Here is a 461373-nt window from a genome sequence, read left to right as displayed (position 1 = left end):
CCCGGGACGTCGACACCCGACTGGCGGCCGGCGAGGAGCTCGGCCCGCTGGCCGGCGTGCCCGTCGCCCTGAAGGACGTGTTCACCACCACGGACGCGCCCACCACGTGCGGCTCTCGGATGCTCGAGGGCTACCGCTCGCCGTACGACGCGACGGTCACCGCCAGGCTCCGCGAGGCGGGCATCCCGATCCTCGGCAAGACCAACATGGACGAGTTCGCGATGGGGTCCTCGACCGAGAACTCCGCCTACGGGCCCACCCGAAACCCGTGGGATCCGAGCCGGACCCCCGGCGGGTCCGGCGGCGGTTCGGCCGCCGCGCTGGCCTCCCACCAGGCGCCGATCGCCATCGGCACCGACACGGGCGGGTCGATCCGCCAGCCCGCCGCGCTCACCGCGACGGTCGGCGTCAAGCCCACCTACGGCACGGTCTCGCGTTACGGCCTCGTGGCCTGCGCGTCGTCTCTCGACCAGGGCGGCCCGTGCGGCCGCACGGTCGAGGACACCGCGCTGCTGCACCAGGTGATCGCCGGGCACGACCCGCGCGACTCCACCAGTCTCGACGTCGCGATCCCAGACGTCGTCGCCGCCGCCCGGGAGGGCGCCAGGGGCGATCTGACCGGCCTGCGGGTCGGCGTGGTCACGGAGTTCTCCGGTGAGGGCTACCAGCCCGGTGTCGAGGCGTCCTTCCGTGCGGCGGTGGACACGCTGCGCGAGCTGGGCGCGGAGATCGTGGAGGTCTCGTGCCCCAATTTCCGGTACGCACTGCCCGCCTACTACCTCATCCTGCCGTCCGAGGTCTCCAGCAACCTGGCACGCTTCGACGCCATGCGCTATGGCCTGCGGACCGGTGACGGTTCGGCGGACCAGGTCATGGCCGCCAGCCGCGAGGCCGGCTTCGGCCCCGAGGTCAAGCGCCGCATCATGCTCGGCACCTACGCCCTGTCGGCCGGGTACTACGACGCGTTCTACGGCCAGGCCCAGAAGGTACGCACGCTCATCGCACGCGACTTCGACGCCGCCTACGAGAAGGTCGACGTCCTGATCTCGCCGACCACGCCGACCACCGCGTTCCCGCTCGGGGACAAGGTGGAGGACCCGGTCGCCATGTACCAGTTCGACCTGTGCACCCTGCCGCTCAACCTGGCCGGGCACTGCGGCATGTCGGTTCCGTCCGGCCTGGTCGAGGGCCTGCCCGCCGGTCTGCAGATCATGGCGCCGGCGCTCGCCGACGACCGCCTGTACCGGGTCGGGGCCGCCTACGAGGCCGCGAGAGGCGCGATAGCGTGACGACCGTCCCCGAGAGGGACGCATGGAAGGCGCTCGCGGCACTGGTCATCGGGTTCTTCATGATCCTGGTGGATCAGACGATCGTCGCGGTGGCCACCGACGCGTTCGTCACCCAGCTCGGTGCCACCACCAACCAGGTCATCTGGGTGACCAGCGCGTATCTGCTGGCGTACGTGGTGCCGCTGCTGTTCACCGGCCGTCTCGGTGACCAGATCGGCCCCCGCACCGTGGCGATCGCGGGATTGGTGGTGTTCACCGGCGCCTCCCTGTGGTGCGGACTGGCACCCGACATCGAGACGCTCATCGTGGCGCGGGTATTCCAGGGCTTCGGCGCGGCACTGCTGACCCCGCAGTCGCTCAGTGTCATCACCCGTGTGTTCGCGCCGGCCCGGCGCGGCGCGGCCATGGGCGCATGGGGCGCCGTCGCGGGGATCGCCTCCGTCGTGGGCCCGGTGTTCGGCGGGGTACTGATCGACGCGTTCGACTGGCGGTGGGTCTTCTTCGTCAACATCCCGTTCGGCGTCCTCGCCGTGGTGCTGGTGTGGCTGTGGGTACCGGTTCTGGAGACCCGGTCGCGTTCGTACGACGTGCCGGGGATCGTCCTGTCCGCCGTCGGCATGTTCTTCCTGGTGTTCGGGATCCAGCAGGGGGAGGAGCACGGGTGGGGCGGCACCACCACGGGGCTCATCGTCGCCGGCGTGGTGGGACTCGTGGTGTTCGTGTGGTGGCAGTCCCGGGTCCGGACCGAGCCGCTCGTTCCTCTACGCCTGTTCCGCGATCGCAACTTCTCGATCGGGACGTTCGGGGTCTCCACGATCGGCTTCGTCACCGCCGGCACCATGGTCCCGATCATGTTCTATCTCCAGGGGGTCAAGGAGCTCAGTCCGACCCGCGCGGGCATGATGCTGCTGCCGATGGCGTTGATCGCGGGCGTCCTCGCACCGGTGGTCGGCCGGTGGGCGGACAGTATCGACCCGAGGATCTTCACGGGCATCGGCTACTTCTCGTACGCGGTGTCCCTGTTCTGGCTCGCCCTGGTAATGGACGCCCAGACCTCGATTCCCGTCCTGCTCGGTCCGATCGCACTGATGGGTGTGGCCAACGGGTGTGTGTGGGCCCCGACGTCGTCGACGGCGATGCGGCGCCTGGAGATGGCGTCGGCTGGCGCGGGGTCCGGTGTCTACAACACCACCCGCCAGGTCGGTGCGGTCCTCGGGTCCGCCGCGATCGGCGCCCTGGTGCAGGCCCGGTTCGTCGCGCACGGTGACATCGGTCAGGCCGTGGCGGACGCGATGTACCTGCCCGCCGCGGTCGTCCTGTTGGGCGGTCTGGCCACCATGGCGTTCCGAACCGGTGAACAGTCGGTGAGCCCGGCGCGGTGACCACCGTGGTGGGCCGCATGCGGACCTAGACTGCGGGGGAACCGAGAGGAGCTCGACGTGCGTATAGGTGTCCTGACCGCCGGCGGCGACTGTCCCGGACTCAACGCGGTCATCCGCGCGCTGGTCCGCACCGCCAACTCGGAGTACGACTCCCCGGTCCTGGGGTTCCAGGACGGGTGGTCCGGGTTGGTGAACGACCGTGCGGTACCGCTGTTCGACGACGAGGGCATCGATCGCATCCTGCTGCGCGGTGGCACGATCCTCGGAACCGGTCGACTGAACCCCGACATCCTCACGGCGAGTCTGCGGGAGATCCGCGAGACCCTCGAGCGGCATGCGATCGATGCCCTGGTGGCCATCGGTGGCGACGGAACGCTCAAGGCGGCCCGCTGGTTGACCGAGAACGGCATCCCCGTGGTGGGGGTGCCCAAGACCATCGACAACGACGTCGGCGGCACCGACTACACCTTCGGCTTCGACACCGCCGTCTCGATCGCCTCCGATGCGATCGATCGGCTGCACACGACGGCGGAGTCCCACGAGCGGGTCATGCTCGTCGAGGTGATGGGCCGGCACGCCGGCTGGATCGCGCTCCACGCGGGGTTGGCGTCCGGCGCGCACATGATCGTCATCCCCGAGGTGCCGTTCGACATCGATTACGTGTGCAAGGTGATGAAGCGCCGGTTCCAGATGGGGGAGGCCTACGGGATCTGCGTGGTGGCCGAAGGGGCGACGCCCGTCGAGGGATCCGGGATGACGCTCCGCGCGGGCGGCAACGACCAGTTCGGCCACGAGGTGTTCACCGGGGTGGCCGACCAGATGGCCGCCGCGATCGCCGAGCGCATGAACCGCGACGTCCGGACCACCGTGCTGGGTCACATCCAGCGAGGCGGGACCCCGACCGCGTACGACCGCGTCCTGGCGACCCGTTTCGGGGTGCACGCGGCTCACGCCGTGCACCGCGGTGACTTCGGCCAGATCGTCGCGCTACGCGGGGAGTCGATCGAGATGGTGCCGGTCGAGGACGCCGTCGCGGTGCTCAAGACCGTTCCGGAGGACCGCTACCGCGAGGCCGCCTGCCTCTTCGGCTAGATTGTTCCGCATGGAGTTCACCGAGGTCGTGTCACGTTTCGATCCCGTCATGGGCATGGAGGTGCACGTAGAGCTGCACACCGCCACCAAGATGTTCTGCGGATGTCCCACCGCGTTCGGGGCGGATCCCAACACCCAGGTGTGTCCGGTGTGTATCGGTCTGCCGGGCGCGTTGCCCGTGGCCAACCGTCAGGCCGTGGAGTGGGCCATCAAGATCGGTCTGGCGCTCAACTGCTCGATCGCGCCGCACAGCCGTTTCGCGCGCAAGAACTACTTCTACCCGGACCAGCCGAAAAACTATCAGATCTCGCAGTACGACGAGCCGATCGCCCACGACGGCTACCTCGACGTACAGCTCGAGGACGGCGAGACGTGGCGGGTCGAGATCGAGCGCGCGCACATGGAGGAGGACACCGGCAAGTCCACCCACGTCGGCTCCGCCAGCGGCCGCATCCACGGTGCGACCCACTCGCTGCTCGACTTCAACCGCGCCGGCGTCCCTCTCATCGAGATCGTCTCCAAGCCGATCGTCGGGGCGGGGGAGAGGGCGCCGGAGATCGCCCGCGCCTACGTCACCACGCTGCGAGATCTGCTCTCCAGTCTCGACGTGTCGGACGTCCGGATGGACCAGGGTTCGATGCGGTGTGACGCGAACGTGTCGCTGATGCCGAAGGGCGCCACCGAGTTCGGCACCCGCACGGAGACCAAGAACGTCAACTCCCTGCGCAGCGTCGAGATCGCGGTTCGGCACGAGATGTGCCGCCAGGCCGACGTCCTCACCGCAGGCGACGAGGTCGTGCTCGAGACCCGCCACTTCCACGAGTCGGACGGCACCACGACGTCCGGGCGGCCGAAGGAGTCTGCGGAGGACTACCGCTACTTCCCCGAGCCGGATCTCGCGCCCGTGGAGCCCACCGAAGAACTCATCGAGGAGATCCGCGCGACGCTACCGGAGCTGCCGTGGGTCCGCCGCGCACGGGTCCAGGCGGACTGGGGCGTCTCGGACGAGGAGATGCGGGACCTCGTCAACGCCGGAGCCCTCGATCTCATCCTCGCCACGGTCGACGCGGGCGCCCCGGCCGCCGAGGCCCGGTCGTGGTGGGTGTCGTACATGACCCAGCAGTCCAACAAGCGCGGTGTCGCCCTCACCGAACTCGCCATCGACCCAGCACAGCTGGCGCGGGTCATCGAACTGGTCGCCGAGGGCAAGCTCACGAACAAGCTCGGCCGCCAGGTAGTCGACGCGATCCTCGACGGCGAGGGCGAGCCCGACCAGATCGTCGCGGACAAGGGCCTCGAGGTGGTGCGGGACGACTCGGCCCTGCAGAAGGCCGTCGACGACGCCCTGGCAGCCCAGCCCGACATCGCCGACAAGATCCGCTCCGGCAAGGTGCAGGCTGCCGGCGCGATCGTCGGTGCCGTCATGAAGGCGACCCGCGGTCAGGCAGACCCGGCGCGCGTGAAAGAGCTGGTCATCGCGGCGTGCAACTGAGGTTCGCACGGTAGCCGAATCATCAGTAGCCGAGCAGCACGGTAGCTGAGCGGCACGGACATCCATACCGATCGGCGATGGCTAGGCGGACTGATCGCCCTCGGTAGCGTCGCGCGGTGGGCAGTCTCGGCCCCGCGTGCGGCGCCACACCGAGCCGTCGGACTGCCCGGCACCGACCGACGGCTCGACTCCGACCGACGGCTCGACTCCGACCGACGGCTCGGTCCCGACTGGAGGCTCGGCCCCGTCAGGCGGCTCGGTCCCGACAGGTGGCCGGGTGCTGCCGGTGGCGGCCCGCCGGTGTCGGGTGGTGCCTGGTGGGTTGGTGAGGTGGCCGTCGTCGGCGGTGAGGTGGTCCAGGTGTTTGCGCCATTGGCGTTCGAGGATGTGGTTGCGGGCCTGGGCCAGGGGGCCGGTGGGGCTGGTGTGGTGTTCGTGGCCGGTTTCGGTGATGATCGTCAGCTCGCCGAGGGGGCCGGGGCGGTAGGCGCAGTGGCCGAAGGTTTTTTCCCGGTGGTGTTTGCGGCAGAGGCACATCAGGTTCCACTCGGCGGTGGGGCCGCCGAGTTCGGGCCGCCTGTGGTCGAAGGCGATGGCGTGGTCGATCTCGCAGTCGTGGGCGTCGACGGTGCATCCGGGGTGGCGGCAGGTCCCGTCGCGTAGTCGGATGCGTTCTGCCAGCGCGGGGGTGATGAAGTATTTGAGGATCGCGTCGGGGACGTCGAGGTTGCCGGGGGCGGGGTCGATGAGTTCGAACCGGACTGTGGCGTCGCCGCCGGAGAGTAGTTCTTCGCAGAGCCAGTCGAAGCTGGCGTAGGCGCCGTTGACGAACTGGACCTGGTTGGGCAGTCCGTCGGCGAGGGTGTTGATGACCGAGATGCGGATGGGCTTGTCGGTGCCCCACGAGGCGCCGAGCGGGGGCCGGTGTCCGCGGTCGTCGGTACCGGTGCCGGCGGGGTTGCTGGTCGGGGTGTGCTCGGGGTGGTGTGCGGGGTGGTGTGCGGGGTCGGCGATGTCGGTGGTGTTGGGGTCGCCCAGGGCGATGAGGGCGTCGGCGCGCAGTTGGTTGCGGCTGCGGGGGTGGCACAGGTCCGTGGCGGCGCGGGCGGCGGCGTCGATGCGGCGGCGCAGTTTCTCGGCGTCGCCGGAGGGCAGGTGGGCCCACATGGAGGTCATGCCGTTGCGGCCGGGACGGAATCGCACGGTGCGCTGGTCGGCGGCGGCGTCGACGGCGTCCTGGGCGGCTTGTGGGGCGTGGCGTGCGACCGCGTTGTCGACGGAGGTGTCCAGTGCGGAGCGGCTGGGCCGATGGCCACCGGCAAGGGCCCGGGTGAGGTGGCCGATGACCTCGGACTCGACGGGGCCGATCGCCTCGTCCGGGACGTCGGCCAGGCGGCAGGCGGCGTCGATGGCCAACTGTTCGGGCAGCAGGCCGCGTTCGACGGCGCCCCGCAGTCGCGGTAGCCGGGTGTGGGCCTGGATGGCGGCGGTGACCAGGTGTCCGGCGTGCCAGCAGGTCAGTGACATGGCCGCGGCCAGGTGATCGCGGGCCCGGCCGGCCGGGTCCAGGCGGGCGTGGGCGGGGCGGGTGTCGCCTTCGGTGTCGCCGTGGGTGGCTTCATCCAGGCGGCGGAAGCTCTCCACGAGTAGGTACGCGGCGTGCAGTCGGGTCGCCGCGGCGAGGTTCTGTGCCAGCGTCGCTGACCGGGCCGCCTCGCTGAGCGCTGCCGAGTCCAACGACTCCAACGGCTCATCCACCGCGCGCAGCGCCGTGAATCCGGACGAGCTCGTCGTCGTCGTCACCAAGGCCCTCACCCCGCACGCCACGGTTGATCGAATGTGTGTACTACTCTACCCGCGGGCGGGAAATGGCACAAGCGTTCGAATCGACTAGGTCCGGGCGTCCCCGCCGCCGCCGGATTGGGGGAGGATCACCACGCGGTCGTCCGTGGGCACGGCGGATCCGCCCGACTTGTTCGCGGTACCGGCGAGGAGGAGGCCCTGCCCGGCAACGGTGAGCCCGGTCAGGCGCCCGTACCGACCCTCGGCCAGCGCCTCTGGTTGACCTCGTGCCGCGCCCCCGGCGGTCTCGAGGGTGTCGACCCGCTCGGCGTCCGGTAGCGCGATGGCGAGTGTGCCCTCGGACGCCGCGCACCCCCCTGCCGAGCGCTGGTCCGGCCACGTCCACACCGTGCGCTCAGGCGTCCGGATCGCGGCGCCCCGGTCGGTGACGGTGGAGAGGAACACCTCGTCTCCGAGAGGGCACAGCGCCTGGATGCGGCCCAACTCCCGGCCGACGGTCTGGGGATTCTCGGCTCGGCCGATACCGGTGAACGACGGGAACCGGACGATATCGGAGCCGACGCCCACGGTGAGGACGTCATTGACGAACGCGAGCCCCCCACTGTCCGCGGGGGGCAGCTCGGCGACCGTCCGGGGGGCGTCACCGCGCGCCAGGCGCTCCACCCGGGTGGGTCCGTCGCCGACGACGAGGAGATACACCAAGCGGTCCTGGGCGAAGTCCGGGGAGGGTGCGACGGCGGTTACCCGGCCGCCCCGGGGGTCGACCCGGCCGAACCGCTCGGGCGGCGCATCGGGCGAGACGATCTTCACCGCTCCCGTCGACTCCGCGACCACGGCTCGCTCACCCAGCCCTGCCACGGCGACGGCGGGGTCGAGGCAGGTCGCGATGACGGCGGGATCCGGGTCGACGCACGGCCCTGTCTCGGGCGGGGGTTCCGGTTCCCCCGATCGCGACGACGGCGGTGGGGACGGCGAGCCGGGGCTGGCGGGGGGCGGTCCGGCCGCCATCCCGGGCCCGGGGGCGGGGGTGAACGGGTCCTCGAGACGGTCGTCGAACCTCGCGCAACCGGACACGGCGACGGCCAGTGCCAGCAGCAGCGGGAGCGATCTCATGCCGACAAGACTACGGCGCGCCGTGTCCTCGATGCCGGGGCACCGGCATCGGCATACAGTCGGTACGTGACTTCCTCAAAACGCGGTGACGACGACGCCCGTACCGAGATCATCCACGACGTGGACTACCCGCTGGACGTACCCAACGCCCCGGGGAGAAGTGGCGGCACCGCCGGCACGGCCGGCGTGGCCGGTGCATCCGGTTCGGCCGGTGGATCCACGGATACCGCGACCACCGCCTTCCCCGCGGCCGGGCGCACGGACTACTCCCAGTTCGCCGAGTCCGGTGGCTACGACATGTCCTCCCCGCTGCCGTTCGGCGACCAGCCGACCACCATCGCCCCCGCGTCCCGCGATGAGATCGCACGACGGGGGACGACGGACTTCGGACTGTTCGTCCTGCGCCTGGCGGTGGGCGTACTCCTCGCGATGCGGGGGCTGCAGAAGCTGTTCGGGATGTTCGGCGGCCCCGGCATCGACGGGTTCACCCAGACCCTCACCGACTCCGGGTTCGACCAGGCCCGCATCATCGCGATCGCCGGTGGAGCCGTCGAGCTGGTCGCCGGGGTCATGCTCGTGGTGGGTCTGGCCACCCCGGTGGCCGCCGCCGGTCTGCTGGGTCTGGTGGGGCTGGGCATCGCGGTCCGACTGACCGGGGCCGACCCCATCCCCGTGCTGAGCGATACCACTCGCGGGCTCGAGGTCTCGATCCTCTACGCCGCCGCCCTCGTGGCGCTGCTCTTCGCCGGCCCGGGACGCTGGTCCGCCGACCGCAAGTGGGCGTGGTCCCACCGTCCCCGCTTCTCCGGGATCGTGTGGCTGGTGGTCGTCGCGGTCGTCGCCGGGCTCGTGTGGTACTTGCTCAACGGCACCAACCCGCTGACCTCTACGGCCGACAGCGCCCCGGTCACCGCGGGCTGAGAGCCCGGGCGCCGGGGCGTGGACCCCTGACGGGGAGGGCGTGGATCCCTACGGGGATACCGTTGATCCCTACGGGGAGACTCAGTCGGGCAGGATGCGGACCGCGCCCTTGTCAGCCGAGGACGCCATCGAGGCGTACGCCCGCAGCGCGGTGGAGACCTTCCGGTCCCGGTTCTCCGGGCGCCACGGGAGGGGGCCCTTCTCGTCCCGGCGGCGGGCCAACTCGTCGTCGTCGACATCCACCGAGATGGACCGCGTGGCGACGTCGATGGTCACGATGTCCCCGTCACGGACCAGGCCGATCGGGCCGCCCGCGGCGGCCTCCGGGGCGATGTGGCCGATGGACAGGCCGGACGAGCCGCCCGAGAAGCGGCCGTCGGTGATGAGCGCACACTTCGTGCCCAGGCCGGCGCCCTTGATGAACGCCGTCGGGTGCAACATCTCCTGCATCCCGGGACCGCCGGCCGGCCCCTCGTAGAGCACGACCAGGACCTCACCGGCCTTCAAGGTCTTGCCCAGGATCACCGAGACGGCCTCCTCCTGGGATTCGACGACGCGAGCCGGGCCCGAGAAGTGGAAGTTCTCCTCCGACACGCCCGCCGTCTTGAACACCGACCCGTCAGGTGCGATGTTGCCGCGAAGGACCGCGAGGCCACCCTCGGCGGTGGCCGGGTTCTCCACCGAGTGGATGCAGCCGTTCACCGCGTCAGTGTCCAGCGACTCCCAGCGGTTGTCCGTCGAGAACGGCTCGATCGTCCGCACCCCGCCCGGGGCCGCGTGGAACAACTCGATCGCCTTCTCGGTTGCGGTGCCGCTGCGGATGTCCCAGTCCGCGACGTACTGCTCGAGCGACGGGGAGTGGACCGAGTGGACATCCGTTTCCAGCAGGCCGCCCCGGTAGAGCTCGCCGAGGATCGCGGGGATGCCCCCGGCCCGGTGCACGTGCTCCATGTAGTAGTCCGAGTTCGGTGCGACCTTCGCCAGACAGGGGATACGGCGGGAGATCTGCTCGATGTCGCCCAGATCGAAGTCGACCTCGCCCTCCTGTGCGGCGGCGAGGATGTGGAGAACGGTGTTGGTGGAACCGCCCATCGCGACGTCCAGCGCCATCGCGTTGGTAAACGCCGACTTGGTGGCGACCGAACGGGGCAGCACCGAGGAGTCCTCGTCCCGGTAGTAGCGGGTGCACAGATCGACGATGACGCGGCCGGCCTCTTCGAACAGCGCCCGCCGGGCGCTGTGCGTGGCCAGGGTCGAGCCGTTCCCGGGCAGCGACAGCCCCAGGGCCTCCGTGAGGCAGTTCATGGAGTTGGCCGTGAACATGCCCGAGCAGGATCCGCACGTGGGGCAGGCAGACCGCTCGATGGCGTCCAGGCCCTCGTCGTCAACGGCGGAGTTGGCCGAGGCGGAGATCGCGGTGATGAGGTCCGAACCGGCCTTGACCACACCGTCCACGACCACCGAGAACCCCGACTCCATGGGGCCGCCGGAGACGAACACGGTGGGGATGTTCAGCCGCATCGCGGCGTTGAGCATGCCAGGGGTGATCTTGTCGCAGTTCGAGATGCACACCAGGGCGTCCGCGGTGTGCGCGTTGACCATGTACTCGACCGAGTCGGCGATGATCTCCCTGCTGGGAAGCGAGTACAGCATCCCCGCGTGGCCCATCGCGATGCCGTCGTCCACCGCGATGGTGTGGAACTCGCGCGCCACGCCACCCGCTGCCGCGATCTGCTCGGCGACGATCTCGCCGACGTTCTTCAGGTGCACGTGGCCCGGGACGAACTGGGTGTACGAGTTGGCGATCGCGATGATCGGCTTGCCGAAGTCCGAGTCCGTCATACCGGTCGCCCGCCAGAGGGCCCTGGCCCCCGCGGCGTTACGTCCGGCGGTACTGGTTCGTGACCTCAGGGGCGGCATGGGACCTCGCTCCGATTCGAAGGGGAGGGCGCATTCCGGAGGCCGTGCCGCACGGTGCCGCGCTGTCCGCGCGTCCGCGGCGGCACCCGAACGCGCCGTGACCACCACACAATACGCCCCGGCGTGGGTCTACCCTTTTCACGGTGGGCCACCCGGCCGACCGTGAACGAGGCACGAACGGGGATGGACATGACCGACTCTGGTCACACGGGCGGACTACGTGAGTTCCTGTCGCATTCCGCGGGGGCGGTGGTGCTGGTCTGCGGCCTGTTCTTCCTCCTGTCGTTCATGTACCTGGGTGGCACGGCGGATCCGCAGGCCCACGCCCGATACATCCCCGTGGCGGTGGTGGACGAGGACGACGCCGCGACGTTGGAGACGCCGATCGGGCCGCGGGGGGTCGACATCGGGTCGCAGATCACCGCAGGACTTCTCCAGAACAACGACTGGAAGCGTGTCCGCCTGCACGTGGTGGACCCGGAGGCCGCCGAGGAAGGACTCCGCGACGGGACGTTCTTCGGTGCGGTCAGGATCCCCGCCGATCTGAGCCGGCAGGTCGTCGGCCTCATCGAGGCCGCGGCGACGGAGGCGGGCGACGCGGCGGAGCCGCCCGAACGGGCGCGCATCACGCTCGAGTACTCGCCACGCGTGTCCATCGTGTCCGGACAGGTCATGAACACCATGGCCGAGGCGATGCAGGAGTCGTTCCACGAACGGATGGGAACCGAACTGCTGTCGCAGTCCCGTCTGCTGGCCGAGGCGGAGGGCAGGACCGTCGGAGCCGCGGCGGCGGTCGCCCTCGCGGATCCGGTGATGATCGACGTGGCCGCGTGGAATCCGCTGCCCGACGGGGTGTCGAACGCATCGCTCCCGATGTTCTACGCGCTGATCGTGATCCTGGCGGGTTTCACCGGGGCGATGATCATCTCCGCGCTCCTCGACGCGCGACTCGGCTTCATCCCGCTGGAGATCGGACCGTTGGCGCTCCACGTCCACGTCGCGCCGTTCGGGCGGCTCCAGACCCTGGTCCGAAAGTGGGTGGTCACCCTGATCACCGCCCCGCTCGTGTCGGGGCTCGTGCTCTGGGTGGCGCACATCATCGGTGTGACCGGATACGACCCGTGGCACATGTTCTGGTTCTCGAACCTGGTCATCATCGCGGTGGGGCTGTGCGCGCACACGATCATCGCGGCCGTCGGCAACGCCGGGCTGCTGGTGAACCTCGTGGTGTTCGTCGTGCTGGGGATCCCCACCTCCGGCGGCGCCACCCCGACGGAGATGCTCCCGCGGGTGTTCGTGGCCATCGGGACGCTGCAACCGATGCACCAGGCCTACCTCGGGCTGCGGTCGATCATGTTCTTCGACTCCGGTTGGGAGGCGGGTCTCGGGCACGCGGTCTGGGTGCTCGGCGGTTGGGCTGTCGCCGGACTCGCGGTGGGCGTGGTGGTCACCCTGGTCTACGAGCGGATGGGGATGCGTCGCCAGGCCGTGGCCGACCGGGTCCCCGCCGGGCGCGGGGTTCCGGTGGGACGCGGTGCGGCGGAGGGGCGAGGAACCGCGGAGGGTCGCGGTGCGGCGGGCGCGCGCGGCGAGGCCGACAGCCGGGCGGGATCAGGAGGCGTCGGCCCCGGGCGTGGCGTACGGGTCGCGGATACGGCCGCGGCTGGCGCCGGACAGCCGCGGGAGGTCGTGGAACGAGACCCCGCCCATCGGGAGTGACGCGTCAGCGGTGGTCACGAGCCGCGCGAACCCACGCTTCGGGAACATCACGCCCTTGACCTCATCCCACGGCACGGACTGACGGGCGCGCCAGGAGGACAGGTGGACGCCCCCCTCGTCCAGGCGGGTCCGGGTCCGGGCCACCCACCAGGCGAAGGCCATCGGGAGCAGCACCAGCCAGCCCAGGGCCACGGGGTAGGACGTGACGGGCCAGAGGATCGCGAGTACGAAGATGACGACGACGACGTACGACATCGGATTGACCCGGAAGAGGGCGTGATCGCGGGGGCTCGACTCCGGCACGGGGGATCTGAAAGGGGCACTCATGATGCCACCAGTCTGGCACGGTCCACATCGTGGGATCGATGTTCCACGAGTTGACGACGCGCTCGGCCGCGGCCTAGTCTGGGGCCCGTGAACACCTGGAACGGTCTCGTACTCGGCCGGCGCGTCGGCGCCTGAGCCCTACCTGGCTTTCCGTCGACGCGCACCCTCGCCGGCCTCCGTGGCCGACGGGGGTTTTTTGTTGCCGGGTCAGACCGCGGTCAGAAATCCCAGACAACACGGCCGACCACGAACCACGGCTCCACGACCAGCATGAAGGACAGTTGAAGTGAGCGCACCAACGGCACAGCCCGGACCTCGTCCGGGTGCAGACCAGAAGGCCCGGTCAGCGGCCCCAGAGCGGATGACGGGGGCGCAGGCCGTCGTCCGGTCCCTCGAGGAGATCGGGACCGAGGTCGTCTTCGGCATCCCCGGCGGGGCCATCCTGCCGGTCTACGACCCGCTCTACGACTCGGCCAAGGTCCGGCACGTCCTCGTCCGGCACGAGCAGGGCGCGGGGCACGCGGCGACCGGGTACGCGCAGGCGACCGGCAGGGTGGGCGTCTGCATGGCCACCTCGGGGCCCGGTGCCACCAACCTGGTGACCCCGCTCGCGGACGCCCAGATGGACTCGGTCCCGATCGTGGCGATCACGGGGCAGGTGGGGACCGCACTCATCGGCACCGACGGCTTCCAGGAAGCCGACATCTCGGGTATCACCATGCCGATCACCAAGCACAACTTCCTCGTGGCGCACGGCGACGACATCCCGCGGATGATCGCCGAGGCGTTCCACATCGCACAGACCGGTCGCCCCGGTGCCGTGCTGGTGGACATCCCCAAGGACGTGCTGCAGGCCGAGATGACCTTCTCGTGGCCGCCGGAGATGAAGCTCCCCGGCTACCGTCCGGTCACCAAGCCACACGGCAAGCAGATCCGTGAGGCCGCGCGGATGATGGCCAAGGCGACCCGCCCGGTGCTCTACGTCGGCGGCGGCGTCATCAAGGCCGACGCCTCCGAGGAGCTCATGGCACTGGCCGAGCTCACCGGCATCCCCGTCGTCACTACGCTGATGGCACGGGGGGCGTTCCCCGACTCCCACCGCCTGCACTACGGCATGCCGGGGATGCACGGAACGGTCGCCGCCGTCGCCGCGTTGCAGCGGTCCGACCTGTTGGTGACCCTCGGTGCGCGGTTCGACGACCGCGTCACCGGCCGCCTGGACACGTTCGCCCCCGACGCCAAGGTCATCCACGCTGACATCGACCCGGCCGAGATCGGCAAGAACCGGGCCGTCGACGTCCCGATCGTGGGCGACATCAAGGAGGTCCTCGTCGAGCTCGTCCAGACGCTGCGCGGCGAGAGCGAGTCCGGCACGCTGACCGAGCCGTCCGCGTGGGTCGGCGAGCTGGACGAGATCCGCAGCGAGTTCCCGCTGGGGTACGGCCCGCAGTCGGACGGTTCCCTCTCTCCGGAGTACGTCATCGAGCGGCTGAGCGCCGCCGCCGGACCGGACGCCGTGTACTGCGCCGGCGTCGGCCAGCACCAGATGTGGGCCGCCCAGTTCGTCAAGTACGAGAAGCCCCGCACGTGGTTGAACTCGGGCGGTCTGGGGACCATGGGGTACGCCGTGCCCGCCGCGATGGGTGCCAAGTTCGGCCGCCAGGACGCGGAGGTGTGGGCCATCGACGGTGACGGTTGCTTCCAGATGACCAACCAGGAGCTGGCCACCTGTGCCATCGAGGGCGCGCCGATCAAGGTCGCGTTGATCAACAACGGCAACCTGGGCATGGTCCGACAGTGGCAGACGCTGTTCTACGAGGAGCGGTACTCGCAGACCGACCTGTCGACGCACTCCATGCACATCCCCGACTTCGTCAAGCTCGGCGAGGCCCTGGGATGCGTGGCGCTGCGGTGTGAGCGCGCCGAGGACGTCGACGACGTGATCGCGCAGGCCCGCGCGATCAACGACCGCCCGGTCCTCATCGACTTCATCGTGGGCAAGGACGCCCAGGTGTGGCCGATGGTCGCGGCGGGTACGTCCAATGACGAGATCATGGCGGCCCGGGACATCCGGCCGCTGTTCGACGACACCGATTCCGTGGCGGATGAGGCCACGGACATCCACGAGGCGACCGAGCGGATCGACGCCGCGGTGATCGCCGCCGAGGAGGAGGACCAGTGAGCGCTCGCTCCCACACCCTGAGCGTGCTGGTGGAGGACAAGCCAGGCGTGCTCGCGCGCGTCTCGTCGCTGTTCTCCCGGCGCGGGTTCAACATCGAGTCGCTGGCCGTGGGCCCGACCGAGACCGAAGGCCTGTCGCGCATGACCATCGTCGTGAACGTCGAGGACTTCCCGCTCGAGCAGGTGACCAAGCAGCTCAACAAGCTCGTCAACGTCATCAAGATCGTCGAGCAGGATCCGGCCGGCTCGGTGGCCCGCGAGCTCACTCTCGTCAAGGTCCGCGCCGATGCCACCAACCGCGGTCAGATCGTGGAGATCGCGAGCCTGTTCCGCGCTCACATCGTGGACGTCTCGCCGGAGTCGCTCACGCTCGAGGCCACGGGTACCCCCGACAAGCTCGATGCGCTGCTGCGGATGCTCGACGGCTACGGCATCCGCGAGATCGTGCAGTCCGGCATGGTCGCGCTCGGACGCGGCCCCAAGTCCATCAACACCACTCGATAGTCTCGACTCCTACACAAGTCTCGGCTACACGAACCAACACGAAGGGAATCCACCATGGCAGTGGAGATGTTCTACGACGACTCGGCGGATCTGTCGCTGATCCAGGGCCGCAAGGTCGCCGTCATCGGATACGGCTCGCAGGGGCACGCGCACTCGCTGAGCCTGCGCGACTCCGGTGTCGAGGTCGCGATCGGCCTGCGTGAGGGCTCCAAGTCCCGCGCGAAGGCCGAGGAGGCCGGCCTCAAGGTCATGACCGCAGCCGAGGCCACCAAGTGGGCCGACGTCGTCATGCTGCTCGCCCCCGACACCTCGCAGGCGCAGATCTTCACCGAGGACATCGAGCCCAACCTGAACGACGGCGACGCGCTGTTCTTCGGCCACGGCCTCAACATCCATTTCGGCCTCATCAAGCCGGCGGACAACATCACCATCGCGATGGTCGCGCCCAAGGGCCCCGGCCACCTGGTGCGTCGTCAGTTCGTCGACGGCAAGGGCGTCCCGGCGCTCATCGCCGTCGAGCAGGACCCCAAGGGCGAGGGCGAGGCGCTCGCGCTGTCCTACGCCAAGGCGATCGGTGGCACCCGCGCGGGCGTCATCAAGACCACCTTCAAGGACGAGACCGAGACCGACCTGTTCGGTGAGCAGGCCGTGCTCTGCGGCGGCACCGAGGAGCTCGTCAAGACGGGCTTCGAGGTCATGGTCGAGGCCGGCTACGAGCCCGAGCTCGCCTACTTCGAGGTGCTCCACGAGCTCAAGCTCATCGTGGACCTCATGTACGAGGGCGGCATCGCCCGCATGAACTACTCGGTGTCCGACACCGCGGAGTTCGGCGGCTACCTCTCCGGCCCGCGCGTCATCGACGCCGGCACCAAGGAGCGCATGAAGGAGATCCTCGCCGACATCCAGAGCGGCGAGTTCACCAAGCGTCTCGTGGCCAACGTCGAGGGTGGCAACAAGGAGCTCGAGGGCCTCCGCAAGGAGAACGCCGAGCACCCGATCGAGGTCACCGGCCAGAAGCTACGCGACCTCATGAGCTGGGTCGACCGGCCGATCACGGAGACCGCCTGAGTGTTGCGGGCCCGGTCCCGGTGAGACCCCTGTAGGGTCCTGCGGGATCGATTCCCCACGTCCAGCAGGAGGACCGCCGTGCGCCACTTCAACCGAGGAGTGGGTGCGGCGGTCCTCGCCATTTCCCTGGTGGGAACGACGGTGGCGTGTACGGGGGACTCGGGTGGCGACGGCCCGGGGGCCGAGGTCACCCCGGTGGAGGGCACACGGGTCGCCGCGGACGCCGACGGATCCGGCGTGGAGACCACACGGTTGCTGGTGGAATCGGCGCCGGTGGTCGTGGTGGCGGCGCCGGACGACGCCGCCCAGGCGCGTGCCGCCTCCGTCGCGGTGGGCCTGCGCGCACCGATGCTCACGGCGGTGCCGGGTGGGGACGAGGCGCTGGCCGACGAGGTGCAGCGGCTGGGCGCCGAGCGGGTGCTGAGGGTCGGGCAGGTGGCCTTCACACCCGACGACGGCGAGGTCGTCGACACCCCGGGAGGCCGGCCGGAGCTCGAGGAGCTGACCGGGATCTCCTTCGACTCCGAGGTCGAGGTCCCGCAGGGCCGGATCGACGACGTCACCGTCCACCAGTCGCCGGGTACGCCGTCGCTGATGACGGCGGGGGAGTTCACCCCGGCCGACGGCGCGGGTGAGGCGGCCGAGCCGTTCAAGCGCGGCGAGCCCGCGTGGGACGGAGACGGCGCACCCAGCGTGCTCGTGCACGACGGGACCCCGGTCGCGTCGATCGCCACCGCCGTGGCCGTGGGCGCGGCGGTGTCGCATCTGCGCGCCCCGGACCCGCGGGTGGACGGCGGGTCCGTGGAGGCGGTGCGGGACGCCGAGGCGGTCTACGCGCTGGGGCCCGGATGGGGCACCGAGGACGAGCTCGAGGACCGGGTCGAGAAGGCTCGGACGGTTCCCGAACTGCCGGGCGGGGGACAGCTGCTGTTCCCCGGCCGCCGGTTCGTGGCGGCGTACGGCTCACCCATCACCCCCGTGTTGGGCATCCTCGGCGAGCAGGGGCCGGAGGAGAGCGTGGCGCGGGTGCAGCGCCTGGTCGAGGAGTACCAGCCGTACTCCCCGGAGCCGGTGGTCCCGGCGTTCGAGATCATCGGCACCGTCGCGGCCGGGGGCCCGGGCGCGGACGGCAACTTCACCAACGAATGGGACCCCGAGGTCTTCCTCCCCCTTGTCGACGCCATCACCGATGCCGGCGGGTACGCCGTGATCGACCTGCAGCCGGGGATGGCCGACATGCTCGACCAGGCCAAGATCTTCGAGGAGTTGCTCAAGCGCCCCGGGGTGGGCCTCGCGCTCGATCCCGAGTGGAAACTCGATCCCGGTCAACAGCCGGGTGCGCAGATCGGGTCGGTGGACGCCGAGGAGATCAACCGGGTCACCACCTGGCTGGCCGATCTCACCCGCGACAGCGGGGGACCGCAGAAGCTGCTCATCCTCCACCAGTTCAGCATGGCGATGATCGACGACCGGGAGCGGATCGACACCTCCCGGCCCGAGGTGGCGATCGCCCTGCACGCCGACGGCCACGGCACGCCGGACCTGAAGATGGAGACGTGGGACGTCCTGCGTCAGGGCCTGTCGCCCGACATCTGGATGGCGTGGAAGAACTTCTACGACGAGGACACCCCGACGTTCACGCCCGAGCAGACGATGGCGGTGCGCCCCCGGCCCTGGTTCGTGTCCTACCAGTGAGCCGGTAACCGGCCGAGGATCCTCCGGGCCACGTGCTGCCCGGCCATGCCGTGCACGCCCGGGCCGGGCGGGGTCGAGCCGGAGGCGTGCCAGACCCCGGGCACTCCGGTCGCGAACGGGTCGGCCCGTGGAACCGGGCGCGCGATGAGGCCCCGCAGGTCCACCCGTCCCGCCGCGATGTCCCCACCGGCGTTGTTGGCGTTGTGTTCGGCCATCCGGTCCGCGGGCGTGCAGTGGGCGGCGACGACCACGTCCCGCACCCCCGGCGCGACCTCCTCCAGCGCGGAGAGCACCTGCTCGGTCTGGTCACGGTCGGAGAACGCCGGCACGTGGGCGTAGGTCCACAGCGGGCGCCGACCGTCCGGGGCGACACGTCCAGGGTCGGTCACCCACGGCTGGGAGACGAGGATCATGGGTCGGTCGGCGTGCCTGCCGACGGCGACCTCGCGCTCGGCGGCCGCGATCGCGTGGGAGTCCCCTCCCAGGTGGACGGTCCCGGCGTCGGCGAGCCGGCCGTCACGCCACGGCACCGGGCCGGACAGCACGAGGTCCACCTTGGCCGCCGCACCGCCGACCGGGGCCTCCTGGAGCCGGCGCGCTCGGCGGGCCACGGACGGAGAGGGCGAGGACGCCATGAGGATCTCGCCGAGGATCCGCGAGGAGGTGTTGAACACGACGTCCCGGGCGTCGATCCCTGCCAACGAGTCCACACCGACCCCGGTCCGGAGCTCGCCACCGGCGTCCCGGATCGCCTCCGCCAGCGCGGCGGTGATCGCGCCGCTGCCACCCACCGGCAGGGTCCAGCCGAGAGGGGAGTGGAGCAACGAGCCAAGGACGAGGCCGACGCCCGTCGCGGCCGGGGAGGACAGCGGCGTGATCGCGTGGGACGAGATACCGGACAACAGTGTCCGCCCATCCGGTCCCAGGGCGTCGCCGAGTGCGCCACGGGGATGGGCCCGCAGGAACGCCGCGCCGAGCGCCGCGGTCGCGGCCACGGGCGGGACCGACCGCTGATCGGACAGAGCCGTGGCGACCACGTCCTCCGCCCGACGGCCCAGAGGGCCGATCAGGCTGAACCACCGGTCGGCCTCGGCGCGTGACCCCAACCCCTCGGAGAGGGTGTCGGGGGAGGGGGCCGCCGGCACGACGATCGCGTCCCTGCCCGGCAACGCGTGGGCCAACTGCACCGGGGGCGTGACCATCTCGACCCCGTGGGCGGACAGGTCGAATTCTCGGAAGAACGGCGAGGCCCCCGCCATGGGATGCACGGCCGAACACGGGTCGACCATCAATCCGTCCGCGAGGTCGCCGGGGATCCCGGACGCGACATCGCCCATCGGCAGGGTCCGGCACCCACCGCCGATCGTGTCCTGCGCCTCCAGGACGACCACCCTGCGCCCGGCCCTCGCACACAGCAACGCCGCGGCCAGCCCGTTGGGGCCGGAGCCCACCACGACGACGTCGGCACGAACGCGTCCCACAGCGCTCACTCGAACACCGCCAGACCGTAGGTACGGCGCAGCTGCTCCAGCAACTCCTCCTGCGCCCGCGCCTGTTCCGCCAGACCCAGCAGGAGCCGGCCGGTGCCCGGACCGCCGAGCTCGTCGTCGTCGTCGCGCTCTCCCACAGGCCCCCCGCCTGCCGAGGCCGGCCCGTCCGCGACCCAGGAGGCGGCGAGCAGCTCCCACATCGAGCGCTTGGCCACCACCAGCGTGCGCAGTGCCTCCAGGACGGCGAGTCGTGCGAGTGGGTCGAGCAGCAGCGGGCCCACCGGGAGCGCGGACAGGGTGATCGCGGACGACACACGCACCAGCCGACGGCCCGGGGTGCCGACCGGTGAGAGCACCCTGAGGAGCCGGGAGGCACTGGCGATCTCCTGCTCGAACTCCTCACGCAGCGGGACCAACCGCACGCGGTCCGCCGGGTCGACGGCACTGATGCAGCGGTCCAGGACGCTGCGTCCCACCGCGGCGCCGTACAGGTGGGCCCGCAGATACGTCGCCACCGCCGTCGGGCCGCGCGCCGGGGCGAGCACGGGCAACCAGGGGTCGGGGAAACGTGCCGGCGGCGGGGCCGACCGGGGGGTGCGGGGCATCGGTGCTCCGTTCATCGCGTGTCGGTGGTCACGTCCGGGCGGACTCCCGCCACGGTAGGCGTCCGGGGGCGTACCGGCCACTGGTCGCCGCCGCTTTCCGGTGCCCTAGACTGGTCGTGCCCGAATTGACACCGAGGAGATCCCACTGTGACAGCATCCGGACGGCCCGTCGTCCTCATCGCCGACAAGCTCGCCCAGTCGACCGTCGACGCGCTCGGCGACGCCGTGGAGGTCCGCTGGGTCGACGGCCCGGATCGTCCGAAGCTCCTCGAGGCGGTCGCCGACGCCGACGCGCTCCTCGTGCGCTCCGCCACCACCGTCGACGCCGAGGTGCTCGCCGCCGCGCCGAACCTCAAGATCATCGGTCGCGCCGGCGTCGGACTGGACAACGTCGAGATCCCCGCCGCCACCGAGCGGGGCGTCATGGTGGTCAACGCGCCCACCTCCAACATCCACTCGGCGGCCGAGCACGCCGTCGCACTGCTCATGGCCGCCTGCCGCCAGATCCCGGCCGCGGACGCGACCCTGCGCGAGCACACCTGGAAGCGCAGCTCCTTCAACGGCGTCGAGCTGCTCGGCAAGACCGTCGGCGTCGTGGGGCTGGGCCGCATCGGTCAGCTCGTGGCGCAGCGACTGGCCGCGTTCGAGACCAACCTCATCGCCTACGACCCCTACCTGCCCGCGGCTCGCGCGGCGCAGCTGGGCATCGAGCTCGTCGACATCGACGAGTTGGTCTCCCGCGCCGACATCATCACGATGCACCTGCCCAAGACCAAGGAGACCGCCGGTCTGTTCGACGCCGAGCGGCTGGCCCGGGCCAAGGACGGCGTCGTGATCGTCAACGCCGCCCGTGGCGGCCTGATCGTCGAGGACGCCCTCGTCGACGCGCTGAAGTCCGGCAAGGTCCGTTCCGCCGCGCTCGACGTGTTCGACACCGAGCCCTGCACCGACTCGCCGCTGTTCGAGCTCGAGAACACCGTCGTCACGCCGCACCTCGGCGCCTCCACCAGCGAGGCCCAGGACCGCGCCGGCACCGACGTCGCCCGTAGCGTCCTGCTGGCCCTGCGCGGCGAGTTCGTCCCGGACGCGGTCAACGTCTCCGGCGGCCCCGTCGGAGACGAGGTCGCGCCCTGGCTCGACCTGGTCCGCAAGGTCGGGCTCATCGCCGGTCACCTCTGCCCGGGCGTGCCCACGACGGTCAACGTCGAGGTCGCGGGAGAGCTCGCCGCCGAGCAGGTCGACGTCCTGGGCCTCGCCGCCCTGCGCGGCCTGTTCTCCGCCATCACCGACGAGCCGGCCACGTTCGTCAACGTCGGACAGATGGCCGAGCAGCGGGGCGTCACCCACTCGGTCGAGACCCGCAGTGAGTCCAAGTCCTACCGCAGCACCGTCACCGTCACGGCCGTGGCCGCCGACGGCGCCACCGGCAGGGTGACCGGAACGCTCTCCGGCCTCGAGAAGGTCCAGAAGATCGTGCGGATCAACGAGCGCGGTTTCGACCTGCGCGCCGAGGGTCAGAACCTGTTCGTCCACTACTCCGACCGGCCGGGCGTCCTCGGCAAGGTGGGTTCCATTCTCGGCGGCGAGAACATCGACATCCAGGCCGCCGCGCTGAGCCAGGACGCCTCCGGCGAGGGAGCGTCCCTGATCCTCCGGGTCGACCGCGCGGTCGCCGAGCCGACCGTCGATCGGATCGTCTCCGAGCTCGGGGCCACCGCCACCCAGATCAACCTGGACTGAGCAGAAGGAACCCACACAGCAATGAAGCTCGCAGTCATCCCCGGCGACGGCATCGGCGTCGAGGTCACGGCCGAGGCGCTCCGGGTGCTCGACGCCCTGGTGCCCGGCGTCTCCACGACCGAGTACGACCTCGGCGCGCGGCGCTACCTGCGCAACGGTGAGACCCTCACCGATGCCGACATCGACAGCCTCAGGACGCACGACGCGATCCTGCTGGGTGCCATCGGTGACCCCCGGTCGGTGCCGGCCGGTGTGCTCGAGCGAGGCATGCTGCTGCCGCTCCGGTTCGCACTAGACCACCACGTCAACCTGAGGCCCTCCCGGCTCTTCCCGGGGTCGGCCACGCCACTGAAGAACCCGGGCGAGATCGACTTCGTCGTGGTCCGCGAGGGCACCGAGGGCCTCTACACCGGTAACGGTGGCGCGATCCGCGTCGGCACCCCGCACGAGATCGGTACCGAGACCTCGGTCAACACCCGATACGGCGTCGAGCGGGTGGTCCGCGACGCGTTCGCCCGCGCGCAGTCGCGGCGCAACAAACTCACGCTGGTCCACAAGACCAACGTCCTCGTCAACGCCGGTGGGCTGTGGCAGCGCACCGTCGACGAGGTGGCTCCGGAGTTCCCCGGTGTCGAAGTCGACTACTGCCACATCGACGCCGCCACCATCTACATGGTCACGGACCCGTCCCGGTTCGACGTGATCGTCACCGACAACCTCTTCGGCGACATCATCACGGACCTGGCGGCCGCGGTCACCGGCGGCATCGGCACCGCGGCGTCGGGCAACATCGACGCCTCGGGGACCAACCCGTCCATGTTCGAACCCGTCCACGGTTCGGCCCCGGACATCGCCGGCCAGGGCAAGGCGGACCCGACCGCCGCCATCCTGTCGGTGGCACTGCTGTTGCGCCACCTGGGGCACACGGGCGAGGCCGACCGCGTCGAGGCGGCCGTCGAGGCCGACCTCGGGTCGCGCGGCGACGCGCCGATCGTCACCTCCGAGGTGGGCGACCGGATCGTCGCGGCCGTCAGCGGTCAGACCCCGCCCGGCTGACCCCACGTCCGGCCCCGCGGCCCGCGGGTGTGAATCACCTGAAGTGATCACGCCGCGGGCCGTCGGCGTCCACAGTGGTGGCATGGATGTCGAACTCGCCGAGGTGAGGGACTTCCTCGCGCGCTGTGCCCCGTTCGACGAACTGCCCGGGGACGTACTCGACCGCCTGCCGGCGAGGCTCGGTCAGCGCTATCACCGTCGGGGGACGGTCATCATCGACGCGGGGGCCGCCAATGACACGCTGCACATCATCCGCACGGGTGCCGTCGAGGTGTGCGATCCGGATGGTGCCCTGCTCGACGCCCGCGACGAGGGTGACTGCTTCGGTTACTCGACGCTGACCCGCCCCAGCACGTCGCGGTACCGCATGGAGGCGGTCGCGGACACCCTGTTGCTGGAGATGCCGCGGGCGGTCTTCGACGAGCTCGCGGCCGAGTATCCGAGCATCCGGGATTTCTTCGGCGAGCGCAGTGACCGGATCCGGCAGGATCTGGCCTCGGCGCGCGTCGCCGCGGCCGGCGGGGACCCCCTGAGCACCCCGGTGGGGGATCTCCTGATCCGCGACGCGGTCACCACCGCCCCGGGGACCACGATCCTGGAAGCGGCGCAGATCATGTCGCGGGAACGCGTCTCCGCGCTGCTCGTGGTGCGGGACGGGCGCGTGGTGGGCATCTTCACCGACCGTGACCTGCGTTCCAAGGTGGTCGCGGTCGGTGGTGACACCGGGCAACCCGTGTCGACGATCATGACCCCCGACCCGGTCTCGGTGGACGCGGGCACCCGCGCGTTCGACGCGACACTGCTCCAGATCGAGAAGGGCGTCCACCACCTGCCGGTGTGCGAGAACGGTGTTCCGGTGGGGATGGTCACGAGCGGGGACCTGCTGCGCCTCGCCCAGGCGGACCCCGTGTATCTGGCCGCGCGGATCTCCCGGGCCCAGGATGCCGACGGGGTGGCCGAGTTGTCCGCGCGGTTGCTGCCGCTGGTCGCCGAGTTCGTCCGCCGCGGGACCACGCCGCGGGACATCGGCCGTGTCGTCACCGCCACCGCCGACGCGGCCACCCGACGGTTGATCGCGCTCGCCGAGTCCGAGCTCGGCCCGCCACCGGTGCCGTACTGCTGGGTGGGACTCGGCTCCCAGGCCCGCGGTGAGCTCGGGGTGGCCAGTGACCAGGACAACGCGCTGATCCTCGACGACCGGGCCGCTGCGGGAGCCGGCGCGGACGCGTACTTCGCTGCACTCGCGGAGCGTGTCTGCACGGGGCTGGACCGGGCCGGCTTCCCGCTGTGTCCGGGTGAGGTCATGGCGACCAATCCCCGGTGGCGGCGGACCTGTTCGGACTGGGAGCAGACGGTCCGGGACTGGGTGGGAGCCCCGGAGGCCGAATCGGTGCTGCACAGCCAGGTCTTCTTCGACCTGCGCCCCGTGCACGGGGAGACCGCGCTCGCGGAGCGGGTCCGGCGGGAGACGGTGGTGCGTTCCCAGGGCAGTCCCCGTTTCCAGGCCCACCTGGCCCGGATAGCGTGCGACTGGCAACCTCCCCTCGGATTCCTGCGCGGTCTGGTCGTCGCGCGTCGTGGGGAGTACCGCAACACCCTGGACCTCAAGGCCGGGGGAGTGGCGCCCGTCGTCCAGATCGCCCGGTTGTACGCCCTGTCCGCGGGCCTCGACGAGGTGTCGACCATCGACCGGCTCGACGCTGCGGCGACGGCCGGGGTGATCGCCCGGTCGGATGCGGAGAACCTCATCGAGGCGTTCCGGTTCCTGCGTGGACTGGCCTCCCGGCACCACGGACGGCAGATCAGCGAGGGGTCGGCCCTCGACAACAACGTGGACCCCTCGACCTTCGGGACCAAAGACCGCCACCGGCTCAGGGCGGCGTTCCGCATCATCGCCGGGGCGCAGAGCGCGTTGGCGATCAGATACCGGGTGGGGCAGATGTGATGGTGCTGCAACGGCTGACCTCGGCGGGTCGTCGTCGCCGGGCCGCGCGGCGGGCCCCCGACGGACCGCTGCGACGATTTCTGGAGACACCCACGCCGGATCCGGACACGCCGCTCGAGGAGTTGTCGCTGCTCGCGGTGGACGTGGAGACCACGGGACTCGATTCGCGCCACGACCGGGTGCTGGCCGTGGGGTTCATCCCGATCGACGGGGACCGGATCGACCTGGGCGGCGCGGGGTCGATGGTGGTGCGCCCGGATCACCGCCCGGGCGACGACGACGACGGGGTGGGCCAGAGCGCCACGGTGCACGGGCTCACGGATGACAGGGTGGCGGCGGGGGCCGACGTCGTCGACGTGCTGGACCGGGTCTTCACTGCGCTCACCGGGAGGATCCTGGTCGCGCACTACAGTCCGATAGAAGTCGACTTCCTCGGCGCAGTGTGTCGGCGCACGTACGGGGTGCGCCCGCCGCTCGAGTCCGTCGACACCCTCGAACTGCACCGCCGCGTCCTGGGCGGAGGCGTCGACATGGGGTTCACCGCGGACCCGTCTCCCGAGCGACTGCGGCTCTGGGGTGCCCGCGAGCGGTACGGCCTACCCCGTTACCGGGCACACGACCCGTTGGTGGACGCCCTCGCCTGCGCGGAGCTGTATCTCGCACAGGTCTCCGAACTCCGGGACCGCGGGGCGCGCACGCTGCGCGACCTACGGACCGCCTAGGATCGCGGGTATGCGTCTCGCCCGTATCGCCCACCCGCAGGGTTTCGCCTTCGTCGAGGTCCGCGGAGACATCTCCGACCCGTCCTCACTGATCTGCGCCGAGATCTCCGAGCACCCCTTCGGTACCCCCGAGTTCACCGGACGGGACTGGCCGCTGGCCGACGTGCGTCTGCTCGCCCCGATCCTGGCGTCGAAGGTCGTGTGCGTGGGCAAGAACTATGCCGACCACGCCGAGGAGATGGGGTCGGCGGCCCCGGCGGAGCCGCTGATCTTCCTCAAGCCCAACACCTCGGTGATCGGCCCGGAGGCGGCCATCGCGTACCCGCCGAGCTCCGAGCGTGTCGACCACGAGGGCGAGCTGGCCGTGGTGATCGGGCAGCCGTGTCGGGATGTCGCCGCCGCCCGCGCCCATGAGGTCATCCTCGGATACACCTGCGCCAACGACGTCACCGCCAGGGACCAGCAACTGTCGGACGGACAGTGGACGCGTGGGAAGGGCTACGACACGTTCTGCCCACTCGGGCCGTGGATCGTCACCGACCTGGACCCCAACGGACTGGACGTCCGGGTCACCCTCACCCACTCCGACGGCACGTCCGAGGTGCGCCAGGACGGCAACACGTCCCAGTTCATGCACACCGTCGGCGAGATCGTCGAGTACGTGAGCCGAGTCATGACGCTCCTGCCCGGCGACGTGATCCTCACGGGCACCCCGGCCGGGGTGGGCCCCATGCTGCCCGGAGACCGCGTGACGGTCGAGATCGAGGGGATCGGCTCCCTGACGAACCCCGTCGTCGACAGGTAGATCCCGTCCCGGCCGGCTCCGGCCCACGGACCGGGAGCCCCGATTCGCTAGTCGGCTCCGAACGCCCGCAGGATGGTGCGGAGCTTGGCGCCGGTCTCCGCCACCTCGTCGTCCGGCTGGGAGTCCGCGACCAGGCCGCCGCCCGCCCAGGCGATCGCCCCCGAGCGGTCCGCGTCGATCTCGGCGCACCGGATGGTGACCATCCAGTCGCCGTCGCCGTCGGCGTCGGACCAGCCGACGGCCCCGGCGTAGAACCCCCGATCCCCTTCGATCGCCGCGATCACCCTGCGCGCCCCGTCCGTCGGGGTCCCGCACACAGCGGGGGTGGGGTGAACGGCGAGGGCGAGGTCCAGCGAGGTCGTGCGGGGGTCGGCGATACGTCCCCGGATACGCGTGCCGAGGTGCCACATCTCGCGGGTGGAGGTCAGGGTCGGCTGATCGGGGATCTCGAGATCAGTGCAGAGCGGGCCGAGCGCCCGTGCGAGCGAGTCCACGACGAACGCGTGCTCGGAGGCGTCCTTCCCGGAAGCGCGCAGGGCCCGTCCGGCGGCCTGGTCGGTGGCGGGGTCGGCGGACCGTGGTGCGGAGCCGGCCAGGGGGTGACACTCCACCAGGTCGCCACGACGGCGGACGAGCAACTCCGGGCTCGAGCCCACCAGGACCCGGCCGGCGTAGGCCCCACCGGCGGGGGAGAGGTCGACCAGGTAGCCGTCCGCAGCGGGGCTGGAGTCGATCAGAGCCGCGCACACCGCATGAGGGTCGATGGGCTCATCGGACGCCAGACGGACGGCCCTGGCCAGCACCACCTTGTCGATCTCGCCGGAGCGCACTCCGGCGATCGCGGTGGATACCCGGGATCGGTGCTCCAATGCCGTGGGGATCTCCCGGGCGACGTGGGCGCGGGTGCGCATCCGGCGGAAGTAGGCGGGGGGCTCCAGCGGCCCGTCTACGCGGACCACCACGTCGGGTTCGACCAGGGCCGCGGGCGCGTCGGGCTCGAACCCGATCGCGCCGACCACCAGTCCGCTGGCCCCGGAGCGCAGGGCCAGGGCCGCGTCCGCCGGATCCGTGAACGAGTTCAGGGCACCCTGGGTGCGCAGCGAACCGGTCGGACGGGACAGGAGGAAGTCCGGGGCGGTCACCGGGCGTGCGACGTCGGGATGGTGCCCAGACGCCACGGCACGCCTCCCTCGGTTCGGACTCCAGCGTGGATCCCGCCTACACGGTGGCGGCCACGGGTACCCGCCGATCCTAGGCCGGTCCTCGCCGGGGGTGCGACCCGGGACCGACACTAGGATGGTCCCCATGACCGCCTCGAACGTCCGCGTCCGCTTCTGTCCGTCTCCCACCGGAACACCCCACGTGGGTCTCGTCCGCACGGCACTGTTCAACTGGGCCCACGCCCGGCACACGGGCGGCACGTTCGTCTTCCGCATCGAGGACACCGACGCCGCCCGGGATTCGGAAGAGTCCTACCAGTCCATCCTCGAGGCGCTGCGGTGGCTCGGTCTGGACTGGGACGAGGGCCCCGAGGTGGGTGGCCCGTACGCGCCGTACCGCCAGTCCGAGCGTCGCGATCTGCACCTCGACGTCGTGCGCAGGCTCGTCGAGGCGGGGGAGGCGTACGAGTCGTTCTCCACCCCTGAGGAGGTCGAGGCCCGGCACAAGGCCGCCGGGCGCGACCCCAAGCTCGGATACGACGGGTTCGACCGAGACCTCACCGAGGAGCAGAAGCAGGCTTTCCGCGACGAGGGACGCGGCGCGGTGATCCGGCTGCGGATGCCGGACGAGGACCTGTCCTGGGACGACCTGGTCCGCGGGGAGACCGTGTTCAAGGCGGGCACGGTGCCGGACTTCGTGCTCACGCGCGCCAACGGGATCCCCCTGTACACGCTGGTGAACCCGGTCGACGACGCGCTGATGAAGATCACCCACGTCCTCCGCGGCGAGGACCTGCTCAGTTCCACCCCGAGGCAGATCGCCCTCTATCGCGCCCTGATGCGGATCGGGGTGGCCGAGGCGGTCCCCTCGTTCGGGCACCTGCCCTTCGTGATGGGGGACGGCAACAAGAAGCTGTCCAAGCGCGACCCCGAGTCGGACCTGTTCCTCCACCGCGACCGCGGGATGCTGCCGGAGGGGTTGCTCAACTACCTGGCACTCCTCGGATGGGGGCTCTCGGATGACCGCGACGTGTTCTCCCTCCGGGAAATGGTCGACGCGTTCGACGTGCGCCAGGTCAACGCCAACCCGGCCCGCTTCGACCAGAAGAAGGCCGACGCGATCAACGCCGAGCACATCAGGCAGCTTCCGGCGGACGAGTTCGCCCGCCGCCTGCGCGAGTACCTCGTCGCACATCCGGCCGAGGACGGGCTGACGCTACCCGAGGAACTCGACGGCCCGCGGTGGGCGATGGTCGCGGACCTGCTCCAGACCCGCATCGTGGTTTTGTCGGACGCGTGGGACCTCATCCGGTTCCTCATCGTGGACGAGTCCGCGTTCACGGTCGACGAGAAGTCGGCTGCCAAGAACCTCAAGGCGGAGGCCCGTGAGGTCGTGGACGCCGCGATCGCGGCGCTGGAGGCGGTCGAGGAGTGGACGACCCCGACCATCGAGGCCGCACTGTCGGGCGCTCTGGTGGAGAACCTGGGCATCAAGCCGCGCAAGGCCTACGGGCCCGTGCGGGTGGCTGTCACGGGATCGCATATCTCGCCGCCGTTGTTCGAGTCGCTGGAGCTGCTCGGTCGCGAGGTGACGCTGTCCCGCCTGCGGTCCGCGCCGGTCGCAGACTAGGCCCGACCCGGTAATCAGCCGGATTGACCAGGCGATTTGCTATTCACCCTCGGTAGTTTGATAGTCTCTTCGAGGCGCCCCGCGAGGGGCGGAGAAGTGAATGCAGTGGCCTATGGTGTAATTGGCAACACAGCGGTTTCTGGTACCGTCGTTCTAGGTTCGAGTCCTGGTAGGCCAGCTGAGCGCGTCACAGCGCTCGCTACAGCGGATCCCCTCGCGGATCCGTGTCCTAGCCCCCGTCGTCTAGCGGCCTAGGACGCCGCCCTCTCACGGCGGTAGCGTGGGTTCGAATCCCATCGGGGGTACAACAGGAAGGCGTCCGGAGCACATCGCTCCGGGCGCCTTTCTCGTCGGGGTTAGGGGGGCACGGCGTCCCGCGCCCCGTGGTCGCTCGTCGCTCCTCAGACCGGGGCCCGGACCGGCCCGCTGACACGACCCCGCCCGCGCAGGCGGATGAGGTGCCGGGCGTGGTCGTCCAGCGCGTGATCCTCGGCCGTGACCGGGGACCACCGGGGGACCGGGGTGGGACGTCCGTCCGTCCCCAGTGCGGCGCACACGGTCAGGCAGTGGGTGGTGAGCGTCCGCTCCGGTGAGGTGGTCTCCCCGGACCGGACGTGTACCGAGACGTGCATGGTCTCGTGGCCCGTGTGCAGCAGTCGCGCCTCCACCTCCACCACGTCACCGATCCGTACCGGGTGATAGAACCTCACGCCCCCGGCGTACACGGAGGTGCACCGGGTACCCGACCAGTGGGCGGCGCACAGGTTCGCGGCGTCGTCGATCCACGACATGATGCGCCCGCCGTGTACGTTGCCGCCCCAGTTGACGTCGCCTGGCGACGCGAGGAAGCGGAGGATCGAGCGGGGCGCGGTGCCCTGCGTGGAATACGTCTGCTCCGCCATCGCCAGTTCGATGTCCTTGCGCAGTCCGATGCGCATGACCGCTTCGTCGGACTCGTGGATCTCCAGTCGGGACGCGGGCGTCCAGGGGGGCACGGGGGTGGGCGCGCCGTCGCGGACGGCGATGAAGACCACCAGGCACTCGGCGCAGTGTCGGTAGTCGAGCGTGGTGGGGTTGCAGGCGCGGACGTCGCACTGGATGTGCATCGACGTGGAACCCGTGTGGACGAGGCGGGCCGAGACCTCGATGAGTTCGCCGGAGATGACCGGCCGGGCGAAGCGGATGTTCCCGACGTAGGCCGTGACGGAGTAGCCGCCGGACCATCCCGCCGCCAGGGCGTAGGCGGCCTTGTCGATCCATTCGAGGATGCGTCCGGTGTGCACCTGCGTGCCCGTGCCGACATCGGTGGGCGCGGCGAGGAACCGCAGGACGGTCTGACGAGGTGTGGTCACGCCCCGCACGCTAGTGAGGGCGCGTGACGGGGCGGTTGCGGCGCGTTCGGATTCGGTGTCGGACTCCTCACCCCTGCGCGGCACGGCGGTGAGCCGCGCCGTGCCGCGCAGGGGAGCGGGCTCAGTCCACGGTCTCCTTCAGGGTGTCCTCCCGCACGAACAGCAACAAGACGGTGGCGAGCAGGATGAGCGGTACGACGACGTGGTAGATGGGCACCAGCGCGTCGTTGTAGGAGCCCACGATCGCGTCGTGCAGGGGGCCCGGCAACCCGGCAAGGATCTCCGGTGTCATGGAGTTCGAGGCACCCGATCCGTTCGAGAAGCTCTCGGCCAGTGCCGCGCCCTCCGGGCCCAACTCGGCCGCGGCCGCGGGGATCCGCTCACTCATGAGATCGGCGAGCCGGCTGACGAACAGCGACCCCACGATCGCGGAACCCATGGTGCCGCCGATCTGGCGGAAGAAGTTGTTCGAGGCGGTGGCGGTGCCGACCATGGAGATCGGGAAGGTGTTCTGGACGATCAGCACCAGCAGCTGCATGCACAGTCCGAGTCCGAAGCCGAAGACGAACTGCACCACGGCCAGGTGGACGAGCGAATCGCCGGCCTCCAGAGAGCCGATGAGCCACAGGCCCACCGCCATGATGAGGGTGCCGGCCACCGGGTACCACTTGTAGCGGCCGGTACGGCTGACGATGTTGCCCACGATGATGGAGGTGCCCATCATCCCGGCCATCATCGGGGTCATCATGAGGCCGGCGGCGGTGGGGCCGAGACCGTGGACCATCTGGATGTAGGTGGGCAGGTACGCCATGCAGCCGAACATCGCGACGCCGACCAGCAACCCGGCGGAGGTCGCCAGCGAGAAGTTCCTCTCGGAGAACAGCGTCATGGGGATCAACGGATGCTCGGAGCGCAGTTCGACCACGACGAACGCGATCGCGCACACCAGGAACAGCGCCCCCATGCCGAGGATCATCGGGTCCGTCCAGCCGTAACGGTTGCCACCCCAGGAGGAGATGAGGATGAGGGCGGTGGTGCCGGTCGCCATGAGGATCGTGCCGGGCCAGTCCGTGCGGCGTCCGGCCCCGCGGTTGGGCAGGCGCAGCCAGACCACTGCCACGACGAGGGCGACCAGGCAGACCGGGAGGTTGAACCACAGTGCCCAGCGCCAGCCGGGCCCCTCGGTGAAGAACCCGCCGAGGAGCGGGCCGAGGACGGAGGACAGTCCGAAGACCGCGCCCATGATGCCCATGTACCGGCCGCGTTGCCGGGCGGGGACGACGTCGGCGACGATCGCCTGGGACAACACCATGAGTCCGCCGCCGCCGAGTCCCTGGACGGCGCGCGCCACGATGAGCAGGTCGATGTTCCAGGCCAGCGCGCCCAACAGTGAGCCCGCGGAGAACAGGAGGATCGCCGTGACGAAGAGCGGTTTGCGTCCGATCTGGTCGCCGAGTTTGCCGTAGACCGGCAGGCCGATCGTCATGGTGAGCAGGTAGACGGTGATGACCCAGCTCATCCGGTCCACGCCGCCGAGATCGGCGACGATCGTCGGCAGGGCGGTGGCGAAGATCATCTGCCCCAGGGAGACGATGAGCATCCCCAACAACAGTGAGGAGAACACCAGCGGCACGTTGTGGGTGACCTGGGCCGACGACGGAGCCGGACCCGGTGCCGGCGCGGGCGCGGGCCCGCGCGCCGCGGAGGTGGTGCGGACGTCGATTTCGCTCATGCGGGGCTCCCGGCGGGACGTGGGGTGGTGGGTGCGGGGGTGTGGGGTGCACTGACGAGCAGCGCGAGCTGCCGCAGCGCGGTCGCGCAGTCGTCGTCGAGGTCGTCGAAGGTGGCCGAGTCGCGGGTGAGCCAGGCGGACAGGCCCAGGTTCGCCGACGCTGCGACCAGGGCGACACACGCCCGGGCCTCGGCCTCGACGGTGGCACCGACCAGGCGACGGAGCGACGGGTGCCGGTCGAGATGGGTGGTGACCAGGTCGGCCAGCCGCAGCTGGAAGCGCGACGAGGCGGTCATCCGCGCGGCCGCCAGTTCGGGCTCGGCGCGGAAGATGGCGCGCCTGCGCTGTGCCAGTGTCGCGGTCTGGTCCTTGTCCGCGGTGCGGGTCGCCGCGAAGGCGGCGAGATACAGGCGCAGCAACGCGTCGAGGACGTCCCGGTCCGGCCGGTCGAGGAAGTCCGCCCGACTGGACTCCGGGACGTCCTCGGGGGTCGTGCCGATCACGGCAGCCTCCTTGGACGGGACGTAGTTGAAGAACGTCCGCTTGGAGACCTCGGCGGCCGCGCAGATCTGGTCGACCGTCACCGCGTCGTACCCGTTCTCCAGAACCAGCGCGGTGGCCGCGTTCTCGATCGCGACCATGGTCGCTCTGCGCTTGCGGTCGCGCAGTGAGTGGGGGTCGGGGGGAGAATCCATGGCACGAGCGTAGCGACTAAGTGCACCGAGTGCATGTTTGCACCCGGTGAATGGGGGTGGTGGGGCGATTTGGTTCGCCGTCCACGTTCCGGATATAGTGGTCGAGCGCCAAGCCCCCGTCGTCTAGCGGCCTAGGACGCCGCCCTCTCACGGCGGTAGCGTGGGTTCGAATCCCATCGGGGGTACACGAGAGATGTCCCGGTTCGTCAACGTCGACGAGCCGGGACATCTCGCATTTGTCGCCGTGGCAGGATCTCCGTCGTGACCTCTCGCCGCGACCTCCTCCGCCTGGCCGTCGGTGGCGGGTTGTCGCTCGCCGGGCTCACCGCGTGCGGGGCTGGAGTGGTGTCGACGACGACGAGCCCGGCCACCACGTCGGGCGACCCGCTGGCCCCTCCGAGTCCGATCCGTACACCCACGCCGGACGCCCCGCCGCGCCGTCTCATCGCACTCTCCTCGGCCGACCTCGACGTCCTGCAGGCTCTCGACCGCGAGCCCACGGCCGCGTGGGCGGTCGACGGGACGGGCCCGCGGCCGTGGCGGATGCGGCCGGCGCCGCCGTCTCCGGAGTGGGACGGCCCCGGGCTGCCGAGTCTGCGGTCGCTGCTGCCGTTCGGGGTCGACGCGTTCGTCCTGGCCACGGCGGACGTCACCGAGTCCGAGCTCCGGGGGTACGAGCGCCTGGCCACGGTGATCGTCGACCCGCAGGGGCGACCCGGGTGGCGGGATCACCTCGACCTGGTGGCCGGCGCCGTGGACCGCGATCCCGCGCCCGCTGCCGCCTCGACCGGGCGGGCGCTCGAGGAGTGGGCCGGGGGTCAGCGTCGTATCGGGGTGGACACCCTCGTCGTCGTCATCGGGACAGGCGCCCGGCCCGACACCCCCGTCGCCACCCTCGCGGCGGAGTCCCCACTCGGCACCGAGATCCGCGCGCTGGGCTTCGACGTGGACTCCCGCCCCGAGCCCGTTCCCTACCGGGACCTCCGGCGGACGGGCGTGCAGGTGGTGCGGGTGGATCCGCGCGACGGCGACCTGGTGGCGGCCGTGCGCCAACCCAGCGTGACCAGCCTGCCGTGGGCGCTCGAGCGACTCACCCGCGGGCGGCGACCCGCCTAGTCGCCGTCGCCTGACGCGCCGGGTTCGCGCGCCGACGTTTCGGACCGGTCAGAGCCGTTTGTGTATCGCGTCGGCGGCGGCGAGCAGGTCGGTGGCCCACTTCACGCCGGGGCGCCGACCGATACGGTCGATGGGGCCGGATACGGAGATCGCGGCGATCACGGACCCGGAGGAATCCCGGATGGGGGCGGAGATCGATGCCACGCCCGCCTCGCGCTCGGCCACGGACTGTGCCCAGCCACGCCGCCTGACCTCCGCGAGTTGGCGCTCCGTATAGGTGGCGTCCGCGAGCAGCGTGCGCTGGGTGGCGGGGTCGGCCCACGCGGCCAGTACCTTGGCGCCCGAGCCCCGCGTCATCGGCAGGATCGCGCCGACGGGGACCGTGTCGCGCAGGCCGGTCGGTGGTTCCGCGGAGGCCACACAGATCCGGTGGTCGCCGTCCCGGCGGTACACCTGCACGCTCTCCTCCGTGACCTCCCGCAGTCGGGGCAGGACGGTCGAGGCGGCCTCGGCCAGCGAGTCGGACACGTGCGCCGCGAGCTTGGCCAGACCGGGCCCCAGGCTCCACACACCGGCGTCGTCCCGGGAGAGGAGCTGGTGGATCTCCAGCCCCACGGCCAGTCGGTGGGCGGTCGCCCGTGGCAGGCCCGTCCGCTCACACAGATCGGACAGGACGCATGGTTGTTCGGCCACGGCGTGGAGCACCGTCATCGCTTTGTCGAGGACTCCGATCCCGCTATACTGTCTCACAGTTCGACTATATCGTCCTACATGGTGAGAATCCATCGGATCTGATCAGGACGTGGAGTGGAGGCGTGATGAGTGAGACCGTGCCCGCAGGCGCGCGACCGCGGACCCTGGCCGAGAAGGTCTGGGACGACCACGTTGTGGTCAAGGGGGAGGGCGAGGGCGAGTCCCGGGGACCCGACCTCCTGTTCATCGACCTCCACCTCGTGCACGAGGTCACCAGCCCGCAGGCCTTCGACGGTCTCCGACTGGCCGGTCGTCGGCTCCGCCGCCCGGACCTGACCCTGGCGACCGAGGACCACAACGTCCCGACCGACATCGTCGGCGGCGCGGTCAACCTCATCGCCGACCAGACCTCACGCATCCAGATCGAGACACTACGTCGCAACTGTGAGGAGTTCGGTGTCCGGCTGTATCCGATGGGTGACCTCGAGCAGGGGATCGTCCACGTGGTGGGCCCCCAGCTCGGACTGACCCAACCGGGTATGACCGTGGTGTGCGGCGACTCGCACACCTCGACCCACGGGGCGTTCGGTTCCATCGCGATGGGCATCGGCACCTCCGAGGTCGAGCACGTCATGGCCACCCAGACGCTGGCGTTGCGTCCGTTCAAGACCATGGCCGTCACCGTCACCGGCGAGCTGCAGCCCGGTGTCACCGCCAAGGACCTCATCCTGGCCGTCATCGCCCAGATCGGCACCGGCGGCGGGCAGGGCTACATCATCGAGTACCGCGGCGAGGCCATCGAGAAGCTCTCGATGGAGGCGCGGATGACCATCTGCAACATGAGCATCGAGGCCGGCGCCCGGGCCGGCATGATCGCCCCGGACCAGACCACCTACGACTACCTCCACGGGCGGCCGCACGCCCCCACGGGCGACGAGTGGGACGAGGCCGTGCGGTACTGGAACGGCCTCCGGACCGACGACGATGCGGTGTTCGACACAGAGGTCATGATCGACGGCGACGCCCTCACCCCGTTCGTCACCTGGGGCACCAACCCCGGCCAGGGCGTGCCGCTGGGTGCCGCCGTCCCGCACCCCGAGTCGTTCACCGACGAGAGCGCACGGATCGCCGCCGAGAGCGCCCTGGAGTACATGGACCTGGAGGCCGGCACCCCGATGCGGGAAGTGCCCGTGGACGTGGTCTTCGTCGGCTCGTGCACCAACGGTCGCATCGAGGACCTGCGCGCGGTCGCCGAGGTCGTCGACGGTCACACGGTGGCCGACGGGGTGCGGATGCTGATCGTGCCGGGGTCCATGCGTGTGCGCGAGCAGGCCGAGGCGGAGGGCCTGGACAAGATCTTCACCGCGTTCGGTGCCGAGTGGCGGCAGCCGGGTTGCTCGATGTGCCTGGGCATGAACCCGGACTCGTTGCTGCCCGGGCAGCGGTGTGCGTCCACCTCCAACCGCAATTTCGAGGGCCGTCAGGGCAAGGGTGCCCGTACGCACCTGGTCAGCCCGTCGGTCGCCGCGGCCACCGCGGTACTGGGGCATTTCGCCTCGCCCGTCGACCTCGAGCCCGCGAAGGGGGCCTGACATCTCATGGAGCCCATCACCACCCACACCGGCATCGGCGCCCCGCTGCGTCGTTCCAACGTGGACACCGACCAGATCATCCCGGCCGAGTACCTCAAGCGGGTCACGCGTACCGGCTTCGAGGACGGCCTCTTCTCCTCCTGGCGGGCGGGCGAACCGGACTTCGTCCTCAACCGGGCGCCGTACGACCGCGCCTCCGTCCTGGTCGCCGGTCCCGATTTCGGCACCGGCTCCTCGCGCGAGCACGCCGTATGGGCACTGATGGACTTCGGGTTCCGCGTGGTCATCTCCTCCCGTTTCGCCGATATCTTCCGCGGTAACTCCGGCAAATCCGGCCTCGTGGCCGCCCAGGTGGAGCAGGAGAACGTCGAGCTCCTGTGGAAGGTCATGGACGAGCGACCGGGAATCGAACTCACCGTGGATCTGGTGTCACGCACGGTGACCGCCGGCGACGTCACCGTGCCGTTCCACATCGACGACAACACCCGGTGGCGACTCATGGAGGGGCTCGACGACATCGGCCTCACGCTGCGGGAAGCCGACCGGATCGAGGAGTTCGAGAGCGGACGACCGGCGTTCAAGCCGGTCACGATCCCCCGCTGATCGGCAAGTAAGAAGTCGTTTCGGACTAACGTCCGAAATACCCCCGGCTGGCAGTAGCGTGTGAGTATGCTTATGTTTAGTCCGGCGCGGACCGGTACCGCGCCTGCATCACTCACCCGAAGGGGGATCCCCACGTGAACAAAGCCGACCTGATCGCCGAACTGGCGGACCGGATGGGCGGAGATCACCAGCTCGCCACCGAGGCGCTGGAGAACACTCTCGACATCATCGTCCGGACGGTCGCGTCCGGGGAGTCCATCACCATCATGGGTTTCGGGATCTTCGAGAAGAAGTCGCGTGCGGCCCGGGTCGCCCGTAACCCCCACACGGGCGAGTCCATCCCGGTCCCGCCCACCTACTCCCCGGTGTTCCGACCGGGGCAGTACTTCAAGTCCGTCATCCAGGGCACGGAGTCGTTGCCCGAGGACAGGCTCGCCGCGAAGCGCTCCAGCTCCCATCAGTCCTTCGGGGGGCTGCGCAAGAACGGCGTGACCCACCGCGAGAAGGTCAGCTGACCGCCCGGCCCGCTACCTCTGATCAGAACAGCGGTAGCGGGCTGGGGTAGTAGTCGGCGTGGACCAGCCGCGCGTCGTCGAACCCCAGTGCCCACGCCCCGGCCTTTTTGGTCGAAGCCTCCCCGACGTCGAGGCCGGCAGGGCCCGCGAGGTCCCGGATCATCCCCGGGATGGCGGTGCCCTGCGAGGACACCACGGCGACGCCGTCGCCGCTGGCGATCGCGGCCAGGCGCGCCACGGCGGCGGTCGGGTCGTCGAGGTAGGCCTCGTCGCTCAGCGACGACTCGACGGCGATCCCCACCCCGAGCTCGTCCGCCAGCGGCGCGAGTGTCTGTTCGCACCGGACCCTGGGCGCGCTGTACAACCGGGTCACGCCGAACGCCCGGAGCATCGGCGCGAGCATCTCGGCCTGCGCGCGTCCGGTCTTGTCGAGCGGACGGAGGTCGTCGTTCCCGCTCCACTGACTCCTGCTGCCGGCCTTGGCGTGCCGGACGACGAGCAGGGTCTTCGCGGCGGGGCGGGCCGCGCAGAAGCGCGTGAGGATCTTGCGGTCCAACGGGTAGGAGACCAGATCCTTGGCCTCCTCCACCGGGAGCCACCGGATCTCGTCGACCTCCGAGTTCGGTACGAAGGTCCCCTCGCAGGCCCTCGCCGACCAGTACGTGACCTCCTTGCGGGTGTTCTCCTTGAGGGGGTAGCCGGTGGTGCCGATCCGGGACTGTAGGACCGCGGTGAATCCCGTCTCCTCGGCGATCTCCCGGACCGCGGTGACCGGCAACGACTCCCCGGCGTCGACCTTGCCCTTGGGCAGGGACCAGTCGTCGTAACGCGGCCGGTGGACCACCGCACACAGGGGGGCGTCGTCGACCGTGCGGTACAGGACCGCCCCCGCCGCGGGGACCACCCGGACCTTGGTCTTCCTGCTCATCGGTCCCGGAACCCCGCGTGCAAGGCCGCCGTCCGTTCCTGGTGGTCCACCGACTCCGCCCAGTCCTCCGTCGCGGGCATGCGGGTCCACGTCGCGTCGGGTCGGAGGTGGAAGCTTCGGGTCGTCGGATCGAGGGCCGAGTCGAAGATGCGGTGGATCTGCGCCTTGAGCCGGGGATCGGTGACCGTGACCATCACCTCGACGCGGCGGTCCAGGTTGCGGTGCATCATGTCCGCGCTGCCGATCAGGGCCTCGTCCGCGCCCCGGAAGTGGAGGATCCGGGAGTGCTCGAGGAACCGACCGAGGATGGAGCGCACGTGGATGTTCTCGCTCAGTCCGGGAACACCCGCCCGCAGGGAACAGATACCTCGGACCACGATGTCGACCGGCACCCCGGCCTGGGAGGCGCGGTACAGGGCGTCGATGACCTGCTCGTCGACCAATGCGTTCGCCTTGAGCCGGATACCGGCCTGTCGGCCCTCGGCGGCCAACTCGATCTCGCGGTCGATCCGCTCGATGATCCCCGAGCGGATGCCCTCCGGCGCCACGAGCAGCCGCCGGTACTTGCTCACGTTGGAGAACCCCGTGAGGTGGTTGAACAGGTCCGTCAGGTCGGACACGACGTCCTCGTCGGCGGTGAACAGACCCACGTCCTCGTACAACCGGGCCGTCTTGGGGTTGTAGTTGCCGGTGCCGATGTGGGCGTAGCGCTGGAGTCGGTCGCCTTCCTTGCGCACCACGAGGCAGGTCTTGCAGTGCGTCTTCAGACCCAGCAGGCCGTACACGACATGGACTCCGGCCTGCTCGAGCTCGCGGGCCCACCGGATGTTGTTCTGTTCGTCGAACCGGGCCTTGATCTCCACCAACGCGACGACCTGCTTGCCGGCCGCGGCTGCGTCCACGAGCGCGTTGACGATGGGGGAGTCACCGGAGGTGCGGTAGAGCGTCTGCTTGATCGCCAGGACGTCGTCGTCGGCGGCGGCCTGCTCGATGAACCGCTGGACGGTGGTGGCGAACGACTCGTAGGGGTGCTCGACGAGCACGTCGGCCTCCTGGAGGGAGGCGAAGATGTTGCGGGCCGTCTCCCGCTCACCGAACGCCGGGGGAGTGGCCGGCACCATCGGCGTGTCCTTGAGGTCGGGCAGGTCGAGACCGTGGATCTGCCACAACCCGGTGAGGTCCAGCAGGCCCGAGAACCGGATGACATCGGCCGAATCGACGTCGAGCTCACGCTGCAGGATTCGGAGCATCCGCGGGGTGGTGTCCTCCGCGATCTCCAGACGCACCGCCGATCCGAAGCGGCGGCGGGCGAGTTCACGCTCGAGAGCCTGCAGCAGGTCCTCGTCGCGGTCCTCCTCGACCTCCATGTCCGCGTTGCGGGTCACCCGGAAGACGTGGTGCTCGACGACCTCCATGCCCTGGAACAGATCCTGCAGGTGCGCGGCGATGATGTCCTCGGCCGCGACGAACACGTAGTCGTCCTGTCCGCCCCGGTCGACCCGGACGAACCGCGGGACGTTGTGGGGGATCTTCACCCGGGCGAAGTGTTCCTGACCCGAGTCGAGATCGCGGATGATGACCGCGAGGTTCAGGCTCAGGCCGGAGATGTACGGGAACGGGTGCGCCGGGTCGACCGCCAGCGGGGTGAGGACGGGGAAGATCGAGTTGCGGAACAATTCCGCCAATGAGAAGCGTTCGTCCGCGGTGAGCTCGCTCCACGGCAGGATCCGGATCCCGCGCTCCTCCAACGCCGGCCGGATCTCGTCCTCGAACAACCGGGTCTGTTCGTCGCACAGTTCCCGGGTCCGTCGGCTGATACGGCCGAGTTGCTCGGCGGGGGTCTGGCCGTCCGCGGACCGTACCGACAATCCCGTCTTGTCGCGGCGCTGGAGGCCGGCCACGCGGACCATGTAGAACTCGTCGAGGTTCGACGCGAAGATCGCCAGGAACTTCGCCCTCTCCAGCAGTGGGAGGTCCTTCTCCCCGGCGAGTGCGAGGACCCGGGCGTTGAAGTCGAGCCAGCTCAGTTCACGGTTCAGGTAACGGTCGCGGGGTCGGGGCAATCCCTGGAGGGCGCTGGGTTCGGCGGTCACGGGACCATTGTGTCCGATACCCCGGTCGCGTGGGCGAGGAGACGGACGGCGGGGTCCCGTAGCATCCCGGCGGTGGCGGTCCCGACCGTTCTCCCCGGCAACGCCGCGAGGTCGCCGGGGAGGTCGACATCCCGCGCGGCGGCGCCGAGATCACCCTCCACCGGGATCGGAACCGCCCCGCCCCCGACGCGGAACCGAGCCGCGGAGTCGATGCCGAACCGGCACACGCGCGTGCCGGGGGCGGTGGTCCAGAAGGCCATCGTGGTCCCGGCCCCGCGGTGGTCCGCCACCGTCGAGTGCGGGTGTCTGCCGGCCACGTCCAGGATCCGCGCGAGGTGGTCCGGGCGCAGTTCCGGGAGATCCGCGGCGACCACCCCGACCGGACCGGGGACGTCGGCGAGTGCGAGGTCCAGGGCGAGGTTGAGGGGGTCGACGTGCGGGCGGCGCGTGTCGGCGGGCTCCCGGACGAACTCCGCCCCCGACCGCACGGCGAGATCCTCCACGCGGGGGTCGGCCGAGACGACCCGGACCCGTGCGACACCGGGGGTGTCCCGACACGCCCTCAGCACGTCGTCGGCCATCGCCACGACGAGTGACCGCCTGCCGTCGGCGCTCAGGGCGGGGACCAGTCGGCTCTTGGCGCGGTCGAGCGACTTGACGGGGACGACGATCGTCCACCCGTCAACCGTCATCGGGCCGCGCCGTGCTGTGCTCATCGACCGCCATCCTGCCAGCCGCGCCTCGCGCGCGTCCGACGCCGGGTAGCGTTTGACCACGATCCGCCTCTGGGGCGGTCGGGTGGATGACGACGGTCGGGAGGCGATGATGGCGCGGATCGCGGTGATGGGTGCGGGATCCTGGGGGACCGCGGTCGGCAAGGTGCTCGCCGACGCCGGATCCGAGGTCGTGATGTGGGCCCGACGCGACGAGGTGGCGGCCGGGATCAACGAGGAGCACTGCAACTCCAAGTACCTCCCCGACATCGTCCTCCCGGCGACTGTCACCGCGTCGACCGACCCGGCCCGCGTCCTGAGGGGTGCGGAGGAGGTCGTGCTGGCGGTCCCGTCACAGAGTCTGCGTGGCAACCTCGAGAACTGGGTCGACCTGCTCGAGCCCGATGCCGGGGTCATCTCGCTGGCCAAGGGGATCGAGACCGGGACGCTACTGCGTATCAGCGAGGTCGTCGCCGAGGTCACTGGTATCGATGAGAGCAGGATCGCCGCCCTGTCCGGTCCCAACCTCGCGAGGGAGATCGCCGAGGGGCAGCCGGCGGCCACCGTGATCGCCTGCACGGATGACGAGCGCGCGGCCCGACTCCAGGACGCCTTCTCCACCCCCTACTTCCGTCCGTACACCAACACCGACGTCGTGGGCTGCGAGATCGGCGGCGCCACGAAGAACGTCATCGCCCTCGTCTGCGGCATCGCCACCGGGATGGGGCTGGGCGACAACACCATGGCCACCCTCGTCACCCGGGGACTGGCCGAGACCACCCGGCTCGGTGTGGCCCTGGGCGCCAACCAGATGACGTTCGCCGGCCTCGCGGGACTGGGTGACCTCGTGGCCACCTGCACCTCCCCCCTGTCGCGTAACCGGACCTTCGGCGAGCGTCTGGGGAGGGGAGAGACCCTCGAGCAGGCCCAGGAGGCCACCAACGGCCAGGTGGCGGAGGGGGTCAAATCCTGCACGTCGATCCGCGAACTCTCCCGGCGGGTCGGGGTGGAGATGCCGCTGACCGAGGCGATCCACGAGATCTGTCACGAAGGGGGCGACGCCGTCGAGGTGGCGGTGCGCCTCATGAGGCGGAGCACGAAGCCCGAGTAGCCTCGGCCCGGTGAACCGCATCACCGTTGCCGTCCTCTACGGCGGTCGTAGCTCCGAGCACTCCGTGAGCTGCGTCTCCGCCGGCGCCGTCATGAGTCACCTCGACCGCTCCGCCTACGAGGTGATTCCCGTCGGGATCACCGAGACCGGGGCGTGGACGCTCGGCCCGGAAGACGTGTCCGACCTGCGCATCGTCGACCGGAGAATGCCGCAGGTCGACCCGCACCGCCCGCAGGTCGCCCTCGGGGTGTCGGTCGACGACCGCGGCGTACTGCGCTTCGTGGATGGTGACCGCGCCGGCGAGGAGATCGCCCGGGTGGACGTCGTGTTCCCCGTCATGCACGGCACCCACGCCGAGGACGGGACCATCCAGGGGTTGCTCGAGCTCTCGGGGATCCCGTACGTCGGTCCCGGCGTGTTCGCCAGCGCGGCCGGGATGGACAAGGAGTTCACCAAGGTCGTACTCGGCGCGGCGGGCCTGCCGATCGGCCGGCAGGTCGTCCTGCGGCCGGGCACGGAGACGCTCTCGGCCGCGGACCGCGACCACCTCGGTCTCCCGCTGTTCGTCAAGCCGGCCCGCGGTGGCTCGTCCATCGGCATCACCAAGGTCTCCCGTGCGGAGGAACTCGACGCGGCCATCGCGGCCGCGCGACGCTTCGACCCGAAGGTGATCGTCGAGGCCGCCATCGTCGGCCGTGAGGTCGAGTGCGGGGTCCTCGAGTACCCCGACGGCCGGGTCGAGGCGAGTCTGCCCGCCGAACTGCACATCCCCGGCGAACCGACCGGTGCCGCCGGGGAGTCGGACGGCGACGCCTTCTACGACTTCGACACCAAGTACCTCGACGACGTCACCACCTTCGACCTGCCCGCCGACCTGTCGGACGAGGAGACCGGACGACTGCGCGCGATGGCGGTGGAGGCGTTCCACGCCCTGGACGCCCGGGGGCTGAGCCGGGTCGACTTCTTCGTCACCGCCGACGGGCCGGTGATCAACGAGGTGAACACCATGCCCGGGTTCACCCAGATCTCCATGTACCCCCAGATGTGGGCGGCGACGGGGGTGGACTACCCGGGTCTGCTCGACACCCTGCTGCGGACCGCGCTCGGCCGGGGCTGACCGGGCCGGGATCGATGCGGCCGGGTGTCGGCCCCCGTCGACCGGGTCAGCCGACCGGTGCCGGGTCCGGCTCCACGGCCTCGAACGTCTCGACCAACGCGGCCGACAGGTCCTGGATCGGGCCGGTGCCACTGCCTTCCGGCAGCGTGACGGCGACGAACTGCGGGCGGTCGACGGCCACCCAGGTCGACGCGGTGACCGCGGGGTCCGGATCCGGCTCGTTGAACCACTGGACGCCGTTGACCTCCTGGAGACCCACGCCCACCGTGAACGTCGGTGGAGCCGGCAACCCGCAGCGGACGATCACCGGTTCGGCGTCGGGCATCCGGTACGCGGCGGTGCCCTCCGGCGCGGGTTCGACGAGTGCGACCCGGCCGGCGTCACCGAGGGCCTCCGGGAGTGCCTCGACCAGGGCGGCGCACTCCTCGGACCCGGCGCCGGGGGAGGGGATGGGTACCGCGGCCACCGGCTCGCTCGCCGCCGCCTCCGAGGCCTCGTCGCCCACCGAGCGGACCATGACCAACACCACCGCCAGCATGATCAACGGGATGACGACCGCCAGGACCACCACGATCCTCGAGACCGGAACCGTCCGCGCAGCAGGATCCCCGGTCTCCCGCGGGCCCGCGTCGTACCGGTTCCCGGGATCCGCATCCGTCGAAGCCACGTCGCGTCGTCCTTCCTCCCACAGGCGGCCGTCGTCGGAGGCGGCCGCTAGCCTGACGGCAACGCTACAGACCCACACCGGTACCCCCGGTGACGAGACAGCACGGGAGGACGAGGTGGCCGCCGTGATCGACCGTGCGCTGACCGTCGCCGAGGCGGGCGAGGCCGCGGTCCTCGCCGTCCTGAGCGACGCGGGCGGGGTCGCGGTGAGCCACCGGGGCACGGACCGGCCGGGGGTGGACCGGCCGGGGGTGGAGGACCCGGTCGGCAACGGCGACGACGCCGCGGTCCTGGGGCCCGCCGCCGCCACCGTGGTCACCACCGACATGCTCGTCGAGGGCACCCACTTCCGCCTCGACCTCACCGGCTGGGGCGACCTGGGCAGGAGAGCGGTGGCCCAGAACGTCTCCGACGTCCTGGCGATGGGCGCCGAGTGCTCACGTGTCCTGGTGGCCCTCGCCGTGCCGGCCGGGACGACCATGGGGCAGATCGAGGACCTCGCCGCCGGCGTCCACGGAGAAGCCGCGCGGTCCGGTGCCGTCGTGGTGGGCGGGGATCTCACCAGGGCGGACCTCGTCGTCGTCGGAGTCACGGCGATCGGCACCCTGCCGGACGGCGCCCGCCCCCTACGGATCGACGGCGCGCAGCCGGGTGACACGGTCGCCCTCACCGGCGCGCCCGGGCGCTCCGCCGCCGGACTCGCGCTCCTCCTCGCCGGCCAGCCCGACGGCCCGCTCCAACAGTCTCACCGGGTGCCCGTCACGCCGATCGGCTCCGGCACCGCCGCCCGGCTGGCCGGCGCGCGGTCCCTCACCGATGTCAGTGACGGCCTGCTCCGCGACCTGTCGGGGCTCGCCCGGGCCTCGGGGGTCGAGGCCGAGCTCGTCACCGACGATCTGCCCGTCGACCCGATCCTCGTCGAGGCGGCCGTCATGCTCGGTGCAGCGGACCCCCGGGGGCAGGTCCTGGACTGGATCCTCGACGGCGGGGAGGACCACGGGCTGCTGGCCACCTTCCCGCCCGGGGCGACGGTCCCCCCCGAGTTCACGGTGATCGGGACCATCCGTCACGGTGATCCCGGCCGGGTCACCCTCGACGGCGAGCCCCGCACCCCGGGAGGCTGGGACTCCGCCAGGGGCGCGAACTAGGCTGGCGGCATGGCCGTCTATGCGCTCGGAGACCTCGAACCAGACATCGCCCCCGATGCGTGGGTGCACCCCGATGCGGTGGTCATCGGCCGGGTGACGCTCGCCGCCGGCGTCTCGGTGTGGCCCACCGCGGTCCTGCGCGGTGACTACGGGCGCATCGAGATCGGCGCCATGACCAATATCCAGGACGGCACGATCGTCCACTGCACGGCCACCGAGCCGACGATCATCGGCGAGCACTGCGTGGTGGGGCACAACACGCACATCGAGGGGGCGACCATCGGCGACGGGGCCCTCATCTCGTCGGGCTCGATCGTGCTCAACGGATCGGTGATCGGGGCCGGGGCGGTCGTGGCCGCCGGATGCCTGGTGCCGCCGCGGTTCGAGCTCCCCGCCCGCCGGATGGCCATGGGGATGCCGGCGAGGATCCGCGAGGGCCACGAGGTGGACCCCGCGATGCTCGAGGGCAACACGCAGATGTACCACGAGAACGCCATGCGCTACCGCGCCGAACTACGCCGGCTCGACTGAGCAATGAACGACCGAGACATCGCGCCCACCCCGTTGGCCGATCTCCTCGACCCCGGCTGGGCCCGCGCGCTCGCCCCCGTCGAGGACCGGATCCACCGGATGGGCGATTTCCTCCGCGCCGAGAAGGCCGCCGGGCGGGGATACCTGCCCGCGGCGGAGCGGGTCCTGCGGGCGTTCACCCAGCCGTTCGACGACGTGCGCGTGCTCCTCGTGGGGCAGGACCCGTACCCGACGCCGGGCCATGCGGTCGGACTGAGCTTCGCCGTCGACGGCGACGTGCGTCCGCTCCCACGCAGCCTGGTCAACATCTACCGCGAGTACACCGACGACCTGGGCCTGGAGGCCCCCGGACACGGTGACCTGGGGGCCTGGGCCCGCGACGGGGTCCTGCTGCTCAACAGGGTGCTCACCGTCGCCCCCGGGGAGCCCGCCTCCCACCGTCGGAAGGGGTGGGAGGCGGTGACCGCCACGGCGATCGAGGCACTGGTCGGGCGGGACCGACCGATGGTGGCGATCCTGTGGGGCCGCGACGCCCAGTCCTTGACGCCCATGCTGGGGGACACCCCCGTGATCGCGTCAGCGCATCCGTCGCCACTGTCCGCGTCGCGGGGGTTCTTCGGGTCGCGACCGTTCAGCCGTGCGAACGAGGAGTTGCGACGGCTCGGCGCCGAACCGGTGGACTGGCGTCTCCCCTCCAGCCCTCTATAGATGTAGCGAGCAGTGCCGGGAGGTCAGCCCCGTCCGAACTCGGGGGAGCGCTTGGCGACGAAGGCGTCCACCCCCTCCACGCCGTCCCGGGAGACGGCCAGGCGGGCGATCGAATCGCGTTCGGCGTCGAGTTGGTCCGACAGCGTGGCGCTCTCCGAGGCACGCAGCAGCGCCTTCGTGGCGGCGTAGGACTCGCGCGGCCCGGCGGCGAGTCGCACCGCGAGGTCGCGGGCGGCGTCGCGGACATCGCCCTCGACGAACATCGTGAGCAGACCCAGCTGGTACGCGCGCTCGCCGTCCATCGGCTCGTTCCCGAGGATGAACGACCGCGCCACGGCCTGACCGGCCGCGCGCGGCAGACGCCACGACATGCCACCGTCCGGGGAGAGCCCGATTCCCGGATAAGCCGCCAACAGGCGGGTGGCCGGCCCGCAGACCGAGAAGTCCGCGGACATGGCCAGCGAGGCGCCCGCGCCGGCCGCCCACCCGGCGACCGCGGCGACCACCGGGACGGTGACCTCATCGAGCATGCGGACGACCGCGTGCAGCCTGTCCGCGAGCTCTCGCACATGCTCCGAACGATTCTCGGCGGCCGCGAAACCCGGGACGTTGCCGCCGTTGCAGAAGTTCTTCCCCAGGCCCACCAGCAGCACCGCTCCGGCGTCGATCTCGCCGGCCAGGAGCGCGCGGAGGGCGATGCCCGCCTGGTCGACCGCATCCGAGTCGAGCGAGTTCCCCTTGCCCTCCAACGAGACGGGGACCGTGAGGACCCCGTCGGCGAGGGTGACGAGCGGGGTGTCGGTGAGTGCTGTGGTCATGTGGTGCTCCCGTGTCGTGTCGGCCGTCTCGGCTAGTCGGACAGCTGTCGAGTGGTGAGGGTACTAGGCTTGGCCGCGCCGACCGGGAACATGACCGCAGGGGTGGGCGCGCGGTGAGGAGGGGTGATGACGCAGGAGTCGACACATGTCGAGGACCGACCCTCGACCCTCGACGCGCACGGTCTGCTCACCTGGGCGCGGCGGTGCGTCGAGCAGCTCGCCGCGCGCCGCGAGGAGATCAACGCCCTCAACGTCTTCCCGGTGCCCGACTCCGACACCGGGACGAACCTGCTGTACACCATGCGCGCGGCAGTGGATCGCGCCGAGGGCGAGGACGCGTGGATCGCCGAGGGCGGAGGCACCGCGGGCGCTCGTGAGATCGCCGTGGCCCTGGGTCACGGCGCCGTCCACGGGGCGCGTGGTAACTCCGGCGTGATCCTGTCCCAGGTGCTGCGGGCGGTCGGTGAAGCGGCCACCTTCACCGTTGTCGACGCGTCCACCTACCGGCGCGCGCTGCGGACCGCGGTGACCCTCGTGGACCATGCGCTGAGCGACCCGGTCGAGGGGACCATCGTCACCGTTCTCCGGGAGGCCGCCGCAGGCGCAGGCCGCTCGTCATCCTCCTCGTTGATCGAGGTCGCCCGGGCGGCCGCGGACGCCGGCGCGGACGCTCTCGACCGGACCACCTCCCAACTGCCGGCGCTGACCCGGGCCGGCGTCGTCGACGCCGGGGGTCGCGGCCTGCTGGTGCTGCTGGACGCGATGGTCGAGGTGCTCGTGGGGGAGACTCCCGATCGCCCGGACTACTACATCCCGCCGGACCCCGCCGCGTCGGCTGCACCGTCCGGGCCCGGTTCGACCGACCAGGATGAGGCCGACGGCACCCGCTACGAGGTGATGTACTCACTGACCCACTCCGATGACGCGCGCGCGGACGAACTGCGGACCGCGCTTCGCATGGTGGGGGACAGCGTGGGCGTGGTCGGCGACGGCGGGTCCGGCGCCAACGCGAGGTGGGCCGTGCACGTCCACTCGGACGACATCGGCGCCGCGATCGAGGCGGCGCTGCCGCTGGGGCGGGTCACGGAGATCCGGGTGACGGACATGCTCGACCCCGTGGGGACCCGGCCCGCCCGGGGCCCCGCCCACGACACCGCGGATCCGCGCCCCGGCGACCCCGGGCTGCGCAGGGTCGTCGCGATCGTGCCGGGGGGACCGCTGGCCGAGTTGTTCTCCGAGGCCGGGGCCGACACCGTCGACCCGGGTGACCGGGGAGAGGGGGTGATCGACGAGGTACTCGCCGTCGACGCCGACGAACTCCTCGTGCTGCCGAACGGCGAACTGTCCCGCGACCAGATCGGCGCCCTCGACGCCGCACTGCGCGACGTCGACGGGCACGCGCTGATCCTGCCGACCAATTCCGTCGTCCAGGGACTGGCGGCGCTGGCCGTGCACGACCCCACGACCACCCTGTCACTGGACGGGTTCTCCATGGCCGACGCCGCGTCCGGTACCCGTCACGCCCACCTGGTCCGGGCGCAGCAGGACGCGTTGACCCTGGTCGGGCGCTGCGCGGCCGGCGACCTACTCGGCGTGGTGGGGCACGACGTCGCACTGATCGAGCAGGACGCCGTCGACGCGGTGTGCGCACTCGTCGACCGGATGCTCTCCTCCGGGGGCGAGCTCGTGACCGTTCTGCTCGGGGACGACTACGACGCCGCGGCCACGGAATCGGCGCTGGCCCGGATCCGGTCCCGGCACCCCGATATCGAGGTGGTCGGGTACGAGGCCGGCCCCGGACGGGCCGTGGCCCACGTCGGGGTCGAATGACGTCCCTCGCCACCACGGACACCCCGCTCGCCGAGGTCCTCGACCCCGGGTTGGCGGAGCGGATCACCACGGCTCTGGGGCACCGCACGGTCGGGGATCTGCTGCACACCCTGCCGCGGCGCTACCGGCAGCACGGGCAGCGCTACGACAAGCGGGAACTGGTCGACGGCGAGCGGGTCACGGTGATCGGCAAGGTCACCACCGCGCAGACCCGGACGTACCAGACCAAGCAGCGGCAGACCCGCGAGATGCTCACCCTCACGGTGGAGGACGGCGACACCACGTTCCGGGTGGTGTTCTTCGCCGGGCGCAAGATCAAGTTCATGCTCCCCGTGGGGACACTGGCGATGTTCGACGGCACGGTGTCGCGCTTCCGGCGGTCGCTGGACCTCAAACATCCCGAGTTCCTCGTCCTGCGGGCGACGACCGGTCCGGGTGGCCAGCTCAAGGGATCCGGCGACCTCGCCGCGCTGGCGCGCCTGGCCGCGGAGATCGACGCGGAGGGAGGACCCAGTCTGTTCGACCGGCCGCTCCTGCCGGTGTACGCCGCCAGGGAGGGCGTCACCTCCTGGGACCTGCTCGGCGCGGTGGTCACCGCCCTGCGGGCGTTGGTGCCGGTGGTCGACCCACTCGACGACACGGTCCGGTCGGTGGCGGGCCTGATGGACCTCGACGACGCCCTGCGCAAGGCCCACCTGCCCGACACCGCGGAGGAGAAGGACCAGGCCGGGTACCGCCTCCGCTTCGACGAGGCCCTCGCCCTGCAGCTGCTGCTCGGTGCCCGGCGTCGGTTCGTGGCGCGGGACCCGGCCCCGGCCAGCCCGGTACGCGGGGACGGGCTCCGCGCGGCCATGGAGTCCCGGATGCCGTTCGAGCTCACCGACGGGCAGGCGTCGGTGCTGGACGAGATCTCGACGGACCTGGCGCGGGACGAGCCCATGAACCGGCTGCTGCAGGGCGAGGTCGGGTCCGGCAAGACGGTGGTCGCGCTGTTGGCGATGCTCCAGGTGGTCGACGCCGCGCGACAGTGCGTGATGCTGGCGCCCACCGAGGTGCTCGCGGTCCAACACCACCGCTCCCTGACCGCGATGCTCGGCGATCTCGGTGAGCACGGGCGATTGGGCGCAGCCGAGCAGGCGACCCGGGTGGTGCTGCTCACCGGGTCCATGTCCACGGCCCAGAGGCGCGCGGCCCTGCTGGACATCGTCACCGGGGAGGCCGGGATCGTCGTGGGGACGCACGCGCTGATCCAGGACTCGGTGGACTTCTTCGACCTCGGCCTGGTGGTGGTCGACGAGCAGCACCGCTTCGGCGTCCGACAACGCGACCGCCTCCGTGCCAAGGGGCGGGCGGGTCTGGTGCCGCACCTGTTGGTGATGACAGCGACGCCGATCCCGCGGACCATCGCCATGACAGTCTTCGGTGACCTCGAGGTGTCCGAACTGCAGGAGCTGCCCGGGGGGCGCCGTCCCATCTCCACCTCCGTCGTCCCGGCGAGGGAGAAGCCGCGGTGGCTCCAGCGGACCTGGGAGCGCGTCCGCGAGGAGGTGGAGGCCGGGCACCGTGCGTACGTGGTGTGCGCGCGGATCGACGGCGACGACGCGGAGAAGGACGGTGGCGGTGATACGAACGGCGGTGACAAGAGCGGCGACGACACCAACGGCGACCGACCCCCGCTGGCCGCCGCCGTGGACCTGCACGAGCACCTCTCCACCGGACCCCTGGCCGGGCTGAGGATCGGACTCATGCACGGCCGACTCCCACCCGAGGAGAAGGACGCCACCATGGCGGCGTTCGCGGCCGGCGCCCTCGACGTCCTCGTCTCCACGACGGTGATCGAGGTGGGCGTGGACGTGCCCCAGGCCACCGTCATGGTGGTCATGGACGCCGAACGGTTCGGGGTGAGCCAGCTGCACCAGCTCCGCGGTCGCGTCGGGCGGGGCGGGCTGCCCGGCCTGTGCCTGCTGGTGACGAACTCCCGCACCGGCGGCCGGTCGATGGAGCGGCTCAACGCTGTGGCGGCCACCTCTGACGGCTTCGTGCTGGCGCAGTTGGACCTGGTGCAGCGTCGCGAGGGCGACGTGCTCGGGGACGCCCAGTCCGGTGCACTGTCGGCACTGCGATTGTTGTCGGTGGTGGACGATGGTGAGGTGATCGAGATCGCCCGCCGCCACGCCGAGGAGATCCTGGGGACCGACCCGGGGTTGCACGACCATCCCGCGCTCGCCGAGCGGGTCCGCCGCCTGGCCGGCTCGGAGGAATCCGACTACCTGTTCAGATACTGACCCACGACCACAGGGGAGATATGACCCGCATCATCTCCGGCCGCCTGCGCGGGCTGTCGCTCACCGTGCCGCCGGCCGGGACCAGGCCCACCACGGACCGGGTCCGGGAGGCGCTGTTCAGCGCCATCGGCAGCCGGGTGGACCTGGACGGCGCCGCCGTTCTCGACCTGTTCGCAGGCTCCGGCGCACTGGGGCTCGAAGCGGTCTCCAGGGGTGCCGACGTGGCGTGGTTCGTCGAGGAGAACGCCCGGGCGGTGGCGTGCCTGAAGAAGAACACCGCGGGGGCCTCGTCGTCATCGCCCTCCCTCCGCGCGACGGTGCGACGGGCGGCGCTACCCGCCGCGGTCAGGGGGTCGTGCCCGGTCGACGGCGGATTCGACCTCGTCCTGGCCGATCCCCCGTACGAGCGGTCCGCGGAACTGGACGAACCGGTGCTGGCCGCCCTGTCGGCCGGTGGCTGGCTGGCGGACGACGCGCTCATCGTGTGGGAGCGGTCGAAACGGGACCCCGCCGTGCGGTGGCCGGGCGGGTACGAGGTGGTCTTCGAGCGCACCTACGGCGAGACCGCCGTGGAGATGGCCCGCCCGGTTGATACGGTCGCCCCATGACGACCGTCGTGTGCCCAGGCTCCTTCGACCCGGTGACCCTCGGGCACCTCGACATCATCCGGCGCGCCGCAGACCTGTTCGACGACGTGATCGTGTGCGTGGTCGCCAACCCCAACAAGCAGGGCACCTTCACGATCGACGAGCGCAAGGCGATGATCGACGAGGTCTGCGCCGACATGCCCGGGGTGCGGGTGGACAGCTTCTACGGACTGCTCGTGGACTACTGCCGCGATCAGGGCGCCACCGCCGTGATCAAGGGTCTGCGCGACTCCACCGACTACGACTACGAGTTGCCGATGGCCCACATGAACCGGTCGATCGCGGAGGTCGACACCGTCTTCCTCCCGACCCGAGCGGACCTGGCGTTCGTCTCGTCCTCCCTGTGTCGCGAGGTCACCCGGCTCGGCGGCGATGTCTCGCACCTGTTGCCGGCCCCGGTCGCGCGGGCACTGAGGAAGCGACTGGCCTGAGCGCGCGCCAGGGGGCACGCGGCCGTACGGCCCGGACCTTCCGGACACACCGCCCGCGTACCGGGCCGCCGCAGTGTGTTGCGGGCACACTGGTGGGGCAAGTGTGACGATCCGGTGAAGGGACGAGCGTGTACCGAGTGTTCCAGGCCCTCGATGAGCTGAACGCGATGATCGAGGACGCCCGCAGTCTGCCCATGACCGCGAACTGCGTGGTGCCCCGGCACGAGTCCCTGCTGTTGCTCGATGACATCCGCGACTCGTTCCCGGGCGAACTCGATGACGCGCAGGACGTGCTCGACCAGCGCGACCGGGTGCTCGCGGAGGCCGACGCCACGGCCCGCGAGACGGTCACCGCCGCCGACGCCGAGGCGGACCGGACCCTGCGAGAGGCCCGCGAGGACGCGGACGCCATGCTCGCCGACGCCAAGGCCCGCGCCGACCGCATGGTCGCCGAGGCCACCGCGCACGCCGACGAACTGGTGGGTGACGCCCGCGCCGAGTCCGCGGAGTTGCTCGACCGCTCCCGGCGCGACGCGGAGTCCACCACGAGTCGTGCCCGTGCCGAGGCCGACAGGCTGGTCGAGCAGGCCAACGTCCTCTACGACCGCACGATCACCGAGGCGCGGCAGGAGCAGCAGCGCATGCTGTCCGAGTCCGAGGTCGTCCGGATCGCCGACGAGGAGGCGGCGCGCGTGCGCGACGCCGCGCACGCCGAGAGCGAACGACGGCGCGAGGAGTGCGACGCCTACATCGACGAGAAGATGGCCCGGTTCGAGGAGTTCCTCGGCACCACGATCCGCACGGTCAGCCGGGGCCGCGAGGAACTGCACGGGGTCACCCCGACCGGACGGCGCGAGTCCGCCGGGCGGCGGGGGGTCCGCGAGGACGACCGCCCGGGTGACGGTTACGGGGACTACTGACGGCGGCGGGTAGTCTGCTGGGCGTGTCCTCCACCTCCCGTACCCCCCGCCACGGCCGCCCCGCCGCTGATTCGCTCGTCCTCGACACCCGCGTCCTCGGACGTGCGCCCGGCTCGACCGCGCCGGTGCAACGCGCCGCCGTCCTGCCCTCGGCCATCGGCGTGGAGCTCATCCGGATCCCCGAGGGCTCCGAGGTGGAGCTCGACCTCACCCTGACGTTCGTCGACGAGGGTGTGCTCGTGACCGGCTCGGTCTCCGGCCGCGCGGAGGTCGAGTGCGCGCGCTGCCTGGGCGAGTTCGTCGCCCCGGTCGGCGTCGATCTGACCGAGATGTACGCGGCCGAGGGCACTGCCGCGGCCGAGGCCGCCGAGCACGACGAGGTGCGCCTGCTGGACGGCGATCTGCTCGATCTCGAGCCCGCGCTCGTCGACGCGTTCGGACTCGAGTTCCCCATGTCGCCCACCTGCACCGATTACGGGCACCACGAGTGCATCAATCCCGACACCCCCGCCCCGGACGGGGTCTCCGGCGCAGACGAGGGACGGATCGATCCCCGCTGGGCCGGCCTGGCCGACAAGTTCGGGTCCGTGGGGGCCGGCGACGCCGGCGAGGACCGCGCGTGACGGAGCAACCGTCGCCGCTGGACTCCGTGCTGGGTGTCGACCTTCCCACCGACCTCGCCACCCAGGCGCTGACCCACCGCTCGTACGCCTACGAGCACGGCGGCCTGCCCCACAACGAGAGGTTGGAGTTCCTCGGTGACGCCGTGCTCGAGCTGGTGGTGACCGAGTACCTCTACAAGTCCTACCCGGACAGGCCGGAAGGGGATCTGGCCAAGATCCGCGCCAGCCTGGTCAACACCTATGTCCTCGCCGACATCGCCCGCGAGCTCGGCCCCGGTGGCCTCGGCGGCCACCTCCGTCTGGGCCGAGGGGAGGAGTTGACCGGAGGTCACGACAAGCACTCGATCCTCGCCGACACCCTCGAGGCGGTGTTCGGGGCCGTGTACCTGACGCACGGGCTCGAGGCGGCCCGCGGGCTGATCGAACGGATCATCGGGGAGCGGCTGCAGGTGGTCCCGCACCTCGGGGCGGCCCTGGACTGGAAGACCAGCCTGCAGGAGAAGTGCGCCTCACTGGGCAGGCCCAGGGTGCACTACGACATCACCTCCACCGGTCCCGACCACGCCAAGGTCTTCTCCGCCGTGGTGTCGATCGGCGACCGGGCCCTGGGCGAGGGGAGCGGACGCACCAAGAAGGAGGCCGAGCAGAAGGCCGCCGAGCAGGCGTGGGCCGCCCTGGACGGGACCGCCGACTGACGTGCCGGAGCTACCCGAGGTCGAGGTCGTGCGCCGGGGTCTCGCCGACCACGTCGTGGGCCGGGAGATCACCGCGGTCGAGGTCACGGGCGCCCGGACCGCGCGTCGGCAGCCCGGCGGGGCCGCGGAGATCGTCGCACGCCTGACCGGCCGCACCGTCAGCGGCGCCCGTCGGCGCGGCAAGTACCTGTGGCTCACCCTGGATTCCGACCACGCCGTCGGCGCGGACTGTCTGCTGGTCCACCTCGGGATGAGCGGGCAGATGCTGGTCACCGACCGTGGGGCGCCGCCGGTGCGCCACCTGCACGCCCGTGCCGAACTGGACGACGGCAGGGAGTTGCGGTTCGTCGACCAGAGGACGTTCGGGGGGTGGACCGTCGTGCCGCTGGCGGAGGCACTCGACGGCACCGGTGCGCTGCTGCCGGCGCCCGCGGCCCACATCGCGGCGGACCCCTTCGAGACCGGTTTCGATCCCCACGCGGCCGCGCGTGCGATCCGGCGCCGGGACACCGAGATCAAGCGACTCCTGCTGGACCAGACCGTGGTGTCGGGGATCGGCAACATCTACGCCGACGAGGCGCTGTGGCGTGCCGGACTCCACGGCCGCCGGCGCTCCGGCGGGGTGACGCTCCGCGTCGTCACCGGGGTGCTCGAGCACGCGCGTGAGGTGATGACGGAAGCGCTGGAGGCCGGCGGCACCTCGTTCGACGCGCTTTACGTCAACGTCAACGGCGCGTCGGGCTACTTCGATCGGTCCCTCGACGTCTACGGCCGCGCGGGTCTGCCCTGCGCGCGATGTGGGGCGGCCCTGGTGCGGGAGGACTTCATGAACCGCGGTTCGCACTTCTGCCCGGTCTGTCAGCCCGCGCCGCGCCGGAGTCGTGCACCGCGGCGGGGCGCTGCCGCGGGGCGGTCGGCCGGCGGTCCAGTCGTACGATGACCGCATGACCGAGTCGACCTCACACACCACCCCGCACACCACGCCGCAGACGCCCGCGCCGCAGGCCGCACACCCCGACCCCGACCTCCGCGTCGAGCGGATCGGGACCCGGCGCTACGTGGGAACGTCCGCCCGGGGGGCCAGGGTCGAGATCGGATCGGCCGACGTCGAGGGGGTGTTCACCCCGGGCGAGCTGCTCAAGATCGCCCTCGGCGCGTGCACGGCCATGGCCTCGGACTTCACGATCTCCCGGCGGCTGGGCGACGACTACGCCGCAACCGTCCGCGTCTCCGGCGACGCCGACCGCGAGAACGAGCGGTACCCGTTGCTGGAGGAGACCTACGAACTCGACCTGTCCGGGCTCGACCCGGCGATGGCCGAGCGACTGGTGGGCATGATCCGACGCTCGGTGGACAAGGCGTGCACCGTCGGCCGGACCCTGACCGCCGGCACCGAGATCGCGCTGGGGTTCGAGACCGGCGGCGGCGCGGCATGAGCGCACCGGGACCCGAGATGGTCCGGATGGTGGCCTGGGTCCACGGCCGCGTCCAGGGCGTGGGATTCCGCTGGTGGACCCGCAGTCGGGCCCTCGAACTGGGCCTGAGCGGGTACGCGGCCAACAAGCCGGACGGTCGCGTCCACGTGGTCGCGGAGGGACCGGAGTCAGCGTGCCATGCGCTGCTGGAACTCCTCCGCGGCGGCGGGACCCCCGGCCATGTGGACCTCGTCGTCGACACCTGGGAGCCGGCCCGGGGCGGACTCCCGGGATTCGTCGAACGCTGACCTAGGATCGACAACCGTGTATCTCAAGTCGCTGACGCTCAAGGGCTTCAAGTCCTTCGCGGCGCCCACGACCCTGAGATTCGAACCCGGCATCTGCTGCGTGGTGGGGCCCAACGGGTCCGGGAAGTCCAACGTCGTCGACGCGCTGACCTGGGTGATGGGCGAGCACAGCGCCAAGTCGCTGCGCGGCGGCAAGATGCAGGACGTCATCTTCGCGGGGACCGCGGGAAAGCAGCCGCTTGGCCGGGCCGAGGTCACCCTCACCCTGGACAACTCCGACGGCGCCCTGCCGATCGACTACGCCGAGGTGTCGATCACCCGCCGGATGTTCCGCGACGGCGCGGCGGAGTATGAGATCAACGGCGACCGCGCCCGGCTGATGGATGTGCAGGAACTGCTGTCGGACTCGGGCATCGGTCGTGAGATGCACGTGATCGTCGGGCAGGGCAAGCTCGCCGAGATCCTCGAGTCCAAGCCGGAGGAGCGGCGTGCGTTCATCGAGGAGGCCGCCGGCATCCTCAAGCACCGGCGCCGCAAGGAGAAGGCCCAGCGCAAGCTCGCCGGGATGCAGGGCAACCTGGACCGGCTGGGCGATCTCACCACCGAACTGCGGCGTCAGCTCAAGCCGCTGGGTCGGCAGGCCGAGGTCGCGCGCCGGGCACAGACCATCCAGGCCGACCTGCGGGACGCCACGTTCCGACTGGCCGCCGACGACCTGGTGACCCGCAGACGCGAACTCGCCGACGCCGAGAGCGTGCGTTCACGGCTGGCCGAGCGGGTGGCCGCGGCCGTCGATCGCAGAGACGAACTGACGCGCGCCGTCGCGGAGACACAGGCCGAGCTCGATCGGTTGACCCCGGATGCCGACGCCGCGCAGCAACGCTGGTTCGCCCTGTCGACCCTGGCCGAGCGGGCGCGCGCCACCGCCCGCATCGCCGCCGACCGCGCGCGCTCGCTCGCCGCCGAGGTCGCCGTGCACCACGGCACCGACCCCGACGAGCTCGACCGACAGGCCGAGCGGGCCGCCGCCCACGAGGAGGACCTCGCCGCGCAGGTCGACGCCGCCGCCGAGAAGGCCCGTCTCGCGACCGAGGCGTTGGGCCGGGCCGAGTCGACGCTCGCCGCGCTCGAGGCCGAGCACCTCAAGGCCGTCCGGGCGATCGCGGACCGCCGAGAGGGGGTGGCCAGGCTCGCGGGCAAGGTCGAGACTCTCGCCGCGAGAGTGGAGTCCACGCAGGCCGAGATCGCGCGCGTGGACGCGGAGGCAGAGGTGGCCCGCACCGCCGTGATCGACGCCGAGGCCGAGTTCGACGCCGTTCACGCCAGGGTGGGAGCACACGAGCAGAGCGAGCGGACCCTCGACGAGCACCTGGGGCGGGCCGAGCGCGCCCACCTGGCGGCCCGGGCCCGGCTGGCGGAGTTGCAGGCGATCGAGCGGGAGGCCGACCAGCGGATCGCGCGGTTGGCCGCCCGGATCGAGACGCTCGAGCAGAACAAGGGCGCCGGGGACGGCGCCGAATGGGTCCTGCGACACCTCGGATCCGACGCCGTCGCCGGCACGGTGGGGGAGATGCTCGGCGTCCGGGACGGCTGGGAACGCGCCGTGGGGGTCGCCCTCGGGCCGGCCGTCGACGCGGTGGTCGTGGACACCTCCGTGGACCGCCGGCAGGTCCTGGCGGCGCTGCGGGAGGCCGACGCGGGCCGGGCCGGTCTCGTGGGAGCCGGGGCGCCGGGTGGCGACTACCGACTGGAGGTGGACCTGGTCGGCGGAGCACGCTGGGCGCTGGACGTGGTGGACGTCCCGGAGGACCTCGTGGCGGCGGTGACCGCCCTGTTGGTCGACGTGGTCGTGGTCGACGACCTCGCCGCCGCGCACGCCCAGGTCGAGGCGGACCGCCGCGTGCGCGCGGTGACCCGCGACGGGGAGCTGGCCGGCGCGGGGTGGACCGTTGGCGGGTCTGCGTCGGGGCGGACCGGGTTGGAGATCCAGTCGGCGATCGACTCCGCTGTCGTCGAGCGTGACGCCGTGCGGGCCGAGATCGAGACCACCCGGGCCGAGTTGGCGGGTGCCGCGGCCGAGGACACCGAGCGGGCGGACCGGTTCTCCGAGACGCTCGCCGCCATCAGCGAGTCCGACGCCGCGATCGAGGAGATCTACGCGGAGCTCGCCCGTATCGGTAAGCGGCGCCGCCGTGCCGAGGCCGAGGTGCGGCGCCTGGAGCAGACCCGCCGGATCGCCGTGGACAAACTCGACGCCGCGCGCGCCGAACACGCCGAGCTGACCGACCGACTCGCCAGGGCCGGGGATGACGACGACGAGGTCCGGCCACCCGAGGACGACGGGCGCGGTGCCGCGCAGGCCGCCGTGGCCTCGGCCCGGGCCGCGGAACTCGAGGCCAGGCTCGCGCACCGGTCCGCGGAGGAGCGGGCCGCCGGAGTCCGTGGGAAGTCGGCCTCCCTGCGGCGGGCCGCGCAGGCGGAACGGGAGTCCCGGGCCCGGGCGGCCAGAGCGGCGGCGCAGCGGCGCCGGGGTGCGGAGGTCGCCGGCGTGGTCGACGAACTCAGCGGGCGGCTGCTCGCCCGGCTCGATGAACTCATCACCTCCGCCGGCGCCGAGCGGGATCGGCTCTCGACGGCGCGCGCCGAGGCCACAGCAACGGTCGCCGCGCTGCGCAGCGACCTCGCGGCGGCCGAGTCCGAGGTCTCGCGCCTGGGCGACGCCGCCCACCGCGACGAGATCGTCCGGGCTCAGCTCGAGGTCAAGGTCTCGGAACTCGAGGCGGCGGTGCTCGAACGCCACGGCATCGAGCCGGAGGCTCTCGTCGACGAGTACGGCCCCGACCAGGACCTGCCTCCGTCGGCACTGGAGATGCAGGAGTACGAGGCCGCCCGCGAGCGCGGTGAGGACGTGACCCCGCCGCCGCCGATGCCGTTCGTGCGCGCCGAGCAGGAACGTCGTCTCAAGTCGGCGCAGAAGGACCTGGCCACGCTCGGCAAGGTCAATCCCCTGGCCTTGGAGGAGTTCGCCGCCCTGGAGGAGCGCTACGCGTTCCTGTCCACCCAACTCGACGATGTGAAGAAGGCGCGTGCCGACCTCGAGGGCGTGATCGACGACGTCGACGAGCGCATCGAACAGATCTTCACCGAGGCGTGGGTGGACGTCGAACGCGAGTTCCGGGGTGTCTTCTCCACGCTCTTCCCCGGCGGGGAGGGCCGGCTGATCCTCACCGAGCCCGACGACATGCTCACCACCGGAATCGAGGTGGAGGCACGACCCCCGGGCAAGAAGGTCAAGCGGTTGTCGCTGCTGTCCGGCGGCGAGAAGTCGCTCACCGCGGTCGCGATGCTGGTGGCGATCTTCAAGGCCCGCCCCAGCCCGTTCTACGTGATGGACGAGGTCGAGGCTGCGCTCGACGACACCAACCTGCGGCGGCTCATCGGGCTGTTCGAACAGCTGCGGGAGACCAGCCAGCTCATCGTCATCACCCACCAGAAGCCCACCATGGACGTGGCCGACGTGCTTTACGGCGTGTCGATGCAGGGCGACGGTATCTCCAAGGTCATCTCCCAGAGGATGCGCTGACTCCTCGCGGGCGGCCCTGCGGTGTCAGATTTGGCACCATGGGGTCATGCCTCAGAGAGAACTGTTCATGGACCCGAGTCTGGCGCGCGCGGCGCGCGCGTTGTGCCTCGTCTCCACCAAGGTGGTGGCGCTGCGCTCCGGACTGGAGGAGCAACGGATCCGCGAGTACGAACGAGGAGTGGGCGCACTCGACGCGGCCGAGGTGCAGGCGTTGGCCGACGCCCTGGCCTACTTCGGTGCTCGGTTCATCCCGGAGAGCGACCGAGGGGGAGTGGGTGTGCGTCGCAAGTTCACGCGGACCAAGGTCGAGATGATCGACGCGTGGGAGGCAGAGGGAGGCCCGGTCGGGGAGGACGACGTCTAAGGTCACTGACGGCCCCGGTCGTCGTTCCGAGTGCGACGTGCCGACCTCCGTGCGCGTGCCCGAGGCGTCGCCGCTCGCTCACGAGCGCTTGAACACCGACCGGAGGCGCTCCCGGTTGACCACGCCGATCGCCCGCAGCGGGATCCCCGCAGGGCACACCCGCGAGCACTCCCCGTACAGCGAGCAGGGCCCGAATTCCTCGTCGGCCGCGCTGACCATCTCGCGGGCGCGGGCCGCGCGGTCGGCGCCCGCGACGGGCATGAGGGCGAGGTGCCCGAGTTTGGCGCCCACGAACAGGTTGGCCGAGCCGTTGGGGCAGGCCGCCACACACGCCCCGCACCCGATGCACGCCGCGAAGTCCAGCGCGGTCTCGGCGGCATCATGGCCCTGGAGGATCGAGTCCGCGTCCGGGGCGGAGCCGGCCGGTATCCCCACATGGGCAGCGGACTCGACGACCCCGTCCAGGGCTGAGCGGTCCACCACCAGATCGCGGATGACCGGGAACACGGCGGCGCGCAGTGGCTCGATGCGCAGGGTGTCCCCGTCGGAGTAGGGGGTCAGCCGCTGGTGACACGACGGGGTGTTCTCCGCGGGACCGTGGGGGCGTCCGTCGACGGTGACGCCGCAGGCCCCGCAGATCCCCTCGCGGCAGTCGGAGTCGAACGCCACCGGTTCGACGCCCGCGTCCACCAGATCGGCGTTGAGGACGTCTAGCAGGTCCAGGACACTCATCTCCGGCCGTGCGTCGCGCACCTCGAACTCCTCGTACCGTCCGGTCGCGTCGGGCCCGGACTGCCGCCAGATTCGCAGGGTGAGCCTCATCGGTAGTCCCTCGCCGTGGGTGCGACCACCGAGAACTCCAGCGGTTCGGCATGGCGGGTGAACGACCGTCGCCCGCCACGGTCATCGCCCTCGGAGGCCCAGACGGAGGCGAAGGCCCACGTCCCGTCATCCCGCAGGGCCTCGCCGTCGGGCGTCTGGTGCTCGTCGCGGAAGTGGGCGCCGCACGACTCGTCCCGGTCCAGCGCATCCACGCACATCAGCTCCGCCAGTTCGAGGAAGTCGGCGACCCGCCCGGCCAGTTCGAGCACCTGGTTGAGGTGACCGCCCGCGCCCGTGACCCGCAGGTCGGTCCAGAACCGGGTTCGCAGGTCACGGATGCGCTCGATCGCCCGGGTCAGGCCGTCGGCCGTCCGTGTGACGCCGCACCCCGCGTAGAGGATCTCGCCGAGCTCACGGTGGAAGTGCTCCGGCCCGGTCGAACCGCCCACCGCGAGCAGGTTCCGCACCCGCGTCCGGGCGCGGGCCACGGCGGAGACGACCACCTCGTCGTCGTCGCCCGGTAGATCGTCCCCGAGGCGGGTGGCCAGGTGCGCCGGCACCGAGTACGGGAGCGTGAACCACCCGTCGACGCTCGCGCTGAGCAGGGAGTTGGCGCCGAGCCGGTTCGCGCCGTGATACGCCCACCCGCATTCGCCACCGACGAACAGGCCGGGGATCGAGGTCTGCAGGTCGTAGTCGCTCCACAGCCCGCCCATCGTGAAGTGGCACGTCGGCGCGATGCGCATGGGTACGGCGAACGGGTCCTCGCCGGTGGCGTGGGCGTACATCTCGAACAGGTTGCCGTAGCGCTCGGTGATCGTCCGGCGCCCGTCGCGGGCCAGCGCGTCACGGAAGTCGAGGTACACGGAGTTACGGCGCGGCCCCACCCCGCGCCCCGCACGGATCTCGGCGGTGATCGCCCGGGACGCCACGTCGCGGGGCACGAGGTTGCCGAAGGCGGGATAGCGGCGCTCGAGGAAGAAGTCGCGGTCGGCGTCCGGGATCTCACCGGGCGGCCGGTCGTCGCCGTCGTGGAGCGGGACCCAGACGCGGCCGTCGTTGCGCAGCGACTCGCTCATGAGGATCGTCTTGGCCTGCCAGTCGTTGTCCTTGGGCAGCGCGGTGGGATGGAACTGCACGAACGACGGTGAGGCGAACAGGGCCCCCCGCTGGTGCGCGCGCCACACCGCCGAGGCGTTGGAGTGGATCGCGAGCGTGGAGTCGTGGAAGACGGTCCCGTAGCCGCCGGTCGCGAGGACGACCGCGTGCGCGGTCTCGGCCCGGATGTGGCCGGACACCAGGTCGCGCACGACCACACCGTGGCACCCCGAATCGTCGACGACGAGGTCGAGCATCTCGTGGCGGGTGTGCAGCGTCACGGCGCCGCCACGAATTTGCCGCTGCAGGGCCGAGACGCCCGCGAGCTGGAGCTGTTGGCCGGTCTGCCCCCGGGAGTAATAGGTGCGCGAGACCTGCACCCCGCCGAAGGACCGGGTGGACAGGACGCCGCCGTACTCGCGTGCGAAGGGGGTCCCGATGGCGGAGAAATGATCGATCACCCGCGCGGATTCCTCACCCAACCGGAACGCCTCGGCCTCCCGCCCACGGAAGTCCCCGCCCGAGACGGTGTCGGCGACGAACCGGGCCACCGAGTCGCCGTCCACCCGGCGGCCGCGGGCGGCGTTGATCCCGCCCTGGGCGGCCACGGAATGCGCGCGCCGGGCGGCGTCGTGGTAGGTGAACGCGGTGACCCGGTAGCCGAGTTCGCCGAGGGCGGCCGCCGCGCCGGCCCCGGCCAGGCCCGTGCCGATCACCACCACGTGGAGGTGGCGGCGGTTGGCCGGTGCGACCAGGCGGTAGGCGTCGCGACGCCTCGCCCAAGCGGAGGCCGGGTCGCCCCCGGGTGTGCCGGAGCTCAGCACGTGTCCCTGTCGTGCGTCGGGCACGAGGACTGGGGGCGGGGTGAAGGTCACGTCAGCCACCCGGCCTGGACCGCGATCGGGATAGCGGCGTTGCCCAGCAGCACGGCCACCGCGGCGATCCCGCCCACGGTCGTGATCACCGCCCGGCTCCGGACGCCGGTCACCCCGAGGTCGCCGGCCGCCGTGCGGACCCCGTGGGCGATGTGCAGGGCCAGCAGCACCATGGTGATGCCGTAGAAGGCCGCGACCCAGGGCCGCGAGAAGCTGGCGACCAGATTGGCGTACGCCGTACCGGGCTCGAACGCCTCCGACGCGGCGGGGGCGGTGCCCGTGGTCATGTCGAGGACGTGGAAGACGACGAAGAGCAGCAGCACCACTCCGGTGAGCAGCATCGAGCGGGCGCCGAACGAGCCCGCCGTCAGCCCCGTCCGCCGGCGGTGCGGGCCCGCGGACGCGTGGGAGCGCCGCACCAACACCACCGCGCACCAGACGTGCGCCACCAGACCCAGGACCAGCACAACGCGCAACGCCCACAGGACGCCCTCGTGGGGGACGAGGGGGTACAGCAACGTCCGCAGCCACGCGGCGTAGGCGTCGAAACCCGACGCCCCGCCGAACACCTTGAGATTGCCGACCATGTGCGCCACCACGAACGCGGTGAAGAGCAACCCCGTCACCGCCATGACGGCCTTGGCGAGCCAGGTGGGCGGGGCCGGGGCCCGGCGCAGTGGGCGCCGACGGGCGGGGGTACCCCCGTGCTGGGTGGCGACCTCGACCACGTGGGCTCCTCCCCGGACGGCGACAGACGCCAGTCTAGGTCCGTCACCGCCCCCCGGGACCGAGATGGAGACGGGTGCGGTCGGCCATACTGGGCACCGTGACTACCACCACCTGGATCATCATCGCCGTCGCCGCGGTGCTGCTGCTGGCCATCATCGCGCTCGTCGTGGGCCTACAGCTGCGCAAGAAGCGACAGATCTCCCTCACCAGGGCCGCCGAGCGCAAGGAGCTCACCCGCGAGGAACGCTCCGGAAACTATCAGGCCGGGACGGGATTCTCGTTCGCCCAGGCAGGAGGCGGCGCCACGGCGGCCCCGCCCAGGGAGCCGGTGCGTCGTGACCCGTCGCCGCGGGAGGACCTGCCGCCTGCGGCACCGGCCCCACAGCCCCCCGCGCCGTCGACCCCGGCCGCGGGCGCGGCCCCCGTGGCCGAACCCGCGACCGCCCCCGACGCCGCACCGGAGCCCGCCGTCCCCGCGCCCGAGCCGGACGTCGAACCAGGCCCGAGCGAGGCGACCGAAGTGGTGGAGGCGGCCCCGGTCGAACCCGTCGTCGTCCCGCCCGAGGTGCCCGACGAGGAGATCCCGGCGCCCCCGGAGACGGTCACCGGGACCCCGGAGCCGGTCGCCCCGGTCGAGCGCATCGACCCGGCAGCCGGCCGCCTCGACCGTCTCCGGGGCCGGCTCGCACGCTCACAGAACACCGTCGGCCAGGGCCTGCTGGGACTGCTCGGTGCGGGCGATCTCGACGAGGACGCCTGGGAGGAGATCGAGGACACGCTGATCATGGCCGACCTCGGCTCGGCCACCACCGAGCTCGTGGTCGACCGACTCCGGGCGGAGATCGCCACCCGACAGGTCCGCACCGAGGCCGAGGTGCGCGACCTGCTGCGGCAGACCCTCATCGACAACCTCCACCCCGAACTCGACCGATCGCTGCGCGCGCTACCGAACGACGGGACTCCGGCCGTCCTCCTCGTCGTCGGCGTCAACGGCACCGGCAAGACCACCACCACCGGCAAACTCGCCCGGGTCCTGGTCGCCGACGGTCGCGAGATCCTGCTCGGCGCCGCGGACACGTTCCGCGCCGCCGCGGCGGACCAGCTGCAGACCTGGGCCGAGCGGGTGGGTGCCGAGGTCGTGCGCGGCAAGGAGGGCGCCGATCCCGCCTCCGTCGCCTTCGACGCGGTGACCCGCGGGGTCGAGACCGGCGTCGACGCCGTGCTCGTCGACACCGCCGGCCGGCTGCACACCAAGACCGGACTCATGGACGAACTCGGCAAGGTCAAGCGCGTCGTCGAGAAGAAGACCCCCGTCGACGAGGTCCTCCTGGTGATCGACGCGACCACCGGCCAGAACGGCCTCATGCAGGCGCGCGTGTTCAAGGAGGTCGTCGACATCACCGGCGTCGTCCTCACCAAGCTCGACGGCACCGCCAAGGGTGGCATCGTCTTCCAGGTCCAGCACGAACTCGGCGTCCCGGTGAAGCTCGTCGGGTTGGGGGAGGGCGCGGACGACCTCGCCCCGTTCACCCCCGAGGCGTTCGTCGACGCGTTGCTCGGCACGTAGGCATCCGGGCCCCCGGACACATGACCGGAACCGGGGGCCCGGGCGCGTAACAATCCCGAAACACCCCCGCACATCTCGTGCAACACGACCAAGGAAATCTTCACGTCGACGGGGAGCGAAGAGTCGCTCACCACGTACGAGACGAGGAGGACCGCACCGTGATAGGTGACAGTGTCGCGTTGCTCGCCCATGAGGCGACGCCGGAGATCGATACGGGAGACACGGCCTGGATGCTCATGGCAGCATCCCTGGTCTTGCTCATGACCCCGGCCCTGGCGCTCTTCTACGGCGGGATGTCCCGGCAAAAGTCCGTGCTGAACATGATGATGATGTCGTTCGGCGCGATGGGCGTGGTCGGCGTGATCTACCTGCTGTGGGGATGGTCGATGTCCTACGGCAGTGAGTCGGTCCTGGGCATGTTCGCGAACCCCTTCGAGATGTTCGGACTGTCGGGCGTGATCGGGGACGCGGAAGAATGGGTCGTCTCCGGGTCCGGCGCCTACCCGCAGGTGGTCGACGTGGCCTTCCAGGTGACGTTCGCGATCATCACCGTCGCCCTCATCTCGGGTGCGATCGCCGAGCGCGCACGGTTCGGCACGTGGCTGGCCTTCGTCGGCGTCTGGGTCACCCTGGCCTACTTCCCGCTCGCCCACATGGTCTGGGGCGGGGGTCTGCTCTCGCACTCCGACAGCGGGCTCGCGGCGATGATCTTCGGCACCGTCGACGACGGCGAGGGCGGTCTGACCGCCGCCGTGGCGCCCGTCGACTTCGCCGGCGGAACGGTCGTACACATCAACGCCGGAATGGCCGCGCTCGTCCTGGTCCTGCTGATCGGCAAGCGACTGGAGTTCGGCCGCACCGCGTACCGCCCCCACAACCTGCCGCTGGTCATGCTCGGCGCCGCCCTGCTGTGGTTCGGCTGGTTCGGTTTCAACGCGGGCTCGGCGTTCGGTGCCAACGGCGCGGCTGGCCTGGCCTGGGTCAACACCACCGCCGCCACCGCCGCCGCGATGCTCGGCTGGCTGCTCGCGGAGCGTCTGCGTGACGGACACGCCACCAGCCTCGGCGCCGCCTCGGGTGTGGTCGCGGGACTCGTGGCCATCACCCCCGCCGCCGGTTCCGTCCACCCGCTCGGCGCGGTCGCCCTCGGTGCGATCGCCGGCGTGCTCTCCGCGCTCGCCGTGGGGCTCAAGCACCGCTTCGGCTACGACGACGCCCTCGACGTCGTGGGCGTGCACCTGGTGGCGGGTCTGTGGGGCACCGTGGCGATCGGCCTGTTCGCCACCGGCACCTTCGGTACGGACGCGGGTGTGTTCTACTCCGCCGACGGCTGGCGACTCCTGGTGGTCCAGATCGCGATCGCCGTGGCCGCCCTCGTGTTCACCGCCGTCATGACCGCGATCGCCTGGGCGATCTGCCGCCCGCTCGGCTGGAGGATCGACAAGTCCGACGAGCAGGCCGGGATCGACGGTGCCCAGCACGCCGAGAGCGCGTACGAGGCCTCCACCAACGCGCTCATCCGCTGAGCCGACCACTTCGAAAGGAACCCACGCCATGAAGCTCGTCACCGCGATCGTCAAACCGTTCACGATCGATGACGTCAAGGCCGCACTGGAGCAAGCCGGAATCCACGGCCTCACCATCAGCGAGGTCCAGGGCTACGGCCGACAGAAGGGCCACACCGAGGTCTACCGCGGCGCCGAGTACGCCGTGGACTTCGTCCCCAAGATCAGGGTGGAGGTGGTGGTCGACGACGAGACCGCGGACACCGCCGTCCAGCTGATCGTCGACGCGGCCCGGACCGGGAAGATCGGGGACGGGAAGGTCTGGGTGACCCCCGTCGAGAGCATCGTGCGCGTGCGCACGGGCGAGGAGGGAACGGACGCCATCTGACGCCCTTCGACCACCCGGCGCGCGGTCGCCCCGACCTGGGGCGGTCGCGCGCTGCCGTGTGCGCGCCACCGCTCCCGCCTCCGACGGCCACGTGCGCACCCGTTCACAGAAGTGAAACCTGCTCGCCCCGACGCGGTGACACGGAACCGACAGTCTGGAACGCGACGGATGAGGGAAGGGGAGTGCCATGGCGGTCACGGCGGACGGTGAGCGCGCCACGGCGCTGCGGGAGGGACGCGAACGGATCCTCTCCGCCCCGCGGGAGAGCCTGCCGGCCGCATCGCTGCGCGATGCCCTGTGTGAGCTCTACGAGATGGAGCTCGGGCGGCTCGCCGAGGAGGCCGGGATCGGACCCGGGTCGGGGTTCGCCCTGATCGCGTTCGGCGGACTGGGCCGGCGGGAGGTACTTCCCCATTCCGACCTCGATCTCGTCCTGGTCCATGAGCGACGCCCCGAGCGCGACGTGGGGGAGTTGGCCGACGCACTGTGGTACCCGCTGTGGGATTCCGGGGTCGGCCTCGACCACAGCGTCCGCACGGTCGACCAGTGCCTGGCCGTGGCCGCGGCCGACGTCTCGGTCGGGCTGAGCCTGCTGGACTCGCGGGTCATCGCGGGAGACGCGGACCTGGGGGCGTTGGTCGTGGACGGCGCCCGCCGACAGTGGCGGGACCAGATCGCCTCCCGGTTCGACGAGCTGGTCGAGGCGGCGGCCGCCCGACGACACCGGGCCGGGGTGATCGCGCACCGCAGCGAGCCGGACCTGAAGAACGGGGCGGGCGGTCTGCGTGACGCCCAGCTCGTCGCGGCACTCGGCCTGGCCCACCTCAGCGACGGCCGGCCCGTGGTCCCCGGGGGGATGGCACGCGCCCACCGGTTGGTGCTGGACGCCCGGACCGAACTCCACCGGGTGAGCGGACGCCCGCGGGAGGTGCTCCACGCCGAGTACGGGGACGACGTCGGCGAGGCGCTCGGCCTGGGGGACCGGTTCGACCTCGCCCGGGCACTGAGTGACGCCTCCCGCACGATCGCGTTCACCGCGGACCAGGCGATCCGTGGATCGTGCGCGGCGCTGTCCTCCCGGGGCCTGACCGGACTACTGCGGCGATCGCCGGTCCGGCGTCCCCTCGACGACGGGGTGGTGGAGCACGCGGGGGAGGTGGCGCTCGCCCGCGCCGCCCGTGTCGCCGACGACCCGTGGCTGGCGCTGCGGGTCGCGGCGGCCGCGGCCCGGTTCGAACTGCCGATCGCCAGCTCGACCCTCGGCGTGCTCGCCGAACGCAGCGTCGTGCCGACCGGCCGGTGGCCCGCGGAGGCTCTGTCCGACCTCCTGGTGCTCCTGGGCTCGGGTGAGGCCCAGATCCCCGTTCACGAGGCCCTGGACCGGTGCGGTCTGTGGGAACGGATCCTGCCCGAGTGGTCGGGGGTGCGGGATCTGCCCGCGCGGGACCGGGCACACGTCTACACCGTCGACCGGCACCTCGTCCAGACGGCCGTCGAGGCCTCCCGGCTCACCACCTCGGTGGCCCGCGCGGATCTCCTGCTGCTCTCGGCTCTCCTGCACGACATCGGTAAGAGCCGGGGCGGTGACCACAGCGAGAAGGGTGCGGAGATGGTCCGGCCGATCTGCGCGCGGATGGGCCTCGGGGACCGCGACACCGAGACGCTGACCCGCATCGTCAGACACCACCTGCTGCTCCCGGCGACCGCCGCGAGGCGCGACCCGGCCGACCCCGCGACCGCCCGGGGCGTCCTGGACGCGCTGGACGGCGACGACGTCGCCCTCGACGTCCTGGCCGCGCTCACCGAGGCGGACTCGCTCGCGACCGGACCGACGGTCTGGACGAACGGCCGCGCCGGGGCACACGCAGCGCTGGTGGCGGCGTGCCGACGGGCGCTCGGACCCCGCCCCGCGGCCGTCCAGGCCCCGACGGTCAACGCCTCGCGTCGTCACGGACCGCCGGATGTCGTCGTCGATCTCCGGGCGGCCGGGACGGGGACGACCCACGAGGTCACCCTCGTCGTCCCCGGCGGGGGGCGGTCGCTGGCCGTGACCGCGGACGTGCTCGCCGCGCATCGGCTGGAGATCGTGGACGCCGAGATCGACCTGCGTCCGCCGGGGGGTATCCGGGCGAGGATGACGGTCTCGACCCGCTTCGGTGACCCGGTGGACCCCCGCGTGCTGCGACAGGACCTACGCCGCTCGATCGACTCCGGTCTGCCCTCGCCGCTGCGCGCCGCACTGTCCCGGGGGGCGACTCTCCCGATCGGCCCCCCGCAGGCCAGATCGTCGGTCCTGATCTCCCACCGAACCGACGCCGACGGTGTTCTGATGGAGGTGCGCTCCGAGGATCGCCCGGGCCTGTTCGCCAGGGTCGTGACCGCGATCATCGACGCCGGGGCCCGGATCGACTGGGTGGTGGTGCGGACCAGGGGCGCCGCGGTGGAGGACGTCTTCGCCCTCTCCGGCCCCGGGGCCGTGCTGAGTACGGCCGGTGAGGTGGAGGCGCTGTTGCCGCGACGCGATCCCACGACGCCTACCGGAGCGCATGCCGATACCCTGTGATCAGTCGTCGCCGACGACGCCGGGAACCATGCGCGCTCCCGGGCCGCGAACCAGGGAGCTGTTGCCGTGTTCGAATCCTTGTCCGACCGCCTCACAGGTGCGCTCAAGGACCTGCGCGGAAAGGGTCGGCTCAGCGAGGCCGACATCGACGCGACGGCCCGCGAGATCCGCCTCGCGTTGCTCGAGGCCGACGTCGCCCTGCCGGTCGTGCGGGAGTTCATCTCGCGGGTCAAGGAGCGGGCCAAGGGCGCGGAGGTCTCCGAAGCGCTCAACCCGGCCCAGCAGGTCGTCAAGATCGTCGACGCCGAGCTCACCGCCATTCTCGGCGGCGAGGAGCGGCGGATCGAGTTCGCCAAGCAGCCCCCCACGGTGATCATGCTCGCCGGCCTCCAGGGTGCGGGTAAGACCACCCTGGCCGGAAAGCTCGCGCACTGGCTCAAGGGACAGGGGCACACCCCGCTCCTGGTCGCCTGCGACCTCCAGCGACCCGGGGCTGTCGACCAGCTTCGGATCGTCGGTGAGCGGGCCGGTGTGCCCACCTTCGCCCCGCACCCCGGGACCTCCGTCGGTGGTGATGGTGCGGTGATCGGGGTGCAGGAGCCGGTGTCCGTGGCGCAGCGCGGTCTGGCGCACGCCCGCGCGAAAATGCACGACGTCGTGATCGTCGACACCGCCGGCCGCCTCGGTATCGATGAGGAGATGATGGCCCAGGCCCGGGGCATTCGGGACGCCGTCCAGCCGCACGAGACGTTCTTCGTCCTGGACGCGATGATCGGTCAGGACGCGGTGGTCACGGCCGAGGCGTTCCGCGAGGGCGTCGGCTTCACCGGCGTCGTGCTCACCAAGCTCGACGGTGACGCCCGCGGTGGCGCCGCGCTCAGCGTCCGGGAGCTCACCGGGACGCCGATCATGTTCGCGTCGGACGGCGAGAAGCTCGAAGACTTCGATGTCTTCCACCCCGACCGGATGGCCAGCCGGATCCTCGGAATGGGCGATGTCCTCTCGCTCATCGAGCAGGCGGAGACGGTCTTCGACGCGCAGGAGGCGGAGAAGACCGCCGCGAAGATCGGCTCCGGCGAGCTCACGCTCGAGGACTTCCTCGACCAGATGCTGATGATCCGCAAGATGGGGCCCATCGGGAACCTTCTCGGCATGCTGCCCGGCGGCAAGGAGATGAAGGCCGCTGTCGGAGACATCGACGAGAAGTACCTCGACCGCATCCAGGCGATCATCCGCGGTATGACCCCCGAGGAGCGCGCCGACCCCAAGATCATCAACGGGTCGCGACGCCAGCGCATCGCGAACGGCTCGGGGGTCACGGTCACCGACGTCAATCAGTTGGTCGACCGGTTCTTCGAGGCCCGCAAGATGATGAGCCGCATGGCAGGCCAGATGGGTATGCCCGGGGCGGGACGCAAGAACCAGCGCAAGAACAAGAAGGGCAAGGGGAAGGGCAAGGGCCGCGGTCCCACCCAGCCCAAGCAGCGGGGGATGATGCCCGGCGGTATGCCGGGGATGCCCGGGATGCCGCCCGGCGGGATGCCGGACCTGTCCCAGTTGCCGCCCGGACTCGACCAGCTCCCACCGGGGCTGGAGGGGATCGACCTCAACGACCTCAAGTTCCCGAAGCGCTGAGCAGGCAGAGGGGGCGTGCCGATTGGTGCGCACCATCCCGGGCTGTCTAGACTGGTCCGCTGGACGCCGTCACCGGTGGACCCCTCGTGGGTCCGTGCCGAACGGCGGTCACCCGGAAGGCGAAACCGGGCCCCGCCACCAGGGCGGGCGCCGCCGAATCGCCACGTGACCCGCTACAGAAAGTGAGACGAGCTCATGGCCGTCAAGATCAAGCTCACCCGCCTCGGCAAGATCCGCAACCCGCAGTACCGCGTCGTCGTCGCCGACGCCCGCACGCGCCGCGACGGGCGCTCCATCGAGACCATCGGCCTCTACCGTCCCAAGGAGGAGCCGAGCTTCATCCAGATCGACTCGGAGCGCGCGCAGTACTGGCTCGGAGTCGGGGCCCAGCCCACCGAGGCCGTCGAGCAGCTGCTCAAGATCACCGGTGACTGGCAGAAGTTCAAGGGGATCGAGGGCGCCGAGGGCACCCTGAAGGTCGCCGAGCCCAAGCCCTCGAAGCTGGACCTGTTCAACAAGGCCCTCGAGGACGCCCAGGGCGAGCCCTCCGCCGAGGCCATCACCGCCAAGCGCAAGGCCGAGAAGGCGAAGAAGGAAGAGGCCAAGAAGGCCGAGCAGGAGGCCGCCAAGGCGGCCGAGTCCGGCGAGGGCGAGTCCGCCTCGGCCGACGCCGAGACCGCCGAGGCCTGAGTCAGATGAACGACATGGTCGTCGACGCCGTCGACCACCTCGTCCGCGGAATCGTGTCGGATCCCGACGCGGTGTCCGTGCGGTCGAGTGGTGGTCGGCGCGGCACCGTGATCCGCGTGGCCGTCGCGCCCGCGGATCTCGGCCGTGTCATCGGACGGGGCGGCCGTACCGCCTCCGCGATCCGGACGATCGTCTCCGCCGTCGGCGGGGAGGGCGTCCGGGTCGACGTGGTCGACACCGACCGCTGACCCCGCCCGCACACATCGGTAATCGGAGGACTGGAACCGCCATGGAACTCGTCGTGGGACGTGTCGTCAAGTCGCACGGCGTCCGCGGGGAGCTCGTGGTGGAGGTCCGCACCGACTCCCCGGACGAGCGGTTCGCGGTCGGGACCCGTCTCGTCGGGCGTGTGGGCCGTGGGGACCAGGCCACCGATCGCGACGTCACCATCGAAGCCGCCCGGCAGCATTCCGGGCGGCTTCTGGTGCGTCTGGTCGGCGTCGCGGACCGGGACACCGCGGACGGCCTCCGCGGAATGCTCCTGCTCGTGGACTCGGACGCCCTGCAGGACCCGGAGGACCCGGACGAGTTCCACGATCACCAACTGGTGGGACTCCGGGTGCTCGACACGGCGGGCGCCGTCCTCGGCGAGGTGACCGAGATCGTGCACACTCCGGCCGGCGAGCTCCTGAACATCCGGCTGGCCGTCGGAACCGACGCCCTGGTGCCCTTCGTCTCCGAGATGGTCCCCGAGGTGGACATCGCCGCGGGGACGTGCGTCATCGACCCGCCGGAGGGACTGCTCGACCTGGGAACGTCGTGACCGGACGCCCCGCCGCCGGGGACGGTCCACGCATGCGGCTTGACGTCGTCACCGTCTTCCCCGATTATCTCGCCCCGCTCCGGCTGGCGCTGATCGGCCGCGCCGCAGACCGGGGCATCGTCGAGGTCGGGATCCACGATCTGCGCGACTGGACGCACGACGTCCACAGGTCGGTCGACGACACGCCGTTCGGCGGCGGGCCCGGAATGGTCATGCGGCCGACGGTGTGGGGCGAGGCCCTGGACGATCTCGTGCCGACGTCGCCGCCCGCGGCCCCGGACACCGAGGACGCGGACGCGCGGCCGCTCCTGATCGTCCCGACCCCCGCGGGTCGACCGTTCACCCAGCCGGACGCGCACCGATACGCCCGACGCCGCCACCTGCTGTTCGCCTGTGGCCGCTACGAGGGGATCGACCAGCGTGTCGTCGACGAGGCGGCCACGCGAATGGACGTCGAAGAGGTGAGCATCGGCGACTATGTCCTCATAGGGGGAGAGGTGGCGGTCCTCGTCATCGCCGAAGCGGTCACCCGACTCCTGCCCGGGGTGCTGGGGAACCGACGCAGCCACGAAGAGGACTCCTTCTCCGATGGTCTGCTCGAGGGGCCCAGCTACACCCGGCCCGAGGTGTGGCGCGACCGTCCGGTGCCGGGGATCCTCAAGACCGGTGATCACGCGAAGATCGCGCGATGGCGCCGGGACGAGTCGCTGAGACGCACCGCCGAGCGGCGGCCTGACCTCCTCCGGTCCGTCGAGTTGAACCGTGCCGACCTGGCCACCCTCTCGGAGGTCGGCTGGGTCACCCCCACCGACTGATTTGGGTCGGCCGCGGGGAGGATGGCACACTAGCGAGGTTGACCTTGTGGGCGCCACGTGCGCGCGCTGACGGTCGCGCTGATCCGGGGCACGAACCGGTCGTCCCGCCTGCAGGCGGGCGCCAGGGTCCTCTGTCCTCATTCCTGACATGCAAGGAACCCAATGAACACTCTCGACTTCATCGACAACAAGTCACTCCGGTCCGACATCCCGGACTTCCGTCCCGGTGACACCCTCGACGTTCACGTCAAGGTCATCGAGGGCTCGAAGGAGCGCATCCAGGTCTTCAAGGGTGTCGTGATCCGTCGCCAGGGCGGCGGCGTCCGCGAGACGTTCACCGTCCGCAAGGTCTCGTTCGGCGTCGGCGTCGAGCGCACGTTCCCCGTGCACTCGCCCACCATCGACCGCATCGACGTCCTCGTCCGCGGTGACGTGCGCCGCGCCAAGCTGTACTACCTGCGTGAGCTCCGCGGCAAGGCCGCGAAGATCAAGGAGAAGCGCTGATCGTCTAGAGCGGGTCAGACTCGGCCGCCGTCGGCGGTGCGGGATCGACTACGCTCATCCGGGTGAGCAGCACCGATACGCCTGGACATGACACCGCCGAGCCGGGGTCCCGTGATGACGGGGCCCCGGCTCACGGCGTCGAGAAGAAGGGCCAGCCCTGGTACATCGAGATCCCGCTACTGGTGGTGATCGCACTGGTCCTGGTGTTCGTGTTCCAGACCTTCGTCGGTCGCGTCTATCAGATTCCGTCCGAATCCATGCAGCCCACGCTGCACGGGTGCGCGGGGTGTACCGGCGACCGCATCTTCGTGGACAAGATCACCTACCGGTTCGGTGACCCACGACCCGGGGACGTGGTGGTGTTCAAGGGGCCCGATTCGTGGAACGAGGGCTACCAGTCCATCCGCTCGGACAACCCGGCGATCAGAACCCTCCAGAACATCGGCGGCGTCATCGGCATCGTCCCGCCCGACCAGAACGACATGGTCAAGCGCGTCATCGCCGTGGGGGGTCAGACCGTCGGAGGGTGCTCCCCGGACGGCGGGCTGCTGGTCGACGGCCAGCCGTTGGACGAGCCGTACCTCAAGGAAGACCCCTCGCCGGTCAAGAACCCCCTCAACTGTGCCTTCGGGCCGGTGACCGTCCCGGAGGGCAACTACTGGGTGATGGGGGACAACCGCGGGAACTCCGCGGACTCCCGATTCCACATGGGGGACGAGTTCCAGGGAACGGTGCCCGGGGAGAACATCATCGGCAAGGTCCGGGCGATCATCCTCCCGTTCAACCGGATCGGGACGGTGTCCTCCCCGGATATCACCGCGGAGTGAGTCGGACGCGACCGCAGCGACCACGGGACGGTCTCCTTCCCGGGCGGGTGCGGGTGACCCGGCGCGACGGACGTCTGGCGCTCGAGGCCGCACTGTCGCGACGGGGCCTCGGGCCGGTCGCCGGCGTCGACGAGGCGGGGCGTGGATCCTGCGCCGGTCCGCTCGTGGTGGCGGCGTGCGTGCTGGGCGATCGACTCCACCCCGAGTTGGCTGATCTCGATGATTCCAAGAAACTCTCCGCCGCGACCAGGGACCGTCTGCACGACGTGGTGCTGCGGAGGGCCTCGGCGGTGAGCGTGGTGGTGATCGAATCGGACCGGATCGACGAGCGCGGGATCCACCGGTGCAACCTCGAGGGGATGCGTCGTGCGGTCGCCGCGCTGGACCCGGCGCCCGGTTTCGTCCTGACCGACGGGTTCGCCGTCGACGGGCTCGGGTGTCAGTCCACCTCAGTGATCGGGGGTGATGCGGTCGTCGCATCCATCGCCGCCGCGAGTGTCCTCGCGAAGGTGACGCGGGATCGGATTATGGTGGACCTCGACTCGCGGTATCCGGGATACGGCTTCGCCGCGCACAAGGGATACAGCACCACGAGTCACGCCAGGGCGATCGAGCAGCTCGGTCCCAGCGACGTCCATCGGATGTCGTACGCCAACGTCCGTCGCGCCGCGCAGGCGCATTCGAGGAGCAGCACGAGATGAGCGCCGAGGATCTGGAGAACTACGAGACCGAGATGGAGCTCTCGCTCTACCGCGAGTACCGCGACATCGTCGGCCAGTTCACCTACGTCGTCGAGACGGAGAGGCGCTTCTACCTCGCCAACGCCGTGGAGCTGATCCCGCGGTCCGCGGACGGGGAGGTCTACTTCGACGTGCGGATGTCCGACGCCTGGGTGTGGGACATGTACCGTCCTGCGCGTTTCGTGAAGTACGTCCGGGTGTTGACCTTCAAGGACGTCAACATCGAGGAGCTCGACAAGCCGGAACTGCGGCTCCCGGAGTAACCCTCCGCCCCGTCATCCACAGCCCACGTCCCCTCCACAGGGGGCCCACGGCCCGGTCCGCGACCCGCGGACCGGGCCGTTGTCGTCCGGCAGGGTGTGCCCCGGCGGGCCCGGACGGACCGGGCTGCCGGGGAGGGCTGGCGATGACGGGGGACCAGGGGCCTGGCGGGCGATCGGCGGGCGACGGTGCGGTGGGCAGCGGTGTGGCAGGGGGCGGTGTGGATCCCCGCCGACGGATTGGGCGGCTCGGCGAGGACCACGCGGCGGGGCTGATGGAGGCCCGGGGCGGCGTGGTGATCAGCCGGAACTGGCGGTGCCGGGCCGGCGAGCTCGATCTCGTCGTCCTGGACGCCGCGGGGCGGCTGCGGTTCGTGGAGGTCCGAGCCCGCACGAGTACGCGCTTCGGCACGCCCGCCGAGTCGGTCACCGCGGAGAAGCGACGGCGGCTACGCCGTCTGGCCGCCCACTGGCTGTCGGAGAACCCGGGCCGGTGGCGCCAGGTCTGCTTCGACGTGGTGGGCGTGGACCTGGCCGACCCCTCTCGTCCTCGGCTCGAGCTGTTCGAGGACGTGCTGTAGCCGTGGCGCTCGGTCGGACCTGGGCGGTCACGCTGCAGGGGGTCGGGGGACAGCTGGTGGAGGTCGAGGCCGACGTGGGCCGCGGGCTTCCCGGGGTCAGCATCGTGGGGTTGCCGGACTCGGCGGTGTTACAGGCGCGGGAGCGGATGCGGGCCGCCGTGATCAACAGCGGGTTGACCTGGCCGGCGGGCAAGGTCGTCCTGTCGTTGTCCCCGGCGGCGCTACCCAAGCGGGGATCTGGTTTCGACCTGCCGCTCGCGGTGGGCACCCTCATCGCGAGCGGGGAACTGCCCGGGGCGGGGGTCGACGGCACCCTGCTGGTCGGCGAGCTCGCACTGGACGGCCGGGTCCGGCCGGTACGCGGGGTCCTGCCCGCGGTGCTCGCGGCGCGGGAGGCCGGGCTGCGACGGGCGATAGTCCCTGCCGCGAATCTCGCGGAGGCCCGGCTGGTCGGGGGCATCGACACCGCCGGCGCGGACTCGCTCGCAACGCTCGCGGCGTGGTGCCGGGGTGCGGGCTCCCTGGTCACGGACGCCCCGGAGCCCCGCGCGGTGAACGGACGACCCCACACCGATCTCGCCGAGGTGCACGGGCAGGACGATTGCCGGCGCGCTGTGGAGGTCGCGGCGGCCGGCGGGCACGCCGTGTTGTTACGCGGTGCACCGGGTACGGGCAAGACCATGCTCGCGCGTCGCCTTCCGGGGTTGTTGCCCGACCTGGGGGAGCGGGACGCCCTCGAGGCGACGGCGATCCACTCGGTGATGGGACAGCTCGCTCCCCGCGACCCGCTGCTGCGACGCCCGCCGTTCGTGGCGCCACACCATTCGGCGTCGGTGGCCGCTCTCGTGGGCGGGGGCAACAACGTCGCCCGTCCCGGGGCGGTGACGCTCGCCCATCGGGGGGTGCTGTTCCTCGACGAATGCGCCGAGTTCCCCGGCCGGGTGCTGGACAGCCTGCGCACTCCACTCGAGGACGGGGAGGTCAGGATCGCCAGGCGTGACGGAATCTCGGTATTCCCGGCCCGCTTCCAACTGGTGATGGCGGCCAATGACTGCCCGTGTGGGAGTGCGCGGCCGGACGCCTGCACGTGTACCCCGGATGCCCGGCGACGCTACGGCCGGTCGCTGACCGGACCGCTGCGCGACCGCATCGACATCGCCGCGCGGACGCTCCCCATCGGTTCCGGACTGTTCGCCGTGGGAGAGGGCGAGGACACCGCCGCGGTCCGGCGGAGGGTGTCGACGGCGAGGGCGGCCGCCGCGGAGAGGTGGGCGGGGTGCCCGGATGCCGCAGGGGCGCGGGCCAACGCCGAGGTTCCCGGACGGGTCCTGCGATCGGTGTGGGGGCTCGACCGCCGGGCGCTGCACCCGCTGGACCGGGCCCTGGCGCACGGGGTGTTGTCCCCGCGCGGGGTCGACCGGTGCCTGCGCCTGGCGTGGACGGTCGCGGACCTGGAGGGCGCCACCGTGCCGGGTGAGGAACACGTGGCGGAGGCGCTCGTGCTGAGAGGGGAGGAGTGATGGCCGTGGGGTCTGAATCCGGGGTGGCGGTTCCGTCGGAGGTGCGCGAGGCCTATGCCTATCTGGGAGCGGTGGCCGAGCGTCCGACCGCCCAGTTGTGGGACCTGGTGGACGCGGTGGGGCCGGTGCGGGCTCGGGAGCTGATCCGCTCCGGAGAGGTGGGCGAGGCCCTGACCGGCCAGACCGCGGCGCGGCGGGACCTCGTCGACGGGGCACAGCTGTTGGAGGCGGCCGACGAGGTGGGCGCCCGGCTCGTGGTGCCCGGGGACCCGGGGTGGCCGGAGTACGCACTCGAGCCTCTGGACCGGCCGCGGGGACGGCGGCGTGACGGGACGGGAGGGGTGCCCACCGCGTTGCGCCCGCTCGGACTGTGGTGGCGTGGCCCCGCCGACCCGGCGCGGGTGCTGGGCAGAGCCGTCGCAGTCGTCGGGACCCGGGCGCCCACTCCGTACGGGAGAGCGGTGACCGCCGACCTGTGCGCCGGGGTGTCCGCCGAGGGGTTCACCGTGGTGTCGGGAGGCGCTTTCGGGATAGACGCCGCGGCCCACCGTGCTGTGCTCGGCGTCCGCGGCACCACGATCGCGGTGCTGGCGGGCGGGGTGGACAGGCTCTACCCGCGAGGCAACGACGCGATGTTGCGGGAGGTCGCGGCGACCGGCGCGGTGGTCTCGGCCCAACCGCCCGGGACCGGGGTGACCCGTTACCGCTTCCTCGACCGGAACCGGATCATCGCCGCCCTGACCGGCGCCACGGTGGTGGTGGAGGCGGCCGCCCGCAGCGGCGCCCTCAGCACGGCGGCGTGGGCGTCAGCGCTGGACCGTCCGGTCGGAGCGTTACCGGGGCCGGTGACCTCGGTCGCCTCGGTGGGGTGCCATCTGCTGCTCCGGGAGCGGGGTGCGGTGCTGGTCGGGCGTTCGTCCGACGTGGTCGAGCTCGCCGGCCGGATGGGGGAGACATCCCCGGTGCCCCGGGGCGAGGACGGGGCGTGGGACGGTCTGGACGACGCCACCAGACGGATCATGGAGGCGCTGCCCACCCGAGGGGGTGCTGCGCCTGCCGAGATCGCGGCGTCGGCGGGCATCGCACCCGTCACCACGAGGGCGGTGCTCGGTCGGCTCCTGTCCACTGGGGCCGCGGTGCGGGGCCCGGAAGGGTGGCGCAGGGCCGGCGGCGGGGTGCAGATGAGCTTCCCGGTGGGGTGACGGTTCCCCTCGGCACTGCTGAACCACCGCAGCACTGCACCACCGCCCCTTGCACCACCGTGACCAGATGCCCGGCCCGGCACGCTTGCGCGCCTCCGAGAAGCCGGTGACAATTGGTACTCATGGGGCAGGTGAGCACGACGGAGAGTGGTGGGGGCGGCCCGTCGGCGCTGTTCGGGGGCGTGGTCGACGACTTCGTCGAGTACCTCCGCGCCAGCCGAGGCCGGTCCGAGGCGACCGTCCGTTCCTATCAGTCCGATGTCCGTGGTCTCCTCACCCACCTCGCGGGCGACGCCGGCGGACGCACCACCGCCGCGGACCTGCGGGCGGCGCTCACCCTCCCGGCCCTGCGCGGGTGGCTCGCCGCGCAGGTCGGCGCCGGGGCGGCACGGTCGACGGTCGCCCGCCGGGTGGCCGCCGCCCGCTCCTTCAGTGGGTGGGCCGCCCGGACAGGTCTGGTGAACACCGACATCGGAGCCCGTCTCGAGGCGCCCCGCGCCCGGCGCCACCTGCCCGAGGTTCTCGATGTCACCCAGGCCGCCGAGACGATGCGCACGACCGAGCTCGGTGCGAGCGAGGGGGACCCGATCGCCCTCCGCGACCGGCTGGTGGTGGAGTTGTTGTACTCCTGCGGGATCCGGGTGGCCGAGCTGTGTGGGCTCGATGTGGACGACATCGACACCGAAAGGCGGCTGCTGCGGGTGGTGGGCAAGGGGGACCGCGAACGTGCCGTCCCGTACGGCGCCCCCGCGGAGCGTGCCGTGCGCGCCTGGCTCGAGGGCGGGCGACCGGCACTGGCCACCGCCCGGTCCGGCCCGTCCCTGCTCGTCGGGGCGCGGGGAGGGAGACTCGACCCCAGGACGGCACGGCGGATCGTCAACGAGGTCACCGACGCCACTCCCGGCGCGCCGAGGGTCTCACCGCACGCACTGAGGCACAGCTCGGCGACGCACCTGCTCGAGGGCGGGGCGGACCTACGGCATGTGCAGGAGCTGCTCGGGCACTCCACTCCGGCGACCACACAGATCTACACGCACGTCTCGGCGGACCGGCTCCGTTCCGCCTACCGGGGTGCCCATCCCCGCGCCTGACAGGAGCGACGGGTGCGGGCCGCGGGTCAGCCGGCCCCGTCTCCGGGCAGCGTGGGTTTGAGGCGGATCGGCCGTTCGGCGGCGGCGAGCAGTGTCAGCGGATCGATGTACTCGTCGTCGTCACCCCACGGGCCCCCCGTCGCGACCCTCGCGCCCCAGTGCAGACAACCCGCGACCGGGCACCCGGGGTGGCCGGCGAGTAATCGGCCGACCTCCTCGCCCGCGGCGACGGAATCACCGACCCGGACAGACGCGCGCACCGGCTCGTAGGTGCTGCGCAGGCCGTCCCCGTGGTCGATCGACAGGACAGGCCTCCCACCCACGGCGCCCGTGAAGAGGATCATCCCGTCGGCAGGCGCTCGCACCACGGCGAGGGGCGCTCCCGCCAGGTCGACCCCCCGGTGACCCGGCAGCCAACGCCGGGCCGGGGGATCGAAGGGGGTCGCCACCGACACCGGACCGGACAGGGGGTTGCGCATGTGCCCGGGCGGCGCCCCGGGTGCCGCACCCGCGACGGGGACGACGACGAGGACCGCGCAGGCCAGGCCGGCGGACACACGCCCCCGCACACCCCGTGGGCCGAACCGGATCAACTCCATACCGACAGTCCACCGTGGCGCAGCGGCCGGACGCCATGGGCAGTTCGGAGTCTGTGGAGGAAGTGGACGACCATCCCCAGGCGCAGCGGAGGACGGAGGGGCCAGCCCCGGCGGCGACCGGCGCGCGGGTGCTACGTGGGTGGCCCACCTTGGAGGCACGCGCCGGAGGGGATATGCTTCCGGTGCGGTCGACTCTGCGTCGATCGACTTCGCGTGCCCTGCGGCAACCCGGTGACGGGAGGCCGCATCCGGGCCCCGGGGCGACCAGCCCCGGCCACCCGGACCCCGGACCCGCAGGTGCCCCCGCCCAGGCGGGGGTCCGGCCCGGGGCGGACACCAGGGCCTTCAGGCCACCCGGCTTCGAGGGCATAACCCGATACACAGAAAGCGAGGACGAGGGCCTCGCGGTCCGGCTGCTTCCAAGCCGGACGAGCCCTCAATCCATCATGGCAGTCATCTCCATGAAGCAGCTGCTCGACGCAGGTGCCCACTTCGGCCACCAGACCCGCCGTTGGAACCCGAAGATGCGTCGGTTCATCTTCACCGACCGCAACGGCATCTACATCATCGACCTGCAGCAGACCCTGACGTACATCGACCAGGCGTACGAGTTCGTCAAGGAGTCCGTCGCCCACGGCGGCACCGTCCTGTTCGTCGGCACCAAGAAGCAGGCCCAGGAGGCCATCGCCGAGGAGGCCGCCAAGGTTGGCATGCCGTACGTCAACCAGCGTTGGCTGGGTGGCATGCTCACCAACTTCCAGACCGTGCACCAGCGGCTCGTCCGCCTCAAGGAGCTCGAGTCCATGGAGCAGTCGGGCGGATTCGAGGGTCGCACCAAGAAGGAAATCCTCATGCTCACGCGTGAGAAGAACAAGCTCGAGCGCACCCTCGGCGGTATGCGCGACATGAGCAAGGTCCCTTCCGTGGTGTGGGTCGTCGACACCAACAAGGAGCACATCGCCGTCGGCGAGGCCCGCAAGCTCAACATCCCGGTCGTCGCGCTGCTCGACACCAACTGTGACCCGGACGTCGTGGACTACCCGATCCCGGCGAACGACGACGCGATCCGCTCGGTCACCGTGCTGACCCGCGTCATCGCCTCCGCCGTCGCCGAGGGCCTCAAGGCCCGTTCGCAGGCCGGCAAGACCACCGGTGAAGAGGCCGAGCCGCTCGCCGAGTGGGAGGCCGAGCAGCTGGACCAGGTCACCGGGGCCGCCACGACCGAGGGTGCCGAGGCGCCTGCCGAGGTCACCGGCACCGAGTCCCCCGTCGCCGAGGCCCCCGCGGCCGACGCCCAGGAGACCGAGGCCGCCACCACCGAGGCGCCGGCCACCGAGGCCTGATCCTCGCCACCAGCTCGAGCACCGTCGGGCCCGGCCGCCCACGATCCCCACGGGGATCCTCCGGGGGCCGGGCCCGAGGTGTCGGAGGCGGTGGGCGGACGATCCACCGACGCCCCGGCGTCTAGGGTGGAGGCGATCACGCCCGCCGACCGACTCAGAACACTTTTCCCGACACATCACGAACCCCTTTAAGGAGGGTCGCCCCACCATGGCGAACTACACCGCTGCCGACGTCAAGCGTCTGCGTGAGCTCACCGGCTCCGGGATGATGGACTGCAAGAAGGCTCTCGAGGAGACCGACGGCGACTTCGACAAGGCCGTCGAGGTCCTGCGTATCAAGGGAGCCAAGGACGTGGGCAAGCGCGCCGAGCGCACCACGGCCGAGGGCCTGGTCGCCATCAAGGACGGCGTCATGATCGAGCTCAACTCCGAGACCGACTTCGTCGCCAAGAGTGCCGAGTTCATCGCGCTGGCCGACAAGATCGTCGACGTCGCCGCGGCCAACGGCATCTCCGACCTGGACGCGCTCAACGCCGCCGAGCTCGACGGTTCGACCGTCGCCGACTCGGTCGTGTCCTTCTCCGCCAAGTCCGGCGAGAAGCTCGTCCTGCGTCGCGTGGGCAAGCTCGACGGCCCCGTCGCGGTCTACCTGCACAAGCGCTCCTCCGACCTGCCGCCCGCCGTCGGCGTCATGGTCGCGTACACCGGAGAGGGCGAGGCCGCCGAGGCGGCCGCCCGTTCCGCCGCGATGCAGATCGCCGCGCTCAAGGCGCAGTACGTCTCCCGCGAAGAGGTGCCTGCCGACATCGTCGCCAAGGAGCGCGAGATCGCCGAGGCCACCGCGCGCGAGGAGGGCAAGCCCGAGCAGGCGCTGCAGAAGATCGTCGAAGGCCGACTCAACGGCTTCTACAAGGACGTCTGCCTGCTCGACCAGGCGTCCGTCACGGACAGCAAGAAGACCGTCGGCGCCCTTCTGGACGAAGCCGGTGCCAAGGTCTCGGCCTTCCTGCGCTTCGAGGTCGGCCAGGCCTGACAGTGGCCGAACCCGCCGGCGCGGGTTCACTGACGACGGCGGCACCCGGATTCCCGGGTGCCGCCGTCCGCGTCCGTGCGGGCGGGTGCGCCCGTACCCGGCGGGCTGGAGTGTGGTGCGCGTGTCGATAGGGCAGAATGAACGCGGTCCCACCACGGACCACTCGCCACCGTCGACCACTCGACGGCGGGGGCGTGAACGCGCGCGACACGGGCTGGATCCGCCCGGGACGAGGAGAGGGATGACCGACCCGCGGGACGGCTACAAACGTGTGATGCTCAAGCTCGGCGGCGAGATGTTCGGCGGCGGCAGCGTGGGGATCGATCCCGACGTGGTGCAGTCCGTCGCGCGGCAGATCGCCGAGGTGTCCCGGACCGGCGCGCAGATCGCGATCGTCATCGGTGGCGGGAACTTCTTCCGCGGGGCGCAGCTCCAGCAGCGCGGCCTGGACCGCGCCCGGAGCGATTACATGGGCATGCTCGGCACGGTGATGAACTGCCTGGCGCTCCAGGACTTTCTCGAGCAGGAGGGGGTCTCGACCCGCGTCCAGACCGCCATCCACATGGGGCAGGTCGCGGAGCCGTACATCCCGCTGCGGGCCGAGCGCCACCTGGAGAAGGGCCGCGTCGTGATCTTCGGCGCCGGGATGGGCATGCCCTACTTCTCCACCGACACCACCGCCGCGCAGCGCGCGCTGGAGATCAAGGCTGACGTCCTGCTCATGGCCAAGGCCGTGGACGGCGTCTACTCGGACGACCCACGGACCAATCCCGAGGCGGAGCTCTTCACCCGGATCGAACACCGCGAATGCCTCGAGCGGGGCCTGAAGGTGGCCGATGCCACGGCGTTCAGCCTGTGCATGGACAACGACATGCCCATCCTGGTCTTCAATCTCCTCACCGAGGGGAACATCGCGCGCGCCGTCGCCGGTGAGCAGATCGGGACCCTGGTGAGCAGTACTTCCTGACCCGCCCTTCACCGGACGACAGCCACCGACCCCAACGAAAAGAGACAGACATGATCGACGACACTCTGCTCGAGGCCGAGGAGAAGATGGAGAAGGCGATCGAGCACGTCCGCGAGGAGCTCACCGCCATCCGCACCGGTCGCGCCAATCCCGGCATGTTCAACCGCGTGCTGTGCGAGTACTACGGCTCGCTGACGCCCATCACCCAGATGGCCACCATCACGGCACCCGAGCCGCGCATGCTCATCATCAAGCCGTACGAGATGTCGCAGATCGGTCCGATCGAGAACGCGATCCGCAACTCGGATCTCGGGGTCAACCCGACCAACGACGGTCAGGTCCTCCGGGTCACCGTTCCGCAGCTCACCGAGGAGCGGCGCCGCGACCTGGTCAAGCAGGCCAAGGGCAAGGCCGAGGACGGCCGTATCGCGGTCCGGGGCGTCCGGCGCAAGGCGATGGACGAGCTCAAGCGCATCGACAAGGACGGCGAGGCCGGGGAGGACGAGGTCAATGCCGCCGAGAAGGAGCTGGACAAGCTCACCCAGCGCTTCGTCGGCGAGGTGGACGAGCTCGTCAAGGCGAAGGAAGGCGACCTGATGGAGGTCTGACCTTCTCCAGTAACCACCACCCGAGAACCGAGGAGTACGCCGTGGACACCGCTCCCCAGGGCCCGCCCGGGCCCACCGCCGCGGCCGCCGCGCCTCCGTCGCGCGCGGGCCGCGACCTGACCCGGGCCATCCCGGTCGGGGTCGGCCTGGGTGCGCTCGTGATCGCGAGCATCGCGTTCACCCCGCGAGCCTGGTACCTCGTCGCTGCGGGCGCGGTGGCCATCGGTACCTGGGAGGTGTTCAAGCGTCTGCGGCAGGCGCAGTTCAGTCTTCCCCTGATCCCGCTCCTTGCCGGTGGCCAGGCGATGGTCTGGGCGGGGTTCCTCACCGGGGCGGAGGGGGCGTTCGCGGCCTTTGCCGTCACCGCCGTGGTCGTCCTGGTCTGGCGACTGCTCATGGCCGGGTTGACCACCGCGCCGAAGAACTACATGCGGGACGTCTCGGTCGCGCTGTTCGTCCTGGCGTGGATCGCGGTGCCCGGATCCCTGGGCGCGATGCTCTCGGACGGGGACTTCGGCGCCCAGCGGGTGGTCGCACTCATCCTGTTGGTCGTGTGCTCCGATGTCGGGGGTTACGTGGCGGGGGTGCTGTTCGGCAAGCACCCCATGGCTCCCGCCATCAGCCCCAAGAAGTCCTGGGAGGGTTTCGCCGGATCGATCCTGTTCGCCACGGTCGGCGGCGCCCTGGTGGTGTCCCTGCTGTTCGACGACAGCATCTGGAAGGGCATCCTGCTCGGGGTACTGACGGTATTCACCGCGACGCTGGGTGATCTGGTGGAATCGCAGGTGAAGCGCGACCTGGGCATCAAGGACATGGGCACCCTACTTCCGGGGCACGGTGGCTTCATGGACCGTCTCGACTCGGTGCTGCCCACGGCTGTCGTGGTGTGGGTCATCTTCACCTACGTCGTCCCGACCTGACCGACACCCCACCCCGGCCGACCCGGGGTGGGATCCGGGCTGGGATCCGGCATCCACCGCCCCGGCCCGGGCGTCGTGCGTCAGTAGCGGGTGGTCAGCTTGCGCGCCTTACGTGCGCGCATCCGCAGCTGGAGGATCCGGAAACCGGCGAACAGGGCCATGATCAGGGCGCCGGCGATGGCGGCGAAGAGGATCAGCACCCCCAGGGGGAGGCTGAACTGCAGCCCCAGATAGCGGACATCGGTCGAGGCCGTGTTCTGGGCGATGAAGATCAGTAGCAGGATGGTGACGAGAGCACCCAGGACCAGACCCACCCACGCGGAGCCGAGGAGCCCTCCCGATGAATCGGGAAGAGCGTCCTGCTCGTGAGTGCGTGTTGTATCGACTGTCCCGTCCGTGGGCACCGGGGTGGAGCTCGCATGGGTGTCCTCGACGCGGATCTCGTCGTGCCCCCCGACGGGGGAGGCCTGAGGGCGGTCGGTCGGGTCGTGTGAACGCTGTGCCATACCTGGACTGTATGCCCTTCCCCGTCCCGACGGCACCGCTCGCGATGTGTTGCGGTCGTCCGTTTCTGACACAATGGCCGCATCATGGCTGAACCTCTCCCGCTCGTTTTCGACGCCCCCCGCCGAGGGCTGCCTCCTCGCCACTTCGCCGACTTGGACTCCGATGGACGCGCAGAGGCGATGGGCGAACTCGGCGTGCCCGCCTTCCGCGGCAAACAACTGGCCAACCAGTACTTCGGGCGTCTCGAGGCGGATCCACGTGAGATGACCGATCTCCCCGCGGATCTGCGCGAGAAGGTCGGTCAGGAGTTGTTCCCCTCGCTGACCTCGTCGCTGCGGCACGTCACCACTGATGAGGGCACCACCCGCAAGACCCTGTGGAAGCTGCACGACGGGTCCCTGGTGGAGAGCGTTCTCATGCGTTATCCCGACCGGGCCACCGTGTGCATCTCGAGTCAGGCCGGGTGCGGGATGGCGTGCCCGTTCTGTGCGACGGGACAGGGCGGTCTACAGCGGAACCTCTCGGCGGCCGAGATCCTCGAGCAGGTCAGGGTGGCCGCTCGGGCGATGCGCGACGGCGAGATCCCGGGCGGGCCCGGCCGGCTCTCGAACGTCGTGTTCATGGGCATGGGGGAGCCTCTCGCCAACTACACGCGCGTCATGACCGCCGTGCGGGGGATCATCGCACCGCCGCCGTCCGGATTCGGTTTGTCGCAGCGCTCGGTCACCGTCTCGACGGTCGGACTCGTGCCCGCCATCCACCGCCTCGCCGAGGAGGGGCTCCAGGTCACGCTGGCGGTGTCCCTGCACACGCCGGACGACGAACTCCGGGACACCCTGGTGCCGGTCAACAACCGCTGGCCGGTGTCCGAGGTCATGGACGCCGCACGTCACTACGCCGATGCCACAGGCCGACGGGTGTCCATCGAGTACGCGCTGATCCGCGACGTCAACGATCAGACCTGGCGGGGCGAGATGCTCGGCCGGCTCCTCGCCCAGCGGCTTGGACCGATGGCACACGTGAACCTCATCCCGCTCAACCCCACCCCGGGCAGCGAGTGGGACGCCAGTCCCCGCCATCAGCAGGACGCCTTCGTGACGGCAGTGCGTTCGGCCGGCGTCTCGTGCACCGTGCGCGACACCCGTGGACAGGAGATCGACGCGGCGTGCGGCCAGCTCGCGGCAGAGGGATGAACGGGGCCTAGAGAAGAACGCGGCCGTGGGATGATCGCGGGGGAGTGACCCCGGTGTGCCCCTCCGGCCCGGGTCGATGCACCCGCCGGACGGAGCCACGGACGACGAGAAGGGCCGCCACCACTCCACGGAGCGGTGGCGGCCCTTCTCGGGTCTACCGGGGTCAGTGCTTGGCCGGTGCCCGGCCCTGCGGGTTCCTCGCGGCCTCGGCACCAACATGGCCCGAGGCGGCAGCGCCGACCACGGCGTAGTGATCCGGCGAGACCTCGAAGACCCTGGTCCGCTTCGAGGTGTTGTCCTTCTTGGGGCGCAGCGACAGGAACATCCAGATCGCGAGGAAGGCGGCGACCGACACCAGCCAGATGTTCTCCACTCGTCCGATGTGGTTGCCGAACAGCATGGCCAGCATGAAGAGGACGAAGAAACCGCCAGCGACGAGGCCGACCATCCTGCTGTGCTTGTGCCAGCCCCACTCGACCGAGGGCTCGTCGAGGGTGCTGATCCCGTCGACGACGATCTCCTTGCTGGTGTGGTGCCCGTCCGCGCTCATGCTCCCCGGTTCTCCTCACGGCTCGCTGGCAGCCCTGCGGGCCGCCGACATCGTGCCCAGTTTGTCACACGACGTCCGGTGGTCGACGGGTAACCCGCCGGTCCCCGCCACACCGGGGGCCGGTGATGCGGCATCAGACGCCCCGGGCATGGACAATGGCGGGGTGACCACGCGTGTTCTCGTCCTCGGCAGTACCGGCTCGATCGGTACGCAGGCCCTCGAGGTGACCTCCGAGGCCGGACCCGGCCGCTTCGAGGTCGTCGGTCTGGCCGCGGGCGGGGGCCGGGTCGATCTGCTGGCGGAGCAGATCCGCCGTACCGGCGTCGGGTTCGTCGCCATCTCCGACCCGGCCGCGGCCGAGCGGATCCGCTCGTGGTTCCCGGAGGCCACGGTTCTCACCGGTCCCGAGGCCGCCACCGAGCTGGTGGGGGCGGTGCAGGCCGATGTGGTGCTCAACGGAATCGACGGATCGATCGGCCTCGGGCCCACCCTGGCGACGTTGCGCACGGGTGCGCGTCTGGCGCTCGCGAACAAGGAGTCCCTCGTCGCCGGAGGTGCCCTGGTGACCGGGGCCGCGGCGCCGGGGCAGCTCATCCCCGTCGACTCCGAGCACTCCGCGATGGCGCAGTGCCTCCGGGCGGGAACCGCCGACGAGGTGGCGTCGCTGGTGTTGACCGCGTCCGGTGGTCCCTTCCGGGGCCGTACCCGGGCTGAATTGGGGAACGTCACGGCCGACGAGGCGCTCCGGCACCCGACGTGGGCGATGGGCCGCATGATCACGCTGAACTCCGCGACGCTGGTGAACAAGTCCCTGGAGCTCATCGAGGCCCACCTGCTGTTCGGGGTCCCCTACGATCGGATCGACGTGACCGTGCACCCCCAATCGGTGGTGCACTCGGCGGTGACCTTCGTCGACGGCGCGACCGTGGCCAAGGCCTCGCCACCGTCGATGAAGCTGCCGATCGCGTTGGCCCTCGGCTGGCCGTCCCGGATACCCGGCGCGTCGACCCCGTTGGACTTCTCGCAGGCCCACACCTGGACCTTCGAACCCGTCGACGAGGAGACGTTCCCGGCGATCTCGGTGGCCCGCGCGGCGGGCGAGGCGGGCGGCCTGCGGACGGCGGTGTTCAACGCGGCGAACGAGGAGGCCGCCCCGGCCTTCCTGGACGGTCGGATCGGATTCCTCGACATCGTCGACGTCGTGGCGGAGACCGTGGGGGCGGCGGATCAGTGGTCCTCCGACCCGCGGGACCCGGATGACGTAGCGGCGGCGGAGTCCTGGGCGCGGCGGCACGCCGCGACCCTCGTCACGGGCCTGGAGGGCTGAGTCGTGCTGGTCTTCGGAGTCGTCCTGTTCGCGCTCGGGATCATGGTGTCGATCGTGTTGCACGAGTACGGCCACATGCGGGTCGCCCTGTGGTCGGGCATGAGGGTCCGTCGGTTCTTCGTCGGTTTCGGCCCCACCGTGTGGTCCGTCCGACGCGGCGGTATCGAGTACGGCCTCAAGGCGATCCCGCTCGGCGGGTTCTGCGACATCGCCGGGATGACCGCCTACGACCAGCTGTCGCCCGAGGACGAGCCGAAGGCCATGTGGCGCCAGGCCTGGTGGAAGCGCGTCGCGGTGCTCCTGGCCGGGCCTGTCATGAACATCGTCCTGGCGATCGCGCTGTTCTACACCGTCGCCCTGGGCTGGGGCCTGGTGAACCGGGACGTCCAGCCGATCCCCACGGACCGTGTCGCGGCCGTCGTGGGTGACACCTGCGCGGGCGCCAACCGGTGCGGGCCCGGGGTCGGCCCGGCCGGCGAGGCGGGGATCCTGCCGGGCGACCGGATCACGTCGGTCGACGGCGTCCCGGTGGCGAGTTGGGACGAGCTGTCCACCGTGGTCTCGGCACGGCCCGGTGAGACCGTGCCGGTGGCGGTGGAACGCGACGGGGCCACGATCACGACGACGACGACGTTGACCTCGTCGAGTGTCGACGGGCAGGAGCGGGGTGCGCTCGGGGTCCGGCTCTCGGAGGACGGTATCCCCCGGGAGATCCTCGACGATCCCGCCTACCAGACCGTCAACACCTACGACCCGCTGAGTGCGGTCCCCGCGACGTTCGTCTTCACCGGCGAGATGGTCGAGGCGACGATCGAGGGGCTCATCTCGTTCCCGGCCAAGATCCCCGCGGTGGCGGCGTCGATCTTCGGCGGCGAGCGGGCAGAGGATTCCCCGGTGTCCGTGGTGGGGGCCAGCTACATCGGCGGGCAGGCGGTCGAACAGGGCCTGTGGAGTCTGTTCCTGCTCTTCCTCGCCGGGCTCAACCTGTTCCTGGGCGCGTTCAACCTCGTGCCACTGACCCCGTTCGACGGCGGCCACATCGCCGTGGTCTTCTACGAGAAGATCCGTGACGTCCTCCGTCGACTGCGCGGCCTCGCGCCGGGCGGTCCCGCGGACTACGAGAAGCTGGCGCCCCTGACGATGGCGGTGTTCGTGCTCCTCATCGGAGTGTCCGCGATCGTCATCACCGCCGACTTCGTCAACCCGATCCTGCTGCCCGGCTGATCCGGGCGCACACCCACCTCGCACCCGCGCCCGGATACCCGGATAATGGGTCCCGGGACCTGCGAGCACCCGGCTGGCAACCCCTACGGAAGGCCTGAAGTGAACGACTCATCCTCGATCCCGGTCGGACTGGGCATGCCCGACGGTCCGCCGCCCGTCCTCGCGCCGCGGCGCAAGACCCGGCAGCTGTTCGTCGGCCAGGTGGGCGTGGGCAGCGATCATCCGGTCTCGGTCCAGTCCATGACCACCACCAAGACCCACGACATCAACTCGACGTTGCAGCAGATCGCCGAGCTCACGGCGTCGGGCTGCGACATCGTCCGCGTTGCCTGCCCCCGGCAGGAGGACGCCGACGCGCTGTCGACCATCGCGCGCAAGTCACCGATCCCGGTGATCGCCGACATCCACTTCCAGCCCAAGTACATCTTCGCGGCGATCGACGCCGGCTGTGCGGCGGTGCGGGTCAACCCGGGCAACATCAAGGAGTTCGACGGACGCGTCGCGGAGGTCGCCCGGGCCGCGGGAGACGCGGGCATCCCCATCCGTATCGGTGTGAACGCCGGCTCCCTGGACCCCCGCCTGCTCGCCAAGTACGGAAAGGCCACCCCCGAGGCTCTCGTTGAATCGGCCATGTGGGAGGCGTCGTTGTTCGAGGAGCACGGGTTCGGCGACATCAAGATCTCGGTCAAGCACAACGATCCGGTGATCATGGTCGAGGCCTATCGTCAGCTCGCGGCGAGGACGGACTACCCGCTCCACCTCGGTGTGACGGAGGCCGGGCCGGCGTTCCAGGGCACCATCAAGTCCGCCGTGGCGTTCGGGGCCCTCCTGTCCGAGGGCATCGGCGACACGATCCGGGTCTCGCTGTCGGCGCCCCCGGCGGAGGAGATCAAGGTGGGCACGCAGATCCTGCAGTCGCTGAATCTCCGTCCCCGCAAGCTCGAGATCGTGTCCTGCCCGTCCTGCGGTCGTGCCCAGGTGGACGTCTACAAGCTCGCGGACGAGGTCACGGCCGGCCTCGAGGGGATGAGCGTGCCTCTCCGGGTTGCGGTCATGGGGTGCGTCGTCAACGGGCCCGGTGAGGCGCGTGAGGCCGATCTGGGCGTCGCGTCGGGCAACGGCAAGGGGCAGATCTTCGTCAAGGGCGAGGTCATCAAGACCGTTCCGGAAGCGATGATCGTCGAGACCCTCATCGAGGAGGCCATGCGGATCGCGGAGGAGATGGGCGAACCCGTGGGGGAGGCCGCTGCCGGCCAGGGGCCGCAGGTCAAGGTCACGCGATAGTCCGATGACCGACACGGCTGCCCCGCGGACCGGGCTCGGCGCCTGCCGGGCTGTCGGCCCGGGTGAGTCGCGGGCGGTTCTCGAGGTATTGGGCTCTGATCCTTTGGTGTCCGCACCTGCGGCGGAGAAGTTCGCGTCGACGGGTGTGGCGCCCGGCGTCGACGGGCGGTTCCTCACGGTCGGCGGTCCCGACCGGTCCCTGGTCTTCATCGGCACCTCGGTGTTGCCGCTGCGTGGTGACGCCGCAGATCAACGGCTCCTCGGTGCGGCGGTCGCCGAGTTGGGGCTCGGGCCGATGTCCGTGCACGGCCGGCGGGACCGGGTCGCGGCCATGTGGACCGCACTGCGCGAGCGGTGGGGCGATGCCCGGGAGTATCGCGTGAACCAGTTCCTCATGGCACTCGACGGCCCGGTCGACCCGGTGCTCGTCATGGACGGGATCCGCCCGGCCACGTTGGAGGAGTTCGAGCCGGTGCTCGCCGCTGCCGCGGCCATGTACCGCGAGGAGCTGCGCGCGGACCCGTTCGCGGTCGGGTCCGGCATCCCGTTCCGACGCCGCGTGGCGCGATCGCTGGCCCGGGGGAGGACCTGGGTGGGGATCGACGCCGGCGAGGTGGTCTTCAAGGCGGATGTCGCCGCGATCTCCCCGGGCGTCGCACAGATCCAGGGCATCTGGGTCCACCGCGACCGGAGGGACGCGGGGCTCGGGTCCGGCGGGACGGCCGCCGTGTGCGCCGCCCTCCAGGCGCGAGGACTCAGGCCCTCCCTGGTGGTGAACGGGTCGAACGACGCCGCCCGTGCCGCCTATCGGCGGGTGGGCATGATCGACGCGGTCGACTACGCGACGGTCCTGCTGTGAACGCCCGCGCATGCGGGAGCACAGCGCGTCCGGCGACCCCGGGTGGGGTATCGCGTGCCCGGCGACTTCGGCATCGGTGTCGCCTGTGGGAAAGTGGAGTGCAGTCAGACCGTGGACCTCGGAAGGTGTAACCCGATGACAGTCACAGCGACAGGGCCCTCCGTGTGCGGAGCCGTGCGGGGAAGGACCGCGTGAGTACCCCGATGACCGCTCCTGTCACCGCGGCCCCGGTGCCGGTGTCCACGACGGGTCCGGCACGAGGCGCTGAGGCCCGACCGGCTTTCCGGTCGCAGCGGCGGGCGGACCGGGCGATGCGGCGCCTGCTGGGCGTGCGGCACATCGACAGCGGGGCCGGCTCCGGTGCCCACCGCGCGTTCCGGGTCTCCGTGGCGGTCTCGGCCGTGCGGTGCCTCATCACTTATCTCGCCATCCCGATCCTCGTCCCGCTGCTCAGCCTGTCCGGATGGGTTGCCGCACCCGTCGGTATCGCGTTGTGCGTCGTCGCCGTGGTGAACGGGGTGGTCAGTCTCCGCAGGTTCTGGGCGTCCGATCATGCGAAGCGCTGGACGTACACGGGGTTCATGGGGATCGTGTTCGTGATCCTCGCCGTGGCGATGGTCTCCGAGTTCCACCGGTGGGGGGTGATCTGATGGACCCGCGACAGGACCCCGAGTCCCGGGTGGACACCGACGCGAACGACGACGGCAGGCCGGACGCGGCGACAGACGGCGCTGGTCCGTCGAACCAGGAGCCCGGCCAGTCCTCGGCGGACGTGATCACGATGTCCCTGTTCGGGGCGATGGTCGTCATTGCCTCGATCTGCTTCGTCATCTGGTGATCGGACCGGGGCGACCGGCCCCGCCGCGCGGGCCTATCCTGGGGGCATGACCACCTCCACCCGCCAGCCGCTCGTCCCCGGTGAACCCACCCCGATCCGGACAGTTCCGGAGTCGATCCCCCGGCCGGAGTACGCGTGGCGTGACAGCGTCGACGAGGCCAACGGTGAGCCGTGGATCCAGCCCGCGGACGTCATCGACGCCATGCGGGTGGCCTCCCGGCTCGCCGCGGATGCACTCGTGCTCGCCGGGGAGGCGGTCGCCCCCGGTGTGACGACCGACGAGATCGACAGGGTCGTCCACGAGTTCCTGTGCGACAACGGGGCCTACCCGTCGACCCTGGGATACAAGGCGTTCCCCAAGTCCAGTTGCGTCTCGCTCAACGAGGTGATCTGTCACGGCATCCCCGATACCACGGTGATCCGGGACGGTGACATCGTCAACGTCGACGTCACCGCGTTCATCCACGGCGTCCACGGCGATACCAATGCCACGTTCCTGGCCGGGGACGTCAGCGAGGAGGCCCGTCTGTTGGTCGAGCGCACCAGGGAGGCGATGAACCGGGGGATCAAGGCCATCCGGCCCGGCCGGGAGGTCAACGTCATCGGGCGGGTCATCGAATCCTATGCCCGGCGCTTCGACTACACGGTCGTGCGGGAGTTCACCGGCCACGGTGTCGGTCCGACCTTCCACAACGGGCTCGTCGTCCTGCACTACGACGAGCCGTCCCGGACCGAGGTCCTCGAACCCGGTATGACGCTGACCGTAGAGCCGATGATCTCCCTCGGCGGACCGGGATTCGATGTCTGGGACGACGACTGGACCGTCACCACCGCGGACAAGGCGTGGACCGCCCAGTTCGAGCACACCGTCGTCGTCACCGAGGACGGGTACGAGATCCTCACCCTGCCGTCCGGGTCCTGACCGCCGGGCGGACACGACAGGGCGACCGCCCGGCCGACCGGACCGGGCGGGGACGCTGATGGACGATCGTCCCGATGTGGCCCTCGTACGTGGACAACACGGGGCATACTGTCCAGCATGATCGAGACCCCCCGTGGACCCGTGGACCAGATCGACCTGTTGGTGGTGGGCGCCGGCTTCGGCGGCATCGCCATGGCCGACCGCCTCCTCAGGGAGGGGCGTGGTCGCGACTTCCTCGTCGTGGAGGCCGCCGAATCGGTGGGGGGTACCTGGCGCGACAACACCTACCCGGGTTGTGCCTGCGACGTCCCCACCGCGCTGTATTCGCTGTCCCGGCACGCTCACCCGGGCTGGTCCCATTCGTTCGGCAGGCAACCGGAGATCCGGGCGTACCTCGAATCGGTGACGGACCGAATCGGCCTCCGCGACAGGCTCGTGACCTCGTGTGAGGTGACCGCGGCGACGTGGGACGCGGAGATGGCGCACTGGGTGGTCGACACCAGCCGCGGACGGATCAGGGCCGCACACCTCGTGCTGGCCTCGGGAGCGCTGTCCGCCCCCTCTATTCCGCACCTACCCGGACTGGAGTCCTTCGAGGGCGACGTGTTCCATTCGGCGCGGTGGCGCCACGACATCCCGCTCGAGGGCCGGAGGGTCGCGGTAGTCGGGACGGGGGCCTCCGCGGTCCAGTTCGTTCCGGAGATCGCCGGCGCCGCCGAACACGTCACCGTCTTCCAGCGGACCCCGGGATGGATCCTGCCACGTCTGGACCGGTCGATCTCGGACCGACGACAGAAGCTCTACCGTCGCTTCCCACTCCTGCAGCGGCTCATCCGCGGGCGGATCTACCTGGGACGGGAGCTCTACGTCGTGGTGTTCACCCGGGCCCAGTTCCTCCTGCGCTTCTTCGAGTGGTTCGCGCGGTTCTACCTGTTCCTCAAGGTGCGGGACCGCAGGATGCGGAGGGCACTCACCCCCGATTTCTCTATCGGATGCAAGCGCGTGCTGCTCACCAGTCACTGGCTGCCCGCGCTCACCCGGCCCGATGTCTCGCTGGTGTCCGGTGCGGCGTCGTCCCTCACCCCCCGTGGGCTCGTGGCGGACGACGGCACCGAGCACCCGGCGGACGTCATCATCTTCGGCACCGGATTCCAGCCGACCGAACCGCCGATCTCCCGCGTGGTCACCGGGGCGGACGGGCGGACCCTCGCGCAGCACTGGGACGGCAGTCCGCGGGCACACAACGGGATCACCGTCGCGGGGTTCCCCAACATGTTCCTGCTGTACGGGCCCAACACCAACCTGGGGCACTCATCGATCGTCTACATGCTCGAGTCCCAGGCCGATCACGTGCTGCGGCTCCTCGACCTCGCGGGGAGTGCGGGCCGACGAACCATCGAGGTCCGTCCGGAGGTCCAGGAGTCCTATGCCGCGCGGATGGACCGCCAACTCGCGCACACCGTGTGGAACCAGGGCGGCTGCTCGAGCTGGTACATCGACTCGAGTGGACGGAACTCCCTGCAGTGGCCGACGTTCACGTTCCGGTACCGGGAGCAGGTCCGCACCGTCGAGCCCGGGGACTTCGTCCTCACGTGAGGCCGGTCGGGGAGGGGGCGGGTGCGGGCCGCCCCCGGCACCGACCCACCGCCGCCGACCCACCGCCGCCGACCCCCGCTGTCAGAACCCCGCTGTCAGAACCCGCGATCTGGGAAGTCCAGACCCAGCAATGCGTTCTCGACCACCTCGGCCATCGCCGGGTGGATCCAGTACTGCTTGCGTGCGAGGTCGGGAACGGTGATCCCGAATTCCATCGCCTGGATGAGGATCTGCACGAGGGACGGGGCGTGGGCGCCCATGAGGTGGGCGCCCAGCAGCAGCCCGGTGGCGCGGTCCGCGATGAGCTTGCAGCACCCGACCGAGTCCTCCATCGCCCAGCCGTACGCCACGTCGCCGTAGTCCTGGGTCTTGACGGTCACGTCGTATCCGGCTGCGCGGGCCTCGGCCTCCGTCATGCCGACCGAGGCGATCTGTGGCCAGCTGAACACGGCGTACGGGACGTGACTGTGGTGGAACGGCTGCAGGTCCTCCGGGTGGCGAAGGTTGTGCCCCAGCACCCGCTGTTCGTGGTTGGCGACGTGCTTGAGCTGGTACGGCGAGCTCACGTCGCCCAGCGCCCAGACGCCCTCCGCCGTGGTACGGCCGAACTCGTCCACTCGTACCCTCTCGCCGTCCATCTCGACCCCGGCCGGACCCAACCCCAGCAGGTCGCCGTTGGGCGTCCGGCCGGTCGCCACGAGGAGCGCGTCGCCGGCGCACGTCGACCCGTCCTCGAAGGTGATCTCCACGCCCCGGCGATCCTCACCCGTCGCGGTCATCGTGGCGATCTGCTGCCCGAGGCGGACGTCCCACCGTCCCCGGGCGGCGTCGGTGAACCGCTCGGCCAGCTCGCGGTCGAGATGCTTGAGCAGCACGTCCGAGCGGCCGATGACGGTGACGTCGACGCCGAGGGAGGAGAACACGTGCGCGAACTCGCAGGCGATGAACCCGGAGCCCTGGATGACCATCGACTTCGGCAATTCGGGGATACGCATGACGTCGTCGCTGGTGTGGAAGGCGACGCCCGCCTCGGTGACGATGTCCGGAATCGACGGGCGTGCGCCTGCGGCGATCACGACCGAGTCCGCGGTGATGATCTCCCCGGTACCCGTGTCGATGGTGCGCGAACCGACGAACGTCGCGTGACCGTCGTACACCGTGACGTTGTCACAACGGTTGCGCCGGTAGTCCTCACCGCTCGACGCGATCGGGTCGATGCGTCGATCGAAGACCCGCGAGACGATGTCCGGCCAGCGGACCCCGTCCAGTGTCGAGTCGATGCCGTAGGTGGACGAGTGCCGGACGGAGGTGGCCGTGTCGGCGGCGTAGACGAACATCTTCGTGGGGATGCAACCGACGTTGAGACAGGTTCCGCCGAACGTCCCCTTCTCGCAGATCGCCACGGACTTGTCCGCGAACGACTCGTCGATCAACGAGTTGCCGCTGCCCGTGCCGATGACGACCAGGTCGAAGTGGCGGGAGGGGGTCTGGGTCATGGGGGTCAGGACTCCTTGATGTGTGAGGACAGGATCTGGTCCAGCCAGTGCCCGAGGTGGTCGAAAACCACCTCGAGGACGTCGGCGCGGGACAGGAAGACGTCGTGCCGGGCACCGGCGACGGGGACGTCGGTGACGTCGTCGGAGACCCGGTCGGCGAACCGCTGCATCGATCGGACGTCGAGGATCAGGTCGGTGTCCACATCGAGCGCGGAGCCGCGGGGCCGGGACCCGATCGACGACGCGGTGGAGCGGAGCAGGAGCACCGGCAGCGGCAGGTCGACGCCGGCCTGCAGACGCTTCTGTGCACGCCGGACCGCTGCGAGCCACCCCGCCCGGACGCCGACCCCGCCGGGGGGTTTGAGGGTGGTGTCGAAGTGGTATTCACCGTCGTGGTCCACGTGCGTGCTGATGACGTACCGGTCCGACGTGGGCAGCGGCAGGCGGTAGAAGGGCCGGACGGATCCGAGCGTGCGGATGACCGGGTCGAGCACGGGCCGGGCGCGCTCCGGGACGTCGAGCTGGAACCACGGCGAGTTCAGGATCACCCCCACGACGGGGGGCAGGGCGCCCCTGTCGCGCCGCCTGCCCAGCCACAGCGGCACCACCAACCCGCCGGTGGAGTGGGCGGCCACGAGCACCGGCGTTCGCGGGTGCTCGGAGACGATCACCTCGAGCGCCCGGTCCAACTCGTCGTCGTAACGCTCCAGGTCGGTCGTGAAGTGCGGTGTCACGCCGTCCCGCCGCGAACGGCCGCATTTGCGCAGGTCTATCCCAAACGTCGCGATGCCGCGCGACGCGAGGAACTCGGCGAGGTGGGTGTGGAAGAAGTAGTCGGACAGGCCGTGGACGACGAGCACCACTGCGGTGGGGTCCGACGGCGCGTCCTCGTGGCGGACCAGGGTCGCGACGATCTCGCCCTCACCGTCGGGATCGTCGCCGAGCGGCAGTTCGCGCTGCCGGTACGACGGCCCCAGCAGGTCCGGGGTCCACTGCGGGTCGGTTCCGGCGGAGGCGTCGGGATCGGGAGAGGACGTCGGCACGACGACCACCCTAGTCCGGTGTGTCCCACGCCCGGTGCCGTGAGTAGTGTTGGAAGCCGGTCGACGCAGGGCCGTCGGGACTGCCCGCGTCGATGAGAGATTCGGGTCCACGACCAACGAGCGAGGGTAGCCGGTGACTTCAGACCAGGTGGCAAAGCACGGAACGACGGATGTGGCGCTCATCGGCGCGGGCACCATGAGCGCGACTCTGGGTGCACTGCTCCGGCGGCTCCAGCCGGACTGGGACATCCAGGTCTTCGAACGGCTCGAGGGGCCTGCACTGGAGTCGTCCGACGCCTGGAACAACGCCGGCACGGGCCATTCCGCACTCTGCGAGCTGAACTACTCGCCCAAGACCGCGGACGGCGACGTGGACATCACGAAGGCCGTCAGCGTCAACGAGAAGTTCCAGGTCTCGCGCCAGTTCTGGTCCTACGCCGTCGAGAACACCATCCTCGGTGACCCCACAGAGTGGATCCGACCCGTCCCGCACATGAGCTTCGTGGCGGGCAAGGACGGTCAGGACTACCTCCGGAAGCGGTACGACAAGCTCGCCGGGCACCCCCTCTTCCCGGGGATGGGGCACACCACCGACTTCTCCGAGCTGGAACAACTGGTCCCCCTCATGGCCCGCGGGCGCTCTCCCGAGCAGCCGTTCGCCCTGAGCCACTTCTCCAACGGCACCGACGTCAACTTCGGCGCGCTCACCCGCCAGCTCATCAAGTACCTCACGCGCACCGGAGCCGAGGTGCACTACCAGAACCAGGTCAAGAACCTCGAGCGCAACAGCGACGGCAGCTGGCGACTGACCGTCACCAACCGCCACACCGGTGACGAGCGCACTGTCGACGCCAAGTTCGTGTTCGTCGGTGCGGGCGGCGGCGCCCTCCACCTGCTGCAGAAGTCCGGCATCCCCGAGATCAAGGGCATCGGCGGCTTCCCGGTGGGCGGCCAGTGGTTGCGCTGCACCAACCCGGAGCTCATCAAACAGCACCAGGCGAAGGTGTACAGCCAGGCCTCCGTGGGCGCGCCGCCGATGTCCGTGCCGCATCTGGACACCCGGGTCATCGACGGCAAGAAGGGGCTGTTGTTCGGCCCCTTCGCCGGCTGGACCCCCAAGTTCCTCAAGATGGGCAGCTTCCTCGACCTGCCGTCCAGCATCCGCGCCGGCAACCTGCTGCCCATGGCCAACATCGGGCTCACCGAGATGAGCCTGGTCAAGTACCTCATCACCGAGCTCGCCAAGAACCACGGCGCCCGGGTCGACGCACTGCGCGATTTCGTGCCGTCGGCACAGGACGGGGAGTGGGAGAAGGTCATCGCCGGCCAGCGTGTCCAGGTGATCAAGCCCAACGGCCGGGGCGGCACCCTGGAGTTCGGCACCGCCGTCGTGAACGCAGCTGACGGGTCCATCGCGGGTCTGCTCGGCGCCTCCCCGGGCGCCTCCACCGCGGTCGACGCCATGGTCGATGTGCTCAAGCGGTGCTTCCCGAGCCGGTTCGCCGACTGGACCCCCGCCCTCGAGGAGATGATCCCCTCGCTCGGCCGCGACCTGTCCGGGGAGCCGACCCTGTTCACCGAGCAGTTCGAGCGCTCGACCCGCACCCTCAAGCTCGACCAGAAGGCCTGAGCCGCCGGCGCCGGACCCCCGCTCCGCGACGTCCATCCCCCGGTCACCCGACGTGGTGACCGGGGGATGAGTCGTCTCGGGGACCCCCGGGCCGGGGCCGGGGGAGCAGTCGGGGGCGGATAGGATCGGAGCCATGATCCGGCCTGTGAACCCGTACCCCGTCGGCCTGGACCTCGAAGGTCGACGCGTCGTGGTCATCGGCGGAGGGTCTGTCGCGCAACGTCGCGTCCCCGTCTTGCTCGAGGCGGGCGCGGTGGTGCACCTGGTTAGCCCGGACGTCACACCGACGCTGCAGGGGCTGGTGGACGCCGGACGCATCTGGTGGGAGCCCCGCGAGTACGAATCCGGGGACCTCGAAGGTGCCTGGTATGTGGTCGCTGCGACCAAGGACTCGCTGGTCAATGCCCGTGTCGCGGCGGAGGCCGAGCAGAACCGCACCTTCTGCGTCCGGGCTGATGCCGTGACGTCGGGTTCCGCGGTGACCCCGGCGGTGGTCCGTCGGGGCGAGATGTTGGTCGCGGTGCTCACCGGCGACCGCGCGCGTACCGCCGAGGCCCGGGACGTGGTCGCGCGGGCCCTCAGCGACGCGGGGGCGGAGGCACCCGAGGTCGACGAGGCGCTCCGGGGCACGGTCGCGTTGGTCGGCGGCGGGCCGGGGGCCGACGATCTCATGACGGTGCGTGGTCGTCGACTGCTCGCCCGCGCCGACGTTGTCGTGGCCGACCGTCTCGCCCCCCAGCGCCCGCTGGCCGAGCTGCGGGCGGATGTCGAGATCGTCGACGCCGCCAAGATCCCCTACGGGCGGGCCATGGCACAGGACGCGATCAACGACGTGCTGGTGGACCGTGCGCGGGCGGGCAAGTTCGTGGTACGGCTCAAGGGCGGGGACCCGTTCCTCTACGGGCGCGGTTACGAGGAGGCGCAGGCATGCGCCGAGGCCGGTGTACCGTGCACCGTCGTTCCCGGCGTCTCCAGTGCGCTCGCCGTCCCGGCCCTCGCGGGAATTCCCGTGACCAACCGCGGGATGACGCACGAACTGACCGTGGTGTCCGGACACCTGCCGCCCGGACACCCGGGTTCCCTCATCGACTGGGACGCCCTCGCACGTATGCGCGGGACGCTCGTGGTGCTGATGGGGGTGAAGAACTCCCCGGCGATCGCCGAGTCACTCATGGCGGGGGGCCGCTCGCCCGGGACCCCGGCAGCGGTGGTGGTCGACGGGAGCCTCGACGGGCAGTCGACCCATCGATGCACCCTCGGAAGCCTGGCGGAGACCCTGGCGACCCACGACGTCAGACCCCCGGCCATCGTTGTGGTCGGCGCCGTCGCCGGGCTGCCGCAGTACATCACCGAAGGATGAGATCCCGCCCGGCGGCATCGCCGTCGGGCACGATGTGGACGTGACCACTCACAAGAAGATCGGTTTCCTCTCCTTCGGGCACTGGATGGACCACCCGGACTCCGCGGTGCGCTCCGCCTCCGACGCACTGATCCAGAGCGTCGAGCTCGCCGAGGCCGCCGAGGACCTCGGACTGGACGGCGCCTACTTCAGGGTTCACCACTTCGCGCGCCAGCTCGGTACGCCCGCGCCTCTCCTGGCGGCCGTCGGCGCCCGGACGAACCGGATCGACATCGGTACCGGGGTGGTGGACATGCGTTATACCAACCCCCTGGGCTTCGCCGAGGATGTCGCCGCCGCCGACCTCATCTCCGGTGGGCGGGTCCAACTGGGCGTGTCCCGGGGTTCTCCCGAGCAGGTGATCGACGGGTGGCGATACTTCGGATTCGAACCCGGAGACGGTGCCACCGACGCGGACATGGCGCGCCGGCATACCGAGGTATTCCTCCGGGCGGTGGAGGGGGTCGGGTTCGCTGAACCCAACCCACGGCCGATGTTCCCCAACCCTCCGGGTCTGCTGCGGCTCGAGCCGTACTCGGAGGGGCTGCGGGAGCGCATCTGGTGGGGCGCCGCGTCCGACGCGACCGCACGATGGGCGGCGGAGAAGGGCATGCACCTCATGTCGTCCACCTTGAAGGCCGACGAGTCCGGAGAACCACTGCACGTACAGCAGCGCCGTCAGATCGAGGCGTTCCGCGACGAGTGGTCCGCCCACGATCACGGCTTCGAACCGCGGGTGTCGGTATCCCGGTCGATCGTCGCCATCACCTCGGACACCGACCGGCGGTACTTCCTCGGGGGCGGTGACCGTGGTGACCAGTTCGGTCAGATCGAACCCGGTCTCCGGGCGGTCTTCGGACGGTCCTACGCCGCGGAGCCGGACCGGCTGGTGGAGCAACTCCGTGAGGACGAGGCGATCAGCGCTGCGGACACAGTGCTCATCACCGTGCCGACCCAGCTGGGGGTCGACTACAACGCGCACCTGTTGGAGTCGATCCTCACCCACGTGGCCCCGGAGCTCGGCTGGCGATGACGGCGGGGGCGGGACCCGGGAGCTGCCGTCAGGGCGTCGTGACCATGGTCAGGCCGTTCTGAGAGGTGTGCTCGACCGTATGACCGGCCCTGCGGGCCACCCGGAGCAGTGACGGCAGATCAGCCATCTCGGCGCGGGAGGTCGCGAGGGTCCGGGCGAGCAGACCCTTGTGGTGCTTGGAGAAGTGGGACACCACCTTGCGGCTGCCGTCCGGGTACTCGGTGACCACATCGACCGTCACCGCGCCCGGAACCGGGCCCAGGTGGTGGTACCCACCGGAACGCAGGTCCACCACCAGGTCCTCCTCCCAGCGGGCGGTGGCGGCGGTCAGGACGGGCCTCCACGCTGCCCGCAGCGTGCCCAGGCCCGGCAGTCGCGTCCCGGCCGACAGCCGGTAATGGGGGATCGGGTCATCGGCGGCGACGAGCCCGAACAGCGCGGACCCGATCCACAGTCGGGACTCCGCGCGCGCCCGGGTCGCGCCGGTCATCGACCCCTCGTCCAGAGCGTCGTAGAGCACGCCCGTGTACCGGGTGAGGGCCGGCGCGGTGGGGGAGGTCCACAACTGCGCGTCCAGCTGGACCTCCCCGGCGAGCTTCTCGCTCAGACCCAGTACCGCACGCGCGCCCCCGGGGTCGTCGGTACACATCGTCACCAGCGCATCCGCCACCGTCCGGCGGGTTTCGTTCAACGACGGCAGCGAGAGGGTGGCCAGTTCGAGGGGCTCACCCGCGCCGCCGATGGACTTGGTCTCGGAGGGCGAGAGGAGGATGCGCACCCGGCAGAGGCTACCGGCGGGCCGGGTGCCCACCCACGGGCGGCTACGCTTGACCACCGTGATCACGCGTCTGTCCCACCTTTTCCTCCGCACCCTCCGCGATGACCCGGCCGATGCCGAGGTCCTCAGCCACAAACTGCTGGTCCGCGCCGGATACGTCCGCCGCGTCGCTCCCGGCGTGTACTCCTGGCTCCCACTCGGTCTGCGCACCCTCCGCCGGGTCGAGCAGGTGGTCCGAGAGGAGATGGACGCCTTCGGCGCTCAGGAGATCAGCCTGCCTGCCCTGCTGCCGCGTGAACCGTACGAGACCACCGGCCGGTGGACCGAGTACGGTCCGGCACTGTTCCGGCTCAAGGACCGCAAGGGCAACGACATGATGCTGGGGCCCACCCACGAGGAGCTCTTCACGCTCACGGTCCAGGGTGAGTACTCGTCGTACAAGGATCTGCCCGTCACGCTGTACCAGATCCAGACCAAGTACCGGGACGAGGAACGGCCGCGTGCCGGGATCCTGCGCGGTCGCGAGTTCGTGATGAAGGACTCCTACTCCTTCGATGTCGACGACGCGGGGCTCGAGCGTTCGTACCAGGCGCACCGCGAGGCGTATCAGCGCATCTTCGACCGTCTCGGGATCGAGTACGTCATCTGCGCGGCCACCTCCGGAGCGATGGGCGGCTCCGCCTCCGAGGAGTTCCTCGCGGTCTCCGCGGCGGGCGAGGACACGTTCGTCCGGTCCACCGACGGAGATTACGCGGCCAATGTCGAGGCCGTCGTCACCCCCGCGCCCCCCGCACTCCCGGTGGAGGGGTCGCCCCGGGCGGTCGTGCACGAGACCCCGGATGCGCCGACGATCGAGACACTCGTCGCCTGGGCGAATTCCGCCGACCTCGGTCGGGACGTCACCGCCGCGGACACCCTCAAGAACGTCATGCTCAAGGTCCGTGAGCCCGGGCGGGACTGGGAACTGTTGGCGGTGGGGCTGCCGGGTGACCGTGAGGTCGACATGAAGCGAGTCGAGGCAGCGCTCGAGCCGGCGGAGGTCGAGATCCTCGAGGAGGCCGATTTCGCCGCCAACCCGTTCCTCGTCAAGGGGTACATCGGGCCGCGCGCGCTGCAGGAGAACGAGGTCCGCTACCTCGTCGACCCACGGGTCGTCACGGGTACCTCCTGGATCACGGGTGCCGACGAGGTCGGCAAGCATGTGGTGGACCTGGTGTGCGGACGTGACTTCACCCCGGACGGCACCATCGAGGTCGCCGAGGTGAGGGAGGGTGACCCTGCGCCGGACGGGCACGGGACCCTGACGCTGGCGCGCGGTATCGAGATCGGCCACATCTTCCAGCTCGGTCGGAAATACACCGACGCGTTCGGGTTCGACGTGCTGGGCGAGAACGGCAAGCCCGCCCGGGTGACCATGGGGTCCTACGGGATCGGGGTCTCGCGCCTCGTCGCTGTCCTCGCCGAGCAGTTCGCCGATGACAAGGGTCTGGTCTGGCCGGCCGAGGCCGCACCCGCGGACGTCCACGTGGTGATCGCGAACAAGGATGACGCCGCGATCGCCGGTGCCGGGACCCTCGTGGAGGCGTTCGACCGCGCCAGACTCGAGGTCCTCTTCGACGACCGCAAGGCCTCGCCGGGAGTGAAGTTCAAGGACGCCGAACTGATCGGCATCCCGTGGGTGGTCGTGGTGGGTCGCGGGTGGTCCGAGGGCACCGTCGAGTTGCGCGAGCGCGCCACCGGCGAGGTCACCCAGGTGCCGGTGGACGGCGCCGCCGAGGAGATCATCAGGCTGATCGGCGCGGGACGATAGAACACCTCACGCCGGCGGGGGGAACCCGGGCAGCGCCTCGAACGGCGCGCCCGGGACCAGCGTCCTCCACCGGGCCAGTTGGACCGCCGCCGCGGTGAGGGCGTCGCTGCAGAACCGTCGGGTCTCCGGTGCCTCGGCGCGGCCGAGTTCCACCCGCCAGGCCTCGCAACAATCCGATTCGATACGGATCGCCAGGAGGACCGCCGAGACGGGGGTGTCCGGTCCGGTGAGGTAACCGACCGGGGCGGGGGGCGACCCCGGCCACAACTTCTCCGCGGCGTCCCGACGGGCCCGGTGAGCGGCGAGCTCGCGACGGACCGCGGCCCGTATGGAGCCGTCCGCCCGGGCGAGCACCAGGCCGTATCCGTAGACCGCGGCGTCCTCGGCGGCCAGTCCGACGGGGGCGGTCACGCGAGCTCCACCTCGGCTGCGGCGGTGCATGCCGCGGCGATCGCCCCGGCGATCTCGGCCCGGGGACCCTCTTCCGCCGCGGCGGCGTCGGTGGCACCGGCGGCATCGACGCGGAGGCGGGCGCGCACCTCGTCGGCGGGCGGGCACACCGGGGCAGGGGTCGACGCGGGTGTCGGTCGCCCCTCGTCGGCCGGGAACTCCACGATCGTGGTCAGCCGTTCCGCGTGGAGCCTCCGCACGTCGGCGATCCGGCGCAGGGCACCGACCCGCTCTCCGTGGGAGGCGTCCGCGGCGGCGAGTTCGCGCGCATCGCGTTGCGCTGCGTCGAGCAGGCCGAGCAGCGGATCCGGGCGGTCGGAGACCGTGGGCAGGGCGCAGCCACCGGCGGCTGCGAGCCCGGCGACGCCGGCGGCTGCGACGACGAAGTGACGGCGCGTGAGGACGACGGGGGCGGAATGTGGCACTCCGACATCCTGCCAGGGGTCGGGGACGGCGGCGGCGAGGCGGTACAGTGATGCGGCCCGTCCGCGTCCCGGAACGGAATCCGCCAGCCCGCACTCCAGGAGCACAGTGATCGTCCCCGAGCCCGACAGGGCCCATATACGCAAGGCGGTCTCCGACCGCGGCCTCGACCTCGAGGACATCCGGGAGAACACCCGGTCGTCCACATGGCAAGTGACGGTGGTCGTGGACGGGGATTCCGGGGTGTCCCTCGACGATCTCGCCGAGCTGTCCGTCGATCTGGACCCGCTCGCCGAGCAGTGGGGTGGGTCAGTGCAGCCCGTCACGCTGGAGGTGACCAGCAGGGGAGTCGACGCGCCACTCGAGCAGCCGCGACACTGGCGCCGCGCCCGCGGACGCCAGGTGGACCTGGTCTACGTCGACGGTGCCGAGGGGCCGAGCAGGGGACGGGTGGGCGACCTCGACGAGGCGACGGGGGTGGTCCGCATCGTGTCGAGGGCGGGCCGGGGAACGACTGTGGAATCGGTAGCGTTGGAGCAGGTGGCCCGCGCCGTGATCCGGGTCGAGTTCCGGCCTGCACCGCAAGAGGAGCTGGACCTGTTGTCCGAGCCGGAGAACCCGGGGCGTGGCGTGCGAGAAGGAGAAAACCGTTGAACATCGATATGGCAGCGCTGAACATGCTGTCCCGGGAGCGCGAGATCCCGTTGGAAGACCTCGTGCACACCCTCGAGAACGCTCTGCTCACCGCGTACAAGCGGACCGAAGGTGCGCATCGGGTCGCCCGGATCGCGTTGGACCGTAAGGCCGGAACGGTCGCCGTCATGGCGGCCGAGGTGGATGAGGACGGCAACCGGATCGGGGAGTTCGACGCCACCCCCTCGGACTTCGGCCGGGTCGCGGCGGCGACCGCCCGGCAGATCATCCTCCAGCGTCTGAGGGAGGCGGAGACCGACCGCATCTACGGCGACCTCGTCACGAGGGAGGGCGAGGTGGTCAGTGGGGTCATCCAGTCGGACTCGCGGGCGAACGCCCGGGGGATCGTGGTGGTCCACATCGGACCCGAGAACGGGGGGACCGAGGGGACCATCGCCCCGGCGGAGCAGGTCCCGGGAGAGACCTACGAGCACGGCGACCGCATCAAGTGCCACGTGGTCGGCGTCCACAAGGGCCCCCACGGGGCCTCCGTCTCGCTGTCGCGCACCCACCCGGACCTGGTCCGGGGACTGTTCGCCCTGGAGGTCCCGGAGATCGGTGACGGCTCGGTGCGGATCGCGGCGATCGCGCGCGAGGCCGGGCACCGGACGAAGATCGCGGTGGAGTCCACCATCTCGGGACTCAACGCGAAAGGCGCGTGCATCGGTCCGAACGGCGCGCGTGTCCGCGCGGTCATGGCGGAGCTCAACGACGAGAAGATCGACATCGTCGACTACGACGAGGATCCCACCGTGTTCGTGGGCAACGCCCTGTCGCCGGCCAAGGTGATCTCGGTGTCGGTCGCCGACGCCGCGACGAGGGCGGCCAGGGTCGTCGTGCCCGATTACCAGCTGTCCCTGGCGATCGGTAAGGAGGGGCAGAACGCCCGGCTGGCGCACCGTCTCACCCAGTGGCGGATCGACATCCACAGCGATGCGGAGTGACGCCCGGGGCGACCTGTCGCCACGCGGTCGGGCGCGCCGTTAGTATCGACACCGCATCATCTGTAGACTGATCAGTTGTCACAGTGACTTCACGTCCACCCGTCCATTCGGGCCGGGCGGCGAGAGACCGAGGTGGCCGGATGCAGGGACGTGAGGACCAGCGGTCCGGTACCGCCGGGGGCGCGGGTCCGATCAGGACCTGCGTCGGCTGCCGGGGTCGGGATTCCGACTCCCGGCTCCTCCGGATCGTCCACGATCCGGAGACGGCCACACTCTCGCCCGATCCCCGTCGACGGGCGGTCGGACGAGGAGCCTGGGTGCACCGCGAACAGCGGTGCATCGCGACAGCACTCGACCGCAAGGCCTTCATCAGGTCACTGCGAGTCGCCGGGAACGTGTCCCAGGACGCGATCACGGAGGTGCTCGAGGCGTTACGCCCCGGGCACGACACCACCCGCCGGCCATTCGGTCCGGCAGGGGGAGCACAAGAAGAGGAACGGACCAGACACGATGAGCACACCGTGAAGCTCCAGCGATGAACGTCCATCGAATGTAGACCGAGGTCGCGCGGCCAGCCCTGCCGTGGAGACCTCGCAGTGAGGAGAGCAGTGGCAGGCAAGCCCCGGGTACACGAACTGGCAAAAGAGTTCGGTATCACCAGTAAAGAACTTCTGACGAAACTCCGCGATCAGGGAGAGTTCGTCAAGTCCGCGTCGTCGACGCTGGAGGCTCCGGTCGTCCGGCGCCTGCGCGAGGCACACGCACCGGCAGGCGGCGACTCCGCCGCCGCCCCGACCAAGTCCGGCAGCAGCGCCGCGCCCAAGCCGGGCGCGCCGTCCAAGCCGGCACCCGGTCCCCGCCCGGGTGCGGATCCGCGCTCGGCGGCCCCCAGGCCCGCGGCCGGCCCCACCCCGGGTGCCAAGCCCGCGGCCCCGGCTCCGGCTCCCAAGGCGCAGTCCGGACCGACCCCGGGTGCCAAGCCCGCGGCCCCCGCTCCGGCTCCGGCTCCCAAGGCGGAATCCGGATCGACCCCGGGTGCCAAGCCCGGCACCCAGCGGCCGACCCCGGGTGCGACGCCCGGTGCCGCCGCGGCCGCATCGCGTCCGGCTCCCGGACCGCGCCCGGCCGGGCCCAAGCCCGGCCCCAAGGCGCCGCGCGTCGGCAACAACCCGTACTCGAGCGGCACCACCCCCGCACCGCGTCCGCAGGGCGGTCCTCGCCCCGCGCCCGGTCAGGGTGGGCCCCGTCCCGGAGGTGCCCGTCCGGGCACGCCCGGCCAGGGTGGTCCCCGTCCCCCGCAGCGTCCCGGTGCGCCGGGACAGGGCGGTCCCCGTCCCACGCCCGGTAACATGCCGCCTCGTCCCAGCCCCGGTCAGATGCCGGGACAGGTCGCACGTCCCGCCCAGGGGCGCGGCCGACCGGGTGGCCCCGGTGGCCGACCGGGTGGCGGCGGTTTCCGCCCCGGTGGCGGCGGCGGTGCACCCGCGGCAGGCGGCGGTGGTTTCCGCGGTCGTCCCGGCGGCGGCAACCGTGGCCGTGGCGGCGCAGCGGGCGCGTTCGGTCGCCCCGGCGGCGCTCCGCGTCGTGGGCGCAAGTCGAAGCGGCAGAAGCGTCAGGAATACGATTCGATGCGGGCCCCGGAGGTCGGCGGCGTCCGGCTTCCCGACGGTCGTGGGCAGGTCCTGCGGCTGGCACAGGGTGCATCGCTGAGCGATTTCGCGGACAAGATCGACGTCAACCCCGCTCAGCTCGTCCAGGCTCTGTTCAACCTGGGTGAGATGGTCACGGCCACGCAGTCGGTGACTCCTGAGACGTTGCAGCTCCTCGGTGAGGAGATGGGCTTCAAGGTCCAGATCGTCAGCCCCGAGGACGAGGACCGCGAGCTGCTCGATTCGTTCGACCTCTCCTTCGGTGAGGACGAGGGAGACGAGAGTGATCTCGAGGTCCGTCCCGCGGTCGTCACGGTCATGGGTCACGTCGACCACGGCAAGACCCGACTGCTCGACAGCATCCGGTCGGCGAAGGTCGGCGAGGGCGAGGCCGGTGGCATCACCCAGCACATCGGCGCCTACCAGGTCACGGTGCCCGTCGAGGATGTGGATCGCACGATCACCTTCATCGATACGCCGGGTCACGAGGCGTTCACCGCCATGCGTGCCCGCGGCGCCAAGTCGACCGATATCGCGATCATCGTGGTCGCGGCCGACGACGGCGTGATGCCGCAGACGGTCGAGGCGATCAACCACGCACAGGCGGCCGACGTGCCGGTCGTGGTGGCGGTCAACAAGATCGACAAGGAAGGTGCGCAGCCGGACAAGATCCGTGGCCAGATGACCGAGTACGGTCTGGTCCCGGAGGAGTACGGCGGCGACACGATGTTCGTCGACATCTCCGCCAAGCAGGGTCTCAACATCGAGTCGCTGCTGGAGGCCGTCGTCCTCACCGCGGACGCGTCGCTCGATCTGCGCGCCAACCCGGAGATGTCCGCCCAGGGCGTGGCCATCGAGGCGCACCTGGACCGCGGTCGCGGTCCGGTCGCCACGGTGCTCGTCCAGCGCGGAACCCTGCGGGTCGGCGACTCGATCGTCGCCGGCGACGCCTACGGTCGCGTGCGTCGGATGGTCGACGAGCACGGCGAGGACGTCACCGAGGCGACCCCGTCGCGTCCGGTTCAGGTCATCGGCCTGACCAGCGTCTGTGGCGCCGGCGACACCCTGATGGTGGTCGACGAGGACCGGACCGCACGGCAGATCGCCGACCGTCGTAACGCGCGCAAGCGCAATGCGATGGCCGCCCGCAGCCGCCGTAGGGTCAGCCTCGAGGACCTGGATTCGCATCTCAAGGAGACGAGCCAGCTCAACCTCATCATCAAGGGCGACAACTCCGGTACGGTCGAGGCCCTCGAAGAGGCCCTCATGGGGATCGAGATCGACGACGAGGTGCAGTTGCGCGTCATCGACCGCGGTGTCGGTGCGGTGACCGAGACCAACGTCAACCTGGCTGATGCCTCCGACGCCGTGATCATCGGGTTCAACGTCCGCGCGGAGGGCAAGGCCACCGAGCTGGCCAATCGCGAGGGTGTCGACATCCGGTACTACTCGATCATCTACCAGGCGATCGACGAGATCGAGAGCGCGCTCAAGGGCATGCTCAAGCCGATCTACGAGGAGAAGAAGCTCGGCCAGGCGGAGATCCGCAACATGTTCCGCTCCTCCAAGGTGGGCAACATCGCGGGTTGCATGGTGCTCGACGGCATCATGCGCCGCAACGCCAAGGCCCGGCTCATCCGGGACGGCAACGTCGTGGCCGAGGAGATGACCATCTCCTCGCTGCGCCGAGAGAAGGACGACGCGACCGAGGTCCGCGAGGGCTTCGAGTGTGGTCTGACGGTGACGTACTCCGACATCAAGATCGGTGACATCATCGAGACCTACGAGCTCGTCGAGAAGCCGCGCGACTGACGTCGCAGGGCGCACCGCGGGGGCGGGTTCCGTTGAAGACGGACCTGCCCCCGCGGCATGCTTGTCAACCCGTGGTCGCCGTGCGACCGCATCACGTCAAGGAGGACCGCCATGACCGGTAAGGGACGCGCGGGACGGCTCGGTAAGCGGATCGGCGAGATCGTCGCGATGGCCATCGAACACGAGATCAAGGACCCACGGCTGGAGTTCATCACGATCACCGATTCGCGGATCACCGCGGATCTGCGCGTGGCGACCCTCTACTACACGGTCCGGGGCGTGACGCTCGACGACGAGCCGGATCTCGAGGCCGCCGAGGCGGCGTTGACCGCGGCTCGTGGTCGTCTGCGCACGATGGTCGGTAAGCAGACCGGCGTGAAGTTCACCCCGGAGTTGGCCTTCGTCCTGGACTCGGTCCCGGACGCGGCACGGCAGATGGAAGAGCTGCTCGCCAAGGCCAGGGAGCAGGACGAGCAGGTCAGGCGCGTCGCCGAGGGCGCGCGGCCGGCCGGTGACGAGGACCCCTACCGCAAGCCGGAGGAGGCGGGCCGACCGGAGGACGACCCGCGGTGACCACCCCGGTCGACGCCGCGGGCGCGGCGGAGGTGTTGGCCCGTCACCGTGAGGTGACCGTGTTGTGCCATCTCCGCCCGGACGCGGACGCGCTGGGCAGCTCCTCCGGTCTCGCCCGGGCGCTTCGCGCGCGGGGCGTGACCGTCCACCACTCCTTTGATCCCGGCGTCGTCCCGGAGGCACTCGGGGTCATCCCCGGGACCGACCGTGTCGTACCGCTGGAGCAGGTGCCCGCACACGATGGGCTCGTCGTGACCCTGGACTGTGCCAGCCCGGACAGGGTGGGTCGGTGGGATCGGCTCGCGGCGGCGGCAACCGAGGTCCTCGTCGTGGATCATCACGGATCCAATCCGGGATTCGGTTCACACATCCTGCTCGATCCGTCCGCGGCGTCGACAGCGACGCTCGTGTTGGACGTGCTCGACGCGGGCGGATTCCCCCTGGACGAGGAGACGGCGACGAGCCTGTACGCCGGTCTGGTCACCGACACCGGGTCCTTCCGTTGGGGCGGCGCGGCCTCCCACGAGACGGCCCGGCGGCTACTCGCCGCAGGTGCCGAGTCCTCCGAGCTCACCCACGCACTACTCGACGCGCACTCGTTCGCCTGGCTCCGGGTGCTGGGCGACCTGTTGACCACGGTGCGGTTGGAACCCGACGCGGTGGGAGGCGGTGGCTCGGTGTGGCTCGCGGTCCCGCACGAGGTGATCTCCGCCGCGGACGAGGACGACGTGGAGTCCCTGGTGTCGCACCTACGCGGTGTACGTGAGGCGCGGGTGGCGGTGCTGCTGAAGGAGTACCTCCCGGGCGAGTGGGCCGTCTCGCTGCGCTCACGTCCCGGTGGCGCGGGCCCGGGCCTCGTGGACGTCTCGGCCATCGCCGCCGCACTCGGCGGCGGGGGTCACCCGTCGGCGGCCGGCTGCACGATGCGCGGGGATCTCCGGACCGTGAGTACGAGGCTCCGTGACCTCCTCGGCTGACACGTCCCGCACCGGCTCCGATCCGGTCGTCGGTCTGGGCGCGATCGGGCGACGACTGTGGTCCATCGCGCTCCCGGTCCTGCCGGTGTTGTCCGCCGAACCCGTCTACCTGTTGGTGGACGGGATCATCGTGGGTCGGCAGGGACCGGAGGACCTGGCTGCGCTCGGTGTGGGCGCCCTGGTTCTCTTGGTGCTGGGCACCCAGATGAACTTCCTGTCCTACGGGACCACCGCGCGGTCGGCACGGCTTCACGGTGCGGGCCGACGTGGCGACGCCGTGGCCGAAGGGGTGCAGGCCACCTGGATCGCCCTCGCCGTGGGCGCGCTCGTGGTGACCGTCGTACTCGCCCTCACCGGTCCGATCACCCGGGTACTCGCCGCGGATGCGGCTGTGGCCGCCGGGGCGGCCGAGTGGCTCCGGGTGGCCGTGTGGGGCATCCCGTGCATCCTCGTCGCGTCGGCGGGTCACGGTTGGATGCGGGGCGTCCAACGGCTGCGGACCCCCCTCGTGCTCGTCGGTCTGGGCGTCGGGGTCTCGACCGTCGGCTGCGTGATGCTGGTGCCCGGTCTGGGTCCGGCGCCGGCTCTCGGGTTGGTCGGGAGTGCCTGGGCGAACCTCGCGGGGCAGCTGCTCATGGCCGGCGGTTTCCTCGCGGCGCTCGTGCTCGAACGTCCGGGATCACTGGCACCCCGCCGCGCGGTGATCGTCAGCCAGCTCCGCATGGGAGTGGATCTGGTGATCCGTACCGCCTCGTTCCAGGTCACCTTCGCCGTCGCCACCACCGCGGCAGCGGCCGCCGGGGTGAACTCGCTCGCGGCGCATCACCTGGCGCAACAACTGTGGGCGTTGTACTCACTCGTGTTGGACTCGGTCGCGATCGCCGCCCAGTCGCTCGTCGGTGCCGCGCTCGGCGCCGGGCTCGCCGCCCAGGGACGGGCGCTGGCCCGCGCGGTTGTCGTGTGGTCCCTGGGACTGGGTGCGGCTCTCGCCCTGCTCACGCTCGTGTTCAGGGTGCCCCTGGCAGCGCTGCTGTCCGGGGACCCCGGGGTGGCCGGTCGTCTGGTCGTCGCGCTCGTCGGGATGGCGGTGGTGGTGATCCCCGCCGCGGTCGTGTTCGGTCTCGACGGTGTCCTTCTCGGTGCGGGCGACGCGGCGTACCTGCGCACCAGCACGGTGGTGGCCGCACTGCTGGGCTTCCTGCCCGTTCTCCTCGCGACCCGGCACTTCGGCTGGGGCCTGGCGGGGATCTGGGTGGGCATGGGGGTGTTCGTCGGACTCCGGCTGGTCGCCGTGGCGGCCCGGGTACGCGGCGACCGGTGGATGGTACTGGGCGCACAGACCCCCGGCGCGCGGATGGCACAGGCCCGGACGTCCGGGGCCGGGACCCCGGGGAAGGTGGACGGATGACCGGCGGGGCGACGGGCGTACAACCGAGCCTGCGCGCGGTGTCCGACCTGCACGTGGGACACCGGGGCAACGCGGACGTCGTGGACGAGATCCACCCCGCGCACCCGGGCGACTGGCTCATCGTCGCCGGCGACGTCGCGGAGAGGGTCGACCGGGTGGTGGACGCGCTGGAGCGGCTCGCCGCGCGCTTCGAACGGGTGATCTGGGCACCGGGCAACCACGAGCTGTGGATCGGACGAGACGACGAGGGGATCACGTCGACCACCAAGTACGACAGGCTGGTGGAGGCGTGCCGCGCGATCGGGGTCGACACCCCGGAGGACGAGTTCCCCCTGTGGACCGGTCCGGGCGGCCCGGCGTGGGTCGTGCCGATGTTCCTGTTCTACGACTACAGCTGGACGCCGGTCGCGGGTCAGTCCCGCGCCGACGCCCTGGCCGGAGCGCGGGAGCGCCGGGTCGTGGCCTCGGACGAGTTCCTCATCGACCCCGCGCCCTACGGTGACGCGGTCGCCTGGTGCCGGGAGCGACTCGTGAGCACCACGACCCGGCTGGCGCGCCTGGATCCCGCGTACCCGACGGTGCTCGTGAATCACTGGCCGCTGCTCCGGGAACCCACCCGTGTCCTTCGCCACCCGGACTTCGCGCTGTGGTGCGGAACCGACCAGACGGCGGACTGGCACCGCCGGTACCGCGCCACCGCGTGCGTCTACGGGCACCTGCACATCCCGCGCGCGACGGTCCACGACGGCGTGCGTTTCGAGGAGGTGTCGCTGGGGTACCCGAGGGAGTGGAACGGGCGGGGTCGGCCCGATCCGCTCACCCGGCAGATCCTCCCGGCGCCAGCGGGCCCGCAGGTCCGGTGGATCCGAGGAGACGGCGGTGTGCCCAGGATCGCCCGGCCCGGTGACCCCGGCCCCTACCTGGAGGACGAGCAGTGATCGACGACCTCTTCCCGCCGGATGTGGCGGGGGTGACCGACGCCGAGCTCGGCCTGGACGACGCGGCCCTGTTGGCGTCGCTGTACCCGGTGGAGGTCGAGCAGATCGGGGCGGCGGTCGAGCGGCGCCGGATCGACTTCGCCGGTGCGCGTGCGTGTGCCCGGGTGGCGATGTCGAGACTCGGCGTCCCCGCCGGCCCGGTGCTGCGCGGGGGTCGGGGCATGCCGGTGTGGCCGCCGGGCCTGGTGGGCACGCTCACGCACACCGAGGGGCTGCGGGCCGCCGCGCTGGCGCCGACCGCCCGCGTCCGGTCGCTCGGGCTGGACGTGGAACGACACGCACCGCTGGCCGCGGGCGTCCTCGAGGCCGTCTCCCTGCCCGAGGAGGCGGCGTGGGTGCGTGCGGCACGCGCCGAGATGGGGACCGTCGCCTGGGACACGCTGCTGTTCACCGCGAAGGAGGCCACGTACAAGGCGTGGTTCCCGCTCACCCACCGGTGGCTGGGGTTCGGTGACGCACACATCACCCTGGTGCCGGACGGCGACGACGACGAGGTGGTCACCGGCACGCTGCGATCGCGGATCCTCATCGACGGCCAGGCCGTGGACGGGGGGCCCGATGTGCGGGAGTTCCGTGGCCGATGGGCCGTCCGGGACGGCTATGTGGCCTCGGCGATCGTGCTGCGACCCGCCGGGGTCGATAGCGTGGGCCCGTGACCCCGCGCAGACCCGACCCCCGCCCCGCACCCGAACCCGGCCTGGTGGTCGTCGACAAACCCGGTGGGATGAGCAGCCACGACGTCGTCGGGCGTCTCCGTCGGTATTTCGGCACCCGCAAGGTCGGCCACGCCGGGACACTGGACCCCATGGCGACCGGAGTGCTCGTCGTGGGCATCGAACGCGCCACCAAGATGCTCGGGCTCCTGGCCCTGGAGACCAAGTCCTACGAGGCGACCATCCGCCTGGGCCAGACCACCACCACGGACGACGCCGAGGGGGAGACCACCTCGACGGCGGACGCCTCGGATGTGACCGATGAGGCGATGGACGCGGCCATCACTGCCCTGACCGGGGAGATCGACCAGGTCCCGTCCGCCGTCAGTGCGATCAAGGTGGACGGGAGGCGGGCCTACGACCGTGTGCGGGCGGGGGAGGAGGTCGAACTCGAGCCGCGGCGCGTCACCGTCTCCCGGTTCGACGTGCTCGAGCGGGTCCGCACCGGGGACGTGATCGACCTCGTCGTCGTCGTCGACTGTTCGACCGGCACCTACATCCGCGCCCTCGCCCGTGACCTCGGAACCGCGCTCGGCGTCGGGGGGCATCTCACCGCGCTGCGCCGCACCCACGTCGGGCCGTTCGGCCTCGACGTGGCACGGACCCTCGAACAGCTGGAAGCCGATCCGACGCTGTCGCTGGACCTCGACGCCGCCGCGCTGACCGCGTTCCCCCGACGCGACATCGACGCCGACGAGGCGGAGGGCCTGCGGCACGGACGGTGGCTCGAGGCCCGCGGTGACACCGGGGTCGTCGCGGCCGTGGGGCCCGACGGCCGGGTCGCGGCGCTGGTCTCGGAATCGGGGCGGCGCGCCGCTCCGGTCGTGGTCATGCGCCCGGCGGGCCTGTGAACGCCGCGCGTAAGGTGGTCGCCGTGCAATTGTGGCGGACGTTCGACGAGATCGTGATCCCCGACGGCGGGACCTCCGTCGCCCTCGGCGTGTTCGACGGACTCCACCGGGGTCACCGGAGCCTGGTGGACCGCGCCGTTGGCCACGGCCGGGAACTGGGTGCCAGCCCCGTCCTGGTGACGTTCGACCCCCACCCCGTGGAGGTCGTCAGGCCGGGAACCCACCCGTCGGTCCTCACCCCCCTGGAGCGGCGTGCCGAGCTCGCGGCCGGGTTCGGGATCGACGCGGTGTTCGCGCTGCCCTTCGACCGCGAGATGGCCGCGTGGGAGCCCGAGGAGTTCGTCGACCGGGTCCTCGTGCGCGGTCTGCGGGCCCGTGCGGTCACCGTGGGGCGCAACTTCACGTTCGGCCGACGCGCGGCCGGTACGCCGGAGACCCTGCGAGACCTGTGCGCGGAACGGGGCATCGTCTGCGAGATCGTGGACCTTCTCGAGGCCGGGGGCGAGACCGTCTCTTCCAGCCGGGTCCGCCGACTGCTCGGCGAGGCCGACGTGGCCGGTGCCGCCGAGGTCCTCGGCCGACCCCACCGCGTCTCCGGGGTCGTGGTCCACGGTGCCGGTCGCGGGGGGCGGGACCTCGGGTATCCGACCGCCAACCTCGACCTCCCCGAACACACCGCCGTGCCGGTCGACGGCGTGTACGCCGGGTGGTTCACCGTCCTCGACGACGGCCCGGTGGACGGCACGATCGTCCCGGGCCGCCGCTACCCGTGCGCGATCTCCGTCGGGACCAACCCGACGTTCGGGGACTCCGCCCGCAGTGTGGAGGCGTTCGTGCTGGACGAGTCCGCCGACCTGTACGGACGACTGGCCGCCGTCGACTTCGTCGACCATGTCCGCGAGATGGTCAAGTTCGCCTCCGTCGACGAGTTGCTCGTGGCCATGGACCGCGACGTCACCACCACCAGGGGCGTGCTGGGGGGCTGAGCCGGGGATTGGGGCCCGGGGCGGTCCGGCTGGTAACCTCGTCAGTCGGCCCAGCTGCGGTCCGCGGCGGCGGGGTCATACATATTCGCGGACTGGAACAACCAGGAGACACCATGGCGCTCAGCACCGAAGAGAAGAAGGCCGTACTGGCCGAGTACGGGATCCATGAGACCGACACCGGCTCACCCGAGGCCCAGATCGCCATGCTCACCAAGCGCATCCAGCAGCTCACCGAGCACCTCAAGACCCACAAGCACGACCACCACTCGCGGCGCGGCCTGCTCCTGATGGTCGGACGTCGGCGTCGTCTGCTCAAGTACATCGCCAAGACCGACATCGCGCGCTACCGCTCGCTCATCGAGCGACTCGGCCTGCGTCGCTGACGCCGGACCACCACCGCGTCACCGACCCCCGCCCGGTTCTCCCGGTCGGGGGTCGTCGCATTTCGGTCACCCGACCCGAACCCCCGGTCGCCGCGCGCCGGGGGCGTCAGGCGCGCGTGCCCCGGTGACCCGGACGGTTTTCCCTGATAGCCTCGGGGGAGCCGGTGCACACGTGCCGGGGTGGTCGACAGGTCCGATTGACGGTCCTCGGTAGTGGCCGCCGGAGCCCGACGCCCCCAGCAGAACCAATTTGCTGTGGGGCGCACGTTCCGGCCGCTTCGATCGAAGACCGAGGTCGAACCGGGACCCCCTGACGTGACGCCCGGTGGCCCCGGCGGGACGATTCCGCCGTGCGGCCCATGCACCCGACACGACAGGAAACACATGCCACAGATCACGGCCGTCGAGGTCGAAGACGGGGTCTTCGAGACCGTCGCGACCATCGACAACGGCGACTTCGGTCGCCGCGAGCTCCGCTTCGAGACCGGCCGGCTGGCCAAGCAGGCCGCCGGCTCGGTCGTCGCCTACCTGGACGACGACACGATGCTGCTGTCCGCCACCACGGCGGGCAAGCACCCCAAGGAGCACTTCGACTTCTTCCCCCTGACGGTGGACGTCGAGGAGCGGATGTACGCCGCGGGACGGATCCCCGGTTCGTTCTTCCGCCGCGAGGGACGTCCCAGCACGGACGCCATCCTCACCTGCCGGCTCATCGACCGGCCCCTGCGCCCGACCTTCGCGGACGGGGTCCGCAACGAGGTCCAGGTCGTCGTGACCGTCATGAGCCTCGATCCCAAGGATCTCTACGACGTGGTGGCCATCAACGCCGCCTCCGCCTCCACCCAGCTCTCCGGACTGCCGTTCTCGGGCCCGGTCGGCGGCGTGCGCGTCGCCCTCATCCCGACGGCCGCCGACCCGGCCGGTCAGTGGGTGGCGTTCCCCACCGTCGAGCAGCTCTCCGACGCCGTCTTCGACATGGTCGTCGCCGGTCGTGTCGTCGGCTCCGGTGACACCGCCGACGTCGCGATCATGATGGTCGAGGCCGAGGCCACCGACGACGTGATCGAGAAGGTCGCCGGGGGCGCGCAGGCGCCCACCGAGGACGTCGTCGCCCAGGGCCTCGAGGCCGCCAAGCCGTTCATCGCCGAGCTGTGCGCCGCGCAGCAGGCGTTGGCCGACGCCGCGCCCGGCACCCCGCGTGAGTTCCCGTTGTTCCCGCCGTACGCGGACGACGTCTACGCCGCGGTCGCCGAGATCGCCGAGACCAAGCTCGGCCAGATCATGCAGATCGCCGACAAGCAGGATCGTGACGGCGCGACCGACGAGCTCAAGGCGACCGTCCTCGAGCAGCTCACCGAGCAGTTCTCCGACCGCCTCGGCCAGGTCGGGGCCGCGTTCAAGTCCCTGACCAAGAAGGTCGTGCGCCAGCGCATCCTCACCGACCACTTCCGCATCGACGGCCGCGGCACGCGGGACATCCGTGCACTGTCCGCCGAGGTCGAGGTCATCCCGCGCGCTCACGGTTCGGCGCTGTTCGAGCGAGGCGAGACCCAGATCCTGGGCGTGACCACGCTGGACATGGTCAAGATGGCCCAGCAGATCGACTCGCTCGGGCCCGAGACCAGCAAGCGCTACATGCACCACTACAACTTCCCGCCGTACTCCACCGGCGAGACCGGTCGCGTGGGATCGCCCAAGCGCCGCGAGATCGGACACGGGGCGCTCGCCGAGCGTGCGCTCATGCCGGTCCTGCCGAGCGTCGAGGAGTTCCCGTACGCGATCCGCCAGGTCTCCGAGGCGCTCAGCTCCAACGGCTCCACCTCCATGGGGTCCGTCTGCGCCTCCACCCTGTCGCTGCTCAACGCCGGTGTGCCCCTCAAGGCGCCCGTCGCCGGCATCGCGATGGGCCTGGTCTCCGACGAGGTCGACGGCGAGACCCGCTACGTCGCGCTCACCGACATCCTCGGTGCCGAGGACGCGTTCGGCGACATGGACTTCAAGGTCGCCGGCACGGGCATGTTCGTCACCGCGCTCCAGCTGGACACCAAACTCGACGGCATCCCGTCCGAGGTCCTGGCCGGCGCGCTCACCCAGGCCCGCGAGGCCCGGCTCACCATCCTCGACGTGATGGCCGAGGCGATCGACGAGCCCGACGAGCTCAGCCCGTTCGCGCCGCGCATCATCGCCATCAAGGTCCCCGTCGACAAGATCGGCGAGGTCATCGGGCCCAAGGGCAAGATGATCAACTCGATCACCGAGGAGACCGGCGCGTCCGTCTCGATCGAGGACGACGGCACCGTGTACATCGGTGCGACCGACGGCGAGTCCGCCCAGGCCGCGATCGACAAGATCAACGCCATCGCCAACCCGCAGCTGCCCAAGGTCGGAGAGCGGTTCCTCGGTACGGTCGTCAAGACCGCTCCGTTCGGAGCATTCCTCTCCCTGCTGCCCGGTCGCGACGGTCTGGTCCACATCTCCAAGCTGGGCCAGGGCAAGCGCGTCGGCAAGGTCGAGGACGTGGTCAACGTCGGCGACAAGATGCAGGTCGAGATCGCCGACATCGACAACCGCGGCAAGATCAGCCTCATCCCTGTGGGCGAGGACACGACCTCCGGTTCCGACGCGGACGCCGGTAGCGACAACTGATACCCCGCCGGCCCGCCGACAGCGGCGCCGGCACCCGACGAGGCACGCACCCCGCGCGCGGGGTGCGTGCCTCGTTCGTCGACAGAAGGGAAGGGCCGTGAACCCGACGATCCGCGTGGACCGCACGATCCCCGGCGTGCGCGTGGTGACGGAGGACCTGCCCTGGTGCCACACCGCGGCGGTCGGCATCTGGATAGGGTCCGGCTCGGCGGACGAGGGTCCCGGCGAGCACGGGGCCGCACACTTCCTCGAGCACGTCCTGTTCAAACGGACCACCGGTGCCACGGGTCGCGAACTCTCCGAACGGATCGATCTGCTGGGCGGGGACCTCAACGCCTACACAGGGCGCGAACACACCTGCTACCACGTCCACGTTCCCGCCGAGGGGCTGGACACCGCGGTGGACGTGCTCGTGGACGTCGTCGCCAACGGCTCCTGCGACCCGGACGACGTGGAGATCGAGCGGGACGTCGTACTCGACGAGCTGGCCGGGCGGGCGGATGACCCCGAGGACCTGGCCTGCGAACTGGTCGCCACCGCCGTCCTCGGGCGAGACCCACTCGCCCGGCCGATCATCGGCACCGAGGACTCGGTCGAGGCTCTGGACGCCGAGACACTCCGGGCGTTCCACCGCCGTATGCTCGGCGCCTCCGACGTCGTGGTCGCCGCGGCCGGGCGGATCGATCACGACGCCCTGGTCCGCCGGATCGCCGACGGTCCGCTGGCCGAGGTGGTCTCCCGGCACGGTGCCGGGCAGCGCGGTTCCGAGCGGACCGACCGCGGCGGCGTCGCCCCCGAGCGGGACGCGGGGTGGTCGGAGACGGCCGTCCTCGCCGGCGAGGACAGTGACTCCGAGCAGGCGTTGATCGCCCTCGCCCGCCGGACCCCCGCCCGGGATCACCGGGACCGGGCTGCCGCCCAGGTCGGCACCGCGGTCCTCGGGGGTGGACTGAGTTCGCGGCTGTTCCAACGCATCCGCGAGGAGCTGGGGCTGGCGTACACGGTCTACGCCGGCATGGACCAGTTCCGATCCACCGGTCTGATCACGGTGGTGGCCGGGTCCCCGGTGGACCGGGTCGGCGCGCTGTGCGACGAGGTCGGCGACGTGGTGTCCGGGATGCTGACCGCGCCACCCGCCGTCGATGAGGTCGACCGCGCGATCGGCCACCTCACGGGTTCCATCAGGCTCGGTCTGGACGACCCGATGTCCAGGATGACCCGGATCGGTCGGCACCTGTTGGACAGGGACACGGTGATCCCCGTCGAGGAGTCCGTCGCCAGGCTCCTGCGTGTCACCCCCGACGAGGTCGCCGCCTACTGGACCGCTGAGTCCGCGCCGTGGTGCCTGGCCGCGGTTGGTCCCGGGATGCCGGGCGGCGGCGCGGCTGGGCTCTTGGGGCGCGTGGGCGGATAGGCTGGCAGGGTTCGACGACGACCAATCGAGGAGACGATGACGGTGACGAAGGTCGGGGTGCTCGGTGCACGCGGCAAGGTGGGGACGGCGATCTGCGAGGCCGTCCGCCGGGCGGAAGACCTCGAGCTGGTCGCCGAGGTGGACCAGGAGGATCCACTGGGCTCGCTCGTCGATTCCGGCGCCGAGGTCGTGGTCGATTTCACCCACCCCGACGTGGTGATGGACAACCTCGAGTACTGCATCTCCCACGGGATCCACGCGGTCGTCGGGACCACCGGGTTCACCGAGGACCGTCTCGCCACGCTCAGGGGGTGGCTCGAGGCCAATCCCGGCACGGGCGTGCTCGTGGCACCGAACTTCGCGATCGGCGCGATTCTCATGATGCGGTTCGCCGTCCAGGCGGCCCGGTACTTCCCGTCCGCCGAGATCGTCGAACTCCACCACCCGAACAAGGCCGACGCGCCGTCGGGGACCGCTCACCGCACCGCCGCCATGATGGCGGAGGCCCGGTCCGCGGCCGGGATGGGACCGTCGCCCGACGCCACGTCGACCGGACTCGAGGGTGCCCGTGGCGCGGACGTCGACGGGGTTCGCGTCCACTCGGTGCGCCTGACCGGCCTCGTCGCCCATCAGGAGGTGCTGCTCGGCACCCAGGGTGAGACCCTCAGCATCCGGCACGACTCTCTCGACCGCTCGTCGTTCGCTCCCGGTGTCCTGCTGGGGATCCGCTCGATCACCGGGGCCCCGGGCCTGACCGTGGGGCTCGACGCCTTCATGGACCTCTAGGACGCCTGCGGTGGATCGAATCGTCAAGCCCCTGGTCATGGCCCTCACGGCGCTGGGTCTCGTCGTGGCCTTCGGCTACCTTCTGTACCTCGGCTGGTCCATGATCAGGGCCACCGATCACCTGGCCCTGCGCGGTCTCGGTGTGGGGATCATCCTGCTCACCGCTGTCGGCGCGTGGGCCACCTGGGCGATCGTCCGCAACGGCGTGGAACTCCAGAAGATCTCGGCCGCCGCCGCCGCGGAGGGCATCGAGGTGGATCTCACCGGGATGGAGCAGCGGCCCTCCGGCCGACTCCGACACGATGCGGCGGACGGTCTGTTCGACCGGATCAGCGCCGAGTACCGGGCGGCCCCCGACGACTGGCGGACCAACTACCGGTTGGCGCGGGCCTACGACCATGCCGGCGACCGCACCCGGGCACGGGAAACCATGAAGGTCGCCATCGGGCTACGGGGCGCCGAACTCGCCTCGGGGGAGAGTCGGCGATGAGCTCGGTACTGGTGGTGCACCACGCCCCGTCCCCGCGCCTGCGGAGAATCCTGGAGGCGCTCGTCACCGGTCTCGCGCATCCCGAGCTCGAGGAGATCGAGGTCGAGTCCGTCCCGGCGTTGGCCACCACCGACGACCACGTCCTGCGCGCGGACGGTTACGTCCTGCTCACCCCCGCAAACTTCGGTTACATGTCCGGTGCGCTGAAGCACTTCTTCGACCGCACCTACTACACCTGCGAGGGAGCGGTGTCGGGTCGGCCGTACGCCTTGTGCGTACACGGGGACAACGACACCGCCGGGGCGGTCAACTCGGTCGAGAGGATCGCGACCGGATGGGGACTTCAGGCCGTCGCCCCCGCGGTCCAGTTGACCGGCGAACCCGGTCGCGAGGACCTCGACACCGCCGCCGAGGCCGCGGCCACCGTCGCCGCACACCTGCTCGGCTGAACCGCCGGGCACGACACCCAAGAGGAGTTCCACGATGTCCGAGCTCGTCCGGCGGCAGGTCCGCCTGGTCGCGCACACCGAGTTCATCCCACCCGACGAGATCGAGTGGGAGACCGACGCCGAGGGCGGATCCGCCCTGGCCGAGTTCGCGGGGCGCGCCTGTTACCAGAGCTGGGACAAACCCAACCCTCGCACCGCCACCAACGCCGGGTACCTCAGGCACATCCTCGAGGTGGGGCACCTGTCGGTGTTCGAGCACGCGAGCGTGTCCTTCTACATCACCGGGATCTCGCGCTCGTGCACGCATGAACTGATCCGCCACCGACACTTCTCCTACAGTCAGCTGTCCCAGCGGTTCGTCCCCGAGCACGACTCGAAGGTCGTTCCCCCACCCGCGATCGCGGATGATCCCGAGCTCGTCGAGATCTTCCGCCGGGCGACCGACGCCTCCCGGGACGCCTACGCCGAGATGTTGACCAAGCTCGAGGACAGGTTCGCGGACGTGCCCAACCCCATGCTGCGGCACAAGCAGGCGAGGCAGGCCGCCCGATCCGTCCTGCCGAACGCCACCGAGACGCGGATCGTGGTGACGGGCAACTACCGCTCGTGGCGGCACTTCATCGGGATGCGCGCCACCGAACACGCCGACACCGAGATCAGGGGCCTGGCCATCGACGTCCTACGGCGTCTCCAGGAGGCCGCGCCGGCGGTGTTCTCCGACTTCGAGATCGCCACCCTGGAGGACGGTTCGGAGATCGCGGTCAGCCCGTACGTTCTCGAGGGATGACGACGCCCCCAGGGTGGGAATCGGGCTCCGTGGGGTCCTGCGGGTAGTCTGGGAGACCATGACACACGTGACCACCGGGGGCCCTGTCGGCTGGGAGACTCCGGCCGACACCGGCCGGACCCCCGCCGATACAGGGCGCCCTGCGCCGTTCGGCACGGTCGTCACGGCGATGGTCACCCCGTTCGGGGCCGACGGTTACGTCGATCTCAAGGCCGTCGCGCGTGTCTCGCGGCATCTCGTGGACTCGGGGTGCGACGGTCTCGTCGTCTCGGGAACCACGGGGGAATCGCCCACCACCACCGACGCGGAGAAGATCGCGGTTCTCGAGACCGTCCTCGCCGAGGTGGGGGACAGGGCGACGATCGTCGCGGGTGTCGGTACCTACGACACCGCGCACTCGGTGCACGCGGCGAAGCAGGCCGCAGCCTCCGGGGCGCACGGGATGCTCGTGGTGACGCCGTACTATTCCAAGCCCACCCAGGCGGGCCTGGACGTCCACTTCCGGACGATCGCGGACGCGACCGACCGGCCTGTGATGCTGTACGACATCCCCCCGCGATCGGTGGTCCCCATCCAGGCGGACACCCTGATCGGGCTCGCCGACCACCCGAACATCGTGGCGGTCAAGGACGCGAAGGGCGACTTCCACGACGCCGTGACCGTCATGACCCACTGCGACCTCGTCTACTACTCGGGTGACGACCAACTCAACCTCCCCTGGCTGGCCGTGGGAGCGACGGGATTCGTCAGCGTGATCGGACACGTCGCCGCGTCGCGGCTGGTCGAGCTCCGCCGCGCCTACCTGAGTGGCGACGTCGAGTCGGCACGACGAATCAACCTCGGACTCCTCCCGCTGTTCGACGCCCAGAGGGCGCTCGGAGGCGTGTCGATGTCCAAAGCAGCACTAGAGCTTCTCGGGGTCCCGGCCGGTGTGCCGCGACTCCCGCAGTTACCACCCACCGACGAGCAGCGGGACGCCCTCGCGGCGCTGCTGCACAGAGCAGGAGTCACCAGATGACGGAAAGTAATTCCACGGGCCGCGGACGCGGCCGCACCCGGCGCGCCGCCGGACGGCCCACGGGCGAGCCGGCACCCACGACAGCGGTGCAGTTCACCGAGCCGACCCCCGTGGCCGACGTGCCCGCCACCGACGCGGGGCAGAGCCGCTCCGGTCAGGGCAAGGGCAACGGAAACGGCAAGGGCAACGACAAACAGGATCAGGCCCAGCAGGACAACAGCCAGACGAGCCGGTCCCAGCAGGGCGACGCCGACAAGGACGGCGGCAACAAGGACGGCGGCAACAAGGACTCGTCCAGGGGCGGTTCGCGCGGCCGCGGCAAGGGTTCGTCCGCGGGCGCCAAGGGCGGATCGTCGGGCAACGACCAGAACGGTGGCCAGAACTCCGGCGGTCAGGGCTCCGGCGGTCAGGGCGGCGGACGTGGCCGCAGCGGCCGCGGCCGGGGTCGCGGCCGGGGGGAGACCTCGACCGCCGAGTTCGGCGGCGTCAAGACCATGCAGGGCGGGGACATGACCGTCCGACTGTCCAGCCCGCCCAAGGCCCGCAAGGGTGCCCTGCGGGTGGTGGCACTGGGTGGCATCTCCGAGATCGGCCGCAACATGACCGTCTTCGAGTACGACTCGAAGCTGCTCATCGTGGACTGCGGCGTACTGTTCCCGAGCTCCACCGAGCCGGGCGTCGACCTCATCCTCCCCGACTTCGGGCACATCGAGGACCGCCTGGACCAGGTCGAGGCGCTCGTGCTGACCCACGCCCACGAGGACCACATCGGGGCGATCCCGTTCCTGCTCAAGCTGCGCCCGGACATCCCCGTGGTGGGCTCCAAGTTCACCCTCGCGCTGGTGGCGGCGAAGTGCCAGGAGCACCGCATCAAGCCGGTGTTCCGCACGGTCGACGAGTCCAGCGTCAGCGACTTCGGCAAGTTCCAGGTCCGCTACTTCGACGTCAACCACTCGATCCCCGAGTGCCTGGGTGTGGTTATCAAGGCCGGCGACAACACGGTGATGATGTCGGGCGACATCAAGCTCGACCAGCTCCCGACCGACAAGCGCCCCACCGACCTGCCCAAGATGTCGAGGTTCGGCGACGAGGGTGTCGACCTGTTGCTCCTGGACTCCACCAACGCGACCACGCCGGGCATCAGCCCGTCGGAGTCCGGCGTCCGGCCCGCCCTGCAGCGGCTCATCGCCGACGCGCGGCAGCTCGTGGTGGTGGCCTGCTTCGCCTCCAACGTCTACCGGGTCCAGTCCGTCGTCGACGCCGCCGCCGCCACCGGTCGCAAGGTCGCCCTGACCGGTCGGTCGATGCTCCGCAACATGGAGATCGCCCTCGAGATGGGACTGCTCACGGATCCCGACCGGGTCCTGGTGGACATGGACACCGCGGCGAAGCTCCCCTCCGAGAAGGTCCTCGTGATGACCACCGGTACGCAGGGTGAGGCCATGGCCGGACTCTCCCGGATGGCCCGCCGCGAGCACCGGCAGATCAACCTCTCCGAGGGTGACACCGTCCTGTTCTCCTCGTCGATCGTCCCGGGCAACGAGGAATCCGTCTTCGGCGTCCAGAACGGCCTGTCGCAGATGGGCGTGAACGTCGTCACCAGTCGCGAGGCGGACATCCACGTGTCCGGCCACGGGTACTCCGGCGAACTGCTGTTCATCTACAACGCCGTGCGCCCGAAGAACGCCATGCCCGTGCACGGCGAGTGGCGGCATCTGCGGGCCAACAAGGCGCTCGCCGTGGCGACCGGGGTGCCCGAGGGGAACGTCGTGCTCGCCCAGAACGGCGTCGTCGTGGACCTCGTCGACGGCAAGGCCTCCGTGGTGGGCCAGGTGCCCGTCGGCAACCTGTACGTCGACGGCCTGTCCACCGGTGACGTGGGCGACACCGTCCTCGCCGACCGGACCGCCCTCAGCGAGGACGGGTTCATCGTCGCCACGGTGGTGGTTGATCCGCGTACGGGCCGCCCCGTGAGCCGGCCGCAGATCATCGCCAAGGGCTTCACCGACGAGCCGGGCGCGCTCGCGCCGGTCGTCGAGCTGGTGGAGAACGCCCTGTGGGACCTCGCGGGCGAGGGCGAGACGGATCCGTACCGCATCGCCCAGGCCGTGCGACGCACGGTGGGCCGCTGGGTGTCGGACAAGTGGCGCCGCAAGCCAATGATCGTCCCGACGGTCATCACCTCCGCCGTCGCGCAGGTCTGAGCTCGATGAGTCCCGGTCGTCCGACCCTCGCCCAGCGTGAGCGCCGCGCTCTCGTGGAGAGCATGCGCGCCTCGGGCCCTGACGCCCCGACGCTGTGCGAGGGCTGGACGACCAGGGACCTGGCGGCGCACCTCGTCGTCCGTGAGTTCCGACCGGACGCGGCGGCGGGGGTGGTGGTCCCCGCGCTCGCGGATCGGATGGAGCAGTTGAGACTGCGTGAGTCCGAGCGCTCGTGGGACGACCTGCTCGATGCGATCGCCGGCGGGGCGCCCTGGTATTCGCCGCTGCGGTACGCGGATCGGGTCGCGAACCTCGCCGAATACCTCGTCCACCACGAGGATGTGCGCCGGGGGAGCGGGGAGTGGACACGTCGCGAGTTCGACGTGGAGGACCTCGAGCGGATCTGGTCGCTGGCCACCACGGTGGCCAAGACCTTCCTCCGCAAGGTGAACGCCCGCGTCGATCTGCGCACTCCGCCCCAGCCCGGATCGACCCGCATGGCGTCGGTCTCCACGGGCGCGGCTCTCGCCCCGCTCGTCAGCATCACCGCGGATCCTGTCGAGTTCCTGCTGTGGACGTTCGGTCGTGACGAGGTCGAGATGGATATCTCGGGGGCGCAGCGGGGGATCGATGCCCTCGAGGCGGTCCCGCGCGGCATCTGAACCACCCCGACCCCGTGTGGCTGCTGTTACCAGTGGTGCGCGAGACGATAGAGTGACGACCATGGCATCCACCTCGAGCACGCGCTCCACCCGTGCCCCCGGCGGCCGACGTCCGGCTTCGACCTCGGGAGCGCAGCGATCGACCAAGTCCACCCCGGCCTCGGCGCGGGGTGGCGGTTCCCGTCGCGGTGCAGTCGTCTCGACCCCCAAGAAGGGGACCCGGGGCGGTTCCCGAGCCGCCTCCCCGGCGCCGGAACGCACCTCGGGCGCGTTCGGCGCTGTGGGCCGCGGTCTCCGCGGCAGCTGGTCGGCGGTCGCCAAGGGGGTGGGCCACGGTGTCCGTGGCCTCGGGGGCGGATCCGACGACGACGACAAGGTGGTCCCGCCGCATCGCCGGGACGGTCTCGGACTGATCCTCATCGGCGTGGCGATCGTGTTCGCCGGCGCGGTGTGGTTCGGTGCGGCCGGCCCGGTCGGCCAGTGGATCGACACCGGCATCCGGACGATCGTCGGGACCCCCGGCGCTCTGCTACCACTGCTGCTGGGCGGGTGGGGAGTGCTGGTCATGGCCCGCGAACCCCGTCCCGACGTGCACTCGCGTTGGCTGGTCGGCACCACCGTCACGGCGCTCGGTGTGCTCGGACTGTGGCACCTGGGATCCGGGTCGCCGACGGATCCCGAGGGCGTGCGTTCCGGCGCCGGTGTGCTCGGCCGGATCGTCGGGGGCACGCTCGAGGCCGGCCTGTCCGTCTTCGTCGCGGTACCGCTCCTCGTGCTCCTCATCGCGTTCGGGATCCTGGTGATGGTGGGGCGTCCCGCGCGCGAGATCCCCGGCATCGTCCGTGGATTCTTCGGGTGGGACGGCAACGGCGACATCGTCGACCACGACTACGTCGATTCCGATGAGGACTGGGACGACGAGGCGACCACGGCCTACCCCATCGCGGAGACCACCCGGACGACGGAACCCGAGCGATCCGCGGCGCGTCGCGGTTCGCGTCGCCGGGTCGCCGCGTGGTCCGACACCCCCACCGCCGGTGAGACGGTGGAGATGCCCCGCGCGGCCCGAACCCCCGCCGAGCCCGGGCCGGACCCCGAGGACACCGACACCGCGCAGCGCGCCACCGCGGCGGCCCCGGCACGCCCGAGGCGCGCCCCGCGCAGGACCGAGGTCCTCCCGGTGGACGACGAGGCGGGGACGGAGGACGCTGCCCCGGCCACCACCCCGTCCACACGGTCCACCCCGTCCCCGCGGGCCGCCGCGCCCGCGAGAGCGGCCGAGACCCCCGTCGTGGACACCTCCGCGGTCCCGCAGACCAACACTCCGTCGTCGCACACCGCGGCCGACAGCGGTGCCGAACGCCTCGACTCCCAGACCCAGCTCCTCAGCGGCGTGGACTACGCGCTGCCGCCCGTGAGCCTGTTGACCGCCGGCGATCCGCCCAAGGCCCGCAGCGAGTCCAACGACCAGATGATCGAGGCCATCCAGGGCGTCCTCGAGCAGTTCAAGATCGACGCGGCTGTCACCGGCTTCACCCGCGGCCCGACCGTCACCCGCTACGAGGTCGAACTGGGCCCCGGCGTCAAGGTCGAGAAGATCACGGCACTCCACCGCAATATCGCCTACGCGGTCGCCACGGACAACGTCCGTCTGCTCGCGCCGATCCCCGGAAAGTCCGCGGTGGGCATCGAGGTGCCCAACCTCGATCGCGAGCTGGTCCGCCTGGCGGACGTCTTGACCGATCCTAAGACCGCGGGCAAGCACAACCCGATGCTCATCGGCCTGGGCAAGGACATCGAGGGGGACTTCGTCACGGCCGACCTCGCCAAGATGCCGCACCTCCTGGTGGCGGGGTCGACCGGTTCCGGCAAGTCGAGCTTCGTCAACTCGATGCTGGTGTCGCTCCTGACACGCGCCACCCCGGACGAGGTCCGTCTCATCCTCATCGACCCGAAGATGGTCGAACTGACGCCGTACGAGGGCATCCCGCACCTCATCACGCCGATCATCACCCAGCCCAAGAAGGCGGCCGCGGCGCTGGCGTGGCTGGTGGAGGAGATGGAGCAGCGCTACCAGGACATGAAGTCCACCCGCGTGCGTCACATCACCGATTTCAACGAGCGTGTGAAGTCGGGCGCCATCACCACCCCGCCCGGTAGCGAACGCGTCTACCGGCCGTATCCGTACATCGTCGCGGTCGTCGACGAGCTGGCGGACCTCATGATGACCGCGCCCCGCGACATCGAGGACGCGATCGTCCGCATCACCCAGAAGGCGCGCGCGGCGGGAATCCACCTCGTCCTGGCCACGCAGCGTCCGTCCGTGGACGTGGTGACCGGTCTCATCAAGACCAACGTCCCGTCCCGGCTGGCGTTCGCCACGTCCTCACTCACCGACTCGCGGGTCATCCTCGACCAGGCCGGGGCCGAGAAGCTCATCGGTATGGGCGACGGGCTCTTCATCCCGATGGGCGCGTCGCGTCCCGTCCGTATGCAGGGCGCGTTCATCACCGACGAGGAGATCCACGAGGTCGTCGACTACGCCAAGAACCAGGCCGAGCCCGAGTACGACGAGTCCATCACCGCGGCGAAGGAGGACGGCAAGAAGGACATCGACGCCGACATCGGGGACGACCTCGACGATCTGCTCGCCGCCGTGGAGCTGGTGGTCTCCAGCCAGTTCGGCTCGACGTCCATGCTCCAACGCAAGCTACGGGTCGGATTCGCCAAGGCCGGCCGGCTCATGGACCTCATGGAGTCCCGCGACATCGTCGGACCCTCCGAGGGGTCCAAGGCCCGCGACGTCCTGGTGAAGCCGGAGGAGTTGGCCTCGGTGCTCTGGATGATCAAGGGCGGAGCCCCGCCGGAGGAGGAGCCGGGCGACGACCCGGCCGATCTGCAGGACCCCGCCGCGACCCCGGTGGGGTAGCGGGCGGTCAGGCGGCTCCGGCGGGCCTCCGGCCCGACGGGGCGCGGTCAGGTGAGGGCGCCGAAGACGGGCATCCACTCGCGGACCACGATCTCGGAGACCATTCCGCGGAGGCAGTGGGGGTCGTCGTTGACCAGTGATCGCGCCGCCTCGTCGTCGTCGGCCTCCACCAGCAGCAGCGCCCCGGCCCCGTCGACGAACGGTCCCACGGACCGGATCGAGCCGTCGTCGACGCGGGCGGACAGCCACTCACGATGGGCGGGCTTGTTGGCCTCGCGTTCCTCGCTCTGGGCGGCCTCGTAACGGTAGGTCACGGCGAAGATCGGCATCGGGGTCCTCCTGGGGATGATGGCGGGGGTGCCTCACGACCAAGGGTATTACCGCCCGGCTCGCTAAGGTGAGGGGGTGACTGCTTCCACGCGCGAGGACGGGCTACCCACCGCCGAGGTCCCCGTACTCAACATCGCGAACGTGCTCACGGTGCTGCGGATCGTCCTGGTCCCGGTCTTCGTGGTCCTGTTCTTCGTCGCCGACGCCCAGGAGCCGTGGTGGCGGGTTGGGGCGTTCGTCGTGTTCGCCGTCGCGATGTTCACCGACTACGTCGACGGTCACCTGGCCCGCAAACTGGGGTTGGTCACCGACTTCGGCAAGATCGCGGATCCGATCGCCGACAAGGCGCTCATCGCCGCCGCGCTCATCTCGCTCTCCCTGGTGGGCGAGCTGTTCTGGTGGGTGACCGTGGTGATCCTGGTCCGAGAAATCGGGATCACGCTGTGGCGGCTGTTCGGGGTGGATTACGTCGTGGCCGCCAGTAGGGGCGGCAAGCTCAAGACCGTCACCCAGACGGTGGGGATGGGGATGCTCATCCTCCCGCTGCCGCACTGGGTGTGGCCCGTGGAGTGGGTCGTGGTCGGGGCGGCCGTGGTGCTCACGGTCGTCACCGGCGTCGACTATCTGGTCAAGGCGCGTCAGGCCGCCCGTGCCGGTGACTGACGGACCCGTTACTCCGACAGTCGCACCGTCGCCCGCCGCCCGGGCCGCCGTGACGGCCCTGCGGGACCGGGGCTGGACCCTGGCGACGGCCGAGTCCCTCACCGCCGGGCTGCTGGCAGCGACCATCGCAGACGTCCCGGGCGCCAGCGCGGTGTTACGCGGTGGGCTCATCGTGTACGCCACCGAGCTCAAACACGACCTCGCCGGGGTTTCCCGCGAGATCCTCGACGAGTACGGGGCGGTCTCGGCGGAGACCGCTCGCGAGCTGGCCCGGGGCGCTGCCGCGCGCTGCGGTGCCGACGTCGGCGTGGGCCTGACCGGAGTGGCGGGACCGGACCCTCAGGAGGGCCGGCCGGTCGGCACCGTCTTCCTCGGCCTGGTCGTCCCCGGCCGGGGACCGTGGTCGGTGCCACTGAGGGTGGACGGTGACCGCAGCCGGATCCGCCGAGCAGCGTGCACGGCGGCATTGGAGCAGGTCGTCGCCGCAGCGACGGGGGAGATGGACCGGTGACGACGACGACGGGAACGAATCCGGCAGGTGGTGCGTTATACCCCGTGATGCCGAACATCCAGATGACCACCCTGCCCAGACCGGACCAGACCGGCGGTGCCCCTCTGCTACGCGAGACGCTAGGAACGGTCCTTCGTGGTCTGCGGGGGGAGTCCGGTCGGACATTGCGTGACGTGGCCGACGCCGCCCGTGTGAGTCCCGGTTACCTCTCGGAGATCGAGCGCGGCCGCAAGGAGGCTTCCAGCGAACTCCTCGCCTCCATCTCGGGCGCCCTCGACGTCTCGCTGGGGGAGATCCTCATCCGTGCGGCGCTCGAGGTGTCCCCTCCGGGCACTTTCACGGAGCCCGTGCTCGCGGCCTGACCCCGCACCCATCACGGTCGGTGGTCCCACACCGGCGTTGTTCGGTACCGTTGAACAGACCCGTCGTCCGAATCGGCAGAAGGACACTACGCAGCGATGGCCAATCCGTTTACCAAGGCATGGCGCTACCTCATGGCGTTGTTCGATTCGAAGATCGACGAGAATGCTGACCCCAAGGTCCAGATCCAGCAGGCGATCGCCGATGCGCAGCGCCAGCACCAGCAGCTCTCGCAGCAGGCCGCCGCGGTCATCGGGAACCAGCGGCAGCTGGAGATGAAGCTCAACCGGCAGCTCGCGGACATCGAGAAGCTGCAGGGCTCCACCCGCCAGGCCCTCCAGATGTCGGAGCAGGCACGCCAGAACGGCGACTCGGTGAAGGCGACGGAGTACGAGAACGCAGCGGAGGCCTTCGCCGCGCAGCTCGTCACCGCCGAGCAGAGCGTCGAGGACCTCAAGGGGCTGCACGACCAGTCCCTCCAGGCCGCGGCCCAGGCGAAGAAGGCCGTCGAGCAGAACGCGATGGTCCTGCAGCAGCGGGTGGCCGAGCGCACCAAGCTGCTCAGCCAGCTGGAGCAGGCCAAGATGCAGGAGCAGGTGAGCGCCTCCCTGCAGTCGATGTCGGAGCTCTCCTCGGGCGGCAACACCCCGAACCTCGACCAGGTCCGCGACAAGATCGAGCGGCGCTACGCCAACGCGTTGGGTTCCGCGGAACTCGCGCAGAACTCCGTGCAGGGTCGGATGCTCGAGGTCGAACAGGCCTCCACCCAGATGGCCGGCCACAGCCGTCTGGAGCAGATCCGCGCGTCGATGACCGAGGGCGGCCAGCTCGGCTCCGGCACCGGCGCCGCCGGCCAGCTCGGCCAGGGGCAGTCCCAGCCGGCCGCGTCGCCGCAGCAGCAGGCGCAGACCGAACAGCAGTGATCTCGCGGCAACGGGCCGTCGGCGACCACGCCGGCGGCCCGTCGTCGTCCGCAGGGGAGGGCGGAACGTGACTCTGACCGAGTTCCGGGCGCGCACGGCGGAGGCCTTCGGAGCACTCCGCGCCGACAGCCTCATCAGGTCGCACCATCTCGCGGAGTGCGGCGGGAGGACCGCGGACGAGGCGATCGACGCCGGACTGCCCGTCAAGCGCGTCTGGTTGGCGCTGTGCGCCGAGTTCGACGTGCCCGAACAGCTGCGCTAGCGGATGACGCACGGCGTGTCTGTCTACCTCGAACACCCGTTCGGCTACACTGGGGGACACGTGATGACGGGACGACCCGTCCACAGGGCGCCCTCCCTCCACAGGAGAGCGGTCGCCGGTTTCGCGCGAGACGTTCGTGTCGTACCCGGCCCGTAACGTCCGCAACTGAATCACCACCCAGACCGATCGGCCGGACGCCGGGGGTCGCGCAGGAACGGAGAGCACCATGGCACCCAAGACCACCGCGAAGTCGGGGACCAAGACGGGCGTGGCCCAGAATCGCGAGCAGGCCCTGGAACTGGCCCTCGCGCAGATCGACAAGGCGTACGGCAAGGGCTCCGTCATGCGACTGGGCGACGACACCCGGCCGCCGGTCCAGGTGATCCCGACCGGTGCACTGTCCCTGGACGTGGCGCTGGGCGTGGGCGGTTTCCCCCGCGGCCGCGTCGTCGAGATCTACGGACCCGAGTCCTCGGGTAAGACCACGGTCGCGCTGCACGCCGTGGCCAACGCCCAGGCCGCCGGGGGAATCGCGGCGTTCATCGACGCCGAACACGCGCTGGATCCGGAGTACGCCCGCAAACTGGGCGTGGACACGGACAACCTCATCGTCTCCCAGCCGGACACCGGCGAGCAGGCGCTGGAGATCGCCGACATGCTGGTGCGCTCCGGGTCGATCGACATCCTGGTCATCGACTCCGTGGCGGCGCTGGTGCCGCGGGCGGAGATCGAGGGCGAGATGGGTGACAGCCACGTCGGCCTGCAGGCGCGACTCATGAGTCAGGCCCTGCGGAAGATGACCGGTGCGCTGCACAACACCGGCACCACCGCCATCTTCATCAACCAGCTACGCGAGAAGATCGGCGTCATGTTCGGCTCGCCGGAGACCACCACCGGTGGTAAGGCGCTGAAGTTCTATGCGTCGGTGCGGCTGGACGTGCGTCGGATCGAGACGCTCAAGGACGGTGCCGACGCGGTCGGTAACCGCACCAAGTGCAAGGTCGTCAAGAACAAGGTCGCACCGCCGTTCAAGATCGCGGAGTTCGACATCCTCTACGGCGAGGGGATCAGCCGCGAGGGGTCGCTCATCGACATGGGCGTGGACAACGGCTTCATCAAGAAGTCGGGTTCCTGGTTCACCTACGGACAGGACCAGCTCGGCCAGGGCAAGGAGAACGCCCGTCGTTACCTGAAGGACAACCCGTCGGTGCGAGACGAGATCGAGCGCAAGATCCTCGACAAGCTCAAGATCGGCGCGGGCGCGGAGATCGCCGAGATCGAGGCGGAGTCCGACGAGGACGCGCCGATCGACGTGGTGCCCGTCGAATTCTGATGCCTGAACGGGACACCCGCGCCGGACGCCCCGGCGGAGCGCTGGGAGCGGAGGAGCTCCGCACGGCGATCGCCGCGGTGGAGGCCCGGCCTTCCAGTTCCTCGGACCTGCCCCCGCTGGCGCCCGAGGCACACGAGGCTGCCTCCTCCGCTCTGAGATTGCTCCGACACCGGCCACGCAGCGAGCACGAGCTCCGTGGGCGGTTGCTCGAGAAGGAGCACTCCGCGGATGCGGTCGACGAGGCACTCGACCGGGTCAGGGCGTGGGGTCTGCTCAACGACGCTGACTTCGCGGAGGAATGGGTCCGGGGTCGCAGGAAACGCCGCGGCCGCTCTCGGGGCGCACTCGAACGCGAGCTGCGGGACAAGGGCGTGGCGGAGTCGCACATCGCCCGGGCGGTCGGCGGAATCGACGAGTCCGATGACCGCCGGCAGGCTGCTGAACTGGTTCGCGGTCGGTTGGATCGCCGGCCCGCCGAGGCCTTATCCGGCCCCGATGTACAGGGGGAGCGACGGAGGCTCATCGCCTTCCTCGCCCGTCGGGGTTATCCGACGGGGTTGGCGATGAAAGTCGTGGACGCCGAATTGGCGGCCCACGCGTCGCCCTGAGTACCCTGGCCTGCGTGGATACTCTCGTGACCGACCTGCAGACGGCGGCGCAGGACGCACACGTCGAGGGCGTTGACCGCCGGACGTACCAGGTGCGTACCTTCGGCTGCCAGATGAACGTCCATGACTCCGAGCGGCTCTCCGGGGTGCTCGACGCCGCGGGGTACATCCCCTTCGTGGGCGAGGCCGACCCGGCCGAGGGCCACCTCCCCGACCTCGTGGTGTTCAACACCTGCGCGGTCCGCGAGAACGCCGACAACCGGCTCTACGGCACTCTCGGTCACCTTCGCCCGTGGAAGGACGCCAACCCCCGTCTGCAGATCGCGGTCGGCGGCTGCCTCGCCCAGAAGGACAAGGACGTCGTCGTCTCCCGCGCGCCGTGGGTCGACGTGGTGTTCGGTACGCACAACCTCGGCCACCTCCCGACCCTCCTCGACCGGTCGCGCCACAACGAGCGGGCCGAGGTGGAGATCGCCGACTCCCTGCAGCACTTCCCCTCGACCCTGCCCGCCACCCGCGAGTCCGCCTACGCGGGCTGGGTCTCGGTGTCCGTGGGATGCAACAACACCTGCACCTTCTGCATCGTTCCCTCCCTGCGCGGCAAGGAGGTCGACCGGCGGCCCGGAGAGGTCCTGGCCGAGATTCAGGCGCTCGCCGACGAGGGTGTTCTCGAGGTCACGCTGCTCGGCCAGAACGTCAACGCCTACGGCCGGTCGTTCCACGATCCCGACGAGCCCTCGGACAAGGGGGCGTTCGCCAAACTGCTCCGTGCGGCCGGTCGTGTCGAGGGGATCGAACGCATCCGCTTCACGTCGCCGCACCCGGCGGAGTTCACCGACGACGTGATCGAGGCCATGGCCGCCACGCCCACCGTGTGTCCCCAGCTGCACATGCCCCTGCAGTCCGGTTCCGACCGCGTGCTCCGGGCCATGCGCAGGTCCTACAGGTCCGAGCGCTTCCTCGGGATCATCGACCGCGTCCGCGCGGCCATGCCGCACGCCGCCATCACCACCGACATCATCGTCGGGTTCCCCGGTGAGACCGAAGAGGACTTCCAGGCCACCCTCGATGTGGTCGAGAAGGCCCGTTTCTCCAGCGCGTTCACCTTCCAGTACTCGCCCCGTCCGGGAACCCCCGCGGCCACCATGGCGGAGCAGATCCCCAAGGCGGTGGTCCAGGAACGCTACGAACGCCTGATCCTCCTCCAGGAGCGGATCACCCTGGAGGAGAACCAGAAGCAGGTCGGGCAGATCGTCGAGCTACTCGTCACCGCCGACGAAGGGCGTAAGGACGCGGCGACCGCCCGGATGACGGGCCGAGCCCGCGACGGGCGGCTGGTGCACTTCGCGCCGGTCGGCGAGCATGCCGAGCGGGTGCGGCCGGGGGACATCGTGACGACCCGGATCACCGCGGCGGCCCCGCACCACCTGCTCGCGGACGACGGGGTGCTCACCTACCGGGCCACCCGTGCCGGAGATCGTCACGAAGCCGGTCGAAAGCCCGAGACCCCGCCCATCGGGGTCGGGCTCGGACTGCCCACTCTGCGGCGCGACACCGTCGTCGCCTCCGTCACCACCGAGAAGGGATGCCCCACGTGAGCACCGACGACCGACCCGATCCGATCGCGGGGATCATGGAAGTCACCCGGAACGCGGAATCGGCGATGCGCGAGCGGGACAGGGTTCTCGGGCGCACCCTCGTGATCGGGCGTGCCTACCTGGCCTCCGCCGTCCTCATCGTCCTGCTGGCCGTCGCTCTCGCCCTCCCGCACAGCGCGGGAGTACGTGGGCTCGACGTCCTGTTCTTCACCGACGTCGCGAGCGAGCAGCACACGACGCTGCCGTCCCACCTGTTCGTGCTCCTGTACTCGGTCGGGACCATCGCGTTCGGCGCCGCGATGATCATGACCCAGAAGTGGTGGGCCGCCGGGATCGCCTGGGGCGCGACGTGTGTCGCCGCCGTCTACGGCGTACTGGCGATCTGGCTTCGCCAGTCCGGCCGGGGACCCAACCCCGACGTGCAGGACTTCGGAGCCCCCGGGATCGGCCTCTACATCAGCGAGCTCATCGTGTTCGCACTGGCGATCACCCTCGCGAGCGTGTTGTGGGCACGGACCCCCGAGCAGCTCGCGCTCGAGGACGACGCCCGGCACGGGGACCGGGGCTGACCGAACCCCGAACCCCATAGTCCGCCCGGACGAGGAAGAGCCCGACCCGTCGATCCGGGTCGGGCTCTTCTGATCCGGGGGCGCTCCCCGTCAACCAGGAGTCAGCGGGTGTCAACCGCCCTCTCGGCGGCCTCCGCCCACTCCCTCCACTGCGAGGCCTGGGCGCGGGCACCCTCGGCTTCGTTGCTCCTGCCCGCAGCCTCCGCCTTCGCGGCCTGCTCCTCGAAGTCGCGCACCCGGTCCCAGAACTGGCCGGCGCGTGCCTTCGCTTCCGGGTCGGTACGACGCCACTCGGTGTCCGCGGCGTCCGCGACCCGCTTCTCCAGAGCCCGGATACGACCCTCGAGCTGACCCATCCGCTCCCTGGGAACCTTGCCGATCTCCTCCCACCGGGACTGCAACGACCGCAGAGCGGACCGTGCGGCACCCAGGTCCGCCGCAGGGTCGATCCTGCCCTCGTACTCGGCGAGCAGCGCCTCCTTGGCCTGGGCGTTGGACTCGAACTCGGCGTCCCGTTCCGCTGACGCCGCGTGGCGGGCGTCGAAGAACGTGTCCTGGGCGGCCTTGAACCGCTTCCACAGCGCATCATCGGCGTCACGGGGAGCCCTGCCGGCCGCCTTCCACTCGTCCATGAGACGACGGAACGCCGTTGCCGTGTCGTTCCACTCGGTGGATGCCGAGAGCGCCTCGGCCCGCTCCACGAGCTCCTCCTTGACCCGCTTGACCGAGGCCCGGGTGCGGTCCAGTTCGGCGAAGTGCGAGCCACGGCGCCGGTTGAACGCCTCCCGAGCCTTGGAGAAGCGCTTCCACAGGGCGTCGTCGGTCTTGCGGTCGATACCCCGGATCGTCTTCCACTCCTCGAGGATCTCGCGGAGTCGATCGCCGGCGGACTTCCACTGCGTCGACGACGCGCCGATCTCCTCGGCCTCCGCCGCCAGGGCCTCCTTGCGCGCGATCGCCGCCGCCCGCTGCTCGTCCTTGCGCTGCCTGGCCGCGGCCTCGACCTCGCCGGAACGCTCGATCACCGCTGCCACCCGTGCCGCGAGTGAGTCCAGATCCCCCACTGCTGCGGCGGCGGGGATCTGCGCTGCGAGCGTCTCCGCCGAGGCGCGGGTCTTGCGGGCGTCCTGCGGGTGGGAATCGAGGCGGGTCTCCAGCAGGGCGACCTCGGCCGCGAGGTCGTCGAACCGGAGCCCGAAGTGCGCCAGCCCCTCTTCCGGGGCACCGGCCTGCCACGACCCGACCTGGCGCTCGCCGTCAGCCGTCCGGACGAACACCGCCCCCGACTCGTCGACGCGACCCCACTTGGACGGATCCGAACCGCGCTCGACCCGGGGCGCGACGGCGGGGGTCGGCCGCGGAGCCACCTTGCGGGCCAGTGCGGCGGGGGAGGGCGCTCCCGGCCTCGGACCGGGGTTCGGGGTCGCGCCGTCCGAACTCGATCCGCCCGGACCTGATCCGCTCTGGGCGGCGGGTGACTGCTCGGTCATGTCGTCCTCGTTTCCTTCTGCCGCGTGTCACGGCACCGTCACCGGGTTCGCACCGGTCATCGCCTCGCCGACCCGCGTCGCGGAGACGGCATCCTCCTAGTGTGTACCAACCGCCGCCCGGGTGTCCGCCGTATCCCCGCCGTGTCCCCGGACGGGTCTGTTCCCCGGCGTCGGAGGCGGTCAGTAGGGTTTCGGGATGTGAGCCCCTCAGTCGTCCTGGTCCCCGGAGCCCCGGTCCTCGTGCCGGAGCTGTCCGGATCGGCGGTCGCGGACACCGGCGGCGGGGTGGACACGATCTGTGAGGTGCTCCGGCGGGCCCGGATCGGCGCGGCACGGGTCGTCGTACTGGGGTCCGACCCCGGGGGCCGAGGCCTCGGCGACATGCGTTCCACTCTCGCGAGGTGGGGGGTCGACGTCCCGGTGGGTCGGCCCGATGCCCCGCCGGCACCGCACGGGGCGGTCCCCGACGCGGCACTGATCGGTTGGTGGCTGCTCGACCGTGCGGGAACCGACCTTCCGAGGTCCTTCAGGGGCATCCCCGTGAGTCCGCGGTCCGCCCCCACTCCGGAGCCGGACGACCTCGTCGTCGTCGTCGCGGACGGCCCCGCCTCCCTCACACCGCGCGCCCCCGTCCCCGAGGACCCGCGCGGTGTCTCACTGGACGGCCACCTCGGCCGGTGGCTGCGTATCGGGGGTGTGCTTCCCGACCCGGGCGCGCGCGTGGCGGACGAGGTCGGGTGGTGGAGTCGGCCCGCGTGGCTCGCACTGGCCTCTCTGGTCGCGGGCCGCCCTGCTCGGGAGTCGCTGTCCTGGGCGCCGTTCGGGGTGGGGTATCACTGCGCGTGGTGGCCCCCGGAATCCCCCACGGACCATGCAGTGGAGGGCGCCGTCCGCGACCCCCACGCCCGCGATGCGATCGTGCCCGGGGAGCCGTCATGACGGGGACCGCTCCCGTCGCCGTGGTGGGGCCGACCGGGACCGGGAAGTCGGACCTGGCCCTCGGACTGGCCGAACGACTCGGCGGGGAGGTGGTCAACTGCGATGCCATGCAGCAGTACCGCGGAATGGACATCGGTACCGCCAAGCTCACGCCGGAACAGCGGCGGGGGATCCCTCACCACCGACTCGACGTCCTGGACGTGACCCAGACCGCCAGCGTGGCCGACTTCCGCACAGCGGCCGAGCGGGAGATCGACGAGATCCGCGAGCGCGGCCATGTGCCCATCCTGTGCGGCGGATCGATGATGTACGTCCAGGCCCTCGTGGACGGATGGATGATCCCGGACACCGACCCTCAGGTGCGGGCCCACTACGAGCGTCGACTCGAGCAGATCGGGGTGGAGGCGCTGCACGCCGAGCTCGCGGCGGTGGACCCCGAGGCCGCCCGGACCATCCTGCCCAGCGATCCCAGGCGTACCGTTCGCGCCCTCGAGGTCGTCGAACTCACCGGGAAGCCCTTCTCGGCCTCCCGGCCGACGATCGGGGAGCCCCGGTGGGGCACCCGTCTGCTGGGGGTGCGATGCGACCTGGCCGAACTCGATGAACGGTTGGCCACACGAGCGGCGACGATGTTCGCGACCGGCCTCGTCGACGAGGTCCGTCGACTCGTGGGCGTCGGGTTGCTCGAGGGCGTCACGGCGCGGCGGGCGATCGGGTACGCACAAGTGCTCGATGAGATGGACGCGCACCAGCGGATCGACGACGAGGGCACGGGACGCGCCGAGGAGCGGACCGTGATCGGTACCCGTCGCTACGTCCGGCGGCAGCGGTCGTGGTTCGGCCGTGACCACCGGATCCGCTGGATCGACACCGACACCCGTGGCCGCGCCGACGACGCGCCCGACCCGCTCGAGGTCGCTCTCCGGATGCTGGGGGCGGACCGGCGGTGAGTTCTCCTCGTGGCGGGCGCTCGCGGGTCCAGTCGGTCGACCGTGCCTTCGACCTGCTCGACGCGCTGAGCAGCCGCGGCGGCCGGGCGAGTCTCGGTGACCTCGTCGCCGACACCGGGCTGGCGGCCGCCACTGTCCACCGGCTGTGCGGCACGCTCGCCGAGAGCGGACATCTCCGGCGTGACGCCGGCCGTGACTACCTGCTGGGTCCGCGACTGCAGCGGATCGGTGACGTCGCCGGGCGCGCGACCGCCTCCTGGGCCGTGCCGGTTCTCACCGCCGTGGTCGAGGGCACCGGCGAGACCGCCAATCTCGCCGTCCGGGAAGGAGACGGGGTGGTCTACCTGGCCCAGGTGCCCTCGCCGCACTCGATGCGGATGTTCACCGAGGTGGGTCGACGGGTGGACGTGCACTGCACCGCGGTGGGTAAGGCCCTGGTCGCGGGGGACGACGACGACGAGGTCCGCGGCATGCTCGACAGGGCCGGCATGCGCCGCTTCACCGACTCGACGATCGTCGATCCGGACAGTCTGATCGACGAACTGCGGTTGGTCCGCCGGGTCGGGTTCGCCACTGACGAGTCCGAGCAGGAGGAGGGTGTCCGGTGCGTGGCCATCGCGGTCGGCACCGGTGACGCCGCCTTCGCGGTGTCGGCATCCGGGCCCGAGGCCAGGTTCACCCGCGACCGTAGGGATGCCGCCGTGGCGATCCTCCGCGCGGCGGTGGCCGGACTCGTCCCCTGACCCCGCGGCGTCGGGAGCACGTCGATCCCGGCAGCGCGGACCCTGGCCGGAATGACGGAATCCGCTACCCTCCGTCCCGATCCGCTCCCCGGTGAGGGGCGGGTATCGGGCGGGGCAGCGGATTCCGGTGCGCGGGCGCCGGTCACCGGGCGCCGTGTCCTACCGTGCGCCGTGTCCTACCGGGCGTTGGCCGCCTTGAACTCGCGACGACGGCGGTGGAGGATCGGCTCGGTGTAGCCCGACGGCTGCGTGGTGCCCTCGAGGATCAGCTCCCGGGCCGCCTGCCACGCGATCGACGAATCGAAGTCCGGTGCCATGTTCCGGTAAGCCTCGTCACCGGCGTTCTGCTTGTCGACGATCTCTGCCATCCGGCGCAGCGAATCCTCGACGTCGTCGGCGGTGATGATGCCGTGGCGGATCCAGTTGGCCAGCATCTGCGACGAGATCCGCAGGGTGGCGCGATCCTCCATGAGGTTGACGTCGTGGATGTCCGGCACCTTCGACACACCGATGCCCTGCTCGACCCACCGGACGACGTAACCCAGGATGGTCTGGCAGGAGTTGTCGACCTCCTCCTTCTTCTCGGCATCCGACCACTCGGTGTTCGGGGCGAGCGGCACGGAGAGGATGTCGTCGACACTCGCGCGGGCGCCACCGGCGAGCAGCTCCTCCTGCCGGGTCATGACGTTGACCCGGTGGTAGTGCGTGGCGTGCAGGGTGGCTCCGGTCGGGGAGGGGACCCATGCGGTGTTCGCACCGGCCTCGGGCTGTCCGATCTTCTCCGCGAGCATCTCCGCCATGAGGTCGGTCTTGGCCCACATACCCTTGCCGATCTGGGCCCGGCCACGCAGACCGCACGCGAGTCCGGTGTCGACGTTGAAGTCCTCGTAGGCCGTCATCCACCGGGCGGACTTCATCTCGCCCTTGCGGATCATCGGCCCGGCCTCCATGGAGGTGTGGATCTCGTCGCCCGTCCGGTCGAGGAAACCGGTGTTGATGAACACCACCCGCTCGGTCGCCTCGGCGATGCAGGCCGCGAGGTTGACCGAGGTACGACGCTCCTCGTCCATGATGCCCACCTTGAGGGTGTTCTCGGGCAGGCCGAGGAGCTTCTCGACACGGCCGAACAGCTCGGTCGTGAAGGCGACCTCCTCCGGCCCGTGCTGCTTGGGCTTGACGATGTAGATCGAACCGTGACGGCTGTTCCCCCGCTCGTTGCCCTCGGCGATGCCGTGCATACCCGCGAGCGAGGTGATCAGCGCGTCCAGGATGCCCTCCGGCATCTCGTTGCCCTCGGCGTCGAGAACAGCCGGGTTGGTCATCAGGTGGCCGACGTTCCGCACGAAGAGCATCGAACGGCCGTGCAGACGGACCTCGCCCGAGCCGTCGGGCGCGGTGAAGACCCGGTCGTCGTTGAGGACGCGGGTGAAGGTCTTGTCGCCCTTGGTGATCTCCTCGGACAGGTCACCCTTCATGAGGCCCAGCCAGTTGCTGTAGCCCTGGGTCTTGTCCTCGGCGTCGACGGCGGCGACGGAGTCCTCGAAGTCCATGATGGTGGAGACGGCGGATTCGAGGACGACGTCCTTGACGCCGGCGGCGTCGGTCGAGCCGATCGGGGAGTCCGGGTCGATCTGGATCTCGATGTGCAGTCCGTTGTTGCGGAGCAGGACCGACGACGGGCTCGAGGCCTCGCCGAGGAAGCCCACGAACTTCTCCGGGTCCGCCAACCGGGTGGTCGAGCCGTCGGCGACGGTCACCTGCAGGCCGCCGTCGACGACGGCGTAACCGGTGCTCCCGACGTGACTGCCGGCCTCCAGCGGCGCGGCGTCGTCCAGGAACTCACGCGCCCAGGCGATGACCTTGTCCCCGCGGACCTTGTTGTAGGAGGAACCCTGCTCCGCGCCGTCCGACTCCGGGATCGCATCGGTCCCGTAGAGGGCGTCGTAGAGCGATCCCCACCGGGCGTTGCCGGCGTTGATCGCGAACCGGGCGTTCATGATCGGCACGACGAGCTGCGGACCGGCGACCGTCGCGATCTCCGCGTCGACGTTCTCCGTGGTGACGGAGACCGACTCCGGCTCCGGAACCAGGTACCCGATCTCCTGCAGGAAGGCCTTGTAGGCGCTCGGGTCGATCGGCGCCGGGTTCTCGTGGTGCCAGGCGTTGATCCTGGACTGCAACTCCTCGCGGGTGGCGAGCAGCTCGCGGTTGCGCGGGGCCAGCTCGGTGAAGATCTCTGAGGCACCCGCCCAGAACGCGTCGGGGTCGACCCCGGTCCCCGGAATGGCCTTGGTGTTGACGAAGTCGTAGAGGACCTCGTCGACCTGGATACCGCCGACGGTGATGCGTTCGGACATCGATGCTCTCCTAGAGGTAGGGGACCGTTCTCCTGTCCGACTCTAGTGGGCGCCCCGTCCGGGTTCATCCGGCCTTTCCGCACTGCGGAACGATTACCGGAGCCGAGTACGATTTCGCCATGACTTCGACTCGCCCGGCTTCGCAGCCCGACGGTATCGCCTTCCTCAAGGGCCACGGGACCCTCAACGATTTCGTCATCCTCCCGGACGACGACGCCGACCTCGAACTGGATGAGGCCCTCGTGCGTGCGCTGTGCGACCGGCGCGGTGGTATCGGCGCGGACGGCGTGCTCAGGATCGCCACCGCCGGCGCCCTCGTCGACCGGGGGGTGCTGGCTTCCCTGCCCGACGGTGTCGACCGGGCGGACTGGTTCATGGACTACCGCAACGCGGACGGCTCGATCGCGGAGATGTGCGGGAACGGGGTCCGGGTCTTCGCCCACGCGCTCGTCGGGACCGGACGGGCGGAGGCGGGTTCGATCCCCGTGGGCACGCGGGCCGGCGCCCGCCCAGCCGAGGTCATCTCCTACTCGGGCGATGATGCCGTGGTGCGGGTGGACATGGGGGAGCCGCGACTGCTCGGGCTGTCCTCGGCGGAGATCGCGGGCCGCACCTTCGCGGGACTGGCCGTCGACATGGGCAATCCGCATCTGGCCTGCGTGGTCCCGGGTCTGGGAGCGGCGGACCTCGCCGCGTTGCGGGTGGAGCAGAGCCCGGTGTTCGACAGGGACTTCTTCCCCGACGGGGTCAACGTGGAGATCGCCACCCCGATGGTGGACGGCCGGGTCTCGATGCGTGTCCATGAGCGCGGTGCCGGGGAGACCATGTCCTGCGGCACCGGGATCGTGGCGACCGCGGTGGCCGCACTGGCCGACGCGGGGGAGGCGTCGGGAGACGTCGTCGTCGCGGTCCCGGGCGGCGAACTCGCGGTCGCTCTACGAGAGGGTGGATCCTCCCTCATCGGACCGTCGGCCCTCGTCGCCCACGGCCGATATCGTCGTAGGCGTTAGCACACCGCTCCACACAGGACACCAGGGGCCCCGGTGTGAGAAGATGAACGCGAATGACTACTGATTACACGGCCGCTGATCGGCCGACACGCGACCTCGATCCATCCATCGGTGAGTTCCAGCTCGAGGAGAGATCCTCGATGCGCCGGGTGGCGGGGCTGTCCACCGAACTCCAGGACGTCAACGACGCCGAGTACCGCCAGCTCAGACTCGAACGGGTCGTGCTCGTGGGTGTCTGGACGGAGGGCTCCGCCGCCCAGGCCGACGCCGCGATGGCCGAACTCGCCCAGCTGGCCGAGACCGCGGGATCAGAGGTGTGCGATGCGCTCATCCAGCGACGCGACAAGCCCGACGCCGCGACGTACATCGGGTCGGGCAAGGTCAGTGTCCTCAAGGACGTGATCGCCGCGACCGGCGCCGACACCGTCATCTGCGACGGTGAACTCACCCCGGGACAGTTGCTCGCGCTGGAGAAGGCGGTCAACGTCAAGGTCATCGACCGCACCGCCCTGATCCTCGACATCTTCGCGCAGCACGCCACCAGCCGCGAGGGCAAGGCCCAGGTGACTCTCGCCCAGATGGAGTACATGCTTCCCCGCCTCCGCGGCTGGGGCGAGTCGTTGTCCCGTCAGGCCGGCGGGCGTGCCGGCAGCAACGGCGGCGTGGGTCTCCGAGGTCCGGGTGAGACCAAGATCGAGACCGACCGGCGTCGGATCCGCGAACGGATGGCACGTCTGCGGCGCGACATCAAGGGGATGAAACAGGCCCGCGACACCAAACGGCACCGTCGCCGTGCCACGCCCGTGCCCTCGATAGCGATCGCCGGATACACCAACGCCGGAAAGTCCAGTCTTCTCAATCGGATAACCGGTGCCGGGGTACTGGTCCAGAACGCCTTGTTCGCCACGCTCGACCCGACCACCCGGAAGGCCGAGCTGCCTGACGGCCGCGCGGTCGTCTTCACCGACACCGTGGGGTTCGTTCGTCATCTTCCGACCCAGTTGGTCGAGGCCTTCCGTTCCACACTGGAGGAGGTCGTCGACTCCGAACTTCTCCTCCATGTGGTGGACGGCTCGGATGCCTTTCCGCTCCGCCAGATCGAGGCGGTGCGCAAGGTGATCAACGAGGTGGTGGAGGAGCAGAACGCCGAGCGACCTCGTGAGCTGCTGGTGATCAACAAGGTGGACGCCGCGGATCCCGTCGTACTCACCGAGTTGCACCACGCGCTACCCGACGCCGTGTTCGTCTCGGCCGTCACCGGTCAGGGCGTCGACGAGCTGCTCGAGCGGATCACCCAGATCGTCGCTTCCGGGGACACCGAGGTCACCCTGGAGATCCCGTACTCCCGTGGGGACGTGGTGTCACGGGTCCACGCCGAGGGCGCGGTGGTCGAGGAGGAGCACACCGAAAACGGAACCCGGGTCATCGTCCGACTGCCCGCCTCAGTGGCGGGTGAACTCGACGAGTTCGCCGCCGACGGCTCACACGACGGCGCCGCCTGACCCCCACCGGGGACGGGCGGCGCGCCGTTCGAGTCCGGAGTTCAGAGCTTCCGGAACACCGTCACCACCTTGCCGAGGATCGTCGCGTGCTCTCCCGGGATGGGACTGAACGACGGATTGTGAGGTAGCAGCCAGACTCCGCTCGCGTCGTTGCGGAAGGTCTTGACCGTCGCCTCCCCGTCGATCATCGCCGCGACGATCTCACCGTTGTCCGCGACGTTCTGCCGCCGGACCACCACGAAGTCGCCGTCGCAGATCGCCGCGTCGATCATCGATTCCCCGACGACCTTGAGCATGAACAGGTCGCCGGATCCCACGAGGTCCGCGGGCAGCGGGAAGATCTCCTCGACGGCCTGTTCGGCGAGGATCGGACCGCCGGCGGCGATCCGGCCGAGCACGGGGACGTAGACGGGCTCGGAGGCGCCGCCGGGCCGCTGGGGCTCGGGCGTCGGCGAACGACGCCCGCGCGACTTCTGCCCGGGAACCCCGTGCACGTCCACCGCGCGCGGCTTGTGCGGGTCCCGGGTCAGGAAACCCTTCTTCTCGAGAGTCCGCAACTGATGAGCCACCGACGAGGTGGACTGCAACCCGACCGCGTCGCCGATCTCCCGGATGCTCGGCGGATAGCCGCGCTCCTTGACGGTGTCGTGGATGTGGAGGAGAACGCTCTTCTGTCGGTCCGTCAGCGACTCGAAGTCGGGCTTCGGCATCTCGTGTGGTCCCTTCGGCGAATGGATGTTCGACGTCTGTATCTGTGTACACCCTATCGCCCATGCGAACGTCGCGCCACACAGGTGTTCGAAATAATCGGGCCCGGAATGGTGACTGTGTCGGAGTCGCGTGATACAACTCTAGGAGAGTTCGGATTCGAACAGATGTACTGACACATACATACGGGTGTGCGAACACCACTCGCACACCGTATCGAGTAGGGAGTCACCATGACCGTTACGGAGTTGCAGTCACACGCACGTCCGACCGTGCGGTGGAGCGAGGTCTGCCCCGGCGACCATCGCGGGCGGTCCGCGGGCGTCGATCGTCCCGGCACCCCACAGAGTTCCCCGGGTAAGGGCAGCGCACAGCCCGGTCGCGTCCACCGTCGCCCCGCGGTTCGACCGGAGGGCAGCCGTCCCGCGGCGGCGTCGGCACGTGTCGACACCGTCGTCCGGCCGAGGGTGCCCGGCCGCCCCCTCGGCGTCACGTCTGTGGCACCGGGTCGCCGCGTGCTCGTCCGCCCGGCGTCGGCCGAGGGCGTGCGCGCCTGCCATATCGAGCCTCCTGTGGCCAGCGGCGTCGTCGACGACGTTCCTACGTGGGCGCTCCTGGCCTGCGGGATCGCGTTCGGAGTGATCCTGCTCTTCGCCGTGGCGTATCTCGGCGGGCCCGCCTACGCATGACCGGTCGTCGGGCCTCCTAGAATGAGTCGGGGACGGTGTACTGCCATCCCCGCATCCCGTCAGGCACGAGCCGGGACGCGTGAAGTCCGGTCGACGAAGGGCCCCACGGGAATGTACTGCCCGACATGCCACCACGAGGACTCCCGCGTGATCGATTCACGATCGGTCGACGAGGGGCAGGCGATCCGGCGTCGCCGGGAATGTCCGAGGTGCGGCCACCGGTTCACGACTCTCGAGACGCCGCTTCTGACTGTTCTCAAACGCAACGGGGTCACGGAGGCGTTCAGCCGGGACAAGGTGGTGCGCGGAGTCCGGCGTGCGTGCCAGGGACGAGCGGTCGACGAGGACGCCCTGCGCCGCCTCGCCCAACAGGTCGAGGACGCCGTCCGCGCCGGTGGCGTGTCCGAAGTCCCCGCCCATCAGATCGGTCTTGCCATCCTGGGCCCGCTACAGGACCTGGACGAGGTCGCCTACCTCCGCTTCGCCTCGGTGTACAAGCAGTTCAGTTCCGCCGATGACTTCGAACGCGAGATCATCGCCCTCCGGGAACGCCGGACGAGTCGCTAGACGCGCGCCATAGGCGGGTGATCGGCCGACGGCCGGCTCCAGGGGACGGCCTGCCTCAGCGGGACGACCGGGGGGCCAGCGCCGCTGCCACTGCCTTCTCGATGCGCTCCGCCGACACCGATCTGGCGGTCCCGAGCGTCTGCGCGAACAGCCCCACGCGGTATTCGGCCAGCATCCAGCGCAGGTCGCGAACGGCCCGGGCCCCACCCGGGCGCTTTCGCAACGCGGCGCACGCCTCGTCGACCCTCGCCTCGGACCGGGACAGCCTCACCGTGAGTTCCCGGTGGCGGGACGGAGACTTCTCCGCCAGCTCCAGGCGGAGCCCCACAGCCCTCACGTGTCGTTCCAGATGCGGGAGTGCGTCGGCCGGGTGTCGGGCGAGGAAACCCCGGCCGATGAGGAAGTCGAGAGACGGCCGGACGGCATCGGCGATGTCCGCCGGTGCCGCGGCCAGCGAGCCCCACACCGACTGGGCCGCCACGAGAGCGGGCACCGCCGTCGAGATCGCGGACGCCACGGCGCCGGGCACCTCCGCTCTCGCGGTGGCCTGCAGCTCGTCGAAATCAGCGACGGTGAGGACCGGAGCGCCCTTTCTCCGGGCGATGATCCGGCCGCACGCCGCGAGTGAGGCATCCGAGACGAGCCCCTCGATCCCGCCGTGAGGGTACTGCGAGAGAGCGAGCCGCTGCTGTACCGGGCGCCCACGCAGGATCGACGACGCCGACACGAGACCAGACGAGATCAGCGTCAGCACCGCGGCCGCCTGGGTCGATCGGCGCTCGTCCTCGGTGGCACACGCCACCACGTGGATGCCGTCCGCGCCGACACGCAGTGCTGGATAGACCGTGACCTCGACCCCGTCCACCGAGCCGGTCACCGCCGGCGGGAGATCGCCGATGGTGCCGGCGGTCCACTCCCGGTACGGACCCTTGTCCGGGACCAGGCGGGCGTTGAGAGTCGCACGAACCCTGTCCACCAAGCGGGTCCTCAACTGCGCTAGATCCGTCCCGGAGGCCACGACCTCGTCACCGTCGACCACCTCGAAGCGCATCCGGAGGTGGCCCGGTAGCTGGGTCGGGTCGAAGTCACGGGGATCGACTGTCGAACCTATCCGGGCCGAGAGCGCCCGCGCGAGCGCCACGGGAAGCGGGGCGGAGCGGGGCGAGACGTCGCCGGCGAGCAGCGACGCGAACTCCGCCGGCGGTGAGCACTGACGGCGAAGGTACTTGGGGAGTGTGCGGAGCATCTCGGTGTAGAGCTCCTCCCGCAGCCCCGGAACCAACCACTCGAAACCGGCGGCCGTGACCGAGGACAGCTGGGGCAGGGGGATACGGACCGTGATGCCGTCCGACGTCACGCCCGGGTCGAAGGCGTAGCGCAGTTCGAAACTCCGGTCGCCCTGGCGCCAGAGCGGCGGGAAATCCGCCGCGTCGGGCGCAGCCTCGGAGGTACGTATGTCCTCGGGCGTGAGGCGAAGGACGTCAGGGTCGCGGTGGCCTCGCTTCTTCCACCACGATTCGAGATGACGGCCGGACGTGACGTCTTCCGGCAGTCGCTCGAGGTAGAAGGCCACGAGGGCCTCGTCATCGATCACCAGGTCACGGCGACGGCTCCGTGTCTCCAGTTCACGGGCCTGTTCCACGGCGCGGGCGTTCTCCCGGATGACCGGGACGCGGGTGTCCAGGCGTCCCTCGACGATTCCGTGGCGGACGAGCATCTCCCGGGCGAGCGGCGCGTCGACGCGCGACAGCAGTATCCTCCGCGCCTCCACCACCGTCAGGCCCAACAGGAGGACCTTCTCGTAGGCCATCGCCGCACCCTGCGCGTCCGACCAGTGCGGTTCGGAGTACTGGGTACGGGTGAGGTGGCCCCCGAGCTGCTCGATCCAACCGGGATCGATCCGGGCGACGTCGCGGGCCCACAGCCGGGAGGTCTCGACCAGTTCCGAGGCCATCACCCAGCGGGGTGGCTTCCTGGACAGGTCCGACCCGGGGAACACCTGGAACCGGATACCACGTGTCCCGCGGAACTCCCGGGTCTCCTCGTCGCGCATACCGACATTGGTCAACAGACCGGTGAGGACCGCCTTGTGGAGATCGTCCTCCGCCGCATGCCCGGACGCGGGATGCCATCCGCGTTCGCGGCACATGCTCCGCAGCTGCGAGTTGAGGTCCTGCCATTCCCGGATGCGCAGCCAGTGCAGGTACTCGGCCTTGCACATCTTGCGGAAAGCGCTGCCGGAGAGCTCGCGACGCTGCTCGGTGATGTACCGCCACAGGTTGAGGTAGCCGAGAAAATCGGAGGTCTTGTCCGCGAACCGACGGTGCAGCAGGTCGGCTTTGTCGCGCTCCTCGGCGGGCCGCTCGCGGACGTCCTGAACGGTCAGAGCCGCGACGACCACCAACACGTCGGAGAGCGAACCGTTGCGATGGCCCTCGACCACCATCCGGGCGAGTCGGGGATCGAGGGGGAGTGCCGCCATGTCGCGGCCCACCTCGGTCAGATGCGGACGCTCGTCCTCGTCGACCGTCAACGCCCCGAGCTCGGAGAGCAGGGTCATCCCGTCGCGGACCGCCTTGCGGTCCGGCGGCTCCACGAACGGGAAGTCGTCCACAGGTCCCAGGTCCAGATCCGCCATGGACAGGATCACCGACGCGAGATTCGTCCGGAGGATCTCCGGATCGGTGAACTCGGGCCGGGAGTCGAAGTCCTCCTCTGAGTAGAGGCGGATGCAGATCCCGTCGGCGACGCGGCCGCAGCGACCGGCGCGCTGGGCTGCGGAGGCCTGCGACACCGGTTCGATGGGAAGGCGTTGGACCTTGGTCCGGGTCGAGTAGCGGGAGATCCTCGCCAGACCGGTGTCGACGACGTAGCGGATGCCGGGAACGGTCACGGACGTCTCGGCGATGTTGGTCGAGAGCACCACCCGTCGGGTCGAATGGGCACGGAACGCGCGCTGCTGCTCGGCGGCCGTGAGGCGGGCGAACAGCGGGAAGATCTCCGTATTGCGGAACTTCCGCCCCCGCAGCACCTCCTCGGCGTCGCGGATCTCGCGCTCCCCGGAGAGGAACACGAGCACGTCGCCGTCATCCTCGCGCAGGAGTTCGGCGACGGCGTCGGCGAGCGCATCGAGCGGATCCACGTCGACGAGACGGCCCGCGTGTTCGACCTCGAGGGGCCTGTACCGGATCTCCACCGGATAGGTGCGTCCCGAGACCTCGATGACGGGCGCGGGGCGTCCCTCGGCGTCCGCGAAGTGGCGGGCGAAACGCTCCGGGTCGATCGTGGCGGAGGTGATGACGAGTTTCAGATCCGGGCGACGGGGCAGGATCTGCCGGAGGTAACCCAACAGGAAGTCGATGTTGAGACTGCGCTCGTGGGCCTCGTCGATGATGATCGTGTCGTACGCACGCAGCAGCCGGTCGCGCCGGATCTCGGCGAGCAGGACACCGTCGGTCATGAGCTTGACCGCGGTCTCCGGGCTGGTGCGGTCGTCGAAGCGGACAGCGGAACCGACCGGCCCGCCGATCTCCACACCGAGCTCGTCCGCGATGCGCTCGGCCACCGAGCGGGCGGCCAACCGTCGCGGCTGGGTGTGCCCGATCATGCCCCTGACCCCGCGACCGAGCTCGAGGCAGATCTTGGGGATCTGGGTGGTCTTACCCGACCCGGTCTCGCCGGCGATCACCACCACCTGGTTGTCCCGGATCGCCTCGGCGATCTCGTCCTTGCGGGAGCTGACCGGCAGCTGCTCGGGATAGCGGGGCGTGGGGATGGACCCGGATCGACGCCGGACGAGCTCGGCGGCCACGTCGATCCGCCGGCCGAGCTCCTCGAGTTGGTCGACGCGGGCACGCCGGATCCGGGGCCGGAGCCGGTGCGCATCGAGGATGCCGACGTCGTCGAGTCGGGCCTGCAGCTCGTGGCGGGCCCGACGGAGGTCGGGGGAAGGCGGGGAGGACGACGGCATGGTGCCGCCAGGATATCCAGTCCCCCTCCGGTCTCCGACGCGCGCGGGGTCTACCCGTCCGCGCCGTGCCTGCGGGCCTGGATCCTGGCATAACGCTCGTGCAGGCGCTCCCGCACCTCATCGGGCTCGTACGACCGTCGACGCCGCTCCGACCGGGTCGCCAGGATCCCCGTGGCGGCCACCCCCGCCACTCCCGCCGCGCCGATCACCTTGAGCCACTGCCGTCCCCTGGGAGCCATGCCGCCGAGACTAGGCGGAACGGGCGGTCCGTCCTGGCAGGATCGCGGTATGACCGTCGACACCGTCCCTCTAGCCGCCGCCGCACACCGCACCCGCACCGGGGATCTGTGGGTGTTCCGGGGGCGTACCCCGGCGGACCGGTTGATCCAGACACTCACCAATGCGCCGGTCAATCACGTGGGCGTCGCGGTGGTGCTGGACGACATGCCGCCGTTGCTGTGGCACGCGGAGATGGGGCGGGCATTGCCGGACGTGTGGACCGGTCGGCGCCAACGCGGGGTGCAGCTCCACGACCTCGAGGCCGCCGTGCGGCAGTGGGCCGGCCCGTACGGGCAACGGGCGTGGTTCCGCCAGATCGCCCCGGAGATCGGCCGAGAAGGTGAGGACGCGCTCCTGGAGACCATCGCCCGGTTGAACGGCGTGTCGTTCCCGTCTGCGGGACGCCTCACCGCGAGGTGGGCTCGGGGGCGGTGGGCTGCTCGCGGTAAGCGGTCGGCCGGTAGCCCGCGCGGGACCGCTACCGGATCCGCGACCGGGACCGGGGCGGGGGCGGGGGCGGCACTGCGCATGGAGGCGGCGTACTGCGCGGAGGTCGTGGGTGTCACCCTCGAGGCGATGGGCGTGCTCCTCCCGGCGGGGGACCCGAGCTGGTATGACCCCGGTCGGTTCTGGAGCGGGGACGACCTCCCGCTGGCCCCCGGGTGGGATTACGGCCGGGAGATCGCCGTGACGGTCACCCGCCCCTGACCACCTCGCTGATCTCCGCCTCGACCTCCTCCGGAGCCACCACCAGCAGCTCGTCACCGGGCTCGAAGGGGACGTCTGGCTCGGGGACGATCACCCGCCCGCCCCGCAGGATGGCGACGAGGGCGGCATCGCGGGGAAGTCGCACGCGCGACACCGACCGCCCCGCCAGCGGGGTCTGATCCGGCAGCGTCACGCTCACCAGGTTCGCGCCACCGCGGCGCAGGGTCATCAGGCGCACCACGTCCCCGACGGAGACCGCCTCCTCGACGACCGAGACGATCAGGCGCGGCGTCGACACGGCCACATCGACCCCCCAACGCTCGTCGAAGAGCCATTCGTTGCGCGGATCGTTGACGCGGGCGACCACCCGGGACACGGCGAACTCCGTCTTGGCCAGCAGGCTCACGACCAGGTTGGCCTTGTCGTCGCCGGTCGCGGCCACGACGACGTCCGCGTCCTGCAGGTGCAACCGTTCGAGGACGCTGAGCTCGCAGGCGTCGCCGACCTGCTGGTCGGCCCCGTCGACGGGATCGGCCGAGAACACGATCGATCGCCTGTCGATCAGGGTGACCTCGTGACCACTCGTCACGAGCTCCCGCGCGATCGACCGCCCCACGACACCGGCTCCGGCGACCACCACCCTCATGGTCGCGGAGTACACGGTCCTGGCAGGTGCACCGGCGAGCAGTCCGGACCCGTCGGCGTAGTCGGGAACAACATCGTCAGCCATCAGAGGGTCCTTCCCGGAGCAGGTCGTCCAGGTCCGGGACCGCCTGCGAGGGCACAACGAGGTGAACCACGTCTTCGGCCTGGACGAGCGTGCGGGCGTCCGGGAGTCGGCAGTCGCCGAAGCGGGTGACCGCGGCGACCCGTCCCCCGACCGCCACGGCGAGCCGGTCGACCGGGATCCCTACCCACGCTGCGGGCGGGTCGAGCGCGACGAGTGACACCGAGTCCGTCTGGTCCCGCCACTCGACGGGACTCGATCCGGCGGTGATGTACCGCACGAGACGACCGGTGGCCCACGGCACGGTCGCGATGGTGGAGATCCCCAGTCGCTCGTAGACCTCGGCCCTGCCGGCGTCGTAGATCCGCGCGATCACCCGCTCGACGCCGAAGGTCTCCCGGGCGACCCGGGCGGCGATGATGTTCGAGTTGTCGCCCGAGGACACGGCGGCGAACGCGTCCGCACCCTCGATTCCGGCCTCGGTGAGCACCGTCCTGTCGAAACCCTGTCCCGTGACCGTGCGTCCCGAGAACCCCTCCGACAACCTGGAGAACGCGGCCGCCTCCCGATCGATCACCACGACATCGTGACCGGCTGCGTCGAGTTCGACGGACAACCCTGCCCCGACACGACCGCATCCCATGACGACGACTCTCATGATGAGTCCCACTCCTCACGGCCCACCCGCGTGCGCCAGTGATGATCACGCTACTCACACCCTCGGTTGCTGCCCGTCCGGGCGCGCGGGCCCTAGGATATGTCGGTGTCCACGATCTCGAAGGTCTCCGTGGGAGCCAAGCGCCTCCTCGTGGGTCGCCCCTTCCGTAGCGACACCGTCGGGGCCAGGAGTCTGCGCAAACGGGTCGCGCTCCCGGTGTTCGCCTCCGACGCGCTGTCCTCGGTGGCCTACGCCCCGCAGGAGATCTTCCTCGTCCTCTCGATCGCCGGGATGTCCGCCCTCACGTTCACACCGTGGGTGGGTCTGGCGGTGGCTGCGGTCCTCGTCGTCGTCATCGCCTGTTACCGGCTGAACGTCCGCGCCTACCCCTCGGGAGGGGGCGACTACGAGGTCGCGACGGTCAACCTGGGCCCCGGCGCCGGCCTCGCGGTCGGCGCGGCCCTGCTCGTCGACTACGTCCTCACGGTCGCCGTGTCGATATCGGCCGCCGCCGCCACCATCGGCTCCGCCATCCCGTTCGTCCAGTCCCGGGAGGTCGCGTTCGGCGTCCTGGCGATCGCCCTGCTGGCGGCACTCAACATGCGCGGCATCCGCGAGACCGGGGCTATGTTCGCCTTCCCCGTCTACGCGTTCCTCGCGTCCATGACGGGGCTCATCCTCTGGGGACTGTTCCAGGTCGAGATCCTGGGCCGCGACCTCCGGGCCGAATCATCCGGCTTCGAACTCGTCCCCGCCGAGGGGGCGGAACTGGCCGGACTCGCGCTCGCCTTCGTCGTCGCCAAATCGTTCGCCTCGGGCTGTGCGGCGCTGACCGGGATCGAGGCGATCCACAACGGCGTCCCCGCCTTCCGCAAACCCCGGGCCCGCAACGCCGCCGTGACACTCACTGTTCTCGGGACGCTGGCGGTCTCGTTCCTGCTCGGGCTCATCGCCCTGGCCGGTCGGCTCGGCGTCAGGATCGCCGAGCAACCGGCGACCCAGTTGATCGGGGCTCCCGAGGGGTATCGACAGAAGACGATGATCGCCCAGCTGGCCCAGCCGGTGTTCGCCGGGCTGCCGCCGGCCTTCTACGCCGTCATCGTCATCACCGCGCTCATCCTGGTGCTCGCCGCCAACACTGCGTTCAACGGATTCCCGGTGCTGGCCTCGGTGCTCGCGCGGGACAAGTACCTGCCCCGACAACTCGCCACCCGCGGCGACAGGCTGGCGTTCTCCAACGGGATCGTCCTCCTCGCGATCGCGGCGATAGCGTTGGTCGTCGCCTTCGACGCGCAGGTGTCGGTCCTCATCCAGCTCTACATCGTCGGCGTCTTCGTCGCCTTCACCCTCGGCCAGCTCGGCATGGTCCGGCACTGGAGCCGGCTGCTGGGGGAGGAGCGCGCCCCGGTCGTGCGTCGCCGGATCCGCCGGTCCCGGGTGGTCAACGCCGTCGGCTTCGTCCTCACCGCCGGCGTCCTGGTGATCGTCATGGCGACGAAGTTCCTCTCCGGCGCGTACGTCGCGGTCCTGGCGATGCTCGGGGCGTTCGGGGTGATGCGACTCATCCACCGCCACTACGTCTCCGTCGCCCGCGAACTCGACGAGTCCTCGTGGGAGGTCGTCCTGCCCAGCCGGACACACTGCGTGGTGCTCGTGTCCAAGCTGCACCTGCCCACCCTGCGGGCTCTCGCGTATGCACGGGCGGCCCGCCCGGACACGATCGAGGCCCTGACGGTGAACATCGACACCGCCGAGACCCGGGCCCTGGCACGGGAGTGGGAGCGCCGCGGGATCTCGGTCCCGCTCAAGGTCGTCGAGTCCCCGTACCGTGAGATCAACCGACCCGTGGTGGACTACGTGAAGCGGATCCGCGATCAGGCACCGCGCGACGTGGTGACCGTGTACATCCCCGAGTACGTGGTGGGCCACTGGTGGGAACAGCTGCTGCACAACCAGAGTGCGCTGCGGCTCAAGACCCGCCTGCTCTACGAGAGGGGTGTCATGGTGACCAGCGTCCCGTGGCAGCTGTCGTCCTCGCACGGCCGCGCGGAGCAGGCCCGCGACGAACCGATCGTCGGACGCTGGGGTGGACCGGAGGAACGATGACCCAGGACCGAGCAACCGACTGGACGGGCCGAGTGCTGCGCCTCCGTGTGGGGGGCCCCGCGCACGGCGGCGAGTTCGTGGCGCGTCACGAAGGCCGGGTGGTGTTCTGCCGCGGCGGGATCACCGGGGAGCTGGTGGACGTCCTCGTCGACGACGACCCGGGCCGCGCTTTCTGTCGGGGCACCGTGCAGAGCGTGCTCGAGCCGTCCCCGGACCGGGTCGCACCGGCCTGCCCGGCGGCGGCCGCCGGTGCGGGCTGTTGCGACTGGAGCCACATCGCCCCCGGTGCGGCCCGCGACCTCGCGGGGCGGATCCTGGCCGAGCAGGTGTCCCGGATAGGCCGCATCGACCTCCACGACGGACCGGTCCACGTGGAGGTCCCGGCCGCGGATCCGGTCACCTCGGGTTGGCGTACCGTCGCCCGCTGGGTCACCGGCGCCGACGGGGTGCCCGGCGTACGCAGGGCCCGTTCCCGGGAGCTGGTGACCGAGCCCTGCATCCAGCCCGATCCCCGTCTCCGGGACGCCGTGTCCTCCGCCTCGTTCGGCGCGGACCGCGAGGTCCTGGGTGTGCTCGGGGACGACGGAGTCGTCCACCTCGCCCACCGTCCGGTCGTCGACGACGCGCCGCGCGGACGGGGTGGCCGGTCCCGTCGGTCCGCCGCGACGCGCGCTCGTGCGCGTCACTCACGAGCCACTGACTGGGAGGTCGTCGCCGGGGGGCCCACCGTCGTGCGGTGCGTGGGCGACCGGCAGTGGCGCCTACCGTCAGAGGCCTTCTGGCAGGCGCACCGCTCCGCGGCGACCCACTACAGCGACGGGGTACGCACCGCGGTGACGAACACCCCGGGCCTGTCCGACGCGCCCGTGGTCTGGGACCTCTACGGCGGCGCCGGGTTGTTCGCCGCCGGGGTGCACGACGCGATCCCGGGGTCACGCGTGACGATCGTCGAATCCGCGACGGCGTCGGTGCACGCCGCGACGGACGCCTTCGGCGACGGATCTGGCGGGGGAGTGCGAACCGTGAGGGCCCGCGTCGAGACCTTTCTCGAGGGCCGTGACGACCGCCCGGGAGACCACCCCTATCCCGAGGTCGTCATCCTCGATCCGCCACGTGGTGGGGCCGGGATCCCGGTGATGCAACGCCTGGCCGCCACGGGGGCGTCCAGGATCATCCATGTGGGCTGTGATCCGGCGAGTCTGGCGCGCGACATCGGGGTACTCGTGGGCGCCGGGTGGACGCTCGCGGACCTCCGCGGAGTGGCCGCCTTCCCGGGCACCCACCACGTCGAGGGGATCGCTGTACTGGACTCGCCGCAGGGCTCCTGAGGCAGCGCCGCAGGTGGGGGCCCGAACGCCCGCCCGTGGGCGAGGTCGCGCGGCGTCAGCCCGTAGACTGACGATTCGACCCAGCGGGGTGTCGGTCACGGAAGGGGCAGTCGACAGCAATGAGCGTGCTCGAACAGGTGGACGGCCCCTCCGATCTCCGCAGGCTCGACTCCGACGAGTTGGGCCGACTGTGCGGGGAGATCCGGGAGTTCCTCATCCGTAAGGTCGCCGCCACGGGCGGGCACCTCGGCCCGAATCTCGGCGTCGTCGAACTGACCGTCGCGCTGCACCGGGTCTTCGACTCACCGCGCGATCCGATCATCTTCGACACCGGGCACCAGTCGTACGTGCACAAGATCCTCACCGGCCGTCGCGACCAGTTCGACGGTCTCCGCACCAGAGGGGGGCTTTCCGGCTACCCGTGCCGTGCGGAGAGTGAACACGACGTGATCGAGTCCTCCCACGCCACGGCGTCCCTGTCGTACGCGGACGGCCTCGCCAAGGCGTTCTCCCTGCGGGGGGAGTCCGATCGCACCGTCGTCACCGTGATCGGGGACGGTGCGATGACCGGCGGCATGGCATGGGAGGCGCTCAACAACATCGCCGCCGCCAAGGACCGCCCCATGGTGATCGTCGTCAACGACAACGGCCGGTCCTACTCGCCGACCATCGGGGGGATCGCAGAGCGTCTCGGCGCGCTCCGGCTCCAGCCGGCGTACGAGAAGGCGATGGACCGGACGAAGAACGCGCTCACGGCCCGCAAGGACGTCGTGGGCAAGGCCCTCTACTCCGTGCTCCACGGCATCAAGACCGGCGTCAAGGACGTCGTGTCCCCGCAGGAACTGTTCGCCGATCTCGGCCTCAAATACATGGGTCCGGTCGATGGCCACAACCTCGCGGCGACCGAGGCGGCGCTGCGCCTCGCGAAGGACTTCGGCGGTCCGGTGGTGGTCCACGTCGTGACCCGTAAGGGGATGGGCTACGTCCACGCCGAGAACAACGAGGCGGACCAGATGCACGCCACCGGGGTCATCGATCCCGAGACCGGCAAGCCGCTGGCGACCTCGTCATCCGTGGACTGGACCTCCGTGTTCTCCGAGGAACTGTGCGCGATCGGCACCGAACGCGACGATGTCGTCGCCATCACCGCGGCGATGGCCGGGCCGACCGGCCTGGCCGCGTTCGGGGAGCGGTTCCCGGAACGGATGTACGACGTGGGCATCGCCGAGCAGCACGCCGTGGCCTCGGCCGCCGGGCTCGCGCTCGGCGGGTTGCACCCCGTCGTGGCCGTCTACTCGACCTTCCTCAACCGCGCCTTCGATCAACTGCTGATGGATGTCGCACTCCTCCGGCAGCCGGTCACCCTGGTGTTGGACCGCTCCGGGGTCACCGGTCCGGACGGTGCCAGCCACAACGGGATGTGGGACCTGTCGTTGACCGGCATCATCCCCGGGGTGCGAGTGGCCGCCCCGCGGGACGCGGTGACCCTCCGGCAGGAACTCCGCGAGGCGGTGGCCGTCGACGACGGCCCGACCGTCGTCCGGTTCCCGAAGGGGTCCGTGGGGGACGCGGTACCGGCCCTCGCCACATCCGAGGACGGGGTGGACCGCGTGTACGGCCCCGGTGAGGCCGAGGTCCTGGTGGTGGCGGTCGGGTCGATGGTCGCCCCCGCCGTCGCCGCCGCCCGCGCACTCGAGGCAGAGGGACTCACCGTGGACGTCGTCGACCCGCGGTGGGTCTACCCCGTGCCGGCATCGATCGTGGAGAGCGCCCGCGGACGCGGACTCGTGGTGACGGTGGAGGACAACGGACTTCACGGAGGGGTCGGCTCGGCGGTGTCGGCGTGCCTGGATGCCGCATCGGTGCTGGTCGATCGCCTCTCGCTGGCGATCCCCCAGCAGTTCCTCGACCACGGCTCGCGCGGGGAGATCCTCGCGGACGCCGGCCTGACGCCCGAGGGGATCGCGGCCAGCATCCGTACCCGCCTGAACTGACGGACCGGATCCGCGGTCCCCGTCTCCGCGTCGGGCGCCCGACGCGGAGACGGTTCAGGAGTCCGCTCGGAAGCGCCGCACCGCCTCCAGCAGCGGGTCGGCGGTCAGTTCGATCTGCCAGGCGCGGGCATTCTCCGCGGTCAGCACGTCGTGGAGCAGCACACCGTCGTCGGTGGGCCGGGTGGTGGCCGCGCGCCACACCCACAGTCTCAGGGTCGAGGGTTTGAGCAGCAGCCCGGGCTCGAGTCCCAGTTCGTCGGCGAGCGCGCCGATCTCGTCGCGGGCGATCTCGAGCAGTTCCGCGGCCTCGGGCTCGTTGCGCTTCCACGACGCGTGCGGGGGATGCTCGGCGGGTGGCCCCTGGCGGGAGGGGAGGTCCCCGCGCCCGAGTCCTTCGGCCCACTCGAGTGCGGCCAGCCACTCCCCGGCCAGACGCCGGCGGTGCGGCCCGTCGAACCCGTCGATCGCCAGCAGGGCCGCCGCGTTCGACGGCCCCACCCTGGCGGCCTCGACGATCGCCGCGTCGCCGAGGAGCCGTTTGGGTGCTATGTCACGTTCGGCGGCGACCCGGTCGCGGGCCATCCACAGCTCCCGTGCCCGGGCGAGCTGACGCCCGTCACGCAGCGTCGACAACCGGGACAGTCGTCGCCAGGGGTCCGGCGGGGCGGGCGCCGGGCCCGACTCGACCAGATACCGGCACTCCGCCTCGAACCAGTCGCGGCGACCGAGGTCGTTGAGCAGCGGCAGGACCGCGTCCGCGAGCTCGTGGAGGAACAGGACGTCGTAGGCCGCGTAGTCCAACCACGACGCGGGCAGCGGTCGACGGGACCAGTCGGCGGCCGAGTGGGCCTTGGCGAGGGCTATCCCCAGGTGCTCGGAGATCATGGCCCCCAGGTTGACCCGCTCCGTGCCGAGGAAGCGCCCCGCGAGCTCGGTGTCGACGAGCGAGGTCGGCGACACTCCGAGCTCGCGCAGTGACGGCAGGTCCTGGCTCGCGGCGTGGAGGAGCAGGGGTCGACTCGACAGGACGTCGGCGAGGGAGCCGATGGTCCGGCCCGGGGTCTCCGGGTCGATGAGCAGGGCGGGTCCGGTGGCGGCGCGGAGTTGCAGGAGGAAGGCACGCTCGGAGTAGCGGATCCCCGAGGCGCGTTCGACGTCGACGGCGAGGGGACCGGGGGAGGACCCCAGGGCGCCGGCGACGGCCTCGATGGAGGCCGGGTCGTCGATGAACTCGTACTCGGCCGGGGGAGGCGGTGACCCGGGCGGGGTCTCGCCGCGGCGACGCCCGCTCACGACCGCCGGTGCAGGGAGGTCACGCCGACGGGCGGGAGGCCGGCGGCCAGTGCCAGGGTGGAGCAGAACGCGGACGCGTGCCCCGTCAGGTCGGACTCGAGGGCGGTCCAGGACGCGCGCAGTTCGAGTTGATGCGACTGGGGAGGACCGGCGATGTCGCCGTAACGGACGGACGCGGTGCTGGTCACGGTGCCACCCAGTGAGGTGTAGGGCCCGGCCTGCTCATCGAGGGCCTCGGTGAGCCAGCTCCACGCCACCTGGGGCAGGAGCGGGTCGGCCGCCAGGGACGCCTCCATGTCCGCCTGGATGTAGGCCACCAGGCGCAGGGTGCCGTTCCATGCATCGTCCCCCGAGGGGTCGTGCAGCAGGATGAGGCGACCGAAGGCGTCGCCGTCGGAGAATTCCGGGACGTCGTCCCCGGACGGCGGGATGATCTCGACGCCGAGGGCGTGACTGTAGGGTGCCAGTCGCTGCGGCGGGCGGATCGGGCCGACCGAGATCTCGGGGCGTACCTCGAGTCGCGACAGCGACTCGACCGCCTCCCGGAAGACCTCGGGTTCGCCGTCATTGACCGATGTGCTCACGGGTCGTCACGCTAGCGACCGCACGCTCCCGCCCCGAGGAGGCGCGCCGTCACCTGCCCGGGTGGGCTGACCGGCCCCGGTCGCCGCTTCATGGGACGATGGGGGGCGTGTTGAACTCTGATGCGTCCTCGACCTCCCGTTCCGTCGACCCCACCGCGGGTGCCGCGACCACCGGCCGCCGCGCCGGGACCGGCCCCTACCTCGACGAGGTGACCGGCGTCGGCGGTGCACACACCCCGGTGTGGTTCATGCGCCAGGCGGGACGCTCGCTTCCCGAGTACAAGGAGGTGCGTGCCGGCTCCACCATGCTGGAGGCCTGCTTCGATCCCGCGATGACGTGTGAGATCACCCTGCAGCCGGTCCGCCGCCACGGGGTGGACGCCGCGATCTTCTTCTCCGACATCGTGATCCCGCTGGCCGCCGCCGGTGTGGACATCGACATCGTCCCCGGGACCGGGCCCGTGGTGGCCGAGCCGATCCGCGACGAGGCGGGCGTCGCGGCACTGCCGGAGCTCACCCCGGACCGGCTCGACAAGATCGAGGAGGCCGTGCGCCTGGTCGTGGCCGAACTCGACCCGGAGGTGGCGCTCATCGGCTTCGCCGGCGCTCCCTTCACCATGGCCTCCTACCTCATCGAGGGCGGCCCGAGCCGCAACCACGAGCACACCAAGTCGCTGATGTACTCGCGGCCCGACGTGTGGAACGCGCTCATGGCCAAACTGGCCGACCTGACCACGGTGTTCCTGCGCGCGCAGATCGACGCCGGGGTGGACGCCGTCCAGCTCTTCGACTCGTGGGCCGGCGCGCTCAGCCTGCGGGACTACCGCGCGCTGGTACTGCCGCACTCCACCCGCATCTTCGCCGACGAGGTCATCTCGACGGTCCCTCGCACCCACTTCGGCGTGGGCACCGGTGAACTGCTCGGCGCGATGGGCGATGCCGGTCCGGAGGTCGTCGGTGTGGACTGGAGGATCCCGCTCGACGACGCCGCCGGGCGGGTACCGGGCAAGGTCCTGCAGGGCAACCTCGACCCCGCCATGCTCTTCGCCGATCGGTCCGCACTGGACGGCGAGGTCCGACGGATAGTCGAGGAGGGCAGGCGGGCCCGCGACCTCGGCGCACGCGGCCACGTGTTCAACCTCGGCCACGGTGTCCTGCCGAGCACCGACCCGGGCGCGGTGACCCACGTGGTGGAGCTCGTCCACGAGCTGACCGGGAAGTAGCGGTGGGCCCACGCGTCGCCGTCGTGGGGGGCGGCCTCAGTGGACTGACCGCCGCCTACCAGCTCTCCCGGGAGCTCCCGGACGCGCACATCACCGTCCTCGAGGCCTCGGACAGGCCGGGCGGGGCGCTGCACACCGCGGACTTCCCGTCCGGCCCGATGGAGCTCGGTGCCGAGGCCTTCATCGGCCGCCGGCCCGAGGCGAGCGACCTCGTCTCCGAGCTCGGCCTCACCGGCGCGCTCCGCCATCCCGGCCCCCTCGGGCCGGCCATCCTCACCGGGGGCCGGATGGTCCCCATGCCCTCCGGCACGCTGATGGGGCTCCCGTCCGACGTGGCGGCGCTGTCCGACGTGCTGGGACCACGCGAACTCGCCGTCGCCGCGCGCGAGGTCGACCTGCCGCTGGACTGGGAACCGGGAGGCGACGTCTCGCTCGGGTCGCTCGTCTCCGAGCGATTCGGTCACGCCGTCGTCACGCGGCTCGTCGACCCCATGCTCGGGGGCGTGTACGCCGCTCCCAGCACAGGACTGGGGCTGCGGCAGGTGACCCCGGGGCTGGCACAGGCCCTCGACCGGGGCGCGCCCAGCCTCACCGCCGCCGCCGGGGAACTCGTCGGCCACCGCGTGCCGGGCCCGGTGTTCGCCACCCTCGACGGCGGCTACCGGCTCCTCGTGGACGCACTCGTCCGGTCCTCGGGGGCCGTCATCCGCACACACGCCACCTGCACCGCCCTCCACCGGGACGGTCCCCGTTACTCGTTGGCGGTGGTCGGCGACCGCGGGTCGTGGGCGTGTGAGGCGGACCTCGTCGTCGTCGCCGTCCCCGTCCCCCACGCCGCCCCGCTCCTCGTGGCCGCCGGTGGGCTCGACTCCGACGACCGGGGCCTGTCCGGGATCCGGACGGCCTCCTCGGCCGTCGTCGCGTTGGAGGTCGACCGCTCCCTCGACCTGCCCGGGCGTTCCGGCGTCCTGGTGGCGACCGACGAACCGGTGCCGTTCAAGGCGATGACCTTCACCAGCCGCAAGTGGCCGCACCTCGACACCCGACCCGGTCACCTGGTGCGGGTGTCGTTCGGGAGACTGGACGACGACGAGGTCCTCGCCGCCGACGACGCCACCCTCTCCCGCATGGCCGAATCCGCACTGGGAGGACTGTGCGGCTCCGCTCCGACGGTCCTGCACTCGCGGGTGCGCCGCTGGTCCGACGCCCTCGCCGAGATCGGCCCCGGACACGACGCGCGGATCGCGGGCGTGCGCGACGAACTGGCCGAGCGCCTGCCCGGGGTGGAACTCGTCGGCGGGGCGACCGAGGGCGTGGGGGTGCCCGCCTGTATCGGCTCGGCACGGGCCGCGGCCCGGCGACTGGCGGCGAAGTGGCAGGATTGAGCCATGGCACGCCTTGATTACAAGAAGCTCAACTCGACCCTGCGGTACCTGATGTTCTCCGTCTTCACGGTGACCCCGGGTCAGCTCGGGGAGGACCGGGACACGGTCGCCGCGGACCTGGAGACGTTCCTCGCCCGCTACGACGGCACGGATGTGGTGGTGCGGGGCCTGTACGACATCTCGGGCCTGCGCGCCGAGGCCGACTTCATGATCTGGACCCACTGCGAGCACATCGAGGAGCTCCAGCGGTTCTACAACGAGTTCCGACGCACCACGATCCTGGGCCGGGCGAGCACCGCCTACTGGTCCAACACCGCACTGCACCGTCCCGCGGAGTTCAACAAGAGCCACATCCCGGCGTTCCTCGCCGAGGAGGAGCCGGGTGCCTACGTCTCCGTGTACCCGTTCGTGCGCTCCTACGAGTGGTACCTGCTCCCGGACGAGGAGCGGCGCCAGATCCTCGCCCAGCACGGCCGCGCCGCCCGCGAGTACCCGGACGTCCGCGCCAACACCGTGCCGTCCTTCACCCTCGGGGACTACGAGTGGATCCTGGCGTTCGAGGCCCCGCAGCTCGACCGCATCGTCGACCTCATGCGTGAGATGAGGGCGACCGAGGCCCGACGTCACGTGCGCGAGGAGATCCCGTTCTTCACCGGGCCGCGCGTCACGGCTAGGCAGTTGGCCACCTCGATGCCCTGACGCCGATCCGACTCGCGAGAGAGGGCCGACCGGGACACTCCCGGTCGGCCCTCTCTCGCGTCGGGACCGGACGGGTCCCGGGGTGTTCAGTCCTGCGCCGGCTCCAGGGTCATGCTCAGCGAGTTGATGCAGTACCGCAGATCGGTGGGGGTGCCGTACCCCTCGCCGGCGAACACGTGGCCCAGGTGGCCGTGGCAGCGGGCACAGATCACCTCGGTGCGGGTCATGCCGAGTGAGGTGTCCTCGCGCTCGATGACACTCCCACCGGCCAGGGGGGTGAAGAACGAGGGCCACCCGCAGTTGGACTCGAACTTGGCGTCACTGCGGAACAGTTCGGCACCGCAGCCACGGCAGCGGTAAACGCCCTCGGTCTTGGTGTCGTTGTACTCACCGGTGAAGGGCCGCTCGGTGCCGGCCTGCCGCAGCACCTGGTACTCCTCGGGGCTGAGACGGCGACGCCACTCGGTGTCGTCCAGCGTGAAATCCGGCTGGGGTGTGGGGGTATCGGTGGGCTTGCTCATGACCGCAGGCTACGCCGACACGGCGGCAGGTGCGATCCGCTCGTGCCGGTGGGGATCGGTGCGACGCCACAGCAGCACCACCAGGATGGTGGCCAGCAACAGCGACCACCCCAGGGTCGGGTGCGCGAACTCCAGCAGGCGCCCGTAGTACGGCCAGCGCGCCGACTCCCAGAAGTCGAGCGTGAAGAAGCCGTACGCGGCGAGCCAGGCCGGCCAGTTCCGGACCAGGGATTTGTCGAGCACCACCGTGAGCATGAGCGGGATGAGCATCATGGAGTAGTACATCTGCCCCAGGGTGGACACGAGGAAGACGCCGGTGAGCACGACCCCGGAGGTCGTCGCGAGCCACAGCACCTCGTGGTTGTGGCGGTAGTCCAAGAGGAGCCACACGGCGAGCAGAGTGGCCACCACGACCAGGATCCGGGCCACCAGGACGATCGGCTCGGGCACCCCGTAGTACAGGCCCATCCCGGCGATCGAACTGTTGTAGTAGTCCCGTACCTCGCCCATGTACGTCAGGGTGGTGTCGACGTAGCTGCGGGCATCGACGGTCAGGGCCCAGCCGGCGGCCATGGTGACCGCGGGAATCGCGGCCGCGGTGACGAAGGGCTGCCACTGCTTCCGGATCAGGGGCAGCACGAGCAGTGGCGCGAGCATCGGTTTGATGGCCAGGGACACGCCGATGGCCGCGCCCGCCCACCACAGGCGTCGTCGGTGGAGCAGGTAGAGGAACACCACCTGGCACAGGAATACCACGCCGTTGACGTTGGTGAAGACCAGGGTGTTGGTGACGGCCTCGGTGCAGAACGCCGCGAGCAGGATGGCGGGGGCGGCGAACGACCGGACGTCGAGGTCGAACAGCCGCATGAGTAGCCACAACGCGGCGATGATCGCGGCCGTGTTGACGCCGATGAACAGCCACCGCGCCAGCGTGTAGTTGTCGATCATCCCGAACGGGGCCAGGACGAAGGTGCCACTGGGGGCGTAGAGATAGTGCGGCTGCACCGTCAGCAGACTCTCGGCGTACACCGGCTCGCCGGCCAGGAAACGCCTGGTGGCGGCGTAGACGGTGCCGAAGTCGTTCGTGATGGATCCGTTGACGGCCTTGATCACGACGCGGTGGATCACGGTCATGATCGCCAGCGGCCACAACACATGGGTCAGGACACGGGGCACGGTCGTCGTGCTTCGGGAGGGCAGCGGCACGACTCGCAGGCTACCGCCTGACCTCCCCGCCCCCAGTGAGGCACCCCGGCCGGTCAGGACGGGCAGGCGGCGGATTCCCCTGCGGCGTCGGGGTCGTCGAGGAACCCGGTGACGGCGCTCCGGACGCATCCGGAGTGCAGGATCACCTGCGACCCCGGTGCGCCCCAGGTGACGATCCGCACGTCGGAGGCCCCGGCGGCGGTGAGCGCGCCGGCGGTCGGTTCGAGCGCGGCGGCCCCGGCCAGTGGATCGGCGATGCCGCCGACCAGCAGCACCGGGGTGTCCGCGGGCAGGGTCACGGGGGAGGGCCCGGGGACGGGCCAGGTGGAGCACGCGGACAGCTGTGCGGCGACGATCTCCCCGAACGGAGGGGTCTGCTCCCACTCTGCCCGTAGTTCCTCCACCCGGTTGACCGGGACGCGACGTGTCAGGTCGGAACATCCGGCCACGTACGGCAACGACGTGCCGGCCAGTGCGGCGGCACGGCCGCGGACACTGTCCGGGGTCTCGCCGGGGGCGGCGGCGACGAGGTCGCCCAGGAGGACGTCTCCCGGCGACGGGGCCGGGGCGGACGCGCCGGACAGGTCTGCGAGAGCCGACCGGATCACGTCGGACAGCAATGCCGCGGGGACCGCCGCACCGGGGTCGCGGGCGCGATCCAGGGCGCGGTCCAGGGCCGCGACCTTCTCGTCGGCGTCCCCGGGCCCGCACTCGACGCGGGTGCACGCCGCGGCCCACAGCCGCAGCGCCGCGTCTGAGCCGTCGATCCCGGCGCGGGCCGCGGCCTCCTGGTCACCGTCCGCCGGGGCGGGGGAGTCGAGCACCAGCAGGGACAGCCGGCCGGGGTGCGCGCCGGCGTAGGCCAGCGCGGTCCGGGCCCCGGTGCCGATCCCCATCACGGCGAGCCCGGGCACATCCCACTGCTGGCGTAGACGTTCGAGGTCCTCGGCGGCGCCGGCGGAGCCGAAGTCCAGTTCGCGGCCCTGGAGCTGGTCCGTGCAGGACTGGGAGGTGTCGGCGAGGTTCGCTCGCAGTTCCGGCGAGCCGGGATCGGTGCCCCGATCCGCCAGTGCGTCGAGCGTGCGGCGCGCCGGAAACGACAGGCAGGTGCCGGCCGGCCCGGTCCGCCCGCGGTGGTCCACGACGACCAGCGGTCTGGAGCGGCCAAGCTCGGGGCCGGCGGAGGCGAGCCTCGCGACGAGTGAATCGGCCGGTGTCTCGGGACCGGCGACGACGACGAGCGGAGCCGCGTCGTCCGGTGTGTCCGTCGCGGTGAGTCGCAACACCGGCGTGTCCCCGACCAGCGAACACTCAATGGTCGCGTCCTCGGGGATCCCGCCGACCCGGCTGTTGGGACACGGGACCCAGCTCAGGTCGGCCCGCGGCGCGAGCCAGTCGGGCGGGGCCTCGGGCTCCTCGGCGACGCCGCCCCCCGAGGTCCTCCCGGGTCCGTCCCCGGTCGCCAGCCGTGGACCCGTCGCGGGCAGTGGCGCGCACGCCGCGACCGACAATGCCAGCACCGTCACGCCCGCACCGATCGCCCGGATGCCCCGGTGTCGCGTCACCGCACGCCCTCCCGTCCGTCAGTTCCGGTGACGACCCAGCGTGTGTAGAGGCCGCCGCGGGGGCACGTGAAGGCCGCCGCGACGCGCAGGGGGACCCGGGTGGTGGCGGTGGCCTCCGCCAGTCGGGAGTCGTCACCGCCGAGGATGATCTCCGGGGACATCGACAGGATCAGTTCGTCGACCGCGCCCTCACGCAGGAAGGTCCCGAGCAGCCGCGGGCCGCCTTCGAAGGTCACCTCCGAGGCCCCGAAATGAGTGGCCAGCGATCGCACGGTGTTCCGCAGTGGGCCCGGGTCGAGGACGTGGACCGTGATCCCGCGCGCCCGGGCGGCGGTGAGTCGGTCACCGGGCACACCGTGGGTGGCGACCACCTGCAATCCGTCGCCGGCACTGGCGCAGTGGTCGATGAGGTCGTCGCCCAGGGTGCGGGTGAACACCAGGACCACGGGCGGGGGGCCGGGACGTCTGTCGGCCCACACGGCGGCGGTGCGGGCGGGGCCGTAACCCTCGGCGAGGACGGTGCCCGAGCCCACCAGGACCAGGTCGGACCGTGCCCTCATGGCGTCGTAGACCAGCCGGTCCGTCGGGGTGCCCAGCCCGCCGCTGCGCCCGTCCACGGTGGTCGTGCCGTCGACCGAGGAGATCATCACCGCGCGGATGCACGGCACGGGCAGGCCCGGTTCGGGGTCCAGTGCCGCCCACAGGGCCTCGAGGGCCGCGGGGTCGTCGTCGAGCACGGTGGGCCGTGTCGTGTGCACCGCGGACTCCTTCCGTTCTGACGCCGGGTGTCCCCACGATAGGCTCTGCCCATGGTCTCTCGCCTCGTTGACGTCACCCCGGTGGTCCCCGCCGACCAGCTCGTGGCACAGATGGTCCCCCCGTCGATGTTCGACGACGTCAGTTTCGACTCCTACATCCCCGACCCGGCGCAGCCCTCCCAGGCCGCTGCGGTCACGGCGTGTCGGTCGTTCGCCGAGTCGGTGGTGGCCCGTCGCGCGCCCAAGAAGGGGATCTTCGGCCGACGTCCGAAGGCGGTGCAGGGCACCGGCATCTACCTGGACGGCGGCTTCGGTGTGGGCAAGACCCACCTGCTGACATCGATTTACCACAACTGCCCCGAGCCCAAGGCGTTCGGGACGTTCGTCGAGTTGACCCACGTCGTCGGTGCCCTCGGGTTCAACCGGGCCGTCGACGAGCTCTCCGGGCACTCCGTCCTGTGCATCGACGAGTTCGAGCTCGACGACCCGGGGGACACCATGCTGGTGTCCCGCCTGCTCGCGGAGCTCACCACGGCCGGGGTGAGTGTCGCGGCCACGTCAAACACGCTGCCCGAGCAGCTGGGGGAGGGCCGGTTCGCGGCCAAGGACTTCATGCGCGAGATCCGGAAGATGTCCGGCATCTTCGAGTCGATCCGGGTCGATGGCCCGGACTATCGGCACCGTAACCTGCCCCCCGCTCCGGACCCGATGAACGACGCCGACCTCGAGGCCGACGCTGAGGCGGTCTCGGGTGCGACTCTCGACGACTTCGACGCACTGTGCGAGCACCTGTCGACCCTGCACCCCTCCAAGTACAACCGTCTCGTCGACGGCGTCACCCGAGTCTGCCTCAGCGGGGTCAAGCCGCTGCCGGACCAGTCGATCGCGCTGCGCCTGGTCGTGCTCGCCGATCGTCTCTACGACGCGGGCATCCCCGTGCGTAACTCCGGTGAGAAGCTGGACGCGATCTTCACCGAGGAGATGGTCGCCGGCGGCTACCGCAAGAAGTACCTCCGGGCGACCTCGCGTCTACTGGCGTTGTCCCGGTTCGAGACCGTCGGGGGCTGACCGGGGGCCGACCGTGGACCTACGGGGCCTCGCCCGGTCTCTATAGGGGCAGTTCGTAGACGACGTCGGTGTTGAGCACACCACCGACGTCGAAGGTCCGTTGTCCCCGCTCCAGGAATCCGTGCTTGCCGTAGAAGCGCCGTGCCCTCGTGTTGGCGAGGTTGGTGGCCAGCCACACACTCCGGGCGCCGCCCGCTCTGCTCCGCCGCGAGACGTCGTCGAGCATCACCGCGGCCAGGCCTGCTCCGTGGTGGGCGGGATCAACGTAGAACTTGCTGATTCCGATAGTCGGGTGGTGCACGATCTGGGCCGCACAGTCCGGGTCCATCTCCGTCCCCGCCACGAGTAGGACGTAACCGACGGCCTCGCCTCCGGTCCCACTCGCGACCAGCAGCTCGTGACCCGGAGTATCGAGGTGGGCCCGCAGGGCCTCCGGGGTCAGGTTCTCGGCGATGAACGCCTCGATCGCCGGAGCATCCAACTCGGGCGGGCACGCCAGGGGGAAGGTGCGTGCGGCGAGCGACGCCACGGCGTCGATGTCGGCCCCTGAAGCATGCTGCAATCGCGGTGTCACGCCCAGAGACTATCGGGGTCCGATTCAGGCCTCGTGCAGGTGCAGGCTCTCGCCCCCGCGGACACCGCGGATCGTGAGCTTCTCGATGTCGTCGCCTCCACCGAGGACGAGGGTGAGTTCGAACGAGTCGGTCCCGGTGCGTCGGAGGTCCGCCAGGATCCCGGTGCTGTGCCGGAAGTCGACGACGCGGCCACGCAGGGTCGCGACATCGGCCAGGTCGACGGTCGTCGAGTGGTGTAGGTACGGCATCACGGACATACCCCGATCATCCGCCTACGAGATCACGGGGCGACTACGCCGCGGTACCGGATCGGGAGCGACGACGACGAACGCCCCGGCCGACGGCCGGGGCGTTCGTGATGGTGCGCGATACTGGGATTGAACCAGTGACCTCTTCCGTGTCAGGGAAGCGCTCTCCCGCTGAGCTAATCGCGCGGGCTTCCCGTCCGGACAAGTCCGGACGTGGAGGTGGAGACGGGAATCGAACCCGTGTTGACGGCTTTGCAGGCCGCTGCCTCACCACTCGGCCACTCCACCGCAAAGGTATCGAGCCTGGTGAGGACGTCCTGGCTCCTCGATCCCTCCGAGCGGATGACGGGATTCGAACCCGCGACCCTCACCTTGGCAAGGTGATGCGCTACCAGCTGCGCCACATCCGCATCGCTTCGCGGCTCGCTCTCGCTCACCTCGTTGCGAGAAGGAACATTAGCCGACGGTCTTCGGGGAACACAAATCGGGGGGCGGAAACCAGGTCTGAGCTGTATGGACCGGGCGACGGCACGGTGCTCTACCGTGCAGCCCCGGCGAGCTCGCCTCGACGTCGAGCGCCCCGTACGGCCCACGGGTCGCCACGGCGAGGTGCAAATGGTCTGTGCGGATGGTCGGGGCGAATGGTCGAGGGCCCACGGCACAGTGGGCGACCCGGGCGAGGGCCACTACCCACCGAGACCCTCACGGCCTACGCCCCGGACGGCCCGTCAGCGATCCGCCCGCCCCTCGAGGGGGCCGAATTGGGGCCCGGCCCGGGTCTTGATACAGTGTTCCGGTGCCGAGGCGAGACCGCCCGGAACGCGAGGTCCTATAGCTCAGCGGAAGAGCGCTCCGTTCACACCGGAGAGGTCACTGGTTCGAACCCAGTTAGGACCACCCTTGAAGCGGGCCAGAGCCCACGACGACCCCCGGGCTCCACCACGGAGACCGGGGGTCGTCCGCATTTCAGTAATTCCGGTCCCGTACCCGCAGAGCAACGACGCCGCAGGTCACATCCGAGATGGCCTCTACATCTGTCACCCAGTCCAGGGTCTGAGTAGCCCGCGTGACCGAGATCTCAACGGTTGTGGAGGGCATGAAACAACTGAGGACCACTGCCGTCACACATCTGTAACACAACCTCCATAGCGTTCCGGACGTGCTGAAGCACACGCCCCGACCGGGGCATCGCCGCTGGAAGGAGCGCTAATGACGGGCATGTTCGTCACATCCGTCGTCGGGATCGGGCTCGTCGTCGCGGGGGTGAGCAAACTCCGAGATCTGGATGCTCACGGCCGCGTGGTGGTCGGTTACAAGATCCTCCCGGACCGCCTGGCATTCCGTGTCGGCCGAGTTCTCCCGTTCCTCGAGGTGGCCCTCGGCGCCGCGTTCATCGCCCGCGTGGCCCTGCAGCCGACCAGCTGGGCCATCGCCGCCCTCTTTCTCGCCTACGCGGCCGGCCTCTCCGTCAACCTGTTGCGGGGGAGGACCGAGCTCGACTGCGGTTGCTTCGCGTTCGGCAGCCACGAGGCCCCGCGGATCACCTGGTGGCACGCCGCCCGCGCACTCGCGTTCGCCGGCGCCGCCGCCTTGGCTCCCGTGTTGCCCGGCCCGGCCACGCTGACGGAGGCGATGACCGCTCTCGCCCTGGCGGGTCTCGCCGTCGTCCTGGCCTTCGGGGTCGGTTCGGTGTTCTCCACCCTCACGCTCGGACGCTCGCGGGTGGACACCTATCTGCAACCCGCCCGGGCCGAACTCCACCGCCGGCAGGCCGGCTCGGTCTGACCCGACCTCCCTGTCCGGTCCGGCCCCGGCCGAGCCGAACAGACCCTTCCCGACCATCGGTTCCGATCGGCCCCGCCGTCCGGGAGCCGCTCCCATCCCCACGTGCGCCGCACCTGGGGCCGGCACCCCCTGCCCGAATCACCCCAGAGGAGTCCCCATGTCCGTTCTCGTCTACACCGTCCTCGCGGTCCTCGTCGCCGTCGACGTCGTCCTCGTCCTGATGATCCTCGGCCTGGCCCGTGAGCTGGGTCGGGTCCAGGTCCGGCTCGGCCCCCTCGGCGCCCGCGTCCAGGACTCCGGGCCTGCGATAGGCGACACCGGCCCGGCCTTCGACGGCCTCACGGACCACCTCGGTCGCGACGCATCGGTGGCAGGGGAGCGGCCCCGGCCGCAGCTGCTGATGTTCACCGGCCCGAAGTGCTCGACCTGCAAGGCGCTCCTGCCCGGGATCAAGACCATGGCCAGGGCCGAGAAGGACCTCGACGTCGTGCTGATCTCGGACGGCACCGAGCAGGAACACCGTGAGTTCCTGTCCGGAGCGGGCATCGGCGGCGAACTGCAGTACCTCGACGCCCGCGAGGTCGGAATCGCCTACCAGGTCGGCACCACTCCCTACGGGATCCTGGTCGACTCCGACGGATCCATCGCCGCCAAGGGTCTGTGCAACAACATGCAGCACGTCGAGAGCCTGCTCAACGCACTCGAGACCGCAACCCCGACCATCCAGCACCTGTACGCCGGCCTGAAGGTCCCCAACGCGTCGTGAGCCCACCGGGACGCAGGTCGCGTCCGGGCCCACGAGATCACCCCCCACCCGAAACGAAAGGAATGAACCGTGGTCCACATCGAAGACTCCGACCAACAACGGTTGAGCGAACACGCCGAATGGCTGGCCGGCGGCGGCGGCTCCGCGATCAGCAAGGTCTCCCGGAGGCTGTCCGAGAGGACGTCCCGCCGGTCCGTGTTGTCCCGGATGGCCACGTGGACGATGGGCGTCTCCGGCGTCGCACTCGTCGGGGCCCTGCCCGTCACCCGCGACCCCAAGGCGATGGCACAGGAACCCCCCGCGGCGACGCCGTCGGCCGGTGCCACCAAGGTGACGCCGTTCGGTGCGGGCGATGACCTGCTGCCCACGTACGACGGCAAGGATCCCACCGAGTGCAACTACTGGCGCTGGTGCAACATGGACGGCCGCCCGTGTCCGTCCTGCGCCGGTGGCGGAGTGTCCACCTGCGCCCCCGGCTCCAAGCCGGGCGCCGAGTACTGGGTCGGATGCTGCACGCATCCCGAGAACGGCAAGACCTACCTCATCGCCTACTACGACTGCTGTGGAGCGCCTCGCTGCTCGACCACGTACTGCGGAGAGCCGGATGCCCAGGCGGTCATGTACAACCCCGTCTCCGGCAGCTTCGACCAGGAGATCATCTGGTGCGTCTCGGATGAGTCCCAGTCCTACACCTGCACCCTCGCGCCGATCATCGGCGAGGACTGCCAGACCAACAACGCGACCCGGCCCCGCGTCGGCGCCGGCGCCCGTTGACCGGCCGGAAAGGACACCCCATGAAGATGTTCACGACCACCCGGCTGGCGGGTATGTCGCTCGCCACCGCCACGGCGCTGATGCTCGTCGGATGTTCGTCCGGCAGCGATTCCACCGAGTCGGGCGAGGAGTTCGACGTAGCCAACGGCGTCGCCACCACGTATGAGTTCCCCAACGTGCCCGAGGTCACCCTGCCGCCGTCCAACGCGGCGCTCGGGGACGACGACCAGGAACTCGGCGAGGTCGGCGCCGACCCCAACAAGCCGTACACCGCGGAGGTCACCCCGATCGGGGAGGACTGGATGGTCGCGACCGAATCCCGCGACAACGAGACGGTGTACGCCGCGTTCGATCCGGCCGACGGCGTGGTCAAGACCCGGATCACCACCGGGCACGCCATCTGGGACGACGTGGTCCACGTCTTCACCTCCGACGACGCGTCCGAACCCCAGGCGGTGGCGTTCGAGGTGTGGGCGCCCCGTGGGTCGCGCGGACAGGCCGACTACACGGTCTCGACGTACTCCGGGAACCTCCTCGAGCCCGCCGAGGTACTGCTTCCCCGACACGTGCGTTTCCACTCCCGGGAGGGCTCACACACCGTCAGTGTCGGTGGCCGCTACATGACGTCGTGGGACGACCAGCTCTTCGGACCGCGTGTCGTCGATCTCGACCGGGGCGTGCTCTCCGGGGAACAGCAGATCCTCGGGTGCGGGCCGTTCACCTGGCCGGTGGGCGACAAGATCTACTCGGTCTGTGAGAACTCCCGCGAGCTCATCGAGCTGACGATCGACTCCGACGGGAAGATCAGCGAGACCGGGCGGTCGGAGGTACTCCCGGAGGACTTCACGTCCGCTCGCGAGGGGCACTTCGCCGAGGAGATCGCCTCCGGTTTCCTCATCAACGAAGCGGGCGACGTGTACCTGTTCGACTTCTCCGACGGTCTGCCCACCGAGGAGGTCACGCCCGTCGGCAATGTCGGTCGCGAGGACGGCCGTTTCCACAAGAACGGCGTCCGCCCGGACGGGCGACAGTTCTTCGTCGAGTACACCGACACGGAGATCCACCCGCACTCCGCCAACGGGGGAGACCTGGTGAGGATCCGGTTGTTCGACGTCGACGGGGCGCGGGAGACCCAGAACCTCGACCTCGAGAAGCTGGGGCTGGACTCCATCGATTCGGTGTCCTACAACCTCGACGGGTCGGTCCTCTACGTCCTGGGGACCGCCCCGGGTGAGGGTGACGACGAGGGCAAGGACCTGCCGACGGTCGTCGGCATCGACCCCGCGACCGGACAGGTCGTGTCGACCGTGACCGTCACGGGCCACGCCGGCGGCTCCGACGGCGTGAGCGGACTCCGGGCCCCGGAACGGCGGGCCGGCTGATGGGGCGCACCACGGGTGTCCTGCCCACCCTGGCCCCTGACGTCAACCGCCGGGCATTCCTCGCCGCCCTGGGTCTGGGCGGCGTGGGGTTGGCCATGGCCGCCTGTGGTGCGGAGGCGGCGGTCACGTCCGCGATCCGGGCATCGGACCGCATCGGCTACTCCGATCCGGAGGTCGGGGAGGCGGAAGCCGCCCGGTTCAGCTCCGGTCGGGTCGTGGACGTGGCCGTGCCGGCGGTCGCTGCCACCTTCGGCCTGGCAGGCCGACAGGTGACGGCGAAGGCCTACGGCGAGGGCCCCGTGGGTCCGGAGATCCGGGCGTCGCTCGGGGACCGACTCCGGGTCCGCCACACCAATCTCCTCGACGAGGAGACGATCATCCACTGGCACGGCATCCAGCTCCGAAACGACATGGACGGGGCGCCTCCGCTCACCGGTGAGACGGTGGCCCCGGGCGGGGAATTCGAGTACTCGTTCACCCTTCCGCACCCGGGAACGTACTGGTATCACTCCCACTCCGGTCTCCAGGCGGACGAGGCAATGCTCGGGGCCCTCGTCGTCGAGGACCCGCAGGACCAGTATGGCGCCGATGTCGACCACGTCCTGGTGATCGACGACTGGACCGTGGGTTTCGGCCCGTCACCCGACGAACTGCTCCGGGCGCTCAACCCCGCGCTCGGGGGTCACTCCGGTCACGGCGGACACTCCGGACACGGTTCGAGCACCACGGCCGCCGCCCGTGCGGTCGATCCGGATGCGCTCGCCCGAACCGCCGGACCCCATCCCGAGTCCGCGGCGCTCGGGGGGATGACCCAGCACATCGCCTACCCGTTGCACCTCCTCAACGGGCGTCCCTCGGAGAACGCCGACCCGCTGACGGTGCCGCCGCGCTCCACCGTCCGTCTGCGCATCATCAACGCGGCGGCGGAAACCCCCTACCGGGTGGCGGTCGGCGGTCGGACGATGCGTGTCGTCGAGACCGACGGGTTCCCGTGTCGACCGGTGGAGGCCCGGTCCGTTCTCGTGGGGATGGCGCAGCGGGTCGATGTCCTCGTGGACGTGGACTCCGGGACATGGCCGATCGTCGCCCGTGTGGAGGGGTCGGAGGACTTCGTGGCCACGACCCTTCGGACGAGGGACTCGGTCACGACGATCGATCCCTCGCGGTCGGGGGATATCGACGAACTCGGCACTACACCTGTGCAGGATGCCGACCTCGCCGCAACGGAGGCCTCGAAGCTCCCGGAGCGACCTGTGGACAGGACGTTCCGGTTGGAACTGATCCAGTCGCCGGCGGACTACGTCTGGGGGATCGCCGGGCCCGACGTGGGGAAGGTGTCCATGAAGACCGGTGAGCGGATCCGCGTGGAGATGACCAACAAGACGACCATGTGGCACCCCATGCACCTACACGGGCACACCTTCGGGGTGCCGGCGTACGGCGGGCTGCGGCGGGACACGGTCATCATCCACCCCGGCCAGGACCTCGCCTTCGAGTTCGACGCCGACAACCCGGGTGCGTGGATGTTCCACTGCCACAACGCCTACCACCTGGACGCCGGTATGACGACCAACTTCTACTACGAGAGGTGACAACTGATGTTGCATCGCGCCACCAAGATCGCCGCGCTGGCCTTGTCCGCGGTTCTGTTCGCCACCGGCTGCTCGTCGGACGGGGGATCCGGATCGACAGCGTCGGGTGAGACCGTCCGGGTCCACGTGAAGGACATGAGCTTCGAGCCCCCCGTGGTGACGATCCAACCCGGCGATTCGGTCGAGTGGGTCTGGGAGGCCTCCCTACCCCACGATGTGGCCTCCGACGACGACTCCGGGATCGAGTTCGTCTCGGAACTGCAGACGGAGGGCAGCTACACCCAGACCTTCGACACGCCGGGGGAGTACGGCTACCACTGCACCCCCCATCCGCAGATGACCGGGCAGGTCATCGTCGAGGGATGAGCCCCGCCGAACGGACGCGTCGTCCGGGCCGGTCGGCAGCGGTCGGGCTCCTCGTCCTGGCCGGGGTCCTGACGGCGGGCGCCGGCTGCTCCACGCAGACAGAGCCCACCAGGGTCACGGTCCGCAACGTCGCCTTCGAACCCCGGGAGATCCATCTCACCGCCGGAGACGAGGTCGCATGGTTCTACGACGACGGCGGGACCTTCCACGACGTGGTCGTGGAAGGCGTCGACGGCAACGCCGGCTTCCGCGCCGAGGGCGAGCACCGGATCACGTTCGCCGACCCGGGTGTCTACCGGGTCACCTGCTCGATCCACCCCCAGATGGTCGGGACCGTGGTCGTCGAACCGCGGGCCTGATCGGACGGGACCACCCCCGCCGGGCTCCTGCCCCTGAATCCACCAACCCCCGATACCGGGTCGATATCCACCATCACCGAGGAGGAACACCATGACAAGTATCCAGACCACGGCACCGCACCTCGCGGCGCCGTCATCCGTGGAGGGCGTCGCCACAGCCAGCGTGCCCGACATCTCCGATCTCGACCTGGGCGACCGCCCGGGCATCCGGCCACGTATGGGCCGGGCGATCAGCCTGGGCAAGCGCGTGGGCGTCGCCGCGGCCTCCCTGGCGGCCGGCGTGGGCGCCGCGGTCGCCGTCGGTGCCCTCGGTGGCCTCTCGGCGCCGGTCGCACTCACGGTCGGCGTCGTCGGCGCCGCCGCTCTCACCGCCGTCGCGGCGAACTGGTCCACCTGCGGCATGTCCGTGGCAGGGGTCGTCGCCGCCCCCAAGCAGGCGGACCGGCCCGGTGACGGCTCCGCCCTGAGCCGTCTCGGTGCCCACCTCGCGGGCTCGTTGCTCACCGCTCTGCCGGTCGGTGCGGGCCTGGGCCTCGTGGGAATGGCCGTCCAGTCCGTGGTCGGGCCGGCCCCGGTGGCCCCGCTGCTGGCGGGATGGTCCTCGCTGGCGTTCCTGTACGGCCTCCACGAGACCGGTCTGCTGCGGATGCCGACGCCGATGCGACGTCAGCAGCTGCCCCGCCATCTGCGCCGGGTCGGTCGTCCTATGCGGGTGTCGTTCTACTTCGGCACGCTCATCGGGCCCGGGTTCATGATCTTCATCCGCTCCAGCGCCTACTACCTGCTGTTCCTGGGCGCGATCGCCCTCGCCAACCCCGTTCTCGGCGCGGCTCTGTTCGCGGCGGTCTCGATCGGCAGGTGCGGGCCGTCCGCCCTCGCGATCGCGCACCAGCGGCAGGGCGGCACGATGGGCGACTTCCTGCTCAAGTGCATGGCCGCGGACCGCATGGTCCAGCTCGCCGCGGGCTCGGGCCTCGTGGCCCTCGCGGGTTTCGGCGCGGCGGCGTTGGCGATGTGACATAGCGGCCCCCCGCACGACCGGGCGCCCGATCCGCGGACAGCGGGACGGGCGCCCGGTGGTGGGTACGGGCCCGGTGATGGGTACGGGCTCGGCGAGGACTCAGACCTCCGCAGCCACCGCTTGCTCCAGTGCCCGGTCGAACACCTCGACCGGCTGGGCCCCGCTGACGGCGAGTCGGTCGTCGAACACGAAGAACGGCACCCCCCGGACCCCGAGACCGCGGGCCGTCTCGACGTCGCGGTGCACCCGGTCGGCGTACGCGTCCCCACGGAGCACCCGGTCGACCTCCTCTGCGGGTAACCCGGCCCCGACCCCGATCTCATACAGCACCGCCGGGTCCGAGATCGCCCGTCCCTCGGTGAAGTGGGCGCGTCGCAGGGCCTCGTCCACCGCGTCCGCCTGTCCGTGCTCGGCGGACAGGGCGGCCAGGCGGTGGGCGTCGAAGGTCGAACAGATTCGCGCGGACCGCCAGTCGAAGTCCAGACCGAGTTCGGTGAACCGGGCGGCCATCTGCTCCTGCCCGGCCTCCGCCTCGGCGAGAGACATCCCGTACTTGCGCGAGAGCATCTGTGCGCTCGTCTCTGTCGGCTCGTCCCCTTCGACGCGGGGAGCGGACGGGTCGAGTTCGTAGGCCCGCCACACCACCTCCACCCTGATCTCGGGGTGTCGCGCACGGAACTTCTCCAGTGCCGCCTCGAGGTGCCGCTTGCCGATCCAACAGAACGGACAGACGACGTCGGACCAGATGTCAATGCGCATGACGGGTGCAACGTCGCGCCGCGGTCCGGGATTCCGTGAGGGCCCCGGGTAGCATGGACCGGCCCGGTCCCTGTCGTGGACCGATGTCAGCCCGGGTGGCCCACCGGCACCCGACGTCCACTGCCCGAGGAGATCTCCCCCCGTGTCCGAGAACCGCATTCCGGAAACCGATGTCGACGCGACGGGTGCGGCCCCTGTGACGACCGTCGTCCCGGCCGGTGAGCCCGCGGGCAAGATCCTCGCCGAGCGGGAGCTGCAGTCGCGCAGCGGCCCGGAGACGATCGTCGTGGTGCGGGATCCGGAGGGGACCCTCCGGGACCTGTCCTGGGCGCCCGCCGAGGACACCGAGGTCGAACTGGTCCGCGCCGATTCGGAGGACGGCCGGTCGGTGATCCGGCATTCGTGCGCGCACGTGCTCGCCCAGGCGGTGCAGGACAAGTTTCCCGAGGCCAAGCTGGGGATCGGTCCGCCGATCGAGAACGGCTTCTACTACGACTTCGACGTGGCCGAGCCCTTCACGCCCGAGGACCTCAAGGACCTCGAGAAGCGGATGAAGAAGATCATCAAGGCCGGCCAGCGCTTCTCGCGGCGGGAGTACGCCTCGCTCGACGAGGCGCGCACCGAGCTGGCGGGCGAGCCGTACAAGCTCGAGCTGGTCGAGGACAAGGGCCGGGCGGACGCCGGTGACGCCGACGGTGCGGTGGCGCTCGAGGACTCCGAGATCATGGAGGTCGGCGCGGGTGCACTGACCGCCTACGACAACCTCAACCCCCGCACGGGCGAGGTCATCTGGTCGGATCTGTGCCGCGGCCCGCACACGCCCACCACCAAGTTCATCCCCGCGTTCACACTCACGCGCTCGTCCGCTGCCTACTGGCGGGGCGATCAGAACAACGCCGGTCTCCAGCGGATCTACGGCACGGCCTGGGAGAGCACCGAGGCCATGGACGCCTACCTCGACAGGCTCGCCGAGGCGGAGAAGCGCGACCACCGTCGGCTCGGGACCGAGCTGGACCTGTTCAGCTTCCCCGACGAGATCGGGTCCGGGTTCCCGGTGTTCCACCCCCGTGGCGGGATCATCCGCAATGAGATGGAGCAGCACTCCCTCCGGCGCCACCTGTCCGCGGGGTACTCACTCGTCAACACCCCGCACGTGACCAAGGGCGACCTGTTCCGCAAGTCGCAGCACCTCAGCTGGTACTCGGAGGGGATGTTCCCCCCCATGGTCCTGGACGCCGAATACGACGCGGACGGCAAGGAGACCAAGCCGGGGCAGGACTACTACGTCAAGCCCATGAACTGCCCCATGCACAACCTGGTCTTCGATTCCCGCGGCCGCTCGTACCGCGAACTGCCACTGCGGATGTTCGAGTTCGGCACGGTCTACCGGTACGAGAAGTCCGGGGTGATCCACGGCCTCACCCGCGCCCGCGGCTTCACCCAGGACGACGCGCACATCTACTGCACCGAGGAGCAGATGGAGGGCGAGATCGCCTCCGTGCTGTCCTTCATCATCTCGCTCCTGCGCGACTACGGCCTCGAGGACTTCTACCTCGAGCTGTCGACCAAGGACCCGGAGAAGTACGTCGGCGGCGACGAGATCTGGGAGCGCGCGACCGACACGCTGCGTCGGGTGGCGACGAACTCCGGCCTCGAGCTGGTCCCGGACCCGGGCGGGGCCGCCTTCTACGGCCCCAAGATCTCCGTCCAGGCGCGTGACGCGATCGGGCGGACGTGGCAGATGTCGACGGTCCAGTTGGACTTCAACCTGCCCGAGCTGTTCGACCTGACCTACAACGCCGCGGACGGCACCAAGAAGCGGCCGGTGATGATCCACCGCGCGCTCTTCGGCTCGATCGAGCGGTTCTTCGCGGTCCTGCTCGAGCACTACGCCGGGCTGTTCCCCGCGTGGCTCGCGCCCGTGCAGGTGGTGGGCATCCCCGTGGCGGAGGCGCACGAGAAGCACCTCGAGGACGTGATCGACGAGCTCCGCGGGCGCGGTATCCGGGCAGAGCTCGACGTCTCCGACGAGCGGATGCAGAAGAAGATCCGCAACCACACCACCGGCAAGGTCCCGTTCATGCTCCTGGCCGGTGACCGCGACGTCGAGGCGGGCGCGGTGAGCTTCCGGTTCCCCGACGGGACGCAGCTCAACGGGGTCTCGCGGAACGCCGCGATGGACAAGATCTCGTACTGGATCAACTCACGCCGCAACGACGTCCCGACCGCGGAGCGCGTGTGACGACCGGAGATCCGTCTTCCACGGACGTCTACCGCCAGTTCGGGGCGGGGGAGGACCACCTCCAGTTGCTGTGGGCACCCTACCGGATGTCGTACATCGCCGAGACGCGTCCCGAACCCGCGGAGGGGATGACGGGGGAGCCGTTCCTCGACATCCCGAGGATGAGCGACGAGGACGGGCTGGTGGTCGCCCGCGGCGAGCACGTCTACGTGGTGCTCAACCTGTTCCCCTACAATCCGGGTCACTCGATGGTGGTGCCGTACCGCAAGGTCGCGGACCTGGAGGACCTCGACGACGACGAGTCCCGCGAACTCATGTCGTACACGCAACACCTGATCCGGGTCATCAAGGCCGTCTCCAACCCGGACTCGTTCAACGTGGGGCTCAACCTGGGGGGCGCGGCCGGCGGGTCCCTGTCCGAGCATCTGCACCAACACGTCGTGCCGCGCTGGATCGGCGACGCCAACTTCATTACCGTGACCGGCGGAACCAAGGTGCTTCCGCAGCTCCTCCGCGAGACGCGGCGGCTGCTCTCCGAGGCGTGGTCCGCCACGGTGTCCCCGAACGGCGTGCCCGGACCAGACCGCACCTCGAAGTAGGCAGGGAGACGAATGCTCAGCGAGTACGGAAGGTCGGGGGTCGCCAGGGTGGCCCACCCCCTGGCGGCGTTCCTCGTCCGCACCGGTGTCACCGCCAACGGGATCACCCTCACCGGTCTCCTGCTGACCTGCGCCGCGGCGATCACGTTGTTCGGGCCCGGTCATCTCGTCGCCGGCGCGATCGTGATCGCCCTGTGCACCCTGTTCGACCTGGTCGACGGTGCCGTCGCCCGCGCGAGCGGGGGCGGGTCACCGTACGGGGCCCTGGTCGACGCGGTCTCCGACCGGGTCGCGGACGGGGTGATCCTGGCGTCGTTGCTGTGGTGGCTGGTCCACGCCGAGCCCGACAACAGCGTCGCGCTGATCATGGTGTTGGCGTGTCTGATCCTGTCCCAGGTGGTGTCCTACTCCAAGGCCCGCGCCGACGCCGGAGGGCTCCGCACGCCGGGCGGACTCATGGAGCGCGCAGATCGCCTGGTCCTCGTCCTGCTCGGTGCCGGTCTGGAAGGACTGGGGGTGCCGTGGGCGCTCGAGGTGGGCCTGACCGCGGTCGCCGTGGGCAGCTTCGTCACGGTGATCCAGCGCGTGTGGGGCGGGCGTACCGACTACCTCAGCCGGGTGGCACGAGCCGACGCCCCTGCGGTGGGGGACCGATGAGCGCACTGGCCGAGCGCCTGTCGGATCTGGGTTACGCCGCCGGGTGGGCCGTCGTGCGCGCGCTTCCCGAGCCGGCCGCCCGCGCGCTCTTCCGGGCGGGCGCCGATCTCGCCGCCCGCAGACAGGGCCCGGACTCGCAGCTGCGCCGGAACCTGGCCCGCGTCCTGGGAGTCGCCCCGGCAGAGGTCCCCGACCAGTTGATCCGGGATTCCTTCCGGTCCTACGCCCGTTACTGGCGGGAGGCCTTCCGCCTGCCGTCGATGGACCGCGAGGCGGTGGCGCGCGAGATGGATCGAACGATCGCCGGGGTCGAGCACCTGGACGCGGCGCTGGCACGGGGACGCGGGGTGGTGGTGGCGCTGCCGCACTCCGCCAACTGGGACCTCGGCGGCACCTGGCTGGCGCGACGCTACGGCGGGTTCGCGACCGTCGCGGAGAGGTTGAAGCCGGAATCGTTGTATCAGCGCTTCCTGGATTTCCGGGAGGGGCTCGGGTTCACCATCTACCCGCACACGGGCGGCCCCACCCCGCCGCTCGACGCGCTGCGCGAGTACCTCGCCGGGGGCGGGATCGTCTGCCTGCCGGGGGAGCGGGACCTCCGCCGGACCGGGGTGCCGGTGACGTTCTTCGGCGAGCAGACGCGCATGCCCGCAGGGGCCGCGAGGCTCGCGGTGGAGACCGGGGCACCGCTGCTGGTGGCCCAGTTCTGGTACTCCGACGAGGACACGATGCGCGTTCGGATCACCCCTCCCATCGACGTCTCCGGCGGGATCGAGTCGGCGGTCCAGGCGATGGCGGACCTCTTCGCGGAGGGGATCGCCCGACACCCCGCGGACTGGCACATGCTCCAGCCCCTCTGGCTGGACGACCTGCCGGCCGAGCGGCGCGCGCGGATCGAGGGCTGAGCCCGCCGTGCGCATCGGCATGATCTGCCCCTACTCCTTCGACGCCCCGGGAGGCGTCCAGGCCCACGTGGTGGACCTGACCGAGGAGCTGCGGCGCCGGGGGCACACGGTCCGGGTCCTCGCTCCGGGCAGTCCGGGCAGCGCGCCCGTCTCCGGGATGACACTGACCGGGCCGGGCGTCCCGATCCCGTACAACGGGTCGGTTGCCCGCCTCAGCTTCGGGCCGGCGACCTGGCGGGCCACCAGACAGTGGCTCCGCGAACAGCCACTGGACATCCTCCACATCCACGAACCCAACGCCCCGGGAGTGGGCATGTTCGCCCTGGCCATGTCCTCCGGCCCCATCACGGCCACGTTCCACACGTCGACGACCGGGTCGCTGATACTCGGCGCCGCCGACGGGGTCCTGGCCCCGTTGCTCGAGAAGATCCGCGGGAGGATCGCGGTCTCGACCCTGGCGCGCCGCTGGCAGATGGAGGCCCTCGGTTCCGACGCCGTGGAGATCCCCAACGGTGTGGACGTGTCCGCGTTCACGGATGTCGACACCTCGGCCGAGCCGACCGGTGCACCCACCGTGGCGTTCCTCGGCCGCTACGACGAACCGCGCAAGGGCATGGGGGTGCTCGCCGCGGCGCTCCCGGCAGTCCTGCGAGAGGTGCCGGGCCTGCGGCTGCGGATCATGGGTGACGGCGACGAGCGGGCCCTGCGCGCCCGACTGCCCCGGGGGATGGACGTGGAGTTCCTCGGCCGCGTCGACGACACCCGCAAGGCCGCCGTCCTCGCCGCCGCCGACGTGTACTGCGCCCCCAACACCGGCGGGGAGAGTTTCGGCATCGTGCTCGTGGAGGCCATGGCCGCCGGGACCGCGGTGGTGGCATCCGATCTCGACGCGTTCCGCCGGGTCCTGCGGGACGGCGAGTGCGGCGAACTCGCCGCGGTCGGCGACGCCGACTCCCTCGCCACCGCTCTCACGAGGGTGTTGACCGACCCCGGGCGCCGGGACGGCCTCCGCGCGCGGGGTCGGGAGGCGGTCCGCGACTACGACTGGTCGGTCGTCGCCGACAGGGTGGTCCGCGTGTACGAGACCATCCGCGGCCCGGGGGAGACGCTCCGTGTCCGGTGAACTGATCGTCGTCGTCGGCGTCTTCGTCGTCGCGCTCGCGTCACTGGTCCTGGCCTACCTCACGGCCCACCGCCTGGACAGGCTCCACATCCGCACCGACCTGGCCCGCGCCGCCCTGGCCGGGGCCCTGGAACGGCGCCACACGGTCGCCACCGCCGTGATCCGGGACCTCAGGGAACGAGACCCGGTGGGCGCCGACCGCCTGGCGCGGGCCCTCGCACGCGCCCGGGCCCACCCGCCGGGGGCGATCACCGGACCGGACCCCGCCCCCCACCCGGAGCACCGGCGGCACCGAGACGCCGACGACCACTCCGATGACTCCACCGGGCCCGACGCCGAGATCGCCGAGAACACCCTCGGCGTGGTGCTCTCCGGCGTCGACACGAGCGGGTTGCCCGCTGACCTCGCCGCAGAACTGGAGGACGCGACCGACCGCGTCTCCATGGCGCGTCGCTTCTACAACGATGCCGTGCGCGACACCCGTACCCTGCGCGAACAGACCCCCGTCCGGGTCCTGCGACTGGCCGGCCGGGCCCCCATGCCCGGGTATGTCGAGCTCGTGGACGCCCCGCCGCCACAGGCCTGACCAACCCCGGCGGGGCGGCGGTTGGGGCGGCGGGGTGAGGGCGACCTACACTGGACCCCTGTTACACGTCGTCTGAGCCAGGAAAGGCCTATTTCGTGAGCGAGCCGCAGTCCAGCGAGAACACCACCGGAACCGCACGCGTCAAGCGAGGTATGGCCGAGATGCTCAAGGGTGGCGTCATCATGGACGTCGTCACCGCCGAGCAGGCGAAGATCGCCGAGGACGCCGGCGCCGTGGCCGTCATGGCCCTCGAGCGTGTCCCCGCCGACATCCGCGCCCAGGGCGGCGTCGCCCGCATGAGCGACCCGGACCTCATCGACGGGATCATCGAGGCCGTCTCCATCCCCGTGATGGCCAAGGCCCGGATCGGTCACTTCGTCGAGGCCCAGATCCTCCAGGCGCTCGGTGTGGACTACGTGGACGAGTCCGAGGTCCTCACCCCGGCCGACTACGCCAACCACATCGACAAGTTCGCCTTCACCGTGCCGTTCGTCTGTGGCGCCACCAACCTCGGCGAGGCCCTGCGCCGGATCACCGAGGGCGCGGCCATGATCCGCTCCAAGGGCGAGGCCGGTACCGGAGACGTCTCCAACGCCACCACCCACATGCGCCAGATCCGCCAGCAGATCCGCAAGCTGCAGAGCCTCCCGTCCGACGAGCTGTACGTGGCCGCCAAGGAGCTCCAGGCGCCGTACGAGCTCGTCAAGGAGGTCGCCGAATCCGGCAAGCTCCCCGTGGTGCTGTTCACCGCCGGCGGCATCGCCACCCCGGCCGACGCCGCGATGATGATGCAGCTCGGCGCCGAGGGCGTGTTCGTGGGCTCCGGCATCTTCAAGTCCGGGAACCCCTCCGAGCGCGCCAAGGCGATCGTCAAGGCGACGACCTTCCACGACGATCCGGAGACGCTCGCCGACATCTCCCGTGGCCTCGGCGAGGCCATGGTCGGCATCAACGTCGACGACATCCCCGAGCCGCACCGGCTCGCCGAGCGGGGCTGGTGACCCGCCGGTGGCGAAGATCGAGGACATCCTCGAGATCGAGCGGATAGACCGCGACCTCTACCGGGGTCCGGCCATCCGCACGCACCTGCAACGGACGTTCGGCGGCCAGGTCGCGGGCCAGACCCTGGTCGCCGCCGTGCGGACCGTGGACTCCGACAAGCACGTCCACTCCCTGCACGGGTACTTCATCCGCCCGGGCATCCCCGACGTGCCGACCGTGTTCCAGGTCGACCGTCTCCGGGACGGTCGCAGCTTCGCCACCCGCCGTGTCACCGCCATCCAGGAGGGGGAGCCGATCTTCTCCATGTCGGCCTCCTTCCACCTCGTCGACCAGGAGGGCATCGAGCACCAGGACTCGATGCCCCGGGTCGTCGGACCCGAGGAGATCGACGTCCCGACGATCGACGACCTCGACGAGGACCACCGCGTCTTCGTCGAGGAATGGGCCCAGTGGGACATCCGGATCGTCCCCCGGGACCGCCTGGAGACCAGCTCGACGCTGGCCTCGCAGCAGCGAGTGTGGTTCCGCAGCGTCGACACGCTGCCGGACGACCCCAATTTCCACGTCTGCACCCTCGCGTACATGTCGGACATGACCCTGTTGGGTTCCGCGAAGGTGCCGCACCCGGACGAGCCCACCCAGGACGCGTCGCTCGACCACGCGATGTGGTTCATGCGCCCCTTCCGGGCCGACGACTGGTTGCTGTACGACCAGACCTCGCCGTCTGCCTCCGGGGGTCGGGCCCTGACCCAGGGGCGGATCTTCGACCGCTCCGGGCGACTCGTGGCCGCCGTCACCCAGGAGGGTCTGTCCCGGCGCCTGCGCCCGGGTGCGCAGCCGTTCCCGGTGAGCACCACCGACGACCCGTCGAAGAAGTGAGCGCGGTAGCCCCGACCGTCGGCGTCCTCGCCCTGCAGGGCGACGTCGCCGAACACCTGCGCCATCTCGAGTCCGTCGGCGCCCGCGCGGTGCCGGTCCGTCGGCGTTCGGAACTCGACACCGTGGACGGTCTCATCCTTCCCGGCGGGGAGTCGACCGCGATGAGCCGACTCCTCGATGTGTACGACATGTACGAGCCGGTGTCCGAGAGGATCTCCGGCGGCATGCCGGTCTACGGTTCCTGCGCCGGGATGATCCTGCTCGCCTCGGTCGTCCTGGACACCCGGGCCGACGCCACCTGGTTCTCCGCGATCGACATGACCGTCCGACGGAACGCCTTCGGACGGCAGGTCGACTCGTTCGAGGCCGACCTCGTCGTCGACGCCCTCGGCACCGACCCGGTCAGGACCGTGTTCATCCGCGCCCCCTGGGTCGAGTCGGTGGGCCCGGACGTGGAGGTGCTCGCCCGGGTCCGCGCCTCGGACGGCGACGATCACGTGGTCGCGGTGCGCCAGGGCAACGCCCTGGCGACCTCCTTCCACCCCGAGGTGACCGACGATGTGCGCGTCCACGGGTACTTCCTCGACATGGTGCGGCAGGCGACCTCGTAGACTGATCAGTCAGCGACACGTCGCACCGGACCCACCATACGGCGGGCCGGTCTGAGAACCCCCGGAGGGCGGAACATCACATGGCAGGCCATTCCAAGTGGGCCACCACCAAGCACAAGAAGGCCGCGATCGACGCCAAGCGCGGCAAGCTCTTCGCCAAGCTCGTCAAGAACATCGAGGTGGCGGCCCGTACGGGCGGCGGTGACCCAGCCGGCAACCCGACGCTCTACGACGCCATCCAGAAGGCCAAGAAGAACTCGGTCCCGGGCGACAACGTCGAGCGGGCGCGTAGACGTGGCGCCGGTGAGGAGGCGGGCGGCGCCGAGTGGGAGACCATCATGTACGAGGGCTACGGCCCGAACGGCGTGGCCCTGCTCATCGAGTGTCTGACCGACAACCGCAACCGTGCCGCCGGCGAGGTGCGCACCGCGATGACCCGCAACGGCGGCAACCTCGCCGACCCGGGCTCGGTGGCGTACCTGTTCACCCGCAAGGGCGAGATCGTCCTGGACAAGGGTGAGCTCGAGGAGGACGACATCCTCATGGCCGTTCTCGAGGCCGGCGCCGAGGAGGTCAACGACCTCGGTGAACAGTTCGAGGTGGTCTGCGAGCCGACCGACCTCGTCCGGGTGCGCACCGCGCTCCAGGAGGCCGGCATCGACTACGAGTCGGCCGAGTCCGGGTTCCGCGCCTCCGTCGAGGTGACGGTCGACGCGGACGGCGCCATGAAGGTCTTCAAGCTGATCGACGCGCTCGAGGACTCCGACGACGTGCAGAACGTCTACTCCAACCTGGACGTGCCGGACGACGTGCTGGCGGCGCTGAACGCCTGACGGGCGGGCCACTGGTAGGGTCTCGAACGTAGGTTCTACCAGTGGTCGGCGAAAGGTCGCTATGCGCGTGATGGGTGTGGACCCGGGGCTGACCCGGTGCGGGCTCGCGCTGATCGAAACCGAGCCGGGCCGCGCCGTCACGGCCCTGGACGTGGACGTCGTCCGCACCGCGGCCCAGGACCCCCTCGAGAAGCGCCTGCGGGCGGTCCACGCAGTGGCGGACGAGTGGATGGAGATCCACCGACCGGACGTCGTCGCGATCGAGCGGGTCTTCGCGCAGAACCAGGTCTCCACCGCCATGGGCACGGCCCAGGCCGCGGGCGTGGTGGCGCTGGCGGCCGCCTACCGCGACATCCCGGTGGCCTTCCACACCCCCTCGGAGGTCAAGGCCGCCATCACCGGCAGCGGGCGCGCGGACAAGAAACAGATGACTCTGATGATCACCCGCATCCTCGGTCTGCAGAAGCCGCCCAGCCCGGCGGACGCGGCCGACGCCCTCGCACTGGCCGTGTGCCACAGCTGGCGCGCGCCCATGCAGGGTCGGGTGGCAGCCCTCGACGGTCGGGTCGCCCGGACCCGCGCCGGGTTCGAGTCGAAGGTGGCGGCGGCACGCGAGGCCGCCGCGTCGAACGTCACCGGAGGCCGCAGCGCGGCCGCCGATCAGGAGCGCGCCCGGGCCGCCGCCCGGGGTATGGCGCGGACGAAGGGAGTGCGCTGGTGATCGCCTCGATACGGGGAACAGTGGCCGAGATCGGTCTCGACCGCTGCGTGGTGGAGACCGGAGGTGTCGGCGTACTCGTGCACGCGACACCGGCCGCGCTCGCGGGTCTGAGGCGCGGTGCCGAGGGGATGCTCCACACGGAGCTGGTGGTGCGCGAGGACTCGCTCACCCTGTACGGCTTCGACTCGGTGGACGCCCGACAGCTGTTCCGCACCGTGCAGACCGTCGCCGGGGTCGGTCCGCGTCTGGCCCTGGCGATCGTCGCCACGCTCGAACCGGAGGACCTCGTGCGCGCGCTGGGCGCCGGGGACGTCAAGGCGTTGACCCGGGTGCCCGGGGTGGGGAAGCGGACGGCCGAGCGCATGGTGCTCGAGCTCAAGGACAAGGTCGGGCCCGTATCGGCCGGCGGGCCGGCGGGAACCCCCGGCGGTGTCGGCGGTGCGCCGGCGGCGACCGAGGTGGCAGAGGCACTCGAGGGCCTTGGTTTCTCCGCGGCCGAGGCGGAGAAGGCCGCCACCGCTGTCCTCGCGGCCGAGCCGGACCTGGACCCGGCGCAGGCCCTGCGGCTGGCGCTCAAGTCCCTCGGTAAGCGCTGATGACGGGACCGTCCGACGCGCTCGGTGACGGGTTCACCCCCGGGGACGGGCTCAGCGCGGGGCAGGAGGACGAACTGTCCGCGTCCGTGACCCCGTTCGACTCGGACGTCGAGGGCGCCCTCCGACCGCGCAGTCTGGGCGAGTTCATCGGTCAGGAGACCGTCCGGGAACAACTCGACCTCGTCCTCACCGCCGCCACCCGCCGGGGCGTCGTCCCCGACCACCTGCTCTTCTCCGGTCCGCCCGGGCTGGGCAAGACCAGTCTCGCGATGATCGTCGCGGCCGAACTCGGTGGATCACTGAGGATCACCTCCGGGCCCGCCCTCGAACGGCCCGGCGACCTGGCCGCGATGCTGTCCAACCTCATCGAGGGCGACGTGCTGTTCATCGACGAGATCCACCGCATCGCCCGGCCGGCCGAGGAGATGCTCTACCTCGCCATGGAGGACTTCCGGATCGACATCATGGTGGGCAAGGGGCCCGGCGCCACCTCGATTCCTCTGGAGATCGCCCCGTTCACCCTCGTCGGCGCCACCACGCGATCCGGTGCGCTCACCGGCCCCCTGCGCGACCGGTTCGGATTCACCGCGCACATGGACTTCTACACCGACGCCGATCTCGCGAGGATCGTCACCCGCGCCGCGGACATCCTCGCCATCCCCGTGGAGGCCGACGCTGCGTTGGAGATCGCCGGCCGGTCCCGGGGCACACCGCGGATCGCCAACCGCCTCCTGCGGCGGGTACGTGATTTCGCCGAGGTCCGCGCTGACGGGCGCATCACGGTGCCCGTCGCGCGGGCCGCGCTCGAGGTGTACGAGGTGGACGAACTGGGACTCGACCGTCTCGACCGGGCGGTCTTGAGGGCGCTCCTCGTCCAGCACGAGGGTGGGCCGGTCGGACTGAGCACCCTGGCGGTGGCCGTGGGGGAGGAGTCCACCACCCTCGAGGAGGTCTGCGAGCCCTTCCTCGTCCGCGCGGGGCTGCTCGCGCGCACCCCACGCGGGCGGATCGCCACCGCCGCGGCGTGGGGCCACCTGGGCCTCACCCGATCCGACGGGGCGGCCGGCCAGCCGATGCTGCCCGTCGAGGTCGACCGGGGACCCGGCGCACGCGGTTGAGTCCCCGACTGGCATCCTCGGACGAGACCGTCCGTAGCCCGGACCCGCCCCACCGACCCGGAACCGGCGGGTCCACATCAGGAGGACCCGAATGGGACTGGAACTGCTGCTTCCGTTGATGATCGTCGTACTGATCGTGCTGATGGTCCTGCAGAGCACCAGGCAGCGCAGGGCGATGAAGGACATGCGTGAGATGCAGGCGTCCCTGTCCGCGGGAGATCGCGTGCTCACCACCTCCGGTCTGCACGCGACGATCGTCTCCGTCAACGAGGAGACGGTGGAACTGGAGATCGCCCCCGGCGTCCGGACCCGGTGGGACCGGCGGGTGATCCGCGAGAAGCTCGAGACCGGTACGACCCCCGGGCCCGACTCCGGTACCGGCGCCGCGAATTCCCGGTAGGCCGTAACCGGCGAGTAGTGTAATGGGGCCGTCCAGCCGGAGGCCACAGACGAATACCGAGAGAGATCACCTGTGTCACCAGTTCGTCCTCGAGGCACCGACGCCCGCCCCAGACCGTGGGCACTGCTGTCCGCCTTCTTCCTGGTGCTGTTCATCCTCCTCCTCGGCGCCTTCGCCGTGGCGGACCGCGGACTGACGCCGAAGCTGGGCATCGACCTGCAGGGCGGAACGCGCGTCACGCTGATCCCCAAGGGAGACCCCGACGAGGCGGACCTACGACTGGCGCAGGACATCATCCGGGACCGTGTCGACGGGCTCGGCGTCGCCGGGACCTCGGTCGTCATCGAGGGCAGCAACATCGTCCTCACCGTTCCCGGTGAGGACTCCAGCCAGGCCCGCGATCTCGGCACCACCTCGCAGCTGACGATCCGCCCCGTCCTGCAGGTCCAGCCCGTCGCCGAGGGCGACCTCGAGCCCGTGCCCGCCGCCAAGGGGGACCGGGAGGCCGTCGCCAGGGAGGTCGAGGAGGCCCGCGAGGTCCGCCAGGGCGATCCGCAGGAACTCACCGAGACGCTCGCGACATTCCGCTGCCCGGAGCGCGATGTGCTCGCCGGCTTCGACGACCCGTCCCAGGCCCTCATCGCCTGTGGTGACGGTGCGAAGTACGTCCTCGGTCCCGTCCCGTTGCTCATCGGCGAACCCGAGGACGGCCGACGTCTCGACGGCCAGCAGATCGTCAAGGACTCCGTCAGTTCGGGGTTCAACCAGCAGGCCGCCAAGAACGAGGTCTCCTTCCGGTTCAACGCCGGCCCCGGCGAGCAGGGCAGCGCCACCTGGTCACGCCTGACCCAGGAGAACCTCCAGCGGCAGATCGCCATCGTCCTCGACGGCGAGGTCATCAGTGCGCCGGTCGTCCAGGGCGCTACGCCCGTCGGTTCGGCGACCTCCATCACCGGTGACTTCACCACGGACGAGGCGGCGTCCCTCGCCGCGAACCTGCGCTACGGCGCCCTGCCCATCTCCTTCGAGGACCCCAACGTCGACAACGTGCCGGCATCCCTCGGTCTGGCGTCGCTCGAGGCCGGCCTGCTCGCCGGTGCGATCGGTTTCCTCCTGGTCCTGGCCTACTCGGCCTTCTTCTACCGCCTGCTGGGAGTCCTGGCGTTCATCTCGCTGGCCCTGTCGTTCCTGCTGACCTACGTCATGCTCGTGTTCCTGGGTTACACGGTGGACTACAGCCTCGACCTCGCCGGCATCGCGGGCCTGGTCATCGGCATCGGAATGACCGCCGACTCCTATGTCGTGTTCTTCGAGCGCATCAAGGACGAACTACGGGACGGCCACCGGTTCCGATCCGCCGTACCCAGGGCCTGGAAGAGCGCCGGCCGCACGATCGTGACCGGCAACATGGTCAGCCTCATCGGTGCCGTCGTCCTCTACCTGTTGGCCAGTGGCGAGGTGCGCGGCTTCGCGTTCACCCTCGGTCTGACGACCGTCATGGACGTGTTCGTCGCGTTCACCGTGACGTGGCCGCTCGTCTACCTGGCCTCCACCCGACCCACCTTCGCCAAGACCTGGGCGAACGGGATGGGACGCATGGAGAATCTCCAGGCGGCCGCAGCAGAACAGCGTCGACTCGACCGGAAGGCCGAGAAGGACGCGGACCGGGACGGTGGCCGCGGGGTCACCGCGACCATCCGGGGACCGGGCGGCGACACGATGACCGACACGCCGACCACGCGCCCCGCCACCGATGAGGAGGAGGGCCGATGAGCACTCCCGTCACCACCGCAACCGACAGCGGCGCCACGGCGCCCACCGGCCGGACCGACAGCCTGTTCACCCGGCTCTACACGGGAACCGGGGCGTTCGGCATCGTTCCGAACCGCCGGAAGTTCTACGTCCTCACCCTCGTGATCGTCGCGATCTGCCTGGCGAGCATCCTCTTCCGCGGTTTCAGCTTCGGGATCGACTTCACCGGCGGCACCAAACTCACGATGCCGGCCGGCGACATCGACAAGGACCGCGTGGCCGCGGTGGTCGAGGAATCCGTCGGCGAGGAACCGCAGATGGTGCAGATCGTCGGCGCCGGGAACGCCCGGATCGTGGAGGTCGAGACCCGGTTCCTCACCAGCGACGAGATCCTCGCCGCCAAGAACTCCCTGTACGAGGAGTTCCAGCCGGTGACCGCAGACGGGGTCTCGTCGGTGGAGGCCATCGGTGATTCCGCACGATCCGAGAGTTGGGGAGGGCAGGTCACCAAGAACGCCCTGATCGCACTCGGGGTGTTCCTCGTGATCGTCTTCGGCTACATCGCCTTCCGATTCGAGTGGCAGATGGCCACCGCCGCCATCGTGGCACTGTTGTTCGACGTCGTGACCACCGCCGGGATCTACTCGATCGTCGGCTTCGAGGTGTCCCCGGCCACGGTTATCGGTCTGTTGACCATCCTCGGCTTCTCGCTGTACGACACGGTGATCGTGTTCGACAAGGTCGAGGAGAACACCCGCGGCATCAGACACACGACGAGCCGCACCTACGCCGAAGAGGCGAACCTGGGTGTCAACCAGACCCTCATGCGATCCATCCACACCACGATCATCGGCGTGCTGCCACTGCTGGCGCTGGTGGTCATCGCGGTGTGGATCCTCGGAGTGGGCACCCTGATGGACCTCGCTCTGGTGCAGATGGTCGGCATCGTCACCGGTACGTTCTCCTCGGTGTTCCTCGCGACGCCACTGCTGGTTAGCCTGAAGAACCGCGACCCCCAGATCAGCCGCCAGACCGCCAAGGTGCTGGCCCGACGCGAGAAGGCCGAGGCCACCGCATGACCGAGCCCGCCCTGACCCACGTCTCACCGGCGATCAGCTCCGCCGTCGAGCGCCTGATGCGCCGCGTCGAGGACTTCCCGTCCGCCGGAGTCCAGTTCTGCGACCTGACCCCGGTTCTCGCCGACGCCGACGGCTTCGATGCCGTCGTCGCCGGGCTCATCGCCGGACACGAGATCGGCAGCGTGGACTACGTCGCCGGGCTCGACGCCCGCGGCTTCCTGCTGGCCGGGGCAGCTGCCGTACGCCTACACACCGGCATCCTCGCGATCCGCAAAGCCGGCAAGCTCCCGCCACCGGTGCACTCGCGCTCCTACGAGCTCGAGTACGGCGCTGCCACGTTGGAACTCCCCGCGGACGGGCTCGACCTCAGCGGGAAGCGCGTCCTCGTCGTCGACGACGTCCTCGCCACCGGGGGGACCCTCACCGCCGCGGTGGGACTGCTGGAGGACTGTGGCGCGATAGTCGCCGGGTTGTCCGTGGTGCTCGAGGTCCCCGGTCTCGGGGGTCGGGATAGACTGGCCGGCACACCGCTGACCTGCCTCACGGTCGCGTGACCGCCGGCCGTATCTGACGGCCCGGAACTGGAGGGAGGAGCCGGACATGACGCAACGGCAGGACCCCGCCGGGCAGCCGGACCGGGGCGCACCCCTCGGACAGAAGGCCCAACCCCAGCCCTCGACCCAACCGCTCCCGGTGATCCCGGGCAACCGCCCGTCCGCCGGACGGCGGGTGCGGGCCCGGTGGGCACGACGCCTCACCTCCGGGCTGACCGTGACCTCCACACCGGCCGTCCTCGAACCGCTGGTCCGGGTCCACCGCATCCACCACGCCAAAGCCGACGTCGGCCTGCTGGCGCGGGCCTACACCCTCGCCGAGAAGCAACACGAGGGCGTCTTCCGCAAGTCCGGTGACCCCTACATCACCCACCCGCTCGCCGTGGCCACCATCTGCGCCGAGATGGGCATGGACACCACCACCCTCGTGGCGGCACTGCTGCACGACACGGTGGAGGACACCGCGTACTCACTAGACCAGCTGGAAGCGGACTTCGGCGGTGAGGTCGCCCACCTCGTGGACGGCGTCACCAAGTTGGACAAGGTCGAGTTCGGCGAGGCCGCCGAGGCGGAGACCATCCGGAAGATGATCATCGCGATGGCTCACGACCCGCGCGTCCTGGTGATCAAGGTGGCCGACCGCCTGCACAACATGCGCACGATGCGCTTCCTGCCACCCGAGAAGCAGGTCAAGAAGGCGCGCGAGACCCTCGAGGTGATCGCCCCGCTCGCACACCGGCTGGGTATGGCGACCATCAAGTGGGAGCTCGAGGACCTCGCCTTCGCGATCCTCGAGCCGAAGAAGTACCAGGAGATCGTCCGGCTCGTGGCCGACCGGGCCCCCAGCCGCGACGTCTACCTGGGCACCGTGACCAACCGGGTGCGGACGGACCTCGAGAAGGCCCACATCCAGGCGCGGGTCGAGGGTCGTCCGAAGCACTACTGGTCGATCTATCAGAAGATGATCGTCCGGGGCCGGGAGTTCGACGAGATCCACGACCTCGTCGGTATCCGCGTCCTCTGCGAGGACGTGCGTGACTGCTATGCCGCGATCGGAGTGGTGCACTCGACCTGGAAGCCGATGCCCGGTCGGTTCAAGGACTACATCGCCCAGCCGCGCTTCGGCGTGTACCGGTCGCTGCACACCACCGTGATCGGCCCCGACGGCAAGCCGCTGGAGATCCAGATCCGTACCCACGAGATGCACCGCAACGCGGAATACGGCATCGCGGCGCACTGGCGCTACAAGGAGACCCGCGGCAAGCACAACGGCGACCCCGCCGAGGTCGACGAGATGGCATGGATGCGCCAGCTGCTCAGCTGGCAGCGTGAGGCCGCGGATCCCGGTGAGTTCCTGGACTCCCTGCGTTTCGAGATGACCAGCAAAGAGATCTTCGTCTTCACCCCCAAGGGAGACGTCATCAACCTGCCGGTCGGCGCCACACCCGTGGACTTCGCCTACGCGGTGCACACCGAGGTCGGCCACCGGTGCATCGGGGCGCGGGTCAACGGCAAACTCGTCGCCCTCGAGCGCCCGCTCGAGAACGGCGAGGTGGTGGAGGTCTTCACTTCCAAGGACCTCAACGCCGGCCCCAGCCTGGACTGGCAGAAGTTCGTGGTCTCGGGCCGTGCCAAGAGTTCGATCCGTCAGTGGTTCGCCAAGGAACGCCGTGAGGAGGCCCTGGAGCGGGGCAAGGACCTCATCACCCGGGAGGTCCGCCGCGGCGGTGTCCCGGTTCACCGCATCTTCTCCAACGAGTCGATCGCCGGGGTGTCCCGCGAGCTCGGGTTCGCGGACGTCACCGCGCTCTACACGGCGATCGGTGAGAACCATGTCTCGGCGAAGACCGTGGTGGGCCGTCTGGTCGCCGCCCACGGCGGAGTGGACGAGGTCACGGAGGAACTGGCCGACCGCTCCCGCGACAAGACCATCACCCCGCCGCGGACCACCACCTCGGGTGCAGGAGTCCTGGTCGGCGGCGTGGAGGACGTCCACGCCAAGCTCGCCCGTTGTTGTACCCCTGTCCCTGGTGACCAGGTCCTGGGCTTCATCACGCGCGGCGGCTCGGTCAGCGTGCACCGGACCGACTGCACCAATGCCTCCGACCTGCACAGGGAACCGGAGCGACTGGTCAAGGTCGAGTGGGCGCCCCAGCCCGGCGCGGTGTTCCTCGTGGCCATCCAGGTGGAAGCCCTCGACCGCCATCGCCTCCTGTCGGACATCACCAAGGTCCTGGCCGACGAGAAGGTCAACATCCTGTCCGCCTCGGTGCAGACCGCGGGCGACGACAGGGTGGCGATCTCCCGATTCACCTTCGAGATGGCCGACCCCAAGCATCTGGGCCACGTCCTCGGTGCGGTCCGGAAGGTCGAGGGCGTCTTCGACGTCTACCGCATGACCTCGAACTAGGGCAGCGGACCCGGACCAGGTGTCCTGGTCGCACCGAGGGCGAGGTCGACCGGGTGGCACCGGAGACGACACCGGCCCCGGCCTGGAGGCCGGGGCCGGTGATCCGGTGACGTGGGGTCACTCCTCGGGCAGGCCCTCCTGGGCGCCGACGGTGACCTTCTCGATGACGACGGGCCGACGCGGTGTCTCGTAGTCCGGCTTCGTCTGGTCGTCGCTCTTCGTACCCGCCTCGGCGATCTCGTCGAGGACCTCCAGACCCTCCTCACCGATCGTCCCCATGACGGTGTACTCGGGCGGCAGCATGGAGTCCTCGTACACGAGGAAGAACTGACTGCCGGCACTATTCGGTGCCTGCGACTTGGCCATGGCGACGGTTCCCCGGGGATAGATCGACATCCCCGAACCGCTCTCGTCCACGGCCAGGTCGGTGGGCGGCTCGTCCGTGATCATGTAGCCGGGACCGGAGAGCCCGGTCCCCGTCGGGTCACCACACTGCAGCACCGAGAGCTGCGAGCCCTCCCCGCCCACGGTCAGACGATGACATTCGGTGTCGTCGAAGTACTCCTGCTGCGCCAGGTGCACGAAGCTCGCGACGTTGCACGGAGCACCCTCACGGTCGAGGACGAGAGGGATCTCCCCCTTACCGGTGGTGATGGTGATCTCGGCAGTACCGCGCCGGGGCTGATCTCCGGTCGGGGGGTCGACCTCGCGCTTGGACTTCTCCACCTCGTCGATCTGCTCGTTGAAGCGTCGCGCCTCGGCGACGATCTCCGGCCCCTGATCCTCGAACTCCGCCGGGTCGACCTTCTCCCTGGGGGCGTTGTCCTCCGCGTACTCGCAGGTGACCCAGTTGGCGGCGTACTCCTCGGCCCGGGCCTGCTCCGCCTTGTTCCAGACCACCACGCCCACGATGCCGAGGAGGACCACCACCACGATCGCGGCCCCCGCGATCTTCAGCTGCTTCTCGCGGCGGGCCTGCGCCTCCATCTGCTCGCGCAGGCGTTGGCGCGCCTCGGCTCGGCGTTCCTGGTTGGTGGACACTGACCCTCCTGGGGACCTGGACTAGGCTGGAACGGTCGGGCGGACCCACGGTGGGCTCCTCGACGGAGTCACCAGGGCGGTCCAGCCCAGGGTCCTTGTCTACCAGGTCGGGCGATGACGGCTGAAAGCCACTCCGGTGTCGGGCCCCGTTGACCCGCCACGGGACGCCGGACGGCGTCGACCATCATCAGAAAGGGAGTTCGGGACGTGCAGATCGTCGGTTTCCCCGCCGGAATGTTCCAGACCAACTGCTACATCGTCGGTGACGACGCCGGTGACTGTGTGATCGTCGACCCGGGGCAGGACTCGGAGGCGCAGGTCCGTCGACAGATCTCCGAGTCCGGGTTCAGGCCTCGAGCGGTTCTCCTCACCCACGGGCACCTCGACCACATCTGGAACGCACAACAGGTGGCGGACCACTACGGGGTCCCCGCCTACATCCACCCCGAGGACCGGGCGATGCTCGCCGACCCGGGCAAGGGGCTGTCCCTCGACCTGTCGGCGATGCTCAAGGGCGTCACGTTCACCGAACCGGCCGAGGTCGTCGAGGTGTTCGACGGCGACACCCTGCGATTCGGATCGATGACCTTCGACGTGGACCACGTTCCGGGCCACAGTCCCGGTTCCGTGTCCTTCCGGATCACGGTCGAGACCGAGGAGGGACCCCGGATGGTCGTCCTCGGCGGGGACGTACTGTTCCAGGACGGCGTTGGTCGCACCGACCTCCCGGCGGGCGACACCGAGGTGTTGATGCAGTCCATCGCCAAGAAGTTCCTCGTCCTGGACGACGACGCCGTGGTCCTGCCGGGACACGGGCCCTCCACGACCATCGGTCGCGAGCGGCGCTCGAATCCGTTCCTGCGCGACCTCTAGACCGACCAGCTTCCCCACCCTCGAGACCCAAGGACCACTCACCAGTGACCGGCACCGAGAAGAAGACCGCGCTCAAGGCTCCCAAGGGCGTTCCCGACTACGTCCCCCCGGCGTCCGCCGGGTTCGTGGCGGTGCGGGAGGCCATCACCTCCTCCGCGCGGCGCGCCGGGTACGGGCACATCGAGTTGCCGGTCTTCGAGGACACGGCCTTGTTCGCACGGGGGGTCGGGGAGTCGACCGATGTGGTGTCCAAGGAGATGTACACGTTCTCCGACAGGGGCGGCAGGAGCGTCACCCTGCGCCCGGAGGGCACCGCCGGGGTCATGCGTGCCGTGATCGAGCACGGACTCGACCGCGGCCAGCTCCCGGTCAAGCTCTGCTACGCGGGCCCGTTCTTCCGGTACGAGCGCCCCCAGGCCGGCCGGTATCGCCAGCTCCAGCAGGTCGGCATCGAGGCGATCGGCGTCGACGACCCGGCGCTGGACGCCGAGGTCATCGCGGTGGCGGACGAGGCGTTCCGTTCGCTCGGCCTCACCGGATTCCGCCTCGAGCTCACGTCGCTGGGTGACGAGACCTGTCGCCCCGCCTACCGGGACCGCCTCCAGGACTTCCTCTCCGGTCTCGACCTCGACGAGGCCACCCGGGAGCGCGCGCGGATCAACCCGCTGCGTGTGCTCGACGACAAGCGCCCGGACGTCCGCGCCCAGCTCGAGGACGCGCCGCTGATGATCGATCACCTGTCGGACGCCAGCGCCGAGCACTTCGGGACCGTGCGGGCGCACCTGGACGCGCTGGGCGTCGCGTACGAGGTCAATCCCCGCATGGTCCGGGGTCTGGACTACTACACCAAGACGACTTTCGAGTTCGTCCACGACGGCCTGGGCGCGCAGTCCGGGATCGGCGGCGGCGGCCGGTACGACGGTCTGATGGAGCAGCTCGGCGGCCAGGCGTTGTCGGGGATCGGATTCGGCATCGGCGTGGACCGGACGGTGCTCGCGTTGCAGGCCGAGGGAATCGACCCCGCGGCGCAGGGGCGCGTGGACGTGTACGGCGTGGCGCTCGGCGCCCGGGCCAAGGCGGTGCTCGTACCCCTGCTCGCCGAACTCCGTCGCAGCGGACTCCGGGCGGACATGGCCTATGGGGACCGCGGTATGAAGGGGGCCTTCAAGGCGGCGGACCGTTCCGGGGCGGCGGTCACCGTCGTCGTCGGGGAGGACGAGCTCGCCACCTCCACGGCCGTCGTCAAGACGATGGCCACCGGCGACCAGGAGCCCGTGCCCCTGGAGGCCGTCGTCGACCACGTGACCAGGGCCGTCGCGCGCTGACCCCGAGCGGCCGGTGACCCCGACCGCAGCTCAGAGCTGCGCGCGGAACGTGTCGCAGGCCTGCATCGAGCCCTGCTCGTAGCCCGTCAGGAACCACTGCCGGCGCATCTCCGACGACCCGTGGGTCCACGAGCCCGGGTCGACGCGCGCTCCGCCGGAGCGCTGGATGTGATCGTCGCCGATCGCCTCGGCGGTCTGGATGATCGCGTCGACGTCGCTCCCGGTGAGGCTCTCGAGCAGCGGAGGGCCGCCGTCGGGCGCCGGGGTCGAGGTGGCGTAGTGGGCCCACAGCCCGGCGTAGCAGTCGGCCTGGAGCTCGACCCGGACCGCGCCCGAGGAAGGACCCTGCGGGTCCTGCTGTGAACGGCGGATGTCCCCGAGCATGGTCTGCAGGTGGTGGCCGAACTCGTGGGCGACGACGTACATCTGCGCCGCACCGGAGGGTGATCCACCGAGCTGGCCCACGAGAACCCGGTCGAAGAACGCGGGGTCTATGTACACGTTCTCGTCGGCCGGGCAGTAGAACGGCCCGATGTCGGAGGAGGCCGCGCCACATCCGGTGTCGATGGCGCCGGTGAAGATGTTGGTGTGGGGCTGGACCCAGCGCATCCCGATCTGGTCGGGCAACTGGGTATTCCACACGTCCTCGAGGCTCTCGGTGGTGGCGACGATGCGGCAGATGGTGTCGGTGTTGGCCTGCTGCAGGTCGCACTGGTCGATGTGGGCCTGGAACCGCTGCGCCGAGTCCGTGGACTGTCCCTGGCCGCCCCCGGTTCCGGAGTCCAGGCCGAGCTGGCCCGGGTCCACGCCCAGGAACAGCGCGATGACGACGACGACGAGGCCTCCGACACCGCCGCCGACCGCCATCCCCCGACGTCCCCCCCGGCCTCCGCGTCCCCCGCCGGAGACCCCGCTGGTGTCCAGCCGCCCACCCTGCCGGAACGTCATGTCGCCGCCTCTCGTCCGCGGGGCCGCCGGTCCACCCGGGCATGCCGCACCACCGCGATGCTCCGGGATCACTGTATGGGGCGCCGAGCCGCGGCCGCATCCGACACGGGGAACGGCCGAGGGGGGACGTAGACTGTGCCTCGTCCGAACCCGGGGCCGACCGCTCACGACGCGGTGGGTCCGCTCTGGCGTTCGCCGACCGCACACCTTTTCCCGACGAGAGGACAACCGCAGTGCTGCGCACCCATTCCGCCGGCCAGCTCCGAGCCGCCGATGCAGGGGAGACCATCACCCTGGCCGGCTGGGTCGCGCGCCGCCGGGATCACGGCGGGGTCATCTTCGTCGACCTCCGCGACGCGACCGGCGTATGCCAGGTGGTGTTCCGTTCCGAGGAGGTCGCCGAGCGCGCACACCGCCTCCGCAACGAGTACTGCGTCGCCGTCACCGGCGTGGTGGACCGCCGCCCGGAGGGGTCGGAGAACCCCAACCTCGCCTCGGGTGAGGTCGAGATCGACGTGACCTCGTTCGAGGTCCTCGGCGAGGCCGCGGCCCTGCCGTTCCAGTTGGACGACGAGGTCGGTGAGGAGGCGCGTCTGCGCCATCGCTACCTCGACCTGCGGCGCGAGGGCCCGGGCGCCGCACTGCGCCTGCGGTCGAAGGTCAACGCCGCCGCCCGCAACGTCATGGCGCGCCACGACTTCGTGGAGATCGAGACGCCCACGCTGACCCGCTCGACCCCCGAGGGGGCGCGTGACTTCCTCGTGCCCGCGCGCCTGCAGCCGGGCACGTTCTACGCCCTCCCGCAGTCACCGCAGCTGTTCAAGCAGTTGCTCATGGTGGCCGGGATGGAGAAGTACTACCAGCTCGCACGCTGCTACCGCGACGAGGACTTCCGGGCCGACCGCCAGCCCGAGTTCACCCAGCTCGACGTGGAGATGAGCTTCGTCGACCAGGACGATGTCATCTCACTCGCCGAGGAGATCCTCACCGACGTGTGGGCCACCGCCGGCTACCGGATCACCACGCCGATCCCGCGGATGACCTACGACGAGGCGATGCGCCGCTACGGCTCGGACAAGCCGGATCTCCGCTTCGACATCGAACTGGTCGAGTGCACCGAGTTCTTCGCCGACACCCCGTTCCGCGTGTTCAAGGCGCCCTACGTCGGGGCGGTCGTCATGAAGGGCGGGGCGTCTCAGCCGCGTCGCCAGCTCGACGCCTGGCAGGAGTGGGCCAAGCAGCGCGGCGCCAAGGGCCTGGCGTACATCCTCGTCGGTGAGGGCGGCGAGCTCGGCGGTCCCGTCGCCAAGAACCTCTCGGACACCGAGCGTGCCGGCATCGCCGCGCACGTCGGTGCCGAGCCGGGGGACTGCATCTTCTTCGGCGCCGGGGCCGTCAAGTCCACCCGCGCACTCCTCGGCGCGGCCCGCGGTGAGATCGCGTCCAAGCTCGGCCTGATCGACCCCGAGAAGTGGGCGTTCACCTGGGTCGTCGACGCCCCGATGTTCGAGCCGGCCGACGACGCCACCGCCGCCGGTGACGTCGCGGTGGGCTCGGGTGCGTGGACCGCCGTGCACCACGCGTTCACCTCGCCGAAGCCCGAGCACCTCGACACCTTCGACACCGATCCGGGCTCGGCCCTGGCCTACGCGTACGACATCGTGTGCAACGGCAACGAGATCGGTGGCGGGTCCATCCGTATCCACCGCAAGGACGTCCAGGAGCGCGTGTTCGGCGTGATGGGGATCTCGCAGGACGAGGCGCAGGAGAAGTTCGGGTTCCTCCTCGACGCCTTCTCCTACGGCGCCCCGCCGCACGGTGGGATCGCCTTCGGCTGGGACCGGATCTGCGCGTTGCTCGCCGGCACCGACTCGATCCGGGACGTCATCGCGTTCCCGAAGTCCGGCGGCGGGGTCGACCCGCTCACCGACGCCCCCGCGGCCATCACCCCCCAGCAGCGCAAGGAGTCCGGCATCGACGCCAAGCCGATCCAGCGCGGACAGGCCACCCAGGCCCAGCCGGCCGCGGCCGAGTAGGTCCCGGCGCAGGGCGGGGCCCGCACCGGGCCCGGACCGGGCCCGGACCGGGGCGGTCTGGTCAGAGGTGGAACGCCTCGAGCGCCGGGCGCCCGTCCATACCGGAGTGCTCGAGGCCGAACAGGCGCGCGACGGTCGGCGCCACGTCGAGGGTGCGCACCGGCCGGTCGACGACGCCACCGCGTCGGACGATCCGGTGCCCGCCGCCGATGAAGAATGGGATCGGAAGGGTCACCTCGTGGCCGTGGTTACCGGGGATCGGGTTGGAGAACGGGGTGGGGTCGGAGAACCGCCAACCCGGGTGACAGGTGGCCACGAGGTCGCCGCCCCGGTCGCCCAGGTCGAGCTCGGCCGGGTCGTAGAGGCGGTTGACCCCCGGGAGTGCTCCGACCACCTCCCGCAGCCGTGCCAGCGTCGCGTCCCGGTCCCCGGCGGGCCCGAGGTGGGCGAACGTGTCCGCACCCCCGTTCTGGGCGATCCCGACGCGGCCGCGCAGCGCCGGGTCGGCGTCGATCGCGCCGGCGGCGCTGATGAGGCGCAGTGGCTCGGACCAGTCCATACCGTGGTCGGCGAGCACGATGAGCACCGACCGTTCCCAGCGGCCGGTGGCCCGGAGGAACTGCTCGAGGTCCCACAGTTTGTGGTCGGAGTTGTACACCGCCTGGTTGCGGGCCAGGCGCAGTGAGGTCCCCGACAGGTCCATGTGCCCGAAGCGGTCCATGTCCCCGAGATTGACGAAGGTCATCCGCGGAGCGTGATCGGTGATGGTCTGCTTGAGCGCCTCGACGGTGAACCAGTCGAGCGAGTGGTCCGTGATCGGGACCAGCGGGAAGGGCGCCCACTGCACGCTCGCGCGGCCACCGAACAGACCGTGGAGGTAGTCCTTGCTGAGCACGCTCGCGGTGGTCAGGCCCGCCTCGGTACGGATGCGGTCCAGCACGGTGGGCGCCCGCAGGTCGTCGGGGCGGTCGAGGGTCCGTTCGTCGCCGAGTGCGTGGTCCCAGACGGTGTTGGCGGGCACCCCGTTGCGCGCGGGCAGGACCCCTGTGACCATGGCGGCGTGGTTGGGCAGGGTCTCGGCGATCATCACCGAGGAGGCGGCGGTGAACCGTGTCCCCTCGGTGGCCCACCGGTGCAGGGTGGGGGACTGGGCGGGGTTGAGTTCGTCGGGCCGCATCCCGTCGGTGACGATCACGTAGACGTCGAGGTCGTCGGCGACCGGGCGGGCCGGGGTGGCCCACACGGGAGCCGGGTCGGCGAGCAGGGTCACCCCGATCGCGCCGGCGGCGGCGACCATGCCGGCGCCGGCGAGCGCCTCGCGCCGCGTGAACGTGGAGCCGTGGATGGGGTGGTCGTCGCGGCACATGGGGTGGGGGTCCTCCGGGGATCGTGGTCGGCGGGGGTGGTGTTCCCGGCGGGGACCGTGACACACCTGGTGACAAGAGAACCCGACGACGACGAGGCCTGCCGGGACTTGGGGTGATTGGTCCCCGAATGTTCACCCGGGGTCCAGTCATGGCGCGCCGGTAGCCTGGTCGGCGTGACAGATGATGCTGGGTTGTTCGCCGCGGGGGACGCGAGCGGCGACGGGCCCGTCCCGCCCGCGTCGGGCACCGTGGACCCCTCGGCTCCGCTGGCCGTGCGGATGCGGCCACGCACGCTCGACGAGGTGATAGGCCAGGAGCACCTGCTCCGGCCCAACTCCCCGCTCCGGCGGTTGGTGGAGGGGCGGGGTGGCTCCTCGGTGATCCTCTACGGTCCGCCGGGAACCGGGAAGACCACGCTCGCGAACCTGGTCGCGAGCACCTCGGGACGACACTTCGTGGCCTTGTCGGCCCTGAGCGCCGGGGTCAAGGACGTCCGGGCGGTGATCGACGACGCCCGCACCCGCCAGGTCCACGGCCAGCGCACGGTCCTGTTCATCGATGAGGTGCACCGGTTCTCCAAGAGTCAGCAGGACGCGCTGCTCGCCGCGGTGGAGAACGGGATCGTCCTGCTGGTCGCCGCGACCACCGAGAACCCCCACTTCTCCGTGATCGCCCCGTTGCTGAGTCGATCTCTCATCGCCGAGCTCCAGGGCCTGGACGACCGGGGGGTCGCGGCCGTCCTGAACCGCGCGGTGGACGATGAACGGGGTCTGGCCGGCGGGGTCGAGCTGACCGACGCGGCGCTGGAGGACATCGTCAGGCTCTCGGGAGGCGACGCCAGGCGGAGTCTCACCATCCTCGAGGCGGCGGCGGGGGCGGCCGAGGACGGTGTGGTGACGCCGGAGGTCGTCGAGCTCAGCCTGGACGCGGCCCCGGTGCGCTACGACCGCGACGGTGACCAGCACTACGACGTCACCAGTGCGTTCATCAAATCCATCCGCGGTTCCGACGTGGACGCGGCGTTGCACTACCTGGCGCGGATGCTGGTGGCGGGGGAGGACCCGCGGTTCATCGCGCGCCGCCTCATGGTCCACGCCAGCGAGGACATCGGGATGGCCGATCCCACGGCGTTGCTGGCGGCGAGTGCGGCCGCAGAGATCGTGCAGAAGGTCGGAATGCCGGAGTGTCGGCTCGCGCTCGCCCAGGCCACCATCCACCTCGCGACCGCGCCCAAGTCCAAGGCTGTCATCGCGGCCGTCGACGCCGCCATGTCCGACGTACGCGCCGGCGGGGTGGGCGAGGTGCCCAAGCACCTCCGGGACGGGCACTACGCCGGGGCGAAGGGCCTGGGCAACGGAGTGGGCTACCGGTACGCCCACAACGCGCCCGCCGGTGTCGTGGCACAGCAGTACCCGCCCGACGAGCTGGTGGGCCGCGACTACTACGAACCGAGCTCCCACGGACACGAGAGGGAGCTCGCGTCGCGGGTGGACAAGCTACGCAAGATCATCCGAACGAAGACGTAGCCAGTCCTTGAGAAATATGTGAGTATCGTTAATAAGTGCTCGACCAGGCACTCTTACAACGCCGCTCACTCTGGAGGAAACATGGCCTATCTCTTGTCCACACTCGTCAGCGTCGCGACCTCGATCGGGGTCTGGGGCACGGGGGCGCACAGCATGGGGCTCCTGCCCCAGGAGGCGTTCATCACCGCCGCGAACTTCGGCATCATCCTGCCCCCGATGCCGCGCTGATCCCACGTCACGCACGGCACGTCCGGCACCGGGCGCCCATCCACCGGTTCGGCCGGATGGGCGCCCGCAGTCGTGTCCGGGCCGCCCACCCCGTCGTCGTCGTACCCGCGTGCCCCACCCACCTCGTTCCCGGTCCCGTCCGGACGCGGCGGTAGGCTGGGACCTCGCCCGAGACCACCAGTAGACGACCAGTGAGGCCCCCAGTGCAGACCCATGAGATCCGGCGCCGCTTCCTCGACCACTTCGTCAGGGCCGGTCACACCGAGGTCCCCAGTGCGTCGCTGGTGTTGGACGATCCCAACCTGCTGTTCGTCAACGCCGGGATGGTGCCGTTCAAGCCCTACTTCCTCGGCCAGGAGACCCCGCCGTACGCCACGGCGACCTCCATCCAGAAGTGCGTGCGCACCCTCGACATCGAGGAGGTGGGCATCACCACCCGCCACAACACCTTCTTCCAGATGGCCGGGAACTTCTCCTTCGGCGACTACTTCAAGGAAGGCGCCATCCGGCACGCGTGGTCGCTGCTGACCTCGTCGGTCGACGACGGCGGGTTCGGGATCGACCCGGCGCTGCTGTGGGTCACCGTCTATCTCGACGACGACGAGGCCCACGGCATCTGGCGGGACGTGATCGGGGTGCCCGAGGAGCGGATCCAGCGGCGCGGCATGGCGGACAACTACTGGTCCATGGGCGTGCCCGGACCGTGCGGACCGTGCTCGGAGATCTTCTACGACCGGGGCCCCGCCTACGGGGTCGAGGGCGGGCCCGAGGCGGACGAGGACCGGTACATCGAGATCTGGAACCTCGTGTTCATGCAGAACGAGCGGGGCGAGGGCAGCGGCAAGGACGCCTTCGAGATCCTCGGCCCACTGCCCAAGCAGAACATCGACACCGGCATGGGCGTCGAGCGTGTCGCGTTCCTGCTCCAGGGCGTGGAGAACGTCTACGAGACCGACCTGCTGCGTCCGGTCATCGACACCGCCGAGCGGCTGTCCGGCGCGAGGTACGGGGCGGACAGCGCCGCCGACGTGCGCTTCCGGGTCATCGCCGACCACGCTCGCACCGCCTACATTCTCATCTCCGACGGCGTGACACCCGGCAACGAGGGCCGCGGCTACATCCTGCGACGCCTGCTGCGTCGCATCGTCCGGTCCGTGAGACTCCTCGGCGCGACCGGCGAGACGATGGCCGAGTTCATGGCCACCGTCCGCGAGGCGATCGGCCCGTCCTTCCCCGAGACGGTCGCAGGGTACGACCGGATCGAGCGGATCGCGGTGGCCGAGGAGGTGGCGTTCCTCAAGACCCTCGAGTCCGGGACGCAGCTGTTCGAGCGCGCCGCCTCCGACGCCCGGGCCTCCGGCGCGGCGGTGCTCACCGGCCGCCAGGCGTTCGCCCTGCACGACACCCACGGCTTCCCGATCGACCTCACCCTCGAGATGGCGTCCGAGGCCGGACTGCAGGTCGACGAGGAGGGCTTCCGCTCCCTGATGTCGGAGCAGCGGGCCCGCGCCAAGGCCGATTCCCGGGCCAAGAAGCACGCCCATGCCGACCTGTCCGTCTACCGTGACTTCCTCGACGCCGGGGAGACCGTCTTCACCGGCTTCACCGACCTCACCGACGAGTCGCGGCTGCTGGGCATCGTCTCCGGCGGAGCGGCCGTCCACGTCGCCCGCGAGGGAGACGCGGTGGAGTTCGTGCTCGACCGCACCCCGTTCTACGCCGAGTCCGGTGGCCAGCTGGGCGACCGGGGCATGATCTCCACCGCCGGGTTCCAGATGCGGGTCGACGACGTCCAGAAGATCGGCAAGAAGCTCTGGGTGCACAAGGGCGTCCTCACCGGCGGCGAGGCCGAGGCGGGTCAGCTCGTCACCTCCGCCGTCGACCCCGAGTGGCGCAAGGGCGCCACCCAGGGCCACTCCGCCACCCACCTCGTCCACGCCGCACTGCGGCAGATCCTCGGCCCGGAGGCCGTCCAGGCAGGGTCGCTCAACAAGCCCGGATACATGCGGTTCGACTTCAACTGGTCGGGCTCGATCCCCTCCGACGTCCTCGCCCAGGTCGAGGAGATCACCAACGCGGCGGTCGACGCCGACTACGGGGTCAACACCGTCGAGACCACCCTCGAGGAGGCCAAGCGCATGGGCGCCATGGCCCTGTTCGGCGAGAACTACGGCTCGCGGGTCCGCGTGGTGGAGATCGGCGGACCCTTCTCGATGGAGCTGTGCGGCGGTACCCACGTCGCCAGCTCCGCGCAGATCGGACCCGTCAGCCTGCTGGGGGAGGCCTCCGTCGGCTCCGGCATCCGGCGCGTCGAGGCCTACGTCGGCATGGACGCCTACCGCCACCAGGCCCGCGAGCGCGCGCTCGTGTCCGGCCTGGCGGCCTCGCTCAAGGCGCCCACCGACGAGCTGCCCGACCGCGTCGCCGCCCTCACCGCCAAGCTGCGCGAAGCCGAGAAGGCACTCGAGTCCCTGCGGACCTCCCAGCTCGCGGCCCAGGCCGGCGACCTGCTGAACTCGGCGGAGGACCTCGGTGGCATCCGGTTCCTGGCGCACAGCACGCCCGGCGGCGCCGCGGGTGACCTGCGCACCCTCGCCTCCGATCTCAAGGGACGGCTCGGCTCGGACGCCGGGGTCGTGTTCCTCACCGCCCCCGGCCAGGACAAGGTGCCGTTCGTCATCGCCGTCAGCTCCGCCGCACAGGACCGTGGGCTCAAGGCCGGCGATCTCGTGAAGGCCATCGCGCCGGCACTGGGTGCCCGCGGCGGCGGCAAGCCGGACATGGCGCAGGGCGCGGGATCCGACCCGGCCGGCATCGACGCGGCCGTGACGGCACTGCGCGACGCCGTGCGGGACGCCGGATGACCGACGCCCCGGGCGCACCGGCCGATCCGGCCGGGCCCGCCACGCCCGGCGGCGGATGGACCCGCGGTCGGCGGCTCGGCCTGGACGTGGGCACGGCCCGCATCGGCGTGGCATCCTGCGACCCCGACGGGATCCTCGCCACGCCCGTCGAGACCATCCGGGTCACCGACGGCGACCCCGGCTGGGCCGCCGAACTCCGACGGCTCACCACACTCGTCGAGGAGTACGACGCCGTGGGCGTGGTGGTCGGGCTACCCACCTCGCTCAAGGGCCGGGAGACCGCGTCCACCGCGATGGCCCGCTCGTTCGCCGCCGCGTTGACGGCCGGGGCGCCGGACCTGACCGTGGATCTCGTCGACGAGCGCCTCACCACCGTGACCGCGAGCAACGCGCTCCACGGCGCCGGCCGCAACACCCGCAGACAACGCGACGTGATCGACCAGGCGGCCGCGGTGGTCCTGCTCCAGGCCTGGATCGACTCGCGGCACGCCCGGCGATGAACGACCCCCTGGGCGGCCAACCTGGATAAACTCGCCGACGAGCACGATGCTGTCCGCAGGACAGCTCCCCTGACACCATCACCGAGGAGCACGATGTCTGCGGCACGAGGACGCTCACGAACCGGAGCCACCACGAGGTTCATCCTCCTGGCGGCCGTGATCGGGGTGGTCCTCGCCTTTGGCGTGATGGTCTACCGCAATCTGAACACCGAGGTCGCGGCGGCGCCGGACTTCGAGGGGCAGGGCAGCGGGAACGCGCTCCTGCACGTCGAACCGGGGGACACCCTGGGTGTCGTCGGGGACCGCCTGTACGAGATCGGCACCGTCGCCAGCACGCGAGCCTTCACCGGCGCCGCGGCGGGCACACCCGTCGAGGGCATCCAGCCCGGCTACTACCAGGTCCGGCAGGAGATGAGCGCCGACGCGGCCGTGGAGGCGCTCTCGGACCCGCAGAACCGCGTCGGCTTCATCGAGGTCAAGCCGGGCGGCAGGCTGCTCGACACCGTCGTGGTGGGCGGCGGCAGGGAGAAGGGCATCTTCACCCTGATCGCCGACGCCACATGCCTGCGTGACCTGGACGATCCCGGGGCCCCGACGTCGTGTCGGCAGCCCCAGGAGATCGTGGACGCGGCCGTACAGGCCGATCCGGTGGAGCTCGGCGTCCCCGACTGGGCCATCAACGAGGTCCGGGGCGCCCCGGACCCGGTCCGTCGGCTCGAGGGCCTGATCGCCCCGGGCGTCCACAACATCAACCCGCAGTCCGAGCCCGTCGAGATCCTGCGCCAGCTCATCGACGCCTCGACCGCCGCCTACGACGAGACGGGGCTCGTCCCGGCCGCCGGTCGGATCGGCCTCACCCCCTACGAGGTGGTCACGGCGGCGTCCCTGGTGGAGAAGGAGGGCATGCTGCAGGACTTCGACAAGGTCGCCAGGGTCATCCTCAACCGCCTCGCCGAGCCCATGCAACTGCAGTTCGACTCCACGGTGAACTACGCCCTCGCCGACCAGGAGATCGCCACCACCGACGCCGACCGGGCCGCGGTCACCCCCTGGAACACCTACGCGATGGACGGCCTGCCCTACGGGCCCATCGGTTCGCCCGGCCTCGACGCACTGCGCGCGATGGAGAACCCGGCCGAGGGCCGGTGGAAGTACTTCGTGACCGTAGACATGCAGGGCACCACCCGCTTCGCCGACGACTACCCTGAGCACGAGCGGTACCAGAGCGAGGCCATCGCCAACGGGGTCCTGGCCAGTGGGCGCTGACCCCGCGGGTCCGCCACGGTCGGCCGCCGTCCTGGGCCACCCGGTGGACCACTCGCTGTCCCCGGTCCTGCACGGCGCCGCGTACAGGGCCCTCGGGCTCGACGGATGGACCTACGAGCGCATCGACTGTGACGCCGAGCGTCTGTCGTCGGTGGTCGCCTCGTCGCCCGCGGACCGCATCGGGTACTCGGTCACGATGCCCGGCAAGTTCGCCGCCCTCGCCTCGGCCGACGATGTGAGCGAGCGCGCCCGGATCGTCGGGAGCGCCAACACGCTCGTCCGGCGTGCCGGCGGCTGGTTCGCCGACTGCACCGACGTCGACGGGGTGACCGGGGCACTCGCCGCGTTCGGGGATCTGCCCCCGGCGCCCACCGCGGTCGTCCTCGGCGTGGGCGGGACCGCCCGCCCCGTCCTGGCGGGCCTCGCCGAGGCCGGCGCCACACGCGTGGTCCTGGCGTCCCGGCGCGACAACGCCGGCCCCGCGGCCGAGTGTGGCCGGGCCCTCGGGTTGGACGTCCACACCGTCCTGTTGACCGACCCCTCGCTGCCCGGGGAGATCTCTCGCGCCGACGTGCTGGTCAACACCGTGCCCGAGCCGGGGGTCCGCGACCTCACCGATCTGGTGGCACACGCCCGGCGACTGTTCGACGTGCTCTACGACCCCTGGCCCACCGTTGCCGGCGCGGTCGCCTCGCGGGCCGGGGTGCCGGTCGTGGGCGGGGACGTCATGCTGCTCAACCAGGCTTTCGGCCAGGTCGAACTCTTCACCGGGATGCCGGCGCCGCGCGAGGCCATGGCGGCCGCCCTGTCGGGAGTCCTCGGCCGGTGACGGGCCCGCGGCGGGCCTGATGTTCCCGCACCCGCGGGGGCGTGGGATGATCAGCGACGTGCTGAAGTGGACCACTGCCGGAGAATCGCATGGCCAGGCCCTCGTGACGATCGTCGAGGGCGTCATCGCGGGCGTCGAGGTGACGAGCGACGAGATCGCCTCGCAGCTCGCCCGCCGCCGCCTGGGCTACGGCCGCGGGGCGCGGATGAAGTTCGAGGCCGACGCCGTCCGGGTCCTGGGCGGGGTCCGCCACGGCCGGACCATGGGATCGCCCGTGGCAATCGAGGTCGGCAACACCGAGTGGCCCAAGTGGGAACAGATCATGTCGGCGGACCCCGTCGACCCCGAGGCGATCGACGACAAGGCCCGCGCGGCCCGTCTGACCCGCCCGCGGCCCGGTCACGCCGACTTCTCCGGGATGCTCAAGTACGACTTCGACGACGCCCGTATGGTGCTCGAGCGCGCCAGCGCCCGGGAGACGGCTGCCCGGGTGGCGGCCGGAACGGTGGCCCGCGCGGTCCTGCGGGACGTCCTCGGGGTCGAGGTGCTCTCCCACGTCATCTCCATCGGCGCCTCCGAGCCCTACGTCGGTCCCGAACCGACCCACGCCGACCTCGAGGCGATCGACGCCAGCCCGGTCCGGGCCTTCGACACCGCGGCCGGCGAGTCGATGATCTCGGAGATCGAGGCCGCGAAGAAGGCCGGCGACACCCTCGGCGGCGTCGTCGAGGTGGTCGTCCACGGACTCCCGATCGGCCTCGGCTCCCACGTCTCCGGCGACGATCGGCTGGACGCCCAGCTGGCCGGCGCCCTCATGGGGATCCAGGCGATCAAGGGTGTCGAGGTCGGAGACGGGTTCGAGACCGCGCGCCGCCGTGGCAGCGTGGCCCATGACGAGATGGTCCGCGGGGACGACGGAGTCGAGCGCCGCAGCAACCGTGCCGGGGGCCTCGAGGGCGGCATGACCAACGGTCAGCCCCTGCGTGTCCGGGCGGCGATGAAGCCGATCTCCACCGTCCCCCGCGCGCTGAGCACGGTGGACATGGAGGACGGTTCCGCCGCCACGGCCATCCACCAGCGCTCGGACGTGTGTGCGGTGCCGGCGGCCGGCGTCGTCGCGGAGTCGATGGTCGCCCTCGTGCTGGCCCGCGCCGTCCTGCAGAAGTTCGGTGGTGACTCGCTGGCGGAGACCCGTCGCAACGTCGGGGGCTACCTCGACGCGGTCGCCGAGCGGCTGGACTGGGCGACGGACGAGGCATGAGCGATCCGGCACGACCGGTCGCCGTCCTCGTGGGGCCGCCCGGTGCCGGCAAGACGACCATCGGCCGCAAGCTCGCCCGGCGACTGGACGTACCGTTCCGGGACGCCGACCACCTGATCGAGGAGGCCGAGGGCCGGTCGATCCCCGAGATCTTCGCCTCCGACGGCGAGCCGTACTTCCGTGGGATCGAGGAGCGGATCATCGGTGACGCCCTCGCCTCGTTCGACGGCGTCCTGTCCCTCGGGGGCGGGGCGGTCCTGTCGGCGGCGACCCGGGAACACCTACGGGGCCACCGCGTCGTCCACCTGACGATCGGGGTGGCTGAGGGGGTGCGCCGGTCGCGGGGGCCCGGTCGTCCCCTGCTCGCCGGAGGCGACGCCACGGCCCGGTACCAGGCACTGTTGACCGAACGGTCCCCGCTGTACCGGGAGGTCGCCTGGACCACGGTGAGCACCGAGCGACGCAGTTCGGGCAAGGTGGTGACGGACATCGTCGACAGGCTCGAATCCGGCGACCCGCACCTGCGGAGCGCCGGCCGGACGTGACCGATGACCAGACGCGTAGGAACACCAGCGATGAGCGGGAGCAGCAGATGAACCAGGACGAGAACACCACCGAGCCCGTCATCGTGGAGGTGCGCGCCGCGGACCCGTACCCCGTGGTCATCGGCCGGGGCCTGCTCCCGGAGATCCTCGAGGCGTGCTCGTCCTCGCGAACCGTGGCGATCTTCTACCAGCCCCCGCTGGCCCAGACCGCCGAGGCGCTGCGTGAGAAACTCGCCGACGCCGGCATCGACGCCCACAGGATCGAGATCCCGGACGCGGAGGCCGGCAAGGACCTCGCCGTGGCCGGCTACTGCTGGGACGTCCTGGGACAGATCGGACTGAACCGCAAGGACACCATCGTGAGCCTCGGCGGCGGTGCGGCCACCGACCTCGCGGGCTTCGTCGCCGCCACCTGGATGCGGGGAGTGCGGGTGGTGCACATCCCCACCACGTTGCTCGCGATGGTCGACGCCGCGGTGGGGGGCAAGACCGGGATCAACACCGACGCCGGGAAGAACCTCGTCGGCAGCTTCCACGAGCCGGCCGCCGTGTTCATCGACACCGCGACCCTCGAGACCGTCCCGCGCAACGAACTGGTCTCCGGGATGGCCGAGGTGGTCAAGTGCGGCTTCATCGCCGATCCACGGATCCTCGACCTCATCGAGGCGGATCCGGAGGCCGCCCTCGACCCGGGCGGCGACACGATCGTCGAACTCATCCGCCGCAGCGTGCAGGTCAAGGCCGACGTGGTCGGCCAGGACCTCAAGGAGTCCGGCCTGCGGGAGATCCTCAACTACGGCCACACCCTCGGCCACGCCGTGGAGCGGCGGGAGCAGTACCGCTGGCGGCACGGCGCGGCGATCAGCGTGGGCATGTGCTTCGTCGCCGAGCTCGCCAGGCTGGCCGGTCGTCTCGACGACGCGACGGCGGACCGGCACGCCGCCGTCCTGGCCTCGCTGGGCCTGCCCACCGGGTACGACGAGGACGCCTTCCCGCGGTTGCTCGAGCTGATGGCCGGCGACAAGAAGAACCACTCGGGTTTCCTGCGCCTGGTGGTCCTGGACGGACTGGCCCGCCCCTCGCGGATGGAGGCCCCGGACCCGTCGCTGATGACCGCGGCCTACGCGACCATCTCGGAGGGTCGCAAGCCCAGCGGGGGAGGGATCCTGCTGTGATCGAGCGTCTCGCCCCCCGGCGTCGCGCCGTCGCCGCCGCCCTCCCGGGTGTCGGTGCCGACGCACTGTTGGTGACCGATCCCCGCAACATCGCCTACCTGACGGGGTTCTCGGGGTCGGGTGGGGCCGTGCTCGTCGAGGGCGACGGCGAGGCGGTCCTCTGCACGGATTCCCGGTACGAACTCCAGGTCGTCGAGCAGGCCCCGGACGTGGGGCACGTGATCTCACGCGAGTACGTCGCCGGCGTCCTCGGCCGTAGCCGCGGACCCGCCGACGCCCCGCTCGCCGTCGAGGCGGATCAGCTGACCCTCTCCGCCGCGGCGGCGCTGCGCCGGGTGCTCGCGGCAACCGGGGGAGCAGGCGCGCGGATCGTGGAGACGAGCGGACTGGTCGAGCAGGTGCGCCGCGCCAAGGACCCTGACGAACTCGCGCTCATCGAACGAGCGTGCACCGTGGTCGACGAGGCGTGGACCCATGTGCTGGAGCAGCACCTGGTGATCGCCGGCCGGACCGAACGGGACATCGCGGCCGATCTCGAGCACGCGATGCGGCGGGCCGGATCGGACGGGGTCGCCTTCGAGACGATCGTGGCCTCCGGCCCCAACGGCGCGCACCCGCACCACGTTCCCGGCGACCGGGTCCTGGCCGACGGCGACCTCGTGGTGGTGGACTTCGGCGCCACTGTGTCGGGATACGCCTCCGACTGCACCCGCACCGTCGCTCTCGGAACCGCCCCGGACCGCCTGCTCGATGCCTATGAGATCGTCCGCCGTGCACAGGTGGCGGGCGTCGAGGCCGTCCGCCCGGGCGTCCCGTGCGCGGATCTCGACGCCGTGAGTCGGGACCTCATCGCCGACGCCGGGTTCGGCGACCTCTTCGGACATTCGCTCGGGCACGGGGTGGGGTTGGACGTACACGAAGCGCCCGCGGTGTCCACCCGGTCCACGAGTACACTGTCCGACGGCGATGTGATCACCATCGAGCCGGGGATCTACCTCCCGGGCCTCGGCGGGATCCGAATCGAGGACACCGTAGCCGTCACCGGCGGAGGCGGAAGGTCCCTGACCACCACGTCGAAGGCTCTCAGGGTGCTCTGAGGGACCGACCCACGACCATTCGCGCGGCGCCGGCACACGGCGTCGGCGCGGACGACTTCCCGAAGGAGTACCGACCATGGCGTCCACCGCCGACTTCAAGAACGGCCTCGTCCTCAAGGAGGAGGGTCAGCTCTGGCAGATCGTCGAGTTCCAGCACGTCAAGCCCGGAAAGGGTCCCGCCTTCGTGCGGACCAAGATGAAGAACGTCGTCACCGGGAAGAACATCGACAAGACGTTCAGCGCCGGTGTGAAGGTCGAGATCGCGACGGTCGACCGCCGCGACATGACCTTCCTGTACCGCGATGGCGAGGACTACGTCCTCATGGACGAGCAGGACTACGAGCAGATCAACGTCAGCCCCGCCGTGATGGGCGACGGCGCGCGGTTCCTGCTCGAGAACACCTCGGTCCAGGTCTCCATGCACGAGGGCGCGCCGCTGTTCGCCGAGATGCCGGTCGCCGTCGACCTGGTGGTGCAGCACACCGACCCGGGTCTGCAGGGCGACCGCTCCACCGGTGGAACGAAGCCGGCCACCCTGGAGACGGGTGCCGAGGTCCAGGTGCCGCTGTTCATCAGCACCGGCGACAAGCTGCGTATCGACACCCGCGACGGTCACTACCTCAGCCGGGTGAACGACTGATCATGGCGGACGAGGCCGATCACCGGAGTCGCGGATCGCGCTACCGGGCGCGTAGACGTGCCGTCTCCCTGCTCTTCGAGGCGGAGCTCCGCGATGCGGACGTGGTGGCGCTCGCCGAGGAACGCCGACAGATGGGCGAGGACTCCCAGGAGTTCCACGACGTCGCGCCGTACACCATGGAGATCGTCACCGGCGTCGCCGAGCGGCTCGACCGGCTGGACTCCACCATCTCCGAGCACCTCCGCGAGTGGACTCTGGAGCGCCTGCCCGCCGTCGACCGCGCGGTCCTGCGCGCCGGGGCCTGGGAACTGCTCTTCGGCACGGACGAGGTGGATGCGGCGGTCGTGATCGACCAGGCGGTCCTGCTGGTGTCCGACCTGTCCGCGGAGAAGTCGGTCCCGTACGTCAACGCGGTGCTCGACCGGGTGGCCGGACTGGCCCAGCACATCAGGGCCGCCGAGCGGGCCGTGTCGGGCCTGGGTGCCGAGCCCGCCGCGGACGAGTCCGGGTCCACGCCCGACGTCGCCGGGGACGTGTCCGAGACCACGTCCGCCGATCCCGGAACGCACCCCGGGGACTGATAGAGTCCAAGACCGAAAGCTATCCCTTTAACGAGCCGTCCAGCGAGGCGGACAAGGAGGTGGTGATCGGTGAGCGCTGACGGTTCGGAGACGAACTCGGTGTCACTCTTCACGTCCGACGACGTCGCCAGGACGGTGTCCCGCCTGGCACATCAGATCATCGAACGCACCGCAGCGGATGCACCCGACTCGGGCCCCGTGGTGTTGCTGGGGATCCCCACCCGGGGTGTACCGCTCGCGGCCCGCCTCGCGGAGAGGATCCGTGAGTTCAGCGGGGCCGACGTCCACGCGGGATCACTCGACGTCACGCTCTACCGAGACGATCTCGCCGGTGGCCCCCACCGGCCGATGGGTCCCACCCGGGTCCCGACCGCCGGGATCGACGGCGCGACGGTGATCCTCGTCGACGACGTCCTGTTCTCGGGCCGGACCATCCGGGCGGCGTTCGACGCGCTGCGCGATCTGGGCAGACCGGCCCGCGTCCAGCTGGCCGTGCTGGTCGACCGCGGCCATCGCGAACTGCCGATCCGCGCCGACTACGTGGGCAAGAACGTCCCCACCTCCCGCGACGAGGGTGTGTCGGTCCGGCTCACCGAGATCGACGGTGTCGACGCGGTGGTACTGCGGCGCCCGGACTCGGAGGAGACCCGATGAAGCACCTGCTCTCCGCGGCCGACCTCGACCGCGACGCGGCCCTGTCGATCCTCGACGAGGCGGAGCGACTCAAGGAGATGCTCCTCGGGCGTGAGGTCCGCAAGCTCCCGACGCTGCGGGGCAAGACCGTCCTGACCGTGTTCTACGAGAACTCCACCCGCACGCGTGTGTCCTTCGAGACCGCCGGCAAGTGGATGAGTGCGGACGTCATCAACGTCTCCGCCAGCGCCTCCTCGGTCCAGAAGGGCGAGTCGTTGCGCGACACGGCGCTGACCCTCACCGCGATCGGCGCGGACGCCCTCATCGTGAGGCACCCCGCCTCGGGGTCGGCGCAACAGATCGCCGGATGGGTCGCGCCGGGCGGGGCGGGCCCGTCGGTCATCAACGCCGGTGACGGGATGCACGAGCACCCCACCCAGGCCCTGCTCGACGCGATGACCCTGCGTGAGCGGCTGGGCGGGTTCGACGGACGCCGGGTGGTGATCGTCGGGGACATCCTGCACTCGCGCGTCGCCCGGTCCAACGCCCTGCTGCTGTCCACGCTGGGCGCCGAGGTCGTCCTCGTCGCCCCGCCCACGCTGCTCCCGGTGGGCGTGGACAGCTGGCCGGTCCGCGCCTCGACCGACCTCGACGCCGAACTCGACGGCGCGGACGCCGTCATGATGCTGCGTGTCCAGGCCGAACGGATGAACGGCGGGTTCTTCCCGTCGGCCCGTGAGTACGCGGTGCGCTACGGGCTCGGCCCGGCGCGCGCCGCGCGGCTCGGCGAGGACGTGGTGGTCCTCCACCCGGGGCCGATGGTGCGGGGGATGGAGATCGGCTTCGACGCCGCCGACGCGCCGTCCTCGGCGATCCTCCAGCAGGTCACCAACGGCGTGCACGTCCGCATGTCCGTCCTACTCCACACCCTCGTCGGCACGGAAGGAACACCCGAGTGAGCGCCCCCCACGCACCCACCCTGTTGATCCGGCGGGCGCGCCCGTACGGAGAGGGCGACCCGGTCGACGTCGTCGTGCGCGACGGCGTCATCGCCGCGATCGGCCCGGACGCCGCCGACTCCGTCGATCCGTCCTCCACGGACACCGAGACCCTCGACGCCGCCGGCGCCGTCCTGCTGCCGGGATTCGTCGACCTGCACACCCACCTGCGGGAGCCCGGGCGCGAGGACACCGAGACCATCCACTCGGGTTCCGCCGCGGCGGCCCGCGGCGGGTACACGGCCGTGTTCGCCATGGCCAACACCCAGCCGCCGCAGGACAACCAGACGGTCACCGACTCGGTCTGGCGCATCGGGCGCGAGGTCGGACTGTGCGACGTCCACCCCGTCGGCGCGGTCACCGTGGGTCTCAAGGGTGAGCAGCTCACCGAGATGGGTCAGATGGCCACGGGGGAGGCCCGCGTCCGGGTCTTCTCCGATGACGGGATGTGCGTCCACGACCCCCTCGTGATGCGTCGCGCCCTGGAGTACTCGGCCGGGCTCGGCGTGCTCATCGCCCAGCACGCCGAGGAGCCCCGGTTGACCGGCGGCGCGGTGGCCCACGAAGGGCCCAACGCCGCCCGCCTGGGCCTGACCGGGTGGCCGCGATCGGCGGAGGAGTCGATCGTGGCCCGCGACGCGATCCTGGCCCGTGACGCCGGTGCCCGCGTGCACATCTGCCACGCGTCCACGACCGGCACCGTCGAACTGCTCCGGTGGGCCAAGGCCCAGGGGATCTCGATCACCGCGGAGGTCACCCCGCATCATCTGCTGCTCGACGACTCCCGTCTCGAGACCTACGACGGCGTCTACCGCGTCAACCCGCCCCTCCGCGAGGCACACGACACCCTCGCCCTGCGGGAGGCGCTGAGGTCCGGCGTGATCGACTGCGTGGCCACCGACCACGCCCCTCACGCCGCACAGGAGAAGTGCTGCGAGTTCGCCGCCGCCCGGCCGGGGATGCTCGGGCTCGAGACCGCCCTGCCCATCGTGGCCGCCCTGCTCGTCGAGACCGGGGACATGACCTGGCGGGACCTCGCCCGCGTCATGAGCACCCGGCCCGCCGAGATCGCCGGCCTGTCGGACCAGGGTCGACCGATCGCCGTGGGGGAGCCCGCGAACCTCGCCGTCGTCGACCCCGACTCGCCGTGGACCGTCGTCGGCGACGCGCTCGCAAGTCTGTCCGCCAACACCCCCTACGAGGGAATGACATTCGCGGCGAGGATCATCGGCACCGTGTACCGGGGCCGCCTGACCACCCGCGACGGAGAGGTACTCGCATGACCCAGGACTACTGGACCGTCATCATCGTCGTCGCCGTCCTGCTGACGCTGATCGGGCTGATGACGCTGGGATGGCGGAACCGTAGCCGCTCCCAGGCCGGTCTCTTCGATGATCTCCCGGCCCGGCCCTCGGACCCGGGCGACATCGTCCTGGGGCCGCTGACCGGTGTCTACATCGGCAGTACCATCGCGGGGGACTGGCAGGCCCGGATCGCCCGCCCGCCGCTCGGCCACCGCTCGGCCGCCACCCTGACCGCCCACACCGGCGGCGTGCACCTCGAACTCGCCGACGCCGACGTGTGGATCCCCCGCGCGGACCTCGTCGACGTGCGCCGCGCCTCGGCGCTGGCCAACAAGACCGTGCCCGGCGGCGGCATCCTGGTCGCACGCTGGCAGGTGACGGGCACCGACGGCCGAACACTCATCGACTCCGGTTTCCGGGCCGACGACAAGGACACCTATCCCCGCTGGGAGGCCCTACGCGGAGACGCCGCCCCCTCCGACACGACCCCCAGCCCCAGCGCCACCACCGAGGAGAACCAGTGACACCGCACAGCACCACGCCCGCGCCGCAGGGGGCCCCGCAGCCCGCCGCGCTCGTCCTCGAGGACGGACGCATCCACCGCGGTACCTCCTTCGGCGCGACCGGCACCACCCTCGGGGAAGCCGTGTTCACCACCGCCATGTCGGGATACCAGGAGACGCTCACCGATCCCTCCTACTGCCGCCAGATCGTCGTCACCACCGCCCCCCAGATCGGCAATACCGGCTGGAACGACGAGGACGGGGAATCGCTCCTCGACGGACAGGTCGGCGGTGGCCGGATCTGGGTCTCCGGACTGGTCATCCGCGACCTCTCCCGGCGGGCGTCCAACTACCGGTCGCAGCGCAGCCTCTCCGACGAGATGATCGCGCAGGGCATCGTCGGGATCGCCGGGATCGACACCCGTGCCGTCGTCCGCCACATCCGCGAGCGCGGGGCGATGAAAGCCGGCATCTTCTCGGGCGCGGATCTCACCGACGACGAGTCGATGCTGGCCACCGTCCGGGCGCAGGAGTCAATGGCCGGTGCCTCCCTGTCCGAGGAGGTGACCACCGAGACCCCCTACGTGGTCGAGCCCGAGGGTGAGACCCGCTTCTCGGTGGCCGCCCTGGACCTGGGCATCAAGTCCAACACGCCCCGCATGCTCGCCGCGCGCGGCGTCCGGGTCCACGTGATCCCGGCGGGGTCGACCCTCCAGGACGTCCTCGACCTCGACGTCGACGGGGTGTTCCTGTCCAACGGGCCGGGTGACCCCGCCACCGCCGACGCCGCGGTCCACCTCACCAAGGAGGTGCTCGGTCAGGGCATCCCGTTCTTCGGCATCTGCTTCGGCAACCAGATCCTCGGCCGTGCGCTGGGGCTGGAGACCTACAAGATGCAGTTCGGTCACCGCGGCACCAACATCCCGGTGATCGAGAAGGCCACCGGCGCGGTAGCCATCACCTCACAGAACCACGGGTTCGCGCTCCGCGCTCCCGAGACCGAGACCTGGGAGACCCCGTGGGGTACCGCCACGGTCACCCACACCTGCGCCAACGACGGCACCGTCGAGGGCGTCGCCCTGACCGACGGGAGCGCGTTCTCCGTCCAGTACCACCCCGAGGCCGCAGCCGGCCCCCGCGACGCGGCCGACCTCTTCGACCGCTTCGTCAGCCTCCTCGACTCCTCCGACCTCGGCTCCGCAGACTCCAGAAAGGGCTCGAACTGATGCCCCGGCGCACTGACATCAACCACGTCCTCGTCATCGGCTCCGGGCCGATCGTCATCGGCCAGGCCTGCGAGTTCGACTACTCGGGGACCCAGGCGTGCCGCGTCCTGCGGTCGGAGGGTCTGCGCGTGACGCTGGTCAACTCCAACCCGGCCACGATCATGACCGACCCGGAGTTCGCCGACGCCACCTATGTCGAGCCGATCACGCCGGAGTACATCGACAAGATCTTCGCCAAGGAGGCCGCGGAGGGCCATCCCGTCGACGCGGTCCTGGCGACGCTCGGTGGGCAGACCGCCCTCAACGCCGCGATGCAGCTGGACGCCCAGGGCATCCTCACCAAGTACGACGTCGAGCTCATCGGCGCCGACATCCCCGCCATCAACCGTGGCGAGGACCGCCAGACCTTCAAGGACATCGTCGCCAGCGTGGGCGGCGACTCGGCCCGCAGCGCCGTGTGCCACACGATGGAGGAGGTCCACGCGACGGTCGCCGAGCTCGGGCTGCCCGTCGTGGTCCGGCCCTCGTTCACCATGGGCGGGCTCGGCTCCGGCCTGGCGTACACCACCGAGGACCTCGAGCGGATCGCCGGCGGCGGGCTGTCGGCCTCGCCCACCGCGAACGTCCTCATCGAGGAGTCCATCCTCGGGTGGAAGGAGTTCGAACTCGAGCTCATGCGCGACAACAAGGACAACGTCGTCGTCGTGTGTTCGATCGAGAACGTCGACGCGCTCGGCGTGCACACCGGCGACTCCGTCACCGTCGCGCCCTCGATGACCCTGACCGACCGCGAGTTCCAGAACATGCGCGACCTCGGCATCGCGATCATCCGCGAGGTCGGCGTGGACACCGGCGGGTGCAACATCCAGTTCGCCATCAACCCCGACGACGGGCGCCTCGTGGTGATCGAGATGAACCCCCGCGTGTCCCGGTCCTCGGCCCTGGCCTCCAAGGCGACCGGGTTCCCGATCGCCAAGATCGCCGCCCGCCTCGCCATCGGTTACTCGCTCGACGAGATCACCAACGACATCACCGGCGAGACCCCGGCCTGTTTCGAGCCGACGCTGGACTACGTCGTGGTCAAGGCCCCCCGGTTCGCGTTCGAGAAGTTCCCCGAGGCCGACGACACCCTCACCACCACGATGAAGTCGGTGGGCGAGGCGATGAGCCTGGGCCGCAACTACCGCGAGGCCCTGGGCAAGGTCATGCGGTCGCTGGAGACCAAGTCCGCCGGTTTCTGGACCCTGTCCGACGAGGTGATCGCGCCCGGCCGCTCGACCGACCTGTCCGCGGTCCTGGACGACCTGCGTCGCCCCACCGAGGGACGGATGTACGACGTCGAGCTCGCGCTGCGCCTGGGCGCGACGGTCGAGCAGGTGCACGAGGCCTCCGGGATCGACCCGTGGTTCGTCGAGGAGGTCGCCGCGCTCGTCGAGTTGCGCCAGCAGATCATCGACGCCCCCGTGGTCGACGAGGCGCTGTTGCGCCTCGCCAAGCACAACGGGCTCTCCGACGCCCAGATCGCGGCCCTGCGCCCGGAGTACGCCGGAGCCGAGGGCGTACAGCGCCTCCGCCACCGCCTCGGTGTGCGACCCGTGTACAAGACCGTCGACACCTGCGCCGCGGAGTTCGAGGCCAAGACGCCGTACCACTACTCGACCTACGAGCTCGACCCGTCCGCGGAGTCCGAGGTGACCCCGCAGACCGAGCGGGAGAAGGTCATCATCCTGGGCTCCGGGCCCAACCGGATCGGACAGGGCATCGAGTTCGACTACTCGTGCGTCCACGCCGCGCTGACCCTGTCGGAGGCCGGGTACGAGACCGTCATGGTCAACTGCAACCCGGAGACCGTGTCCACCGACTACGACACCGCGGACCGTCTGTACTTCGAACCGCTGACGTTCGAGGACGTCATGGAGGTCTACCACGCCGAGTCCGAGTCGGGCACCGTCGCCGGTGTCCTCGTGCAGCTGGGTGGACAGACGCCGCTCGGGTTGGCCGCCCAGCTCGAGGACGCCGGCGTGCCGATCGTGGGCACGAGCCCGTCCGCCATCGACCTCGCCGAGAACCGTCGCGAGTTCGGCGAGGTGCTGGCCAGGGCCGGCCTGCCCGCACCGGCCTTCGGCACGGCGATCAACGCCGAGGAGGCCACGACGATCGCGGCCGACATCGGGTACCCGGTCCTCGTGCGCCCGTCCTACGTCCTCGGCGGGCGGGGTATGGAGATCGTCTACGACGAGGCCTCCCTGCGTTCGTACATCGGCCGCGCGACCGAGATCAGCCCGGACCGCCCCGTGCTGGTCGACCGGTTCCTCGATGACGCCGTGGAGATCGACGTCGACGTCCTGTGCGACGGCACCGAGGTCTACCTGGGCGGCGTCATGGAACACATCGAGGAGGCCGGCGTCCACTCGGGCGACTCGGCGTGCGCGCTGCCGCCCATCACCCTCGGCCAGGACGACATCGACCGGGTGCGCCGCTCGAGCGAGGCCCTCGCGTTCGGTATCGGCGTCAAGGGCCTGATGAACGTCCAGTACGCCATCAAGGACGACATCCTCTACGTCCTCGAGGCCAACCCCCGTGCGAGCCGCACCGTGCCGTTCGTCTCGAAGGCCACCGGCGTCCAACTGGCCAAGGCCTGTGCGCGGATCATGATGGGCGAGTCGATCGCCGACCTGCGGGCCGACGGTCTGCTGCCGTCCGACCGCGACGGCGGCTCCCTGCCGGCGGACGCACCGGTCGCGGTCAAGGAGGCCGTGCTGCCGTTCAACCGCTTCCGCACCCCGGCCGGCGACACCGTCGACTCGCTGCTCAGCCCCGAGATGAAGTCCACCGGTGAGGTCATGGGCATCGGCCCGGACTTCGCCGTCGCCTTCGCCAAGGCGCAGCTCGCGGCCGAGGGAGTCCTGCCCACGTCCGGGACGGTGTTCGTGTCGGTCGCCAACCGCGACAAGCGCTCGATGGTGTTCCCCGCACAGCGTCTGGCCGCGCTCGGTTTCACCGTGTTGGCCACCGAGGGCACCGCGCTGATGCTCCGCCGGTACGGGATCGCCTGCGAGACGGTCGCCAAGCTCTCCGAGTCGGGCCCCCGCCCGGTGGACGCCGACGGCAACCCGGTCCAGACCATCGTCGACCGGATCAACGCCGACGAGGTGGATCTCATCCTCAACATCGCCTCGTCCACGGGGGGCACCCGGGCCGACGGGCACGAGATCCGGTCCTCCGCGATCTCGCGACGTGTCCCGTGCATCACCACTGTGCAGGGTGCCACGGCGGCGGTTCACGGCATCGAGGCGATGCGCCGCGGTGACGTCGGGGTGAGCCCGCTGCAGCAGCTGCACTCGGGGCTCGCCGCGCGATGACCGGAACCGCCTCCCGGGCCCCCTTCGGAACGCGCCTGCGTTCCGCCATCGACGACCGGGGCAATCTGTGCGTCGGGATCGATCCGCACCCCGCGCTGCTCCGGTCCTGGGGGCTCGGGACGGACCCGGCCGGGCTCGCCGAGTTCTCCCGCCGGTCGCTGGAGGCGTTCGCAGACCTGGTGCCCGCGGTCAAACCGCAGGTCGCGTTCTTCGAGGAGTACGGATCCGCGGGCCTCGCGGTCCTCGAAGAGGTCCTGGGCGGTATCGGTGAGGCCGGGGCACTGTCGGTGGCCGACGCCAAGCGGGGGGACATCGGGTCCACGATGGCGGGGTACGCGAGGGCGTGGCTCCGCGACGGCTCACCGCTGGCGTGTGACGCGCTCACGGTGTCGCCCTACCTCGGGGTGGGATCGCTCGAGCCCGCCTTCGACATGGCCGGCGAGACCGGTCGCGGTCTCTTCGTCCTCGCCCGGACCTCCAATCCCGAGGCCGGGGCGATCCAGGGCTCGACCGGCCCCGCCGGCACGGTCGCCCAGTCCGTGGTCGACGAGGTGGGCCTGAGGAACACCCGTGACGGGGACGGCACCCCGGGGTCGTTCGGAGTGGTCGTCGGTGCGACGGTCGCCGACCCCCCGCGGCTGGACGCGCTCTCCGGCCCGGTCCTCATGCCCGGGGTGGGGGAGCAGGGGGGCACCCTCGCGGACGTCCGGAGGATCGCCGGCCCCGCGCTCGGCGACACCCTGGTCAACGTCTCCCGGCACGTGCTCCGGGCGGGTCCGGACGTCGGAGCGATGCGTGCGACCGTGGTCGAACTGGCCTCGCAGTACAGGTTCTCCGGCGACTCCCCAGTCGCCTGATTCCCCTCGCGTGAACCGGCGTCCCACCCGACACGCCCCTGGCCGCCCGAACCGGGGGATCGCGCGGTTCACAACGCGCGCCCCGGCCGGCGGCGCTAGGGTGCCATACAACCTCGAACCGTCAAAGCGCAGATCAGACGGGGTGCCACTGTGGGACCCCGTCTGGTACACGGCCGGCCGGCCGCGTACTGTTGCTGAGGTCATCAGGCCCGGAGCCGCGGAAGTCCCCTCGGGGGCGGCGGAACCGCCCGGGTACGGTGAGCACGAGGGAGCGCCCGCTCCCGGAGGTGTTCCGCAGCCCGCGGACGCGCCGGGGACGGTCACCGCACACCAGGCGGGGGTGTCCTACGGTGGACATCCGCGTGAGTCATGAGACACACACGAACGAGACGGAGGAATTGTGGCCCTTCCCCAGTTGACCGATGAGCAGCGCGCTGCTGCTCTGGAGAAGGCGGCTGCCGCCCGTCGCGCCCGGGCTGAGCTCAAGGAGCGCCTGAAGCGTGGCGGCACCGACCTCAAGCAGGTGCTCAAGGATGCCGAGAGCGACGAGATCCTTGGCAAGATGAAGGTCTCCGCGCTGCTCGAGGCCCTGCCCAAGGTCGGCAAGGTCAAGGCTCAGGAGATCATGACCGAGCTTGAGATCGCGCCGACGCGCCGCCTGCGTGGTCTCGGTGACCGCCAGCGCCGCGCACTGCTCGAGCGGTTCGACTTCACGGTCGACTGATCGACGAATGAACACACCGTCATCCGGGGTCACCCCGGAGTCGACGGCGAAGAGGGGCCGGCTGATCGTCTTGGCCGGCCCCTCCGCCGTCGGGAAGTCAACCGTCGTCGCCCGCCTCCGCGAGCGCGTCCCGGACCTCTACTTCAGCGTGTCGATGACCACGCGGGCCCCGCGGCCCGGTGAGGTCGACGGCCGCGACTACTACTTCGTGTCCACCGAGGACTTCCGGGAAGCCGTCTCCGAGGGCCGGATGCTGGAGTGGGCGGAGATCCACCGGGGCCTACAGCTGTCGGGCACCCCCGCCGAGCCGGTGCGACAGGCTCTCGAGGAGGGGCACCCGGTCCTCATCGAGGTGGACCTCGCGGGTGTCCGTCAGATCCGCGAGTCGATCCCCGAGGGCAGGACCGTGTTCCTGGCCCCACCGTCGTGGGAGGAACTCGAGGTCCGACTGCGTGGTCGCGGCACCGAACCACACGACGTGGTGACCCGCCGGCTCGAGACCGCGAAGGTCGAGATGGAGGCCCGCGACGAGTTCGACGTCGTGGTCGTCAACGACGAACTCGAAAAGGCCGTCGACGAGTTGGTATCATTGCTGGTCGGCCGCGACTAGCGGCGGAACCGGCATCACCCGGCATCACCCCGGTGTCACCCGAGACACCATCCCAGGCTGTACCCAGAGGAGAACCCATAGTGGCCACCACCGAAGCCGCAGCGGCCACCCCGCTGTACGACACCCCGATCGGCATCACCAACCCCCCGATCGATGAGCTGCTCGAGCGGGCGTCCTCCAAGTACGCACTCGTGATCTTCGCGGCCAAGCGCGCACGTCAGATCAACTCGTACTACAACCAGATCGAGGAGGGCATCCTCGAGTACGTCGGCCCGCTGGTCGACCCGGGTCTTCACGAGAAGCCCCTGACCATCGCGCTGCGCGAGCTGCACTCCGACCTGCTCGATTGCGCCGAGGGCGAGTGAGCCCCTCCGGGGACGACAAGCGCGGCCCGCGCGTCGTCGTCGGAGTCGGCGGCGGGATCGCCGCCTACAAGGCCTGTGGCCTGATCCGGCTCCTCACCGAGTCCGGATGCCACGTCGACGTCGTCCCCACAGAGGCGGCCCTGCGATTCGTCGGGTCCGCCACGTTCGAGGCGCTGTCCGGTAACCCGGTGTCCACCGGGGTCTTCTCGGACGTGCCCTCGGTCCGCCACGTCGCCCTCGGGCAACGGGCCGACCTCGTCGTCGTCGCCCCCGCCACCGCGGACCTGCTCGCCCGCGCGGCGAGCGGTCGGGCCGACGACCTCCTCACCTCCACGCTCCTCACCGCCCGCTGCCCGGTGCTCCTCGCCCCGGCCATGCACACCGAGATGTGGGAGCACCCCGCGACCCGACGCAACGTCGACACCCTCCGGGGGGACGGCATCCACGTCATGCCGCCGGCGTGGGGTCGGCTCACGGGGGCGGACACCGGCGCCGGGCGGCTTCCGGAGCCCGCCGACATCGCCCGGCTGGCCCGACTCCTGCTCGATGGGGGATCACTGCCGTGGGACCTCGCCGGGAAGAGGGTCGTCGTCACCTCCGGCGGCACGCGCGAGGAGATCGACCCCGTTCGCTTCCTCGGCAACCGCAGTTCGGGCAAACAGGGCCACGCGATCGCCGCGGTGGCCGCCGCCCGGGGGGCCCACGTGACGCTGGTGACGTCCTCCGATCTGCCGACCCCACCCGCGGTCGAGGCCGTGCACATCGAGTCGGCGCTGGAACTGCGCGAGCAGACGCTGCGCGCAGCGGCCCACGCGGACGTCGTGGTCAAGGCCGCCGCCGTCGCCGATTTCCGGCCGGCCGACGTCTCCGACTCCAAACTCAAGAAGGGCAGCGAGTCCGAGCCGGCGGAGATCCGCCTCCGGCGGAATCCGGACATCCTGGCCGAGCTGGTCTCCGCGCGCTCGGCAGGGGACGTCCCGGCCCACTGCGTCCTGGTGGGTTTCGCCGCCGAGACCGGGGACGCATCGGGGTCCGTCCTCGAGCACGGCCGCGCCAAGCTCGCCCGCAAGGGATGCGATCTCCTCGTCGTCAACGAGGTCGGCCGTGACACCACCTTCGGCAAGGACGTCAACGGTGGCTGGATCCTCGACTCGGGCGGCGGCGAGACGGCTGTCGAGCACGCGAGCAAGGATCTCCTGGCCGACCGCCTCCTCGACGCGGTCGTGGGGATCGCGGACGGGCGGACCGCGCGGAGTGACGCGGACCGCACCGACTAGTCTGTTCCCACGCGATCAGCAACGATCACACGCGATCCCACCATGGAAGAGAGAACCACTGTGACGCAGGCACGTCGGCTGTTCACCAGCGAGTCCGTGACCGAGGGGCATCCGGACAAGATCTGTGACGCGATCTCAGATTCGATCCTGGACGCGATGCTGGAGCAGGACCCGGCGGCCCGGGTGGCCGTGGAGACGATGGTCACCACCGGCATGGTGCACGTGGCCGGCGAGGTCAAGACCACCGGTTACGTGGAGATCCCGCAGCTCATCCGTGACAAGATCGTCGAGATCGGTTACGACTCCTCGGACAAGGGCTTCGACGGCGTCTCCTGCGGCGTGTCGATCTCCATCGGCCAGCAGTCGCCGGAGATCGCCCAGGGCGTGGACACCTCCCACGAGGCTCGTACGTCCACCGACTCGGTCGAGGACGCGATCGCCCGTCAGGGTGCCGGCGACCAGGGCCTGATGTTCGGCTACGCCTGCTCGGACACCCCCGAGCTGATGCCGCTGCCCATCGCGCTGGCCCACCGCCTCTCGCGGCGGCTGACCGAGGTGCGCAAGGACGGCACGCTGGCCTACCTGCGCCCGGACGGCAAGACCCAGGTCACCATCGAGTACGACGGTGACCGCGCTGTCCGGCTGGACACCATCGTCATCTCCACCCAGCACGCCGACGGTGTCGACCTGGAGACCACCCTGCGGGACGACCTCACGCAGCACGTGATCGACCCGGTCCTGGCCGAGGCCGCCGGGGGGATCGACACCGCCGACTTCCGGCTGCTGGTCAACCCGACCGGCCGGTTCGTGCTCGGCGGCCCGATGGGCGACGCCGGCCTCACGGGACGCAAGATCATCGTCGACACCTACGGCGGCATGGCCCGCCACGGCGGCGGCGCGTTCTCGGGCAAGGACCCGTCCAAGGTGGACCGCTCGGCCGCCTACGCCATGCGCTGGGTCGCCAAGAACATCGTCGCCGCCGGCCTGGCCGAGCGCGTCGAGGTCCAGGTCGCCTACGCCATCGGTAAGGCCGCCCCCGTCGGGCTGTTCGTCGAGGCGTTCGGCACCGAGACGGTCGACATCGACCGCCTCCAGCAGGCCGTCACCGAGGTGTTCGACCTGCGGCCCGGCGCGATCATCCGCGACCTGGACCTCAAGCGCCCGATCTACGCCCCCACGGCCGCCTACGGTCACTTCGGCCGCACCGACATCGACCTGCCCTGGGAGCGCACCGACCGCGTCGACGAGCTCAAGCAGGCCGCCGGACTCTGACGCCGCCGCCCCGTGTGTCGTAGCGGGGTGCGAGTATTCCGGACGTGACCACCACGCGCCCAGCGACCCGGGTCGCGGCGGCAGAAGCCCCCGTGGCCCGGGTCCTGCCGTTGCTCGGGGTCCCTCACCTCGACCGGGAGTTCGACTACCTGGTCCCCGAATCCCTCTCCGCCGAGGCGGCCCCGGGCGTGCGGGTGCGGGTGAGGTTCGCCGGCCGCTTGGTCGACGGGTTCCTCGTCGAGCGGCGCGCGCAGACCGATCACCAGGGGGATCTGGCCTGGCTCGAACGCGTCGTGTCGCCCGAGCCCGTCCTCACCCCGGCCCTGCTCCGGTTGGTCGACCTCGTCGCCCGCAGGTGGGTGGGGATGCGCTCGGACGTGATCCGGTTGGCGATCCCGCCGCGCCACGCCGCCGCCGAGAAGTCCGTCCCGGAGCCGGAGCCGCCCCTCGGGGTGTCGGTGGGGCCGGTCGAGGTACCGGAAGGGTGGGGCGACCACCCGATGGTCGCCAGGTTCCTCGAGGCCGCGACCGGCGCCGTCCCCGCCCGCGGGGTGTGGACGGTCCCACCGGGACGGGACTGGGCCCGGGCCCTGGCGACCCTCGCCGACTCCCTGCGACGTCGTGGGCTCCAGGTCCTCCTGATCGTCCCGGACCAGCGGGACGTCGACCGCCTCACCGCGGCGTGTCGCGAGGTCGTCGGGGGCGGCGCGGCCGGTCGGGAGCTCGTCACGGATCTGTCCGCCGGTGTCGGGCCCTCCGCCCGCTACCGCCGCTGGCTGCGCGCGGTCCGCGGCCACGCCCGGATCGTCGTCGGCACCAGGAGCGCGGTCTTCGCGCCGCTGCCCGAACTGGGACTGATCGTGCTGCACGACGACGGGGACGACTCGTTCGTCGAACCGCGCGCGCCCTATCCGCACACGCGGGACGTCGCCGCGCAACGCTCGGCGCTCGAGGCCGTGCCCCTGTTGCTGTCGTCGGTGGACCGGACCCCCGAGGTGGCCGAGTACGTGCGCTCCGGCTGGGCGCACGAGATCCGTCCGCGGCCCGGGCTGGTCCGCGAGCTCGCGCCCCGCGTGGTCGCCGTGACCGATGCCGACCCGATCCAGGCCCGCGATGTCGCGGGGGGCCGGACCCGGTTGCCCGCCGTCGCCCTGACGATGGCCCGCGAGGCGATCGACGTGGACGCCCCGGTCCTGGTGCAGGTGCCGAGGAAGGGATACATCCCGACCCTGCTGTGCGGCTCCTGCCGGACCCCGGCACGGTGCCGCCGGTGCAACGGCCCGCTCCGAGCCGGTCGGATGGACGAGGTCTACGGCCCCGTGGAGCTGGCGTGTGGGTGGTGCGGGGTCCCGGAACCGGGGTTCCGGTGCGTGGCGTGCGGGTCCCGGGCGCTGCGGGCCGGGGTCGTGGGGGCCGGCCGCACCGCGGAGGAACTGGGGAGGATGTTCCCCGGTATCCGGATCCGCACCAGCGGGGGAGGGGACATCCTCGACACGGTGCCCGCCGGCCCCGCGATCATCGTGTCGACCCCGGGTGCGGAACCGGTCGCCGAGGGCGGGTACGGCGCGGCCCTGCTCCTGGATTCGTGGGCCCTCCTCGGCCGTCCCGATCTCCGTGCCGTGCAGAACGCCCTGCGCCTGTGGATCGGCGCCGCCGGCCTCGTGCGTCCCGCCGACGAGGGCGGCAGGGTCTTCCTGTCCGCCGAGTCGGAGTCCGCGGTCGCCCAGGCGTTGGTCCGCTGGGACCCCCAGGGCTGGGCGGAGCGCGAACTCGCCGACCGCGCCGAGGTGGGCTTCCCGCCGGCGGTGCACATGATCGCGGTCGACGGTCCGGCCGCCGCCCTCGCCGAGGTCCTCGAGGACTTCCGGCTGATGGACAGCGTGGAGGTCCTGGGGCCGGTGGATCTGCCCGCCGGCGAGGAACTCCCGGGCCATGACGAGGTGGAGGACCCGGAGCGGGTGTTGTTCCGGGTTCCTCCGCCCGTCCTGGCGGAGGTCGCCGCGGAGATCCGCGCGCTCGTCCTCCGACGGTCCGGGCGCCGGCACAGCCACCCCGTCCGGGTGCGGCTGGATCCCGTCCACATCGGCTGACGGCCGCGCGCGCCCGGCGTCACGAACCGCCGCCGCGGGCGCCCGCCGACGGAGGGCCTAGAATGGCCGTTCAGCATCGACGCCCGCGAGGAGACCCGATACGCATGACCGTCCACCCCGTCCGTCTCTTCGGCGACCCGGTCCTGCGGACCGCCGCCGACCCCGTCACCTCCTTCGACGACAGGCTGGCGCGCACGGTGGCGGACCTCATGGACACCGTCGCGCACGAGGAGGGTGCCGGACTCGCGGCGCCCCAGATCGGAGTGTCCACCCGGGTGTTCGTCTACAGCTGCGGCGGCAGTGAGGGGCACCTGGTCAATCCCGAGTGGGAACCGATCGGCGACGAGAGGACCCACGTCAACGAGGGGTGCCTGTCGATCCCGGGTGTGTCCGTGCCCACCGAGCGCTTCGCCCGCGTCCGCGCCCGCGGGTTCGACGTGCACGGTGAGCCCGTCGGCTTCGAGGCCGAGGGCATCCTCGCCCGCGCCGTGCAACACGAGACCGATCACCTCGACGGGGTGCTGTTCCTCCAGCGACTCACCCCGGAGCGTCGCCGCGCGGCGATGGCCGAGATCCGCTCGGCCAGCTGGTTCGGTAGCGCGGCGGTCAGCGGCGGCGTCATCTACGACCAGCTCTCCGACGCCCTGGCGGTGAGGTGACCATGCGTCTCGTCTTTGCCGGCACACCCGAGGTCGCCGTTCCCTCCCTCCGGGCACTGCTCGGCAGCGACCACGAGGTGGTGGCCGTGATCTCGCGACCCGACGCCCGCACCGGCCGTGGACGGGGACTGTCCCGTAGCCCTGTGGCGGCCGCCGCCGACGCCGCGGGGCTCGACGTCCTCACGCCGCCGAACGCCCGCGACCCGGAATTCGCTGAGCGCCTGCTCGAGCTGGCGCCCGACGCGGTGCCCGTGGTCGCCTACGGACACCTCGTCCCCCGCCCCGTGCTCGACATCCCCGCGCAGGGATGGATCAACCTGCACTTCTCCCTGCTCCCGGCATGGCGGGGCGCGGCCCCGGTGAACGCCGCCATCGCCGCCGGAGACGAGGTGACCGGAGCCACCACGTTCCTGCTGGACGAGGGGATGGACACGGGCCCGGTCCTGGGGACGATGACCGAGACCGTCAGGCCCCGCGACACGGCCGGGGACCTCCTCGGTCGTCTGGCCGTGTCGGGTGCGGGCCTGCTGACGGCGACCCTCGACGGTCTCGAGGCGGGAGAGCTGCGCGCGGTTCCCCAGCCGGCGGACGGTGCGTCCCACGCGCCGAAGCTCACGGTCGACGACGCCCGCGTGCGGTGGTCTGATCCCGCACTGGCCGTCGACCGTCATATCCGGTCGGTCACCCCGGCACCGGGCGCGTGGACGACCCTGGGCGGTGAACGCGTGAAGGTCGGCTCCGCTCGCCCCGCCGAGGACGCTCCCGCGGACCTCGGGCCCGGCCGAATCGCGTGGGACAAGCGGTCCTTCCTCGTGGGCACCGCGACCACACCGCTCGCCCTGGAGACCATCCAGCCACCGGGGAAGAAGATGATGAACGCGCTCGACTGGGTGCGCGGCGCCCGACTCGACGAGGGTGCGGTGTTCGAGTGAGCGCCGACGATCGACAGGGCCGTGGGCAGGGTCCCGACGCCCGCCGCGGCGGAGGACAGGGACGCCCGGGAAGCGGTGGCGAGGGCCGCCCGCGCGGCAGTGGGCAGGGGCGCCCCGGGAGTGGCGGGGGAGGCCGGCCGCGATCGGACCGCCGTCGGCGGCCCGACGCCCGGGCGGAGAAGCAGGGTTCGTCGCGAAAGCAGCCCCGCCCCGACGCCAGAACCGTCGCCCTGGCGGTGATGGCGGCCGTCCGGGAACGCTCGGCCTACGCGAACCTGTCCCTGCCGGCCGAACTGCGCCGCGCGAAGCTGGACACCCGGGACTCCGCCCTGGCCACGGAGCTGACCTACGGCACCCTCCGGGCGCAGGGGCTGCTCGACCGGGTGATCGCGCTCGCGGCGTCCCGGCCGGTCGAGGAGATCGACCCGCCGGTCCTCGACCTCGTGCGGCTGGGCTCGTATCAGCTGTTGTTCACCCGCATCGGTGCGCACGCCGCGGTCGACACCGCGGTCGAGGCCGCCCGCACCGCGGGCCTGGGCAAGGCGGGCGGATTCGTCAACGCGGTTCTCCGGAAGGTCTCCGCCCGGGGTCTCGACTCGTGGGTCGACGCGCTCCGTGACGGCGTCACCGACCCGGTGGCCCGGATGGCGATCGGAACCGCCCATCCCGAGTGGATCGCCCGTGCGTTCGCGGAATCCCTCGGTGCCGCCGCCGCGGAGTTGCCGGAACTGCTCGCCGCCGACGACGCCCGGCCGAAGGTCCACCTCGCCGCCCGCCCAGGGGCGATCACGGGTGAGGAACTGGCGCTGATCACCGGGGGGACGGAGGGCGAGCTGTCCCCGTATGCGGTGCACCTGGACTCCGGGGACCCCGGTGCCCTCGACGCCGTCCGCGACGGGCTCGCCACGGTCCAGGACGAGGGCAGCCAACTCGTCGCGTTGGCCGCCGCCCGCGCACCGCTGACCGGTCCGGATTCCGGGAGGTGGCTCGATCTGGCCGCCGGACCCGGCGGCAAGGCGGTCATGCTGGGTGCTCTCGCGGAGATCGACCAGGCGACGCTCACCGGGGTGGAGATCTCCGAGCACCGCGCCGACCTCGTCCGCGGCGCCACCAAGGATCTGCCGGTCACCGTGCACACCGCTGACGGTCGCGACCCGGGTCTGGAGCCGGGGTTCGACCGGGTGCTCCTCGACGCCCCGTGTTCCGGCCTCGGCGCACTTCGTCGTCGACCCGAGGCGCGGTGGCGCAAGACCGCCGCCGACATCCCGGGCCTGGTCACGCTCCAGCGCGAACTCCTCGAGTCGGCCCTGCGTCTGGTCCGGCCCGGAGGGGTGGTGCTGTACGCCACCTGCTCGCCGCACCTGTCGGAGACCGTGTCGGTGGTGCGCGAGGCTGTTCGGCGCGACGACGTCGAGCTCCTCGATGTGCGTGAGATCCTCGCCGAGGTGGTCGGCCGTCCGGTCGACGGCCTGGGCGACGGCCCGTGGGTGCAGCTGTGGCCGCACCGGCACGGCACCGACGCGATGTTCATGGCGGCGCTACGAAGGGGCAACGATGCGTGAGGACGCGCAATTCACCTCACACGGGGTGCGGTGCTCTGCGTGGGTCTACCGCCCGGACGGGTCGGCCGGTGGCCCCGCCACCCCGGCACGTGACACCTCAGCACCGGCCGCGCCCGCACCGGCGATCGTCATGGCACACGGCTTCGGGTGCATCCGGGACCTGCGGTTGCCCGCCTACGCGGAGCGGTTCCGGGACGCGGGCTTCGTCGTGGTGGTCTTCGACTACCGGCACTTCGGTGCCAGCGACGGACAGCCCCGGCAGCTCCTCGACATCGGCCGCCAACTGGACGACTGGCGGTCCGCCCTCGCCTTCACCCGGTCACTGCCCGGGGTCGACCCGGACCGCGTCATCGCCTGGGGCACGTCGTTCTCGGGTGGACACGTCCTCACCCTCGCCGGCACGGGGGAGCGGCTGGCAGGGGTCGTCGCCCAGGTCCCCCACGTGAGCGGTCCGGCGGCGGTCCGGGCGACGGGGCTCGCCGCGGCGCTCCGACTCGGCCCGGCCATCCTCGACGACCTGTGGCGCTCGCTCCGGCGTCGGGAACCCGGGTACGTGCGTCTCGTCGGACGACCGGGCGACACGGCGGTCATGACGAGTCCGGACGCCGATCCCGCGGTGGACCGATTGGCGGCCGACTCGGGACTGCGCCGCAGCGACTTCCGCGACGACGTCGCGGCACGGATCCTGGCACGGATCGGCTTCTACTCGCCGATTCGGCACACGCGGCGGATCACCTGCCCGACGCTGGTGCAGATCGCGACGGGGGACGCCATCACCCCCGCGGCGACCGCGCGTCGGGCCGCGGAGCGGATTCCGGACGGCCGGTACCTGGAGTACCCGTGCGAACACTTCGACCCCTACGTCGACCCGCACTTCGAGCGCATCGTCGCCGACCAGCTGGAATTCTGCGTCTCCCTGGTGTCTCCGGACGCCTGATCGTCGGGGACCGGTCGCGGTCCGCGCCCTCGGGGGGCCGCCCGGGCCGGCCCGCCTAGACTGGACGACATGTCGTACCAGCCGCTCATCGCGCCGTCGATCCTGTCCGCCGACTTCGCCCGCCTGGACCGCGAGATCGAGCGCATCCCGTCCGCCGACTGGATCCATGTGGACGTCATGGACGGTCACTTCGTGCCCAACCTGTCCTTCGGCGCCCCTGTCGCCAAGGCGGTCGGGAAGGTCACCGTCAAGCCGATGGACTGTCATCTGATGATCGAGGACCCCGCGCGCTGGGTCGGTGACTACGTGGACGCCGGGGCGTTCAACGTCACCTTCCACGTCGAGGCGACCGACGACCCGAGGGCGGTCGCCGAGCAGCTGCACTCCAGGGGGTGCAGGGCGGGCATCTCCATCAAGCCCGGGACCGCGGTCGAGCCGTACCTCGATCTGCTCGACCATGTGGACCTGGTCCTGGTGATGAGCGTCGAGCCCGGTTTCGGCGGCCAGAAGTTCATGCCCGAGGTGCTGGACAAGGTCCGCACGCTGCGCGCGGAGATCGACCGCCGCGGTCTCGCCGTCCTGATCCAGATCGACGGGGGCATCGATGCGGGCACCATCGCCGAGTGCGCTGCCGCGGGATGCGACGTGTTCGTGGCCGGCTCGGCCGTCTACGGTGCTCCGGACCCCGACGCGATGATCGGGACCCTGCGCTCCGGGGCGCTCGACGCGCGGGCGTGACGGTGCCTCACGTGCCGGAGGTGCCGGGCGTGCCCGGCGGGCCGGGGGCCGATGGTGACGGACGCCGCCGTCGCGAACGGGACGCCCTCGCCGCGGCGATCACCGTCTCCGCCTCCGCGTTGGGGGTGTGCACCCCCAACCCCCCGGTCGGTGCGGTCGTCCTCGACGAGAGCGGTGAGGTCGTGGGGACGGGCGCGACCGAGGCCCCCGGCGGTCGGCACGCCGAGGTGGTGGCGCTGGACGCCGCCGGGGACCGCGCGCGTGGCGGGACGATCGTGGTGACCCTGGAGCCGTGTGACCACCACGGGCGCACCGGACCGTGCACCGGTCGGATCCGCGAGGCGGGGCTCGCCCGTGTGGTGTACGCGGTATCCGACCCGAACCCCGTGGCGTCCGGCGGCGCCGGGACCCTGCGGCGGGAGGGGATCGGGGTCGTCCGGGCCGACGACGACGAGGTGCGCGCCGCCCGCAGCGGCCCGCTGAGGGCGTGGCTCCACCGCCAGGACCACGGCCGGCCCCTCGTCACCTGGAAGTACGCGGCCAGCCTGGACGGCAGGGTGGCGGCGGCGGACGGATCGAGCAAGTGGATCACCGGGCCCGTGTCGCGCCGCCACGCCCACGCCAGACGGCAGGAGATCGACGCCCTCGTCGTCGGAACCGGGACGTTGCGCGCCGACGACCCCGCCCTGACCGCCCGCACCGACGACGGCCGGCCCGCCCCCCGCCAACCGCTGCGGGTGGTGATGGGGCTGAGCCCCGTGCCCGCGGACGCGAGGGTGCGGGGCGCCGACGACCGGTTCCGGCACCTGGCCACCCGCGACCCCGCCGAGGCGCTGGCCCTGCTCGGTGACGTCTCGCACGTCCTCGTCGAGGGAGGCCCACGACTCGCGGGAGCGTTCCTCGCCGCCGGTCTCGTCGACGAGATCGACGCCTACCTCGCGCCCCTGGTACTCGGCGCCGGACTGTCGGCGGTGTCCGGCGCAGGGGTCGACACGCTCGCCGCCGCCCACGGATTCGAGATCCGAGAGACCACCATCCTGGGCGACGACCTCCACCTGCGCCTGACTCGTACTGCTGACACGACCCCACTGACGAGAGGACCCCGCTGATGTTCACCGGAATCGTGGAGGAACTCGGAACCCTCGACTCGATCGAGACGACGGGGGACTCCGCGCGCCTGCGCATACGAGGGCCGCTGGTCACCTCGGACGCCCACCACGGCGACTCGATCGCCGTCAACGGGGTGTGCCTGACGGTCACCCGGTGGGAGCCGGGGGAGTACTTCGACGTGGACGTGATGGCCGAGACGCTCGACCGCACCGCCCTCGGAGCACTGGCGCCCGGTGACCCGGTCAACCTCGAGCGCGCCATGCGCGCGGACGCCCGGTTCGGTGGCCACATCGTCCAGGGCCACGTCGACGGCACCGGCCACGTCCTCAGCCGGGTCGAGCACGATCACTGGCACGTCGTGCGCGTCTCGTTGCCCGTCGACCTCTCCCGGTACGTGGTGGAGAAGGGGTCGATCACCGTCTCGGGGACCTCGCTGACGGTGTCGGCGGTCAGCCCCGGAGGCGAGCCGGAGGCGTGGTTCGAGGTCTCCCTCATCCCGACCACCCTCGAGGCCACGATCCTCGGCGGACTCGGCGAGGGCGACCCGGTCAACCTCGAGGTGGACGTGCTGGCCAAGTACGTCGAGCGGCTGCTCGGCGGACGCGGTGGGGGGTCGCACTGACCGGATGCGCCATACTTGAGCCCGCGCCCGCGGCCCCCGCCCGGGCCCGCCTGATTGAGGAGAACCCGCAGCAGTGACCACCTTCGACGGCATCGATCGAGCCATCGCCGACATCGCGGCGGGACGGGCCGTGGTGGTGGTGGACAGTGAGGACCGCGAGAACGAGGGCGATCTGATCTTCGCCGCCGAACTCGCCACACCCGAACTCATGGGTTTCCTCGTCCGGTACTCGTCCGGATACGTGTGCGTCGCGCTCGAGGCCGAGGACTGCCTCCGACTGGACCTGCCGCCCATGCGCGCCATCAACGAGGACCGCCACGACACCGCCTACACCGTGACCGTCGACGCGCGCACCGGCGTCTCCACGGGGATCTCGGCCGCCGACCGCGCCCGGACCGCACGTCTGCTCGCCGCCGACGACACCGTGCCCGGTGACTTCACCCGCCCCGGCCACGTGGTGCCCCTGCGCGCCCGTCCCGGCGGCGTGCTCACCCGGCCCGGCCACACCGAATCCGCGGTCGACCTCGCCCGGTTGGCGGGGCTGCGCCCCGCCGGCGTCATCTGCGAGATCGTCTCCGAGGACGACCCCACCACCATGGCGCGCACCCCCGAGCTCCGGCGGTTCGCCGACGAGCACGGGTTGGCGATGATCACCATCGAGGCACTCCAGGCGTGGCGTCGCGCGAACGAGGTCCAGGTGGTGCACGAGGCCGCCGCGCGGATCCCCACCCCGGCCGGCACCATGACCGCCCACGGGTACCGCGACACCCTGCAGGGGGTCGAGCACGTGGCGATGGTCGCGGGTGACATCTCGGGCGACGACCCCGTCTCGGTCCGCATCCACTCCGAGTGCCTGACCGGCGACGTGTTCCATTCGCTGCGCTGCGACTGCGGACCCCAGCTCGACGCCGCGGTCGCCGCGGTCTGCGAGGAGGGTCGCGGGATCGTGCTCTACATGCGTGGACACGAGGGCCGGGGGATCGGCCTGGTGCAGAAGCTGCGCGCCTACCAACTGCAGGACGACGGGCGCGACACGGTGGACGCCAACCTCGACCTGGGGTTGCCCGCGGATGCCCGCGACTTCAGTCTCGCCGCGCAGATGCTCAGGGACCTCGGCGTGACCCGGGTGCGGCTGATGACCAACAATCCCGCCAAGGCGGACGCGCTGCGTGCCGGTGGGGTCGAGGTCGTGGCCCGGGTGCCCATGCCGACGGCGGTCACTCCCGAGAACCTGCGATACCTGCGTACCAAGCGAGACCGGATGGGTCACCTGCTCGAGGGACTCGACGAGGGGCCCGCCGGCCCGGCCGGCGCCGACGTGGACGGAGAAGATCAGCGATGAGCGGCAGCGGTAGACCCGAGCTCGTGATCCCCGACGCCCGCGGGCTGCGGCTCGGGGTGGTGGCCTCCACCTGGCACCAGGAGATCTGTACCCAGCTCATGGACCGGGCCCTGTCCGTCGCCGAGGCCTCCGGTGCGGTGGTCACCGTGGCGCGCGTGACCGGCGCCGTGGAGCTGCCCGTGGTGGCGCAGGAGCTCGCACGGTCCCATGACGCCGTGGTCGCGTTGGGCGTGGTGATCCGGGGCTCCACCCCGCACTTCGACTACGTCTGCCGGTCGGTGACCGACGGACTCACCCGCATCGCACTGGACGAGGCCACCCCCGTCGCCCACGGGGTGCTCACCACCGAGAACGAGGACCAGGCCCGCGACCGCGACGGCCACGAGGGCGCCGCAGAAGACAAGGGGGGAGAGGCCGTGGCCGCCGCGCTCGGCGCCGCGATCGCCCTCCGCAGCCTGAGGACCGGTCGATGAACGAGAGCTGGGATTTCGAACACCGGCCCCGGCGGATGCGCACCACCGCGATCGCGGTGGCGGTGCTCATCGTCATCGTCCACGTGGTGTGGGCGGTCATCCTCGTCCGCGGTGACACCGGGGTGACGATCGGGGTCGCCGACCAACTGGCCTTCGTCGTGATCGGCTTCATCTTCGCCGGCGTCCTGCTCACCCTCCTGCGGATCCGGGTGCGGGTCGGGCAGCAGGGCGTGGAGCTCCGCGGGCCACTGCGCGTCCGGACCTGGGGGTGGGACGACGTCGTGGGGCTGACGTTCCCGCGCTCCAGCTACTGGCCCCGGCTCGAGCTCCCGGCCTACGAACACGCCGGGATCTGGGCCATCCAGACCATCGACGGCCAACACGGGATCGACGGCATGGCGCGCCTGCGCGAGGCCGTGCGAGCCCACAAGCCCTCGGCCGCCGACCCCGAGACCGTCGCCGACCGCTGACCCGCTGTGGCCGATCCACGTACCTACCGCCCGGCCCCCGGCTCGATTCCGACCGAGCCGGGGGTCTACCGCTTCCGTGACGAGCACGGGCGTGTCATCTACGTCGGCAAGGCCAAGAACCTCCGAAGCCGACTGAGCTCGTACTTCGCCGACCTGTCGCTCCTCCACCCCCGTACCCGACGGATGGTCCTCGCCGCGGCCGGAGTGCAGTGGACGGTCGTGTCCACCGAGGTCGAGGCGCTGCAGCTCGAGTACACCTGGATCAAGAAATACGATCCGCGGTTCAACGTCCGCTACCGCGACGACAAGACCTACCCGATGCTGGCGGTCACCGTGGGCGAGGAGTTCCCCAGGGCGTTCGTCTACCGGGGGCCCCGGCGACCGGGTACCCGCTACTTCGGCCCCTACTCACACGCGTGGGCCATCCGCGACACCCTCGACACGCTGCAGCGGGTGTTCCCCGTGCGCTCCTGTTCGGCCGGGGTGTTCAAGCGTCAGGCCCAGCTCGGCAGACCCTGCCTGCTGGGGTACATCGACAAGTGCGCCGCCCCCTGCATAGGCCGGGTGACCCCGGACGAACACCGTGTGATCGTGGGCGAGCTCATCGACTTCCTGGCCGGGCGCACCGATGCGATCATGCGCCGCATCGAGAAGCGGATGCTCGAGGCCTCCGCGGACCTCGACTTCGAGCGCGCCGCGCGCCTCCGGGACGACCTCGGTGCCATGCGGCGTGCGATGGAGAAGCAGGCGGTCGTGCTGGGCGACGGCACCGACGCCGACGTGGTGGGCGTCGAGGTCGACGAACTCCAGGTCTCCGTCCAGGTGTTCCACGTCCGCGGAGGGCGGATCCGCGGCCAGCGCGGATGGGTCGTCGAGCACGCCCACGGGGTGGACGAGGACGGCGAGTTCGACGCGACCCGGGCCGTCCCCGGGGTCGTCTCCGACTACCTCGCCCAGTTCTACGGGGGAGAGGCCGATCTGGCCGAAGCCGCCGAATCCGGGGACATCGCAGCCGCGGTGCCACGGGAGGTCTTGGTCCCCGCCCTGCCCGAGGACTCGGACGAGCTCGCGGACTGGCTCTCGGGCCTCCGCGGCTCCCGTGTCTCGCTGCGGGTGCCCCAGCGCGGCGACAAGCGGGCCCTGGCCGAGACGGTCCACCGCAACGCCGTCGAGGCCCTGACCCAGCACAAACTCCGGCGCAGCGGCGACCTCACCGCCCGCTCCGCCGCACTCCAGGAGATCCAGGAGACTCTCGAGCTGGACTCGGCACCCCTGCGCATCGAGTGCGTGGACATCTCCCACACCCAGGGCACCGACGTCATGGCCTCCCTCGTGGTGTTCGAGGACGGGATCCCGCGCAAGAGCGACTACCGGCTCTACCGCATCCGGGACGCCGCCGGCGACGGCCACTCCGACGACGTCGGCAGCATCGCCGAGGTCACCCGCCGTCGCTTCCGACGCCACCACGAGGACCCGGCCGTCACGCCGGACGAGACCGACGGCCCGGTCGACGACGTCGGAGCCCGGGACACGGCGCCCGCCACCCGCCGGTTCGCCTACCCACCGCAGCTCTTCGTGGTCGACGGTGGCCGACCGCAGGTCGAGGCCGCCGCCGAGGTCCTGTCCGAGCTCGGCGTGACCGACGTGCCGGTGATCGGGATCGCCAAACGACTCGAGGAGATCTGGCTGCCCGGGGAGGAGTACCCCGTGATCTTCCCGCGCCACGGTGAGGGGCTGTTCCTGCTCCAGCGGTTGCGCGACGAGGCCCACAGGTTCGCCATCCGGGCCCACCGGGGCGCCCGGTCCAAGCGGATGACGGCGTCGGTGCTCGACGATGTCCCGGGCCTCGGCCCGTCCCGACGGGCCGCGCTGGTGGAGAAGTTCCCGACCGTGTCCGCACTGCGCGCCGCGAGCATCGACGACCTGTGCGCGGTACCCGGGATCGGTCCGGGGGTCGCGGCCGCGATCCACTCGACGCTCGGCACCGACACCGGGCCCGGGGACGCGGCCGCCACCGACGTGGAAGACTCGGACGGGCAAGCCGACCGGGCACAGACCGACGACACGAGGTGACACGATGGACGCAGGTGACGACGACGGCCACGGCGAGCGAGGGCGCGAGCTCCTGCTGATCAGCGGTATGTCCGGGGCGGGGAAGGGCACCGCATCCAAGGTCCTCGAGGAGTTCGGCTGGTACGTCGTCGACAACCTCCCGCTGGCGTTCGTGGGAGAACTGCTCGCCCGGTTCGGGGAATCCGACGACGAGCCCCTCCGCCTCGCCATCGTCACCGATACCCGCAGCCTCGGGTTCGACGAGCACCTCGGGGACCTCCTCGAGCTGATCGACGACCGTCCGCAGGCGCGGATCCTCTTCCTCGAGGCCTCGGACGAGGCTCTGGTCAGCAGGTTCAACAACGTGCGCCGCTCCCACCCCCTGCAATCCGGTGGCGGGTTGATCGACGGCATCACCCGTGAACGCAAGATCCTCGAGGGACTACGCGGGCGTGCCGACGTCGTGGTGGACACCTCGTCGCTGAGCGTGCACGACCTGCGCCACCGACTGGAGACCCCCTTCGGCGACCTCGGGTTCGACTTCCACCTCACCGTGGAGTCGTTCGGGTTCAAGTACGGCGTCCCCGTGGACGTCGACATGCTGCTGGACATGCGGTTCCTCCCCAACCCGCACTGGATACCCGAGCTCCAGCCGCACACGGGGCGGGACAAGCCCGTCCAGGACTACGTCCTCGCCGACGAGTCGATCGAGGAATACCTCCGCGCCGCGGTCTCGATGATCCGGCTGGCGATGACCGGGTACCGACGCGAGGGCAAGCGATACATGACGATCGCGGTCGGATGCACCGGGGGCAAACACCGGAGCGTGGCGATCTCCGAGTCGCTCGCCGGCCGACTGACCGGCCTCGACGCGGTCGAGGTCCACGTCCGTCACCGCGACCTCGGGCGGGAGTGAGGCCGGACATGACCGACAACACCGACAGCACCGACACCGCCGACACCGGCAGCATCCCGTCCGTCGTCGCCCTCGGCGGCGGTCACGGCCTGTCCGCGACCCTCCGCGCAGCCCGCCTCGTCGCCGACCACGTCACGGCGGTCGTGACGGTCGCGGACGACGGCGGTTCCTCCGGTCGGCTGCGTCGCGAGCTGGGGATCCTCCCACCGGGGGACCTGCGGATGGCCTTGTGCGCCCTCGCCTCCGAGGAGGACGACAACGCGCTCCTGACGAGGCTCTTCCAACACCGCTACGGGGGCACGGGCGCACTGGCCGGGCACGCGGTGGGCAACCTCGTCTTCGCCGGCCTGTGGGAGTTGCTGGGTGACCCCATCGAGGCGCTCGACGCCGTCGGATCGATGCTCGGCGTCACCGGCCGCGTGCTCCCGATGTCCCCGGTGGCCCTCGACATCGCGGCCGAGGTCGTCGGACTGGAGGCGGACCCCCGTGTGGTCCGGACGATCATCGGACAGGTCGCCGTCGCGACGACCCCGGGCAGCGTCCGCCGGGTCACCCTCATCCCGGACGGTCCGCCCGCCGCGGAGGGCGTGGTCGGCGCGATCACCGGGGCCGACCTCGTGGTGCTCGGCCCCGGGTCGTGGTTCACCAGCGTGATCCCCAACGTGCTCGTGCCCGAGATCGCGTCCGCCCTCAAGCGGACGACGGCGACGAAGGCTCTCGTGCTCAACCTCGCGCCGCAGCCGGGGGAGACCGCCGGCTTCTCCGCCGAGCAGCATCTCCACGTGCTGCGTCAGCATGCGCCCGAAGTTGACTTCGACGTCCTGCTCGTGGACCCCAGGATGCCGCTGAGCGCCACCGAACGCGCGCATCTCGACCGGGCGGCGGCGGGACTCGGGGCACGGGTGATGACCGCGGAGATCGCCAGGACCGCTGCGGATGGGACGATGAGGCCTGTCCACGACCCCGCACTGCTCGCCTCGGCACTCGCCGACTCGGTGCGATGAGGAACGGGACGATGAGCCGAGAACGAAGGAGCAGGGCGTGTCACTGACCGCACAGGTCAAGTCCGAACTGGTGAGGGTTCCCGTGGGGAACACCGAGACCAGGAAGGCCGAGGTGGCCGCGCTGCTGAGGTTCGCCGGCACCCTCCAGGTCCTGTCCAACCGACTCGTGATCGAGGCCGAGGTGGACTCGGGGGAGATCGCGGATCGTCTCGCCGGGGAACTCGACGCACTGTTCTCCGTCCCGTGCGAGATCCACCCGATCGGGGGCTCGGGAGGGCGACCGGCCCGAAAGTTCGTCCTGCGGGTCATCGACCGGGGTGCGGATCTGGCCCGCCAACTCGGGTTGGTCGACAACTCGGGCCGGACGGTCCGTGGGCTCCCCGCCGCGGTCGTCGGCGGCTCCGTCGCCGCCGCCGAGGCTGCGTGGCGGGGCGCGTTCCTCGCCCACGGGTCGCTGACCAAGCCCGGTCGATCGTCCGCGCTGGAGGTCACCGCGCCGGGGGCGGAGGCCGCGATGGCGCTCGTGGGCGCCGCACGGCGTCTCGGTGTGACCGCCAAGGCCCGCGAGGTCCGCGGCGGGGACCGGGTGGTGATCCGCGACGGCGAGGCGATCGGGGTCCTCCTCGCCCGACTGGGCGCCACCTCCACCAGGGACATCTGGGAGGAGCGCCGATCCCGGGGGGAGGTCCGCGCCACGGCCAACCGGCTCGCCAACTTCGACGACGCGAACCTGCGCAGGTCGGCCCGGGCCGCTGTGGCCGCGGCCGCCCGCGTCCAGCGCGCCCTGGAGATCCTCGCCGAGGACGTCCCCGATCACCTGCTCGCCGCGGGTGAACTCCGCGTCCAGCACCGCCAGTCCTCGCTCGAGGAACTCGGCCAGCTCGCGGACCCGCCCATGACCAAGGACGCGGTCGCCGGCCGGATCAGGAGACTCCTGTCCATGGCGGACCGGAAGGCCGCCGATCTCGGAATCCCCGACACCGAGTCCGTCGTCACCGAGGACATGCTCGACGAAGGCTGATCCACCCCGAGCACCCTGCACGGGCGCGCCCCGCGGCGGGTAGTCTGGATCACGTCCCGGGCTCCACCCGGCCCTGGTGACGTCAAGCGTTCTCGCACCACCAATAAGGAGACAACACGTGACCGTGCGCGTAGGCATCAACGGATTCGGACGTATCGGCCGCAACTTCTACCGCGCGGTGGAGGCTCTCAAGGCCGAGGGCAAGACGGACATCGAGATCGTGGCCGTCAATGACCTGACCACGAACGACATGCTCGCTCACCTGCTCAAGTACGACTCGATCCTGGGTCGTCTGGGCAAGGACGTCACGTTCGACGACTCGTCGATCACCGTCGGTGGTGTGAAGATCGGCGCCCTCGCCGTCAAGGAGGGTCCCGCGTCCGTGCCGTGGGGCGACTACGGGGTCGACGTCGTCGTCGAGTCCACCGGCATCTTCACCGATGCGGAGAAGGCCAAGGGCCACCTCGAGGGCGGCGCCAAGAAGGTCATCATCTCGGCGCCGGCCAAGAACGAGGACATCACCGTCGTCATGGGCGTCAACGACCACGAGTACGACGGTTCGCAGACGATCATCTCCAACGCCTCCTGCACCACCAACTGTCTCGCCCCGGTCGCCAAGGTGCTCTCGGACGAGTTCGGGATCGTCAAGGGCCTCATGACCACGATCCACGCCTACACGCAGGACCAGAACCTCCAGGACGCGCCCCACAGCGACATGCGTCGTGCCCGCGCCGCCGGCATCAACATGGTGCCCACCTCGACCGGTGCCGCCAAGGCCGTCGCGCTCGTCCTCCCGGAGCTCAAGGGCAAGTTCGACGGGTACGCCGTGCGCGTCCCGCTGCCCACCGGTTCGCTCACCGACCTCACGGTCGAGCTCGAGAAGAAGGCCTCGGTCGACGAGGTCAACGCCGCGATCAAGGCCGCCGCCGAGGGTCCGATGAAGGGAATCCTGAAGTACACCGAGGACCCGATCGTCTCCTCCGACATCGTCGGTGACCCGCACTCGTCCATCTTCGACGCGCCGCTGACCAAGGCGATCGACGGCCAGATCAAGATCGCCTCCTGGTACGACAACGAGTGGGGTTACTCCAACCGCCTCGCCGACATCATCGGCCTGGTCGGCAAGTCCCTCTGAGAACTCTCGGGACTTTCATCCCCAGTACGACGATCCGGGCCCGGTCCGGGAACGCCCACAGCGTCCCGACCGGGCCCGGAGCACATAGTCCGGTACCGCGTACCACCCACCATCACCACCGTTCTTCCGACAGGAGTCCCACCACATGGCCGTGAGCACGCTCAACGACCTGCTCGACGCCGGCGTAGAGGGCCGCAAGATCCTCGTCCGCTGCGACCTCAACGTCCCGCTCGACGGCACGACCATCACCGATGCGGGCCGTATCACGGCCTCGCTGCCCACGCTCAACGCCCTGCTGGACGCCGGCGCGGCGCTGGTGATCACGGCGCATCTCGGCCGTCCGAAGGGGCAGGCCGATCCCGAGTTCTCACTCGCCCCTGTGGCCGAGAAGCTGGGTGACGAGCTCGGACGCTACGTCCAGCTCGCCGGAGACGTGGTGGGTCCGGATGCCCGCGAGCGCGCCAACGGTCTGACCGACGGCGACGTCCTCCTCGTGGAGAACGTCCGGTTCGACGCACGCGAGACGAGCAAGGACGAGGCGGAGCGGGCCGAGTTCGCCGCCGAACTGGCGAGCCTCGTGGGCGAGGACGGGGCCTTCGTGTCGAACGGCTTCGGGGTGGTCCACCGTGCCCAGGCGTCCGTGTACGACGTCGCCAAGGTCCTCCCGGCCTACGCCGGGGACCTCGTCCGGAGCGAGGTCGAGGTCCTCGCGAACCTCAGCGGTGACCCCGAGCACCCCTACGCGGTCGTGTTGGGCGGGTCCAAGGTGTCCGACAAGCTCGCCGTGATCGAAGCCCTGGCGCCCAAGGTCGACAGCCTCGTCATCGGTGGCGGTATGTGCTTCACCTTCCTCGCCGCCCAGGGTCACGGGGTCGGCTCCTCCCTGCTGCAGGAGGAGATGATCGACACCTGTAAGGATCTGCTCGCCAAGTTCGGGGACGTCATCAGCCTGCCCGTGGACGTGGTGGCCGCCGATGGTTTCGCCGCCGACGCGCCGCACACCACGGTCGCCGCCGACGCCATCCCCGAGGGGAAGATGGGCCTGGACATCGGTCCCGAGTCGGTGAAGGCATTCAGCGAGAAGCTCTCCACCGCCAAGACCGTCTTCTGGAACGGCCCCATGGGCGTGTTCGAGTTCGAGGCGTTCTCCGCCGGGACACGAGGGGTCGCGGAGGCCATCATCACCGCGACGAAGAACGGCGCGTTCTCGGTCGTCGGCGGCGGCGATTCCGCCGCGGCCGTCCGCACTCTGGGTCTGGGCGAGGAGAACTTCTCGCACATCTCCACCGGTGGCGGGGCCTCGCTGGAGTACCTGGAGGGCAAGGAGCTGCCCGGCGTCACCGCCCTCGAGCGCAGCAACTGATCCGGACCCCGAGACCACAGGAGAGAACATGGCACGCACCCCGCTCATCGCCGGCAACTGGAAGATGAACCTCAACCACCTCGAGGCCATCGCACTCGTGCAGAAGGTCGCCTTCGCACTCCCGGACAAGTACCTGGAGAAGGTGGACGTGGCCTTCATCGCCCCGTTCACGGACATCCGCGGTGTCCAGATCGTCATCGAGGGCGACAAGCTCGGTTTCGCCTACGGCGCCCAGGACGTCTCCGTCCACGAGTCCGGTGCCTACACCGGCGAGATCTCGGCGGCGATGCTAGCCAAGCTCGGCTGCACCTATGTCGTCGTGGGCCATTCCGAGCGGCGGGACTACCACTCGGAGACCGACGAGCTCGTGGCCGCCAAGGCCGCCGCCTGCCACAAGCACGGGTTGACGCCGATCGTCTGCGTCGGTGAGAAGCTCGAGGTGCGCGAGGCCGGGGACCACGTCGACTTCGTCGTGAACCAGCTCAAGGGTTCCCTGGCGGGTCTGACCAGGGACCAGCTGGCCTCGACCGTGATCGCCTACGAGCCCGTGTGGGCGATCGGGACCGGCAAGACCGCCTCCGCGGCCGACGCCCAGGAGGTCTGTGCCGCCATCCGTTCGGCGCTGGCCGATCTCGCGGACGACGCGACCGCCGAGCAGATGCGGGTCCTGTACGGCGGCAGCGTCAACGCCGGCACCATCGGCGAACTACTCGAGCAGTCCGACGTCGACGGCGGTCTGGTGGGCGGAGCCTCGCTCAAGCCGGATGAGTTCGCCCAGCTGTCCGCCATCGCGGCCGGCGGCCCGTTGCCCTGACCCACCCACCCCGGCGCGCCCGGCCCGGCCGGGTCGGGCGCGCCGGGATTCGCCGCGGACACCCGACCGGGTAGTCTGTAGCGGTCGCACCCGACCGCCCGACCCGACGTGAGGCACGATCCCTACATGAAGCTCGCCCTGGACATCTTCCTCATCATCACCAGCCTGCTGCTGATGCTGTTCATCCTGCTGCACCGCGGCAAGGGTGGTGGCTTGTCCTCGCTGTTCGGCGGCGGCGTCCAGTCCAGCCTCTCCGGGTCCAGCGTCGTCGAGCGGAACCTCGACCGCGTCACCGTGGTCGTCGCGATCCTGTGGGTCATCGCCATCGTGGCGGTCGGCCTCATGGTCCGCTTCGGCTGACCCACCACACTCCGGCGCGACCGAGTCGTCGCCCACACGAGCGGGGTGCCCGCCTTCCGTCAACGGAAGGACAGGCACCCCGTTTCGTCCGTTGAGGACGGAATGGTGCACCCCGGTGTCCGGTCAGCCCAGCATCTGTCTGACGCGCCATCTCTCTGACGCACCAACTGTCTAACCCAGCAGCTGTCTAACCCAGCATCGAAGCGGCCGGTCCGTCCAGGTGGTAGGTGGTGGACTCCATGCCGACGGCGCCGGCGACCGGCCAGTCCGCGGGATCGGCCCCGCCGAGGCCCTTCGCCACCGCCTCAGCCTTCCCGTCGCCGGCGGCCACGACGATCACGTGCCGCGACCGGCGGACGGCGGGAAGGGTGAAGGTGAGCCGCTCAGGCGGGGGCTTGGGACAGTCACGCACGCCCACCGCGAGCCGCTCGACCTCGGCGATCGCCGGGGAGTGCGGGAAGATCGAGTCGATATGTCCCTCGGGTCCCATACCCAGCAGCGTGACGTCGAACAGCGGTCCATCGCCGGCGGGTAGGTCCACGGCCCGCAGGAATGCCTCGGCTGCGCTATCGACGTCGTCGAACTCGGGGCCGCGCGCCGGCCACCGGTGGATGACGGCACGGTCGCCGATGACGCCGAGCAGAACGGCGTCGAGTTGCCCGTCGTTGCGTTCGGCGTCGTCCACCGGGACGAAGCGTTCGTCACCCAGGAAGACGGTCACGCTGTTCCAGTCGATGTCGGCCCGGGCGAGCGCGGCGGCGGTCTTCACGCCCACCGACCCACCCGTGAGGGACAGGGTCGCATGCCCGGCCACCGCGATCCGGTCGCCTAAATGCCCGGCAGTCGCCAGTGCTGCAGCCTCGGCGAGGGCCTCGGAATCCGGGTGTACGAGATGACGGGTGACTGACATCGGCGCTCCTGTCGTGGGTGTGGTCGGGATCTGACGCGAGCCCCGGCTCAGCGGACGGAGGCCGAGGTGTAGATGACGCGGTCATGGTTCGCCAGGGCATCCGCGTACACGCCGTCGGTGTCCATGCGCCGCAGCTCCTCCGACAGACAGTCGGCGATACTCCGACCGACGAGGGCGACCCGCGTGGGCGCCTGACCGGTGATGCGGAGCTCGGCCGAGGTGGGGCTGATCTGCTCGAGGACGATGGACCCGGATGCCCGCTCGAGGACGACCATCCTCGGCCCGACGGCCCGGAGGACGTCGATGCCGAGACGCGACGCCAGCCAACCACCGGCCAGGTCCACCGAGGCCGCCCGCTCCGGACCGCACACCGTCGCTCCGGTGATGGGTTCGAACGGCGGGCTGTCCAGCGTTGCGGCGAGCAGCGATCGCCAGTGCGTGATGCGCGCCCACGCCAGGTCGGTGTCGCCGGGCGAGTACCCGGCCGCCCGCTTGGCCAGGGCATCGGTCGGGTGCCCCTCCGCGTCAGAGTCGACGATCCGACGCCTCGCGAGTCTGCCCACCCTGTCCTCGGACAGCAGCGTGGGGGAGTGGCGGGGCCACCACACGGCGAGTGGCGTGTCCGGCAACAGCAACGGGGTCACCAGGGACGCAGACTGGGACGCCATCGCGCCGGAGGTGCGCAGCACGACGACCTCTGCCGCGCCGGCGTCGCCCCCGACGCGGATCTGACCGTCGAGCCTGTCCACGTCCGCGCGGCGACCGCGGATCACGACGATGACCCGGCACGGGTGTTCCCGGCTGGCCTCGTTGGCCGCCTCGATCGCGGACTCACTGCCGCGGACATGATCGGTGATCACGATCAGTGTCAGGACCCGTCCGATGGTGCTCAACCCGGCGTCCTCGCGGATCTGCACGAGCTTCTTGGCGATCTCCCGCGTCGAGGTGTCGGGTAGGTCGATGATCACGGTCGCCTCCATGCGCGGCCACTGCGGGCCAGTATCTCGTCGGCGCCACTCGGCCCCCAGGTACCCGCCTGGTACTGCTCGGGGGTCCCGTCCGATTCCCACTCCTGCAGGACGGGGTCCAGCAGTTGCCAGCTCAGTTCGACTTCGCGGGAGACCGGGAAGAGCGAGGGCTCTCCGAGGAGGACGTCCAGGATGAGACGCTCGTACGCCTCGGGGGAGGACTCGGTGAACGCCTCGCCGTAGGCGAAGTCCATGTTGACGTCCCGGACCTCCATCGCGGTGCCGGGGACCTTGGAACCGAAGCGCAGGGTGACACCCTCGTCTGGTTGGACCCGGATGACCAGGGCGTTCTGGCCGAGCTCCTGCGTCATGGTCGCGTCGAACGGCAGGTGCGGAGCGCGGCGGAAGACTACGGCGATCTCCGTGACGCGCCGTCCCAGACGCTTACCGGTGCGGAGGTAGAACGGGACTCCCGCCCAGCGCCGGTTGTGGACCTCGAGGGTGATCGCGGCATAGGTCTCGGTGGTCGAGGAGGGGTCGTACCCCTCTTCGTCCTTCAGCCCCACGACCTGTTCGGATCCCTGCCAACCCCCCGCGTACTGACCTCGCGCGGCCGTCTCGGCTATCGGCAGCGCCAGCGAGGTCGACTCGAGGACCTTGGTCTTCTCCGCCCGCAGAGCGGCAGCGGAGAAGTCTGTCGGTTCCTCCATCGCGATAAGCGCCATCAACTGGATGAGGTGGTTCTGGATGACGTCCCGCGCGGCGCCGATGCCGTCGTAGTAGCCGGCCCGGCCACCCAGACCGATGTCCTCGGCCATGGTGATCTGGACGTGGTCGACGTGGTTCGCGTTCCACACCGGCTCGAAGAGTTGGTTGGCGAAACGCAATGCGAGGATGTTCTGGACGGTCTCCTTGCCCAGATAGTGATCGATGCGGAACACCGAGTCCTCGGGGAACACCGCACCCACCACGGCGTTGAGCTCGCGCGCGCTGGCCAGGTCGTGTCCGAAGGGCTTCTCGATGACGACCCGGCGCCAGGATCCCTCCGGACCGCGGGTGCACCCGGTGCGATCGAGGTGCCGGCAGACGGTCGGGAAGTCGTCCGGGGGGATGGACAGGTAGAACGCGTAGTTGCCGGCGGTCCCACGTTCGGCCTCCAGGGCCTCCAGCTGGGCCGCGAGGCGATCGAAGCCCTCGTCGTCGTCGAAGGTCCCGGTGACGAACCTCAGCCCGGCGGCGAGCTGCTCCCACACGTCCTCTCGGAACGGGGTACGGCACCGTTCCCGGGCCTGTTCGCGTGCGAACGCGGCGAACTCGTCGTGCGCCCACTTCCGACGTCCGAACCCGATCAGGGAGAAACCCGGCGGGAGCAGACCACGGTTGGCCAGGTCGTAGATCGCCGGGATGAGCTTCTTCTTGGACAGGTCACCGGTGACGCCGAAGATCACGAGGCCGGACGGCCCCGCGATCCGGGGGAGCCGACGGTCCCGCGGGTCGCGGAGAGGATTGGACCATCCCTCCGGCGCTCCCCCCGGGACCTCGTCGACCCGTGTGCCCCCGCCGTCGGAGCCGCTCACGACCCGGTCGGGATCTCGTCGATCCGCGCCCGCACGGTGTCCACCAGATCGTCCCAGGCGGTCACGAACTTCTCCACGCCCTGTTGCTCCAGGAGCGCGAAGACCTCCTCCAAGTCCACGCCCTCGGCGCGCACGGCGTCGAGAGTGGCCCGGGACGCCTCGGCGGTGCCGCGGACCGTGTCGCCCTCGACGACGCCGTGGTCCGCGAACGCCTCGATGGTGCCGAACGGCATGGTGTTGACCGTGCCGTGGGTGACCAGACCGGTCACATAGAGGGTGTCCGGGTACGCCGGGTCCTTGACCCCCGTAGAGGCCCACAGGAGACGCTGGGGGCGGGCCCCGCGATCGGCCAACTCACCGAAGCGACCGGCCGGGTCGAAGACCTCGTCGTAGACCTCCTGGCACAGGCGGGCGTTCGCCAGCCCGGCCTGGCCGCGCAGGTCGGACGATCCCGGAAGTCGGGAGTCGATCTCGGTGTCCAGCCGGGAGACGAACACCGACGCCACCGAGTGGATGGCGGACAGGTCGTGCCCTGCTGCGACAGCCTGCTCGAGCCCGGTCAGGTACGCCTCGGCGACCTTGCGGTACTGCGCCGCCGAGAAGATCAGAGTGACGTTGACGTCGATCCCCTTGCCGATGACATCCGTGATGGCCGGCAGGCCCGCGGCGGTGGCGGGGATCTTGATCATGACGTTCGGTCGGTCGACCACCTCGGACAGCTCCACCGCCTGGGTGACGGTTCCCGCGGTGTCGTCCGCGAGACCGGGATCCACCTCGAGGGAGACACGGCCGTCCACCCCGTCGGTCGTCCGGTGGATGTCCGCCAGCACGTCACAGGCGTCGCGGACGTCGGACGTGGTCAGGGCCCGGACGACGGAATCCACGTCGCGATCGGCCCGGACCGCCTCGGCGAGCGCACTCTCGTACGCGGAGGAGTCGGCCAGTGCCGACTGGAAGATCGCGGGGTTGGTCGTCACGCCGACGATCGAGTACGCGGACATCCGCTTCTCGAGCTCGCCGGAGGCCAGGAGCTGCCGCGACAGGTCGTCGAGCCACACGGAGACGCCGGAAGCGCTCAGGGCGGCGAGATTGGCGTTGGTCATGATGCCTCCCCTCGGGCGGCCGCGAGGGACTCGCGGGCCGCGGAGACCACCGCATCGGCGGTGATCCCGAACTCGGTGAACAGGGTCTGGTAGGGCGCGGAGGCGCCGAAGTGCTCGAGCGAGACGGCCCGACCGGCGTGCCCGATGAACCGGTGCCACGGCATGGCGATGCCGGCCTCGACGCTCACCCGGGCACGGACGGAGCGGGGGAGCACCGACTCGCGGTACCCGGCGTCCTGCTGATCGAAGAACTCGACGCACGGCATGGAGACCACCCGGGTCGGCACCCCCTCCGCCTCGAGGACCTCACGTGCCCGGACGGCCAGCTGCACCTCGGACCCGGTGCCCATGAGGATCACCTCGGGAGTGCCCGTCGACGCCTCGGCGAGGACGTATCCGCCGCGCTCCACGCCCTCGCGGGCGAGTTCCTTGGTGCCCTCGAGAACGGGGACGTCCTGACGGGTCAGGCACAGGCCCTTGGGCCCATCGAGCGCCTCCAGCATGGCGCGCCACGCCGCCGCGGTCTCGTTGGCATCGGCCGGGCGGAGGATCGCCAACCCGGGGATGGCGCGCAGGGCGGCCAGCTGCTCGACCGGCTGATGGGTGGGGCCGTCCTCGCCCAGACCGATCGAGTCGTGCGTCCACACGTAGTACGCGTTGCTGCCCTGCAGTGCGGCCAGCCGGACCGCAGGACGCATGTATTCACTGAAGATCAGGAAGGTACCGCCGTAGGGCCGGGTGGGGCCGTGCAGCGCGATTCCGTTGAGGATCGCCCCCATCGCGTGCTCGCGGACACCGAAGTGCAGGTTCCGGCCGTAGGGCGACGCGGTCCACGTGTCGGTGGAGATGGTCGCCGGGCCGAAGGAGTCCGCACCCTTGATGGGTGTGTTGTTGGACCCCGCCAGGTCCGCGGAACCGCCCCACAGTTCGGGCAGGGCCGCACCCAGCGCCTGGATCGCCTCCGCCGAGGCCTTGCGCGTGGCGACACCCTTGGCATCGGCGTCCCAGGTCGGGAGCCCGGCGTCCCAGCCCTCGGGGAGCTTGCCCGAGTAGAGACGGTCGAACAGCGCCTTCCGCTCCGGGTTCGCCTCCGCCCAGGCGTGGAACATGTCGCTCCACTGCGCGTGGACGCGGGCACCCCGGTCGCGGGCGGCCCGCGTGTGGGCGATCACCTCGTCCTCGACCGTGAACGGATCGGTACCGCCCATACCGAGCGCCTCCTTGACCGCGTCGACCTCGTCCTGGCCGAGCGCCGCGCCGTGAGAGGCACCGGTGTTCATCATCGTGGGAGCCGGGTAGGCGATGATCGTGCGCAGCACGATGAGAGACGGCTTGTCGGTGACCGCGCGCGCATCGGCGATCGCCTCCTCGATGGCGGCGACGTCCTCGCCGCCGTTCACCGTCTGCACATGCCAGCCGTACGCCTCGTAGCGTGCCGCGACGTCCTCGTTGAAGGCGATCTTCGTGTCGTCCTCGATCGAGATCTCGTTGTCGTCGTAGATCGCGATGAGGTTGCCGAGCTGCTGGGTGCCGGCGAGGGAGGACGCCTCGGCGGTGACGCCTTCCTGGATGTCCCCGTCGGAGGCGATCACGTAGATGAAGTGGTCGAACGGACTCTTGCCCGACGGGGTCTCCGGATCGAACAGACCGCGCTCGTAGCGTGCGGCCATCGCCATGCCGACCGCGGAGGCCAGTCCCTGACCGAGCGGGCCGGTCGTGATCTCCACGCCGTCGGTGTGACGCCACTCCGGGTGTCCGGGGGTCTTGGACCCCCAGGTCCGCAGCGCCTTGAGGTCGTCCAGCTCCAGACCGAAGCCGGCGAGGTACAGCTGGATGTACTGGGTGAGGGAGGTGTGCCCACAGGACAGGACGAAGCGGTCCCGGCCGACCCACGTGGGGTTGGTGGGGTCGTGCCGCATGATGCGCTGGTAGAGCGTGTACGCGAGCGGCGCGAGACTCATCGCGGTGCCCGGGTGGCCGCTGCCGCACTTCTGCACGGCCTCCGCGGCGAGGACCCTCGCGGTGTCCACGGCGCGGGTGTCGAGTTCGGTCCAGTCGGACGGGTGGCGTGCAGTGGTGAGCTCGGTGATCTCCGACGCGCTGGTCACTTGTGGTTCTCCCGGGTCTGAGGGTGCGGCGCGGATCCGCGCGTATGTCGTGAACCACCTTAGTGGTCGCGGGCGCGGCGGGGCGTACGGTCCCCGCCCCCGCTCTTTCGCGGACCGCGCAGGGGGGACGTAGTATCGGCGCAGTAGTGCGTTGACGTCTGCTGCGAGGAGTTCCGGTGCACGATTCCACCCCGACCCGGAGTGGGGGACCATCCGTCTCCCCTCCCGAGTCCACGGGGCGGCCGGCTCCGGCGAGCGGGCGAGCCCGTCTGACGGATGTGGTGATGGCGTACATCGCCCTCACCAAGCCCCGAGTGATCGAACTGCTCCTCGTCGCGGCGATCCCCGCGATGCTGCAGGCCGATCGAGGCGCCCTCCTGAGCGGTGACGACACGGGCCTTTCCATCTCATTGGTCCTGCTCACACTGGTGGGTGGCTGGCTCGGGGCGGCCAGCGCCAACTCGCTCAACATGGTGGTCGACGCCGACATCGACAAGGTGATGAAGCGGACGGAGCGCCGGCCGCTGGCGCGTCACGCGATCAGCACCCGGGCCGCCCTGATCTTCGGTCTGGTCCTCGGTGCCTCGAGCATGCTCTGGCTGGGGTTGCTCGCCGGCAGCTGGTTGGCCGCGTTCTTCATCCTGCTGACGATCTGTTTCTACGTATTCGTCTACACGATGATCCTCAAGCGTCGCACCGCCCAGAACGTCGTGTGGGGCGGAGCCGCCGGATGCATGCCGGTGCTGGTGTCGTGGGCCGTGATCACGGACCACCTCCCCGAGGGCCAGCCGCACAACTGGTGGCAGGCGATCGTCCTGTTCCTCATCATCTTCTTCTGGACTCCGCCGCACACCTGGGCGCTGGCGATGCGCTACAAGGAGGACTACGAGGCCGCGGGTGTCCCGATGTTGCCCGTGGTCATGTCCGCCGAGGGCGTCACCCGCCGCATCACCATCTACACCTGGGTGACGGTCCTGTGCACCCTGGCACTGATCCCCGCGGCCGGGTGGGTGTACGCCGCCGGCGCCGTCGGCTTCGGCGTGTGGTTCATCATCATGGCCCACCGTCTCGAGGCCGGGGTCCACCGCGGCATCGAGGTCAAGCCCCTGAAGTTGTTCATCCTGTCGAACAACTACCTGGCCGGGGTGTTCGTGGCGCTGTCCGTCGACGCCCTCCTGGGACTACAGACGGTCGCAGAGCTCATCCCGCTCGCCTGACCACTCGACCCCACGCGCCGCTCAGCGGGTGGGGTCGAGGACGACGGATCCGGTGGTCTGTCGCGACTGCAGTGCCCGGTGCGCCTCAGCGGCGTCCGAAAGGGCGAAGCCCGCGCCCACAGACAACCGCAGCGACCCGTCGACGATCCCCTCGAGGACCTCTGCCGCGCGCTCGCGGAATTCCGCCGTGCCGGCGATGAAGTCACCCAAGCTCGGCCGGGTGAGGAACACCGAGCCGGCCGCGTTGAGCCGCTGCGGGTCCACCGGGGGAACCGGACCACTCGCCGCGCCGAAGAGCACGAGCGTCCCCCGACGGGCCAGCGAGGCCAGGCTGTCGTCGAAGGTGTCCCGGCCCACCCCGTCGAACACCACCGAGACGCCGCCGTCGGAGAGCTCCCGGACCCTGTCGGGGGTCGCCTCGGGGTAGAGCAGCACGTGGTGCGCCCCCAGGTTCCGGCACAGTTGCGCCTTCTCCTCGGTCGATGTCGTGGTGATCACCCGATAGCCATGGACCGTGGCCATCTGGATGAGGAGCTGACCCACACCACCCGCGCCGGCGGTGATCAGCACGGTGTCACCGGGTACGGCCCGGTGGGTGTCGGTGATCAGGTAGTGCGCCGTGAGTCCCTGCAGCAGCATCGAGGCCGCCACCTCGTCGTCGACCCCCTCCGGCACGGTCACCAGCGACTCGGCCGGCGCCACCACGTACTGCGCGTACGACCCGGGCACCTGGCACCAGGCCACCCGATCGCCGACCACCAGGTCGGGAGTGCCCTCGCCGACCTCCTCGACCACTCCCGTCCCCTCGCTACCCGGGACGAAGGGCAGCTCCCGGGAGTAGATGCCCTCGCGGAAGTAGGTGTCGATGTAGTTCACCCCGACCGCGGTGGTGCGCACGAGCACCTCGCCCGGCCCTGGGGAGGGCGTGTCCACCTCGACCGGCGTCAGCACCTCGGGTCCACCGTGTCCGGAGATCTCAATGGCTCTCATGGAGCCCAGTATCCGGGAGGGTCGGGCCCGACGCAGCCGGTGCGGGTCCATCGGTTCGCCTGTTCGCGGGAGTGCCGGCGTGGGCGGGGCGGGGGAGGCGATAGGCTACCCCCATGAGCCTGCAGATCCTTTCCCAGTACGCCGGGGGGCCGCGAGTCCGGGCGACCGGATGGCCCGAGATCACCACCAGTGGGTCCGGGTCGCCGGCCGCGTCCACCCGCTCCCAGGCGGCACCCGAGGACGCTCCGGAGACGGCCGCGCCGCGGACGGAGGCTCCCGGGGCGGCGGCTGCCGAGGCCACCGGACCCGCACAGACGGCATCCCCCGTGCAGGAGACCCCCGCGCAGGAGACCCCGGCCCCGGCCGCGAGCGGATCGGGCGGGGCCGTCTCGCTCGGTCGCCGCGCCCCGCGCGCACCGGGCGGGGGTGCGTCCACCCTTCACGGTTCGCGTATCACCGAGGTCGACGGCGGCGCTCCCGTCGCATCGTCGGCCCCTGCCGCGTCACCCGCCCAGCCGGCCGCTGCCGCGTCACCCGCCCCGGCCGGTTCCACGGCGTCCGACCCCGCCGAGACGGGGTCGGCTCCGGCGCAGCCTGCTGCCGAGCCGGCCGCGAACGCCGCGCAGTCGGATGAGACGGCCGCCTCCCCGGCTCCGGCGGCCCCGACACCGGCGGCCGCACCGTCCGCACCGTCCGCACCGTCCGGCGGCGGGCTCAAGCTCGGGGGCGGCTCCAAGGCCAAGGCCCCCGGTGGCGGTTCTGCGGGCAAACTCGTCCTGGGTGGCGCGGCCGGTGCCGCTGCGGCCGGTGCCGCTGCGGCATCGGGAGGCGACGACAAGGCCCCCACCCCGGCCGCGGCGTCGACGCCCGCGGGGGACCCGGCGCCCGCAGCACAGGCGGCCCCGGTGCCCGCGGCGAAGGCGGAGAGCGCCACCGATGCGGCTCCGGCCGAGAAGAAGTCCGGCGGAGTGACCCTCGGCGGCGGTTCCTCCGCCAAGGCACCGGGCGGCGGCAAGCCCGGCGGCCTCACGTTGGGCGGCGGGAGCAAGGCCAAGGCACCGGGCGGCGGCAAGCCCGGCGGTCTGACGCTGGGCGGTGGCACCGCGTCCGCCGCGCAGGCGCCCCCCGCTGCGGAGACTGCCGGCGAGTCGAAGGACGTCGACGCCACCGGCTCGGCCGACTCGGCGCCGTCCGCGGCTGACCGGCCCGCGGATGCACCGGCCGCCTCCCAGCCGGCGGCGGCTGGCGCGGGCGATGAAGGCGGCCCGGCGACGCAGGAGGAGCCGGCTGCCGCGAAGGACACGCCGGCCGAGAAGGCGCCCGCCGAGAAGATCGAGGCGGCGCCGGTGCCCTCGGGCCCCACCCCGCCGGCCAAGACCGCCAAGTTCGTCGAGAAGTTCCTGTCCCGCCACGGTGGGTCGGCGGACGTCGTCCTCCAGCCCGTGGGTCGCTGTGGTGTCCGCGTCACCCTGGTGGGCGCCGACGGCGTCCTGGGCGACACGATGGTCGACAGCCTGTCGGAGGCCGAGGCGGTCCGTGACGGGATCTCCGGTCTGACCGGATCGGACTGGACGCGTGAGCTGGTCTCGCGCACCGATGTGCCGGCCGGGCACTGGAAGCGCATGGCTGGTTCGGGTTCGCTGGTCTGATTCCCTGACCTGCGGCACACGACAGCGGCCCCGCCGATCGGCGGGGCCGCTGTCGTGTCTGCGGTCGTCCGGGTGCGCGCCCCGAATGGACCGGAGGGGGCGCGCAGCGGGCGGCCATCCGTACAGAGACGACGCGCACCTCGCGGCGCACCACCGGGGTGGACCTCGCGGCGCACCTCGGGGTGCCCCACCGGGGCGCCCCGCCGGGGTGGAGACGGGATCGACCTAGGCGGGCACGTGGTCTCTGATGACCCCCGCCGCCCACAGTGCCCCGGTGACGGCGGTGATCGCGCCCGCGAGGGTCACGTGCGCCACGACGAGGAGTTCGGGGACCCCGAGCTGGTACTGGGTGATCCCGATGACCGCTTGCGCCGCGATGAGCCCGATGAGGATCGCGCACCGTCGGATCGCGGGGCCCTCCGTGCGCAGGGCGATGAGCCCGGCTAGCAACCCGATGAGCAGGCATACGTAGCCCACCATGAGTTCGGCGTGGAAGTGCACGAGCCACTGGATGGGCATCTGGAGTCGATCCGCGGCGGTGATGCGGGCGTCGCCGGCGTGGGGGCCGGCGCCGGTGACCATCGTCCCCGTGGTCAGCACCCCGGTGAGCAGGACGGCCGAGAGTACGGTCAGCCACGTCATGGGCCTGGGCATGACGCGCCGTGGCGGCGCCGTGTCGTCCTCGCCGATGCGGGCGAAGAGCACGGCCGCGAGCCAGGCGAGGATCATCGAGGGCAACAGATGCAGGGCCACGGTCCACCAGACGAGGCCGGCCAGGACGGTGATCCCACCGATGACGGCCTGGGCGACGATCCCGGCGGGCATCGCCAGGGCCAGCCAGATGAGCCCGCGGCGACGTCCGGCACGCAGCAGCGCCAACAGCAACGCGGCGGCCACGGCCACCAGGACGAACGTGAGCAGCCGGTTGCCGAACTCGACCGCCTGGTGCAGGGCCGGTGCCGCGCCCGGGACGGGGACGAAACTGGCCTCGTTGCACTGCGGCCAGGTCTCGCAGCCGAGGCCGGAGGCGGTCACGCGGACGGTCACGCCGGTGGTCATGATCCCGATCTGGGCGATGACGTTGGCGAGTGCGACGCCCTTCTGGACCCGGATCGACGGCACGGGCAGGCGGGACAGTGGTCCAGCGGATCTCCCGGGGTCGCTCGCGGCCGGGGTTCCGGAGGTCGGGGCGTGCGATGTCGAGGTCACGGCCCCGATTCTAGGCCGCGACGGTCGGACGTCTGCTATCAGGTGAAGGAGAAGTGACGCACGGCGAATCCGCCGCACACGGCGGTCCAGACGAGCAGGGACAGCGCCGCCAGTGCGGGGACGCCGCCGCCGAGCGCGGTGACCAGTGCGGTGGTCAACGCGTAGGAGGGGACGACGACGAGGAGGTCACTCAGCGCGGCGGGGAGATCGACCACCCCGATCGCGAGACCGGCGCCACCGATGAGGACGAACCAGATGAGGTTGGCCAACGCGAGGACGATCTCCGCCCGCAGGGTGCCCCCGAGCAGGAGACCCATGGACGAGAACGCCACCGAACCGAGGGCTATCACGAGCGCCCCGACCGCCAGTCCGGCCGGGTCGGGCCGCCATCCCAACAGTGCGGCGATGATGCCGAGTACCACGGCCTGCCCGGACACGAGCACCAGGGTCGCCAGGATCTTGCCGATGATGATGACGCTGGGCGGCAGGGGAGTGCCACCGAGACGCTTGAGGGCTCCGTAGCGCCTGTCGAAGCCCACCGCGATCGCCTGACCGGTGAAGGCCGTGCCCATGACGGAAATGGTCAGCACGGCGGTGATCGCGTAGTCGATCCGCGGTTCGGGTACCGCGCCGAACTCGACCGCGGTGAGGGCGAACAGGATGGCCACGGGTATGACCAGGGCCACGAGGAGCTGTTCGCCGTTGCGCAGGAACAGGGCCAGTTCCATGCGGGTCTGGGCGGCCGTCATCCTGGCCGGGGAGGCCGGGGCGGACGGTCGGGCGAAGGTCCCGGGGGCGAAGCGGTTGCCACTGGTCGGGGTGTGGGTCATCGCAGTTCCCGTCCGGTCAGGTCGAGGAAGACGTCCTCGAGGCTCCTGGTGCGGGTGGCCAGGGAGGTGAGTTGGATGCCGGACCGCTCGAGGGCGGCGCACATGGCGGTCATGATCTCGGGGGAGACCGGGCCGTGGACCTCGAGGACGCCGGCCGCGGTCCCCGCCGTGACCGTGTGTTCCTCGCCGAGTGCGCCGGCGAGCACGGACGGGGACACCTCGCCGTCGACGACGAGGGTGACGCCCTCGGCGGTTCCGGCGCGTTCGAGTTCCGCCGGGGTCCCGGAGGCGACCCGTCGGCCGTGGTCGATGATGACCACCTCGTCGGCCAGCGCGGCCGCCTCGTCCATGAGGTGCGTGGTGAGTACCACCGCGGCCCCGTCGCGACGCAGGGCGTGGACGAGGTCCCACACGGCACGGCGCGACTGGGCGTCGAGGCCGGCGGTCGGTTCGTCGAGGAAGACCAGTTCCGGGCGCCCGATCACCGCGATCGCCAGCGACAGACGCTGCTGTTGGCCGCCGGACAGCCGTCGGTACGGGGTCCGTGCGTGCTCGGTCAGCCCGAGTTCGCCCAGCAGCCAGGCCGGATCGAGGGGATCGGAGTAGTAGGACGCCACCAGCCGGAGCATCTCCCCGACCCTGGCGGCGGGGTAGGAGCCGCCACCCTGGAGCATCATCCCGATGCGGCTGCGGACCCGCTGTCGATCGAGGACCGGATCCAGTCCCAGGACCTTCACGGTTCCCGCGTCGGGGCGGACGAATCCCTCGCAGATCTCGACCGTCGTGGTCTTCCCGGCGCCGTTGGGTCCCAGCAGCGCCATGACCTGTCCGCGCTCGAGCCGCAGGTCCAGGCCGGCCACGGCGGTGGTCGCGCCGAATCTCTTGACGAGCCCCTCGACGTGCAGAGCGGGCGGGGTCGGCGGGGAGGTCACGGGATCCGAGTGTAGGCCGGTCCGGCTACCGGAAGCGCAACAGCCCCGGCCACCGGAACAGCGCGACGAGCAGCATGGCGACGGCCACGACGGTCGCCGCCCAGGCCTGGACGGTCACGAACGGCGGCAGTCCCGCACCTGGCGGGAGGGTGAAGCAGGCCAGCACGGCGCTGACCGCCACCACCGGCAGCCGGAACTCCATCCGTGAGGCCCATGCGGCCAACGGGACCAGGGCCCACAGGACGTACCAGGGCTGCACCACGGGGAAACACAGGACGATCGCGGCCATGGACACCCCCAGCCCGCCGACAGGGTTGATGCGGCCCGACTGGACCGCGAACAGCATGCGGACGGTGAACGCGCCGGCTGCGACCAACGCGGCGGTCTGCACCATGACGAGGATCTGTTCCGTGTGGTCCCCGAGACCGAGGTACTGACCGATGCCGCCGATGATCACGCCGATCGCGGTGGGCGGGGAGAGCCAACTCCGGAGTGAGGTGGCCGCGCCGAGTTTGGTGATCCACCCGAGACCGGACGAGGTGACGAGCATCGCCAGCCCGGTCGTCACCCCGCTGATCAGGACCATGGTCGCCGCCGCGCGCAGGGTGGCGGACCAGCTCGCCCCCCAGCGTCGCGCCAGTGCCATCCCGATGAAGCCCAGGGCCACCACGGTGGGGAGTTTGACCAGGGCCGAGCCGGTGACCAGGACGGTGCCCAGGACGAACACCGCGGTGTTCCGCCACCCGGATCCGGAGGCGTCCACCGCGCGGAGGGCCAGCACGAGGCCGATCGCGAGCAGGCCCATCATGAGCGATTCGGAGTGGATACCGGAGACCAGATGGAACAGCACGAGGGGGTTGGCGACGGCCAGCCAGAGGGCGGCGACGTCGGACACACCGCAGTACTCGGCGAGCCGGGGGACGGCCCAACCCAGCATGAGGATCCCGAGCACCGCGACGACCCGGTGCAGGATGGTCCCGAACAGCACGTCGTCGCCCGTGAGTCCGTGGATGGCCTTCTGCACCCCCAGGAACAGCGGGCCGTACTGGTTGGGCGTGTCGCGCCAGATGTCCGGGACGTTGATGGTCAGGGCGTGGGAGGTTCCCAGCGCGGAGACCGGGCCGAGTTCGTAGGGGTCGTCGAGTTCGTTGCCTATCGCCCCCTGGGCGAGATAGCTGTAGACATCCCGACTGAACATCGGTGGCGCCAGCGCGAGGGGGAGTGCCCACGACGCGATGACCCGGTCGAGCGTCGCCCGGTCGATACGACCGCTGATCCGGCCCCGCCGGTCCTGACCCAGCACGTACGGGGCCAGGAGCAACCAACAGAGGGTGACGGTCACCATGCCTGCCATGACGACCGTCATCGAGGACTGTTGCAGTCGCAGCCACAGCCCGAACAGACGCTCACCGGCGATCGGGTTCTGCAGGACGGGCAGTGCCCCGGCCCCGAGCGCCCCGACCGCCATGGCGACGGCCGCCGTGGTGCCGAGGCGTCGGATGCGACGCAGTCGGGCCAGCTCCGCGGACACCGGGGACCCGGTGGACTGCTCCTGCGCGTGGAGTCGGGAGGTCACCGACCCGGCGCCGCGCATCGGGGAATCGCGTGCCACAGTCCCGACCCTTCCTCCACCGCCGCTGTCGTCGCACACCTCACCCCGGCAGGGCACGCCCGGGGGTGGGGGGAATATTTCCGAAACAGAAGTGTTGCGTAATATCAGGAGGTGCGTCCCGACCGGGCGCACCGAGCATAACCGGAAGGGAGTGGCGCATGAGCGTGCAGCACGTGTTCGACAGCACCACGCGTCCGGACACCCGCTCGTCGATCCGTGAGCTCCTGCTGGAGCGCGGAGCCCTCACCGCCGTGGAGATCGGGCACGAACTCGGGCTCACCGCCGCCGGTGTCCGACGCCACCTGGACCACCTGGTCGAGTCCGGCGAGGTGGAGGCCGTCCGTACGCGGCCGGCGGGCACCCGCGGCCGCCCCGCCAAGGCGTTCCAGATGACGGCCACGGGCCGCAACACCGCCCGCCACGGGTACGACCACCTGGCGGTCGAGGCGTTGACCGCGCTGCGTCGCATCGGTGGCACGGCCGCCGTCTCGGAGTTCGCCCGGGAGCGGGTGCGCTCGGTGATCGGGCACGTCCGTCCCGCCGAGGGGCCGCACGACGTCGAGCGGGCGGCCGCCGACATCGCCACCGCCCTGTCCGGGGCGGGTTACGCGTCCTCCGTCGAGGAGGCCGGCACGGGACTGCAGATCTGCCAGCACCACTGCCCGGTGTGGAACGTCGCCTCCCGGTTCCCCGAACTGTGCGAAGCCGAGCAGGAGGTGGTGGCCGAGATAGTGGGCACCCACGTCCAGCGGCTCGCCACCATCGCGGGCGGAAACTGCGCCTGCACCACCAACATCCCGACCGGGACCGTGATCGTGAGTGATCTCGCGGCCACGATCCCCGCACCGGCCGACGCGTCCGCGTCGGCACCGACCGCCGAAAGGACAGTGCGATGACCATCACCCCCGATCAGGTGACGGCCGACGTCACGGAGCCGACCACCGATGAGGAACGAATCGCCTCCATCGGCCAGTACAACTACGGCTGGCACGACTCGGACGACGCCGGTGCCACCGCGCAGCGCGGCCTGTCCGAGGCGGTCGTGCGTGACATCTCCGCCAAGAAGAGCGAATCCGACTGGATGCTCGACAAGCGCCTCAAGGCCCTGAAAATCTTCGACAAGAAGCCGATGCCCACCTGGGGATCGGACCTGTCCGGTATCGACTTCGACAACATCAAGTACTTCGTCCGTTCCACGGAGAAGCAGGCCACCAGCTGGGAGGACCTGCCCGAGGACATCAAGAACACCTACGACAAGCTCGGCATCCCCGAGGCCGAGAAGCAGCGTCTCGTGGCGGGCGTGGCCGCCCAGTACGAGTCCGAGGTGGTCTACCACCAGATCCGTGAGGACCTGGAGAGCCAGGGCGTCATCTTCATGGACACCGACACGGCGCTCAAGGAGCATCCCGAGTACTTCGAGGAGTACTTCGGCTCCGTCATCCCCTCCGGTGACAACAAGTTCTCCGCCCTCAACACGGCGGTCTGGTCCGGCGGGTCGTTCATCTACGTCCCGCCGGGTGTGCAGGTGGACATCCCGCTGCAGGCCTACTTCCGTATCAACACCGAGAACATGGGCCAGTTCGAGCGGACGCTGATCATCGTCGACGAGGGCGCCTACGTGCACTACGTCGAGGGCTGCACGGCTCCGATCTACAAGTCGGACTCGCTGCACTCCGCGGTCGTCGAGATCGTCGTCAAGAAGGGCGGCCGTTGCCGCTACACGACCATTCAGAACTGGTCGAACAACGTCTACAACCTCGTCACCAAGCGTGCCCGCGCCGAAGAGGGCGCCACCATGGAGTGGATCGACGGCAACATCGGTTCCAAGGTGACGATGAAGTACCCGGCCGTCTGGCTGACCGGTGAGCACGCCAAGGGCGAGGTGCTCTCGGTGGCGTTCGCCGGGGAGGGACAGCACCAGGACACCGGCTCCAAGATGCTGCACCTGGCCCCCAACACCTCCTCGAACATCGTCTCCAAGTCGGTGGCCCGTGGCGGTGGACGCTCCGCGTACCGAGGTCTGGTCCAGATCAACGCCGGTGCGAAGGGCTCCAAGTCCAACGTCGAGTGCGACGCCCTGTTGGTCGACAACATCAGCCGGTCCGACACCTACCCCTACATCGACATCCGCGAAGATGACGTCACGCTGGGGCACGAGGCCACGGTCTCCAAGGTGAGCCAGGACCAGCTGTTCTACCTCATGAGCCGCGGCCTCGCCGAGGACGAGGCGATGGCCATGATCGTGCGTGGTTTCGTCGAGCCGATCGCCAAGGAACTCCCCATGGAGTACGCGCTCGAGCTCAACCGCCTGATCGAACTGCAGATGGAAGGATCGGTGGGCTGACCACTATGACCGACACCACCACCCCCGAGACCGGGTCCACCCCGGCACCCCTGACGGACCGCTACGGCGTCCCCGTCGACGCCACCAAGGGCGACCAGTTCGCGTCGTTCGACGTGGGCGCCTTCGAGGTACCCAGCCACAAGGACGAGATCTGGCGCTTCACCCCGCTGCGTCGTCTGCGCGGTATCCACGACGGCTCCAACATCACCGCGACCGGTCGCCTGCTGGCGTCCGTCGCCGAGCACGACGGTCTGACCGTCGAGACGGTCGCCATGGACGACAAGCGCGTCGGCGAGGCCGGGGCCCCCCGCGACCGCGTCGCCGCGCAGGCGTTCAGCTCCGCCGCCGAGGCCACCGTCATCACGGTCGCCAAGGAGACCGTGATCGACGAGCCCGTCTACGTCACCGTCGACGGCCCGGGCGAGGGCGAACTGGCCTACGGCCACACCCAGATCCGCCTCGAGGCGTTCGCCAATGCGACGTTCGTCGTGGACCAGCGCGGCGGCGGGACGATCGCCGAGAACGTCGAGTTCATCGTCGGCGACTCCGCCCACCTCGAGGTCGTCCTCATCCAGGACTGGGACGACGACGCCCTGCACCTCGCGGGTCACCATCTGCAGGTCGGCCGCGACGCGACACTGACCTACACGACGGTGACGTTCGGTGGCGAGCTCGTGCGTGTCTCCCCGTTCGCACGGTTCACCGCTCCCGGCGGCACGGTCACCCTCAACGGCCTGTACTACGCCGACGACGGGCAGCACCTCGAGCACCGTCTGCTCGTGGACCACTCGGAGCCCAACTGCACCTCGCGCATCCTCTACAAGGGTGCGCTGCAGGGCGACGCCAAGTCGAAGCTGCCGGACGCCCACACCGTCTGGATCGGTGACGTGCTCATCCGCGCGGCCGCCGTGGGAACCGACACCTACGAGATGAACCGCAACCTCGTGCTGACCGACGGCGCCCGCGCCGATTCGGTGCCGAACCTCGAGATCGAGACGGGCGAGATCGCCGGGGCCGGCCACGCCAGCGCCGTCGGGCGGTTCGACGACGAGCAGCTCTTCTACCTCATGTCGCGGGGCATTCCCGAGGACGTCGCGCGGCGTCTCGTGATCCGCGGGTTCTTCGGCGAGGTGATCAACCGTATCGGCGTGCCGGAGGTGCGCGAGCGGATCACCGAGGCCGTCGAACTGGAGCTGGAGTCCTCCGGCATCTGACGAGCCCGCCCAGAACTTCCCCCACGACCTCATACACAGATTGCGAGCAACTCCCATGACCACTCTCGAGATCAAGGGCCTCACGGCCCGCGTCGCAGCGACCGAGGACTCACCCGAGACCGTCGAGATCCTCAAGGGCGTCGACCTGACCATCGAGTCGGGCCAGACCCACGCCATCATGGGGCCCAACGGCTCCGGCAAGTCCACCCTCGCGTACGTCATCGCCGGTCACCCCAAGTACGAGGTCACCGGTGGCACCGTGACTCTCGACGGGGAGGACGTTCTGTCGATGGAGGTCGACGAGCGGGCCCGCGCGGGCCTGTTCCTGGCCATGCAGTACCCCACCGAGATCCCCGGGGTCTCCACGGCGAACTTCCTGCGTTCCGCCGCCACCGCCGTCCGCGGTGAGGCCCCCAAGCTCCGCCACTGGGTGAAGGAGGTCAAGGAGGCCATGTCCGACCTCGACTTCGACCCGGCCTTCTCCGAGCGCAGTGTGAACGAGGGATTCTCCGGCGGTGAGAAGAAGCGCCACGAGATCCTGCAGCTCGACCTGCTCAAGCCGAAGATCGCCGTGCTCGACGAGACCGACTCCGGCCTCGACGTGGACGCCCTGCGCGTGGTGTCCGAGGGTGTCAACCGCTACAAGGCGGAGGAGAACGGCGGCATCCTGCTCATCACGCACTACACCCGCATCCTCAAGTACATCACCCCCGACAGGGTCCACGTGTTCGTCGACGGCCGCGTCGCCGCCTCCGGTGGCGCCGAACTGGCCAACGAGCTCGAGGCGAACGGGTACGAGTCGTACCTGACGCCGGCGAACGCCTGACCGGACAGCTGGGAGAACATGACCTCGACCCTCGATCTCACCGCCGTGCGCTCGGATTTCCCGATCCTGCAGCGGACGGTCCGTGACGGAAAGCCCCTGGTCTACCTCGACTCCGGGGCGACCTCGCAGCGCCCGCTGCAGGTATTGGACGCGGAGCGGGACTTCCTGCTGCACTCCAATGCGGCCGTCCACCGCGGCGCGCACCAGCTCGCCGAGGAGGCGACGGACGCCTATGAGGGCGCCCGCGCGGACATCGCGCGGTTCGTGGGTGCCCACGTCGACGAGCTGGTCTTCACCAAGAACGCCACCGAGGCGCTCAACCTCGTGGCCTTCGCCCTGGGCGACCAGCGCTTCGGCGAGTACGCGGTGGGCCCCGGGGACGAGGTCGTCATCAGCGAGCTCGAGCACCACGCGAACCTGGTGCCGTGGCAGGAGCTGTGCCGACGGACCGGTGCCACGTTGCGCTGGTACGGGGTGACCGACGACGGTCGGATCGACCTCGACTCGCTCGAGCTCACCGACGCCGTCAAGGTCGTCGCACTGACCCACCAGTCCAACGTCACCGGCGCGGTGACGGACGTCGCCCGCGTGGTGGAGTCCGCCCGGGCCGTCGGCGCGCTCGTCGTGCTGGACGCCTGCCAGTCGGTGCCGCACATGGCGGTGGACTTCCACGCCCTCGGCGTCGACTTCGCGGCGTTCTCCGGCCATAAGATGCTCGGGCCCACCGGCATCGGCGTCCTCTACGGCCGGCGCGAGTTGCTGCGGGCCATGCCCCCGGTCCTCACCGGCGGGTCGATGATCTCCACCGTCACCATGGAGGAGACGACCTACGCCGACCCGCCCCAGCGATTCGAGGCCGGGGTGCCCATGGTGTCCCAGGCGGTCGGGCTCGCCGCGGCGGTGCGCTACCTCGAGCGGGTCGGGATGGAGACCATCGCCCGCCACGAGGAGTCCCTCACCGTGGCCGCGCTCGACGCCCTCGGCCAGATCCCGGGGATCCGGATCGTCGGCCCGACGGACATGGTCTCGCGCGGCGGCGCCGTCTCCTTCGTCGTGGACGGCATCCACGCCCACGACGTGAGCCAGGTGCTCGACGACGACGGTGTGGCCGTCAGAGTGGGGCACCACTGCGCGTGGCCGCTGCACCGGCGTCTCGGCGTGCAGTCCACCGTGCGGGCCTCGTTCGCGCTGTACAACACCCTCGACGAGGTCGAGGCTCTCGCGAGGTCCCTGCGCCGGGCCCAGCAGTTCTTCGGAGTGGAAGGGGCACTCACGTGAAACTCGAGCAGATGTACCAGGAGGTCATCCTCGACCACTACCGCCGTCCGCAGCACAGCGGACTGCGGGAGCCCTTCGGCGCCGAGGTGCACCACGTCAATCCCACTTGTGGCGACGAGCTGACACTGCGGTTGCGGTTGTCCGACGATCTCGCCACCGTGGAGGACGTGTCCTACGACGCGCAGGGATGTTCCATCAGCCAGGCCTCGACCTCGATGATGGCCGAGTTGCTGGTCGGCCGTCCCGTGGCGGAGTCGCTGGAGGTGGTCGACGCCTTCCAGGCGATGATCTCCTCCCGCGGACAGGACGAGGGCGACGAGGAGATCCTCGACGATGCCGTGGCGCTGGCCGGGGTGTCGAGGTACCCCGCGCGCGTCAAGTGCGCACTGCTGGGCTGGATGGCGTTCAAGGACGCCCTCGGCCGACAGACCGAACACCATCAGGAGTGAGTGACATGACTGAGCAGATGACCCCTGCCAACGATCCGTCGGTCGACGAGTCCGCGTCGACCGAGGAGAACGCCACCCCGGCCGGAACCGTCTACAACGGCGAGTTCCGCCCCGACCCCAACCGGCCGGAGCAGTCCGAGGAGGACCTGGCCCTCGTCGCGGACCTCGAGGAGGCCATGCGCGACGTGGTCGACCCCGAGCTCGGGATCAACGTGGTCGACCTCGGGCTGGTCTACGACATCTGGGTTCGCCCGGGTGAGACCGAGGGCTCGACGATCGCCCGCGTCGACATGACGTTGACCTCCGCGGCCTGCCCCCTGACGGACGTCATCGAGGATCAGGCCCGCAGCGCGACGATCGGCGCCGATCTTGTCAACGACCTCGAGCTCAACTGGGTCTGGATGCCGCCGTGGGGACCGCAGATGATCACCGACGACGGCCGCGAGCAGCTCCGCGCCATCGGCTTCACGGTGTAGCCGCGCCCCGGTCACGCGACAGAGCGCCCGCCCCCTCGAGAGGGGGCGGGCGCTCTTCGTGTCCGGGTCGTTCTTCCGGCCGGGGGCCAGACGACCTGATTGGCTGTTCCGTTCACCGGCCGTTTACGCTGAATACATGTCTCGCCCCGCTGACCGACCGTCAGACCGTCCGGTCGGCGGACCCTCCGGTGGCCCGATCGACACCCCGTCGGATGAGGACCGCGGCGCGGCGGACGCCGCGGCCGGTTCTCAGGACCGGGCCCGGGCCCGGGCCCGGACGATGAGTCTCACCAAGGCGACCGCGTGGGTGGTGCTGCCCCCGTCGATCCTGCTCGCGCCGCTGTCCGGCTTCCTGCTCCTCATGGTCCACCGCACGGGCAGCGACCAGCCCTGGCACACCTGGAACCTCCTGTGGACGGCCTTCGACATCGGCGCCGAGGGCAACATCGCGGTGTGGTTCGCCTCGACGATCTGGCTCCTCGTCGGTATCTTCGCCGCCCTCGCCGCTCTCACCGCCGACAGGTTCCAGAAGTCGTGGTGGCTCTTCGCCGCGGTCGGCGTCACCGCCTCGGTGGACGAGGCCTCCGCCCTGCACGAGCGATTGTTCGTGGTGGGGGACAGGATGGCCCCGTACCTGCCGTTCGACACCTTCTACAACTGGGTGATCCCCGGCGCGATCATCGCGCTGGTCGTCGGAGCGCTGCTGATCCGCCTCGTGTTGGCGCTGAAGCGTCGGGTGGTTCTCGCACTGATCCTCTCGGCCGTGGTCTTCCTGACCGGCGCGATCGTCATCGAGAGCCTGACCGGTCTCGTCCACCGCGCGGACGCCGGCATGTCGACGCCCTATCTCGTCCTGATGTACATCGAGGAGACCTTCGAACTCGTGGCCGTGGCCGTCGCGGCCGTGGCGCTGTCGACCATGTTCCACCTCTCGCGGCGTCCGGGCGGCCTGTCACTCACCTTCGACGGGTACCGTCCGCGTTCCGGCTGAGGTGATCGGTACACCCCCGCCCGACGTACGAGCCGACGGGCGCAGCACCGCCGCGACCATCCCGGACTTGTTCCGGGCGGGCATGGAGAACCACATGCCCCACATGGCGGCGGCCACCTGGTAGGAGGGGCTGGCGGCGTCGAGGAACCAGCGCTGACGGCGACCGTCGAGTCGACCGAAGGCGTTGAACAGCGCCCGCAGGGTCCCGTCATCGGCCCGCAGGAGGACACGTAGTCCGACACCGTGGAGGGCCGTGCTCAGCGGCGACCGCGGTGCCGGCAACGGGTATCCCGCCTCGATCGCGTGCACCGCCGCCGGCACCGCCGCCAACATCGCCGCCACCGAGTACCCCGTCGCCGCGTGCCCGTGGCCACCGGCGGTCCCGAACGCCTCGACCCGCGGGTCCTTCGGCAGCCCGGGGCGGGGCAGGAGCGGGATCCGTACGCGCTCGACGGACAGCGGTGACGCGATCGCCGCGGGGGACACCCCCCGGCCCGCCAGTCTCGAGCGGAGCCGGCTCGCCAGGACGGCGGGATCCGGAGCGGGCAGGCCCGCCAGACACGTCTCCTCCAGCAGTACCCGGTCCGGTCCCACGGGGATCGCGTACAGGAAGCTGGGCCCGACCTCGTCGTCGTCGTTCCGGCCGCGGAGATAGTCGGTCCGCCAGTCCATGAACAGCGCGTTCTCCCCGCCCAGCGCCGGCGCCGCGTCGGCCGCGTCCACGACGATCCCGTAGGCGGTCTGGAGGGGCCCCCGGTTGAGCCGGCCGCCGGCGCCGCGGCAGTCCACCACGCGGTACGCGCGGGCGGTGAGGGCCCGGACCCCGGTGTCGTCGACCTCCGCGCGTTCGACGGTGACGCCGGGGCCGAGTGGCAGCGCGCGGCGCAGGGCCTCGTTGTCCAACACGGCGTACTCACGGTGCACCACGGCCCTGTCGGGCGCGTACAAGGCGGCATCCGGCACGGTGTGGGCGAGCACGTCCACCCCGCACGCCCCGGGCCGGAGCCACGGAGGGACCTGATCGGCCCACACCGAGAGGGTCTGTCGCCACGGCGCATCCGGGCGCGGGTCCAGCGCCAACACGGTGAGACCAGCTGCGGCACAGCGGGAGGCGAGCGCGCGGCCGGCGGGACCGAGCCCGACGACAGCGACGTCGTACAGACCGCCACCCGTAGCATTCATCAGGATCGACACTACCGCCCGCACGAGAGGGGACCCATGTCCGACGCGTTCTACCAGCAGGTCGACGAGGCCCGCTTCGAGTCCACGGCACTCACCGCCGGGCCGTGGTCCGCCGAGGCCCAGCACGCCGGCCCGCCGAGCGCGCTGCTGGTGCGGGCCATGGAACGGGCCGGCTCCGGCTCCGACTCCGCCCCGGACATGAGACTGGCGAGGGTGTCCGTCGACGTCCTGGGCCCCGTGCCGGTGGCGCCCCTGGACATCGAGGTGCGCACGATCCGACCCGGGCGCAGCGTGGAGCTGCTCGAGGCGACCGCGTCCGTGGGCGGCCGGTCGACGTTGGTCGCGCGCGGCTGGCTGATGCGGCGCACTCCCGAGGACTATCCCGTGGTGGGCGATCACGCGGCGCCGCCGGTGCCCGAGAGGCGCGAGCGCGATCCCATGATGAGTTTCGCCCACGCCGGCGGGTACCTCTCCGTGGTCGACTTCTCCTACGAATCCGGCGGCGGGGACGAACTGGGTCCGGCCCGGGCGTGGGGGCGGGCGCGGGTCGACCTGGTCGCCGGGGATCGGATGACCGGGTGGCAGCACACCGTGGTGGTGGCCGACTCCGCGAGCGGTGTCTCCCTGGCCACCGACCCGGTCGACCACCCGACGATCAACTGCGACCTGGTGGTCTCCCTGCACCGCGAGCCCGCGCCCGGCTGGGTGCGCCTGGATTCGGAGACGATCGGCGGGCCCGGCCACGGGGTGCTCACCGACACCCTGCTCTCGGACGACCACGGTCCGATCGGCCGCAGCGTGCAGAACCTGTACGGGCGCAGCGGGGGTTGAAGGCGGGCCGGGCGGGGTGGCCAGGCTTTTGCAGCCGCCCCTCACGATGGCGCCTGGCCTGCCCCGATGCGCAGGCGAGACGCCATCGTGAGGGGCGAGGAGGGCTGTCGTGGACATCTGCAGAAGCGAGACGCCAGGGCCAGGAGCGGCTGCACACAGCGGACGGGCCGCGGCCAGCAGGACGCGACGCCGCCAAGGCGCCGACCTCATCCGACGTACGCCAGTCAGGCCGCCCACAGGTCGCAGCGACCGACGCGCGGCAAGAGAATCCGCCGGAAGGCGAACTCGGCGCACGCTCTCTGGTCGCGGAGACCCACGTCACCGGACTCGTCGGCGCACTCGCGCCGCAGGTAGAGTGGCAGGTCGGCCCGAACTCGTCAGCGGGCGGGCCGCCGACTCTTCCCCGAACGCTACAGCGAGGTACCCGCGCACGTGATCACCATCGACGACCTCGAGGTGCGCGCCGGCGTGCGCACCCTGCTCCACATGGACGGGTCCTCGCTGCGGGTCCAGCCCGGCGACCGGATCGGCCTGGTGGGACGGAACGGCGCCGGTAAGACGACGACGATGAGGATCCTCGCCGGCGAAGGTGAGCCCTACGCCGGGAAGGTCATCCGGACAGGGGACCTGGGTTATCTGCCGCAGGACCCCCGTGAGGGCAACATGGACCAGCTCGCGCGCAGCCGGGTCCTCTCGGCCCGCGGACTGGACGTGATCATGGCCGACATGACCGCCGCCCAGGAGCAGATGGTCGACGCCCCGGACGACAAGGCCATGGACAAGGCCGTGCGCCGGTACGGCCGGCTCGAGGACGAGTTCTCCGCCCGCGGCGGGTACGAGGCCGAGAGCGAAGCGGCGCGGATCTGCGCGAGCCTCGGGCTCGAGGACCGGATCCTCACCCAGCATCTGGGCACCCTGTCCGGCGGGCAGCGTCGGCGCGTGGAGCTGGCGCGGATCCTGTTCGCCGCCTCCGACGGGGCCGGCAAGTCGCAGACCATGCTCCTGCTCGACGAGCCCACCAACCACCTCGACGCCGACTCCATCACCTGGCTGCGCCAGTTCCTGGAGAAGCACGAGGGCGGCCTGATCATCATCTCCCACGATGTCGAGCTGCTCGAGGCCGTAGTGAACAAGGTGTGGTTCCTCGACGCCGTGCGCGGGGAGATCGACGCCTACAACATGGGGTGGCAGAAGTACCTCGACGCGCGCGCCACCGACGAGGCACGCCGCCGCCGTGAGCGCGCGAACGCGGAGAAGAAGGCCGGCGCACTGAAGATGCAGGCCGCCAAGCTGGGCGCCAAGGCCACCAAGGCCGCCGCCGCCAAGCAGATGATCCGCCGCGCGGAGACCATGATGAACGAGCTCGACGAGGTGCGCGTGTCGGACAAGGTCGCGCACATCAAGTTCCCCACGCCGGCGCCGTGTGGCAAGACCCCGATGTTCGCCAAGGGGCTGACCAAGATGTACGGCTCGCTCGAGGTGTTCGCCGGCGTCGACCTGGCGATCGACAAGGGCAGCCGCGTGGTCGTGCTGGGTTACAACGGCGCCGGCAAGACCACCCTGCTCAAACTGCTCGCCGGGGTGGAGCGCACCGACGGCGAGGGCGGGGTCGTCTCCGGCCACGGGCTCAAGGTCGGCTACTTCGCCCAGGAGCACGACACTCTCGACATGGACGCCAGCGTGTGGGAGAACATCCGCCACGCCGCGCCGGACGCGGGGGAGCAGGAGCTGCGCAGCCTGCTGGGGGCGTTCATGTTCACCGGCCCGCAGCTCGAGCAGCCCGCCGGCACGCTGTCCGGTGGTGAGCGCACGCGTCTGGCGCTGGCCGGGCTGGTGTCCTCGGCCGCCAACGTGCTGCTGCTCGACGAGCCCACCAACAACCTCGACCCGATCTCGCGAGAGCAGGTGCTCGACGCTCTACGCACCTACGAGGGTGCGGTCGTCCTGGTCACCCACGACCCGGGCGCTGTCGAGGCGCTCGAGCCGGAGCGGGTCATCATCCTGCCGGACGGCACGGAGGACCTGTGGAACCAGGAATACATGGAGATCGTCGAACTCGCGTAACCGAGCGAAGCGAGGGCACGCGACGTTCGCGCACGCTCCCGTCGAACTCGCGTAACCGAGCGAAGCGAGGGCACGCGACGTTCGCGCACGCTCCCGTCGAACTCGCGTAAGCGGGTTTTTCGGTCGGCTCTGGCAACTTCCTCACAGGGTGCGGCCACCGGGGCTACGGTGGAAGGTGTCGTCGGTGCACGACAGTCCGGAGCGCCGTCGGCGATCTCGCCCGAGGAGGCATGCTCATGGACACCAGACCAGTCGTCGTGGGAGTGGACGGGGGCCCTGACTCCCTGGCCGCTCTGCGGTGGGCGGCCGAGTACGCCCGCGCCGTGAACGCACCGTTGATAGCTCTCACCGCCTATGACCTACCGACCGTCTATGGTCCCTACGCCATGGCCGGGTGGGAGAGCTCCTCCGAGTTGGAGGCCGGGGCACACGCGATGCTCGAAGGTGCGGTGAACGACACCCTGGGTTCAGATTCCGGTGTCCAGCTGGCCGTTCTTCGAGGACATCCCGCAGAGTCGCTGGTCGCGGCGTCCAGGGATGCCCGGTTGCTGGTGGTGGGCAGTCGCGGCCGAGGTGGTTTCGCGGCGATGCTGCTCGGCTCGGTCAGCCAGCACGTCGTGCCCCATTCGCACTGTCCGGTCGTCGTCCTGCCGCACTCCCGGGACGAGACCGAGTAGCGGCCGACATCCTTCAGGTTGCGCCCCACACCGCGTCTGCACCGATGGAGTCGAGAGTCACATAGGGAACCCTTATGTGACGAGTCGGCGCGTTGACCTGAGATGATCGCGGAATGGACATCGCCTTCAGTATCGTACTGATCCTGCACTTCATCGGCCTCGCCGGCATCATCGGCGGCTGGCTCGCCACCATCAAGGCCCCGTACATGGCCAAGGGCATTCTCCACGGAGCCATTCTCCAGGTGGTCACCGGAATCCTGCTGGTCGGGCTGCGCGAGATGCAGGACGCCGACGTCAATCACATGAAGATCGGCATCAAGCTCCTCGTGGCCGTTGTGATCCTCGTGATCGCGATCATCGGCGTCCGCAAGGAAGCACGGGCGCAGGGGACCACCCGGACGCTCGCCAACGTCGCCGGCATCCTCGGCATCGTCAATGTCGCGATCGCGGTCCTCGTCTGACGCATCCGAGCCCTCGACATCACGCCCCCCGACCTTCCTGGTCGGGGGGCGTGTCGCGTAAGAATCCGTCATCCTGGGTTCACGCCAGTGCGCGCGTGGGAAAGGGCACGACATGAACGACAGTCAGCGCCACGTACCCGATGCGAGTTTGGGCGTCCCGAATCTCGAGGACAAGGCGGACGTGCTGGCGGATGTCGCAGATGCGATCGAGACTGCGGGGCTCGACGAGGGCAGTCGGATACTCGGCCTCCGATACCCGTTCGCTCCGGTGGAGAAGACTCCCCGCAGTTACACGGAACGCAGGTCGTTGCGTCTCTTCTACCGCGACGGGTTCCTCGATCGCTACAGCGGGACGCGTCTGGTCAACCCCGGAGCTCTGCGGCTGCTCTCGGTACTCCTTCCGGAGGACTTCCCCGCGGATCCGAACTGGGCGATGTCGAGATCGCACTTCGCGTTCTGGGAGTTGTTCCCGACTATCGACCACCTGCACCCGGTGTCCCGTGGGGGAGAGGACACGGAGGCCAACTGGGTGACGACGTCGATGCTGCGCAACTCCGCGAAGGCGCATTGGACGCTCACCGAACTGGGGTGGAGACTCCACCCCCAGGGCGATCACGCGCAGTGGGACGGGCTGACCGACTGGTTCGTGCGGTACCTCCGGACGAATCCCGCTCCGATCGCGGTCCCGTACATCGGTCGGTGGTTCCGGGCGTCAGTCGAGATCCAGGCGGAATTCTCCTGAATCACTCCATCACCGCGGCGAGGTAGGCCCGGACGAGGCGGGCGCCCACGTCAGCGGGCAGCCGTTCTATCGCCGCGAGCAGCGGCGCCATTCCGCCACCGCCTCCCTCGGCTCCGACCTCGTCGGCGGCGAGAACGCCACCCACGAGCGCATGCACCTCATCCTCCGGCAGGGCGAGCAGGTCGGCAGGGGAGAGGGCGCCCGAGTCCAGCGCGTCGAGCACGTCGGCGAACCCCGCGGGAGGAGCGGGCGCCGGCTGTCCACGGACCTCATCGGCCGCCTCGCGCGCCACGCGGAGGATCTCCTCGACGAGCCGTTCGGTCACCGGGGTGATGGTGAGATGAGACGACGACGACAAGGTCCCCCGCTCCTGGCGGTAGGTAGGTTGCGCCTGGACGGCGATGCCCCTCCGGGCGCAGGCATCCGCCCAGAGGTGCGGGTGGACGCGTCGGCCTGTACCTGCGGACTCGTCGGCGACGACCGCGAGCAGTGGGCCGGAGTCGCGGTCGAGGACCCGCAACCCCTCGATCCCGGACAGTCCGGCGACCAGCCGGTCGGTCGCGCGGGCGGTCCGGGCGACCAGTTCCCGTTGCCCGTCGTCGCCGAGTGCCTCGAGCACCGCCCACGCCGCCGCCGCGGGTTCGAGGGGCTTGGACCCGGCGAGCGTCGGGTTGACCACCGGGTAGCCCGGCCAGTCGACGGTGGCGAACCATGCCGCCCGGTGTCGCTCGCGTCCCCGGGTGAGCAGGACCGAGGTGCCCTTGGGGGCGAAGCCGTATTTGTGCAGGTCCGCGGAGATGCTGGTGACCCGCCCGACCCGCAGGTCCCACGGGGGCATCGGGTTCGCCCCCGAAGTACTCGGCGCGGCGGGGTCCGGCACGGGCCAGAACGGCAGCACCAGGCCGCCGAGGCAGGCGTCGACGTGCAGCCCGATCCGCGGATCGAGACCGGCCTCCAGTCCGGCGGCGACCTCGGCCACGGGGTCGATCACGCCGTTCGGGTACGCGGGGGCCGAACACACCACCAGCACCGTGTCCTCATCGACCGCGGCGAGGAGCTCGGCGGCGGTCACCCGCCCCGTCCCGGGATCGACCTCGACGCCGACGAACCTCAGGCCCAGCAGGTGCGCGGCTTTGCGGAACGCCGCGTGCACCGTCACCGGCGCGACGATCGTCCCACCGTCGCCCGGCTGTCGACCGGAGACCTCGCGGGCGGCGAGGCAGGCGAGTATGCAGCTCTCGGTGCCACCGGACGTGACGTTCCCGTAGATGTCCCCGCCTTGCGCGTCGCCACCCTCGCCACCCTCGCCCGTTGATCGCCCACGGAGAATGTCGCGCACACGGGCGACTATGCCGCCGTGGATCCGGGCGACCGAGGAGAACACCGTGGGATCGAGCCCGTTCACGCCGTGAGCCAGCCGGGCGGCGCGGGTCGCGAGTTCGTCGAGTTCGGCGAGCCCGGAATCGTAGACGTACGACAGGACCCGGCCCCCGGTGGTCGGCGGGTCCTGCGCCCGCATCGCGACGAGGCGGGCCAGGGCGTGTTCCCCGCGGTCGGTGATCTCCAGGGAGAGGGGATCGGGTGTCATGATCGCTCCGTCCATCGGGGATAGGACCGGCCCAGCGTCCGGATCAGCAGCAGGCTAGCGCCCGCGAGAAGCGCGGGGACCAGTGAGAACGCCAGGACGATGGCCCACTGCGCCGTCCCGGGTTGATCGGACACCCCGCCGGAGCGAAATCCCCCGACCGCCAACAGGGCGAGCACGACGACCGGGCCCAGGGCCATCGAGCCGGTCTCCGACGCCGTCCACAGGCCGCTCATCGCGCCACTTCGTCGTCGTCCCCCCAAAATGCGGTCCAGGTCAGTGCAGTCGGGCAGCATCGACATCGGTAGAGCCTGCATTCCCGCGTACGCGACACCCGCCATTGCCACGGGCACGTGAACCCAGGCGCCTGGGGAGAAGCCGGCCGGGATGAGCAGCAGGGTCGCGACCGTGAACAGCGCCGTGGCCGCGGCCAGCGCCGGCACCTTCCCGCGGGCGCGCGCGAGTCGGGTCCACAGGGGCATCACCAGCAACGCCGGGCCGACCAGGGCCAGGAACAGCCCGGTCAGGGCGGTCTCGTCGCCCAGAACGTAGGTCGCCACGTACTGGCCGCCCGCGAGCATCACGGCCGTCGCCACGGCCTGCAGGCAGAACACCGCGACCAGCAGCCGGAACGGGCGGGTGACCCGCAACGCGTCGAGCCCGTCGCGGTATTCGTGGGCCAGCCCACCGGCCGGGGCGTCTGCCCGCATAATCGTGCGGCGGCCCGCCACGAACGTCGACCACAGCATGCCCACCAGCATCAGTGCGGCCACACCGACGGCCATCGCCACGTATCCGGTCGCGCCGCCACCGGCCGCGTCACGCAGTGCCGGTCCGCCGCCCCCGGTGAGTAGGATCGCCGCGGCGAGCACAGCCACCCGCCAGGCCAGGAGCGTCACGCGGGCGGCGGCGTCATCGGTGAGTTCGGCCGGCAACGCGAGGTAGGGCACCTGGAAACACGAGTAGGCGATCGAGGCCAGAAGGAAGAACCCCATCACCCACACCCCGGCCGCGCTCGTGCTCCAGCCGGTCGGCGCCGAGAAGGTCGCCACGAACAGCAGCGGGAGCGCCAGTGCCCCGAACAGCATCAGGCCCGTGCGATAGCCGCTGCGGTGGGACGCCCGGTCCGAGATCGCGCCGATGAGCGGGTAGGCCAGGACGTCGATGACCTTGGGCACCAGCACGAGCACCGTCGCGACCGCGGCCGCCACCCCGATCGAGTCGGTGAGGTAGTACGCCAGCACCAACCCGGGCAGGGTGCCGAACGCACCCGTCCCCAGGCTGCCCGCCGCGTACGAGGCGAGGACCGGGGCGGTGGTGGACCGGTCGGTCACTGTCCGGCCCGTGGCCGGCTCCCCGCCCGTGGCCGCGGTGGTGGTCATGGACCGACTCTAGGGCGCTTGCGGTCCGTCGCGCCGTCGAAAAGAGCGTTCCGCACACCTGCCTCTCGGCAAACGTGTGCGGAACTGTCTTCGCGACGGGGTTGCGCGACGGGGTCAGGCGGTGGGGTCAGCCACGCCAGTCGAAGGTGTCCGGATCCGGGCCCGAGCGGGTGCCGTTGTGCAGGGCCGTGATCGAGGCCATCTGCTCGTCCGACAGGTCGAAGTCGAAGACCTCGAGGTTCTCGCGCATGCGGGCCGGGTTGGAGGACTTGGGGAAGACGATGTCGCCGCGCTGGAGGGTCCAACGCAGGACAACCTGGGAGACAGTCCTCCCGACCTGCTCGGCGAGCGCCTGCAGCTGGGGATCACCGAAGACCGCACCCTGGGCGAGCGGGCTCCACGCCTCGACCGCGATGCCCCGCTCGACGCACGCCGCGCGCAGGTCGTCGTTGACGAAGTACGGGTTGGACTCGATCTGGTCGACCGTCGGTGTGCTCAGGCCCGCCTCCGCCAACCGTTCGAGGTTGGCGGCGGTGAAGTTGGAGACGCCGATCGAGTCGACGGCCAGGTCGGCGCGGATCTCCTCCATCGTCTCCCACACGGTCGCGACGTCGTCGTGCATCGCCAGCGGCCAGTGCACGAGGTAGAGGTCGATGCGCCCGCCCAGCGCCTCGAGCGAGCGCTCGGTGGCCTCACGTGCGGCGGTGCGCTCGTGGAAGGTGTTGTTGAGCTTGGTGGTGATCCAGAACTCGTCGCGCGGGATGCCGGACGCCGCGACCGCCCGGCCGACACCCTCCTCGTTGCCGTACATCTGGGCGGTGTCGAGGTGGCGGTACCCGGCTTCGATCGCGTCGGTGACGACCTTCTCCGTGTCGGCGGGCGGGACCTGGAAGGTGCCGAATCCGACCTGGGGGATCGAGCGGCCGTCGTTCAGGGTGAGCTGCGGGATCTGCGTGTCAGGTGTGGACATGCGACCAACGTACGCCCGCACCTGGGGATCGCGCAGGAGAGGATGCTCACCCCTGCCCGGTGCGCAGAGAGGCCTCGACGAGGTCCAGCATCTCGCTGACATGCTCGGTGCCGCGACCGGTCGCCAGGTGCGTGATGAGGCCATCGAGCACGATGTCGAGGTAGACACGCAGCACGTCCGCGGGGATATCCGTGCGCATCCGTCCGGAGGCCTTCTGCTCCCGGAGTCGCGCGACGACCGCGGCATCGACCTCCGCCTGACGGTCCGTCCACCGCTCCCGGAACTCCGGGTCGGTCCTGATCCGCCGGGCGATCTCGAGCCGCGTACCGAGCCACGAGAACTCCTGGGGGTCGGCGAGGATCTCCCTCATCACCTGCACCAGACCCTGCGCGGCCACGGTGGCGGCCATTGCCGCGGCGTCGTCGTGGGCCAGTGCGAGGAAGAGCGCGTCCTTGTCGTCGAAGTGGTGGAAGATGGCGCCCCGGCTCAGCCCGGTGGCCTCCTCCAGGCGACGCACGGTGGCACCCTCGAACCCGTACTCCGCGAAGCACTCGCGCGCGCCGGACAGGATCTGGTGTCTCCGGGCGTCCATGTGGTCCTGACTGACCCTGGGCATGTCACTACTTTCCTTCGGATACACCGCGGCGGTGCGCAGTTTCCTCGCCTGAGCTGGGGAAACCGCGCACCGCCGTCGATGTGGGAGGCCGATCAGCCCTTGATCATGTTCCGCAGGACGTACTGCAGGATGCCGCCGTTGCGGTAGTAGTCCGCCTCGCCGGGGGTGTCGATGCGCACCTTGGCGTCGAACTCGACCACCTGGCCGTCCTCCTTGGTGGCGGTGACCTTGACAGTCTTGGGCGTGGAGCCGTTGTTCAGCTCCTCGATCCCGGTGATGTCGAAGGTCTCGGTGCCGTCGAGACCGAGGGTCTCGTGGGACTCGCCCTCGGGGAACTGCAGCGGGATGACGCCCATTCCGATGAGGTTGGAGCGGTGGATGCGCTCGAACGACTCCGTGATCACGGCGCGCACGCCCAGCAGGCGGGTGCCCTTGGCGGCCCAGTCACGCGAGGAACCGGTGCCGTACTCCTTGCCGCCGAGCACGACGAGCGGGGTGTTCTGCTCGGCGTAGTTCTGCGCGGCGTCGTAGATGAACGCCTGCGGCGACCCCTCCTGGGTGAAGTCACGGGTGTAGCCACCCGTCACGCCGTCCAGCAGCTGGTTCTGCAGGCGGATGTTGGCGAAGGTACCGCGGATCATGACCTCGTGGTTGCCGCGGCGGGAGCCGAAGGAGTTGTAGTCCTTGCGCTCCACCCCGTTGGCGTCGAGGTACTGCGCCGCCGGGGTACCCGGCTTGATGGTCGACGCCGGCGAGATGTGGTCGGTCGTGACCGAGTCGCCGAGCTTGGCCAGGACCCGCGCACCCTTGATGTCGGTGACCGGCTCCGGCTCCATCTCCATACCGTCGAAGTACGGGGCCTTGCGGACGTAGGTCGACTTCTCGTCCCACTCGAAGGTCTTGCCGTCCGGGGTGCTGAGCCCGCGCCAGCGCTCGTCACCGGCGAACACGTCGGCGTACTTGGACTTGTACTCCTTGGACGAGATGGAGGCCTTGATGGTCTCCTCGATCTCCTCGGAGGTGGGCCAGATGTCCTTGAGGAAGACGTCGTTGCCCTCCTTGTCCTTGCCCAGGGAGTCGTTCTCGAAGTCGAAGTCCATCGAGCCGGCGATCGCGTACGCGATGACCAGCGGCGGGGACGCCAGGTAGTTCATCTTGACGTCCTGGTTGATACGACCTTCGAAGTTGCGGTTGCCGGACAGGACGGCGGTCGCGGTGAGGTCGTTCTCCTGGATCGCGGCGGAGATCTCCTCCGGCAGCGGGCCGGAGTTGCCGATGCAGGTGGTGCAGCCGTAGCCGACGAGGTGGAAGCCGAGAGCCTCCAGGTCCGGCCAGAGGCCCGCCCGCTCGTAGTACTCGGTGACGACCTGCGAGCCCGGGGCCATGGAGGTCTTGACCCACGGCTTCGCGGTGAGGCCCTTCTCGTGCGCCTTGCGAGCGACGAGCCCGGCGCCGATCATGACCGACGGGTTGGAGGTGTTGGTGCACGAGGTGATCGACGCGATGGACACGATGCCGTGGTCCAGGACCATCTCCGTGTCCCCGACCTTGACCTCGACCGGCTTCGACGGACGGCCCTCGGAACGAGTGGAGGCGTCGGCGCGGACCGCCCCCTCCTCGGCGTGACTCAGGACGGCCTTGTCGGCGTTGTCCGACGGGGCGCCGCCCTCGGACTGCATCCGACCCTTCTCCGTGTCACCGAGCGGCTTGGCCTCGGTGTCGACGTAGTTGTGGATGTCCTTGCGGAAGGCGCTCTTGGAGTCGGCGAGCTCGATGCGGTCCTGGGGCCGCTTCGGACCGGCGATCGACGGCACGACGTCCCCGAGGTCCAGCTCGAGGTACTCGGAGAAGACGGGCTCCTCGGAGTCCGGGTGGAGCCACATGCCCTGCTCCTTGGCGTAGGCCTCGACGAGCGCGAGCTGCTCCTCGTCGCGACCGGTCAGGCGCAGGTAGTCGATGGTCTCGCCGTCGATCGGGAACATGGCACAGGTGGAGCCGAACTCCGGGCTCATGTTGCCGATGGTGGCGCGGTTGGCCAGCGGCACGGCCGCGACGCCGGCGCCGTAGAACTCGACGAACTTGCCGACGACGCCGTGCTTGCGCAGCATCTCGGTGATTGTCAGCACCACGTCGGTCGCGGTGACGCCCGGCTTGATCGAACCGGTGAGCTTGAAGCCCACGACGCGGGGGATGAGCATGGAGATCGGCTGGCCGAGCATCGCGGCCTCCGCCTCGATACCACCGACACCCCAGCCGAGGACGCCGAGACCGTTCTCCATGGTGGTGTGCGAGTCGGTGCCGACACAGGTGTCGGGGTAGGCCTGGCCGTTGCGGACCATCACCGTGCGCGCCAGGTACTCGATGTTGACCTGGTGGACGATGCCGGTGCCCGGGGGGACGACCTTGAAGTCGTCGAACGCGCCCTGGCCCCAGCGCAGGAACTGGTACCGCTCCTCGTTGCGCTCGTACTCGATCTCCACGTTCGTGTCGAAGGAGCTGGCCTGACCGAAGGACTCGATGATCACCGAGTGGTCGATGACCATCTCGGCGGGGGCGAGGGGGTTGACCTTGTCCGGGTCGCCGCCGAGCTTCTCGACGGCCTCACGCATGGTGGCGAGGTCGACGATGCACGGCACACCGGTGAAGTCCTGCATGATCACGCGGGCGGGCGTGAACTGGATCTCGGTATCGGGCTCGGCGTTCGGATCCCAGTTGGCCAGCGCCTCGATGTGCGCCTTGGTGACGTTCTTGCCGTCCTCGGTGCGCAGGAGGTTCTCGGTGAGAACCTTGAGCGAGTAAGGGAGCTTCTCGGCTCCCGGCACCGCCGAGAGGCGGTAGATGTCGTAGGTTTCGTCGCCGACCTCAAGGGTCCCCTTGGCGCCAAAACTGTCAATGCTTGCTGTCACGTCAGCTCCACTCGTGGTGCGAATGTCGGTTCGTCATCCCTCCCGTGTCACCGCATGTGTCTCGGGCGGCGACGCCGGGGCGGACACAGGGTCCATTGTGGACCCTCTGATCCGTCTTCGGCCGCCAATTTACCAGTACGCCCGTCCTGTATAGGTCCCGGCACGCCCGAACGTGGGCACGCGACTGCGGTTGTCGGTCGGGGCGGCGCGTGGGTTCGTGGGTGGCGACGCCGAGATGGCACCATGTCGGGCGTGGACAACCCCGCGGATTCCGTGACCGTGCTCGCCTACGAGGACGAGCCGATCATGTCGTTGCGGGAGGGCGAGGTTCCTCCCTGGCTGGATTACCACGCCGTGGTCGCGGATCTGGCCGACGACGGCGTCTCCGCCCCGGAGCCGTTCGTCGAGGGTCTGCGAACCGTGGTGGACGAAGCCGGCGACCGTGGCGTCGACCTCAAGGTGGTCTACACCGAGGCGCCCGCGGCCGTCTACACGGACGCCCGCGACCTCGCGGCGTTCCTGGGCGAGGAGTACGACGGCACGATCCTCGTGCGGACGCCCGTCTTCATCGGCAGCTCCAGTGACTCGATCCCACGCCATCAGCTCGAGGCCGGCCAGGACGACGCCTGGGAGGAGTTCGATCCGGTGGTCTCCGCGTCGGTGTTCGCCCACAAGATCACCGCCCCGGCTCCGCCGTGGGGCACCCTCACCGCCGTCGCGATCGTGGTGGCGGTGCTGGCGGTGGCCCTCTTCGCGGTCGTTCTGCGGCGCCGCTCGCGCTGACCGCCGTATTCCGGTCGACGTGTCCAGTTCGCGACACGCCGTCCCGCCTGCTGTTATAGAAGTTACAGCAGTGTATTTTTCCGCCCAATGTTTCACATGTGTTCCCTGTGACCTACGGTGCTAAAGGAACACTAGGTTCTGCCGAGTCGGTTTGAGGCTCCAGTGGCGCAGGGGAAGGCATCACCGGCCGCCGACGCCGCCTCGGTCACGCGTCCCGCGTACGGGACGCGCGGTCAGCCGCACCCCGGTGCGGTCAGCGGAAGGTGAAACGTGGAGCCTGACTATCGGTCGAACCGTGCCCGAGGGGTACGTACACGTGGCAATCCCGGGAGAGCGCCCGGGCGGGTGGCGCTGGCGGCGGTGCTGGTGCTGGGCACCGCCGGGGCGGCGCTTCAGCCCCCCGTCGCGGGCGCCCAGCAGGTCTCGGCGGTCGCGCCGGGCGATGTCTCCGGTCTGATCCGTGCGGTCGCCGACGCCACCGCGCGGCTGGACGAGACCCGCGAGCAGATCGCGGTCCGTCGCGAGGGCGTCAACAAGAGCCTCGTCGATCTGCAGATGGCACGGGTCGAGCTCGATCGGTCGATCGCCGACGCCGATCGCGCCACCGCCGAGAGGGAACGGGCCGAGTCCGGTGTCGACTCCGCGAGGGGCGCCCTGGACGACTACTCGCGCCTGCTCCACCGTCAGGGGACCGCACCGGGTGCGGCGTCGGAGATCCTCGCCCCCGGCGGACCCGCGGATGCCGGCCTGAGACAGGAGTATCTCCGGCGTGCGGCGGCCGACCAGCGCACCGTGGTGCGGGAGATGGTGGCGGCCGCCGATGAAGCCGCCCGTCGCGAGTCCGAGGCCGCTGCCGCCCGCGATGCTGCGGAGCAGCGCTACTCGGACGCCGCCGCACGGCGGGACTCCGCGGAGGCGGAGGTGTCCCGGGTCACCGACGACGTCCTCGCTCTCGAGGAGGAGGTCGCCGCACTGACCGCGGAGCTGGAAGAGCACCGTTCCGCCCTCGCGGAGTCCGGGGCGACCCCCGCCGGACCGCGAGTCGACCCCGGGGACGGCGTCGACGCCGACGCTCTGCGCGACGAGGCGATCTCCGCTCTCGCCGCGCAGCCCGAGGCGGTGGAGCAGGCCGCCGACATCGCCTCCGCCCTCCCTTCGCATCTCGACCTGGGTGCGGTACGACAGTTCGCCGGGGGATCCTCCGATCAGGCGACCCGCGCGATCGGCGGAACGATCGACGCCGGCAGTGTCGGCGCGGCCGTCGACGCCGGGATCAGGGGTGACACCGAGGCGATCGTGCAGCAGGTCGCGGACGCGATCAGCCGCGCCGACTTCGGTTCGATCGCCCAGGGCCCGGCCGCTCCGGCACCCGCACCCGGTCAGGGCGGCAACTCCGGCGCACCGTCGAACAGCGCGCGGGTCGAGACGGTGGTGAACCGGGCCCTGTCGCAACTCGGGGTGCCCTACGCATGGGGAGGCGGCGATGCCAACGGCCCCACCCGCGGCATCCGTGACGGCGGCGTCGCCGACCGTCACGGCGACTACAACAAGATCGGCTTCGACTGTTCGGGCCTGATGATCTACGCGTTCGCCGGGATCGGCAAGGCCCTGCCGCACTACACCGGGTACCAGTACACCGCCGGGCCGCAGCACCCCGTGGCCACCCGCCAGCGTGGGGACATGTTGTTCTGGCCCGGTCACGTCGCCCTGTACCTGGGCGACGGGAGGATGGTCGAGGCACCGCAGTCGGGCGACGTCGTGAAGATCTCGCCCGTGCGGATGGCCGGGATCTCGCCGATGGTGGTCCGGCTGGTCTGACCGGGGCAGGCGGTACTGTCGTCCCCAACCCGTTCGGACGGCGCCGGCAGGGCGCCCGGAACACCCGACCACGCGAAGGAGCCCTCCGCGGTGACCGATCCCCACCCCGAACCATCGAGCAGGCCCGGCGACTCCCTCGCGGTGAGCGCCTCGACGGCCGCCGAGGACGCCCGGCTCCTCGAGCGCGCGGTCTACGAGGTCAAGAAGGTCGTGGTGGGCCAGGACCGACTGATCGAGATGATCCTCGTCGGCCTGCTCTCGCGGGGGCACATCCTGCTCGAGGGTGTCCCGGGCGTGGCCAAGACCCTCACGGTGGAGACGTTCGCCACCGTGGTGGGAGGCGGCTTCCGGCGGCTCCAGTTCACTCCTGATCTGGTCCCCGCCGACATCGTCGGCACCCGGATCTATCGGCAGGGGCGCGAGGAGTTCGAGGTCGAACTCGGTCCCATCCTGGCCAACTTCGTCCTCGCCGACGAGATCAACCGGGCGCCCGCCAAGGTCCAGTCCGCGCTGCTGGAGGTCATGGCGGAGGGGCACGTCTCCATCGGCGGGCAGACCTTCCCCATGCCCAGCCCGTTCCTCGTCATGGCCACGCAGAACCCCATCGAGAGTGAAGGGGTCTACCAACTCCCGGAGGCTCAGCGGGACCGTTTCCTGTTCAAGCTCGTCGTGGACTACCCGACCCCCGAGGAGGAACGCGAGATCGTCTACCGGATGGGTTCGACCCCTCCGGAGCCCTCGCAGGTTCTCGGCGTGGACGCCCTCATCCGTCTGCAGCAGGCCGTCCGCGAGGTGTTCGTCCACCATGCACTGGTCGACTACGTCGTGCGGGTCACGGTCGCCACCCGCGAACCCGCCCGGCACGGGCTCGAAGACGTCGCGCGATGGCTGTCCTACGGCGCCTCCCCGCGCGCCACCCTCGGAGCCGTCACCGCCGCCCGCGCGCTCGCCCTGGTCCGTGGGCGCGACTACGTCGTTCCGCAGGACGTGGTCGACGTCCTGCCGGCGGTCCTTCGTCACCGTCTCGTGTTGACCTACGACGCCCTGGCCGACGAGGTCACGGCCGACACCGTGGTGCGCCGTGTGCTCGAGGCCGTGCCACTCCCGCAGATCAGCGCGGTCCCCGCCCAGGCCGGCCCGCCGCCGTCACGGTGACCACCGCGGACGAGGGCAGACGCGACGACCCGGTCGACGCGTCGTCACGTGCGGCCCTGGCGCGGCTGGAACTGCTCGTCACCCGGCGCCTCGACGGCGTCCTCAACGGCGACCACCGGGGACTGCTACCCGGGCCGGGCACCGAGCCCGGTGAGGCGCGGGCCTACGAACCCGGGGACGACGTCCGCACGATGGACTGGTCGGTCACCGCCAGGACCACTGTTCCCCACATCCGCCAGACCATCGCGGACCGCGAGCTCGAGACCTGGCTGGTCGTCGATCTCGCACCGAGCCTCGATGTGGAGGGCCGGTACGGCGCCAAGCGGGGACTGGTCGAGGCCGCCGTCGCCACGGTCGGATTCCTCTCGGCGGGGGCCGGGAGCCGGGTGGGGATGGTACTTACCGGCGACGGTCGCCCCCGCGTCCTGCGGGCAGCGGGTGGCCGCGACCATGTGCGACGGCTGCTCGAGGAGGTGTCACGGGCGACACCACGGGTCTCACCCGGCGGTTCGATCGACGACTGCCTCCGCGCCGTACGCAACGCCACCCGTCGCCACGGACTGGTGGTCGTCGTCTCCGACTTCCTGTCCGAGGTGGACTGGGAACGGTCGCTCCGTGTCCTCGGCACCCGCCACGAGTTCCTCGCCGTGCACGTCGCCGATCCTCTCGACATCTCCCTGCCAGCCGTGGGCGCGGCCCTGCTACAGGATCCCGCCACCGGGGAGGTGCTGGAGCTGGACGTCGACGACGCCCTCGCAGTCGACTACCGCCGCGCAGCCGAGGAGCACCGCGTCCTGGTCCACTCCGCGCTGAGGCGTTGCGGCGCACCCGTCCTCGCGCTGCGGACCGACCGGGACTGGATCCGGGACGTCATCGACTTCGTCGGCGCGCGCCGCCAGGGTGGCCTCCCCACCGGCGACAGTCTGGTGAGGGACCTGCCCGACGACCATCCCGGGGTACAGGAGGTGCCGTCGCGGTGAGCCTGTCCGAGTTCCAGCACCCCCTCTGGTTGATCCTGCTGATCGTCCCCGTCGCCCTCGCCGTGGGGTACATCATCGCGTTGCGCTCCAAGAAGCGCCGGACCGTGCGGTTCGGCAACTTCGGCGTGCTGCGCACCGTCGACCGTCGCGGCCGCCGCTGGTTCACGCACGTCCCGGCGGTGCTCCTGGTGTTGTCGCTGCTCTTCCTCGTCGTCGCTCTCGCCGGCCCACAGAAGGAGCAGAAGGTCCCGCGGAACCGGGCGACCGTCATGCTCGTCGTCGACGTGTCCCTGTCCATGGAGGCGACGGACGTCTCCCCGTCGCGCCTCGAGGCCGCGCAACAAGCGGCCACGACCTTCGCGGGCAACCTGACCCAGGGGGTCAACCTGGGCCTGGTCTCCTACGCGGGCACCGCCTCCATGCTCGTCGCCCCCACCACCGACCGGGGGCCGGTCATCCGCGCGGTGGAGCGACTCACCCTCGACGAGCGCACCGCCACCGGCGAGGCCATCTACACCGCCACCCAGGCGATCACCACGTTCACCGAGAGCCTCGGGGGCCCCGACCAGGCACCGCCGGCGAGGGTCGTCCTGCTGTCGGACGGCAAGGAGACCGTCCCGGCCGACCCCACCGAGGAGCGGGGCGCCTTCACCGCCGCCGAGCGTGCCGCGGAGGCCGGCATCCCCGTCTCCACCATCTCGTTCGGCACCCTCTACGGCACCGTCGACATCCAGGGCAGGCCCCAGCCGGTGCCCGTCGACGACGCATCGCTGCGCCGGATCGCCGAGATCTCGGGAGGCGATTTCTTCACCGCCTCCAGCCTCGAGGAACTCGACTCCGTATACCGCACCCTCGAGGAGCAGATCGGTTACGAGTGGAAGAAGGCGGACGCCTCGCGGCCCTGGCTCGTCATCGGCACGCTCCTCGGGATGGCCGCCGCAGCGGGATCGCTGGCCGCCCACCGACGGATCCCGTGACCCCGACTTCGTCCGGAGAGCGGACCAGCACCGAACCGTCCGCCCCGGCTCGCTAGGGTGGGGGCCATGGTTTCCGAGAGCACGCCCGGCACCACCCCGAGAACGGTCCTCGTGACCGGAGGCAACCGCGGAATCGGGCGGGCGGTGGCCGTGAGGCTGCACGCCGACGGCCACCGCGTGGCCGTCACCCATCGCGGATCCGGGGCCCCCGAGGGCCTCTTCGGCGTGGAGTGTGACGTCACCGATCCCGACTCGGTCGACGCCGCCTTCACCGCCGTCGAGGCCGAGTTCGGCACCGTCGAGGTGGTGGTGTCCAACGCCGGCACCACCGACGACACCCTGCTCATGCGGATGAAGGACGAGCAGTTCACGAGCGTGCTCGACGCCAATCTCGCCGGGGCGTTCCGGGTGGCCAAGCGCGCGTCCCGCGGGATGCTGCGCGCCCGGTTCGGGCGCCTGATCTTCATCGGCTCGGTGGTCGGGCAGTCGGGCACCGCAGGCCAGGTGAACTACGCCTCGTCCAAGGCCGGCCTCGTGGGCATGGCCCGCTCCCTGACCCGCGAACTCGGCTCACGCAGCATCACCGCGAACGTCGTGGCCCCGGGCTTCATCGACACCGATATGACCGCCGGACTCGACGACAAGACCCGGGAGCAGGCCGTCGCCGCGATCCCGCTCGCACGCACGGGCTCGGCCGAGGACGTGGCCGGGGTCGTGAGCTTCCTCGCCGGCGACGACGCCGGTTACATCTCCGGGGCCGTGATCCCCGTCGACGGCGGAATGGGAATGGGGCACTGACATGGGCCAGACCGATACGAGCGAGACCACCGGGGCTGGCACCGGGTTGCTGTCCGGCAAGACCATCCTCGTCACCGGCGTCATCACCGACGCCTCCATCGCGTTCCACATCGCCAAGCACTGCCAACTGCACGGTGCGCAGGTCATCCTCACGGCGTTCGGACGCCCTTCCCTGGTCAAGGCGATCTCCAAGCGACTGCCCGAACGCCCACCCGTGATCGAGCTGGACGTCCAGAGTGAGGACGATCTGGCCGCGTTGGCCGACCGGGTGCGGGAGCACGCCGACTCCCTGGACGGGGTCGTGCACTCGATCGGGTTCGCCCCTCCCAGTTGTCTCGGGGACCCCTTCCTCGACGCGCCCTGGAAGGACGTGGCGGTCGCTCTCGAGGTCTCCGCCTACTCGTACGCGTCGCTCGCGAAGGCGGTGCACCCCCTGCTGAACCGCGGCGCCTCGATCATCGGCCTGGACTTCGACCCGCGGTTCTCCATGCCGTTCTACAACTGGATGTCCGTGGCCAAGAACGCCCTCGAGGCGGTCAACCGGTACGTCGCCCGCGACCTGGGACCCGACGGGATCCGCTCGAACCTCATCGCGGCCGGGCCCGTCAAGACCCTCGCGGCCAAGGCGATCGCCGGTGAGGCCCTCGGCCCCGGTGGCGAACTCGACCAGATGCAGGACGAATGGGACCGGCGGGCGCCGTTGGGATGGGACGTCAACGATCCCACCGCGGTGGCGACGACGGCCGTCGCCCTCCTCTCCGACCTCATGACCGCCACCACCGGCACCGTGATCTACGCGGACGGCGGGGCGGGAACGGTCTCGTTCAGTGGACAGGAGAAGTGACATGACCGGATCGACGGACGACCCCGTGGGGCGGGTCGACGCTCTGCTCGTGCTCTCGTTCGGCGGGCCCGAGGGGCAGGACGACGTGATCCCGTTCCTGGAGAACGTCACCCGGGGCCGGGGGATCCCGCAGGAACGCCTGGAGGAAGTGGCGACCCACTACCGCCGGCTGGGCGGCCGCAGCCCGATCAACGATCTCAACCGCGAGATCATCGGAGGTGTGAAGGCCGAACTGGCCCGCCGCGGCCGCGAACTGCCGGTCTATTTCGGCAACCGCAACTGGACCCCGTTCCTCGAGGACACCCTCACGCAGATGCGCGACGACGGCATCCGCACCGCGGCGGTCTTCGCCACCTCGGCATGGGGCGGATACTCGGGCTGCGGGCAGTACCACGAGGACATCCAGCGGGCCCGCGATGCGGTCGGGGACGCCCCCACGCTGGTGCGTCTGCGTCAGTTCCACGACCATCCCAAGTTCGTCGAACGGTTCGCCGCGGACCTGTCGCGCGCTCTCGACGACGCCCGCCGGCTGGCCCGCGACGCCGACTCCGACGGCGCCGGCGTCGGTACCGGCGGGGAACCCCGACTGGTGTTCACCGCGCACTCCGTCCCGAACACCGCCGACGCCACCGCCGGCCCCAAGAAGCACGGCGGCCACCTCTACAGCCGTCAGGTCAAGGACGCCGCGCGCCTCATCGCCGCAGCGGTCGGGGTGGACGAGTACGACGTCGTGTGGCAGTCCCGGTCGGGGCCGCCGAGTGTGCCGTGGCTCGAACCGGACGTCGTGGACCACGTCCGGGACCTCGCCACCCATCGGGGGATCCGCGACGTCGTGGTGTGCCCCGTCGGCTTCATCTCCGACCACGTCGAGGTGATCTGGGACCTCGACACCGAACTCGTCGAGGACACCGAGGACCTCGGCGTCCGTATCACCCGGTGCGCGACCCCCGGCCCGTCACCGGAATTCACCGAGATGATCCTGCAGTTGCTCGAGGAGCTCGAGACGGGGGAGGAGGTCGGTCGGCTCGGCGACGTGCCGTCCCTGGGCTGCACCCGGAACGGGGCCCGGTGCGCGGTCGACTGTTGCCCCGCCCCGTCGCGGAGAGCGTGACCGGGGTCGCGGACGCCTGCCGGCGCCGCAGGCTGTTCAGAGGGATCTGAGCGCCGCGTCGCCGGCTGCGGCGACAGCGGACCGGCGGGCGGCGTCCTTCACCGCGACGAGCCGCCGGAGCACCGGCTCACGCGCGGCGGGATCCACCCCGACCTCCGGCTGCGCCAGGGCGACGGAGATGATCGCCTCGACCCTGTCGATCCTGTCCACCAACTCGAGGACGCGGGACGGGAGCCCGGCCGGCAGGCGGGTGACGTGGGAAGGGAGGTCGACGCGGGCCACGCCGTTGGTGCGCACGGCCGTGCGCTCGATGAGGTCCGCGGCCTCCACGACGGCCCCGCCCAGGTCCGCCAGCGCCTCCGAGGGGCCGGCCGGTTGTGGCGCGACGGGGCAGTCGTGCACCCCGCGGGCCCGCCACCGCAGGACATCCGGGTGCGGTTGGACACAGGTGAGGCACACGGCGTCCCGCGAGTCGGGATCGCGGACGAGGACCCCCCACCCGGCGTCGGCGACATCCGCGCGGACCGCCGAGACCGGAGGCAGGCTCGAGGAGTCTCCGGGCGCCGTCGTGAGCAGGGACAGCGCCTCCGGAGCCGGGTGTGAACGCCCGGCGCGTCGGAGCGAGGTGACGAGACCGGGCAGGAGCCCCGCGGGGCCGGCGGTGGGGGAGACCTCGGCCAGTGCCGGAACGGGCTCTCCGACGATCTCCAGCAGGTGCGATTCCGCCAGACCGGAGACATATGCGGTCAACTCGTCGAACGGCTGATCCGCCCACGCGGTGCGTAGGAGGTGCAGCGGCAGCGGCCACGCCGGGGACAGCGCGGTACCGCGGGTGAGGGGTCGGGACATGACGATCAATCCTACCGGCGGTGTGCCGTCGGCACCCCCGGCGCGACGACGGCTACGGTGTCTGGCCATGGCAGACATGTACGGTTCCGACATCCTGTCCGGCACGGCGCGACGCCGCCGCCCGGAGGTCCCCGTCGTCGACGCCGAACGGGACCTGGTGGTGGAGGACGCCGGGTCCGGGTTCTGCGGCGCGGTGGTGGGTTTCGACCGGTCCCACGACGGCGAGTTCGTCAGACTCGAGGACCGGCGCGGTCGGGTGCGCCTCTTCGCGATGACCCCCTCGGCCTTCCTCATCGACGGCTCCCCGGTCACACTGCGCAAGCCGGCGCCGGCGGCGCGGCGGGGACCCGCGGTCACCGCGTCGGGGTCGCGGAAGGTCGAGGGGCTGCGCGCCCGGACCGCCCGTGCGGGACGTATCTGGGTCGAGGGCATCCACGACGCGGCTCTGGTGGAGAAGATCTGGGGTCACGACCTGCGGGTCGAGGGCGTGGTGGTCGAACCGCTGCACGGGATCGACGACCTGCATTCCCTGGTCACCGAGTTCGGCCCCACCCGTCGTGCCCGCCTCGGCGTGTTGGTGGACCACCTCGTCGAGGGGAGCAAGGAATCACGGATCGTCGCCGGACTCGGCGAGAACGTCCTCGTCACCGGCCACCCGTACGTGGACATCTGGCAGGCGGTCAAACCCTCCGCGGTGGGCATCCGCGAATGGCCCGTGGTGCCCCGCGGGGAGGACTGGAAGACCGGCATCTGTCAGCGCCTGGGCTGGGGTGAGCCCGCCGACGGGTTCCGCCACGTGCTCGCCTCCGTGAGCACCTACCGGGACATCGAGCCCGCACTGCTCGGTGCGGTGGAGCGCCTGGTCGACTTCGTCACCGAACCGGTCTGACGGGGAGTCTGGCGTCGAGGACCATCCCGACCAGGCCGACCGCCGCGAACCCTGCGGTCGCCCAGAGAGCCGCCGTGCCGTCGCCCTCGGTCAGAGAATGCCCCAGGAGGACGGCCGCGACGGTTCCCGGCGCACTGCCGACGAGGGTGGCCAGGAGGAACTGCGGGTAGGAGATCGAGGTCAGCGCAGCGGCGTAGTTGACCACCGAGAAGGGAACCGCGGGCACCAGGCGCAGGCTGCCCACCGAGAGCCACCCTCGCCGCCGTAGTCGCGTGTCGATCGAGGCCACCCGTGGGTCCGCCCGTAACGCGGCCGTCCGGTCGTGCCCGAGGCGGCGCACCCCGGCGAAGGCCAGTGTCGCCGCGATGCAACTGGCCACCAGCGACCAGGGGATGGCCACGGCCGGGGTGAACAGCACCGCGGCGGAGTAGGTGAACGTCGACCGGGGGACCGGGGCGATGGTGACGATCGCGTACGCGGCGAAGAACGCGACGGGGAACCAGGGTCCCAGATGTGTGGCCCACTCGCGGAACTGTTCCAACCCCGGGGTCGGCACGAGGGTCACCGCGAGGATCACCAGCCCCACGGCCGCCACCCACGCGATCACCCGGTTCCGCACCGGGACGACTGTAGTCGCCACCGCCCCGGGCGCGTTCCCCCGCAGGTCCCCCTGACCGCACCTGCGTGTACCGAGCCCGCAGGGGGCTCGACTAGAGTCCGGGGGTGACCCCCTTCACTCCACACGAGAACGAGGTACCGGTGTCCAGTCCGACCACAGGTCCAGACCTTCACTCCTGGTACGCCTCTGTGGGAGCCGTCCTCGCGAAGGCCGCCCGCAAGGATCCCGCCGACATGCCCGAGGACGCCTGGCGCGCCCTGGTCGCCACGACCCGGGACGGCATCGAGGTCAACCCGCTGTACACGCGGGAAGACGAGATCGACGAGCGCCCCGCGCCCGGCCGGTTCCCCTACGTCCGTGGCGGCGACCGGTCGGGACTGCCGGAGAGCGGGTGGCACGTCAGCTCCCGTGTCGAGGTCACCCAGGAGCCCTCCGAGGTCAACACCGAGGTACTGGACCTGTTGAACCAGGGCGTCTCCGCGCTGTGGCTCACGGCGGGGGCCGCCGACCTGGCCGAGGTTCTCAAGGACGTCTACCTGGACCTGGCGCCGGTGACCCTCGACTCGGGCGCGGACCTGCAGGAGGTGGCCGAGGCGTTCCTCGCCCTGCTCGACGAGCGCCGCTCCGCGGGGGACGGGGTCACCGACCGTGCCGCCGTCATCGCCGACCTGGGCGCTGCGCCCGTGACCGCCGCCTACGCGGGGACCGACTCGATCGGGCTCGACGCCGCGGCCCAGCTGGCCTCGCGGGTCACCGAGCGCGAGGAGACCATCCGGACCTTCGTCGCCGACGGCACGGTGTTCCACGCCGACGGTGCCGGTGACGCCCAGGAGCTGGCCTACGCCGTCGCCGCCGGGCTCGAGTACGTCCGCGCGCTCGTCTCGGCGGGACTGCCCGCCGCCGCCGCGCTGCGCCAGGTCTCGTTCCGGCTCGCCGCCACCGACGACCAGTTCGCCTCGATCGCCAAGTTCCGCGCCGGCCGGCTCATGTGGGCCCGGGTCGCCGAGCTCCTCGGCGCCCCCGAGGCCGGCGGGGCGCCCCAGCACGCGGTCACCTCGTCGGCGATGATGTCGCGCCGCGACCCGTGGGTGAACATGCTGCGCACCACCCTCGCCGCGTTCGGCGCCGGGGTCGGAGGCGCCACCTCGGTGACGGTCCTCCCGTTCGACGCCTCGGTGCCGGGCGGCCTGGAGAGCACCTCGCGGTCCTTCGCCGCGCGTATCGCCCGCAACACCCAGCTCCTGCTGCTCGAGGAGTCTCATCTCGGCCACGTCGTGGACCCGGCCGGTGGCTCCTGGTACGTCGAGTCGCTCACCGATTCCCTCGCCGACGCCGCCTGGTCGGCGCTGCAGACCATCGAGGCCGAGGGCGGCCTGACCGCGGCGATCTCCTCGGGCACCGTCGCCGACGCCATCGCCCGGGTACGCGAGGCCCGCGACGCCGACATCGCCCACCGCACCGCCCCGATCACGGGAGTGTCCGAGTTCCCCAACCTCGACGAGCAGCCGCTCGACGCGTCCCGCCGCGGCGGCGGGGACTACCGCTACGGCCGCGCGTTCGAGGACCTGCGGGACCGCTCCGACGCCCACCTGGAGGCCACCGGCAGCCGGCCGACCGTCCTCATCGCGGGTCTCGGCCCGCAGGCGGAGACGACACCCCGCGTGACGTTCGTCGCCAACCTGCTCGCCGCCGGCGGCATCGTGGCACGCAACCCGGTCGTCACCGAGGCCGGCCAGTACGCCGGTGCGCACGAGGGCGAGCAGATCGCCGTGCTGTGTGGGGCCGACAAGCGCTACGCGACCGAGGGCTCCGACGCCGTCCGCGCCCTGCGGGACGCCGGGGTGTCGACGGTGTACCTCGCCGGCGCCGAGAAGGGCTTCCCGGCCGACGCCTCCGACCGCCCGGACGGGTACCTGGCCCTCGGCATCGACGCCGTCGCCGCCCTGACCACCCTCCTCGACCAGCTGGGAGTGAAGTGACATGACGACCTTCCCCGATTTCAGCACCGCTCCGCTCCACGCCACCGACGGCCCCGGCACCGCTGCGGAGGCGGTGGCCGTCTCCGACGGCATCTCCGCCGACGCCCACTGGGAGACGCCGGAGGGTATCGACGTCAAGCGCGTCTACACCAAGGCCGACCGTGACGCCGTGGAGGCGGGCACCGCCCCGACCGACGACGGCGAGGAGGTCACCCCCTTCCCGCTGGATACGGTGCCGGGCGCTGCGCCCTTCCTCCGCGGGCCCTACCCGTCGATGTACGTCAACCAGCCGTGGACGATCCGTCAGTACGCGGGCTTCTCCACGGCCGCCGAGTCCAACGCCTTCTACCGGCGTAACCTCGCCGCCGGGCAGAAGGGCCTGTCGGTGGCGTTCGACCTGGCCACGCACCGCGGGTATGACTCCGACCACCCGCGGGTCGCCGGCGACGTCGGCATGGCCGGCGTGGCGATCGACTCGATCCTCGACATGCGCGAGCTGTTCGACGGCATCGACCTGTCGTCGGTGTCGGTGTCCATGACGATGAACGGCGCCGTCCTGCCGATCCTCGCGTTCTACGTGGTGGCGGCCGAGGAGCAGGGGGTGACGCCGGAGCAGCTCGCGGGGACCATCCAGAACGACATCCTCAAGGAGTTCATGGTCCGCAACACCTACATCTATCCGCCCAAGCCCTCCATGCGGATCATCTCGGACATCTTCGCCTACACGTCCCGGATGATGCCGCGTTTCAACTCCATCTCCATCTCCGGTTACCACATCCAGGAGGCGGGTGCGACGGCCGATCTCGAGCTGGCGTACACGCTGGCCGACGGCGTGGAGTACCTCCGCGCGGGCCTGGACGCCGGGCTGGACATCGACAAGTTCGCGCCCCGCCTGTCGTTCTTCTGGGCGATCGGCATGAACTTCTCGATGGAGATCGCCAAGCTGCGGGCCGGGCGTCTGCTGTGGAGCGAGCTGGTGGAGAAGTTCGGGCCGAAGAACGCCAAGTCCAAGTCGCTGCGCACCCACTCGCAGACCTCGGGCTGGTCCCTGACGGCGCAGGACGTCTTCAACAACGTCGCCCGCACCTGCATCGAGGCCATGGCCTCCACCCAGGGTCACACGCAGTCGCTGCACACCAACGCCCTCGACGAGGCGCTGGCACTGCCCACCGACTTCTCCGCGCGCATCGCCCGCAACACGCAGCTGTTGCTGCAGCAGGAGTCGGGGACCACGCGACCGATCGACCCGTGGGCCGGGTCGTACTACATCGAGTGGCTCACGGCCCAGCTCGCCGACAAGGCCCGTCTGCACCTCCTCGAGATCGAGGAGGCCGGCGGCATGGCCCAGGCGATCGGGGAGGGCATCCCCAAGCTGCGCATCGAGGAGGCCGCAGCCCGCACGCAGGCGCGGATCGATTCGGGTCGCCAGCCCGTGATCGGCGTGAACAAGTACGTCGTGACCGAGGACCAGGAGATCGAGGTCCTCAAGGTCGACAACTCGCGGGTCCGCACCGAGCAGCTGGCGAAGCTGGACAAGCTGCGGGCGGAGCGGGACGAGGACGCCTGCCAGGCGGCCCTGGCCCGCCTGACCGAGGCCGCCTCCGGCGGGGCGAGCAGCGACATGGACAACAACCTGCTCGCCCTCGCGATCGATGCCGCCCGCGCCTACGCCAGCATCGGGGAGATCTCCGACGCGCTGGAGAAGGTCTACGGTCGTCACAAGGCCGAGATCAAGACCCTGTCCGGTGTGTACCGGCAGGAGGTCACCAAGGAGGGCGCCGTGGACAACGTCACCCGTGCCATGCGGATGGCCGACTCGTTCGCCGAGCAGGAGGGGCGCCGTCCCCGCATCCTGCTCGCCAAGATGGGGCAGGACGGGCACGACCGCGGCCAGAAGGTCGTCGGCACCGCCTTCGCCGACCTGGGCTTCGACGTCGACATGGGCCCCCTGTTCCAGACGCCGGAGGAGGTGGCCCAGCAGGCCGCCGACGCCGACGTCCACGTCGTGGGCGTGTCCTCCCTGGCCGCCGGTCACCTCACCCTGGTGCCCGCACTGCGTTCGGCCCTGGCCGAGGTGGGCCGCGAGGACATCATGGTCACCGTCGGCGGCGTCATCCCGCCCGGCGACTTCCAGGAGCTCTACGACGCCGGCGCCGCCGCGATCTATCCGCCGGGCACCGTGATCGCCGAGGCCGCGATCGGTCTGCTGGACGCTCTCGCGGCCGAGCTCGGCCACGACCTGGCGTCGGCGTCCTCGGGTGAGGGGGCCGGCTCGGAGGTGACGTCCTGACCCGCCCCGGCTCCGGACCCGATCCCGCGGGGTCGGGCAACCTGTCGGGCAGTCTGTCGACCACGGCCGGCACCGGCTCGGTACGCGGCCCGGTGCCCTCGCCCACCGGGCCGCGACCGCGGCGCGAGATCGACGTCGACGCCCTGCTCTCCGGGGTGCTCGAGGACCGGCGTCCGGTCCTCGCCCGTGCGATCACCCTGTTGGAGTCCACCAGTCCGGCGCACCGGGAGAAGGCCCAACAGCTCCTCCTGGGCGCGCTGCCGCACGCCGGCGGGTCCCTGCGGATCGGCATCACCGGGGTGCCGGGGGTCGGAAAATCGACGTTCATCGAGTCCTTCGGCCTGTATTTGCTGGAGCAGGGCTACAAGGTCGCGGTCCTCGCCGTCGACCCGTCCTCCACCCGCACCGGCGGTTCGATCCTCGGCGACAAGACCCGGATGGCCACCCTGTCCACCGAGCCGAGGGCGTACATCCGACCCTCACCCACGTCGGGCACGCTCGGCGGCGTGGCCAAGGCGACTCGGGAGACGATGGTCCTGCTCGAGGCCGCCGGTTTCGACGTGATCCTCGTGGAGACCGTCGGCGTCGGCCAGTCCGAGGTGACGGTGGCCGGGATGGTGGACTGTTTCACCTTCCTCACCCTCTCCCGCACCGGTGACCAGCTGCAGGGCATCAAGAAGGGTGTCCTCGAGCTGGCGGACATCGTGGCGGTGAACAAGGCCGACGGGCCACACGTCAAGGACGCGGCGCGGGCCGCCCGCGAGCTCGCGGCCGCGCTGCGGCTGGTGCGTCCGTCCGACGCGGTGTGGAAGGTTCCCGTCCTCACGATGTCGGGACTGGAGGCCGAGGGCCTCGACCGCTTCTGGGACGCGGTCCGCTCGCACCAGGAGACGATGTCCGGCATCGGCGAGGTGGAGGCCCGGCGGGCGCGACAGCAGGTCGACTGGACGTGGTCCATGGTCCACGACACCCTGATGGCCCGGCTGTCCGCCGACCCGGACGTGCGCCGGATCGCTCCGCAGGTCGAGCGTCAGGTCCGCGAGGGGACGCTCACCGCCGCACTGGCGGCGCAGGCGATCATCGACGCGTTCGACTCCTGACCCTGCCGGGCGCCGTCGTGCGCAGTGCGCAGGCCGCGCACCGCCCCCGACCGCCCACACGAAATCCGCTACTCGCACTGCCAATCTGCTACTCGGAATCGGGTAGCGGATCCGGAGGGAGAGTAGCGGATTTCGTGTGCCGCGGCGTGGTCAGCGTTTGCGCAGTACGAACCCGACCGCGCTCATGTGCTGGTCGTGCGCGACGAAGGTCCTACGCATGGCGAGAACTCGTCGGCGGGCGTCGGCGTCGCGGAGGAGGTTTCGGACGATCCGGGCCACGCCGACGATGCCCTCGTCGGCGAGGACACGGCGGGGCTGGAGCAACGCCATCGGGCGGAGTTCGGTGCTCTCGACCCCGAAGCCGGCCTCGTCGAACAGGTGGATCCACTCCGCTACGGTCAGTGGCCGCGCGTTCACCCGGATCGAACGGGCGAGGTCCTTGCGGATACCCGTCTTGATCTCGTCGTCCAGTGTGTCGGGGACCAGGCACAGTTCGTGGACCAGATACCGCCCGGCCGGTCCGAGCACCCGGCCGGCCTCCGCGACAATCTGCCGCTTGGCGGAGTCGCCCTGCATGGTCAACATGGCCTCGCCCATGATGATGTCGGCGGAGGCGGTCTCCAGCCCCGTATCCTGCGCGGTCGCCACGACCAGTTCACCCCGGCCGCCGATCGTGTCACGGGCGACGGCGACGGCGTCGGGATCCGAATCCACGCCCACATACGACGCCGGGTTCTCGTTCAGTAGCAGGGTTGCGGTCAGTCCGAGCCCGGGAGCCAACTCCACCACGCGCTTCCCCGTCACGGTGGCGGCCGAGACCAGCCATTCGGACAATTCTTTTCCGCCTGGACGCAGAACCTTCTTGCCGATACGCGCCAGAAGCCAGTGCCCGGCGACGGACTCGGGGTCCCGGTCGTGCTGGGGGAGCGGACTGGCGGTCATGTGGGATCCTCCTCGGGGATGCGGCGCCGGCACCTGGAGGTCGCGGCGTGAGGTTAGCCTAACCTGCCATGGGTCGAGGGGGAAGGGAAGGCGAGTCGAGCTACCCGACGCACGAGCTTCAGGCATCCCACCAGCGCTGCAGGAGGTAGTCACGCTCGGCCTCGTTGCGGGCGAGTGCGTGGGCGCGGGCCCACGCCCGGCGCGCCTCCTCCGGACGCCCGAGCAACTCCAGGGTGACGGCCCTCGCCTCGTGGAACGGATGGTGCCCGGCGAGCGCAGGGTCCGCGGACAACTCGTCCAGGTGGGCGATCCCCGCCTCCGGCCCGTCTCGTCGCCCGATGGCCACCGCTCGCGCCATCCGGACCACCGGACCGGGAGCGAGGATCAGGAGCACATCGTAGAGGGCCACGATCTGCCGCCAGTCCGTCGACGCGAAGTCAGGGGCCTCGGCGTGCACGGCGGCGATGGCGGCCTGAACGGAGTACGGGCCCGGGCCGCCCGCGGCAGCCTGCTCTGCGAGCGACAGGCCCTCCTCCAGCAGAAGAGGGTCCCACGTGCGGCGGTCCTGGTCCGCCAGGGGAACGGGCATCCCGTCGCGACCGGTCCGTGCGGACGCGCGGGCCTCGATCAGCACCACCAACGCCAGCAGACCGGTGACCTCCGGCTGGGTGGGCATCAGACGATGGACGATCCGGGCCAGCCGGATCGCCTCCCGCGTCAGATCCCTCCTCAGGTGGTCCGCCCCCTCCGTGGCGGCGTACCCCTCGGAGAAGACCAGGTAGATCACCGTCAGGACGGACGAGAGCCGAGCGGGAAGCTCCGCGCTCCCGGGCACCCGCACCGGGATCCGGGTGACCCGCATCCGCTTCTTCGCCCTGACCAGCCGCTGCTGCATCGTGGGCACCGGCACCAGGAACGCCTGGGCGATCTCGGCGGTGGTCAGCCCCGCCAGGCACCGGAGCGTGAGCACGACCTGCTCCTCGACCCTCAGGGTGGGGTGGCAGCAGGCGAAGAACAGCTCGAGACGCTCATCCGGGATCTCGTCCGGGTCCGCCGGCGAGACCTCCACCGCACGGGCCACCCGGTGTTCCTGCTCGACATGCAGCCGGGCCAACCGCTCCGTCAGAGCCCGCTGTCGCCGGAGTCGGTCGATCGCCTTTCTGGTCGCGGTGGTCATGAGCCAGGCGAGGGGCTTCTCCGGCACTCCGGTGCCCGGCCAGGTCTCCAGCGCGGCCGCGAAGGCGTCCTGCGTCGCGTCCTCGGCGAGGTCGAGGTCGCCGAACCGGGACGTGAGGGCCGCGAGCAGTCGCGAGCGGTCCTCTCGCCGGAGCGCGGCGAGGGCGTCGGTCGCCGACCGCCCCGGGGTGGTGCTCTCGTCCACCCCGGGTCGGCCGTCACCGGGCGCCCCGCGATCCGCGCCCGTCGCGCCTCCCGGTCCCTCGGTCATCGGTTTCCGGCGTCCGTCAGTGCCCGGCGTCCGTCAGTGCCCGGCGTCCGTCAGTGCCCGGCGTCCGTCAGTACTCGGCGATCGCGCGGACCTCGACCCGACCACCGTGCACTCCCGGGCATCGCCTCGCCCACGCGAGCGCCGCGTCGATGTCGGGCACGTCGATGATGATCGTGCCCCCGACGAACTCGCGGCTCTCCGCGAACGGACCCGAGGTGATGACGGGGTCGCCGCCACCGGCGGGGGCCGCGAGACTGACCGCGGTCTCCGGGTCCTCCAGGGCGAAACCACCGGCGAGGATTCCCGCGGCCCGGAGCTCGGCGTCGAACGCGATGAACGCCTCCGGCCCGGGCCCCTCGACGGATTCCTCCGGTCCGGCCTCCCCGCACCGGACGTCGTCGATGTTCCCGAAGAGCAATAGCACGTACTTCATGTCGATCTCCTGACCGTTCGTGGTGGACGTCGGACACGCGAGTGTGCCGACATCATGGTGACGAACGGGACCGCCCGGATCGACAGGTTCGGTCGAAACTCCTCCGACGGAGGTCGGGGAGGGCCTCAGCGGCGCTCGAGCGCCCTGCGCGCGGGTTCCTCCAGCCAGTGGTGACTGGCCGCGCCCGCCGCCAGGGATCCCGCGACGGTGACCGGCCAGATGACCGCCATCCGCCTGTCCCAGAGCCGGGTGCGCGTGAGGGGGAACGCGGCGTGCAGTACGAGCTGGTGCCACAGGAAGACGCCGTAGGACCAGGTGCCGACCTTCTGCAGGGGCCTCGATTCCAGGAGCGGGAAGCGCGTGCCCTCCGGGGCGAGGACGACAGGCGCCAGGACGAGGAAGGCCATCGTGCCCGCCAGTCCGGTGCGGGCGGCGAATTCGATCGGCCCGGGGTGGACGAACCCCTCGGTGAACCACCCGGGGACCGTGGTGGCCACCAGCGCCGCGCCGCCGGCGACCCACCACCCCCACCTCGAGAGCTGATCCCGGCACAACCGGGCGAGGGTGCCGGGAGGCGCCGTGGCGACCTCGGCCAGGAGCATCCCCGCGGCGAACCACGCGGTGAACGACGGGGGCAGAATCTGGACGTTGACGTCGGCCGGCAACAGCCCGAGGGCGTGCCACGGGAGCATCGGGAACACGAGTCCCGAGGCACCGAAGGCGGCGATCGCGGGGATGCGCCAACGGGCGGCGTCGCCGCGCAGGTCCTTCATCGCGGTCCACAGAAGCGGGAAGGCGAGGTAGTAGGCCATCTCCACCGCCAGCGACCACGCGTGGGTCAACCCGGCGACGAGGAAGTTCGAGGTGTAGATCTGCGTCAGGGTGAGGTTGGCGATCCACGAGTCCGGGCCGTTGACGTGGTTCTGCTCGAGCAACAGCATCGCCGCGGCGACCAACACCGAGTACGCCGGCATGATCCGCACCAGCCGCGAGCGCAGGTACTCCCTGGTCGGCCGGGCGGTCCCGGGCTCGTCCCGGCGGGCGTGGGCCGCGTGGGACCGCCACAACAGGAACCCGGATTTGGCGAAGAAGACCGCCACCGCGAGGTCGAGTCGACCGAACAGCCGCTTGACGGGTGACCCGGTGGAGGCGCGGGTGACGAACGCGACGTGGGTGGTCAGCACGCCGACTGCCGCGAGCCCGCGGATCCCCTCGAGGGCGGGCACGAACCCTCGGGCCCCGGCGAGCCCGCGGGATGCCGTGCCCGTGCCCGTGCCCGGGTCGGCCCGGTCCGGGGGCGCCGGATACGACGCCGGTCCCGATCCCTCGGGGGCCGCGGCGTCGGGGCCCCCCGCGGGCACCGCCGCCGCCGATCGCGACCTGATCCGACGCCGTACGGTCTCCCGCGCGGTCGTCACCGCGGTTCGCACGGTGGCAGCAAGGGGTTCGGCGTCGCCGGCGGCCACCGCCTCGCGACGGGCCGAGACCCCGGCGACGACCGCCCCACCCGCGACGACGATCAGGGCGGCAGCGACAGACCTCATGGACTCTCCCGGGGCGGTGAAGTGGGGCGACGGCGTTGTCCGGGGGAGCCCACGGGCCCACCGGAACATCCGGAGGAGCCTAACACCGGTTCTAGTCGGGCCCCTCGGCCACCCGCGTCGCCCGTGGCGTCGCTGACCGGCGCGGACCGACGCGGACCGGTGATCGAGCCGCCTCACTTTCCGTAGTGTGACACCACCCGTGTGATGGATCGGAGAGCCATGACCCACGCCCCCGCAGACGACGCCGACCCCGGGGCGGTCGCGTCGAGCGACCCCGTTCCCGAGAGCGTGGACGTCCTGATCGTGGGCGGCGGCCCGGCAGGGCTGTCCGCCGCCACCTGGGTCGGCCGGTACCGCCGCTCCACCCTGCTCGTCGACGCCGGGTGTCAACGCAACCTCGCGGCGCGGGAGATCCACGGGATGCTCGGCACCGGCCCCGCCACGCCCGCCGGGTTCTATGCCGATGTCGAGGAGGGGCTCAGCGAGTACCCGACCGTCCGCCGGCTCCGCGGGGTCGTCACCGACCTCGTCAGGGAGGACGACGACGGGTTCGTCGCACGCATCGCGCCGGGCACCACCACCGACGGCGGGGACGAGAACCCCGTCACGGTCACCGCCAAGCGGATCATCCTCGCCACCGGCGTGCGCGACCGGCTACCCGACCTCGCGGGGATCGACGAACACTACGGGGTCGATGTGCACCACTGCCCCGCGTGTGACGGCCTCACCGCCGCGGACCAGCGGATCATCGTCCTGGGCGTGGGTGCCCACGTGCCGGCGTACGCCTCCGAACTGTTGGACTGGGCGTCGGAGGTCGTGATCATCACCGAGAGCGACTCCGACCCGGCCTTCGACGACGACCAGCGCGCCGCCTGTGCCGAGCACGACATCGAGGTGGTCGACGGGGTCGCCCGGGAACTCGTCGGCGACCCCGGCCGGTTGGAGGGGGTGCGGCTCGCGGACGGGAGGATGATCGCGGGATCGAAGGTGTTCTTCTCCTACGCGCACCACCCGACGAACGAGCTCGCGACGTCCCTGGGCTGCGAGCTGGATGACGAAGGCGGTCTCACCGTCAACGCGATGCAGTTGACCAGCGTCGACGGGGTGTACGCCGCCGGCGACATCGTGACCGGCCTGCAGCTCGTGCCGATCGCCGTGGGGACCGGCGCCGCGGCCGGCGTGGCGTGCGCGACCTCGCTGCGCGGGCACGCCACGGCCGAGTGCGTTCCCGACCCGGCACCGCCGACCCGGAACTTCACGCGGCCGGGAAACTAGTCAGGCCGGCCCGCCAGCGAGACGATCGCCGCACAGATCTCGTCCAGCACGGCGTCCGGCCCGCCCGGCACCAGCACATCGGTCGCGATGCGGGCATTGTCCACCCGACCCCGGTGGCCACGCACATCGGCGACCGTCATCCCGCGCGTGTGCTCGCCCGCGCACTCGACCCGCACGTGCGCCACCTCGGCCACCACGGCCTGCGGGTGCAGGGCCATCCACGCGACGAACGGATCATGGACCTGCGCGAGGTACCCCTCGCCGACGGAGTCGTGGAACCCGAAGTAGAACCGCAGCGCCTCGGTCAACTGCCGCGCCAGCGGCGACCCCGACGTCTCGAGCAGGCACCGTGACCGTTCCGGGGTCCACACCGCACGTTCGGTGAGGTTCAACCCGCACCACAGCGGGGCCGGGACCGCGGGATCGGCCGCGCGCGCGTCCTCCCACGCCCGACACACCCGGTCGGCGGCTTCCGGGTCGACGTCGACATTCCATTCGCTGACCGGGGTGGTGTTGCCGGGGTGCCCACGGAACGTCCCGCCCATCACCACGAGCCCGCCCAGCAACCGGGGGAGTGCGGGGTCCAACGCCAGGGCATGGGCCAGCGTGGACGAGGGCCCGGTGACGATCCCCAGTAGCTCACCCGGATGTGCGCGCGCCGCGTCCACCCAGAGGCGGGCGCCGTCGCGGGGATCGACCGCCCTCGTCGTCGTCGTCAGTTCCGCGAACCCGGCCCCACGGGGGCCGTGCGTCTCGGGGGTCAGCACGTGGGGCACGGCGATCGGGCCGGGCGCCCCGGCGGCCACCGGGAGCTCCGCGGAGCCCGCCAGGTCCAGCCACGCACACGCGTTGCCGACCGTGTCCTCCAACCCGACGTTGCCGGCCGTGCACACCACGCCGGTCAGGTCGATCCGCCCGGCGCGGTGTTCGGCCACCAGGTAGGCGATCGCCAGGGCGTCGTCGATGCCCGGGTCGCAGTCAAGCAGGACCGGGGTCGGACTCACCGCGAGCGGCCCCGGGACAGCAGGACGTCGCGGGTCACCTGCAGCTGGCCGGTGTGGGCGGCGACCTCGTGCAGGATGTGGCCCACGACCCAGTCCGGGGTGAAGGTCCCCGCCCGGCGCGCGGCGTCGACGTCGACCGTGGTCCCGGCGGGAGTGGCCAGCTCGCCGCGTTCGACCGCCGCGGCGACCCACCCGGGCAGCCGTGCGATGAGCGCGCCCAGCCGGTCGAGCTCCGGCCCCACCGGTCCGGTGAAGGCGAACTCGGTGTCACGGTCCCGGTCCACGTCCTCGCCGCCGAGACACGACGCGCCCCAGGAGGCGAGCACCCCGCACAGGTGGTGGACGAGCGCGGCGGCGGTGTTGGTGGGCCAATCCGACCCCGCGGTCGTGGGCCGCGAGTGCACCAGTGTGTCGGGCCCGTCGCCGCCGAGATCGGCCACCGCGGCGCGGATCGTGGGCAGGAGCTCGTCGGCGAGGATCCGGCGGGCGGCGTCGACGTTCACCACGGGCTGGGCTCGAAGTCCTTGAGGAAGCAGCCGTAGAGGTCCTCACCGGCCTCGCCGCGGACGATCGGGTCCACCACGCGGGCGGCGCCGTCGACGAGGTCCAGCGGCGCGTGGAAGCCCTCCTCGTGCAGCCGGACCTTGGTGGTGTGCGGGCGCTCGTCGGTGATCCAGCCGGTGTCCACGGCGGTCATGAGGATGCCGTGTTCGGTGAACATCTCCTCGGCCGAGGTGCGGGTGAGCATGTTGAGGCCCGCCTTGGCCATGTTGGTGTGCGGGTGGCCGGCACCCTTGTAGCGCCGCGAGAACTGCCCCTCCATGGCGGAGACGTTGACGACGTACTTGCGCCGCGCCTTCGAGGCCGCCATGGCGGGGCGCAGGCGCGAGACGAGGATGAACGGAGCGACGGAGTTGGCGAGCTGCACCTCGAGCATCTCCATCGGCTCGACCTGCTCGACGGTGGCCACCCAGCTGTTGTGGTCCACCACGTCCGGCAGCAGCCCGCCAGCGTCGATGGCGGTTCCGGCGGCCATGCGCTCCAGCGAGGACGAGCCGGCCTGCAGTGCCAGGGTCGCGATGTGGTCGGCCTCGCGCTCGGCCTCCTCGGACCCGATCAGTGCGGATTCTCCGCCCATGAGGGCGGCCGGGTGCAGCTCGGAGGTGCGGCCCATGGTGACCACGGGGATGTCGGCGGCGCGGCCGGTGAGTGCGGCCGACTCGCCCTCGACGAGCCCGGAATACGACCCGGGGGAGCGGCGCACGGTCTGGGCGGCGTTGTTGATGAGGATGTCCAGCGGGCCGCCGGCGGCGACCTCGTCGGCCAGCGCCACCACCTGGGCGGGGTCGCGCAGGTCCACGCCGATCACGTGCACGCGGTCGGCCCACTCGGAGTGGTCGTCCATCGAGGCGAACCGGCGCGCGGCGTCGCGGGGGAAGCGGGTGGTGATGGTGACGTCGGCGCCGGCGCGCAGCAGCATGAGGGCGATGTACATGCCGATCTTCGCGCGGCCGCCGGTGAGCAGGGCCCGCCGGCCGGTCAGATCCATCTCCGGATCCCGCCGGGCCCGGTTGAGCGCCGCACACCGGGGACACAACTGGTGGTAGAAGGCGTCGACCTGGGTGAAGCGCTGCTTGCACACGTAGCACGCCATCGCGCGCTGGAGGTGGCCGGCGACGGCGCCCGGGGTGTTGGAGACCAGTCGGATGCCGGCGGTCTCGTCGTCGATGCGGGTGGGCGAGCCGGTCGCGGTGGCCTCGATGACGGCCTTGTCCGCCTCCTGGCGGGCGCGGCGCACCTCGGCGCGGCGCGTCTTCTTGAGGAGCTTGAACATGTGGCCGACCGACCGCTGCACCCGGATGGAGTCGGGGTGGTCCTCGCCGAGGGCTGCGGCCTGGTCGAGGACGCGCAGGCAGGTCTCGAGGTCGCGTGGGTCGATACCGCTCGGATCGATGCCGCCTGGCTCGATACCGCTCGGGTCGATACCGCCTGGCTCGATACCGCTCGGGTCGAAACTGTCTGGGTCGATGCCGGTCACCCCGATACGGTACGACGACGAGGTGGTCAGCCCCTAAACCGTTCTCCCCCGCAGGGTGGAGGCGTCGCCGGCACGCAACCCGATGAGCACGTGCTCCACCGCCCGCAGGTGATGGTCCCGCCCGGAGAGGACGGCGGTGGGGGCGAAGTCGTGGCCCGCGGCGTACGCCTCGGACACCAGCTGGGCGTGGGCCTCCACGGGCAGCGCGCCCGGGCCGTGGCCTCCGTGGGCGACGTGGCCGGCGGGCGCGTCGTGGGCACCGTGGGCGACTGCCGCCCGCCAGTCGTAGGCGCGCCGGCCCAGGCGGATTTGCTCGCCCAGCGCCCGCACCACGTAGCGCGGGCCGAGATACCGGCCCTGCCAGATGTGGACCAGTTCATGCACCAGGGTCGGGGTGGCCCGGGGTCGATCGGTGCCCGCTGCCACCGAGTCCACTGACGTGGTGCCCACCACGCCGGGGTCGGCACCCAGGTAGATCAACCCGGGCAGCGCGAACGCCCGCCGGTGCGGCACGCCCGGGACATGGCCGCGGCGGATCATCACCGAGGTGGGGTCGATCGTGTGACCGAAGACGTCGCGGAGGGCGTCGCGGACCTCTGGAGGCAGATCCAGGGGCGGGGGAGCCAGGCCCAGGGTGTCCAGGCGTCGGTCGGCGGCGCGGGCGACCGCGGCGAGCGACCGTCCCAGGCCGTCGGCGACTCTGTTCATCGTCACGGCGAGGGTCATCCGCACGGCGAGCTCCGTGGTGTCCACCACGGACGGTCGGTGGTCACGGGGCCGCCACGTCACGTCGACGGAAACCCACGAACCCCACCACCAGGAACAGAGCCGTGACCGAGGAGATCCACAGCAGCCCACCCCAGCCGGCCCCGCCCGCGGTGACGCTCGGGACGTGCCAGAACGGGCTGATCGCGAGGTACGGGTCGGGGAGTCTGAACGTCGGCCCGAGCACGGTCAGGGCGAAGGACGCGAACACCCCGACCCACGCGGCGAGGCTCACGTGCGGTCGCGCGCCCACCACGGCGACGGCGAGCGCGACGACCGTCCACACGGCGGGGATCGTGGCCGCGGCCTGGAGCACGGTGGGACCGAACGACACACCGATCCCGGCCCCGGCGGCGCGCGCCGCGATCAGCAGGCCGGCGAGAAGCACGAACGCGGCCGGGGCGGCGAACGCCAGCACCACGTTGCCCGCGAGGTACCGGGCCCGGTGGAGCGCGCCGGCCAGGACGGGTTCGAGCCGGCCCTCCATCTCCTCGTAGCGGAGCTTGAGCATGATCTGGACCCCGGAGACCGCGGCGACGATCCCCACGAGGCGCAGGATCGTCACGATGAACGCGGAGGTCAGGTCGTCCGGGGTGGCGGCCCCCGCCGCGAGGATGGCCCTGACCGCGGTGTCCCGGCGCAGGATGTCCTGGATCGAGGTGGCGAGATACCCGTACATCAGCCCGAGCACGACGAACGCGCCGGTCCAGGTCAGGACGGCTCCTCGGTTGATTCGCAGGGCGAGCCCCCACGACGACCGGATTCGTCCGCGGTCCGGCCCGGGGCACGGCGCGAGGGCGGCCTGCCCGAGGTCGCGACGGGACTGGAGGACGAAGGCGATGGCCAGACACAGGGTCGTGAACGCCACCGCCCCCAGCAGCGGCCACCAGAGGTCGGTGGTCGCGGGTCGGGTCTCGGTCATCCATCCCAGCGGGTTGACCCAGACGGTCCACGCGGGGGTGTCCACGGTGTAGGCGACACCCCGGAGGAGGAAGAGGGCGCCGAGCGTCCCGATCGCCAGGGAGGAGGCGGTGCGGGCGTCCGAACCCAGTTGCGCCGTGATCGCGGCGACCCCGGCGAACATCCAGCCCGACGCGGTGAAGGTCGCGCCCAGGAGCAGCGAGGACTGCCAGTCACCACCGCAGAGGCCGGTGACGACGCCGGAGACCACGCCGGCGGCGAGGGAGCCGGCCAGCGCCAGCCCTACCCCGGCGAACAGTCGGCTCGCGCGTCCGAGCACACCGGAGGCGAGGAGCTCGGCCTGCCCGGAGTCCTCCTGCCCGCGAGTGGCGCGGATGACGGTGAGGACCGCCCCGAGCGCGGTGAAGAACCCGGCGAGGGCGAGGGCGCGCCAGGCGTTGAACCCGTCGACCGTGCTGAGGTCGAACGCGGGTCCGAAGATGATGCCGAGCGCCGGGTTGCCCCCCACCGCGACAGCGAGCGCGGCCCGCTCCAGCGGATCGGGGAAGAGCAACGGATAGACGAGTACCGACGACGCGGACAGCGCCGTCGCGATGGCGATCCACGGTGCGAAGCGGATCCCGTCGTGCCGGACCGTGGCCCGCAACAGCGGGCGGGTCCCCGCGAGCAACGCGGTCACGGGGTCGCCGCCGGGCCGTCCGTGCCGGATCCGGCGTCGCCTCCATAGACGTCCAGGAAGAGCGACTCGAGCGACGCGGGTTCGACGGTCAGCGCGGCCAGACCGTAGGGGGCGAGCACCGTCATGGCCTCGCCGGTCCTGGCCGCCTCGGCAGTGGCCGAGATCCGATCACCGTCCACCCGGACGTCGCGCAGGAAGTCGAGTCCACACAGTGTGTCCAGTTCGCGCGGTTCCGGGATCCGGCTGAGCGTGGCGCTGATCGACGAGCGGGCGTGGCCACGCAGCTCGGTCAGCGTGCCGGTCCGGGCGATCCGCCCGTCACGGATGATCGACACCCGGTCCGCCAGGGACTCGGCCTCGGCCAGGATGTGGCTCGAGAGCAGCACCGACGTGCCGCGGGCGTTGGCCTCACCGATCACATCCCGGAAGACCTTCGCCATCAGCGGATCCAGTCCACTCGTGGGCTCGTCGAGGATCAGCAACTCGACATCCGACGCCAGGGCCGCGACGAGGGCGACCTTCTGGCGGTTGCCCTTGGAGTACTGGCGACCCCGCCTTGTCGGATCCAGCTCGAAACGCTCGACCAGCTCCGCGCGCCGCCGCTCGTCGAGCCCGCCCCGGAGGGCACCGAGGAGGTCGATCGCCTCACCGCCGCTCATGCCCGGCCACAGGCTGACGTCGCCGGGGACGTAGGCGAGTCGGCGATGCAGGTCCACGACGTCCCGCCAGGGGTCGCACCCGAGGACGGTCGCAGTTCCGCCGTCGGCCCGCAGGAGACCGAGGAGCACCCGGATGGTGGTGGACTTGCCCGCGCCGTTCGGCCCCAGGAACCCGTGCACATGACCTTTCTCGACCTGCAGGTCGACCCCGTTCAGAGCGGGGAACCTCCCGAAGGACTTCGTCAGTCCCCGCACGTCGATCACGTGGTCCGCGCTCACGGGGCTACCCCTGCCGACGGGCCGCGCGGCCGGTGACCGCCCGGTTGTACGCCAGGGCCGGTCCGAGCCACGTGCCCAGGTCCTCGTCCGTCTCGACGGCCGAGGCCGCCACCCTGATCCAGCCGGGACCCATGTCGCGCCCGGCGCCCATCTCGGCCCGGGCGGCGCCGGGGCGGCGGAGGAGCTCGTCGTCGTCTCCGTCGGCCACCCGGAGCAGTATCCCGCCGTCCTCGCCGACACTCACGAGGATCTTCCCGGCGACCATGACGCACCGGCCGCCGAACATCGAGACCTCCCGGGTCACCGGCTCGTCCGCGAGATGCCGGCGGAGGCGGTCGATGAGCTGCTGCTGGGCGGGGGGTGGGGGCGTGCGTGCCATTCGGAGACCTCCCCGGAAAACAAGTGGGCCCCGGATCCTCACGGATCCGGGGCCACTTCTACTGTCTCGACACAGTGTGCGCGAGGGGGGACTTGAACCCCCACGTCCGTTAATAGGACACTAGCACCTCAAGCTAGCGCGTCTGCCATTCCGCCACTCGCGCTCGCACACTGGTGACCTTCACCGGGTTCGTGCCCGGCTTGGTCGTGCGAGGAATGACATTAGCCGATGCCCGAACCGTGGGCCAAATCGGGGCCCTCCCGTGGGCCACGCCGCGCGGTCATCGCTGGTAGACAGGGACGTGACCGGCTGGAGGATCACTCCACACCGCCACGACTGCAGGAGGATGACGATGACCGACTTCCGTGTGCCCGACCCCTACGCCGCGCTCCCGGAGCTGCCCGCACTAGAGGTGAGCAGCGAGTCGTTCGCCGAGGGCGCGACCCTGACCGCCGCGCAGCTCGGTGGGAAGATGGGCGTCGAGGGCGGCCAGGACAAGTCCCCGCAGGTGAGCTGGAGCGAGGGCCCGGAGGGCACCAGGACCTACGTGGTCACGGTCTTCGACCCGGACGCTCCCACAGCGTCGGGCTTCTGGCACTGGTCGGTGGCCAACATCCCGGCGGACGTCACCTCTCTGCCCGAGGGCGCCTGCATCGGTGATGACACCTCGGGCCTGCCGTCGGGGGCCGTCGTGGTGCGCAACGATGCGGGATTCAAGGGCTTCGTGGGCGCCGCCCCGCCGGCGGGCCACGGTCCGCACCGCTACATCCTCGCGGTCCACGCGGTGGGGGACGAGATCGAGCTCGGTGACGATGCCTCGTGCGCCTTCGTCGGGTTCAACCTGTTCGGCCAGGGCCTGGCCCGCGGCACCGTGACGGGGATCTTCGAGCAGTAGGGCTCAGCGCACCGCCGAGCCGACCGCCTCCGCCAGGGACCCGAACCCGCCCTGGCGGAGGCGCTTGGCCACCAGGCGGTTCGTGCCGCTCAGAAGGGTGGGACCGGTGAAGATGAACCCGGTGTAGGTCTGGACGAGGTTCGCGCCGTGGGTGATGCGGTCCCAGACGTCCTCGGGCGTCTCGATGCCACCGACGGAGATGATGACGATGCGGCCGCCTGCGCGGCCGTGGATCCGCGCGAGGACCTCCCGTGACCGGGCGGCGACCGGCGCGCCGGAGATGCCCCCGGCCCCCAGCGCCTCGACCGACGTGGAGGGTGTCCGCAGTCCGTCCCGGGAGATGGTGGTGTTGGTGGCGACGATGCCCGCCAGACCCAGTTCCAGGACGAGGTCCGTCACCGCGTCGATGTCCGCGTCGTCCAGGTCGGGCGCGATCTTCACCAGGACAGGGATCGTGGCGACGTCCCGCACCGCCGTGAGGATGGGACGGAGCGACTCGACGGCCTGGAGATCCCGCAGGCCCGGGGTGTTGGGGGAGCTGACGTTGACGACGAGGTAGTCGGCGAGACCCGTGAGCATCGTCGCCGAGGCGACATAGTCGCGGACCGCGTCCTCCGCGGGAACCACCTTGGTCTTGCCGATGTTGATCCCCACCGGGTCACTGCTGCGGCGCCGACGCAGGTTGTTGGCGGCGTTGCCGGCCCCGTGGTTGTTGAACCCCATCCGGTTGAGGATCGCCCTGTCCTCGATCAGCCGGAACAGTCGCGGGGTGGGATTGCCGGGTTGGGGAGAAGCGGTCACGGTGCCGACCTCGCTGAACCCGAAGCCGATCGCGCCCCACGAGTCCACGGCGGCCGCGTTCTTGTCGAAACCGGCGGCCAGCCCCAGCGGGCCGGGGAACGTCCGCCCGAGCACCTCCTGGGCGAGCACGGGGTCCCGCACCCCGAGTACCCGGCGCACCACGGCGCCGAGCGGGGGCACCAGGGTCAGGAGCTTGAGCAGGCCGAACACCAGGTGGTGGATCCGCTCCGCGGGAAAGCGGAACAGCACCTTCTTGAGCAGTGCGTACACGGTCCTCCTCGGTGGACGTCCCCGGCGGGGACGGTGGGTCGTCTGGGCGATCAGCTCGCCGGCTCGGTGAGGGTCGGTCGGATGAGGTGCATGCCCGCCCCGTCCGCGGAGCCGACCACCACGGTGCCCGAGTCGGTGACCGCGAGCGAGTCCGGCTGGCGCACCGTCGGGATGTCCGCGCGCCGGATACCGACGCCATCGCCGAGATCGTACGCCTGGACGGTGTTGGTTCCCGTGGACGTGACCCAGACGAGTCCCCTGGAGGTGTCCTCTGCCACCGCCCACGGGGCCGCGGCCACGGGGAACTGCTGATGCAGCCGGACGGGGGAGGTCGAGTACACCAACAAGGTCCCGCCGACGGTGTCACTGGCGACCACGGACGCCTCGCCGAACTCGTCGAGCAGCCCCGCCCCCTTTCCCGCTCGCAGGAGGGGACCGGCGTTGTCGCTCTCGAGATCGATGCTGGCGATGACGGTGTCGGGTCGGCTCAGGGCCGTCACCGAACCGTCCCCGGCGACGCTGATCCGGTCGACCGAGGTCAGCCCGCCGATACGGCGCTGTTCGGCGCCGTCGGCCCCACGGACGACGATCTCGCCCTCCGTGGTTCCGGTGAGCAGTCGGCCGTCAGTGGTCAACGCGGCGGCGGTGACCGGACCCAGACCCGTGACGTCCCGGGTCCGCCCGGTGTCCGACACGAGGACGACCCCGTCCGGATGGGGGACGACGACGGTTCCGTCGTGCGCGGCCGTGGCGTCGCCGGCGTCCGGCGGCAGGGGCACGGAGTCCTCCGCCACCCATCGGGTGCCGTCGACGCGACCGATCTCCAGCGACGGCGGCTCGTCGACCTGGGCGACGACCCGGTCGCCCACCGCGACCAGGGTGCGGACCGAGCCCGGCACCGGGATCACCTCACCCCCGGTCGGGTCGGAGACCTGCGGCGACTCGGCAGGGGAGGCGTTGCCCTGGGCGACCTGGTTCTGCTCCTCGAGCTCGGCGGTGGGCGAGGAGCAGGCGGTCAGACCGACCGCCAGGGCGAGCAGTGCGGCGGGCACGCCGGAACGGCGGAGGACACGTCGGTGCACGGTGTTCCTTTCGACTGCCCGCCATTGTCCACGACGCGGGTGCTCGGGCACCGCCCAGGTCCGTGCGACTACTCTCGCGGCGTGCGGTGACGCGATCCGCGTCCGATCCGCCGCGACCCGAGAGGAAACAACGCACGTGAACACTTCGGTCCTCGCCGCCCAGGGCGCGGAAGGGATGTCCTGGCTGCAGGTCGTCGTCCTGTCCGCGATCCAGGGACTCACCGAGTTCCTCCCCGTCTCCTCGTCCGGGCACCTGCGGATCTTCTCCACGTGGTTCTTCGGAGAGGACGCCGGGGCGTCGTTCACGGCAGTGGTCCAGTTGGGCACCGAGGCCGCGGTGCTGGTGTTCTTCTTCAAGGACATCGTGCGCATCCTCGTCGCCTGGTTCCGGGGTGTGTTCAACTCCGGGCACCGCGCCGACCCGGACTACCGCCTGGGGTGGTTCGTCATCGTGGGCTCGGTCCCCATCGCGATCATCGGTTTCGTCGCCAAGGACTTCATCCGTGACGCCGCGCGGAACCTGTGGATCACCGCCATCGTGCTCATCGTCTTCTCCTTCGTCTTCCTCATCGCCGAGAGGTTCGGTCGGCAGGACCGCCCCGTCGACGCCAAATCGCTCGACGGTCTGACGATGAAGGACGCGATCGTCATGGGTCTGGCGCAGTGTCTGGCCCTCATCCCGGGCGTGAGCCGCTCCGGCGGCACGATCTCCGCCGGACTGTTCCTCAACATGTCGCGGGAGGCCGCGGCGCGGTTCTCCTTCCTGCTGGCGATCCCCGCGGTCCTGGCCTCGGGCCTGTTCAGCCTCCCCGACGCGTTCGAACCGTCAGTGGGGCAGTCCGCCAGCGGGATCCAGCTCCTCGTCGGCTCGGCGATCGCGTTCGTCATCGGGTACGCCGCCATCGCCTGGCTCCTGAAGTTCGTGCAGAACCACTCGCTCGCCTGGTTCGCCGGATACCGCATCCTGCTCGGCGCACTGGTGATGATCCTGTTGGGCACGGGCACGATCCCCGCGACCTGACCTCGCGCACCGCACGTCCGTCGCCGCGTCGTCGGTAACCTTCCCGTATGACCGTCATCCTGCTCCGGCACGGCCGTTCCACCGCCAACACCGCCCTCACACTGGCCGGACGTACCCCGGGGGTCAGCCTCGACGACACCGGCCACGCCCAGGCCGCGGACCTGGGCCGAAGGCTCGCGGAACTGCCCGTCGAGGCGGTCGTCCGTTCGCCGCTCATGCGGTGCCGTCAGACGGTCGAGCCCCTGGCCGAGGCGCTGGGCGTGGAGCCGCTCGTCGACGAGGGGCTGGTGGAGGTGGACTACGGCACCTGGACGGGACGGCCCCTCTCCGACCTCGCCTCGGAGAACCTGTGGTCTGTTGTCCAGCAGCATCCCTCGTCTGCGGTCTTCCCCGAGGGGGAGTCCCTGGCCGGGATGGCCGGCCGGGCGGTGACCGCCATCCGCCGTCACGACCAGCGGCTGGCCGAGGAGGCGGAGCGCGACGTGCTGTGGGTCGCCTGCAGTCACGGCGACGTCATCAAGGCGGTCATCGCGGACGCCTACGGGATGCACCTCGACCAGTTCCAGCGGATCGTGGTGGAACCGGCGTCGGTGTCCGTGGTGCGCTATACACCGCATCGCCCGTTCGTCCTCCGGGTCAACGACACCGGCGGCGACCTGGCCGGTCTCCGGGGAGACCCCGCCGGCAGGGTCAGCGACGCCACCGCGGGGCACGCCAGCTCGGACGCCGTCCCCGGCGGGAACGTAGCCTGATGATCCGCACCACCACCCACCCCACGAGGAGACCACCGGCATGAGCAGGGCAGTGCACGAGTTCCGCGACCCGGCCCGGTTCGTGGTGGGCACGGTCGGTCAGCCCGGCGAACGTGTCTTCTTCGTCCAGGCCACCGAGGCGGGCCGCACCATCTCCGTGCGGTGCGAGAAGCAGCAGGCACAGATCCTGTCCGAGCGGATGGGCGACCTGCTCGACGAGATCGCCGCCAAGTCCGACGTGCCGGTGCCACCGGCCGGCGGCGTCGTGGACGATCTCGACCCGCTCGAGATGCCGGTCGACGCCGAGTTCCAGGTCGGCACCATGGGGCTCGGCTGGGACGGGGAACACAGCAAGATCGTGGTGGAACTGCTGGCGATGGACCCGTCCGCCACCGACGAGTCCGTGGTGCTGTCGGACGCCGAGGACGCCCCGGACGCCCTGCGCGTCTTCCTCACGCCGCAGCGGGCCCGCCAGTTCGTGCTGCGCAGCGAGCGGGTCGTCTCCGCCGGCCGTGCCCCGTGCCCACTGTGCGGCGAGCCGATCGACACCACGGGCCACCTGTGCGTCCGTCTCAACGGTTACCTCCCTCGGTCCGGTGAGGCGCTCACCGACCTCATCGACCCGTGACCTCCGGCCCGGTCAGCCCCGAGCTCACCGTGCTGTACCGGATCCCGTCCGGCAGCAACGCCGTCTACCACTGTGTGGACGCCCACGGGGACAGCTGGGTCTACAAGCCGTCGGCGGGGGAGCGACCCCTGATGGACTTCCCCGACGGCAGTCTCGCCGCGCGGGAGATCGCCGCGCACGCGGTCTCCGAGGCGCTGGGCTGGGGGCTCGTGCCCCAGACCGTCGCGGCGCACGGCCCGGGTGGACCGGGCATGGCGCAGCGGTGGATCGAGGAGCTCGACAGGGAGCAGCGCCCCGGGCACGACCCGATCGACGTCCACCCCGCCGACGCCGTCCCGGATGGCCGCGCGATCGTGCTGCGCGGGGAGGGCGCGCGGGGGGAGGACGTGGTGGTCGCGCACGACGTCGACGACCGGATGCGTCGCATCGCGGTGTTCGACCACGTGGTCAACAACGCGGACCGCAAGGGTGGGCACGTCCTCGTCGACGCCGCGGGTGTGGTGTGGGCGATCGATCACGGACTGTCGTTCCACGCCGAGCCGAAGCTGCGCACCGTCCTGTGGGGGTGGGCGGGACAACCCCTCACCGCCGACGAGGTGACGGGTCTGGAACGGCTCCGCCGCGGCCTCGCGGCGGGCGGTGAACTCACAGCAGCCCTGTCCGACCTGCTGTCCTCCGACGAGATCGAGGCCCTCACCGCGCGTGTCGACGCTCTCATCGCGAGCCGGGTGTTCCCCGTCCCGGGGACGCGTTACCCCTTACCCTGGCCGCTGTTCTGACCGCGCTGTCTCTAGACTCGGCCGCATGCACTCGTGGTCCTCGCCTGTCGTCCCCCCGGTCCCCGGCGACGGAGTCCCCCTGAGGTTGTTCGACACGGCGGGCGGCGAGGCCCGCGAGGTGGCGCCGGGGCCGGTCGCGGGGATGTACGTCTGTGGGATCACCCCGTACGACACCACCCACCTGGGTCATGCGGCCACCTACCTCACCTTCGATCTCGTCTACCGGCTGCTGCTCGACGCCGGCCACGAGGTCCACTACGTCCAGAACACCACCGACGTCGACGACCCGCTGTTCGAGCGCGCCGAGCGCGACGGTGTCGACTGGCGGGAGCTCGGCGACCGTGAGACCGAGCTGTTCCGGACGGACATGGAGGCGCTGCGGGTCCTCCCGCCGCGCGACTACGTCGCGGCGACCGAGACCATCGACGAGGTGATCGACATGGTGGCCGAACTCCTCGAGCGAGGCCACGCCTACTGCATCGATCCCGCCGTCGACGGGTACTCGGACGTCTACTACCGCCATCGCGCCACGGAGGACTTCGGCTACGAGTCCGGGTACGACGACGACGAGATGGCAGCCGCCTTCGCCGAGCGCGGTGGCGACCCGGGCCGAACCGGCAAGGAACACCCGCTGGATGCGCTGCTGTGGCGCGTGAGGCGGCCCGGCGAGCCGTCGTGGCCCTCGCCCTGGGGCGCGGGCCGACCCGGTTGGCACATCGAGTGCTCGGCGATCGCCCGCAACCGACTGGGGATGGAGTTCGACATCCAGGGCGGCGGTAGCGACCTGGCGTTCCCCCACCACGAGTTCTCGGCGGCGCACGCCGAGGCGGCGACGGGGGAGCGGCCCTTCGCCCGGTTCTACGTGCACGCCGCCATGATCGGTCTCGACGGCGTCAAGATGAGCAAGTCCCTAGGCAACCTCGTACGCGTCCAGGCGCTGCGGGAGGAGGGCGTCGATCCGGCCCTCATCAGGCTCGGCCTGTTCGCCGGGCACTACCGCGTCGACAGGTCCTGGTCCGACGGTCTCCTCGAGGCCGCCCGCGTCCGGTACGACACCTGGAACCGGGCCATCGCCCAGGGTGCCGGCGCGGATTCCGCGGCTGTGATCTCGACCCTCCGTGAGCGCCTGGCGGACGACCTCGACACCCCCGGTGCGCTCGCCGCGGTCGACGAGTGGGCCCGGGCGACCCTGGACGGCGACCGGACGGACCCGTCCGCCGGCGGCGCGGTCGCCACCGCCCTGGACGGCCTGCTCGGCATCCCGCCGGCCACCGCCTAACCGGCGGGACGCGCACGACGCGCCCCGCCCGGCCGCGGGGTCACCCGGCGTCGGGCTCGTCCCGGTCACCCCGGAGAAAGCGTTCGAACTCGGCGGCGATCGCCTCGCCGTCGACCAGGGGCATCGCGTCCCCGCCCGACGCCCGGCCACGGTCGGGCTCGGGGTCGATCCCCGGGGTCACCCCGGACTCCTCGTCCACCCGGTCCTCGAGGGACTGGATGTAGTCGCGCAGGTCCTCGTCCTCGCCCGCCGCGGCGTCCACCCGGTCGGCCCACGTCCGGGCCTGCACGCGCAGCGCGTCCATCGGCACGGCCATGCCCAGGTTCTCGGCGAGCCAGGACAGCATCGCCTCGGTGCCCCGCGGGTTCGGTGGCGAGGCCACGTAGTGGGGGACGCCCGCGAACAGGCTCAGGGTGGGAACGCCCGCCTCGGTGAGCAGTTGCTGCAGCACTCCGGACATCCCGGTGGGCCCCTCGTAGTCCGACGGCTCGACGCCCATGGTCGCCATCCGCTGCCGGCTGAACGCCGCGCCGGTGAGGGGGACCGGTCGGGTGTGCGGCACGTCCGCGAGATAGGCCCCCAACAGGACCACCTGGGTGACGCCGAGGGTGTCGACCAGGTCGACGAACTCGGAGGCGAACCTGCGCCACTTCAGGGCCGGCTCGGGCCCGCGGACCAGCAACACGTCGTTGGCCACCCCGTCCGGTCGGCATGCCGACACCACGACCCGGGGCCACTCCACCGAACGGGACACCCCGCCCGAGATCCGGACGACCGGCCGCTGGTCGAGGTAGTCGAAGAACTCGTCACCCCCCACCTCGGCGATCTGGCGGGCCTCCCAGTTCAGTGCGAGGTGTTCGACGGTGCCCGTCGCCACGTCCGCCGCGTCGTTCCAGCCCTCGAAGGCCACGATCATCACCGGGCTCTCCAGATCGAGATGCCCGTCGGGACTCCATTGGACAGTCATTAGTACAGCCTACGTTCGTCCGGTTGTACGTCACCCATACACTGGGCCCATGTCTGTCGATTTCGATTCGCCCTTATTGGATGCCGCCCGTCGGCGAGTACTGATCGGTGACGGGGCGATGGGCACGATGCTGCAGGCCGTCGACCTGGATGTGGATGCGGACTTCCTGGGCCTGGAGGGATGTAACGAGATCCTCAACGCCACCCGTCCGGACGTGGTGGAGGACATCCACCGGGCGTTTTTCACCGCCGGCGCCGACCTGGTCGAGACCAACACCTTCGGGTGCAACCTGTCCAACCTGGGGGACTACGACATCGTCGACCGGATCGGCGAGCTCGCCGAGAAGGGTGCGGCGATCGCCCGCAAGGTCGCGGACGAGATGGGTCCGTCCGAGGACGGGACCCCCCGGATGGTGCTGGGCTCCCTCGGGCCGGGCACCAAGCTGCCCTCACTTGGGCAGACCACCTTCGATGAGATGCGGGACGCCTACGCCCGGGCCGCCGAGGGACTGGCCCGCGGGGGCGCCGATGCGTACCTCATCGAGACGAGCCAGGACCTGCTCCAGGTGAAGGCCGCGGTGCTGGGGTGTCAGGACGGGATGGCCGCCGCCGGACGTCGGCTGCCGATCATCTCCCACGTCACGATCGAGACCACCGGCACGATGCTCCTCGGGTCCGACATAGGCGCGGCCCTCACCGCGCTGGAGCCGCTGGGGATCGACATGATCGGCCTCAACTGCGCTACGGGCCCGGCCGAGATGATCGAACACCTCCGGTACCTGTCCCGGCACGCCGGGATCCCGGTGTCCGTCATGCCCAACGCGGGTCTGCCGGAGCTCGGGGAGCACGGCGCCGTCTACCCGCTGGGCGCGGAGGCGTTCGCGCCGCAGGTCGCCGACTTCGTCTCCGAGTTCGGGCTGTCGATGGTCGGTGGTTGCTGCGGAACCACCCCCGAGCACATCACCCGCCTCCGGGAAGAGGTCCTGGGCCGCGAGAAGGCCGAGCGTCAGGTGGAGCCCGTCAACGCGGTCGCCTCGCTGTACACCTCGACCCCGCTGCGCGCCGACGCCGGGATCCTCATGATCGGTGAGCGCACCAACGCCAACGGTTCCAAGCGGTTCCGCGAGGCCATGCTCGCCGGTGACTGGGACACCTGCATGGACATCGCCAAGGAACAGATGCGCGACGGTGCACAGATGGTCGACCTGTGTGTCGACTACGTCGGCCGGGACGGCTCGGACGACATGAGGGAGCTGGCCGGACGGCTGGCCACCTCCTCGACCCTGCCGATCATGCTGGACTCGACCGAGCCCGGCGTCATCGAGGCCGGCCTGGAGAAGCTGGGGGGCCGCTGCGCGGTCAACTCGGTGAACTACGAGGACGGAGACGGGCCGGAGTCCCGCTTCCAGCGGATCATGCAGCTCGTCTCCCGGCACGGTGCCGCCGTCGTCGGGCTCACCATCGACGAGGAGGGCCAGGCGCGCACCGCTGACCGCAAGGTCGAGATCGCCGAGCGGCTCATCGCCGACCTCACCGGCAACTGGGGGGTGGCGGAGGACGACATCATCATCGACTGTCTGACCTTCCCCATCTCGACCGGTCAGGAGGAGGTCCGCAAGGACGGCATCGAGACGATCGAGGCCATCCGTCGGCTCACCGGCTCGCACCCGAGGATCCACACCACGCTGGGGTTGTCGAACATCTCGTTCGGCCTCAACCCGGCCGCCCGCCAGGTGCTCAACTCCGTGTTCCTGCACGAGTGCATCCAGGCGGGCCTGGACACCGCGATCGCGCACAGCTCCAAGATCCTGCCGATGAGCAAGATCGACGAGCGGCAACGTGAGGTCGCCCTGGACCTGGTGTACGACCGCCGCCGTGAGGGGTACGACCCGCTCCAGGTGTTCATGGAGCTGTTCGAGGGCGTCTCCGCGGCCGGGGCGAAGGATGCACGGGCGGCGGAGCTCGCCGCGATGCCGCTCATGGAGCGTCTGGCGGCGCGGATCGTCGACGGCGAGCGCAAGGGTCTCGAGGCCGACCTCGACGCCGCGATGGCCGAGATGCCCCCGCTGGAGATCATCAACACCCACCTGCTCGGTGGGATGAAGACCGTCGGTGAGCTCTTCGGTTCCGGCCAGATGCAGCTGCCGTTCGTGCTGCAGTCGGCGGAGACCATGAAGGCCGCTGTCGCGCATCTGGAACCCCACATGGAGGCCAGCGACGAGGACGGCAAGGGCCGCATCGTCCTGGCCACGGTCAAGGGCGACGTGCACGACATCGGCAAGAACCTCGTGGACATCATCCTGTCCAACAACGGGTACGACGTGGTCAACATCGGCATCAAGCAGCCGATCTCGGAGATCATCTCGGCGGCCCGGGAGCACAAGGCCGACGTGATCGGCATGTCCGGCCTGCTGGTGAAATCGACTGTGGTGATGAAGGACAACCTCGCCGAGCTCAACTCGGAGGGCATCGCCACCGAGTTCCCGGTCCTGCTCGGCGGGGCCGCGCTGACCCGGTCCTACGTCGAGGTCGACCTGGCGGGGATGTACCAGGGCGAGGTGTTCTACGCGCGGGACGCGTTCGAGGGCCTGCGGCTCATGGACGAGGTGATGACGTCCAAGCGGACCGGGGTCCCGATGTCGCAGTCGTCGGAGTCCGCGGCCAAGGCGGCGGAGCGTCGTGAACGCCGTGAGCGCAGCGAGCGGATCGCCGCCAAGCGCGCGGCCGAGGCCGAGCCCGTCGTGGTCCCCGAGCGGTCGGATGTCGCGGCTGACCAGCCGATCGCGACTCCTCCCTTCTGGGGGACCCGGATCGCCAAGGGGATCCCGGTGGCCGACTACGCCGGTCACCTGGACGAGCGTGCCCTGTACTTCGGTCAGTGGGGCCTGCGCGGCACCCGCAGCGGGGAGGGGCCGGACTACGAGGAACTCGTGGCCACCGAGGGTCGACCCCGCATGCGTGCGTGGATCGACCGTCTGACCACGGAGAACATCCTGTCCCACTCCGCCGTCGTGTACGGCTACTTCCCGGCCTACTCGGTCGGCGACGAGATCTGGATCCTCGCCGAGCCGCGCCCGGACGCCGAGGTGCTCCACAGGATCGCGTTCCCGCGCCAACAGCGTTCGCGCTTCCTGTCCATCCCCGACTTCGTGGCCTCCAAGGAGCGGTGCGAGGCCGAGGGAGTGGTGGACGTCCTGCCGTTCCAGTTGGTCACGATGGGCAAGCCCATCGCCGACTTCGCCAACGAGCTCTTCGCCGCCGACAACTACCGTGATTACCTCGAGGTGCACGGCCTGTCCGTCCAGCTCACCGAGGCCCTCGCCGAGTTCTGGCACCGGCGCGTCCGCGACGAACTCCGACTGCCAGAGGGCTCGGTCTCCGACGAGGACCCGGACAGCATCGAGGAGTACTTCAACCTCAAGTACCGGGGCGCCCGCTACAGCTTCGGCTACGGCGCCTGCCCGGACCTGGAGTCACGCAAGGTCGTCGTGGACCTGCTCGAGCCCGAGCGCATCGGCGTCGAACTCTCCGAAGAACTGCAGCTGCATCCCGAGCAGTCGACCGACGCGTTCGTGCTCTACCACCCGGAGGCGAAGTACTTCAACGTCTGATCGCCGCGGGCCGGGACCCCGGCCCGCGGCCGGCACCAGGCGATAACAGTCCTTGATACTGCGGGAGCTTTCTTCGACACAATGATGTGAGTACGATCACATCCAGTCCGGAGAAGGAGTCATCATGACCACCGTCCGTAGATCTGCCGCTCTCGCCTGTGCGGCGACCCTGCTCGCCGGGGGAGCGGCTGTGATCACCGCTCCGGCGGCCGTCGCCCAGGTGTGGCGTGAGTCGCCCGCGTGGGACGTGCGTCTGCCGTATCCACTCGGCGGCGAACACACCATCCGGTTCGGTGTCCTGAGCAGCTGCCTGCGGGGTGGCGACGACGCGTTCCACCAGTCCATCGCGGCGAACGCCCGGGACCTCGACCAGCCGATCGGATCCTTCGACTTCTCGGCCGCGATGTTCCCCTTCAACTCGGCGACGGTCTCGTGGCACAACATCGACACCGACGCCCGGGGGACGCAGACGGTCCAGTCGACCGGTCCGGAGGTGGGCGTTGGGGCCACGCACACCGGGCGCGGGTGGGTCGCGGTCACCATCACCGCCAGCAAGTCCGCACTCCCCACGTTCGCGCCGGGCTCGGTCGTACCGTTCGCGTCCTTCACCCATACCGAGCGGTTCATCGTTCCCCCACGGGACTGCTGACGCGAGACCGGGGGACGGATCCCCGGAGGGTCCCTCACGTCACCCCCGGTTCACCGGGCTCGGGTAAACAGGAGGCCGTGACCAGCATTTCCCCTGACCGTGCTCCGGCCGCCGTGTGTCTCGACATGGACGGCACCCTCGTCGACACCGAACGGTTGTGGGACATCGCCGTGTACGAACTCGCCGAGTACATGGGGCGCCCCCTCGACGAGACGACCCGCGAGCGGACCCTCGGCAACTCTCTCCACGGGTTCTTCGAGATCCTCGGCGAATACACGGGACGCCGGATCGAGGGCGAGGAGTTCGACCGCCTGGCCCACCGCCTCAACTCCCGTGTCACCGAGCTGATGCGTACCGATATGAGGTGGCGTCCGGGCGCCGAGGACCTCCTCGCCGACATCGCCTCGACGGGGACACGGGTCGCGTTGGTCACCAACACCACCGCCGATGTCGCGGTGGTGCCCCTGGAGTTCATCGACCGCTCCCGCTTCGACGTGGTCGTCACGGGCTGCATGGTCGCCGACGCCAAGCCCGCACCGGACCCGTACCTGCTGGCCTGTGCCCGCCTCGGGGTGGATCCCGGTGAGGCGGTGGCGGTGGAGGATTCCGTCACCGGTGCGACCGCTGCGGTCGCCGCCGGGTGCCGCGTGCTCTACATCCCGTCGACCGACGGGCAGCCCGACGTCCCCGGCGCGCACACCCACACGACGCTGGACGGGGTCGACACCGCCGCGCTCCACGCCCTCACCTCCGGCACACCCGCGCGTACGGCTGTGGGACAATCGAGCACGTGAAGACCTTCGACTCGCTGTTCACCGAGCTGTCCGAGCGCATCGTCGCGCGCCCCGAGGGGTCCGGCACCGTCGCCGCGTTCGACAAGGGTGTGCACCATCTGGGCAAGAAGGTCATCGAGGAGGCGGGTGAGGTCTGGATCGCCGCCGAGTACCAGTCCGACGAGGAACTGGCGGAGGAGATCTCCCAGCTCATGTACTGGACCCAGGTCATGATGCTCAAGCGCGGACTGAGCCTCGAGGACGTCTACCGACATCTCTAGTCCCCGCCTCCCGTCCACCCCCACGCTCACAGATCCCGGAGCCCCCGTCATGCTGCGCGTCGCACTGCCCAACAAGGGCGCACTGTCCGAGTCCGCTTCCGAGATGCTCGCCGAGGCGGGCTACCGGCGTCGCCACGAGGGGAGCAAGGATCTCACGCTGATCGACCCGGACAACGACGTCGAGTTCTTCTTCCTGCGCCCCAAGGACATCGCCGTCTACGTCGGATCCGGCCGCCTCGAGATGGGGATCACCGGCCGGGATCTGGCCGCCGACTCCATGGCCGAGGTCGACGAGCTCCTCGATCTGGGCTTCGGTCACTCCACGTTCCGTTATGCCGGTCCCGCAGGGGCGGGATGGTCCACGGATCGGCTCGCCGGCGCCCGGATCGCGACCTCGTACCCCAATATCGTCCGTCGGGACCTCCAGGAGCGGGGGATCGAGGCGGAGGTCATCCGCCTGGACGGCGCCGTGGAGATCTCCATCCAACTGGGAGTGGCGGACTGCATCGCCGACGTCGTGGGGTCCGGACGGACGCTCAAGGTCCACGGCCTCGAGGCGTTCGGCGACATCCTGTGCGACTCGTCCGGCGTCCTGATCTCCCGTTCGGACGCCGAGGTGTCCGCGGCCATGGCGCAGCTCAGGGCACGTCTACAGGGTGTGGTGTTCGCCCAGCAGTACATGATGCTCGACTACAACTGCCCCAAGGATCTCCTCGCCGACGTCTCCGCGATCACGCCGGGCATCGAGTCGCCCACGGTCTCGCCGATGGCCGACCCTGCGTGGATCGCGGTCCGGTCGATGGTTCCGCGCAAGCGGGTCAACTCGATCATGGACGAGCTCGCCGCGGCCGGGGCGAAGTCGGTCATCGCGACCGATATCCGTTCCTGCCGGATGGGCTGACAACCGAGAAAATCCGCTACTCCTTTTTCGGATCCGCTACCCGCACAGGGGTAGCGGATCCGAAGTCGCAATAGCGGATTCCAGCGCTCTGACCGGGCCCGATCAGACCCGCTCGACGAGCAGTGCCTGCAGGGTGTGACCGATCGCGCCGACCTCGTCGAAGAGCGTCCCGGAGGTCGCGCCCACCCCGTCGGGGCCGATCGAGGCCTGCGCCGACACGCCGATCCACTGACCGACGGGCCGGCGGTGCAGGTGCGTCACCACGTCGGTGTTGAGGAAACGCCACTGCTCGGGCTCGAGGACCGCCCCGACCCCGTTGGCGATGTCCGCGACGCACATCACGTGCTCGGCGGGGCTCGTCTCCTCGCCGGCCACCAGCGGCAGGGTGGGGCGGGCCCACACCGTCCCGTCCGAAGCGCCACGGATCTCGAGGGAGTCGATGTATCCGCTGGTCCAGCGGTTGAAGAACTCACTGTTGTGATCCGAGACCGGCAGCTTGCGGGGCTGCCGGGACGCCTGTTCGACATCGGCGGTGTCGCTGACGAGCATCCGCCACGCGCTCGCCCGGGCGACGATCCGTCCCTGCGCCTCGAGCTCGGACTCGAGCAGCTGGATCCGCCGACCCGGTCGGGTCACGCGCGCCCGCGTCCGCAGCTCGCCCAGTGGCACCGGACCCAGCAGATCGACCGCCACCCGTGCGATGCGCGTCTCGTCGGACGGGTCCAGCCGATCCATGGCCCGGGTGAGGATGGCGGACGGCGGGGCCCCGTGCTGCAGGTCGGGGCCCCACGCGCTCACGGTGTGTGGGGTTGCTCGGAAGACCTCCCAGCCGTCGTCGGTTCCCAGCGGCTCGAAGTAGGCCTCCGTCATCATGTTCTCCTCGGTTCTCCCTGACCTGACAGCAGAGTGTCCGTCCCGGCCGGCACCACACGCGTCCCGGGCCAGCCCGGGTACTCCGGCGGGGTACCGCCGAACGCCGGACACAACGCCTGATGATTGCACCAGTCGCAGAGGCGGGATGTCCGGGGGCGGAAGTCCCCGGTCTCACCCGCCCGCTCGATCTCCGACCACAACGAGTCGAGGGACGCCTCGGTCTCGCCGAGCGACGCGTGGTCCGGGGTGAAGGTGAGCCAGCTGCCGTTCTTGAGGTAGATGAGTTTGAGCTGGGCGGGCAGCACCCCGTGGACGCGGTGGTACATCAGGGCGTAGAAGCGCATCTGGAACATCGCCTGGTGCTGGTACCGCGGATTCGGGGGCTTGCCGGTCTTGTAGTCGACGACCCTGACCTCGCCGGTCGGCGCCACGTCGACCCGGTCGAGGTAGCCGTGGAGCGGGGTGCCCGACTGAGTGGCCGTGAGCAGGTACTGCTCGCAGGAGGCGGGGGAGAAGCGCTGCGGGTCCTCGACGCCGTAGAGGGCCGAGACCAGGCCCGCGACCTCGGCCTCGAACCCGGGGCGTTCGGCCACGGGTACCACATCGGCCCCGTCCTCAGCCGCGTAGAAGTGCTCGACGGCCGTGGGGACCAGATCCGCGGCGCGCTGCGGCGCGCGGTCGGACTGCTCGAGTCCGTACAGCTCCTCGAGCACCGAGTGGACGACCGTGCCGAGAACCTGCGCCCGGGTCTTGGGCTCGGGGAGGCGGTCGATGGTCCTCAGTCTGTACAGCAGCGGGCACTGGCGGAAGTCCGCCGCACGCGAGGCCGAGAGTGCGAGCGGCTTACGTTCCGGCAGGGGTACGTCGCCCGTCGCCGGGATGCCGCCGATTTCGAGGGGATCCGTCACACCTGGCAGGGTAGACAACCGGTCGGACAACCGGCCCTCATGTCCCCCCTGGAGGTCCCGTGCAGCGATCCGGTCCGTTCGTCGTGGGCGACCGCGTCCAACTCACCGACACCAAGGGACGCAAGTACACGGTCGTCCTTGTCGAGGGCGCCGAGTTCTTCACCCACCACGGCGCGGTCCGCCACGACGACCTCATCGGTGCGCCGGAGGGGTCGATCGTGACCTCGACCAAGGACTCCCACTACCTCGCGCTGCGGCCTCTGCTCACGGATTACGTGTTGTCCATGCCGCGGGGCGCCCAGGTGATCTACCCCAAGGACGCGGCGCAGATCGTGCACGAGGGCGACGTGTTCCCCGGCGCCCGCGTGCTGGAGGCCGGCGCCGGATCCGGCGCGCTGACCTGTTCGCTGCTCCGGGCCGTGGGCCCCGAGGGGCGTGTGTTCTCCTACGAGATCCGCGAGGACCACGCCGAGCACGCCGAGCGGAACGTCCGCACGTTCTACGGCGAGCATCCGGAGAACTGGGATCTGCGCGTCGCGGACCTGGCCGAGACCTCCGTGGAGGCACTCGGGGGCCAGGTCGACCGCGTGGTGCTGGACATGCTCGCGCCGTGGGAATGCCTGCCCACGGTGAGCGACGTGTTGGTCCCCGGCGGTGTGCTGGTCGCCTACGTGGCCACCACGACCCAGTTGTCGGACGTCGTGGAGGCCCTGCGGCGTCAGCAGTGCTGGACCGAGCCCCGGGCGTGGGAGTCGATCAACCGCGGCTGGCACGTGGTCGGTCTGGCCGTGCGTCCGGAGCACCGCATGCAGGGCCACACGGCGTTCCTCGTGACCGCACGGCGGCTCGCCGAGGGCGTGACCACCCTCAAGCCCAAACGACGCAGCGGCAAGGGCTGACCGCCCGGCCGCGAACCCTGCACCCCGATCACCTTCGCCCCGATCACCCTCGCCCGGATCGCCTGCGCCCGATCATCGGCGCCCCGGTCCGCGGAAACCCGCACCGGTGCGTGGCCGATAGGGTGGAGGCGACGACGACGAGGTGACTCGTCGACGACCGAGAGGGCAGGTGATCGCGTGACCGAGGGACGTTCCCCGGCCGGCCAGGGTCAGGACCGGGTCTCCGTCGACCGCGCCGAGCTCGCACGGCTGCGGAAGGCCGTGGACGAGGGGGCCCGCTCGGACCGCGAGAAGGCGATCAAGATCGACGCCCTCGGCGCGCGCAACGTCCGGCTCGCGGAACTGCTCAAGGACTCGCGCGACCAGCTCGAGGCCCTCAAGGGCGAGGTCGAACGTCTCGGTACCCCGCCCAGCACCTACGGCGTGGTCCTCGCCCGTCTCGCCGGCCCGGACTCCGTGGAGGTCATGGCCGCGGGTAGGCGGATGCGTCTCGCGATCGCCCCCGGGGTGGACGCCACCGAACTGACGGCGGGCACCACGGTGCGTCTCAACGAGTCCATGACCGTGCTGGAGGTCTCCGGCGAGCTCCCCGTCACCGGGGTCACCGCGGTGTTCCGTGACGTGCTCGCCGACGGCGTCCGCGCCCGCGTGGTGATGGGCAACGACGAGGAGCACATCGTCGTGCTCGCCACCGCGCTGCGGGGCGGGCGCACGGCCGAGCACCCGGCCCCGGTGCGCCCCGGGGACGCCGTGTTGGTCGATCCCAAGGCGGGCGTGGCCTACGAGGTCGTGCCGAAGGCCGAGGTCGACGAGCTCCTCCTGGAGGAGATCCCGATGGTCGAGTACTCCGACATCGGCGGTCTCGGCCCGCAGATCGAGCAGATCCGGGACGCGATCGAGCTGCCCTTCATCCACCACGACCTCTACCGCGAGTTCCACCTGGCCCCGCCCAAGGGCGTCCTGCTCTACGGTCCGCCCGGGTGCGGTAAGACCCTCATCGCCAAGGCCGTCGCGCACTCGCTGGCTCGCGCGTCGGCGGTCTCCCGCGGCGATGACGTGTCCGACGGTCGGTATCCGAACTCGTACTTCCTGTCCATCAAGGGGCCGGAACTGCTCAACAAGTACGTCGGCGAGACCGAGCGGCACATCCGCTCCATCTTCGAGCGGGCACGGGAGAAGGCGACCGAGGGCAACCCGGTCATCGTGTTCTTCGACGAGATGGACTCGATTTTCCGTACCCGCGGTTCCGGGGTGTCCTCGGACATGGAGACCACGATCGTGCCCCAGCTGCTGGCGGAGATCGACGGCGTGGAGGATCTGCGCAACGTCATCGTGATCGGCGCCTCCAACCGCGAGGACATGATCGACCCGGCCATCCTGCGTCCCGGTCGTCTCGACCTCAAGATCCGCATCGACCGGCCCGACCGTGACGCCGCATCCGACATCCTGGCCAAGTACATCACCCCCGACCTGCGATTCGACCCGGACGAGGTCGGCGCCGCGGACGTGCAGAGGCACGTGGCTGCCCTCATCGACCGGATCGTCGACAGGCTCTACACCCGCGACGCGTCCACCACGTACGTGCACCTCGTGTACGCCTCCGGGCGCAGGTCCTCGCTGTATCTTGCGGACCTCACCTCGGGTGCGATGCTGCGCAACGTCGTGGACCGCGCGAAGAAGCTGGCGATCAAGGACATCGTCCACGGCACCGGCCGGGGCCTGACCACCGACGATTTCCTCGATGCCGTCGACGCGGAGTTCGCCGAGAGCGCCGACCTGCCCAACACCTCCAACCCCCAGGAATGGGCTCGCCTGACCGGCGTGCGCGGTGAGCGGGTCGTCGACGTCTCCATCCCCACCAGGGGAGCGGACCAGTGACCCCGCCCGTTCAGAACGCGTCGGGTGAGGTCGTGCGCGGCCGGATCATCGGCACCGAGATCGAGTTCGGCATCGTCGCGGTGGGCCAGCCCCTGCTCAGCTCGGTGGTCAGCTCCACCCAGGTGATCAAGGCGTACACGGACCCCGGCGAGTCCGCCGGCGGCGCCGACGGGACCCGCTGGGACTACGACTCGGAGTCACCGCTCCGGGACGCCCGCGGCTTCGACCTCGGAGCGGCGCGGGCGTACGACCCGAGCGAGTTCGGGGTGACGAACCGGGTGCTGACCAACGGCGCACGGTTCTACGTCGACCACGCCCACCCCGAGTACTCCGCACCCGAGGTCGACTCGCCCCACGACGCGGTGGTCTGGGACAAGGCGGGGGAGCTGATCATGCACCGCGCCGGCGTCGAGTCCTCGGCCACCGAGGGCAACGCCGAGCTCAAGCTGTACAAGAACAACGTCGACGGCAAGGGTGCCTCGTACGGGGCGCACGAGAACTACCTGGTCCGCCGGGACGTCGACTTCGACGCCCTCACCCTGAGCCTGGCGCCACACCTGCTGTCCCGGCAGGTGTTCTGCGGCGCGGGCCGCGTGGGCATCGGACAGTCCGGGGAGAAGGCGGGATTCCAGCTCTCCCAGCGCGCCGACTACATCGAAGTGCTCACCGGGCTCGAGACCACCCTGCGCCGCGGCATCATCAACACCCGCGACGAGCCCCACGCGTCCGACGACACGTGGCGACGCCTGCACGTCATCATCGGCGACGCGACCATGTCCGAACTGGCGACCTACCTCAAGATCGGCACGACCTGTCTCGTGCTGGACGCGATCGAGGCGGGCGTGGACTTCTCCGACCTCCTGCCCGTCGACCCCGTCGAGGCGGTGCACGTCATCAGCCACGACACGACCCTGACCGCCACGGTGCCGCTGCCCGACGGCCGCGCCCAGACCGGCATCGGACTCCAGCGCGAGATCCTGGGCCGCGTCGCCGACCTCGTCGGAGACGGCGCCGGCCGCCCGGGCTGGGCCACCGAGGTCCTCGACGAGTGGCGGGACATCCTCGACGCCCTCGAGCAGGACCCCATGTCGTGCGCCGACCGCCTGGACTGGCCGGCCAAGCTGCGTCTGCTCGAGGGGTTCCGCGCGCGCGACGGGCTGGGCTGGGACCACGCCCGGCTCGCACTCATCGACGTCCAGTACCACGACATCGACCCGGAGCGCGGCCTCTACAACCGTCTCGTGGCGAAGGGTGCGATGCGTCGACTCACCACGGCCGACGAGGTCGAGGCGGCGGTCACGACCCCGCCCGCCGGAACGCGGGCCTGGGCGAGGGGACGCTTCCTCGCCGAACTCGGAGACCGCATCCACTCCGCCGGGTGGGACCTCGTCGTCGTCGTCGACTCCCGCGGCCACCAGCGCCACGTCGACCTCACCGACCCCTACACGGGGACCCGGGAGTTCTGCGAGGCCCACCCGGATTTCCTCAGCCCCGACGGGCCGTCACCGTGGTGACCGCGCGGGCCAACACCACCACCTCCCACCGCTAAGGAGCAGTCCATGTCCCAGATCCAGAAGAACGCCGGCGGCCCGGCCGACGGCGACGACGAGGCGGGCCAGGTCGTCAAGGCCGCCGACACCACCTCCGCCGACTCGCTGCTCGACGAGATCGACGACATCCTCGAGACCAACGCCGAGGAGTTCGTGAAGTCCTACGTCCAGAAGGGCGGGCAGTAGACCGCCATGATCCGTCGCATCGTCGGGATAGAGACGGAGTTCGGGATCACCAGCGTCGGCGGTGACGGCGCGCGTTCCCTCGGTGCCGACGAGATCGCCCGCTACTTCTTCCGGCCCGTGGTGCAGCGGTGGCGCAGCTCCAACGTCTTCCTGGAGAACGGCTCCCGCCTCTACCTCGACGTGGGCTCCCACCCCGAGTACGCGACCGCCGAATGCGACGGGTTGCGCCAGCTCGTCGCACACGACAGGGCGGGGGAGCGGATCGTCGACGACCTGGCGCTGCAGGCCGAGCAGGCGCTCGCGGCCGAGGGGATCGACGTCAAGGTCTACCTGTTCAAGAACAACACCGACTCGGTGGGCAACTCCTACGGGTGCCACGAGAACTACCTCCTCGACCGTGCCACCCAGGTCCGCAGCATCGCCACCACCCTGCTGCCGTTCCTGGTGAGTCGGCAGCTCATCTGCGGCGCCGGGAAGATCCTGCCGGGCACCCCCTCGGGCGTCGGGCTCGGCGAGACGGACGAGCCGACGTTCTGCTTCTCCCAGCGCGCCGAGCACATGTGGGACGGCGTCTCGTCGGCCACCACCCGCTCGCGGCCGCTCATCAACACCCGCGACGAGCCGCACGCCGACTCGACCCGGTTCCGGCGCATGCACGTGATCGTGGGCGACTCCAACATGATCGAGACCACCACGATGCTCAAGATCGCCAGCACCCGGCTCGTGCTGGAGATGCTCGAGGCGGGCGTCGAACTGCGGCCGATGGCCGTGGCCCATCCGGTCAGGGCGATCCGTGAGATCAGTCGCGACCTCACCGGCACCCGGCCCGTCGCGATGACCGACGGCACCACCATGACGGCGCTGGAGATCCAGCGGGAGTTCCTCGCCGCCGTCCACCGCTATCTCCGGGGCGGGGGATGGGAGCGCGACGACCGCCCGGACATCGAACGGTGCGTGGCGCTGTGGGAACGGGTGCTCGACGCCGTCGAGTCCGGGGACCACGACTCCATCGCCGCCGACATCGACTGGGCCGCCAAGCTGCGGCTCATCCGGCAGGTCCAGTCCAGGACGGGCGTCGACCTCGATCACCCCCGGCTGTCCCAGATCGACCTGACCTACCACGACGTGCGCCCCGGGCGCGGTCTGCACTCCGTCCTCGAGCGCCGGGGGCTCGTCTCCCGCGTCGTGGACGACGCCGAGGTGGAGCGGGCCCGCACCATCGCCCCCGGGACCACCCGCGCGGCGCTGCGGGGCAGGTTCATCACGGCCGCCCGGGACGCCGAGCGCGACTTCACCGTGGACTGGGTCCACCTCAAGGTCGCCGACGGCACGCTGCCCACCGTCGCCCTGACGGACCCGTTCGCCCACGAGGACCCGCGTGTCGACGATCTCGTCGCCGCGCTCGGACGATAGCGTCTCCAGGCGTGCCCACCTCGAAGTCCCAACGTCTGGTCAACCTCGTGATCTGCCTCCGGTCGACCAACGCGTTCCTGTCGGCGGGGGAGATCCGCAGGATGGTCCAGGGCTACGACGACGCCGAGAACGACGCCGCCTACCTCCGGATGTTCGAACGGGACAAGCGGGAACTGCGCGATGCCGGCGTCCCGCTCGAGCAGGGTGCCTCACTGGCTCCCGGCTCGCCGGCGGGGTACCGGATCCCCGCCCACGGGTACGAGCTGCCCGACATCACCCTCACGCCCCAGCAGGCCGGTGTGCTCGCCGTCGCGGCCGAGGTGTGGCGCGAGGGGGAGCGGGCCGCCCGCGCCGACGGGGCGCTGGCCAAACTCACCGCCGCAGGCATCGACCCCGTGCACGACGCCGGCGCGACCGTCTCGGTGACGGACCCGGCCGAGCTCGCCACCGCCGCCCTGGTCGCGGAAGCGATCGCCGAGGGGTCGACCGTCACCTTCTCGCACACCCCCGCCGGGGCCGCCGAGCCCACCGCCCGCCGTGTCGAACCGTGGTGGACCGGATCCCGCCACGGGCGCTGGTACCTCGTGGGCCACGATCTCGACCGTGGCGAGCCCCGCACGTTCCGCCTCGTCCGCATCTCCGATGTGCGACTCGGGCGCGCCGCACGGACCGTCCCCGTCCCCTCCACAGAGCGGGTCCTCGCGTTGCTGGACGACGCCGTCTCCCGGCTCAACCCCCTGCTCGAGGCCACGGTCTGGGTCGCCGACGGCAGGGCCGCCGAGCTGCGGGCCATGGCCCGGTCCGAGACCCCCGCCCGGCGGTTCGGCAGGGACGGGGTCGACCTCGAGGTCGCCGCGCCGCTCGGTGAGCTGTCCGCGCTGGTGGCCGCCCAGGGCCCGGACGCCGTGGCCCTGCGCCCGGCCGAGCTCCGTGTCCGGGTCGTGTCGATCCTCACCGCCGCCGAGGAGGCCGCCCGATGAGCGCCCGCTCCGTCCCGCTGGCCACGCTGCTCAGCGTGGTCCCGTACTTCCACACCCGGGGTGCGGTCCCGGTGGCCGACGCCGCCCGCGACCTCGGGCTGACGGAGGCGCAGCTCCGGGCCGCGCTGTGGCAACTGTGGTCCTGCGGTCTGCCCGGGTACGGCCCCGGTGACCTGATCGACCTCGCCTTCTCCTCGGAGGATCTCGATGATGCCGACCTGGTCGAGGTCACCTTCACCGCCGGGATCGACCGCCCGGTCCGGCTGACGGCCGCCGAGGCGGTGACGCTCGAGACCGGGCTGGCGGTGTTCCTCGACCAACCCGAGGTCATCGACCAGACCGCACTACGCGACCTGCTGGCGACACTCCGCACCGCGACGGGGGCCGGGGCCGATGACCGTGACGCAGAGGTTGCCGCCCGGCGCGAGACCCCGGACTCGGACCCGGACGCGGACGCCGACGTCGTCCGCACCGCCGTCCACAACGGCCGTGCACTGCGCTTCGTCTACCACTCGGCCAGCTCCGACACCTCCACGACCCGGGTCGTGGACCCCGCGCGCCTGTCCGTCGCCGACGGTCACTCCTACGTCCACGGGGTGGACCGTGAGTCCGGGCAGTGGCGGACCTTCCGCACCGACCGGATGAGCGGGGTCGAGGAGGTGGGACCGCGTCGCGCGCTGGGACCCGAGCCACAGGACGACGGCGAGGGCGACATCCGCCTGGAGTCCGCCCGTGTCCCCGCCGCCGCGGCATGGTTCCTCGACGAGTTCCGGTTCCACAGCGTGATCCGCCGCCCGGACGGCGATCTGGACGTCGAGATCGCCTACCACGACCGCGCGTGGCTGCTCCGCTTCCTCCTCGGACACGCAGACGTCGTGCGGGCCGTCGAGCCCGGACTGGCAGCCGAGGTCGCGCGCCGCGCCGCGGGCGGGCTCGAGGTCTATTCGGCGACGCCCGGAGACGCTACGGAAACGGGTGTGTGAATATCTGGAGAACATCCAGCTCGCAGCCGGTTTCCGGGGGCGCTGGGGTGACGTCTCCCGATGCCGGTGCGCTAGCATGGGCGTGTTGTCAGACAAACGGAGGTTGACATGGGTGCGTTGAGCATCTGGCACTGGCTCATCGTCCTCGCGGTGGTGCTCCTGCTCTTCGGTTCGAAGAAGCTCCCGGACGCCGCCCGCGGCCTCGGACGGTCGATGCGCATCTTCAAGTCGGAGATCAAGGAGATGCAGAACGACGACAAGCCGGTCGAGAACCCGGAGCCGCAGGCTCTCACCCAGGCCCAGCCGAACGCCGCCCAGTATGCGCAGCCGCAGGGGCAGCAGTTCGCCCAGCCGCAGCCTCAGCAGCAGTACCAGGCACCCCAGCAGTTCCAGCCGCAGGGCCAGGGGTACCCGCAGGCGCCGCAGCAGCCGTACCAGCAGCAGCAGCAGGGCCAGCAGCCGACCCCGCAGCCGTACCAGCAGCAGCAGGGCCAGCAGCAGTTCACCGACCCCACCGCCCCGTACCAGGGTGGCCAGGGTCAGCAGGGGCAGTAGGCCAGCCTCTCCATGACGCAGACCGAGACCGCTGACACCGGCGCCACCCGCAAGGGCGGCGCCGGTCGCCTGCTGTCCAGACGCCGCCGCCGGCCACGCAACCCCGACGGCACGATGCCGCTCATCGAGCACGTCTATGAGTTGCGCAATCGTGTGCTCATCGCGATGGCGGCGATCATCGTCACGCTCGGCTTCGGGTTCTGGTGGTACGGGAGCGGTTTCCTCGGCGTCCCGTCCCTGGGTGGCATCCTCACCGGTCCCTACTGCGACATCCCGCCGGGGGCGCGCCTGCAGCTCGGCGACAACGGCGATGAGTGCCGCCTCCTGGCCACCGGGCCGTTCGAGCAGTTCATGCTCCGACTCAAGGTGTCCGCCACCGCCGGTATCGTGCTGGCCAGCCCGGTCTGGCTCTACCAGTTGTGGGCGTTCATCACACCGGGCCTGCACAAGAACGAGAAGCGCTACGGCGTCGTCTTCACCTTCCTCGCGGCCGTGCTGTTCATCGGTGGCGCGGTCCTGGCCTACGTCGTGATCGTCCACGCGTTGGAGTTCCTGCTCTCGATCGGCGACAACGTCCAGACCACGGCGCTGTCGGGCACGCAGTACTTCACGTTCCTCATCCAGCTCATCCTCATCTTCGGGGTGAGTTTCGAGATCCCACTCCTGCTCGCGATGCTCAACGTCGCCGGGGTGGTGAGCTACGAGGTGCTGGCCAAGTCGCGTCGCGGGATCATCATGGGCATCTTCGTGTTCGCGGCCGTGGCCTCGCCCGGCCAGGACCCGTTCTCGATGCTCGCCCTCGCGGTGGCGGTGACCATCCTCGTCGAGGGCGCCATCCAGTTCGCGCGCCTCCACGACAAGCGCAAGAACAAGTCCCGCGCCGACTGGCTCGAGGTGGACGACGAATCGGCCTCGCCGCTGGGCCCCGCAGACGGTGTCGGGGGATCCGGCCCCCTCGAGCGTCCCGCGCCGCTGACGACCCCCGCCCCCGACACCGGCACCCGGACGCCCGGCGACACCCGCCCGCTCCAGGCCCCGGCCCCGGCCGGTGGCGGCTCACTCTATGACGACATCACCTGACGACCCCCATACCGACCAGGTCCTCGAGGACTTCCTCACGGGGGAGGGCTTCTCACCGGATCCCTTCCAACTCGAGGCGTTCTCCGCCCTGGACGCCGGGCGCAACCTCCTCGTCTCAGCGCCCACCGGGTCCGGGAAGACCCTCGTCGGCGAATACGCCGCGCACCGGTCGCTCGCCGGGGGCGGGCGCTGCTTCTACACCACCCCGATCAAGGCACTGAGCAACCAGAAGTTCCGGCAGTTCCGCACCCGCTTCGGCGCCGAGAACGTGGGGCTGCTCACCGGCGACCACTCGATCGACGCGGATGCGCCCATCGTGGTGATGACCACCGAGGTCCTCCGGAACATGATCTACAGCGGGTCGTCGGCCCTCCACGATCTGGACTGCGTGGTGATGGACGAGATCCACTACCTCGGCGACCGTTCGAGGGGCGTGGTGTGGGAGGAGATCATCCTCACCCTCGATCCGGCCGTCCGGCTGGTCGGATTGTCCGCCACCCTGAGCAACACCGACGAGCTGGGCGGGTGGATCACCGAGATCCGCGGTGACACCGCCGTGGTGCTGTCCGAACACCGCCCTGTACCGCTGGCCCACATGCTGTACACCGATGGCGATCTGATCCCCATCCGGGCAGCCGCCGACCAGCGCAGACGGTCGAGGAGCGGATACCACGACGAGCGGGTCGCGGCCCGACCCCGCGCGCAGTGGGCGCGCCGACAGGACGTCATCGAGAAACTCGACGACGAGCGGCTACTACCGGCCATCTACTTCGTGTTCTCCCGCGCGGGTTGTGACGGCGCCGTCGCCCAGATGCGGCGGGCCCGCCTCCGGCTCACCACCGGCGAGGAGGCCCGCCGCATCGCCTCCCACGTGGACGCCGCCTGCGCTCGGGTCCCACAGCACGACCTCGACGCCCTCGACTTCGCCTCGTTCCGCGCCGGCCTGGTCGACGGGCTCGCCGCCCACCACGCCGGGATGCTCCCGCTCTTCCGGACCATCGTCGAGGAACTGTTCTCCGCGGGGCTGATCAAGGTCGTGTTCGCGACCGAGACACTGGCCCTGGGCATCCACATGCCGGCCCGTGCCGTAGTGCTGGAGAAGACGACCAAGTTCAACGGTGACACGCACGCGATGCTCACCTCCGCGGAGTATTCGCAGATCACGGGCAGGGCCGGCCGGCGGGGAATCGACACCAAGGGCACCGCGGTGGTGCTCGACCAGCCGGACCTCGACCTGGACGCCCTCTCCGCACTCGTCGACACCCCGCGATTCCCACTGCACAGCGCCTTCGCGCCCGACTATTCGATGGCGGTCAACCTCGTCGAACAGCTCGGCGTCGAGGAGGCCACCACGCTGATCGGCCGGTCGTTCGCCCAGTTCCAGACCGACCGCACCCTGGTGTCCCGGTCCCGTGCCATCGAGCGGCGCTCCGACGAACGGGACCGGATGCGTGCCTCGCTCGAGGAGGCAGGGGGAGACGCGGACCTCGACGAGTACATGGGATTGCGGGCCGAGCTCAGCCGACTGGAGCGCAAGGCCGAGAAGTCGAGCCGGGACGACCGACTCGCGTCGGTCCGGGCGGCGATGCTCAAGCAGACCGCCGGCTCGGTGATCACCGTGGGCCGCAAACGGTTCGGCATGGTCGCGACCGTCCTGCAGGTGCGTACCGACATCCAGTCCGACCCCGCGCTGCTCTGCCTCACCGACACCGGGTGGACAGGCTGGCTACGCCAGAACGACTTCGCCTCACCCCCTGTCCCGGTGGGCCGGGTCGACCTGCCCAGGGGTCGCCGGAAGCTCGACGGGCGCGCCAAGCGCGCACTGGTGCAGCGCATGGAGCACCTGCGGGGCAAGGCGAAAGGCCGGATGAAGAGCGCCGGGGGCAAGCCCGTCCGCAAGGACCCGCGGATCGCTGCGGCCCGCCGGGCGCTGCGCCAGCACCCGCTGCACGAGGACCCGCGAGTCGACAAGCTCGCCCGACTCCACGAGCGCTGGGCCCGCGCCGACGCGGACGTCGCCGCACTCACCGCGGAGGTCGACGCCGACGCCGATTCGCTGGCCCGCCGCTTCCGCCGCATCGTCGACCTGCTCCGCCACCTCGGTTATCTGGAGGAGGTGGGTGGTGTCCTCCGCGCCACCGACGCCGGGCGACTCCTGGCGGGGGTGCACACCGAGCAGGACCTGTTCGTCGCCGAGTGCTTGCGGCGCGGAGTGTGGCGCGGTCTCGATGCCGCGGGCCTCGCGGCGGTCGTCACCACCGTCGTGGCCCACCCGCGGACGGACTCGGCGGTCCGCGCCCCCTCCGACGACATCCTGCGCGACGCCCTCGCCGAGACGGAGCGGGTTGCCAGCGACGTTACCGAGATCGAACGCTCGCACCGCCTGCCCACCACACCGGACCTGGACGCGGGGCTCGCGCCCGTGATGCACCACTGGGTCTCCGGCGGCGCGCTCGCCTCGATCCTCGCGGCCTCGTGGCAGGAGGGCGTCGAGCTCACCGCCGGTGACTTCGTGCGGTCCGCCCGCCTCGTGGTGGACGTCCTCGCCCAGCTCGGTCAGGTCGCCGAACCGGAGGTGGCTCGCACCGCCCGGTCCGCGGTGGGGTCCCTGCGCCGCGGCGTGGTGCTCGACCACATGGCCTGAGCCCGTCCCCGTGGGGGCGTGCACGGCTGCGACGACCTGGGTCCCCGTCGGCTCAGACCGCGTCGAGTCCCTCCGTCGCCTCGACGAGTCGGCTGATCGCGCGGGCCTGCCCGGTCGACTCGCCCAGCGTCTCGAGTCGCCCGGAGTCCACCTCCCCTCGGCGGCCGTCGACGTCGCCCTCGAACTGCACGTCGAACTCGCGGCCACCCAGGCGGACGACCCCGCGGGCCGCGGCGAGGTAGTCGGCCCCCTCGGTGATCGCCTTGCGCTGGCGTGCGGTCAGCGCCGATCCCGGATCGTCGGCGGCGGCGACGATGCCGTCGAGGTCGCCGTACTCGCGCAGCAGGGTCGCGGCGGTCTTCGCGCCGACCCCCGCCACCCCGGGCAAGCCGTCCGAGGCGTCGCCGACCAGCACCGCATAGTCCGCATACACGCGCGCATCGTCACCCGCGGGCAGGTCGAAGCGCTCCGCGACGACCTCCGGGGTGTACGCGAGACGCTTCTTCATCCCCGCTCCCACGTACACGACGGTCGTGCTCACCGACGCCAGCTGGAACAGGTCGCGGTCGCCCGTCACGACCAGTACCTCACGACCCCGGGTGGCCAGCGCGGCCAGCACGTCGTCGGCCTCCGCGTCCTGCGCCCACGCCTGGGTGATGCCCGCCGCCCCGAGGATTCCGCGGATCGCCTCGACCTGCGGGGCCAGCGATGCGGGGGCGTCCTCCTCGCCGTCGTCACCCACCCGGTGGGCCTTGTACGAGGGCAACAACTCCACCCGCCAGTCCGGACGCCACGCGCGGTCCAGCGCGGCCACCAGGCCGGACGGGGAGTACTCGTCCACGAGCACGGCCACCATGTCGCAGAAGCCACGCACGGCGTTGGCGGGGGAGCCGTCCGGGCCGGTGATCTTCTCCGGCACGGAGTGGAACGCGCGGAACCACAAGCCGGCGCTGTCGAGAACCATGAGCGGGCCCTGGGACACCGCGCCTCCTCGGGATCGTGGGGTGTGGAGTGAGCATGTGGAGTCAGTAGCTGGGAGTCAGGCTAGTCGCCCCGGGCCTACTGTGGAGGGCATGGACAACCCCACCGCACAGATCTACTCGCACCGTCTGGCCGCCGTCCGCGATCGCGCGCGGGAGCTCGGGATCGACCACGTGGTGGTGTACTCCGGCGAGGACATGTCGTATCTCACCGGGGAGCGCATGGACTCGCACGAGCGGCTCACCGCGCTGGTCGTCCCGGTCGACGGGGACCAGCCGCTACTGGTGCTGCCGGCGCTCGAACTCACCGGCGTCACCCGGCGCGCGGCCGACCGCGTGGGGGCGAGGATCCACCCGTGGTCGGACGGGACCGACGCCATCGCGCTCGTCACCGGGTCGGTCGCCGGGCGGGTGGCGGTCTCCACCGCCCTGCCGGCTCTGCACCTGGTTCCGCTCCAGGACGGGGTCGACGGCGAGGTGGTCCTCGCCTCGGAGGTGATCGACCACGTGCGGGCCGTGAAGACCGCGCACGAGGTGGACGAGCTCGCCGAGGCCGCCCGGCGCATCGATGCGGTGCATGCCCGGATGGGGGAGTTCCTGCAGGTGGGCCGGACCGAGGCGCAGGTCGGCGAGCTCATCACCGCCGCCATCGAGTCCGAGGGGCTCACGCACGCCGAGTTCGTGATCGTCGGCTCGGGGCCCAACGGCGCCGACCCGCACCACGGGGTGTCCGACCGGGTGGTCGAGACCGGGGACATCGTGGTGGTGGACATCGGCGGGCCGCTGCCCAGCGGCTACCACTCCGACTGCACCCGGACCTACTCGATGGGCCAGCCCACCGCCGAGGTCGCCGAGGCCTACGCAGCGCTGGAGGAAGCGCAGCGCCTGGCACGTGAAGCCGTCCGCCCGGGGATCGCGATCGGCGAGGTCGACGCCGCCGCCCGCGAGCACCTCGCCGCCGCCGGGCTCGGGGAGTTGTTCATCCACCGCACCGGGCACGGGATCGGCCTGGGACTGCACGAGCCGCCGTTCGTCGCGCCCGGCGCGGATACGGTGCTCGCCGAGGGGATGACGTTCTCGGTGGAGCCCGGCGTCTACACGGCCGGGGTGTGGGGCGCGCGGCTGGAGGACATCGTGGCCGTCACCGCCGATGGCCGCCGCGACCTGAACAACGGCGACCGCGGCCTGCGCGTCCTCTGAGCACCCGACATGGGGAGGTCGGGGATCGAGGGCGGCCGCGCACCCGTCCGCGCATCGAACCGCGGTGTCAGGCGCCGGTGAACATCTGCTTGGAGCCCAGGACACGATCCACCTCGATCGCCAACACCACCCGCTCGGGGTTCGGGCTCGGCTCGCGGTACCGCATCGCATAGCGGCGCTCGCCCTCGCGGACCGAGTCGGGATCCTCGAGTAGGCGGATGGTCCCCTCGAAGGTGAGCCACCGCCCGCGGTCGACATGCGAGACCGCCGCGCGGCCGCCGCGCCGGGCATTGGCCGCCTTCTGTGATCCCCGCCGGGTGATGACACGCGCCAGCCCGCCCTCCGCATCGATCGTGAATCCCACGGCGACCACGTGCGGCGAACCGTCACGCCGGAGTGTGGTCAGGCTGCCGAGGTGGTACTCGGACAGGAAGCGGTGGGCGTCGTCGGAGAGATCCGCCATCGAGTGGGCCATGACGCCGAGACTGCCACAGTGGGTCGACGGCAGTGAGCCGGCCGCAGTGAGTCGGCCGCAGTGAGTCGACGCAGTGAGTCAACGCAGAGCGCGACACGCTGCATGGGAGACTGGCCACATGCCCACACCCGCAACCCCGTCGTCCCGGTCCGAGTCCGGCGGTGAGGTCGTGGTGGTCTTCGGTGGCCGCAGCGAGATCGGTCTGGCCGTCGCCCACCGCCTCGCACCCGGCCGCACCGTCATCCTGGCGAGCCGGCCCGGAGGCGACGTCTCCCAGCTCGCGGCCCCGCTGCGGACTGCTGGTGCCACGGCGGTGGAACTCGTCGACTTCGACGCCGACGACCTCGACTCCCACGCAACGGTCGTGGCGGACATCGAGGACCGGGTCGGGGAGATCGATATCGCCGTCCTGGCCTTCGGCATCCTGGGGGACCAGGAGGTGGCCGAGCGCGACTCCCGCGCCGCGGCCCGCATCCTGCACACCGACTTCGTGGCCCAGGCAGCTCTTCTCACGGTTCTGGCCGAGCGGATGAAGCCCCGCCGACGCGGGGTGCTCGTGGCGTTCTCCTCCGTCGCCGGACAGCGGGTCAGGCGCGCCAACTACGTGTACGGCTCGGCCAAGGCCGGGCTCGACGGGTTCGCCTCCGGCATGGCCGACGCCCTGCACGGCACGGGCGTCACCCTGGTGATCCCGCGACCGGGTTTCGTGATCGGCCGGATGACCGAGGGCATGGACCCCGCACCGTTCTCGTCCACGCCGGACCAGGTGGCGGACGCGGTGGTCGACCGCGTCGAGTCGCGCGCGTCGGGCGTGGTGTGGATCCCGTGGCAGCTGCGCGTCATGTTCGCCGTCGCACGGCTCGTCCCGCAGCCGATCTGGAGGCGGATGCCGCGGTGAGCGCCCCGCCCCCGCCGGGCACGGACCCGGTGGATGTACACCTCGTGGGAATCGGCCCGGGCCCGGTCGACCTCCTCACCGTCCGCGCCTCCCGGCTCATCGCCATGAGCGGCACCGTTCTGGTGGACCCGGACCCGGTCGGTCCGGGCGCGCTGGGACTGTGCCCGCCGACGGCTCTGGTCGTCGACTCCTCCGAGTTGACGCCGGCGGCCGCGGCCGCGACGGTCCGGGAGGCCGTCGACCGCGGCGACCGGGTCGTGCGGCTCTACCAGGGTGATCCCACGCACCACCCCGATCTACCGGCCCACACCCGGGCCCTCGACGACGAGGGGATCTGCTGGGAGCTCGTGCCGGGGGTCCCCACCCCGGCCCCACATCCCACCTCGGCCCCACATCCCGCCCCGGCCCAGCAGCCCACCCCCGCCCCGCTGCAGCCCGCGGCGGTCCCAGCATCGGTCCCGGCGGCTGAGGTGTCGCCCGCGACCGCGATGCCCGGAGGGTCGCCCGGGCTGATCCTGGTCCTCGGCGGAACGGGGGAGGCCCGCCGGCTCGCCGATCTCATGGTCACCGCCGGGCTCGACGTGGTGACGTCCCTGGCGGGCAAGGTCACGCGCCCGAGGCTGCCGCGCGGGGAGGTGCGGATCGGTGGTTTCGGAGGCGCCGAGGGATTGGCGCACTGGTTGCGCGAGAACGGTGTCAGTGCGGTGATCGACGCGACCGATCCGTTCTCCGATCAGATCTCGGAGGCAGCGGTGCGGGCCGCGCGAGAGACCGGCACGCCCCTGCTGCGCCTGCACCGCCCGCCGTGGAGCGAGGAGCCCGGTGACGAATGGATCCGGGTCCCGGACGTGCAGACCGCGGCACACGTGGTGCGGGAGCGGTTCCGTCGACCGATGCTCACGGTGGGCAAGCAGGGCGCGTCCGCGTTCGCCGGGGACACCCGGGGGTCGTATCTCATCCGGTGCTCGGAGCCACCCCCCGGTGCGCTCCCGCACCGCTACCTGCTGGTGTTGGACCGGGGACCGTTCGGTGTGGACTCCGAACGGACGCTGATGTCCCGACACCGGATCGATGTCCTGGTCACCCGCAACAGCGGCGGGGCCACCTCGGAGGCCAAGCTCGCAGCCGCCCGCGACCTGCACATCCCCGTGGTGATGGTGGGCCGACCCGAGGCACCGTCGGCTCCGGAGACCGTCCACTCGGTCGATGACGCCGCCCGCTGGCTGGTCGAGCGGTTCGGTTCGCGCTGAGCCGAGCTCACGACGCGCCGCCCACCCAGGGCGACTCGGCGTCGAAGATCATCCCCATCGGCGCCAGCACCCGCACGACCTGCTCGGCCATCGGTTCGGTGAGCTCGTGCAGGCCGATGACCCGGTCCGCCGAGATGGTGGTCGGCCGCTCCACCGCACCGAGGAACTCGGCGAGACGGGCGGGAACGACGCCGTCGGGCACCACGGCGAGCAGGCTTACCAGCCCGTCGGCGGTGTCGATCCACCCCACCCGCGGCGTCACTACGCCCGTAGTGCTAGTAGTGCTACCGGTCGTCGCGGCGTCCGCGGCCGGGCCCGGGGCGGTGACGGCGGCGGGGTGGGTGCCCAGGGCGTCGACGACGAGTCGGTGCAGTGAGCCGGACCCGGGCACCCGCGTCGGCCCGGCCGAACCGGTCAACCGAACTGCTGCGTCGATGAGGACGGTCGCGGCATCGGACACCGCGACCCGGTACGGGACGGCACGGCCGGCGACGTGGACCCGCGCGCTGCCGTCCGTCCCGTCCACGACGACCGCCAGGTCGGGGGAATGAGCCAGGACATCGCCCGAGCCGTCGTCGACCCCGAACAGCATCTGTCCGTGCAGGGCGTCGGCCTCGTCGCGGGCGAGCAGAGCGGCCTCGAGCCGACGCGGCAGATCGCCGACGTCGTGGTGCCCGCCCAACCGCCCGGCCATGGGGGAGGCGATGATGTCGCGGGCCCTGGGGTGGGCGACGCCCGCCGGCAGGCCCGCGGCCTCGAGGTCCCGGACCGCGACCTCGACCGGATCGCGGTCCGCACCCACGATCCGCGCCCCACCCCTGGCCGTGAGCTGGACGCCGCCGCGGTGGCCGGCGGCGAGTGACGCCAGGGCGGTCCAGTGGTCGTGACGCAGGCGGCCACCGGGGAAGCGGAGCGTGTCCCCGGTTCGGGAGGAACCGGCCGTGTGGGGGGAGTCGTTCACGGGCCCCAGCGTAGGCCCGGGGGGTGGGGGCCCGGGCCTACGGTCGGCGCTCGGGGATAATCGCCCGCATGACCGCTTTCCTGGCTACCGGGGGCCGTGTGCTCACGCCCGCCTCACGAGACGCAACCGCCCTGGCCCACGAGAACGGACTCATCGTGTGGGCCGGCTCCGACGCCCCGGGTCCCGCCCTCTTCCCGGGTGCCGAGAGGGTCGACCTGGAGGGGGACTGGGTGGCTCCGGCGTTCGCCGAGTGCCTCCCCGAGGGCCTGGGCCTCGCCGCCGCGGCCGCCCGCGGCGTGGTGCCCGCCGCCCTGCCATCCGCACACGGACTCGACGGCATCGAGGACCGGGTGCGCGCGGGGGAGCGGGTGGTGCTCGACACCGACGTCGACCCGGCGCAGCTCGCCGCCGAGCTCACCAGGCTCGCCGGGGAGGTGGGCGGTCCCGCCGTCGCACGGTGCATCCCCGTGCTCGTCGGCGGGACCGCGACCCGGAACACAGACGACACCACGCTCGCCGCCTTGGCCGCCGTGGGCACCGTGATCCTGCTGCGCCCGCTCGTCGACGACCTCGCCGGCACCGACATCGTGCGCATCGCCGCCTCCGGGGTGGCGCTCGCCGCCTCGACCCGGGTGGGCGACGAGGTCCGGCCGTGGGACGCTCTGCGGGCCCTGACCTCGGTCGAGGGTGGCCGGGGCCTGTCCCCCAGGGCGGCGTTCACCGCCACCACACGGGGTGCACGTCGAGCCGCAGGAGCCCGGGACGGCACGGCCGGCACCCTCACCCCCGGCACCCCGGCGACCTTCGCCCGGTGGCAGACCGGGGAGTTGGCCGTGGTCGCCGCCGACGACGCCGTCCAGCGGTGGTCCACCGATCCCCGGTCGGGAGTGCCCCCGATGCCGGATCTCACCGGGCCCGACCCCGTTCTGCGAGCGCTCCTGGTGGACGGCCTGCCCGCCGGCACCACAGCCTGATGCCCCTGCTGGTCAGGGTGGCCCTCGCAGCCGTCGCCGGTGCGCTGCTGGCGGCCTCGTTCCCTCCGATCGGCCTGTGGTGGACCGCGCTTCTCGCGATCGCCGTCCTCGTCGTCGTCCTGTCCCCGTCCGGCGGCACCACCATCCGGATACGTACCGGGGCGCTCCTCGGGTTCACCTCCGGCCTCGTCTTCTTCCTCCTCCTCGTCCCGTGGGTGGGCCTGTACGTGGGCGCCTACGCCTCCTGGGGCCTCTCGGTGGTCGAGGCGCTGTACCTCGCCGCGTTCGGCGCTGGCGCCGCGGCCATCCTCCGGGCAGGCCTCGACCCCGGCACCCGCCGCGGCTCACGTGCGGTCGGCGCCGTGCTCGGGGTGGCCGGCTGGTGGTCGCTGTGGGAATGGGTCCGCTCGTCCTGGCCCTGGGGCGGCTTCCCGTGGGGGCGGCTGGCGTTCGGCCAGGCCGACGGTCCGCTGCTACCACTGGCGTCACTGGGCGGCACCCCGCTGGTCGGGTTCGCGGTGGCGTCGGTCGGCGCGGCGATCGGCGTCGCCGTCCTGCTCGTCGCCCGCCGTGACCGACCCGTCCGCGCCGCCACCGGCCTGCTCACGGTGCCCCTGGTGACCGCGGGTCTGGTCGCCGTCGCGGCCCTCGCCCCGACCGGCGGCGAGCCCACCGACACCGTCGAGGTCGCCGTGATCCAGGGCAACGTCCCGCGCCTCGGCCTGGACTTCAACGCCCAGCGCCGCGCGGTGCTCGAGAATCACCTGCGCATCACCGCCGAGTACGCCGAGGACGTCGAGGACGGCACCGAACCCCGCCCGGACCTCGTCCTGTGGCCGGAGAACGCCTCCGACATCTCACCCCTGTCGGATCGGCTCGCCGGCGCCCAGATCACCGCCCTGTCCCGCCGCCTGGAGGCGCCGATCCTCGTGGGCACCGTCCTGCCCACCGGCGAGGGCCGCGAAGCCCACAACTCCTACCTCGTGTGGGACGGTCGGGCCTCCGACGCCGCCGGGGGCCCGGTCACCGACCGCCACGACAAGAAGTACATCCAACCGTTCGGCGAGTGGCTCCCGCTGCGCGCACCGCTCGAGGCGCTGTTCCCGATCGCCCGGACCGCCGGCCACTTCATCCCCGGCGACGGCGACGGCCTCGTCACCGCGGGCGGCGTGGATCTGGGCGTGGCCATCTGCTTCGAGGTGGCCTTCGACGCCGCCGCCCGCGAACCCGTCTCCCGCGGCGCGCAGATCCTCACCGTCCCCACCAACAACGCCACCTTCGGCCGCTCACCCATGACGTACCAGCAACTCGCCATGTCCCGGGTTCGGGCCGTCGAGCACAACGTGCCCGTGCTCATCGCCGCCACCAGCGGGGTCAGTGCCGTGATCGGCCCCGGCGGCGCGGTCCGTGCCGAGACCGGCATATTCGAGCCCGCCGTGCTGGCGACTCAGGTCGAGGTCGGAGGGGCCGGTACGATGGCAACCCGACTGGGTGGCACCCCGCAGGCGGTGTGCTGCCTCATCGGGCTCGTCGCACTGGCATGGGCGCTGGTCCGCACCCGGCAACGACCCGCGACCCGAACCGAGGAGAAGTAAGTGACCGATCCGACGACGCCGGGCGAGAGCGTGCCCTCCGCGCGCACGCTGGTGATCATCCCGACCTATGACGAGCGGGACAACCTGCCCGGCGTCGTGGAGCGGTTGCTCGCCTCGGCCCCCGAGGTGTCGGTCCTCATCGCCGACGACAACAGCCCCGACGGCACCGGCGAGGTGGCCGACGAGTTGGCCGCCGCGGACCCGCGCGGCCGCATCACCGTGATGCACCGCGAGGGGAAGCAGGGCCTGGGCGCCGCGTACATCGCCGGGTTCCGATGGGGCCTGGAACGCGGTTTCACCGTGCTCGTGGAGATGGATGCCGACGGCAGCCACCCGCCCGAGCGACTGCCCGCGATGCTCGCCGCCGTCGACGGCGGCGCCGACCTGGCGATCGGCTCCCGGTACGTCCCCGGGGGCGCCGTGGTCAACTGGCCGTGGCAGCGCCACGTCATCTCGCGCGGCGGCAACGTCTACTCCCGGGTCATGCTGGGTGTGGGAATCAAGGACATCACCGCCGGCTATCGCGCCTACCGCGCCGACGCCCTGGCCGAGCTGGACCTCGACGCCATCGAGTCGAAGGGCTACTGCTTCCAGATCGACATGACCTGGCGCCTGCTGGGCAACGGGCGCCGGGTCGTGGAGGTGCCCATCACCTTCACCGAACGCACCGTCGGTCAGTCCAAGATGAGCGAGTCAATCTTCCGTGAGGCCGCGGTGAACGTGGCCCGCTGGGGCTGGGAGAAGCGACGCGCACAGCTCAAGGCCCTCGTCGGCCGCTGACTCCGGACAGAGACGAACGCCCCGGCCCTCCAGGGGCCGGGGCGTTCGTGTGCCGCCGGGTGGTATCCCGGGGGCCGGGGTTTCGTCCTACCGCGCTCCGGCGCGGCGCCGCTTCTTGAGCAGGTCCATCCGCTCCTTGAGCAGCTCCTCGAGCTCCTCCAGGGAGCGACGCTCGAGCAGCATGTCCCAGTGGGTACGCGGCGGCTTGCCCTTCTTGACCTCGACCGCCGGGCCGTCGATGAGCTGGCCCTCCTGGCCGTTCTTGCACATCCAGGTACCGGGGATCTCGGCGTCATCGGCGAACGGGACCTCGTAGACCTCGCCGTTGGGGGTCTGGTACCGGGCCATGCGGCGCGGCGCGAGGTCGGTGTCCCGGTCGGTCTCGTAGCTCACCGCACCGAGGCGGCTGCCCCTGAGGACTCGATCTGCCATGCGAACTCCTTCTGCCGTGTTCGTCTGCGTCAATTCATGCGGATCGACACGACGCTGCGTGGTTCCTGCTTGTGTCAACGCCAGGGGAACCCCCAAATGTTCCCACGTCCCGATGCTGCGGGCCACCCCGGGGGCGGGCTGGGTAGCCTCACACCCGTGGAACCCGACCCCCGACCCGAGCCGGCCGCGCCCCGCAGGGGTGAGGCCTCGTGCGCCTGGTGCGGCCGTCCCGTGGACGAGGGCGGGACCGGCCGCCGGCGCCGCTACTGCCGGAGGTCCTGCCGGCAACGGGCCTACGAGCAGCGCCGGTCCCTGCGGATGCAGGACCTGCCCGAGGGCACGGTCGTGCTCACCGAAGCGGAGTCGACCGACCTCATGGACCGCATGTTCCAGTTGCGCTGCGCCTGCGAGGACCTGCGGACCGCGATCGCCGAGGGGGAGGACGCCGCGGAACTGACGCGCATGTCCGAGGACCTGGTCTCAGCAGCTAGACGGGCCGAGCGGCTGCGATGAGCCAGGGCGGTGGGGCGCGGCGGACGGCAGCGATGAACCCGCTCGTCGCGACGCTCCGGGCGTGGTGGGGCCGGTGGCGCCCCTCCGTGACCGGCCTCGTCGTGGCCGCACTGGCGGCGTGGGTCTCGCTCATGCCGTCCCTGCTGCCGCGCGCCTGGTACTACCAGGGGCTGGTCACCGGCGTGTCGATGCTGGTGGGTTACGGGGTCGGGGTGGCGCTCAGGACCGTCTGGAGACGGGTCGTGGCGCCGCGCGTCATCCTTCATCCCGACGTCCTCGCGTTCGGTGATCGCCTCCTGACCTTCGCTCGCCTGTCCGCCCCGTACGTTCTGGTCGTCTACCTCGTCACCGCCACCGCCACGGCGATCCGGTGGCAGGACCAGGTCTCGGACCTGGTGAGCTCACCCCGTCCGCCGTGGGCGGACTACATGAAGATCCCGTGGGTCGCCCTGGCGATCTTCGTCGGACTCCTCGTCGCGGTCCGGGGGATCCGCGCGGGGTACCGGTGGCTGACCCGCGTGGTGGGCCGCAGGTTCGGCATCGGGGTGTACACCGCCCGGCTCGCGGGCGTCGTGGTCGTGGCCGTCCTCGCGCTCGGCGTGGTGCAGGGCGTGGTGCCGCGCCTGTTCTTCGAGGGCGCGAACCGGATCTTCAGCGGACAGAACAACGAGGACCTCCCCGGCGCGCGGCCTCCGATGGCGCCCGAACGGTCCGGGTCCCCGGGCTCGGTCGTGGATTTCGAGGACCTGGGCCTCCAGGGCCGGCGGTTCGTCACCGGCGGTCTCGACGGGGAGCGGTTGGGCGACCTGCTGGGCAAGACCGCGCCCGAGCCGATCCGGGCGTACGCCGGACTGGAGTCCGCCCCGACCGACGACGAGCGCTCCGCACTGGTGGTCGCGGAGCTGGAGCGGACCCGGGCGGAGGAGCGCGAGTCCGTGGTGATCGCCCCGACCACCGGCACCGGGTGGATCAACCCCCACGCCGCCCAGGCCATCGAGCTGCTCTCCGGGGGCGACGTCGCGATCGTGGGTACCCAGTACTCGTATCTGCCCAGTTGGATCTCCTTCCTCGCCGACCGGGAGAAGGCCGAGGCGGCGGGTCGGTCACTCATCGAGGCGGTGGTGGCGTGGCGCGACGCGCTCCCACCCGACCGGCCGCGGCCGAAGCTGTACGTCTACGGCGAGAGCCTGGGTACCCAGGCCGGCGAGGCGGCGTTCTCCGGAATCCGGGACATCCGGGCGACGGTGGACGGGGTGCTCTGGGTCGGTCCACCCAATTCCAACCACATCTGGCACGCGCTCGTCCAGCGCCGCGACCCCGGCACCCCGGTCACCGAGCCGGTGTACGCGGACGGCCTGCTCGTGCGGTTCTCCGAGGATCCCGCGGAGTTCCGCGACGACGCCACCCCGTGGATCCCGCCGCACGTCCTGTACGTCCAGCACGCGACGGATCCGGTGGTGTGGTGGACCCCGGATCTGCTGTTCGACCGCCCCGCGTGGCTGGCCGAGCCGCCGGGCAAGGGTCGGCACCCCGGGATGTTCTACATGCCCGTGCTGACCCTCTTCCAGGTGACCGCCGACCTCGGGAACGCCATCGGCGGGTCGCAGGGCTACGGCCACCTCTACGATCATCAGATCCTCGACGGGTGGGCGGCCGCGACGGGACGCGAGGGATGGGACGACGACGAGTTCCGGCGGTTCGCCCGACTGCACGCGGTCGCGATGGAGCGGCAGGAGCGCGGCTGATGCACTTTCACGCCAGGGGGCCGCGGTCTAACGTTGCCGCTGTACTCGGCAGATGAGGAGACCCGGGATGAGCGCCCACGCCGCTGACACGCACGACATCATCCGCGTCCTCGGCGCGCGCGAGAACAACCTCAGGTCGATCGACGTGGAACTGCCGAAACGGCGGCTCACCGTGTTCACCGGGGTCTCCGGCTCGGGCAAGAGTTCCCTGGTGTTCTCCACCATCGCCGCGGAGTCGCAGCGGATGATCAACGAGACCTACAGCGCGTTTGTGCAGGGCTTCATGCCGACCCTCGCGCGGCCGGACGTCGACGTGTTGGAGGGGTTGACCACGGCGATCGTCGTGGACCAGGAGCGGATGGGCTCCGACCCCCGTTCCACGGTCGGCACCGCCACCGACACCGGGGCGATGCTTCGGATCCTGTTCAGCCGTCTCGCGCAGCCGAGGATCGGCGGCCCCAAGGCGTACTCCTTCAACGTCGCATCGGCGTCCGGGGTGGGGACGCTGAAGAAGGCAGACGGTACCCGGCAGAAAGCCGAGTTCTCCATCACCGGCGGGATGTGCGTCCGCTGCGAGGGTCGTGGGTCGGTGTCCGACTTCGACATCGATGCGCTGGTGGACCGTTCCAGGTCCCTGTCGGAGGGTGCCATCACCGTCCCCGGGTACTCGATGGACGGTTGGTACGGTCGCATCTACTCCGGCTCCGGGTTCTTCGACATGGACAAGCCGGTGGGGGAGTTCACCGACCGGGAGATGCATGACCTGCTGCGCAAGGAGCCGGTCAAGGTCAAGGCCGATGGCATCAACGTCACGTTCGAGGGCCTGATCCCCAAGATCCAGAAGTCGATGCTGTCCAAGGACGTCGAGGCGATGCAGCCCCACATCCGTGCATTCGTGGAGCGGGCCGTGGTCTTCACCACCTGCCCCGAGTGCGACGGCACCCGGCTCAACGAGGGGGCCCGATCGTCCCGCATCGGGGACAGGAACATCGCGGACGTCTCGGCCATGCAGATCACCGATCTTGCCGAATGGCTCCGGGGTATCGCCGACCCGTCGGTGGCGCCGCTGCTCGACTCCCTGCAGCACACGCTCGACTCGTTCGTGGAGATCGGCCTGGGATACCTCTCCCTCGACCGCCCCGCCGGGACCCTGTCCGGCGGCGAGTCGCAGCGGGTCAAGATGATCCGGCACCTCGGCTCCGCACTGACCGACGTCACGTACGTGTTCGACGAGCCGTCGATCGGCCTGCACCCCCACGACATCCGTCGCATGAACGGGTTGTTGCTGAGGCTGCGCGACAAGGGCAACACGGTCCTGGTGGTCGAGCACAAACCGGAGACCATCGCGATCGCCGACCACGTCGTCGACCTCGGGCCCGGCGCCGGATCGGAGGGCGGTCAGATCTGCTTCGAGGGATCGGTCAGCGGGCTCCGCGGGAGCGACACCGTCACAGGTCGTCACCTGGACGACAAGGCGGCCCTCAAGCAGTCCGTGCGATCGGCCTCCGGGGTGCTGGAGGTGCGTGGCGCGACCGCGCACAACGTCCGGGACGTGGACGTGGACATCCCGCTCGGGGTGCTGTGCGTGGTGACCGGCGTGGCCGGGTCGGGCAAGAGCTCACTCATCCACGGTTCGGTGTCCCCTCGCGACGGGGTGGTCGCGATCGACCAGGCCGCCATCCGTGGGTCCCGACGCAGCAACCCGGCCACCTACACCGGACTGCTCGAGCCCATCCGCAAGGCGTTCGCCAAGGTCAACGGCGTCAAGCCGGCGCTGTTCAGCCCGAACTCCGAGGGCGCATGCCCCACCTGCAAGGGCGCCGGCGTGATCTACAGCGACCTCGCGATGATGGCCGGCGTCGCCACGACGTGCGACGACTGCGAGGGCAGGCGCTTCCAGGCCGAGGTGCTCGAGTACCGGTTCGGCGGCCGGAACATCGGCGAGGTGCTGGGGATGTCCGTCGCACAGGCCGAGGAGTTCTTCGCCGGGGGAGAGGCGCGGATCCCCGCAGCGCACAAGATCCTCGTCCGGCTCCGCGACGTCGGCCTGGGCTACATCCGTCTCGGCCAACCCCTGACCACGCTGTCCGGTGGCGAGCGGCAACGACTCAAGCTCGCGGCGCAGATGGCCGACAAGGCCGAGGTCTACGTCCTGGACGAACCGACCACCGGCCTGCACCTGGCCGACGTGGCGACCCTGCTGGCGATGCTCGACCGGCTGGTCGACGCCGGGAAGTCGGTGATCGTGATCGAGCACCACCAGGCGGTGATGGCCCACGCGGACTGGATCATCGACCTCGGCCCCGGGGCCGGGCATGACGGGGGCCGGGTCGTGTTCGAGGGCACCCCGGCCGATCTTGTCGCCGCCGCCTCCACTCTCACCGGGGAGCATCTGGCGGAGTACGTGGCTGCGGCGACCTAGCCGGTGCCGGTAGCGGGTAGAAAGACCCCATGGTCGATTCCGGCGGGTTCCCCGATGCCAGCTCCTCCGACGCCAGCGCCTTCGTCCGCGCCTCCGGGCTCGTCGTCGACGAGGTGACGACCACCTCGCTGCGCGGGCACGCGGACCTGGGGGAGGAGCACCTCACCGCGTGGGGGACGGTCCACGGCGGCGTCTACGCGAGCATCGTGGAGTCCGCAGGCGGAGCGGGAGCCGGATTCGCGGTCGCCGACCGGGGGCAGATCGCGGTCGGCGTCCACAACGGCACCGACTTCCTCCGTCCGTCCACCGGCGGGCGGGTCGAGGTCACCGCGCATGCCCTGTTCCAGGGCCGCAGCCAGCAACTGTGGGATGTCGTGATCAGCCAGTCCGGGAGCGGAGCCGTGCTCGCACGGGGCCAACTCCGGCTGCAGAACGTGCCCAGGCCGGACACCGCCGCCACTCCTGGACGCTGAGCACTCAGCCGAACTGCGCCCCCGTGCGCCGGCAGTGTTCACGGATACGCGCGTCGACGGGATTATCGGCTCCGACCGGTCGCCGGCCCGAAGGCAGCTCCAGATCCGCGAGCTCCTCCCACCCGGGCGCCGACGCGGCGACCGCGTCCACCCCGTGCGTCCCCAGCATGAGGTACCCGGCGTGGGTGACGGCCTCGGCGGTTCTGGCCTCGGTGGAGTCGGCGTGCCCGTCCGCCACGAGGAGGGAATGACTGGCATTGAGGTCGCGCAGCGTCGAGGACAAGGTGGGTTCTCGGCGCGCCTGTTCCTCCCCCCGGGCGAACTGTGCGAGCTCACGCAGCACCCGTCCGGTGTCCGCGCGGACGGCCCGGTGGTGGGCCCGTCGACCGAGACCCCACAGCACGGCCAGAGCCACGAGGACGCCCACGACGGTGTCGAGCAGTCGCTCGCCGACCAGCGACAGGGGCCGCTCCGGGACGTTGCCACCGGAAGCGATGAGCAGGGCGAGCGGGGTGATGAGTGTAACCGCGAGTCCGTAATTGCGGGTGACGAGCAGCTCGATCGTGAACTGCAGGACCACGATCAGTCCTATGAGCCACCACCCGGTGGGCTGCAGAATCGCTACCAGCAGAAACAAGCCGAGACCGGCGACGGTGCCGGTCAGGCGGTGCAATGCCCGGTAGGTCCGGGCCGCCCGGGGGCCGCCCTGGTGGAGTACGAGAGCCGAGAACGCGATCGCCCAGTACAGGTGCGGCTGGTCGGGGCCTGCGAGCAGCGTGAGCAGGACGATGGACGCGGCCGTGGCGACCCCGACCGACGCGGCCACCGACCACGGTTCACCGGGCCACCGGAGCCCGTTGGCCAGCCGCCACCGCAACGAACCGATGTGACCGCGTTCGTCGTCGGCGAGCGCGCGCTCGGTTCGTTCGGCCGCCGAGGCGGTGGGCAGGTCGATGTCGGAGGTCTCGGGCGTCTCGCCCAGCCAGCGACCGGCGTCGGGGTTGCGGGGGTCCCACGCATGGTCTTCCCCGGGCACGATGTGGACGGTGGCCCGCGCGGCGCGCTCCTCGTAGTCACGCCGAGCAGCGGCCAGTCCGGCGATAATCTCCTCCGTCGGCGTCCACATCCCTTCCGCGACGGCCTCCTGTGCCTCGGCCAGGGCGTGCGCCGCTGCACGGTGCTGTGGGCGACTGTCGGGCCCGGGTTCCGTGGAGGCGTAGGCGGCGACCGCGTCCCGCGCACGCCGGACGGCTCGCCGTTCCGGCCGGCGCGGGTCACGGAGGAACTCCGCCATCGTCACCAGCCAGGCCACGGCCGCCCCGACGGCAGTCATGGCCGGGACGACGATGGGCTCGACGCCGTGTTCACCCACCACTAGGTAGGCGATGCCGGAGCACAGGACGAGGAAGTACGAGCCGGGAGGCCCCACCCGGAATGCCAGGCACAATCCGGCGGTGACCATCGCCAGGAGCACGGCGCACACCGCGAAGGCCACCTGGGATCCCGCCGTGAACGCCCCCAGCGCAGTCGCCGCCACCAGCCCCAGTCCGATACCCGCGACCGTGACCGCGCGGCGACGGATCGGTGCCGCCGGCGCGTAGAGCACCGCGAATGTGCCCGTCACCGTGAGAAGGCCCAGATCGAGCCGCCCGAACAGGTACGGGATCGCCAGGCACAGCAGGACCGTGAGCCCCGCCTTGATCGCGTTCGGTAGACGCGGGGGGCTCGGGGCAAGGGTGACGAGGGGCCGCAGCAGGGTGCCGGGTGTGGTCGACGCCATGCGCGGTCAGGCCGTCCTTCCGAATCTCTTGTGCAGCGCTTGTTTGCTGACTCCGAGCACCATGCCGATCTCCGCCCAGCTCATGCCCTGCAGCCGGGCGTGCCGCACCGCGGCGGCTTCCTGGCGGGCGATGTCGGCCTTCGCATGCGCGATCGCGGCGAGCCTGTCGATCGGGGAGTCGTCGTCGGAGAAATCGAATGTCGTTTCCATGGCCACCACCTCGACCGTCAACTTACATTGACGACGCACCGGGCGTCAACTATCATTGACGGCCATGGCAGCCAACCACTACCCGGGGATCGCGTACGGACCGGCGGTGCGGGCCCGGCAGGACGCCGTGGGGGTCACCCTCCCCGTCGACACCGGCGACTTCTCCCTCGACGGCACCGATGTCGCGCTGATCCGGAGCGCCGACCACTTCTCCCTCTCGACGGTCACCGAGTCGGGCTGGCCCTACGCGCAGCACCGCGGCGGCCCGGCGGGGTTCGTGCACGTCGTCGACGACACGACCCTCGCCTGGGCCGAGTTCCCGGGCAACCGCCAGTACGTCTCCACGGGCAACGTGGACCACGACGGACGCGCCTGCCTGCTCTTCGTCGACTACCCGACCCGCCGGCGGTTGAAGGTCTTCGGTCACGCGCGGGCGGTCGAGCCGGACGCCGACCCCCAGCTGATCGACCGGCTCCGGGCCATGGGGGACAAGCAGTACTCCGGCCACGTGGAACGCGCGATCGTGGTGGACGTGGTGGCCACTGACGCCAACTGCAGTAAGCACATCACCCCGCGGTGGGATCGCCGGTACGTCGACGAGCTGACCTCGGTGTACCGACGCCGGATCGAGGAGCTGCAGGCCGGATCGGCGTAGCCTGCTGCCATGGTCGGCGACCCACCCAACTTCGACATCAAACGCGAGCGCAGGGACCTCTACGACGCCAAAGCCGGCCGATTCGATCTGGTCGAGGTCCCACCGATGACCTTACTCATGGTCGACGGGCAGGGAGATCCCGCTACCGCGCCCGAGTACAGGGCCGCCGTCGAGGCGCTGTACGCCACGTCCTACGCCGTGCGCGCGGCGGCCCGGACCGTGCTGGGACGAGTCCACACGGTGGGCCCGCTCGAGGGCCTCTGGTACGCCGACGACCCGCAGGTGTTCACGTCCCGCGACAAGGCCGCCTGGAGTTGGACGATGATGATCTGGCAGCCGGACTGGGTCACCCCGGACATCCTGTCCGCCGCCATGGAGAAGGTGACGACGACGAAGGTGCCGGACGCCCGCGAGCGGGTGCGGTTCGACGAGTATGCCGAGGGGACGGCGGTGCAGACGCTGCACGTGGGCCCCTACGACGACGAGGGCCCGGCCATCGCGCGGATGCACGAGGAGGTCATCCCCGCACACGGCGCCGTCCCGTCCGGGCACCATCACGAGATCTATCTCTCGGACCCCCGTAGGTCCGATCCCGCCAGACTCAAGACGATCCTGCGTCAGCCGATCACCATCGGCTGACGTTACCGATCGCCGCGATCGGCTCCGTCGAGCGAGGTCACGAGTCGCTGTGCCAGGGTCCGCAACTGGACGAGATCTTTCTGCGGCATGTCCACCCTGTCCAGCAGGGAACACTGGATCGTCTCGGCTTCAGCGCGCAGCCTCCCGCCGGCCTCGGTGAGGTGGACGTGGACACTCCTGCCATCGCCGGCGGAGCGGGATCGCGCGACCAGGCCGGCATGCTCCAGTCGCGCCAACAGAGGGGAGAGGGTGCCCGAGTCGAGGAGGAGTCGGTCCCCGAGCTGCCGGACCGTCAGTCCGTCCTCCTCCCACAGCACGAGGAGGGCGAGATACTGCGGATAGGTCAGGCCAACCGATGCCAGGGCGTGCCGGTAGGCAGACGTCGAGGCGCGAGAGGCGGCGTAGAGGGCGAAGCACACTTGCTCTTCCAGGCGGAGGTCGGCATCCATTGCCCGATTATGGACCACGATTGGGTTGCGCTCAACTAAGTTGTGCGCAACACTACCCCCATGAACTCATCCGACCGAACCCAGACGACCCCGGGATCCCGTCCGCCCTCGCGCCGACGGCGCAGCGCGGGGGAGATCGTTCGCCATGTCGGACGGTGGGCCCTCGGCGCCGCACTCCTCGGCGCGGGGACCGGCCACCTGACGACCATGCGCGAGGAGTTCCAGGCGCAGGTCCCGACGTGGGTTCCGCTCGACCCGGACTTCGTGGTGGTCGCCTCCGGCGTGGTGGAACTCGGCCTCGGCGCGGCGCTCATCTTCGCACCGACCCAGTTCCGTCCGGCGGTCGGCGGCGTGACGGCGGCGTTCTTCATCGCCATCTTCCCCGGGAACATTTCGCAGTACGTCACGGGCACGGATGCATTCGGGCTCGACAGTGACCGCGCACGGCTCGTCCGACTATTCTTCCAGCCGGTGCTCGTGGCGTGGGCCCTGTGGTCCACCGGCGCCTGGCGCGCCTGGCGGAACCGGAACGCGTGAGGACCCGCGCGCGCACGTCAACCCGGACCCCGGGGCCCGTCGTCGCCGCGGACTGACGTCTCCGCCTCTCGGACGCCCCCCAGGATCGGATGACATCCCAACCAGGCGGGGAATCGTTCCGTCAGTTCCGGCGGACCCCAGAGTTCGACCCGGCCGTCACCGATCTCGTCGCGCATGACGGCGTCGCCCATCCAGATCCTCGTCAGGGTCCGAAGGTCGGAGTTCACCCGCAGGTCGACATCCAGGCCCGGGTCGACCAGGCACAGGTCGATCGCGTCGTCCACCACCATCCAGTAGGTGGTCCTGCGGGGCGGCCCGTCGCGGATCCACATTTCTATGACGATCCGGCGGTCGGCCAGTCCGGCGGGACGGAGCATCCGGCGGATGTCCCACATCAGGAACGACGGATCGAGCTCGTCAGGTGTGTACCTGCTCCGCGCCCAGCGTTGCCCCCAGATGCCCATGGCCTCGATCACGGGGTGCAGCTCCCAGCCCGATGCGGTGAGGGTGTATGTGCTGTCCCGCCCGGCTCCGTGGTGTTCCACCACGCCGGCGGACACCAAGTGGTGCAGCCTCTTGGACAGCAGGCTCGGTGAGATCAACGGAACTCCTCGCTGGATCTCGCCGAATCGACTGGAACCGCACATCAGCTCGCGCAGTATCAGCGGAGCCCATCGCTCACACAGGAGTTCCGCGGTCTTCGCGACGGGGCAGAACTGCCCGTAGCCGTTCATCCGTCCACGGTAGACCCGCTGAGGCCCGGCGTCACTACACATCGCGAAGTGTGCGCGCCGCTCCCGCGGTGGTCCCCTTGCAGTGTCTCATCGCGCATCCGGTGCGTGGACGGAAGGAGCAGGGGAGATGAACAGAGCAGTCGTATCGCTGACGACCGGGCTCGAGGACGCGGAGAAGGTGACCGTCGCCTTTCTGGTCGCGGTCGGGGCCGCCGAATCGGGCCGGCCGACACTCATGTTCCTCACCAAGGAGGCCGTTCGGCTCGCGGTGCGTGGGGTCGCGACCGGAACGGCCTGCCAGGGTTGTCCGTCGATCGAGAGCCTCATGGCCCGGTACGTGGCCGCGGGTGGCACCTATCTGGTGTGCCCGATCTGCGTGGATGCCAAGCAGCTGACCGACAGCCCCCTCATCGACGGGGCGACCAAGGGCGGGACCGTGCCGATGTGGGAGTGGATCGGGGAGGGGGCGACCACGTTCAGTTACTGACCCGGACCACGGCGATCCCGAACCGGACCGGGTCAGCGATCGCGCTGCGTAGACTCCGACCCCATGCGCTTCGATGAGTTCAGGAGTCACGACGCCCTCGGACTCGCCGCCCTGGTGAGACGTCGCGAGGCCACCCCCGTCGAGCTCCTCGACGCAGCAGTCAAGCGCGCCGACAGCGTCAACCCGGGACTCAACGCCATCGTCCACCGAATGGACGGAACGGCCCGTGATCGAGCGGCCGGGGACTTGACGGGCCCGTTCGCCGGGGTTCCGTTCCTCCTCAAAGATCTCGGACAGGATTATGCGGGGTCGCCGACCAGCGGGGGTTCCCGCCCGCTGGTCGGGGTGCCGGCAGTCGAACACGCGACGGTGGTGCAGCGGTGGCTGGACGCGGGCCTGGTCGTCTTCGGCAAGACCAATACCCCGGAGTTCGGGGCCAAGGGAATCACCGAGCCTGAGCTGTTCGGCCCCGCCAGGAACCCGTGGGACACCAGCCGCAGCCCCGGTGGATCCTCGGGCGGGTCCGCCGCCGCGGTCGCGGCCGGAATCGTCCCGGTCGCGGGGGCGAGCGACGGCGGCGGCTCCATCCGTATCCCAGCCGCCTGCTGCGGTCTCGTGGGCCTCAAACCCGGCCGTGGACTGGTGCCGATGGGCCCGTTGCGCGGGGAGGCGATGCACGGCGCCGCCACCAACGGTGTCGTCTCGCGGTCGGTCCGCGACTCCGCTGCGATGCTGGACGTCCTGATGGGCGGGGAGCCGGGCGGCCCGTACGTTCCCGCCACGCCGTCCGAGTCGTTCCTCTCACAGGTCGGAGCGGACCCGGGCCGGCTGCGGATCGGGGTCTGTACCGCGTCGTCGATCAACCCGGAACCCCATCCGGAGGCCCTCGCTGCAGTCGAGAACGCCGCCCGAACGCTTGAGGACCTCGGCCACCACGTCGAGATCCTGGATGCACAGCCCGTCGACGACCTCGCGTTGGCACGAGACTTCCTCACCAGTTGGTTCGCGTATCTCGCGTGGTCGGTCGAGGACACCAAACGGCGGACGGGGTGCGCCGACCGGGACTTCGAGACGGATACCCGGATCGTCGCGGCACTCGGCAGGGCGCAGAGCAGCGTGGATTACCTCGACGCCGTGATGCGGCGGGACCAGTACGTCCGCGAACTGACCACCTACTTCGACGGTTACGACCTGCTCATGACGCCGACGTTGGCCGACCTACCGCCTCGCATCGGCGCTCTCGACACCCCGCCGCTGGCACGTCGCGGAGCGGCCGCGTTGCTCGCGACGCGTACTGCATCACTGCTGCGCCACTCGGGCTTCGTGGAGTCACTCATCAATGCCAACCTCAGCTGGGTGCCGTATACGCAATTGGCCAACCTGACCGGTCGGCCGGCGATGTCGCTCCCGCTGCACTGGACTCCGGAAGGCGTACCCATGGGAGTGCACTTCACCGCGCAGCTCGGGGGAGAATCGACGCTGCTGCGACTGGCCGGCCAACTCGAGCAGTCGTCGCCGTGGTCCGACAGGAATCCGGCACTCAACGACGCGTGAGCTCAGGGACTTCGCCCACCGGGGAACCCCCGGATGAAACGTCACAGTGTCGAAACAAGGGCGCCCTGCAGCGCTGCGGAGGAGCGGCGGCGGACCGATGCCGTGAGACCCCGGGCGGGTTCGCGAGATGAACTCACAGCGTCCGCGACCCGGGGCCTCACGGCGGCGCGGCGACACGGCGCCGCCGAGACGGTCAGGCCATGTCCGCCGGGATGACGCTGAGGAGCCACTGGTAGAGATCCACGAGAGGGTTGTGGATGAACATGAAAGCGTTCTCGACCGATCCGCGCATGATGACGTACCTTTCTCTGTCGAGCGACACGGTGCCGCCTCAGTGACTATTCGGACCCGTGCGAGAAGTGGATGGTTCGAATCGGCTCGAGCCACCTCCCGGCCAGCGCTTCCAAAGTGCCGATAATCTACATTATGTAAAGTCGAATCGACCCTATCTGCGCTTCCGGCACATAACGAGAATTCGGGTAACGCCCCAATCTTTCCTTAGCCTCCCCCGTGACCTGCACCTTTCCCTTATCGGCGTCCCGGCCCGCAGCGGCGTGCGCAGTACGTTCCAGCCACCTAAGGGACGAAGCCAGATAGCCCCTGACCGTGCGTTACTCACCCTCCTATTGCGCCTTTCGCAATCAGTGTGCGAAACTTGCAATCACTTTCCAGGGCTCGAGGACGGTCGTAATGACCCACCACGAAGACAACGTCACATTCGCAACCTTCGGTCAAGGCGCTCCGGATCCGGACGTCTTCCTGGAAGGCGTCCTGGACGGGTGGGCCCGACAGCAGCAGGCGAAAGATTTCGCCACGGCCACAATCGATACCCGCCGCAGGGTCATCATGAGCCTGATCGACTTTTCGGGACATTATCCGTGGGAATGGACCCTGGCGGACGCAGACGACTATTTCTCGCACGCCCGCGCGGTTCGAAACTTGTCGCATGGCACTGTGCGCTCCTACCAGGGCGCGATCAAGTTGTTCTGCGACTACGCCTGCGATCCGCGCTACGACTGGTCCGAACTCAGCGCAAGAATGTTCGGGCAGGTCTTTGCTCAAGTAGTGACCGAACTCAACCACGTTACTCACTCCGCGCCCACCGAGGCACGCCCGGCCAAACGACCGTTCACCCAGCACGAACTGCAGAGTGTTTTCGACCTGGCAGACCTCGAGGTCGAGCGAATTATTGAGTCAGGTCGTAAAGGCGCCGTGGCAGCTTGGCGGGATGCCATCGCGTTCAAGACCGCCTACAGCTGGGGGCTTAGGTCGAACGAACTCCGTCATCTTCAGGTGGTGGACTTCTCCCGCAACAGCCGGGCCCCCTACCTCGGCGACCACGGAGTTCTCCGCGTGCGCTGGGGAAAGGCGCATCGCGGCTCAGCGAAGAAGGTCCGCTCGGTGCTGACCGTGTGGCCATGGTCAGCGGAAATGATCGACCAATGGATCCGTCAAGGTCTACCGCGCTATGGCCACCCGATTAACGACTGCTTCCCCACCAGCACCGGCGCCCTGGTCGGCCCGTCGCAACTGCTCGGTCGGCTCCGTTCCCTGATCGACGAACTCGGACTTCCGCCTGGACTCGACCTGCATTCCTTTCGCCGCTCCTACGCAACCCATCTGGTCACCGGCGAAGGCTACGACGTGACCTTTGTCCAGCTCCAACTAGGACACGAACATGCCGCGACCACCTCGATCTACACACTGCCCTCCCCTGACTACCAAAGACTGGCCCTAGAGCGTGCACACAACCGCACCATCAATGCAGCGGTCGGACATCACACATCGGAGACGAATTCATGAGTAAACGAGAGGTCAGCTACACCTGGCGAGTCCGCGAGATCATGGCACGCCGCGGCGTGCACTCCGCCAAAGAACTCGCTGAACTGCTGCATGAACGCGGCATCACCCTCACCCCCAACGCTGTCTGGCGCATCGTCGCTCAAGAGCCCGAGCGCATCTCTTTCAAGGTGCTTGTAGCCCTCTGCGACGCTCTCAATGTCACGCCAAACGACCTGATCACCTACACCGCCGCCGACGCCCGAACCCGCCGACAACACCAGGTGGCGTCCGGTGAAGACGTCGCCGATCTACGCCACCTCAGACCAGTCCGCGCCCGCATAATCGAGGATGAGGACAATGACTCCCGCCGGTAGGCCAGCCACCGGCGGCAACGGCTCCGCAAGGCCCCCGACGGTGAGCGGGCTACCCAACCACAAAAAGCGCGGACGGCCCCGCTCGACTGGGAGGCACCGCTGCGACCGCTGCCACGACCAAGTCTCGACGATCCGCGTCCGGTGGCCCGACGGCGCCATATGCGGGCCCTGCTTCACCGAAGCCACACACACGTACGGCACCTGCTCAAGCTGCGGTGAGCACCGCATGCTCCCCGGCCGCTCCCCTGAACGGCAGCCTATATGCCGTGGCTGCGCCGGCATTACCACCGCCCTGACCTGCACGCGCTGCCATCGGGAGGCTCCTCGATTCCGCGCTGGGCTTTGCATCCGTTGCGCCCTGCAGGATGAGCTCGAATCCGTCCTTAAGCCGGGCAACGACCTCCGTCTGCACAGACTCGTCACCCTGTTGACCAGCAGCGAACGACCCCAGAGCATCTACATATACATGCGCCGCGGCACCAAAGCCAGAACTCTCCTAGAAGCGATCGGTGACCGCGAGCTTGCACTGACCAACGAGGCCTTCGACAACTTACCTAGCTCTAGATCCGTCGAACATCTCCGCGCCCTGCTCATCCACCACCGCATGATGCCCGCCCGCGGAGACGAGACGCTCGTACGATTCGAAAAATGGCTTACCAATCGAATAGCCGAATTACCCGACGACGGCACCAGCCAACTGATCGAGCGATACGCAACCTGGCAGCACCTCAGGCGGATCCGCGATCAGGCGGCAGACCCAGACTCTGACCTAGTAGCCGTCACCCAGGCGGCGAAACAGAACATCACCGAGGCCGGAAAATTTCTCCTCTGGCTGAACGAAAACCACCACGTGCCAGGAACTGAGCTACGCCAGCACCACGTCGACGAATACCTCAGTGGCGGGCCCAGCACCCGCGAACATATTCGGAACTTCGTCAGATGGCTCAGTGGACAAAAAGGGCACCAACACGGAACATTAGATGTACCTTTTCGCACACCCCATTCAATGCCCATGATCACGCAGGAAGAACGGATCCAACTTGTCCGAAACTGTATAGAGGACACCACCGTAATCCCGGCTACTCGTGTGGTCGGCCTCATCCTCCTGCTCTGGGCCCAGCCGCTGAACAAAATTGTCTCTCTCCGACGAGAACGCATCATTGCCAGCCCCGAAGGAATGCGAATCCTCCTCGGCAGTTACCCCGCAATCATTCCCGAAGCACTCACCGAGTTGTTCTGGCAGCAACTCCGTAACCCCGGGAACCAGAACACCACCAATTCTGATACTCCGTGGCTCTTCCCCGGCCGGATCGCAGGTAAGCACCTCCATCCGGCGACGCTGTACAGGCGACTCAGACTCCTCGGCATCGACGCCCAAAGGGCCCGAAATGCTACCTTCCGCGACTTATGCCAAGAAGTCGACGCCCGCAGCCTTATCGATCTCCTCGGGTACACCCGACCCGTTATCTCCCACCACGCAGCGCTATCCGGAACGGCCATGTCGGACTACACCACCCTGAAGCACCAACAGCCCTGATGGCCCAAATCACCGAGGGCGATCGCGAACGCCGTATACGGCACCTCTCGACCCTCCACATGAGTAGGGTGTGCCCAAGGAGGGGCCAGCCTCCGTAAGTAGTACCGCACCAGCAGAAGGATGCCTCGGATCGCCACATGAAGAAGCTCGCCCTCGCCATCACGCTCCTAGCGGCGCTAACCGCCTGTTCATCCGACGGCACGGGCGAGGAGCAACCAACATTTGCACCACCGACCGCGGACGAAGCGATGAGCGCGACTTCCGGGGCGTTAGAGCTAGCTATCTCCCAGACATGCGCCCCCGGTTCAGACCCACAGTGCATCCCCATCAATGACGAACACATCCTCGTCGTCCCCACCGCGTTCGAGCGCGCAGGCGTCGACTCCGCCAGCGGCGCACCGCCTTCCGGAGCGTCCGACATGATCAACGTGACATTCGACAGCGACGGAGCAGCCGTGGCTCGCACAATGACGGTCGAGGCTTCGCAGTCTGGAGACCAAACTCGACTCGTGATGAAGGTCGGCGATGAGATTGTCTCCGCTGTGCGAGTGCAAGGCGAGCTCCAAGGCGATCAAATGATGGTCGCCCTCCCGCCGGACGCGGCCACTGAAGAAATCCTCAATAGCCTCAACGGCCACGGCAAATAGCTACACAACGCAGACAGATACTCCGCGAGCTACGACGGGCACTGCGCAACGACGAGTTCGGCAGCTCATGATCCCCGAGGAATCGGATAACGCACTTTCCCATTAAGATGCTCGCGAGCCTGTCCCCGCCGAGGCGGTGGTCACATGCGACCGTCCTGCTTCTCGATCCACGCCCCCTCCCGCGCCGACTCCTCCAGGCGAGCTCGTTCGACTGAGATCCGTTCGATGCGCGGCAGCGCGATGGCAAGCACCGGCAGGTATCCCGCCGCCCAGACCGGAGCACCGAAGCTGAGGACACAGCCACCCGGCACCTCGATCACCTCGTGCCGCGTTGCGCGCACCCCGGCCACCTTCCACGCCCATGACCGCCGTTCCACGAAATCGGTGATCTCGAAGGGCAGGGACAGCCCCGCCACGGTCGTGACCGTCCCTCGCGCGCCGACCGTCAAGCCGGAGTCACCGTCGACCCGGGCGTCCGAGACGGTGGGCCCCCATCGCGGCCAGGTCTGCACGTCGGTGATGACTGACCACACCGTCTCCGGGCCCACGTTCATCCGCAGTTCGGTCGTCCACATCCCTCGGCGGAACGTACTGCGCATTCTCAGCACCGAACTCAGTGCAGCGGAACTCAGTGCAGCGGCGGACGCGAGGTGTTTCATCGTTCGGCCCGGCTGTCCGTCTCCCAGGCTTCTCCGCCCTCGCCTCGCGGCGGGCTACTCCACCACGTTGATGGCGGTCTCCCCCGGTCGCGCGCGTGACGGATCATCAACCCATGGTGGCAGAGCATCGTGCGGGCGCAACCGCCCATGGTGGTCACTACGCCACGATGGCGGCATGTGCCGGGTCAGCTGGTCCGGTCCAGGATGAGCCAACTCGCTTCCCGGGGCGCGTCCCATTGGGGGAAGTGGCCGCACCGATCGAACCAGTGCAGTGTCGCGTCGGGGAACGCGCGGGCGGCTCGCCGGGCCTGGGCCGGGAGTGTCACGAGATCGCGACGCCCCCACCCGATGGTGACCCGTCCCGGGACCGTGCCCGCGGGAGCACCCTGCTGCGGGGGGCCTTTCGTGAGCGCGTCCATCGCCGGGCCCGTCGCCGGTGCGTCGGCCAGCCCGGCAACGTCGGGCAGCACCGTTTGTGCCGACAGCGCCCATGGCCGCGCAGAGAGTTGCGCCAGCAGGGCGGTCCGACCCACCGGATTGCCCAGGAGGCGCGGCAACGCTCCCCGCAAGGCGCTGACCAGGGCGATCGACGGCCGCAGGGTGGCGCTGAACACCGCCAGCTCGCGATCACTCCAGAATCCGCCGGGGTCCAACGCCACGGTGTCACCACCGACGCCGCGCCGGGCCAACTCGAGCACGATCCGTCCACCCATCGACTGTCCGGCCGTGGACACCCCCTCCAGACCCGCCTCCTCGATGAACCGCTCGACCGCGTCGGCCAACGTCGCTATGGACACCTCGCCGTCCAGCGGTGGGGACTCGCCGAAACCCGGTAGGTCGACCGCGATGACCTCGCGACGCCCCGCCAGATCGTCGATGATGGGCTCCCACGATCGCCACCCCGCGCCGAGTCCGTGCACGAGAAGTAGAGGGCTACCCTGCCCGCGTCGAACATGATGCAGCGTCATCGGACAAGCCTACGGAGGGCTCGGAGGAAAGGTCGCCCGCCACGTGTCACGATCGGGTCCCGGCGCCCGGGTCCGAGGTGGCAGGCTGACGACGACGGATGGGACGATGGCGACATGCGCACCTCACCCGGCATGGACCGCGATCGCGACGAGGACGGCCGCGCGCGCAACTCACGCCCTCGCGATGAACTCGGCCGCCCGTTGCCGATCGGCAGCGTGGGTGTCGAGCGCATCCCCGAGGATCTCAATCTGCCCCCGGCCCGGTCGCTGGAATGGGCGCAGGATCTGTTGGACCGCGGCCTCGCGTTCAATGCCCACGAAGTTCTCGAGGGAGCCTGGAAGAGCTGTCCCGACGCCGAGCGCCTGCTCTGGCAGGGCCTGGCCCAGCTGGCGGTCGGCATCACCCATATCCAGCGCGGCAACACCAGGGGTGCGTTGTCCTTGCTCGCCCGTGCCGCCGAACGTATCGGCCACGGCAGCGGCCCCGCGCCTCACGGGATCGATACGACCGGATTGATCTCCCACGCCGACGCACTCATCGCCACCGTCCAGCGGGGCGACGAACCCTCTCCGGATCAGTTGAAGCCGCGGCTTCGCGTGCCGTCAGCTCTCCCCTGACCTCCGCCGCTCCGAACGGCTGGAGCTCAGAGTTCGACGGTGCCGCTGGTTCCCATGTCGGGAGTGCGTTCGTCACGGGACACCGCTGCGCTGACGAACGAGGCGATGTGCGCGATCCGCGAGCCGCTGGAGTCCCAGTACTCGGCGGTGTCGGCACGGATCAGTACCGAGGTGGCGGACTCCGGCCCCTCGGGAAACCATGCCCCGACGGCGGCATTCCAGTGCTCGGCCACCGCGTCACGGTCGTCGTCCACGACCGCTCTTCCTGCGACGGAGACGAACCCGTCCGAGGACTGAACTGAGACGTTGACCTGCGGGTTCGCCTCGATCTCCGACGGGAGGTCGCCGTGACGGGGTGCGAGCAACCGAATCGATCCGTCGAAGTCGGAGTTCTGGCGGGTCATGGGCCGCGCCATCAGCCGACCGTCTGCCCCGACGGTGGTGATCATGCATATCGGGGACTTCTCGATCAGGTCGGCGACGATGCGTTCGGGTGTTCTGGTGTCCTCTGACATGTATCGGACCTTTCCTCGTCGGGGCCTCCGTCCCCGTCCAACGTACGCCTCGGATCCCGGGCCTTCGTCCGCTGCGGAACTCCCGGCGCGGTCGGGCCGCACGTCGCCGGGGCGCGTCGATGGACGCGTCCTCTCCTCGGGTCTACCGTGGTGCCACCACCCCGCAGACGCACCCCGCAGACCGAGGAGGATGTCGTGACTCCAGCGAACAGACGAGCCGTACTGCTCCGCGCCGCAGGCAAGGGTGCCGCCGCCGGGCTCGCGGGCGGCGCGGCAATGATCGTCACCGAGAAGGCAGAGCAGCTGGTCACCCGCCGACCGGACTCCTATGTGCCTGCCCGCGCCCTGCTCACTGTGCTCGGACGGTCCCCCGACGACGGCCACAAGCCCATGGTGTGGAACCACCTGATGCACTTCGGCACCGCGGCGTCGCTCGGCGCACTACGGGGCGTCTGGGCTGCCACCGGCATCCGGGGCGTATCCGCGAGCGCCTGGCACACCGCGGTCCGCCTCAGTGTCGACCAGACCGTCGAGAACGCCACCGGGGTGGGCGCGCCGCCGGCAGCCTGGCCCCGCGGTGAGCTCGCCGTGGACGTCGGCCACAAGGCGGTGTTCGCGGCGGTCACCGGGGCACTCGTGGACCGCGCCATCAGGCCCACGCTCACGTCCTATCGCGGCCTGCGCAGCCACTAGCGACCGCGGCCGAGCGCTTATCCCCCGAGCGCTTATCCCCTGGTCCGGCGGCCCGCAGCGCGGTTCAGTGTTCGCCGACTGCGCGGGCGTGTCCGACCGCGGCGTCGACACCGTGGGTCCAGGGCTCGCCGTGGCCGGGCAGGACGGTGGAGGCCCCGGTGGCGGCGATCGGCGCCAGCGACTCCATCGCGCGGGCGGTGTCGGCCGTGGCCGCCGAGGCGACGATCTGCGGCCCCGTGGCGCCGGTGTACGGGTCCAGGGTCACCAGGGCGTCCCCGCTGAGGACCGTGTCCCGGTCGGGAAGGTGCAGGATGCAGTGCCCTCCGGTGTGGCCGGGGGCGAACATCGCCACGGGTCGGCCCGGGACGTCCAGAGCGGATCCCACCGGCAGCTCCCCGGTGTCCTCGATCCCCTTGATGGTGAGGGCGCCGGCCATGGCCATCCTCCCGAGCACCGGTAGCGACCGGGGATGGGTGAACGGGTACAGGAAGCGGTTGCGCTGGGGTTCATAGCTGTAGGGGTGCGCGGCCAAGTGCCCGTCGGCGGGGTGGATCAGAACCGGCACCTCCAGCTCGACCCGGGCGCGCCGTGCGAAGCCGACGTGGTCGAAGTGCCCGTGGGTCAGCACGACCGCCCGTACGTCTGCGGGACCACGGCCCAGCCGAGCGAGGGTGTCGGTCATGAGGTCCCACATGCTCGGCAGGCCGGCATCGACGAGGGTCACCCCGTCCTCATCGTCGATGAGATAGCAGTTGACGTGGGCATGCGCCAGGCGATGGACCCGGTCGGCGACTTCGGTGGCGTGCACGGTGCTCCTCTCCGGCGGTGGCTCGGTCCGGTCGGTCACGGATCGCATCGAGGTCCCGCCCGCCCGCGGTTGCGCCCGCAGTCGTGTGACGAGGGTCCTCGGCCCCCGGTGCTGTCGCAACCGCTGGCCCGGGACCCTCGGTAGGTTCGGTGCAGTGAGCGCTCTCGAGCAGACCGGCGCCGCCGTCGCGCCGGTCGTGGTGGTCCTGGCACTGTTGGCGCTCCGATCCCCCTCTCTGCTCGCGGGAGGCGCCGGCCTCGTGGCCGCGCTCGTCGGTGCACTCACCGTCTTCCGACCCGACGACGACGAGGTCTTCACCTCCCTGGCGCAGCTCGGGCCGACGGTCCTCGAGGTCGCACTCATCCTCCTCGGCGGCGTCCTCTTGGCCACGGCCCTGTCGGCGACCGGGAGCAGGGACCACATCGCCGGATGGCTCGAACGGGTCGGCTCCGGTGGCGACCGGGTGCCCGCGATCCTGCTGCTGGTCTTCGGCCTCACACCGCTCATGGAGTCGGTCACCGGTTTCGGGCTCGGCGTGGTGATCACCGCCCCTCTCCTCGTGCGGATGGGACTGTCGCCGGTGAAGGCCGTCGTGACGGGACTGCTCGGGTTGGTCCTTGTCCCGTGGGGCTCCCTCGGCCCCGGCACCCTCGTGGCCGCGGAACTCGGCGGTCAGGACGTCGCGGAACTCGGTTACTGGTCGGCCCTTCTGACCCTGCCGGTCCTCGTCGTGAGCATGACGACCGTCCTCATCGTCGTCACCACCCGGCCTTCGGCACGCCACGTGGCGCTCGGCGCCGCCGTCGTCGTGACCCAGTGGGCCGCTCTCGTCGCGTCCAACGCCGCGGTCGGCGTCCCACCGTCCGGCATCCTCGCCTCGGCCACCGTGATCGCCCTCCTGCTGGGGGTCGCGCGCATCCGGTACGGCGTGCTCCCCGCGGTCACCGCCGAGCTCGAGCGCGCGCTCGTCCCTTTCGCGGTCCTGCTCGCGGGGATCCTCGGCGCCACGGCCGTACTCGCCCCGTCCGGCTCCCCCGCCGCGGCGGGATGGCTCGCCTCCCCCGCCCTCTGGGTGACCATCGCGGCACTCGTCGCACTCCGCGTCTACACCACACCGGGCCCGCCCGTGAAGCGCCTCGTCCGGACAGCGGTGGCGACATGGGTCCCCATTGCGGGCAACGCCATCGTGTTCATGGCCATCGGCATCGTCATGGCCACCGCCGGGATGGCCGCCCACCTCGCCGATCTCGCCGCGGGGTTCGGAGAGGCGTCACTGGCCGGCATCCCGGCCATCGGGGCACTCGGCGGCTATCTCACCGGCACCAACACCGGTGCGGCGGCGATGTTCTCCGCCGCCACCTCCGGCGCCGCGGCCGGGCTGGGAGCCGACAGCCTCGTGACGCTCGCCGGGCAGAACGTCGCCGGGTCGTTCGCGATCATCGTCTCGCCCCCGCGCGTCGCCCTGGCCGTCGGCGTGGTCATGGCCGGCCACACCCGACTCCCCCGCGCCGCCACCCGCACCCTGGCCGCCGCCGTCGTGTCCGCCACCGTCGTGCTCTGCGCGGTGGTCGCCGTCCTGGCGTAGGGTGCGAACCAACGCGACTCGAGAGGCAGCTCAAACCGAGAGGCAGCGTGACCCGAGAGGCAGTGAGTTCCACCATGAACCATGTGACCGAGACGGCCGACCGCATCCTCACCCGCGCGAAGGAATCCGCGCACGGTCGCCACGCCGAGATCCTCGTCCGCGAGGGGCCACTGCGGCAGTCCCTCCTCGCGCTGACGGAGGGCACCGAACTCGAGGAGCACAACTCCCCCCCGGCCGCGAGCCTCTATCTCCTGCAGGGCGCCGTCCGCGTCACCGGCGACGGGTCCACGGACATCGCGGCGGGCGAACTGCACACGCTCACCCACCACCGCCACGCCGTCACCGCGCTCGCCGACTCCGTCTTCCTCCTGACGACGGTCACCGGCATCGCCGGCCAGGGCAGCTACGACGAGCCCGCCACCCCCTGACCCGGCGCGGATCCCCGACCCGCCGCCTCTGGTGCGGACGGCGGGCGCGGCGGATACTTGTCTCATGCGCACCCGGCACCTGGGCGTGGTCATCCGCCGCTCCCCCGATGAGGTCTACGCCCTCGCCGCCGACCCGGCCCACCTGCCCTCGTGGGCGGCCGGGCTCGCGGCGGGTGAGGTGCGATCCGACGGCGACACCCTCGTCGTCGACTCCCCCATGGGAGTGGTCCGCGTCCGGTTCGCCCCTACCAACGGCTTCGGCGTCCTGGACCACGAGGTCACTCTCCCCGACGGGACGGTCACCCTCAATCCACTGCGGGTCCTGCCCCACCCGCACGGGAGCGAGGTGGTGTTCACCCTGCGCGGAACCGACGGCGACGACGACGGGTTCGAGCAGGACGCCGCCGCCGTGGCCGAGGACCTCGAGCGCCTCAGGAGGGTCGTCGAGGGGAACCCGGCGCCCGAGGCCGAGGCCCCGGCTCGGCGCGCCGAGCCGTCGGAGATCCGCGTGGCCACCCCTGCGGACGCGGGTTCACTAGGCCAGCTGCTCCACGACTTCAACACCGAGTTCGACGCGCGCACCCCGGACGGCCCCGGCGCCGCCGCGCGGTTCGAGCACCTGCTGGCCCGCGAGGACGTCCTCGCGCTCATCGCCCGGGTCGACTCCGACGCCGGTGCGGACATCGGGTTCGCGTTCCTCACCCTGCGCCCGACGCCGCTCTGGGACGGGCCGCTCGCGCAGCTCGAGGAGCTCTATGTCCGTCAGGACCTCCGCGGGGGCGGCGTCGGATCGGCGCTGCTGGCCCGCGCCGTCGGCGAGGTCCGCTCCCGCGGCTCCGAGGAGTTGCTCATCAACGTCGACGCCGACGACGTGGACGTCCGGCGGTTCTACGAACGCCACGGCTTTTCCGACCTCGACCCCGACAGCGGTTCCGGGATGCGGTGCTACCTCCGGCAACTCAGGGTCTGACGGTGAGCGACTGGGCGACGGTCCCCACCGGCCCGGCCTCGTCGTGGATCACGCTCGACGTCAGTCCCAACCCACCGGGCCCGAAGGTGACTCGCGTGTCGAACCCGAGCCACTCCCCTGCCGGCGGGCGGACCAGGTGCGCGGTGAGATCGATGTTGGGGAAGTGGACGTCGGTGGGATCGGCCCGGATCGCCATACCGTTGGCGATGTCGAACAGTCCGGCCATCCGCGCCAGGCCACCGATCTCCTCGCCGGCGAGAAGCGGGATCCCGGTGCGGACCCAGTACCGCGACCGGCCGGGGCCGTCGCTGATCCGGCGCACCTCGGCCGAGGCGAGGTATCCCCCGCGCCAGATGGTGGTGGGGTCCCACGGCTCCATCTGGTCGGGTGGCGGGATCGGATCGAATCCGTCGCCGGCGATCGCGCGGGTGTCGCGGGGCTGCTGCAACCATGCCCGCAGGCGGATCCCGGCCCGATCCCCGTGCCCGTAGGTGACCTCCACCAGCTCGATCGTGCGCCCCGGTCGGATGACCTCCACCCGCACGTCGACTACGTCCATCGGCACCACGCCCAGCAGCTCGTAGGACAGGCGGGACACCACCATGGGATCGTCCCGGCGAGCCGCCAGATCGAGCTCCACGGCGTGGACCAACAGACCGAGCGCCGGGCCGATGTGCTGGGTCGACTCATCCCAGGCTCCGCTCACGTGTCCGGTCGGGCGGAAGCGACCCGGTCCGAGGCGCTCGAAGTACGCCATCTCCGTCCTCCAGTCGGTGAGTGGTGATTAACTGAGAAGCGTACACACCAGCGCTGGGAGAGACGATGCAGGACGAGACGTTCGACGAGTTCACGGCCCCGATCGACGACAGGTACCTCGAGGACTACACCGAGGGCGCGCGATACCGGTTCGGCGAGGAGACGGTCGACGCCGAGGAGATCATGGACTTCGCCCGCCGGTACGACCCGCAAAGCATCCACACCGATCCCGAGGCAGCGGCCTCCGGACCGTTCGGCGGGCTCATCGCCAGCGGCTGGCAGACGGCCGCGCTGATGATGCGTCTGTTCGCCGACAATTACCTCACGAGCGTGGCGAGCCTGGCCTCCCCCGGCATCGACGAGTTGAGGTGGGTGCGCCCGCTGCGGCCGGGCGATCGCCTCACCCTGGTGTGCGAGACCACCGGGGTGCGTCCCTCGCGGACCAAGCCGGACCGCGGTGTCCTCACGACCGACGTCACCCTGATCAATCAGGACGGGGACCCGGTCCTCACCGCCACCGCGATGAACATGGTCGCCCGACGCTGAGGCCGGGCCGCCCGGTGACGCGCTGCCGCGACGCGGCGCGCTCGCCGGCTACAAGCGGGGCGTGAGGTGGAAGACGGGCAGTTCGCGAGTGGTGCGGCGGGCGTAGATCTCGTAGTTCGGCCACACCCGAGCGGCCGCGGACCATGCCGAGGCCCGTTCGTCACCGGCCAGTTCCTGCACGTCCACGACCAGGCGCGCCCCGTAGACCGAGACAGCGACCTCGCCTTCCCCGGCGGCCCGCAGATTGTGGACCCACGCCGGGGTCTTCTGCCCGCCCCAGTTCGACCCGACGATGACCAGTCCGTTCCCCCAGGAGGCGCACAGGAGCGGTGTGCTGCGCAGCGCGCCGCTCCTGCGACCCGCCACGTGCAGGGTGAGCGTCGGCAGGCCCGCCACCCGGAGGAGCGGGACCCGACCCCGGGTGACCCGGTCGAGCCACCGGTCCACCGTGACGACCAGATGGGAGTTCTCCCGGGTGGCGTCCTGTCGGCCGAACCACACGGCGATCGGGGTGAGGATGTTGCCCATGGGACGAACCCTATGTCGTGGGCCCCTGGTCGCGTCGCCCGACCGCCTCACCCGCTGACGCGAGTACCTGAACCGACTCGATCCACCCACTCCGGAGGCCCGCCTCCGCCGCCGCGAGATGGAACGACCACATCCGCCGGTAGACCGCGTCGAAGCCCAGCGCGGCGGCGTCGCGGCCGCGGTGGGCGAACGTCTCCGACCACAGGCGGACGGTCTCCGCGTGATGAGCGGTCAGCTCCACCCGTCCCCGGAGAGCCAGCCGGGGCGCGCGGTCGACCATCTCGACCAGCTCCGTCCACGCCACGGGGGGCCCGGCCTCGGACACGTACCGGGATCCCCACGCGGCCAGCTCCACGACGGCGGGGGTGGGCCGCCCCGGTGACACCGTCGTCTGGACGGCCACTCGGCCGTTCGGCCCGAGAAGCCTGTCGGCGACGGCGATCACCGCGGCGTGCCCGGCCGGACCGGCCGTGACACCAGGGTCCACCGCGACGACCGAGTCGACGGCACCAGAGACCTCCGACGGCGCACCGAGGAAGAGGGAGATCTCGTCATCCAGACCTGCGGCGGCGAACCGCGACCCGAGGGCCGACAGTCTCTCCGTCGACGACGTCATCGTTCGCACGTGGGCCCCACGCTCGGCAGCCCGCATCGGTAGCTCGCCCCATCCCGGTGTGGCCACCAGTGCGCGGGTCCCCTCCCCGACCCCGGCGAGGGTCAACAGGGTGTCCGCCGACCGACGCTGGGCATCGCCGAGATCGGTGCGTCGCGGGGGCGCCGCGGGCGCCTCCAGGTGGACGACATCGGTGCCGTCGTCCAGACGCGCACGGGTCCGCGCGCCGGACGCGAACACCGCCGCCGAAGTCGACATCGTCTCGTCCGTGTACAGGGAGGTCAGCGCGCCCGGGACCGAGTCCTCCAGCTCCACCCCGACGCCCCCTCCGCGGCGCCTGCCCCCGCCGACCGGGCCGCGTCCGTCACGGCCGTACGCGCGCTCACCCGGGTGCGCGCAGTCGGCGTTGCCCGCGATCCACGGGGCCAGCACCGCGATGGCAGCGCAGAGGTCCGGCGTCGCCCAGTCGCCCGCCATGAACGACTCACCGAGCCCGAGCACGCCGGCGTCCGCCAGTCGGGCCCAGAAGGCCTCCGGTTCGCGCAGGACCACGCGAACCGGGGCGTCGTACTCGCCGGCCGCCGAGGAGTCGGGATAATCGATCCGGATCCCGAGCTCGCGCGCCGATCGCCGAAGGGCCTGCGCGATGAGCACCGCCGGCTGTCCCCCCGATCCGGATGGCGGGGCGAGCGCGGGCCAGCGCTCGAGGTCGACGGTCTGCGGTTCGACTCTGACCACCCTGTCCCTCCCTGTCGGGCTCACGTCACGTGGACGGTACCGTCGCCCGCGCGTCCGCCCGGTCAGGCGCGGCGGGGGGCCACGCACCCGCGTGTGGACCGCCTACCTGTGCACGGGGTCAGGCGGAGCACTATCCTGGGAACTCGTGCCCGGCGTCATCCCGCGCGGGCCCCAGACCGACGAGGCCACCGAGCCCCCCATCCGAGATCAGCCTCATCAGGAGCCGCCATGACCGAGCCCGCAACCGACCAGGTCACAGCCACCGCACCGGCCGGCCGCCGGCACCGCGTCGCCATCATCGGCTCCGGCTTCGGCGGGCTGTTCGCCGCCCAGCAACTCGCCAAGGCGGACGTCGACGTGACCCTGGTGGCCAGGACCGGCCACCACCTGTTCCAGCCGCTCCTGTACCAGGTGGCCACAGGCATCCTCTCCGTGGGCGAGATCGCCCCGCCGACTCGGCTTATCCTCCGCGACCAGAAGAACGCCACCGTCGTCCTCGGCGACGTCGACAAGATCGACGTGGCGGGGAAGAAGATCCACGCCTCGGCCGGCCACATCGACTTCGATCTGGAGTACGACAGCCTGATCGTCGCCGCCGGCGCGAACCAGTCCTACTTCGGCAACGACCACTTCGAGCGGTGGGCGCCGGGGATGAAGACCGTCGACGACGCGCTCGAGCTGCGCAGCCGCATCCTCGGCTGCTTCGAACAGGCCGAGGTCATCGACGACGAGGAGGAGCGCCGCCGACTGCTGACCTTCATCATCGTCGGTGCCGGACCCACCGGCGTCGAGATGGCGGGGCAGGTCGCAGAGCTGGCCCAGCACACTCTGAAAGACAGCTTCCGTCGCATCGATCCGGCCTCCGCGCGGGTCATCCTCCTCGATGCCGCCCCGGCGGTGCTGCCGCCCTTCGGCAACAACCTCGGCAACGCGGCCCGCGCCCGTCTGGAGAAGATGGGCGTCGAGATCCAGCTCAACGCGATGGTGACGAACGTCGACTACCAGGGCATCGAGGTCAAGGACCCGGACGGCTCGGTCCGCCGGATCGACGCCTCGTGCAAGATCTGGTCCGCCGGCGTCCAGGCGAGCCCCCTCGGCAAACAGCTCGCGGATCAGACGGATGCGGAGATCGACCGGGCCGGACGCGTGCTGGTCAACAAGGATCTCTCCCTGCCCGGCCACCCCGAGATCTTCGTCGTGGGCGACATGATGAGTCTCGACGGTCTACCCGGCGTCGCTCAGGTCGCCATCCAGGGCGGCAAGTACGCGGCCAAGCAGATCGTCGCCGAGGTGGAGAAGGGACGGACGCCGGCCGAGCGGAAGCCCTTCAAGTACTTCGACAAGGGCTCCATGGCCACGGTGTCGCGCTACAGCGCGGTCGTGAAGATGGGCCCGGTCGAGATCTCGGGCTTCATCGCCTGGGTCATGTGGCTGGTCGTGCACCTCGCGTACCTGATCGGTTTCAAGAACCGGATCACCACCATGTTCTCCTGGGGGATGCACATGGGTGGCGACCAGCGGTCGCAGCTGACCTCCACCAAGCAATGGGTCTACGCGCGCCAGGCCATCGAGCGGGTGGCCGCTGACGAGGCCGCTGCGCTCCGGTCCTCCGAGCAGTCCCGGGTCGAGCCGCAGGAAGAGCCGCAGGAATCAGCGCGGGCCGCCTCGACGGCCGACTGACCGGACCACACGGCAACGCACCCGGCGGGGATCGCTAGAACCCGCCACATCCCCGCCCGGTGCGTTGGTCGTCCGGGTCGACGACTTCTGCCGGTCGGCTACTGCAGGTTGGCGAGCCGGACCTGTCCGACTGCTGCGGTCCGCCCCCGGTCGTCCTCGATCTCCACCCGCCAGAGCTGCTGGGAGCGCCCGCGGTGGACGGGAGTGCCCGTCGCTGTGAGCGTGCCCTCCGTGACCGCCCGCAGGAAGTCGGTCGAGTTGTTGACACCGACCACCTTGCCCTCGCCGCCGAGCCACACCGCGCCCGCGACACTCGCGACCTCCTCCGCGATCGCGCAGTACACGCCACCGTGAACGATCCCGTAGGGCTGGTGCAGGTGCGGACCCACCGTCACCGTGACGACCACCTTGTCGGGTGTCACCTCGGTGTACTCCATTCCGACACCGCCCCCGAACCCGGTCCCGGAATGGGCACGGATCATGTCGATGAATTCACTGCGAGCCGCGTCGGACATCCGACCTCTTTCCCCGGCCCGGCGTGTCCGGGCGTCCGGGACGGAACGTTACCCGCGGAGACGAGAGCCCGCGGCACGTCCGTGGACGCTCAGCGCACCGACCGCCAACCCCGGTCCCGTACGGGGATCGGACCGGCGCCGGGGGTGCGCGGGAGTCGGCTTCGCCGGCGGACGGCCAGTCCCGAGTCGTGCAGCGCCTGCAGGACCATCTGTCCCCGCCGGTACCCGGTCTCCTGGCTGGTGTCCGCGAACGTGGGGACGATCGTCGCGGCACCCAGGACGCACTCGCCCGCCATCGACCACAACGTCTCGACGCTGCAGTTGCTCACCTCGGCCAGCCCCTCGAACACCGACGTCAGCGTCGAACGCGACCGGCACGCGAGCCACTGCGCCAACGCCTGCTCGCAGGGCAGGACCATCGTTCCCGGCGAACCCGCGACGGGGTCCTCGGGCAGCACCCGCAGGGTGGTGTCGCGCACCCCCGCCCAGTCGAGGCCGCCCTCGATGTCGGTTCTCACCGACATGTTCTCGGCACCGGTGTCCCACACCCGGCCGATGGTGACGAAACTGGCCACCGCTCTGCCGAGAACACCGTGGGTGAAGGCCTCGGCGACCAGGTAGGTCGAGAACCGGATATCACCGGACTCCGCGAAATGGTTCCGGAACATGAGCTCGACCCGCCCGCTGTCGACGGCCTGCTCGAGCGGCACCCACCGTCGACGCGACTGTGTCCCCAGATCGGCGATCGAGTAGAACTTCGGATAGCCGGCGCGGAAGCCGCCGAGCACCTCGACCGTGTCGTCGAACACAGTGCGTGTCCCCACCATCTGCGTGCGCAGCGTTGAGCCGGTCATGTCTGGTCTTTCCCCCTAGTCGATTCCCCGTGCACGGCCGGCCCGTCCCCATCGCGGAGCGGATCACCACCGCGATCCGACCCCCCGTCTCGCAGTGAACCAGGTCACCCGGCCGGTATTAAGTGTTACAACACACGCCTGTCCGTTACCAAGAAATTTCGGCCGGTTCGCCCAATCGGTGCACTCAGTGCACGCCTGACCTGTCAGCAAAAACACAGGAGCCGTTCAGCCCTCCCCGGCGCGGAAACACCCATCACCGCAGGTCCAACCAGCCCGGGGCCGTCGACTACGCTGAACCCCATGAGTACTGAACGTGAAGGCGCGACGCCCACCTCCGACACCGCAGGATCCGCCGATATCGGAGTGACCGGTCTCGCCGTCATGGGCTCGAACATCGCCCGTAATTTCGCCCGCCGCGGTTACACGGTCGCCGTACACAACCGGTCCGCGGGCAAGACGGACGCCCTGCTCGACGAGCACGGTGCCGAGGGCGACTTCATCCGGACCGAGTCGATCGCCGAGTTCGCAGCCGCGCTCCGATCGCCCCGGCGTGCCCTCGTGATGGTGCAGGCGGGCGCGCCCACCGACGCCGTGATCGACGCCCTCGCCGACGCCTTCGACGAGGGCGACATCATCATCGATGGTGGCAACTCCCTCTACACCGACACCATCAGACGCGAGAAGGCCATGGCCGCACGCGGGATCCGGTTCATCGGCGCGGGGATCTCCGGTGGAGAGGAGGGGGCCCTGGAGGGCCCCTCCATCATGCCGGGCGGCCCGGCTTCCAGCTACGAGGTCGTCGGCCCGATGCTCGAGGACATCTCGGCCAAGGTCGACGGGGTCCCCTGCTGCACCCATGTCGGCGAGGACGGCTCGGGCCACTTCGTCAAGATGGTGCACAACGGAATCGAATACTCGGACATGCAGCTCATCGGCGAGGCCTACCACCTGCTGCGCGGCGTGGCCGGGATCGAACCGGCCGCCATGGCCGAGACGTTCCGGGAGTGGAACACGGGTGAGCTCGACTCCTATCTCATCGAGATCACCGCCGAGGTCCTCGCGCAGGTGGACGCCGAGACCGGGGCACCGCTGGTGGACGTCATCGTGGACCGCGCGGGGCAGAAGGGCACCGGCCGCTGGACGGTCAAGTCCGCTCTCGACCTGGGCGTGCCGGTGACGGGTATCGCCGAGGCCGTGTTCGCGCGCGCCCTCTCGAGCTCGGTGCCCCAGCGTGAAGCCGGCCGGGCACTGCCCTCCGGCGCCGTGTCGACCCCCGCCGAGACCGGCCCGGACTTCGTCGAGGACGTACGCAGGGCGCTCTACGCCTCCAAGGTCATCGCTTATGCCCAGGGTTTCGATCAGATCACCGCTGCCAACGCGGAGCACGGTTGGGACGTCGCGCGAGGCGATCTCGCCACCATCTGGCGGGGCGGTTGCATCATCCGCGCCACCTTCCTCGACCGCATCCGCGAGGCGTACGCGGAGAACGGCGATCTGCCCACGCTCCTCGCCGCCCCGTACTTCGCGGAGGCCCTGGCGGACTGCGTCGACAGCTGGCGCCGGGTCGTGACGACCGCGGTCGCCGCCGGGATCCCCGCTCCCGGCTTCTCCGCTGCCCTCGCCTACTACGACGGGCTCCGGACCGAGCGTCTGCCGGCCGCGCTCATCCAGGGTCAGCGCGACTTCTTCGGCGCGCACACCTACCTGCGGACCGATCGTGAAGGCAGTTTCCACACGCTCTGGAGCGGCGACCGTTCCGAGGTGCGGGCCTGACCGGCCCGCGGCCCGGCGAGCTGGGCCGCCTACTCGAGCAACTGGGAGTAGCGGTCCCGATCCGCCATGCGGTGACGGCCCTGGTCCCGGGTGCGCCGACCCCGATCCAGGCCGCCGCGCTCGCGGATGCCGTCGGCGGTGGGAATCTACTGGCCGTCGCCCCCACGGGGTCGGGAAAGACCCTCGTGTTCGCCGTCGCGGTCACCCACCGCCTCGCCGGATCGCCGAGTCGGACCGGCCGTCCCCGAGCCCTGGTCGTGGCCCCCACCCGCGAACTCGCCGAGCAGAATGCCGAGGTCCTCGCCGAGGTGGGGGCGGGCGCCGGACTGAAGGTCGCCACCTTCGTCGGGGGCCAGCCCCTCACCAGGGACCGTCGCGCACTCATCGCCCCGGTCGACGTGGCCGTCGGCACCCCCGGGCGTCTCGCCGACCTGGTCCGCGCCGCAGCACTCGCACTGGACGACGTCGACCTGGTGGTCCTCGACGAAGCCGATCAACTCCTCGGTCCGTCCTTCGCCGAGCAGACCGGCTCGCTCCTCTCCGACTGCCCCGACGCGGGGCTCGTGGCGACCACCGCCACCGCCGACGAGGACATCGAGGCGCTTCTCGCCCGGCGCTGCCCGGACCTGCGGGTCCACCGCGTGGAGCATTCCCCGGTCCCGTCGTCGGCCACCACCCGGGATGACACCGCGGGAGCCGGGGCGCCTCGTCGACTCGTGGTGCTCTCCAGCCCCGACCCCAACGGACTGGCGGTGCGCCTGGCCGCCCGGTGCAACCGGGGCCTGTTCTTCGTCCCACGGCGAGACGCCGTGGAGCCCCTGCGGGCGGCCGTCGCCGACATCGGTGTCAGCGCCGCAGGGGTCGCGGGGTCCGCGTCCCCCACCCGCCGGGCCGGCGCGTTCGCCGATCTCGCGTCCGGTGCGGTCAGGGTGCTGGTGAGTACCGACCTCGCGGGACGGGGCCTCGACATCGACGGCATCGGGCATGTCGTCCACGTCGGACCGCCGCACTCGATGGACGATCTCGTCCACCGTTCGGGGCGGACCGGGCGAGGTGACGCCCGCGCCGGGGTCGTCGCCGCCGTGCTCAGGCCCTCCGAGGTGGACAGGGTCGCGGACCAGGCGCGTTCGGTCGGTATGTCCGTCGAGATCGTCGACGCCACCCGGCCCGACTCGGAGCAGGTCCTCGACGGACTGTTCGGCCCGGAGATCGTCCTGCCCCGGGTTCGCCGGGCGCCCGCGCCGTCGGAGCGGTCGCGCCGACCGTCGCAACCCCGCCGCCCGGCGCAGTCCCGCGTCCATCGCCCGAAACGAAAGAAGCGCTCGTGAAACACGACCGTCGGGGACCTGCTCCCGTGGTCGTTCCCGAGGAACTGTGGCGGCTGCGCGAGCAACGTCATCACGACCGGGTGGATCACCTCACGACCGATCATCTCGAGCGTCGTCGCAGGGGCGAGGCGCACCCGGTCGTCGACTTCCTCTTCACCTACTACCGCACCAGCGTCGCCACCGTCCGGCGGTGGCACCCGGGTCCCGGGTTCCTCCTGGAGAACGCCCATCTGGATGAACGGCGGGACTGGCGCCACTACCGCCGGGACAGCGTGGCCGGCCGGGACGGGCTCGTCGTCGACGCCGCCTCGGTCTGGCGACGCTGCGGGGCCCGGATCACCCGGGCACGAGACGTCGTCGCCGCCACCGCGGCCCGTCGGGGTGCCACCGGGTGCTTCGGGCTGCACGAGTGGGCGATGCTCTACCGGCCCGTCCGGGAGGACCTCCGACACAGCCGGGTTCCACTGCGACTACCCCCCGAGCGGATCGACGAGGTCGTCCGTGGGGCCCGGCTGCAGTGCACGCACTTCGACGCATTCCGCTTCTTCACCGAGGCCGCTGCCCCCCTCAACCGGGAACCGCTCACCCGGGACGATCAACTGCGCCTCGAGCAACCCGCCTGCCTCCACGCCGGAATGGACGTCTACGCGCACACCGCGGCCCTGGAGGCCGGGGCGCCGGGTGAGCTCCTCCTGGATTCCCTGTGCGCCGCCTTCGATGCCCGCGAGGTCGATATGCGTTCATCCCCCTATGACCTCTCCGCATGGGACCTGGCGCCGATTCCGGTGGAGACCAGCGAGGGTCGGGCCGAGTTCGTCGCGTTCCAGAAGCAGTGGATGGAACGCACCCAGGGCCTGAGGGCGAGGTTCCTCGCCGCTGTCGACACGGTGGAGAACCTGTCCACTTATGTGGACGATCGCGTGACCACAGACGCGAGGTGAGCGTTCGTCAGACCGGGGACGCGTCGAACTGGTCAGCCGCCACCTCGGCGACCACCCGTCCGAACTCCGCATAGGCCTCCGCACCCGCCGTGGCGGTTCGGAGAGCCAACCCGATCGTCCGACCCGGGACGGGCTCGGCGAACCTCGCCACCGCGATGCCCGGATCCCTGGTCTCGGGCCCCACGGCGGATTCGGGGACGATCGTCACCCCCAGCCCGCCTGCCACACAGCGGACCGCGGTGGTCAGCGAAGCCGCGCGGGACTCCCCACGGCCCAGTACGGGGGCGGAGACCCGCCGGCACAGCTCGACAGTCTGCTCTCGCAGGCAGTGTCCTTCGTCGAGCAGCAACAACGGCTGGTCGACGAGGATCTCCAGCGGCAGGCCGTCGCGCCCCGCGAACTCGTGATCCGCGGGAACGAGCAGCGCGAAGGGCTCGCTGTACAGCGGTGTCGCGGCCACGCCCACCGCGTCGGTGGGTACGGCCATGATCGCCAGATCGATCACGCCACTGCGGAGTCCGTCCAGGAGCCTCGCGGTCTGGTCCTCCACGACCCTCGGCCGCAGGTCGGGGAACCGCTCACCGAGCGCGGGGAGCAATCCCGGCAACAGGTAGGGAGCCACCGTGGGGATGACCCCGATCCGCAGCGTGCCGAACAACGGCCCATCGCTCCCTGCGGCCGCGTCCGCCACCGCGTCCATCGCGGTCACGGCGGCGCGGGCATACGGCAGGAGTCGCTGGCCGGCGGCGGTGACGAGGACCGAACGGGTGCTGCGTTCGACCAGGTGGAGACCGAGCCCGTCCTCCAGGGTCGCCAGAGCCTGGGACAGCGATGGCTGGCTCATGCCGAGCTCCTCCGCGGCGCTGCGGAAGTGCAGCCGCTCTGCGACGGCGAGGAACACCCGCAGCTGCATGAGACTCGGAACGAACCGCTGATCGGCCATGCCGAATAGTTTAGGCGCAGTAATAGTAGAAAGTCGACGATTATTCGTCCGATCCTATGAGTGATCTACCTCTCATCGGCTTTACCTCTCACGAATACTCCGGCATAGTCGGACTCGTCCGTCCGACACAGGCACATCCTCAGGAGGATCACATGGCTCTTCTCACCATCGGCGATCAGTTCCCCGACTTCGAACTCACCGCGCTCAAGGGCGGTGACCTGCAAGAGGTCAACGCCCAGCAGCCGGAGGACTACTTCGAGACCATCACCAACCAGTCCTACGAGGGCAAGTGGCGCGTGATCTTCTTCTACCCGAAGGACTTCACCTTCGTGTGCCCCACCGAGATCGCCGCGTTCGGCAAGCTCGACGAGGACTTCCAGGATCGCGACACCCAGATTCTCGGCGGCTCCATCGACAACGAGTTCGCCCACTTCAACTGGCGCGCGACCAACGACGAGCTCAAGACCGTGCCGTTCCCGCTGCTGTCGGATATCAAGCACGAGCTCATCCGCGCTCTCGGCGTGGAGAACGCGGACGGTGTCGCCGATCGCGCGACCTTCATCGTCGACCCGGACAACGTCATCCAGTTCGTCTCGGTCACCCCGGACGCGGTCGGCCGCAACGTCGACGAGGTCCTCCGCGTGCTCGACGCCCTCCAGTCGTCCGAGGTCTGCGCCTGCAACTGGCAGAAGAACGACCCCACCAAGAACATCAACAAGATGGACGTGCTGCAGGAGGGCATCAAGTGAGCGTCGAGAACCTGAAGTCCGGACTCCCCGAGTTCGCCAAGGATCTCAAGCTGAACCTCGGCTCGCTGGCGCGGTCGACCGAGCTGTCCGAACAGCAGCTCTGGGGGACGTTCGTAGCCACCGCCGCTGCCACCCGCTCGGCCACGGTCCTGTCCGAGATCGCGGACGAGGCTCGTCAGCACCTGTCGGATGAGGCGTTCAACGCCGCGCTCGGCGCCGCCTCGATCATGGCGATGAACAACGTCGCCTACCGCGCCAAGGAGTTCCTGGGCGATGACTACACCCAGGTGCGCATGGGCCTGCGGATGAACATCATCGCCAACCCGGGCGTGGAGAAGGCCGACTTCGAGCTCTGGTCGATGGCCGTGTCCACGATCAACGGCTGCGAGAACTGCACCGCCGCTCACGATGACGTCATCCGCAAGGAGGGCGTCACCAAGGAGCAGGCCTGGGAGGCGGTGAAGATCGCCGGCACCATCGCCGGCGTCGCACAGGCCGTCGAGATCGACGCCAACATCTGACCCCCACCGTCCCCGGTGACCACGGGCCCCGCTGACATGCCGTCAGCGGGGCCCTCGCGTCTCTCCCGATGCAGGCAGCCGGGCGAGTTGCCTCTCCCGCAAACCCCTCCCCGGTACTAGGTTCATTCATAGAGCCGGGGAATTCCTCCGCGGCGCACCTAGCGATCTGGAGATGTGATGACTACCGGTGGTACCCCGACAGGGGACGGCTTCCCGAACGATCCGTACAACGCCGGCTCAGGTCAGCCGGACCGGGGCCGGGGCTACGAGGACCGCGGCTACGGTTCCGCGCACGGTCAGGAGCCCTACCGCGGGCAGGGTTACGGTCAGGAGCCCTACCCCGGGCAGAGCTACGGAGACCAGGGATACGGGCAACAGGGTTACGGTCAGCAGGGCTACGGTCAGCAGGGTTTCGGCCAACCCGGTTACGGACAGCAGTCCTTCGGCGACCCCGCCTACGGCGGTGCGTACGGGCAGGGAGGTGCGGGCGGCGGCCCGGTCATGACGGGCAAGGTGTCCGCGACCGACGCCGTCAGCGCCGGGTGGCAGTTGTTCAAGAACAACCCGCTGCCGTGGGTTCTCATCACCCTGGCGAGCGTGGTGGTCGGCGGTATCGCGGGGCAGCTCGCGAACTCCGAGTCGGTTGCGGTGATGTTCCTGGCCCAGATCATCTCCTTCGTCGTCGGACTGCTGTTCCAGGCGTTCGTCCTGCGCGGCGCCCTGCTCGAGGTGGACGGGCACAAACCCGCTATCGGCGACTTCTTTAAGCTCCACAACTTCGGATGGTTCGTCGTCGCGGCGATCCTCGTCGGGATCGCCACGGTCGTCGGACTCATCGGCTTCATCATCGGCGCGTTCGTGGTGGCGTTCTTCCTGTACTGGACGCAGTACTTCGTCGTCGATCGCAACATGACCGCCACCGATGCGATCGTGTCGAGTTTCAACGCGATCAAGTCGGACGGGGGCAACCTGTTCACGCTCGCCGTCCTCAACGTCCTCATCCTCGTAGTGGGTGCGCTGGCCCTGTTCGTGGGTCTGTTCGTGGCGATCCCCGTCACCACGCTCGCCTCGGTCTACGCCTACCGGGCGATCACCGGGCCGAGCACCTTCTCCCGGACGGCGACCGCCGCGGTCTGACCCGGCGCTCGCCCGTGCCACCGCTCACGAGAACGGAGCCCCGACGACCTGCTGGTCGTCGGGGCTCCGTGTCGAGGCGGTGCGTGGGTCTCACGTCGTGGCGGTGCCGTCCTCGGGCTCGGATGCCGCCGGAGCCCCGCCGGCCGCATCGGCCCGGTCCGGGGCCTCCTTCTCGTACACGGACGCACGTCGGACCGCCCAGACGGTCCCAAGGAACGCGACGAGCGCCAACGGCCACCCCATTCCGATACGCGCGGCTCCCAACCAGGTGACCTCGTCGTTGAGATAGAGCGCGTACTGCAGGACGGCCCGGATCGCGAACAAACCGGCCCAGAACGACGTCGCGACCGTGTACCACCGACGCGCCGCCGGAATATGACGCCATGCCATCCCCCTGCCGTCGAGAAACCCCCAGATCACTCCGACGAGTGGCCAGCGGACGAGTGCGGAGACGGCGAACGCCGCGCCGTACACGGCCTGGGTGATGATCCCGTAGAGGAAGTACCCCTTGGCGTCCCCTGTCCGCCACGCGATGAAGACACAGATGGCCACACCGATGAATCCCGAGATCGCGGGCTGGGGATTCTCACGACGCCCCAGCGACCACGCGAGCATCGCCACGGCGACACCCATCGCACCCCACATGGCCGCGGTCAGACCCCAGACACCGTTGATGGGAACGAACGCCAGGATGGGGATCGACGAGTAGACCAGTCCGCGGATCCCGCCCATCTGCTCGACGAGGGACGCATCAGGGTCACCGAATGCAGACCGGCGACGGGACGCGCCCGTCGTCTGCGAGGTCACCGGCTCAGGCTCGGTCACGCGATTCCTCCACGGTGCTGCGGGGTTGTCCCTCGAGTAGCTCGTATCGCGGGTTGAACATGATCTTGTGCCCCTGTCGGAGGCCGACCCGGCCGGTGACACGGACGAACCGGCCGGTGTCGATCCCCGGAACGGTGCGACGACCGAGCCAACACACCTCGACGGCCCCGGTGCCGTCGAAGACCTCGGCGGTGAGACCGAGGAAGTCCTCTCCCCCGCACGTCAGAACGGTGCGGACGCGCCCGGTCAGGGTGGCGTGGTCTCCCCGTGACACGGTCGACACGTGCGCACACCCGGTACGGTGCACGCGCCCGGCGAGATCCGCCGCGTCCAGGATCTCCACCGGGTCGGTGAGCCTGGCCGTCAATTCTCTGAGTCCCCGGGGGAACGGCACGGTCAGACTCCTGCTCGCTGCGTTGGGGTCGTCACAGGTCGTCGTCCCCGCCACGGAGCCGGTCCATCGCGCTACCGTCCCTCCGTGGGGCCCTGGGGGCACTGTCCGGCGCGGGCCCCGCCGGCGCCGCGGGCTGCGACCCGGGGTTCTCCGCGGCCTGGGGGGCCTGGGGTTGCTGCGGCTGGTTCGGTGACTGACCGGTACGGCCGGGCTGACCCGCCGCCATCTGTTGCTGGTAGGCCTGTGCCTGTTGCTGCGCGGCGAGTTGTGACTGCGCCTGCGCCAGCGCCTGCTGGATCTCGTCCGGGATGGTCAGCGGGAGCTGCTCCCGGACCGGCATGGGCCCGTCCCCGCGGTTGATGAGCAGGTGCCGGAACACTTCACGCCCCTCGTCGGCAGCCTGGTCCGCGAGTTCGGGGGTCGCCATGATCCGCACCTCGGCGGTCCACCGGTTACCATCCACGCCGATCGCGCGGAAGACGGCACCCGGCATCACCGCCACCAGTTCGCGTCCCCACGGCCCGTCCTCCACGGAGACATCCGCGCCCTGCTGCTCGAGCTGCTCACGCATTCCCGTCACCATCGTCCGCCACTGGCCAGCGGATTTGGGCGCGGCGAACGCGCGCGGGATGACCCGAGAGACCTGTGTGACCACGTGGAACTCGGGCTGACCGTTGGGATCCAACGCGACGTTCAGGTCCCGCCCCTTGGGGACGCCGATGACCAGCGAACCGAGGTCGATGTGGCCGTATCCGAGCGCGGTGTAGTACCCGGGTACGTCACCGACGGACGAGCGGTCATGCGGCCCCGTCGTGGAGGGGGCCTGCGACTCCTGCTCGGCGGCCGTGGTGGCGTCGCGGGCCCCGGTCACCGGCTTCTTTCGTCCGAACATGGTGGAAATCCTCTCCCCGTGCGACCCGGCCCCGAACGGGACCGTCTCGGGTCGACGCTACCCAACGAGGTCGACGCCGGTCAGGGCAGGCGGTGATGCCCGCCGGTCGAGCCGTGGCCACCGTCTCCGCGGTCTGTCTCGTCGAGTTCGTCGACCTCGACGACGTCCCACAGTTCCACACGCTGGACCAGGAGCTGTGCGATGCGGTCACCTCGCCCGATACGAACCGGTTCGGTGGGATCCAGATTGATGAGGTTGACCTTGATCTCCCCCCGGTACCCGGCGTCGACGGTTCCCGGCGCGTTGACGATCGACAGACCCGCGCGCGCGGCCAGACCCGACCGTGGGTGGACCAGGCCGACATAGCCCGCGGGGATCGCCACGGCAATCCCGGTCCCCATCAATGCCCGTCGTCCGGGGGCCAGCTCGCAGTCGTGCGCGGCGTGGAGATCGACACCGGCATCCGTCGCATGGGCCCGGACCGGCAGGGGCACACCTCCGTCCAGGCGGCGTACCCGAAGTACTCCACCGGTCCCGTTGGACTCGTCCGGATTGTTCATGGCGCTCGCGCCCTCCTGCCGGGTCCGACCCGGTTGCTCGATAGTCTTGACGTCGTGACCGACGAAGATCTCCGCCCGCCGCCCGATCGCGCTCCGCGCCCGGTTCACTCGGAAACCCTCCGGGTCCCGGCATGGTGGTGGGTCGTCCTCGCCGTGATCACCGTCGTGGTGGTCGCCCAGGCGCTCGTCATCGGAGCGCGGTGGTGGCTGTGGCTGCTGGCCGTCGTGGTCCCCGTCCTGCTCGCCTGGCTGTTCATCTCCGTCGGCCGGGTGAAGATCGAGGTCGAGTCCGACGGCCAGGGAGGGGGGACCCTCTATGCGGGCAACGCCCGCCTGCCCTTCGACGCCATCGCCCGCAGCGCCGTCGTGCCCGCCACCGCCAAGCAGGCCGCGATGGGGCGGCAGCTCGACCCCGAGGCCTTCGTGGTCCACAGGGGATACATCCCCACGATGGTGATCGTCGTCCTCGACGACCCGATGGATCCCACCCCGTACTGGCTCATCAGCACGCGGGACCCCGAAGGCCTCGCAGCGGCGCTTCCGGACAACCACTACAGCTGACCGGCCGAGCCGCGGCGGAGTAGCCGGCGGTCGATCAGCCGGCGCAGTCCACGCAGATCGGCATCCCGTCCCGCTCCTCGGCGAAACGGCTGCGGTGATGCACCAGGAAGCACTCACCACAGGTGAACTCGTTGTCCTGCTCCGGCACGACACGCACCGTGAGCTCCTCGCCGGACAGGTCGGCGCCCGGCAGTTCGTAGGACTCGGCGGTGTCCGTCTCGTCGACGTCGACCTCGCCGGTCGCGCCCTCTGCCCGCCGGGCCTTCAGCTCCTCCAGCGAATCGCCGGTGAGCTCGTCGGCCTCGGTGCGGCGGGGGGCGTCGTAGTCGGTTGCCATGAGTCTCATTTCTGCGGGTCTGTGTGGGGGGCGCGCGGACCGGTCGTGTCGCGACCAGCGCACGCATAGTAACGGAATTAATCGGCATTTTCATCCGCCCTGACCGCCAGTGCGCCGACCGGGACGCCGGGCGGTCGACGTTTACAGTGGTGGTGCAGGGCCCGCCGGGGCTCTCGACCCGTTCACCTGCAGGAAGGGCCCCCATGGTCGTCCACCTCAGCACCCAGGCGACGCCGAGTCCGACCCCCGCGCGGGGGTTACACCGACTGCGCTCCGCCTACGTCCTGTTCGTGGTGGTGGTGCTGGCGGCGGGAGCACTCGTCTGGGCCCTCGCCCTCCGGGGAAGCGATGCCGCGACGCAGGCCGCGGCCTGCCCCCTGCCTCCCGCGGCAGAGGAGGCCGGGCTGAGTGACCAGCCCGCGGATGCGCTCGACGGCATCGAACCGGCCCTGCTGAACGAGACCCGGGTCCGCGTGCTCAACGCGAACGGACAGAGCGGTCAGGCCGGCGCCGTGGCCGCGCAACTCGCCGAGCGCGGATTCCAGCCCGCCGGCGACGACGCCATCGGGAACGATCCGGTGTACGGGCAGGCCCTCGAGTGCCACGGTCAGATCCGCTACGGCGACGCCGGGCAGGCGGCCGCACGATCACTGTCGCTCGCGGCGCCCTGCATGCAACTCGTGGCGGACGGCCGCGAGGACGACACCGTCGATCTGGCGCTGGGCACGATCTTCTCCCGACTGTCCGACTCGACGGCGGCTGTGGGGGCACTCGATGAACTCAAGGTCGGGCGTCAACCCATCTCGGCCGAACTCGACGCGGCGCGGACGGTCAGCTGCTGACCGCACCCGACAGGTCGCCGAGAACCGCGAGGAACTCCCCCGCCACGCCGGCCGCCGCGGCGGTCGTCGGCACCTCGATGTCGTCGGACACCGCCACCACCGCTCCGGCCTCGGCCGCGACGAGGGCCCCGGCCGCGTGGTCCCACGGCTTCAGACCCCGCTCGTAATAGGCGTCCAACCGGCCGCAGGCCACCATGCACAGGTCCAGCGCAGCCGACCCACACCTCCGGATGTCCCGCACCCGCGGCAGGAGCCCTGCGACCACGCGGCCCTGCTCTGCACGGATACCGGCGTCGTAGGCGAACCCGGTACCCACCAGGGCCAGCGACAGGTCGCCACACCCCGAGGACCGGAGCGCTCTCGTCGTACCGTCGGCCCCCCGCAGGGTGGCGCCGCGGCCGAGACCCGCCGACCACGTCTCACCGGTGACGATGTTGTGCACTGCACCCGCCACCACGACCCCGTCCACCTCAGCGGCCACCGAGACCGCCGTGAACGGGATGCCGTAGAGCAGATTCACGGTCCCGTCGACCGGGTCGACCACCCAACGAACCCCGTCGCCGTCGTGCGGACCGGCACCCTCACCGCCATCCTCGCCGCCCTCCTCCCCGAGGACGCCGTCACCCGGGCGGTAGGACCCGATCTCGTCCCGCAGATGGCTCTCCACCGAGGTGTCGATGACGGTCACCGGGTCGGTCGCAGAGCTCTTGGAGCGTGACCCCGGGCCGGAGGGGCCGAACTCCGCAAGCATCCGCCGGGCCACGTCGCCGCCGGACGTGGCGAACCGCTCCGCGAGCGCCCGCAACTCGTCGGTGAACTCCGTGCCCGTCCGGCCGGCAACCGCGTCTGTTCCCCGCCCCGTCATGTGAGCCTCCTCGTCGTCGTATCCCACGTCCGCTCCGGCGATGAACCCGCCCGGCGGTGCACCCGACGGATACCCTGGCGAGCGCACCACACCCATCGTGCCCCGGCGACCCGGGCACGACGGGCGACCCACGCCGTACCCGCCCACGGCCCACACCCTTGGAGCCCACCATGCCCGACCCCGTGCCCTCCGCGTCCGACCTCTCCCCGGACACCCCGACGGGCCTCGGTGTCGACGTGGGGGGTACCGGAATCAAGGTCGGACTCGTCGACCTCACTCGTGGCGACCTCATCGGCGACCGGCTCACGCGGGCCACCCCGCAGCCGGCGACGCCCGACGCCATCGCCGGGACCATCCGCGAGATGGTCGAGGAGTTCGACTGGACCGGACCGGTCGGGGTCGCGCTGCCGAGCGTCATCCACGAGGGCGTGGCGCGGATCGCGCACAACATCGACGGGTCGTGGATCGGCTGCGACGTGGTCGACCTCTTCGACCGCCATCTCCCCGGCCGCACCGTGCTCATGCTCAACGACGCCGACGCCGCCGGGCTGACCGAGGTGCACTACGGCGCCGGCGGGGGCGTCGACGGCCTGGTGATCCTGCTGACCTTCGGTACCGGCATCGGCTCCGCCCTCCTGCTCGACGGCCGGCTCCTGCCCAACTCCGAGTTCGGACACGTCATCGTGGAGGACATCGCCGGACGCGGCTTCGACGAGGCCGAGCACCTGGCCTCCGCCGCGGTCCGCGCCCGCGACGAGTTGAGCTTCGCCGACTGGGCCCCCCACGTGTCCAATGTCCTTCGCTCGATCGAGGACCTGCTGTGGCCCCGCGCCTTCGTCCTGGGCGGCGGCGTCAGTGAGGCCGCCGACGAGTGGTTCCCCCTGCTGGAGAACCGCACCCCGGTCCGGGCCGCGGTCCGGCTCAACGACGCCGGGATCATCGGCGCCGCCCTGTACGCCGCCGGCCATTCGGGAGTTCTCGACCTCGGCGGGGTCCTACCAGACGGCGGTGTCTGACCCGGACCAACCCCGCCGGATGCGACCCCCCGGCCGTAATCTCGTTACAATGGCCAATGCCGGGACCACGTGCCGGCCGGGGACGGGCCCGGTACCGCAAGGCGGACGGCTCGAGTGTCTGCACTAGGCGGCATCGATCCCCGATTCCCATCGAGTAACCGGTTGTGAAGGGGCGTTTGTGGCAGCCACGAAGACCACCAGTTCGGATTCCGCGGCGAGCGGCGATCCGTTGGGCACCGAGGTCACCGGCGAGGCCCCCGCCAAGAAGACCGCCGCGCGCAAGGCGCCCGCGAAGAAGACGGCGGCCAAGAAGACCGCCGCGAAGAAGGCCCCGGCCAAGAAGACGGCCGCGAAGAAGACCGCCGCCAAGAAGACGGCCGCGAAGAAGACCGCCTCCCCGTCGAAGCCCGAGGGCGTCGACGGTGACCAGGTCGACGAGGAGCCCACCGACGTCCCCGAGGTCGAGCCGGACACGGCCGAACTCGAGGACGTCGAGGTCGACGTCGAGGATGTCGAGGCCGACGAGGAGACCAAGGAGGAGCCCACCGCCAAGGACAAGGCGTCGGGCGACTTCGTCTGGGATGAGGACGAGTCGGAGGCCCTGCGCCAGGCGCGCAAGGACGCCGAGCTGACCGCCTCCGCGGACTCCGTCCGCGCGTACCTCAAGCAGATCGGCAAGGTCGCACTCCTCAACGCAGAGGAGGAGGTCGAGCTGGCCAAGCGCATCGAGGCCGGCCTGTACTCCACCTGGTTCCAGGCGCAGGTCACGGAGCGGGGCGAGAAGCTCACCACCGCGCAGCGTCGCGACTACAAGTGGATCGAGCGGGATGGCGTCCGCGCCAAGAACCACCTGCTCGAGGCTAACCTGCGACTCGTCGTCTCCCTCGCCAAGCGCTACACCGGACGCGGCATGGCGTTCCTGGATCTCATCCAGGAGGGCAACCTCGGTCTGATCCGCGCGGTCGAGAAGTTCGACTACACCAAGGGCTACAAGTTCTCGACGTACGCCACCTGGTGGATCCGGCAGGCCATCACCCGCGCCATGGCCGACCAGGCCCGCACCATCCGTATCCCGGTGCACATGGTCGAGGTCATCAACAAACTCGGGCGCATCCAGCGTGAGCTGCTCCAGGATCTGGGCCGCGAGCCCACCCCGGAGGAGCTCGCCAAGGAGATGGACATCACCCCGGAGAAGGTGCTGGAGATCCAGCAGTACGCCCGGGAGCCCATCTCGCTCGACCAGACCATCGGCGACGAGGGCGACTCGCAGCTCGGTGACTTCATCGAGGACTCCGAGGCCGTGGTCGCGGTGGACGCGGTGAGCTTCACGCTCCTGCAGGACCAGCTCCGCTCCGTCCTGGACACGCTGTCCGAGCGTGAGGCCGGCGTGGTCCGGCTGCGTTTCGGTCTCACCGACGGGCTGCCGCGCACGCTCGACGAGATCGGTCAGGTCTACGGCGTCACACGCGAGCGGATCCGGCAGATCGAGTCCAAGACGATGTCGAAGCTGCGCCACCCGTCGCGCTCCCAGGTGCTGCGCGACTACCTGGACTGACCCGGTATCAGAGGAATGGGCCCCCGCCGAGATCTCGGCGGGGGCCCATTCTCGTCATCGAGCGGTGGCCCGGATGCCCGGCGGGGCCGGCCGGCGGTCACCAGCTGCGCAGCAGGGTGATCCTCTCGCGGATCTGCTCCGCGGAGGCCATCGGGACGGGCGGGCCCCCGCACGAGTTACGGAGCTGCGTATGGATCGCCCCGTGGGACTTGCCGAGCCGGCCGGAGTACACCGACACCAGGGTGTTGAGCTGGCGCCGTAGGTCCTTGAGCTCGGCGGCGGAGGCGACCCGCTCGGCGGCGGCACCCGCGTGCGCGCCGGGGCCGGCGGCGTTACCCGGGATGGTCGCCCCGGACACCGCCGGGTCCGCTCCCACGACCGCGACGGATCCCGCCCCGGAGGCGGACTGGGCGGACGTGCGCTTGATCTGCTCCTTCTCACGCTGGCGCAGCAGGGCCTTGACGTCGTCGGCGCCCAACAAACCCGGGAGCCCGATGTAGTCGGCCTCCTCCTCGCTGCCGGCGAATGTGGCCGTGCCGTAGGACGACCCCTCGTACACGATCTGGTCGAGCTCGGCGTCCGCGCCGAGGGAGATGTAACCGCGGTCCTCTTCGTCCTCGGTGTTCTCGTCCTGCTGCTGGTTCGCCTGGGCGAGGAGCTGGTCCTCCAGCCCCTCCTCCCGATGGGGCTTGCCCAGGACGTGGTCACGCTGCGCCTCCATCTGCGAGGCCAGCTGGAGCAGCACGGGAACGGACGGGAGGAACACGGATGCGGTCTCCCCCGGTCGCCGCGAGCGGACGAACCGTCCGATCGCCTGCGCGAAGTAGAGAGGGGTAGATGCGCTGGTGGCGTAGACGCCGACACTCAGGCGCGGGACGTCGACGCCCTCGGACACCATCCGGACCGCGACCATCCACTCGTCGGTGGAGTCGGAGAAGGTGCCGATCCGGCTCGAGGCGGTGGGGTCGTCGGAGAGGACGACGGTCGGCGGGGTGCCGGTGATCTCGGTGAGCAGGGCCGCGTACTCACGTGCGCGCTCCTGGTCGGTGGCGATCACCAGACCGCCGGCGTCGGGTACACCACCGGCGCGGATCTGCCGGAGCCTGGTGTGCGCGGCCTGGAGCACCGCTGGCATCCAATCGCCGTGGGGGTCGAGGGCGACCCGCCAGGCGCGGGACATCTGGTCGGCACTGAGCGGCTCTCCCAGGCGGGCCGAGAACTCCTCGCCCGCGTTGCTACGCCATCTGGCCTCCCCCGAGTAGGCGAGGAACACCACCGGGCGGACCACGCCGTCGGCCAGCGCGTCGGCGTAGCCATAGGAATGGTCGGCCTTGGAGCGCTGGTGCCCCTGGCCGTCGGGCTCGTAGGTGACGAACGGGATCGGACTGTCGTCGGACCGGAACGGGGTGCCGGTCAGAGACAAGCGGCGTTCGGCGTCCTCGAACGCCTCACGGATCGCGTCGCCCCAGCTCTTGGCGTCACCACCGTGGTGGATCTCGTCGAGGATGACCAGGGTGCGTCGGGACGCGGTGCGCTCGCGATGCTTGAACGGGTGTGCGGCCACCTGCGCGTACGTCACGACCACGCCGTGATACTCGGGGGCGAGGGCGCCCGAGGTGTTGGAGTACTCGGGGTCCAGGGCGATCCCGGCGCGCGCGGCGGAGGCGGCCCACTGGTACTTGAGGTGCTCGGTGGGGGCGACCACGGTGATCGCGTCGACGGTCCGGTCGGCGAGCAGTTCGGAGGCCACCCGTAGTCCGAACGTCGTCTTGCCGGCACCCGGTGTCGCCACCGCGAGGAAGTCCTTCGGCCTCGCCATGAGGTACTTGCGCAGCGCGGTGCGCTGCCAGGCGCGCAGCGACGCACCCCCGGCCGGCGGGGCGGTCTGCTCTGCGGTCTGCTCGTCTGGGCCCGGGACCGCGCCGGGATCACTCACCAGGCTTCAGGGTCTCGTAGACGCGCTTGCACTCCGGGCACACCGGCGATCCGGGCTTCGCGGAGCGGGTGACCGGGAAGACCTCACCGCACAGGGCGATCACATAGGTACCCATGACCGCGCTCTCGGCGATCTTGCTCTTGTCCACATAGTGGAAGAACTTGGGTGCGTCGTCCTGCGTCTCCTCGGTCGTCGTGACCTCGGGACGTTCGAGTGTCTTCGTCCGGGTGGTGCTCACCCCCTCATGATGCCGCACCCCACGGTCGCGGCGCCAACGCCGGAGTACCTTGGGCCCCATGGCACCCGACTTCCGCCGTCAGCGATCCGGGGAACGGGACGACACGTCGAAGCCCGTTCTCATCACGGGCGCGCGGGAGTCGTACCACGACGAACTCGCGGCCCGGAAGAAGCGTTACTTCCTGCTGATGAGCATCCGGATCCCCGCTCTGTTCCTGGCGGCGGGATCCCTGGCCGTCTGGAACAACCCGTGGATCGCGTTGGCGATCGTGGGGGGGTCCATCCCGATCCCGTGGATCGCGGTCATCGGTGCCAATGACCGTCCTCCCCTGCCCAAGGGGCAGGCCCGCACGTACACAGCGGGGCGTCTCTCGTCGAACACCCCGTACGCGCTGCCCCCCGGCCTCACCGGGGTGGATTCGCCGTCCCCCCGCACCACCCACACCGACACCACCCACACCGACACCACCGACACCGGGACCGACCCGGCCACCCCTGCGGGCCACGGCTCCCCGTCCGACCCCGCCGCCCCCGCGGACCCCACCACCCCCACCAATCCCACCGACGAGAGCGATCCCCACCAGTGACCCCTGCGACCCCGACCCTCGCCGATCTGGCACCCACGTTGGCCGAGGCCTTCCGCCGGCACGACTACACGGTCGAGGGAGTGGAGCGGGAGTTGGGACCAGAGGCGGTCTCCGCCCTGGCCAGGTCGGATGCCGCGACGGTCCGCCGCCGCGCCCGCGACGCCGGTCCGGTCGGCGTGCTCCTCCGGTTGTTCGTCCTGGGCGATCCGCTCCCGCTCTCCGATGTCGCAGCGATCCTGCCCGGGGTCCCGGTGCGTGACGGCGTCCAGGCCGGATTGTGGACCGAGGCCGACGACGGCGCCTCGCTGCGGGCGGCGATCGACCTACGCCCTGTCGACACGGGTCACGGGACCCGCTGGGTGTTCGCGGACGTCGACGGGTCGATGGTCCACACCAGGACACGACCGGATCACGTGCTGGGGGTCGGGCAGGCGACGCTCTCACTGCTGCGGGTCACGCCCACGTCCCCCGCGGGGTCGGTCCTCGATCTGGGCACAGGGTGTGGGATCCAGATGGTCCACGCGTCGGAGACCGCCCGCTCGGTCACCGGGACGGACATCACACCGCGGTGCCTCGAACTCGCGGCCGCCACCCTGGCGATCAACGGCCGGCGTGCGGAACTCCTGCGCGGTCCGTGGTTCGAGCCCGTCGCGGGCCGCCGGTTCGACCGGATCGTGGCCAATCCCCCGTTCGTGGTGGGTCCGCCCGAGACCGGACACTCCTACCGGGAGTCGGGACTGAAGCTCGACGGTGCGAGCCGGACGGTCGTGTCGGGCGCGCCGGGCCATCTGGCCGACGGCGGCACCGCGGTCCTGCTGGCGTCCTGGGTGGAGCGGGAGGACGCCGACTGGCGGACGCACGTGGCGTCCTGGGTCCCGTCCGAGGGCGTCGACGCGTGGATCGTCCGGCGGGACGTCTCCGACCCCGGGCTCTACGTGTGGACCTGGCTCACCGACGAGGGCATGGACCCGCGCGACGAGGCCACCTCGCGGGCGGCGGACTCCTGGCTGGACCACTTCGCCGACGAGGGGGTGGCGGGGGTCGGGTTCGGCTACGTCTACCTGCGTCGGATCGAGGGGCCGTCCTCGGTGCTGTGCGAGGACCTCACGCACCCGTTCGGCGAGGGCCTCGGCGACGAGGCCGAGGCGTACTTCGCACGCGCCGCGTGGTTGCGGGAGGCGGCGGACCGACTCGGCGGGCAGGACCGTGCCCTGGACGCCACGGTGTTCACCGTGTCGCCGGATGTCCACGTGCACGCCTCCGAGTCCCTCGCGCCGACCGGGCCGGACGAGGCGGGTGACCCTGGCCCGTCGACCGTGGTGGTGGAGCGCGTCACCGGCGCCCGGTGGCGGCACGAGATCGACCCGCTCACCGCGGCCGTCCTACGAGGGGCGCGGACGGGCGCGCTGCCGCTGGAGGATCTGGTGGTGCTCGCCGCGGCGGGTGCCGGGGAGGATCCGGACGCCCTCGCCGCCCCCGTGCGGCGGGTGGTGGCCGATCTGTTCGTCCACGGGTTCGTCGTCCCCGTCGGGGTGCCCGGTCTCGTCGCTCCGGGGGTCGCCGCGGCCGTGCCCGGGGGTGCGGACGGATGAGGGCGGTGGTCTCACGGGTCACCGAGGCGTCGGTGACGGTGGACGGCGAGGTCGTGGGATCGCTGGCGCGCCCCGGGTTGTTGGTACTGGTCGGGGTGTCGAACGACGACGACGAGACCGACGTGGCCACGATGGTCCGCAAGATCTCGGAACTGCGGATCCTGCGGGAGGAACGCAGCGCTGCGGAGGTGGGCGCGCCCGTCCTGGTCGTCAGCCAGTTCACCCTCATGGGATCGACCGCCAAGGGCCGGCGCCCGTCGTGGTCTCGAGCGGCCCCCGGCGCGGTCGCCGAACCGATGGTGAACGCGGTCGTCCAAGGTCTGCGTGAGCGCGGACTCGAGGTGGCCACAGGTGTCTTCGGCGCGATGATGCGGGTCCATTCCGTCAACGACGGGCCGTTCACTCTCCTGGTGGAGACTCCCGGCTCGGGCTGACCCGGTTCACGCGACGGATCGTGACGGACATCATCGGCGCGGGAACATTCCCGGCACCCCCGCCGTTGTAGAGGTACGTGACCGTGACCCGGACACGCGCCTGATCCGTCCACCAGCAACCGAACGCCGACCTCGTCACCAGGTCAGGCAGGAGGAGGAGACATGACGTCAGCCACCACCCGATCGGACCGTCGGACGGAGGCGGAGCCGGACGGTCAGAGCCCGAGCGCTGACCTCGTCCGTGTCTACCTCAACGGGATCGGCAAGACGGCACTGCTCAACGCCGAGGACGAGGTGGAGCTGTCCAAGCGGATCGAGGCCGGTCTCTACGCCAAGCATGTGCTCGAGACCAAGAAGCGTCTCGGGCCGGTGCGCAAGGCCGACCTCAAGGTGATCGTCGCGGAGGGCGAGGCCGCCCGCGCCCACCTGCTCGAGGCCAACCTCCGTCTGGTCGTGTCGTTGGCCAAGCGCTACACGGGTCGCGGAATGCCGCTGCTGGATCTCATCCAGGAGGGCAATCTGGGCCTGATCCGTGCGATGGAGAAGTTCGACTACGCCAAGGGCTTCAAGTTCTCCACCTACGCCACCTGGTGGATCCGTCAGGCGATCACGCGGGGAATGGCCGATCAGTCCCGCACCATCCGTCTTCCCGTCCACCTCGTCGAGCAGGTCAACAAGCTCGCCCGGATCAAGCGCGAACTGCACCAGCAGCTCGGCCGCGAGGCCTCCCTCGACGAGCTGGCCGAGGAGTCGGGTATCCCCGCGCACAAGATCGAGGAGCTGCTGGACCACTCGCGTGACCCGGTGAGCCTCGACATGCCGGTCGGCGCGGACGAGGAGGCGCCACTCGGCGACTTCATCGAGGACGCCGAGGCCACCAGCGCCGAGAACACCGTGGTGACCAACGTGATGCACTCCGACGTGCGCGCTGTCCTGGCGACCCTCGAGGAGCGCGAGCAGCAGGTCATCACGTTGCGTTTCGGACTGGACGACGGTCAGCCTCGTACCCTCGACCAGATCGGGAAGCGTTTCGGCCTGTCCCGCGAGCGCGTCCGCCAGATCGAGCGCGAGGTGATGGCCAAGCTCCGCGAGGGCCGTCGCGCGGACAAGCTCCGCTCCTACGCCGTCTGACCGGAGAATCCAGGGCCCCGCCCCTCCCCGATCAGGCGGGGCCCTGTTCGTCTCCGCCCCGTGCATTTTCTCCGCCCCGTGCTCGTCACAGCCCCGTGCTCGTCACAGCCCCGTATCCGCCCCGACCGGAGCGGTCCCGGCGTGGGTGCGTCGGACGGTCGCTAGCGCAGTCGGCGGGGTCCCTCGTCGCCGCTGAACCTGGGCGGCGGACCCAGGCGGACGGTGGCGTAGAGCACTGCCAGCCCGTCCGGCGCGGCGAGGGCCGGGTCCACCGACAGCCGGCGCATCTCCGGGATGTCCTCGACCAGACACGAGACCCTCCCCATGAGCTCGACCAACGCGTTCCGGTCGACCGGCGCGTCGCCGGCGTACCCGTCGAGGATCGCCGCGGCACGGGGCCGGTCGAGCAGGGCCGCGGCCTCCCCCGGTGAGATCGGAAGGGTACTGAAGGCCCGATCGGCCAGCAGGTCCGACAACATCCCGGACAACCCGAACGAGATGAGCGAACCGAAGATCGGGTGGTCGGCGACCCGGATGGTGACGGCGACCCCCTTCGTCGCCATCTTCTGGACGTGGAGGGCACGCGAACCGGTGGTGGACTGGAGGAACGAGAAGGCGTGGCGTACCGCGGCGGAGTCGACCAGGTCGAGCCGCACACCGGACTGGTCGCTGCGGGTCCGCCATCGTTCGCTCATCGCCTTGACCGCCACGGGGTAGCCGAGCTCATCGGCCGCCATCACCGCCTGGTCTACATCGGTGACGACGCGGTAGTCGACGATGTCGATCCCGTAGCACTCCAACAGTGCGCGGACCTGGCCCTGGGTGAGCTCGAACGACTCGGTCCCGGCGTGAAGTTGGCACAGGGAGTTCACCAGCTCTCGCGCGCGAGCCCGGTCGATGTCCTCGTACTCGGCCGGTTCCTCCGCCGGTTTGTCGAGCCACTCGGCGTATCGGCGGGCCCGTACCAGCGCGGAGACGGCCCGTTCCGGATACGGATAGGACGGAATCGAACCCCGGGCGGCGACCCCGGACTCGTCGGTCACGGTCAGGCCCTCCGGCAGCCCCTCCCCGGCGAGGAACGTACTCACCACCGGCTTGGAGCTCTCGCCGGCCGCAGCGCGGATCGCCTCCGCGTACGCGTCGGGTTCCGTGGCGACCGGGGGGACGAACACCGTGAGAACGGAGTCCACCTCGTCGCGAGCGAGTGCGTCCGAGATCGCCCCACGGAACTCCTCCGGGGACGCACCGGCCCCCAGGTCCACCGAATGCGCCACGGTGAAGCCCTGTTGCCGCGCGGAGTCCGCACCGAGACGGCCGACCGCCGAGGAGTTGCCCACGATGCCCAGACGCCCGCCCGTCGGTAGCGGCTGGTAGGCCAGCAGTGTGGCGGTGTCGAACATGTCGGTGATGGAGTCCACCTGGATGAGGCCGGAGTCGCGGAACAATCCCCCGATGGCGTTCGCCGTCAGCCCCTCGACTCCCGACTCCAGGTCGTCGGCGGCGCGCCGGACCACCACGACCGGTTTGTTGCGGGCGACCCGCCGTGCGATCCGGGAGAACTTGCGGGCGTTACCGAAGCTCTCCAGGTAGAGCAACACGACCTCGGTGGCGGTGTCGGTGTCCCAGTACTGCAGCAGGTCGTTGCCGGAGACGTCGGCGCGGTTCCCGGCGGAGACGAACGTGGACAACCCGAGCCCGCGCCGAGCAGCCGCGGCGAGGATCGCGATGCCGAGCGCGCCCGACTGGCAGAAGAAGCCGGTGCGGCCGGGCCCCGGGACGACCTCGGCCAGGGTCGCGTTGAGCTGGACATCGGTGGAGGTGTTGATCACCCCGAGCGCGTTGGGGCCGACCACACGCATCCCGTGTGCCCGGGCCTCGCTGACCAGACGACGTTCCGAGACCACACCGGCGCTACCGACGTCCGAGAACCCCGCGGAGATGACGACGAGGGTCGAGACGCCCTTGGACAGGCAGTCGTCGAGGACCTCGGACATCGATGCCGCCGGGACCGCCACGACCGCGAGGTCCACCGGGTCCGGGATGTCCCGGACACTGGCATAGGCGCGCACGGACTGCACCGACCTGGCATCCGAATTGACGGGGTACACGGGTCCGGAGAACCCGTTGCCGATCAGATTGCGCAACACGGTGTGGCCGATCTTGCCCACCTGATCCGAGGCGCCGATCACCGCGACGGAACCGGGGTTGAGGACCCGCGCGAGACTCCGCGCCTCCGCCGCCGCCTCCCGGGAGTTCCGGACGTTCGTCAGGGCCTCGGTGGGGTCGATCGCGAACTCCAGATGGAGGGTGGAGCCGTCGAACGACCGGGAGATCTCGTACCCGGCCCGCCGGAACACCTGGATCATCGACCGGTTCTCCGAGAGCACCTCGGCCTCGAAGTGGTCGATCCCGCACTCGGCGGCCGCGCCGGCGAGATGCTCCAGGAAGATCGACCCCAGCCCACGCCCCTGGTGCTGGTCGGAGATCGTGAACGCCACCTCGGCGAAGGTCGAGTTCGGCAGCCGCTCGTAGATCGCCATCCCGATGACCTCCGCGCCGAGCTCGGCGACGAACGCCATCCGGTCGCGGTAGTCGACGTTCGTCATGCGCGCCAGTTCGCGATCGGACAGGACGTCGTGGGACCCGAAGTAGCGCAGGTAGCGGGTGCGCTCGGACAGGCTGCTGTGGAACTCGGAGATCTTCTCGGCATCGCTCGGCAGGATCGGCCGGACCCGCACGGCCCGACCGTCGGAACCGAGGACGTCCGCGGCCCAGTCGTGGGGATAACCCTCCGGGTACGCGTCGACCGAGGTGTCGGTCGAGGCGTGCTCGGGCGGCTCGACCGTCGCCGTATCACTGGTCACGCGGTCGCCGGGATCGCTCTCGCCGGGGTGCGCCATGGGGTCCTCCAGGAGCTGATGGGTCGGGGGGTGACGGGGTGAGCGGCGTCGCGGGGGCAGCGCCGTGGGGATCAGTCCCGGGGGTCGTCCGGATCGAGTCCCAGCAGGGGGTAGACCGACCGGCGGGTGTCGAGGATCGACTGGTCGAGCCGGGCGAGGGAGCGGTCCATCTCCACCCCGCGGTCCGATCCCGACGGCTCCCACGCGGTGTATGTCGGGTCCTCGCCGTCACCCATCACCTGGGGTACCCGGTCGGGGACGGTGAACCGGCCGGCCACGGAACGCCACGCCTCCGGGATCTCGGTCTCCGGGTCCACCGGGACCCCGAGCACGGCCGCGATGAGGTGTGTCCACGACCGCGGGACCACCCGGACCAACTCGTAACCGCCCCCACCGATGGCGATGAGGCGGCCCTCACAGAGCTCGTCGGCCAGTGCCACGACCTCCAGATAGGACCGCCGGTGCCCGTCGACGGTCAACGACAGGTCCGCGAGCGGGTCCTCGCGATGCGAGTCGCACCCGGCCTGCATGACGATGATCTGCGGTTCGAAGGCCCGCAGCACACCCGGGACCACGGCGTGGAACCCCCGCAGCCAGAGGTTGTCGGTGACAGCGGGCAGGAACGCCAGGTTGACGGCCGTGCCCTCGGCGCGGCCGACCCCCGTCTCCGATGCCCAGCCGGTTGACGGCCACAGCGTGGCGGGGTGTTGGTGCAGCGAGACCGTCAGCACCCGCGGGTCCTCGTAGAACGCGGTCTGGACACCGTCCCCGTGATGGACGTCGATGTCCACGTAGGCGATCCGGTCGTAGCCGTTGTCGAGCAGCCAGCTGATCGCCACCGCCGCGTCGTTGTAGACGCAGAACCCCGCCGCCGCGGCGGGCATGGCGTGGTGCATCCCGCCGGCCACGGAGACCGCCCGCGTGGCGGCACCACTGGCGATGGCACGGGCGGCCGCGAGGGTGCCCCCGGCCACCGCGGCGCTCGCCTCGTGCATGGCCGGGAAGGTCGGGTTGTCAGCGGTACCGAGCCCGTGGCTCATCCCGGCGTGCTCGCCGGGCGGCAGGTCCCCGGCGGCCTTGACGGCGTCGATGTAGCGGGAGGTGTGGACCCGGAGCAGCTCGTCGTCACTCGCGGTCCCGGGGTCCACCATCTCGACACCCTGGAGAACGCCGAGCTCGGTGGCCAGGGACATGGTCAGATCCAACCGACGCGGACTCATCGGGTGGTCGGCGGAGTGCCGGTATTCGAGCAATGACGGACTCCACACGACCTTCGCCGCGACGCCGTCCCCGATTCCGGCCATGACCACCGCCCTCCCGTGGGACCGGGGCGTTCCCGGCCCGAGCACCCCGAGCGATCAGTGGGGCACGTCACCCACGAATCTACGCGTGCCGCACCGCTCCGGCCCCTGATCGTCCGCTCTCCACCCCGGTCGGTGGCCCGACGGTAGTCTCGGTGTCAGAACTCGGACGGCGCCCCCGCCTGCCGGGAGACGGACACCGATCGACGACCCGACCGTGGAGGACTGCAGCGTGAAGGACCTGGTGGACACCACCGAGATGTACCTCCGCACCATTTACGAGCTGGAAGAGGAAGGCGTGATCCCGCTGCGGGCGAGGATCGCCGAGCGCCTCGAGCAGAGCGGACCGACCGTGAGCCAGACCGTCGCCCGCATGGAGCGCGACGGGCTGGTCCTCGTGGCCCCTGACAGGCATCTCCAGCTCACGGCCACGGGCCGGGACCTCGCGGTGGACGTCATGCGGAAGCACCGTCTCGCGGAGCGCCTCCTGGTCGACGTGATCGGGCTGGAGCTGGAGAAGGTCCACGCCGAGGCGTGCCGCTGGGAACACGTGATGAGCGATGACGTCGAACGGCGCCTCATCGAGGTGCTCGATGATCCCCGCACCTCCCCCTACGGCAACCCGATCCCCGGGCTGGAGCGGATCGGGTACCCCGCCTCGGCGCTCGACGATCCCAACCAGATCAGGCTCTCGGCACTGGAGAGCGATATCCCCCACCGGGTCCGCATCCGGGCGATCGGCGAGAACGTGCAGATCGACACCGAGCTGATCTCCGAGTTCCGGGCCGCCGGCGTCGAACCGCTCAAGACCGTCACCGCCACCCGCCGCGGGCATCTCGTCGAGCTCGACTCCGGCGGCGGCCGCACGGTCGAACTCGACGGCGATCACGCCCACGCGATCCAGGTCGAGATCATCTCGTGAAGCTCCTCGTCACCGGCGGGGCCGGTTATGTCGGCGGGGTCTGCGCCACCGTCCTGATCGAGCGTGGGCACGAGGTCGTGGTGCTCGACGACCTGTCCACGGGCAACCGGGACGGGATCCCGGAGGGCGCGACCTTCATCGAGGGGGACGTGGCGGCCCGTGCGCCGGAGGTCCTCGACTCCTCCTTCGACGGCGTCCTGCACTTCGCGGCTCGCTCCCTCGTCGGTGAGTCGGTCGACAAGCCCGAGGAGTACTGGCAGGGCAACGTCGTCACCTCCCTGGCGCTGCTCGACGCGATGCGGGCGGCCGGGGTGCACAACCTGGTCTTCTCCTCCACCGCGGCGACCTACGGCGAGCCCGAGCGGGTGCCCATCACCGAGGACATGCCCACGCGGCCGACCAACACCTACGGGGCCACCAAACTCGCGATAGACCACGCGATCACCTCGTATGCGACCGCGCACGGACTCGCCGCGACCAGCCTGCGCTACTTCAACGTCGCCGGGGCGTACCACGGCGCCGGCGAGAACCGGGTGGTGGAGACCCATCTCATCCCCCTGGTGCTCCAGGTGGCCCTCGGTCATCGCACCGACATCAAGGTCTTCGGTGACGACTGGCCCACCCGCGACGGCACCTGCATCCGCGACTACATCCACGTCGCCGATCTGGCCGACGCCCACCTGCTCGCCCTCGAGACGAACTCGCCCGGCACTCACCGTGTGCTCAACCTGGGTAGCGGTGAGGGATTCTCCGTCCGCGAGGTCATCGACGTGTGCCGGGAGGTCACCGGTCACCCCATCCCGGAGGTCGTCGCCCCGCGCCGGGCCGGCGACCCGGCGGTGCTCGTGGCCTCCAGCGCGCGAGCGATCGCCGAGCTCGGGTGGCACCCCACCCGCACGGACCTGCGCACTGTGGTGGAGGACGCCTGGGCGTACACCGGGGCACTCGGCGACCGCGCCCACTCGGCACCGCACTGACCCGGGTGCGGTTCAGGCCGCCGCGGCCACCCGCCTGAGCCGCTCCGGGGACAGCCCGGCGTGCAGACTGTCGATCAGGAGGCGGGCGAGGGAGTTGCCCCGGTCCGCGTCCAGGGCTGCGGACAGCGCCGACCAGGCGTGCACCCCGCTGCCCGCGAAGTAGGCCGCGGCTCCGAGCAACAGGAGGGCCACCGAGCGTTCGCGACCGGGCCTCCGGCGCGCGACCGCCCACCACAGCAGCCTCCGACCGTCGACGTCGCCCAGGCCCCGCACGGCCACCCGTCGGTAGATCTCGTCACGAACCGCGATCACCAGCAGGTCCCGCCCGATCCCGGCGAGTTCGTCGTCGTCGATCTCCTCCCCCATCTCCCACCGGCGCGCGGCGTCGTCGTGGCGTTCCACCGCCTCGGCCACCGCACGGTCCCCGTACTTCCGGGGCGGCCCCGGTTCGTGGGGATCCAGATCGCACGCGTCCGGGTCGCGCGCGAGGTACATCCGGTCGATCTCGTCCCGCGAGTCCGCCCGGACCCGCCCGCCGTACGCGTGGACCGCCGCTATCTGGGTCGAGTCGGGGTCCAGCTGGACGCCGCGCACCATCCCGAACAGGTCGACCCACGGCGCGCCCTCGACGAACTCGCCGACTCCGTACGCCGCTGCGACCTCGGTGCCGACGACACCCAGCCAGTACTCGAACGCCGCCGCCACGTCCTCCGCCCGCAGACCCGCGAGGTGGTCGTCCGCGCAGTCCTCGTGCACCACCACCAGATGCACCGAGGCGATCCCCTCCCTGGCGCAGAACTGCGCCAGCCCGCGCGCGGGTCCCGGGTCGATCGACGGACGGGAACGCCCCCCGGCCGGGTCACCCGGGACCGGGTCGGGGGCCCCGGCGAGATCGCCGTCGTCACCATCGATCAGTTCGGCGCCGTCGTCACCGTCGACCAGTTCGGCGTCGTCCGGATCACCCCGACCGGCACCCGGCAGCCCGTCGACGTCCATCCGCACCACCGGCCCCTGGCCGCCGTCGGCAGTCTCCCCGCAGAGCACCACCACCGAGCCCGGGCCCGGGGGGAAGCCGAGCATCGCCGGTAGCGAGGCGATCAGCTCCTCGGGAGAGGAGATCACCACCGTCCCGCGTCCGCTCGCCCCGTCATCATCGATCAACTCGCCAGCCGTCATCGTCGCCATCCGTCTCTTTTCTCGCGCGCCCTGGAGCCCCGCGCCGGGGCCAGGTCCGCAGGTGCCGTGCACCGGTCCCACCATCGGGTATGCCGACGGGCGCCGGGAGCCTGCGGACGCCCACACCCGGGCCCGCTGTGGAGGCGCGCGGGCCTGTGGGAAACGGGGCGTGCCCCCCGCCGGGGAATCAACCCGGCTGCACCGTCGTTGTCACAGTTGTGAACCCCCGTCCCGGACGGACGACCGGGCGACCCCGTACTCCCGACGGACGGGGTGTGGTGACGAGAGGAGTCGACATGGCCAGGCACAGCGATCTGTACCGAATGATCGAACCCGTTCCCGACCTGCGTTCGGAGGACGGTCGCGGACCGGTCCTCGTGCACGGCCTCGAGGGGTTCTCGGACGCCGGTCAGGCGATCCAGGGCTTCTCCGAACACCTCCGCGACACCCTCGACTCGCAGCTGATCGTCGAGTTCGACGTGGACGAACTGGTGGACTACCGGTCACGCCGCCCCCACCTGAAGTACTCGTTCGACCGCTTCTCCGAGTACGACCAACCGACGATCCAGCTGCACGCCGTCAAGGCCACCGACGGCACGTCCTTCCTCCTCCTCTCGGGCCTCGAGCCCGACCTGAAGTGGGACGGGTTCACCAACTCCGTCATCGACCTGGCCGCCACCTTCGGCGTCCGCATGTCCATCGGGCTCGGGGCCATGCCGCTGGGCGTGCCGCACACCCGACCCACCAACTCGAGCGCGCACGCGAGCGACGTGGATCTCATCCAGGGGTTCACCGCCTGGCCCGGTGAGTTCTCCGTCCCCGGCAACGTGACGTCCCTGCTCGAACTGCGGATGGCCGAGCACGGGATCCCGTCCGCCGGTTTCACCGTGCACGTCCCCCAGTACCTGTCGCAGACCGCGTACCCCGCTGCGGTGCTCAATCTGGTCGACAACGTCTCGCGGCTCGCGGACCTCGAGTTGCCCACAGCCGGGCTGGAGAAGGCCGCAGACGAGTTCACCGCGCAGGTCAACGCACAGATCCAGAACAGTCCTGAGGTGCTCACCGCGGTCGAGCTCATGGAGAAGCAGTACGACGAGTTCATGGAGACGCGCCTGGGGTCCGACTCCCTCAACCCGGGCGGCAAGCCGCTGCCCTCCGGCGACGAGATCGGTGCGGAGTTCGAACGGTTCCTGGCCCAGCAGGCCGAGGACGACGGGTCGGGCCGCGGGCCGGAGATGAACGGCTGACCGACACGGACGACTAGGCTCGGACCGGTGCATCTGCCCCATCTCCTCGCCGACCTCGACGACGTACCCGCCGATCTTCACGACGAGGCGGTGTTCGACGCATTCGTGGCGTGGGCCGCGGACCGGGGACTGACGCCGTACCCGGCGCAGGAGGAGGCCGTCCTCGAGATCGCCGCCGGCAGCCATGTCATCCTGGCCACCCCCACCGGATCGGGTAAATCCCTCGTCGCTCTGGGTGCCCACTTCTCCGCCATGGCGCGCGGCGTCCGCAGCTACTACACCGCCCCCATCAAGGCCCTCGTCAGCGAGAAGTTCTTCGCCCTGTGCGAGGTGTTCGGCGCCGAGAACGTGGGCATGGTCACCGGCGACGCCGCGGTGAACGCCGACGCTCCCATCGTGTGCGCCACGGCCGAGATCGTCGCCAACATCGCGCTGCGCGAGGGCTCGGCCGCCAGCATCGGGCAGGTGGTGATGGACGAGTTCCACTACTACTCCGAACCGGACCGGGGCTGGGCCTGGCAGGTGCCGCTCATCGAGCTGCCCGACACGCAGTTCCTGCTCATGTCCGCGACCCTCGGCGACGTCGACTGGTTGCGCGACGATCTACGGCGCCGCACGGGCCGGGAATGCGTGCACATCGGCGGAACCGAACGTCCCGTCCCGCTCTCGTTCGAGTACGAGCTCAGTGGTGTCCACGAGACCGTCGAACTGCTGATCCGCGACGGCAAGGCTCCCGTCTACATCGTCCACTTCACCCAGGCCGCCGCGCTCGAGCAGGCACAAGCACTGACCTCGCTCTCGGTGGCGACCAGAGAACGCAAGGCCGCCGTCTCCGAGGAGATCGGCGGTTTCCGGTTCAGCACCGCCTTCGGGCGCACCCTGCGCAAACTCCTGCTCCACGGGATCGGCGTCCACCACGCGGGGATGCTCCCCAAGTACCGGCGACTGGTGGAGCGGTTGGCGCAGGACGGACTGCTCACGGTCATCTGCGGCACGGACACGCTCGGGGTGGGGATCAACGTGCCCATCCGTACCGTGCTGTTCACCGGCCTGACCAAGTTCGACGGCCGCCGGCAGCGTGTCCTCAAGGCCCGCGAGTTCCACCAGATCGCGGGGCGTGCGGGTCGAGCGGGCTTCGACACCGAGGGATTCGTGGTGGTGCTCGCCCCCGAGCACGAGATCGAGAACGCCAAGGCCGCGGCGAAGGCCGCCGCCAACCCCAAGAAGAAGGCCAAGGCCGGCAAGAAGAAGCCCCCCGAGGGGTTCGTCAACTGGTCCCGGTCCACCTTCGACAAACTCGTCGGCGCCCAGCCCGAGCAGCTCACCAGCCGCTTCGAGGTGAGCAACTCGATGTTGCTCAACATCATCTCCCGTCCCGGCAGTTGCTACGAGCACATGCGACACCTGCTGCTGTCCTCTCACGAGACCCGCGCTCGCATCCGCCAACACGTGCTGCGCGCGATCGAGTTGTTCCGGGGGCTGGAGGCCGCCGGGATCGTGGAACGGGTAGCCGAACCCGACGACGACGGGCGACACGTCCGACTGACGGTCGATCTCCAGCGGGACTTCGCCCTGAACCAACCGCTGGCACCGTTCGCGATCGCCGCGATGGAGGTGCTCGACCCGGAATCCCCGACCCCCGAGCTGGATCTGGTCTCGGTGATCGAATCCGTTCTCGACGATCCCCGGCCGGTCCTGTACGCCCAGCAGCGTCAGGCCCGCGGCGAGGCGATCGGGGCGCTCAAGGCCGATGGGGTCGAGTACTCCGAGCGCATGGAGATGGTCGAGGACATCTCCTGGCCCAAGCCGCTCGGTGACCTCATCGCCGATGCCTATGACGCCTACCGCACGGGACACCCGTGGGTCGCAGGGATCGAGCCGTCACCGAAGTCGGTCATCCGCGAGATGGTCGAACGCGGCATGACGTTCTCGGACCTCGTCTCGGCCTACGGACTCGGCCGCTCCGAGGGCTCGGTTCTGCGATACCTCACCGACGCCTACCGCGCACTGCGCCAGACGGTGCCCGCCGACCGGCGATCGGAGGAGTTCGAGGACCTCGTGGAGTGGCTCGGTGAACTGGTCCGGCAGGTGGACTCGAGCCTGCTCGACGAGTGGGAGCTGCTCACCGACCCGGATGTCTCCTCCGCCCAGGTGGCCGAGCTGGCGTTCGGCGAATCCGCGGGGTCCACCCGGCCCGTCACCGCCAACAGGCGGGCGTTCCGGGTGATGGTGCGAAACGCGATGTTCCGACGCGTCGAACTGCTCTCCCGCGACGACATCGAGCGGCTCGCGGAACTGGACACCGACGTGCCGGAGCATCCCGACTGGGACTCGGAGATCGACGCCTACTGGGACGAGTACGACGCCATCGGCACCGGTCCGGCCGCCCGTGGGCCGGCCCTGTTCACCATCACGGAATCGGGCCCCGGTGTCGAGACCGGCACATGGCGGGTCCGTCAGGTGCTCGACGACCCGGAGGGCGACCACGGCTGGGCCATCGAGGGCGTGGTGGACCTGGCCGCCTGTGACGAGGCGGGCGAGGTGCGTTTCGCCTCCCTCGCCCTCCACGGGTGAACCCGCCCACGCCCTGGAACCGGCTCTCGGGGCCCGGGTCCGTACGATGTCCGACGGACCCGGACCCGACCGATGGAGGACAGCTGTGACCCCCCGCATCCTGTACAAGAGGCTCGCGTTGGCGGAGGTGGTCACCTGGACGCTCCTGATCCTCGGCATGATCGGCAAGTACGCCTTCGGGTTCGACTGGGCCACCATGGTCGGCGGCAGCGTCCACGGGTTCGTGTTCCTCTGCTACGCCGTCGCCACCGTCGCGGTGTGGACCGACAAGCGGTGGGGCGCCGGAACCGGGGTCCTCGGTCTGGCGTCGGCCGTGATCCCCTATGCGACCGTCCCGTTCGAACGGTCGGTGGAACGCCGCGGGTTGCTCGACGGGCCGTGGCGCGTCGGTCCGGACGGTGACACCCCGCGGACCCTCCCCGAGCGGGTCCTGGCCTTCGCTCTCCGCTCCCCCGCCGTGGCGCTGCTGGTGACGCTCGTGGTGGTGGCGATCGTGTTCTCCCTCCTGCTGCTGGCGGGGCCGCCGACCGAGTGGTTCTCGTGACCCCCACCCGCGAACCCGGCCGGCGAGAGCTGAACAAGGCCGACAAGCAGCGTCGCATCCATGCGGCCGCCCGGGACCTGTTCTCCCGACGCGGGTACTCCTCGGTCACCACCCAGGAGGTCGCCGACCGTGCCGAGGTCGGGACGGGGACGCTGTTCCGATATGCGCAGTCCAAGGGCGAACTGTTGTGCATGGTCGCCAACGAGGAGTTCCGCGCGATGGTGGAGACCGTCCCCGACACCGGCGATCCGGTCGATGATCTCGTGACGCTGTGCGAGCCCCTCCTGGTGGCGCTCGACAGGCAGCCGGAGAATATCGCGGCCTATCACCGCGAGACGCTTTTCGGGGAGCCCGGTCCGCACCGCGCGGAAGCGCAACGCATCCTCGAGGAGCTGCGCGACCTCATCGCGGCCGTCCTCGCCGGCCATTCGGCCTCCTCCGCGACCCAGGACAGCCTCGCCGGTCCCGCCCAGACCGTGTTCGACGTGCTCTACATGACGATCGTGCGGTGCGGGGTCGAGCGGACCTCCGCCGACAACAGCCGCGAGGAACTCATGGGGCAGGTCCGCCACGTGCTCTACGGTGTCCTGCCCCCGGCCGCGCGCGGTTCCGTCTGACGTACCCACCCCGGTGCCGGGCCCGCCACCCCGTCGCGCGAGACTGGCACCATGACCGAGGTTGACCAGACCACCGCCCTCCCGATCAAGGACGCCTCCACCGTGATGGTGATCCGCGACTCCGCCGACGGCCCGGAGGTGTTCGCCGCCCGCCGCGTCAAGGGCATGGCGTTCGCCGGCGGGATGACCGTGTTCCCCGGCGGAGGGGTCGACGCCGCCGACGACGACCCGGACCTCGCGTGGACCGGTCCCGCCCCCACGTGGTGGGCCGAACGACTCGGATGTGACGAACCGCGGGCCCGCCGATTGGTCTGTGCCGCCGCCCGCGAGACATTCGAGGAGTGCGGTGTCCTGCTCGCGGATCACCTCGACGGATCCGCGGTCTCCGATGCCGGGAAGTATCACTCCGCCCGGGCCGAGCTCGAGGCCCATGAGCTGTCGTTCAGTGGCTTCCTGGAGCGGGAGGACCTCTCGCTGGCCGCCGGTCGACTCCGCCCGTTCGACCACTGGATCACCCCTGTGATCGAGAAGCGCCGCTACGACACCCGGTTCTTCCTCGCGGCCCTGCCTGCCGGCCAGGAGCCGGACGACCAGACCACCGAGGTCGACCTGACCATGTGGGCCCGCCCGGTCGACCTGCTCGAGGACTTCCGCAGGGGTCACTCGATGCTGCTGCCGCCCACGTGGACCCAGCTGCGTCACCTCGCCGAGTTCGCCGACGTCGCCTCCGCTCTGGCCGCGGAGCGGACGATCGAGCCGATCCAGCCCGAGATCATCGAGCACAGCGGCGGCATCAGGGTCGGGTTCGACGGCTCCGACGAGTACTGGGCCGACTATCAGGCAGGACACCCGCCGGCCGGGAACTGAACCGCCGGCCCCGGGAGGCCCACGCCCGCGGGCCGGACACCGGCGAACCGCTGACGGAGATGGCGGCTCGGTGGTTGACTGCCATGCATGCCGGCATTCGAGTTCGACCTGGACGCGTCGATCGCGGCCGGGTGGGATCGGTTCGCGTCCCACCTGGCCGACCTCCTGCGTGACCTGGTCCCCGGCGCCACCTTCGATCTGGCGGTACCCGTCCTCGGCGCGCCCTCGGCCCACACGCCGTACATCCGGTTCACCGCCGGTGACGGTGGACGGGTCGTCGCGGAGGTCTCCGGAGGCGGCACCGAGGACGTCCCCACCCCGTTGCGCCCCGCGCAGTTGGCGCAGCTGGCCGCACTCGGATGGCAGGCGACTGACACCGAGACGTCATCCGATCCGCCCTCCGGCCCCCGTGTCTCCCTGCCGACCGACCGGGCCCGCGAGCTGTCCCACCTGGTTGCGGGAACCCTGGAGCAGGTGTTCGGGATACGGCACCCGGTGTTCCTGCACGATGTGACCGACGCCGACACCGACACCGACGAGGACGACGTCGGCGACACCGGACCGGTGGAGCCCGGGGGTTCGGGAGGGGGCATCACCGGCCCCGGGGGGCCGCTGGTCGACGAGGACGACTTCCGTCCGCAGCCGATCACCGACCCGGACCAGGCGACCCGCGCGGTGGGAGCGGCCCTCACCGAGGTCTACCGACGACGGTTCCGGCCCGACGAGCACGACGTGTTCACCGTCCCCGCCGGCTGTGTCCTGCTCTTCGTCCGTGCCCACCGGTCACTGCCGCTCATCGTGTTCCGGAGCCCGCTGCTGTCGGCGGTGGAGGACGTGGCCGCCGCGGAGACCGAGGTCGCGATCCTCAATCGCGACTCCCTGTGGTGCCGGTACGTGTTCGACGGCAAGTCGATCACCGCCGAATCGGAGTTCGTCGACCGGGTCTTCGTCCCGGTCAACTTCAAGATCCAGTTGGCCGAGATCTCCGCGGAACTCGACGACGTCTACCCGGACCTGGCCCGCCGGGTCGCTGGAAAACACTGGCGGGACCTGCGAGCCTCCGACGACTCCGACTAGGACGAGACGTAGGATCAGGCACTGCCGGGACGGGCCCGGTGCACGATCCCGCCACAGGAGCGCCTTATGCGTCGCGCCGCCCTCGCCGCCGTGGTCACGGCCGCGACCGTGTTGACCAGTGCCTGCTCTCCGTCGCTTCTGGGCGACGACGACCGCGGTGTCCCCGTTCCCACCGCCGAACCCACCGGACCCCTGCCCTCCTCCCAGCAGTTCGACCGTCCGTTCCCCGTCTCCGGCGACCTGTGGGACGCCACCGTCACCGTGTCGAACCTCCGGATCGTGCCGTCCTCCGCCTACTCGGACGCGGTGCTGGTGGTGGACGTCCGCGCCGTGCAGTCCTCCGGCCAGCCCCAGTTGGGACCCGCAGACTTCTCCGCGTTCGATCCCTCGGGGCGGCCCTTCGAGCGGATCGAGAACCCCGCCGGTACCGTCGACGACCCGTTGGTCCCGTCGGTGTTGTCGACACCCGGGGAGGAGATCCGGGGAATGGTGGCCTGGACGGTGCCGCGCGGTGTCCGGATCGGCCGGATCGACCTCACCACCCCGGGCACGATCGGTTCGTTCATCGTGACCCGTCAGCCGGACGACCCGACCCGGTCCTAGACGCTTTGGCCCTGCCCACCTCGGCCCTGTCCACCCCGGCTCTGTCCACTCCGGCCCGGGCCACTCGGCTCGCCGCCGCCGGCGGGATCCGACTCGCCCGCGGGGTCCGATCCCGTCAGGTAGGTCCAGCGCCCGCCCCTGCGCTCGAACAGCGACCGCTCCCGCATCACGTTCGGCCCCTCGGCGCTCGTGTACCGGGCCTCGAACCCGACCACCCCGTCGTCGTCGTCCTCACCCCCGGCGACCACGTCGACGACGGTGAGTCCGGTCCACTCCACCCCCGATGCCTCGACCGTCTGTGGCCTGGTCCGCGGATGCCAGGTGCGCCAGAGATGGTCGGTGCGGCCCAGCACGAACGCCGTGTACCGCGACCGCATCAGCTCCTCAGCGGTCCGCGCGGGCACCCCGTCCTCCACGAGCGGGCCGCAGCACGTTCCGAATCCGTCCCCGCTGCCGCACGGACATGCACTCATCTGTCGACTCCGTCCCCTGGCGATCCGATCAGGTTACCGACACCGCACTGCCCGACCATCGGCCACCGCGCCGCTACCCCCGACCACCGCGACAGGACTATCCTCGCTGGTGACATGACTGGTTTCGCTTCCCTGCGCTCACTCGCGCGCCGCCGTGCCGACCCGGATCTGGCGCCACTTCGCGTACGTTCCTGCCGCGACCTGTGCAACTGGAACGAGACCCCGGTCGAACGCCGCGGCGAGCCACTGTTCGCCTGCCGCGGATGTGGATCGCAATGGGTCCCGAGCGAGCCCTGGACCCCGCGCGAGGCCACCGGCGACATCCCCCCGGCCGTGCTGGACCTGCTCCGGTCGAACGACTGACCGGGACCGGCCACCCGCAGGCCGGCGCCACCGGCCGCTATAGAGTCGGACCATGACCACGCCCCCTCCGCACTCCCTCTCATCCGCCACCGCCGGGACCGTCGACGCCGTACTGCGACGCTCCGCATCCCGGTTCCCCGACCGGGTCGCCCTGACCTTCGCCGACCGGCGGTGGACCTACGCCGAACTCGACGCCGCCGTCGACCGCGTCGCCACGCTGCTCGCCGACCGCGGACTGGCCGACGGCGCACGGATCGCCGCCTACGGCGTCAACTCGGACGCCTACCTCATCGGCTTCATGGCGACCTCCCGTGCGGGGTACACCCACGTTCCCGTGAACTACGCGTTGACCGGTGGGGAACTCGAGTATCTGCTCAGCGATTCCGGGGCGTCACTCGTCCTGGTCGACCCTGCGCAGGCGCGGACCCTCGACGCCGTGGCCCGGACCCTGCCGTCGCTGCAGACCCTCGCGCTGCAACCCGCCGCCGGTGACCCCGCCGACGGGACCCTGCTGGGCGCGGCGCTCGACCGGGGCGACGTCGCGCCCGTCGACTCGCCCGCGTCGGGCAGCGACCTGGCCCAGCTGCTGTACACCTCGGGCACGACCTCCCGACCCAAGGGCGCCATGATGACGCATTCGGCCCTCGCGCACGAGTACGTCAGCTGCATCCTCGCGCTCGATCTCACCGCCGACGACGCGCCGCTCGTGACCATGCCGCTCTACCATTCCGCCGCCATGCACGTGTTCGCGATGCCCTACCTCTCGCTGGGCGCGACCGTGCACCTCATGGCCGCCCCGGACATCCCCGAGATCCTCCGTCGGGTCGAACAGGACCGGATCGGGTCGCTCTTCCTCGCCCCGACGGTATGGGTCCCACTCGCGTCCCACCCCGACCTGGACACCCGCGACCTGTCGAGCCTGCGCAAGGCCCAGTACGGCGCCTCGATCATGCCGGTCACCGTCCTGCAGAGGCTGCGCGAGAAGTACCCCGATCTCGGTTTCTACAACTGCTTCGGGCAGTCCGAGATCGGGCCGCTCGCGTGTGTCCTGCGGCCCGAGGAGCACGATGCCCGCCCGGCGAGCGCCGGGCGCCCCGTCTTCTTCGTCGAGGCCCGCGTCGTGGACGAGACCGGCGCCGAGGTCGCCGCCGGCGAGCAGGGTGAGGTCGTCTACCGCTCCCCGCAGCTGTGCCGGGGGTACTGGAACAAGCCCGAGGCCACCCGGGAGGCGTTCCGTGACGGTTGGTTCCACTCCGGGGACCTCGTGGTCCGGGACCCCGAGGGATTCGTCGAGGTGGTCGACCGCATCAAGGACGTCATCAACACCGGGGGCGTCCTCGTGGCCTCCCGTGAGGTGGAGGACGCGGTGTACCGGGACGAGCGGGTCGCCGAGGTCGCGGTGATCGGCACCCCGGATCCCAAGTGGATCGAGGCGGTGACGGCGGTCGTCGTCCTCAAGGAGGGGGCCCACGTGACCGAGGACGAGATCATCGCGGGTACTCGCGAGCATCTCGCGCCGTTCAAGATCCCCAAGCGGGTGGTGTTCGTCGACGAACTGCCCCGCAACCAGTCCGGCAAACTCCTCAAGCGGGAGTTGCGGCAGGGCTGAGACACTGCTCGACGGCTATCCGATCCGGGTCAGGACCTCGCGGGCCACCACCGCGGGGGCCTGTTCCGGTAGCCAGTGGCCCAGGTCGTCGAGTGGGACGAAGCGGTAGTCCGCCGTCACCCTCGCCGCCGTGGCCTCGGCCCCGCTGCGGGCGACCGCCGGATCCTGCCCGCCCCACAGGAATGTGGTGGGGACGGCGACGTCGGGGAGGTCGTAGCGCCGCATCGCGCGGTACCAGTGGAGAGCCGCGGTCAGGGCGGAGCGCTCCCCGAGCACCTCGAGGTGCCTGTCGACCAGGTCGGACGGAACCTGCCCGGCGAACATGCCGCGCAGTCGACGGGCATCGTCCTCGAGGAGTACGTCCTCGGCCTTGCCCTCCTGACGGAACAGTCCGAAGTAGGCCGATCGAGCCTGCTGATCGGGATCCGTGTAGATCGCGTCGGAGAACGCCGCGAGGTGCGGGATGGAGACCGCCGTGAGGCTGGCGACCCTGTCGGGGTGGTGGGCGGCCACCCACCAGGCCACGGACGCCCCCCAGTCATGCCCCAGCACATGGACCCGGTCGAGCCGGAGACTGTCCACCACGGCGAGGGCATCGGCCGACAGGTGCTCGATGGCGTAGCTTCGGACATCATCCGGACGCGCCCCGGACGAGTACCCGCGCTGCATCGGGGCCACCACCCGGACTCCCTGACCCACCAGGACCTCGGCGACGCTCCCCCATTCCCAGGCCGACTCGGGAAACCCGTGCAGGGCCAGAACCGTCCTGTCCGGATCGGCATCGGGCCCTCGGGCTTCCGACTCCCACACGAGGACGTCGAGCGTCCCGGCCGAGACATCCACGGTCGTTCTCCGGGGTTCCATGGGGCGGACACTAGCGCGCAAGGTGGTCAGCGCGGGCCGGTTCCCCGAGGAGCCCGGGCAGACGCTCCCGGGTGGTGGGCAGCCGCCCGCCGGTCATGCCAGTCCGTGACGAGCCACATTTCGACCACCAGCGGGTCCACGCCCGCCTCGTGCGCCCATGCCGCGACCACATCCAGGTACCGCTGGTATCGGCGCGGGGTCAGGCGGGAGGCCGAGTCGACCTCGGTCCAGCCGGCGTGGATCAGGGTTCCGATCCCGGCCGGATCCACCGGCACGATCCCCGGCGCCGACCACGCCATGCCCAGCGAGGACAGGTAGAGCGACGCCAGGGGGTACCCCAGGTCCGGTACGCCGCGACCTGCTCGACCCGCAGGGGCGCCGTGGCGCAGGAGGTTCATGGCCTCGACTGGTGCGTCGAGCCAGTCCACCACCTCGTGCAGGACGAGGGGATACCCGTGGGAGGAGACCGAGATCCGAGCATGCAGGTCGCGCTCGGCGATGCGGAAATCCGGGAGCCCGCGCCGCATCCCCGATCGCGTCGGGTGACCCGAGAGCCACGCGGCGCACATGTAGAGCGCGACGACCGACTCCTCCAGGCTCCCCCGCGCGCGGCGACCCGCCGCCCACAGGTCGCTCCTACGGAGGTAGCCGGACCCGACCTCGACGCGTCCGCCGTCCGGGCCCCCGGCGACCAGACGGAGGTCGACGCGCTTCTCCGCGAGACGGAGGTTCCACAGGTCCAGATCGATCTCGACGTACTCGTCGGCTACCACCAGCGCGGGAGGCTGGGCGCGACACCACTCGCGGCAGGCCGCGGGGAGAGCGGGGATCGGGTGGGGTCCGGTCGTCGTCATGCACCGCACGGTGTCATGCGGGTACGACAACGCCGGACCCCGGCGCCGGTTCAGTCCTGTGCGAACGCGTCCAGCGGCGGGCAGGAGCAGACCAGGTTCCGGTCGCCGTAAGCTCCGTCGATCCGACGGACGGCCGGCCACACCTTCGGGCGCCAGCCCGAGCCGAGCGGGTACCCGGCGACACTGCGGGGGTAGGCGTTCGTCCACTCGTCGGCGGACACGCTCTCGGCCGTGTGGGGCGCGCCCCGGAGCGGGTTGTCGTCCACGGTCCACTCCCCGGCGGCGACCCGGTCGATCTCGGCGCGGATGGCGGCCATCGCGTCGCAGAACGCGTCCAGCTCGGCCAGGTCCTCGCTCTCGGTCGGCTCCACCATGAGGGTGTTGGGCACCGGGAAGCTCATGGTGGGCGCGTGGAACCCGTAGTCGGCGAGCCGCTTGGCCACATCGTCGATCGAGATGCCGACCGAGTCGATGAGCGGCCGCAGGTCGAGGATGCACTCGTGGGCGACCCACCCGCCCTCACCGGAGTACAGCACCGGGAAGTGCTCCCCGATACGCCGGGCCAGGTAGTTCGCACTGGCGATGGCGGTGAGCGTGGCCCTGCGCAGGCCGTCGGCTCCCATCATCCGGACGTAGGCCCAGGTGATCGGGAGGATCGACGCGGACCCGAACGCGGCCGACGAGACCACGCCACCCGAGCCCAGACCGTCCTCGTGCGGGTGCCCGGGCAGGAAGTCGCGCAGGTGCTCGGCCACCGCGACGGGGCCGACTCCGGGCCCGCCGCCGCCGTGCGGAATGCAGAAGGTCTTGTGGAGGTTGAGGTGGCTCACGTCGCCCCCGAACCGCCCCGGCCGCGCCACCCCGACGAGCGCGTTGAGGTTGGCACCGTCGATGTACACCTGACCACCGGCATCGTGGACGATCGCGCAGATGTCCTCGATGTCGTGCTCGTACACCCCGTGCGTGGACGGGTAGGTGATCATGATCGCCGACAGCTGGGCGGCGTACTTGTCGACCTTCGCGCGCAGATCGTCGACGTCGACGTCGCCGTTCTCACGGCATGCCACGACGACCACCTTCATCCCGGCCATGACCGCCGACGCGGCGTTGGTGCCGTGGGCGGAGGACGGGATGAGACAGACGGTCCGGTCCTCGTCCCCGCGCGAGCGGTGGTAGGCCCGGATCGCGAGGAGCCCGGCGTACTCGCCCTGGCTCCCGGCGTTGGGCTGCAGGCTGACCGCTGCGTACCCGGTGATGTCGACGAGCCACTGCTCGACATCCGAGACGAGTTCGCGGATGCCGGCGTTCTGGTCCGCCGGGGCGAAGGGGTGGAGCCGGTTGAACTCCGGCCACGTGATCGGCTCCATCTCGGCGGTCGCGTTGAGCTTCATGGTGCAGGACCCCAGGGGGATCATGGTCCGGTCCAGAGCCATGTCCTTGTCCGAGAGCGCGCGCAGGTAGCGCAGCATCGCGGTCTCGGTGCGGTACCGCACGAACGCCTCGTGCTGGAGGAACGCGCTCGTCCGGTCACCGTAGCCCGGATCCGCCGAGATCTCGGCGGCCGATCCGGCACCGAACGCCTCGAGCACGATCCCGATGTGCTCCGCGGTGGTGGCCTCGTCGCAGGAGACGGACACCGTGTCGTCGTCGACCTTCCACAGATTCACGCCGCGGGAGGCGGCGGCCGCCAGCACCTCGTCGGCGCGTCCCGGGACGCGTGTCAGGACCGTGTCGAAGAACTCGTCGTGGACGACGTCGATCCCGGCGGCGCGCAGCCCCTCCGCCAACGCATCGGCGTGGGCGTGCACCCGGCGGGCGATGGCCGTGAGGCCCTCGGCACCGTGGTAGGAGGCGTACATCGCGGCCAGAACCGCCAGGAGGACCTGGGCGGTGCAGATGTTGGACGTCGCCTTCTCCCGGCGGATGTGCTGCTCACGGGTCTGGAGGGCGAGCCGGTAGGCGACCCGGCCGTCGGCGTCGGTCGACACCCCGACCAGGCGCCCCGGAAGGTTGCGGGCGTGTGCGCTGCGGCACGCGAGGAAACCGGCGTGCGGCCCGCCGAAGCCCATCGGCACCCCGAAGCGCTGGGTGGTGCCGAAACACGCGTCCGCACCCTTCTCCCCCGCGGGGGTCAGGACCGTCGACGCCAGCAGGTCGACACCCGCGGCGACCATGGCGCCCCGCTCGTGGCATTGCTCGATGAGCCCGGACACGTCGGCGACACGACCGGACGCGCCGGGGGTCTGCACGAGCGCCCCGAAGAACTCTCCCTCGGGCAGTCCGTCGTCCACCAGGTTCGCGGTGACGATCTCGATACCCAGGGGCTCGGCGCGGGTGGCGAGGATCGCCGCGGTCTGGGGGAAGATGTCGACGTCGACGGCGAAGCGGGGGCTCTTGGAGGAGCGGTTGGCCCGTCGCAGCATCGTCATGGCCTCGGCCGCGGCCGTGCCCTCGTCCAGCATGGAGGCGTTCGCCATGTCCATACCGGTCAGGTCGGAGACCATCGTCTGGAAATTCAGGAGCGCCTCGAGACGGCCCTGGCTGATCTCCGGCTGGTAGGGGGTGTAGCCCGTGTACCACGCCGGACTCTCGATGATGTTGCGGATGAGCACCGGCGGGGTGAGCGTGTCGTAGTACCCCTGGCCGATCATCGACACGGCGACGGTGTTGCGGTTCGCGAGTTCACGGAGCGCGGCGATGGTGTCCGCCTCCGACAGCGGCTCCGGTAGCGCGTCGATCCCCTCAGCACGCCCGTCCGCGCCCACCTCGTCGAGGATGACCGACGGGACGGCCCGCTCGGCGAGCTCGTCCAGTGAGCTCACCCCGATGGTGTCCAGGATGCGTTCCAGGCCGTGGGCGTCGGGACCCAGGTGGCGGGCGACGAACTCGCCTCCGGTCCGGGAGATGTCGGGGGTCGTCGTCACAGGTGCTCCTCAGGTGGCGGGGCCGCCCGGACAGGCGGCCTGCGGGCCGGTGCTACCCTCTCCGCTCTGTCCCCTGCCGGACGGGTGCCGGCGCCTGAGAGATTCACCGGACTCGCGAGGCGAGCCCGGCTTTCCCCGTGGGCGGGTGGTCTGTTCCACCGCTCTCCAGAGGCGTTAGGCGACTACACGGTCCGGGTGCCTGAGAGATTCTCGGAGAGGAGTTGCTCCTTCGGCGCCCACGGCCCGTAGGCCGCGGAGCTCTCCCGTGAGTCGCGTGAACGCACGGCCGAGTCTAGACCACCCGAGCCGATCAGCCCGTGCGGCGTGAGGCGCGTGCGCGCCGACGGGCCGCCAGTTCGTCCTCCACCGGCGTCAGGATGTCCTCCTCCGACACCGTCTCGGCGGGGAACTCGGCGATCGAGCCGGCGAGCTCACGCATCGCTCCCCCGATCCCGATCCCGAAGACACCCTGCCCGCCCTGCAGCAGGTCGAACACCTCCTCCTTGGAGGTGCACTCGAACACGGTGCGGCCGTCGGAGAACAGGGTGATGGTCGCCAGATCCTCCACACCACGTGAACGGATCTGGTCCACGGCCTTGCGGATGTTCTGCAGTGAGATGCCGGTGTCGAGCAACTGCTTGACGATCTTCAGGACGAGGATGTCCTTGAACGAGTAGAGGCGCTGACTACCCGACCCGGCCGCATTGCGGATCGAGGGGACGACCAGATCGGTGCGCGCCCAGTAGTCGAGTTGGCGATAGGTGATCCCGGCGATCTGGCACGCGATCGGAACGCGGTACCCGCTCGTGCCGTCCGGGATCCCGTCATCGGGGAACAGTCCGGGCTGCACCTCGTCGAACGACGCCTGGGTGCCGTCGACTGGGGCCCTGAAGAGACTCTCCGTGTTCGTATCGGCGACGGACGGCTCCGAGACCCGGGTGTGGTCGGCCACGATTGCTCCCTCAAGCTGCGGGTGTCGCCACGAACGTGGCGGCACGGTACCGGGCTGCGAAGCCCGGATCCTGGACGCGTGAACACCATCGGTGTAGTTCACTGAGGGCAACGCTATGCCCGCCGGGGGCCTCGATCAATAGGACACGCGGTAAACCTCAACCTCAAGTTGAAGTTTAGAGTCTGCCCTGACCTGCGCTCTGGTAGTGAAGTGACCATTGGGACCACCAAACTTGCAGGTCACAGGCTTCAGGAGGGTGACCCGCCCGGCTCCTTCGGCGCTTCCGGCCCGCCGAGGAAATCGTCCGGGTTCACCTGGTCGAGGAACTCACGGAAAGCCTCGACCTCTTCCTCGCCCTGCTCCACGAGTGAGATCCCCACCTCGTCGAGGACCTCCCGACTGACGAGTACCGGCGAGGAGGTCCGCAGTGCGACCGCCACCGCGTCGGACGGGCGCGCGGACACCCGGGTCTCGCCGAACACCAGTTCCGCGAAGAACGTCCCGTCGGACACTCCCACGATCTCGACCTGCTCAAGCGGATGCGAGAAGGTGTCCAGCAGCGTGGCCACCAGGTCGTGCGTCAGCGGCCTGCTCGGCTGCACCCCCTGCTGTTGGAGGCTGATCGCTGCGGCTTCGGCCGCCCCGATCCAGATCGGCACGTACCGACCACCGTCCTTCTCGTGCAGGATCAGTACGGGTGCGTACTCCGGCTCCTCGAAACGGACGCCGACGATGTCGACCTCCCGCATGTTCTTTCCCATGTCCTCCGCCTCTCCCACGTCTCTCAGCGTAGCCCCGATCCGCTCCACGGCGGGCGGGCGCCGACGCCCGTCAGGACTCGAGTGCGTGCCGCACGGCGACGGTGACCAGGGTCGAATGGAGCGCCACCGACAGTGCCGCGATCTCCCGCGCCAGTTCCGCAGCCCGATCCCGGGCATCGGCATCACCTTGACGGGCCACCGGGCCGGCGATCTGCGTGATCAACCCGGTCTGTCGGTCGGCCGCCGTGCGGAAACCCCTGAGGTGGCGAACGTCCACCCCGTGCCCGGCCAGATCGTGCGCGGTCCGCGCCACCAGGACCGCTTCCGGGTCGAAGAAGCCGCCGGGCCCCGCCGCGATCAGGCCGGCGTCGATCAAGGCGTCGACCAGAGCGGCGTCCACCCCGGACTGCTCGACCACGTTCTCGCGGGTGAGCCTCTTCAGGGTGTCGCTCCGGAAATCGTCCGGGGCGGAGCCGGGGACGCCGTCCTCACCCGACCGGGGTCGCAGCGCGGTGGTCGACCCGTCGGCGATGCCGGCGTCCAGTGCGTCGAGTTCCTGCCGGATCACCTTGAGCGGCAGGTACCGATCGCGCTGGGCGGTCAGTACGTACCGCAGGCGCTCGCGGTCCTCGACGCTGAACCGCCGGTATCCGCTCGCCGTGCGCTCAGGGGTGACCAGCCCCTCGTTCTCGAGGAACCGGACCTTCGACACAGTCAGGTCCGGGAACTCCGGACCCAGAAGTGCGATGACGCCCCCGATGGAGAGGTACTCCTCTTTCGGGGCGCCCTGTCCGGCGGCGGTCACTGCCCGGGCGTACCCGTCAGGAAGACGAGGCGGAACTTGCCGATCTGGACCTCGTCGCCGTTGGACAGCGACGCCGAATCCACGGGCTCACGATTGACGTAGGTGCCGTTCAGCGACCCCACGTCGACGACCGTGAACGTCTCGCCCTCGCTACGGAACTCGGCGTGCCGCCGGCTCACCGTGACGTCGTCGAGGAAGATATCGCTGTCCGGGTGTCGTCCCGCAGAGGTGGTGGCCTGGTCGAGCAGGAATCGCGACCCGGCATTGGGGCCGCGCTTGACGACCAGCAGGGCCTGCCCCTCGGGGAGGCCCTCGACACCGGTGACGGCGGAGTCGGACTGCGCCGCCTGCTGGTCGGATTCGTTGAGGAGCTCTGCACGGAACACGGAGGTGGTCTCGGCGGTCGCCTCGGGCATGTTCTTGTTCTCGGTCACGTTCGTATCTCCTCGTCCGAGCCCAGCGAGGGGCTCACCGTGCGGTGCAGTTGATTCTATGTCGGGGACCCCGGCCGCGGGGCCGGGGGGCGGCGACTACCCGCTCAGCCCTCCGTGATCTTGGCGTACCCGTCAGAGTCGAGTGTCTGCTCGAGCTGGCTCTCCAGGTCGTCCACGTCGGCGATCTCCAGGACGACGATCCACCCCTCACCGTAGGGATCCGAGTTGACCAGTTCGGGCGAGGTCTCGAGGGCGGTGTTCACCTCGACCACCTTGCCGCTGAGCGGCGCGTACAGGTCGGACACGCTCTTGGGCGACTCGACCTCGCCGAAGGATTCTCCCGACTCCGTGTCCCCTCCGACCTCGGGGAGCTGGACGAACACGATGTCTCCGAGCTTGGACTGCGCGTACTCGGTGATCCCGATGCGCACCCGGGTGTCCGACACCCGCTCCACCCACTCGTGCTCATCGGTGTACCGGAGCTGGTCGGGGATGTTCTGATCGCTCACTGACGCGCCCTTCTCGAGTGGCTCACTTTAGAATTCCATCTGGCGACATTACACACCGTCGGGCACCCCCACATCAGCCGATCGGGCCCCGCGTGGGGGAACCGCCCGCGCGATCCGCCACGCCTGCCACACGTAGATGCCCCCACTCCACGCGTACAGTCCGACGCCCCAGTACAGGCACGCCTCCCCCACGAGCTGGAAGGCCTGTCCACCCGGCACACCGGCGTGGCCGGCCAGCAACAGCGGGAGTGACCAGAACAGGGCGAAGGTCGCCGCCTTGCCCAGGTAGGTGACCTCGGGTACCAGACCGCGCCGGCGGTAGACCGGAAGAGTGCTCGTCAGCAGCAGGTCCCTCGCGATGAGGACCACCACGATCCACACGGGGATGAATCCCGCGACCGCGAAGGCCACCGGCACGGCGGCGACGAGGATCCGGTCCGCCATCGGGTCCAGTCGCTCGCCCCAGGTCGAGCGCATGTTCCACAGACGCGCGATCTTGCCGTCGAGCCAGTCCGAGACGACCAACACCCCGAGCAGCCACAAGGCCAGGGGTGGGTCGTCCCACGCCAGGATGCTCAGGATGAGAACCGGGATCAGCGCGATCCGCCCGAGCGAGATCGCGTTGGGCAGCGTCCAGAACCGATCGCTGACCTCCGGTACGCGGGCCGGCGATTCGGGGCCCAGGCCCGGCGGGACCGCCGCGGACAGGTGCCCGTCGCGGGGAGGCGGGATCCTGGCGCCCAGGACCTTGCCCTCTCCGGTCCGCCACTCCCGGAGGTCGGTTTCCCGCCTGCCGTCGCGCGCCGCATTCATCGGAACGTCGACATCATCCCGGAGAAGACGTTCCCACCGGCGGCCATCGGATTGTCGTGGACCATGTAGGTCCAGGTCGAGGTGGGACGCGCCATGGAGTTGGCCTCGAGGTCCACCCCGGAGTCGGTGAACTCGATCTCGGAGAAGGTCGCCTCGGATTCACGGACGGCGTCGGCGGCGAGGTCCCGGAAGTGGTCGATCGCGATCCGATGGAACTCGTCGAGGGGGTTCTCACGTCCCAGTGCGCGGAGGTGGATCGACTCCCGGACGTCGTTCATCGTCTCCAGATGCCGGGCCCAGCCCCGGTCGAGATGCCACAGCATGATCTCTCGGCAGCCCTGCACCACCGCCTCACGGCCGTGCTCGTCCACCAGCGCGTCACCCCGCGCGGGATCGTGTGCGGTGAGTTCCTCGAAGGCCCTGTCCGTACGCAGGAGCGCAGAGCGCCGCTCCGCGAGGATGTCGCGTTGCTCGGCGAGCAGCCGACTGTAGCGCCAGGTGTTGGCGTGGATCTCCAGCATCTGCCCCTCGGTCACCCGCTGGGCGTGATCGACGGCGTCGCGCCCGCGATTGCCCTTGAGCAACCCGGACATCCTGTCGTGGCTGGTCGGGATCTTCTCGGGTTCGAGCGCCGACGTCACCACGGGGTCGTCCATGGCGGCGAAGAACACCGAGCTGCCCGGGTCGCCCTGACGCCCCGCCCGTCCCCTGAGCTGGTTGTCGAGCCGCTCGGTCCGGTGCCGTCCGGTACCCACCACGTGGAGACCGCCGAGTTCCACGACCTCGTCGCGTCGGGCCTCGTCGGAACCGCCGAGGCGGATGTCCGTCCCGCGCCCGGCCATCTGGGTGGAGACGGTGACGTTGCCGACGTCACCGGCCTCGGCGATGATGGCCGCCTCCTCCTCGTCGTTCTTGGCGTTGAGGACCGAGCACTCGACCCCCTTCTCGGCGAGCCGTGCGGCCAGTTCCTCGGACTCGGCCACGTCGTGGGTGCCCACCAGGACCGGCTGACCGGTGGCGTGGACAGCAGCGATGTGTTCGACCAGCGCGCGGGTCTTGCTGTCGGTGTCGATGTAGGTGCGGTCGGCCTCGTCGAACCGGATGTTCGGGGCGTTGGGGTCGATCCGGGACACGCCCAGGGAGTAGAACTCGCGCAACTGGGCACCCGCCGCCAGCGCGGTGCCGGTCATCCCGCACACCTTGTCGTACCGGCCGATGAACGCCTGGACCGTGATGCTGTCCAGGATCTGCCCCGCCTCGGACACCGTGACGCCCTCCTTGGCCTCCACGGCGGCCTGGAGCCCGTCCGGCCACCGCTGGAGCTCGGCCACCCGTCCGCGGGATGCGTTGACGAGCTGCACCCGTCCGTCGCGGACGATGTAGTCCACGTCCCTACGCAGCAGGAAGCACGCGTGGAGCGCGACGTTGACCTGGACCAGGGTCGTACCGACGTGGTCGGCATCGTAGAGGTCGGGGATGCCGAGCTCGGTCTCGATGGCCTCGGCGCCGTCGTCGGTGAGGAAGATGTTGCGGCGGTCGGCGTCGGTCTCGTAGTGCCGACCCGGTCGCAGCTTGCGCACCGCGGCCAGGACCTCACCTGTCGGCGCCTCCCCGGAGGTCGAGCCGGCCAGGACCAGCGGCACGAGCGCCTCGTCCACCAACACCGAATCGGCCTCGTCCACCAGGGCCACGTCGGTGGTCGGGGCGATGAGATCCGCGGGGTCGGTCACCAGCTGTTCGCGGAGGACGTCGAACCCGATCTCGGAGACCGAGCCGTACGTGACATCGCAGGAATAGGCGATACGTCGCTCGTCGCGCGTCGAGGACTCCGTCACGTGGCCGACCGAGAGCCCGAGCATTTCGAACATCGGCCCCATCCAGCGCGCGTCCCGGGCGGCGAGATAGTCGTTGACCGAGATGACGTGCACCGTGTGGCCCTGGAGGGCGTAGCCGGCGGCGGCCACCGCCCCCGAGAGTGTCTTGCCCTCGCCGGTCGCCATCTCGACGACATCGCCGGCGAACATCCGCAACGCTCCCTGGAGCTGGACGTCGAACGGCCTCAGACCGACGGTCCGGGTGGCGGCCTCCCTCGCCAACGCGAGGAACCGGGCGAGATCCTCGGGCGGATCACCGAAGAGCTGCAGCCCGTGCGCGGCGTCCGCGAACTCGTCGTCGTCCAGTCCTGCCGCCCACTCGTCGAACCCGTGCGACATCTCGACCGCGCTCTGCGCGCGCGAGGTGTCGCGTCCCTGGGTGGAGCCCATGAGCTTCCAGAAGCGGTTGGCCAGTCCCACGCGTGGAGTCCTTCCCGGTGACGAACAGATGCTCCCACCGTACGCAGGCGGGACGCCGTCGGGGACGCGCCCCTCCGGTCGCGGCGTCTAGCGGTCGGGGTCGATCTGGCCGCGCAACCTCCGCATGGCCTCCGTCGAGAGCATCCGGTCACCCGCGCGCGCCGCCAGATGCTCGGCCGCCACATCCGCCGGGGAGGGACGGTAGGGGGTCGAGGGCGACGCCACACCGTTGTCACGGGCGATGCCGGCGAGACGGTCCGCCTCCGCCACCGCGGCCTCGGCCCGCGACTCCACCGACTCGACGAGCTCCCGGAACGCGACCGCCCTGTCGACGACCTCCGCCCACACCTCGTCGATGGAGACGCCCATACCGGTCAGAGTGGTGAAACCGTCGCTCGCCGGCGGCACCCCGGCCGTGGCCGCGGCCTCGCGCAGTCGGCACAGATCCCCGGCGAGGCCGACCACCTCGGATTCGGCGTCGAACTGCAGCCGGATCTCCTCCACCGACCGTCCGCCCCGCGAGTACGCGCGGTACAGACGGTCGTACAGACCACCGACCTCCATGAGGGTGGCCGTGTACATCTCGGGAATCCGACGCCGGTCCGCGCGGATGTGCGGGAGCGAGGGAAGGGACTGCACCACCGACTGCACCCGTGGTGGCAACACCACCCGGCCCATCTCCCGCTGCCCTCTGGCCGCTGCGACCGTCCCGAGCTCCGCGAGGGTCCGGGGCACGAGCGGGACGGGGGCCATGGTCGGCGTCGATGCCAGGGCGTCGAACAACCGGCCACGGTCATCGGTGTCAAGGTGCACACCGCGCCGCCGGTCGGCGCGGATGTCCTTGACCCGGAAAGCCCAGACGCCGGAACCCCGGGTGAACCCGGTCCGCAGGACGAGGTACTTCCGGTCGAGATCTGCGAGTCGGGTCCGCAGCGCCATGCGCAACATGGAGGGCACCGGGGTGCCGAGGATCCGCCTCAGATCGTGGCGCTGCTCCTCGATGATCCGGACCTGGTGGAATCCGTTCACCGTCGGGAACGGCAGATTGCGGTGCATCCGGGACAGGACGACGTCGCCGATGCGGGGTTCGATCAGCCCGCAGGCGACGAGCAGAGCCGCCCGGTCGGACAACTCCGCCACCGGGGCCTGCCCCTCCCCCCGGCACATGCGGTCGATATCGGACACGATCCGGTCCCGTGCCGTCTGTGGCGTGCGCTCGTCGGCCATGCCCCTCCTCGCCCGCGCGTCCGGCGCGCGGCTCTTCTCACGGGATACCTATCGGTTACAACGGTAGGCCCCGGCCCCGTGTTCCCCCGCGGGTGGCAGGCCGGCTCCGCACCGGTCAGCGTTCATAGCCACGTCGGGCGTCATCGAGGATCCGGGGCCGGTCGAGCGTGGAGGGCTCGAGTCGCATCGGGGCCACGTCGCGACCGAACCGGCCGGCTGCCTCGAGGGTCCCCTGGTCGAGGTATCGCAGGCCGGTGACGTCGGGCCGCAGTCGGAGATCCGGGACGTCACCGTCGGCCGAGGCCAGGACGAAACCCCAGTCCCCGAACGTCGGGACGTGAACGTGATACGGGGTCGTGCCCCATCCCGCGGAATCCACTGTCGACACCGTCCGCCAGAACTGCCGCGGTGTGGAGAACGGGCTCCCCGATTGGACGACCATGAGCCCGTCATCGCCGGTGACCCCGCGCACGAGGCCGTAGAACTCCTCGGAATACAGGCGGGACAGCGCGGCGTTGCGCGGGTCCGGCAGATCCACGAGCACCGCCCCGAAGCCGCCCGGCGGCACCGCGCCGTCGCCGCCCCGGCGCAGCCACGCGAAGGCGTCGTCGACCACCACCTCGACGCGCGGGTCGTCGAGGGAACCCCGGTTGTCCGCGCGCAGCTCGGTGCGGGCGATCTCCAGCACCGCCGGGTCGAGCTCCACCTGGACCACTCGCCGAACGCCCGGCACGGCCAGGAGGTCTCGGGCCGCCAGACCGTCGCCGCCGCCGAGTACCAACACGTCGGCGGGCCGCTCGGCCATCGCGGGCTGGACCAGCGCCTCGGTGTACCGGTACTCGTCGAGACTCGAGTACTGGAGCGTCCCGTCGAGGTACAGACGGCGGTCGGTGCGGCCGTTGTACCTCGCTCTGGTGACGACGATCTCCTGGTAGGCGGACTGGGTGTGGGAGAGCACCGGGTCCGGGTACAGCTTGGACCGCGACCACTCGGTGACGTCGTCGAGCGTGACGAGCAGCGTGCCCAGCAGAGCCGCGACCAGCGCGAGCGACAACGCCGCTACGGCGGTCTGTGTCCGGGTCAGCAGACCCCGCAACGCGAGCGCGAGCAGCACGGCCGCGGCGGCCACGTTGACCACCCCCGTGATGGCGGCGGCCTGCTGCATCCCGAACGACGGCAGGAGCAGGAACGGCCACAGCAGTCCCCCGACGAGCGCCCCCAGGTAGTCGGCGGCGTTGAGATCGGCCAGTACCCGGCCGGCCTCGGCCGACCCGGTCCGGCGGCCGGTCTGCAGCAGGGACATGAGCAGTGGCACCTCTGCGCCCACCAGCACGCCGATCGCGGCGGTGGCCACCACCAGCGTCACCAACGACGCCGAGTCCGACCCCAGGGTCGTGAAGGTCACATAGAGCGCCGTGGCCGACGCCCCACCGACGAGCCCCAGCGTCGCCTCGACGGCGATGAAGCTCGACGCCGGGCGGTCGACGAACGGCTTGGCCAGCAATGCGCCGAGGCCGAGGGCCGCGACGTACCCGGCCACCACGAGACTCGTGGCGACGATCCCTCCGCCCTGGACCGTTGTCGCGAGCGTGAGGAGGGCGAGCTCGTAGATGAGCCCGCAGGCGGCGCACGCGGCGACGGAGGCCAGCACGACCGGACGCCACCAGCGGCCGGCGCGCGGCGGGGATTCTCCGGCGGGGTCCACCTCCGTCGGCACGGGAACCGCCGTGCCGACCTCGTCAGGCAATGGCGGCCGCGTTCACGGCGGAGACGGCGAGGAGTGTGGCCGCCACGGCGAGTGCGGCGGTGCTGAACCGCGGCGCGCCGACGAGGTCACGGAACCTGCCGGGGACCAGCAGTTCGAGGATCACCAGCGTGACGGCCTGGAAGATCACGCCGAGCAGGCCGTAGACGGCGACGTCGATCAGGCCCAACACGAGGGAGTCCGAGGCGTTGGTCATCACGGTGACGACGATGATCGCGAGGGAGAACGCCGAGGACACGAACAGCGCCGCGGCGTTGGGACGGTGGTCGACGAACACGTGGTGGCGCAGGCTGCCCGGCGTCAGCAGGTCGAGCATGACGAAACCCAGCGCGAGGACCAGGGCGCCGACGCCGAAGTACGCCAGCGACACCCCGATCCCGTCCAGGAGTTCGGGTACGTGGTCGGCGGTTCCGGCGGCGATGGTCACCGTGTCTCCTCGGGGTTCGGGTGGTCTGTGGGCGTCTCGTGGGTCACTTCACGCCGACCCCGCCGGAGCTGCCCCCGGCGGACCGCGCCGGGCTGCCCGGGCCGAAGGCCCCGCCGAGGAAGATGAAGCCTCCGGAACGGAGCGTGCGCGAGTTCTCGTCGAGCTGGACGCGACAGGCGAGATCGCCGGAGCGGCCGACGACGATCATGTCGTCCCCGTACCTCAGGTACCGGGTGTCCTCGTTCAGCTGGTCGGCGTCCGGCCGCTCGTGGTTGCTGATGTCCCTCGCCGTGGAGTCCCGGTCGCCCCGGCACTCGTAGGTCTGGGACGCGCCTGCCACCGGGGTGTAGTTCTCGCGGACGTAGCGCACGGCGTTCGTGCCGGACCCCACCAGGACGAGGCCCAGCAGGACCGCGCACAGTCCGGCGACGAGCGCGATGATCCACCCGCGGTAGGGCTTCACGAGGCCACCCCCTCTGCAACGTCCACCCCGGCGCCGGCCAGCCCGGCGACGTGCACCCCGGCGACGTGCAACCGGGACGTGGTGGCGACGACGTCGCCACCGCTCTCCCCGGAGTCGTCTCCAGCCGGGTAGAGATGCCAGGTGTCCCACGACCAGCCCGTGTCGTCCGGCGTCGGAGCCACCACCGTGAGCGCCCCCTCAGAGCCCGGGAACCGTCCCGCGAGCACGGTCGGATCGGCTGCCGCGAGCGCGGTCAGTCGCTCCACGACCGCCCCGAAGTCGGCGGCGGCGAGGGTCTCGGTGGTCCCGCGCAGATGGTGGACACCCCACGAACCGGGAAAGGACTCCTCGGCCGGCAGAGGCGCCCCGCCGTCGGCCGTGGCGCGGCAGGACACCTCCTCGGTCATCGCGTCGCGTCCGTCGATCATCAGCGTCACCGCGTGTGATGCCCCGAGGATGGACAGGCGTAGAGCGATGTCGAGTGCGGGGTGCTCGAGAACGGTGGAGACGAGGGCGTTCCGCTCGGGCGTCACGCCGACCCGGTAACCCAGTGCCGCGGCCGCCACATCACTCGGTTCCGTGGCGAGGTCGTGGACGGTCACCGTCTGTAGTCCGGGTCACCGGCGACGGGGGGCGCCGGGTAGACGGTCAGCTCACCCCGGGACATCGGGCGTCCGGAGGAGACCTCCCAGCCGGCCCCGTCCCAGTCCTCGAAGGACAGCAGCGAGCTGCCGTCCCCGGTACGCATGTCCTGGTACCGCATCCGGCCGCGCTCGGGCAGACCGGTGGTTCCCTCGCACGAGTACTCCGCCTCACCCGACTCCTCGAGCCGATGGACCCGATCGTCGACGATCACCTCGGATCCGGGGCTGACGCCGAGTCCCTTGCGGGTGTTCCACCAGGTGAGCTCGAGGGTTCCCTCGTCCTCCTCGACGCCCAACCACTGCGCTCCGTCGCCGCCCTCCAGGAGATGCTCCCACCAGACATACGGGCCCTGGCGAAGGGTGATCGAGCCGCGGACCACATAGTCGATGCCGCCGTAGGAGACGATCGCACCGGGGCCGAGCTCTCGCGGGCCGAAGCCGTGGACCGGCCGGTCGGCGGCGAGCGGGTCGAGGCGGGGTCCGGCCGCCTCGGGCTTCGTGCCGCCCCGTGCCTTGACGATGATCCCGACGACCGCGATCACCGCGACCACCAGCCCCGCTATGACGAGTAGCTCTCCCACCGCGCGCTCACTCCTGGATCGAAGACTGACGGTCGACCCGGGTCGCCGTTTCGTGACCAGGCCAGGCTAACGCACCCCGGATTCTGCGGACGTGACCCGCCGCTTGAACCGAAGTGAACCGCGGAAATGGACTCAGGGCCGGTCCCCCTCTCGGGAAACCGGCCCTGATCTGTGTCGGGCTGACAGGATTTGAACCTGCGACCCCTTGACCCCCAGTCAAGTGCGCTACCAAGCTGCGCCACAGCCCGTCCGCCACCGCGGCTCGCGCGGCGACTGGATCAGACTAGCGCACCGGTTCCGTCTGACTCCAATCGGCAGGTCACTGGCGTTGGCGGCGCTCCTTGACCCGGACGTTCACCCTGACCGGGGAGCCGTCGAAGCCGAAGGTCTCGCGGAGACGACGCTCGAGGAACCGGCGGTAACCGGCCTCGAGGAACCCCGTGGAGAAGAACACGAACGTCGGCGGCCGGGTGGTGGCCTGGGTGCAGAACCTGATCCGCGGCAGGCGCCCGCCTCGCATGGGCGGCGGAGTCGCGGCGACTACCTCGCTCATCCACGTGTTGAGGGGCCCGGTGGGGATCCGCTTGTCCCACGAGTCGAGTGCGGTCTCCATCGCGGGCACGAGCTTGGCCAGGGCGCGCCCGGTCCTGGCCGAGATGTTGACCCGGTGGGCCCAGCTCAGCACGCGGGACAGTTCGCGGTCGATCTCCTTGTCGAGGTCGTACCGTCGGTCCTCGTCGACCAGGTCCCACTTGTTGAACGCGATCACCAGCGCACGGCCGGCGTCGGCGACCATCGAGATCACCCGGAGGTCCTGCTCCGTGATGGGCTCGGAGGCGTCGAGCAGGAGGACGACCACCTCGGCCGCCTCGATCGCTCCGCGGGTGCGAAGTGAGGCGTAGTACTCGTGACCGTAGGCCTGGTTGACCTTGCGGCGCAGGCCGGCGGTGTCGACGAACCGCCAGGTGCGTCCGCCGAGCTCCACGAGTGAGTCGACGGGGTCGACGGTGGTGCCGGCGACGTTGTCGACCACCGAGCGCTCCTCGCCGGTGAGCTTGTTGAGCAGACTCGACTTACCGACGTTGGGCTTGCCGACCAGCGCGACACGGCGCGGCACGTTGGTGGCCTCACGCATCCTCGCCTTGGACGGCAGTTGCCTGAGGATCTCGTCGAGCAGGTCCGCCGTGCCCCGCCCGTGGGCGGCGGAGATGGCGTGGGGCTCGTCGAGGCCGAGTGACCAGAACTCGGCCGCCTCGAGTTCGGCCTTCTCGCTGTCGACCTTGTTGACGGCGAGGATGACCGGCGTCGAGGACCGCCGCAGGCTCTTGGCGACCGTCGCATCGGCGGCGGTGATACCCACCGTGCCGTCGCACACCAGCACGATGAGGTCGGCGGTGCCCATGGCGATCTCGGCCTGCTGGGCGATGGAGCGGTGCATGCCCTTGGCGTCCTGCTCCCAGCCACCGGTGTCCTGCACCATGAAGGTGCGGCCGTTCCACAACGCCTCGTAGGAGACCCGGTCACGGGTGACGCCGGGGACGTCCTCGACCACGGCCTCGCGGCGACCGATGATGCGGTTCACCAGGGTGGACTTCCCGACGTTGGGGCGCCCGACGATCGCGACGGTGGGCAGGATCTCCACGCCCTCGGTGACCGCCCCGATCTCGTCGGCGAACTCCGCGGCGACCGCCTCCCAGTCGGTGTCGTCGTTCCAGCCGTCCTCGATGGTCTCCTCACCGGGACCGGCGGGCAGGTCGAAGTCGGGGGTCTCCTCGTTGGTGGTCACAGTGCGTTCCCTTCTGCGGTGGCGCCGTGCGACGCGTGGATTCCCTCGGCGAGCGCGACCAGGCGGTCGAGCACCTCGTCGAGGGTGAGGTCTGAGGTGTCGATGACGACGGCGTCGTCGGCGGGCCGCAGCGGGCTCGCGGCGCGAGTGGAGTCCTTGCGGTCGCGTTCGATGACGGCGGCCAGCACCTCGTCGTAGTCGGCCTCGCGGCCGGCGGCGAGGTCCTGGTCGGTGCGGCGCCGGGCGCGTACCTCCGGGCTGGCGGTGAGATAGACCTTCACCTCGGCGTCCGGCAGCACCACGGTGCCGATGTCGCGACCCTCGAGGACGACGGTGCCCCCGCTGGAGGCCAGCCGCCGCTGCAGGAGGACCAGGTTCTCGCGGACCTCGGGTACGGCGGAGACCGCCGAGACCTCGGCCGTGACGCGGGCGGTGCGGATCTCGTCGCTGACGTCCTCACCGGCCAGCAGGACGCGCTCGGTGCCGGCGTCGGTGCCGATCTCCAGCGGGAGGTCGGCGGTCGCGGCGATCACCGCGGTGGCGTCCTCCGGGTCGATCCCGGCGCGCAGAACCTGCAGGGTTGCCACCCGGTACATCGCGCCGGTGTCGAGATAGGCGCCGCCGATCCGTCGGGCCAACGTGCGGGCCAGGGTGGACTTCCCGGTGCCGGCCGGGCCGTCGATCGCGATGCGTCGACGCGCGGTCGGGGCGCTCACAGGCCGACCGCCTCGTACAGATCGGAGACCTCTTTGCGGCCCAGCTTGCGGAAGGTACCGGCACGCTGGTCGCCGAGCGCGACGGCCCCGAAGCGGGTCCGGACGAGCGCCTCGACCGGGTGCCCAACCTCGGCGAGCAGTCGCCGCACGATGTGCTTGCGCCCCTCGTGGAGCACGACCTTGACCAGCGAGCGCCCGTCGTGGACGTCGAGGATCGAGAACTGGTCGACCTTGGCTGGTCCGTCCTCCAGGGTCACCCCGGCGCGCAGCTGCTTGTTGACGCCCTTGCCCACGACGCCGGTGACGGTCGCCATGTAGGTCTTGGACACCTCGTAGGACGGGTGCATGAGACGGTGCGCCAGCTCGCCGTCATTGGTCACCAGGAGCAAACCCTCGGTCTCGGCGTCGAGACGCCCGACGTGGAACAGTCGCTGCCCGGCGTCCACGCGGTCCGCGACGAGGTCGCCGACGCACGGCCGGCCCTTCTCGTCGGACATGGTGGTGTGGTAACCCCGGGGCTTGTTCAGCGCGAGGTAGACCAGGGTGTCGTCCAGGACGATGCGGGTGCCGTCCACGCGGATGACGGCGGTCGCGGGGTCGACCTTGATGCCCATCTCGCGCACCTTCTTGCCGTCGACCTCGACCCGTCCGCGGGCGATGAGCTCCTCGGAGGCGCGGCGGGAGGCGACCCCGGCCTGGGCCAGGATCTTCTGTAGGCGGACCGGTGCGCCGTCTCGGCCAGCGGATTCAGTCATGAAAACGTCACATCTCTTCGTCGTCTCGGGGTGTGGGGTCGGGCGCCGCGGTTCGACGCCGCCCCAGTGGGATCCGCGGATCGTCCGCGGGGTCGTCGCTCATCTCGTCGACCAGGTCGACATCCGGTAGCAGCGGGGCGATGTCCGGCAGCTCGTCGAGCGACGTGAGTCCCAATCTTTCCAGAAATAACTCCGTGGTCCTATACAGGATGCCCCCGGTGTCCGCATCTGTGCCGCATTCCACGGCCAGACCGCGTGCCACGAGCGTCCTCATCACTCCGTCGACGTTGACCCCGCGAACCGCCGCGATGCGCGACCGGGTGACCGGCTGCCGGTAGGCGATCACCGCCAGCGTCTCCAGTGCGGCCCGGGTCAGGGTGGACCTCGTGCCGTCCGTGAGGAGTCGCTCGACGTACGGCGCGAGCTCACGACGGGTGTAGAGACGCCACCCGTCCCCGGTGCGCCGCAGGTCCATCCCGCTCCCCGCTGCGGTGAGCTCGTCCCGCCACGCCCGCAACTCCGCGTCGACCTCGGCGACCGTCGCCCCGGCGGCCGCTGCCAGCAGGCCCTCCGGTGTCGGCTGGTCCACCACCAGCACCAGGGCCTCGAGTCTGGCCCGCAGAGGCGGCCCGTCCGACTCCGGCCCACCGCGCTCGTCGTCGTCCCCCATCGGTCCCTCCGGCTCGGGGTCCCGGGGCTCCGTCACGTCGCTCACGTCCATTCGTCCCGTCCCTTCGTCACCTCGTCGGCGTCTCCGCCCGTCCAGCTCACCAACAGGTCCCCCAGCGCCTCGTCCTGGGCGAGCGCGACCGCGCGCGCCCGGTACAACTCCAACAGGGCGAGGAACCTGGCGACGACGACGAGGGAGTCGTCGCACCCCGCGACCAGTTCACGGAAGTCCACCCACCGACCCTCGCCGTGGAACCTCAACAGCTCGAGGACCCGGTCGGCCTGCTCGGGGACCGAGACGACCGGGGCGTGGATGTGCCCCACCCCCACCTCGTCCACCGGCCGGGGCCGGAACGCGACCGCGGCGATGGTGGCGAACTGGTCGGGGTCCACTCCCAGCTCCACCTCCGGGAGCAGGCCCAGGAACTCGTCGTCCGGTCCGGCGGTCCTCGGGTACGCGTGCCGGGCGGAGCGGTCTAGCTCGGCGAACAGCTCGGCGACCTGACGGAACGCCCGGAACTGCAGCAGGCGCGCGAAGAGCATGTCCCGGGCCTGCAGCAGGGCCAGGTCCTCGGGGTCCTGGACCTCTCCGGAGGGCACGAGCCGGGCCGTCTTCAGGTCCAGCAGCGTCGCGGCGACGACGAGGAACTCGGTGACCTCCTCCAGTCCGGCCTCGGCCCCCAGCCGGCGGGTGTGGGCGATGAACTCGTCGGTGACGGCGTGGAGCGCGACCTCGGTGACGTCGAGGCGTTTGGAGTCGATGAGACCCAACAGCAGGTCGAACGGGCCGGTGAAGTTGGTGAGGTGGACGGTGAACGCCCGCGGATCCGCGACCTCCGTCGCCGCCCCGGCCGGGTCCTCCCCCGACGGGGGCCCGACGCCGGTCACCGCCCGGTCACCTGCCGCGCTGGATGACCTCGCGCGCGAGGGCACGGTAGGCCTGCGCGCCCGCGGACTTCGGGGCCCACGTGGTGATCGGCTCGCCGGCGACAGTGGTCTCCGGGAACCGGACGGTGCGGGTGACGAGGGTGTCGAACACCTTGTCGCCGAACACCTCGACGACCCTGCTGAGCACGTCCCGTGCGTGGACCGTCCGCCGGTCGAACATCGTGATGAGGATGCCCGTGAGGTGCAGGCGCGGGTTGATGCGGTCGCGGACCTTGTCGATCGTATCGGTCAGCAGAGCCAGCCCGCGGAGCGAGAAATACTCGCACTCCATGGGGATGAGCACGCCGTCCGAGCATGCGAGCGCGTTGACGGTGAGCAGGCCCAGCGACGGCTGGCAGTCGATGAGGACGAAATCGTAGCGGTCCAACACCGGATACAACGCGCGGCCCAGCGCCTGTTCACGCCCGACCTCGTTGACGAGCTGGATCTCCGCGGCGGACAGGTCGATGTTGGCGGGGATGAGGTCCACGCCCTCCACCCGGGTCCGGACGAGGACCTCCTCCGTCGACACGGAGTTGTCCACGAGGAGGTTGTAGACGGTGAGATCCAGCTGGTGGTGCGGGATTCCCAGGCCCGCCGACAGCGCGCCCTGGGGGTCGAGATCCACCACGAGCACCCTGCGTCCGTACTCGGCGAGCGCCGCGGCGAGGTTGATCGTGCTGGTGGTCTTGCCGACCCCGCCCTTCTGGTTGCACATCGACAGCACGGCGGCGGGGCCGTGCGAGGTCAGCGGCTGCGGTTCGGGGATCGCCGAGAAGCCCTCACCCGCCGCCGGGTCGTCGGCGCCCAGCAGCTCGGCGCGGGAGAACAGCGCGGGATCCATCGCCCCAGTGTCCAGCGCCACCCGCGTCTCCTCTCATCGCCGTCTCACCCGTGCCGTCTCGAGCGTGCCGAATCGAGCGCGCCGGGCCGTACCCACGGTCACGTTACCGTGCCCGGGGGTGACACTCGGCCCAGACCTCGCGGAGAGTGTCGACGGTGACGAGGGTGTACACCTGCGTGGTGGTGACCGAGGCGTGCCCCAGCAGCTCCTGGACCACCCGGATGTCCGCCCCGCCGTCCAGGAGATGGGTCGCGAATGAGTGGCGGAACGAGTGCGGTGAGACGTCCTGCTGCACCCCGGCGCGCCGCGCGGCGACCGCCACCACGTTCCACAGGGTCTGCCGGGTGATGCGCCCTCCGCGGGCGTTGAGGAACAGGGCGGGGCTCCCGCCGGTCGCGAGCGCCGGCCGGGCGCGCACCAGATACGCCCCCACGGCCTCGCATGCCGGCCTGCCGACCGGGACGACCCGCTCCTTGCCGCCCTTGCCCCGGAGGATCACCGCCCCACCGTCCGGGTCGTCGAGCCCGTCGAGGTCGTCGACGTCCAGTCCCACCAGTTCGGCCGCCCGGGCCCCGGAGGCGTAGAGCAGCTCGAGCATCGCCCTGTCGCGCAGGCGGGCGGGGTCGGTGTCCACCCCCGTGTCGCCGGCGGCCTCGATGAGGGCGATCATCCGGTCGACCGGGAGCGCCTTGGGCAGTCGCCGCGGCGGTCGCGGTGGGGTGACGGCGGCGGCCGCGTCGAGGGCCGTCACCCCGTCACGGGTGGCGAACCGGTGGAGACCGCGGACCGCCGCCATGGTCCGCGCGATCGAGCTGGGGGCCAGGGCCTTCCTGCCCTCGTCCGGGTCGGCGGTGGCCAACCGGGTGCGGAACTCCTCCACGTGCGCCTCGGTCACGGACGTCAGGTCGTCGACATCCGCGGCCGCGAGGTAACGGTGGTACTTGTCCAGGTCCCGACGGTAGGCGGCGAGGGTGTGCGGGGAGGCCCCCTTCTCGACGGCGAGGTGGTCCAGATACCCGCGGATCTGCACGGTGGCGCCGCCCTCCGAGGTCACCGGGGGTCCGATCCCGTCAGGACCGGTCGATCACCGTGCGGGCCGCGAGGATGCCGGCCACGGCGATACCGTTGACGATCCGGCCGTCCAGCACCGCGTCGACGGCGTCGGCGAAGGGCATCCGCGCGACCTCCATGTCCGCCTCTTCGTGCTCCGCCTCCGGGCGCTCGACCTCCCGGAGTCCGGTGGCCAGGTACACGTGGACGCGCTCCGTGCAGAACCCCGGGGACGGGACCATCTCGATCACCGGGCGCCAGTGCTCGGCCTCGAGGCCGGTCTCCTCGACGAGCTCACGACGCGCGGTGCCCAGGGGCTCCTCGCCCTCGACATCACACAGCCCCGCGGGCAGCTCCCAGAGCCGCTCCCCCACGGCATGACGGTACTGCCGGACGAGGGTGATGTGGTCGTCGTCGTCCAGGGCGATCACGGCCACGGCGTCGTCATGACCGCAGATCTCGCGGTCGGCGGTGCCCCCGCCCGGCATGGTCAGGGTGTCCACACGCAACCGCACGACGCGGCCGTCGAAGATCTCGCGGCTCGCGACGGTGCGGTAATCGTGCGACCCGGGGGCACCGCGGGTGGCCACCGCCGGTCAGTTCCCGTCCGTACGGGCGTCGGAGGCCGTCCCGGGATCGACCTCGTCGACACGGACGGTGGACGTCTTGGCGTCCGGTGCGTCCACCGTCTCGGCGCCGGTGTCCGCGCCCTGACCGGAACGCCACGGCTCGACGGGCAGCCGCATCTCGTTCTCGTAGTCCAGCGCGGCCTTGATGAACGCCACGAACAACGGGTGGGGCCGGGTCGGACGCGACTTGTACTCGGGATGCGCCTGGGTGGCCACGAAGAACGGGTGCTGCTCGCGCGGGTACTCGACGAACTCGACCAGGTGGCCGTCCGGAGAGGTACCGGAGAACTGCAGGCCGGACTCGGCGATCTTGTCGCGGTAGGCGTTGTTGACCTCGTACCGGTGGCGATGACGTTCGGTGATCTCGGTGGACCCGTACGCCTCCGCCACGACCGAGCCCTTGGTGAGCGTTGCCGGGTAGGAGCCCAGGCGCATGGTCCCGCCGAGGTCGGCGTTGCCGGCGACCGCGTCCACCTGATCGGCCATGGTCGAGATGACCGGGTGCTCGGCATCGGGGTCGAACTCGGTGGAGGAGGCGCCCTCGAGGCCGACCGAGCGGGCCGCCTCGATCACCGAGCACTGGAGACCGAGGCACAGTCCGAGCAGCGGGATGCGGTTCTTGCGGGACCACGAGATGGCGCCGAGCTTGCCCTCGATCCCCCGGATACCGAACCCGCCGGGGATGAGCATGCCGTCCACACCACGGAGCGCCTCACGCGCGCCGGCCTCGGTGGTGCAGGCGTCGGACTCCACCCACCGGATGTTGACGCGGGCGTGGTGCGCGAAGCCGCCGGCGCGCAGCGCCTCGGTGACCGAGAGGTACGCGTCGGGCAGATCGATGTACTTGCCCACGAGGGCGATCTCGACCTCCTCGCGCGGCTCGTGGACGCGCTGGAGCAGGTCGCCCCACACGGTCCAGTCGACGTCCCGGAACGGCAGGTTGAGCCGCCGGATGACGTGCGTGTCGAGGTGCTCGTTGAACAGCACCTTGGGGATGTCGTAGATGCTCGGGGCATCCGGGGTGGACACGACGCCCTCGAGGTCCACGTCGCACATCAGCGCGATCTTGGCCTTGAGCCCATCGGTGACGTCCCGGTCCGAGCGCAGGATCAACCCGTCGGGAACGATGCCGATCGAGCGCAGCGCGGCCACCGAGTGCTGCGTGGGCTTGGTCTTGAGCTCCCCCGACGGCGCGAGGTACGGGACCAGCGACACGTGCAGGAAGAAGATGTTCTCGCGGCCCACCTCGTGACGGACCTGCCGGCACGCCTCGAGGAAGGGCTGGGACTCGATGTCACCGACGGTCCCACCGACCTCGGTGATGACCACGTCGGGGCGGCGCCCCTGGTCATCGGGGTCGCCCATCGCGATGATGCGGTCCTTGATGGCGTCGGTGATGTGCGGGATCACCTGCACGGTGTCACCGAGGTACTCGCCGCGGCGCTCCTTGGCGATCACCGCCGAGTACACCTGCCCGGTGGTCACGTTGGCCTTGGCGTCCAGGTCGCGGTCGAGGAACCGCTCGTAGTGGCCGAGATCCAGATCGGCCTCGGCGCCGTCCTCCGTGACGAACACCTCGCCGTGCTGGAAGGGGTTCATCGTGCCGGGGTCCACGTTGATGTACGGGTCCAGCTTCTGCATGGTCACGCGGAGACCGCGGGCGGTCAGCAATTGACCGAGGCTCGAGGCCGTGAGCCCCTTGCCCAGCGACGACGCCACGCCGCCGGTGACGAAGATGTGCTTGGTCTCGGACCGCGATGCGGTTCGGTTCAGTGCCAAGGGGACTCCCGTGTCCATACGCCGGAATGGATGAATGCTGGTGCGGCTCCGGTGCACCCCACGGGGCTTCAGGCTATCACCGCTCCGCCGTCGGGGGGAGCGACGGCGCCGCGGCGGTCGCGTCCGCCCCGACCCCGTAGTGACCCTGCCCCCGGGCGAGCTGCTCCGCCAGCGCCAACACGATCGCGAGACGCCCGGCGTCCGTCCCGGCGCCGTCGACGGTCGAGACGTCCTCCTCGCCCGACGAGCGCAGGACGCCCACTGCGTCGCGCCTGTCGGAGTCGCCGGGTCCGACCGAGACCACCGCGCCGGCACCCTCGGTGTCGAGCGTGCGCGCGAGCGCAGCGACGCGGACCGCGGTCGACTCCTGCTCCTGCGGCCCGGTCACGATCAGTGCGAGTTGCCCCGGGCGGAGGGTCCCCGGCTCGAAGCGGATGACCTCCGCGTCGGCGAGGGTCGTGAGCACGGTGTCTCGCTCGCCGTCTTCGAGATGCGGCTTCGCGTCCTCCGCCCGCAGCAGCGCGGCCCGGCCTAGAGCCGTGCCCAACTGGGTACCCAGGTCCGCGTCGGCGGCCGGCGCCGTTCCGATGGGGAGGTTCGCGACGAGTGCCTGGAGTTCGGCGTCGGATTCCGGGTCGACCGCCTTGCCCGTCAGGGTGACGCGCCCGGCGTCGATCCCACCGGCGGCACCGATGACCGCACGCGCCGCGGTGACGTCCTCGTCGGAGGCCCCGGGCGCCACGATCGTGAGGACCGGCCGGCCGTCGAGCAGTCCGTCCACGACGGCCGGGGTCAGATCTCCCGCGAGCGAATCGAGCCTGTCGGCCGCGAGCCGCCGGGCGGCCAGGTCATCCTGCGCCGCCTCGAGCCGCGTCGCCGTCGTCTCCTCGCGCTCGACCACCGCGTCCCGGATCGACGTCGCGACGGACGTCGATCCCAGGACGACCCCCACACCGAGGGCGAGGAAGACGGCGACCAGCGTGATGACGTGGCGACGCAGTGAGATCAACGGAAGAGCCCCTGGATCCAGAGCGCGAAGGAGTTCCAGGTCTCGACGGCCCAGATGAGCAGATCCTGGGCGGCATCCCGCGCCACGACGACCGCGGCGACCGCGATGAGGGCCGCGAGCACGATCAGGGCGAGTCCGATCCCCGCGCCACGCGACCGGTACAGGGTGGCACAGGCGTCGGCGTGGACCAGGCGGGAGGAGACGGTCGTGTCGACCATCGTCGACGACGGGGCGGACGAGTCGCGGAAGACGTTCTCCAGTCCCCTGTCGTCGCCGGTCACCACGATCATCTCGGCGCCCCCGTGGAAGGCCAGCAGCAACGCCATGTCCCGCGCCGTGGCCGCTGCGGGGAAGGTGGTGGCGCCGAGGCCGAGCTCCGTGATCTTCTGCAGACCCTCCGCGCGACCGTCACGGTCGGCGGGCACCACGAGGACGGCCCCGTCGGTGAGGACCTCGTCGGACAGGTCGGTGGGGGTGGCGACGACGACGTCGGCCGTCAACCGGGCGGTGCGCAGGAACTCCGCGCCGCCGTCCACGCCCACCAGGATCGGGCGGTACTCCCGGATGAACGGCTTGAGCTCGGCCAGCTGTTCGCGCGAGGCCTCGTCACCGGTCACCACCACGACGTGACGGTCGGTGAAGTCCACATCGATCGACGGCAGGCCCTCGCCGTCCAGCAGCAGGGGGTGCTCGAGGCTGAGGAACTCGGTGGCGTTGGCCAGGTGCGCCAGCGCCGACTCGACGTACCCGCTCTCGGCGGTGTCCACCTCAGCGAGCAACGTCGCCGGGTCGACCTCGCGGCCTCCGGTGATCTCCTCCTCGTTCCTGACCGAGTAGACGACGCCGTCTGCGATCCGCACCCGGGTGCCGTCGGCGACCTCGGAGAGGTCGGCGTCCTCGATGACGGGGACCGTCGACGCGGCGAGGATCCTGAACGCCGCCCGGGGGAGCATCCCCTCCCCCTGCCGGGGCACGTGGACCACGGCCGCCACCCCTGCCTCGACCAGGGCGCGGGCGGTGTCGGCGGGCGCACGGTTGAGATCGAGCACGGCGACGTCCTTGCCGCCGAGCCTCCTGGGAACCGGCGAACCCGCCTTGACCTGGCGGACGGTGCCCACGACACCGGCGAGTTCGTTGGAGCGACGGCTGAGCAGACCCGACATCTTCATGCGCCGAGTATCACGCGTGTTATTCACGAGGCCGGGGAGGTCTATACGGCGTGTCGGGTTAACGGTCGACTAGAGCTTGAGACTTCTCCCGTTGTGCCTTCTCCAGCAACTCCCGCGCGTGCGCCAGGCCCGTGTCGGTGTCCTCCATGCCGGCGAGCATGCGGGCGAGCTCGGTCACCCGGTCGGCGTCCGCAACAGCCGCGACCCCGGAGACGACCCCGGACACCGCCCCGTCTGCCTCGCCGGTCGCGGGGGCCTTGTGCACGACGAGGTGGGTGTCCGCGTAGGCCGCGACCTGCGCGAGGTGGGTCACCGCGATGACCTGATGCGTCCTGGCGAGCCCGGCCAGCCGTTTGCCGATGCTCAGCGCCGCCCGGCCGCCCACGCCGGCGTCGACCTCGTCGAACACCAGGGTCCCGCCCCCTGACCGTTCGGCCAGCACCACCTCGAGCGCGAGCATCACCCTCGACAGCTCACCTCCGGACGCCCCTTTGCCGAGTGGGACCACACCGGACGGGCCGTCGAGCGCCAACTCGACGTCGTCGAGACCCGACTCCGTGGCGCCCTCGAGTCCCTCGCCTGATGGCGTGACCCGGACGACGAGACGGGCCCCACCCATCGACAGTTCGGCCAGCTCGGCCGACACCCTCGCCGCGAGATCGTCCCCGGCGGCCCGTCGGATCGCCGTGAGCGCGGCTCCCCGCTCGGCGAGTTCCGCCGCGAGACGCCCCACGGTCGACCGCAGTTCGGCGACGGCGGAGTCGGAGGTGTCGACTTCTCCGAGGCGGGTGCGTGCCCTGTCCGCCCACGCGAGGACATCGTCGACATCGGTGCCGTACTTGCGGGTCAGGGCCCTGAGATCGTGGCGCCGCTCGAGCGCCGAGTCGAGATCCGCGGCGTCGATCGGGAGTTCGGCCAGGTACAGACCGAGTTCGGTCGACGCATCCCCCAGCGCTGCGACGGCCTGCTCGATACTGGTGGCGATCGGTTCGAGCGCGGGGTCACCGGCGGCGGACAGACGCTGACGCAGCTGGTCGAGGACGCCCACCATCGGTTCACTGGTCTCGCCGTCCCCGGCGAGCGCCTCGTGGGCCTGCCCGGCGACCTCCCGCAGTTCCTCGGAGTCGGTCAGTCGACGGATACGGGCGTCGAGTTCCGCCTCCTCCCCCGGCTCGGGTTCCAGGGCATCGATCTCCTCGAGGCCCATTCGCAGCAGGTCTGCTTCCCGGGCCAGCTCGCGCGCCCGACCGGTGCGTTCCGCGAGGGAACGTTCGGCCTCCCGCCACCGACCGTAGGTGTCCCGATAGGCCTCGAGCGCCGCCCGGGCCTCGTCCCCGCCGTGGGAGTCGACGGCGTCCCGCTGCCTGTCGGGACGTAGCAGTCGCAACTGGTCGTTCTGCCCGTGTACGGCCAGTATCGGTGCGCAGAAGCGGGCCAGGGTCCCGGCTGGGACCGACCTCCCCCCGAGCCGGGCACGCGAGCGGCCATCCGCACCCACCCGGCGTGCGGCGATGACGCTGCCGTCCTCATCGAGTTCCACGTCGGCGTCCTCGAGCAGCTCGACCAGATCGCGTCGCTCGGCGATGTCCATCGTGGCCGTCGCGGCGAGGTCGAACCGCCCCTCGACGAGCGCCTTCTCCGCCCCCCGTCTGACTCGTCCGGGGTCCGCGCGGCCTCCGGCCAACAGCCTCAGCCCCGTGACCACCATCGTCTTACCCGCGCCGGTCTCCCCTGTGAGGACCGAGAGCCCGGGCGAGAAGTCGGCGACGGCCTCGTCGATGACGCCGAGTCCGCTGATCCGAAGTTCCGTGAGCACGCACCCACCCTAGGTGAGTGGCCGGACACCGGACCGCCCGCGCCACCCGGTGACGGGCAGCTCGAACTTGGTGACCAGCCTGTCGGTGAACGGCGAGTCGTCCAACCGGACCCATTTGACCGGGCGGCTTCCCCTCACCACCTCGACCCGACTCCCCGCCGGGGCATCGACGAGACGACGCCCGTCCACCACCACCACGGCGGGGCCGGAATGCACCCCGGTCTCGACCGCGACCCGGGAGGTGGGGGCCACGACCATCGGGCGGGCGAACAGTGCATGCGCGTTGTTGGGCACCACGAGGATCGCGTCGAGTTCGGGCCACACGATCGGCCCACCCGCGGAGAACGCGTAAGCGGTCGAGCCCGTCGGCGTGGAGACCAGCATGCCGTCGCAGCCGTAGTCGCTGACCGGACGGCCGTCGATCTCCACGGACGCCTCGAGGACCCCCTGCCTCGAGACCTTCTCGATGCTGACCTCGTTGAGGGCCCAGTCCCGGGCGAGGACGTTGTCCCCGTTGATGACGGTGGCCTCCACCGTCATCCGTTCCACCACCCGGTAGTCACGTGCCGCGATCTGCTCCACCACACCGCTGAGCGAGGAGATCTCGGACTCGGCGAGGAAGCCGATGTGTCCGAGGTTGACCCCGAGGACCGGCACATCCGCGGATTTCGCGTACTGACAGGCGCGGAGGAACGTGCCGTCACCACCCAACACCAGGACCAGCTCGCACCCCTCGGCCGCCCGGGGGGTGTCGGGGACGGTCTCCACACCGGTCCCGGTGGCGACGTGCTCGCTGATGCCCTCCACCATCCGGACGGCGATCCCCCGAGCCGCGCACGCGTCCACCACCTGGGCGACGGTCGCGACGATGTCAGGTCTCGCGATGTTGGGTGCGAGCAGGATCCTGCGTGCGTGCTCCGGCACAGATGTGTCGTTCACTGCGGGCCCACCTCCACTGCGGTCCGGATCGCGTGATGCGCCTCGTCGGTCATCTCCACAGACCCCTCCGTTGCGACCTTGCGCAGGTGGAGGAAGTACTCGACGTTTCCGGACGGGCCGGGAAGCGGACTCGCGACACATCCCAGGGGCTCGAGTCCGAGGCGCGCGGCCGCCCGCGCGACCTCGGTCACCGCCTCGATCCGTAGGGCCGGGTCGCGCACCACGCCGCCCTGGCCGACGCGATCCTTACCCACCTCGAACTGGGGCTTGACCATCGGTAGCAGCTCGCCTCCCATGCGGACACACGCGGCGAGCGCGGGCAGGACGAGCGCGAGTGAGATGAACGACAGGTCGGAGACCACCAGGTCCACCGGCCCCCCGATGTCGTCCGGGGTCAGCGACCGGACGTTGGTCTTGTCGTGGACCCCTACGCGGGCATCGCTCCGGAGGCGCCACACCAGCTGGCCGTACCCCACGTCCACCGCCTCGACGCGGCGGGCACCGCGGGAGAGCAGGACGTCGGTGAACCCGCCTGTCGACGCACCGGCGTCGAGACACCGAGCACCGGTGACCGTCACGTCCCCGAACGCCTCGAGGGCCCCGACCAGCTTGTGGGCACCCCGGGACGCCCAGTCGGGTTCGTCGGACGCGGAGAGCGCTATGGACGTGGTCGGTTCCACCTGGGTCGCGGGCTTGGTGGCGGCGACGCCGTTGACGATCACTCGACCGGCTCCGATGAGGTCGCGTGCCCGCTCACGACTGTCACAGATCTTGCGGCGCACCAGTTCGGCGTCCAACCGCATCCGCTTCGCGGCCATCAGCGCCGGCCGTCCAGCGCCGTCAGCGCCTGCGCGAGCAGTTCGTGGGCCGCGTCGAGAGCGGCCACCTGGTCGTCGCGAACCGACACGCCGTCCGCGCCCGCGTCCGGTCCACCGATCGACTCGGTCAGCAGATCATCGAATGCCGAGCGGAGTTCGTCGGTGTCGGGCCCCGTGGGCCCGGGGCGCGGCTGTGGTCCGGGGGTCGTCACGGCCTACACGCTAGCCGACGCGGAGTCCCACATCCGCCAGCCGGGACCGCAGGCCCTCATCGCTGACCGAGACCGTCTCCGCCCCGTGGCGCCAGGCGAGTCTGATGACCGCACGCGCGAGTTCGAGACCACCCAGTCCGTCCGCGGGGGTCTCCAGATGGAGGGCGCCGTCCACGATCGCGCACTCGAGCTCCACCGCGGACTCGATGCGACTGGCGTCGGCGGGCGCCGAGAGTGCCGAGAGGTCGACCGCCAGGTGGGACGCCCGACTCGACGGCGGTGCAGCCAGGAGGTGGTCGACGCCGTGGACGCCGGTGAGCACCATCAGTGCCGGCATCCCGGCGGCGACGGCCCCTTCGATGTCCGTGTCGAGTCGATCCCCGATCACCAGGGGCCTGGTCGACCCCACCAGCTCCGCGGCAGCGCGGAGCACACCTGCCGCGGGCTTCCCGGCGACGAGGGGTTCGCGATCGGTCGCCGCGCGCAAGGCGGCGACGAGCGACCCGTTGCCGGGGAGCAGACCACGCTCCGTCGGCAGCGTGGTGTCGACGTTCGATGCGACCCAGGGCACGCCCGTACGGATGGCCAGACAGCCTTCGGCCAGCTCCGCCCACGTCAATTCGCGGGACAATCCCTGCAGGACGGCCTCGGGAGCGTCATCGGCGGAGAGCACCACCTCGAAACCGGCCTGCCGCGCGAGGTCACGGAAACTGTCGTGCCCCACCACCAGGACTCTCGCACCCGGCTCCACGTGGTCGGACAGCATCACCACCGCGGCCTGCGCGCTGGTCATGACGTCCGCCGGGCCGGCGGCAAAGCCAAGTGAGCGCAGGTGCGCCGCCGTGTCCCCCGGAGAACGGCTGGCATTGTTCGTCACGTAGACGACAGGCAATCCGGAGTCCTCCAGCGCCTCCGCTGCGCCCGGGATCGGTTCACTGCCCCGGATGAGAGTGCCGTCGAGGTCGACCAGTAGAGCGTCGTGGTGCGCGGCGAGCGAAAGTGAGCTCACGTGGTCGACGCCTCGAGCTCCGCCAGACGTGCGTGGGCGTCCGTCGTCTGGTCGGGATCCGCGGCGACGGCGTAGCCGAACCAGTCAGCGGCCTCGCTCTTCCGATCGGACACGAGGAGCACCTCCGCGTAGGCATAGTCCAGACGTGCTGCGGACTCACCGCGGGCGTCCTTGTCGAGACCGGCGTCCTGGAGTGTCACCAGGGCTGCGTCGAGCTGTCCCATGTCCACGCGAGCACCTGCCTCGACGATGCGGAGCTCCACGAGGTCCTCCCCGTCGAGCATGCCGGATTCCTCGCCACGGGCGAGTTCGATGGCACGTTGGGGCCTCTCGAGTCCGCGTTCGCAGTCGGCCATCATCGCGAGCAGGCCGGGACCACCGGAGATACGGCGGGCCGCGCGAAGCTCGCTCAGCGCTTCCGACCATTCACCGGCGCGATAGGCGAGAACGCCGAGGGTCTCGCGGACCACTCCGATGCGTCCAGCCCTGTTCTTGGCCGCACGGCCATGGGCGAGTGCCAACTGCGGATCCTCGTCGACGAGGTACATCGCAGCGACCATGTGCTTGGCGACGGATTCCGCGTTCGACTTGTCGAGACTGCGGAGGTCCCGACGGATCTCGGGGTCGAGATCGGCGGCCTCGATGTCATCGGGGAGCTGGGGTTCATCGGCCCGGGCCGCCTGGCGTGCCTCCTGGCCCGGGCGGCCTTCCGACCTACGGTCGTCCCCCGGCCGGCCGCCACGACGGGCGCCGCCCTGAGCGCCTGCACCCCGCCGGTCGCTTCCTGCGCGTCCCCCGGCCGGAGCCCGGCGAGGCCCGCCCCCTGTGCCGGTACCACCACCACGCCGGCCATCGCGATCGCCGGCACCACGGGGACCGGGGCTCTGTCGATCGTCGTTCTTGTCCCGATCCGGGCGTGCCGGGTCCGAGCCGTCATAGCGCCTTCCGCGGCGCTCGCCGAAGGAACTGTTGTCTCTCCGCTGCTCCTGGGGCGCCCGGTCTCCCCGGCGGGGTACGTCGCGGTCGCCGCGGCGGGGCGAGCGGTCTGCGTTATCTGACCGGGGTTCGTTCACGTCGTTCACCTTACGTGCGCCGGGCAAGCCGGCGCGGGAGTGGATAGAAGGGGCACAAATGCGACCAGCGGGAGGAACATGAAGTCCCTCCCGCTGGTCATGAAGTTGTGTTCGGCGGTGACCTACTCTCCCACACCCTCACGAGTGCAGTACCATCGGCGCTGGCAGGCTTAGCTTCCGGGTTCGGAATGGGACCGGGCGTTTCCCTGCCGCTATGGCCGCCGTAACTCTGTGAAACAAGGCCCACGCTTTCGTGCGTGGGTGTGTTGTTTCAGATACTGCACAGTGGACGCGTTCATTCTTTAGGGCTGTTTGTGTGTAAGCCCTCGGCCGATTAGTACCGGTCACCTGCACGCATTGCTGCGCTTCCAGTTCCGGCCTATCAACCCCATGGTCTGTGGGGGGCCTTAACCACGCGAAGGTGGTGAGAAACCTCATCTTGGAACAGGCTTCCCGCTTAGATGCTTTCAGCGGTTATCCCTTCCGAACGTAGCTAACCAGCGATGCTCCTGGTGGAACAACTGGCACACCAGAGGTTCGTCCGTCCCGGTCCTCTCGTACTAGGGACAGCCTTCCTCAAGTTTCTTACGCGCGCGGCGGATAGAGACCGAACTGTCTCACGACGTTCTAAACCCAGCTCGCGTGCCGCTTTAATGGGCGAACAGCCCAACCCTTGGGACCTACTCCAGCCCCAGGATGCGACGAGCCGACATCGAGGTGCCAAACCATCCCGTCGATATGGACTCTTGGGGAAGATCAGCCTGTTATCCCCGGGGTACCTTTTATCCGTTGAGCGACACCGCTTCCACTTGCCGGTGCCGGATCACTAGTCCCGACTTTCGTCCCTGCTCGACGTGTCAGTCTCACAGTCAAGCTCCCTTGTGCACTTGCACTCAACACCTGATTGCCATCCAGGCTGAGGGAACCTTTGGGCGCCTCCGTTACTCTTTAGGAGGCAACCGCCCCAGTTAAACTACCCACCAGGCACTGTCCCTAACCCAGATCATGGGCCGAGGTTAGACGTCCAATACGATCAGAGTGGTATTTCAACAACGACTCCACACACACTGGCGTGCATGCTTCACAGTCTCCCACCTATCCTACACAAACCGAATCGAACGCCAATACCAAGCTATAGTAAAGGTCCCGGGGTCTTTTCGTCCTGCCGCGCGTAACGAGCATCTTTACTCGTAGTGCAATTTCGCCGAGTCTGTGGTCGAGACAGCAGAGAAGTCGTTACGCCATTCGTGCAGGTCGGAACTTACCCGACAAGGAATTTCGCTACCTTAGGATGGTTATAGTTACCACCGCCGTTTACTGGGGCTTAAATTCTCAGCTTCGCCTTGCGGCTAACCGGTCCTCTTAACCTTCCAGCACCGGGCAGGCGTCAGTCCGTATACATCGACTTACGTCTTCGCACGGACCTGTGTTTTTAGTAAACAGTCGCTTCTCTCTGGTCTCTGCGACCACCCCCAGCTCAGATCGCAAGGATCGTCACCGGGCGTGGTCCCCCTTCTCCCGAAGTTACGGGGGCATTTTGCCGAGTTCCTTAACCACAGTTCTCTCGATCGCCTTGGTATTCTCTACCTGATCACCTGTGTCGGTTTGGGGTACGGGCCGTGTATGAACTCACTAGAGGCTTTTCTCGGCAGCATAGGATCACTGAATTCCCCACAACGGGTATGCATCAAGTCTCAGCCTTGATGTGACACGGATTTGCCTATGTCACGGCCTACACTCTTACACCAGTACAACCACTGACTGGCCCAGCTACCTTCCTGCGTCACCCCATCGCTTGGCTACTACCAGATCAGGTCCCGCGCATCCAATCCACGTCATCCCGAAGGATGCTCTAGAACATTCAGGGCGGTTAGTATCACTGATTCACCATGGGCGCGCATACACGGGTACGGGAATATCAACCCGTTGTCCATCGACTACGCCTGTCGGCCTCGCCTTAGGTCCCGACTCACCCTGGGCAGATTAGCTTGACCCAGGAACCCTTGATCATTCGGCGGACGAGTTTCTCACTCGTCATTCGCTACTCATGCCTGCATTCTCACTCGTGTGGCCTCCACGCCTGGATCACTCCGGCGCTTCTATGGCCACACGACGCTCCCCTACCCATCCATACACCTGCCCGGAGGAGGTTATTGTATGAATGCCGCGGCTTCGGCGGTGTACTTGAGCCCCGCTAAATTGTCGGCGCAGGACCACTTGACCAGTGAGCTATTACGCACTCTTTCAAGGGTGGCTGCTTCTAAGCCAACCTCCTGGCTGTCTCAGCGATCCCACATCCTTTTCCACTTAGTACACGCTTAGGGGCCTTAGCCGGCGATCTGGGCTGTTTCCCTCTCGACTATGAAGCTTATCCCCCACAGTCTCACTGCCGCACTCTCACACCTCGGCATTCGGAGTTTGGCTGACGTCAGTAACCTTGTAGGGCCCATCGGCCATCCAGTAGCTCTACCTCCGAGGTGAAACATGCGACGCTGCACCTAAATGCATTTCGGGGAGAACCAGCTATCACGGAGTTTGATTGGCCTTTCACCCCTACCCACAACTCATCCCCTCAGTTTTCAACCTAAGTGGGTTCGCGCCTCCACGACGTCTTACCGTCGCTTCACACTGGCCATGGGTAGATCACTCCGCTTCGGGTCTAGAGCATGCCACTAAGATCGCCCTATTCGGACTCGCTTTCGCTACGGCTTCCCCACACGGGTTAACCTCGCGACATACCACTAACTCGCAGGCTCATTCTTCAAAAGGCACGCCATCAGCCCTAAAGCCTCTGACGGATTGTAAGCACACGGTTTCAGGTACTATTTCACTCCCCTCCCGGGGTACTTTTCACCATTCCCTCACGGTACTAATCCGCTATCGGTCACCAAGAAGTATTTAGGCTTACCGGGTGGTCCCGGCAGATTCACAGCAGATTTCACGGGCCCGCTGCTACTTGGGAACACAAATCGCCCCGCCGCAAGGTTTTCAGGTACGGGACTCTCACCCTCTCCGGCCGACCCTTCCAAGTCGTTCCCCTAACCCGCGATCAATCAGCGCCCGGTCCGGCAGAACCGGGACATCATGCCCCACAACACCACACACGCAACCCCTGCCGGGTATCACACGCATGCGGTTTAGCCTGATCCGCGTTCGCTCGCCGCTACTGACGGAATCACTGTTGTTTTCTCTTCCTGCGGGTACTGAGATGTTTCACTTCCCCGCGTTCCCTCCACACACCCTATGTATTCAGATGCGGGTAACACGCCATCACGCGTGCTGGGTTTCCCCATTCGGACACCCTCGGATCACAGCTCGTTTGGCAGCTCCCCGAGGCTTATCGCAGCCTACTACGTCCTTCATCGGCTCTTGGTGCCAAGGCATCCACCGTGTGCTCTTACACACTTACATTCACAAACAATTAAAGATGCTCGCGTCCACTGTGCAGTTCTCAAACAACACACACCAACCCCACCCACACCCGCGCCCACAAGGCCGCATCAGATGTCTCGGGAATCAGTGCCATCAGAAACAACCAAACCCGAAGGTTCGATGGTGT

General features: G+C 70.5%; 434 protein-coding genes, 9 tRNA genes, 2 rRNA genes and 1 riboswitch (1 of these 446 only partly in view). Of the genes, 293 read left to right on the top strand and 152 right to left on the bottom strand.

All coding sequences use genetic code 11. The annotated features are described in order from the left end of the window. The 4 genes in view from gatA to gatB are tightly spaced (at most 57 nt apart) and all read left to right on the top strand, a layout consistent with a single transcriptional unit that may run on beyond the window. A protein-coding gene (gene gatA / locus AC3DE3_RS02225) for an Asp-tRNA(Asn)/Glu-tRNA(Gln) amidotransferase subunit GatA (RefSeq protein ID WP_488368813.1) crosses the window boundary here: on the top strand, window positions 1-1289 show its 3' portion. Its footprint begins 166 nt before the window's first position; only the last 1289 of its 1455 coding nucleotides appear in the window; its start codon lies beyond the left edge, outside the window; its stop codon occupies window positions 1287-1289. Continuing rightward, window positions 1286-2671 (top strand): DHA2 family efflux MFS transporter permease subunit, encoded by a 1386-nt coding sequence (locus AC3DE3_RS02220; protein ID WP_488368812.1) that lies wholly within the window; start codon window positions 1286-1288, stop codon window positions 2669-2671. The genes gatA and AC3DE3_RS02220 overlap by 4 nt, the downstream gene beginning before the upstream one ends. A gap of 57 nt (window positions 2672-2728) precedes the next feature. Then, window positions 2729-3763 (top strand): ATP-dependent 6-phosphofructokinase, encoded by a 1035-nt coding sequence (locus AC3DE3_RS02215; RefSeq protein ID WP_488368811.1) that lies wholly within the window; start codon window positions 2729-2731, stop codon window positions 3761-3763. A gap of 10 nt (window positions 3764-3773) precedes the next feature. Beyond that, on the top strand, window positions 3774-5255 hold the full coding sequence (gatB, locus tag AC3DE3_RS02210; RefSeq protein WP_260487781.1) for an Asp-tRNA(Asn)/Glu-tRNA(Gln) amidotransferase subunit GatB: 1482 nt from the start codon (window positions 3774-3776) through the stop codon (window positions 5253-5255). 81 nt (window positions 5256-5336) lie between these two features. Here gatB and AC3DE3_RS02205 read toward each other — a convergent pair whose 3' ends face one another. Both AC3DE3_RS02205 and AC3DE3_RS02200 read right to left on the bottom strand, forming a co-directional pair. Continuing rightward, on the bottom strand, window positions 5337-7058 hold the full coding sequence (locus AC3DE3_RS02205) for an HNH endonuclease signature motif containing protein (RefSeq protein ID WP_488368810.1): 1722 nt from the start codon (window positions 7056-7058) through the stop codon (window positions 5337-5339). Window positions 7059-7145: 87 nt separating this feature from the next. Further along, entirely contained in the window at window positions 7146-8171 is a 1026-nt protein-coding gene (locus AC3DE3_RS02200) for a PQQ-dependent sugar dehydrogenase family protein (protein WP_488368809.1), read from the bottom strand. Between the two features lie 66 nt (window positions 8172-8237). Here AC3DE3_RS02200 and AC3DE3_RS02195 point away from each other — a divergent pair, with 66 nt between their 5' ends. After that, window positions 8238-9092 carry a DoxX family protein gene (locus AC3DE3_RS02195; RefSeq protein ID WP_488368808.1) on the top strand — a complete coding sequence of 285 codons (855 nt, stop codon included), beginning with the start codon at window positions 8238-8240 and terminating at the stop codon, window positions 9090-9092. A gap of 81 nt (window positions 9093-9173) precedes the next feature. Here AC3DE3_RS02195 and ilvD read toward each other — a convergent pair whose 3' ends face one another. Then, the gene (gene ilvD / locus AC3DE3_RS02190) at window positions 9174-11012 is read right to left on the bottom strand and encodes a dihydroxy-acid dehydratase (protein WP_488368807.1); all 1839 of its coding nucleotides are present in this window, start codon (window positions 11010-11012) and stop codon (window positions 9174-9176) included. 189 nt (window positions 11013-11201) lie between these two features. On the opposite strand from ilvD, the gene AC3DE3_RS02185 reads away from it, so the two are divergent. Next, entirely contained in the window at window positions 11202-12731 is a 1530-nt protein-coding gene (locus tag AC3DE3_RS02185; protein ID WP_488368806.1) for a YhgE/Pip domain-containing protein, read from the top strand. Here the strand turns inward: AC3DE3_RS02185 and AC3DE3_RS02180 are convergent. Next, entirely contained in the window at window positions 12624-13058 is a 435-nt protein-coding gene (locus AC3DE3_RS02180) for a PH domain-containing protein (protein WP_488368805.1), read from the bottom strand. The two genes, AC3DE3_RS02185 and AC3DE3_RS02180, sit on opposite strands and share 108 nt — an antisense overlap. 286 nt (window positions 13059-13344) lie before the next feature. On the opposite strand from AC3DE3_RS02180, the gene AC3DE3_RS02175 reads away from it, so the two are divergent. The 4 genes from AC3DE3_RS02175 (at window position 13345) to AC3DE3_RS02160 (ending at window position 18506) form a co-directional block, all read left to right on the top strand. After that, window positions 13345-15240, top strand: coding sequence for an acetolactate synthase large subunit (locus AC3DE3_RS02175; protein ID WP_488368804.1), 1896 nt, complete (start codon window positions 13345-13347; stop codon window positions 15238-15240). After that, entirely contained in the window at window positions 15237-15743 is a 507-nt protein-coding gene (gene ilvN / locus AC3DE3_RS02170; RefSeq protein WP_067718247.1) for an acetolactate synthase small subunit, read from the top strand. The genes AC3DE3_RS02175 and ilvN overlap by 4 nt, the downstream gene beginning before the upstream one ends. A 54-nt stretch (window positions 15744-15797) precedes the next feature. Then, window positions 15798-16811 carry a ketol-acid reductoisomerase gene (ilvC, locus tag AC3DE3_RS02165; protein WP_260487773.1) on the top strand — a complete coding sequence of 338 codons (1014 nt, stop codon included), beginning with the start codon at window positions 15798-15800 and terminating at the stop codon, window positions 16809-16811. Between the two features lie 78 nt (window positions 16812-16889). After that, window positions 16890-18506 (top strand): hypothetical protein, encoded by a 1617-nt coding sequence (locus AC3DE3_RS02160; RefSeq protein WP_488368803.1) that lies wholly within the window; start codon window positions 16890-16892, stop codon window positions 18504-18506. On the opposite strand, the gene AC3DE3_RS02155 is transcribed toward AC3DE3_RS02160, so the two are convergent. Beyond that, window positions 18497-19987, bottom strand: coding sequence for a phytoene desaturase family protein (locus AC3DE3_RS02155; RefSeq protein ID WP_488368802.1), 1491 nt, complete (start codon window positions 19985-19987; stop codon window positions 18497-18499). The genes AC3DE3_RS02160 and AC3DE3_RS02155 overlap by 10 nt on opposite strands. Window positions 19988-19992: 5 nt before the next feature. Then, on the bottom strand, window positions 19993-20601 hold the full coding sequence (locus AC3DE3_RS02150) for a hypothetical protein (protein WP_488368801.1): 609 nt from the start codon (window positions 20599-20601) through the stop codon (window positions 19993-19995). Window positions 20602-20748: 147 nt separating this feature from the next. Between AC3DE3_RS02150 and serA the strand changes: the two genes are divergently transcribed. The 5 genes from serA to AC3DE3_RS02125 all read left to right on the top strand — a co-directional run bounded on the left by serA (window position 20749) and on the right by AC3DE3_RS02125 (window position 26869). Next, window positions 20749-22341 carry a phosphoglycerate dehydrogenase gene (gene serA / locus AC3DE3_RS02145; protein WP_260487769.1) on the top strand — a complete coding sequence of 531 codons (1593 nt, stop codon included), beginning with the start codon at window positions 20749-20751 and terminating at the stop codon, window positions 22339-22341. 21 nt (window positions 22342-22362) lie between these two features. Beyond that, on the top strand, window positions 22363-23397 hold the full coding sequence (locus tag AC3DE3_RS02140; RefSeq protein WP_260487768.1) for a 3-isopropylmalate dehydrogenase: 1035 nt from the start codon (window positions 22363-22365) through the stop codon (window positions 23395-23397). An 82-nt stretch (window positions 23398-23479) separates the two neighbouring features. After that, window positions 23480-25342, top strand: a complete 1863-nt coding sequence (locus AC3DE3_RS02135) for a DUF294 nucleotidyltransferase-like domain-containing protein (RefSeq protein ID WP_260487767.1) — start codon at window positions 23480-23482, stop codon at window positions 25340-25342. Further along, entirely contained in the window at window positions 25342-26064 is a 723-nt protein-coding gene (locus AC3DE3_RS02130) for an exonuclease domain-containing protein (protein WP_488368800.1), read from the top strand. Before AC3DE3_RS02135 ends, AC3DE3_RS02130 begins: the two co-directional genes overlap by 1 nt. Before the next feature lie 10 nt (window positions 26065-26074). After that, window positions 26075-26869 carry a fumarylacetoacetate hydrolase family protein gene (locus AC3DE3_RS02125; RefSeq protein WP_488368799.1) on the top strand — a complete coding sequence of 265 codons (795 nt, stop codon included), beginning with the start codon at window positions 26075-26077 and terminating at the stop codon, window positions 26867-26869. A 47-nt stretch (window positions 26870-26916) separates the two neighbouring features. On the opposite strand, the gene AC3DE3_RS02120 is transcribed toward AC3DE3_RS02125, so the two are convergent. Next, on the bottom strand, window positions 26917-28047 hold the full coding sequence (locus tag AC3DE3_RS02120; protein ID WP_488368798.1) for an isochorismate synthase: 1131 nt from the start codon (window positions 28045-28047) through the stop codon (window positions 26917-26919). A gap of 127 nt (window positions 28048-28174) precedes the next feature. On the opposite strand from AC3DE3_RS02120, the gene gltX reads away from it, so the two are divergent. The 3 genes from gltX to AC3DE3_RS02105 all read left to right on the top strand — a co-directional run bounded on the left by gltX (window position 28175) and on the right by AC3DE3_RS02105 (window position 29964). Beyond that, the gene (gltX, locus tag AC3DE3_RS02115) at window positions 28175-29659 is read left to right on the top strand and encodes a glutamate--tRNA ligase (RefSeq protein WP_488368797.1); all 1485 of its coding nucleotides are present in this window, start codon (window positions 28175-28177) and stop codon (window positions 29657-29659) included. Window positions 29660-29765: 106 nt separating this feature from the next. Continuing rightward, window positions 29766-29837: transfer RNA gene (locus AC3DE3_RS02110), tRNA-Gln, on the top strand. Window positions 29838-29891: 54 nt separating this feature from the next. After that, window positions 29892-29964: transfer RNA gene (locus AC3DE3_RS02105), tRNA-Glu, on the top strand. 96 nt (window positions 29965-30060) lie between these two features. On the opposite strand, the gene AC3DE3_RS02100 is transcribed toward AC3DE3_RS02105, so the two are convergent. From AC3DE3_RS02100 to AC3DE3_RS02090, 3 genes are all read right to left on the bottom strand, one after another. Then, window positions 30061-31011 carry an acyl-CoA thioesterase gene (locus tag AC3DE3_RS02100; protein WP_488368796.1) on the bottom strand — a complete coding sequence of 317 codons (951 nt, stop codon included), beginning with the start codon at window positions 31009-31011 and terminating at the stop codon, window positions 30061-30063. Window positions 31012-31132: 121 nt separating this feature from the next. Next, window positions 31133-32743, bottom strand: a complete 1611-nt coding sequence (locus AC3DE3_RS02095; RefSeq protein WP_488368795.1) for an MDR family MFS transporter — start codon at window positions 32741-32743, stop codon at window positions 31133-31135. Then, window positions 32740-33438, bottom strand: a complete 699-nt coding sequence (locus AC3DE3_RS02090) for a TetR/AcrR family transcriptional regulator (RefSeq protein WP_488368794.1) — start codon at window positions 33436-33438, stop codon at window positions 32740-32742. Before AC3DE3_RS02090 ends, AC3DE3_RS02095 begins: the two co-directional genes overlap by 4 nt. A gap of 112 nt (window positions 33439-33550) precedes the next feature. On the opposite strand from AC3DE3_RS02090, the gene AC3DE3_RS02085 reads away from it, so the two are divergent. Together AC3DE3_RS02085 and AC3DE3_RS02080 are read left to right on the top strand one after the other, a co-directional pair. Beyond that, window positions 33551-33623 (top strand) — tRNA-Glu (locus tag AC3DE3_RS02085). 76 nt (window positions 33624-33699) lie between these two features. Next, window positions 33700-34554: an ABC transporter substrate-binding protein gene (locus AC3DE3_RS02080; RefSeq protein ID WP_488368793.1), complete on the top strand. Its 855-nt coding sequence runs from the start codon at window positions 33700-33702 to the stop codon at window positions 34552-34554. 48 nt (window positions 34555-34602) lie between these two features. On the opposite strand, the gene AC3DE3_RS02075 is transcribed toward AC3DE3_RS02080, so the two are convergent. Then, a complete protein-coding gene (locus tag AC3DE3_RS02075; protein WP_260487758.1) occupies window positions 34603-35304 on the bottom strand; it encodes an IclR family transcriptional regulator in 702 nt (233 codons plus the stop codon). 68 nt (window positions 35305-35372) lie between these two features. Between AC3DE3_RS02075 and leuC the strand changes: the two genes are divergently transcribed. The 3 genes from leuC (at window position 35373) to AC3DE3_RS02060 (ending at window position 37957) form a co-directional block, all read left to right on the top strand. Further along, window positions 35373-36839: a 3-isopropylmalate dehydratase large subunit gene (leuC, locus tag AC3DE3_RS02070; protein WP_260487757.1), complete on the top strand. Its 1467-nt coding sequence runs from the start codon at window positions 35373-35375 to the stop codon at window positions 36837-36839. 6 nt (window positions 36840-36845) lie between these two features. After that, window positions 36846-37442, top strand: a complete 597-nt coding sequence (gene leuD / locus AC3DE3_RS02065) for a 3-isopropylmalate dehydratase small subunit (RefSeq protein ID WP_260487756.1) — start codon at window positions 36846-36848, stop codon at window positions 37440-37442. Between the two features lie 134 nt (window positions 37443-37576). After that, window positions 37577-37957, top strand: coding sequence for an HU family DNA-binding protein (locus tag AC3DE3_RS02060; RefSeq protein ID WP_260487755.1), 381 nt, complete (start codon window positions 37577-37579; stop codon window positions 37955-37957). A 22-nt stretch (window positions 37958-37979) separates the two neighbouring features. On the opposite strand, the gene AC3DE3_RS02055 is transcribed toward AC3DE3_RS02060, so the two are convergent. From AC3DE3_RS02055 to cofC, 3 genes are read right to left on the bottom strand one after another with little or no spacing between them, the layout of a single operon-like run. Further along, window positions 37980-38885, bottom strand: a complete 906-nt coding sequence (locus AC3DE3_RS02055; RefSeq protein ID WP_260487754.1) for an NUDIX hydrolase — start codon at window positions 38883-38885, stop codon at window positions 37980-37982. After that, the gene (locus tag AC3DE3_RS02050) at window positions 38882-40996 is read right to left on the bottom strand and encodes an RNA degradosome polyphosphate kinase (RefSeq protein ID WP_396119731.1); all 2115 of its coding nucleotides are present in this window, start codon (window positions 40994-40996) and stop codon (window positions 38882-38884) included. The genes AC3DE3_RS02055 and AC3DE3_RS02050 overlap by 4 nt, the downstream gene beginning before the upstream one ends. Then, complete coding sequence (gene cofC / locus AC3DE3_RS02045; RefSeq protein ID WP_260487752.1) at window positions 40975-41694, bottom strand: 2-phospho-L-lactate guanylyltransferase; 720 nt, start codon at window positions 41692-41694, stop codon at window positions 40975-40977. The genes AC3DE3_RS02050 and cofC overlap by 22 nt, the downstream gene beginning before the upstream one ends. Window positions 41695-41803: 109 nt before the next feature. Here cofC and AC3DE3_RS02040 point away from each other — a divergent pair, with 109 nt between their 5' ends. Together AC3DE3_RS02040 and AC3DE3_RS02035 are read left to right on the top strand one after the other, a co-directional pair. Continuing rightward, window positions 41804-42802: an NAD(P)H-dependent glycerol-3-phosphate dehydrogenase gene (locus tag AC3DE3_RS02040; protein WP_260489134.1), complete on the top strand. Its 999-nt coding sequence runs from the start codon at window positions 41804-41806 to the stop codon at window positions 42800-42802. A 10-nt stretch (window positions 42803-42812) separates the two neighbouring features. Then, a complete protein-coding gene (locus AC3DE3_RS02035; protein WP_260487751.1) occupies window positions 42813-43919 on the top strand; it encodes a D-alanine--D-alanine ligase family protein in 1107 nt (368 codons plus the stop codon). 46 nt (window positions 43920-43965) lie between these two features. Here AC3DE3_RS02035 and AC3DE3_RS02030 read toward each other — a convergent pair whose 3' ends face one another. Next, window positions 43966-44586 carry a DUF3515 domain-containing protein gene (locus tag AC3DE3_RS02030; protein ID WP_260487750.1) on the bottom strand — a complete coding sequence of 207 codons (621 nt, stop codon included), beginning with the start codon at window positions 44584-44586 and terminating at the stop codon, window positions 43966-43968. A gap of 115 nt (window positions 44587-44701) precedes the next feature. On the opposite strand from AC3DE3_RS02030, the gene thiL reads away from it, so the two are divergent. Genes thiL through AC3DE3_RS02015 form a run of 3 tightly spaced genes read left to right on the top strand, consistent with a single transcriptional unit; the run spans window position 44702 to window position 46972 of the window. After that, the gene (gene thiL / locus AC3DE3_RS02025; RefSeq protein WP_260487749.1) at window positions 44702-45733 is read left to right on the top strand and encodes a thiamine-phosphate kinase; all 1032 of its coding nucleotides are present in this window, start codon (window positions 44702-44704) and stop codon (window positions 45731-45733) included. 9 nt (window positions 45734-45742) lie between these two features. Next, entirely contained in the window at window positions 45743-46264 is a 522-nt protein-coding gene (locus AC3DE3_RS02020) for a gamma carbonic anhydrase family protein (RefSeq protein ID WP_260487748.1), read from the top strand. A 3-nt stretch (window positions 46265-46267) separates the two neighbouring features. After that, window positions 46268-46972 carry a uracil-DNA glycosylase gene (locus tag AC3DE3_RS02015; protein ID WP_396119304.1) on the top strand — a complete coding sequence of 235 codons (705 nt, stop codon included), beginning with the start codon at window positions 46268-46270 and terminating at the stop codon, window positions 46970-46972. A gap of 23 nt (window positions 46973-46995) precedes the next feature. Here AC3DE3_RS02015 and AC3DE3_RS02010 read toward each other — a convergent pair whose 3' ends face one another. After that, window positions 46996-47790, bottom strand: a complete 795-nt coding sequence (locus tag AC3DE3_RS02010; protein ID WP_260487747.1) for an enoyl-CoA hydratase/isomerase family protein — start codon at window positions 47788-47790, stop codon at window positions 46996-46998. A gap of 126 nt (window positions 47791-47916) precedes the next feature. Here AC3DE3_RS02010 and AC3DE3_RS02005 point away from each other — a divergent pair, with 126 nt between their 5' ends. The 12 genes from AC3DE3_RS02005 (at window position 47917) to AC3DE3_RS01950 (ending at window position 60891) form a co-directional block, all read left to right on the top strand. Continuing rightward, window positions 47917-49620, top strand: a complete 1704-nt coding sequence (locus AC3DE3_RS02005) for a DAK2 domain-containing protein (RefSeq protein ID WP_260487746.1) — start codon at window positions 47917-47919, stop codon at window positions 49618-49620. Then, window positions 49617-51905 carry an ATP-dependent DNA helicase RecG gene (gene recG, locus AC3DE3_RS02000; RefSeq protein WP_488368792.1) on the top strand — a complete coding sequence of 763 codons (2289 nt, stop codon included), beginning with the start codon at window positions 49617-49619 and terminating at the stop codon, window positions 51903-51905. The genes AC3DE3_RS02005 and recG overlap by 4 nt, the downstream gene beginning before the upstream one ends. Window positions 51906-51925: 20 nt before the next feature. Beyond that, entirely contained in the window at window positions 51926-52513 is a 588-nt protein-coding gene (rsmD, locus tag AC3DE3_RS01995) for a 16S rRNA (guanine(966)-N(2))-methyltransferase RsmD (RefSeq protein WP_260487744.1), read from the top strand. After that, window positions 52510-52983: a pantetheine-phosphate adenylyltransferase gene (coaD, locus tag AC3DE3_RS01990; protein ID WP_488368791.1), complete on the top strand. Its 474-nt coding sequence runs from the start codon at window positions 52510-52512 to the stop codon at window positions 52981-52983. Before rsmD ends, coaD begins: the two co-directional genes overlap by 4 nt. Before the next feature lie 128 nt (window positions 52984-53111). Continuing rightward, a complete protein-coding gene (locus tag AC3DE3_RS01985) occupies window positions 53112-53903 on the top strand; it encodes a DivIVA domain-containing protein (protein WP_260487742.1) in 792 nt (263 codons plus the stop codon). Between the two features lie 23 nt (window positions 53904-53926). Next, window positions 53927-54526 (top strand): YceD family protein, encoded by a 600-nt coding sequence (locus AC3DE3_RS01980; protein WP_488368790.1) that lies wholly within the window; start codon window positions 53927-53929, stop codon window positions 54524-54526. Next, on the top strand, window positions 54523-55221 hold the full coding sequence (gene rnc / locus AC3DE3_RS01975; protein ID WP_260487740.1) for a ribonuclease III: 699 nt from the start codon (window positions 54523-54525) through the stop codon (window positions 55219-55221). Before AC3DE3_RS01980 ends, rnc begins: the two co-directional genes overlap by 4 nt. Before the next feature lies 1 nt (window position 55222). Continuing rightward, window positions 55223-56161 carry a bifunctional DNA-formamidopyrimidine glycosylase/DNA-(apurinic or apyrimidinic site) lyase gene (gene mutM / locus AC3DE3_RS01970; RefSeq protein WP_260487739.1) on the top strand — a complete coding sequence of 313 codons (939 nt, stop codon included), beginning with the start codon at window positions 55223-55225 and terminating at the stop codon, window positions 56159-56161. A 4-nt stretch (window positions 56162-56165) separates the two neighbouring features. After that, window positions 56166-56657: an OsmC family protein gene (locus AC3DE3_RS01965; RefSeq protein WP_260487738.1), complete on the top strand. Its 492-nt coding sequence runs from the start codon at window positions 56166-56168 to the stop codon at window positions 56655-56657. Continuing rightward, window positions 56654-56944, top strand: coding sequence for an acylphosphatase (locus AC3DE3_RS01960; RefSeq protein ID WP_488368789.1), 291 nt, complete (start codon window positions 56654-56656; stop codon window positions 56942-56944). The genes AC3DE3_RS01965 and AC3DE3_RS01960 overlap by 4 nt, the downstream gene beginning before the upstream one ends. A gap of 16 nt (window positions 56945-56960) precedes the next feature. Next, on the top strand, window positions 56961-60527 hold the full coding sequence (gene smc / locus AC3DE3_RS01955) for a chromosome segregation protein SMC (protein WP_488368788.1): 3567 nt from the start codon (window positions 56961-56963) through the stop codon (window positions 60525-60527). Window positions 60528-60573: 46 nt separating this feature from the next. Further along, window positions 60574-60891 (top strand): helix-turn-helix domain-containing protein, encoded by a 318-nt coding sequence (locus AC3DE3_RS01950; protein ID WP_260487735.1) that lies wholly within the window; start codon window positions 60574-60576, stop codon window positions 60889-60891. Window positions 60892-60969: 78 nt separating this feature from the next. On the opposite strand, the gene AC3DE3_RS01945 is transcribed toward AC3DE3_RS01950, so the two are convergent. Genes AC3DE3_RS01945 through AC3DE3_RS01935 form a run of 3 tightly spaced genes read right to left on the bottom strand, consistent with a single transcriptional unit; the run spans window position 60970 to window position 64414 of the window. Beyond that, the gene (locus AC3DE3_RS01945; RefSeq protein WP_260487734.1) at window positions 60970-61713 is read right to left on the bottom strand and encodes a succinate dehydrogenase/fumarate reductase iron-sulfur subunit; all 744 of its coding nucleotides are present in this window, start codon (window positions 61711-61713) and stop codon (window positions 60970-60972) included. Then, window positions 61710-63686, bottom strand: coding sequence for a fumarate reductase/succinate dehydrogenase flavoprotein subunit (locus AC3DE3_RS01940; RefSeq protein ID WP_488368787.1), 1977 nt, complete (start codon window positions 63684-63686; stop codon window positions 61710-61712). The genes AC3DE3_RS01945 and AC3DE3_RS01940 overlap by 4 nt, the downstream gene beginning before the upstream one ends. Further along, window positions 63683-64414: a succinate dehydrogenase cytochrome b subunit gene (locus AC3DE3_RS01935; RefSeq protein WP_488368786.1), complete on the bottom strand. Its 732-nt coding sequence runs from the start codon at window positions 64412-64414 to the stop codon at window positions 63683-63685. Before AC3DE3_RS01935 ends, AC3DE3_RS01940 begins: the two co-directional genes overlap by 4 nt. Window positions 64415-64512: 98 nt before the next feature. Here AC3DE3_RS01935 and ftsY point away from each other — a divergent pair, with 98 nt between their 5' ends. The 17 genes from ftsY (at window position 64513) to AC3DE3_RS01850 (ending at window position 81126) form a co-directional block, all read left to right on the top strand. Beyond that, window positions 64513-65982, top strand: coding sequence for a signal recognition particle-docking protein FtsY (ftsY, locus tag AC3DE3_RS01930; protein ID WP_488368785.1), 1470 nt, complete (start codon window positions 64513-64515; stop codon window positions 65980-65982). Between the two features lie 158 nt (window positions 65983-66140). Further along, complete coding sequence (locus tag AC3DE3_RS01925) at window positions 66141-67508, top strand: ammonium transporter (protein WP_260487731.1); 1368 nt, start codon at window positions 66141-66143, stop codon at window positions 67506-67508. A 28-nt stretch (window positions 67509-67536) separates the two neighbouring features. Further along, window positions 67537-67875 carry a P-II family nitrogen regulator gene (locus AC3DE3_RS01920; RefSeq protein WP_260487730.1) on the top strand — a complete coding sequence of 113 codons (339 nt, stop codon included), beginning with the start codon at window positions 67537-67539 and terminating at the stop codon, window positions 67873-67875. 187 nt (window positions 67876-68062) lie between these two features. Next, window positions 68063-70438, top strand: coding sequence for a [protein-PII] uridylyltransferase (locus tag AC3DE3_RS01915; protein ID WP_488368784.1), 2376 nt, complete (start codon window positions 68063-68065; stop codon window positions 70436-70438). A gap of 66 nt (window positions 70439-70504) precedes the next feature. Continuing rightward, window positions 70505-72073 carry a signal recognition particle protein gene (ffh, locus tag AC3DE3_RS01910; protein ID WP_260487728.1) on the top strand — a complete coding sequence of 523 codons (1569 nt, stop codon included), beginning with the start codon at window positions 70505-70507 and terminating at the stop codon, window positions 72071-72073. A gap of 195 nt (window positions 72074-72268) precedes the next feature. Continuing rightward, window positions 72269-72763, top strand: coding sequence for a 30S ribosomal protein S16 (gene rpsP, locus AC3DE3_RS01905; protein ID WP_260487727.1), 495 nt, complete (start codon window positions 72269-72271; stop codon window positions 72761-72763). Window positions 72764-72768: 5 nt separating this feature from the next. Continuing rightward, on the top strand, window positions 72769-73011 hold the full coding sequence (locus tag AC3DE3_RS01900) for an RNA-binding protein (RefSeq protein WP_260487726.1): 243 nt from the start codon (window positions 72769-72771) through the stop codon (window positions 73009-73011). A gap of 41 nt (window positions 73012-73052) precedes the next feature. Further along, entirely contained in the window at window positions 73053-73586 is a 534-nt protein-coding gene (gene rimM, locus AC3DE3_RS01895) for a ribosome maturation factor RimM (RefSeq protein ID WP_260487725.1), read from the top strand. A gap of 32 nt (window positions 73587-73618) precedes the next feature. After that, on the top strand, window positions 73619-74401 hold the full coding sequence (gene trmD / locus AC3DE3_RS01890) for a tRNA (guanosine(37)-N1)-methyltransferase TrmD (protein WP_260487724.1): 783 nt from the start codon (window positions 73619-73621) through the stop codon (window positions 74399-74401). 162 nt (window positions 74402-74563) lie between these two features. Continuing rightward, window positions 74564-74905: a 50S ribosomal protein L19 gene (rplS, locus tag AC3DE3_RS01885; protein WP_260487723.1), complete on the top strand. Its 342-nt coding sequence runs from the start codon at window positions 74564-74566 to the stop codon at window positions 74903-74905. A gap of 62 nt (window positions 74906-74967) precedes the next feature. Continuing rightward, window positions 74968-75732 carry a signal peptidase I gene (gene lepB, locus AC3DE3_RS01880; protein WP_396119293.1) on the top strand — a complete coding sequence of 255 codons (765 nt, stop codon included), beginning with the start codon at window positions 74968-74970 and terminating at the stop codon, window positions 75730-75732. A gap of 53 nt (window positions 75733-75785) precedes the next feature. Then, a complete protein-coding gene (locus AC3DE3_RS01875; protein ID WP_260487722.1) occupies window positions 75786-76433 on the top strand; it encodes a ribonuclease HII in 648 nt (215 codons plus the stop codon). After that, complete coding sequence (locus AC3DE3_RS01870; protein WP_007632861.1) at window positions 76430-76735, top strand: DUF2469 domain-containing protein; 306 nt, start codon at window positions 76430-76432, stop codon at window positions 76733-76735. The genes AC3DE3_RS01875 and AC3DE3_RS01870 overlap by 4 nt, the downstream gene beginning before the upstream one ends. A gap of 143 nt (window positions 76736-76878) precedes the next feature. After that, the gene (locus AC3DE3_RS01865) at window positions 76879-77313 is read left to right on the top strand and encodes a YraN family protein (protein WP_488368783.1); all 435 of its coding nucleotides are present in this window, start codon (window positions 76879-76881) and stop codon (window positions 77311-77313) included. 2 nt (window positions 77314-77315) lie between these two features. Beyond that, a complete protein-coding gene (locus AC3DE3_RS01860) occupies window positions 77316-78833 on the top strand; it encodes a YifB family Mg chelatase-like AAA ATPase (protein WP_260487720.1) in 1518 nt (505 codons plus the stop codon). Then, on the top strand, window positions 78833-80035 hold the full coding sequence (gene dprA, locus AC3DE3_RS01855) for a DNA-processing protein DprA (RefSeq protein ID WP_488368782.1): 1203 nt from the start codon (window positions 78833-78835) through the stop codon (window positions 80033-80035). The genes AC3DE3_RS01860 and dprA overlap by 1 nt, the downstream gene beginning before the upstream one ends. Before the next feature lie 122 nt (window positions 80036-80157). Next, window positions 80158-81126, top strand: coding sequence for a tyrosine recombinase XerC (locus AC3DE3_RS01850; protein ID WP_488368781.1), 969 nt, complete (start codon window positions 80158-80160; stop codon window positions 81124-81126). Between the two features lie 26 nt (window positions 81127-81152). On the opposite strand, the gene AC3DE3_RS01845 is transcribed toward AC3DE3_RS01850, so the two are convergent. After that, window positions 81153-81725 carry a M23 family metallopeptidase gene (locus AC3DE3_RS01845; protein ID WP_488368780.1) on the bottom strand — a complete coding sequence of 191 codons (573 nt, stop codon included), beginning with the start codon at window positions 81723-81725 and terminating at the stop codon, window positions 81153-81155. A 446-nt stretch (window positions 81726-82171) separates the two neighbouring features. Here AC3DE3_RS01845 and rpsB point away from each other — a divergent pair, with 446 nt between their 5' ends. The 5 genes from rpsB to AC3DE3_RS01820 all read left to right on the top strand — a co-directional run bounded on the left by rpsB (window position 82172) and on the right by AC3DE3_RS01820 (window position 86596). Continuing rightward, window positions 82172-83068, top strand: a complete 897-nt coding sequence (gene rpsB / locus AC3DE3_RS01840) for a 30S ribosomal protein S2 (protein ID WP_260487716.1) — start codon at window positions 82172-82174, stop codon at window positions 83066-83068. 208 nt (window positions 83069-83276) lie between these two features. After that, window positions 83277-84101: a translation elongation factor Ts gene (tsf, locus tag AC3DE3_RS01835; RefSeq protein WP_260487715.1), complete on the top strand. Its 825-nt coding sequence runs from the start codon at window positions 83277-83279 to the stop codon at window positions 84099-84101. A gap of 241 nt (window positions 84102-84342) precedes the next feature. After that, on the top strand, window positions 84343-85068 hold the full coding sequence (gene pyrH, locus AC3DE3_RS01830) for a UMP kinase (protein ID WP_260487714.1): 726 nt from the start codon (window positions 84343-84345) through the stop codon (window positions 85066-85068). A 50-nt stretch (window positions 85069-85118) separates the two neighbouring features. Next, entirely contained in the window at window positions 85119-85676 is a 558-nt protein-coding gene (frr, locus tag AC3DE3_RS01825) for a ribosome recycling factor (protein WP_260487713.1), read from the top strand. Window positions 85677-85717: 41 nt separating this feature from the next. After that, window positions 85718-86596 carry a phosphatidate cytidylyltransferase gene (locus AC3DE3_RS01820; protein ID WP_488368779.1) on the top strand — a complete coding sequence of 293 codons (879 nt, stop codon included), beginning with the start codon at window positions 85718-85720 and terminating at the stop codon, window positions 86594-86596. An 80-nt stretch (window positions 86597-86676) separates the two neighbouring features. Here the strand turns inward: AC3DE3_RS01820 and AC3DE3_RS01815 are convergent, their stop codons facing one another. Next, window positions 86677-87102 carry a LapA family protein gene (locus AC3DE3_RS01815; RefSeq protein WP_488368778.1) on the bottom strand — a complete coding sequence of 142 codons (426 nt, stop codon included), beginning with the start codon at window positions 87100-87102 and terminating at the stop codon, window positions 86677-86679. Window positions 87103-87186: 84 nt separating this feature from the next. Between AC3DE3_RS01815 and rlmN the strand changes: the two genes are divergently transcribed. Then, window positions 87187-88296, top strand: a complete 1110-nt coding sequence (gene rlmN, locus AC3DE3_RS01810; protein ID WP_488368777.1) for a dual-specificity RNA methyltransferase RlmN — start codon at window positions 87187-87189, stop codon at window positions 88294-88296. Window positions 88297-88459: 163 nt separating this feature from the next. On the opposite strand, the gene AC3DE3_RS01805 is transcribed toward rlmN, so the two are convergent. Continuing rightward, entirely contained in the window at window positions 88460-88846 is a 387-nt protein-coding gene (locus tag AC3DE3_RS01805) for a DUF2631 domain-containing protein (protein ID WP_488368776.1), read from the bottom strand. A gap of 148 nt (window positions 88847-88994) precedes the next feature. Here AC3DE3_RS01805 and dxr point away from each other — a divergent pair, with 148 nt between their 5' ends. The 8 genes from dxr (at window position 88995) to AC3DE3_RS01765 (ending at window position 96896) form a co-directional block, all read left to right on the top strand. Continuing rightward, the gene (gene dxr, locus AC3DE3_RS01800) at window positions 88995-90173 is read left to right on the top strand and encodes a 1-deoxy-D-xylulose-5-phosphate reductoisomerase (RefSeq protein WP_488369090.1); all 1179 of its coding nucleotides are present in this window, start codon (window positions 88995-88997) and stop codon (window positions 90171-90173) included. Between the two features lie 3 nt (window positions 90174-90176). Then, a complete protein-coding gene (locus AC3DE3_RS01795; RefSeq protein ID WP_488368775.1) occupies window positions 90177-91397 on the top strand; it encodes a M50 family metallopeptidase in 1221 nt (406 codons plus the stop codon). Window positions 91398-91532: 135 nt separating this feature from the next. After that, window positions 91533-92681, top strand: coding sequence for a flavodoxin-dependent (E)-4-hydroxy-3-methylbut-2-enyl-diphosphate synthase (ispG, locus tag AC3DE3_RS01790; protein ID WP_260489129.1), 1149 nt, complete (start codon window positions 91533-91535; stop codon window positions 92679-92681). A gap of 106 nt (window positions 92682-92787) precedes the next feature. After that, window positions 92788-93540, top strand: coding sequence for a GNAT family N-acetyltransferase (locus AC3DE3_RS01785; protein ID WP_488368774.1), 753 nt, complete (start codon window positions 92788-92790; stop codon window positions 93538-93540). 191 nt (window positions 93541-93731) lie between these two features. Beyond that, window positions 93732-94190: a hypothetical protein gene (locus AC3DE3_RS01780; RefSeq protein ID WP_488368773.1), complete on the top strand. Its 459-nt coding sequence runs from the start codon at window positions 93732-93734 to the stop codon at window positions 94188-94190. Continuing rightward, a complete protein-coding gene (locus AC3DE3_RS01775) occupies window positions 94190-94378 on the top strand; it encodes a hypothetical protein (RefSeq protein ID WP_488368772.1) in 189 nt (62 codons plus the stop codon). The genes AC3DE3_RS01780 and AC3DE3_RS01775 overlap by 1 nt, the downstream gene beginning before the upstream one ends. Window positions 94379-94424: 46 nt before the next feature. Then, window positions 94425-95300, top strand: coding sequence for a type I methionyl aminopeptidase (gene map / locus AC3DE3_RS01770; protein WP_260487704.1), 876 nt, complete (start codon window positions 94425-94427; stop codon window positions 95298-95300). A 117-nt stretch (window positions 95301-95417) separates the two neighbouring features. Then, on the top strand, window positions 95418-96896 hold the full coding sequence (locus AC3DE3_RS01765; RefSeq protein ID WP_488368771.1) for a flavin-containing monooxygenase: 1479 nt from the start codon (window positions 95418-95420) through the stop codon (window positions 96894-96896). 95 nt (window positions 96897-96991) lie between these two features. Here AC3DE3_RS01765 and mtr read toward each other — a convergent pair whose 3' ends face one another. Next, window positions 96992-98392, bottom strand: coding sequence for a mycothione reductase (gene mtr, locus AC3DE3_RS01760; protein WP_488368770.1), 1401 nt, complete (start codon window positions 98390-98392; stop codon window positions 96992-96994). Between the two features lie 5 nt (window positions 98393-98397). Then, on the bottom strand, window positions 98398-99435 hold the full coding sequence (locus AC3DE3_RS01755) for an alpha/beta hydrolase (RefSeq protein ID WP_488368769.1): 1038 nt from the start codon (window positions 99433-99435) through the stop codon (window positions 98398-98400). A gap of 133 nt (window positions 99436-99568) precedes the next feature. Here AC3DE3_RS01755 and mqo point away from each other — a divergent pair, with 133 nt between their 5' ends. From mqo to AC3DE3_RS01740, 3 genes are all read left to right on the top strand, one after another. Next, on the top strand, window positions 99569-101065 hold the full coding sequence (mqo, locus tag AC3DE3_RS01750) for a malate dehydrogenase (quinone) (RefSeq protein WP_260487700.1): 1497 nt from the start codon (window positions 99569-99571) through the stop codon (window positions 101063-101065). 133 nt (window positions 101066-101198) lie between these two features. Beyond that, the gene (cobA, locus tag AC3DE3_RS01745; RefSeq protein WP_260487699.1) at window positions 101199-102425 is read left to right on the top strand and encodes a uroporphyrinogen-III C-methyltransferase; all 1227 of its coding nucleotides are present in this window, start codon (window positions 101199-101201) and stop codon (window positions 102423-102425) included. 85 nt (window positions 102426-102510) lie between these two features. Beyond that, complete coding sequence (locus AC3DE3_RS01740) at window positions 102511-103497, top strand: LLM class flavin-dependent oxidoreductase (protein ID WP_260489128.1); 987 nt, start codon at window positions 102511-102513, stop codon at window positions 103495-103497. 28 nt (window positions 103498-103525) lie between these two features. On the opposite strand, the gene AC3DE3_RS01735 is transcribed toward AC3DE3_RS01740, so the two are convergent. Further along, on the bottom strand, window positions 103526-104275 hold the full coding sequence (locus AC3DE3_RS01735; protein WP_260487698.1) for a YaaA family protein: 750 nt from the start codon (window positions 104273-104275) through the stop codon (window positions 103526-103528). A gap of 58 nt (window positions 104276-104333) precedes the next feature. Here AC3DE3_RS01735 and AC3DE3_RS01730 point away from each other — a divergent pair, with 58 nt between their 5' ends. Next, the gene (locus AC3DE3_RS01730) at window positions 104334-106085 is read left to right on the top strand and encodes a proline--tRNA ligase (protein ID WP_260487697.1); all 1752 of its coding nucleotides are present in this window, start codon (window positions 104334-104336) and stop codon (window positions 106083-106085) included. A 6-nt stretch (window positions 106086-106091) separates the two neighbouring features. On the opposite strand, the gene AC3DE3_RS01725 is transcribed toward AC3DE3_RS01730, so the two are convergent. Continuing rightward, window positions 106092-106496, bottom strand: a complete 405-nt coding sequence (locus tag AC3DE3_RS01725; protein WP_260487696.1) for a DUF4439 domain-containing protein — start codon at window positions 106494-106496, stop codon at window positions 106092-106094. Then, window positions 106493-106960, bottom strand: a complete 468-nt coding sequence (locus AC3DE3_RS01720) for a hypothetical protein (protein ID WP_260487695.1) — start codon at window positions 106958-106960, stop codon at window positions 106493-106495. Before AC3DE3_RS01720 ends, AC3DE3_RS01725 begins: the two co-directional genes overlap by 4 nt. Window positions 106961-107066: 106 nt before the next feature. Here AC3DE3_RS01720 and AC3DE3_RS01715 point away from each other — a divergent pair, with 106 nt between their 5' ends. The 22 genes from AC3DE3_RS01715 (at window position 107067) to AC3DE3_RS01610 (ending at window position 132330) form a co-directional block, all read left to right on the top strand. Further along, window positions 107067-107612: a ribosome maturation factor RimP gene (locus tag AC3DE3_RS01715; protein ID WP_260487694.1), complete on the top strand. Its 546-nt coding sequence runs from the start codon at window positions 107067-107069 to the stop codon at window positions 107610-107612. Continuing rightward, window positions 107609-108595, top strand: a complete 987-nt coding sequence (gene nusA, locus AC3DE3_RS01710; RefSeq protein WP_260487693.1) for a transcription termination factor NusA — start codon at window positions 107609-107611, stop codon at window positions 108593-108595. Before AC3DE3_RS01715 ends, nusA begins: the two co-directional genes overlap by 4 nt. Before the next feature lie 140 nt (window positions 108596-108735). Beyond that, entirely contained in the window at window positions 108736-109134 is a 399-nt protein-coding gene (locus tag AC3DE3_RS01705; RefSeq protein ID WP_260487692.1) for a YlxR family protein, read from the top strand. 69 nt (window positions 109135-109203) lie between these two features. Continuing rightward, window positions 109204-112056, top strand: a complete 2853-nt coding sequence (gene infB, locus AC3DE3_RS01700) for a translation initiation factor IF-2 (protein ID WP_260487691.1) — start codon at window positions 109204-109206, stop codon at window positions 112054-112056. A gap of 111 nt (window positions 112057-112167) precedes the next feature. Beyond that, window positions 112168-112629 (top strand): 30S ribosome-binding factor RbfA, encoded by a 462-nt coding sequence (gene rbfA, locus AC3DE3_RS01695; protein WP_488368768.1) that lies wholly within the window; start codon window positions 112168-112170, stop codon window positions 112627-112629. Then, complete coding sequence (locus AC3DE3_RS01690) at window positions 112626-113606, top strand: DHH family phosphoesterase (protein WP_260487689.1); 981 nt, start codon at window positions 112626-112628, stop codon at window positions 113604-113606. The genes rbfA and AC3DE3_RS01690 overlap by 4 nt, the downstream gene beginning before the upstream one ends. Next, window positions 113590-115014, top strand: coding sequence for an MATE family efflux transporter (locus AC3DE3_RS01685; RefSeq protein WP_488368767.1), 1425 nt, complete (start codon window positions 113590-113592; stop codon window positions 115012-115014). Before AC3DE3_RS01690 ends, AC3DE3_RS01685 begins: the two co-directional genes overlap by 17 nt. Continuing rightward, entirely contained in the window at window positions 115011-115952 is a 942-nt protein-coding gene (locus AC3DE3_RS01680; protein ID WP_488368766.1) for a metallophosphoesterase family protein, read from the top strand. Before AC3DE3_RS01685 ends, AC3DE3_RS01680 begins: the two co-directional genes overlap by 4 nt. Beyond that, window positions 115949-116668 carry a 4'-phosphopantetheinyl transferase family protein gene (locus AC3DE3_RS01675; protein ID WP_260487686.1) on the top strand — a complete coding sequence of 240 codons (720 nt, stop codon included), beginning with the start codon at window positions 115949-115951 and terminating at the stop codon, window positions 116666-116668. The genes AC3DE3_RS01680 and AC3DE3_RS01675 overlap by 4 nt, the downstream gene beginning before the upstream one ends. Further along, window positions 116665-117576 carry a tRNA pseudouridine(55) synthase TruB gene (truB, locus tag AC3DE3_RS01670; RefSeq protein ID WP_488368765.1) on the top strand — a complete coding sequence of 304 codons (912 nt, stop codon included), beginning with the start codon at window positions 116665-116667 and terminating at the stop codon, window positions 117574-117576. Before AC3DE3_RS01675 ends, truB begins: the two co-directional genes overlap by 4 nt. After that, window positions 117573-118562 carry a bifunctional riboflavin kinase/FAD synthetase gene (locus AC3DE3_RS01665; protein ID WP_260487683.1) on the top strand — a complete coding sequence of 330 codons (990 nt, stop codon included), beginning with the start codon at window positions 117573-117575 and terminating at the stop codon, window positions 118560-118562. The genes truB and AC3DE3_RS01665 overlap by 4 nt, the downstream gene beginning before the upstream one ends. 113 nt (window positions 118563-118675) lie before the next feature. Continuing rightward, the gene (rpsO, locus tag AC3DE3_RS01660; RefSeq protein ID WP_260487682.1) at window positions 118676-118945 is read left to right on the top strand and encodes a 30S ribosomal protein S15; all 270 of its coding nucleotides are present in this window, start codon (window positions 118676-118678) and stop codon (window positions 118943-118945) included. 384 nt (window positions 118946-119329) lie between these two features. After that, complete coding sequence (locus AC3DE3_RS01655) at window positions 119330-121591, top strand: polyribonucleotide nucleotidyltransferase (protein WP_260487681.1); 2262 nt, start codon at window positions 119330-119332, stop codon at window positions 121589-121591. Between the two features lie 97 nt (window positions 121592-121688). Beyond that, a complete protein-coding gene (locus tag AC3DE3_RS01650; protein ID WP_488368764.1) occupies window positions 121689-123005 on the top strand; it encodes a M16 family metallopeptidase in 1317 nt (438 codons plus the stop codon). A gap of 36 nt (window positions 123006-123041) precedes the next feature. Then, on the top strand, window positions 123042-123791 hold the full coding sequence (dapB, locus tag AC3DE3_RS01645) for a 4-hydroxy-tetrahydrodipicolinate reductase (protein ID WP_488368763.1): 750 nt from the start codon (window positions 123042-123044) through the stop codon (window positions 123789-123791). Window positions 123792-123801: 10 nt separating this feature from the next. Beyond that, on the top strand, window positions 123802-124281 hold the full coding sequence (locus tag AC3DE3_RS01640; RefSeq protein ID WP_488368762.1) for a hypothetical protein: 480 nt from the start codon (window positions 123802-123804) through the stop codon (window positions 124279-124281). Then, window positions 124278-124730, top strand: coding sequence for a flavodoxin family protein (locus AC3DE3_RS01635; RefSeq protein ID WP_488368761.1), 453 nt, complete (start codon window positions 124278-124280; stop codon window positions 124728-124730). The genes AC3DE3_RS01640 and AC3DE3_RS01635 overlap by 4 nt, the downstream gene beginning before the upstream one ends. A gap of 34 nt (window positions 124731-124764) precedes the next feature. Next, window positions 124765-125517 carry an FAD-dependent thymidylate synthase gene (gene thyX / locus AC3DE3_RS01630; RefSeq protein ID WP_488368760.1) on the top strand — a complete coding sequence of 251 codons (753 nt, stop codon included), beginning with the start codon at window positions 124765-124767 and terminating at the stop codon, window positions 125515-125517. A gap of 58 nt (window positions 125518-125575) precedes the next feature. Then, window positions 125576-126535, top strand: a complete 960-nt coding sequence (dapA, locus tag AC3DE3_RS01625; protein WP_488368759.1) for a 4-hydroxy-tetrahydrodipicolinate synthase — start codon at window positions 125576-125578, stop codon at window positions 126533-126535. Then, window positions 126532-128739 (top strand): ribonuclease J, encoded by a 2208-nt coding sequence (locus tag AC3DE3_RS01620; protein WP_488368758.1) that lies wholly within the window; start codon window positions 126532-126534, stop codon window positions 128737-128739. Before dapA ends, AC3DE3_RS01620 begins: the two co-directional genes overlap by 4 nt. Window positions 128740-128744: 5 nt before the next feature. Further along, the gene (locus AC3DE3_RS01615; protein WP_488368757.1) at window positions 128745-129401 is read left to right on the top strand and encodes a TIGR03085 family metal-binding protein; all 657 of its coding nucleotides are present in this window, start codon (window positions 128745-128747) and stop codon (window positions 129399-129401) included. Between the two features lie 52 nt (window positions 129402-129453). After that, window positions 129454-132330: an FtsK/SpoIIIE family DNA translocase gene (locus AC3DE3_RS01610; RefSeq protein ID WP_488368756.1), complete on the top strand. Its 2877-nt coding sequence runs from the start codon at window positions 129454-129456 to the stop codon at window positions 132328-132330. Between the two features lie 47 nt (window positions 132331-132377). Here the strand turns inward: AC3DE3_RS01610 and AC3DE3_RS01605 are convergent, their stop codons facing one another. Beyond that, complete coding sequence (locus tag AC3DE3_RS01605; RefSeq protein WP_488368755.1) at window positions 132378-132659, bottom strand: YciI family protein; 282 nt, start codon at window positions 132657-132659, stop codon at window positions 132378-132380. A gap of 76 nt (window positions 132660-132735) precedes the next feature. Between AC3DE3_RS01605 and pgsA (AC3DE3_RS01600) the strand changes: the two genes are divergently transcribed. The 9 genes from pgsA (AC3DE3_RS01600) to AC3DE3_RS01560 all read left to right on the top strand — a co-directional run bounded on the left by pgsA (AC3DE3_RS01600) (window position 132736) and on the right by AC3DE3_RS01560 (window position 139487). Further along, a complete protein-coding gene (gene pgsA, locus AC3DE3_RS01600; RefSeq protein WP_488368754.1) occupies window positions 132736-133323 on the top strand; it encodes a CDP-diacylglycerol--glycerol-3-phosphate 3-phosphatidyltransferase in 588 nt (195 codons plus the stop codon). Between the two features lie 49 nt (window positions 133324-133372). Next, window positions 133373-133834 (top strand): CinA family protein, encoded by a 462-nt coding sequence (locus AC3DE3_RS01595; protein WP_488368753.1) that lies wholly within the window; start codon window positions 133373-133375, stop codon window positions 133832-133834. 47 nt (window positions 133835-133881) lie between these two features. Then, window positions 133882-134196, top strand: coding sequence for a helix-turn-helix domain-containing protein (locus AC3DE3_RS01590; protein WP_260487670.1), 315 nt, complete (start codon window positions 133882-133884; stop codon window positions 134194-134196). 96 nt (window positions 134197-134292) lie between these two features. Next, the gene (locus AC3DE3_RS01585) at window positions 134293-135117 is read left to right on the top strand and encodes a PspA/IM30 family protein (RefSeq protein ID WP_260487669.1); all 825 of its coding nucleotides are present in this window, start codon (window positions 134293-134295) and stop codon (window positions 135115-135117) included. 67 nt (window positions 135118-135184) lie between these two features. Next, window positions 135185-135379 carry a DUF3046 domain-containing protein gene (locus AC3DE3_RS01580; RefSeq protein WP_488368752.1) on the top strand — a complete coding sequence of 65 codons (195 nt, stop codon included), beginning with the start codon at window positions 135185-135187 and terminating at the stop codon, window positions 135377-135379. Between the two features lie 226 nt (window positions 135380-135605). Then, window positions 135606-136712: a recombinase RecA gene (gene recA / locus AC3DE3_RS01575; protein ID WP_260487667.1), complete on the top strand. Its 1107-nt coding sequence runs from the start codon at window positions 135606-135608 to the stop codon at window positions 136710-136712. Beyond that, on the top strand, window positions 136712-137320 hold the full coding sequence (locus AC3DE3_RS01570; protein WP_260487666.1) for a regulatory protein RecX: 609 nt from the start codon (window positions 136712-136714) through the stop codon (window positions 137318-137320). The genes recA and AC3DE3_RS01570 overlap by 1 nt, the downstream gene beginning before the upstream one ends. Before the next feature lie 26 nt (window positions 137321-137346). Further along, window positions 137347-138918 carry a tRNA (N6-isopentenyl adenosine(37)-C2)-methylthiotransferase MiaB gene (gene miaB / locus AC3DE3_RS01565; protein ID WP_488369089.1) on the top strand — a complete coding sequence of 524 codons (1572 nt, stop codon included), beginning with the start codon at window positions 137347-137349 and terminating at the stop codon, window positions 138916-138918. Continuing rightward, a complete protein-coding gene (locus tag AC3DE3_RS01560) occupies window positions 138906-139487 on the top strand; it encodes an Rv2732c family membrane protein (RefSeq protein ID WP_488368751.1) in 582 nt (193 codons plus the stop codon). Before miaB ends, AC3DE3_RS01560 begins: the two co-directional genes overlap by 13 nt. Window positions 139488-139588: 101 nt before the next feature. On the opposite strand, the gene AC3DE3_RS01555 is transcribed toward AC3DE3_RS01560, so the two are convergent. Continuing rightward, window positions 139589-140977 carry a DUF349 domain-containing protein gene (locus AC3DE3_RS01555; protein WP_260487664.1) on the bottom strand — a complete coding sequence of 463 codons (1389 nt, stop codon included), beginning with the start codon at window positions 140975-140977 and terminating at the stop codon, window positions 139589-139591. Window positions 140978-141175: 198 nt separating this feature from the next. Here AC3DE3_RS01555 and AC3DE3_RS01550 point away from each other — a divergent pair, with 198 nt between their 5' ends. The 3 genes from AC3DE3_RS01550 to AC3DE3_RS01540 are packed head-to-tail and all read left to right on the top strand — an operon-like array spanning window position 141176 to window position 143609. After that, window positions 141176-141916 (top strand): class III extradiol ring-cleavage dioxygenase family protein, encoded by a 741-nt coding sequence (locus tag AC3DE3_RS01550; RefSeq protein WP_488368750.1) that lies wholly within the window; start codon window positions 141176-141178, stop codon window positions 141914-141916. Next, entirely contained in the window at window positions 141913-142866 is a 954-nt protein-coding gene (miaA, locus tag AC3DE3_RS01545; protein WP_488368749.1) for a tRNA (adenosine(37)-N6)-dimethylallyltransferase MiaA, read from the top strand. The genes AC3DE3_RS01550 and miaA overlap by 4 nt, the downstream gene beginning before the upstream one ends. Beyond that, on the top strand, window positions 142863-143609 hold the full coding sequence (locus AC3DE3_RS01540) for an IclR family transcriptional regulator (RefSeq protein WP_488368748.1): 747 nt from the start codon (window positions 142863-142865) through the stop codon (window positions 143607-143609). Before miaA ends, AC3DE3_RS01540 begins: the two co-directional genes overlap by 4 nt. Window positions 143610-143785: 176 nt before the next feature. On the opposite strand, the gene AC3DE3_RS01535 is transcribed toward AC3DE3_RS01540, so the two are convergent. Further along, a complete protein-coding gene (locus tag AC3DE3_RS01535) occupies window positions 143786-145966 on the bottom strand; it encodes a malate synthase G (RefSeq protein WP_488368747.1) in 2181 nt (726 codons plus the stop codon). Between the two features lie 119 nt (window positions 145967-146085). On the opposite strand from AC3DE3_RS01535, the gene dapF reads away from it, so the two are divergent. Both dapF and hflX read left to right on the top strand, forming a co-directional pair. Then, the gene (gene dapF, locus AC3DE3_RS01530) at window positions 146086-146976 is read left to right on the top strand and encodes a diaminopimelate epimerase (RefSeq protein ID WP_488368746.1); all 891 of its coding nucleotides are present in this window, start codon (window positions 146086-146088) and stop codon (window positions 146974-146976) included. Window positions 146977-147029: 53 nt separating this feature from the next. Next, the gene (gene hflX / locus AC3DE3_RS01525; protein ID WP_260487658.1) at window positions 147030-148478 is read left to right on the top strand and encodes a GTPase HflX; all 1449 of its coding nucleotides are present in this window, start codon (window positions 147030-147032) and stop codon (window positions 148476-148478) included. Between the two features lie 41 nt (window positions 148479-148519). Here hflX and lexA read toward each other — a convergent pair whose 3' ends face one another. Beyond that, the gene (lexA, locus tag AC3DE3_RS01520; RefSeq protein ID WP_260487657.1) at window positions 148520-149188 is read right to left on the bottom strand and encodes a transcriptional repressor LexA; all 669 of its coding nucleotides are present in this window, start codon (window positions 149186-149188) and stop codon (window positions 148520-148522) included. A gap of 798 nt (window positions 149189-149986) precedes the next feature. Here lexA and nrdR point away from each other — a divergent pair. Continuing rightward, complete coding sequence (gene nrdR / locus AC3DE3_RS01515; RefSeq protein WP_260487655.1) at window positions 149987-150442, top strand: transcriptional regulator NrdR; 456 nt, start codon at window positions 149987-149989, stop codon at window positions 150440-150442. A gap of 55 nt (window positions 150443-150497) precedes the next feature. Here nrdR and hrpA read toward each other — a convergent pair whose 3' ends face one another. Both hrpA and AC3DE3_RS01505 read right to left on the bottom strand, forming a co-directional pair. Next, a complete protein-coding gene (hrpA, locus tag AC3DE3_RS01510; protein WP_260487654.1) occupies window positions 150498-154412 on the bottom strand; it encodes an ATP-dependent RNA helicase HrpA in 3915 nt (1304 codons plus the stop codon). A gap of 50 nt (window positions 154413-154462) precedes the next feature. Then, window positions 154463-154651, bottom strand: a complete 189-nt coding sequence (locus AC3DE3_RS01505) for a hypothetical protein (protein ID WP_260489307.1) — start codon at window positions 154649-154651, stop codon at window positions 154463-154465. 49 nt (window positions 154652-154700) lie between these two features. Between AC3DE3_RS01505 and AC3DE3_RS01500 the strand changes: the two genes are divergently transcribed. After that, entirely contained in the window at window positions 154701-155399 is a 699-nt protein-coding gene (locus AC3DE3_RS01500; RefSeq protein ID WP_488368745.1) for a hypothetical protein, read from the top strand. On the opposite strand, the gene AC3DE3_RS01495 is transcribed toward AC3DE3_RS01500, so the two are convergent. Together AC3DE3_RS01495 and AC3DE3_RS01490 are read right to left on the bottom strand one after the other, a co-directional pair. Beyond that, window positions 155386-156045: a potassium channel family protein gene (locus AC3DE3_RS01495; protein WP_260489124.1), complete on the bottom strand. Its 660-nt coding sequence runs from the start codon at window positions 156043-156045 to the stop codon at window positions 155386-155388. The two genes, AC3DE3_RS01500 and AC3DE3_RS01495, sit on opposite strands and share 14 nt — an antisense overlap. A 76-nt stretch (window positions 156046-156121) precedes the next feature. After that, on the bottom strand, window positions 156122-156784 hold the full coding sequence (locus tag AC3DE3_RS01490; protein WP_488368744.1) for a potassium channel family protein: 663 nt from the start codon (window positions 156782-156784) through the stop codon (window positions 156122-156124). A gap of 99 nt (window positions 156785-156883) precedes the next feature. Between AC3DE3_RS01490 and AC3DE3_RS01485 the strand changes: the two genes are divergently transcribed. The 3 genes from AC3DE3_RS01485 to dxs all read left to right on the top strand — a co-directional run bounded on the left by AC3DE3_RS01485 (window position 156884) and on the right by dxs (window position 162212). Continuing rightward, the gene (locus AC3DE3_RS01485) at window positions 156884-158890 is read left to right on the top strand and encodes an APC family permease (protein WP_488368743.1); all 2007 of its coding nucleotides are present in this window, start codon (window positions 156884-156886) and stop codon (window positions 158888-158890) included. Next, a complete protein-coding gene (locus tag AC3DE3_RS01480; protein WP_260487650.1) occupies window positions 158887-160218 on the top strand; it encodes a class I SAM-dependent RNA methyltransferase in 1332 nt (443 codons plus the stop codon). Before AC3DE3_RS01485 ends, AC3DE3_RS01480 begins: the two co-directional genes overlap by 4 nt. A gap of 119 nt (window positions 160219-160337) precedes the next feature. Next, window positions 160338-162212 (top strand): 1-deoxy-D-xylulose-5-phosphate synthase, encoded by a 1875-nt coding sequence (gene dxs, locus AC3DE3_RS01475; protein WP_260487649.1) that lies wholly within the window; start codon window positions 160338-160340, stop codon window positions 162210-162212. A gap of 54 nt (window positions 162213-162266) precedes the next feature. Here dxs and AC3DE3_RS01470 read toward each other — a convergent pair whose 3' ends face one another. After that, window positions 162267-163505 carry an HRDC domain-containing protein gene (locus AC3DE3_RS01470; protein ID WP_488368742.1) on the bottom strand — a complete coding sequence of 413 codons (1239 nt, stop codon included), beginning with the start codon at window positions 163503-163505 and terminating at the stop codon, window positions 162267-162269. Continuing rightward, complete coding sequence (locus tag AC3DE3_RS01465; RefSeq protein WP_488368741.1) at window positions 163502-164089, bottom strand: DUF3000 domain-containing protein; 588 nt, start codon at window positions 164087-164089, stop codon at window positions 163502-163504. The genes AC3DE3_RS01470 and AC3DE3_RS01465 overlap by 4 nt, the downstream gene beginning before the upstream one ends. 98 nt (window positions 164090-164187) lie before the next feature. Between AC3DE3_RS01465 and hemE the strand changes: the two genes are divergently transcribed. Genes hemE through hemQ form a run of 3 tightly spaced genes read left to right on the top strand, consistent with a single transcriptional unit; the run spans window position 164188 to window position 167396 of the window. After that, complete coding sequence (gene hemE / locus AC3DE3_RS01460; protein ID WP_488368740.1) at window positions 164188-165312, top strand: uroporphyrinogen decarboxylase; 1125 nt, start codon at window positions 164188-164190, stop codon at window positions 165310-165312. 2 nt (window positions 165313-165314) lie between these two features. Further along, entirely contained in the window at window positions 165315-166697 is a 1383-nt protein-coding gene (gene hemG, locus AC3DE3_RS01455) for a protoporphyrinogen oxidase (protein ID WP_488368739.1), read from the top strand. A 3-nt stretch (window positions 166698-166700) separates the two neighbouring features. Continuing rightward, complete coding sequence (hemQ, locus tag AC3DE3_RS01450; protein WP_488368738.1) at window positions 166701-167396, top strand: hydrogen peroxide-dependent heme synthase; 696 nt, start codon at window positions 166701-166703, stop codon at window positions 167394-167396. Between the two features lie 86 nt (window positions 167397-167482). Here the strand turns inward: hemQ and msrB are convergent, their stop codons facing one another. The 4 genes from msrB to AC3DE3_RS01430 are packed head-to-tail and all read right to left on the bottom strand — an operon-like array spanning window position 167483 to window position 171446. After that, the gene (msrB, locus tag AC3DE3_RS01445) at window positions 167483-167917 is read right to left on the bottom strand and encodes a peptide-methionine (R)-S-oxide reductase MsrB (RefSeq protein ID WP_488368737.1); all 435 of its coding nucleotides are present in this window, start codon (window positions 167915-167917) and stop codon (window positions 167483-167485) included. A gap of 9 nt (window positions 167918-167926) precedes the next feature. Beyond that, window positions 167927-169123 carry a glycosyltransferase family 87 protein gene (locus AC3DE3_RS01440; protein ID WP_488368736.1) on the bottom strand — a complete coding sequence of 399 codons (1197 nt, stop codon included), beginning with the start codon at window positions 169121-169123 and terminating at the stop codon, window positions 167927-167929. Between the two features lie 53 nt (window positions 169124-169176). Then, complete coding sequence (locus AC3DE3_RS01435) at window positions 169177-170688, bottom strand: alpha/beta hydrolase (RefSeq protein WP_488368735.1); 1512 nt, start codon at window positions 170686-170688, stop codon at window positions 169177-169179. Then, window positions 170685-171446: a dihydrofolate reductase family protein gene (locus AC3DE3_RS01430; RefSeq protein ID WP_488368734.1), complete on the bottom strand. Its 762-nt coding sequence runs from the start codon at window positions 171444-171446 to the stop codon at window positions 170685-170687. The genes AC3DE3_RS01435 and AC3DE3_RS01430 overlap by 4 nt, the downstream gene beginning before the upstream one ends. A gap of 51 nt (window positions 171447-171497) precedes the next feature. On the opposite strand from AC3DE3_RS01430, the gene zapE reads away from it, so the two are divergent. Next, window positions 171498-172514, top strand: a complete 1017-nt coding sequence (zapE, locus tag AC3DE3_RS01425) for a cell division protein ZapE (RefSeq protein WP_260487640.1) — start codon at window positions 171498-171500, stop codon at window positions 172512-172514. Window positions 172515-172554: 40 nt separating this feature from the next. Here zapE and AC3DE3_RS01420 read toward each other — a convergent pair whose 3' ends face one another. The 5 genes from AC3DE3_RS01420 to AC3DE3_RS01400 all read right to left on the bottom strand — a co-directional run bounded on the left by AC3DE3_RS01420 (window position 172555) and on the right by AC3DE3_RS01400 (window position 173747). After that, window positions 172555-173088, bottom strand: coding sequence for a GNAT family N-acetyltransferase (locus AC3DE3_RS01420; protein ID WP_260487639.1), 534 nt, complete (start codon window positions 173086-173088; stop codon window positions 172555-172557). Window positions 173089-173112: 24 nt separating this feature from the next. Further along, window positions 173113-173346, bottom strand: a complete 234-nt coding sequence (locus AC3DE3_RS01415) for a hypothetical protein (protein WP_260487638.1) — start codon at window positions 173344-173346, stop codon at window positions 173113-173115. 102 nt (window positions 173347-173448) lie between these two features. Next, window positions 173449-173523 (bottom strand) — tRNA-Val (locus tag AC3DE3_RS01410). A 28-nt stretch (window positions 173524-173551) separates the two neighbouring features. Then, window positions 173552-173625: transfer RNA gene (locus AC3DE3_RS01405), tRNA-Cys, on the bottom strand. A 49-nt stretch (window positions 173626-173674) separates the two neighbouring features. After that, window positions 173675-173747, bottom strand: a tRNA-Gly gene (locus AC3DE3_RS01400). Between the two features lie 415 nt (window positions 173748-174162). Here AC3DE3_RS01400 and AC3DE3_RS01395 point away from each other — a divergent pair. The 9 genes from AC3DE3_RS01395 to AC3DE3_RS01355 all read left to right on the top strand — a co-directional run bounded on the left by AC3DE3_RS01395 (window position 174163) and on the right by AC3DE3_RS01355 (window position 181379). Continuing rightward, a tRNA-Val gene (locus AC3DE3_RS01395) sits at window positions 174163-174234 on the top strand. Between the two features lie 321 nt (window positions 174235-174555). Next, a complete protein-coding gene (locus AC3DE3_RS01390; protein WP_488368733.1) occupies window positions 174556-175122 on the top strand; it encodes a MauE/DoxX family redox-associated membrane protein in 567 nt (188 codons plus the stop codon). 157 nt (window positions 175123-175279) lie between these two features. Continuing rightward, on the top strand, window positions 175280-175888 hold the full coding sequence (locus AC3DE3_RS01385; protein ID WP_488368732.1) for a thioredoxin domain-containing protein: 609 nt from the start codon (window positions 175280-175282) through the stop codon (window positions 175886-175888). A gap of 69 nt (window positions 175889-175957) precedes the next feature. Beyond that, window positions 175958-176662: a methylamine dehydrogenase light chain gene (locus AC3DE3_RS01380; protein ID WP_488368731.1), complete on the top strand. Its 705-nt coding sequence runs from the start codon at window positions 175958-175960 to the stop codon at window positions 176660-176662. A gap of 20 nt (window positions 176663-176682) precedes the next feature. Next, entirely contained in the window at window positions 176683-178044 is a 1362-nt protein-coding gene (locus tag AC3DE3_RS01375; protein WP_488368730.1) for a hypothetical protein, read from the top strand. Further along, window positions 178044-179636: a multicopper oxidase family protein gene (locus tag AC3DE3_RS01370; RefSeq protein ID WP_488368729.1), complete on the top strand. Its 1593-nt coding sequence runs from the start codon at window positions 178044-178046 to the stop codon at window positions 179634-179636. The genes AC3DE3_RS01375 and AC3DE3_RS01370 overlap by 1 nt, the downstream gene beginning before the upstream one ends. A 6-nt stretch (window positions 179637-179642) precedes the next feature. Continuing rightward, the gene (locus AC3DE3_RS01365; protein ID WP_488368728.1) at window positions 179643-180002 is read left to right on the top strand and encodes a cupredoxin domain-containing protein; all 360 of its coding nucleotides are present in this window, start codon (window positions 179643-179645) and stop codon (window positions 180000-180002) included. After that, window positions 179999-180361 carry a cupredoxin domain-containing protein gene (locus tag AC3DE3_RS01360; protein ID WP_260487631.1) on the top strand — a complete coding sequence of 121 codons (363 nt, stop codon included), beginning with the start codon at window positions 179999-180001 and terminating at the stop codon, window positions 180359-180361. Before AC3DE3_RS01365 ends, AC3DE3_RS01360 begins: the two co-directional genes overlap by 4 nt. A 217-nt stretch (window positions 180362-180578) precedes the next feature. Continuing rightward, on the top strand, window positions 180579-181379 hold the full coding sequence (locus tag AC3DE3_RS01355) for a methylamine utilization protein (protein WP_488369088.1): 801 nt from the start codon (window positions 180579-180581) through the stop codon (window positions 181377-181379). Window positions 181380-181481: 102 nt separating this feature from the next. Here the strand turns inward: AC3DE3_RS01355 and AC3DE3_RS01350 are convergent, their stop codons facing one another. Next, window positions 181482-182141: a DsbA family oxidoreductase gene (locus tag AC3DE3_RS01350; RefSeq protein WP_488368727.1), complete on the bottom strand. Its 660-nt coding sequence runs from the start codon at window positions 182139-182141 to the stop codon at window positions 181482-181484. Window positions 182142-182283: 142 nt separating this feature from the next. Here AC3DE3_RS01350 and thrS point away from each other — a divergent pair, with 142 nt between their 5' ends. The 18 genes from thrS to AC3DE3_RS01260 all read left to right on the top strand — a co-directional run bounded on the left by thrS (window position 182284) and on the right by AC3DE3_RS01260 (window position 200208). Beyond that, on the top strand, window positions 182284-184383 hold the full coding sequence (thrS, locus tag AC3DE3_RS01345) for a threonine--tRNA ligase (protein ID WP_488368726.1): 2100 nt from the start codon (window positions 182284-182286) through the stop codon (window positions 184381-184383). Further along, the gene (locus tag AC3DE3_RS01340; RefSeq protein WP_488368725.1) at window positions 184380-184982 is read left to right on the top strand and encodes an ATP adenylyltransferase; all 603 of its coding nucleotides are present in this window, start codon (window positions 184380-184382) and stop codon (window positions 184980-184982) included. The genes thrS and AC3DE3_RS01340 overlap by 4 nt, the downstream gene beginning before the upstream one ends. A 12-nt stretch (window positions 184983-184994) precedes the next feature. Continuing rightward, complete coding sequence (gene pgsA / locus AC3DE3_RS01335) at window positions 184995-185639, top strand: phosphatidylinositol phosphate synthase (protein WP_260487628.1); 645 nt, start codon at window positions 184995-184997, stop codon at window positions 185637-185639. After that, a complete protein-coding gene (locus AC3DE3_RS01330) occupies window positions 185636-186544 on the top strand; it encodes a phosphatidylinositol mannoside acyltransferase (protein ID WP_488368724.1) in 909 nt (302 codons plus the stop codon). Before pgsA (AC3DE3_RS01335) ends, AC3DE3_RS01330 begins: the two co-directional genes overlap by 4 nt. 7 nt (window positions 186545-186551) lie before the next feature. Beyond that, window positions 186552-187667, top strand: a complete 1116-nt coding sequence (locus AC3DE3_RS01325) for a glycosyltransferase family 4 protein (RefSeq protein WP_488368723.1) — start codon at window positions 186552-186554, stop codon at window positions 187665-187667. Beyond that, window positions 187657-188253: an NUDIX hydrolase gene (locus AC3DE3_RS01320; protein ID WP_488368722.1), complete on the top strand. Its 597-nt coding sequence runs from the start codon at window positions 187657-187659 to the stop codon at window positions 188251-188253. The genes AC3DE3_RS01325 and AC3DE3_RS01320 overlap by 11 nt, the downstream gene beginning before the upstream one ends. Before the next feature lie 95 nt (window positions 188254-188348). Further along, a complete protein-coding gene (gene pdxS / locus AC3DE3_RS01315) occupies window positions 188349-189254 on the top strand; it encodes a pyridoxal 5'-phosphate synthase lyase subunit PdxS (RefSeq protein WP_488368721.1) in 906 nt (301 codons plus the stop codon). 7 nt (window positions 189255-189261) lie between these two features. After that, window positions 189262-190134: an acyl-CoA thioesterase gene (locus AC3DE3_RS01310; protein ID WP_488368720.1), complete on the top strand. Its 873-nt coding sequence runs from the start codon at window positions 189262-189264 to the stop codon at window positions 190132-190134. Next, the gene (gene pdxT, locus AC3DE3_RS01305) at window positions 190131-190745 is read left to right on the top strand and encodes a pyridoxal 5'-phosphate synthase glutaminase subunit PdxT (RefSeq protein WP_488368719.1); all 615 of its coding nucleotides are present in this window, start codon (window positions 190131-190133) and stop codon (window positions 190743-190745) included. Before AC3DE3_RS01310 ends, pdxT begins: the two co-directional genes overlap by 4 nt. An 80-nt stretch (window positions 190746-190825) precedes the next feature. Continuing rightward, complete coding sequence (locus AC3DE3_RS01300; RefSeq protein ID WP_260487621.1) at window positions 190826-191578, top strand: YebC/PmpR family DNA-binding transcriptional regulator; 753 nt, start codon at window positions 190826-190828, stop codon at window positions 191576-191578. Between the two features lie 61 nt (window positions 191579-191639). Beyond that, window positions 191640-192299 carry a crossover junction endodeoxyribonuclease RuvC gene (locus AC3DE3_RS01295; RefSeq protein ID WP_260487620.1) on the top strand — a complete coding sequence of 220 codons (660 nt, stop codon included), beginning with the start codon at window positions 191640-191642 and terminating at the stop codon, window positions 192297-192299. Continuing rightward, window positions 192296-192895, top strand: coding sequence for a Holliday junction branch migration protein RuvA (gene ruvA, locus AC3DE3_RS01290; protein ID WP_488368718.1), 600 nt, complete (start codon window positions 192296-192298; stop codon window positions 192893-192895). The genes AC3DE3_RS01295 and ruvA overlap by 4 nt, the downstream gene beginning before the upstream one ends. Then, on the top strand, window positions 192895-194013 hold the full coding sequence (gene ruvB, locus AC3DE3_RS01285) for a Holliday junction branch migration DNA helicase RuvB (RefSeq protein ID WP_488368717.1): 1119 nt from the start codon (window positions 192895-192897) through the stop codon (window positions 194011-194013). The genes ruvA and ruvB overlap by 1 nt, the downstream gene beginning before the upstream one ends. Before the next feature lie 91 nt (window positions 194014-194104). After that, window positions 194105-194413 carry a preprotein translocase subunit YajC gene (gene yajC / locus AC3DE3_RS01280; protein ID WP_488368716.1) on the top strand — a complete coding sequence of 103 codons (309 nt, stop codon included), beginning with the start codon at window positions 194105-194107 and terminating at the stop codon, window positions 194411-194413. Window positions 194414-194557: 144 nt separating this feature from the next. Then, a complete protein-coding gene (secD, locus tag AC3DE3_RS01275) occupies window positions 194558-196186 on the top strand; it encodes a protein translocase subunit SecD (protein WP_488369087.1) in 1629 nt (542 codons plus the stop codon). Beyond that, window positions 196183-197244: a protein translocase subunit SecF gene (gene secF, locus AC3DE3_RS01270; protein ID WP_488368715.1), complete on the top strand. Its 1062-nt coding sequence runs from the start codon at window positions 196183-196185 to the stop codon at window positions 197242-197244. Before secD ends, secF begins: the two co-directional genes overlap by 4 nt. Next, window positions 197241-197798 carry an adenine phosphoribosyltransferase gene (locus AC3DE3_RS01265; protein WP_488368714.1) on the top strand — a complete coding sequence of 186 codons (558 nt, stop codon included), beginning with the start codon at window positions 197241-197243 and terminating at the stop codon, window positions 197796-197798. The genes secF and AC3DE3_RS01265 overlap by 4 nt, the downstream gene beginning before the upstream one ends. Before the next feature lie 46 nt (window positions 197799-197844). Beyond that, window positions 197845-200208 carry a RelA/SpoT family protein gene (locus AC3DE3_RS01260; protein ID WP_260487613.1) on the top strand — a complete coding sequence of 788 codons (2364 nt, stop codon included), beginning with the start codon at window positions 197845-197847 and terminating at the stop codon, window positions 200206-200208. Between the two features lie 117 nt (window positions 200209-200325). Here AC3DE3_RS01260 and AC3DE3_RS01255 read toward each other — a convergent pair whose 3' ends face one another. Next, entirely contained in the window at window positions 200326-201249 is a 924-nt protein-coding gene (locus tag AC3DE3_RS01255) for a peptidylprolyl isomerase (protein ID WP_488368713.1), read from the bottom strand. Between the two features lie 207 nt (window positions 201250-201456). Here AC3DE3_RS01255 and AC3DE3_RS01250 point away from each other — a divergent pair, with 207 nt between their 5' ends. Together AC3DE3_RS01250 and hisS are read left to right on the top strand one after the other, a co-directional pair. Continuing rightward, a complete protein-coding gene (locus AC3DE3_RS01250) occupies window positions 201457-202122 on the top strand; it encodes an MBL fold metallo-hydrolase (protein ID WP_260487611.1) in 666 nt (221 codons plus the stop codon). A 44-nt stretch (window positions 202123-202166) separates the two neighbouring features. Then, entirely contained in the window at window positions 202167-203447 is a 1281-nt protein-coding gene (gene hisS, locus AC3DE3_RS01245) for a histidine--tRNA ligase (protein ID WP_488368712.1), read from the top strand. 30 nt (window positions 203448-203477) lie between these two features. On the opposite strand, the gene ypfJ is transcribed toward hisS, so the two are convergent. Then, complete coding sequence (ypfJ, locus tag AC3DE3_RS01240) at window positions 203478-204395, bottom strand: KPN_02809 family neutral zinc metallopeptidase (protein WP_488368711.1); 918 nt, start codon at window positions 204393-204395, stop codon at window positions 203478-203480. 233 nt (window positions 204396-204628) lie between these two features. Here ypfJ and aspS point away from each other — a divergent pair, with 233 nt between their 5' ends. Beyond that, window positions 204629-206431, top strand: a complete 1803-nt coding sequence (gene aspS, locus AC3DE3_RS01235; RefSeq protein ID WP_260487608.1) for an aspartate--tRNA ligase — start codon at window positions 204629-204631, stop codon at window positions 206429-206431. A gap of 61 nt (window positions 206432-206492) precedes the next feature. Here the strand turns inward: aspS and AC3DE3_RS01230 are convergent, their stop codons facing one another. Then, window positions 206493-207797: an alkaline phosphatase family protein gene (locus AC3DE3_RS01230; protein ID WP_260487607.1), complete on the bottom strand. Its 1305-nt coding sequence runs from the start codon at window positions 207795-207797 to the stop codon at window positions 206493-206495. A gap of 174 nt (window positions 207798-207971) precedes the next feature. Here AC3DE3_RS01230 and AC3DE3_RS01225 point away from each other — a divergent pair, with 174 nt between their 5' ends. From AC3DE3_RS01225 to secG, 43 genes are all read left to right on the top strand, one after another. Then, entirely contained in the window at window positions 207972-209324 is a 1353-nt protein-coding gene (locus tag AC3DE3_RS01225; RefSeq protein ID WP_396119243.1) for a replication-associated recombination protein A, read from the top strand. Window positions 209325-209405: 81 nt separating this feature from the next. Then, window positions 209406-209552 (top strand): hypothetical protein, encoded by a 147-nt coding sequence (locus tag AC3DE3_RS01220; protein WP_162845690.1) that lies wholly within the window; start codon window positions 209406-209408, stop codon window positions 209550-209552. Window positions 209553-209755: 203 nt separating this feature from the next. After that, window positions 209756-212416, top strand: a complete 2661-nt coding sequence (alaS, locus tag AC3DE3_RS01215) for an alanine--tRNA ligase (RefSeq protein WP_260487605.1) — start codon at window positions 209756-209758, stop codon at window positions 212414-212416. After that, window positions 212413-212916 carry a Holliday junction resolvase RuvX gene (gene ruvX / locus AC3DE3_RS01210; protein ID WP_260487604.1) on the top strand — a complete coding sequence of 168 codons (504 nt, stop codon included), beginning with the start codon at window positions 212413-212415 and terminating at the stop codon, window positions 212914-212916. Before alaS ends, ruvX begins: the two co-directional genes overlap by 4 nt. A gap of 93 nt (window positions 212917-213009) precedes the next feature. Beyond that, window positions 213010-214182, top strand: a complete 1173-nt coding sequence (locus AC3DE3_RS01205) for an endolytic transglycosylase MltG (RefSeq protein WP_260487603.1) — start codon at window positions 213010-213012, stop codon at window positions 214180-214182. Next, complete coding sequence (locus AC3DE3_RS01200) at window positions 214172-215011, top strand: shikimate dehydrogenase (RefSeq protein WP_488368710.1); 840 nt, start codon at window positions 214172-214174, stop codon at window positions 215009-215011. Before AC3DE3_RS01205 ends, AC3DE3_RS01200 begins: the two co-directional genes overlap by 11 nt. A gap of 46 nt (window positions 215012-215057) precedes the next feature. Continuing rightward, complete coding sequence (aroC, locus tag AC3DE3_RS01195) at window positions 215058-216272, top strand: chorismate synthase (RefSeq protein WP_488368709.1); 1215 nt, start codon at window positions 215058-215060, stop codon at window positions 216270-216272. Continuing rightward, complete coding sequence (locus tag AC3DE3_RS01190; RefSeq protein WP_488368708.1) at window positions 216269-216817, top strand: shikimate kinase; 549 nt, start codon at window positions 216269-216271, stop codon at window positions 216815-216817. Before aroC ends, AC3DE3_RS01190 begins: the two co-directional genes overlap by 4 nt. Before the next feature lie 47 nt (window positions 216818-216864). Next, on the top strand, window positions 216865-217992 hold the full coding sequence (gene aroB / locus AC3DE3_RS01185) for a 3-dehydroquinate synthase (protein ID WP_488369086.1): 1128 nt from the start codon (window positions 216865-216867) through the stop codon (window positions 217990-217992). Beyond that, window positions 217989-219089, top strand: coding sequence for a M24 family metallopeptidase (locus tag AC3DE3_RS01180; RefSeq protein ID WP_488368707.1), 1101 nt, complete (start codon window positions 217989-217991; stop codon window positions 219087-219089). The genes aroB and AC3DE3_RS01180 overlap by 4 nt, the downstream gene beginning before the upstream one ends. A gap of 76 nt (window positions 219090-219165) precedes the next feature. Further along, the gene (gene efp / locus AC3DE3_RS01175; RefSeq protein WP_260487597.1) at window positions 219166-219729 is read left to right on the top strand and encodes an elongation factor P; all 564 of its coding nucleotides are present in this window, start codon (window positions 219166-219168) and stop codon (window positions 219727-219729) included. Window positions 219730-219731: 2 nt separating this feature from the next. After that, entirely contained in the window at window positions 219732-220310 is a 579-nt protein-coding gene (gene nusB, locus AC3DE3_RS01170) for a transcription antitermination factor NusB (RefSeq protein WP_260487596.1), read from the top strand. A gap of 69 nt (window positions 220311-220379) precedes the next feature. Next, entirely contained in the window at window positions 220380-220964 is a 585-nt protein-coding gene (gene pyrR, locus AC3DE3_RS01165; RefSeq protein WP_260487595.1) for a bifunctional pyr operon transcriptional regulator/uracil phosphoribosyltransferase PyrR, read from the top strand. After that, window positions 220961-221902 (top strand): aspartate carbamoyltransferase catalytic subunit, encoded by a 942-nt coding sequence (locus AC3DE3_RS01160; protein ID WP_488368706.1) that lies wholly within the window; start codon window positions 220961-220963, stop codon window positions 221900-221902. Before pyrR ends, AC3DE3_RS01160 begins: the two co-directional genes overlap by 4 nt. After that, complete coding sequence (locus AC3DE3_RS01155) at window positions 221899-223224, top strand: dihydroorotase (RefSeq protein ID WP_488368705.1); 1326 nt, start codon at window positions 221899-221901, stop codon at window positions 223222-223224. The genes AC3DE3_RS01160 and AC3DE3_RS01155 overlap by 4 nt, the downstream gene beginning before the upstream one ends. Next, complete coding sequence (locus AC3DE3_RS01150; protein ID WP_260487592.1) at window positions 223221-223769, top strand: PH-like domain-containing protein; 549 nt, start codon at window positions 223221-223223, stop codon at window positions 223767-223769. Before AC3DE3_RS01155 ends, AC3DE3_RS01150 begins: the two co-directional genes overlap by 4 nt. Next, the gene (gene carA / locus AC3DE3_RS01145) at window positions 223766-224974 is read left to right on the top strand and encodes a glutamine-hydrolyzing carbamoyl-phosphate synthase small subunit (protein WP_260487591.1); all 1209 of its coding nucleotides are present in this window, start codon (window positions 223766-223768) and stop codon (window positions 224972-224974) included. Before AC3DE3_RS01150 ends, carA begins: the two co-directional genes overlap by 4 nt. Then, the gene (carB, locus tag AC3DE3_RS01140; protein WP_488368704.1) at window positions 224974-228336 is read left to right on the top strand and encodes a carbamoyl-phosphate synthase large subunit; all 3363 of its coding nucleotides are present in this window, start codon (window positions 224974-224976) and stop codon (window positions 228334-228336) included. Before carA ends, carB begins: the two co-directional genes overlap by 1 nt. Beyond that, window positions 228333-229193: an orotidine-5'-phosphate decarboxylase gene (gene pyrF, locus AC3DE3_RS01135; RefSeq protein ID WP_488368703.1), complete on the top strand. Its 861-nt coding sequence runs from the start codon at window positions 228333-228335 to the stop codon at window positions 229191-229193. Before carB ends, pyrF begins: the two co-directional genes overlap by 4 nt. 400 nt (window positions 229194-229593) lie before the next feature. Further along, window positions 229594-229917, top strand: coding sequence for an integration host factor, actinobacterial type (gene mihF / locus AC3DE3_RS01130; RefSeq protein ID WP_007631925.1), 324 nt, complete (start codon window positions 229594-229596; stop codon window positions 229915-229917). A 7-nt stretch (window positions 229918-229924) separates the two neighbouring features. Continuing rightward, window positions 229925-230527 (top strand): guanylate kinase, encoded by a 603-nt coding sequence (gene gmk, locus AC3DE3_RS01125; protein WP_488368702.1) that lies wholly within the window; start codon window positions 229925-229927, stop codon window positions 230525-230527. Window positions 230528-230607: 80 nt separating this feature from the next. Then, a complete protein-coding gene (gene rpoZ / locus AC3DE3_RS01120) occupies window positions 230608-230892 on the top strand; it encodes a DNA-directed RNA polymerase subunit omega (RefSeq protein WP_061228655.1) in 285 nt (94 codons plus the stop codon). Beyond that, entirely contained in the window at window positions 230889-232169 is a 1281-nt protein-coding gene (gene coaBC / locus AC3DE3_RS01115) for a bifunctional phosphopantothenoylcysteine decarboxylase/phosphopantothenate--cysteine ligase CoaBC (RefSeq protein WP_488368701.1), read from the top strand. The genes rpoZ and coaBC overlap by 4 nt, the downstream gene beginning before the upstream one ends. Window positions 232170-232229: 60 nt before the next feature. Further along, window positions 232230-233441 (top strand): methionine adenosyltransferase, encoded by a 1212-nt coding sequence (metK, locus tag AC3DE3_RS01110; RefSeq protein WP_260487586.1) that lies wholly within the window; start codon window positions 232230-232232, stop codon window positions 233439-233441. 44 nt (window positions 233442-233485) lie between these two features. After that, a complete protein-coding gene (locus AC3DE3_RS01105; RefSeq protein WP_488368700.1) occupies window positions 233486-235531 on the top strand; it encodes a primosomal protein N' in 2046 nt (681 codons plus the stop codon). A 104-nt stretch (window positions 235532-235635) separates the two neighbouring features. Then, a complete protein-coding gene (gene def, locus AC3DE3_RS01100) occupies window positions 235636-236190 on the top strand; it encodes a peptide deformylase (protein ID WP_260487583.1) in 555 nt (184 codons plus the stop codon). 2 nt (window positions 236191-236192) lie between these two features. Continuing rightward, entirely contained in the window at window positions 236193-237122 is a 930-nt protein-coding gene (fmt, locus tag AC3DE3_RS01095) for a methionyl-tRNA formyltransferase (protein ID WP_488368699.1), read from the top strand. After that, complete coding sequence (locus tag AC3DE3_RS01090) at window positions 237119-238684, top strand: RsmB/NOP family class I SAM-dependent RNA methyltransferase (protein WP_488368698.1); 1566 nt, start codon at window positions 237119-237121, stop codon at window positions 238682-238684. The genes fmt and AC3DE3_RS01090 overlap by 4 nt, the downstream gene beginning before the upstream one ends. Next, window positions 238677-239621 carry an alpha/beta hydrolase gene (locus tag AC3DE3_RS01085; RefSeq protein WP_488368697.1) on the top strand — a complete coding sequence of 315 codons (945 nt, stop codon included), beginning with the start codon at window positions 238677-238679 and terminating at the stop codon, window positions 239619-239621. The genes AC3DE3_RS01090 and AC3DE3_RS01085 overlap by 8 nt, the downstream gene beginning before the upstream one ends. Window positions 239622-239690: 69 nt before the next feature. After that, window positions 239691-240359 carry a ribulose-phosphate 3-epimerase gene (gene rpe / locus AC3DE3_RS01080; RefSeq protein ID WP_488368696.1) on the top strand — a complete coding sequence of 223 codons (669 nt, stop codon included), beginning with the start codon at window positions 239691-239693 and terminating at the stop codon, window positions 240357-240359. Beyond that, a complete protein-coding gene (ribD, locus tag AC3DE3_RS01075) occupies window positions 240356-241468 on the top strand; it encodes a bifunctional diaminohydroxyphosphoribosylaminopyrimidine deaminase/5-amino-6-(5-phosphoribosylamino)uracil reductase RibD (protein WP_488368695.1) in 1113 nt (370 codons plus the stop codon). Before rpe ends, ribD begins: the two co-directional genes overlap by 4 nt. After that, window positions 241468-242091, top strand: coding sequence for a riboflavin synthase (locus AC3DE3_RS01070; protein WP_260487577.1), 624 nt, complete (start codon window positions 241468-241470; stop codon window positions 242089-242091). The genes ribD and AC3DE3_RS01070 overlap by 1 nt, the downstream gene beginning before the upstream one ends. A 73-nt stretch (window positions 242092-242164) precedes the next feature. Then, complete coding sequence (locus AC3DE3_RS01065; RefSeq protein WP_260487576.1) at window positions 242165-243433, top strand: bifunctional 3,4-dihydroxy-2-butanone-4-phosphate synthase/GTP cyclohydrolase II; 1269 nt, start codon at window positions 242165-242167, stop codon at window positions 243431-243433. Then, window positions 243430-243906: a 6,7-dimethyl-8-ribityllumazine synthase gene (gene ribH, locus AC3DE3_RS01060; protein ID WP_488368694.1), complete on the top strand. Its 477-nt coding sequence runs from the start codon at window positions 243430-243432 to the stop codon at window positions 243904-243906. The genes AC3DE3_RS01065 and ribH overlap by 4 nt, the downstream gene beginning before the upstream one ends. Beyond that, window positions 243903-244376 (top strand): PH domain-containing protein, encoded by a 474-nt coding sequence (locus AC3DE3_RS01055; RefSeq protein ID WP_488368693.1) that lies wholly within the window; start codon window positions 243903-243905, stop codon window positions 244374-244376. The genes ribH and AC3DE3_RS01055 overlap by 4 nt, the downstream gene beginning before the upstream one ends. A gap of 6 nt (window positions 244377-244382) precedes the next feature. Next, a complete protein-coding gene (gene uvrC, locus AC3DE3_RS01050) occupies window positions 244383-246449 on the top strand; it encodes an excinuclease ABC subunit UvrC (RefSeq protein ID WP_260487573.1) in 2067 nt (688 codons plus the stop codon). 4 nt (window positions 246450-246453) lie between these two features. Continuing rightward, a complete protein-coding gene (rapZ, locus tag AC3DE3_RS01045; RefSeq protein ID WP_488368692.1) occupies window positions 246454-247344 on the top strand; it encodes an RNase adapter RapZ in 891 nt (296 codons plus the stop codon). Between the two features lie 8 nt (window positions 247345-247352). Further along, the gene (locus tag AC3DE3_RS01040) at window positions 247353-248348 is read left to right on the top strand and encodes a gluconeogenesis factor YvcK family protein (protein ID WP_488368691.1); all 996 of its coding nucleotides are present in this window, start codon (window positions 247353-247355) and stop codon (window positions 248346-248348) included. 37 nt (window positions 248349-248385) lie between these two features. After that, window positions 248386-249369 (top strand): DNA-binding protein WhiA, encoded by a 984-nt coding sequence (gene whiA, locus AC3DE3_RS01035; protein ID WP_260487570.1) that lies wholly within the window; start codon window positions 248386-248388, stop codon window positions 249367-249369. 118 nt (window positions 249370-249487) lie between these two features. Next, window positions 249488-250504 (top strand): type I glyceraldehyde-3-phosphate dehydrogenase, encoded by a 1017-nt coding sequence (gene gap / locus AC3DE3_RS01030; RefSeq protein WP_260487569.1) that lies wholly within the window; start codon window positions 249488-249490, stop codon window positions 250502-250504. A gap of 145 nt (window positions 250505-250649) precedes the next feature. Beyond that, window positions 250650-251867 carry a phosphoglycerate kinase gene (locus tag AC3DE3_RS01025; RefSeq protein WP_488368690.1) on the top strand — a complete coding sequence of 406 codons (1218 nt, stop codon included), beginning with the start codon at window positions 250650-250652 and terminating at the stop codon, window positions 251865-251867. 28 nt (window positions 251868-251895) lie between these two features. Continuing rightward, window positions 251896-252681 carry a triose-phosphate isomerase gene (gene tpiA / locus AC3DE3_RS01020; protein ID WP_260487567.1) on the top strand — a complete coding sequence of 262 codons (786 nt, stop codon included), beginning with the start codon at window positions 251896-251898 and terminating at the stop codon, window positions 252679-252681. A gap of 126 nt (window positions 252682-252807) precedes the next feature. Then, window positions 252808-253041, top strand: a complete 234-nt coding sequence (gene secG / locus AC3DE3_RS01015) for a preprotein translocase subunit SecG (protein WP_260487566.1) — start codon at window positions 252808-252810, stop codon at window positions 253039-253041. A gap of 187 nt (window positions 253042-253228) precedes the next feature. Here secG and pgl read toward each other — a convergent pair whose 3' ends face one another. The 5 genes from pgl to tkt are packed head-to-tail and all read right to left on the bottom strand — an operon-like array spanning window position 253229 to window position 259707. Further along, entirely contained in the window at window positions 253229-253951 is a 723-nt protein-coding gene (gene pgl / locus AC3DE3_RS01010) for a 6-phosphogluconolactonase (protein WP_260487565.1), read from the bottom strand. A gap of 47 nt (window positions 253952-253998) precedes the next feature. Further along, entirely contained in the window at window positions 253999-254919 is a 921-nt protein-coding gene (locus tag AC3DE3_RS01005) for a glucose-6-phosphate dehydrogenase assembly protein OpcA (protein WP_488368689.1), read from the bottom strand. Continuing rightward, the gene (zwf, locus tag AC3DE3_RS01000; RefSeq protein WP_488368688.1) at window positions 254916-256496 is read right to left on the bottom strand and encodes a glucose-6-phosphate dehydrogenase; all 1581 of its coding nucleotides are present in this window, start codon (window positions 256494-256496) and stop codon (window positions 254916-254918) included. Before zwf ends, AC3DE3_RS01005 begins: the two co-directional genes overlap by 4 nt. Continuing rightward, complete coding sequence (tal, locus tag AC3DE3_RS00995; protein WP_260487562.1) at window positions 256493-257599, bottom strand: transaldolase; 1107 nt, start codon at window positions 257597-257599, stop codon at window positions 256493-256495. Before tal ends, zwf begins: the two co-directional genes overlap by 4 nt. Continuing rightward, the gene (gene tkt / locus AC3DE3_RS00990) at window positions 257596-259707 is read right to left on the bottom strand and encodes a transketolase (RefSeq protein ID WP_488368687.1); all 2112 of its coding nucleotides are present in this window, start codon (window positions 259705-259707) and stop codon (window positions 257596-257598) included. The genes tal and tkt overlap by 4 nt, the downstream gene beginning before the upstream one ends. A 269-nt stretch (window positions 259708-259976) precedes the next feature. Here tkt and AC3DE3_RS00985 point away from each other — a divergent pair, with 269 nt between their 5' ends. Further along, window positions 259977-260924: a heme o synthase gene (locus tag AC3DE3_RS00985; protein WP_260489119.1), complete on the top strand. Its 948-nt coding sequence runs from the start codon at window positions 259977-259979 to the stop codon at window positions 260922-260924. 21 nt (window positions 260925-260945) lie between these two features. Here AC3DE3_RS00985 and AC3DE3_RS00980 read toward each other — a convergent pair whose 3' ends face one another. Then, window positions 260946-261914, bottom strand: coding sequence for a quinone oxidoreductase family protein (locus AC3DE3_RS00980; protein WP_488368686.1), 969 nt, complete (start codon window positions 261912-261914; stop codon window positions 260946-260948). A 113-nt stretch (window positions 261915-262027) separates the two neighbouring features. Here AC3DE3_RS00980 and AC3DE3_RS00975 point away from each other — a divergent pair, with 113 nt between their 5' ends. Next, window positions 262028-263563: a hypothetical protein gene (locus AC3DE3_RS00975; RefSeq protein ID WP_488368685.1), complete on the top strand. Its 1536-nt coding sequence runs from the start codon at window positions 262028-262030 to the stop codon at window positions 263561-263563. A gap of 225 nt (window positions 263564-263788) precedes the next feature. Here the strand turns inward: AC3DE3_RS00975 and AC3DE3_RS00970 are convergent, their stop codons facing one another. The 4 genes from AC3DE3_RS00970 to mptB are packed head-to-tail and all read right to left on the bottom strand — an operon-like array spanning window position 263789 to window position 268146. Beyond that, window positions 263789-264772 carry a COX15/CtaA family protein gene (locus tag AC3DE3_RS00970; protein WP_488368684.1) on the bottom strand — a complete coding sequence of 328 codons (984 nt, stop codon included), beginning with the start codon at window positions 264770-264772 and terminating at the stop codon, window positions 263789-263791. Between the two features lie 38 nt (window positions 264773-264810). Further along, window positions 264811-265602: an ABC transporter permease gene (locus AC3DE3_RS00965; protein ID WP_260487557.1), complete on the bottom strand. Its 792-nt coding sequence runs from the start codon at window positions 265600-265602 to the stop codon at window positions 264811-264813. After that, on the bottom strand, window positions 265599-266534 hold the full coding sequence (locus AC3DE3_RS00960) for an ABC transporter ATP-binding protein (RefSeq protein ID WP_260487556.1): 936 nt from the start codon (window positions 266532-266534) through the stop codon (window positions 265599-265601). Before AC3DE3_RS00960 ends, AC3DE3_RS00965 begins: the two co-directional genes overlap by 4 nt. 25 nt (window positions 266535-266559) lie before the next feature. Then, window positions 266560-268146 (bottom strand): polyprenol phosphomannose-dependent alpha 1,6 mannosyltransferase MptB, encoded by a 1587-nt coding sequence (mptB, locus tag AC3DE3_RS00955; protein WP_488368683.1) that lies wholly within the window; start codon window positions 268144-268146, stop codon window positions 266560-266562. Window positions 268147-268304: 158 nt separating this feature from the next. Here mptB and AC3DE3_RS00950 point away from each other — a divergent pair, with 158 nt between their 5' ends. The 8 genes from AC3DE3_RS00950 to AC3DE3_RS00915 all read left to right on the top strand — a co-directional run bounded on the left by AC3DE3_RS00950 (window position 268305) and on the right by AC3DE3_RS00915 (window position 275724). Next, window positions 268305-269042, top strand: a complete 738-nt coding sequence (locus tag AC3DE3_RS00950) for a helix-turn-helix transcriptional regulator (RefSeq protein WP_488368682.1) — start codon at window positions 268305-268307, stop codon at window positions 269040-269042. Further along, window positions 269039-270490: a Fe-S cluster assembly protein SufB gene (gene sufB / locus AC3DE3_RS00945; RefSeq protein WP_260487553.1), complete on the top strand. Its 1452-nt coding sequence runs from the start codon at window positions 269039-269041 to the stop codon at window positions 270488-270490. Before AC3DE3_RS00950 ends, sufB begins: the two co-directional genes overlap by 4 nt. A 5-nt stretch (window positions 270491-270495) precedes the next feature. Next, window positions 270496-271704, top strand: a complete 1209-nt coding sequence (gene sufD, locus AC3DE3_RS00940) for a Fe-S cluster assembly protein SufD (protein ID WP_488368681.1) — start codon at window positions 270496-270498, stop codon at window positions 271702-271704. Window positions 271705-271759: 55 nt separating this feature from the next. After that, entirely contained in the window at window positions 271760-272530 is a 771-nt protein-coding gene (gene sufC, locus AC3DE3_RS00935) for a Fe-S cluster assembly ATPase SufC (RefSeq protein WP_260487551.1), read from the top strand. Window positions 272531-272548: 18 nt separating this feature from the next. Beyond that, window positions 272549-273808, top strand: coding sequence for a cysteine desulfurase (locus AC3DE3_RS00930; RefSeq protein ID WP_488368680.1), 1260 nt, complete (start codon window positions 272549-272551; stop codon window positions 273806-273808). Further along, a complete protein-coding gene (sufU, locus tag AC3DE3_RS00925; protein ID WP_120283272.1) occupies window positions 273805-274257 on the top strand; it encodes a Fe-S cluster assembly sulfur transfer protein SufU in 453 nt (150 codons plus the stop codon). The genes AC3DE3_RS00930 and sufU overlap by 4 nt, the downstream gene beginning before the upstream one ends. 17 nt (window positions 274258-274274) lie before the next feature. Next, on the top strand, window positions 274275-274733 hold the full coding sequence (locus AC3DE3_RS00920; protein WP_371517556.1) for a metal-sulfur cluster assembly factor: 459 nt from the start codon (window positions 274275-274277) through the stop codon (window positions 274731-274733). 136 nt (window positions 274734-274869) lie between these two features. Next, window positions 274870-275724 (top strand): hypothetical protein, encoded by an 855-nt coding sequence (locus AC3DE3_RS00915; RefSeq protein ID WP_488368679.1) that lies wholly within the window; start codon window positions 274870-274872, stop codon window positions 275722-275724. Here AC3DE3_RS00915 and AC3DE3_RS00910 read toward each other — a convergent pair. Continuing rightward, on the bottom strand, window positions 275686-276906 hold the full coding sequence (locus AC3DE3_RS00910) for a lycopene cyclase family protein (protein ID WP_488368678.1): 1221 nt from the start codon (window positions 276904-276906) through the stop codon (window positions 275686-275688). The two genes, AC3DE3_RS00915 and AC3DE3_RS00910, sit on opposite strands and share 39 nt — an antisense overlap. 36 nt (window positions 276907-276942) lie before the next feature. Here AC3DE3_RS00910 and AC3DE3_RS00905 point away from each other — a divergent pair, with 36 nt between their 5' ends. The 5 genes from AC3DE3_RS00905 (at window position 276943) to AC3DE3_RS00885 (ending at window position 281681) form a co-directional block, all read left to right on the top strand. Next, window positions 276943-277737 (top strand): thioesterase family protein, encoded by a 795-nt coding sequence (locus AC3DE3_RS00905; RefSeq protein ID WP_488368677.1) that lies wholly within the window; start codon window positions 276943-276945, stop codon window positions 277735-277737. A gap of 432 nt (window positions 277738-278169) precedes the next feature. Then, window positions 278170-279801 (top strand): ABC-F family ATP-binding cassette domain-containing protein, encoded by a 1632-nt coding sequence (locus AC3DE3_RS00900; protein ID WP_260489118.1) that lies wholly within the window; start codon window positions 278170-278172, stop codon window positions 279799-279801. Between the two features lie 236 nt (window positions 279802-280037). Next, entirely contained in the window at window positions 280038-280478 is a 441-nt protein-coding gene (locus AC3DE3_RS00895) for a universal stress protein (RefSeq protein WP_488368676.1), read from the top strand. A 113-nt stretch (window positions 280479-280591) separates the two neighbouring features. Continuing rightward, complete coding sequence (locus tag AC3DE3_RS00890) at window positions 280592-280939, top strand: hypothetical protein (protein WP_260487544.1); 348 nt, start codon at window positions 280592-280594, stop codon at window positions 280937-280939. 112 nt (window positions 280940-281051) lie between these two features. Further along, a complete protein-coding gene (locus tag AC3DE3_RS00885) occupies window positions 281052-281681 on the top strand; it encodes an HNH endonuclease (RefSeq protein WP_488368675.1) in 630 nt (209 codons plus the stop codon). Between the two features lies 1 nt (window position 281682). Here the strand turns inward: AC3DE3_RS00885 and AC3DE3_RS00880 are convergent, their stop codons facing one another. From AC3DE3_RS00880 to AC3DE3_RS00860, 5 genes are all read right to left on the bottom strand, one after another. Next, window positions 281683-283269: a pyridoxal phosphate-dependent decarboxylase family protein gene (locus AC3DE3_RS00880; protein WP_488368674.1), complete on the bottom strand. Its 1587-nt coding sequence runs from the start codon at window positions 283267-283269 to the stop codon at window positions 281683-281685. After that, a complete protein-coding gene (locus tag AC3DE3_RS00875; protein ID WP_488368673.1) occupies window positions 283266-284648 on the bottom strand; it encodes an MFS transporter in 1383 nt (460 codons plus the stop codon). Before AC3DE3_RS00875 ends, AC3DE3_RS00880 begins: the two co-directional genes overlap by 4 nt. A gap of 127 nt (window positions 284649-284775) precedes the next feature. Further along, window positions 284776-285618 carry an aldo/keto reductase gene (locus AC3DE3_RS00870; RefSeq protein WP_260487541.1) on the bottom strand — a complete coding sequence of 281 codons (843 nt, stop codon included), beginning with the start codon at window positions 285616-285618 and terminating at the stop codon, window positions 284776-284778. 46 nt (window positions 285619-285664) lie between these two features. Beyond that, a complete protein-coding gene (locus tag AC3DE3_RS00865; RefSeq protein ID WP_067714355.1) occupies window positions 285665-286234 on the bottom strand; it encodes a TetR/AcrR family transcriptional regulator in 570 nt (189 codons plus the stop codon). 92 nt (window positions 286235-286326) lie between these two features. Further along, window positions 286327-289140 (bottom strand): aconitate hydratase, encoded by a 2814-nt coding sequence (locus AC3DE3_RS00860; protein ID WP_488368672.1) that lies wholly within the window; start codon window positions 289138-289140, stop codon window positions 286327-286329. Between the two features lie 252 nt (window positions 289141-289392). On the opposite strand from AC3DE3_RS00860, the gene AC3DE3_RS00855 reads away from it, so the two are divergent. From AC3DE3_RS00855 to AC3DE3_RS00820, 8 genes are all read left to right on the top strand, one after another. Next, entirely contained in the window at window positions 289393-289923 is a 531-nt protein-coding gene (locus tag AC3DE3_RS00855) for an Rv1476 family membrane protein (RefSeq protein ID WP_312027434.1), read from the top strand. Window positions 289924-290268: 345 nt separating this feature from the next. Further along, a complete protein-coding gene (locus tag AC3DE3_RS00850) occupies window positions 290269-291741 on the top strand; it encodes an NlpC/P60 family protein (protein WP_488368671.1) in 1473 nt (490 codons plus the stop codon). 90 nt (window positions 291742-291831) lie between these two features. After that, window positions 291832-292896, top strand: a complete 1065-nt coding sequence (locus tag AC3DE3_RS00845) for an AAA family ATPase (protein ID WP_488368670.1) — start codon at window positions 291832-291834, stop codon at window positions 292894-292896. Beyond that, window positions 292893-293876 carry a DUF58 domain-containing protein gene (locus tag AC3DE3_RS00840; protein ID WP_488368669.1) on the top strand — a complete coding sequence of 328 codons (984 nt, stop codon included), beginning with the start codon at window positions 292893-292895 and terminating at the stop codon, window positions 293874-293876. The genes AC3DE3_RS00845 and AC3DE3_RS00840 overlap by 4 nt, the downstream gene beginning before the upstream one ends. Continuing rightward, window positions 293873-294853 carry a VWA domain-containing protein gene (locus AC3DE3_RS00835; RefSeq protein ID WP_260487536.1) on the top strand — a complete coding sequence of 327 codons (981 nt, stop codon included), beginning with the start codon at window positions 293873-293875 and terminating at the stop codon, window positions 294851-294853. Before AC3DE3_RS00840 ends, AC3DE3_RS00835 begins: the two co-directional genes overlap by 4 nt. Before the next feature lie 66 nt (window positions 294854-294919). Further along, entirely contained in the window at window positions 294920-295651 is a 732-nt protein-coding gene (fabG1, locus tag AC3DE3_RS00830) for a 3-oxoacyl-ACP reductase FabG1 (protein ID WP_488368668.1), read from the top strand. 1 nt (window position 295652) lies between these two features. Next, the gene (inhA, locus tag AC3DE3_RS00825) at window positions 295653-296495 is read left to right on the top strand and encodes an NADH-dependent enoyl-ACP reductase InhA (RefSeq protein ID WP_260487534.1); all 843 of its coding nucleotides are present in this window, start codon (window positions 295653-295655) and stop codon (window positions 296493-296495) included. Window position 296496: 1 nt separating this feature from the next. Next, window positions 296497-297606 (top strand): ferrochelatase, encoded by a 1110-nt coding sequence (locus AC3DE3_RS00820; RefSeq protein WP_488368667.1) that lies wholly within the window; start codon window positions 296497-296499, stop codon window positions 297604-297606. Between the two features lie 36 nt (window positions 297607-297642). Here the strand turns inward: AC3DE3_RS00820 and AC3DE3_RS00815 are convergent, their stop codons facing one another. Beyond that, window positions 297643-298455 (bottom strand): hypothetical protein, encoded by an 813-nt coding sequence (locus tag AC3DE3_RS00815; protein WP_488368666.1) that lies wholly within the window; start codon window positions 298453-298455, stop codon window positions 297643-297645. Between the two features lie 67 nt (window positions 298456-298522). Here AC3DE3_RS00815 and AC3DE3_RS00810 point away from each other — a divergent pair, with 67 nt between their 5' ends. After that, window positions 298523-299344: a DUF3097 domain-containing protein gene (locus tag AC3DE3_RS00810; protein WP_488368665.1), complete on the top strand. Its 822-nt coding sequence runs from the start codon at window positions 298523-298525 to the stop codon at window positions 299342-299344. On the opposite strand, the gene AC3DE3_RS00805 is transcribed toward AC3DE3_RS00810, so the two are convergent. Next, window positions 299328-299963, bottom strand: coding sequence for a TVP38/TMEM64 family protein (locus AC3DE3_RS00805; RefSeq protein WP_488368664.1), 636 nt, complete (start codon window positions 299961-299963; stop codon window positions 299328-299330). The genes AC3DE3_RS00810 and AC3DE3_RS00805 overlap by 17 nt on opposite strands. Before the next feature lie 140 nt (window positions 299964-300103). Between AC3DE3_RS00805 and AC3DE3_RS00800 the strand changes: the two genes are divergently transcribed. The 3 genes from AC3DE3_RS00800 (at window position 300104) to meaB (ending at window position 305332) form a co-directional block, all read left to right on the top strand. After that, window positions 300104-301942 (top strand): methylmalonyl-CoA mutase family protein, encoded by a 1839-nt coding sequence (locus AC3DE3_RS00800; protein ID WP_488369085.1) that lies wholly within the window; start codon window positions 300104-300106, stop codon window positions 301940-301942. 1 nt (window position 301943) lies between these two features. Next, window positions 301944-304232 carry a methylmalonyl-CoA mutase gene (gene scpA / locus AC3DE3_RS00795; protein ID WP_488368663.1) on the top strand — a complete coding sequence of 763 codons (2289 nt, stop codon included), beginning with the start codon at window positions 301944-301946 and terminating at the stop codon, window positions 304230-304232. A gap of 92 nt (window positions 304233-304324) precedes the next feature. Beyond that, the gene (gene meaB / locus AC3DE3_RS00790) at window positions 304325-305332 is read left to right on the top strand and encodes a methylmalonyl Co-A mutase-associated GTPase MeaB (RefSeq protein ID WP_260487528.1); all 1008 of its coding nucleotides are present in this window, start codon (window positions 304325-304327) and stop codon (window positions 305330-305332) included. 150 nt (window positions 305333-305482) lie between these two features. Here meaB and AC3DE3_RS00785 read toward each other — a convergent pair whose 3' ends face one another. From AC3DE3_RS00785 to AC3DE3_RS00770, 4 genes are all read right to left on the bottom strand, one after another. Further along, entirely contained in the window at window positions 305483-306274 is a 792-nt protein-coding gene (locus tag AC3DE3_RS00785; protein ID WP_488368662.1) for a class I SAM-dependent methyltransferase, read from the bottom strand. A gap of 118 nt (window positions 306275-306392) precedes the next feature. Next, the gene (locus tag AC3DE3_RS00780; protein ID WP_488368661.1) at window positions 306393-307721 is read right to left on the bottom strand and encodes an RNA polymerase sigma factor; all 1329 of its coding nucleotides are present in this window, start codon (window positions 307719-307721) and stop codon (window positions 306393-306395) included. 67 nt (window positions 307722-307788) lie between these two features. Further along, window positions 307789-308154: a YciI family protein gene (locus tag AC3DE3_RS00775; RefSeq protein WP_260487525.1), complete on the bottom strand. Its 366-nt coding sequence runs from the start codon at window positions 308152-308154 to the stop codon at window positions 307789-307791. Between the two features lie 125 nt (window positions 308155-308279). Beyond that, window positions 308280-309698, bottom strand: coding sequence for an acyltransferase family protein (locus tag AC3DE3_RS00770; protein ID WP_260487524.1), 1419 nt, complete (start codon window positions 309696-309698; stop codon window positions 308280-308282). A gap of 219 nt (window positions 309699-309917) precedes the next feature. On the opposite strand from AC3DE3_RS00770, the gene AC3DE3_RS00765 reads away from it, so the two are divergent. Beyond that, the gene (locus AC3DE3_RS00765; RefSeq protein WP_260487523.1) at window positions 309918-310973 is read left to right on the top strand and encodes an NAD(P)/FAD-dependent oxidoreductase; all 1056 of its coding nucleotides are present in this window, start codon (window positions 309918-309920) and stop codon (window positions 310971-310973) included. Here AC3DE3_RS00765 and AC3DE3_RS00760 read toward each other — a convergent pair. From AC3DE3_RS00760 to AC3DE3_RS00725, 8 genes are all read right to left on the bottom strand, one after another. Then, window positions 310970-311977, bottom strand: coding sequence for a nucleoside hydrolase (locus tag AC3DE3_RS00760; RefSeq protein WP_488368660.1), 1008 nt, complete (start codon window positions 311975-311977; stop codon window positions 310970-310972). The two genes, AC3DE3_RS00765 and AC3DE3_RS00760, sit on opposite strands and share 4 nt — an antisense overlap. Continuing rightward, window positions 311974-312483 (bottom strand): mycothiol transferase, encoded by a 510-nt coding sequence (locus tag AC3DE3_RS00755; RefSeq protein WP_488368659.1) that lies wholly within the window; start codon window positions 312481-312483, stop codon window positions 311974-311976. The genes AC3DE3_RS00760 and AC3DE3_RS00755 overlap by 4 nt, the downstream gene beginning before the upstream one ends. Then, the gene (locus AC3DE3_RS00750) at window positions 312477-313946 is read right to left on the bottom strand and encodes an SDR family NAD(P)-dependent oxidoreductase (protein ID WP_488369084.1); all 1470 of its coding nucleotides are present in this window, start codon (window positions 313944-313946) and stop codon (window positions 312477-312479) included. Before AC3DE3_RS00750 ends, AC3DE3_RS00755 begins: the two co-directional genes overlap by 7 nt. 102 nt (window positions 313947-314048) lie before the next feature. Further along, window positions 314049-314771, bottom strand: coding sequence for a hypothetical protein (locus tag AC3DE3_RS00745; RefSeq protein ID WP_260487520.1), 723 nt, complete (start codon window positions 314769-314771; stop codon window positions 314049-314051). Between the two features lie 13 nt (window positions 314772-314784). After that, the gene (locus AC3DE3_RS00740; RefSeq protein ID WP_488368658.1) at window positions 314785-316380 is read right to left on the bottom strand and encodes an ABC transporter permease; all 1596 of its coding nucleotides are present in this window, start codon (window positions 316378-316380) and stop codon (window positions 314785-314787) included. After that, window positions 316377-317318 carry an ABC transporter ATP-binding protein gene (locus AC3DE3_RS00735; protein WP_488368657.1) on the bottom strand — a complete coding sequence of 314 codons (942 nt, stop codon included), beginning with the start codon at window positions 317316-317318 and terminating at the stop codon, window positions 316377-316379. Before AC3DE3_RS00735 ends, AC3DE3_RS00740 begins: the two co-directional genes overlap by 4 nt. Before the next feature lie 4 nt (window positions 317319-317322). Next, on the bottom strand, window positions 317323-317697 hold the full coding sequence (locus AC3DE3_RS00730) for a TfoX/Sxy family protein (RefSeq protein WP_488368656.1): 375 nt from the start codon (window positions 317695-317697) through the stop codon (window positions 317323-317325). 77 nt (window positions 317698-317774) lie between these two features. After that, window positions 317775-317860, bottom strand: a tRNA-Leu gene (locus tag AC3DE3_RS00725). A gap of 189 nt (window positions 317861-318049) precedes the next feature. On the opposite strand from AC3DE3_RS00725, the gene AC3DE3_RS00720 reads away from it, so the two are divergent. Further along, window positions 318050-318592 carry a YbhB/YbcL family Raf kinase inhibitor-like protein gene (locus tag AC3DE3_RS00720; RefSeq protein WP_488368655.1) on the top strand — a complete coding sequence of 181 codons (543 nt, stop codon included), beginning with the start codon at window positions 318050-318052 and terminating at the stop codon, window positions 318590-318592. Window positions 318593-318595: 3 nt separating this feature from the next. On the opposite strand, the gene AC3DE3_RS00715 is transcribed toward AC3DE3_RS00720, so the two are convergent. Further along, window positions 318596-319663 (bottom strand): quinone-dependent dihydroorotate dehydrogenase, encoded by a 1068-nt coding sequence (locus AC3DE3_RS00715; RefSeq protein WP_488368654.1) that lies wholly within the window; start codon window positions 319661-319663, stop codon window positions 318596-318598. A 50-nt stretch (window positions 319664-319713) separates the two neighbouring features. Beyond that, the gene (locus AC3DE3_RS00710; protein ID WP_488368653.1) at window positions 319714-320745 is read right to left on the bottom strand and encodes a hypothetical protein; all 1032 of its coding nucleotides are present in this window, start codon (window positions 320743-320745) and stop codon (window positions 319714-319716) included. Between the two features lie 175 nt (window positions 320746-320920). On the opposite strand from AC3DE3_RS00710, the gene AC3DE3_RS00705 reads away from it, so the two are divergent. Genes AC3DE3_RS00705 through mshC form a run of 5 tightly spaced genes read left to right on the top strand, consistent with a single transcriptional unit; the run spans window position 320921 to window position 325204 of the window. Further along, complete coding sequence (locus tag AC3DE3_RS00705; protein ID WP_260489114.1) at window positions 320921-321766, top strand: undecaprenyl-diphosphate phosphatase; 846 nt, start codon at window positions 320921-320923, stop codon at window positions 321764-321766. Between the two features lie 47 nt (window positions 321767-321813). After that, window positions 321814-322518 (top strand): histidine phosphatase family protein, encoded by a 705-nt coding sequence (locus tag AC3DE3_RS00700; RefSeq protein WP_488368652.1) that lies wholly within the window; start codon window positions 321814-321816, stop codon window positions 322516-322518. 40 nt (window positions 322519-322558) lie between these two features. After that, window positions 322559-323146, top strand: a complete 588-nt coding sequence (locus tag AC3DE3_RS00695; RefSeq protein ID WP_260487512.1) for a DUF3090 domain-containing protein — start codon at window positions 322559-322561, stop codon at window positions 323144-323146. After that, window positions 323143-323925, top strand: a complete 783-nt coding sequence (locus AC3DE3_RS00690) for an SCO1664 family protein (RefSeq protein ID WP_488368651.1) — start codon at window positions 323143-323145, stop codon at window positions 323923-323925. The genes AC3DE3_RS00695 and AC3DE3_RS00690 overlap by 4 nt, the downstream gene beginning before the upstream one ends. Window positions 323926-323950: 25 nt before the next feature. Further along, window positions 323951-325204 (top strand): cysteine--1-D-myo-inosityl 2-amino-2-deoxy-alpha-D-glucopyranoside ligase, encoded by a 1254-nt coding sequence (mshC, locus tag AC3DE3_RS00685; protein WP_260487510.1) that lies wholly within the window; start codon window positions 323951-323953, stop codon window positions 325202-325204. A gap of 40 nt (window positions 325205-325244) precedes the next feature. Here the strand turns inward: mshC and AC3DE3_RS00680 are convergent, their stop codons facing one another. Continuing rightward, entirely contained in the window at window positions 325245-326171 is a 927-nt protein-coding gene (locus AC3DE3_RS00680) for a PAC2 family protein (RefSeq protein WP_260487509.1), read from the bottom strand. A 49-nt stretch (window positions 326172-326220) separates the two neighbouring features. On the opposite strand from AC3DE3_RS00680, the gene metH reads away from it, so the two are divergent. From metH to hisG, 5 genes are all read left to right on the top strand, one after another. After that, window positions 326221-329781 carry a methionine synthase gene (gene metH, locus AC3DE3_RS00675; RefSeq protein ID WP_488368650.1) on the top strand — a complete coding sequence of 1187 codons (3561 nt, stop codon included), beginning with the start codon at window positions 326221-326223 and terminating at the stop codon, window positions 329779-329781. A gap of 124 nt (window positions 329782-329905) precedes the next feature. Next, complete coding sequence (locus tag AC3DE3_RS00670; RefSeq protein WP_488368649.1) at window positions 329906-330430, top strand: hypothetical protein; 525 nt, start codon at window positions 329906-329908, stop codon at window positions 330428-330430. 77 nt (window positions 330431-330507) lie between these two features. Next, the gene (locus tag AC3DE3_RS00665; RefSeq protein WP_488368648.1) at window positions 330508-331224 is read left to right on the top strand and encodes an HAD family hydrolase; all 717 of its coding nucleotides are present in this window, start codon (window positions 330508-330510) and stop codon (window positions 331222-331224) included. Continuing rightward, on the top strand, window positions 331221-331484 hold the full coding sequence (locus AC3DE3_RS00660; protein ID WP_260487505.1) for a phosphoribosyl-ATP diphosphatase: 264 nt from the start codon (window positions 331221-331223) through the stop codon (window positions 331482-331484). Before AC3DE3_RS00665 ends, AC3DE3_RS00660 begins: the two co-directional genes overlap by 4 nt. A gap of 49 nt (window positions 331485-331533) precedes the next feature. Then, the gene (gene hisG, locus AC3DE3_RS00655) at window positions 331534-332385 is read left to right on the top strand and encodes an ATP phosphoribosyltransferase (protein WP_154830715.1); all 852 of its coding nucleotides are present in this window, start codon (window positions 331534-331536) and stop codon (window positions 332383-332385) included. A 102-nt stretch (window positions 332386-332487) separates the two neighbouring features. Here the strand turns inward: hisG and AC3DE3_RS00650 are convergent, their stop codons facing one another. Beyond that, window positions 332488-333255, bottom strand: a complete 768-nt coding sequence (locus tag AC3DE3_RS00650) for a thioesterase family protein (protein ID WP_488368647.1) — start codon at window positions 333253-333255, stop codon at window positions 332488-332490. Next, window positions 333255-334166, bottom strand: coding sequence for a RecB family exonuclease (locus AC3DE3_RS00645; RefSeq protein WP_488368646.1), 912 nt, complete (start codon window positions 334164-334166; stop codon window positions 333255-333257). Before AC3DE3_RS00645 ends, AC3DE3_RS00650 begins: the two co-directional genes overlap by 1 nt. Before the next feature lie 59 nt (window positions 334167-334225). Between AC3DE3_RS00645 and AC3DE3_RS00640 the strand changes: the two genes are divergently transcribed. The 10 genes from AC3DE3_RS00640 to AC3DE3_RS00595 all read left to right on the top strand — a co-directional run bounded on the left by AC3DE3_RS00640 (window position 334226) and on the right by AC3DE3_RS00595 (window position 346334). Beyond that, entirely contained in the window at window positions 334226-335065 is an 840-nt protein-coding gene (locus AC3DE3_RS00640) for a tRNA (adenine-N1)-methyltransferase (RefSeq protein ID WP_069390069.1), read from the top strand. Between the two features lie 249 nt (window positions 335066-335314). Beyond that, complete coding sequence (arc, locus tag AC3DE3_RS00635; RefSeq protein ID WP_488369083.1) at window positions 335315-336943, top strand: proteasome ATPase; 1629 nt, start codon at window positions 335315-335317, stop codon at window positions 336941-336943. After that, a complete protein-coding gene (gene dop / locus AC3DE3_RS00630; protein ID WP_260487501.1) occupies window positions 336940-338457 on the top strand; it encodes a depupylase/deamidase Dop in 1518 nt (505 codons plus the stop codon). Before arc ends, dop begins: the two co-directional genes overlap by 4 nt. A gap of 45 nt (window positions 338458-338502) precedes the next feature. Beyond that, the gene (locus tag AC3DE3_RS00625; protein WP_260487500.1) at window positions 338503-338679 is read left to right on the top strand and encodes a ubiquitin-like protein Pup; all 177 of its coding nucleotides are present in this window, start codon (window positions 338503-338505) and stop codon (window positions 338677-338679) included. Window positions 338680-338685: 6 nt separating this feature from the next. After that, window positions 338686-340092, top strand: coding sequence for a Pup--protein ligase (gene pafA, locus AC3DE3_RS00620; RefSeq protein ID WP_488368645.1), 1407 nt, complete (start codon window positions 338686-338688; stop codon window positions 340090-340092). 11 nt (window positions 340093-340103) lie between these two features. Then, the gene (locus AC3DE3_RS00615; RefSeq protein WP_488368644.1) at window positions 340104-341072 is read left to right on the top strand and encodes a helix-turn-helix transcriptional regulator; all 969 of its coding nucleotides are present in this window, start codon (window positions 340104-340106) and stop codon (window positions 341070-341072) included. Next, window positions 341069-342055 carry a helix-turn-helix transcriptional regulator gene (locus AC3DE3_RS00610; RefSeq protein ID WP_488368643.1) on the top strand — a complete coding sequence of 329 codons (987 nt, stop codon included), beginning with the start codon at window positions 341069-341071 and terminating at the stop codon, window positions 342053-342055. The genes AC3DE3_RS00615 and AC3DE3_RS00610 overlap by 4 nt, the downstream gene beginning before the upstream one ends. Before the next feature lie 108 nt (window positions 342056-342163). Beyond that, window positions 342164-342610, top strand: coding sequence for a Sec-independent protein translocase subunit TatA (gene tatA / locus AC3DE3_RS00605; protein ID WP_488368642.1), 447 nt, complete (start codon window positions 342164-342166; stop codon window positions 342608-342610). A gap of 12 nt (window positions 342611-342622) precedes the next feature. Further along, complete coding sequence (gene tatC / locus AC3DE3_RS00600) at window positions 342623-343690, top strand: twin-arginine translocase subunit TatC (protein WP_488368641.1); 1068 nt, start codon at window positions 342623-342625, stop codon at window positions 343688-343690. Further along, a complete protein-coding gene (locus AC3DE3_RS00595; RefSeq protein ID WP_488368640.1) occupies window positions 343674-346334 on the top strand; it encodes a DEAD/DEAH box helicase in 2661 nt (886 codons plus the stop codon). Before tatC ends, AC3DE3_RS00595 begins: the two co-directional genes overlap by 17 nt. Before the next feature lie 52 nt (window positions 346335-346386). Here AC3DE3_RS00595 and AC3DE3_RS00590 read toward each other — a convergent pair whose 3' ends face one another. Next, window positions 346387-347316 (bottom strand): 5'-3' exonuclease, encoded by a 930-nt coding sequence (locus tag AC3DE3_RS00590; RefSeq protein WP_488368639.1) that lies wholly within the window; start codon window positions 347314-347316, stop codon window positions 346387-346389. A 91-nt stretch (window positions 347317-347407) separates the two neighbouring features. Between AC3DE3_RS00590 and AC3DE3_RS00585 the strand changes: the two genes are divergently transcribed. Then, window positions 347408-348514, top strand: a complete 1107-nt coding sequence (locus tag AC3DE3_RS00585) for a M24 family metallopeptidase (RefSeq protein WP_488368637.1) — start codon at window positions 347408-347410, stop codon at window positions 348512-348514. A gap of 67 nt (window positions 348515-348581) precedes the next feature. On the opposite strand, the gene AC3DE3_RS00580 is transcribed toward AC3DE3_RS00585, so the two are convergent. Next, window positions 348582-348989 (bottom strand): pyridoxamine 5'-phosphate oxidase family protein, encoded by a 408-nt coding sequence (locus AC3DE3_RS00580; protein ID WP_260487491.1) that lies wholly within the window; start codon window positions 348987-348989, stop codon window positions 348582-348584. 118 nt (window positions 348990-349107) lie between these two features. Between AC3DE3_RS00580 and dprE2 the strand changes: the two genes are divergently transcribed. Both dprE2 and AC3DE3_RS00570 read left to right on the top strand, forming a co-directional pair. Then, the gene (dprE2, locus tag AC3DE3_RS00575) at window positions 349108-349887 is read left to right on the top strand and encodes a decaprenylphospho-beta-D-erythro-pentofuranosid-2-ulose 2-reductase (protein ID WP_488368636.1); all 780 of its coding nucleotides are present in this window, start codon (window positions 349108-349110) and stop codon (window positions 349885-349887) included. Beyond that, on the top strand, window positions 349884-351137 hold the full coding sequence (locus tag AC3DE3_RS00570; RefSeq protein WP_488368635.1) for a cobalt-precorrin-6A reductase: 1254 nt from the start codon (window positions 349884-349886) through the stop codon (window positions 351135-351137). Before dprE2 ends, AC3DE3_RS00570 begins: the two co-directional genes overlap by 4 nt. 7 nt (window positions 351138-351144) lie before the next feature. Here the strand turns inward: AC3DE3_RS00570 and AC3DE3_RS00565 are convergent, their stop codons facing one another. Then, the gene (locus tag AC3DE3_RS00565) at window positions 351145-352098 is read right to left on the bottom strand and encodes a precorrin-3B synthase (protein WP_488368634.1); all 954 of its coding nucleotides are present in this window, start codon (window positions 352096-352098) and stop codon (window positions 351145-351147) included. Window positions 352099-352166: 68 nt separating this feature from the next. On the opposite strand from AC3DE3_RS00565, the gene AC3DE3_RS00560 reads away from it, so the two are divergent. The 3 genes from AC3DE3_RS00560 to AC3DE3_RS00550 are packed head-to-tail and all read left to right on the top strand — an operon-like array spanning window position 352167 to window position 355447. Then, window positions 352167-353072 carry an amidohydrolase gene (locus AC3DE3_RS00560; RefSeq protein ID WP_488368633.1) on the top strand — a complete coding sequence of 302 codons (906 nt, stop codon included), beginning with the start codon at window positions 352167-352169 and terminating at the stop codon, window positions 353070-353072. After that, window positions 353072-354667 carry an apolipoprotein N-acyltransferase gene (lnt, locus tag AC3DE3_RS00555; RefSeq protein WP_488368632.1) on the top strand — a complete coding sequence of 532 codons (1596 nt, stop codon included), beginning with the start codon at window positions 353072-353074 and terminating at the stop codon, window positions 354665-354667. The genes AC3DE3_RS00560 and lnt overlap by 1 nt, the downstream gene beginning before the upstream one ends. Continuing rightward, on the top strand, window positions 354668-355447 hold the full coding sequence (locus tag AC3DE3_RS00550; protein WP_488368631.1) for a polyprenol monophosphomannose synthase: 780 nt from the start codon (window positions 354668-354670) through the stop codon (window positions 355445-355447). Between the two features lie 87 nt (window positions 355448-355534). Here the strand turns inward: AC3DE3_RS00550 and AC3DE3_RS00545 are convergent, their stop codons facing one another. Beyond that, on the bottom strand, window positions 355535-355879 hold the full coding sequence (locus AC3DE3_RS00545) for an RNA polymerase-binding protein RbpA (protein ID WP_260487484.1): 345 nt from the start codon (window positions 355877-355879) through the stop codon (window positions 355535-355537). A gap of 96 nt (window positions 355880-355975) precedes the next feature. On the opposite strand from AC3DE3_RS00545, the gene AC3DE3_RS00540 reads away from it, so the two are divergent. From AC3DE3_RS00540 to AC3DE3_RS00525, 4 genes are all read left to right on the top strand, one after another. After that, on the top strand, window positions 355976-356392 hold the full coding sequence (locus AC3DE3_RS00540; RefSeq protein WP_260487483.1) for a hypothetical protein: 417 nt from the start codon (window positions 355976-355978) through the stop codon (window positions 356390-356392). 32 nt (window positions 356393-356424) lie between these two features. After that, the gene (locus AC3DE3_RS00535; protein WP_488368630.1) at window positions 356425-358137 is read left to right on the top strand and encodes an alpha/beta hydrolase; all 1713 of its coding nucleotides are present in this window, start codon (window positions 356425-356427) and stop codon (window positions 358135-358137) included. A gap of 67 nt (window positions 358138-358204) precedes the next feature. Then, window positions 358205-360559: an ATP-binding cassette domain-containing protein gene (locus tag AC3DE3_RS00530; protein WP_488368629.1), complete on the top strand. Its 2355-nt coding sequence runs from the start codon at window positions 358205-358207 to the stop codon at window positions 360557-360559. Window positions 360560-360588: 29 nt separating this feature from the next. Next, window positions 360589-361032 (top strand): PaaI family thioesterase, encoded by a 444-nt coding sequence (locus tag AC3DE3_RS00525; RefSeq protein WP_488368628.1) that lies wholly within the window; start codon window positions 360589-360591, stop codon window positions 361030-361032. 4 nt (window positions 361033-361036) lie between these two features. On the opposite strand, the gene AC3DE3_RS00520 is transcribed toward AC3DE3_RS00525, so the two are convergent. Both AC3DE3_RS00520 and AC3DE3_RS00515 read right to left on the bottom strand, forming a co-directional pair. Further along, complete coding sequence (locus tag AC3DE3_RS00520; RefSeq protein ID WP_260487479.1) at window positions 361037-362812, bottom strand: FUSC family protein; 1776 nt, start codon at window positions 362810-362812, stop codon at window positions 361037-361039. Between the two features lie 6 nt (window positions 362813-362818). Beyond that, window positions 362819-363022 carry a hypothetical protein gene (locus tag AC3DE3_RS00515; protein WP_260487478.1) on the bottom strand — a complete coding sequence of 68 codons (204 nt, stop codon included), beginning with the start codon at window positions 363020-363022 and terminating at the stop codon, window positions 362819-362821. 64 nt (window positions 363023-363086) lie between these two features. Here AC3DE3_RS00515 and AC3DE3_RS00510 point away from each other — a divergent pair, with 64 nt between their 5' ends. Both AC3DE3_RS00510 and AC3DE3_RS00505 read left to right on the top strand, forming a co-directional pair. Further along, entirely contained in the window at window positions 363087-363677 is a 591-nt protein-coding gene (locus tag AC3DE3_RS00510) for a pyridoxamine 5'-phosphate oxidase family protein (RefSeq protein WP_488368626.1), read from the top strand. Between the two features lie 9 nt (window positions 363678-363686). Then, window positions 363687-364316 (top strand): GyrI-like domain-containing protein, encoded by a 630-nt coding sequence (locus AC3DE3_RS00505; RefSeq protein ID WP_488368625.1) that lies wholly within the window; start codon window positions 363687-363689, stop codon window positions 364314-364316. A 2-nt stretch (window positions 364317-364318) separates the two neighbouring features. Here AC3DE3_RS00505 and AC3DE3_RS00500 read toward each other — a convergent pair whose 3' ends face one another. Continuing rightward, complete coding sequence (locus AC3DE3_RS00500) at window positions 364319-364765, bottom strand: MarR family winged helix-turn-helix transcriptional regulator (protein WP_488368624.1); 447 nt, start codon at window positions 364763-364765, stop codon at window positions 364319-364321. A gap of 60 nt (window positions 364766-364825) precedes the next feature. Here AC3DE3_RS00500 and AC3DE3_RS00495 point away from each other — a divergent pair, with 60 nt between their 5' ends. Beyond that, window positions 364826-365302 carry a DoxX family protein gene (locus AC3DE3_RS00495; protein WP_187352268.1) on the top strand — a complete coding sequence of 159 codons (477 nt, stop codon included), beginning with the start codon at window positions 364826-364828 and terminating at the stop codon, window positions 365300-365302. A gap of 17 nt (window positions 365303-365319) precedes the next feature. On the opposite strand, the gene AC3DE3_RS00490 is transcribed toward AC3DE3_RS00495, so the two are convergent. Continuing rightward, a complete protein-coding gene (locus AC3DE3_RS00490; RefSeq protein WP_488368623.1) occupies window positions 365320-366036 on the bottom strand; it encodes a winged helix-turn-helix transcriptional regulator in 717 nt (238 codons plus the stop codon). A gap of 127 nt (window positions 366037-366163) precedes the next feature. Between AC3DE3_RS00490 and AC3DE3_RS00485 the strand changes: the two genes are divergently transcribed. Together AC3DE3_RS00485 and AC3DE3_RS00480 are read left to right on the top strand one after the other, a co-directional pair. Beyond that, entirely contained in the window at window positions 366164-366523 is a 360-nt protein-coding gene (locus AC3DE3_RS00485) for a DsrE family protein (RefSeq protein WP_154830689.1), read from the top strand. A gap of 63 nt (window positions 366524-366586) precedes the next feature. After that, on the top strand, window positions 366587-368077 hold the full coding sequence (locus AC3DE3_RS00480) for an amidase (protein WP_488368622.1): 1491 nt from the start codon (window positions 366587-366589) through the stop codon (window positions 368075-368077). Between the two features lie 193 nt (window positions 368078-368270). Here the strand turns inward: AC3DE3_RS00480 and AC3DE3_RS00475 are convergent, their stop codons facing one another. Beyond that, window positions 368271-368399, bottom strand: a complete 129-nt coding sequence (locus tag AC3DE3_RS00475) for a hypothetical protein (protein WP_276507530.1) — start codon at window positions 368397-368399, stop codon at window positions 368271-368273. A gap of 368 nt (window positions 368400-368767) precedes the next feature. Here AC3DE3_RS00475 and AC3DE3_RS00470 point away from each other — a divergent pair, with 368 nt between their 5' ends. The 4 genes from AC3DE3_RS00470 (at window position 368768) to AC3DE3_RS00455 (ending at window position 372417) form a co-directional block, all read left to right on the top strand. Further along, entirely contained in the window at window positions 368768-369880 is a 1113-nt protein-coding gene (locus AC3DE3_RS00470; RefSeq protein ID WP_488368621.1) for a tyrosine-type recombinase/integrase, read from the top strand. Continuing rightward, window positions 369877-370233: a helix-turn-helix domain-containing protein gene (locus tag AC3DE3_RS00465; RefSeq protein ID WP_260487470.1), complete on the top strand. Its 357-nt coding sequence runs from the start codon at window positions 369877-369879 to the stop codon at window positions 370231-370233. Before AC3DE3_RS00470 ends, AC3DE3_RS00465 begins: the two co-directional genes overlap by 4 nt. A 427-nt stretch (window positions 370234-370660) precedes the next feature. After that, on the top strand, window positions 370661-371770 hold the full coding sequence (locus AC3DE3_RS00460; protein WP_488368620.1) for a hypothetical protein: 1110 nt from the start codon (window positions 370661-370663) through the stop codon (window positions 371768-371770). A 137-nt stretch (window positions 371771-371907) separates the two neighbouring features. Then, on the top strand, window positions 371908-372417 hold the full coding sequence (locus AC3DE3_RS00455; protein ID WP_260487468.1) for a hypothetical protein: 510 nt from the start codon (window positions 371908-371910) through the stop codon (window positions 372415-372417). A gap of 140 nt (window positions 372418-372557) precedes the next feature. Here AC3DE3_RS00455 and AC3DE3_RS00450 read toward each other — a convergent pair whose 3' ends face one another. Together AC3DE3_RS00450 and AC3DE3_RS00445 are read right to left on the bottom strand one after the other, a co-directional pair. Further along, window positions 372558-373016, bottom strand: coding sequence for an SRPBCC family protein (locus AC3DE3_RS00450; RefSeq protein WP_260487467.1), 459 nt, complete (start codon window positions 373014-373016; stop codon window positions 372558-372560). A 245-nt stretch (window positions 373017-373261) separates the two neighbouring features. Beyond that, a complete protein-coding gene (locus AC3DE3_RS00445; RefSeq protein ID WP_488368619.1) occupies window positions 373262-374044 on the bottom strand; it encodes an alpha/beta fold hydrolase in 783 nt (260 codons plus the stop codon). A gap of 114 nt (window positions 374045-374158) precedes the next feature. On the opposite strand from AC3DE3_RS00445, the gene AC3DE3_RS00440 reads away from it, so the two are divergent. Next, window positions 374159-374662, top strand: coding sequence for a DUF309 domain-containing protein (locus AC3DE3_RS00440; protein WP_488368618.1), 504 nt, complete (start codon window positions 374159-374161; stop codon window positions 374660-374662). Between the two features lie 26 nt (window positions 374663-374688). Here AC3DE3_RS00440 and AC3DE3_RS00435 read toward each other — a convergent pair whose 3' ends face one another. Next, a complete protein-coding gene (locus AC3DE3_RS00435) occupies window positions 374689-375177 on the bottom strand; it encodes a pyridoxamine 5'-phosphate oxidase family protein (RefSeq protein WP_260487463.1) in 489 nt (162 codons plus the stop codon). Window positions 375178-375372: 195 nt separating this feature from the next. Here AC3DE3_RS00435 and AC3DE3_RS00430 point away from each other — a divergent pair, with 195 nt between their 5' ends. Next, window positions 375373-375870 carry a hypothetical protein gene (locus AC3DE3_RS00430; RefSeq protein WP_488368617.1) on the top strand — a complete coding sequence of 166 codons (498 nt, stop codon included), beginning with the start codon at window positions 375373-375375 and terminating at the stop codon, window positions 375868-375870. 64 nt (window positions 375871-375934) lie between these two features. Here AC3DE3_RS00430 and AC3DE3_RS00425 read toward each other — a convergent pair whose 3' ends face one another. After that, on the bottom strand, window positions 375935-376678 hold the full coding sequence (locus AC3DE3_RS00425) for an MBL fold metallo-hydrolase (RefSeq protein ID WP_260487460.1): 744 nt from the start codon (window positions 376676-376678) through the stop codon (window positions 375935-375937). A gap of 154 nt (window positions 376679-376832) precedes the next feature. Between AC3DE3_RS00425 and AC3DE3_RS00420 the strand changes: the two genes are divergently transcribed. The 3 genes from AC3DE3_RS00420 to AC3DE3_RS00410 all read left to right on the top strand — a co-directional run bounded on the left by AC3DE3_RS00420 (window position 376833) and on the right by AC3DE3_RS00410 (window position 379661). Next, a complete protein-coding gene (locus AC3DE3_RS00420) occupies window positions 376833-378263 on the top strand; it encodes an L-lactate permease (RefSeq protein WP_488368616.1) in 1431 nt (476 codons plus the stop codon). Between the two features lie 74 nt (window positions 378264-378337). Beyond that, window positions 378338-378691: a cupin domain-containing protein gene (locus AC3DE3_RS00415; protein WP_260487458.1), complete on the top strand. Its 354-nt coding sequence runs from the start codon at window positions 378338-378340 to the stop codon at window positions 378689-378691. 502 nt (window positions 378692-379193) lie between these two features. Next, complete coding sequence (locus AC3DE3_RS00410; RefSeq protein WP_260489113.1) at window positions 379194-379661, top strand: GNAT family N-acetyltransferase; 468 nt, start codon at window positions 379194-379196, stop codon at window positions 379659-379661. Here AC3DE3_RS00410 and AC3DE3_RS00405 read toward each other — a convergent pair. After that, window positions 379651-380418: a thioesterase family protein gene (locus AC3DE3_RS00405; RefSeq protein ID WP_260487457.1), complete on the bottom strand. Its 768-nt coding sequence runs from the start codon at window positions 380416-380418 to the stop codon at window positions 379651-379653. The genes AC3DE3_RS00410 and AC3DE3_RS00405 overlap by 11 nt on opposite strands. Before the next feature lie 65 nt (window positions 380419-380483). Between AC3DE3_RS00405 and AC3DE3_RS00400 the strand changes: the two genes are divergently transcribed. Then, complete coding sequence (locus AC3DE3_RS00400) at window positions 380484-380963, top strand: MaoC family dehydratase (protein WP_260487456.1); 480 nt, start codon at window positions 380484-380486, stop codon at window positions 380961-380963. Between the two features lie 48 nt (window positions 380964-381011). On the opposite strand, the gene AC3DE3_RS00395 is transcribed toward AC3DE3_RS00400, so the two are convergent. Together AC3DE3_RS00395 and AC3DE3_RS00390 are read right to left on the bottom strand one after the other, a co-directional pair. Next, window positions 381012-381491, bottom strand: coding sequence for a nitroreductase family deazaflavin-dependent oxidoreductase (locus tag AC3DE3_RS00395; protein WP_260487455.1), 480 nt, complete (start codon window positions 381489-381491; stop codon window positions 381012-381014). A 10-nt stretch (window positions 381492-381501) separates the two neighbouring features. Next, window positions 381502-382842, bottom strand: a complete 1341-nt coding sequence (locus AC3DE3_RS00390) for a class I SAM-dependent methyltransferase (protein ID WP_260487454.1) — start codon at window positions 382840-382842, stop codon at window positions 381502-381504. A 228-nt stretch (window positions 382843-383070) separates the two neighbouring features. On the opposite strand from AC3DE3_RS00390, the gene AC3DE3_RS00385 reads away from it, so the two are divergent. After that, on the top strand, window positions 383071-384522 hold the full coding sequence (locus AC3DE3_RS00385) for an NAD(P)/FAD-dependent oxidoreductase (RefSeq protein WP_488368615.1): 1452 nt from the start codon (window positions 383071-383073) through the stop codon (window positions 384520-384522). Window positions 384523-384620: 98 nt separating this feature from the next. On the opposite strand, the gene AC3DE3_RS00380 is transcribed toward AC3DE3_RS00385, so the two are convergent. Together AC3DE3_RS00380 and AC3DE3_RS00375 are read right to left on the bottom strand one after the other, a co-directional pair. Beyond that, window positions 384621-385037, bottom strand: a complete 417-nt coding sequence (locus tag AC3DE3_RS00380; RefSeq protein ID WP_260487452.1) for a PaaI family thioesterase — start codon at window positions 385035-385037, stop codon at window positions 384621-384623. Between the two features lie 89 nt (window positions 385038-385126). After that, window positions 385127-385891 (bottom strand): hypothetical protein, encoded by a 765-nt coding sequence (locus AC3DE3_RS00375; protein ID WP_260487451.1) that lies wholly within the window; start codon window positions 385889-385891, stop codon window positions 385127-385129. 300 nt (window positions 385892-386191) lie between these two features. Between AC3DE3_RS00375 and gndA the strand changes: the two genes are divergently transcribed. The 3 genes from gndA to AC3DE3_RS00360 all read left to right on the top strand — a co-directional run bounded on the left by gndA (window position 386192) and on the right by AC3DE3_RS00360 (window position 389933). Then, window positions 386192-387664 carry an NADP-dependent phosphogluconate dehydrogenase gene (gene gndA / locus AC3DE3_RS00370; protein WP_488368614.1) on the top strand — a complete coding sequence of 491 codons (1473 nt, stop codon included), beginning with the start codon at window positions 386192-386194 and terminating at the stop codon, window positions 387662-387664. Between the two features lie 71 nt (window positions 387665-387735). Continuing rightward, a complete protein-coding gene (locus tag AC3DE3_RS00365) occupies window positions 387736-388992 on the top strand; it encodes a DEAD/DEAH box helicase (protein WP_260487449.1) in 1257 nt (418 codons plus the stop codon). Then, window positions 388989-389933 (top strand): hypothetical protein, encoded by a 945-nt coding sequence (locus AC3DE3_RS00360; RefSeq protein WP_488368613.1) that lies wholly within the window; start codon window positions 388989-388991, stop codon window positions 389931-389933. Before AC3DE3_RS00365 ends, AC3DE3_RS00360 begins: the two co-directional genes overlap by 4 nt. Window positions 389934-389940: 7 nt before the next feature. Here the strand turns inward: AC3DE3_RS00360 and AC3DE3_RS00355 are convergent, their stop codons facing one another. Beyond that, entirely contained in the window at window positions 389941-390876 is a 936-nt protein-coding gene (locus tag AC3DE3_RS00355) for a hydrogen peroxide-inducible genes activator (RefSeq protein WP_260487447.1), read from the bottom strand. A 152-nt stretch (window positions 390877-391028) separates the two neighbouring features. Here AC3DE3_RS00355 and AC3DE3_RS00350 point away from each other — a divergent pair, with 152 nt between their 5' ends. The 3 genes from AC3DE3_RS00350 (at window position 391029) to AC3DE3_RS00340 (ending at window position 393283) form a co-directional block, all read left to right on the top strand. After that, a complete protein-coding gene (locus AC3DE3_RS00350) occupies window positions 391029-391625 on the top strand; it encodes a peroxiredoxin (protein ID WP_260487446.1) in 597 nt (198 codons plus the stop codon). Continuing rightward, complete coding sequence (ahpD, locus tag AC3DE3_RS00345) at window positions 391622-392146, top strand: alkylhydroperoxidase, AhpD family (protein ID WP_488368612.1); 525 nt, start codon at window positions 391622-391624, stop codon at window positions 392144-392146. Before AC3DE3_RS00350 ends, ahpD begins: the two co-directional genes overlap by 4 nt. 177 nt (window positions 392147-392323) lie before the next feature. Continuing rightward, a complete protein-coding gene (locus AC3DE3_RS00340; RefSeq protein WP_488368611.1) occupies window positions 392324-393283 on the top strand; it encodes a DUF2189 domain-containing protein in 960 nt (319 codons plus the stop codon). A gap of 90 nt (window positions 393284-393373) precedes the next feature. Here the strand turns inward: AC3DE3_RS00340 and AC3DE3_RS00335 are convergent, their stop codons facing one another. The 4 genes from AC3DE3_RS00335 to dut form a co-directional block, all read right to left on the bottom strand. After that, window positions 393374-394015 carry a DUF3159 domain-containing protein gene (locus tag AC3DE3_RS00335; RefSeq protein ID WP_260489112.1) on the bottom strand — a complete coding sequence of 214 codons (642 nt, stop codon included), beginning with the start codon at window positions 394013-394015 and terminating at the stop codon, window positions 393374-393376. 79 nt (window positions 394016-394094) lie between these two features. Next, entirely contained in the window at window positions 394095-394556 is a 462-nt protein-coding gene (locus tag AC3DE3_RS00330; RefSeq protein WP_488368610.1) for an OB-fold nucleic acid binding domain-containing protein, read from the bottom strand. Beyond that, entirely contained in the window at window positions 394534-395394 is an 861-nt protein-coding gene (locus AC3DE3_RS00325; protein WP_488368609.1) for a DUF3710 domain-containing protein, read from the bottom strand. The genes AC3DE3_RS00330 and AC3DE3_RS00325 overlap by 23 nt, the downstream gene beginning before the upstream one ends. An 80-nt stretch (window positions 395395-395474) precedes the next feature. Next, window positions 395475-395954, bottom strand: coding sequence for a dUTP diphosphatase (gene dut, locus AC3DE3_RS00320; RefSeq protein ID WP_260487441.1), 480 nt, complete (start codon window positions 395952-395954; stop codon window positions 395475-395477). Between the two features lie 54 nt (window positions 395955-396008). On the opposite strand from dut, the gene AC3DE3_RS00315 reads away from it, so the two are divergent. Further along, window positions 396009-396515, top strand: coding sequence for a DUF3093 domain-containing protein (locus AC3DE3_RS00315; protein WP_260487440.1), 507 nt, complete (start codon window positions 396009-396011; stop codon window positions 396513-396515). A 34-nt stretch (window positions 396516-396549) separates the two neighbouring features. Here the strand turns inward: AC3DE3_RS00315 and AC3DE3_RS00310 are convergent, their stop codons facing one another. Continuing rightward, a complete protein-coding gene (locus tag AC3DE3_RS00310) occupies window positions 396550-396852 on the bottom strand; it encodes a DUF4193 domain-containing protein (protein WP_067715850.1) in 303 nt (100 codons plus the stop codon). A 203-nt stretch (window positions 396853-397055) separates the two neighbouring features. Between AC3DE3_RS00310 and cei the strand changes: the two genes are divergently transcribed. Next, window positions 397056-397694: an envelope integrity protein Cei gene (gene cei / locus AC3DE3_RS00305; protein ID WP_488368608.1), complete on the top strand. Its 639-nt coding sequence runs from the start codon at window positions 397056-397058 to the stop codon at window positions 397692-397694. On the opposite strand, the gene AC3DE3_RS00300 is transcribed toward cei, so the two are convergent. Then, entirely contained in the window at window positions 397684-398559 is an 876-nt protein-coding gene (locus AC3DE3_RS00300; protein ID WP_488368607.1) for an inositol monophosphatase family protein, read from the bottom strand. The two genes, cei and AC3DE3_RS00300, sit on opposite strands and share 11 nt — an antisense overlap. Before the next feature lie 170 nt (window positions 398560-398729). Between AC3DE3_RS00300 and ppgK the strand changes: the two genes are divergently transcribed. Together ppgK and AC3DE3_RS00290 are read left to right on the top strand one after the other, a co-directional pair. Beyond that, complete coding sequence (gene ppgK / locus AC3DE3_RS00295; protein WP_260487437.1) at window positions 398730-399575, top strand: polyphosphate--glucose phosphotransferase; 846 nt, start codon at window positions 398730-398732, stop codon at window positions 399573-399575. Between the two features lie 178 nt (window positions 399576-399753). Next, window positions 399754-401130 (top strand): RNA polymerase sigma factor, encoded by a 1377-nt coding sequence (locus AC3DE3_RS00290; protein WP_260487436.1) that lies wholly within the window; start codon window positions 399754-399756, stop codon window positions 401128-401130. Between the two features lie 97 nt (window positions 401131-401227). On the opposite strand, the gene AC3DE3_RS00285 is transcribed toward AC3DE3_RS00290, so the two are convergent. Then, window positions 401228-403066: a DEAD/DEAH box helicase gene (locus AC3DE3_RS00285; protein ID WP_260487435.1), complete on the bottom strand. Its 1839-nt coding sequence runs from the start codon at window positions 403064-403066 to the stop codon at window positions 401228-401230. Next, window positions 403059-403304, bottom strand: a complete 246-nt coding sequence (locus AC3DE3_RS00280; RefSeq protein WP_007628744.1) for a DUF3039 domain-containing protein — start codon at window positions 403302-403304, stop codon at window positions 403059-403061. The genes AC3DE3_RS00285 and AC3DE3_RS00280 overlap by 8 nt, the downstream gene beginning before the upstream one ends. 58 nt (window positions 403305-403362) lie before the next feature. On the opposite strand from AC3DE3_RS00280, the gene AC3DE3_RS00275 reads away from it, so the two are divergent. The 4 genes from AC3DE3_RS00275 to AC3DE3_RS00260 all read left to right on the top strand — a co-directional run bounded on the left by AC3DE3_RS00275 (window position 403363) and on the right by AC3DE3_RS00260 (window position 407047). After that, on the top strand, window positions 403363-403890 hold the full coding sequence (locus tag AC3DE3_RS00275) for a DUF3099 domain-containing protein (protein ID WP_488368606.1): 528 nt from the start codon (window positions 403363-403365) through the stop codon (window positions 403888-403890). Continuing rightward, window positions 403887-405482 carry a DUF7782 domain-containing protein gene (locus AC3DE3_RS00270; protein ID WP_488368605.1) on the top strand — a complete coding sequence of 532 codons (1596 nt, stop codon included), beginning with the start codon at window positions 403887-403889 and terminating at the stop codon, window positions 405480-405482. The genes AC3DE3_RS00275 and AC3DE3_RS00270 overlap by 4 nt, the downstream gene beginning before the upstream one ends. Then, complete coding sequence (dtd, locus tag AC3DE3_RS00265) at window positions 405479-405916, top strand: D-aminoacyl-tRNA deacylase (RefSeq protein ID WP_488368604.1); 438 nt, start codon at window positions 405479-405481, stop codon at window positions 405914-405916. The genes AC3DE3_RS00270 and dtd overlap by 4 nt, the downstream gene beginning before the upstream one ends. Before the next feature lie 162 nt (window positions 405917-406078). After that, entirely contained in the window at window positions 406079-407047 is a 969-nt protein-coding gene (locus tag AC3DE3_RS00260; RefSeq protein ID WP_488368603.1) for a sigma-70 family RNA polymerase sigma factor, read from the top strand. 161 nt (window positions 407048-407208) lie between these two features. Here AC3DE3_RS00260 and AC3DE3_RS00255 read toward each other — a convergent pair whose 3' ends face one another. Together AC3DE3_RS00255 and AC3DE3_RS00250 are read right to left on the bottom strand one after the other, a co-directional pair. Beyond that, entirely contained in the window at window positions 407209-409947 is a 2739-nt protein-coding gene (locus tag AC3DE3_RS00255) for a bifunctional acetate--CoA ligase family protein/GNAT family N-acetyltransferase (RefSeq protein ID WP_488368602.1), read from the bottom strand. Between the two features lie 71 nt (window positions 409948-410018). After that, the gene (locus AC3DE3_RS00250) at window positions 410019-411251 is read right to left on the bottom strand and encodes an acetoin utilization protein AcuC (RefSeq protein ID WP_488368601.1); all 1233 of its coding nucleotides are present in this window, start codon (window positions 411249-411251) and stop codon (window positions 410019-410021) included. A gap of 229 nt (window positions 411252-411480) precedes the next feature. On the opposite strand from AC3DE3_RS00250, the gene AC3DE3_RS00245 reads away from it, so the two are divergent. Then, window positions 411481-412170, top strand: a complete 690-nt coding sequence (locus AC3DE3_RS00245) for an iron-dependent transcriptional repressor DtxR (RefSeq protein WP_260487428.1) — start codon at window positions 411481-411483, stop codon at window positions 412168-412170. After that, a complete protein-coding gene (galE, locus tag AC3DE3_RS00240; protein ID WP_488368600.1) occupies window positions 412167-413147 on the top strand; it encodes a UDP-glucose 4-epimerase GalE in 981 nt (326 codons plus the stop codon). Before AC3DE3_RS00245 ends, galE begins: the two co-directional genes overlap by 4 nt. 12 nt (window positions 413148-413159) lie before the next feature. Here the strand turns inward: galE and AC3DE3_RS00235 are convergent, their stop codons facing one another. Then, complete coding sequence (locus tag AC3DE3_RS00235; protein ID WP_488368599.1) at window positions 413160-414323, bottom strand: DUF4192 domain-containing protein; 1164 nt, start codon at window positions 414321-414323, stop codon at window positions 413160-413162. A 296-nt stretch (window positions 414324-414619) separates the two neighbouring features. On the opposite strand from AC3DE3_RS00235, the gene AC3DE3_RS00230 reads away from it, so the two are divergent. The 7 genes from AC3DE3_RS00230 to AC3DE3_RS00200 all read left to right on the top strand — a co-directional run bounded on the left by AC3DE3_RS00230 (window position 414620) and on the right by AC3DE3_RS00200 (window position 421852). Next, the gene (locus tag AC3DE3_RS00230; RefSeq protein WP_488368598.1) at window positions 414620-415570 is read left to right on the top strand and encodes a proteasome assembly chaperone family protein; all 951 of its coding nucleotides are present in this window, start codon (window positions 414620-414622) and stop codon (window positions 415568-415570) included. 27 nt (window positions 415571-415597) lie between these two features. Beyond that, window positions 415598-418144: a DEAD/DEAH box helicase gene (locus AC3DE3_RS00225; RefSeq protein WP_488368597.1), complete on the top strand. Its 2547-nt coding sequence runs from the start codon at window positions 415598-415600 to the stop codon at window positions 418142-418144. Window positions 418145-418229: 85 nt separating this feature from the next. Next, entirely contained in the window at window positions 418230-418688 is a 459-nt protein-coding gene (locus tag AC3DE3_RS00220) for a DUF3817 domain-containing protein (protein WP_488368596.1), read from the top strand. Continuing rightward, window positions 418685-419305 (top strand): TetR/AcrR family transcriptional regulator, encoded by a 621-nt coding sequence (locus AC3DE3_RS00215; RefSeq protein WP_260487422.1) that lies wholly within the window; start codon window positions 418685-418687, stop codon window positions 419303-419305. The genes AC3DE3_RS00220 and AC3DE3_RS00215 overlap by 4 nt, the downstream gene beginning before the upstream one ends. A 51-nt stretch (window positions 419306-419356) precedes the next feature. After that, entirely contained in the window at window positions 419357-420172 is an 816-nt protein-coding gene (locus AC3DE3_RS00210) for an NUDIX hydrolase (protein ID WP_260487421.1), read from the top strand. 87 nt (window positions 420173-420259) lie between these two features. Then, complete coding sequence (locus AC3DE3_RS00205; protein WP_260487420.1) at window positions 420260-421249, top strand: TY-Chap domain-containing protein; 990 nt, start codon at window positions 420260-420262, stop codon at window positions 421247-421249. A gap of 66 nt (window positions 421250-421315) precedes the next feature. After that, a complete protein-coding gene (locus AC3DE3_RS00200; RefSeq protein WP_260487419.1) occupies window positions 421316-421852 on the top strand; it encodes a hypothetical protein in 537 nt (178 codons plus the stop codon). Here AC3DE3_RS00200 and AC3DE3_RS00195 read toward each other — a convergent pair. Continuing rightward, window positions 421849-422325 carry a YchJ family protein gene (locus AC3DE3_RS00195; RefSeq protein ID WP_488368595.1) on the bottom strand — a complete coding sequence of 159 codons (477 nt, stop codon included), beginning with the start codon at window positions 422323-422325 and terminating at the stop codon, window positions 421849-421851. The two genes, AC3DE3_RS00200 and AC3DE3_RS00195, sit on opposite strands and share 4 nt — an antisense overlap. Window positions 422326-422439: 114 nt before the next feature. Between AC3DE3_RS00195 and AC3DE3_RS00190 the strand changes: the two genes are divergently transcribed. After that, window positions 422440-422688 carry a hypothetical protein gene (locus AC3DE3_RS00190; RefSeq protein WP_260487418.1) on the top strand — a complete coding sequence of 83 codons (249 nt, stop codon included), beginning with the start codon at window positions 422440-422442 and terminating at the stop codon, window positions 422686-422688. A 52-nt stretch (window positions 422689-422740) separates the two neighbouring features. Further along, window positions 422741-424297 (top strand): fatty acyl-CoA synthetase, encoded by a 1557-nt coding sequence (locus AC3DE3_RS00185; protein WP_260487417.1) that lies wholly within the window; start codon window positions 422741-422743, stop codon window positions 424295-424297. 15 nt (window positions 424298-424312) lie between these two features. Here the strand turns inward: AC3DE3_RS00185 and AC3DE3_RS00180 are convergent, their stop codons facing one another. The 36 genes from AC3DE3_RS00180 to AC3DE3_RS00005 all read right to left on the bottom strand — a co-directional run bounded on the left by AC3DE3_RS00180 (window position 424313) and on the right by AC3DE3_RS00005 (window position 461225). Next, entirely contained in the window at window positions 424313-425161 is an 849-nt protein-coding gene (locus tag AC3DE3_RS00180; RefSeq protein ID WP_271800061.1) for an alpha/beta fold hydrolase, read from the bottom strand. Window positions 425162-425187: 26 nt separating this feature from the next. After that, window positions 425188-426015: an 8-oxoguanine DNA glycosylase OGG fold protein gene (locus AC3DE3_RS00175; protein ID WP_271800060.1), complete on the bottom strand. Its 828-nt coding sequence runs from the start codon at window positions 426013-426015 to the stop codon at window positions 425188-425190. Window positions 426016-426065: 50 nt separating this feature from the next. Next, entirely contained in the window at window positions 426066-428939 is a 2874-nt protein-coding gene (gene gcvP / locus AC3DE3_RS00170; RefSeq protein ID WP_488368594.1) for an aminomethyl-transferring glycine dehydrogenase, read from the bottom strand. A gap of 177 nt (window positions 428940-429116) precedes the next feature. Next, a riboswitch (glycine riboswitch) is annotated at window positions 429117-429215 on the bottom strand. Between the two features lie 34 nt (window positions 429216-429249). Then, window positions 429250-429789 (bottom strand): MerR family transcriptional regulator, encoded by a 540-nt coding sequence (locus AC3DE3_RS00165; RefSeq protein ID WP_235027748.1) that lies wholly within the window; start codon window positions 429787-429789, stop codon window positions 429250-429252. A gap of 350 nt (window positions 429790-430139) precedes the next feature. Further along, window positions 430140-430640, bottom strand: coding sequence for a bifunctional nuclease family protein (locus tag AC3DE3_RS00160; RefSeq protein WP_259820363.1), 501 nt, complete (start codon window positions 430638-430640; stop codon window positions 430140-430142). 82 nt (window positions 430641-430722) lie between these two features. After that, on the bottom strand, window positions 430723-431457 hold the full coding sequence (gene ftsR, locus AC3DE3_RS00155; protein WP_260487412.1) for a transcriptional regulator FtsR: 735 nt from the start codon (window positions 431455-431457) through the stop codon (window positions 430723-430725). Further along, the gene (odhI, locus tag AC3DE3_RS00150) at window positions 431454-431873 is read right to left on the bottom strand and encodes an oxoglutarate dehydrogenase inhibitor Odhl (protein WP_259820362.1); all 420 of its coding nucleotides are present in this window, start codon (window positions 431871-431873) and stop codon (window positions 431454-431456) included. The genes ftsR and odhI overlap by 4 nt, the downstream gene beginning before the upstream one ends. A 122-nt stretch (window positions 431874-431995) precedes the next feature. Further along, window positions 431996-432400, bottom strand: a complete 405-nt coding sequence (gcvH, locus tag AC3DE3_RS00145; protein WP_260487411.1) for a glycine cleavage system protein GcvH — start codon at window positions 432398-432400, stop codon at window positions 431996-431998. 48 nt (window positions 432401-432448) lie between these two features. Continuing rightward, window positions 432449-433213, bottom strand: coding sequence for a CDP-alcohol phosphatidyltransferase family protein (locus AC3DE3_RS00140; RefSeq protein WP_488368593.1), 765 nt, complete (start codon window positions 433211-433213; stop codon window positions 432449-432451). Continuing rightward, window positions 433210-435507, bottom strand: coding sequence for an accessory Sec system translocase SecA2 (gene secA2, locus AC3DE3_RS00135; RefSeq protein WP_488368592.1), 2298 nt, complete (start codon window positions 435505-435507; stop codon window positions 433210-433212). Before secA2 ends, AC3DE3_RS00140 begins: the two co-directional genes overlap by 4 nt. A gap of 87 nt (window positions 435508-435594) precedes the next feature. Continuing rightward, a complete protein-coding gene (locus AC3DE3_RS00130) occupies window positions 435595-436734 on the bottom strand; it encodes a hypothetical protein (protein ID WP_260487409.1) in 1140 nt (379 codons plus the stop codon). Window positions 436735-436849: 115 nt separating this feature from the next. Next, window positions 436850-438451, bottom strand: coding sequence for a polyamine aminopropyltransferase (locus tag AC3DE3_RS00125; RefSeq protein ID WP_488368591.1), 1602 nt, complete (start codon window positions 438449-438451; stop codon window positions 436850-436852). Between the two features lie 22 nt (window positions 438452-438473). Then, window positions 438474-438926 carry a DUF350 domain-containing protein gene (locus tag AC3DE3_RS00120; RefSeq protein WP_067715773.1) on the bottom strand — a complete coding sequence of 151 codons (453 nt, stop codon included), beginning with the start codon at window positions 438924-438926 and terminating at the stop codon, window positions 438474-438476. A 43-nt stretch (window positions 438927-438969) separates the two neighbouring features. Beyond that, window positions 438970-439389 carry a DUF4247 domain-containing protein gene (locus AC3DE3_RS00115; RefSeq protein ID WP_185950568.1) on the bottom strand — a complete coding sequence of 140 codons (420 nt, stop codon included), beginning with the start codon at window positions 439387-439389 and terminating at the stop codon, window positions 438970-438972. Next, window positions 439386-439991: a DUF2617 family protein gene (locus AC3DE3_RS00110; RefSeq protein ID WP_488368590.1), complete on the bottom strand. Its 606-nt coding sequence runs from the start codon at window positions 439989-439991 to the stop codon at window positions 439386-439388. The genes AC3DE3_RS00115 and AC3DE3_RS00110 overlap by 4 nt, the downstream gene beginning before the upstream one ends. Next, window positions 439988-440614: a DUF4178 domain-containing protein gene (locus AC3DE3_RS00105; RefSeq protein ID WP_488368589.1), complete on the bottom strand. Its 627-nt coding sequence runs from the start codon at window positions 440612-440614 to the stop codon at window positions 439988-439990. The genes AC3DE3_RS00110 and AC3DE3_RS00105 overlap by 4 nt, the downstream gene beginning before the upstream one ends. Before the next feature lie 174 nt (window positions 440615-440788). After that, window positions 440789-440862: transfer RNA gene (locus tag AC3DE3_RS00100), tRNA-Pro, on the bottom strand. 71 nt (window positions 440863-440933) lie between these two features. Continuing rightward, entirely contained in the window at window positions 440934-442400 is a 1467-nt protein-coding gene (gene der / locus AC3DE3_RS00095; protein ID WP_260487405.1) for a ribosome biogenesis GTPase Der, read from the bottom strand. Beyond that, window positions 442397-443116, bottom strand: coding sequence for a (d)CMP kinase (cmk, locus tag AC3DE3_RS00090; protein WP_260487404.1), 720 nt, complete (start codon window positions 443114-443116; stop codon window positions 442397-442399). The genes der and cmk overlap by 4 nt, the downstream gene beginning before the upstream one ends. Further along, window positions 443113-443871, bottom strand: coding sequence for a pseudouridine synthase (locus AC3DE3_RS00085; RefSeq protein ID WP_260487403.1), 759 nt, complete (start codon window positions 443869-443871; stop codon window positions 443113-443115). The genes cmk and AC3DE3_RS00085 overlap by 4 nt, the downstream gene beginning before the upstream one ends. A gap of 7 nt (window positions 443872-443878) precedes the next feature. Further along, the gene (scpB, locus tag AC3DE3_RS00080; RefSeq protein WP_396119180.1) at window positions 443879-444592 is read right to left on the bottom strand and encodes an SMC-Scp complex subunit ScpB; all 714 of its coding nucleotides are present in this window, start codon (window positions 444590-444592) and stop codon (window positions 443879-443881) included. Continuing rightward, window positions 444583-445428: a segregation and condensation protein A gene (locus AC3DE3_RS00075; protein WP_488368588.1), complete on the bottom strand. Its 846-nt coding sequence runs from the start codon at window positions 445426-445428 to the stop codon at window positions 444583-444585. The genes scpB and AC3DE3_RS00075 overlap by 10 nt, the downstream gene beginning before the upstream one ends. A gap of 7 nt (window positions 445429-445435) precedes the next feature. Further along, window positions 445436-446311, bottom strand: coding sequence for a ParA family protein (locus AC3DE3_RS00070; RefSeq protein ID WP_260489108.1), 876 nt, complete (start codon window positions 446309-446311; stop codon window positions 445436-445438). 103 nt (window positions 446312-446414) lie between these two features. Further along, window positions 446415-447365 carry a tyrosine recombinase gene (locus AC3DE3_RS00065; protein ID WP_488368587.1) on the bottom strand — a complete coding sequence of 317 codons (951 nt, stop codon included), beginning with the start codon at window positions 447363-447365 and terminating at the stop codon, window positions 446415-446417. Window positions 447366-447381: 16 nt separating this feature from the next. Continuing rightward, on the bottom strand, window positions 447382-447951 hold the full coding sequence (locus AC3DE3_RS00060; protein WP_260487400.1) for an NUDIX domain-containing protein: 570 nt from the start codon (window positions 447949-447951) through the stop codon (window positions 447382-447384). 6 nt (window positions 447952-447957) lie between these two features. Beyond that, a complete protein-coding gene (pyrG, locus tag AC3DE3_RS00055; protein WP_260487399.1) occupies window positions 447958-449787 on the bottom strand; it encodes a CTP synthase in 1830 nt (609 codons plus the stop codon). A gap of 58 nt (window positions 449788-449845) precedes the next feature. Next, a complete protein-coding gene (locus AC3DE3_RS00050) occupies window positions 449846-450778 on the bottom strand; it encodes a copper transporter (protein WP_488368586.1) in 933 nt (310 codons plus the stop codon). Next, a complete protein-coding gene (gene steA, locus AC3DE3_RS00045) occupies window positions 450775-451947 on the bottom strand; it encodes a putative cytokinetic ring protein SteA (protein WP_488368585.1) in 1173 nt (390 codons plus the stop codon). Before steA ends, AC3DE3_RS00050 begins: the two co-directional genes overlap by 4 nt. 58 nt (window positions 451948-452005) lie before the next feature. After that, window positions 452006-453763 carry a DNA repair protein RecN gene (gene recN / locus AC3DE3_RS00040; protein WP_488368584.1) on the bottom strand — a complete coding sequence of 586 codons (1758 nt, stop codon included), beginning with the start codon at window positions 453761-453763 and terminating at the stop codon, window positions 452006-452008. Window positions 453764-453772: 9 nt separating this feature from the next. Continuing rightward, window positions 453773-454702 carry an NAD kinase gene (locus AC3DE3_RS00035; protein ID WP_488368583.1) on the bottom strand — a complete coding sequence of 310 codons (930 nt, stop codon included), beginning with the start codon at window positions 454700-454702 and terminating at the stop codon, window positions 453773-453775. Further along, entirely contained in the window at window positions 454699-455520 is an 822-nt protein-coding gene (locus AC3DE3_RS00030; protein ID WP_488368582.1) for a TlyA family RNA methyltransferase, read from the bottom strand. The genes AC3DE3_RS00035 and AC3DE3_RS00030 overlap by 4 nt, the downstream gene beginning before the upstream one ends. Continuing rightward, window positions 455520-455732: a hypothetical protein gene (locus tag AC3DE3_RS00025; protein WP_488368581.1), complete on the bottom strand. Its 213-nt coding sequence runs from the start codon at window positions 455730-455732 to the stop codon at window positions 455520-455522. Before AC3DE3_RS00025 ends, AC3DE3_RS00030 begins: the two co-directional genes overlap by 1 nt. Window positions 455733-455742: 10 nt before the next feature. Then, on the bottom strand, window positions 455743-456741 hold the full coding sequence (locus AC3DE3_RS00020) for an HAD-IIA family hydrolase (RefSeq protein ID WP_488368580.1): 999 nt from the start codon (window positions 456739-456741) through the stop codon (window positions 455743-455745). Then, window positions 456738-457859 (bottom strand): hypothetical protein, encoded by a 1122-nt coding sequence (locus tag AC3DE3_RS00015; RefSeq protein ID WP_488369082.1) that lies wholly within the window; start codon window positions 457857-457859, stop codon window positions 456738-456740. The genes AC3DE3_RS00020 and AC3DE3_RS00015 overlap by 4 nt, the downstream gene beginning before the upstream one ends. A gap of 64 nt (window positions 457860-457923) precedes the next feature. After that, window positions 457924-458040, bottom strand: a 5S ribosomal RNA gene (rrf, locus tag AC3DE3_RS00010). An 88-nt stretch (window positions 458041-458128) separates the two neighbouring features. After that, window positions 458129-461225, bottom strand: a 23S ribosomal RNA gene (locus AC3DE3_RS00005). Between the last annotated feature and the right edge of the window lie 148 nt (window positions 461226-461373).

This window comes from Dietzia sp. IBK-p2-16D, assembly GCF_057773085.1.
This window is presented reverse-complemented; position numbering and strand designations above follow the sequence as displayed.

Coding starts and splice junctions, on each gene's coding strand:
- gatB (WP_260487781.1), top strand. CDS start 3,774: ATGGAGTTCACCGAGGTCGTGTCACGTTTCGATCCCGTCATGGGCATG.
- AC3DE3_RS02200 (WP_488368809.1), bottom strand. CDS start 8,171: ATGAGATCGCTCCCGCTGCTGCTGGCACTGGCCGTCGCCGTGTCCGGT.
- ilvD (WP_488368807.1), bottom strand. CDS start 11,012: ATGCCGCCCCTGAGGTCACGAACCAGTACCGCCGGACGTAACGCCGCG.
- AC3DE3_RS02185 (WP_488368806.1), top strand. CDS start 11,202: ATGACCGACTCTGGTCACACGGGCGGACTACGTGAGTTCCTGTCGCAT.
- AC3DE3_RS02180 (WP_488368805.1), bottom strand. CDS start 13,058: ATGAGTGCCCCTTTCAGATCCCCCGTGCCGGAGTCGAGCCCCCGCGAT.
- ilvC (WP_260487773.1), top strand. CDS start 15,798: ATGGCAGTGGAGATGTTCTACGACGACTCGGCGGATCTGTCGCTGATC.
- AC3DE3_RS02150 (WP_488368801.1), bottom strand. CDS start 20,601: ATGCCCCGCACCCCCCGGTCGGCCCCGCCGCCGGCACGTTTCCCCGAC.
- AC3DE3_RS02140 (WP_260487768.1), top strand. CDS start 22,363: ATGAAGCTCGCAGTCATCCCCGGCGACGGCATCGGCGTCGAGGTCACG.
- AC3DE3_RS02135 (WP_260487767.1), top strand. CDS start 23,480: ATGGATGTCGAACTCGCCGAGGTGAGGGACTTCCTCGCGCGCTGTGCC.
- AC3DE3_RS02130 (WP_488368800.1), top strand. CDS start 25,342: ATGGTGCTGCAACGGCTGACCTCGGCGGGTCGTCGTCGCCGGGCCGCG.
- AC3DE3_RS02125 (WP_488368799.1), top strand. CDS start 26,075: ATGCGTCTCGCCCGTATCGCCCACCCGCAGGGTTTCGCCTTCGTCGAG.
- gltX (WP_488368797.1), top strand. CDS start 28,175: ATGACCGCCTCGAACGTCCGCGTCCGCTTCTGTCCGTCTCCCACCGGA.
- AC3DE3_RS02095 (WP_488368795.1), bottom strand. CDS start 32,743: ATGAGCGAAATCGACGTCCGCACCACCTCCGCGGCGCGCGGGCCCGCG.
- AC3DE3_RS02090 (WP_488368794.1), bottom strand. CDS start 33,438: ATGGATTCTCCCCCCGACCCCCACTCACTGCGCGACCGCAAGCGCAGA.
- leuC (WP_260487757.1), top strand. CDS start 35,373: ATGAGTGAGACCGTGCCCGCAGGCGCGCGACCGCGGACCCTGGCCGAG.
- leuD (WP_260487756.1), top strand. CDS start 36,846: ATGGAGCCCATCACCACCCACACCGGCATCGGCGCCCCGCTGCGTCGT.
- AC3DE3_RS02055 (WP_260487754.1), bottom strand. CDS start 38,885: ATGAGCAGGAAGACCAAGGTCCGGGTGGTCCCCGCGGCGGGGGCGGTC.
- cofC (WP_260487752.1), bottom strand. CDS start 41,694: ATGAGCACAGCACGGCGCGGCCCGATGACGGTTGACGGGTGGACGATC.
- AC3DE3_RS02040 (WP_260489134.1), top strand. CDS start 41,804: ATGGCGCGGATCGCGGTGATGGGTGCGGGATCCTGGGGGACCGCGGTC.
- AC3DE3_RS02020 (WP_260487748.1), top strand. CDS start 45,743: ATGGCCGTCTATGCGCTCGGAGACCTCGAACCAGACATCGCCCCCGAT.
- AC3DE3_RS02015 (WP_396119304.1), top strand. CDS start 46,268: ATGAACGACCGAGACATCGCGCCCACCCCGTTGGCCGATCTCCTCGAC.
- AC3DE3_RS02010 (WP_260487747.1), bottom strand. CDS start 47,790: ATGACCACAGCACTCACCGACACCCCGCTCGTCACCCTCGCCGACGGG.
- AC3DE3_RS02005 (WP_260487746.1), top strand. CDS start 47,917: ATGACGCAGGAGTCGACACATGTCGAGGACCGACCCTCGACCCTCGAC.
- recG (WP_488368792.1), top strand. CDS start 49,617: ATGACGTCCCTCGCCACCACGGACACCCCGCTCGCCGAGGTCCTCGAC.
- rsmD (WP_260487744.1), top strand. CDS start 51,926: ATGACCCGCATCATCTCCGGCCGCCTGCGCGGGCTGTCGCTCACCGTG.
- coaD (WP_488368791.1), top strand. CDS start 52,510: ATGACGACCGTCGTGTGCCCAGGCTCCTTCGACCCGGTGACCCTCGGG.
- AC3DE3_RS01965 (WP_260487738.1), top strand. CDS start 56,166: ATGACCGAGTCGACCTCACACACCACCCCGCACACCACGCCGCAGACG.
- AC3DE3_RS01960 (WP_488368789.1), top strand. CDS start 56,654: ATGAGCGCACCGGGACCCGAGATGGTCCGGATGGTGGCCTGGGTCCAC.
- AC3DE3_RS01950 (WP_260487735.1), top strand. CDS start 60,574: ATGCCTCAGAGAGAACTGTTCATGGACCCGAGTCTGGCGCGCGCGGCG.
- AC3DE3_RS01945 (WP_260487734.1), bottom strand. CDS start 61,713: ATGAGGCTCACCCTGCGAATCTGGCGGCAGTCCGGGCCCGACGCGACC.
- AC3DE3_RS01920 (WP_260487730.1), top strand. CDS start 67,537: ATGAAGCTCGTCACCGCGATCGTCAAACCGTTCACGATCGATGACGTC.
- AC3DE3_RS01915 (WP_488368784.1), top strand. CDS start 68,063: ATGGCGGTCACGGCGGACGGTGAGCGCGCCACGGCGCTGCGGGAGGGA.
- rpsP (WP_260487727.1), top strand. CDS start 72,269: ATGGCCGTCAAGATCAAGCTCACCCGCCTCGGCAAGATCCGCAACCCG.
- AC3DE3_RS01900 (WP_260487726.1), top strand. CDS start 72,769: ATGAACGACATGGTCGTCGACGCCGTCGACCACCTCGTCCGCGGAATC.
- rimM (WP_260487725.1), top strand. CDS start 73,053: ATGGAACTCGTCGTGGGACGTGTCGTCAAGTCGCACGGCGTCCGCGGG.
- trmD (WP_260487724.1), top strand. CDS start 73,619: ATGCGGCTTGACGTCGTCACCGTCTTCCCCGATTATCTCGCCCCGCTC.
- rplS (WP_260487723.1), top strand. CDS start 74,564: ATGAACACTCTCGACTTCATCGACAACAAGTCACTCCGGTCCGACATC.
- AC3DE3_RS01870 (WP_007632861.1), top strand. CDS start 76,430: ATGAGCGCCGAGGATCTGGAGAACTACGAGACCGAGATGGAGCTCTCG.
- AC3DE3_RS01865 (WP_488368783.1), top strand. CDS start 76,879: ATGACGGGGGACCAGGGGCCTGGCGGGCGATCGGCGGGCGACGGTGCG.
- dprA (WP_488368782.1), top strand. CDS start 78,833: ATGGCCGTGGGGTCTGAATCCGGGGTGGCGGTTCCGTCGGAGGTGCGC.
- AC3DE3_RS01850 (WP_488368781.1), top strand. CDS start 80,158: ATGGGGCAGGTGAGCACGACGGAGAGTGGTGGGGGCGGCCCGTCGGCG.
- AC3DE3_RS01845 (WP_488368780.1), bottom strand. CDS start 81,725: ATGGAGTTGATCCGGTTCGGCCCACGGGGTGTGCGGGGGCGTGTGTCC.
- rpsB (WP_260487716.1), top strand. CDS start 82,172: ATGGCAGTCATCTCCATGAAGCAGCTGCTCGACGCAGGTGCCCACTTC.
- tsf (WP_260487715.1), top strand. CDS start 83,277: ATGGCGAACTACACCGCTGCCGACGTCAAGCGTCTGCGTGAGCTCACC.
- pyrH (WP_260487714.1), top strand. CDS start 84,343: ATGACCGACCCGCGGGACGGCTACAAACGTGTGATGCTCAAGCTCGGC.
- frr (WP_260487713.1), top strand. CDS start 85,119: ATGATCGACGACACTCTGCTCGAGGCCGAGGAGAAGATGGAGAAGGCG.
- AC3DE3_RS01815 (WP_488368778.1), bottom strand. CDS start 87,102: ATGGCACAGCGTTCACACGACCCGACCGACCGCCCTCAGGCCTCCCCC.
- rlmN (WP_488368777.1), top strand. CDS start 87,187: ATGGCTGAACCTCTCCCGCTCGTTTTCGACGCCCCCCGCCGAGGGCTG.
- AC3DE3_RS01805 (WP_488368776.1), bottom strand. CDS start 88,846: ATGAGCGCGGACGGGCACCACACCAGCAAGGAGATCGTCGTCGACGGG.
- dxr (WP_488369090.1), top strand. CDS start 88,995: ATGGACAATGGCGGGGTGACCACGCGTGTTCTCGTCCTCGGCAGTACC.
- ispG (WP_260489129.1), top strand. CDS start 91,533: ATGCCCGACGGTCCGCCGCCCGTCCTCGCGCCGCGGCGCAAGACCCGG.
- AC3DE3_RS01775 (WP_488368772.1), top strand. CDS start 94,190: ATGGACCCGCGACAGGACCCCGAGTCCCGGGTGGACACCGACGCGAAC.
- map (WP_260487704.1), top strand. CDS start 94,425: ATGACCACCTCCACCCGCCAGCCGCTCGTCCCCGGTGAACCCACCCCG.
- AC3DE3_RS01765 (WP_488368771.1), top strand. CDS start 95,418: ATGATCGAGACCCCCCGTGGACCCGTGGACCAGATCGACCTGTTGGTG.
- mtr (WP_488368770.1), bottom strand. CDS start 98,392: ATGACCCAGACCCCCTCCCGCCACTTCGACCTGGTCGTCATCGGCACG.
- cobA (WP_260487699.1), top strand. CDS start 101,199: ATGATCCGGCCTGTGAACCCGTACCCCGTCGGCCTGGACCTCGAAGGT.
- AC3DE3_RS01740 (WP_260489128.1), top strand. CDS start 102,511: ATGGACCACCCGGACTCCGCGGTGCGCTCCGCCTCCGACGCACTGATC.
- AC3DE3_RS01705 (WP_260487692.1), top strand. CDS start 108,736: ATGCAGGGACGTGAGGACCAGCGGTCCGGTACCGCCGGGGGCGCGGGT.
- rbfA (WP_488368768.1), top strand. CDS start 112,168: ATGACCGGTAAGGGACGCGCGGGACGGCTCGGTAAGCGGATCGGCGAG.
- AC3DE3_RS01680 (WP_488368766.1), top strand. CDS start 115,011: ATGACCGGCGGGGCGACGGGCGTACAACCGAGCCTGCGCGCGGTGTCC.
- rpsO (WP_260487682.1), top strand. CDS start 118,676: ATGGCGCTCAGCACCGAAGAGAAGAAGGCCGTACTGGCCGAGTACGGG.
- AC3DE3_RS01655 (WP_260487681.1), top strand. CDS start 119,330: ATGCCACAGATCACGGCCGTCGAGGTCGAAGACGGGGTCTTCGAGACC.
- dapB (WP_488368763.1), top strand. CDS start 123,042: ATGACGGTGACGAAGGTCGGGGTGCTCGGTGCACGCGGCAAGGTGGGG.
- AC3DE3_RS01635 (WP_488368761.1), top strand. CDS start 124,278: ATGAGCTCGGTACTGGTGGTGCACCACGCCCCGTCCCCGCGCCTGCGG.
- thyX (WP_488368760.1), top strand. CDS start 124,765: ATGTCCGAGCTCGTCCGGCGGCAGGTCCGCCTGGTCGCGCACACCGAG.
- dapA (WP_488368759.1), top strand. CDS start 125,576: ATGACACACGTGACCACCGGGGGCCCTGTCGGCTGGGAGACTCCGGCC.
- AC3DE3_RS01620 (WP_488368758.1), top strand. CDS start 126,532: ATGACGGAAAGTAATTCCACGGGCCGCGGACGCGGCCGCACCCGGCGC.
- AC3DE3_RS01615 (WP_488368757.1), top strand. CDS start 128,745: ATGAGTCCCGGTCGTCCGACCCTCGCCCAGCGTGAGCGCCGCGCTCTC.
- AC3DE3_RS01605 (WP_488368755.1), bottom strand. CDS start 132,659: ATGCCGATCTTCGCCGTGACCTACCGTTACGAGGCCGCCCAGAGCGAG.
- AC3DE3_RS01590 (WP_260487670.1), top strand. CDS start 133,882: ATGCCGAACATCCAGATGACCACCCTGCCCAGACCGGACCAGACCGGC.
- AC3DE3_RS01585 (WP_260487669.1), top strand. CDS start 134,293: ATGGCCAATCCGTTTACCAAGGCATGGCGCTACCTCATGGCGTTGTTC.
- recA (WP_260487667.1), top strand. CDS start 135,606: ATGGCACCCAAGACCACCGCGAAGTCGGGGACCAAGACGGGCGTGGCC.
- AC3DE3_RS01570 (WP_260487666.1), top strand. CDS start 136,712: ATGCCTGAACGGGACACCCGCGCCGGACGCCCCGGCGGAGCGCTGGGA.
- AC3DE3_RS01560 (WP_488368751.1), top strand. CDS start 138,906: ATGCCCCACGTGAGCACCGACGACCGACCCGATCCGATCGCGGGGATC.
- AC3DE3_RS01555 (WP_260487664.1), bottom strand. CDS start 140,977: ATGACCGAGCAGTCACCCGCCGCCCAGAGCGGATCAGGTCCGGGCGGA.
- miaA (WP_488368749.1), top strand. CDS start 141,913: ATGACGGGGACCGCTCCCGTCGCCGTGGTGGGGCCGACCGGGACCGGG.
- AC3DE3_RS01535 (WP_488368747.1), bottom strand. CDS start 145,966: ATGTCCGAACGCATCACCGTCGGCGGTATCCAGGTCGACGAGGTCCTC.
- dapF (WP_488368746.1), top strand. CDS start 146,086: ATGACTTCGACTCGCCCGGCTTCGCAGCCCGACGGTATCGCCTTCCTC.
- hflX (WP_260487658.1), top strand. CDS start 147,030: ATGACTACTGATTACACGGCCGCTGATCGGCCGACACGCGACCTCGAT.
- lexA (WP_260487657.1), bottom strand. CDS start 149,188: ATGCCGAAGCCCGACTTCGAGTCGCTGACGGACCGACAGAAGAGCGTT.
- nrdR (WP_260487655.1), top strand. CDS start 149,987: ATGTACTGCCCGACATGCCACCACGAGGACTCCCGCGTGATCGATTCA.
- hrpA (WP_260487654.1), bottom strand. CDS start 154,412: ATGCCGTCGTCCTCCCCGCCTTCCCCCGACCTCCGTCGGGCCCGCCAC.
- AC3DE3_RS01505 (WP_260489307.1), bottom strand. CDS start 154,651: ATGGCTCCCAGGGGACGGCAGTGGCTCAAGGTGATCGGCGCGGCGGGA.
- AC3DE3_RS01500 (WP_488368745.1), top strand. CDS start 154,701: ATGACCGTCGACACCGTCCCTCTAGCCGCCGCCGCACACCGCACCCGC.
- AC3DE3_RS01495 (WP_260489124.1), bottom strand. CDS start 156,045: ATGAGGGTGGTGGTCGCCGGAGCCGGTGTCGTGGGGCGGTCGATCGCG.
- AC3DE3_RS01490 (WP_488368744.1), bottom strand. CDS start 156,784: ATGAGAGTCGTCGTCATGGGATGCGGTCGTGTCGGGGCAGGGTTGTCC.
- AC3DE3_RS01485 (WP_488368743.1), top strand. CDS start 156,884: ATGTCGGTGTCCACGATCTCGAAGGTCTCCGTGGGAGCCAAGCGCCTC.
- AC3DE3_RS01480 (WP_260487650.1), top strand. CDS start 158,887: ATGACCCAGGACCGAGCAACCGACTGGACGGGCCGAGTGCTGCGCCTC.
- dxs (WP_260487649.1), top strand. CDS start 160,338: ATGAGCGTGCTCGAACAGGTGGACGGCCCCTCCGATCTCCGCAGGCTC.
- hemE (WP_488368740.1), top strand. CDS start 164,188: ATGGGGGGCGTGTTGAACTCTGATGCGTCCTCGACCTCCCGTTCCGTC.
- hemQ (WP_488368738.1), top strand. CDS start 166,701: ATGGCACGCCTTGATTACAAGAAGCTCAACTCGACCCTGCGGTACCTG.
- msrB (WP_488368737.1), bottom strand. CDS start 167,917: ATGAGCAAGCCCACCGATACCCCCACACCCCAGCCGGATTTCACGCTG.
- zapE (WP_260487640.1), top strand. CDS start 171,498: ATGGTCTCTCGCCTCGTTGACGTCACCCCGGTGGTCCCCGCCGACCAG.
- AC3DE3_RS01415 (WP_260487638.1), bottom strand. CDS start 173,346: ATGTCCGTGATGCCGTACCTACACCACTCGACGACCGTCGACCTGGCC.
- AC3DE3_RS01390 (WP_488368733.1), top strand. CDS start 174,556: ATGTTCGTCACATCCGTCGTCGGGATCGGGCTCGTCGTCGCGGGGGTG.
- AC3DE3_RS01385 (WP_488368732.1), top strand. CDS start 175,280: ATGTCCGTTCTCGTCTACACCGTCCTCGCGGTCCTCGTCGCCGTCGAC.
- AC3DE3_RS01375 (WP_488368730.1), top strand. CDS start 176,683: ATGAAGATGTTCACGACCACCCGGCTGGCGGGTATGTCGCTCGCCACC.
- AC3DE3_RS01370 (WP_488368729.1), top strand. CDS start 178,044: ATGGGGCGCACCACGGGTGTCCTGCCCACCCTGGCCCCTGACGTCAAC.
- AC3DE3_RS01365 (WP_488368728.1), top strand. CDS start 179,643: ATGTTGCATCGCGCCACCAAGATCGCCGCGCTGGCCTTGTCCGCGGTT.
- AC3DE3_RS01360 (WP_260487631.1), top strand. CDS start 179,999: ATGAGCCCCGCCGAACGGACGCGTCGTCCGGGCCGGTCGGCAGCGGTC.
- AC3DE3_RS01355 (WP_488369088.1), top strand. CDS start 180,579: ATGGGCCGGGCGATCAGCCTGGGCAAGCGCGTGGGCGTCGCCGCGGCC.
- AC3DE3_RS01350 (WP_488368727.1), bottom strand. CDS start 182,141: ATGCGCATTGACATCTGGTCCGACGTCGTCTGTCCGTTCTGTTGGATC.
- pgsA (WP_260487628.1), top strand. CDS start 184,995: ATGCTCAGCGAGTACGGAAGGTCGGGGGTCGCCAGGGTGGCCCACCCC.
- AC3DE3_RS01330 (WP_488368724.1), top strand. CDS start 185,636: ATGAGCGCACTGGCCGAGCGCCTGTCGGATCTGGGTTACGCCGCCGGG.
- AC3DE3_RS01300 (WP_260487621.1), top strand. CDS start 190,826: ATGGCAGGCCATTCCAAGTGGGCCACCACCAAGCACAAGAAGGCCGCG.
- AC3DE3_RS01295 (WP_260487620.1), top strand. CDS start 191,640: ATGCGCGTGATGGGTGTGGACCCGGGGCTGACCCGGTGCGGGCTCGCG.
- ruvB (WP_488368717.1), top strand. CDS start 192,895: ATGACGGGACCGTCCGACGCGCTCGGTGACGGGTTCACCCCCGGGGAC.
- yajC (WP_488368716.1), top strand. CDS start 194,105: ATGGGACTGGAACTGCTGCTTCCGTTGATGATCGTCGTACTGATCGTG.
- secF (WP_488368715.1), top strand. CDS start 196,183: ATGAGCACTCCCGTCACCACCGCAACCGACAGCGGCGCCACGGCGCCC.
- AC3DE3_RS01265 (WP_488368714.1), top strand. CDS start 197,241: ATGACCGAGCCCGCCCTGACCCACGTCTCACCGGCGATCAGCTCCGCC.
- AC3DE3_RS01260 (WP_260487613.1), top strand. CDS start 197,845: ATGACGCAACGGCAGGACCCCGCCGGGCAGCCGGACCGGGGCGCACCC.
- ypfJ (WP_488368711.1), bottom strand. CDS start 204,395: ATGACGTTCCGGCAGGGTGGGCGGCTGGACACCAGCGGGGTCTCCGGC.
- AC3DE3_RS01230 (WP_260487607.1), bottom strand. CDS start 207,797: ATGTGCCGCGACGACCACCCCATCCACGGCTCCACGTTCACGCGGCGC.
- AC3DE3_RS01220 (WP_162845690.1), top strand. CDS start 209,406: ATGGCCTATCTCTTGTCCACACTCGTCAGCGTCGCGACCTCGATCGGG.
- ruvX (WP_260487604.1), top strand. CDS start 212,413: ATGACCGACGCCCCGGGCGCACCGGCCGATCCGGCCGGGCCCGCCACG.
- AC3DE3_RS01205 (WP_260487603.1), top strand. CDS start 213,010: ATGTCTGCGGCACGAGGACGCTCACGAACCGGAGCCACCACGAGGTTC.
- aroC (WP_488368709.1), top strand. CDS start 215,058: ATGATCAGCGACGTGCTGAAGTGGACCACTGCCGGAGAATCGCATGGC.
- AC3DE3_RS01190 (WP_488368708.1), top strand. CDS start 216,269: ATGAGCGATCCGGCACGACCGGTCGCCGTCCTCGTGGGGCCGCCCGGT.
- aroB (WP_488369086.1), top strand. CDS start 216,865: ATGAACCAGGACGAGAACACCACCGAGCCCGTCATCGTGGAGGTGCGC.
- efp (WP_260487597.1), top strand. CDS start 219,166: ATGGCGTCCACCGCCGACTTCAAGAACGGCCTCGTCCTCAAGGAGGAG.
- nusB (WP_260487596.1), top strand. CDS start 219,732: ATGGCGGACGAGGCCGATCACCGGAGTCGCGGATCGCGCTACCGGGCG.
- AC3DE3_RS01160 (WP_488368706.1), top strand. CDS start 220,961: ATGAAGCACCTGCTCTCCGCGGCCGACCTCGACCGCGACGCGGCCCTG.
- AC3DE3_RS01150 (WP_260487592.1), top strand. CDS start 223,221: ATGACCCAGGACTACTGGACCGTCATCATCGTCGTCGCCGTCCTGCTG.
- carB (WP_488368704.1), top strand. CDS start 224,974: ATGCCCCGGCGCACTGACATCAACCACGTCCTCGTCATCGGCTCCGGG.
- pyrF (WP_488368703.1), top strand. CDS start 228,333: ATGACCGGAACCGCCTCCCGGGCCCCCTTCGGAACGCGCCTGCGTTCC.
- gmk (WP_488368702.1), top strand. CDS start 229,925: ATGAACACACCGTCATCCGGGGTCACCCCGGAGTCGACGGCGAAGAGG.
- def (WP_260487583.1), top strand. CDS start 235,636: ATGACCGTCCACCCCGTCCGTCTCTTCGGCGACCCGGTCCTGCGGACC.
- fmt (WP_488368699.1), top strand. CDS start 236,193: ATGCGTCTCGTCTTTGCCGGCACACCCGAGGTCGCCGTTCCCTCCCTC.
- AC3DE3_RS01085 (WP_488368697.1), top strand. CDS start 238,677: ATGCGTGAGGACGCGCAATTCACCTCACACGGGGTGCGGTGCTCTGCG.
- rpe (WP_488368696.1), top strand. CDS start 239,691: ATGTCGTACCAGCCGCTCATCGCGCCGTCGATCCTGTCCGCCGACTTC.
- AC3DE3_RS01070 (WP_260487577.1), top strand. CDS start 241,468: ATGTTCACCGGAATCGTGGAGGAACTCGGAACCCTCGACTCGATCGAG.
- ribH (WP_488368694.1), top strand. CDS start 243,430: ATGAGCGGCAGCGGTAGACCCGAGCTCGTGATCCCCGACGCCCGCGGG.
- AC3DE3_RS01055 (WP_488368693.1), top strand. CDS start 243,903: ATGAACGAGAGCTGGGATTTCGAACACCGGCCCCGGCGGATGCGCACC.
- rapZ (WP_488368692.1), top strand. CDS start 246,454: ATGGACGCAGGTGACGACGACGGCCACGGCGAGCGAGGGCGCGAGCTC.
- AC3DE3_RS01040 (WP_488368691.1), top strand. CDS start 247,353: ATGACCGACAACACCGACAGCACCGACACCGCCGACACCGGCAGCATC.
- AC3DE3_RS01025 (WP_488368690.1), top strand. CDS start 250,650: ATGGCCGTGAGCACGCTCAACGACCTGCTCGACGCCGGCGTAGAGGGC.
- tpiA (WP_260487567.1), top strand. CDS start 251,896: ATGGCACGCACCCCGCTCATCGCCGGCAACTGGAAGATGAACCTCAAC.
- secG (WP_260487566.1), top strand. CDS start 252,808: ATGAAGCTCGCCCTGGACATCTTCCTCATCATCACCAGCCTGCTGCTG.
- pgl (WP_260487565.1), bottom strand. CDS start 253,951: ATGTCAGTCACCCGTCATCTCGTACACCCGGATTCCGAGGCCCTCGCC.
- tal (WP_260487562.1), bottom strand. CDS start 257,599: ATGACCAACGCCAATCTCGCCGCCCTGAGCGCTTCCGGCGTCTCCGTG.
- AC3DE3_RS00980 (WP_488368686.1), bottom strand. CDS start 261,914: ATGAGAGCCATTGAGATCTCCGGACACGGTGGACCCGAGGTGCTGACG.
- AC3DE3_RS00975 (WP_488368685.1), top strand. CDS start 262,028: ATGAGCCTGCAGATCCTTTCCCAGTACGCCGGGGGGCCGCGAGTCCGG.
- AC3DE3_RS00965 (WP_260487557.1), bottom strand. CDS start 265,602: ATGACCCACACCCCGACCAGTGGCAACCGCTTCGCCCCCGGGACCTTC.
- AC3DE3_RS00950 (WP_488368682.1), top strand. CDS start 268,305: ATGAGCGTGCAGCACGTGTTCGACAGCACCACGCGTCCGGACACCCGC.
- sufB (WP_260487553.1), top strand. CDS start 269,039: ATGACCATCACCCCCGATCAGGTGACGGCCGACGTCACGGAGCCGACC.
- sufD (WP_488368681.1), top strand. CDS start 270,496: ATGACCGACACCACCACCCCCGAGACCGGGTCCACCCCGGCACCCCTG.
- sufC (WP_260487551.1), top strand. CDS start 271,760: ATGACCACTCTCGAGATCAAGGGCCTCACGGCCCGCGTCGCAGCGACC.
- AC3DE3_RS00930 (WP_488368680.1), top strand. CDS start 272,549: ATGACCTCGACCCTCGATCTCACCGCCGTGCGCTCGGATTTCCCGATC.
- AC3DE3_RS00920 (WP_371517556.1), top strand. CDS start 274,275: ATGACCCCTGCCAACGATCCGTCGGTCGACGAGTCCGCGTCGACCGAG.
- AC3DE3_RS00915 (WP_488368679.1), top strand. CDS start 274,870: ATGTCTCGCCCCGCTGACCGACCGTCAGACCGTCCGGTCGGCGGACCC.
- AC3DE3_RS00910 (WP_488368678.1), bottom strand. CDS start 276,906: ATGAATGCTACGGGTGGCGGTCTGTACGACGTCGCTGTCGTCGGGCTC.
- AC3DE3_RS00905 (WP_488368677.1), top strand. CDS start 276,943: ATGTCCGACGCGTTCTACCAGCAGGTCGACGAGGCCCGCTTCGAGTCC.
- AC3DE3_RS00895 (WP_488368676.1), top strand. CDS start 280,038: ATGGACACCAGACCAGTCGTCGTGGGAGTGGACGGGGGCCCTGACTCC.
- AC3DE3_RS00890 (WP_260487544.1), top strand. CDS start 280,592: ATGGACATCGCCTTCAGTATCGTACTGATCCTGCACTTCATCGGCCTC.
- AC3DE3_RS00885 (WP_488368675.1), top strand. CDS start 281,052: ATGAACGACAGTCAGCGCCACGTACCCGATGCGAGTTTGGGCGTCCCG.
- AC3DE3_RS00880 (WP_488368674.1), bottom strand. CDS start 283,269: ATGACACCCGATCCCCTCTCCCTGGAGATCACCGACCGCGGGGAACAC.
- AC3DE3_RS00875 (WP_488368673.1), bottom strand. CDS start 284,648: ATGACCACCACCGCGGCCACGGGCGGGGAGCCGGCCACGGGCCGGACA.
- AC3DE3_RS00870 (WP_260487541.1), bottom strand. CDS start 285,618: ATGTCCACACCTGACACGCAGATCCCGCAGCTCACCCTGAACGACGGC.
- AC3DE3_RS00865 (WP_067714355.1), bottom strand. CDS start 286,234: ATGCCCAGGGTCAGTCAGGACCACATGGACGCCCGGAGACACCAGATC.
- fabG1 (WP_488368668.1), top strand. CDS start 294,920: ATGGTTTCCGAGAGCACGCCCGGCACCACCCCGAGAACGGTCCTCGTG.
- inhA (WP_260487534.1), top strand. CDS start 295,653: ATGGGCCAGACCGATACGAGCGAGACCACCGGGGCTGGCACCGGGTTG.
- AC3DE3_RS00820 (WP_488368667.1), top strand. CDS start 296,497: ATGACCGGATCGACGGACGACCCCGTGGGGCGGGTCGACGCTCTGCTC.
- AC3DE3_RS00815 (WP_488368666.1), bottom strand. CDS start 298,455: ATGTCCCGACCCCTCACCCGCGGTACCGCGCTGTCCCCGGCGTGGCCG.
- AC3DE3_RS00810 (WP_488368665.1), top strand. CDS start 298,523: ATGGCAGACATGTACGGTTCCGACATCCTGTCCGGCACGGCGCGACGC.
- scpA (WP_488368663.1), top strand. CDS start 301,944: ATGACGACCTTCCCCGATTTCAGCACCGCTCCGCTCCACGCCACCGAC.
- AC3DE3_RS00785 (WP_488368662.1), bottom strand. CDS start 306,274: ATGACCGCCAGTCCGCTCCCCCAGCACGACCGGGACCCCGAGTCCGTC.
- AC3DE3_RS00780 (WP_488368661.1), bottom strand. CDS start 307,721: ATGACCGAGGGACCGGGAGGCGCGACGGGCGCGGATCGCGGGGCGCCC.
- AC3DE3_RS00775 (WP_260487525.1), bottom strand. CDS start 308,154: ATGAAGTACGTGCTATTGCTCTTCGGGAACATCGACGACGTCCGGTGC.
- AC3DE3_RS00770 (WP_260487524.1), bottom strand. CDS start 309,698: ATGAGGTCTGTCGCTGCCGCCCTGATCGTCGTCGCGGGTGGGGCGGTC.
- AC3DE3_RS00765 (WP_260487523.1), top strand. CDS start 309,918: ATGACCCACGCCCCCGCAGACGACGCCGACCCCGGGGCGGTCGCGTCG.
- AC3DE3_RS00730 (WP_488368656.1), bottom strand. CDS start 317,697: ATGGCACGCACGCCCCCACCCCCCGCCCAGCAGCAGCTCATCGACCGC.
- AC3DE3_RS00720 (WP_488368655.1), top strand. CDS start 318,050: ATGACCGACTTCCGTGTGCCCGACCCCTACGCCGCGCTCCCGGAGCTG.
- AC3DE3_RS00705 (WP_260489114.1), top strand. CDS start 320,921: ATGTCCTGGCTGCAGGTCGTCGTCCTGTCCGCGATCCAGGGACTCACC.
- AC3DE3_RS00700 (WP_488368652.1), top strand. CDS start 321,814: ATGACCGTCATCCTGCTCCGGCACGGCCGTTCCACCGCCAACACCGCC.
- AC3DE3_RS00695 (WP_260487512.1), top strand. CDS start 322,559: ATGAGCAGGGCAGTGCACGAGTTCCGCGACCCGGCCCGGTTCGTGGTG.
- mshC (WP_260487510.1), top strand. CDS start 323,951: ATGCACTCGTGGTCCTCGCCTGTCGTCCCCCCGGTCCCCGGCGACGGA.
- AC3DE3_RS00680 (WP_260487509.1), bottom strand. CDS start 326,171: ATGACTGTCCAATGGAGTCCCGACGGGCATCTCGATCTGGAGAGCCCG.
- metH (WP_488368650.1), top strand. CDS start 326,221: ATGTCTGTCGATTTCGATTCGCCCTTATTGGATGCCGCCCGTCGGCGA.
- AC3DE3_RS00670 (WP_488368649.1), top strand. CDS start 329,906: ATGACCACCGTCCGTAGATCTGCCGCTCTCGCCTGTGCGGCGACCCTG.
- hisG (WP_154830715.1), top strand. CDS start 331,534: ATGCTGCGCGTCGCACTGCCCAACAAGGGCGCACTGTCCGAGTCCGCT.
- AC3DE3_RS00650 (WP_488368647.1), bottom strand. CDS start 333,255: ATGACGGAGGCCTACTTCGAGCCGCTGGGAACCGACGACGGCTGGGAG.
- AC3DE3_RS00625 (WP_260487500.1), top strand. CDS start 338,503: ATGTCCCAGATCCAGAAGAACGCCGGCGGCCCGGCCGACGGCGACGAC.
- pafA (WP_488368645.1), top strand. CDS start 338,686: ATGATCCGTCGCATCGTCGGGATAGAGACGGAGTTCGGGATCACCAGC.
- AC3DE3_RS00610 (WP_488368643.1), top strand. CDS start 341,069: ATGAGCGCCCGCTCCGTCCCGCTGGCCACGCTGCTCAGCGTGGTCCCG.
- tatA (WP_488368642.1), top strand. CDS start 342,164: ATGGGTGCGTTGAGCATCTGGCACTGGCTCATCGTCCTCGCGGTGGTG.
- tatC (WP_488368641.1), top strand. CDS start 342,623: ATGACGCAGACCGAGACCGCTGACACCGGCGCCACCCGCAAGGGCGGC.
- AC3DE3_RS00595 (WP_488368640.1), top strand. CDS start 343,674: ATGACGACATCACCTGACGACCCCCATACCGACCAGGTCCTCGAGGAC.
- AC3DE3_RS00585 (WP_488368637.1), top strand. CDS start 347,408: ATGGACAACCCCACCGCACAGATCTACTCGCACCGTCTGGCCGCCGTC.
- AC3DE3_RS00580 (WP_260487491.1), bottom strand. CDS start 348,989: ATGGCCCACTCGATGGCGGATCTCTCCGACGACGCCCACCGCTTCCTG.
- dprE2 (WP_488368636.1), top strand. CDS start 349,108: ATGCCCACACCCGCAACCCCGTCGTCCCGGTCCGAGTCCGGCGGTGAG.
- AC3DE3_RS00560 (WP_488368633.1), top strand. CDS start 352,167: ATGACCGCTTTCCTGGCTACCGGGGGCCGTGTGCTCACGCCCGCCTCA.
- lnt (WP_488368632.1), top strand. CDS start 353,072: ATGCCCCTGCTGGTCAGGGTGGCCCTCGCAGCCGTCGCCGGTGCGCTG.
- AC3DE3_RS00545 (WP_260487484.1), bottom strand. CDS start 355,879: ATGGCAGATCGAGTCCTCAGGGGCAGCCGCCTCGGTGCGGTGAGCTAC.
- AC3DE3_RS00540 (WP_260487483.1), top strand. CDS start 355,976: ATGTTCCCACGTCCCGATGCTGCGGGCCACCCCGGGGGCGGGCTGGGT.
- AC3DE3_RS00535 (WP_488368630.1), top strand. CDS start 356,425: ATGAACCCGCTCGTCGCGACGCTCCGGGCGTGGTGGGGCCGGTGGCGC.
- AC3DE3_RS00530 (WP_488368629.1), top strand. CDS start 358,205: ATGAGCGCCCACGCCGCTGACACGCACGACATCATCCGCGTCCTCGGC.
- AC3DE3_RS00525 (WP_488368628.1), top strand. CDS start 360,589: ATGGTCGATTCCGGCGGGTTCCCCGATGCCAGCTCCTCCGACGCCAGC.
- AC3DE3_RS00520 (WP_260487479.1), bottom strand. CDS start 362,812: ATGGCGTCGACCACACCCGGCACCCTGCTGCGGCCCCTCGTCACCCTT.
- AC3DE3_RS00515 (WP_260487478.1), bottom strand. CDS start 363,022: ATGGAAACGACATTCGATTTCTCCGACGACGACTCCCCGATCGACAGG.
- AC3DE3_RS00510 (WP_488368626.1), top strand. CDS start 363,087: ATGGCAGCCAACCACTACCCGGGGATCGCGTACGGACCGGCGGTGCGG.
- AC3DE3_RS00505 (WP_488368625.1), top strand. CDS start 363,687: ATGGTCGGCGACCCACCCAACTTCGACATCAAACGCGAGCGCAGGGAC.
- AC3DE3_RS00500 (WP_488368624.1), bottom strand. CDS start 364,765: ATGGATGCCGACCTCCGCCTGGAAGAGCAAGTGTGCTTCGCCCTCTAC.
- AC3DE3_RS00495 (WP_187352268.1), top strand. CDS start 364,826: ATGAACTCATCCGACCGAACCCAGACGACCCCGGGATCCCGTCCGCCC.
- AC3DE3_RS00490 (WP_488368623.1), bottom strand. CDS start 366,036: ATGAACGGCTACGGGCAGTTCTGCCCCGTCGCGAAGACCGCGGAACTC.
- AC3DE3_RS00485 (WP_154830689.1), top strand. CDS start 366,164: ATGAACAGAGCAGTCGTATCGCTGACGACCGGGCTCGAGGACGCGGAG.
- AC3DE3_RS00480 (WP_488368622.1), top strand. CDS start 366,587: ATGCGCTTCGATGAGTTCAGGAGTCACGACGCCCTCGGACTCGCCGCC.
- AC3DE3_RS00470 (WP_488368621.1), top strand. CDS start 368,768: ATGACCCACCACGAAGACAACGTCACATTCGCAACCTTCGGTCAAGGC.
- AC3DE3_RS00465 (WP_260487470.1), top strand. CDS start 369,877: ATGAGTAAACGAGAGGTCAGCTACACCTGGCGAGTCCGCGAGATCATG.
- AC3DE3_RS00455 (WP_260487468.1), top strand. CDS start 371,908: ATGAAGAAGCTCGCCCTCGCCATCACGCTCCTAGCGGCGCTAACCGCC.
- AC3DE3_RS00450 (WP_260487467.1), bottom strand. CDS start 373,016: ATGCGCAGTACGTTCCGCCGAGGGATGTGGACGACCGAACTGCGGATG.
- AC3DE3_RS00445 (WP_488368619.1), bottom strand. CDS start 374,044: ATGACGCTGCATCATGTTCGACGCGGGCAGGGTAGCCCTCTACTTCTC.
- AC3DE3_RS00440 (WP_488368618.1), top strand. CDS start 374,159: ATGCGCACCTCACCCGGCATGGACCGCGATCGCGACGAGGACGGCCGC.
- AC3DE3_RS00435 (WP_260487463.1), bottom strand. CDS start 375,177: ATGTCAGAGGACACCAGAACACCCGAACGCATCGTCGCCGACCTGATC.
- AC3DE3_RS00415 (WP_260487458.1), top strand. CDS start 378,338: ATGAACCATGTGACCGAGACGGCCGACCGCATCCTCACCCGCGCGAAG.
- AC3DE3_RS00405 (WP_260487457.1), bottom strand. CDS start 380,418: ATGGCGTACTTCGAGCGCCTCGGACCGGGTCGCTTCCGCCCGACCGGA.
- AC3DE3_RS00400 (WP_260487456.1), top strand. CDS start 380,484: ATGCAGGACGAGACGTTCGACGAGTTCACGGCCCCGATCGACGACAGG.
- AC3DE3_RS00395 (WP_260487455.1), bottom strand. CDS start 381,491: ATGGGCAACATCCTCACCCCGATCGCCGTGTGGTTCGGCCGACAGGAC.
- AC3DE3_RS00385 (WP_488368615.1), top strand. CDS start 383,071: ATGACCGAGCCCGCAACCGACCAGGTCACAGCCACCGCACCGGCCGGC.
- AC3DE3_RS00380 (WP_260487452.1), bottom strand. CDS start 385,037: ATGTCCGACGCGGCTCGCAGTGAATTCATCGACATGATCCGTGCCCAT.
- AC3DE3_RS00375 (WP_260487451.1), bottom strand. CDS start 385,891: ATGACCGGCTCAACGCTGCGCACGCAGATGGTGGGGACACGCACTGTG.
- gndA (WP_488368614.1), top strand. CDS start 386,192: ATGAGTACTGAACGTGAAGGCGCGACGCCCACCTCCGACACCGCAGGA.
- AC3DE3_RS00355 (WP_260487447.1), bottom strand. CDS start 390,876: ATGGCCGATCAGCGGTTCGTTCCGAGTCTCATGCAGCTGCGGGTGTTC.
- AC3DE3_RS00350 (WP_260487446.1), top strand. CDS start 391,029: ATGGCTCTTCTCACCATCGGCGATCAGTTCCCCGACTTCGAACTCACC.
- AC3DE3_RS00340 (WP_488368611.1), top strand. CDS start 392,324: ATGACTACCGGTGGTACCCCGACAGGGGACGGCTTCCCGAACGATCCG.
- AC3DE3_RS00335 (WP_260489112.1), bottom strand. CDS start 394,015: ATGGGCGGGATCCGCGGACTGGTCTACTCGTCGATCCCCATCCTGGCG.
- AC3DE3_RS00325 (WP_488368609.1), bottom strand. CDS start 395,394: ATGTTCGGACGAAAGAAGCCGGTGACCGGGGCCCGCGACGCCACCACG.
- dut (WP_260487441.1), bottom strand. CDS start 395,954: ATGAACAATCCGGACGAGTCCAACGGGACCGGTGGAGTACTTCGGGTA.
- AC3DE3_RS00310 (WP_067715850.1), bottom strand. CDS start 396,852: ATGGCAACCGACTACGACGCCCCCCGCCGCACCGAGGCCGACGAGCTC.
- cei (WP_488368608.1), top strand. CDS start 397,056: ATGGTCGTCCACCTCAGCACCCAGGCGACGCCGAGTCCGACCCCCGCG.
- AC3DE3_RS00300 (WP_488368607.1), bottom strand. CDS start 398,559: ATGACGGGGCGGGGAACAGACGCGGTTGCCGGCCGGACGGGCACGGAG.
- ppgK (WP_260487437.1), top strand. CDS start 398,730: ATGCCCGACCCCGTGCCCTCCGCGTCCGACCTCTCCCCGGACACCCCG.
- AC3DE3_RS00275 (WP_488368606.1), top strand. CDS start 403,363: ATGGCACCCGACTTCCGCCGTCAGCGATCCGGGGAACGGGACGACACG.
- dtd (WP_488368604.1), top strand. CDS start 405,479: ATGAGGGCGGTGGTCTCACGGGTCACCGAGGCGTCGGTGACGGTGGAC.
- AC3DE3_RS00260 (WP_488368603.1), top strand. CDS start 406,079: ATGACGTCAGCCACCACCCGATCGGACCGTCGGACGGAGGCGGAGCCG.
- AC3DE3_RS00255 (WP_488368602.1), bottom strand. CDS start 409,947: ATGGCGCACCCCGGCGAGAGCGATCCCGGCGACCGCGTGACCAGTGAT.
- AC3DE3_RS00250 (WP_488368601.1), bottom strand. CDS start 411,251: ATGGCCGGAATCGGGGACGGCGTCGCGGCGAAGGTCGTGTGGAGTCCG.
- AC3DE3_RS00235 (WP_488368599.1), bottom strand. CDS start 414,323: ATGACGGCTGGCGAGTTGATCGATGATGACGGGGCGAGCGGACGCGGG.
- AC3DE3_RS00230 (WP_488368598.1), top strand. CDS start 414,620: ATGGCCAGGCACAGCGATCTGTACCGAATGATCGAACCCGTTCCCGAC.
- AC3DE3_RS00210 (WP_260487421.1), top strand. CDS start 419,357: ATGACCGAGGTTGACCAGACCACCGCCCTCCCGATCAAGGACGCCTCC.
- AC3DE3_RS00205 (WP_260487420.1), top strand. CDS start 420,260: ATGCCGGCATTCGAGTTCGACCTGGACGCGTCGATCGCGGCCGGGTGG.
- AC3DE3_RS00200 (WP_260487419.1), top strand. CDS start 421,316: ATGCGTCGCGCCGCCCTCGCCGCCGTGGTCACGGCCGCGACCGTGTTG.
- AC3DE3_RS00195 (WP_488368595.1), bottom strand. CDS start 422,325: ATGAGTGCATGTCCGTGCGGCAGCGGGGACGGATTCGGAACGTGCTGC.
- AC3DE3_RS00190 (WP_260487418.1), top strand. CDS start 422,440: ATGACTGGTTTCGCTTCCCTGCGCTCACTCGCGCGCCGCCGTGCCGAC.
- AC3DE3_RS00185 (WP_260487417.1), top strand. CDS start 422,741: ATGACCACGCCCCCTCCGCACTCCCTCTCATCCGCCACCGCCGGGACC.
- AC3DE3_RS00180 (WP_271800061.1), bottom strand. CDS start 425,161: ATGGAACCCCGGAGAACGACCGTGGATGTCTCGGCCGGGACGCTCGAC.
- AC3DE3_RS00175 (WP_271800060.1), bottom strand. CDS start 426,015: ATGACGACGACCGGACCCCACCCGATCCCCGCTCTCCCCGCGGCCTGC.
- AC3DE3_RS00160 (WP_259820363.1), bottom strand. CDS start 430,640: ATGCGGGAGGTCGACATCGTCGGCGTCCGTTTCGAGGAGCCGGAGTAC.
- odhI (WP_259820362.1), bottom strand. CDS start 431,873: ATGCCCGAGGCGACCGCCGAGACCACCTCCGTGTTCCGTGCAGAGCTC.
- AC3DE3_RS00140 (WP_488368593.1), bottom strand. CDS start 433,213: ATGAATGCGGCGCGCGACGGCAGGCGGGAAACCGACCTCCGGGAGTGG.
- AC3DE3_RS00130 (WP_260487409.1), bottom strand. CDS start 436,734: ATGGCCGACGAGCGCACGCCACAGACGGCACGGGACCGGATCGTGTCC.
- AC3DE3_RS00085 (WP_260487403.1), bottom strand. CDS start 443,871: ATGACTGAATCCGCTGGCCGAGACGGCGCACCGGTCCGCCTACAGAAG.
- scpB (WP_396119180.1), bottom strand. CDS start 444,592: ATGGACGTGAGCGACGTGACGGAGCCCCGGGACCCCGAGCCGGAGGGA.
- AC3DE3_RS00070 (WP_260489108.1), bottom strand. CDS start 446,311: ATGGATCCCGCGCTGTTCTCCCGCGCCGAGCTGCTGGGCGCCGACGAC.
- pyrG (WP_260487399.1), bottom strand. CDS start 449,787: ATGGACACGGGAGTCCCCTTGGCACTGAACCGAACCGCATCGCGGTCC.
- steA (WP_488368585.1), bottom strand. CDS start 451,947: ATGAAGATGTCGGGTCTGCTCAGCCGTCGCTCCAACGAACTCGCCGGT.
- AC3DE3_RS00030 (WP_488368582.1), bottom strand. CDS start 455,520: ATGGCCGCGAAGCGGATGCGGTTGGACGCCGAACTGGTGCGCCGCAAG.